This is a genomic window from Paraburkholderia sp. MM5482-R2 (assembly GCF_050436125.1).
GTDB classification, from domain to species: Bacteria; Pseudomonadota; Gammaproteobacteria; order Burkholderiales; family Burkholderiaceae; genus Paraburkholderia; species Paraburkholderia tuberum.
On record NZ_JBNDLP010000003.1, the window covers coordinates 2,236,936 to 2,698,308 of the forward strand.

The following is a 461,373-nucleotide window of genomic DNA, read 5'->3' on the forward strand; positions in this document are numbered from 1 at the left end:
GTCTGTACAGCGGCTTTATAACGATGCTGGCGACGAGTTCTTCGCGGATCTAACGGAAATTTTCACCTTCAGTCCGCAAGGCGCCGAACCATGACGACGGCTAGCTTATCTCTTAACATCGTGGTTGTTGCGCATTCTTGGTTGCCCTTTAAGATTTCGAAAGTGCAATCAGCTCGGTGATGTTCGCGCCCGCCGCGACAATCAATCGACCCCTGTGCCCCATTGACGTCAAACATTCGAGATCAATTCTGCCCTGACAACAGCCAGTCACGAAAAGCAGCAAACGCAGGCATCGTCAACTTGCTTGGGCCGTACATCAGATAGTAGGCAGCGTCGCCTTGGTCGAGTGTCAACGCGTAGGGCGCAACGAGTTCCCCTGCGGTCAACTCAGCGGCCACCAACGCCAGAGTAACAATCGCGATCCCGTGCCCCCGCTTTGCCGCCCGAAGAGCAACGAGAGAGCTTTCATAGGTCAACGTGTTGGTCAGATTGAAATCGCTTATTCCAGCGGCGCGCAACCAGTCGGGCCAGTCCGTCGGCCTGGTCAAGGTGCGTAGCAACGTGCAGTCGCGAAGTGTCGCTGCTTCGCCGTGCGTCAGTGCTGGATGGGAAATCAGGTACGCCGGAGCACATACCGGGGCGACGAGGCTCCGGAAGATCTTGTCGCAACACAGATCCGTCCTCACGGAGGGAGCAAAACGTATCTCTGCATCAACCGAAATGCCGGCTAGCCCCTCGTGATCGGCGTGCGCCTTAAGGACAACCTGAACAGCGGGATTACCTGCATGGAATTCGGACAGTTTGGGCGCCAGCCAGCAATTTGAAAATGTCACCGCTGCCCGGATTTGCAAACGCCACGCAGACTGGCTCTCCCGGAATTCGACCGTGGCCTTCCGGAAGGCGTCGAAAGCTACGGTGGCGACTTTGAAAAATCGCTGCCCCTCCGGTGTCAGCTTGAGCGGTTGAGCACTCTCAAAGAGACGGACACTCAGTTCGCGCTCTAACAACTGGATTTGACTGCGGATTTCTTCGCGACCAATGTCAAGTTCCTTGATCGCCAGATGATAGCTCATCGATCGCGCCAGCACTTCGAACGTGTGCACGCATCGCAACGGCGGAAAGTCTTGCATAGGTGCCTCCACTAGTCGCGGCAATCGAGCGGTGTCAAGCTCTGCGGCAGGACGTCCCAGAGTTTCTGGACCAGCCGCCACAGCCGAATGTCTTCAGCTGGCGCCCGATCGGCTGCTCCGCAGCGATAGACAAGCTCAGTCCATTGGACCAGGAGTCTCGCCCTTGCTAGACATAATTTCCGGCCACTGGCTTCAGCCTCGAATCGCATCCAGTGCGCGAGGTTTTCCTCGCTCACACCAAAGACACGCGCGATCCGTTCGCGCGGCCATCCCTTGTCGTCCAGCAATGCCGCCGCGCGCGCATAATCCGGCCCAGCGGACGTCGGTTCAAGCCGCCGGTTGTATTGCTGCGCATCCTCCTCGAAAAGAAAGGAGTATCCACAGGAGCAAAAACAGTGAAAGCCACGATCAGGTGCATCACGTATCACGAGACGGTGGCACGGATCGTCCGCGCTCTCTGCTGACGGGCAGATTGGACCGGGTGAATCTTTCACGCGGCGCAGAACACCGGACAGGAACACATCCATCAGAATGGCGGTCAGATTTCCCACCCTCTTCTGTCGCGGGCTGCTATTTACGGAGTCGTGAATCCAGCTGCGCGGCTCCCTGGGGGAGAGTCGAACAAGCTCCAGATAGCTCTTGCCAAAGGTATGCACGACGTCGCGGACAAGCCGGGCTTCGTCTATAAGATGGCGGTTGTTTGCGCCGTAACCCAATACCCGCAGACAGTCCAGCCGCTCGCGACAATCTGCGAGCCGAAGCGCAGTGGCCCCTTCCCTTAAAACCGCCGCCGAGAGGACACCAACCTCGTGTCGTGCGGCACGCTGAAAAGGGGTTCCTGGAACATCCAGGGATGTATCTGCACGAGGGTGTCGCGTAGAAAGCATCCCCTTCGCGGCAGGACCGATAGTGCTCAAAGCGCAGCCGTGAACATGGCAGGTCACCACGCCCGGCAACTGATGTGCCCGTCTCCAGTAACGGCGCACCCGCTTCGCATCGTCCTCGAGCCAGCATGCGGTGCAAAACCTGATACCAAGCCGATAGACCCCCGTACGGAGCGTATTCGATCTCCATGGCGGTGGCCCGTCCTCAGACCTCCTTTGCTCCGGCACCTGAAAGCACAAGGCGGTAACAGAATCAACTTTTGCCTTGGGCCAGAAAGCCGCGTAATAAGGAAACAGTGTCAGGCGGTCACGGATCTGCTCAGCGGTCATTCCCCACGACTGTCGGGTTTCGGCTTCCAGATGTCGGAGATTTGTAACAATCGCTACCGGCATCTCGAGCCCAGCACCTTCTCCAAACAGTCGTCGGCAAAATGCAGTTACGTTACTTACCTCGTCGTGCTGCACATAGCAAGCTACCACGCTGATAAGCACCTCGTCCGGAAGGGGATACTCCAGAAAGACAGCCATGACTACACCGGGTGCGCCGAATTTCGCGCCAGCCCTCTGCGCGTCCGGGTGTTCTTTGCCGGCGCGTGCGCCACTTTCCGAGTTGAGGCAGGAGACTTTCCGCTCGGGTGTCCCCCAACGAGTGCCTTCTTCATCACTTCCTGGGCTGTCCACCCAGGATGCGTCTGGAGAATGTCCCTGATTTCGGTCTCCGCTTCGACCACCGGCTTTCCGAGGTCAACGAGCATCGCAACGCACAGCGCAAACACCTTCCCCACTTCGACAGACCCATTCCCTGCCTCAAGATCCCGACGGGCGAACTGCCGCTCGATCACTGCCTTGATCTTTTCCACCTCTTCGATCGCCATGTCCTCGAGCCCAACGAGCTTCGTGTAGTCACGCCTGAGCAGTGCATCGATGAGCCCGCTGACGGGCGAGAACGTGTCGGCCACACTCTGTCGGACCAGCTCTGGCGTGACGGCCTGATACCCCGCCCGCAATCCCACATACTGCGTGATTTCCCACGCCAATTTCGCGAATGCGGACAAGCCTGCACTGACTTCGTACAAAGCCTTGCGGATAGGTCTGATATCAGCCGGTGCGCAAGGCAGGAAGTCAATACGTATCAGCTCATCGACGAACCGGCACCACTCGCGCCCGTACCGGTACGGCGACAATTCCGTCTTGCCACCACTGATTGTCCGCCTTGCGTCGCGCATGGACAGGGTGCCGATGATACGCCTCACCTCTGGCGTACCGATCAATATGTACGCACAACAGTCTTCATTGAAAAAATTCGTCAGAAAATCGACGATCCCCGTCTTTTTCGCCGCCTTGAGTGCAAACTGGAACTCGTCGATAATTAGGAATCCAACCATATGCCTTTTCAAAACAGTGTGAACCTTCTTGATGTAGCGTCCGATTTTCGCGTTCGCCGGCATCTCATCCACGTAGTGTGTGGGGAGATGGTCATCGAACCACTGGAGAATGAGCTGCATCAGCGTTTCGACGCTCCCAGTGGACGGACACGACACCACCAGCCACGTCACCTGCACAAAATAGGCCGGCACATCCGCGAACTCCCGATGCTCGATCATCATTGGGAATATGCTTAGCACCATCGCCATCAGCGTGGTCTTGCCAGCGCCCGAAAGACCGATGATCGAATGGCACCGGGAGTGGGACTTCCCTGGATGCCGGATCACCGTCGCATGGAGCGCCTGCGATGCTTCGTAGTTCTTCTGCATCAGTGGTGCGAGGGCAGCGGTCGGAACTGCATCCCGATATCGATGCCGTAACGTGACGTGCATCCAGTCATACAGTTCAAGATGTTCGGGACAGGTGACCAGCACCTGCAGCACATGTTCGATACCAAGGATTTTTCGCACCAGGGGCCACTGTCGCCATGTATCCATGTGTGGCACTGCAAATGCCTTTTTCATGGCGGCGATCACCTCATCTCTCGGCACGAAAGCGGGAAGAGCCAGAATCATAGGATTGCTGGCGTTTTCCTCCAGCTCCTGCTGGCCGTCACGGTAGTCGGCCACGACACACGGATTGAACTTTCGGAAAACATAGTCATCGATGACGGACAAAGACTGTTTTTTGTCATGGCATTCATCTCGAACCCTCATATATCCTCCGGCATACTAAGTAAATTGAACGAAGATTTCACTACTTGGCCCCCTCCTGGTCACCCCTGATTCATTTCCTGTGCGCGAGAGCTGCCATCGTCCGGCGACGCATGGCGGATCTTGCATCGGGAATGTCGCCCACGTCATTCACGGGTTTCTCTGCAGTACGGGCATCATCACCGGGCTGTGAATGATGGTCGTGTCGCTCCGACGCGAAGACGCCGAATCCTCGCGCCTGTTTTTCGATCGCGACTTCAGCGGCCCGCGCATCGCGCATGTCTTTGGTCCGCGGATGATGAAGGCCGGCCTCGCGGAGCGCCCTTCTCTGGTCGAGCCTGGCCTTCCTGCCCTCCTCGGCATTGTTCAACTGATCCATGATGCGTTGAGGCTGTTGCGCGCGTCTCTTCTCGGCGTTGTTGCGCCGGGTCTGCCACCGGTACTGGTTCCACTCCTTAAGCGACGCATCGCCCGGGCATACAGGGTTGGTGGCATTCTGTACGGCATACTGCGGGTAGCCTTCTTCGCCCCTGAACAGAAGCGTGGACATGTTGTCCGGGTTGTACTGCACCGCAATCCGGTCCTTTCCGTGCTTGTGCCAGACGTGGATCAGTGTCGACTGGATATAAGGCGATGTGTAGTACGCACCGTTCCACAACAGCCCCTTGTCGGTCGGCTTCGCGTGATCTTGAGGCCACGTGGCGAGCCGCACTTCGTCGACCGACCGGCATATCAGGCTTCCGCCCATGTTCGCGATTCCCCAGTGCCAGCGGTTAATCGGCGTATTGGCGTCGCCATCGAGCGCGGAATCGGGAATCGCTCCACTGTGGGCAATTGGCGTATCGTTATGAAGCAGTATCGCCCTGAGCATTTTCTTCATGATTTCCGTCACGGTGTGCGTTGCGTCCCAGGCGTAGCGCGGCGCACATCGTGTTGCCACATCTTTTTCAACCACCCCGAAAGCCGCACGCTGATACCGGCTTGGGACCGATCCGAACCGTCTCTCGGACAATCCACGCATCGTCGGATCACTGGCACGAGCGTTGCTGATCGGAACCCCCAGTTCCCGATTAACCCTCCGCCACCCCACCGCCTTCATGAAATCCCCACCCCGATCCGCCAGAAATCCATTGCCCGGCAATCCTTCACAAGACCATTGCGCGCTCGTGATCGTGATGCCGTAGCGTGCGCACAGTTCGACCTTCGGCGTCACGATGCTTTCGAGCACGAGCGCAACACCATCAAAACTCGGGGGTTCCAGTGTTACGTGGACCCCAACGATGAGGCGGCTGAACAGATCCATGCACAGATAGATCGTCGGACGCCCCACGACAACAGTGCGCTTGAGCCTCGAGACAACGTAGACGTCTGCGACCGTCGCATCAATCAGGTACTGTGTACCAGGGCCCTTGGAGTGCTGCAGCGCATGGCCCCGCTTCGGCCGGTGCGTCAGGTGGTACTGGCGCTCACCCACCTTGCGCCTAATACGGATGGGCAAGGGCACATTGGTCAGGAAATGATGCTGAAACTGCCTGACCGTAACCTCTCCAAATGGCGCAAGCTCGAGATCGACGATCTGGCCCGTTGCATCTCGCACCTGACGGGTACAGCGACACACGTAGTTCAGATGGTCGACGCACATCTCCATGGTGATCTGCTTGCGGTCTCCAGCCTTGCCAACCGCACGGGAGCGTTTTCGCCTGGCCTTACCGGACCCCGCAACGCCGCCCGTCTTGCGATTTCGCCTACGGGCTCCGTAAAGCTTCGCATCCGGCTTCGAGCGCTGGATCTCCTTCATCAGTTCAGGTGGAATATCCACCTGCCAGGGACCTTCCTTGCAGGTCAGATACAGATCGGTGTATTGCGCAAACAGGCAGCGCAGAAGTTCAGACGGACGCGCGTCCTGACCGGGATGGAGCGGCTCGCGACCGGGCCGCTTCCGGTACGTGCGCTCGCGGCGCTCGGGCAGTTCATCGCTGCGGAAGCTGGTCAACTGGACTTTCCGCCCGCACCGGAACCGGTTGCTGGTCACCGCTGCCCGGCACATGCCCCGCTGCAGATACCAGCGGTGCAATCTGCGCATCGTCGTGAGGCTTATTTTGCTGGCGTCAGCGTGCTTTTCCAGGATGAGTTTGCGCTGTAGCCCGTAAAAGAGTGTCTTGCGAAACTCAGGATCTTTCACGAGTGATTCGATGTGTTGCCAGTTCTCTTCGCACTGCCACACATGTCCCTGCGTGTCACACTGGATTTTCCTGAATCTGTCATACGGATCGTCCCTAGGCTCAACCGCAACAAATCTGTCCGCACCTGCATAGTCGGGCGCCGCGCGCCGGCACAGGTCCCACGTCAGCAGGCAGATGGTTTCCGTGCGATCGCTGCGCACGTCACACAGCACCGTTTCGAGCTGGCCGCCGGCCGTGTCGACCACCCGATACAGCTTTCCGGTGGCCTCCTCGTGAAACAGATCGTTCTTCGAAACCGGCCTGAAACTACGGGCGTGGTCTGCCATGGTGCGATCCCGGAACAATCTGCCAGCAGCAGCGGCCCGGGGTTCGCGCCCGACCGCACTCACACACCACAATGTCGCGGCACCTTCGCATGTAGAAGGCGACCCGCACAAAAACATCCGGAGTGGCGTGCCGCTCAAGGCGGCGATGGTCCGGAATGACCGACATCCTGGGCCGCTCCGTCTGACATTCGTCGAAAAGAATGCTGGGTATCCAGAATGGCCCTGACAGCCCAGTTGACTTGCCCCATTTCACGGTCCGGTCTCTGGCCGTGCGAGACTGCCTGCGGAAGCGCGCCAGCAGTCTGTTCAGGAGTGCGGACGGGCGGCCATCGTGTTCATAGGGGCAGATCAGCAGACAAGTCGACCTGTGTCGGCCCTGGTCGCCCTGCATCACACCCGTTCCGCACCGCCGAACCTGTCGGCTATACGGATAGACAATACTGGGGCTGACCCGGCAAGATGGCGCGATGGCCCTATGCCGGAACGGTACGCCCAGCACGGTTCGGCTGACGCGGTGGAAGCGATCATTCATGGCGTGCTCTTTGGAAGGGTTCAGCCGCCGCATCGCGTGGCCCGGGTGACTTTCAGTCCACCGAGCGGCTGGAGCAGCAGGTCTGGGAGATCGATACGGCCCACAATCCTGCGGGTGGCAAGCAGCTGTAACCCGGCTCGCACGCCATCGCCCAGTGGTCTGCCCGTCGCCCGGGCTGCCGCATGGCACGCCTCACGCAGGCTGCGATACCGGCACCGCCGGAGTTCGGCCAGCAGCGCATCCTGCTGCACCTGATCGTCAGCGTCCGGACTGGCCGTCAACATGTACTCGCTGTGCGGGAACAGCTGCCACAGGTTACGCACCCGGCAGTCGTTGAATCCGCCCGAGCGGTTCAGCTGCCAGCTGACGCCACGCTGGCGCCAGTACTCACTGACGATCCGCATCGAGTCAGGAGCCGCACGAGCCGGGTCAAGCTGGCATGCGAGCGTGTCGAAGGCGGTCCATGCATGGCCCTTATCCGTTTTGCGCAACGCCATAAGGCCAGTACGCAACACGGACGGGCTGCCGTCGCGCATGCGCGGATGCGCGATACCGAGCCGTAACGCGATCGACTCCGTTTCAGCGGGATCGGTCAGAGGAACATACTCATTCAGGTCGCACGTTTGGGGATTCCAGTGTGCGAGAAGAAAGGTTGCGAGCTCCGCGTCGGAGCCGAGAATGATCTGTCGACCACCGCAGCGCGTGCAGCAGAAGCGGTGCATGCGGCCGACGCCGCGCGCAATCTGCCGCTGCGTGAGCCCCGGCACATACGATGCGCCACTTCCCTCCCCGCGCCGCTCCTTTGCCAGGCGCGCGACAAGCTTCTCTGACAGGGTTGTTTCCACAACGCCTCCTGGAACGTTCCGTGGGCAACCATCTATGGCGACAATGCCCGGGTGACGGCCGGCGCATGAATGGGCGGCCCGATGGCGTCGCCCACGTACTGCTTTGTAGGTCATCAGCAGTGCCGGTGGGACGTTGCGTTGCCGCAGGCCGACCACTGGAACGGATCAGCTGGTGGAACCCGATGTGCGCTATCCGGCGCTGAATGCTCAGGCCGGCAGGCAGCGCACGCCCAGGGAAAAAGTCTGGCCCTTCCGCATCGCGCGCCGGCAGTCTTTTCCCGGCCGGATTACAGGAAAATATACGGCCGCTGATTTAAATCTATAATCATCAATATTACGCGATACTGTTATGCACAAATTATTTTGTGCAATGCGCCATCATTATTTTGCATTGCGTGCTGCCGGTTAAGCAGATTACGAAAAGAAAAACGTTTTCCGGACCCACCATGCGCGGCATCGCAGGCGCCCGGCGTGTCGCCCGCATGACAGAACGGACTGGCGTGATCCGCGAGGCCAACTCATCCGATAACAGAACTTATCGGATTATCAGGATTTAATTGACTCACAGATTCCATTTAATTACGGAGTGCGCGTAATTAATTGTGGGAATGTTGCGGACTACCGGTTTTGCGCGATAATGACGCCATGGGACGCGCGCCACTCAATTCACCTGAATCCGTCAAGGCCGCAGTCCTTCAGTTATTGACTGAGGGCGGCGTGGGCCAGCACGTCACCCCCCTGTCATTCCGCAGTGCGGTGTCCACCCGCCGCGTGCGCGAGCTGCTCGGCGGCGGCGACCCCGGCTGGATTTCCCGGCAGATCAACGTCGTCAGGGCAGACGTCCTGAGCACGTCGTCATCGCGCGACGTGATCGCGGATCTCCCGGTGGCAGTTGGCGGCGCCATGCGCGCGCTCTGGCACACGGCGCTCGGCGCCGCCGGCGACGAATTCGCCGGTGCGCGCGAGCAAGCCACCCAGGCCATCGAGGCTGCCCGGGGCGAGCGCGACGAAGCCAGCGCGCTGGCCGCGATGCTGCGCACGGAATGCACCGACCTGCGCGACCAGATCGGAGAACGCGAGCGAAAACTCGGAGAGAGCGAAGCGACCGGGCGGTTCGCGACGCAGCGGCTCGACGAAGAGCGCGCACGCAGACAGCAGGCTGAGGCGCAGTTGGACGAGTTGCGGCGCGAGCGCACGCTGGATCGCGAGGAGCACGAGGCGGCTCTTCTGGCGGTGCAGACCGAATATGAGGGGCTGCGCCGGCAGCTGCTACAGGAGACCGATATGCTGCGCCAGACGTTCGTCGAAAACCGGCGCGCGCTGGAGGGTGAGCTGGCCGCATGCCGCCAGTTGATCGAGCAGCTCACGCGCGCGTGACCTGTTTACGCCGCGCGCCGAGGGTGAACCCGCCCCCTGGCCGGGCCGGGCGATCCTGCCCGGCGGCGATAGGCGGACCGGGACTGCACACAGGCCTGTGCGATGACGCCATCCGACTGGATTGATATGCTCGCGGTCCCCCCCAGACCGTTGCCCGCCAAGCTCGACGAGGCTGTCGCGTATCTATCGGACGTCCTGCATGTCCCGGTCTACACCCGCTGGACGCCGTCGGCACTGCTGCAGCGCTACGGCTCCATGCCGGCCGCGAAGGCCGCGTTGCCCGACGTGTTTGCCCTGCTGCTAGCTGGCACGCCCGTAGTCCAGTTCTGGAACGCAGGGCAACTCCAGACCCTGCCGGAAAGCAGGGCGCCGTCGGTTGATATCGTAGTCCACCGTCTGCTGCAGGTGATGCGTGTGCGCTTTCGCCGCGCCACGTCCGACGCGTCGCGACCAGGTGGCGCCGGCAGCGCAAACGCAACGCCTGCCGCGCGTATGGCGGCTTCGGATTCGCTCGATGGCGAGGTCTGGCTGGCTCGCTCGGGACATTTGCTGAATCGCAATGCCGCGTCCAACAGTCTTGGCGTCCAGGATGACGCATCCGCCGTGCGCACCTTCATCCGCGACCGGGCGGGCGCGTCAGCCCATACCCGGCGGGCCTACGTCTGCGAAATCCGCCGCTTCATCCGGTGGTGTGAAGACAAAGGTATCACCGGACCGTTCTCCGGACTCTCTCGGGATGACGTCATCCGGTACCGCGACCAGTTTCCCGCTGCGCAGGCCGCAACGCGGGGCGCCTTGCGCGAACCGGCCGACAGCACCCGCAGGCGCGCCCTGGCGGTGATTCGCAGCCTCACGAGCTATCTGTGGAAGACCGGCTACCTGAGCGCCAATCCGGCCGCCGGACTCGGCAGCACCGCCGCCGCGCGGGCGCAGTTTTCGCCAGACCGCATCCTGCCGGCCGGTGCTGTGCGGGCCATTGATGACTGGTTGCTGGCACGGCTGAACCAGCACGACCCGCCGCCCGCTGCGACGCGTCGCGCCGCGATCGTGGCGGTCTACCGCTTTTCGGGTATCCGGCTCGACGAACTCGCCTGGCGGGATGGATTCCCGCAGCTCGTCGCCGACGAGACAGGGTGGACCATGCACGTCAAGGGAAAAGGGCAGCGTGTCAGGTCGATCCCCCTGCCCGACGCCTGCGTGATGTTTCTGCGCCAGTACCGGCTGGCCTGCGGCCGGTCCATTGATCCTGCGCCCCGGGAAAACCTGCCGCTGATCCATGGGCAACGAAACAACGCGCTTGGACCGAGGGGGCTCTATGACGAGGTCCGCAAGGCGTTTGCAGAAATGGCTGCAAGCGTACCGGAAGCGGACGTCGCTGCCCGGCTCGCGCTGCAGGAGGCCTCCCCGCACTGGCTCCGCCATCTTGTCGGGCGAACACTGGTCATAGACGCCCAGACACCCCTGCCGGTCGCGCAGGTGCTGCTCGGCCACCAGTCCGTGGCGACGACGGCGACCTACGCCCGTGCGGACACCTCCCGCCTGAGGCAGGTCATGCAGGAAAGCTTCGGCATGCCACTTGCCCAGGCAGCGCGCACTTCAGACTGATGGCGAACAGTCTGTTGTTCATTACTGCCTCGGCGTGGATATCGTCAACTACGATGTCCGGTTGCGCGACAACTATGATGGCCGGTCGACGGGGGTAATTGTCGCTGTCAATTGGCTATAGTTGTCGCTCCGTTGTGGTCGTCCGTGGGTAATTGACGCCGCCGCTCTTTCTGTTTGTCGCTGGCGTTGCGGCGCCGATAGCTTTCGACATTCAGCTCGAAGATCGTCGAGTGATGAACAAGCCTGTCTATGGCGGCCACCGTCATGCCGGGGTCCGGGAAGACGTTATGCCAGCCCGAGAACGGCTGATTTGCCGTTATGAGAAGACTTTTGCGCTCATACCTTTCAGCTATCAACTCGAACAGCACGCTGGTTTCAGCCTGGTCCTTCCTGACGTAGGACAGATCGTCCAGGATGATCAGATCGAAGCGGTCGAGTTTGGCGAGTGCCGAGGGCAATTGCAGACTCTTTCGCGCAGCCTGAAGTTTCTGCACCAAGTCACTGGTACGCGTGCATAGAACGCGGTACCCTGCATCGATCAGCGCGTGTCCGATGGCGCTTCCAAGATGGCTCTTGCCCCCGCCAGGTGGCCCAAACAGGAGGATCGTGGCGCCCTTCTCGAGCCACGCATCGCCGGTGGCCAGCGCCATGACGTGTGCCTTCGATACCATGGGCACGACACTGAAGTCGAACGTGGCAAGAGTCTTGGTCGGGTCCAATTGTGATTCGACACGATGACGTTCCAGTCTGCGTTTCGCCCGTTCAGCCAGTTCATGCTCGAACAATACGCCCAACAGTTGCGAGGCTTGCCAGCCTTCTTTATCCGAGCGCTGGGCGAAGTCAGACCACAGCCGACCAATCGTTGGCAGACGCAGTTCATTGAGCATCAGTCCCATGCGGCCGATGTCGTAAGTTGGTGCGCTCATGCGAACACCTCTTCATCAAGCAACGCGTCGTAGATCGAGGCATCCGGCATCTCGACCGACACAACGGGACATTCGGCCTCACGCGGCGCGAATTCGTCGAAGAGCGCCTTCAGATCGGGCAGTTTCCCGAGCGCGAGCAAGGCGTCGAGCCGTTCTGCCAGTTGAGCCTCCACGCCGTGGTTCCCGGCCAGATCGAGCAGGCCCACCATGGTCTTGCAGGCGTTGCGCGGGCTCAGCGCTTGATCCAGGCGTTCCCATGTCCGGCGGTAAGCTTCGCGCGGAAACAGATCGTCACGAAACACGAGACCCCTGAAGGCCTGAGGTTTGCGTTTGAGCGACTCAATAAAATGCCGGTAGTCAATGGCGCGTCCGCGGCCTTTGCTCGTGCGTGTGACGCGCGCCGTGCTGTGTACCAGCGCGCCAGACAGATAGCAGTCAAGCCGATCGTTATAGAGCCGCACCTTCAGGCGATGTCCGATCAGGCGTGACGGCGCGCTGTAGAGGCTGTTGTCCACCGTAAAAGTGCCACAGCGCGTCACGCGCGCCTCGTCCTCGACGAAGTCGGTGGTACGGTGCTCAGGCAGATCCCGCAGGTACTCACGCTCGACCTGGAATGCGGCGGCATTGCGCCGGTTGCGGCGCATCACCACACTGCGCACAAATTCGTCATAGGCTGGCCGGTCGTCGAAATCCCGATGACCGCGCAGTAACAAGGCCTGATCGACCGCTTCCTTCAGCCATCGATGCGAGGATTCGACACTACCGTTCTCGTGGCCCAAGCCTCGATTGTTGCGCGTGCCTTCCATCCCATAGTGCTCAAGCAAGGCCTTATAGCGAACCGTGAAGTCTTCTTCTTCCTGAAGATTCTTAAAGGCGGCCGACAGGCTGTCAGAGCGGTGTTCGCTCGGGCAGCCCCCCGCCTGCCATAGAGCGTTTTGCAAACCTGCCGCAAGAGCCTGGAAGCTCTCTCCGCTATCAACGACGCTGGCGTACTCCCAGCGCGAGAACGCCAGCACAAAGTGATAGAGCATGTGTCCGAACGCGACGCCGGCGATCGTCACACCCAGTTTCTCCATATGCGTGAAGTCGGACAAGCCCCGTACGCCGGGCTGATACGTCTGGGGGAAGAACACTTCCTTGCTGGGCCCTTCCAGCGCACGCCACCGGCTGACATGCCGCTCCAACGTGCGCCGCATTCCGTCGGGGAAGCGACCAGAATGGTCTTCCTGCAGTTTGCGCAGCAAGGTGACCGCTTTGAGTTTCGGGAAACTGCGTAGTAATGGCACGACTTCGCTATCCCAAACATCAGCGAACGGATTGGCGCGCGTGCGCCATTGACGTTCTGGCTTCTGCGAGGGCAACTCAGTGGCGTTCGTCGCGCGACGTGCAGTGCGCACGCTCATACCCGCTTTCGCGGCGGCAACTTCCTGGGTGTGATCTTTGCGCTTGGTCATGTAGAGATGAACCTGTCGATCGGTAATGTGAGTACCAGGCATTGGTTGACTGTTCTTTTAGCTTCAGTCAGCCATCCTAAGCCCCCGCCGAATCGGCGCTGCCGGTGGCTCGTCGTCTGCGGCGGCTACGCCGCCTTCGACTCCTCACCACCGGCCATCATAGTTGTCGCAAAAGCGGACTTCCCAATTGTCGCGCACCACTCGGCGTGCCGCGGACCCAGTGCGCAGAATCCGAGGCATACGCGAGATCGAAATCCCGTCGGCCGCACGGGGCGGCAGGGGCCGGTTGACGATTCACCAGGCCGCCTCGCGATCGCCCAGAAATTCCTCTCGCGCAACCGCGATCACGCGCGTTGGATCGTCAATAAAGATCTCCGCGGGTGTCCGGTCATCGAGCAACGCGTTCGGCGAATACAGCCAGAACGTCCGTCTCCAGCCTCCGCGATCATCTTCGCCGGGCAGCACGGCGAGGAGTCCGGCAACGTCGTGCCGTATGACGCCTGAGCGGTCGAACTGGAAGTCCGGGTAGAGGAAGCAATGCCGGGGCGCCGACCATGCTCCCAGCAGGTCACCGCTCTCTTGCGCCCGGATCGCGTACATTGTGGATTCCGGACCGGGCGCCTTTGCGCCCAGTTCGGCAACCCGGCGAGCGTCTGGCCACCCCTGCTCAAGCAGTTCGTCACGGAACTCGGTCGCCAGCACGGTGCCACGCAATTCATCCTTCGTTACCACCGCATCCCCCTCCAAACGACCATGCTGCGCTCATGGCACACGTCCTTTCCCTCATCGAGCCGGAGTTCGCCAAGGGTTGAAGAAGCCGAGGCGTATGACGCGGGTTTCACATCAAGGGTTCAGGCGTCGCCCGACGACCCGCGTCCCAGCATTCCACATGATCACGTGATGGCCGACATGGAAGCCATCATCCGTGCGGCCGGGCAGAGACGAACTGCCCATTGATATGGGCAGTATATCTGCGTTTGAGGATCGAACCGGACGGGTGGACCATCGAAGTGATGGGTATAGGACGCAAGTTACACGTGATACCACTGCCGGATGGGTGCATGCCTTTTATCAAGCGGTATCGCGTCGCGAGCGGACTGCCGCCGGTTCCCTCGCCAACGGAAACGCTCCCGCTCCTTCAGGGACATCGTGGCGGGTCGCTGGGACGAAGTGGCCTTTACCTCGAAGTAAAGGCGGCGTAGCACGAGATGTCGACCGTACTCCCTGCAACGGAATCTGCCAGTCGCAGCGCCCTGCTGATAGCCTCGCCTCACTGGTTACATCACTCATATGCGCACGCCGCTGGTGGTCGAACAGGGCGTACCGCTACCGGTCGTGCAGATGCTGTTCGGGCACGCATCTGTGCAGACGGCTGCATCGTATGCGAGCACGGATCTCTCTTAGGCTCGACGTTTGTGGCGCGGAGCTTTACTTTGCCTCCGATAGGTTCGCCGTAGAACGGATCTGATCAGGGCAGGAGCAGATGATGGCCCATCGTTTTCACGGTGAAAAGTTTCAGCATACGAGCTGCGTCGCCCACTCGAAATCTTCATCTTCCCCGATAAACTTGAGCGTCCGGACAACATCGCGCCGCAGGCAGTGATCAACCAGTTTTTGCAGTACGTCGAGGCGGATATTTCGCAGCATGCCCACGAGATTGACGTTGTCTTCGCGCAGCCTTTCGTCATGCACAGAACCGGCCAGATATTCGAGGATGGCACGTTCCGTTGCCGCTACCGGCATCCTCACACTACGCGCCGGCAAGGCTGAAATCGCGAACGTCGCCGGCAACGCATCATCGAACAGGCGGTCGTGCTCGTACGTGAGCAACAGCAATTCTTTTGCCCACGAAGGAAATTCGAAGGGCACGGCGCCCCACAAATTGATCCGGGGGCGTGCGTACAGGTAATGGCGTATGCCTCGCATGTCCAGCGCGGCCTTGCCGCTCACATGAAGCCCGGGAATGCGTCGGGCAAAAAAGGCAACTGTGCCCTCGAGCGCCGGCCTATCACCTCTGAGGAGATAGGCGTCGTCAGAAAGTCGCCGCAGCCAGCCGCCTGTTATGAGATCTGATGCTTCGACCGCCGTCACGCCGTATCCGGCGAGGAAGCCTAAATCGAGCGGCTCGCCGCGTGGGGCGAAATCCATCAGAAGCTGGACCACCCGGTTGATGTCCTCCATGTCGGATTCGACTACCTCGCGACCACAATCGGGTCATTGCAATCCTGTGCGTCCAGGTTGAGCGCGATCTGCAATGGGGCGTCGTTGGGAAGGTGATGCTGCAGCCGGGAGCAGTGATTCAGATCACCCTCCCCCGTCCTGTACCAGTAATCATACGTCGGCGCATTGATTTGCTGCTGAGTGAGCAAGCCCGTCACTCGTTGCATTCGCGCAGATGGCCGACCTTCGGCCGGTGCATCCATGACGTACACAGAGAAGCTCCCCGGCGTCAGGTGGCTCGCGATATCGAGAAGCGCCGCCGGGTCGACAACCAGCAACCCGTCGGGAAGAGTGCCGGGCCGGTCCGACTCGGAGGCGGGGAAAACCCAGAAACAGATCGTGTCGTCCGTCCATCCCACACACCGCCACGGCAGGAACGGCTTCGCGATGGCGCGCCGGAAGGCACTCGACTCGGCCCAGTTTGCATCTGTGAACAACATTTATCTTCCTTATGAGGGCACGGGAGGCAGAAACAACGATAAAGCAACAATTAATGTTGCCTACCAATATAAAGCGATGTTATCAGATCAACACATTGAAGAGACCATTCCATGTTGAATGACAACATGGAATGGTGACTTTTGACTGCCGTGAACGAGCAGAAGACCGCAAAGCATCTGGGGCGCGCGTTGGCAGCGGCCCGAGCCGATGCAAAACTGACGCAGGAGCAGGTGGCCGAGCATCTTGGTGTTTTTGTCGAAACCGTAAGCCGCTTTGAGCGCGGCGCGCATTGGCCGACCATCCCGCGTCTGTTGGAGCTCGCGGACCTCTACAAAATTCCGGTCTCGACGTTGCTCACGCGCGCGTCCGACCGACCAACAGATGTCAGCCTGGAGATCGCTGAGCAGCTCGAGCGGCTCAGCAGCGACGATCGCGCGTGGGTGGGGACGCTGGTCAAGGATCTGTGCACCCGGTTACCAGCCGCACATGAACACATAGCGAGCAGCAAAGGTCGCGCGCGTCAGTAACGCGACTTTAGTCGCTCACTCCGCAGTCCACGACCGATGAATTTTTCAGTGTCCCGACAGGATGCGCGCAACCCACATGCCCTATCCTTTGCACTGCTCGCCAGCAACGCGTGGGTCGCCGACCGTCCTTGTTCGCGGAACACTTGCCCCCACGCTACGGGATGACCCGCGTTTCTCGTGCCTGAGACTCGCTGCTGCCATCAAGCCGAGAAGCGGCGCCAAAGAGGATCTGCGGTTGTTCCTGGTCCCGTTGCCGACAAGCGAGTCGTCAACCCTCGAATTACCACTTTCAAGGTCTACCGGACTCCCGCCCATATCGAGTCAGTTGCCGCCGGCCTTAGCGGACGTTCGGGCGAGTAGGGTTCTACGTCAGCAAGGTGGCAGATTGCTGACAGTGGCAGCATCGAGCACCCGCGAGAGTCAATGTAGGCGTGTTCTCTCACGCGGAAGTCGATTCTTCCGCCTTGACAACCCGATTTTCACCCTTTTGGACAACGAGCCGGGCAAGCTGGTGCGGCAAGTCTCGATGCATCTCCTCAAGCAGTTTTCGCAACAACATCGCGCGTAGCCGGATTCTTTGCGAAGACTTACTTTCCGCGGGCAACGGCGGCGCTTCACGCCAGTCAGGCTCTTTGACAAGTTCAGCCAGCTCGGCCGTGAGGTCTTCGTATGCATTTGCGAATTTATCGTCGACATAAAGGCGATGACGCCGTAGTGCGTCTCTCATCTCAATCACTCTGTCGATCTTGCCGTCCAAACCGAAACGCGACTCCTGCACCTGTTCTCGGCTTCTGATAATCAAGTAAGGTATTTCCTTTACCAAAGCATGAAGATCATGGAATGCATTCAGGCGTAACGCGAGCATTTTTTCTGCCACCGTCTTACGCATTTCGGCTTCTAACCGTTCCGTACTCTGCGCACAAGCTAATTCGTCTTTGTACGTCTCCATGTCGCGCGAAAGTTCGTGCTTGTACGCCGCACAGTGAGCGTGCTCGTCGGCTCACTGAACTTAGTGAGGCGATTGCTAAAACGGCAGGATGCTCCGGCCTGGGGTAAAACACTATTTCTCGTGAGAGGCGCCAGATACCGACCCACTAGCAACGAGGATGCTCACTATGACAAGGACTAACGCCACAGCATCGGCTACCCTGAAGGGCTCTTTATTGAAGACTATTCCGTAGAAGCTTGCCGCAACTGGCACCATGGCCGTGAAAACCCCAGCAACGTTCCCGGCCACATGTTGGATTCCTCGCATCCAGAGCCAAAAAGCGAAGACGCTGGCGGCCAATCCATACCACACCGATAACACCCATATCTTCGCGGGTACGTCACCAAAATCAAAACTGGCGAAAGCCACTCCGCCGATGGGTAGCATTAGCAATAGCCCTATCGCATGCGTGTATATGCAGACATCAATGGGACGAAGATTTCGACTTGTCCGACGAGAGTAGATAACATAAAGGGCTTCACAACACACGGCGCCGAAGACGAAGAGATTGCCAACAAGCGTTTCTCGGCCAGATCCGCTTGCGTCACCGCTGCGTGACAGGTTCACGACAACGATACCCGAGACTGCAAGCAAGACCGACACAATCGCCCGAATACCTAACCGCTCACCTAGCAAAATCCAGGCAAAAATCGCAACGACCGCAGGTATTGCGCTTGTCATCACCCCGGCAGCCACGGCACTCGTATGTCGCAGTCCGTTTAGCATCAGGATCGTGAACAGGAAAGTACCGAACAGCGCTTGCAAAAACAGGTTCAGCCAGTCCGAAAAGACAATCTGCCTGATCTTTGACGGACGGATCAATGGACCGAGAACAATCGCGGCAACTACGAAACGCAGTGTCGCAAAAATCGGTACAGGAATGAAATTTATGACTGTCTTCCCTATGCCAACATTGCCCCCGACAAGCAGCATTGCGGTCAACAGTAGTGCGGCGTAGCGGTTCAAGTTCGATCCGAGACATTAGGTTAAGAATCATCGCGAAAAGTCGTCAACGTCGCGATCACGCTAGGCCCATAGTATACGATTTATGCACATGGAATACCCAAAAATCGCGATTTCACCCACATGCACCGGGGCTCCGCTGGTTCCACCTTCTACGGCAATTGAATCGTTCCACCCTCGTGCGTACCCTCAGATGGGGTTTCCCCAGAACCGGCTCGCCTGCTTCTGCTGCCGAGCGCGATGGTCCGTGGATTGCTGTAGTTGGCTCTTCAGAAAGCTGCCCGTGCGGGCGCATCGCCGACTCGATCTACAGCACAAGCGGGGTATCAAATAGCCAGATCGCCGACCCATACACCGGTGAACACCCATCCTGCCGCGCACTGTCGCGCGTGGCTTTAATAATTATTTTCGTATACGATATATATTAACGTATATACTAAAGATCAATGCGCATTGAGCATCTCAATGCGCAGACGTCACGGTCCGCATGCCTTCGACACCTCACCTCCTCTGAAGCTCACAGGTCGAGGAAGCCGGCTCCGACGGACATTTCCAAACTGCCGCAATTCGACCAGGGTGTTTGCATGAAGCCTCACATCATTGCTTGGGCAATATGCGCGTCGACCGTAGCCTCGTCTGTCCTCGCACAAGAAGCGGGCACGCTAGAGAAAGTCAAAAAGGATGGGGTCATCACTCTCGGCGTACGTGAATCATCGGTGCCGTTTTCCTATTACGATGACCAACAAAAGATCGTCGGCTACTCTGCGGATTTGTGCGCTATCGTCGTAGCCTCAGTCAAGCAAAAACTCAACCTGCCCAACCTGACGGTTAAGGAGATACCCACAACGTCGCAGAACAGGTTGCCTCTTATCATTAACGGCACGGTGGATCTGGAGTGTGGATCGACGACAAACAACACGGATCGTGCCAAACAGGTTGCCTTCTCTGACACAATTTTCGTTATCGGAACTAGACTGCTTGTCAAGAAAGCGTCAGGAATCAAGGGATTTTCCGATCTGGACGGGAAAACTGTGGTGACCACCGCCGGCACCACTTCGGAGAAAATTCTCCGGGAAATGAACTACAAGAAGAAGATGAACATGAACGTCATCAGCGCAAAGGATCATGGCGAAGCCTTTCTCACGCTGCAGAGTGGCCGCGCTGTCGCGTTCATGATGGATGATGCACTACTGTACGGACAACTCGCAAAATCGGCAGACGCCAAGGACTTCGAGGTCGTCGGGACGCCCCAGTCATTCGAGGCATATGGCTTGGTGATGCGAAAAAATGATCCGGCCTTCCAGGCCCTCGTCAATCAGTCGCTCGTCAGTTCAATGAAATCCGGAATGATCGAGCAACTTTACAAGAAGTGGTTCATGTCCCCCATTCCGCCAAAGGATATCAACCTGAACTTTCCGATGACAGCAGAGGTTAAAGACCACTATTTAAAGCCGGACGATAAGCCCTACCAGTAAATCGTTTCGAACACGCGACGAGTACTACTACCGTCGCGTGACCAATTCTAGTCAGGTCAGTCATCACAAACGCGTTTCGGAGCATTCGTGCGTGTGACGCGATCCGCTGCATCTGGCGGAGAAAGCACCTATATCAAAGAATCTTTTGACGTTTCCCGCGAACTGAAGATCGTCACGAATGAGACAATTGCGGCGGCCAGCAAGTATCCCGTTGGCGCAAGGGGCGATCCCGTTTTCTGTATCAGAAGCGTTGAGATAACCGGTGCAAAACCGCCGAAGATCGCCGTCGAGAATCCATATCCAATGCCCATCAATGTTGTTCTCGAACGTGTCGGGAACAGCTCCGAGACCGCCGCCGGGCCGGCTCCGCCAAATAGCGCGACGAGTGTCACAAGCACCAGTTGAACAACGACGACAGCGCCGATACTTCCTCCGTCAACAACGACCTTCAGAAGTGGATAGGGCAAAACGATCAAACCAGCGCACGCAGTCAGCAGTACCGGTTTGCGGCCGAATCTGTCGGAGAGGTAGCCTGCGAAAAGCGATGCTGGGGCGAGATAAAGGAGCGTAATCGAGGAAATCCACAGCGTCACTACACGGTCGACGTGCGCGAAGTTCTGAAGGAAGGTCGGCATGAAGAGAATGCAGACATAGTAGCTTGTTGTCCATGAAATGACCGTGCCGAATGCCCGCAGAGCCTGTTTGATCGCTCCAGCGTAAAAAACACGCTCGGCCTTCGCTTGTTGAAAAGTCGGCGCCTCGTGGCTGATGCGTCGACGCATGAAGAAGCCAATTGGAGCGAGCACGCCTCCAAAGAGGAATGGCAGTCGCCAACCCCATTGGGCAACTGAATCAGGAGACAGGCTGAGGGTGATCATCGCCGCCGACAGGGCACCGATCAGAATGCCAACAGCGACTGTTGCTGACTGAACGCTACCAAACAGCCCGCGCCGGTTTTGGGGTGCCCATTCAACCATGAACGCCATTGAACCGGTTATCTCCCCGCCAGACGAAAAACCCTGCACGACCCGGGCAAGCGTGACAAGAATCGGCGCCGCAATTCCGATCGCTGAGTAAGGAGGCACCAACCCGATCGCTACCGTGCTGAATGCCATCAGGATAATGGTAAGCACCAGCGCAGGTTTGCGGCCATGCTTGTCCGAGTATCGGCCGATGATGATGCTGCCAAGCGGGCGAGCAACATAGCCAATACCAAATACAGCGAGAGACGTTAGCAACGAAGCGACCGGAGACGCACTCGGAAAAAAGGTCTTTCCGATAATGCTGGCAAAGTAGGCATAGATCGCAAAGTCATACCACTCGAGCATGTTGCCGAACGAACCAGAGATTATCGCCAGCCTTCGATTCGAGCGGGTCGAAGCCCGAGAGTCTGGTTGTGGTTGCGCGAATCCCTGTGCAGCTCCGCCTGGATTTCTGTTCATAAGGTCACTCTGGCTATTTGAACCACGTTAACGAAATCTTGCAAAACCATCCGAGCGGCGCTGATCAACACCGGCGCCCATAACGTCCGCTCCCGGGCGTACTCAGAGAGCGTTTTTGAAGAACTTGCCACCTTTCATCACGGCGCGAATACTCGTTCCGTCGGCGTCGAACAGCGACAGATCGTGATAGGGATCGCCCTCCACCACCAGCAAGTCCGCATTCGCCCCCAGCACTAATTCGCCGAGCACGCCGGATTGCTTGAGGATCGCGGCGTTTGTGACCGTGGCCGCCCGTATTACTTCTGCATTCGAAAGGACTTTCGCGTGCAATTTGAGCCCGTCGCACTGATAGGCTTGTGTATGCATCGACAGGTCCGTTCCGAACCCTATCGCTACGCCCTCCGCCCGCGCACATTCGAGCGCCATGAGGCCGGCCGCGAGAACCTTCTCGTTTTTTTCCAGGCTTGCGGGGCTCTTGCCAGATTCGCTGCCGAGCGCCTTGTTGACTGCATAGACAATGAGCGTCGGGACCAGAAAGACTTTCTCAGACGCCATCAACCGCGCAGTTTCAGGCGTAAGAAAATTGCCATGCTCGACGGTCCGTATACCGAGTCTGACGGCGCGCCGAATGGCTTCGTCTGAGTAGGCGTGCGCGGCGACGTACACGCCCCAGCGTCTCGCCTCATCGACTGCGGCCTCGATTTCGTCGTCGCGAAACTGGATGCTCTCGAGCGGGTCATTCGGCGACGCGACACCTCCGCTAAGCATCAGCTTGATATGGTCAGCTCCAAGGCGCAGTTCCTCTCTCACTGCTTTCAGGACATCTGGCACGCCGTCCGCCACGCGACTGAAAAGCTCAAGACCGTTACAGCAGGCACACTCGAATACAGGCTCTGTTTTCGTCCTGAAGTCACCGTGGCCGCCCGTCTGACTTATGGCCCGTCCTCCGACAAACAGGCGCGGCGCGTCCAGATAACCCGCATTGACGGCATCACGGGTGCCATAGTCGCCGCCCGCTACATCGCGCACCGTCGTAAAGCCTCGCATCAGCATCCCACGCATGACGAACGCGGCTTTCGCGGTCATATAGGTTTGCGGCACGTCTCGTAGCGCCCCTATATTTCGTTCGTTCATGAACACGTGCACGTGAGCATCAATCAAGCCTGGCATCAACGTACGACCACCCAGATCAATGACCTGTACGCCTTCGCGATCGCCCGATGAATGGTCGAACACCTCGACGACTTTCCCGTCACAGATCCGGATCTCGAACCCCTCCTGCAGCGAGTCTCGCCGCGGGTCCAGAAACAGAAAATTTTTGAAGATCGTGCTCGAATGCATACGCTTTCGGTCTCAGTCGTAGTGCGCTTTACGACGCCCCGTCTACCCGTTGCAACAGCCCTGATGGGCTTGAGGCCCTCAGATGATGATATGCCAATGATATTCGATCGTATCGCCGATCAAAAACATCGTATACCATTAAGTTGGCCAGCGATACCCTCTTTACCTGCGGAGCCCCACGGGAAAGGCCATGTTTACCCGACCGTTTCCTTTCAGCCGAGACAGGTCAGGTCCGCCTACCTCGTGTAGCGTCAGCGGGCACGTGAAATTTGTAGTTGCCGTGAGCACCATTGAACTCTTCGTACCGAATACAGGAACCTGACGATGTCGACCTTGTTCAAGAATGCAAGAATCATTGACGCAGCGCACCCCGGCTCATCTCAGCTGCAGGATGTGTATGTGGCGGACGGAATCATCAGAGCCGTGGGTAGTTCGCTCGATGTCCGCGCAGAAGAAGTAATCGATGTTGACGGTAAGGTGCTCATGCCTGGTCTCATCGATTGCCACGTGCACGTCGTCGCGAGCATGGTCAATCTCGGGCTAAATGCAAAGCTGCCCAACGCGTTCGCCCTGTTCCGTGCGGCGCCCATCCTGCGTGACATGCTCAACCGGGGCTTCACTTCGGTACGTGATGCGGGGGGCGCGGATTTCGCGCTCGCACAGTGCATCGCCGAAGGCCTGATCAGCGGACCGCGTCTGTTCACCTCCGGCAAGGCGCTTTCTCAAACCGGCGGCCATGGCGATTTTCGGGCGCGCATGGATTATTCCTCACCTGACAGTTGCCCATGCGCTCAATATGGATCCATAGGACGGATCGTGGATGGCGTCGATGAACTGCGAAAGGCGATTCGTCAAGAAATCAGACAAGGCGCTACTCAGATCAAGATCATGGCGTCGGGTGGTGTATCGTCGCCCACTGACCCGATCGGTAACCTCCAATTTTCTGATGACGAAATCAAGGCCGCTGTTGAAGAAGCGCGTGCGCATCAGACCTACGTGATGGCGCACGCATACACGGCGCAAGCAATCCGGCGCGCCGTTGCTCACGGTGTGCGCACCATCGAGCACGGTAATCTGATCGACGATGAAACCGCGGCCTTCATGGCAAGCGTGGGCGCTTATGTCGTGCCCACGCTTATCACCTACGAAGCGATGCGCGACGAAGGCGCGGCTCAAGGCTACCCGATTGAGTCGCAGAAAAAGAATGTCACCGTCTTGGGGCGTGGCCTCGATTCACTCAGGATCTACAAGAAACATGGCGTGAAAATGGCATATGGGTCCGACCTGCTCGGCTCAATGCATCAACGGCAGTCGGAAGAGATGCAAATCCGCGCTCAGGTGTACACCCCGTACGAGGTCATCCTTCAGGCTACGAGCGTGGCGGCGGAGGTCCTGAACATGCAAGACCAACTCGGCATCATTGCGGAGGGCGCGATTGCCGACGTCCTCGTCGTAGATGGCGATCCAACAAACGACCTGAGCATTCTGGGCAACCAGGGAGCAAATATTCCTTTGATCATGAAGGATGGCGTATTCGTAAAACGCAACGGAAAGTCGGTCGGTACGTAAAGAGAATGCAAATCCTTGGAAGCAGTTATGGGGTTCTCGATTTTCCCCATCACTGCCTTTCTCGAGGCTTCACCCCCCTTGTGCGGCGCCGCCTAAGTGCTCGGAGCTCGCTCTCTCAGTACTACCCTTGATGTTGGTGCGTAACGGGAGACCGAGCTCGCCGCGAAGGCAGCACGCGCGAACGCAAGAAAATAGTCTTACCGAACAAGGAAGCCATTTGTCAGTGGATCACGCCCGTCAATAATCCAGTTCGCGAAGCCACAGATGTGCGCATGACCCTCGATTTCTGGAATCACCGCATCGATCCCCTCCACCACCGTCGTGCGCAGAACGCGTCCTTTAAAGGTCGTGCCGACGATTGATTCGTTGGTCAGCGTTTCACCCTTAGCCAGCCTTCCTCTTTGATACAGCTGCGCAACACGGCCCGCGGTGCCGGAGCCGGAAGGTGATCGGTCGACTTCACGATCCGCGAAAATGATGCAGTTTGCCTGCGTGGAATCGGCATGGCGCGGCGTATTCGCGATGACCGTACCGTAAATGTGGTTGATCTCCGGAATTTGCGGATGCACAACGGGATACGCGGCGTTCGCGGCCGCTTTAACTTCAGAGCCGAAAAGAATCAGTTTTTCAACTGCACTCTCCCGCACCGGCAGGTCAAACGGCGCACCCTCCACATAAAAATAAAACGCTCCGCCGTATGCAATGTCTCCCGTGACGCGGCCGAACGACGGTGTCTCGACAGAAACGTCTCGCTTCCAGATGAAGGACGGCACATTGACGAAGCGAACCGCACCGGCCCGCTCGCCGTCGTAGCGCACGAATGCCTCGATAAAACCGCATGGCGCGTCTATACCCACCCGCGTTTCCGGGATCGTCCGCTCAACCCAGCCGAGTTCGACTGCCGCTGTCGCCAAGGCGATGACGCCGTGTCCGCAGTGATCGCTGTAACCCTCGTTGTGCACGAAAATCACCCCGAAATCGGCGCTGGGCGAGATTGGATCGGTCAGATATCCTCCGTACATGTCAGCGTGTCCACGCGGCTCAAACATCAGCGCGCGGCGGATTTCATCGGCGTTCGCCTTCATCCACGCGCGCCTCTGGACGATTGTGTCGCCCTTTGCGCGCGGAAGCCCGCTGGTAACGATACGGAACGGTTCACCGCCCGTGTGAGCTTCCACTGTGGAGACAGACCGGTCGAATTTCATGGCTTACGGAGGACGTTGGCGATCTATTACGGCGTATAGGGAACCGGTGCGCCGTTTCGAATCACGTACACGGTGGTCGGTGCGCCTTTCAATTCGCCGTTGTCGGCGAACGAATAGGTTCCAGCGATTCCCTTGTAGTTCGTTTTTGCGAGCTGCGCGATCACCTTCTGCTTGTCAGTGGCGGTCCCGGCTTTTACGATTGCATCCGCGAGCAGCTTCACGCCGTCGTAATAGTTGACGCCATACACCTGCAGGTCCGTGTGATACGTGTCATGGTACTTCTTCACGTACTCGCGCCCTTCAGCCGTTTTATCTGGTGCGACACCCCCTTGTGCGCAATAGACGATCGAGGCGGCGTCACCTGCGACCTTGCCCATCTCAGCGGTACAGATGCTGTCGCCGCCGAGCAGTTTCGCGCGCAAGCCGAGCGCGCGCATCTGTTTGGCCATGGGCGCGCCCTGCGCGTCGTAGCCCCCGTAGAAAATGACATCGGGGTTCTTGCCCTTGATCGACGTGAGGATCGAGCGGAAATCGGTTGCCTGCGAATTCGTGAATTCTTTGCCGACAACCTGGATTCCACGCGCCTTCGCAACTTTCTCAAACTCGTCGGCAACGCCTTGGCCATACGCCGTACGATCATCGATCACGACCGCCGTCTTCGCCTTCAGCGTTTTTGACGCAAAATCCGCCATTGTCCCGCCGAGGGACGAGTCGCTCGCCCCGATCCGGAAGATGTTCTTGAACCCTTGTGTGGTGAGCGCAGGATTGGAGGCCGTCGGCAGCAGAGGCAAATTCGCGCTGTTGTAGATCCGCGAGGCGGGAATCGCAACCCCCGAGTTGTACGGTCCCACCACAGCGACGACACCGCGATCGACGAGGCTCTGCGCAACCTGAACGCCAATCTTCGGATCTGCCTGATCGTCGACGGGTTCGAGCTTGAACGTGACTGGCTTGCCGGCAATCTTCAGATTTTCCTTGTTCAGATCGTCGATCGCCAGCCGCGCGCCATTCTCCGCGTCCTTGCCACCCGCGACCTGCGGTCCAGTCAAAGGAGCCGAAAGGCCGATGGTAACGATTTCCTGTGCACCCGCGCTGGCGGCGGCCATCAAGCCGATTGCCGCGACTGCAACACATACTCCTGACTGCATTTTCATTGTCATCTCCAACGTTTCCCGCGATTTAACGCGTATGGGCTCACACATCTACGGTTCAAAACACCATGCATCCAAAAAAATTGATCCTCTGATTGGCATCCCCATTCACTTGCTCAAAAGACGCTACCGGTTGACCGCAAGACTGATCTGACCAACCGCAGAGACCTGCCTACACCCGCGTCGCAAAGGCGTTTTTTTACGGAAGATCGTATACTCTATGGAAACATAGTATCCGGTTTATTTCGGTTGCGCATCGTTTCAATATCCAGCTTCGTGCCAGGTTTTTCCCTACCCGGGGCTGTGCGTGTCCATCCTGCTTCCGCCGGGAAGGAATCCGGCCGCGCGTTTAAGGAAATCACCCTTCGTCCCAAAAGGGGCCCATCGCCCAAAAGCAGATCCTCGTGATGACCGCCTGCGCAGCTGGGCTCATAAGGTGCAACTTTTTTTGTTTTCAGGTTGCACCCGGCTAGCTTAAAGTATACGATTTTGTCATCATGTTATCTGATAAACAATTCTTTGGAGACTGTCCATGCCCGGCACGACATTGGGGGTCAAGGTTGACGAGCAACTGCGCTCGCGCCTCAAACTGGCCGCCACACGCATCGAACGCACGCCGCACTGGCTGATCAAGCAAGCGATGGTCTCGTACGTCGAGCAGATCGAAAACGGGGCGATTCCTCAGGAGCTTGCGGCCGCGCAAAACGTGGAGACCGACCTAGGGGAGTCGACGCCCTACCCTGAAGAAAGTGCGAATTACCCGTTCCTCGAATTCGCGCAGAACGTGCAACCGCAGTCCGTGCTACGCGCCGCGATCACCGCCGCGTACCGCCGTCCGGAGCCGGAATGCGTGCCGTTCCTGCTAGGGCAAGCGCGCTTGCCGGCGAACCTCGCGGGCGACGTTCAGACGATGGCCGGCAAGCTGGTCGAAACGCTGCGCTCGAAGAGCAAGGGCGGCGGCGTCGAGGGGCTGATCCACGAATTCTCGCTGTCGAGCCAGGAAGGCGTGGCGCTGATGTGCCTCGCCGAAGCGCTGCTGCGCATTCCCGATCGCGCGACCCGCGATGCACTGATTCGCGACAAGATCAGCAAGGGCGACTGGAAGTCGCACATGGGTCAGGCACCGTCGATGTTCGTCAATGCCGCGACCTGGGGCTTGATGATCACCGGCAAGCTGATTACGACCAACAGTGAAACGAGTCTCTCGTCCGCGCTCACACGTCTGATCGGCAAGGGCGGTGAGCCGCTGATCCGCAAGGGCGTCGATATGGCGATGCGCCTGATGGGCGAGCAGTTCGTCACCGGCGAGAACATTTCCGAAGCGCTTGCCAACAGCCGCAAATACGAAGCGCGCGGTTTCCGCTACTCGTACGACATGCTCGGCGAAGCAGCCACCACCGAAGCCGACGCGCAGCGCTACTACGCGTCGTACGAACAGGCGATTCACGCGATCGGCAAGGCTGCTGGCGGCCGTGGCATCTACGAAGGCCCGGGCATCTCGATCAAGCTCTCGGCCCTGCATGCGCGCTATTCGCGTTCGCAGCAGGAACGCACGATGAGCGAACTGCTGCCGCGCGTGCGCTCGCTCGCCATCCTCGCGCGCCGTTACGACATCGGCCTGAATATCGACGCCGAAGAAGCCGACCGCCTCGAAATCTCGCTGGATCTGCTCGAAGCGCTGTGCTTCGATCCGGAACTGGCCGGCTGGAACGGCATCGGCTTCGTGGTGCAGGCGTATCAGAAACGCTGCCCGTTCGTGATCGAATACATCATCGATCTGGCTCGACGCAGCCGTCACCGCATCATGGTGCGCCTCGTGAAGGGCGCGTACTGGGACACCGAAATCAAGCGTGCGCAGGTCGACGGTCTCGAAGGCTATCCGGTCTACACGCGCAAGATCTACACGGACGTGTCGTACCTCGCGTGCGCGAAGAAGCTGCTCAGCGCGCCCGACGCGGTTTATCCGCAATTCGCCACGCACAATGCGCACACGCTGTCGGCGATCTATCACCTCGCGGGCAACAACTACTACCCCGGCCAGTACGAGTTCCAGTGCCTGCACGGCATGGGCGAGCCGCTCTACGAAGAAGTCACCGGCCGCGACAAGCTGAACCGCCCGTGCCGCGTGTACGCACCGGTCGGTACGCATGAGACGCTGCTCGCGTACCTCGTGCGCCGGCTGCTCGAAAACGGCGCGAACACGTCGTTCGTGAACCGCATCGCCGATGAAAACGTCGCGATCAAGGACCTGATCGCCGACCCGGTCGACGAAGCGTCGAAGATCGTGCCGCTCGGCGCGCCGCACGCGAAGATTCCGCTGCCGCGCAATCTGTACGGCGCGCAACGGCTCAATTCGATGGGCTTCGATCTGTCGAACGAGCATCGGCTCGCGTCGCTGTCGTCGGCGCTGCTCGCGAGCGCGCATCATCCGTGGCGCGCCGCGCCGATGCTCGAAGACAACCAGATCGCGGTCGGCGCCGGGCGCGACGTGCGCAACCCGGCCGACCATCGTGATCTCGTCGGCACGGTCGTCGAAGCGACGGCGGAGCACGTGAGCGCCGCGCTCGGCCATGCGGTGGCCGCCGCGCCGATCTGGCAGGCGACGCCGGTCGAGGCGCGCGCGGATTGCCTCGCGCGTGCCGCGGATCTGCTCGAAGCGCAGATGCATACGCTGATGGGTCTCGTGGTACGTGAAGCGGGCAAATCGCTCGCCAACGCGGTTGCGGAAATCCGTGAAGCGATCGACTTCCTGCGCTATTACTCGACACAGATCCGCGACGAGTTCTCGAACGATACGCACCGGCCGCTTGGGCCCGTGGTCTGTATCAGTCCGTGGAATTTCCCGCTGGCGATTTTCATGGGCCAGGTGGCCGCCGCGCTCGCGGCCGGCAACACGGTGCTCGCGAAACCGGCCGAGCAGACGCCGCTGATCGCAGCTCAAGCGGTGCGAATTCTGCGCGAAGCGGGCGTGCCGGCGGGCGCGGTGCAACTGCTGCCGGGCAATGGCGAGACGGTCGGAGCGGCGCTGGTCGCCGATCCGCGCACGCGTGCGGTGATGTTCACCGGCTCGACCGAAGTCGCGCGTCTGATCAACAAGACGCTGTCCGGCCGACTCGATCCGGATGGCAAGCCGATTCCGCTGATCGCCGAAACCGGCGGCCAGAACGCGATGATCGTCGACTCGTCGGCGCTCGCCGAGCAGGTCGTCGCCGACGTGCTGCAGTCGTCTTTCGACTCCGCCGGTCAACGGTGTTCGGCGCTGCGCGTTCTTTGTTTGCAGGACGATGTCGCGGACCGCACGCTCGAAATGCTGACGGGCGCGATGCGCGAACTCGCGCTCGGCAACCCGGATCGGCTGTCGACCGACGTCGGCCCGGTGATCGACCTGGACGCGAAGCGCGGCATCGACGCGCACGTCGCGGCGATGCGCGATAAAGGCCGCAAGGTCGAGCAACTGCCGATGCCGGAAGGCACCGCGCAAGGCACCTTCGTGCCGCCGACGCTGATCGAACTCGACAGCATCGACGAACTGAAGCGTGAGGTGTTCGGCCCGGTGTTGCACGTGGTGCGCTATCGCCGCAGCCAGTTCGACAAGCTGCTCGAACAGATTCGCGCGACCGGCTACGGCCTGACGCTCGGCATCCACACGCGGATCGACGAAACGATCGCGCACGTGATCAGCCGTGCGCACGTGGGCAACATCTACGTGAACCGCAACGTGATCGGCGCGGTGGTGGGTGTGCAGCCGTTCGGCGGCGAAGGTCTGTCGGGCACGGGTCCGAAAGCGGGCGGCGCGCTGTATCTGCAGCGTCTGCTCGCGACGCGTCCGGCTGGCCTGCCAAAGTCACTAAGCGATGTTTTGCGTGCAGTTCCGCAGGCCGATCTCCCGGAACCGACACGGACAGCCCGAGCCGCGCTCGCGACACTGCGCAATTGGCTCATTGCCGAGCACGAACCCGCCCTCGCTGCACGCTGCGAAAGCTATATCGGCCAGGTCGCCGTCGGCATGTCAGTTGATCTCGCAGGCCCTACAGGTGAACGTAATACGTTCGCCCTGCATGGCCGGGGCACGGTCCTGTGTGTAGCCTCCACCCAAACTGGTGCCCTCTCACAGCTTGCCGCCGTCATTGCCACGGGAAATCGCGCGCTGTTTATCGGTAAGGCAGGTAAGGAACTCGTCGCCAACCTCCCCGCGTCGCTGAGCCAGCACGCCGAAGCAACAAAGCAGATTGACGTGCAGTGTGACGCAGCACTCTTCGAAGGTGACAGCGACGCGTTGCTCGCACTCTCGCAAGAACTCGCGAAGCGTCCGGGACCGATCCTGACGTTGCAAGGCACTTCAAGTCATGCACGGCCAGAAACTGAAGGTGAATATGTGCTGGAACGGCTACTCGCGGAACGGTCCGTAAGCGTCAACACAGCCGCCGCCGGGGGAAATGCAAACCTCATGACGATTGCTTGATACCGGCATCAACCACCATCCAGATTCAACTGAGGCACAGCCCTTCCAGGGATTCTTGAAATGAAGATACTTGTAGCAGTAAAGAGAGTGATCGACTACAACGTCAGCGTCCGCGTGAAAGCCGACAACACGGGCGTCGAGACGGCGAACGTGAAGATGTCGATGAATCCGTTCGACGAAATCGCGGTTGAAGAGGCCGTACGTCTGAAGGAAGTGGGCGTCGCGACGGAAGTGATCGCCGTGTCGTGCGGTGTGACGCAGGCGCAGGAAACGCTGCGCACCGCGCTCGCGATCGGCGCGGATCGTGCGATCCTGATCGAATCGAACGAAGACCTGCAGCCGCTCGCACTCGCGAAGCTGCTCAAGGCGCTCGTCGACAAGGAACAGCCGCAACTGGTGATCCTCGGCAAGCAGGCCATCGACGACGATTCGAACCAGACCGGCCAGATGCTGGCGGCGCTGGCCAACCTGCCGCAGGCGACGTTCGCATCGAAGGTCGTGTTGGCGGACGGCAAGGCGACGGTGTCGCGGGAAGTGGACGGTGGCGCGGAAACGCTGTCGCTGACGCTGCCGGCCGTGGTCACGACCGATCTGCGCCTGAACGAGCCGCGCTACGTGACGCTGCCGAACATCATGAAGGCGAAAAAGAAGCCGCTGGAAACGATCAGGCCCGAAGACCTCGGCGTCGATGTCACGCCGCGTCTGAAGACGCTGAAAGTCGTCGAACCGCCGAAGCGCTCCGCCGGTGTGAAGGTGCCGGATGTGAAGACGCTGGTCGAGAAGCTGAAGACCGAAGCCAAGGTGCTTTAAGCAGAACGCGGAGACAGAGCAAATGACGAATCTGATTAATTTGGTAATTGCAGAACACGACAATGCGTCGATCAAGGCCGCGACGCTGAACACGATTGCAGCGGCGCAGAAGATTGGCGGCGATATTCACGTGCTGGTCGCGGGTCACAACGCGCAGGCCGCGGCTGATGCGGCAGCGAAGATCGCGGGCGTCGCCAAGGTGCTGCTCGCCGATGCGCCGCAACTGGCCGAAGGCCTCGCGGAAAACGTCGAAGCAACGGTGCTGACGCTTGTGCAAGATGCGGCGAAGAACTACACGCACATCCTCGCGCCGGCCACCGCCTACGGCAAGAACATCGCGCCGCGTATCGCCGCGAAGCTCGACGTCGCGCAGATCAGCGACATCACGGCAGTGGATAGCCCCGACACGTTCGAGCGCCCGATCTACGCGGGTAACGCGATCGCTATCGTGCAATCGGCCGACCCGATCAAGGTCATCACGGTGCGCACGACGGGTTTCGATGCGGTCGCAGCAGAAGGAGGTAGTGCAACAGTCGAGAAGATCGAAGCCGCAGCGGACGCCGGCCTCTCGCAGTTCGTGAGCCGCGAAGTGACGAAGCTCGACCGACCGGAACTGACGAGCGCGAAGATCATCGTCTCGGGTGGCCGGGGTCTGGGCAACGGCGAGAACTACACGAAGGTGCTCGAGCCGCTGGCGGACAAACTCGGCGCGGCACTGGGCGCATCGCGCGCGGCGGTCGATGCGGGCTTCGTGCCGAACGACTATCAGGTCGGGCAGACCGGCAAGATCGTTGCACCGCAGCTCTATATCGCGGTCGGTATCTCGGGCGCTATCCAGCATCTGGCCGGCATGAAGGACTCGAAAGTCATCGTCGCCATCAACAAGGACCCGGAAGCACCAATTTTCAGCGTCGCGGATTATAGCCTTGTCGGCGACCTGTTCACCTGCGTTCCCGAATTGCTGGCCGCACTGGACTAGCCATCATTCCTTTTTCGGAGCGACGAACATGAAAATTGCATTCATTGGCGGGGGCAATATGGCGTCCGCCCTCATTGCCGGCCTCATCAAGCGCGGCGTGCCCACCACCGATATATGCGCTATTGATCCCAATACCGAAGCTCGCGAACGTAACAGCAAGCTTCTGGGCATCGAAACGGCGTCCGTCCCCGATTCGGGTATTGCGCGGTACGACGCAATCGTGCTTGCGGTGAAACCGCAAGTCGTACGCGATGTAGCGACGTCACTGTCATCGCTGATCACATCCAACCAGCTCGTCATCAGCGTCGTTGCCGGTATTCGCTCACCCGACCTTTCGCGATGGCTAGGTGGCCACTCGCGCGTCATACGCACGATGCCGAACACCCCTGCGCTAATTGGCAAAGGCGTGACGGGTCTCGTCGCCGGTCAGGAAGTGGATCAGGCGAGCCGTGAGCTTGCGACGCAGGTTCTGGGGACCGCAGGCATGACAGTTTGGGTTGACGACGAAGCCAAGATCGATGCGGTGACCGCCATCTCCGGAAGTGGTCCTGCTTACGTCTTCTACTTCATCGAAGCCCTGCAGGATGCCGCGCTGCAACTTGGGTTAGACGCCGACCAGGCTCGCAATCTTGCCATAGCGACTTTTTCCGGCGCGTCGGAACTGGCGGCGCAATCGAGCGAGTCAGCTGCCGTTTTGCGTGAACGCGTGACGTCGAAAGGCGGGACAACCGCCGCTGCCTTGCAATCGTTCGATGCGTCGGGCGTGAAAGCCGCAATCGTCAGAGGTGCACTCGCTGCGCATGCGCGCGCCGCCGAGATGGGCGACGAATTCGGCAAATCCGCGTGAGCGGTTCATCATCATGAGAAAAGGCCAGATGCTCGTCCTGAAGATCAGCCTGGCCCTTCCCGTTCACCGAAGCCCCATCCGGCGGACTGTGGTCACATATTCGGGTAATTGGGCCCGCCGCCACCTTCCGGCGTGACCCACACGATATTCTGCGTCGGGTCCTTGATATCGCACGTTTTGCAATGCACGCAGTTCTGCGCATTGATCACGAGGCGTTCGCTGCCGTCGTCGTTCTTCACGAATTCGTACACGGCAGCCGGGCAATAACGCGATTCCGGACCGGCATAGGTCTGCCAGTTCACGTTGACCGGCACTGACGGATCTTTCAGCGTCAAATGCGCCGGCTGGTTCTCTTGGTGATTCGTGTTCGAGATGAACACCGACGAGAGGCGGTCGAACGTCAGCTTCCCATCCGGCTTCGGATACGTGAACGGCTTGCACTGCGAAGCCGGCTTGAGCATCTCGTGATCGGAATGCTGATGATGCAGCGTCCACGGCACATTGCCGCCCAGCAGCTTCTGCTCGATGCCGACCATCAGCGTGCCGACGTACAGGCCCTTGCTCATCCACTGCTTGAAGTTGCGCGCCCGGTACAGTTCGGTGTGCAGCCACGAGGTCTTGAAGCTCTCCGGATAAGCGGTGAGTTCATCGCTGGTGCGTCCTGCTTGGACAGCTTCAAAAGCCGCTTCAGCAGCCAGCATGCCGGTCTTGATCGCCGCATGCGAGCCCTTGATCCGCGATGCGTTCAGGAAGCCCGCATCGTCGCCGACCAGCGCGCCGCCCGGAAACACCAGTTTCGGCAGTGACATCAGGCCACCGGCGGTGATTGCGCGCGCGCCGTACGACACGCGCTTGCCGCCTTCCAGAATCGCGCGGATCGCCGGATGCGTCTTGTAGCGCTGGAATTCCTCGAACGGCGACAGATATGGATTCGAGTAGCCGAGACCAACCACAAACCCCACCACCACCTGGTTGTTGTCCATGTGATAGAGGAACGAGCCGCCGTAGGTGTCGTTCTCCAGCGGCCAGCCGGCCGTGTGCATCACCAGACCGGGCTTGTGCTTCGCGGGATCGATCTCCCACAGCTCCTTGATGCCGATCCCGTAGACCTGCGGATCGACGCCTTCGCGCAGCTTGAACTTGTCGTTCAATTGGCGACCGAGATGGCCACGCGCGCCTTCGCAGAACAGCGTGTACTTCGCGTGCAGCTCCATGCCGAGCTGGAAGTTCTCGGTCGGCTCGCCGTCCTTGCCGATGCCGAGGTTGCCCGTCGCGACGCCTTTCACCGAGCCATCGTCGTTGTACAGCACCTCAGCAGCCGGAAAGCCCGGGAAAATTTCGACCCCCAGCGCCTCAGCCTGCTGACCCAGCCAGCGCGTGACGTTCGCGAGGCTGATCACATAGTTGCCGTGGTTCTTGAAGTTGTCCGGCAGCGCCCAGACCGGCACGCTTTTCGAGCCAGTTTCGGTCAGGAACAGGAAGCGGTCTTCAGTCACGTCCACCGTCAGCGGCGCGCCTTTTTCCTTCCAGTCCGGGATCAGTTCGGTGATCGCGCGCGGATCCATCACCGCGCCCGACAGGATATGCGCCCCGATCTCCGAGCCTTTTTCCAGTACGCACACGCCAAGTTCGACGCCTTTTTCAGCCGCCAGCTGCTTCAGGCGGATCGCGGCGGACAGGCCAGCCGGGCCACCGCCGACGATCACGACGTCGTACTCCATCGACTCGCGCGGGCCGTATTTGTCGAGGAATGTCGTTTGATGATCCATGCTCATGAGTTTTACCAGTTATGCGCGAGCGGTCCACAACATCGAACCATAAAAAAATCTCGCATTTCGACTACGATTACATATAATCGTATACCGTAACGGTGCTGCTATGCAAATGGCAAACGCCAGCGGCCACCGCCTCAACAAACCTCGACGGTTTAGTGATGGATCATCCACTCCGCAGCACCCTTGCCGGCGAATTGCACGCGCGCCCGTTTCTCAAACTTGAGACGCCCGTCTCGCTCGAGCATTTTGCGGTCTATGCCGAAGACCAGCCGCGCATTCACGAAGTGCTGCTGCAAACCTTGTGCAGCGAAATCGGCATCGCGACGCCCTCCGACGGCCTCACCCACTTCGCCGCGCAGTTGCCTAACGGATGTCAGGTGAAGTGGGAACGTCATACAGAGTTTTCCACCTTCACGATCGTCGCGCCGCGGCCTCACGACGACTACTTCTGTACGCAAACGCCCCCGTCTCTGCCAGCGACCTGGCAGACGAAAATGGCCGGAGCACGCTTTGTGGCCGTGCGCATGGAACTTCTCACAGGTCCGGCGGCACGCAGTGCACCTGGCGATCTTCGGCGCTGGTTTGACGGGCCGACCGTCGTTGGTAGCAAAGTACTTGGTGGGGGCAAGGTATTTTGCGACTGGTGCATCCGCCCGGACGGCTTCATGCGCTTCCTTGTCATAGATGACGACTTTCGTGAGTCACAAGGTGGACGTCTGCTCCAGCGTTTGCATGAGATCGAGACGTACCGGATGATGGCATTGCTTGCATTGCCCATCGCGCGACAGATGAATCGCGATCTCGACGAGATCAATGCGTCGCTGCAAGCGCTGATGCGCCGGATGGAAGCTGCGTGCGCCACATCCGACGATGCCGCACTGCTGGTCGAACTGACGCACCTCGCGGTGCGGATTGAGTCGTTGGCGGGACACGGTAGCCGCTTTAGTGCTTCCCGCGCTTACGAAATGCTCGTTATCAACCGCATTCAGGAGCTACGTGAGGAGCGCATCGACGGCATGCCTACCATCGCCGAATTCATGGAACGCCGATTCGCGCCCGCCATGCAGACATGCCGCAGCGTCTGGAGCCGGCACGAACAGACCGCTCAACGTATCGCCCGCGCTGTCGACCTGTTGCGTACCCGTGTGAACCTTGCACAGGAAAAGGACGTGACGCGACTGCTTGCCGGTATGGAGCGCACCGCACGCAGTCAGCTACATCTTCAGCACGCCGTCGAAGGTCTCTCCGTGGCGGCGATCTCTTACTACGTCCTCTCGCTTGCAGGAGCGGCATTTCGCGCCTTGCATGAACTGCAACTGCCGATATTGCCAGAACTCGCGGAGGGCATCCTGATCCTGCCCGTGATTTTGTCCGTCATCGCTATCACGCGGCGCACGCGTCAACACATGCGCGCCTCGGACACCCCCGCCCCGTTTTCAACACGCGCGAACGACTGCCGGGAGACGGTCTGAACGCTTCACGTTACTTCGCCCACAGGAATAGAGACTGCCATGAAACCAACCTTCACTTCAGCCGCAATTTTGCAACGCGGGGTTCACCTGGTCACCGGCACGTCCGCTACGGCTGCTTCAGCGCGCCCTCTTTTGCAGCGCGTGTCCCGCTATGCAGAGGCATTACGGGAACCAACGCTCTCACTGATCAGCAGCCGCGAAATGCGACCGGATGCTTCGGATGCGGCAATCCTGGGCTACAACTGAACGTGAGGCCCGCGCTGCATTCGCGGGCCACGCCCTTAGTCGTCAAATGATGCCGCGCTCGCGGTAAGGCTCGTTACGTTGCACCCGCTCGTAACCGAAACGCTCCAGGTCGAGCGACTCGAAGCGGCCCTTGACGATCAGTTCGGCCACGGCCAGTCCCGTCGCCGGTGCATGCATCAGACCATGCCCAGAGAATCCCGCTGCGACGATAAAGTTGTCCCGCTGGCCGGTCCACTTCCCGATGATCGCATTGCCGTCAAAATCGCACTGTTCGTAGAGACCCGACCATGACCGGGTCAGCTCGAGTCGGCCCATGCCCGGAAAGCGCCACTCGACAGCAGGTCGTACGACGCGATCAAACCAGTCGAGATCCATCGCGAGTAAAAAGCCTCGTTCAACCTTGGTGCTCACAAGGCCACCCGAGAACCCATTGCCAGCCGAACGGATCGCAAGTCCTGCCAGATCTTTCACGTAGGGCATGTCTGGCTGCGCAACGTCTGCAGTGAACACGTGCTCGAAACGGCGCATCGGATAGACCGGCAGCGGCATACCGATCATCTGGCTAATCTGTTGGGCCCACGGGCCGGCAGCGTTGACGAAATAGTCCGCACGCAATGTATTTCCCGTTGCGAGACGCACCGCGGTCACCCGCTGCCCTTCACTGTCGAATCCCGTTACTTCGTCCTTGACGAATTCGACGCCTGCATCACGGGCCCGCTGCAGAATCACCGAGTGATATTTTTGTGCATCGAACCAGCCGTCCTCGGGCGAGTACACGCCCGCGCCCAGATCATCGACTCGCAGCAGAGGGAAGCGTTCGCCGACCTGATCTGGCGTAAGCAACTCGGCATTTACGCCCATACGACGCTGTACTTCGAGATTCGATTCGAGCAACTTCAGCCCGTCCGGTGGGACGATGAAGAGATACCCCTGGGCGCGCCAATCGATTCGATCAAGGTCGTCCTTCGCCTGGCCGTCCAACTCCTTCAGGAACTGGATGCTGTAGTTGGACATGGCGATGTTCTCCGGACAACGGAAAAGTCGCCTGGAGCCGCCCGAGCCGGACGTCGCTGTCGACGAGAACACCCCGAGCGGATCACGGTCCACTACCGTCACGCGCAGCGCCGGATCCAGCCGTTTGCAGAACAACGCGATGCTGGAGCCCACTGCTCCGGCACCGACAATCACCACATCGTTCATTTGATTTTCCTGATTCGTATTAAAGCGACCAACCCGGGGACGCCGCGACAAGCTTCATCACTGCGTCCCGGGGCGAAGCCGATGTTTCAACATACAAGGCAACGCCATACGCCGCGCGCCGCCTCCGATTCCATATTTCCTGGACAGTGAGAGCGCGTGGGTCAGCCCCGGCCCTCGTCTGTCATCGTTGGACACGCGCAAAGCCGGTTGCTTTGTCATCCTGCCCAACCGGTCTGTAACGACTCACAGAATGCCGACTTCGCCATACGGCGTATTCGACTCGACGCGCTCGTATCCCAGTCTCGTGAGATCGATCGTCTGATATGCGCCGTGCACGATCAACTCGGCGATCCCACGGCCAGCCGCCGGGGAATGCATCATTCCATGCCCCGAAAAGCCCGCTGCGGTGTAAAGGTTCTTGAGGCGGGAGTTCCACGCACCGATCACCGGATTGCCATCGAGTTCGTTCTGTTCGTACAGTCCCGACCAGGTCCGATGACACTTTGCGGCTTCGAGTGGCGGAAAACGGTGCGCGACGGCCGGCCAGACGACGTTTTCGAAATAGTCGTGATCGACCTCGAAGTTGAAGCCGCGTTGTTCATGGCTATCGACGAGGCCGCCGGAGAATCCAGCCCCTTCCGAACGGAACGCGAGGCGGCTCAGGTCCTTCACATACGGCAGATGTTCGATCGGGTTGCCGCAGGTGAAATAGTGTTCGAAGCGACGCATCGGAACAACGGGCAAGTCCATCCCGAACATTTTCGCGATCAGGCCCGACCATGCGCCGCCGCAATTGACGAATGCATCGGCCACGAGCGTGCCGCCGCTTTCCAGCGTGACGCTCTTCGCACTGCTCGCCGCCACTTCCGCCGCCACCACTTTGTCTTTCAGATACACGGCGCCCAGTTCGATAGCCTTGCGCCGGAATCCCCACAGCAGGCCATTGGGATCGCACCAGCCGTCTCCAGGCGTGTGCGCGCCCGCGCCGAGATCCTCAACGTTGATCGACGGGAATCGATCCTTCAACTCACTCGGCGAAAGCAGGTCAACATGCGCACCGTGCTTGCGCTGGACCTCCGCGTTGCTTTCGAGCAGCGAGACTTTCTCGGGCGGCACGAGAAACAGGTATCCGCCCTGCACCCAGTCGACCGGAGCCGGCCGGCCGTTGGCCACCATGGTCTGCTCGAAGTTCTTGATGAAGTCGATGCTGTACAACGACATGGCAATGTTCTCAGGCGCCGAGAACTGTACGCGACAGCCACCCGAAGAGCGCAGCGCCGACGCGAACTCATAGGTCGGATCCGGCTCGACGACGGCCACCCGCAGGTTCGGGGCCTGCACGAGAAGGTTATACGCAACACTGGACCCGAGAATGCCGCCACCGATAACGACGACGTCGAATTTCTGCGCTTGTGAATCAGACATGGCTATTTACCTCAAGTAGGACCTGCAAATTTGGGCACGGACAGTTATCTGGAAGACGGCATCGCAGACGGCTTCGGCGAGGACGACCAGCCTTGCGGAACAAGTTCGCGCGGCGCGGGTGCGGCGGATTCGTGCTGATCATGCTCATCCTCGAGATGCACGAGTCCACGCGGCACACCAGTATTGGCGCCCCAGTAATACGCGGTCAGCGCGACCGCGCATACCATCAGGAAATCGTACGGATGCGGCACAACCCCGGTGCCGCCGAACGGCCCGAGATACGAGGCCAACATCGTCAGCGCGTAGTAGCCAACGAGCCAAAGCGAGCATCGCACCTGTTGGCGCGTGCTTAGATGCCCAACGGGCGTACGGCGCATGACACACAGATAGGCCACATACAGCACGATCTGCACGCCCAGCAACCAGCAGAGACTCTGCCAGCCTGACCAGTAGACAATCAACGTCGCCACGACGAACGAAAGCGGACCGAACACGCCAAATCCTTTCACCCGAAAAGGCCGATACAGTTCCGGGCAGCTCTTCCGAAGCGCGGCCACGCAGACAGGCGCGATGGCATAACTCACGACCAGCGCGGCAGACACCACGGAGATCATCGCCTCCCACGAAGGGAACGGCAGTGTCCAGAAAATCGAGAGCACGAAAGCGAGCCACATTGCTGGCCGAGGGATGCCAGATTCCTGGTCGATGCGTGAAAAAACGCGGAAGAAGGTGCCGGACTTTGCCCACGCGTAAATGGCGCGCGGCGTGGCATTGAAGAAGATGTTGCCGCATCCGGTCGGTGACACGACCGCATCCAGAACGACAATGACGCCAAGCCAGGCCAGCCCCAGTTGCAGTGCGATATCGTGGAACGGCAGCGTGAAGGTCTTGCCAAGCGCCGCCCAGCCATTTTCAAGCAGGTGCGTCGGCACCGCGCCAAGAAACGCGACCTGCAACAGCACGTAGATCACACCGGAGCAAACGATGGAAAACACCAGTGCGAAGGGTATCGTCCGTTGAGGATTGCGCACCTCGCTTGCAACCGACACGATCGGCGTGAGGCCTAAGAAGGCAAAGATGACCCCGCCTGATGACACCGCGGTTTCAACGCCCGCCAGACCGGACGGTGCAAAACCCATCACATGGAAGTTCGCCGGCTTGAAGTGCCCCAGCAACATCACGACGATCAATGCCGGCACCGCGAACTTGAAAGCGCTGATGATGTTGTTGGCCTTCGCGAACGTCTTGATACTCGAGTAGTTCAGCCAGAAGAACAGCGAAATGAGTGCGAACTGAACCATCCAGCCGAGCGCAGTGGAGTTTCCAGTGCCTGAAACGCTGAGAGCAGGAATCCAGGCAGCTGCATACTGACGTGCCGCGACGACCTCGATCGCCACCATGCTCGACAGGTAAATCACCGTAATCATGCCGATGAGATAGCTCATCAGCGGGCCATGAGAAATATGCAGATAGGTGATGGCGCCCCCCGTGCGCGGCAGCGCCGCACCCAGTTCGCAGTAGACGACACCGAGGGTCAGAACGGCGACCGCTGCGATCACCCAGGAAAATATGCCCGCAGGTCCTGCGAGCGACGCTACATGGCTCGCCGCGAACAGCCAGCCAGAACCGAATACTGTGCCCATCCCGATCATGGTCAGATCGACCAGAGACAGGTTTTTCTTGAAATGCCCAGATTCAGACATCGGTGTCGTTCCTCCATAAGATATTCATTCGCTGCCGCGGCCACGCTCGATCTACAGTGAAGACGCGTGCAACCCTCCGGCCAATCCATCGTCGATCAAACGCTTCGCAGCCCGCCATACCTGCCCGCTACCACGACAGGAGAGACTGAAATCTCCGCTTTTGCGACCCAGAGCAGGCTGCGATCCAACCCCAAATCGGAGATTCAGGCGAAGGTCGAACTCACCGTGCTCATGGATTACCCTTGCCTCGTTTTTTGGCTCGCCGGTGTAGCCCCGGGAATCTGTTTGGTATACGATTCTATCTATAAGAATACTATAGTTCTAGTCCAGAAACACAGCGCCAGCAAATTGAACGGCTTGACACAGACGGTCATGCACGTCTCTCCGCTCGCGCGGACAAGGCAATGCCACTGAAAGGTTAGAAAATGGAATACGACTACATCGTTGTCGGAGCGGGCGCGGCGGGCTGCGCGATGGCCGCGCGCCTGTCGGAAGATGCGTCAGCGCAGGTACTCCTGATCGAGGCGGGCGGCTCGGACCGCTCGCTGATCGTCGACATGCCCGCCGCCCTGCCGTTTGCGTACGCGAGCAAACGACTGGGCTGGCACTATCAGGCCGGCCCCGAGCCCCATCTGAACGGTCGCTCGATCGACGAAAAGCGCGGGCGCGCGATCGGGGGCAGCACGACCATCAACGCAATGATCTATAACCGGGGCAATCCGCTCGACTACGAAGGCTGGGCTGCAAGCGGGCTCACGGAGTGGTCATATGCACACTGCCTGCCCTATTTCCGGAAGCTTGAGTCTTTTAGTGGAGGCGCAGACCGGTGGCGTGGCGGCGACGGTCCCATGCGCATCATGCGCTGCAAGGCGGATCACAAGCTCCATGAGTGTTTCATGCGCTCGGGTGAGCAGCTCGGCCTGGCTATCACGCCCGACCACAACGGCTTCCGCCAGGAGGGGCTGCATATTGCGCAGGCCTATATTCATGAAGGTCGCCGCTGGTCGGCCGCCCGTGGCTATCTCGACCCGGCCATGCAGCGCAGCAATTTGCATCTGGCAACGGACGCGCTGGTCGAGCGCGTGCTGCTCGATGGCAAGCGGGCGATCGGCGTGCAGTACCAACGCGATGGTGAGCGTGTTGCCGCGCACGCCAGCCGTGAGGTGATCCTGTGCGCGGGTGCGTTCAACTCTCCAAAGATTCTCATGTTGTCAGGCATCGGTGACAGCAACGAACTTCGCGCCCATGGTATCGATGTCAACGTCCACTTGCCGCAAGTCGGCAAGAATCTGGAAAATCATCCGGGTGTGAACCTTCAGTACGCGACTTCGCGTGAAAACTCGCTCGTCTCGCAACTGGGGTTGATGGGCCAGGCCAAACTCGGTCTGAACTGGATGCTGTTCAAACGCGGACTTGGCACCACAAACTTTTTTGAAAGCGGCGCGTTCCTGCGCAGCAATGAACATTACGACTATCCGAACGTGCAGTTCGAGTTCCTGCCGCTGACCCGCTATCTGAAGAATGGCCGGCTGGTTGCCATCCCGGGTTTCCAGTTCTGGCTCGATCTTTCTCGCCCGAAGAGCCGCGGGCGTGTCCTGCTCCGCTCGGCCGATCCCGCGGCTGCACCCGACATTGTCTTCAACCACTTTGCCGAAGCGGACGATATGCGCGACATGATCGATGCGATCCGCCTCGCGCGCCGGATCATCCGGCAGCCCGCCTGGGATGCGGTGCGTGGCGAGGAGCTCGCGCCCGGCGCGCAGGCCCAAAGCGATGACGACCTGAAGGCGTTCGTGCGCTCGAACACCGGCACGTCGTATCACCCGAGCGGCACTTGCCGCATGGGCGTCGACGATGATGCCGTGGTTGACGAGCACGGTCACGTGCGTGGAGTGAACGCACTACGCGTGGTGGACGCATCCATCATGCCTCGAATCGTGACTGCCAATCTCAGCGCCTGCATTCTGATGATGGCTGAAAAGATCGCCGACGATGTTCGCGGTCGCACGCCACTGACACCGTCGGACGCACCATGGTTCAACTCCGCGACCGAGCATGCTGCCGCATAACTGACCACCTGTTGCCCCCCAGCGCGGTCTGCCTAAGCGAGCCGCGCGCCATCCAGCGAGAATTGCCATGTACTCTGAAAACCTCCAGCTCCTGATCGACGGTGAGTGGACCGCCGGTAGTGAAGGCCAGACCTCTCCCCTCTACAATCCGGCGACGGGCGAAGTGATCGCCTCGATACCCAACGCGAGCATCGCTGATCTCGACCGTGCACTCGCAGGTTCGCAACGCGCGTTCCGTCAATGGAAACAGCTGACTGCCGCAGAACGCTATAAGGTGCTGAACCGCGCAGCTGATCTGATCGAGGCTCGCAAGTCCGAGATCGCCCGCACGATGACGCAGGAAAATGGCAAGCCTCTCAACGAAGCCGCTGGCGAAGTCCAGTTTTCCGCCGACGCCGTGCGCTGGTACGCCGAGGAAGCGCGCCGCGCATATGGCCGGGTCATTCCCGCACGTACGCCGGGGGTCCGCCAGCTTACGCTGAAGGAGCCGGTCGGTCCGGTGCTCGGATTCGCCGCATGGAATTTTCCAGCCGGCAACGTCGCCTTGAAAGTCAGCGCCGCACTCGCCGCAGGCTGCACGATTATCGTGAAGCCGAGCGACGAGACGCCCGGTACGGCCGTCGCGATCGGCCGGTGCTTCCAGGATGCGGGGTTGCCTGCCGGCGCCCTGAATATCGTCTTCGGGTCGCCCGCACCGATTTCCGAACATCTCATCAGGTCGCCCATTCCGAAGAAGGTCTCGCTGACGGGTTCGACACCCGTAGGAAAGCTGTTACAACGGCTTGCATCAGATACGCTGAAGCGCTGCACGATGGAACTGGGCGGCCACGCACCAGTGCTCGTGTTCGAAGATGCGGATCTCGACTACACGGTCAACGCACTCGTTGCGGCGAAATTCCGCAACGCTGGCCAGGTATGTACGTCACCCACGCGCTTCTACGTCCATCGCAACATCTACGAGCGCTTCATCGAGAAGTTTGCGGAACGCACCCAGCAACTCGCCGTTGGCAACGGTCTGGAAGACGGCGTGCAAGTCGGCCCGATGATCACCGAGCGCCGCCTCGAAGCCGTCGATGCCCTCGTGCATGATGCCGTCTCGCAAGGCGCTCGTGTAGTAACCGGCGGCCAACGCCTGAACCGTGCCGGTTACTTCTATGCTCCTACCGTGCTCCGGGACGTTTCCGACCAGGCGCGCATCATGCAAGAAGAACCCTTCGGTCCGCTCGCACCGATTACGCCATTCGACAGCTTCGACGAAGTGATCGAGCGTGCGAACTCGCTGACGCTTGGGCTGGCCGCCTACATCTTCACTCGCGACGGCTCGACGGCCGCGCGCGCAAGCGAAGCATTGGACGCGGGACAGATCGGCGTGAATGGGACATCCGTTCACGAAGTCGAGACGCCGTTCGGCGGGGTCAACGAATCGGGATACGGCCACGAGAGCGGCGTAGAAGGCCTTGAGGCCTATCTGCGCACGAAAATGATCTCCGATCGTCAACTCCCGCCCGTGAACACCTGATAAGCCCGTGGAATTCCGGCGCGCGATACGCGCTGCGCGCCGGAACTCCCCCTGACGCGGCGCCCCCCCCAACCTCCCTATCTGGAATTGAAACTCGTGAGCACCACTAAGGATAACGAAACGATAATCGTGGTAGGTGCAGGAATCGTTGGGAGCGCGACCGCATTGGCGCTCACGCAGCGCGGTGTCAATGTGCTGGTGATTGACAGGCTCGACCCGGGCCAGGGTTGTTCATACGGCAACGCGGGCATCGTCGCCGTCGATCATATCGCACCACTTGCCAATCTCGATACGCTGCGCGCGATTCCGTCGATGCTGTTCAATCCTGCGGGTCCGCTACGGTTGCGCGCGAGTGCGCTTGCCACGCTCGCGCCGTGGTTCTTCCGGTTTGCGCGCGAGTCCATGCCGACACGCTTTCGTGCCAACATGCGCGCGCTGGCAAATCTGATCTGCGCCTCGCCTGCAGCCTGGAATCGTCTCTGCGCGACTGGAGTGACGGCAAACGTATACCGTGACACGGGCACGCTCTATGTCTACGAACGTGTTGCCGGTGACGCAGACCGACCAACAATTAACACAGACGAAGCTCGTCACCTCGCAAACCTCGACCAGTACGGAGTGCGCTACACCACGCTTAGCGCCGAGGCGGTTCGAAAACAGTACTTACCCGCTTTGAAGGTTGGCATCGATCACGGCCGCTTCTTGCCTGATATGGCGTCAATCGTCAATCCGGCTCGCGCCGTGCGGCAGATCATGCAGACGGCGTGTAGCGCTGGCGCGCGGTTCGTACGCGACGACGTACGAACCGTACGCCGCCGCGCGCCGGGCATCATCGAAGTTAGTACGCCAGAACGCACATACTGCGCGGCGAAAGTGATCCTATGTGGTGGCGTCGCGACGCGCACGCTACTCAAACAGCTCGGCAGATCCATTCCGCTCATCCGGGAGCGCGGATATCACCTCATGCTGCAATCGCCCGGTACCGAATTGCTACCTCTTCCGGTAGCGTTCATGCGCGGCGGCTTTACCTGCAATCCGATGGAAGAAGGCGTGCGACTTGCCGGTACGGTTGAGTTCGGTGCGCGCGACGCTCCTGACTGGCGACGGGCGGATATGCTGGCCGCGCATTTCGCAAGCGTCTTCGGGTTCAAGGGCGAAATTAGCATCGCCTCGCGATGGGTCGGCGATCGCCCAACCTTGCCTGACTACCTGCCGGTTATCGGTGCATTGCCGGACGACCCGGATGTGCTCGTCGGCACCGGCCACCAGCATCTTGGCCTCACGTCCGGCCCGTTGACGGGTGAACTGCTTGCGCAGCTTGTCACCGCGGCGCCAACTTCGATCGATCTCACACCATTCAGACTCGATCGCTTTTAAGAGTGGTGCAGCCCGTCGTCCGGGCCGCACCATCCAGCTTTCACGCTTCGAACTGCGCTTCCAGCAAGTCGAGGCTTGCGAGTTCGTCAACACTCAGTTCGATACCGTCACGCAGTGACTGCTCCCGTATCGCGAGACGCCGTTCACCCGGCAAGCGCGACTGCCCCGCGGCGAGCACTTGAGCAAGCAGTTCGTCTACCCGTGTGGCAAAGTCCGCGAGCCCCGCGCTGCCCGTTCGCGGATCAATCAGCAACAGTGTCTGCCCGGTTCGCGGCGTCGACGCGCCGGGCATGGCAGCAAGATCACATTCGAACGAGAACTGTCCGCCTGCTAGAGCCGCGCACAGCACTTCGACCATGATCGCGATGGATGCGCCCTTGTGACCGCCAAAGGTGCGCAGCGCGCCACCGCCGACGATCTCGGCCGGATCGCTCGTCGGCTCGCCGTGACGATCCACTCCGATGCCAGGCGGCAGTGTCCGGCCCTCGCGCATGGCTATCTTCACGTCGCCGTGCGCCATTGCCGAAGACGCCTGATCGAAAACAAACGGTGCACCGGACGCTCTCGGCGAAGCAAACGCTATTGGATTCGTGCCGAATACCGGCAGCCTCCCGCCATGCGGTACGACCGATTTCATCGAGTTGACGATCGCGATAGCCACCAGGCCGCGCTCGGCGAACGGTTCGACATCGAGCGCCAACGCGCCCAGATGATGCGAGTTCCGTATTGCGATCACGGCAACACCGTTGTGTCGGGCCTTGTTAATGGCGAGTTCCGACGCCGCCGCGAGCGCAGGGACAGCGTAGCCGTTTTTTGCGTCGACGCGGACGAACCCAGCCGCGACGTCTTCGACACGTGGAACGGCATGACCGTCCACCCAGTTGCCCCGTAGACTGGACACGTAACCCTGCATGCGGAAGATGCCGTGGCTCCTGGCACCATCGCGCTCCGCTCCCGCGCAATTGCTCGCGAGTTGTGCGGCGACAATCGACGAGCAGCCAGCCCTCTCGAGAATCCGCTGCAACCGTTCGGTGAGTGCTTTAAAACTTACCCTTGACGACATCATGTTTCCCGTCAATCGCATTTAAAGAAACACAACGGCCTGCACCGCCAGCGCAGCCGTTGATGGGCACTCAATTCGATGACGTCCGCGTGATGGTCGGGGTCCATACACCATTCTTTACGACATACAGCGTTGAAGCCGCATCCTTCAGGGAGCCATCAGCGGCAAACGCGATCTTGCCTGTTACCCCTTCGAAGTCAGTTGCTTTCAGGCGCACGCGCCACTCGGCCGGGTTCGTCGACTTGGCAGCCTGCATCGCCTTGATAGCGGCCCACGTGGCGTCATACGACGTTGGTGCATATGAGAGCACGTCTACGCCAAACCGCTGGCGAAAACGCTGTGCAAAGTCGCGCCCGGCTGTCGTGGTGCCAAGCGGTGAGCCGTATTGCCACCCCATCACACCTTCGGCGGCACCGCCCGCCAGCTTGACGAAGTCCGTGTCACAAATGCCGCCGCCGACAAGCTGTGAGCGCAAGCCAAGCTGCTTCATCTGCTTTGCAACGAGACTCGCCTGCGCATCGAGGCCGCCGAAGAACACCAGGTCCGCATTCAATCCCTTGAGGTTGGTCAGTTGGGTACGGAAGTCCACTGCTTTGTCTGTCGTGAATTCACGGGCAACGATATTGCCGCCCGCTGCCTGCACCGCCTTCACGAACGCATCAGCTTGACCCTGCCCAAACGCGGTCCGGTCGTCGAGGACCGCAATGCGTTTTGCGCCCGTCGTCTTCACCGCGTAAGCACCCGCATTGCCCGAGAGCTGCGCATCGGTCGAAACCGTCGAGTAGACGTATTTCAGGCCGCGCGACGTGACGACCGGACTCGTCGCGGCAGGATTGATCATCGGTAATCCCGCGCGATCGTATATCGTCGATGCGGGAATCGTCACGCCCGAGTTGAAATGACCGATAACGACGCTCACTCCGTCGTCCACGAGTTTCTGGGCGACCTGCACGCCGATCCGCGGGTCGCCCTGATCGTCCTGAGCCTCGAGCTCGAAGGTTACCGTCTGGTTTGCGATCTTCACGCCCTGCGCCTGAGCGTCTTCCAATGCGAGCCGTACCCCGTTTTCCATGTCCTTTCCGTATCCCGCGTTTGAGCCGGTAAGCGGCGCTGAAAAACCGATCTTCACGACAAGATTGTCGGCGCGCGCGAAGGCGCTGGAAAACACGAACGGAAGCGCAGGCAGAACCACCCGGAGAATCCTGGCAATGCGAAATTTCATCGTTTGCTCCTGAAGAAAGAAATGTGCGAACTGGTAAGCGGCCTGCTGTGAAGTGCTCCTATGAAACCACTAACTTATGGTATACGATTATCAATGTACGTATACTCAAAATTGTTAGCAACGGGAATTTCCCTTATTGTCCGTAGGCTGGCGCCCCTTGCGCAGATTTCAGGAGACCTTATGTCGATTGGTATCGTTGGTATCGACCACCCCGTAATAGCCGTCCGTAGCATGGAGGAATCGAAGGCTACTTACCAAAAACTGGGCTTCACCGTTCCACCACGCGGGAGCCACATCGAATGGGGCACCGGCAACTGGTGCATCATGTTCGAGAAGAACTATTACGAGCTTCGAGGTATCGTCGATGCGGCCCGCTATACGCACGGCCTTGAGCATTTTCTCGAAGTGCGCGAGGGCCAGATGGGCGTTGCTTTCCGCTCTGACCTCGACAATCGCGACCTCCATCAGCGTGCGGCGGGTGCCGGCTTGCACCCCGCCGCGCCGCGCGAACTGACCCGGAACTTCGAACTCGAGACGGGAAACATTCCGGTTTCGTTTCGCCTCGTATTTTTCGATCCGGTCGAAGCACCGGCGTTGATGGCGTCGCTCGTTTGCGAGCACCTCACCCCGGAGCGTTTGCGCAAACCGGAATATCTGCATCATGCAAATACCGCCACGGACGCAGTCGGGCTCACATCGGTCGTTGCAAATACAGATGGCGTCGCCCAGCAGCTTGCCGTACTTTTCGGTGACGAAGCCGTTCGCGCCACGCAGGACGAGGTGCTGGCCGTTCTGCCGGATGGCAGCACCGTGCGCGTGCTCAACGAATCGGCAGCAGCACGAGAAGGTCTAGCGCTCGACGGTGTCGCCGCACCGTATCTGTCCAACGTGACGATCCGCGTGGCCAACCTGGCAACCACAGAGCGCGTGCTGAACGCCAACGCCGTGCCGTTCAGGCGCGCTGGTGAATACGTTCGCATTGCGCCTGCCCAAGCGTGTGGTACCTACCTTGAGTTTACCGAGGGCTAACTGGTGAGCGCGGACAGCAAGACTTTGTTAGCCGGCGAGCCGCTAGCGCTGCCCGGGTCGCTTTGGGCGGACACGGCTATCGCCGCGCCCCAACTTGCCCCGCTCGTTGGTCACATCGAAACGGACGTCGCGATTATCGGCGCGGGCTTTACGGGACTGTCGGCCGCGATTCATCTCGCCGAAGCGGGCGTGCGTTGCATCGTCGTCGATGCCGCCCAGCCCGGCTGGGGCGCATCCGGAAGAAACAACGGTCAGGTGATCGCTGGGCTCAAGCAGGACCCGGACGTCGTTGAGGCGCTCTGGCCAGGCGCGGCAGGTGAAAAGCTGGTGCAATTCGGCAGTGACGCGCCCGCGAAAGTATTCGATCTCATTCGCCGCCTCCGAATCGATTGTGCGGCGCGCAATTCCGGCTGGATACAACCTGCGTTCACTCGCTCGGGAATCGCGGCCGTCGAGCGGCGATGCAACTCATGGCGCAAACGAGGTATCGCCACACAGCAGCTCGAAGGCGAAGCACTCGCAAGCTTGCTTGGCACAAAGCGTTACAAACTGGGATGGCTCGATCCGCGTGGTGGTTCGGTGCAGCCGCTCAGTTACGCACGAGGCCTCGCACTTGCGGCGCTCGCCCTTGGCGTGGAAATCCATGATCGCACGCGCGTCGAATCTATCGACGGCACGCTTGGGCACTTCGTTGTGACGGTCAACGGCGGCGGAAAGATTGCTGCCAGGCAAGTTATCGTCGCGACGGGCGCCTATGCCGACGAGCTCGTTCCGCGCCTGCCCCGCTCGTTTGTTGCTGTGCGAACTGCCCAGATAGCCACCGCCCCTTTGCCTCGCGCACTTCGCGAAGCGATCCTGCCGCAGGGCAATGTCGCTTCGGATACACGCCAGCTATTGACGTCCTTCCGGCAGTCGCCGGACGGTCGACTCGTGATGGGCGGGTCGGGTGCCACTGCTGGCCTCGACCACGCGAAGATCGTGCCGTATCTGCAACGTGCCGGGGACGAGTTATTCGGGGCGATCGGCAGGCTTGATTGGCAATATGCCTGGAGCGGCTTTTTCGCCGTCACGACCGACCACCTGCCGCACGTGCACGAGCCGCAACCGGGACTGCATGTCTCGGTGGGCTGCAACGGGCGCGGAATCGCAATATCGACGGCGCTGGGGATGGAACTTGCGCAACGCGTCACTGGTGCACCGAAGGAAGACATGTCCGTGCCCGTTACAGATATCCGCACGGTACCATTCCACGCCTTCCGCTCACTTGGCGTCGCCACCGCAACCCGCTATAAGCGGCTACAAGATAGACTGGCACTGTAAAAAGCGATTCGTCGGCCGTCATTTCCTGCACGACAACGTATCCGATAGTATAATTTTCGTATATCAGCAGCGTGTCACACCGATGCGGCGGGCAAGCCGCGTCTACGCGATCCTTACGCAAGTGGAAGGACAGTTCAAAATGGCCCAGACGAAAACCGTCAAGAAAACGATGTCGGCGACGCAAGGCGCGTACGTCGAACTCAAGCGCCGCATCCTCGATGGCGAGCTTGCGGAAGGTTCGCCCATCCGGCAGGATGAAGTCGCGGCGCAACTCGGCGTGAGCAAAATTCCTGTGCGCGAGGCGCTCATGCGCCTGCAATCTGAAGGGCTTGTGAAGTTCACGCCGAACGTTGGCGCGGTCGTTGCGACGCTGACCATCATGGACTACATCGAGATGCTCGACATGCGGCTTGCTCTTGAATGCCGTGCGCTCGAACTCGCAGTGCCGAACATGGCATCCTCGGATATTGCACGCGCGCGTGAACTGCTTTCTGCATATCATTCCGCCATGAAAGACGAGGAATGGAGCGATCTCAATGCGCAATTCCATGACACGCTTTACGCGCCCTCTGACCGTCCCCGGCTGCTAGCGACAATTCAGTCCGTGCAAGAACACATGGGACGGCTGCTGCGTCTGCGGGTCACCATGGCTGCGCAGCATGAGCGCTCACATGAAGAGCACGTGAAGATTCTGGATGCCTGCGAGCGCGGCGATGTAAAGGACGCCGTGCGCCTGCTGCGAAAGCATATCGAACAGACGCAGCGCGAGGTGCAGGGATATTTCCGGAACAACCAGCGGGCGGCCAAGGCGTCCTGACGTACTGAACGCACAGCACGGCGCATGCGGCAAGCCGCGCCGCAGTCTGTAGCTTTTCCTGACGCGCTATTTCACTTGGGTTGCGCGTAGAACTTGCCCGCATGCGCCCAGTCGGTCGGCGCAATCTCGATGAACATTACATCGATCGACTCGATCGGGCACTTCAAAACCTCCACGGTCAATCGCGTCACCTCTTCGACGTATTTTGACTTCTGCTCGTGCGTGCGGCCGGGCGACAGTTCGATGCGGACGATGGGCATGACTTCCACTCCTTCAGAATTGCGTGAATGACGGGACGGTCGGCAACAAAATATGCAGACCATATAACCTACTAAATTAACTTTTAGTATACCATTTCAAAAATAGAGTGTAGGTTATTCCACCGTTGCCTGCGCCCACGCACAGATCTGCGTGCGCATCGTCACGCTGTCGCTTAACAAGTTGGCATTCGCGCGTTCTGACCGGTTTCAATGCTTCCAGCAGAAACTATCGTCAGCAACGTTCGTCTGTGCCTCGCTCATATTCTCTTTCCGATCTTGCGGTGCTCGTTGCGAGCGAATCAATCACAGTTTCCGCGATAGCGGATACATCTGCGCACCCCAACAGCGTCATCGCAGTACTCATTTCATCCTTTAGAAGAGCCAATACATGCGCGACCCCTGTCGCTCCACGCGCTGCCAATCCGTATAACGGCGCCCTGCCAAGCAGTACGCCACTGGCGCCCAGTCCGAATGCTTTCACTACGTCGGATCCACGACGGACTCCACCATCGACGAAAACGTCGAAAGCCGCCCCCGTTCGTTCTCTCACCTCCCGCACCAGTTCTACTGGAGACAGGGTGCCATCAAGCTGTCGGCCGCCATGGTTCGACAGAACAACACCGTCGGCACCGTGCCTCTTTGCAAGGCAAGCATCCGCTGAACGCAAAACGCCTTTGATCAGGATGCGTCCGTTCCAGTGCTTTTTTATCCAATCAATGTCCTTCCATGACAGCGCGCGATCCATCTGGCGCGCCAAAGTCGCGGCGTTTTGTGCCAGGTCCGGATGCTCGCCGAGCGCCTTCGCAAGGTTCACGAGTTGAGGCGTGCCGCTCCAAGCTGTCCGAAGTGCCCATACAGGATGTCTTAGAAGGTCGGCAAGCAAACGAAATGTGAACGGCAAAGGCAGTCGGAAATTGTTGTGCACGTCATGGTCGCGCTTGCCATGAACCGGTGTGTCCACTGTCAATAACAACGTGGTGAATACGTCGATCAAAGCGATATACCGCGGGCGTTGGAATGCGGCAAGACGAGGCGCAAGCCAATCGTAGAATGAGACGGGATCAATCGTCGCGCCAGCGCGGGGTTGTACAAAGAGCTTGATATCCTGCTCGCCGATCTCCGTGTCGACGCCGATCGCGGCACAGTCGTCGATATCGTCATGTGTGCCCGCAACGTGCTCAATTTCCCACGCTGATACGTTCTCTCCGCGATGGCGAATGCTATCGGTCATTCGGCCGTGGAAGTAGAGGCGTAGTTGTTCGTCGAATGAGCCGATGTCGCCGGTATAAAAAACGCCATCACGCATCGTTTTTCGTGTTGTCTCGGCATCCTTGAAGTATCCCTGCGTGATGCAGCCGGCAGCTTTCTCTTTTACGACAATCTGGCGACCATCGCGTTCGACAAAATCATCTTTGAAGGATCTTTGTCGATCAAATGCGTTGTGGTAAATGCAGGTATCGAAGGTGATCACGATCGCGCAGGATGCGGTACGCCTCATGCTCAGTCAGAATTGTGCATCGCACAGTGAATTCTCCCGATGCTGCAGACTTTGTTGTACCCGAACGACGAAGCTTACGTTCCTGCAGACTTTGTTGTGCACCGATACCGCCATCAAAGAAAAGCTGATTTGGCCGGTGCCGTTAGAAAGTTCCAGCCATTCGTTGGACCGCGCTTCAGACTCGCCCCGGCCTTCGACCTCAAATTGAATAGTCCAACTTGGTCTCTGGGAAGCTCTTGGGCACAGCAAATTTTGCTTTGTAATCTTTGATTATCGCCGCCAGCTCGTTGTCCGAACCGAGACGCCTCGCTACCGAGCAGCCGACGATCAAATTGGCAACAGATCGTGTCGACCACACCGAAATAGTAAGGCCGAAGTAAGCAACTGCTGTCGTTCACTAATTCGCTCGCTCACTTGTGTTCCAGCCCGTCTTGCTCGCCGAAACCCAACAGTGAGGGTCGAAGCATCTCCCAGCAGTCGATTCTCCAGACAAATATGGAAGCAAATTGCAATAATCCTATGGCGGCTTACAGATACTGGCAAGTGCAATCTTATATTTCGGACTACTTATTTACACACGGAGCACCCGTCGCGCTTTCGACTTAGATGCAGTGTGCAAGACGCTCTATCTCCAATAATATTATTTCAACTAAAACATTGGCTTATACGCATTTTTCACGATACGACAGTATAAGTTCAGGCCTATTTGCACGAAATCCACAGTCCTGCAGAAGTGCAGGCTTTTTTGCACGCCGACACCTATCGCCCCATCCGCAGTAGTGTTTTCACCCATATCGTTAAGTTCCGATATATGATTCGTTCTGTAGCGATGCATGTCGCGCACGCCCTGCGGCGTGCCGGTTGCCGAATCACCTGAAAACCATCCACATGACGCCCGATTTCGACGCGATCCACAAAGCGCTGGCCAACCCGGTCCGCCGGGAGATTCTCGGCTGGCTGCGCGAGCCGCACGCGCATTTTGCCGATCAGGAGTTGCCGCTCGACCACGGCGTGTGCGCGGGCAAGATCGACTCGCGCTGTGGTCTGTCGCAGTCCACCGTGTCGGCGCACCTGGCCGCGTTGCAGCGCGCGGGGCTCGTCACGTCGAAACGGGTTGGTCAATGGGTGTTTTTCAAACGCAACGAGCCCGTCATTCAGGCGTTCCTCGAATACATGAACACGAAGCTCTGAGCGCCGCATTCGCATCGCCGCGCTTCCTTTTTCACGCAGTTTTTTTTGAGGCTCGGGCCTTGCCCGCCGCCAAAGGTGAACTCTTATGCCGACTCTTTTCGATCCGCTGCAAATTGGCGATATCACGCTGCCGAACCGCATCATCATGGCGCCGCTCACGCGTCAGCGCGCCGAGGAAATCCGCGTGCCGAACGCGTTGATGGCGCGCTACTACGCCGAGCGCGCGAGCGCCGGTCTGATCCTCAGCGAAGCGACGTCGGTCACGCCGCAAGGCGTCGGCTACGCCGAAACGCCGGGCATCTGGTCGCAGGAGCAGGTCGAAGGCTGGAAGCTCGTCACGCAGGCCGTGCACGAGGCGGGCGGCAAGATCTTCCTGCAGCTCTGGCACGTCGGCCGTATTTCGGATCCGCTGTTCCTGAACGGCGAGTTGCCGGTCGCGCCGAGCGCGATCGCGGCGGGTGGTCACGTGAGCCTCGTGCGTCCCGAGCGTCCGTTCGTGACGCCGCGCGCGCTCGAGCTCGATGAAATCGCCGGTGTCGTCGAAGCGTTCCGCGAGGGCGCGGAAAACGCCAAGGCCGCGGGCTTCGATGGCGTCGAAGTGCACGGCGCGAACGGCTATCTGCTCGACCAGTTCCTGCAGGACAGCACCAACAAGCGTACCGATGCCTACGGCGGCCCGATCGAAAACCGCGCGCGTCTGCTGCTCGAAGTCACCGACGCGTGCATCAGCGTGTGGGGCGCAAACCGCGTCGGCGTGCATCTCGCGCCGCGCCGCGACGCGCACACGATGGGCGATTCCGATCCGGCCGCAACGTTCGGCTATGTCGCGCGCGCACTCGGCAAGCGCAAGATCGCGTTTATCGCGGCACGTGAAGCGCTCGGCGACGACCGCCTCGGCCCGCAGTTGAAGGAAGCGTTCGGCGGCCCGTATATCGCGAACGAGAAGTTCACCAGGGAAAGCGCGCAGCAGGTGCTCGACTCCGGTGAAGCGGATGCGGTGGCCTGGGGTCAGTTGTACATCGCGAATCCGGATCTGGTGCGCCGCTTCGCTGAAGATGCGCCGCTGAACAAGCCGGTCCCGGCGACGTACTATGCGCGCGGCGAAGTCGGCTACACCGATTATCCGGCGCTCGAAACGGTGTAATCGGTAGCCACAGCGGGCTCATGTCCGCTGTATGAAATGACAAAGCGGCGGGCGTGACTGAATTCCAGTCACGCCCGCCGCTTTTGGTGCGCTAGACAAGCTCGCGCCGCATAAACACCCGTTTCGATTCATCGAGTCCGCGCGCGATATGCGCGTCGCGCCGCGCGAGCAACGCCGCGTCGAGCTCCGACGTGTCGAGATCGCGAAACCCGAGCCGTCGGTAATACGGCGCATTCCACGGCACGTCGCGATACGTCGACAGCACCAGCTGTGTCAATTGTCGCGCGCGCGCGATTCGCGCGACCTCTTCGATCAATGCCGCGCCGATGCGCCTGCCCGCGTGCGAGCTCAGCACATCGAGTTCCTGAACGTAGATGCGCGTCGGCTGCGGCTCGAACATCACGAAGCCCGCGCAGATCGTCTGCTGGTCGAGCGCGACGATGATCTCGCGCGCCTCGATCTTGCGCTCGACGACCTCGCGCGCCATAGGCGGCGCGTCGGCAATCCCGGTCATGCCGACGCTGACGAAACGCAGGCCCGCTTCGAATTCGATGGCACGAATCGTTTCGGCATCGTGCAAAGCGGCAAATCGGAAGGTGATGGCGGAATCGTGCGACATGGCGTTGCGTCCGATGAAGACCGCCCGAGTTTGACATCGGCACCGCTACATCGACAAGCGGCATATGGCATAAACTCGCGCAAGCGCCCTGCACGCACGCTCGCGGGACTACACTCATCACATCCGAACGCCACCCGAGGCCACGCCAAGATGAACCTGATGAATGTGCTGCAGATCGCGCTGCACCTCGACCAGCATCTGAGCGCGCTGATCGTGCAGTTCGGCACGGCAATCTACGCACTGCTGTTTGTCGTCGTGTTCGTCGAATACGGTTTTCTGCCGCTGTTCTTTCTGCCCGGCGATCCGCTGATCTTCATCTGCGGCGCGCTCGCGGCCACCGGCGCGTTGAACGTGTGGATCATCGCGCCCGTGCTGTTCGTCGCGACGGTGGCCGGCAGCAGCGTCGGGTACGCGATCGGCCATGCGGTCGGCGACAAGGTCTATATCCGCAACTACTACTGGCTCAATCGCGATGCGCTGCGCCGCGCCCACGTGTTCAGCGAGACGCGCGGCCGCCTGACCTTCCTGCTGTCGCCGTTCATCGCCGTGGTGCGCACGTTCGCGCCGTTCGCCGCGGGCGTGTCGCGCATGACGTTCTCACGCTTCGTCGCGTTCGTCACCGCCGGCGCGGCGCTGTGGGTGGTCTCGCTGATCGCGGGCGGCTATCTGTTCGGCAACGTGCCGGTGGTGCGCGAGCATCTGAGTTCGCTGGTGTTGCTGGGACTCGCGCTCGGCGGTGCGATGCTCGTCGGCGGAGCGGTATGGCGCTTTTTCAACCGGCGCATGCGGGCGCGCTGAGGCCATCGTGGCGACGTTTCGGCGTACGGCCTCCCGCCACCTCAAAACTTGACCCGGGCGAGATACGAAGGTAACCTTATCAGGAAACCTTCACATCATGTCATCGCACGAGTTCACCGCATGACCCAATCCCCTCCCGCAGTTACTCCGGAAGAACTTCATACGCTCGCCGAAGATCTGCGCGTGCTGGCGGGCAAGCTGCGCCGGCGTCTGCGCGAAGAGTCGCATGTCGGCGACTTCACGCCGTCGCAGGTGCAGGTGCTGAACTTGCTGGAACGCGAAGGCCCGGCCACCGTCACCTCGCTCGCGCGTGCGCACGGCATGCGGCCGCAGTCGATGGGAGAAACGCTCGCGGTACTGAAAGCCGCGGGGCTCGTCAGCGGCACGCCCGATCCTAACGATGGACGGCAGACGGTTCTGTCGCTGACACCCTCCTTTCGCAAGAAGGTCAAGGCAAGCCGCGCGGCACGCGAAGACTGGCTGTACCGCACGATTGAAACGCGTTTCACGGCAGCCGAACAGCAACAACTCGCGACGGGCGTCGATCTGCTGAAACGCCTCGTCGATTTGTAACTCGCGATTCGCGCACACGCGTCTCGCCACTCGCAGGAGCACTTCATGGCACTCACGACTCTCGACGCCAAAACCGCACTGGTCGTCGTCGACCTGCAGCGCGGCATCGTCGCGCTGCCCACCGCCCCCCATCCGGCCCGCGAAATCGTCGAACGCTCGGTTACGCTGCTCGATGCGTTCCGCCGCCACGGCCTGCCCGTCGTGCTCGTGAACGTCACCGCCGGCGCACCGGGCCGCACCGACCAGGGTCGCCACTCCGCCGACTTCCCGCCCGGCTTCGCCGACCTTCTGCCCGAACTGAAGCAGCAGCCGTCGGACCATCTGGTCACGAAGCGCACGTGGGGCGCCTTCACGAACACGGACCTGGCCGCGTATCTGCAACAGCAAGGCGTCACGCAAGTGGTGCTCGTCGGTATCGCGACCAGCATCGGCGTCGAATCGACCGCGCGCTTCGCGAGCGAGGCGGGCCTGAACGTCACGCTCGTCGTCGACGCGATGACCGATCTGAACGCCGACGCGCACGGCAACAGCATCACGCGCATCTTCCCGCGCCTCGGCGAAACCGGCACGACGCGGGAAGTGCTCGATCTGCTCGAACGTTCGCGCGCTGAAAGCCTGAATTGAAGCGGGCCGCTACCCGCATGCGCCCCACCCCGCGTTGAGGAAACCCCTGCCGTGAGCACCACGTTCCGTTCGCTGCGCATATTCAACTATCGTGTCTGGGCGAGCGGCGCGATCGTCTCGAACATCGGCACATGGATGCAGCGCACGGCGCAGGACTGGCTCGTGCTCACCGAGCTTACGCATCACAACGCGACGGCGGTGGGCATCGTGATGTCGCTGCAGTTCGGACCGCAGATGCTGTTGCTGCCGCTCACCGGCTACGCGGCCGATCACTTCGACCGCCGCAAGCTGCTGTTCGCGACCCAGGCGGCAATGGGTACGCTGGCGCTCGCGCTCGGTCTGCTCACGGTCACGGGGCTCGTGCAGCTATGGCAGGTCTACGTATTCGCGGGCCTGCTCGGCTGCGTGACCGCGTTCGATTCCCCCGCACGCCAAACCTTCGTATCCGACCTCGTCGGCGAACGCGATCTCGCGAATGCCGTCGCGCTGAACTCCACGTCGTTCAACGCCGCGCGCATGCTCGGGCCAGCGGTCGCGGGTCTGTTGATCGCGTCGGTGGGCAGTGGCTGGGTGTTTCTGATCAACGCGCTTTCGTTCGTCGCCGTGCTCGGTGCACTGCGCATGCTGCGGCTGGACCAGTTACATATCAAGTCGCGCAATGTGCGCTCGCGCGGCAGCTTCGTCGAAGGCTTCAAATATGTCTGGACACGCCCCGATCTGAAGGCGGCGCTCCTGATGCTGTTCCTGATCGGCACCTTCGGCCTGAACTTCCCGATCTTCATCTCGACGATGTCCGTCACCGCGTTCCGTGCGGGCGCGGGCGAGTACGGCGTGCTCAGCTCGACGATGGCGATTGGCTCGGTCACCGGCGCTCTGCTGGCCGCGCGCCGCGCGCGGCCCACCATGGGGCTGCTGCTCGGCGCCGGCGCGATGTTCGGCGTCGGCTGCACGGCGGCTGCGCTGATGCCGAACTACGTGCTGTTCGGCATCGTGCTGATCGCGATCGGCGTGTCGACGCAGACCTTCACCACCTCGACCAATAGCCTCGTGCAACTGACCACCGAACCGGCCATGCGCGGCCGCGTGATCGCGATCCTGCTCGCGATCGCGCTCGGCGGCACACCGCTCGGCGCGCCGGTGGTCGGCTGGGTCGCCGACCGTTTCGGGCCACGCTGGGCTCTCGGCGTCGGCGCTGCATCGGGCTTCGGCGCCGCGCTCGTCGGACTTGTCTATCTGATGCGATACCGGCAACTGCGTTTCTATCGCGAAGGCTGGCGCCTGCGTTACAGCATCGAAGATCCGCGGCCCGTCACGGCCACCACGGTCATTCCCGACTCCGTAACGACGGTTCAGCGTAGCGAGCTGGACGAGGCGGAAGAGGATACGGCTTCGAGCGTGTAAAAGCGCAAGCGTGTGAGCACCGGATCCTGGCAGGCGCAGCTCAGAGTCCGCCCACGCCGCGCGTCACCCGTGCACACGGTCCGTGCGTCAGCTGCTCCCTGAGAAACTCGATGCACACCTGAATCCGCGCCGACGACGACAAGCGCTCGGCCGTCACCGCCCACACTCCCGTATCCCTCCTTCGCCCACTGCACGACGATGTCGCTCAGATTCGACGCGACCGTGCCCGTCACCTTCACGCTCCTTTCGCCATGCGGCCCGCTCAGGCGCCAGACCCCGAAGCGGTCGTCGCGGCCGCGAAACAGTGCGGCAAGGGGCAGTCGCTTGAAGCCGGTTTGAATGCAATGCCCGGCGCACTCAGGCCGTGGTTAACCCGGAGTGCGCCGCGCCAGCTCGTGACACGCGTCGATCCATCCCGTTGTGCCGCACCGCGGCAACGAGACCAGGAAAATCCTGGCTTGCGCGGCGCCCGTTTAAAGGCGCCAATGATTCAGCCGTAGAAGCTGACAAAAACATTTCCCATTCAGGAGACGTCATGCAAACGAACGCATCGGCAAGCAGCGGGCATAGCTCGCAGGCGCGCAAGGCTACCGCCAGCGGCTGGATCGGCTCGGCACTCGAGTACTACGATTTCTTCATCTATGCGCAGGCCGCCGCCCTGATCTTTCCTCAGCTGTTCTTCCCTTCCGGTAATCCCAAGATCGCGATCGTCGCATCGCTCGCAACCTACGGCGTCGGCTACGTCGCGCGGCCGATCGGCGCGGTCGTGCTCGGGCACTGGGGCGATACACACGGGCGCAAGAATGTACTGCTCGTCTGCATGTTCCTGATGGGTCTGTCGACGATGGCGGTCGGTCTGCTGCCGACCTATCAGCACGTCGGCTTTCTCGCGCCGGTGCTGCTCGTCGTGCTGCGACTGATCCAGGGTTTCGCGGTCGCTGGTGAAATCTCGGGCGCCAGTTCGATGATCCTCGAACACGCGCCATTCGGGCGACGCGGCTTTTACGCGAGCTTCACGCTGCAAGGCGTGCAGGCCGGCCAGATTCTGGCCGCCGCGATCTTCCTGCCGCTCGCCTATTTCATGAACGACGCCTCGTTCAATGCGTGGGGCTGGCGCATTCCGTTCCTGCTCAGCGCGGTCGTGCTGATCGCCGGGTACATCATCCGCCGCGAAGTCGAGGAAACGCCCGCGTTCGAGAAGGAGGACGCGAGCGGCGGCGTGCCGCGCTCGCCGATCGTCGAAGCATTCAAGTACAACTGGGGCGACATGCTGCGCGTCGTGCTGTGCTCGCTGATGAACGTGATCCCGGTCGTCGCGACGATCTTCGGCGCGGCGTACGCGGTGCAGCCGTCGTACGGCATCGGCTTTTCGAAGAGCCTGTATCTGTGGATTCCGGTGATCGGCAACATCGTCGCGGTGCTGGTGATTCCGTACGTGGGCAATCTGTCCGACCGGATCGGGCGGCGTCTGCCGATCATCGTCGGCGCGCTCGGCGCAGGGCTGCTTTCTTTCGCGTATCTGTACGCGATCAGCATCCACAACGTGCCGCTTGCGATGGTGGTGTCGATCCTGATGTGGGGCGTCATCTATCAAGGCTACAACGCGATCTTCCCGAGCTTCTACCCGGAACTGTTCCCGACCCGTTCGCGCGTCTCCGCGATGGCGATCGGCCAGAACATCGGCACGACGATCACCGCGCTGCTGCCGGCGCTGTTCGCCTACGTCGCGCCGCCGGGATCGCACAACGTGCCGCTGACGATCGGCGCGATCACGTTCGCCATCACGATCGTCTGCGCGATCGCCGCATGGAGCGCGCGTGAGAACTTCCGTGTGCGGCTTGGCGACCTCGGCGAAAAGAACGTCGTGCCGCTCGACAAGCTCAGCTACGACGCAATGCGCGCGCAGAGCATGGCCGACACGAAAAAGGCCGCTGCTTGAGCCCGCTTGCCCTTTAACGCGTCTTGATCAGGACTTTCAGGGAACCCGCTCATGAACCGCACCCGGATCGCCGTCGCCGGCGCGGGGTACATCGGCCGCGCCCATCTGGCGGTCGCGCAGCAAAGCGACGCGTGCACGCTGTCGGCGATCGTCGACCCGTCGCCGGCGGCCGCCGCGCTCGCGGCCGAGGCGGGCGTGCCGCTCTGGTCAAAGGACAGATTTGCGGTTTCGGCGTGGACAGCTATCTGCTCGGGCTGCGCGCGGCGGAATCGGCGGCGGGCTAGCCACGGGAATGCGCCGCGCGGCGCTGGACTCGCGCGGCTAGCGCCATGTTTCGGTCAACTCGTTGGCCAGCACCATCTTCTGGCGCACCACCTCGACGAAGGCCGCGTCGATGCCCGCCTGCGCCTTCAGAAATTTAAGCGCGGCGGAATGCACGGCGCGCAACGCGCCGCCGTCGATGCCCGTCATACGCGCCGCGCCGCGGCGCGTTTCCTCGACCAGATCGCGCGCGCTCGCGAAGTCGGGCGACAAGCCGCATTGCGCGTCGAACGCGGCGCGCAGACCGGCCGCGTAGTCGCGCGACTCGCCGAGCCGCTCCATATCGATCAGCAAATCGACGCCCTCGCCCATGCGCAGTGCGCAGAGGATCCACAACGCAATGAACGCGCGATACGCGTTGTCGCTGTCCACCGTGCGCGCGAATTGCTCGCAGGCGACGGCATACGCGTCATCGGGCATCGACGGTAGCGGCGGCAGGCGTACGCCGCACACGCCGATCGCTTCGCGCACCAGCGGGTCCATCTGATTCAGACCGAGCACGCGAAACGGCGCGGCGACAAAGAATGCATTGCTCCACTGCTGCCGCAGCATCCAACCCGATGCGAACTGCGATGCGGGATTACGCAGCACGCCCACGTGCAGCGCCTCGGCAAACGCGCGCTTCAGCCACGGCAGACGACCGCCCGTGCGGCAAAACTTGAGGACGGGCACGCGGCCCTGCTCGATCGTGTGCTCGCTCAGCGCACGCAGATAGGCCTGCAGTGACGGGAATGTCGCATCGGGATCGCGCGTAAAGCGATCGATGCTGAAGCGCCGGTCGTAACCCGTCACGCCGCGCGCATCTTCGCGCAAAAACGGGCGGTATTCGTCGAAGTAGGGTGCGGCGAGCGGCGGGTGCCCCGAGGTCAAGGTCGGCCGCGAGGCGGGCACGTCGGCGGGTTTGAGATCGGCGAGCACATTGCTGAGCGGCTCGTAAAAACCGGCCGCGCGCTCGTGTTCGCGCAGCCGCGACCACACCCACGTGCCCGCGCTGCGCCAGCCCGTGTGCAGAAAAACCGCCTGTTTCAGCGGAGTATTGGGCGTGGCGTCGTACGCGGACGACTCATGAGGCAACGGCATGGGACTTCTCTTCCAATGATTGGATCAATAGACTGGAAGCGCCACTTTACCCTGTGATCGATCCGGGACGCATTATGCTGCGAGATTCCCCGCTCCCGCCATTGCACCCACCTCGCATCCATGAACGATTCGGCCGATATCCGCTTCCTGCTCACGCTGCGCGCGAGCGGCAGCCTGATCGCCGCCGCGCGCCGACTCGCGCTGTCGCCGTCGGCGGTCACGCAGCGCCTGCAGCAACTCGAAAAGAAGCTCGGCATGCAGCTCGTGAACCGCAGCGCGCGCCGCCTGCAATTCACCGACGAAGGCCTGCTGCTGTGCGAGCGCGGCGCCGAACTGATCGAGCAGTTCGACGCGCTGTTCGACGATCTGCAAACGCGCCGCGGCGGCCTCGTCGGCACGCTGAAGATCAACGCGCCGCTCGGTTTCGGACGACGCCATCTGGCGCCGCTGATCGGCGAGTTCCAGCAGCAGAACCCCGACATCGACGTCGCGCTGACGCTGTCCGACCGGCCGTTGACCGAAACGCTCGATCGCTTCGATATCGTCGTGCATATCGGCGAGCTGCCGCCGTCGAACCTGGTCGGCTATACGATCGCGCCGAACGCGCGCTTCGTCTGCGCGGCGCCCGCGCTCGTCAGGCGAATCGGCCAGCCCGAATCGCCGGATGCGTTGAGCCGGCTGCCGTGCATCGTGCTGCGCGAAAACAATGAGGACGTGTCACTGTGGCCATTCAGCAAGGGCCGCACGCGCCGCAGCGTGCGCGTGTCCGCGCATCTGAGTTGCAACGACGGTGACGTGATCCGCCAATGGGCCTGCGAGGGACGCGGCGTGATTCTGCGCTCCGAATGGGACGTCGCCGAGGATCTTGCGAAGGGCAAACTCGTGCGTCTGCTGCCGGGCTGGAAAGCGCCGGACGCGAACGTGATCGCGCTCACGCATCAGCGGGCGGGACTGCCCGCGCGCACGCGCCATTTCATGCAGTATCTGCAAGGCCGCTTCAGGCCGTTGCCACCGTGGCGGCGGTGATTCAGTCCATCTGAATCTAACAGTCAACCTGTCTGAACGCTGAAGTACTATCGAAAACCTATAATTGACTCATCCTCAACAGCCGGCCCCATGCAATCATGACTGCCGCCGCCCATTCCACCGCCCCCCCCGCCTACCCCGACGCGGTCCTGTTCGACCTGCTAACCGCCCTGCTCGACTCGTGGACCTCATGGAACCGTGCGGCAGGCTCCGACGAAGCGGGCCGCGCATGGCGTGCCGCCTATCTGCGTCTGACATACGGCTGCGGACGCTACGTTCCCTACGAACAACTGGTGCGCGAAGCCGCCACGCAAGTCGGTTTGTCCGAATCGGCCGCGAACGCGCTCGAGGCGAACTGGCTGAACCTGACGCCGTGGCCCGGCGCGCTCGGTGCGTTGCGCGCGCTCGCGCCGCACTGCAAGCTCGCGGTCGTCACCAATTGCTCGACGCGGCTCGGCTCGCAGGCGGCCGCGCTCTTGCCCGTGCGCTGGGACGCGATCGTGACCGCCGAGGAAGCCGGCGTCTACAAGCCGGACCCGCAACCGTACCGCCTCGCGCTCGACAAGCTCGGCGTCGAGCCGCGCCGCGCCGCGTTCGTCGCCGGCTCGAGCTACGACATGTTCGGCACCGCGGCCGTCGGTTTGCGGACCTACTGGCACAACCACGTCGGCCTGCCGCTCGTCACGGGAGCGCAGGCGCCCGAGGTCGAAGCGGCATCGCTCGATGGGCTGGTGCCGTGGCTCGCAGGCTTTGGCCGCGATCGTCGTCACTGAATCTCCGACCTCACCTCGCTCCTCAGGTGCAAACATGAAACTCGAACAGATCGAAACCCCGGCCGCGCTGATCGACGTCGCGCGGATGCAGAAGAACATCGCGCGGATGCAGGGGCGGATGAATGCGCTCGGCGTCGCGTTCCGGCCACACGTGAAGACCACCAAGTGCATCGACGTCGTGCGCGCGCAGATCGCCGCCGGCGCGCGCGGCATTACGGTGTCGACGCTGAAGGAAGCGGAAGCGTTCTTCGCGGCCGGCGTCGACGACATCCTGTACGCCGTCAGCATGGTTCCGTCGAAGCTGCCGCGCGCGCTCGCGCTGCGCCGCCAGGGCTGCGAACTGAAGCTCGTGGTCGACAATCCGACCGCCGCCACGGCGATCGCCGCGTTCGGCGACCAGCACGGCGAAACGTTCGAGGTCTGGATCGAGGTCGATACGGACGGACATCGCTCGGGCATCCAGCCCGAACAGCAGACGCTGCTCGACGTCGGGCGGATTCTGCACGAGAACGGCGTGAAGGTCGGCGGCGTGATGACCCATGCGGGTTCGAGCTACGAGTTGAATACGCCTGAGGCGCTCGCCGCGCTCGCGGAGCAGGAGCGCGCGGGCTGCGTGCGCGCCGCCGAACGGTTGCGCGAGGCGGGCATCGCGTGTCCGGCCGTCAGCGTCGGTTCGACGCCGACCGCACTCGCCGCGCGGCATCTCGAAGGCGTCACCGAGGTGCGGGCCGGCGTCTACGTGCTGTTCGATCTGGTCATGCACAACGTGGGCGTTTGCACGCTCGACGACATCGCGCTTAGCGTACTCACGACCGTGATCGGTCATCAGGAAGACAAAGGCTGGGCGATTCTCGACGCGGGCTGGATGGCGTTAAGCCGTGATCGCGGTACGTCGCGGCAGTCGCACGATTTCGGCTATGGGCAGCCGTGTTTGCTCAATGGCACGTTGCTGCCGGACTATGTCGTGAGCGGCGCCAATCAGGAGCATGGGATTCTTGCGGCGGTTCCGGCCGATGCGCGAGCCGATGCACGGACCGACGACATCGCGCAGCGCTTTCCGATCGGTATGAAACTGCGCATCCTGCCGAACCACGCTTGTGCGACCGGCGCGCAGTTCCCCGAGTATCACGCGGTTGCGCCGGACGGCAGCAGCGTCGAATGGCAGCGATTTTACGGCTGGTAGGTCGGCGGCTTCAAACATGCACGGCAATGCCGGCGTCCAAGTTCGCGATGGGCCGGTTCAGGCCGATGCAACATGAAGCAAAACCAGGCAGCCGCTTTGGCGAACATATAGTCGAGAAGCATGTGAAAGACGAATCACCTTACCCGAATCTGGATTTTCTGATTCATGGCTATTTCAATGAAGATTTCGATTTATGGGGCAACGACGTACAGGAAATTGTCACGTGCTTCAAAAAAGAGAGCGACAAGACCCTTCATAAGTTAGTCGTGGATGAAATCGATCGTTTTGAAAGCGACCATTCCGCCAACCTGGACGGATATTTTGAGGAAATCTATGGCCTCTACGTTGATCCCGAACCGTGGGGTCACACGACCGCCTCATTTCTCGATGAAGTGAAGCGTCTCCTGAGAGAGTAGATAGCCCCAAACCTGCCGCGAAACGTCGGTCACTCATCCTCTTCCGACAACCCCGCCAACAGATCGTCGACCGCGCGATACACGCGCTCGACGATCTCCGGTCCCACCTTGCGCTCGAGCTCGCGATAGTGCGCCTCGAGATCCTTCGAAATCACGCGCACCAGTTCGACGCTCGTATCGGTCAGCGACACGAGCACGCGCCGCTGATCCTCCGCGAAACGTTCTTTCGTCACGAGTTCCATGCTCTCCATGCGCGCGAGCACGCCGGCCATGCTCGGGCTCGAAATCGTGCAGATGTCGGAGATGTGGCGCGGCTCCATCGGGCCGTGCTCGTTGAGCGCGCGAATCACGCGCCATTGCTGCTCGGTGAGTCCATGCGCGGTGATCAACGGACGAAAACGCTCCATCATTTTTTCGCGGGCGCGTAACAACAGCATTGGCAAATTGCGGTGCAAAACTCGGGTGGACGCAGCGGACATGGCGGCAAGGAATCAGAAAAAAACAGCTGTCGAAGCTTACGGGAAAACCCGCGATCAACCGGCAGCCTATTGACCGTCGATGATATCAAGCGGGATACTACTAACATCTTAGTGTTTTCGCAAAACTTTCGCCACGAGGCTGCGCATTTATGTTTGCCCTTGCCGATCATCTGCTGCATCCCGAAGGCGACGCGCTGCCTCGCGACGTGGACGCGCACACCGCGGCCGCGTTGCTGGCACGCGGCGTTGTGTGTCGCGCGCCGGTCAGCGGCGCCGTGTACGGCGCCCTGCTGAACGATCGCGCCGCCTTGAACGCGCTGGGCGACGCAGTGCATGCGGCACCGTACAAGGCACCGCCGAAAGCGCCGATTCTGTATCTAAAGCCGCGCAACACGCTGGCCGGGCATCGGGCGCGCGTGGTCGTGCCGGATAACACGCTCGGCGTCGAGGTCGGCGCGTCACTCGGCATCGTGATCGGCCGTACCGCGACGCGCGTCGGCGTCGAGCGCGCGGCGGACTACATCGCCGGCTATACGCTGGTCGGCGATCTGAGCGTGCCGCATAACAACGTGTATCGCCCGAACGTGCGACTGCGCGCATGCGACGGCTTCTGCGTGATCGGACCGGCGCTCGTCGCCGCGCGCCACGTCGCGGCACCGGATCGGCTCGACATCGCCGTCTCGCTGAACCGCGCCGAACCGTTCACGGCAAGCACCGCAACCTCGGTGCGCAACGTCGCGCAATTGCTCGCCGACGTCACCGATTTCATGACGCTGAACGCGGGCGACGTGCTCACGCTCGGCGTCCGGCACGGCTCGCCGGTCGCACATGTCGGCGATACGGCCACGCTGTCGATCGGCACGCTGCCGCCCTTGACCATATCGTTCATCGGCATGGATCAACACAACGGAGAACCGTCATGATGCGCGGCCGCGTCGCCTATGCGGGAGCGATTCACGAAGCGTATCCGCACGAGCAGGGTGTCCGCCTCGCCGACGGCCGCGTGCGTCGCGAGGACGAAGTGGTCTGGCTTGCGCCGATCGAAGTCGGCACGATCTTCGCGCTCGGCCTGAACTACGCCGAGCACGCGAAGGAATTGCAGTTCAGCAAACAGGAAGAAGCGCTGGTGTTTCTGAAGGGGCCCGGCACGGTGCTCGGCCATCGCGGTGTCACGCGTCGCCCCGCCGATGTCACGTTCATGCACTACGAGTGCGAGCTCGCGGTCGTGATCGGGCGAACCGCACAAAACGTCGCGCGTGAAGACGCCATGCAGCACGTGGCGGGCTACATGATCGCGAACGACTACGCGATTCGCGACTACCTCGAAAACTACTATCGCCCGAATCTGCGCGTGAAGAATCGCGACGGCGGCACGGTGCTCGGCCCCTGGTTCGTCGACGCCGCGGACATCACCGACGTCACGCAGCTCGAGCTGCGCACGTTCGTCAACGGCACGCGTCAGCAATGCGGCAATACGCGCGATCTCGTCACGGGCATCCGCGCACTGATCGAATACCTGAGCGGCTTCATGACGCTCGCGCCCGGCGACGTGATCCTGACCGGCACGCCCGAAGGCATCGTCAACGTCAACACGGGCGACGAAGTCGTCTGCGAAATCGACGGCCTCGGCCGTCTCGTCAACACGATCGCCTCGGACGCGGACTTCGGCCGCGCCTGACGGATAGCAAAAACCCACCGAACAGCGAAAGGACAAGGCGATGCCGATCGACCATCTGATCAACGGCGAGGCGTGCACCTCGAGCGACTATTTCGAAACCGTCAATCCGGCCACCCAGGAAGTGCTCGCCGAGGTCGCACGCGGCGGCGCGAAGGAGATCGATGCGGCCGTGCAAGCGGCCAAAGGCGCCTTCCCCGCCTGGGCCGCGAAACCCGCCGCGGAACGCGCGAAGCTGATTCGCAAACTCGGCGAGCTGATCACGAAGCACGTGCCGGAAATCTCGGAGACCGAAACGAAGGACACCGGCCAGACGATCTCGCAGACGCGCAAGCAACTGGTGCCGCGCGCGGCCGACAACTTCAGCTATTTCGCCGAGATGTGCACGCGCGTCGACGGCCACACGTACCCGACCGACTCGCATCTGAACTACACGCTGTTTCATCCGGTCGGCGTGTGCGCGCTAATCTCGCCGTGGAACGTGCCGTTCATGACGGCCACCTGGAAGGTGGCGCCCTGCCTCGCGTTCGGCAACACCGCTGTGCTGAAGATGAGCGAGCTGTCGCCGCTGACCGCTTCGATGCTCGGCAAGCTCGCGCTCGAAGCGGGCGTCCCGGCGGGCGTGCTGAACGTCGTGCACGGCTATGGCAAGGAAGCGGGCGAGCCACTCGTTGCGCATCGCGACGTGCGCGCGGTGTCGTTCACCGGGTCGACCGCGACCGGCAATCGCATCGTGCAAACCGCAGGCCTGAAGAAGTTCTCGATGGAGCTTGGCGGCAAGTCGCCGTTCGTGATCTTCGACGACGCCGACTTCGAACGCGCGCTCGACGCCGCGGTGTTCATGATCTTCTCGAACAATGGCGAGCGCTGCACCGCGGGCTCGCGCATTCTCGTGCAGCGCTCCATTTACGCGCGGTTTGCCGAGCGCTTCGTCGAGCGCGCGAAGCGTCTGACGGTTGGCGATCCGCTCGCGGACAGTACGATCGTCGGCCCGATGATCAGCCAGGGGCATCTCGCCAAAGTGCGCAGCTATATCGAGCTCGGCCCGAAGGAAGGTGCCACGCTTGCGTGCGGCGGGCTCGATACGCCCGAGTTGCCCGACGCCTTGCGTCACGGCAATTTTGTCGCGCCGACCGTGTTCGTCGACGTCGACAACCGTATGCGCATCGCGCAGGAAGAGATCTTCGGACCGGTCGCGTGCCTGATTCCGTTCGACGATGAAGCCGAGGCGATCCGTCTCGCCAACGACATTTCGTATGGTCTGTCGAGCTATATCTGGACCGAGAACACGGGCCGCGCGTTGCGCGTGGCGGCCGCCGTCGAAGCCGGCATGTGCTTCGTGAACAGCCAGAACGTGCGCGATCTGCGCCAGCCGTTCGGCGGCACGAAGGCGTCGGGTGTCGGCCGTGAAGGCGGGACGTGGAGTTATGAAGTGTTCCTCGAACCGAAGAACGTCTGCGTGTCGCTCGGCTCGCATCATATTCCGCGCTGGGGCATTTGATCGCGACGTCCAACGAAATTGCTAAAGCATGGGACCGGAGTAAGAGCTGACGCTCTAACTCCGCTCGACACTGGAGACCGCGATGGGCAAACTCGCGTTGGCAGCAAAAGTTACACATGTGCCGTCGTTGTATTTATCCGAGCTCGACGGTCCGCACAAGGGTTGCCGTCAGGCCGCGATCGACGGACACCATGAAATCGGCCGACGCTGCCGCGAACTTGGCGTCGATACGATCGTCGTGTTCGACGTGCACTGGCTAGTGAATAGCGAATACCACATCAATTGCGCGCCGAAGTTCGAAGGCGTGTACACGAGCAACGAGCTGCCGCATTTCATCAGGAACATGCCGTACGCGTATCCGGGCAATGTCGGGCTTGGTCAGCTGATCGCGGACGTCGCCAACGAGATGGGCGTGAAAAGCCGCGCGCACAGCGAGACCACGCTCGAGCTCGAATACGGCACGCTGGTGCCGATGCGCTATATGAACGGCGATCAGCACTTCAAGGCGGTGTCGGTGGCGGGCTGGTGCATGTGGCACGACCTCGTGACCAGCGCGCGTTTCGGCCTCGCGGTACGCAAGGCCATCGAAGAACGCTACGACGGTACCGTGGCCATTCTCGCGAGCGGCTCGCTGTCGCATCACTTCGCGAACAACGGCACCGCCGAGCAGTTCATGCACAAAGTCTGGAGCCCGTTCCTCGAACAGATGGATCGCAGCGTGGTGCGCATGTGGGAAGCCGGCGACTGGAAGACCTTCTGCGACATGCTGCCGCTCTACAACGAGAAATGTTGGGGCGAAGGCGGCATGCACGATACCGCGATGCTGCTCGGTGCGCTCGGCTGGGATCGTTACGACGGCAAGGTCGAAGTCGTCACGCCTTATTTCGGCAGTTCGGGCACCGGCCAGATCAACGCGATCTTCCCGGTCACGCCGCTACCCGTCTGACACTCGCGAAGGAATCGCCATGCCTCACTTGACACTCGAATACAGCGCCAACCTCGCGGACGCGCAACGCCTCGGCGAACTATGCAAAGACCTCGCGCAGTGCCTCGACGCGCAGCGCGATAACGGCGAGCGCGTCTATCCGCTCGGCGGCATCCGCGTGCGCGCGCTGCGCTGCGACCAGTACTGCATCGCCGATGGGCGGCCCGGCGACGCGTTCCTGCACGCGAATCTGAAGATCGGCGCGGGCCGCCCGGAGGCCGTCAAGAAGGCGACCGGCGACGCGCTGTTCGCGCTGATCAAGCAGCGCTTCGCCACTGAGTTCGAACGGCAGGGGCTCGCGTTGTCGCTCGAAATCAACGAGTTCAGCGAAGCGGGCACCTGGAAGCACAACAATCTGCACGCGCGGTTCAAGGGCTGACATCAGCATGCTAGACGAACAAACCATTCGCGACCTCGCCGCGCAACTCGATCACGCGGAAAAGACCCGCACGCAGCTGCGCCATTTTTCCGCGCAGTATCCAGAGATGACCGTACAGGACGGCTACGCGATACAACGCGAGTGGGTCAAGCTGAAACTCGCCGAAGGCCACGTAATCAAGGGCAGGAAGATCGGCCTGACGTCGCGCGCGATGCAGCGCTCGTCGCAGATCGACGAACCGGACTATGCGCCCCTGCTCGACAGCATGTTCATCGAAAGTGGCCAGGACATTCGCGTGGATCGCTTCATCGCGCCGCGCGTCGAAGTGGAACTCGCGTTCGTGCTGAACAAACCGCTGAAGGGCCCCGGCGTCACACTGTTCACTGTGCTCGACGCGACCGCGTACGTGAGCCCGGCCGTCGAAATCATCGACGCGCGCATCGAGCAGTTCGATCGCGAAACACGCGCGCCGCGCAAGGTGCATGACACGATCTCCGACTTCGCCGCGAACGCGGGCGTCGTGCTCGGCGGCCGGCCGGTGCGTCCGCTCGACGTCGACCTGCGCTGGGTCGGCGCGCTGCTGTACAGGAACGGCGCGGTCGAGGAAAGCGGGCTCGCGGCGGCGGTGCTCAACCATCCGGCCACCGGCGTCGCGTGGCTCGCCAACAAAATTGCTCCGCATGACGAATCGTTGAATGCGGGCGACGTGATCCTGAGCGGCTCGTTCACGAGCCCGGTTCCCGCCCGCGCGGGCGACACGTTCCACATCGACTATGGCCCGCTCGGCGGCATCGGTTTGAATTTCATCTGAACGCATCAATATGTCCTTGCCGAACAACCCCTTCAAGCGCGCGCTCGCCGAAGGCAGACCGCAGTTCGGCCTGTGGGCCGCGCTCGCCGACGCCTACGTGACCGAGCTGCTCGCCACCGCCGGCTTCGACTGGCTACTGATCGACAACGAGCACGCACCGAACGACGTACGCAGCACGCTGTCGCAATTGCAGGCGGTCGCCGCGTATCCGTCGCATCCGGTCGTGCGGCCGGTACGCAGCGACGCCGCGCTGATCAAGCAGTTGCTCGACATCGGCGCGCAAACGCTGCTGCTGCCAATGATCGACACGGCCGCGCAAGCGCTCGATGCGGTCGGGGCCACGCGTTATCCGCCACAAGGCATTCGCGGCGTCGGCAGCGCGCTCGCGCGTGCGTCGCGCTGGAATCGCGTGTCCGACTATCTGGACACCGCCGCCGACGAACTGTGCGTGATCGTGCAGGCGGAGACCGTGCAGAGCCTCGACAATCTCGTGGAGATCGCGCATGTGGATGGCGTCGATGGCGTGTTTTTCGGGCCGTCGGATCTGAGCGCGTCGATGGGATTGCTCGGCAAGCCGGGCGACGCGCGCGTGCGCGACGCGATTCGCCACGGCATCGACACCGTGCGCACCGCTGGCAAGGCTGCGGGCGTGCTCGCCCCTGATCCCGCGCTGGCGGCCGGATATCTGGCGGCGGGCGCGACCTTCGTCGCGGTCGGCACGGACACCGGCTTGCTGAGCCGCGCGGCCGCGGACCTCGCCGCGTCGTACAAGAACCTGGCGGCGAGCGCGCCGCAGGTCAAAGTCGGGTATTGAAGCGAAAGCCTTTCACTTCCCCTACTCGCCCGCCGGCCAAGGCAAGCCTCGCGCCGACCAATCCAGCTCGACCCCCATCACACAGCGCCCGCTCGCCAGCTGCACGGCAAGTGTCACTGCGATGCACGGCCGCCCGCTCGCGAGCGACAGATAAGGATTACTGGTGACCGCCTCGCCGGGCAGCAGCACCGCATTGCGGAAGTACGGCCGATGATCCCAGCGCGCATCGCGCGGATTCGCGACCGGCTGCAGCGACGCCGCGTCCTCGCACCACGCCGGCCCGCGCACCTCGTGACCGATCTGGCGGCCGGTGTCGTCGAGGATGAAACAGCTGATGCAACGCTTGAAGGTGGCGAGCAGCGCGAACGCGTCGTCCATCATGGCGCCGGCGCGCAAGCCGTCGGCCGCGCGCCGCAGTTCGAGCCGGTACGGCTCCATTTCGGATTCGAACAACGCATGCTGATGCGCACGGCCCTGCGCGATCACGTCGAACGCATCGTCGATCTGGCGATGCACCGAGTCGGGCGGCGCGATCTCTGCCGCGGGCCGCCCTAGCAGATAGCCCTGCGCGAAATCGACATTCGACTCGACCGCGAGAATCAGCTCGTCGGCCGTCTCGACGCCTTCGACGACCACCAGCATCCCCGCCTGGTGCAGCAGCGACACGAGTTTCGGCAGGATCGGCTGCTGCGTGCCGTACGTGGTCGCGCGGATCAGCTCGCCGTCGAGCTTGACGAGGTCCGGCCGGATCCGCAGCAGCCGGTCGAGATTCGACTGGCCCGCGCCGAAGTCGTCGACTGCGATCAGGAAGCCGTGCTGGCGATAGCGCGCCGCCGCGCGCGACATCTCGTCGACGCTGCCGCCATGCGATTCGAGAATCTCCAGAATCACGCGCTCGGGTTCGAGCCCTGCGGCGCGCACGATCTTCGTCAACTGGTCGGCGTAGCCTTCGGCGACGAAGGTGGACGGCAGGATGTTCAGGAACAGCCACGCGTCGCCGGGCAGCGCGCGACGCGCGTTGCCGAGATGCACCGCGTGGCTCGCGCGGTCGAGCGCGCCTTCGTCGCTCGACGGCTTCGGCGCGAACATCACGACCGGCGGCACCAGCGTGCCGTCGCCATGCTCTCCGCGCAGCAGCGCCTCGAAGCCGACCTGCTTCTGATGCGATAGGCTGTAGAGCGGCTGAAAGTGCGAGATCAGATAGAAGTCTTCCCAGCGGTAACGCGCCGGGTCGGCGCTCGGATCGCCGAACGATGACTGCAGCGCGTCGAACGGCAGCGCGCGTTCCGCGCAGACACGGTTGCGCCCCGTCTGCTTCGCGCGCAACAACGCTTCGTCCGCGCGATCGAGCAGCATCATGAAGCTTTCGCCGCGCCGATGCTCGGCGACGCCGAAGCTCGCGGTCAGGTGGCCGTCCGGCCGTTCGATCGCGGCGATGTCGAGACGCAGCCGCTCGGCGATCTGCAGCGCGCCGGTGAGATCATCGTCGAGCAGCAGCGCGAATTCCTCGCCGCCGATGCGGCTCACGCTTGGGTAGAGCGCAACCGCGTCCTTCAGCACCTGCGCGACCTGGAACAGCGCATGGTCGCCGACCGCATGACCGAAGCGGTCGTTGAGCGACTTGAAGCTGTCGATGTCGAGAAAGATCGCGCTGATCTGCGCCCCTGGCGCCAGCGTCTCGAGGCGTCCCTCCGCGTGCTTGACGAACGAGCGGCGATTTTGCAGGCCGGTCAGCGGATCGGTCGCCGCGAGTTGCGCGAGCTGGCTCTCGAGCAGAAAGTGATTGCGCCGGAAACGGTAGAAGCCGAAATGGAATACCACCGCCGTCGGCGCACCGATCGCGATGAGCCACGTCCACACGGCCGCGTCGACCTCGGGCGCATGAGCTTTGCCGCGCAGCAGCGCGATGGCCGCCGCGTAGAAGACCACGCTGCCGGTGACGAAATGCGCGGGCGTGAGCCATAGCGGCGCCGCGCAGATCGGTATCACCACGAATGCGGGCAATAGCCACGGCAACGGATGCGCGAGGCCCTTCGCATTCAGCACGAGCCCGGCGATCAGCACCAGTTCGTACGCGACGCCGATCGCGCCGAACAGCGCCGTCGACTTCGCGCGCGGGATCGCCAGCACCAGCAGCGCGAGCAGGAGCGCGCATAGCAGCCGGTACGCGAGCGGCCCGGCCGGTGCGCCGACCAGTTCGCGCGCCGTTACCATGCACAGGAACGCAACCACCGTGAAGCCCATCGTCACGAGGGAAAGCGGCCGCTGATGGTCGAGCGAGCGCCGGTGAAAGCGCTCACGCATGCTTGGCTCGGGCAGGTGCTGCGTCGGGATGGCAGACATAGATGGTTGATCAGGGTTTCCGGTCACTCCGCCAGTAGTTATCGGCAAACGTTCGATAAACATTTATGGCTAACGTAACACGACGTATAAATTCGGCGCCTGCGTGCCGAACGACGCCGCGCCGATCTTTCGCGCGACTCACCATCCGCCGAATGCATGATTAAAAGACTAAAGCTCAAAGCAGGCCGGATTGCCGGCTAATACACCTATGGTTCCGCAAGCCTTTTCGCACGCCAGGCGAAGATTAACCTTTCAATTTCTTTTAAGCAGCAAAAATTACGCAATTCATGTGGCTCGATTGCGCGCTTATTACCGTATAAGCCGAGCAATGGAAAGTGGCTAAAAGCCTGTGTCTTAAGTAGACTGCTTGCAATGTGTGCCGGACACCCTAGACAACCCGGTAGAAATGACGTAGTCGGCGCCCGATTGCCGACGACTCCAATGCTCAATGGCTGTCACGGCCGCAATGTGCAACGGGCCGCGACCACTTCCGGAAAACATGGTCCCAATCCTCAACTATCTGCTCGAACGCCAAATCTCGCCGCAATGGCGCGGCATGCTGAGCGCGCTGGCGAGCGAGTTCGAAGCGCAAATCGGACACGACGAGCTGCGCCAGCTGATGCATCGCGTCGGCAGCCGTTTCGCGCTCGCGTATCCGCTGCCCGCCTGCGCATCGACGGCCGAGCTCGAGCAGGTGTTGAATTCTTACTGGCATCAGATGGATTGGGGTTACGTCGCGCTCGCCGATGAGGCGGAGTCGCTGCGCATCATTCACTATTGCGCGCCGCTGCCCGCCTTCGGCGAATCGGCGCTCGCCTGGACGCCGGCATTTCTCGAAGGCGCCTATCAGACGTGGTTGAGCGCGTTGGGCGCGCAGGGTTTGTCGGTCGTGCAGACGAGCGCGTTCGGCGAGGACAGCTCGCTCGAATTCCGCCTCGGCCGTCACCCCGCCTGAGCACCAGCGGGTGCTGCACGCGTACGTGCGAACGAGCGTGCGACGGCGATACAGCCGCCACGCAGGATCAGGGAAGGCAGTTCAAATAAACAGCACCCCGAGCAGTCGGTTTGGGGCCATGCACGGTATGTAACAGACGACGGCATCATGAGTTCATCGAGCGACATCGAAAAACTGTTCGAGCAATTTGGCGGCGACGCCAACGCGTACCAGGAGATCGGCCGCGAGAACGACGCGCGCACCGCGCGCACTCGTTGGCCGCTGCTCGTGACGCTCGATCTGACGCAACCGGCCATTCCGGCAATCGGCCAGCTTCGCGACGCGAAACCACAGCCGCCTATAACCGTGGCGCCACGGGCCGCCGTCCACGAGGACACGACACCGAAGGACATGGCATCCGTGACGCGCGCGAAGGCACCGCTGTTCACGCGCCCGCACCGGCGTGACATTCCACCGGTACCTGTGGCCGCAGCCCAGCCCGCGGCGCCGAGCGGCGCGTCACGCTTCCGCACGGCCGACGAACTCGACGAGGCGGCCGCGCAAACGATTGCGCCTGTCGCGCGAGGCAGGACAGGGCCCGCCGCGCCCGCTCATGGCAGCGCGAGCACGGCACCGGCATCGTCGATGCCACCGCCACCAGCGCCGCAACCGACCTATACGGCCCAACCCGCGCAACCGGCCCAACCGCCGTCGATCCTCGGCAAGATGTTTGCAGCGCAAACCCCGAGCGCGCCGCCGCAAGCGGCCGCGGCCGCGTCGCTGAACTCGGTGTTCGACCGTCTGCGCGGCACGTCCGCCCAAGGCACGCAAGCACCCGCCGGCACCGCGCGCGGCGGCTTCGCCTCGTGGCTCACCAACGGTCCGCGTCGCTCATGAAAGTCATTGCCGTGGTGTCCGCCAAAGGGGGGGTCGGCAAGACCACCCTCGCCGCCAATCTCGCCTCCGTGCTCGCCAACAGCGGCCGGCGTGTGATTGCACTCGATCTCGATCCTCAGAACGCCCTGCGGCTGCACTTCGGCGTGCCGCTCGACAGCATCGACGGCCTGTCGCGCGCGACTCTCTCGGGCAACCCGTGGCAAACGGTGATGTTCGACGGTATCGACGGCGTGACCGTGCTGCCGTACGGCGCGCTGCTGGAGGACGACCGCCGCCGCCTCGAGGCGCAGATCGACCAGCATCCGCAATGGCTCGCGCAGTCGCTGCAGCACCTGCGGCTCGATGCGTCCGACATCGTGATCGTCGATACGCCGCCCGGCTCGTCGACCTACGTGCGAACCGCGCTGAGCGCGGCCACCTTCGCGTTGAACATCGTGCTCGCCGACGCCGCGTCGTACGCGGCGATCCCGCAGATGGAGCGGCTGATCGAAACCTACGCGGCGCCGCGCGCGGACTTCGGCGGCGTCGGCTACGTGATCAACCAGATCGACCAATCCCGCCAGTTGACCAAGGACGTGCTGAAGGTGCTGCGTCAGATGCTCGCCGGCAAGGTGTTCCCCGGCGTGATCCATCTCGACGAAGGCGTCAGCGAAGCGCTCGCCTGCGACACCACGCTGATCCATTACGATCCGCTGAGCCAGGCCGCCGCCGATTTCCGCGCATGCGCCGCCTGGCTCATGGCGGCGCTCGACGCGATCGCCGCCCGGCCAAGGAACGTCGCATGAGCAGTCCAGCCTCCTCGCGCGAGCCCGAGGGCGGCGAGCCGTCGCGCTTCCAACGCTTCATCGACGCAAGCTTCTGGAACAGCCGCATCGTCACCGGGCTCGTCACGATGCTCGCGCTGTACATGCTGTACTTCGTGTTCACGGTGCCGCTCGAGTTCTATCAGCAGTTGACCTTCGCGACCCTGTGCTTCGTGCTCGCGCTGCTGTTTCGCCGTCGTCCCGGCCGCTACGCGACGATGGTGATGATCATGCTGTCGATCGTCGCGTCGGGCCGCTACATGTACTGGCGGCTGACCGAAACGACCTACTGGGAGCATCCGCTCGACGCCGCCTGGGGTCTGCTGCTCGTGTCCGCCGAGCTCTACGCGACGATCGTGCTGATGCTCGGCTACTTCCAGACCGCGTGGCCGCTCAAGCGCAAGCCAATGCCGCTGCCCGCCAATCGCGACGAATGGCCGACCGTCGACGTGTTCATCCCGACCTACAACGAGCCGCTCGCCGTCGTGAAGCCGACCATCTACGCGGCGCTCGCGCTCGACTACCCGGCCGACAAGATGTCGATCCACGTGCTCGACGACGGCCGCCGCGCCGAGTTCAAGGCGTTCTGCGAGGAAGTCGGCGTGAACTGGACGATCCGCACGCACAATCGCCACGCGAAGGCCGGCAACATCAACGAGGCGCTGAAGATCACGAGCGGCGAGTACCTCGCGATCTTCGACTGCGATCACATCCCGACCCGCTCGTTCCTGCAGATCGGCCTCGGCTGGTTCCTGCGCGACAAGCTGCTGTCGATGCTGCAAACGCCGCACCACTTCTTCTCCGCCGACCCGTTCGAGCGCAACCTCGGCACTTTCCGCAAGGTGCCGAACGAAGGCGAGCTGTTCTACGGCCTCGTGCAGGACGGCAACGATCTGTGGAACGCGACGTTCTTCTGCGGCTCGTGCGCGCTGCTGCGCCGGAGCATGGTCGACGAGATCGGCGGCATCGCGGTGGAGACCGTCACCGAGGACGCGCACACCGCGCTGAAGCTGCACCGCCTCGGCTACACCACCGCGTATCTGGCGATTCCGCAGGCCGCCGGCCTCGCGACTGAAAGCCTGTCGGGCCACATCGGCCAGCGCATCCGCTGGGCGCGCGGCATGACGCAGATCTTCCGCATCGACAATCCGCTCACCGGCAAGGGGCTGAAGATCGGCCAGCGGCTGTGTTACCTGAACGCGATGATGCACTTCTTCTACGGCGTGCCGCGTCTCGTGTTCCTGACCGCGCCGCTGTCGTATCTGTTCTTCGGCGCGCATGTGATCGAGGCGGCGGCCAGCACGATCGCGATCTACGCGCTGCCGCACATGATGCACGCGAGCATCACCAACTCGCGGATGCAGCGCATGTTCCGCCATTCGTTCTGGGCCGAGGTGTACGAGTCGGTGCTGGCGTCGTACATCACCGCGCCGACGCTGCTCGCGCTGATCAACCCGAAGCTCGGCAAGTTCAACGTGACGGCCAAGGGCGGCGTGATCGAAAAGAGCTACTTCGACTGGTCGATCTCGCGACCGTATCTGTTCCTGCTGCTGCTGAACCTGCTCGGTTTCCTCGCGGGTCTGGTGCACATCTACATGAACTGGCACGTGCGCAGCATCGTCGAGACCACACTGCTCAATCTCGCGTGGACCAGCTACAACATGCTGATCCTCGGCGCGAGCGTGGCCGCCGCGAGCGAGCGCCGCCAGATCCGCGCGGTGCCGCGCGTCGCGATGAAGATGCCCGTGATGCTGAAGTTCTCGACCGGCCGCACGCTCGCGTGCGAAACGATCGACTACTCGGAAGGCGGCGTCGGCGTCGCGCTGCCCAGCACCATCGAAGTGCCGATGCAGGAGCGCGTGACCGTGTCGCTGTTCCGCGGCGACGAAGAGTACGCGTTCCCCGCCACCGTCAGTTTTACCGAGCCGGGCCGCGTGGGGCTGCGCTTTTCGTCGATGTCGCGCGAACAGGAGTACGAGTTCGTCAAAACCACCTTCGCCCGCGCGGACGCGTGGACCGGCTGGGCCGAGGGACGCGAGACGGACACACCGCTGCGCGGCCTGTCGCACGTGCTGAAGGTCGGCGTGCGCGGCATCGCGGGGCTGTTCGAACATCTGTACGACGACTTGCGCAGTTCGATCAAAAGCCGTCCCGCGGACGTCAAGAAGCTAAAAGCGAAAGACTGATCTATGGGCTACCGGATGGCCACGGACAATATCGAACGCCCGGCACACGGGCGCAACAGCATTGGACCCCAATCGCGCCTGTTTGCTTGTCACGGCTTGCGACACTCGCGGCGAATCATGCGCGGCGTCGCCTGCTGGCTCGCGCTGCAGACCGCGCTGGCGTCGTTCGTGCCGCTCGCTGAAGCGGCCACCCCTGCCGCCGCCGCGGCCAAACCGGCGTCGGACGCGGCGGCACCCGCCGGCGCGCCGCAAGCCCCGCAAGTCGCGACCGGTGTCGGCAACGTGCCCGCGCCGAGCGCGGCGGTGCCGTTCGATCCGAACGCGATCGCCCAGGGCCAGCTCGCCACGCCGACGCCCGCGCTCGCGGCGGCGTCGGTGAAGGCGCTCGGCATGCACACGCCGACCACCGCCGAGCCCGGCACGCTGGTGCCCGGAGGCCGCCGCCAGACGCTGACGTTCGCCGACTTCGGCGCGCTCGACCCGCTGCAATTGCGTGGCGTCGACGGACAGAACGGCATCGCGTTCTCGGTGCGCGGCGACGAGGTCGTGACCGGCGCGACGCTGCATCTGATCTACAGTTATTCGCCCGCGCTGTTGGCGAACCTGTCGCAGCTGAAGGTGCTGGTCAACGGCGAAGTCGCGGCGACGCTGCCGCTGCCGCACGAGCAGGCCGGCATGCTGGTCGCGCGCGAGATCACGATCGATCCGCGCTTCATCACCGACTTCAACCACCTGAACCTGCAGCTGATCGGCCACTACACGACGGCCTGCGAAGACCCCGCCAACTCGTCGCTGTGGGCGACGATCAGCAACGCGAGCTCGCTCGACCTGACCTACTCGTCGCTCGCGACGAAGGCGGAGCTGGCCGCGCTGCCGCAGCCGTTTTTCGACCGCCGCGACGTGCGCCGCCTCGAGCTGCCGTTCGTGCTCGCGCAGAAGCCGGGCAACGGCACGCTCGAAGCCGCCGGCATCGTCGCGTCGTGGTTCGGCTCGCTCGCCGGCTACCGCGGCGCGGTGTTTCCCACCCAGCTCGACAACGCGCCGCTGTCGGGCAACGCGGTCGTGTTCGCGACCAGCGACCAGCATCCGGCCGGCGTGACGATTCCCGAGATCACCGGGCCGACCATCGCGGTGGTCGAGCGCGACGCGAACGCGCGCGGCAAGCTGCTGCTCGTGCTCGGCCGCAACGAGGCCGAGCTGAAGACCGCCGCGAAGTCGCTCGGGATCGGCCATAGCGCGCTGTCCGGCGCGAGCGCCACGATCACGTCGCTGAACGAAATTACGCCGCGCGTGCCGTACGACGCGCCGAACTGGCTGCCGACCGACCGCGCGGTGCGCTTCGGCGAGCTCGCCGATCCGAAAGACCTGACCGTGTTCGGCTACGACGCCGACGCGGTGCGCATCAACATGCGGGTGCCGCCCGATCTGTTCATGTGGCACACGCGCGGCGTGCCGATCGATCTGCGCTACCGCTATACGGTGCGGCCGGCGCGCGACCGCTCGTCGCTGAACATCAGCGTGAACAACGGCTTCGTGCAGGCGCTGCCGATTCCGGCGCGCCCTGCGTCGGTGTTCGACATGAGCCGCTACTTCAACCTCATCATGCCCGACGGCACCGCCGACGCGCGCCGCAACATCCGCATCCCGCCGCTGCTGATGACGCCGCGCATACAGCTGCGGCTGCACTTCTACTACGACATCCCGAACACCGGCGAATGCGCGGGCCGCCTGCTGCAGAACGTGGTCGGCGCGATCGATCCGAACTCGACGATCGACCTGTCGTCGTTCCCGCACTACATGGCGCTGCCCGATCTGGCCGCGTTCGCCAACAGCGGCTTTCCGTTCACGCGGATGGCGGACCTCTCCGAGACCGCCGTCGTGCTGCCGGACGACCCGGACGCGAGCGACTACAGCCTGTATCTGCTGACGATGGGCCGGATGGGCGAATCGACCGGCTATCCGGTCTCCGGCGTGACCGTCACCCATGCGGCCGACGTCGAGCGCCTCGCCGACAAGGACCTGCTGGTGTTCGGCGCGCCTGGCAAGCAGCCGCTGTTGCAGCGCTGGTCGAAGTCGATGCCGTTCTCCAGCGACGGCGCCGCGCACACGTTCCAGCTCACCGACCTGGTGTTCAAGCTGCGGGACTGGTGGCACGGCGAGCGCGGCGTCGAGCGCACGCCCGCGCGTGCCGATCTGACGATGGTCAGCTCGAACGGCGCGGCGCTGCTAACCGGCTTCGAGTCGCCGCTGCAGCGAGGCCGCAGCGCGGTTGCGCTGATCAGCGCGGCCGGCCCGTCGGATGCCGATCTGTCCGCCGCGCTGCTCGACGCCGACGTGCTGCCGAAGATTCAAGGCGCGATGGCCGTGATCCATGGCCGCGCCGTCACCATCACGTCGAACGGCACCGCATACTACGTGGGCCGTCTGTCGCCGCAGGAGTATCTGCGCTGGGCACTGTCGTCGCATCCGCTGCTGCTGTTGCTCGGCGGCGTGCTCGCCGCGCTGATCATCGCGGCCTTGTGCTACCGGACGCTTCGCGCGATCGCCGCGCGTCGACTGAAGGACTGATGGATATGACTCGAATGCGGTTTCGGATCAGCAGAAGAACCTCTTTTGCGCTCGCGCTCGGTATCGGCATGACGGCGTCGGCCAGTCTGGCGGGTTTGAGCGGCGCCGCTCAGGCCGCGCAGAACGGCGCTGCATGCGGCGACTGGGGCGCCTGGCAAAGCTTCGTGCAACGCTTCGTCCAGGCCGACGGCCGCGTGATCGATTACTCGACGCCGGCCCAGCAGACCACCTCGGAAGGCCAGTCCTACGCGCTCTTTTTCGCGCTGGTCGCCAACGACCGCGCGACCTTCGACAAGCTGCTCGGCTGGACCCGCGCGAATCTCGCGGGCAACCAGTTCGACGCCCAGAACCTGCGGCTGCCCGCATGGCAATGGGGCAAGAAGCCGGACGGCTCATACGGCGTGCTCGATCCGAATTCGGCGTCGGATTCCGACCTCTGGATCGCCTACGATCTGCTGCAGGCGGGCCGCCTGTGGCACAACCCCGCCTACACGCAACTGGGCCAGGCACTCGCCGAGCGCATCGCGCACGACGAAGTCGCGAATCTATCTGGCCTCGGGCCGATGCTGCTGCCGGGGGCGCAGGGCTTCAGGAACGGCAACGTCACGCGTCTGAATCCGAGCTATCTGCCGCTGCCGGTGTTGCGCGCGCTCGCGCACGAGGTGCCGGACGGCCCGTGGGCCAAGCTCGCCGACAACGCTTATCAGTTCGTCAAAACCGTGTCGCCGCAAGGCTTCGCGCCTGACTGGGCGGCGTGGCAGAACGGTCGGTTCGTCGTCGATCCGAAGAACGGCGACGTCGGCAGCTACGATGCGATCCGCGTCTATCTGTGGGCCGGCCTCGCTTCGCCCGCCGATCCGCTCGCGAAGCCGTGGCTGGGCGCGCTCGGCGGCATGCGCGCGAAGGTCGCGCAGAACGGCTTCCCGCCGGAGAAGGTGTCGTCGACCACCGGCGCGGCGAGCGGCGAAGGCCCGCTCAGCTATTGGGGCGCGCTCGCGCCATACTTCAAGACACTGGGCGACGAGCACGGACTCGGCCTCGCGCGCACGCGGCTCGCCGCGCTCGATGCGAACGTTCCGGGCCGTGAACCGGTGTACTACGATCGTGTGTTGGGTCTGTTCGGCACGGGTTTCATCGATGGCCGCTATCGCTTCGATGAAGCCGGCGGTCTCGTGCCCGCCTGGAGGACCGCATGCGATTGAACGCCCTCGCCGGGTCGCTGCATATCGCGCTGTGCGTCGGCGCGCTCTTGTGCGCGGCCGCGGCCGCGCCCGATGCGCTCGCGCAGGCGAGCAAGGATCCGCTGACCGTGCTGATCGATCAGGGCAAGTACTGGCAGTCGCATCAGCGCGGCGACCTCGCCGAGCAGGCCTGGCAGAAGGTGCTCAGCATCGATCCGAAGCAGCCCGACGCCCTGTTCGGCATGGGCATGGTGCTGGCCGACCGCAAGGACGGCGCCGGCGCGCAGCAGTACCTCGCGCGGCTGAAGGCGGCCGCGCCGAATTATCCGAATCTCGATGAGCTCGGCCGCCGCCTTGGCGAAACGAGCCCGCGCGACCAGACCATCAGCGAGGCGCGCCGGCTCGCGCAAGCCGGTCAGAGCGCGAGCGCGGCGCAGGAGTATCAGCGCGCGCTGGCCGGCAAGCCCGCCACGCCCCAGTTGCAGCTCGAGTATTATCAGGCGCTGTCGGCGACGCCGCAAGGCTGGGACGAAGCACGCCGCGGCCTCGAACAGCTCGCCCACGACAACCCCAACGACCCGCGCTTCGCACTCGCGTACGCGCAGCATCTGACCTATCGCGACGTCACGCGGCGCGACGGTATCGCGCGGCTGCAAAAGCTCGCGGGCGACACCTCGGTCGGCGCGGCGGCGAAAAAGAGCTGGCGCCAGGCGCTGCTGTGGCTCGACGCGCGGCCGTCGGACGCCGCGCTGTACGAGTCGTACTTCCAGACCGCCGGTGAAGATGCCGCCGTGAAGGCGCGCTTCGATTCGATGGTGCAGCAGGACAGCGCGGCGCGCGCCCGCGCGCAGGAAAACGCCGCCGCCGACGCGCGCGGCCGCGTGATCGCCGACGGCTTCGCCGCGCTCGACCGCGACGACATCGTGAGCGCGCGCGCCAGGTTCACGTCGGTACTCGCGAACAGTCCTAACGATACCGACGCGCTCGGCGGCATGGGCATCGCCGCGCTGAAGCAGGAGCGTTTCGCCGAGGCCCGCAACTACCTCGAGCGTGCCTCGCGCGGACCGAATCCGGCGCGCTGGAAAACCGCGCTCGACAGCGCGACCTACTGGACCTACACGAGCGAAGCGATCGGCGCGCGCAGCAATGGCGAGTTCGCGAAGGCGAAGGCACTGTTCGAGCGCGCGATCGCGCTGAATCCGTCCGACGTGACTGCCCAGGTGCAGCTCGGTGAAATGCTGCTCACGACCGGCGACCCGGCCGGCGCCGAGCAGGCATACCGGATGGCACTGCGCCGCCAGGCCGACAACCCGGACGCGATTCGCGGCCTCGTCGGTGCGCTCGCCGCGCAGGGCCGTGCCGACGAGGCGCTGCAGTTCGCCAATCAGCTGAACGCGCAGCAACAGGCGAAGGTCGGCGGCATCGACCGTTTGCGCGGCGACGCGCAGGCAGCGCAGGCGCGCGCGGCCGAAGCGCGCGGCGATCTCGGCAGCGCGCGCAGCCTGTTCGAAGACGCGCTGCTGAACAAGCCCGACGATCCGTGGCTGCGGCTCGACCTCGCGCGCATCTACGTGCGCCAGGGCGCGGTCGCGAATGCGCGCAGCATGATGGACGGTCTGCTCGCCGCGCATCCGGACATGACCGATGCGCTGTACGCGAGCGCGCTGCTGTCGGCGGAAACGCAGGACTGGTCGACCGGTCTCGCGCAGCTCGACCGTATTGCGCCCGCACAGCGCACCGATGCGATGACGACGTTGCAGCATCGGCTGTGGGTGCATCGGCAGGCCGACCTCGCGACGCGCATGGCGAAGAACGGCCAGACGCAGCAGGCCATCGCGATGTTGCGCGCCGCCGAGCCGGTGGCCGGCAACAACCCCGAATTGATCGGCGTGATCGCCGGCGCGTACCAGCAGGCCGGCGACCCGGCCCGCGCGCTCGCACTCGTGCGCGGCGCGATGAGCGCGGCGCCCGGCAACACCGATCTGCTGCTGCAATACGCGAGCATTCTGTCCGCGGCCAACCAGCAGGCCGAGCTCGGCGCCGTGATGCGCCAGTTGCAAGGCATGCAACTGACGCCGCAGCAGCGCACTGACTTCAACAACCTGAATCTCGGCATCGTCATCCGACAAGCCGACGCGGTACGCCTGCGCGGCGATCTCGCGAGCGCCTACGAGGTGATCGCCCCGTGGCTCGCCGCGATGCCCGACAACCCCGACCTGCAGGCCGCGCTCGGCCGCATGTATGCGAGCGCGGGGGACGACCGCAACGCGCTCACGAGCTTCCGTGTCGCGCTGCAGCGCCGCCCCGACGATCTGAATCTGCTGCAGGCGGCGATCTCGGCCGCGGCCGGCGCGAAGCAGTTCAGCTACGGCGAAACGCTCGCGAACCAGGCGCTCGCCCTCGCGCCCAACGACCCGGGCGTGCTCGCGACCGTGGGGCGCATGTATCGCGCCCAGGGCAAGCTGTCGCTCGCGTCGACCTATCTGCAACGCTCGCTGGTCGCGGCCAATACACCGCTGGCGGCGAACGCGCCCCGCAACGCAGGCACCAACGTGCCGCGCGGCTGGGAAGCGGCGATGAACCAGATCGGCGCGACGCCGCTGCCGGGCACCAATCCATTCGAAGGCAAAACGGCGATCGTCCCTTCGGGCGACGCCGGCAATGCCGCGCGTCCCGCGCTTCCGTTCCTGAATACGCAGTCTTCCTCGCCGACGCAGACCGTGCCGAACTATCCGCCGCCCCTTCAGCCCGCGCCGTATGTCGCGCCCTATACGGCGCCCGCCGCGACGCCTTATAACGCGCCTGCCGCACAGCCCGCGCCGGTCGCCGCACCGTACGGAGCGCCCCGCTCCGCCGCCGAGGTCGGCGGCTACGGACAGGAATCCAACGGATCGAGCCAGTCGGGCGCGCCGTTGCAGCCTTATCCGGGGCAAGGTCAGGCGCCCGGGCAGCCGATGCCGCGGCAGCAGTACGACGCGGGCTATGCGCAGCAGCAGCCCTATGCGCAGCAGCAAGCGTATCCGCAGCCGCAGCCTTACCCGCAGCAGCAAGCGTATCCGCAGCAACCGGCATACGGGCAACCGGCGTACGGGCAACCGGCATACGGGCAACCGGCGTACGGGCAGCAGCCCTACGGCGCGCAGGACGGCTATGCGGCCACACCGTGGCCTATGTCGCCGGCCGCGCGCCAAGCGCAGGCCAACGCCGCGTCGACGACGGCGCTGCCGTACGGATCGACACGCACGAGCACGCAGAAGAGCGCCAAGAGGAGCACGGCGAAAACGAGCCAACCCGCGCCCGTCTACGCGCAGCCGCCGCCGTATCCGCAGCAGCAGGGCTACGCGCCGCCGTATCAGCCGTACCCGCCGCAACAGCCCTCTCAACAGCAGCCTTACCCGAACCAGGGCTACTACGCGCAGCAGCCGTACATTCCGCAACCGCCGGCCGGCTACGCGCAGCCGTACTACCCGCCCGGCAGCAACGCGCAGAACAACCCGCAGTCGAACGTCGCGAACGCGCAGACGCTCGGCGTCGCCGAGGAGCTTGCGCAGGTCAATCGCGAGCAGTCGAGCACCGTGTCGGGCGGCCTGATCTTCCGCAATCGCGTCGGCGAGGACGGACTGTCGTCGCTCACCGACATCGAGGCGCCGATTCAGGGGCGTATCAAAGCGGGCAACGGTCACGTGGTCGTGACCGCGACCCCGGTCACGCTCGACGCAGGCACCGCGTCGAACAGCACGTCGACGCTCGCGCGCTTCGGCGCGGGGCTTTCGACCGCGTCGTCGAAATCGGCGGCGCAGAACGGCACCAACAACTACGGCAGCCAGACCGCGAGCGGTGTGGGCCTGTCCGTCGGCTATGACAGTCGCAGCATCAGCGGCGATATCGGCGTGACGCCGATCGGCTTGCGCGAGACCAACATCGTCGGTGGCGCGCAATACAACGGCGGCATCACCGACAAGGTCTCGTACTCGATCGCGGTCGCGCGACGCGCGGTGACGGACAGCCTGCTGTCGTACGCGGGCGCGCGCGATGCGGCCGCCGGCCTCGAATGGGGCGGCGTCACGTCGAACGGCGCGCTTGCCAGCCTCAGCTGGGACGACGGCACGAGCGGCCTGTATGTCAACGCGTCGTATCAGCACTACATGGGCACCAACGTGCCGAGCAACAACGCGATCAAGGGCGGCGGCGGCGTCTATACGCGTCTGGTGAAAGACGCCGACCAGACGCTGACGGTCGGCGTGAACACGACGATCATGGGCTACAACCGCAATCTGTCGTACTTCACTTATGGCCAGGGCGGCTACTTCAGTCCGCAGCAGTACGTGATCCTGAATCTGCCGGTCGAATGGTCGGGCCGCACGGGCCTGTTTACATATGACGTGAAGGGGTCGATCGGCGTGCAGCATTATCGCGAGGATGCGTCGAACTACTTCCCGCTGAACGACGGCTCGACGCGGCAAGGCGACGCGGCGGCCGCCGCGCAATCCCTCGGCAACGGTCTGACCGCCGTCTACCCGGGTCAGAGCAAGACCGGCGTGTCGTATTCGATCAGCGGCGTCGGTGAATATCAGCTCGCGCCGCAGCTCGCGGTCGGGGCGACCGCGTCGCTCGGCAATGCCTATGAATATCGCGAGTGGCTCGCGGCCGTGTACGTGCGCTACAGCTTCAACAAGCAGACCGGCTTGCAGCCGTTCCCGCCGGTGCCGTTGACGTCGCAGTATCTGTCGCTGTCCAACTGACGGACGCACTCGTTGGGTGAGGTCGCGGCTTGCATTCGATGAATCGCAAGCCTCGTCGCCCCCGCCCTCACTTTCGTTCGCACTCCATTGCATAGCGCCGGCCATGCTCGAGATAGCCGGCCTCGTGGCTGCTCACGAGCTCGACGGCGGGTTTGGGGAGTGGATATCGTGTGATGTTTTCCTTCGCCATCGTACGGTGCGTTCCATTGAAGTTCGAAGCTCGCGCAGGAATCGGGGACGGCAGCACGATTCGCACCTGACAGCGGGCACGACCACGCCCTACGCGAAGGTATCGAGCCACGCCGGAAATGCGGGCGCTTCTTCCGCTTTCGCCGCGCAGCAGACGCGCCTCGCGGTAAATGTCGCCCGCGCATCGAACGAGGTGCCAAATTGGTACGGTTTCGGACACGGGTGCTTACCCGGCAAAACCCCGAATAGCGTCTGCGATGCATCACCGATAAGGCGTTGTGCCCTACAATATTTGGGGTTCGCGAGGCTGCGCAACGCGCGCGAACCTTCGAAGCTTCGGTCAAGAGCCAATCATTTTCGACGTGATTTCACGTGGAGCGCTGCATGCCTTTTCCGGCACAAGACTGCGGCTGCGCTGGCTGGCGCGGCGAGATGGCGCAACGCATCAGCGAATTCGACTGGCGCGCCACCACCCTCGGCGCGATCGAAAACTGGCAGCGCAGTCTGACCTCGACGGTCCAGATGATGCTCGCCTCGCCGGTGCCGCTCGTGCTGTTGTGGGGCGAGCCCGGCTACATGATCTATAACGACGCCTATGCGGTCTTCGCGGGCGGGCGGCATCCGTATCTGCTCGGCCGTCCGGTCGAAGACGGCTGGCCCGAAGTCGCCGATTTCAACCATCACGTGATGGTCACCTGCCTCGCGGGCGGCTCGCTGTCGTATCGCGACAAGGCGCTCATGCTGCTGCGCGACGGCAAGCCGGAAGACGTGTGGATGGATCTGTACTACAGCCCGGTCGCGGGCGACGGCGGCGCGCCGGCCGGCGTGCTCGCGATGGTCGTCGAGACCACCGGGCGCGTGCTGACCGAGCGGATGCGCCAGCAAGCCGAAACCGAATTGCACGAGACCAACGAACGCCTGCAGCTCGCTCTGAACACCGGCGCGGTGCTCGGCACCTGGGTGCTCGACGTGCGCACCGGCGAGGTCACGGGCGACGAACGCTTCGCGCGGACCTTCCTGTTTGCGCGCGATAAAGCGTCGAAGGGCGTCGCGCGCGATGCCGTGACGCAGATGATCCACCCCGACGACCAGGCGCTCAACGACCGCCTGACCGCCGAAGCGATCCGCAGCGGCGAGCCGTTTCGCGCCGAGTACCGAATCCGGCGGCCTGACGGCGGCTATATGTGGGTACAGGCGAACGGCCGCTGCCAGTTCGATGAACACGGCGAACCGACGCGCTTTCCGGGCGTGCTGATCGACATTCACGATCGCAAGATCGCCGAACAGCAGCTTCTTCAGTTGACCGAAACGCTCGAGCAGCGCGTCGCCGATTCGATCGCGGCGCGCACGCTCGCCGAGGAACAGCTGCGCCAGGCGCAGAAGATGGAAGCGATCGGCAGCCTGACGGGCGGCGTCGCGCACGACTTCAACAACGTACTGCAGGTGATCAACGGCAATCTGCAGATGCTCGCCGCCGACGCCGACGACGACCCGGTCGCGCAGCGGCGTCTATCCGCCGCGACCGATGCCGTCAAACGCGGCGCGAAGCTAGCCGCACATCTGCTCGCGTTCGCGCGGCGTCAGCCGCTGTCGCCGACCGTGCTGAATCCGCGCCGCCTGCTGACCGGCATGAGCGAGATGCTGCATCGCGCGCTCGGCGAAACGGTGCGGATCGACACGGTGCTCAGCGACGATCTGTGGAACGTGCAGGTCGACCGCAACCAGCTCGAAAACGCGCTGCTCAATCTCGCGATCAATGCGCGCGACGCGATGCGCGCCGACGGCGTGCTGACCGTGCGCGCGACCAACCGCACGCTCGACGCCGCGTTCTGCCGCGGCAAGCCGGAGTTGTCGCCCGGCGAATACGTGGAGTTCTCGGTTGCCGACACCGGCTCGGGCATGCCGCCCGAAGTGCTGCAACGCGTGTTCGAGCCGTTCTTCACGACCAAACCCGACGGCCACGGCACCGGCCTTGGCCTGTCCATGGTGTTCGGCTTCGCGCGGCAAAGCGGCGGGCATGTGTCGATAGAAAGCGAAGTGGGACACGGCACCACGGTGTCGCTGTTCTTTCCGCGCTGCTGCGAGGCGGAGACGCCGGAGACCGTCGATGGCACCGCGGCACCGGTCGGCGGCGGCGAAACGATACTCGTCGTCGAGGACGATGCCGACGTGCGGCTGACCGCGGTCGAAATGCTCGCGCAGCTCGGCTACAAGGTGCTGACCGCGTCGAACGGCGACGCGGCGCTCGAATTCATCGACAGCGACATGCCGATCGATCTGCTGTTCACCGACGTCGTGATGCCCGGCAAGCTGAAGAGCGTCGAGCTCGCGCAACGCGCGGCCGCGCGCAAGCCACCGCTGCCTACGCTGTTCACGTCGGGCTATACGCGCGACGAAATCGTCCACCACGGCAAGCTCGACGCCGGTATCACGCTGCTGTCGAAGCCGTACCGGCGCGACGATCTTGCCCGTCTGGTGCGTAACGTTCTACGCGCGGGCGCCGCGCGCGCGGACCTCGCGGCCGGGATGCGCGAAGCGCGTATCGCCGCATGCGTGCCGCCCGCCGCGTACGAAAGCGCCAACACGTGCGCCACTGCGAAGGGCCCGCGGAAAGCGTCGAACAAAGAGCCGAAGAAAAAGCCGCACAAGCCGATCCAGCCGCGTGGGGCCCACGAAGCCGCGCGCGTGCTGTTCGTCGAGGACGACACCGAATCGCGCGAGGCGCTCGGCGAACTGCTCGGCGCGTTGGGCCTCGCTTGCACCGCGGTCGCGAGCGCGGAAGCAGCGTTGCCGCTCGCGAACACGCAACGCTACGACGTACTGTTGACCGACCTCACGCTGCCCGGCATGTCCGGCCACGAACTCGCGCGCGCGGTGCGGCAAGTGCAGCCGGAGATACGCGTGCTGCTGGTGTCGGGGTACGGTCGCAGCGCGGAGATCGGGGCGGCGATTCCGGGTGCACGGCTACTCGGCAAGCCGCTCGATATCGCGCAGTTGCGACACGAGTTCGCGCAATGGCTCAACCACACCGAAGCGGCGTCCTAGATGCTATGAGGGAGAGCAGCGTCAGCTCCTTCAACGTGGTCGCGGTAATCCCCGGCGCGTCGCAGATGAAGGTTTGAAAAGCAACGCTAGCATCATCGGACGCGAAGCAATCCGCGGTTCAGCGGACCAAACCCCGCGTAAATCCGGAATTAGAAGGAACCGCCCAAACCGTAAGATCGACATAAACCGGTCAGTCAGGTGTTCGCGGCATGCTAGATCTTCCTCTTTCCGATGACGCCTGGGCGCGCATCAGTCATCTGTTCAAGCAGGACCCGAAGAAACGTCTGGGCCGGCCCGCGCGTCCTCCGCGCGAGATCCTGGACGCGATTCTGTGGGTCGTCACGCGCAACGAGAAATGGCATCGGCTGCCCGGCACGTTTCCGCCGTCGCAGACGTGCTACATCAGGTGGCTGCAATGGCGCCGCACGGGCTTGATGAGCGCGATTCTCGACGAGCTCGGCCAGAGCGGTTGCGCGCTTGCATCGGCGTCTCGCGCGGATTCGGCGCCTCCGGCGGGGTCGACTGCCGACGCCTGAAATCGCGGCCTGGAATGGCATATATTGTTGGTAAGGATGAGTACCGCAACGGCGCAGCCCCGATCTGCATCAGCCGCGCGGGTGCGGGTATGATGCCGGGCGCGGTGCCCGCCGCACCCGCTTCCGATGCCGCATTTTTTGCCACGAGAACCATCATGCCTGCCCAACACGACGAAGCACCCGGCGCTCACGACACGACGGACAAGCCGAAACGCAAGACGCTGTCCATGTCCGTGCGCAATCTCCTGATGGTCGCCATTGGCGTCGTGATGTTCACGATCGTGTCGGGCGTCGTGCTGTACAACCCGATCATGTACGGCGACGAGATCCCGAACTTCGGCATCATCCTGATGCTGACGGTGCCGGTCATCGCGGGCGTCGCGTTTCGGGTCGGGCTCGACGCGTGGCTCGATCGCGAGTGAGCGGCAAGAACGCCACGTCCTCATCCCATCATGCCGCCTCGACCGGCAATACGACCCACACTTCGAGGCCGCCGCCGTCGCGCGGATGAAACTGCAGGCCGCCGCCGTGCAGCCGCGCGATCCGATCGACGATCGACAGCCCCAGTCCCGTGCCGCCGCTATGCGCACGCGCATTGCGGCCGCGCTGGAACGGCGCCTTCAGCTTCTCCAACTCCTCCGCCGTCAAACCTTTACCGCGATCGCCGACCGCAACCGTGACCGCGTCCTGCGTCGCCCACGTGCGCACCGCAAGCCCGCTGCCGCCGTAGACGATCGCGTTCTGCATCAGATTCATCAGCAGCCGCATCATGCTGATCGGCCGATATCGAACGGCCGGCAAGCTGCCCAGCGACAGGTCGAACTCGTGCCCGAGCCCCGCGAAGTCGCCCGCGAGCCGTTCGATCAGCGCATTCAGATCGCCGGGCTGCGCTTCCTCGCGCTCGCCGCTGCCCGCGTAATCCATGAACTGCTGCAGAATCGTCTCGATCTGATCGAGATACGATTCGGCGGCGATCACGAAACTGCTGTCGGCCCCCTGCGGCATCGCCATCGCCATCGACAGGCGCAGCTTCGTCAACGGCGTGCGGATGTCGTGCGAGATGCCCGCGAGCATCAACGCGCGCGTCGCTTCGGCGTCCTGTAACGCGCGCGTCATCTGATTGAAAGCGCTGCCCACGGCGGCGATTTCGGCGGGGCCGTCGGTGGGCAGCGGCGCGGGCAGGTCGCCGGCGCTGACGCGCCGCGCCGCTTGCGTGAGCTCGTGCAATGGTTCGTTCAGGTGCAGCTGGATCGCGTAGCCGGCGAGCGCGGCGAGCACGCCGAGACCCAACGACAGGAAGATCGCCGCTTCGAGGCCGCTGCCCTGCGCGTCCTCGGGAACCGGCAGCGCGATCCAGTATGGCGCGCTGGCCAACGAACCGGCCGCGTGGTCGGACCCGGCAGCCGGCGCATGCATGCGAATCCACAGCCGCTGCGCGCCCTCGGTCTGCCACCGCACGGGCATATCGGCGGGCAGATGCTTTTGCAGGCTGTCGATGAAAACGCCGCGCTGATAGGTGCTGTACACCCGCAACAGATCGTGCGGCGGTGTGTCCGTCGCTTCGGGCGGCAACTGCTCGCGCGCGTCGAGACGCGCGGTCAGCGCCGCGCGCGAGGCGGGCGGAGTGGCCGCGAGCAGGTTGTCGAGCGTCGTCACGTAGGTCGCGAACACGGCCGCCGCGCGTTCGACGCGTGGCCGCTGCACGTAATGCAGCAGCACGACGATCGAGCAGATCTGGCTCAGCATCACCAGCGCGATCAACAGCGCGATATTGCGCGCGAGCAGCGTGCGCGGCAGCAGTGCGCGCGACAGTGAGCGCGACAGTGAGCGCATCATGATTCGACATCGGCGACGAGCATATAGCCGACGCCCCAGACGGTGCGAATGAAACGCGGCTTCGACGGATCGTCCTCGACGATCTGCCTCAGCCGCAGCACCTGTACGTCGATGCTGCGATCGAGCGCGTCATGGTCGCGCCCTCGCGCACGCGCGAGCAGGTTGTCGCGGCTCACCGCACGATTCGGCGACGACGCGAGCGCGACCAGCAGCAGCATCTGCGCGGAATGAATCTCGAGCGGCTCGCCCGCGCGCGACAGCTCCTGCTTGCCGATGTCGAGCGTGAAGTCGCCGAAACGCACGCGCTGCGACGTCAGCGTGAGGTCGCCCGCGGCCATCTTCTGGCGGCGCAGCAACGCATTGATTCGCGCCACCAGTTCGCGCGGCAGAAACGGTTTCGCGAGGTAGTCGTCGGCGCCGGTTTCGAGGCCGGTCACGCGATCGAGCGGATCGCCCTTCGCCGTCAACATCAGGATCGGCAAGGTCTGCCCTTGAGCGCGCAGCTTCGCGCAGATCTCGAGGCCGTCCTCTTCGCCGATCATCAGATCGAGTATCAGCAGGTCGAACGGCTCGCGCTCAAGGTAGCGATTCAGGCGCTTGCCGTCCTCGGCCGCGCGCACGTCGAAGCCATGACCGCGCAGAAAGCGCAGCAGCATGTTGCGCAACTCGGCTTCGTCGTCGAGCACGACGATCCTGGCGGGGCGTTCCATCCGAAAGCTCCTCGATAACCGAGCCGCTCAGTGTGCGGCCCCGCGTTCCTGCATGAATGCCTCGATCTGCGGGAGCGTGATGTAGCCGGCCTTCTGCGTGTCGATCTCGTCGAAATGACGCGCGAGCAGCGGCATGCCGGCCGCTGCCTGGTCGCGCGTCAGCTTGCCGTCGTGGGTGGTGTTCGCGCTTGAAAAACGCGTTTGCAACTGCTGCTCCATGCGCTCCATCCGCTGCTGGCTGATACCTTGCGGCGCGGCGGCCTGAGCGAACGCGACGGTGGACGCGCAGCACAGCAGCACGGTGGCGAGCAACTTCTTCATGACTGACTCCTTCGGTTGGAACATCGACCGTCGCCTGCCTGGGTGCCGCGAGCCGTTTCGATGACAGGCCGAATTGTTGGTCAGACGCCGCGCGATCGCAATTCGAGAATCATGTCGAATCATGTCACGGCACCGGGTGCCGCTGCAGCGTGACATCGAACGAAATGAGTTCGCGGTTTCGTTTTGCGGGCCTGCTGCGTATCGTTCCGTCTGCCGTTCGTCGGCATTCACGTATCAGGAGTCCCAAATGACTATCCGTCTCGCCTGCGCCTCGACTTTCACCGCCATCGGTCTCGCCTGTTCTTCCGCTGCCTACGCGAGAGTCGTGGTGTATCTGCCCGCCGCCGTGGTCTACGCGCCGCCGCCGCGGCCGGTCTACTACCCGGTGCCGGTCAATCCCGTGTACGTATCGGCACCGCCTGTCGCCGTGCCTGTGGCGGCCGCGACCATCGTCGCGGCGCCGCCCTGGCAGCCGGCCAGCACGACGGCCGCCACTGCCGTGGTCGTGCCGCCCGCACTCAACTATGCGGTGGTGCCCGCGCCGACGGTCAGCTATGCGCAACCGCTCGTGATCGCGCCGCGTTGAAAGCGCGCGCCGGGCCGTCGCGCGGGCGGTTTCGATCGCCCCGAGACCGACCCACGCCGTTGACTCAGCATAGGACACGCGCCTCGCGGGCACGCCTGGTGAATTCCCGTTGTCCCGTTGAAAGGTGGAGCGCCGCGTAAAGCTTGCATGGAGTTTGCCGCTTCTTACCATCGCGCACCGCGCCAGGCGCGCGCCCGATGTGGCGCTCTGCGCCGGCACGGCTGATATTGACTACATATAGGCGGGATGGAACGGACCTTGCAATCCCTGTCAGGTTCGCGCCCCTATCCCACCTTCTTTCCTGGACCTTTGTGATGAGCTACCAAGATATCGACAAGGAAATCGCCCACCTCGAAGTCGTTTTCAGCGCGCTTTCTGGGCGCGACCGTTTTCCGTTGTCGTACTGGCATCGTCGGCTGCATGCGTTGAACCGTTCGTCGATGGTGCCCGCGCAACGCCAGCGCGTCGCCCACCTCGAAGCAAGGCTGCGCTCGGTCGGCGCGCGACTGGACGAGCTCGCCGGCGCGACGCGCGTCGGTTCCTGCACAAGCCCGCTGATGGCGGGCGGGTCCGGCATCCGTTCAGCCAGTTAATATCCGCGCCCCAAGCGCCAGCACGAGCGCGGGCACCATCACCAGCGCGCCGACTTTCAGAAACTTCATGAAGCTGACGTCTTCGCCTTCGCGGCGAATCGCGTTGAGCCACAGGATCGTCGCGAGCGAGCCGGTGATCGACAGGTTCGGCCCGAGGTCGACGCCGATCAACAGCGCGTCGATCACGCGCTCGGGGCTATGCGCCTGCATCACGGTCGAACTCGCGATCAAGCCGGCCGGCAGGTTGTTGATCAGATTGCTGAGGAACGCGATGCTCGCGCCGGCCCACCCGGCCGCTTCCATTTCGTTGTGTTCGGTCGCGCGGCGCAACGCACCCGCGAACAGGTTGATCACACCGGTGTGATCGAGCATCTCGACCAGCACGAACAGCCCGGCGACGAGCGGCAACACGTTCCACGAAATTTCGCGCATCATCGGCAGCGGCGATCTGCGCTCCTTGATCAGCACGACGAGCGCGGTCAGCGTGCCGAGGATCGCGGTCGGCAGGCCGAGCTGGATGTCGTAGGCGGAGACCGTCAGCAGCGCGCCGGCCGTCACCGCGATGCCCGCGAGCGCGACGCGCCCGCTCGCCGAGAGTTCGACCGCGTCGAGATTTGCCTCGCAGACGCCAGCGAGCGCCTCGCGTTGCGTCCAGCGCAGCATCACGAAGGTCGCGGCGATCGACAGCACCGACGGCAGCGTGAAGCGCAGCATCCACGGTCCCAGCGGCGGCGTGTGATTGCCGTACAGCACGATGTTGGCCGGATTCGAAATCGGCAGCACGAAGCTCGCCGCATTGGCGACGAACGCGCAGACGAACAGCAGCGGCAGCGGCGGTGTCTTCGCTTTCTTCGCCGCCGCGAACACGGCGGGCGTCAGCACGACGGCGGTGGCGTCGTTGGAAAGAAACGCGGTGATCACCGCGCCGAACAGATACACGAGCACGAACAGCTTGCGCGGCGAACTGCGCGCATGATTGACAGCGAGCACCGCGACCCAGTCGAACAGCCCTTCGCGGCGGCCGACTTCGGATAGCAGCATCATGCCGAACAGGAACAGATAGACGTCGGTGCCCTTGCCGATCGCTTCGACCGCGAGATGCAAGGGCAATAGGCCGAGGGCGACGAGCAGCACCGCGCCGGCGACGGCCCACACGGCTTCGGGCCATTTGAACGGCCGTGTGATCACGCCGGCGGTGGCGAGCGCGGCAATACTCCAGGAAAGAAAAACGGAATTCACGGCTTGACGCCCGGATAATGGGTTATGTCGGTGGCTGCGCAAAGCGCGCAACCTGTTGTTCGGGGCAACAAATTACCACAGCGGTACCACGGCGAGCGCTCCATAGCAGTGTGCGTGCCTTCATGCGCGGACCTTTCAGCGCGCATACCTCTCGACACGATTAACATCACCGCAACAACGATCTGTTCCCGCCCACCCGCCTATTCAGTTTGAATGGGCATCCCTACTATCCGCATTCTCACGCGGTTGCTCGCGAGCAACGGATAGAACACGATGCAAACACACGCTTGCGCTCCCACGCGCTACCACGGCGCGGCGATCGCGCTGCACTGGCTGGTCGCCGCGCTGATGATCTGCGGCTTCTATATCGGCTGGATCATGACCGATATCCCCGGCCTCACGCCGACGAAGCTCAAGTACTTCTCGTGGCACAAATGGATTGGCGTGACCGTGTTCGCGCTGGCGCTGCTGCGGGTGCTGTGGCGCGCGACGCATCGCGCGCCCGCGCTCGATGCCGCGACGCCCGCGTGGCAGAAGGCCGCCGCGCATCTGGTGCACGGTCTGCTGTATCTGCTGATGCTCGCGATTCCGATGTCCGGCTACTTCTACAGCTCGGCGGCCGGCATTCAGGTCGTGTATCTGGGCATCGTGCCGCTGCCGACGATCATCGGTCCCGACCACGCGCTGAAGGCCGCGCTGCGCACGGTGCACGTGCTGCTCAATTACGCGCTGCTCGCGCTCGTGATCATGCACGCGCTCGCGGCGCTCAAGCATCAGTTCATCGATCGCGACGGATTGCTCGCGCGCATGGTGCCGTTTCTGAAGACCCGCGCATAACGATATGACGGCTTGAAGAAAGTCACAACTCCTGTCGATTGGTTACGACTGGTTGGCAATCAAATTCCTCGCGGTGTGCAATCAGGCCGCGAAGCTCGGATAGGATGCGTACCATCATGAAGACACCTTTTTATCTCTCCACTCGTCGCGCGACGCTCGCTTCTTTGGCGGTGCTTGCGCTGCTCGGCGCGAACCTCGCGCACGCCGACGTCGACCTCGCGAAAAGCAGCGTCATCGCCACGACCAAACAGATGAACGTGCCCGTCGACGGCAAGTTCAGGAAGTTCTCCGCGCAACTGAATTTCGATCCGGCGAAGCCGGCTGCGGGCAGCGCGAACGTGTCGATCGACACCGCGAGCTACGACCTCGGCGCCGACGACTACAACAAGCAGGCGCAAGGCAAGGAATGGTTCGACAGCGGCGCCTTCCCGAGCGCGACCTTCGTGTCGAGCTCGATCGCGCCGGCCGGCGGCAACCAGTACAAGGTGACCGGCAAGCTGACGATCAAAGGCAAATCGCAAACGGTCGTCGTGCCGGTCGTGATCGCGAGCCAGGGCGCCACGCAAACTTTCGACGGCTCGCTGCCGATCAAGCGCACGCAGTTCGACGTCGGCACCGGCGAATGGAAAGACACGTCGGTGGTCGCCGACGAAGTCGTCATCAAATTTCATCTGGTCGCGGCGAAGAAATAACCCACCACGCCGCAGCACCGCCTTACCCTTCGACCTCTGGAGTCCAACTTGAAGCAATCCTTCCTGCTCGCCGCCGGCGCGCTCGCCGCTGCATGCTCGTTCAACGCGATGGCCGCCGCCGAAACCTACCTGCTCGATCCGACGCACACGTCGCCGAGCTTCGAGACCGACCACTTCGGCGGCCTGTCGATCTGGCGCGGCAAGTTCCAGAAAAGCAGCGGTACCGTCGTGCTCGATCGCGCGGCGAAGACCGGCACGGTCGAGGCGACAATCGACCTGACCTCGGTCGGCATCGGCAACGACAAGCTCAACGAGGAACTGGTCGGCGACAAGTTCTTCGACACCGCGAAGTTCCCGACCGCGACCTACAAGGGCACGCAGATCCGCTTCGACGGCGACAAGCCGGTCGAAGTGATCGGCACGCTGACGCTGCACGGCGTCACGAAACCGGTCAACCTGAAGATCGAATCGTTCAAGTGCATCCAGCACCCGATGCTGAAGCGCGAAGTGTGCGGCACCGAATCGGTCGCGACGTTCAATCGCGACGATTTCGGCATCGATTTCGGCAAGGCGTACGGCTTCAACATGAAGACCACGCTGCATATCCAGGCCGAAGGCGTCAAGCAGTAAGCGCATCACGCCCGGCACGGCCGGGCGCCGAACTACTGGATCGCGGGCTGCGCCGGCGCGTGCGACGCGCGGCGCGCCTCCAGCCACGCGACCAGCTCCTCGCGGCGCATGGCCTTCGCGAACAGCCAGCCCTGTCCGTACTGAACGCCTCGGCGCAGCAGATACTCAACCTGCTCGTCGCGCTCGATTCCCTCCGCCACGACTTCCACCCCCAATTCGTGCGCCATGTCGATGATATGCGGCGCAACGATGCTCGACGCCGCATCCCGGGCGATCGTGTCGACGAACGATTTGTCGATCTTCAGAGCGTCGATCATGAAAGTCTGCAAATAGGCGAGGCTCGAATAGCCGGTGCCGAAATCGTCGATATAGACCGGGTGGCCGGCGCTTCGGAAGGCCGCGATCGTCTGCCGGGTCGCATCGGCGTTCAGGCAACTGCGCTCGGTCGCTTCGATCCTGATCTGCGCGGGACGCAGGCCGGTTCCGGCGAGCCTCGCGGTGATCAGGTTAAGAAAGCGCGGCGTGCGCAGATCCTCGCCGCTCACGTTGACCGACACGTAGAACCACGGCCGCGAACGCAATAGCTCTGTCAGGTCGTGGAGCGCTTTATCGAGCACGAGGTCGGTCAACGACTGGATCAGGCCATGCTGCTCGGCCAACCCAATGAAAATATGCGGCGAGATCTCGCGTCCGTTCAGATTCCATCTGGCCAGCGCTTCGACACCGACGCATTCGTTGGTCGCGAGACTCACGATCGGTTGATAGGCGACGTCGATGATTTTGCGCGAGATCGCCCATTCGAGCGATGCCCGGAACGACACCTGTCGCGAGATCCGTTTGAACGCGAACCAGCCGAACCCGGCGCCCATCGCGACGCCTATCGACAGCCACGTCGCCAGCAGGCCGGGCCAGTCTCTCAGCAGGCTGGTGCGCCGGCCCTTGACGACGACGCCAAGCGCGCGCGTCGCCGAACGTGCGACCGCGTAGTTCCATTCATCGCTATCGACGCGCCCCGCCCGCTTCCATGCATGGAGCATCTCGTCGGGGTCCGCGCCCGTCGACAGCGCGACGATCGAGTTCAGGCCGGTGTTGATCGTGGCGATGGGCCTTCCCGCCGGATCCATCACATCGACGTATGACTGCGGATCGATTGACACGTACTCGCCGTTGCGCCCGATCTGTATATCCTCGCGCACGTCGCTGAGTGGATTCTTTTGCTGGAACCAGACCAGGTAGCCGTCGTTGCTTCGCCAGCGCGGCGGCGGCAGTTCGACATTCTGCGTCCGAACGTCGCCGAACAGCGGCGAGCAAAGATAGCGCCCGTCGCTGTACGCACCTGCGTCCCGGACGTAGCGGTAGTTGAAAATCACATGGGCGGCGCGCTCCAGGTATTGCGGCGAACACGGCGCGCCGTGCTCGGCCTGCAGGTCAGCGATCGCCGCAAAACCCTGATACGTGACGAGTTCCGTGCGCATCACGGCCTTTTCCGCGTATTGGCGCAAATCTCGCTGCTCGCGGCGTGTGACGTCTTCGTTCGCGATATAGATGCTGATCAGGACCGGCAGCACCGTTGCGGCGCAGCCGAGTGCGATATACGCCGAAATCAGCGACATGCGCTGGATCATCTGTCGAGCCCCGTGGTGAAGCGGTCGCGGCGAAACCCGCCAGGAGCGGCAGCAGCCCGGCATGGACCCCGTACGCAAGCGGCGGAGTTCAGTGTCAAGCATAGTTTCTGAACCCGCATTTTCAACAACGCGTCGAACGACACGCGTGCGGCCGGCCGCGCCGGCCCTGACCGGCGGCGAGCGCGGCAAGGTACCATTACGGGCTGGCGGCGTCGCGACGCGCGCCGTCACCGCTTTCGTTTATTGCCATCGCCCGCTTCAACTCCCATGAATTCGCCAACCCGCCGCATCGCGCACCTCGACATGGACGCGTTTTACGCGTCCGTCGAACTGCTGCGCTATCCGGAGTTGCGCGGGCGCGCGGTGGTGATCGGCGGCGGGCGCAACAGCGCGCCGCAGGTGCTCGAAGACGGCAGCAGGCGCTTCGCGAAGCTGCGTGATTACGCGGGCCGCGGCGTCGTGACCACCTCGACCTACGAGGCGCGCGCGCTCGGCGTATTTTCGGCGATGGGCATGATGAAGGCCGCCGCGCTCGCGCCCGACGCGATCCTGCTGCCGACCGACTTCGATTCATACCGCCACTACTCGCGTCTTTTCAAGGCCGCCGTCAGGACGTTCACGGACCGCATCGAGGATCGCGGCATCGACGAGATCTATATCGACCTGACCGACCTGGCGGGCGAACCGGCCGACATCGGCCGGCGCATCAAGGACGCCGTTCATCAGGCCACCGGTCTCACGTGTTCGATCTGCGTCGCGCCGAACAAACTGCTCGCGAAGATCGGCTCCGAACTCGACAAGCCTGACGGCCTGACGATCCTCACGCCGGCCGATATACCGCTGCGCGTGTGGCCGCTGCAGGTACGCAAGGTCAACGGCATCGGCCCGAAGGCCGCGCAGAAGCTGACCACACTCGGCCTCGCGACGGTCGGCGATCTGGCCGCCGCCGACGCCGGGTTGTTGCAGGACAACTTCGGGCGCAGCTATTCCGCCTGGCTGATGCAGGTCGCGCAGGGTCACGACGAGCGGCCCTTGGTGGTCGAATCGGAGCCGAAGTCGATCAGCCGCGAGACCACGTTCGAGCGCGATCTGCATCCGCGCCACGATCGACCGGCGTTATCGAGCGCGTTTACGGGGCTGTGCGTGCGTGTCGCCGACGATCTCGTGCGCAAGGGTTACGTGGGCCGCACGATCGGCATCAAGCTGCGTTACGACGACTTCCACACCGTCACGCGCGACCTGACGCTCGACGAACCGACCGCCGACGCGACCGAAATCCGCCGCGCGGCGACCGAATGTTTGCGACGCGTGGAGTTGAACCGCAAGCTGCGGCTATTGGGCGTGCGCATCAGCACGCTGACGTCGGCCAGCGAACAGGCGCTGAAGCCGCGCCTGCCGGTTCAGGCCGACTTGCCTTTCGCGAGCGACGAATAGGCGCTGTCGCCGGCGACGCCGGTCGCGTTCGCACGCATGGCCGGCACGTCGCCTGACGTGGACAGCGCCGACGCCGCCACCGAAAACGAGAACGTGTTGATGCCGTTGGCGCTGTGCGCGGACACGGTGCCGCGATGCATCTCCGCGATCGCCTTCACGATCGCGAGCCCGAGCCCGTGGTTTTCGCGGCTATTGGTGCGCGAGACTTCCGCGCGATAGAAACGGTCGAACAGATGTTCGAGGACGTCCGGCGCGATCGGCTCGCCAGGATTTGCCACGGCGACGCGCACCTGGTCGCGCATCGGTCCTTTCCCGCGCGCGATCGTCACGCTGATCGACGCGCCCGGCTCGCAATGCTGGATCGCGTTCATCAGCAGGTTCGTGCACGCGCGGCCGAATAGCGACCGGTTCACGCGCGCGAACGCATCGCCGTGCAACTGCGCATGCACGTGCGCCTCTTCGAGCGGAATCTCCAGAAACTCGAGCGTATGCGCGAGTTCCGCCGCGAGCGACACCTCGACGAGCCCCGTCGCGCGTTCGCCCTGATCGGCGCGCGCGAGGAACAGCATGTCGTTGATGATCGTGCGCATCCGCTCGAATTCTTCGAGATTCGATTGCAGCGTGTGGCGCAGATCGTCGACCGAGCGGTTGCGGGTCAGCGCGACCTCGGTCTGGCCGATCAGGATCGTGACCGGCGTGCGCAGTTCATGCGCGACGTCCGCGTTGAACGATTCGAGCCGGCCGTAGGCGCCGTCGAGCCGTTCGAGCGCGCCGTTGAACGAGTTCGCGAGGTCGTTCAGTTCGAGCGGCAGCGACGCCGTATTGAGCCGCTGCGAGCGGTTGTTCGGGCTGACCGCCGATGCGTCGCGCGTCAGACGCGTGAGCGGTGCGAGACCGATGCGCGTGACCGAGTAGCTGAGCAGCAGCACCGCGAGACTGCCGAGCGCGGACAGCGCCGCGAGCGCCGAGCCGAACACGCGCATCGTGCGCAGGTTCGGTGAATAGCTCGAGGCGACCTGCAACTGCACCGGCGGCCGCGCGGCGTTGGCGGGCAAGGTCACCGTCGAGGTCAGCATGTCGGGGCCGCCGCCCGCCGGCGCGATGCGCGCATAGCCGCCCGGCCAGCTCTTCGTGACAGTGCCCTGCACCGGCGTGCCGAAGTGATAGCTCGGGTCCGCGCTCGTCACCGAGTACACGGTGCTGCCGTCGTGCGGCGTCATGTCGGTGAGTTTTTCGCGGCACATCCGCCATTTTTCGGGCGTCACCGCGTGATAGACGATGATGCGCGCGATCTGCGTGCGATCGTCGAGCGACTCGCGCAGATGATGTTCGAGCTGCGTGCGCAGCACCAGAAAGAGCCCCGTGCCGACGAGCGTAAACACGAACAGCGCGACCAGCGCGAACATCGACGCGAGACGGCGGGCAATCGAACGGTTCATGATGTCTCGGCCTCTTCGCGCACTTCGAGCACGTAGCCCATGCCGCGCACCGTGTGCAGCAGCTTCGACGGGAACGGGCCGTCGAGCTTCGCGCGCAGCCGCTTGATCGCGGTTTCGACGACGTTCGTGTGGCTGTCGAAGTTGACGTCCCACACGAGTTCGGTGATCGCGGTCTTCGACAGAATGTCGCCCTGACGGCGCGCGAGCACGCTGAGCAGTTGAAACTCTTTGGCGGTCAGGTCGAGGCGTACGCCGTCGCGCGTCGCGCGGCGGCCGATCAGATCGACGAACAGATCGCCGACGGAAATCAACGTGGATTCCTGCGAACGCGTGCGGCGCGCGAGCGCATGCAGACGCTCGACCAGTTCGAGGAACGAGAACGGTTTGGTCAGGTAGTCGTCCGCGCCTTCGCGCAGGCCGCGCACGCGGTCGTTCACGTGATCGCGCGCGGTCAGCATGATGACCGGCGTCGACTTGCGCATGCGCAGCGCCTTCAGCACGCTGAAGCCGTCGCGCTTAGGCAGCATTACGTCGAGGACGATCACGTCGTAATCGAATTCGGTGGCCAGATGCATGCCTTCCTCGCCGTCGAGCGCGACATCGACGACCCAGCCCTGCTCTGTCAAACCGGAGCGCAGGTAGTCCACCACCTTGTGCTCGTCTTCAACGATCAGCAATTTCATCCGCGTCCCCTGTCGACCGGAGTTAGTGCTCCAGCACTTACTCCGGTCCCATGCCACTTGTGGCGGTCAACTGTCCATTATACGAAACGCCCCTGATGCCTCGCGCCGATCCCACTCCCTCGGCATGGAAGCTCGGCCGGGGCGATTCAGTGTGCAGGAGCCGGCATCTCCTTCTGCTGCGCGCCGCCGGCTGGCGCTTGCTGCGGCGATGCCGTAGCACTGGCGACGTTCGCTGTCCCGTTCGTACGGGTAGCCTCGTTCCCGGCCATTGCGCCACCTTGCGCGCCGCCCTCCCAGCCGCCGCCGAGCGCCTTCACGAGCGCCACCGACAGCGTCAACTGCTGGCCGTGAATCTGCACGTCCGTGCGCTCGCTGGTCAGCAGCGACTCCTGCGCGTCGATCACGTTCAGATACGCGACGAGGCCGCCCGAATAGCGATCGTTCGCGAGCGACAGCAGCCGCTGCGCGTCCTCGACCGCCTCGCGCGACTGCTTCGCCGCGCCGTCGAGCACCGACAGTCCTGTGATGCCGTCCTGTACCTGCTGGAACGCGCTCAGCACGGTCTGCCGATAATTCGCCTCGGTCGCCTTGTAGCCCGCGCTCGCGTACTGGACGTTGGCCGCGCGCCGGCCGCCGTCGAAGATCACTTGACCGACCGTCGCGCCGAGCGTCCACATCAGCGTCGGCGCGCTCAGCAGATTGGCGAACTCGGTGCTCTCCCAGCCGATGCCCGGCGTCAGCGTGAGGCTCGGGAAGAACGCCGCCTTGGCCACGCCGATCTGCGCGTTGGCCGCCGCCATCGCACGTTCCGCCGAGGCGACGTCGGGACGCCTTTGCAGCACGTCGCTCGGCACGCCGAGCGGTACGGTCGGCGCCTTGATGTCGAGCACCTTCGGCTCGATCGCGAACTGCGGTGCCGGCACGCCGACCAGCGCGGCGATCGCATGCTCGAACTGCGCGCGCTGATTGAGCAGCAGTTGCGCCTGCACGCGCGTCGAATCGAGCTGCGATTTCTGCTGCAGCACGTCGAGGCCCGATACCGAACCGAGATCGTGCTCGGTGTTCACGTAGTCGAGCGCTTTCTGCTGCAGCTTCACCGACTGGTTCAGCACGTCGATCTCGCGGTCGAGCTCACGCAGCGAGAAGTAGTCGGTGGCGAGGTCGGTCGTCAGCACGAGGCGCGCGTTCGCGAGATCGTCCGCCGACTGTTCGGCCGACGCCTGCGCGCCCTCGACCTGACGACGGATGCGGCCGAACAGATCGGTGTCGTAGCTGATCGTCGGCCCGAGCTGGAGGTTGTTCTGCACCGTCGATTCGGTCGGCGTCGCGTAGTTCGTCAGCGGCCGGTCGTGCGAAATACGGAAGCGCGAGGCCTGTGCGTTGAAATCGACTTCCGGCACGCGCTGCGCGCTGGTGTTCGCGAGCGTCGCCTTCGCCTGCTCGTAGTGCGCGCTCGCCGCGGCGAGCGTCTGGTTCTGCGCGAGTGCCTGGGTTTCGAGCGTCGCGAGCGTCGGGTCGGCGAAGCCCGTCCACCAGTCCGGCGCGATCGGCGCATGCGACGGCGCGGCGACGCGCCAGAACGAATCGGTGTGCCATTCGGGCGGCACCTCGGCCTGCGGCCGCTGATAGTCCGGGCCGACCGTGCACGCGGCGAGCAGCGCCGCGCCGGCGCACGCGCTCAGCGCGGTGAAGACAGTGCCACGCGTACGCGCCTGGCGTGAAGCCGCGAACGTCACGACGCCCCCTTGCCGTTCTTCTGCAGCGGCTGCACCTGCACGTGATCGCCATCGGCAATCGAATCGCTCGGGTTGACGATGATGCGATCGCTCGGCGAGATACCGCTTTCGATTTCGAGCTGCTGTCCGAGGTCCACCGCGATCACGACCTTGCGCAGGCTCACGTTGCCCTTTGCATCGACGACCGCGAGGCGCGGACCCTCCGCGCGAAACAGCAGCGCGTTGCCGGGCACCGTGAGACGCGCATGCGCGGCGGCCGGCACCGCGACCTGCACGTACGCGCCGGGGCGCAGCTTGTCGTCGGGATTCGGCAGCGTCACTTCGATCTGCAACGAGCGCGTGGGTACGTCGATCGCGCCGGATATATGCGTGATCTTGCCGTTGAACTGCTGGCCCGGCAGCTCGGCCTGCGTGACCACGACCTTCTGCCCGACCGCGACGTTCTGCGCGTAGGCCTGCGGCAACTGCACGTAGACGCGCAACGGGTCCGATTGAGCAAGCGCGAACAACGCACGGCTCGTGCCGCTGCCCGCGTCGATCAGATCGCCGACGTCGACGTTGCGCTGCGTCACCACGCCGGTAAACGGCGCGACGATCCGCTTGAACGATTCGAGCTGCTGCAGACGCTTGACGTTCGCATCGGCGGCCGCGAGATTCGCGAGATCCTGCGTGTAGGTGCTTTGCCGTTCATCGAGCTCCTGCTGCGACACCGCATCACGCTGGCGCAACTGCTGCCAACGGTCCAACGAGCTCTTCGCGAGCGCGAGGCTCGAATTGATCTGCTGACGCTGTGCCAGAGCCTGCGCGAGTTCCTGGTCGATTTCCGGCGTATCGAGCTCGGCGAGCAGTTGCCCCTGCTTCACGTGGGTGCCGATGTCGGCGTACCAGTGCAGCAGATAGCCGGTCGCGCGTGCATAGATCGGCGACTCGACATAGCCGCGCAGCGTGCCCGGCAGCAGCGTGTCGCCGCCGCCCTCGGTCTGGGTCGGCATGACGACGTTCACGTACTGCGTGGCATTCTGCTGCGCGATCGCCGCGACTTCGCGGTTTTGCAGCACGTTCGCGATCACGGTGCGAAGTGTGCCTGCCACGAGCAGCACGAGCACGATCACGACGGCGATCTTCGCGCGCTTCCATTCGCGATGGCGCGGCGGCAGCCGGTGCTCTCCTTCTTCGGTTTCCCGCGCGGGGATCGCTAGCGATGCATGAGTTTTTTCGGTCATCTCAGTCAACCATCGTTTAACTTTTACGCGGGCGTCGCCGCACTGCTGGGTTCCGGTGCGGGGGTGTCACTATGGCCGCCACTGCCACTGCCACTGCCACTGCCACTGCCACCGCCATCGTCGCCAGCGTCGCCACCGTCGTTGTCGTCGTCGCCGCCGTTCTTATGACGGCGCGCGAGCCACGAATGAATTCCCGCAAACACGAGCGGCACGAAAAACAGCGTCGATACGGTCGCGAACAGCAACCCGCCGATCACCGCGCGGCCAAGCGGCGCATTCTGCTCGGCGCCTTCGCCGAGACCGAGCGCCATCGGAATCATGCCGATGATCATCGCGAACGCGGTCATCAGCACCGGACGAATCCGGCTCGCGCCGGCTTCGAGCGCGGCCGTGAGCGGCGGTGCGCCGGCCGACAGCCGCTGGCGCGCGAACGCGACCATCAGAATACTGTTCGCGGTCGCGACGCCCATCGTCATGATCGCGCCGGTCAGCGCCGGCACGCTCAGATGGGTGCCGGTCAGGAACAGCATCCACATGATCCCCGCGAGCGCCGCCGGCAACGCGCTGACGATGATCAGCGGATCGACCCACGACTGGAAGTTCACGACGATCAGCAGATACACGAGCACGATCGCCATCGCGACGCCGATGCCGAGCCCAAAGAACGAACTGCGCATCGTCTGTACCTGGCCGCGCACGGTGATCGTGCTGCCGCGTGGCAGCGAGCCGCGCACCTCGTCGACGATCTTGTCGACCTGATTCGCCACGCTGCCGAGATCGCGCTTTTCAACGCTCACATACAGATCGATCACCGGACGGATGTTGTAATGCGTGACTTCCGCGAACTGGCTCTTCGGCGAGATCTGCACGAGGTTGCCGAGCAGTTGCGTCGGCCCGTTCATCGTGGCCGAGACCGGGGTGCGCAACAGTTCGTCGATCGAAGACACCTGGTACTGCGGCGTCTGCACCGCCACCTTGTATTCCACGCCGTTCCTGTTGTTGACCCAGAAGCCCGGCGACGTCTGCGAGCTGCCCGACAGCGAAACGAGCACGTTCTGCGCGACGTCGTTCGCGGTCAGGTTCAGTTGTTGCAGGCGGGTACGGTCCATGTGCAGATCGATCACCGGTTCGTCGAGCTTCTGCTGGATATGCGTGTCGACGGTGCCGGGAATCAGTCGCACCTGCTTCAGCAGCTTGCGCGCGATGTCGAGGTTGCCCGGCTGATTCGCGCCCGAAATCTGCACGTCCACCGCGGCAGGCAGGCCGAAGTTCAGGATCTGCGTGACGATATCGGCCGGCTGAAAGAAGAACTCGACGCCCGGGAAACGCTGCGGCAGGATCGCGCGCAGCTTGTCCATGTAGATCTGCGACGGCTTGTGGCCTTCGTTCAACGCAATCTGGATCTCGCCGTCGAGCGTGCCCATCGTGCCCGCATTGCTATACGACAGGTTGATGCCGCTATACGGTACGCCGAGGTTGTCGAGAATCGTGCCCAACTCCCTGGGCGGCACGACTTCGCGGATCACCTTTTCGACCTCGTCGGCAAGCCGCGCGGTCTCCTCGATACGCGTGCCGGTCGGCGCGCGCATGTGCAAGCGGATATCGCCCGCGTCGACGCTCGGGAAAAAGTCTTCGCCGAGCGTGAAGAACAGGCCCATCGACAGCACGCAGAAACCGAGGAACAGCGCGCCGAACATCTTGCGACGCACGAGCAGGCTGCTCAGGATCATGATGTAAGTCGCACGCATGCGCTCGAAGCCTGCGTCGAAGCGGTGATACAGACGCATGAACAGATTCGGCTTCGTGCCCGCCTTCGGCTTGTGCGCGTGGCCCATCAGCAGCATCGCGAGCGTCGGCACGAGCGTACGCGACAGGATGTACGAAGCGAGCATCGCGAACACCACCGCTTCCGCGAGCGGCACGAATAGATAGCGCGCGACGCCGGTCAGGAAGAACATCGGCACGAACACGATACAGATACACAGTGTCGAGACGAGCGCCGGCACTGCGATTTCGCCGGCGCCGTCGAGAATCGCATCGTGCAGATTCGTGCCCAAGTGCAGGTGCCGCTCGATGTTCTCGATCGTCACGGTCGCGTCGTCCACCAATATGCCGACCGCGAGCGCGAGGCCGCCCAACGTCATGATGTTGATGGTCTGCCCGAGCGCGTGCAGCACGATCAGCGACGACAGAATGGACAGCGGAATCGAGATCGCGATGATGCAGGTGCTACGCCAGTTGCCGAGAAACAGCAGGATCATCGCGGCGGTCAGCGCGGCGGCGGCCAGCGCTTCGCGCACCACGCCCTGCACTGCCGCCTTCACGAACACCGACTGGTCGAACAGCGCGGTGATCTGCAGATCCGGCGGCAGCGCGGCGCGCGCGGCCGGCAAAATGGCTTTCAACGTATCGACGATCGACAGCGTCGACGCGTTGCCGTTCTTCAGCACCGAAATCAGCACGCCGCGATGACCGTTCTGCCGCACGATGTTGGTCTGCGGCGAGAAGCCGTCGCGCACATGCGCGACTTCACGCAGGTAGGTCGTCGCGCCGTTGACGGTGCGCACCGGAATGTCGTTGAGACCTTCCAACGTCGGCGGCGACCCGTTCATGTCGATCGTGTATTCCTTCGGCCCGATCTTGGCCGTGCCCGTGGGCAGAATCAGGTTTTGCGCGTTGAACGCGTTGACCACGTCGGCAGGTGTCAGGCCCTTGGCCAGCAGCGCGCGCGTGTCGAGGTCGACCGAGATCAGCCGCGATTTGCCGCCATACGGATACGGCACGGCCGCGCCCGGAATCGTCACCAGTTGCGGTCGCAGGAAGTTCAGCGCGGTGTCGTTGAGATCCTGCTCCGAGAGTTTCGGACTCGACAGGCCGAGCTGGATGACTGGAATGCTGGAAGCCGAGTAGCTGATGACCAACGGCGCGGTGGCGCCCGGCGGCATCTGCTTCAATTGCGCCTGCTCGATGGCGACCGTCTGCGCGATCGCCGTCTGGATGTTCGCGTTCGGCTGCAGAAACACCTTCAGGATCGCGATGCCGGGGAGCGATTGCGATTCGATATGTTCGATGTCGTTGACCGTCGTGGTCAGACTGCGCTCGTTGACCGACGTGATACGGGTGGCCATGTCTTCGGCCGACAGCCCCGTATACGTCCAGATGATGCTGACGACCGGAATGTTGATATCCGGCAGCACGTCGACGGGCATGGTGAACAGCACGAAGGGCGTCGCCAGCACGATCAGAATTGCCATCACGATGAACGTGTATGGCCGCTTAAGCGCTACGTTGACGATCCACATTGAAACGGGCCAGAGAAAATGCGGGTGGAGGGAGGGATTGAATCTGCGCCTATGCTAGATCGATGGTACCAACGCCTGCATGGCATGAAAATGGCGAAATCGTCAGGAAGCTTGTTGAAAGCAAATGCGCCATTTTTGAAGACGAAGGGCTCTCGCCGAATTAGCTGCGAATTAGCCGCAAAGCAAACGTTTGCTGAATAAATTTACGCGCAGTTAATGAAACGTTTGCTGATACGCGGCACGTTTTTTGGCCGAAATGATATGAAACATGCTTTCAGATTGATTCGCAAGACGGGGCAAGTTTGCTCCGAGTGGCCATCCCCTTCAACGAAAATAGGCCGGTCAACCTGAATGGTCGACCGGCCCTCATTTGCAGTCATTCGTATCCTGGCGTCAACGCCCGCGACGCTTATTTGGCGAACAGCGACGACATATCGGCGAACGCCTTGAACTCGAGCGCATTACCCGACGGATCGAGGAAGAACATCGTCGCCTGCTCGCCGACCTCGCCCTTGAAGCGCACATGCGGCTCGATGATGAATTCGATGCCGGCCTTCTGCAGTTTGTCCGCGGCGGCCTGCCATTGCTCCATCGACAGCACCGCGCCGAAGTGGCGCACCGGCACCGCGTCGCCATCCACTGCGCTGGTATGACGGTGACCGACTTCGTCCGGCGCCAGATGCGCGACGATCTGATGACCGTAGAAATTGAAATCGACCCATGCGTCCGAACTGCGCCCTTCCGGGCAGCCGAGCAATTCGCCGTAGAACTCGCGCGCGGCGGCGAGGCTATGAACAGGAAACGCCAGGTGGAACGGCGGCAAAGCGGTTTCGGCAACGCTCATGATAGGAAGACTCGCTGGGGTGGGTGTGAGGATGAATTACGACTGGCACGACTGGCAACCGGTTCAGTTGAAGCAAAGTTTAATCATGAATAAAAATGTTGAGAAACGATATATATTTGACCTGACCATCACCAAAATCGATTGATCGATCATGCTCAGCGAGTTGAAAACCTTCATCGCCGTCAGCCAGTACGGCACGTTCTCCGGCGCGGGCGCGCGCATCGGGCTCACGCAATCGGCCGTCAGCGCGCAGATGCAGCGGCTCGAACAGGAACTCGGCTTTCAGCTGTTCGACCGCACCGGCCGCTCTGCGACGCTCAACGAGGCGGGCCGCGAGACGCTCGCGCTCGCAGAGGAAATGATGACGCTCTATGCGCGGCTCTCCGAGCGCAGCGGCGGCGCCGCCGAGAGCGGCATGCTGCGGGTCGGCGCGATCGCGTCCGCGCAGGTGTCGCTGCTCGCCGACGCGCTCGCGCGCTTTCGCGACGACCGTCCCGGCTGGCGGATTCGCGTGGTGCCGGGCGTGTCGCTGGGGCTGCTCGGCCAGGTCGACTCGGGCGAGCTCGATCTGGCCGTCATCATCAAACCGCCGTTCGCGCTGCCGTCGGAACTCGAATGGCGCACGCTCGTCGCCGAACCGTTCGTGCTGCTCGCGCCGAAACAGCTTGCGCGCGGCGGCCGCTCGTGGCGCGAACTGCTGCGCAGCGAGCCGTTCATCCGCTACGACCGCGCGTCGTTCGGCGGACGGCTCGTCGACCGTTTTCTGCGGCGCGCGCGCCTTGGCGTGCGCGATGCGGTCGAGCTCGACGAATTGCAGGCGATCGTGCAACTGGTCGCGCGCGGCATGGGTGTCGCGCTGATTCCGAATACGGCCGGGCTCGGCAAATGGCCAGCGAGCGTCGTCCCACTCGAACTCGGCGATGCGAGCTTCGAGCGCGAGATCGGGCTCGTGCTGCGGCCGCGGCATAGCCGGCCGGTGGTCGCCGATGCGTTGGCGGAGTGTATTGCGAGCGCGGCGCACGGTTGAGCGCTTTGCACGCCGCATTCGATGCGAGTTCGCTTCGGGTTCGCTTCGGGTTCGCATCGAGTGTGCTGCCATACGTACGCGCAACTGTATCTGTGAGTCGCGCGCGACGGCGCGCAGAATCGTTGCTTCATTCATCCGGCTGTGTGGCGCGTTGCATTGCATTGTCGAACACGCGCTCCGCCCTTGCATTTGCCCGCCATGATCGTTAGCCCTCTGCTCACCGCCGATGTCCTGATCGCCTACAGCGCCTATTTCGTCGGCACCGCGAGCCCTGGGCCGAGCAATCTCGCGATCATGTCGCTCGCGATGAGCGCGGGCCGACGCGCGGCACTGGTGTTCGCGCTCGGCGTGGTGTCGGGCTCGTTCTCATGGGCGCTGCTCGCGTCGCTCGGCTTGTCGGCGGCGCTCGCCGCCTACTCGGAATGCCTCGTCGCGATCCGGATCGCGGGCGGCTTGTATCTGCTGTGGCTCGGCTTCAAGTCCGCACGCTCGGCGTGGAGCGCCGGCAAGCCGGCCGCGAGCGCGGCGCGCGTCGACGAACCGCTCGGGCGACTCTATCTGCGTGGCCTTTTGCTGCATCTCACGAATCCGAAAGCGGTGCTGGTGTGGCTGTCGATCGTGTCGCTCGCGATGTCGCCGGTACACGGCGCCGCGCACGTGACGCCGGTCGTGCTGGGCTGCATGGTGATCGGCGCGACGGTATTCAGCAGCTACGCGGTGCTGTTTTCGACGGCGTCCGCACGCCGCGTCTATACGGCGATCCGGCGCTGGCTCGATGGCTCGCTCGCGGTGATGTTCGGCATTGCGGGGGTCAAATTGTTGACGTCGAAGAGTTGAGGTGGGTCGGGCGCGTCTGGGTCGCCCGAGGCCGCGCTCTGCGATACTGGCGGTTCGGCTCCACCAACGACGGCTGCTAGCGCACCCACCCACGCAACGATGAACGGCAACGACCACGACGCACCTTCTTCCAACCAACGCTCGCCGCTGCAAAAGCGGCTCTATCTCACCGGCGCGGCGATCCTGGTCGTCAGCCTGATCGCCGCGGTGCTCATCTACGTGAGCGTGCCGCCGCCCGACAGCGCGGTCGCGATGTACGGCATGATCGATCCGCGCTATCAGATCGAGCTACAGCAGATCGGCGGCAACGCGGCGGTACTGATGGCGCAGTTGCATCAATGGTTCGATAGCTTGTGGCATGGTGCCAGGCTCGCTTATACGGTCGCGGCGCTGGGCGCTGCGCTCGCGGCTGGCTGCATTTTCATCGGCCATTTTTTCGCGGACGATTGAGTCGCGAGGCGCTCGCATCGAGGCGCTCTAGTACCAAGACCGAGTCACCGCCTGCGTTGTTCTTCTAGATATCGAAGTACAGATAAAACTCCCATGGATGCGGACGCAATTTGATGGTGTCGATCTCGCGGCTGCGCTTGTAGTCGATCCAGGTCTGGATCACGTCGTCGGTAAAGACATCGCCTTTGCGCAGGAACGTGTTATCGGTTTCGAGCGCGGCCAGCGCCGCGTCGAGGGAGCCCGGCACCTGCCGTATATTGCGGGCTTCTTCGGGCGGCAGATCGTAGATGTTGCGGTCGAGCGGTTCGCCGGGATCGGTCTTGTTTTCAATGCCGTCGAGGCCGGCCATCAGCATCGCGGCGAAAGCAAGATATGCGTTGGCCGACGGGTCCGGACAGCGAAATTCGACGCGCCGCGCGTTCGCCGAATCCGAATACATCGGAATGCGCGCCGCGGCCGACCGGTTGCGCTGCGACATCGCCAGATTGACGGGCGCCTCATATCCGGGTACCAGGCGTTTGTATGAATTCGTCGTCGGCGCGCAGAAGGCCATCAGCGCGGGTGCGTGCTGGAGCAATCCGCCGATGTACCAGCGGCACAGGTCCGAAGTCAGCGCCCAGCCGCCCGCGTCGTAAAAGAGGTTCTGTTCGTCTTTCCACAGGCTCTGATGACAATGCATGCCGCTCGCATTGTCGGCGAACAGCGGCTTCGGCATGAAGGTTGCGACCTTGCCGTGCCGACGCGCGACGTTCTTGCAGACGTACTTGTAGATCATCACGTTGTCGGCCATCCGGGTCAGCGTCGCAAAGCGCATGTCGATCTCGTTCTGTCCCGCGGTCGCCACTTCGTGGTGATGCACTTCGATCTGTACGCCCGCCTGCTGGAGCGTCAGCGCGATTTCCGAGCGGATCTCCTGCAGCGTGTCATGAGGCGGCACCGGGAAATAGCCCTCCTTGTAGCGCTGCTTGTAGCCGAGGTTGCCACCGCCGTATGCGCCTTCGTCGCGACCGGTGGTCCAGTCGCCCTCGCCCGACTCGACGTAGTAGTAGCCGCAGTGCTGATCCTGGCCGAAGCGGATGGAGTCGAAGATGAAGAATTCGAGCTCCGGCCCGAAATAACACGTCGTCGCGATGCCCGTCTGGCGCAGATAGTTCTCCGCCTTTTTCGCCACGTAGCGCGGATCGCGCGAATACGGCTGCCGCAGCACGGGATCGACGACGTCGCAAATGATCGACAGCGTCGGCGTGCCGCAAGCCGGGTCGACGAAGGCCGTTGCCGGGTCAGGCCGCAGCAGCATGTCGGACTCGTGGATCTCCTGAAAGCCGCGGATCGATGAACCATCGAAACCGATGCCGGCGCTGAACAGGTCGTCGTGAACCTCGGGAAGCGTGATCGAAAAATGCTGCCAGAGTCCGGGCAAGTCGGTGAATTTCAGATCGACGATCTGAATATCGCGCGCTTGCAGCAGGCCGATCACATCGCTTGCGCTTTGTGGTCGCGTGACGCGATAGCTGCCCGCTTCGACGGACACCGCAAACGGCGATCCGGTTGTTCCTTGCGTACTGGCCATGAACTTTGCCCTCTTCCGCCCCATTACCACCGTGTACTTATAGTCCAACGTTAGTACGTCCACGCGCGAAAACAAGGCGGCAGTGCGTGGACCTAGCGGTCTTGCTCCAGTGCCTTCAAATGAGCCTCGCCGGCATCTCTGGCAGCGGCGGAGGTCGCATACGTCTCGTCCGAAACGAGCGAGCGTTTGACCTCACGGGCCGCGAAGTCGACCAGCGTGATGACCCAGACATGCTCGCCACCCTGCTCGGCCGTTTGCACGAAAGCGCGCACGTCGCCCTTGTCCTCTGATTTCATCGTGACCTCCTTGTGGAAAAGTCGCGCGGAAAAAGGGGGCGCGACAATAAAGCCGTTCGCGAGCCGCGGTGCTTTCCTCACGGAGCGCGCAACTTGATCTTAGGCAATGGAATCGGTCCAATGACAGTTTTCTCGCTTCCGATGCCGAGCACAGCCGATGGGTTCGGCGGTGAAAGCGGCTTGCCCGCAATCATCTAAAGCCCTCGTCGAGACCTTGTCGGGAGGCGCGGTTGCGCCGGTCGAGTAACGCGGACGGGCGTTCGAATGGGGAGCAGCAGTCTCCCCCGGGGACCTCAGTCGCGGAAATCGAGCTCATTCAGCTTGCGGCGTGGAACGGCGTTGGCCAGTCCGTCTTGCGAACGAGATGAGCGCCGCCCGAGGTAACTCTTCGACTGAAAGCGCCCACAGCGAATACGCAACGCTGCGCTGGAACAACAAGCCGACAGCAGCCCGAAGCTGCCCCTTGCCCAGCGCGTACACCGAGTCGGTCACGGCGACGGCACCGTGCATCAGAATGCTGGCATGCCGGTAGCATCCCATCATGCAGTCATTGCAGGGTTGCCGTTGATCGGGCAGGCGGTCGAGGTCGAAGACGGAGCCCATCGGCTCAGGCCACGCCTCGCAACGCCAAACATCGAGGTTCCAGTCGATATAAAAGTACTTGCTGCCACCGATGCATGGAACCAGTTGCTGTTCGCCGCGCACGAAACGCGCGACCTCGGCCAGCGCAGCGCTCGGGTCCATGACACGGAAATGCTTCTTGAGGCGCGCGATTGCGCTCAACGCTTCGAGTAGTTCGTCGGTGTTCAGGTCGACGAGTTTCGATTCTTCGTCGTAAACAAGCGATGTAGATCCAAACGCCTCGCGCCGTGGATAGGAAAAAACGACGGCATCGAAGCCGAGCCGGTTGAGCGTCTCGGGAAGCAACTCGTAACGGACCAGTCGGCTCACCGTAATCGATGCGCAGACCTCGATGCCGAAGCTATGGGCCTGAGTGATGCCCTCGCGGATGCGGGCCTCGAGACCGCGCAGACCGCGATTGCGCTCATGCTCGCGCATGTCCGCGCTATCGATGGAAATGAGCAGACGCCTGAGGCCGGCGGCCGCCAGTGGCTTGATGTAGCGGGGAAGAAACCAGCCGTTCGTGATCACGCCGCACTGCATGCCGGCCTTGGTGGCCGAAGCCACGAGCGATGCGATCTCGGGATGAACCAGCGGCTCGCCTCCCTGCAGCGTCATGTAACGAATCCGGCGTCTGCGCAGGATCGGCAGTGCGCGCGCGAACTCATCAGGGTCGAGATAGCGACGTGGCCCCGCCAGATTTTTCTCGCGAGAGAACCCGCAGAAGTCGCATGCGGCGTTGCAAACGTTCGTCACCGATACGTCGCACACCGCGGGCAGCGGATTGCGAGGTTCGCTGCCGACACCGTCTGCATGCCGCTGATCGCGCCACTTGATGATCCGCTCTGTCGTATCCATGGGACCCTCACGGCCTACCGACGAATTCGGCAAGAAGCTTCATAGAATACGCTCGACGCGCTGCGCGTGATCCATTCTTACGCCAGCCTACGCCCCGACCCGTGACGGTCAGCGGATGGAAACTACGCACCGTTGAAGTTAAACAACCGCATAACGGCAACCACGCGCAAATGACGTTGCCTATCGTGCGTACCGCGCCGTCAATCTGGCAGCACGCACTGCCTATTTCCAGATTTGCACGCTCCCATCGAGATACCCAATCTCCTTCGTCTTGCTGCCCGTAAGCAGGCACGAGCTTGAAACGGCCCGAGTCTGGAGCGCAAGTCGGCTCACGTCTCGCAGATGTGCATAGGATTTCAAACGAGTCGGCGTTTTTGGTGTGACATCCCGTTTCAGGCTCCTGATAAACACGCGCCGCACAGTCGGTAACCGCCTTACGCCATCCCACAAGGCGACGGGAGGATCTGCGAGCGTAGATCCGCCGGCAGGGCTGAACCGACGCACGAATGTCCGCGCGAAAGCATGGGCAACGGCTGCAAAGGCCCGGATTTTGCCGTCGCCCGGTCAGACAGGTTTCAGCTCTTTCTGGAGGTTTTCGGCACAAATGGCGTGGGTGTGTGCAGAACCTTCTCGCTTCCGCACTTTGGGCAAGCCGGATGAGCGTTTTCATGTTCAGCAAGATGCTCGGCGTGTTCGAACATCTCACCGCACTTCTCACACCTGTACCGGTAAGTCGGCATGGCATTCCTCCAACGAGAATCCCGCACGTCGGGCTGACCAGATACGTCTACGACGTCGGCAATAACCCATTCTAGTCCAGGAAAGTGCGAGAAACGCCTGCGTGCACCTCGCGCGCAGCGCTCATCGTATGGGGCGAATGTCAGTTTGCCCATCGCCTACCAGCCGAAATACCTGCACGGCATCTTCCAATGTGGACGCCTGTTCTTGCATGCTGGCTGCCGCGGCTGCCACCTGCTCCACCAGGGCAACGTTCTGCTGGGTCATCTCGTCCATCTGCCCGATCGCGCGGTTGACTTCGCCGATGCCGGTACTTTGCTCGTTGCTCGCGTGGGTAATCTCACCCATCAAAGTGACCACACTATCGACAGCCGTGACGATTTCGGTCATGTCCCGGCCAGCCTGGTCGACCAGTTCGCCGCCTGCATTGACGTTGCCGACCGAGTCGGTGATCAGCGCCTTGATTTCCTTGGCGGCCATGGCGCTGCGTTGGGCCAGGCTGCGCACCTCGGCGGCGACGACCGCAAAGCCGCGTCCCTGGTCGCCGGCGCGTGCTGCCTCGACGGCCGCGTTCAAAGCCAGGATATTGGTCTGAAAGGCAATTGAGTCGATCATGCTAATGATGTCGACGATCTTGTGTGAACTGCCGCGGATCAACGACATGGTGGTCACCACATGCCCCACCACGGTGCCGCCTTTGACCGCGAGATCGGAGGCCGAGGCGATGTGTTGGTTGGCGTGCGAAGCGCGTTCGGCATTGGCGCGGACCATCGCCGTCAATTGTGCCATCGTCGACGCGGTTTCCTCGAGCGAGCCAGCCTGCGCCTCGGTGCGGGACGAAAGCTCCGCGTTGCCGGCCGCAATTTCGCGCGCGCCCAGCGCGATCATATCGGAGGCACGTCGGACGTTGCCGACTACCGAGGCCAAACCGACACTGATGCCGTTCATTGCCTGCATCAACTGGCCCAGTTCGTCGCGCCGGCTGACATGAACTTGCGCGGTCAAATCGCCGGCCGCGAGTTTTTCGGCGGCGGCCTTCGCTTCGAGCAGTTGCATGCCGAGACCGCGCCGGGTCGTCACGAAGACCAGCGCGCTGACCAGCAGCGCGCCGAGTAGCCCGAAGCCGATCACCCCGGTTTGCAGGAAAGCGGGCAATGCCGCTCCCGGGCTCGATCGGTCGGGGGGGATCACGGCCTCCAGCAGCCGACCATAGGCCAGCAGAAGTACGGTATTGGCGGCCAGCGTAAGCAGCGCGAGTCTGGCTCCGATCGACAGGTTCCACACCTCACTGACGTCGAGGCCGACATACAGCGCGCCGATTATCTCGCCAGAACTGTCCCGGATCGGCTCGTACCGTGTCATGTATTGCTTGCCGAATAGCGTCGCGTAACCGGTGTAGGGTCGCCCGCCGCGCAGCATCCGATAGCCGGGATGCGAGCGGTCGAGTACCGTGCCCACGGCCCGCTCGCCGGTTTGCCTTTTGACCGAAGTGGCGACGCGCACGAAGTCGTCGCCAATTGCGACGAATAAGGTGCCCGTCGCGCGGGTTTTGCCGGTGAAGTGGTCCACTTCGCCGTAGTTGAGGTTCAGCAGGGTGTTCCCGTTCAGCAGCCCGGGGGTCATGACACCGAGGATGTCGACACTGCTTGATTCGTCGCGTGAAAATGGAGCTGGAAAATACCTGGCGAGCGTTCGCGCGTGACGGCGCACCTGGGCCTTGAGCGGCAGCAGAGAGTACATGAAGTGAACCCCGTCGACTAAGTCAGCGAGCCGAATAAATCGGCCGTTTTATTCTGAATTCATTAGACAGAATATTGCATGAGATGGCAATAGAGTGTGCTCGCTAATCTCAGCTCACTGAAAGGCGGCGCCAGGGCGAACCTCAAGAATATCGGCATGCGCCGTGGCGCTCCGCGCGGGTCATAGATGTTTGAACACGCCGAACGCCAGAGCACGCAGTTCTTCGAACTGCGCGACGAGTTCGACACACAAAATGAAGGCCAGCATTGCAGTCGCGAAATGACCGAAGTGTATGCTGGACAGATATGTTTCGATGGTCGAATCGAAGCCGTTCATGTTCTTGTAATCGATATCTGACAGTCAAGCGGAACGTCAGAATAATTGAGGCAAGCGACAACAAATGAGGCGCAGACAACGTTTGCTAGCAATTTGCCCGTCCGAGGCGGTGTTCGCGGCATGCGCCGCCTCAGTGCGAAGCCAGGGCGGCCCGTTATGGCGCCCCCTTAACCCGCTCATGCGGATTCTCCACTCCCGCCATGCTCAGCGCCTCATGCAGCGTGCCGAAAATACAGCGCTCCTCGACGATCGGCGTGATTCCATGCCGATCCATATCCGAGCGCAAATAGCGATTCACCCGCGCAAAGACCACCTCGATCCCATTGCGCTTGAGCGCCGAGCACAACTCGCCCACCGAGCGCGCCGCCGAATAATCGACATCCGTAATCGCGCTCGCATCGACGACGAACCAGCGCACGGCGTTCGGTGCGTGATCGATCAGGCGGCGCGTATCGTCGACGAAAAAATGATCGTTCGCGTAGAACAGATCGGCGCCGAAACGATAGACGATCAACCCAGGCGCGGTCTCCACGCCGGGCACCGCCGGCACCGGCACCCACATGCCGTCGCCGTTGGGCGCGAGCATCATCGTGTGGGGGCGGTAGCTGTGTCGCACGTGACGCAGCAACGACAGCGCGACGGCGACCAGAATGCCGTGCTCGACGCCGATCAGCACGACCGCCGCCGCCGTGAACAAAGCCAGCGCGAATTCGCCGGGACTTTCGCGGCGAATCGAAAAGAGCGACTGCAGATTGACCAGGCCGACCGCGATCGTAAACACGATGCTCGCGAGAATGCAGTGCGGCAGATACTGCAGATAGCGGCTGAAAAATAGCAGCACGACCACCACGACCGCCGCGAACACGAGCTGCGCGAACTGGCTGCGCGTGCCGGCGCGATCGGCCATCGCGGTCTGCGTCAGGCTGCCGTTGACGACGAACGCGCCGGAAAACGCCGCCGCCGCGTTGGCGGCCGCGATGCCGAGCAGGTCTGCGTTGATATCGACCGGCTCGTGATAGCGGTCGGCGAACACCCGGCTCGCCGCGGCGCTTTGCGCGACGATCATCACGAAGCACGACGCCGCGACCGGCACGAGATCGAGCATCTGCTGCCACGTCACCGACGGAATCCGCAGCGGCGGCAATCCGCCCTCCACCGGTCCGAGGATGGAGATGCCGTGCGCGGCGAATCCGAACACATCGCTCGCGGCAATGCCCGCGACGACCGCGACCAACGGCACCGGCAGACGCGGCCAGAAACGTTTGCAGACGAGAATCGCGGTCACCACGAGCAGCGAGATCGCCAGTGTCGGCCGATTGATCTGCGCGGCGTCGCTCACGACGAGCAGCAGTTGTTTCACGCTGCTCGCCGCATGTCCGGCCACGCCGAGCATGTCGCCGAGCATCGCGATGCCGACCTGCACGCCGACGCCCGCAAGAAAGCCGACCAGCACCGTACGCGACAGGAAATCGGCGAGAAAGCCGAGCTTGAAGATGCGCGCGACGAGCAGCAACGCGGCCGTCAGCAATGCGACCATCGCCGCGAGCGCCGCATACTCGGCGCTCGACGCGGGCGCCATCGTCGAAAGACGACTCGCGAAGATCGTCGCGGTGGCCGAATCGGCGGCGACGACCAGATGCCGCGAGGCACCGAAGAACGCGAACGCGACGAGCGGCAGGAACACCGTGTAGAGCCCGGTGACGGCCGGCATGCCGGCAATGCGCGCATAGCCGAGGACCTGCGGAATATCCATCGACGCAAGCTGCACACCGGCCAGCGCATCGCGCGCCGCCGCAATCCGGCTCAAAGGAAGAACGCCCTTCAGCACGCTGGCACGCGCCGCCATTTTTTGCAGAGAATCTTGCATACGCGATGCTGACCTAAAACGAAAGTAATCGCGCATCGTGCCGCGAACCGGCGCGCCAAGGCAAGACTTATGGAAGGGAGAACGGGCTATTGACGAAAACGAGAAAGCAAACCGAAAGAACGCAAACGATTGCTCCTTTCAAGCGCACAACAAACTAACGGACGTTAATCGCAAAGCGAAAATCTCCACGGCGCAGCCGCGGAAAAAAACGCGCGAAGAAGATCTACCGTTTGAATTGCCCTGTCTGCGGGTCCACATGGCGCGCGAAACCGAACAGCGCAGCGATGCAGATCGGACAGGCGATCAGAAAGATGGCCAACATCACACTCACCCCGTAACAACTTGTTACCGGGAAGTGTAAAGAAATTTGAAGTAAGTTTAATGAGGGAAAACCGCAAAGCACTATTGCGAAGGATTACGGGAGCCTTAAAGAGATCGTCGATACGCAAGTGAAAACGCGAATAGGCCGCCACGGCGCGCGTGCGCGCGCCAGGCATCACAGCGCCACGATTAGGCAAACCCTTCTACCGCTTTGCGCCGCGCGTATTTTTCTTCGGCATCGGCGCTGGCCCGACCGATTCGCGCATCGTCACGCTGAGCGGAAACTCGCGCACGATCTCCCAGGTGGTGCCGTAACACTGGTTGATGAGCCAGCGCACCGCGTTTTGCGTAAGTTCCCCGGTTGGAATATGCACCGACGTGAGCCCGGGCGCCGCGTAGGCGGCCGAGTAGTCGTCGTCGTAGCTGATCACGGAGATGTCGTGCGGCACCGAAATGCCCGCCTGGTGAAAGCGCGCGAGCACGCTGACCGCCATCGTGTCGTTCGCGCAGAACAGGCCGGTCACGCGCCGCTGCGTCTCGAGCAGCTTCTGGGCGGCCGCGTAGCCGCCTTCGGGCGAAAAGTCGGATTCGATCAGCGTGACGTCGTCGCGCGCAATGCCGGCTCGCGCGAGCTCGGCGAAAAAGCCGTCGATCCGCATCACGTTGTCCGATGCGGTAGCGGGCCCGGAAATGACCGCGATGTCGCGATGCCCGTGATCGAGCAGCGTGCGCGCCGCGAGTTCGCCGCCGCGCCGATGATCAGCGCTGAACGACGCCTCGGGCAACTGCTCGAACGCGCGATTCAGGAACACCATCTTCGGATGCATGCCATGCAGCATGATCAGGTCTTCGTCGTGCAGATCGTGGCTGATCACGACCACGCCATCGCAATCGCGGCCGATCAAAAAGCGCACTGCCTCGATCGCCTGCTCGCGCGGCGACACCTCGCCGCAACCGGTCGCGACCACGACATGGCGCCCCACCGCGCGCAGCTCGGTGTCGGTCTGCTTCAGGATCGTGCCGTAGTAGGAACCAAAGAAGGTCGGCACGAAGATGCCGATGATGCCGAGCTGCTGCGTCGCCATCGCCCTGCCGATCGACGACGGGCGGAAATTCAGCGCCTCGATCGCCGCCTTCACGCGCGCCGCGGCATCGGCGGAAATCGGTCCCTTGCCGGAAATGGCTCGTGAGGCGGTCGACATGCCCACGCCGGCCAGTTCCGCGACGTCCTTGAGTGTTGCCACGCGGTTCTCCATCAAGCCTGTCTCGACGAGCCGCTTCGCGCGTGACGCGCCGCGGCGTTATAAGCGCGCGCCGCTCGCTTCGTCGAATAGCGAGACATGCGCGGCGTCGAACGAGAACGCCACGGTGTCATCCTCCGCAATCGGCGCTTTGGTCTGATCGATCGACGCGATCTGTTCGCCATGATAGTCGAGCCAGATCACGCGGTGGTTGCCCATCGGCTCCATTAGCGAAACTTTCGCGCGCTCGCTGGCGCCTTCCGTGATATGCACGTCTTCGGCACGCACGCCGAGCACGCAGCGCACGCCCTGCGCGGGCGCCCCCTTGAACGCGTACGCCGACACGTCGATCCGCACCTGCCCAGTGCAAAAGTGAAGCGCACCGTCGCGCGTCTCGAGCGTGCCCCTCAGCAGATTCATCGCCGGCGAGCCGAGGAAGGTCGCCACGAACAGATTGTTCGGCCGCGCATAGACCTCCGCCGGCGTGCCGAACTGCTGGATCACGCCGCCGCGCATCACGGCCATGCGCGTCGCGAGCGTCATCGCCTCGACCTGGTCGTGCGTCACGTAGATCATCGTCGCGCCCAGGCTGTGATGCAGCTGCTTCAGTTCGCGGCGCAGTTCGGTGCGCAGCTTCGCGTCGAGGTTCGACAGCGGCTCGTCGAACAGGAACACGTCGGCCTCGCGCACGATCGCGCGGCCGATCGCGACGCGCTGCCGCTGTCCGCCCGACAACTGCGACGGCTTGCGCTTGAGCAGCGGCCCCAGTTGCAGCATCTCCGACGCGCGGGCGACACGCCGCGCGATTTCCGCCTTCGGCGTGCCGTTGATGCGCAGCGCGAACGACAGGTTGCGCTCGACGCTCATGGTCGGATACAACGCGTACGACTGGAACACCAGCGCGATGCGGCGATCCTTCGGATCGGCCCACGTCATGTCTTCGCCGGCGATCTCGATGCTGCCGTCGCTGACGTCGATCAATCCCGCGATGCTGTGCAACAGCGTGGACTTGCCGCAACCCGACGGCCCCAGCAGCACGACGAACTCACCGGCGAGCACGTCGAGATCGAGGTTCTCGATCACCGTGTTCGAACCGAGGCGAATCGTCAGATTGCGGACCGCCACATTGGCGGGATGCGTGAGCGCCGCGGCGTCGGAGTCAACGTCAGCGCTTGCACCCGGCACGCCGGCCGCATCGATCGTATTAGCCATGTTTGCCATGCCCTACCCCTTGACGGCGCCCGACGCAATGCCGCGCACGAACCAGCGGCCCGAAATGAAATAAACCGCGAGCGGCACCAGCGACGTCAGGATCGTCGCCGCCATATTGACGTTGTAGAGCCGCTCGCCGGTCGTCGTGTTGATGATGTTGTTCAACTGCACCGTCATCGGCAGATTCTTCGTGCCAGCGAACACGAGGCCCAGAATGAAGTCGTTCCAGATGTTCGTGACCTGCATGATCAGCGCGACGACGATGATCGGCGTCGACATCGGCAGCATCAGTTGAAAGAAGATGCGCCAGAAGCTACCGCCGTCGATGCGCGCGGCCTTGAACAGCTCCTGCGGAATCGACGCGTAGTAGTTGCGGAACAGCAGCGTCATCACCGGCATGCCGAACATCGTATGGATCAGCACGATGCCCGGCAGCGAGCTGAACAGATGCACGCTCGCGAGCACGCGCACGAGCGGATAGATCATTACCTGCACTGGAATGAACGCGCCGACGAGCAGCACGCCGAACAGCAGACCCGCGCCGCGCGGCCGCCAGAACGACAGCGCGTAGCCATTCACCGCGCCGACCATGATCGACAGCACCGTGCTTGGCACGACGATACGCACCGAGTTCCAGAAGCCGACGCGAATGCCGTTGCAATCGAGCCCGGTGCAAGCCGACTGCCATGCGGCGCTCCACGCGTCGAGCGTGAAATGCATTGGCAAGCCGAGCAGATTGCCGAGGCGGATCTCGCTCATCGGTTTGACCGACGTGACCAGCATCACGTAGAGCGGCAGCAGAAAGAACACCGCCGCGGTGAGCAGAAACGCGTAGATGCCGAGCCGCGCCGGCGAGAACGCCGAGCGGCGGGGCCGCGTGCGCGCGCGATGCGGCATGCCGCCTTTGAGCGTGGAATCAAGCGTGTTCATCCTCTCTCCCCGCGCAGCGCCGCACGGCTGCGTGCATAGAAGAACGGCGCGAGAACCGCCAGCACCGTCGCGAGCAGCACGATCGATGCGGCCGACGCAAGGCCGATGTTAGCGCGCCCGAACAGATAGTCCATGATGAATTTGGCCGGCACTTCGCTCGCGGTGCCGGGGCCGCCCTGCGTCATCGCGACGACCGCGTCGTACAGCTTCACGACCATCACGAACAGCAGCACGAACGCGGTCGAGATCGACGGTCCGAGCATCGGCACCACGATGCTCGCGTACACGCGCCAGCGTGGAATGCCGTCGACGCGCGCGGCTTTCCACAACTCTTCGTCGATGCCGCGCAGGCCCGCGAGCAACAGCGCCATCACAAGGCCCGAAGCCTGCCACACGGTCGCGATCACGATCGTGTAGATGACCCAGTCCTGATCGACGATCCAGTCGAAGCGCGCATGCGCGAAGCCGAGATTGCGCAGCACCTGCTGCGCACCGAGCGCGGGATTCAGGATCCATTGCCACACGAGCCCGGTCGCGACGAACGACATCGCGTACGGATACAGAAACACCGTGCGCAACGCGCCTTCCGCGACCACGCGCTGATCGATAAAGATCGCCAGCAGCAAGCCGATCACCATGCACGCGATGATGAAACACGCGCCATAGATCACGATGTTCTGCAGCGACGTCAACCAGCGGTCGTTGTGAAAGAGCCGCACGTACTGCGTGAAGCCCACGAAGTCGTTCGACGGAAACGTGTGCGAATTGCTGAGCGACACGCGCGCGGTCCAGACCATCGTGCCCAGGTACGTGAACACGACGGTCAGGAGCATCGGCAGCAAGGCCAGCCAGACCGCGATCGAAAACCGCCGGTTCAGCGGCTTGTTTCGCGGTTTGGGGTGCGACTTGCCCTGTGGTTTCGGACCCCCGGCTGGCAGCTTGAGCGCGTGCACGGCGAGGCCTAGCCCTTCAACGCGCTGGCGAACGCTTTCTGCGCGTCGTCGACGGACTCGTTCTTGTTCCAGAAGTTCGTCACGACGTCAGTCAGCGCACCCTGCATATCGGGCGACAGCAGCATTTCCGGATTCGGCAACTGGCGCGACTTGTCCTTCATGATCGCGATGCCCTCCTTGGCGCAGACGTCGAGGCTGCTTTCGTCGACGTCAGACCGGATCGGAATCGAGCCCTTCTTCGCGCTGAACGCGACCTGCGCGGACGGCGAGGTCATCACCGTGGCGAGCAGATTCTGCGCCTTGATCGCCGACGCGCTGTCGGTCTTCGGGAACACGAAGACGTCGCCCGCGACCAGATACGGCGAACGCGGACCGAAGCCCGGGAAGCAGCCGAAGTCCTTGCCCGCCGTTTGATTCGCCGCGACGAACTCGCCCTTCGCCCAGTCGCCCATGATCTGAACGCCGGCCTTGCCCGAAGTCACGAGCGCGGTCGCGTCGTTCCAGTTGCGGCCAGGCGAGCCCGGATCGACGAAATCGTGCAGCCGCTTGAACGACACGAGCACCTTCTTGAACGCATCGGAGTTCACCGCGTTCTGATCGTGATCGCGATAGACCTTCATATACAGGTCCGGGCCACCCACATCGGCGAGCACCGCATCGAACGTGATCTTCTCCTGCCACGGCTGGCCGCCGAACGCGAGTGGAATCACGCCCGCGCTCTTCAGCTTGCCGAGATCGGCGATGAATTCGTCGTAGCTTTTGGGCTCGCTCGCGATGCCCGCTTTCTGGAACACCGGCTTCGAGTAGAAGAACCACGCGGGCATATGAATGTCGACCGGCGCCGCGTAGAAATGGCCCTTCACGCGGATACTGTCGAGAATCGACTGCGGGAAAATGCCGTTCCAGTTTTCTTTCGCGGCGACGTCGTCGACGTTATTCAGGAGTCCCTGGTCGATCAGATCGTGAAACTGCTTCGACGTATTGAACTGGGCGGCGGTGGGTGGATCGCCGCCGACGATCCGGTTGATCGCGGTGGCACGCGCCTGATCTCCGCCGGCGACTGCGTTGTCGACCCATTGGCCACCGGCCTTGTCGTACGCGACGGCAAACTGCCGAATCGCGGCCGACTCGCCGCCCGAGGTCCACCAGTGAATCACGTTAGCCTTGAGCGGTTCCGCATGCGCGACGACGCCATACAGCGCCAGTGCCGCAACTACGCCTCGCAAGACCATTCTGTTGCTGTTCATTCCGTCTCCTCCAGGCTCAGTGCCCGTGTGTCAAGTCGAAATACCAATCAGCTCCACCCGGCTTTACATCGTTGCTGCGTCGTTTTAATTGTGTTTATTGCGCTTGCGCGTTGCGATCTTCGAGGAATTTCGACACCAGCTCCGCGCTGCGCTTGACCGTACGCTTCTGCGTTTGGTAGTCGACGTGCACGATGCCGAAGCGCCGCTCATAGCCGAAAGCCCACTCGAAGTTGTCCATCAGCGACCACAGGAAATAGCCGCGCACGTCGACGCCCGCCTTGATCGCCTGATCGACCGCGGCGAGATGGCGCCTCAGGAACGAGATGCGCTGCGTGTCCTCGACGCGGCCGTCGATCACCTTGTCGTCCGATGCCATGCCGTTCTCGGTGATGTAGATCGGCGGCAGATTGGCATAGGTATTCCTGAAACCGGTCAACAGATCGCGAAGACCGTCAGGGTAAACCTCCCAGCCCATCTGCGTGCGCTCGACACCCTCGAGCGGCACCTCCTTGAAACCGTGCCCACCGTCGCTCGCCACGTTGGTGCGGAAATAATAGTTGATGCCGAGAAAATCGAGCGGCGTATTGATCGTCTGCATGTCGCCTTCGAGCACGAGCGGCTCGCTGCCCGGCCACAACTCGAACAGGTCTTGCGGATACTCGCCCTTCAATAGCGGATCGAGAATCCACGCGTTGTGCTGAACTTCGAACAGCTCGGCCGCGCGACGGTCGGCGGCGCTGTCGCTATTCGGCGTGCCGCGCCCGACATTCGCGACGATGCCCTTGTGCGAGCGCGGATCGTTCGCGCGCAGCACCGGAATCGCGAGACCGTGCGCGAGCAGCAGATGATGCATGGCCTGCGCGGCGAAACGCAGGTTCGAGAGTCCCGGCGCGTGATGGCCGTTGCCGTACCCGAGGTACGCCGAACACCACGGCTCGTTGAGCGTCGCCCACGCATCGACGAGGCCGTGCAGCTCGCGGCTCATCAGATCCGCGTAATCGACGAAACGGTACGCGGTTTCGCGATTGAGCCAGCCGCCGCGATCCTCGAGATGCTGAGGCAGGTCCCAGTGATAAAGCGTGACGAAAGTCGTGATGTTCTTCTCTTTGAGCCGTCCGAGCAGGCGCTTGTAGAAGTCGATCCCCTTGCGGTTCGGCGTGCCGTTTTCGTCCATCACACGCGGCCATGCGGTCGACAGACGGTACGCTTCGAGGCCGAGGCCCGCGAGCAGGTCGACGTCCTGTTCCCAGCGATGATAGTGATCGCACGCGACGGCGCCGGTGTCGCCGGCCAACACCTTGCCCGGTGTGGCCGAGAACGTGTCCCAGATCGACGGCAGGCGGCCGTCTTCGTTGACCGCGCCTTCGATCTGATACGACGCGGTGGCCGCGCCGAGCAGGAAATCCTGGCGCCACAGCGACGAATCGGCAGGCGGTGTGAATGGATCGGAATGCGGTTCGCGGTGAGCGGTTGGACGGGCGGCGTCGATGACTGCGGATGCGTCGTTTACCACGGATTCTCTCCTGCCGATGAGATCGTTGAACCGGGTGTGGTGGAGCTCAAGGCGCTGGCGTCCGGACTTACTGTGAACGCTTAAATGGAAGCGCTTCCACACTGTCCAGCGAACGATAGCAGCGGGGAAATCGGCGCAGCAATCCGGGTTTGTCTGGAGGGCTTTCTGGCATGCGCGCGAGGGTGATGCGGCGCGCATCGAGGGTATTCGACTGCAACGGATAGTTGCGGCTTCCGACGAAAATTCCTGGCAGCCGTGCAACGCAAAGTCTCGGATCGCCGACAATCGGCTTATCCACTGAAGCATGGAAGACGATTGCGATGAGCGAATTCAATCTGTCGGAACTCTACCGCGGCTATATCGCCTGCCTGAACACGCAGGACTGGTCAAAGCTGCGAGACTTCGTTGGCGAAGACGTGAAGTACAACGGCCAACGAATCGGTTTGTCGGGCTATCGCGAGATGCTGGAAAGAGACTTCCGCGACATTCCCGACCTGCGCTTCGAGATTCAGATGCTGGTTTGCGAGCCGCCACATATCGCAAGCCGATTGCATTTTGACTGCACACCCATCGGCATGTTACTTGGGCTTCCCGTGCAAGGAAAACGGGTGGAGTTTTCCGAGAACGTCTTCTACGAGTTTGGTGACGGCAAGATCCAGCAAGTCTGGTCGGTCATCGATAAAGCCGCGATCGAGAGTCAGTTGTAGCGGCTCAGGGACACGCGTGTCGCTCGCGTGCATCTTTTTGTGCGCGCGGAGACGCCCCGTCAGCGAGGCTGTCACGGAGCGCATCGCTCCGGCAAACCTCCGTCTCCGTTGAAGTCGCTATGCGCGGCACTCATGGCAAAACCGAACTCGCGCGCCAATTCTGCCATGTGGGAACTGCCGCGGTTATCAGAAACGCCCGCATTTCACTTCGATTCTTTTTTTATCGGGCGAATGCGCTCGTCTATGGCTTGTCGTCCTCGCTATCGGGGTCGATGTCGGGATCGAGCGGCGGCTCATCCGGGTCCTGCGATGGGCCGAGGTCGGGCAGATCCGTCTGCACGACGTCGGACTGATCCGGGCGGATCGGGTTTTCGTCCTTGTTCGGTGTGGTTGCCATGGCCGGTCCTCCTTAGGTCGTTGCCATGCTGAAGCGGCAGCAAGTTCCGCTCCCGATCCAGACGCGGCCATGCCCGTTCCAGTCACAAGTCGAAGCCCATTTGCGCACGGCCAAGCTCGGTGAGATCGTCTGGCGTCGCGCGGCCGACGAAATCGACTTCGAAATGATCGGCCGGAAAATCCGGCGGGCTCCTGCCTTCGAGAAAGCCCGGCAGTTGCCGCTTCAGATACGCATCGTTCTTCGCGCAGCCCGGCAGCGAAGCGATATACATCACGTTGCTATAGCCGTTGCCGCGATGCGCGTCCTCGACCGCGTGAATGACGTCGCTATGCCAGAACACGGTGTCGCCCGCCTGCATCAGCGGAATCGACGACAGCGCATGAAACAGCGGCGCGTGATAGTCGGACTTGATCGACAGCGCGCGCCCCGGCAGCGCTCCGCACAGATCGTCTTCGGCGACATCATCCTGAAGCGCGCGCAACAGGATGTAGACCATCGAGTTCGCCATTGGCACCAACTGCAGCGTGCCGTCGCCGGGACCCTGCGGCGTCAGCGCGGTCCAGCCTTGAAACGTGCGGAACATCGAGCAGACGGCCGGCGATGCGATCTCCTCGACTTCGGTTCGCCACGCGGCGTCGAACGGATCGTAGTCGCGCCAGTGGCCCGAGAACACATGGCGATAGACCTTGCGGAAGTTCGGCTCGATCCAGCGCTCCACCGAACCGCCGTCGCAATGCGCCGACAACCCGAGCGATTCCGATCCGGGCGGCCGACGGCGCAGGCGGTCCGCATACACCGGCACATGGTTCGGATCGAAATGCACGCGCCCTTCGCTTTCGGTGCGCCACAGCCGGTTCAGGAACACGCGGGCCTGCGTGAGCTCGGTCGATTGCCGCGCGAGCACCTGCGGTTTCGACCAGTACACACCGTAGATTTGCGGCTTGCTCGAGGCGAGCTGCCCAAAGTACTTGTCTTCCGCGCGATTCTGCAGCTTTGCGTCGAGGTCGTTGCGCTCGACGTAGTCGGCGATGTCCTGATCCCATTGCTCGACGAGCGACCGGCCGAACACCTTGCGGATCACACAGGCGCCGCGAGCTTTGACGAGCGCGATCTGCTCGTCGGTGACCCGGTTCGCCACGATGTCGGCGAACTGGATTTCCGGAATGACCGGCTCGCCGCGCTCACGCAGCGTCGCGATTCGCTCCGCCTCCTTCGTCATCGCCGCTTCGACGTCGGCGAACACGTCGCGGTAGTTCGGCAGCATCGCGCGCAGTTCGCGCTTCGCTTGACGGATGGCTGCCGGCAGGTCGTCGATTTGCAAGGCCATGGCATCGTCTCCATATGGTTTCTGATGCTTGAAGCGTACGCGAACGATCGCCGCCTGCGTAATACTATCCGGTCAAAGATTTGACGATTTCGGACATGAAAGCCGCTTTTGAACATGTGGATTTTGGCCGGGACTGTTCGGTCAGGGTTTACCACCGCCGGCTGCCCCGCATCCCTTTCGAATGGCACCACCATCCCGAGTACGAGCTGACGCTGACGATGAACAGTCAGGGCAAGCGGTACATCGGAGACTCCGTCGCGACCTACGGCGCGGACGATCTGGTGCTGGTGCCGCCGAATCTGCCGCACACTTGGGCCTCGAACCGTTCGATCGACGCGGCGCACCCGCAGGTCGCGATCGTCGTATGGTTCGACGGCGCGTGGGTGCGGCGACTCGCCGATGTCTGCCCCGAATACAACGGACTTTGCGACCTGTTGCGCAGAGCGGCCTGCGGCCTCGCGTTCGAAGACGGTGCCGGCACACGCATGCGCGAACACCTCGACCGCCTGCTGTCCGACAAACCGCGCGAACGCTTGCAGGCGGCGCTCGATGTACTGGATCTGCTGTCGGCGCTCCCCGCCACGCCGCTCGCGTCCCCAAGCGCATTCGACGCGCGAACCGGAACGCCGACTGGCCACGAATCCGATCAGATCAATCGCGTGCTCGCGTTGATCGAAACACAGTTCGCGCATCCGCTTCGGCTTTCCGCGCTGGCCAAGGCGTCGGGGCTTTCCGAGCGCTCGTTGACGCGGCATTTCACGCAGCATCTTGGCGAGAGCGTCGGGCGCTACGTGACGCGCGTACGAATCGGCCACGCATGCCGGATGTTGACCGATACGCAAGTGCCGATTTCCGTCATTGCGACGCGCTCCGGATTCGCGAACGTCGCGAATTTCAACCGGCAATTCAAAGCCGCCAAGGACATGACACCGGTTGAGTTCAGGCAGCAGTTCGCGGGCGCGCGGCGGGCGGAGCAACAGATGTCGCCAATGCTCACCGAGCGCTCGCCTTCTCTGCAGAGCGTTCGCAACAAAGGAGACGGCAAGCGGATGTCGCGGCCCGCGCGTGCAAGCCGGCAGTCCGAATGACCGGACTACTCGGCGAGCAATCCCTGCAGGCGCCAGACATTTTTTGCACGTCCGGGGGAGTACTTGCAGCAAGGGTGGGGCCAGGGATTTTATGGCGCAGACTATGCGCTGGCGGCGAAATTTCAACGCGACGGCCACGCGCGGCTGGTCGACTGCAATACCCGACTCTGGAGGCACTCCATGAACGAACAAGCGATACGTGAAGCCTTGAACGCACACTGGCGAGCGTCGGCGGACGGCGATCTCGACGCCGAACACGCTATCTACGCCGACGATGCGATCTGCGACTATCCCCAATCAGGCGAGCGAATCCATGGACGAACCAATTTGCAGGCTCTGCGCGGCCATCATCCCGGCAAGCCATCGGGTTTCGCGATCAGGCGCATTCAAGGCGAAGGCAATCTGTGGATCACCGAGTACACGATCAACTATCAGGGGCGCATCGCTTACACGGTCAGCGTGATGGAGTTCCGCGAAGGCAAGGTCGTCCACGAGACGCAGTATTTTGCTGATCCGTTCGAGGCCCCGGATTGGCGGAGTCAATGGGTTGAGCGGACCGCGTGAAAAAACGCGCCGCGGCCGTGTAGGACCAAGGTCCGATTGATGACAAACGCGCGCATGCGACTATGCTTCGAGGGGGCTGAAGCCCGAACTTGACGAGGTTCGCTATGCGGCAGGCCAAGATCGTTATCGTCGGCGCGGGGCTGGTCGGGGGATCGGCAGCCCTGTTCGTGGCGTTGGCCATTCCGAGTGCGAAAGTCGTCATCATCGATGTCGCGCGGGTGCGTGCTGAGGGACAGGTTCTCGATCTCGCCCACGCCGCGGCATTCTGGGGGCACAGCCGTTTTCGCGCAGGGGACTACGAAGACGCGCGTGACGCCGACATCGTCGTGATCACGGCCGGCGCCGGCGTCAAACCCGGCGAGACTCGCCTGCACCTTGCCAGAACCAATGCGGACATCGCGACCGAAATCGTCGGGCGGATCGCGCCGCTCGCGCCCGACGCCATCTATCTGATCGCGACCAACCCATGCGACGTGCTGACCGGCGCCGTTTACGACCAATTGCGTTGCGAGCGCGAGCGCGTCATCAGCACGGGAACCTCGCTCGATACCGGGCGGCTGCGCTCCCTGCTGTCCGAACGGCTCGGCGTGGTGGCCTCCGCGATTCACGCCTATGTGCTCGGCGAGCACGGCGAATCGGCCGTGATCCAGTGGTCCGCCGCAACGGTCTGCGGCATGCCCCTCGAAACCTTCCTGACGCGCAACGGCAAGGAGCTGGGCCCCGCCAGCAGGGATCTGATCCTGCGCTCCGTCCACGAGGCGGCGAAGCTCATCAAGGAAGGCAAAGGCGCCACCCATTACGGCATCGCCAGCGCGATAGGAAGGATCTGCGAGGCCATCGTGCACGACACCGATCTGATTCTCACGGTTGGCATCGTCCAGCCCGAAGTGGAAGGCGTACCGGACGTGTGCGTGTCGCTGCCAATGGTCGTCAATGGCGCGGGCGCGCGGTTGATCGCCTATCCGGAACTCGACCCTATCGAGCGCGAGACCTTGCTAGGTAGCGCGCGCATTGTCAAGGACGCGACGGAAAGCGTGCTCCACGTGCGGTGACGCCTTCCCGCGCACTCCGAAAAAACCCAACCACGCCGGCACGAGGTCCATCATGGCTCCTACACCTGCCAAGGTTTCACGGCCCACCAGCTCGCCTCCCGCCACGCCGAAGCCCTCGGTCGGACTGCCGGCCGGCGTCTGGAAATATCTGGTACCGATCGCGGTCGGCGTCGCGCTGTGGTTTCTGCCCGCGCCCGCCGGCCTCCAGCCGAAGGCGTGGCATATGTTCGCCGTGTTCGTCGCGACCATTGCCGGCATCATGACCGCCCCGCTGCCGATGTCGGTGGTTGCCATCATCGGCTCGACCATTGGCGTGCTCGTCGGCGTTCTGTCGTTTGCCGACGTCACCAAATCCACCGGCACCGACCTCGTATGGCTCGTGATGCTCGCGTTTTTCATTTCACGCGGCGTGATCAAGACCGGCCTTGGCCGCCGGATCGCGCTTCTGTTCATGCGATTGCTGGGAAAGCGAACGACGGGGCTCGGCTACGGGCTCGTGTTGACCGAACTCGTGATCTCCCCCGCGATGCCGAGCATCACCGCGCGCGCGGGCGGCGTGATGTTGCCGATCACGCGAGCCATTTCCGAAGTGCTGGGCAGTCACGCCGACGATCCGGAATCACGCGTGAAGGTGGGACGCTACCTGATTCTCTGCGCCTTCCACGCGAACATCATCACGGCGGGCATGTTCATCACGGCAATGGCGGGCAATCCGCTGGCGGTCAGGCTGGCCGCGGACCAGGGCGTGTCGATCAGCTGGCTCGACTGGGCGGTGGCGGCGTCGATCCCCGGTCTGCTGTGCCTCGCCGTGATTCCGATCGCCATGCTGTGGATCGCCCCGCCGCAGGTCAGACGCACCCCCGATGCCACCGACCTCGCGCAACGAGAGCTCACGACGATGGGGCCCATCTCGGTCAAAGAAATCATCATGGCGTGCATCTTCGTCGGCTTGCTGGTGCTGTGGGTGTTCGGCGACGATCTCGGCGTCGGCGCGACGCTCGCGGCGGCGATCGGCGTTTCGTTGCTGTTCATCAGCGGCGTGCTGACCTGGCAGGACGCGCTGAACGAGAAGTCCGCCTGGGACACGATGATCTGGATCGGCCTGCTCATCATGCTGGCCTCCAAGCTCAACGAATATGGCATGGTGAGCTGGTTCGGCAAGGAATTCGGCGCGCATCTCGCGGGCTTTCCGATGCTGGCGGTCTATATGATGGTGGCGGCGATCTACGTTTACATTCACTACTTTTTCGCCAGCGCCACCGCGCATATCAGCGCGCTGTTTCCGCTCTCCATGGCACTGATGGTCGCCGCCGGTATCCCGCCCTTCGTCGCCGCAGTCTCGCTCGGGATTCTGAGCAATGTGAATGGCTGCCTGACGCAATATGGCATCGGCTCCGGTCCCGTCATGTTCGGCGCGGGCTACGTGACCCAGGGCGAATGGTGGAAGGCGGGATTTTTGATGAGCCTGTTTTACATGGTGGCCTGGCTGGTCGTTGGGCCGCTTTGGTGGAAGGTGCTGGGGCACGTATGAGAGATTCGCGCCGGAGCAAGATGGAGCGCAAAGTTCCAGATCGAGTCTAATTGGATGACATAAGGCCGCGAAACTTCGCTTGCAGATGCTGTATCGTGAGCGCCTACGCCCTTGCATAGGTCCACGATCTCCGTCCCGACGTCTCAGATGATTCCGCTCCACCGCAACTCAGCTTTCTATCAGCTCCTTGCCGACAGCTACGCCCAGCGGCTTGGTCGTCCGCTGGTGCCGCAGGCCATGCCCGTGGACGAAGCAACCGAATGGCTCTACGAGAGTGCCCCATTCGCGGTACTCGCGCACAACACCGATCCCGACCCGCTCTTTATTTACGGCAACAAGGCCGCACAGCGCCGCTTTGGATACAGCTGGGATGAAATCATCCGACTGCCGTCCCGACTCTCGGCCGAGGCCCCGAACCGCGAGGAGCGGCAGCAATTCCTGGCACGCGTCCAGCGGCTGGGCTACGAGGCGGGCTACAAGGGCGTGCGTGTCACTAAGTCCGGCCAGCGCTTCATGATCGAGGAAGCCACGCTGTGGCAACTTCGCGACGCGGACGGCAAACTGCACGGCCAGGCCGTTGTCATCCCGCGGACGCGCGACATCTGATCTCATGCCAACGGTTGATGCGTGAGCCTACTGCCGCGAAACCACGAGACGAGATACCCGCGACGAACACCTTCGTGGGGTCGATCTGATAGCGCTGAAGTTTTGTGATCGTGGACGTGGCCGATCCGGCGTCCGCGAGGGGGCTCGAGGTGGCGGCTAACGCTTTTGCCTGTGCAGATGCTGCCGGTCCACTTACATCCGTACTGGCCGAATCACCACCGCCCCGCATCCGAGGAGACCGATCGCTGACACGGTTGCCGACGCTAACCGTTGGCCTAACGTCATCGTCATCATGGTCGAACTGCTCATCGTTCACAGCAAGTCCCAGCAGTAGGGGCGAATGAGCAAGATTGCGGCTCGGCCGAAGCAGTGCCTTTAGGTGGCAGCAGAGGCCTACTTGATTGCCTTGCTTGTCGGCGTCATGCGCGGATCGTCGCACAGTCGCTGGCAGCCACCCTTGCATAACGGCATGAGACCCACGCTAAGCTGTAGATATCCACTGCGCCCAGTGCTATCTTTTGGATAAGGCAATTTCTCCAGATGAGTGTCAACATATATATATGGCGGCTTTATACCAAGTTCAATCAAAAATTCTTTTAGCAGCTTACCCCGCGACTCTGCCAGTTCTTTAGCATTGGCTTCCCCAACGTAAGCGTTTGCGACGATTTGGGCTTGAATCTCAACATTCGGCCATTGCCGGGCATTCAATACCATGCTCACCATTTTTAGGCGGTAGGCATTTGGAATTCCTTGGTAGTTCAGTGGAACGCTTTCGATCAAATCTTCTGATATCGTACAAGCCATCAATTGCTGCGATACAGCAAAAGAGAATACAAAAAAAAAACGGATAAAATAATTTTTTTGATCATATTACCAAATCTTCTTTTCGGAAAATTCACTGAGGGTATCAAAATGGGCAATATAGCATGCGAAATTGTCTGCATTCCTGCATGCCCCCTCTGGATCAGTTTGCGCCCAATAACCAATACCAGGTCCAAAACCATAAACTACATCGTCTGAATCGAATGTATCGACATAGTGCGTACATTCATGAATCAAGACCTTCAACTTGCAATTTGTCGAAACATCAACATCAGGAAGGGTACAAAAATGTGGATAGATTGCGATTATTCTACGTGCCGAATCCGGCTTGCATACTGCCGCATCGTTGCCCCCTCTATCGGGAGCTATTGCACACGAAATCTGCATGCCCTTCTGTTCGTCCCACCGAATGATCTTCTCGGGTTTTAGCTGCTGCATCGCGGTTGCGAGCCTGGGCAGGCCGAAACTCAATCGATTGTGGATAAATTGATCGCTCCGGCCAAACCAGCGTTTCACCCGGTCTTGCGTCGGTTTATCCCACCGCGCAACATCAGCAATACGCTCATTTATTAGAATCAACGCTGTGTCTCGCAAACGCATTATTAGCTTTCGAAACTCGGCGTTGCTCATATTTTCACATATTGGCAACGTATTGATTACGACATTGGATATTGAACCAGGAGTTGTATTGGTGATGGCTGCGCCGACCTCGATCCATTCTTCATTCTCGTCGGTCTTGAGGTATTGGCTATTTTTGCTCAAAAAGTCATTTGTCATCTGTTCTCTCATAATAAAAGACTTACCTGCTGTCCGCCGCTATGACCCGGCAACATCGATAAAAACCTGCTTTGCGTTACCTGTTGAAACACGCTGGGTGCGCCCCTGAGCATCTGTGACGCCTTTCGCAAGGACCCTCGAACCGACGCGTATCCGGTAACGCACCCCCGCCTGGCGCTTGCCAGTGGAGTCTCTTAACTCGAACTGCTCATTGAACCGTTTGGGGGCACGCTCGCGACAATCGCACGCCCATGCGTAACCCAGTGCTTCGGCCATGTCGTAACCGTTTGAATACGACTTCAGCCTATCGAACGGAAACCATTCGCCGGTTTCGGCGTTCAGCGCCATGGCGAACGGCATTGGCGGGAAGTTTGAGTAGATTGAATAGGTGATACGGCAAAGCTGGCACTCTTCCTTGCCGCCGGTTTCATCCTGTTTCTGCTGTCCCATTTGACCTCTTCTGATTTTCCAGAAAACACCCGCCGAATTAACCATCTAAAGTGGGTCTCGGTCAACGACATTAATTTGAGATTAAAACTTTTTGACAAAAATTCACGATGAACTCGGGCATCTCATTTTTAAGCTCATCTTTCGGATGAGTCTCTTTTACATCGTTGCATGGCTGGTTGTTGGCCCGCTCGGGTGGAAAATGCTGGGCATATATGAATGATTCGCGCCGAGTCTCGGGATGCATCGAACGTGGGCATCGCCGCACTATTCACACCATGTTGCCACCGGAACTCTGCCGCCCAACACGTCGAAATGAGTCGATCTGAAAAGCGACGGAGCCGATCTTCAATGCACCTTCGGTGGTCGACAGGAATCCGACCGTGCGCCGTCGAAAGCTGGGAACGCTCGTTCGGAGTTCGACCGGCCGGGCCCTATCACAGCAATGGCTTATCGGAGAACTCGATGGCTACGAACACTTCAGTGTGGTGATGGATTCGGTTCAGGAGATCGACTATCTCGATCTGTCGACGAGAGGGGCACGCGTGGCACGGCCATTGGATCGCGCCGTGAACGAAGCTTGCACGTTGTCACCCTCTACTTACCGCGTCTTCAATCCCCCGCCGATCATCCCTAGAAACCGCCAGTCTCGAAGGTTCCCCGATCATAAGCTTCGCAATAAGCCTTCCAGTCTGCCGCGACCTGCGCCTCACACTGCGTCGCAAGATCGATCAACGGCAGTTGCCAATCGCGCCGACTGCCAAACGCGATCAGATCGTCCGCGATCGCCGACTTCTGCCGCCCTCCGCTGCGCAGATGCGCCCACGCGCTCAACTCGGCCATGCTGTTGATCACTGCCTCGAGCCGCGGCAGCTTGCCGTCCCAGTCGGCAAGCGCGACGCGATCTTCCGATGGCTGCAAACTCCGCAGCACATAGGAGCGCTGGTTGAATTCCACCGCGTGCAAAAAGGCCTGCGAGACCGCCTGATTGCGCCGCTGCACTTCGACGACACGCTGTGCCTCGGTCCGCCACTTCGGCTGCGTCGCCGTCACGTGCGCACTCACTGATGACGGCAGCGCCTCTTTCAAATCGATCAGGTAGTTGCCATCGGGCGAGCCCTTGCCCTCGACCAGAATCACATAGCGATCGACACCGAGGCTGCCCGTCCCCGCAATGCGGTGCGCGACATCGAGCGTGCGGTAGAACTCGGGATTCGGCTCCGTCACCGCGAACTGCTGCATGAACTGCGCGACCGCGGCACGCCGTTCATCGCTGACGGGCAGCGCTTTCTTGCCGTCGACCTTCAGCATGCGCGTTTTGCCCTTGAGCACCGTGCGCCGGTCCAGATGCGCGGCGCGCGTGCGGCTCACGAGCGCGACGAACAGATCGCGCACCATGCCGGTCGCGGTCTCCGCTTCGATCCAGCGCGACTTGCCGTACGCGAGCGCGGCGCCGTAGGCATCGAGCGCGGTGTGGCACAGCGCGAGCGCTTCAGCGCGGCTCAGCTTCAGGTTGGCCGCGCCGACCAGCACGCTCGTCAACAGACGCACCAGCTCGTACGGAACCGGCGCGAGACAGGCTTCGTCGAAGTCGTTGTTGTCGAAGTAGACGAGGCGATTGTCGCCCTTGTAGCTGCCGAAATTTTCGAGGTGCATGTCGCCGCAGATCCACACGTGCGGCGCGTCGTCGAGTACGTTCGCGCGCGGCAGACGCGCATAGAACAGATGGCAGGTGCCGCGCAGAAACACGAACGGCGAGCCGCGCATGGCTTTGTATTTCATCGCGAGTCGTTCGGGGTCTCGCCCGGCGTTGAAGTTGGCGATGATCTTTGCGATATCGGACATAGCGGGTTCCGTTGAATGGGCAAGCTCGACGTGAGCTCCATGCCTGCTGCTGTGACCTCGGAGGGTGCCGCGAATTCAATGCGGGTTCAACCCGGATGCAGTGACGTGGCTGTCGTTGCTTGTCGCGGCAGTGGCGATCGGTGGGCTGCTTGCCTACGGGTATCGCCAGTGGGCGCGCTCGACAGGCTCGAACTTCGAGTTCTATGCATCGTTGTTGGCGTTCAACGCGACCGCGCTCCTGTTGCTGACGAACGCGCTATGGTGGTTCGAATACATGTCCAATGTCATCAATGTGTCGCATCCATTGTGCTTACGATCTGCTGGACTCACCCCTGCCCACCGAACCTGCGCCGATACGCCCCCGGACTCGTCAACGCGATCCGGCGAAAATGCCGCCGCAACGACTCCTCCGACCCGAACCCCGCCAGCTCGGCGACGCGCGCCATCGGCAGCGGCGTCGCGGCTTCGAGCAACTCACGCGCAAGCGCGACGCGCTCCCTGACGAGCCATTCATAAGGCGCCATGCCGGTCGCGTCGCGGAACTGCCGTTGCAGCGTGCGCGGGCTCATCGCCGCGCGCCCGGCGAGCGAGCGCAGCGTATGCGGCTCGGCCGCATGGCTGCGCACCCAGTCCATCAGCTTCGCGATACGTCCGCTTTCATCGGGCGGCATCGGGCGCGGCACGAACTGCGCCTGGCCACCCTCGCGATGCGGCGGCACCACGAGCCGTTGCGCGACGCGATTCGCGACCGCGCCGCCATGATCGCGCCGCACCAGATGCAGCAGCATGTCGAGCCCGGCAGCCGATCCCGCCGAGGTGATCACCTGCCCTTCATCGACATACAGCGCGTCGGGCTGCACACGCAGTTGCGGATAGCGCTGCTGCAACTTGTCCGCGTAGCGCCAGTGGGTCGTCACGGTCTTGCCGTCGAGCACGCCGGCCGCCGCGAGCACGAACACGCCCGAGCAGATCGAGCAGAGCCTCGCGCCGCGCTCGTAAGCCGCGCGAAGCTTGCGCAGCAGCGCGGCCGGCGGCACCTCGTCGGCATCGCGCCAACCCGGAATCACGATCGTGTCGGCGCTCGCGAGCAGCTTCAGCGTGTAGGGCGCGGCCAGCGTGATGCCGCCCGCCGCGCGGATCGGACCGGGCTCGCTCGCGCAGACCGCGAAGCGATACCACGGCACGCCGAGCTCGGGACGCTCGAGCGCGAACAGTTCGATCACGCAGCCGAATTCGAAGGTGCAAAGCCGGTCGTAGGCCAGCGCGACGACGAGATGATTGTGCATGGCGCAATGTTACCGAAGATTGACGATCACGCCACTTACCGGGCGACCCGCCGCTCATCACAATCGACCGTGCCTGAAACGCGCGCGCCGCACCACCTAATCAACTCACCCCTGCTGCCATGACTCACGACAACCTCACCACCGTCCCGAACGCCGTCACCGCGATCCCCGCCGCCGACAGCGCCGCCGCGCTCGCGCACTTCCAGGCGTCGCTGCGCTTCGAAACCGATTGCACCGACGTCCACGCCGCGCTCGCGAGCGGCGCGCCCGGCTTCGTGCTGCTCGACGCGCGCAGTCCCGCGCTGTTCGCGCAGGGCCACGTGCCGGGCGCGCTGAATCTGCCGCACGGCAAGATCGTCACGTCGAAGCTCGCGGCTTATGCGCCGGACACGCTGTTCGTCACCTACTGCGCGGGCCCGCACTGCAACGGCGCGGCGCGCGGCGCACTGCGGCTCGCGCAGTTGGGGCGGCCCGTCAAGCTGATGGCGGGCGGCGTCACCGGCTGGCTGGACGAAGGCTTCCCGCTGAGCCGCGAGGACGCCGATCCGCCGTCCGATCCACGCTCCGATGCATAGCGTGACTCGCAATCCGACACGCGTTCCAGCGCGGCATCCGCCGCCGTCCGCGCGTCGGCTTTGCCCCCTGTTCGCAAATCGCAAATAAGTTAAACAAAAGTTCGAAAGGTGCCGATAACATGTCCAGCCGGACTCTTCCCGGCGGACCCAATATGCAGAGTTCATATAATTTCTGGCTCGTCGCGATTTCGTTCGCGGTCGCGACCCTCGCGTCGTACACCGCGCTCGATCTGACGGGCCGCATCTTCCTGCTCGGCTCGACGCGCCGGCGGCACGCATGGCGGCTCGGCGGCGCGTTCGCGCTCGGTGTCGGCATCTGGTCGATGCACTTCGTCGCGATGCTCGCGTTCTCGCTGCCTATCCCGCTCGGCTACGACCCGGCGACGACCGCCTGCTCGCTGGCCCTCGCGATCGGCGCTTCGTATCTGGCGCTCTCGCTGACGACCCAGCAGCGCCTGACGCCGGTCCGGCTGCTGATGGGCGGCGTGGCGATGGGGATCGCTATCGCCGGCATGCATTACACCGGGATGGCGGCGCTGCGCATGGCGCCCGCGATCCACTACCAGCCGGCATGGTTCGCGGCCTCGATCGCGATCGCGATCAGTGCGTCGAGCGCCGCGCTGTGGATGGCGCGCGCGCTCAGCAACGAACACGAGCGCCATATCGCGCGCAAACGTCTCGCCGCGGCGCTGGTGATGGGCGTCGCGATCAGCGGCATGCACTACACCGGCATGGCCGCCGCCGACTTCGCGCCGGGCGCGATCTGCGGCGCGGCCAACGACATGAACGCGCGATGGCTCGCCACCTCGGTGATCCTGCTCACGTTCGCGGTGCTGATCGTCACGCTGATGCTGTCGCGCTTCGACGTGCGCACCACCTTCCTGCTCGGCGCGGTGTCGCGGCTGAACGGCCAGATCGTGCGGCTCGCGACGCTCGACGCGCTGACGGGCCTGCCGAACCGCGCGACGCTGACCGAGCGGATCGAACGCGCGATCAGCGGCGCGCGTCGCCAGCGTACGTCGTTCGCGGTGCTGTTCATGGATCTCGACGGCTTCAAGACGATCAACGATTCGCTCGGTCACTCGGCTGGCGACGCGGTGCTGTCCGCATTCGCGCAACGCCTGCAGCAATGCGTGCGTTCGAGCGACACCGTCGCGCGGCTCGGCGGCGACGAGTTCGTCGTGCTCACGGAACATCTTACGTGCGGCGACGACGCGGCCGCGCTCGCCGACGGCGTGCTTCACCGGATGCGCCAGGGCACGTGGAGCGACGAACAACCGCTGCAGGTGATGCCGAGCATCGGCATTGCGCTCTATCCGCGCGATGGCGACAGCGTCGAGACGCTGCTCCAGCACGCGGACGCCGCGATGTACGAAGCGAAGCGCGCCGGCCGCGGCACCTACCGCTTCTTCGAGCGCAGCATGAACGAGGCCGCCACGCGCACGCTGCGGATCCAGCAAGTGCTGCACGACGCCTTCGCGAATGATCGTTTCTCGCTGCTGTTCCAGCCGAAGTTTGAGCGCGGCGGCGACGCGCTCGCGGGCGCCGAGGCGCTGATCCGCCTGCACGATCCGGAGATGGGCGCGCTGATGCCGGCCGAGTTCATCCCGGTCGCCGAGCGCTCCGGGCAGATCGTGCAGATCGGCTACTGGGTCGTGCGTGAAACCTGCCGGCGCATTCGCGGCTGGATCGAACAGGGCCTGCCGGCGATGAAGGTGGCGATCAACCTGTCGCCGCGTCAGCTGTTGCAACCGGACCTCGTCGAGACGATCCTCGACATCGTCAGGAGCGAGGGCGTCGCGTGCGAGCAGATCATGTTCGAGATCACCGAGACCGTAGCGATGCAGGATGCCGCGCGCACCGTCGAAGTAATCCGCGCGTTTCAGGCGAGCGGCTTCGACATCTCGATCGACGACTTCGGCACCGGCTATTCGAGCCTGGCGTATCTGCAGCGCTTCCAGGTGAAGCAGTTGAAGATCGATCGCTTCTTCATCAACGGTCTCGACGCGAACGGCGCCGCGGGCAGCGCAATCGTGTCGGCGATCATCGCGCTCGCGCACTCGCTCGAAATGGACGTGGTCGCCGAGGGCGTCGAAACCCAATCGCAACTCGACAAGCTGTGCTCGATGATGTGCGACGAAGTGCAGGGCTACCTGCTCGGCAAGCCGATCAACGCCGACGACTTCGGCGCAATGCTCCGCGGCAGAACGATGGCCGCAAGCGGCGTCTCTATCTGAGCAGCGTCTCCCCCAACGCCGCGAGCCGTTCGGTCAACGCCTCGCTCGCACGCGTCATCGGCAAACGCAATTCGTTGCGCACCCATCCCCTCGCCGCGAGCAGCGCCTTCACCGGCGCGGGATTCGGTTCCGCGAACGCGAGTTGGATCTGCGGCACGAGCGCGTGAAAAATGCGTCGTCCTTCGTCGAGCTTCCCCTGCGTCAACGCGCGATAAAGCGCGATGAAACGCTCGGGCCGCCAATGCGCCGACGCCGCGATCGCCCCACTTCCACCCGCGCACACCGTCGAGAAGAGCTCCAGGTCGTTGCCCGCGAGCACTTGCAGACGGCCGTCGCGAATCAGCGCGAGCGTCGTGTCGAGCGAACCGGCGCAATCCTTGATCGCCTGAATTCGCGGATGCACGGCGAGCGTCAGCAGCGTGTCGAGGTCGAGCCGCACGCCGGTGCGTTGCGGAATATCGTAGAGCACGACGGGATGCACGCTCGCGTCCGCGAGCGCGCTGAAATGCGCGACGATGCCGTCCTGCGAGGGCCGTGTGTAGTACGGCGCGGCGATCAGCACGCCGGCAATCGGCAACGGATTCAACTGCTCGATCCGCGCGCGCATGCTCGCCGTGTGATTGCCCGAGACGCCAACCAGCACCGGCAACGCGCGCCGCTGCGGCGACGCGCTGACGGCTTGCACCGCGTCGAGAATCGTCGCGAGCACGGCGTCCTGTTCGGCGGCGTCGAGCGTGGCGGGCTCGCCGGTCGTGCCGAGCGCGACGAGCCCGGCCACGCCGGCCTCCGCATAGCGACGCACCAGCGCACGCAACGCGGCGTGATCGACGGCGCCGTTGGCGAACGGCGTGATCAGCGGAATCCAGATACCCGAGAAATCAGACATGTTTTCTACCTCGATGACGACCGTATCGATTCCGGGTCAGCGGTGCGAGGGAGAACAGAGGAGACAGCCGCAGGCGGGCGGTCGACCGGTCGTTCCGTCGCACATCTGACGACGGAACAGCGTGCTCCGGTCAGATGAGCGGCTGTTTTTTGGCTTTGGCGCCGACGTTGCGCGAAACACCGATCGCGCGTACGACCGCCGCGCTCGCCAGAGCGACGCGGGCGAAGGTCGAAGAACGGAGCGGGAACGTGGGTCCGGAGTGCATGGACCGCAGTGTAACCGCGAAACCCGCGTCGCAGGGTCTTCGGCGCCTCGCGAACCAGCTCGCGAAGGAAAACGCTTGACTTCTACGCGCCGGAAACTAATATACGCACCGCGTACATCAACGCGTTTTGCTGCCTTACTCCCGCCGACCCCACTTTTGCGACAGGTGCCCTCATGAGCGTTCCGCAACAAGCCTTCCTACGCGATGCGATGCGTCGCCTGAACATGACGCGCGATACGTTCGCTAACCGCATCGGCGTGTCGCGCCGGGCGCTGGATACGTGGCTGCTGCCGGACGACTCGCAGGAATCGCGGGCGATGCCGGAAATCGTCGAGCGTTTTGTGTCGGAGATCGTCGCGAACACGGAGCCGGGCGAAGGATATACGCAAAGCGTAGACTCGCAATCGCTAGCAAGCCAGATTCTGTTCGAGGGCAAGCCGCAGCTGCTGTCGGTCGATCAGTTTTCGCGCGACTCGGTCGAGGCGCTCTTTCGCGTCGCCGACATCATGCAGCCGATCGCCCGGCGCCGCAAAATCTCGCGCGTGCTCGAAGGCGCGGTGCTCGGCAATCTGTTCTTCGAGGCGAGCACGCGTACCCGTGTGAGCTTCGGCGCGGCGTTCTGCCGGCTCGGTGGCTCGGTGTGCGACACGACCGGCTTCACGTTTTCGTCGATGGCGAAGGGAGAATCGATCTACGACACGAGCCGGGTGATGAGCGGCTATGTCGACGCGCTGGTGATCCGCCACCCGGAGCAAGGCTCGGTGGCCGAATTCGCGCGCGCGACCAACGTGCCGGTGATCAACGGCGGCGACGGTCCCGGCGAGCATCCGAGCCAGGCGCTGCTCGATCTCTACACGATCCAGCGCGAGTTTTCGCGGCTCGGCAAGATCGTCGACGGCGCGCACATCGCGCTGGTCGGCGACCTCAAGTACGGACGTACCGTGCATTCGCTCGTGAAGCTGCTGGCGCTCTATCGCGGCATCAAGTTCACGCTGATTTCGCCGCCGATGCTCGAATTGCCGGGCTATATCATCGAGCAGATTTCGCGCAACGCTCACGTGATCGAACAGACGCATGACCTGCGCACTGGCTTGCGCGGCGCCGACGTCGTATACGCGACGCGCATCCAGAAGGAGCGCTTCACCGACGAATCGTTCGAAGGCTACACGCCCGACTTCCAGATCAACCAGGCGCTCGTCGATAGCGTGTGCGGCGCCGACACGCTGATCATGCACCCGCTGCCGCGCGACAGCCGGCCCGGCGCGAACGATTTGAGCACCGACCTCAATCACGATTCGCGGCTTGCGATTTTCCGGCAGACCGACAACGGCATTCCGGTGCGGATGGCGATTTTCGCGGTGCTGCTCGGTGTCGACAAACAGGTCCAGCATTCGATGCGCGATGCCGCGTGGCGCCCGCCGGTCTACCTAGGACCGGACGACGCGGTGTTTCACGGAATCGATTGACGCGGATAGCCGTCTGCCGTCAGGCCGCGGCCGCGGCCCGCGCGTCACGCATTTCGCGCACCGCCTGCCTGAACGTGCCGGCAAAGAACAGCACCTGATATTTGACCGCGTTCGACCAGTACTTCCACGTATGGCCGCCGGGCCGCTCGGCGTAATCGTGCGGCACGCCGAGTTCGACGAGCCGCTCGTGCAGCAGCCGGTTCGACTGCACGAGCGAGTCGTTCACGCCGCAATCGATCGTCAGCGCGATATGGTCGCGGCCGAAATCCTCCGCACTCGCGACGATCGCCTTGCTGTTCCAGAAGTCCGCATATTGCATCGGGTCGCCGAACACCCGCTCGATGCCGGGCTCGTCCTCGCTCCCGCGCGGGTCCACCGCACCGCTGATGCTGCCCGCCGCGCCGAACGCGTCGGGCCGGTCGAGCGCAATGCGTAGCGCGCCGAAGCCGCCCATGCTCAAGCCCGTGATAGCGCGCGCCTGCTTCGTCGCGATCGTGCGGAAATGGCTGTCGATATAGGCCACCACTTCCGTACCCACGTAGGTTTCGTAGCGGCTGCGCGGATCGACGGGGCTATCGATGTACCAGCTGTCGCGGCCGCCGTCGGGCATCACGAGGATCACGTGATAGCGGTCGGCGAGCTTGCCGATATGCGAATTCGCGGTCCAGTCCGTGTAATCGCCGCCCGAGCCATGTAGCACGTAGACGACCGGAAAGCGCGCGGCCTGGTTGCCACGCGCGTATCGATCGGGCAGTACGATGGTTGCGTCGAACGTACGATGCATCGCCGCGCTCGGAATCGTGACGACGCGCGACTGGAACGCCCACGCCGGCGATGCGATCAGCATCAGAATGAGCCAGAACGTATGGACTGGATTCATGGTGAGTCGCCCCTTGCGCTTGCTTCCGGCTGCTTACGTTCGTCAGGCGTCCGAAGAAGAGCGCCCCGGCATGCCTCGGCCTATGTCCGCGAACGACTGTAGCAATGGCGACTTACAACCAAATTTCAGGGAAACATACGATCCAGTCAGGCTTCGGTCGCTTCATCGGCTTCAGTTGGCGTCTCTGCGCCCGCATCTTCAACGTGCGCGGCAAACCCCACCCGCCCCGGCGCCAGATCGTCCCGCAATGTGAGCGCCGGAATCTCATACGCGCCGCCGTTCTGCGGCAGGAACGCGATCGGCGCGGCCGTCCACAGCGTGTCGAGCCGTCGCCCGAGCGCCTCGCTGACCTCGGCATACTTCGCCTCATCGACGCGGCTCGTGCGATAGACGACGAACGGCGGCAATACCTCGAAGCCGGGGTAAAACAGCGCACCGTGCTGGATCGGGAACAGCACGTCGTCGATCGGACCGTTGATGCCGCGTGCGCTGTAGTGCGACTCCCAGCCGCCCGTCGTGACGATCAGCATCGCGCGCTTGCCCGCGAAACGGCCCTCGCCATAACGCTCGCCCCAGCGCGCATCGGAATGCTCGCCGACGCCATACGCGAGACCGTACGCATAGACACGCTCCACCCAGCCCTTCATGATCGCCGGCATCGAGAACCACCACAGCGGAAACTGCAGGATCACCGCATCGGCCCACTTCAGCTTGTCCTGCTCACGCGCGATATCCTCGCTCTGCAGGCCGTTCTCGAACGCATGCTTCGATTCGAGCGATGCGAAGAAGCGCTCGCCGCTGTGACGCTCGCTGGTGTCGTGTGCGTCTAGCGACGCTTTCCAGTTCATCGCGTACAGATCGGACACCTGCACCGTATGGCCGGCGCGTTCGAGATGGCGGACAGTGAAGTCCTTCAGCGAACCGTTCAACGATTTCGGTTCGGGATGCGCATAGATGATGAGAACGTTCGTGATGGGACCTTCGTGGCTGAAAACAGTCACGATAGGCATCGCCGAGGTATATTGGAAATGAATTCCCAATATGTCAGGTATTGCCGTGGTTAATCTCAGAAGACTCGACCTGAACCTGCTGGTCACGCTCGTGTTTGCCCACAAAAAAAGAAAAAAGAAAACAATAAAGATGAAAAACCGTTGCCGACGCGACTCAATAAAGAACGAAAAATGCAAGCAAAACGAAAGATGTAGAGCCTCCGATTTACGGGCACAACCCAGCTAAAGGCGTTATCGGGAGGTGGATATGTCAATGCGGCAACCCGCTCCGAATGCTCGAATTGCGCCTCTCCCGGCATACCCCCCAGCCGACCGAAGGACCAAATCCGATCCACCGTTGCGGGTCGCGCGCCGACTGATCCGGTCGCCACGTCGGCCAAAGCTGACGCTCGCCCGTTTGACGGCGAAGGCTGCAGGTCACTTCGCTGCCGTTCGCAGGCAGATGTTGGCGAGCGGACACTTCTCGCATTCAGCAAATGACAGTCCCAAACCCCCTTAGTCGCCCGCAATTACGCCGACAGACGTCTCTTCCTTTAACACGCTGCTGAAGAAAACGGCTACTACTGGATCATTGACGACACCGGCTTTCCAAAGAAGGGACGTCATTCGGTCGGGGTGGCACGTCAGTACTGTGGGCAACTCGAAAAGCAGGACAACTGCCAGGTTGCAGTGAGCCTGTCGATCGCGACGCAACGCGGCAGCCTGCCGATTGCCTGGCAGCTGTATGTCCCCAAGGAAGGGCACCAGGTACGGCGCCGCTTCCGCCCAAGCCCTGGAGCGGGCGCGGCAAGCCACCGACATTGTTGCGCCGTGCGCCCGGCCACGAGCCGATCGCCGTGAAGGAACTGGCCATGCAATTACCCGTAAGCGCCAGGCAATCCGTAACCTGGCGCGAAGGCAGCAACGCAGCACTTTCCTCGCGCTTTGCCGCCGTACGGGTTCGTCCCGCACATCGCGACTATTGGCGAAGCACCGTTCGCGACGAAGAGTGGCTGCTTATTGAATGGCCTGATGGCGATACGGAGCCGCTCAAATACTTTCTTACTACCGCCCCTGACGAAGCGAGACTTGAGAAGCTTGTGTTCGTGACCAGAATGCGCTGGCGCATCGAGCGCGACTATCAGGACCTGAAACAGGAGTTCGGGCCCGGTCATTATGAAGGGCGAGGCTGGCGTGGCTTTCACCACCACGCCACACTGAGTATCGCTGCGTATGGGTTTCTGATGGCTCAGCGACTCCGAATGCAATCAGATGGACGCGATAAAAAAACTTCCTTGAACGCGCGCTGTCTGCCCTTCCCCCGGATTACATCCCCCGGGGCAGTCCAGCGCGCTCAACGCCACGTTCCTGATTCCACTACTACGTTGCGCATCCTGCTTGGGCTAAGGCTCATGCAACGATGGCTCTCTTCCTGTATGGCAATAAAGCGCTCAACTAATTATCTGACACAGTAAGATTGGGGAATCGTCATAGCGCCGTCGCAGTTATGACCATGGTTGCACCCTTCGCTATGTCATTGATCCGGTCTTGAGCATCGGCAATACGTTGATCTGCGTAGTCGTAGTCATTGGATTCGCCTCTTGCTGGTTCAACCGGCCGCAATCATGCGTCCCGTAGCGCCACGATCAACAACGACGCGCGAATCATTCCAGGCGCCGCAGCGTGTCGTGCCGGGTCAGGCGCGCTCCAGCGCAGCGAGCTTCTTCCGACCACGGCATGCAGACCCGGAAAGACGCGGGCTTCCAACCGGGAATCTTCCGGTTCCCTCCATCCTCACCCGTGCATGGCATTACCGGAAGTCACCAGATCCAACGAGATAATCACCGCTCCCGGAACGCTTCACGAGCCTTGAAAATCGGCTTCAGAATGTAGTCAAGAATGGTTTTCTCACCGGTACGGATGTCGACCGTCGCGACCATCCCGGGCAGAATCGGTAAGCTTTTTCCGCCTGCATGCAACTCACTGGAGTCTGTCAGCACAAGCACGCGGTAATACGTCGCATCGGGCCGGCCCGATGCGGCCTTCTGGTCGTCCTTGAGCGTGTCGGGGCTGATGTGCTGAACCGTGCCTTTCAAGCCTCCATAAATTCCGTAGTCGTAAGCCGTAATCTTCACGGTGGACGGTTGATTAGGATGCAGGAATGCAACGTCCGAAGGCTTGATGCGTGCCTCGACGAGCAATTGATCTTCCAGCGGGACAATTTCCATGATGTGCTCGCCCGGCTGGATGACCCCGCCAATCGTATTGAAGCGAATATTCTTCACCGTGCCGTACACCGGTGCAATCACAGTCGTACGCTGTAGAACATCCGCACGACCCACTACGGTTTCGCTGGTTTGCGCCAGTTCGAGTTCCAGCTTCGTGAGTTCCGAGTTTGCGTCGGCCTGAAATCTGTTGCGACGCTCGACGATCTGTGAGCGCAGGTCGTTTGCCTGCCGGCGCATGCGGAGCAGTTCGACTTCAGAAACAAGACCTTTGGCCGCCAGCGGCTCGGCCAGGCCAATTTCCTTGTTCGACAGCGAGTAGCTCTTTTCCAACGCGGCCACGCTATCGTTCAGTGCACGACGTCGCGCGTTGTAAGCAAGCGTCTCCTGCTTCACAACCGTAGGCACGGCTTTCACGTCGTCAGGAAACGTCAGCGGCTGCTCGTACGCCTCGGCACGCAAACGCGCAATCGTCGCCTTCAGTCCTACTGACTTGGACCACGCTTCGCGATAGCTCGTCTCGGCTCGCGTCGGATCGATCTTTGCCAGCACTTGTCCCTTCTTGACAATGTCGCCTTCACGTACGTCCAGTTGTTCGAGAATGCCGCCCTCAAGACTCTGGATGACCTGTTCGCGGCTCTTCGAAATGATGGTCCCCTCGCCGTGCGTTATCTCCTCCACGCGCGCAAAGTACGCCCAGGTCAGACCGCCGGCCAGGACCGTGAGAATGACGTAAAGCATGATCATTGAGCCCGGCGTCGACTGCGTCAGCAGCGATTCCCGGATGTCGCTCATGAAAGCAGCGTCGCCTTTGGCGAGCTTAGCCTTTTTCTTGCCTCGTTTGAAAATATTGAAGTTCATTGCGATTGCTCCTTGTTCGGTGCGCCTGCCTGCGTATTGCCCGCTTGCGCAGCGGCTGCCGGTACCGTCTCTTTGGCGCTCATGATCCTGATCTTCGCGGCAACGGCCTGAGGCGCCACGGGCGTATTTGTTGCGGCCGCGACGCCGGGCGAGGTGCCCGGTCGCGCGCGCTTCGGCGTTCCATCCACCGCTGCCGGTTCGCTCTTGCCTGACAGCATCGCGAGGATCTTGTCCTTCGGACCATCGGCCACGACCTTGCCTTCTTCGACTACGACAATCCGGTCAACCAGGGCCAGCAAGGATGGGCGATGGGTCACCACAACGATCGCCTGCCCCGCAGTTGCACGCGCGAGATGTTCAAGGAAGAGCGCCTCGGTTTGGGCGTCCATTGCGCTCGTCGGCTCATCGAGCAACAGGAGCTCCGGCCGGGCAAGGAGGCTGCGGGCCAGCGACACCAGCTGACGCTGGCCACCGGAGATGCCCGCACCACCTTCTCCGATTGGGAGGTTGATACCCCGTGGGTGGCGGCTAGCGACATGATCAAGCCCTGTCAAACGTATCACGCGTAGAAACTCGTCGGCGCTCGCTTCAGGCCGTCCGATCATCACGTTCTCGCGCAGACTGCCGTGAAAAAGACGCGCATCCTGGCCCACGTACCCCACAGCTTTGCGCCAGTCGGCAAGGTCAATCTGCTCAACGTCCAGACCGTCCGTGAACATCTGGCCTCCGACCGGCGCGTAAAGACGCGCCATCACACGCAGAAGGGTCGATTTACCGCTTCCAATGCGGCCCAGGATAGCAACCCGCTCGCCGGACTGGATGCTCAAATTGACGTCCTTCAGAACCGGTGGATTCGGTTGCATCTCCTGTGTGGGATACGAGAAGCAGACGTCCTTCAGGGTGATTTGCCCCGAGAGCGAAGGCTTCGGCAGATACGTGCGCGATGAATCGCGATCGACAGGCATCGCCATCAAGCTATTCAACGAATGTAGCGCGGCTTTTGCCTGCTGGAAGCGCAAGGCGAGTCCCATCACCTGGCTCAACGGCGCAGTAATCCGGCCAGCCAGCATCACCGTACCGATCAACGCGCCTTGCGTGAGCTCGCCTGCGTCGATCAGGTAGACGCCGAACACGACCAGCACCACGGTCTGCAACTGCTGCAACAAGGTAATGAAGCTCGTCGCCTTGCTGGAAATCTGACGCGACTTCATCGAAGAAGATGCCGCCATCGCGCTGAAAGACTCCCAGCGCTTTTGCATATGCCCTTCGCCACCCACCGCCTTGAGTGTTTCCAGACCTTCAACCGATTCGATCAGCACGCCCTGCTTGAGCGACGCCTCCTTGAGGTTCTCTTTTATGATCCGCGCGAGCGGCCATTGCACCAACAGACTCACACCGATGATCAACGGGATCATCAGCAACGGCACCCAGCCGAGCGAACCGCCGACCGCGAATACCACGCCTACAAAGACGAGCACGAATGGCAGATCGGAAATTGCAGAGAGCGTGGCAGAGGTTGCGAAGTCGCGCACCGACTCGAACTCGCGCAACTGGTTGGCGAATGACCCTGCCGACGACGGTTTGTGCTCCATGCGGATGGAGAGCGCCTGGCGGAACAAAAGCGTGCCCATGACCAGGTCGGCTTTCTTGCCGGCGACGTCGAGTAAATGGCTACGTACATGGCGCGAGATCGCTTCGAACAGCATCGCAATTCCAACCCCGATCGCGAGCGACCAGAGAGTGACGTAGGCCTGGTTCGGGACCACGCGGTCATACACGTTCATCGTGAAAAAGACGCTGGCAAGGCCGAGCACATTGATCAGCAATGCACCGAGCGCAGCACTCGCGTAGTAGCGTCGATAACGCCATAGCGTGCCCAGCAACCAGTGGCCGGCCGGTTCGACGCTATCCCCTTCGCGCAGCTCGACTTTGGCCGTCGGCTTGACCAGAATGGCGTAGCCCGAATAGATTTCGTCCATTTCCTCTTGGGTGTACTCCACGGGCTCGGGACCAATTTCCGGCACCATCACCTGATATAGAACGCGGCTTTTGGCTTCCTTGTCCGGATTCGCACGCCGACCCAGCAGCACGCAGCCACCCGTGCGGCGATGCAGCAAGATGACCGGCAGCACGTGCTCCGGCAGCAGTTGCAGACGACGCTCCACCAAGCCCGCCGTGAGGCCCGCGTTTGACAGGGAGTCGAGCGCCAGTGACGGCGAAAGCATGCCGCTCTTCGGCAGCCCCGCGGTGAGCGCCTGCGCCGTCCTGCCGCAACCGTAGCGCTCGCAGATCCACATCACGGAACCGAGGAGGCCGTCCTCGTTGGTGAGGGGCGCGGCAGCCTGTACGTCAGGAAAATCGTTTCGAGTCATGATCGTAACCGGTTAGATTGAAGTATGTGGTGCGACACCTGAACCGCAATCCAGACTCAGAAAACAATGAAGCAATGCTCGTCGTTTAAAGGATCGATTCGGCTAATTCGGGTGACCTGATGAACGAAACACGAGATTTCGTACTGGCTCCAATTGTCCGGATATCGGTGACCCCGCGAAATCAGACAGCCGCGACAACATAGTGAGACTGGTACGAATTTTTAGTTCACAGTCTTTCACAAGCACTGATTTCCGTGCGCGATTGTCTGACCAGATAGGGCCGCCAGGATCAACGGTGGCCAACCCACTATTCGCCTGTTAATCTTGTATCGTTACTAGTAACATGAAGTTAAAGTCCGACGTTTGTCGATTTAAATTTGTCTCAGTGCGGTGAAACATGAAATGGCACCGATTTAAGGTTAGAAACCTGACAGACAGGCTGACCAGCCCCAGGAAAACGGTCCCGCTTTCTCATAGTCGAATTGCTTATGCGGGCGCGTTGTAATGCAAGGCATTGTGCCCGGAGATAAAGGACGCCCCAAATGGAGAATGCCGCCATCCGGGTCATGTTTGCTGACGATCACCCTGCGATCGTTGCCGGACTGATTTACATGCTTGAAGAACACCGTACCATCAAGACAGTGGGCACCTGCACAAACTCGACCGAGCTGATCGCGGAACTCGGCACGCAGCCATGTGATGTACTGGTGTGCGATTACTCCATGCCGGGCGGCAATTACGGTGACGGCATTACGCTGTTTTCATTTTTGCGGCGCCGATACCCGGCCATGCGCATTGTCGTGCTGACGATGATCGACAACCCAGGTATCATCCGCTCGCTGCTCAAGCTCGGCATTCAGTGCATTCTGAGCAAGGCCGACCCGATGGAACATCTGGTCGCCGCGATTCACGGCGCATATGCGGACGCACGTTATTTCTCTCCAACCATTTCAAAGATTGTCTGGCAACTCAACGTGGATACGCCTGCCTCCGGCAGTCGAGCGCTTACTGCACGCGAATCCGAAGTGGTCCGACTCTTCGTGTCGGGACGGTCGGTCAACGAAATCGCAGCGCAACTCAAGCGCAGTAAACAAACCATCAGTTCGCAGAAAGCCAGCGCAATGCGCAAGCTAGGCGTGGGAAACGACATCGAGCTGATCAAGTGTTCGATTGACACGGCGCCTACCCTCGTACCGGAAGATGGTGACCATGATGCGTCCGATCCGACGCAGCCACGCGACGGCAAACCCTGACGACGAAATGAGAGCGGCGACGAGGGCCTTTAAGTGCACACGCGACCGAGGGTAGCATCGCAACAAAAAACACTAAAAGCGCAAAAGCGATGAGTTTGGACGCGTGTGATACGAAGACTGAGCCGGTCAGATCTCCGGCTGCGACCCATCGGTCGCCACACCGAGCCCAGCTTCGTATGCAAAGTGAAACAGGTCGGCGTCCCGTTCAATCCCGAGCTTTCGCATCGCGCGGGTCTTTTGGGCACTGATTGTCTGCTTAGTGCGATGTAGTCGGTCGGCGATTTCATTCACAGACATACCTGACACGAACAGCCGGATGACTTCCGTTTCGCGCGTGCTCAGCGTTTGGGTGCGCTCGTTCCGACCAGGAGAGGAATCCGGAATAGCGTCTTTCAGGCTTCGCGAGGTAGAAAGAAAGTAAGTGGCGCCCGCATAGACAGCGTGAATCGCGGAGATCAAATGGCTCGTGTCATGAGATTTACTTAACACCGAATGCACGCCACGCTTTGACATTTCACGCGTAATGGCAGGGTTTTCGATAGTCGTGAAGACTACGATCTTGAGCGCCGGGTAGGTTCGTCGCAAGAATGCCAGCAACGTCAAGCCGTCCCCGTACTCTCCACCGGGCATCGCGTAATCGGTAATGAGGACATCGCAAGGGGCGCTGTTCAGCACCTTGATGAGCTCGCCGGAGTCTCCTGCCGTGCCTGTAATTTCCAGCGTAGGTACAGCGGAAAGTTCGTGCTTGATACCGGAAAGGAGTGCCGGATGATCGTCGGCCAGCACGACACGGATTTTCATTTTGCTCATGCAAAGCTCCGCGGAAATGGGATGAACCGGGCCGCGACGGCAAGCTCAATGTACCCGAATCTGACTTATCCGAGAGAATACCCTCTGGAAAACTGGAAAGCAAAAAAAGTGGGGCAAATTCGACCGACTGGAGAATTTATGGCTTTCCCTCGTATGTGTCGGATTTCCGAGGGCTGGCCACCTGGAACCGAGAGCCGGGCCATTGTCGACGTTGTCAGGTAGCTGAGGTCGTCGCGAAGAGGGTCAGATGAAGAAATCAAAATCGCCGCTTCACGGTCACCGTTTGTCCGCTGGCGTCATCAGCACGCCGTGCGTTGGTATTTTTCTCTTTCAGTTGAGCTTGCACGTCATCGAGGAGTTGCTCTTCGAGCGCAGCGTGGTCGTGACGTACGAGACGATCCGAGGCTGGCGCGACAGATTCCGTGCAGGCTTTGATGCCGCTTGAAAGCGGCCCGACGCGAGACAGATAGCACCCGGCATCTCGATGCGATGTTTTTGACGCTGCGCACCCTCACTTCCCTGCTTGACGAACATGACGCCGGGCCCCGAACAGTCATCAACCCACGCGTAAACGTGGGCGCCGCATGCGAGGCTTATTTGACAAACCGCCTCAGCATGCGCTGGCACTGGATCGTCACGTTGATAACCCATCCTCCGGACGTCCTTTCACCAGAATCAGATTTCTCAACCGACCTCAGGACACTCAGATTCTGATACCTCCGCAAGAACTTCACGCAGTGTTTTCGTGTCGGTCAGAACATCGGTGCGCAAACGGGCGCCAAGAGTCTCAATCATTTTCTGCGCCACCTGAACACCATCCTTCGATATCGTCATTTCCAGCCGGGCGCATTGATCTGCCAGGGCGTCATGCCCAAACACCGCTAACGCGCCTCGCAGTGAATGCAACTCAGCCAGCAACCGGGTTGCATCCCCGTCATTGTGTGCCGCACGGATCACCCTCAGCGATGCCTCACACGACTTCCGGAACGTTTCACGCGTCTGTTCCGGGACGGCTCGCCCCCCCAGCATGCCGTCGCGCCTGGGCTCGCTTCCATCCGCTTCTATCACCACGCGTGGCACGCCAGTCACTTCCGACAGAACCGCCGACAACTCATCCAGTTGTAGCGGCTTGGTCACCACGCGTGCCATTCCGGTCGCCTCGCACCACGTTCGCACCTCCAGCGTTGCGCTCGCCGTGGCCGCCACAATCGGCATCTCCGGCCAGTGCACCTGTGCTTCGCGTGCCAGCGCGTAGCCGTCCAGTACCGGCATCGACAGATCCGTCAGCAGCACATCAAAGCGTTCCCGCGATAGCCAGTCCAGTGCGTGCCGCCCATCTTCTGCCGCCCGCGTCTCGCAGCCCAGCATCCTCAACTGCTCCTCGAACAGTTGACGGTTCACCGCGTTGTCCTCCGCGATCAGCACTTTCAACCGGCGCGACGACAGCACCTGCTGCGTCTCATCGCACGCCTGGAGCGCCTCGCCTTGCAAGGTGTACCGCAACGCCGCCACAAGCCCCTTCAGGCTGTAGCTCGAGACCCTGACTACCGGCTCTACCGCTACCGGATATGCCGGACCTTCCGTACTACTGTCGATCACCCACGACGACTCCGCTAACAAACCGCTTTCATCATCCGCGTGCCAGGTGTCACGCTCGCCGCAGAGGATCAGCGCGTCCGCCTCGTTCAACATCGCCGGGTGAAGTTGCGCCGGATGCCGGTATGCCTGCACCTGCAGCCCCCACGCCTCCAGCGCTGCCACTGCATACGTGTGCCAAGCGTCCGCCGCAGCCACGAACAGTATCCGCTCTCCCGCGAAACGCGGCATGTCCGACTCGCCTTCGCTCTCGCCCAGCGGCACCCGCGCCGTAAAGCAGCTGCCCTGACCTGGCTCGCTGCGCACGGCGATCGTACCGCCCATCGCATCGATCAGCCGCGCGCACAACGCGAGGCCAAGTCCCGTGCCGCCAAAGCGACGGTTGATCGTTGCATCCGTCTGGCTGAACGCCTGGAACAGAAGCGCCTGCTGTTCCGACGACATCCCGATCCCGCTGTCTTCCACCTCGATCGTCAACATCGCGTCCTGATCGTCCACGCCCGCCTCCACCGACAACCGCAGCGTCACCTCCCCATACGCCGTAAACTTGATGGCATTCGCCAGCAGGTTGTTCATCACCTGGCCAAGCCGAGTCGGATCACCCTGCATCGGCAGCACCGGCGACGTTCCGAACACGCCCGACAGCCTCACGCCCTTTGCGCGCGCCAGCGGTCCGAACATCAACAGCGCCCGAGACGCCACCTCCTGCGCGTCGAATGCGATCCGCTCCAGTCTCATCTCGCCGGCCTCGCTCCTCGAGAAGTCCAGCACATCACTGACGACCTCAAGCAGTCCGTCCGCCGAGGCCCGGATCGTCGTCAGACGGTCGCGCTGCAACGCATCCAGTTGCGAGCGCGACAGCAGTTCCAGATTTCCCATGATTGCATTCAGCGGCGTGCGGATCTCATGGCTCATCGCCGCAAGGAACGCCGATTTCGCCGCGTTGGCGGAGTCGGCCGCCTGCTTCGCGTCACGTAGCTGCCGCTCCAGACGCTTTCCCGCCGTGATGTCCGTGAACGCCGTCACAAGCACGTCCTGTCCCTGGTAGCGCGCCGGCACAACGCTCACCGAGAGGTCCATCGCCCCGCCCTCGCGCGTAGGGAGCGTCAGTTCCTCGTGCAGCATGCCGTTCGCCCCCGTTGCCCCGCCGCGCTCCCGGTGACGTCGAACCAATTCCGCCGACAGCGTCTCGGTCGGCACGACTACCCGCGCCGCAGCGTCAATCATCGTCGGGCTACGCAATAGCGCCTTTCCGCTCTCCACTGCGATCAGCCCCAGCCCCACTGGCGCCGTTTCGACCAGCATGCGGCTTAGGTGCTCACTCTCGAACACCCGTCGCGATCGCTCAATTGCCGGCCGGAAAACGCGTTGCTTGAGATAGATCAGAAACCCCCATACGACGGCAAGCGTCGCAAGCGTGAGCACAGCACCGATACCGATCTGTTTGCCGATGCCCGCAACAACGTCGCGCCATGTAAATACATAGACAAGCACCCAGCCCGTATCGCCAAGACGATCCGCAATCGTGAATACACCGTCCCGCCAGGTTTCGCGTTGCATGCTGCCGGTCGCTCCCGCGACACCTAACGCCCGAACGCGATCAATCAATGCAGGGGCCTGCTCATTCCAGGCTGTGCTCGCTACTATTTCTCCTTTCTCTGACACGACCATATACGTGCCATCGAACCCGCCAACGGTCAAAGGTGCTGTCAAGATCTCCGGGTCGTATTCCGTCACGAGGATCGCAAACGGTGATCCGTCTGAGAACACCGGCGCGGCGATGCGAATCGCCATTTTTCCCGTCAAGGGACTGATAGCAGGCAGCATCCAGGATACGGGCCGACGATTATCGGGTTGCTCGCCCGCATGGATGCCGGCCAGACCATCCAGCCCATCCCCCAGATCCGCAATCAAATGCGCACGGCCGGCAGACGTCCCGGCCATCGCTGCCTGGGGGGGCAAGGGCGCAGACAGAATTCCGGCAATATTGTGCCGCGCACCATAGAAATAGCGGCTCGCCTGCTGGCCCCGCACCAATGAATTTACTGCGCTGACACGGCCGAGTTGTGCAGTGAGACCAAGATAGCGACGGCGTTCATCGTGGGTCAGGGATTTACCTGGCATGTCGAACAACAACGGCGGTTGTGCCGTGGACATGGGCAATGGCACGAATGCGTACCCCTGACTGCGAAATCGCGTGATTAGCTCGAGATCGACCTGATCCGCGTCCTGCCACGCCAGCTCCGCGCTGACTAGCGCGGAGCGGAACAATGCTTCGCTCGAGTTGACTTCGCTCATGACGAGGTTGCGATCGACGAGGAAGTTCTGCCGCTCGGCTGCAACCTGCCCGCGTACCGCCGACAACGCCGCGAGCGTGAAAGCGAAAAGCATCATGATCGTGGTCACCAATCCACCACCGAACACCAGCAGCTTCTTGTAGCGCTGCAACTGGTTCAAGGCATCATTCTGTGGAGCGGAGGACATGGCGGCACCGGTTCGTTCTGGAGACTGTCGATGCACCTTTGACAATCACACTGACATAGCGCACCGGACCAAAACGATTATCGCGGCGCGAGAGCGGATCCGATCAGCCGCCCCCACAAATCAGACCCATGCGATGCGAAAGCAAATAATAATCAGACCCGTCAACGTGCCGGCGTGCGCACTGAGTGTGAGTCAAGGCTTCGCGAGTAGGTTCGGACGAGTCAGTAGTCGCGAACATTTTTGCCAACAGTGGTTCTTCACCCCTGCCTCACTCATCTCTGTGCAGGCTGTATTGAGCGCAATGAAGATCCCGCATCGTGCTCGCTGACGATCATCCCGCGGTGCTTTTTCGGCATTAAGCAATAACTGGCTGTAGCCCTCCCACTAGACGTTTTAGGTACGGCGAAGGACTCAGGCGAACCAGGCAAGTCGCTAGACGCTTCCTCTTGCGACATCCTCGTCACGGAATACGCGATGCCGTGGGGATAGTACGGTGACGGCTTGAGGTTTTTAGCCCTCCTGCTGCGAAAGTATCCTGCACTCAGCTCAGAATCGTGGTCTTTACGACATTCGAAAATGCCGCATCACCCATGCAGGTATCTTCACGTTGCTGGCATGTTGACGGGATCGCGGTGAGAAGCAACACAACACACCTGCCACAGACGTCATTTCTTATGCCGGCTACCGATTTCCGTGCGACGTGATTGGCTAGGCGGTGTGGCGATACTTGCGCATAGCCAGAGAATCGCTGGCTGCGCGCGGCATTGAGCTCACGTACGAAACGGTGCGACGCTGATCGGTGAAGTTCGGGCTTGCCATTGCTCGACGCATCCGTTCCATCGCGTTGGACCGGGCCAACAGGTGGCACCTCAACGAAGTGGTGATCACGATCGACGGCAAGCAGTACCCGCCGTAGCGTGCGATGGACCAGCCTGGCGCGGTACCGGATGTACTCGCACCAGCCGACGCGAGTGCGCGAAAAAGTATTGCACGCTTCAAATCAGCGCGCTATCTGACGCGATTCGCGTCGGCTCATGCTCAGGTGAGCAATCGGTTCAAACGCTGCCGGTACAGCGCGAACGCGCAACAGAAGCGGCAGACACGCAAGGAGGCCTGCGAGGCGTAAGAAGCTGCAACCGGAAATCCGATTCCGGATCGCCTTGCCAACCAGGTGAGCCAAACTTATGTCATGCGATTTCGCATGCACGTCATTCGGCAAGTTGACATGCCAGTCACGGAAAATATCGACTGAAGCACGCGAGACTCACCGAGCGCGAAGCGACCGAACTCATCCAGAGAAGCATAGTGTCGTAACTCAGACCAACGAGTCTTTAGGATTCTCTGCGTGGTTCAGCGTGCGTCCGGCGTTCGATGCTGTCCTGACCGTCGGGGCGTCGACCGTTAACGCCGCCAGTTGCTCACGCATGGCGCCCGTCATACCGTCGAACGCGATGCGCTGACTGGCCGTAAGCGGCGAAGCGCCAGTTCGGCTCGTCAATGCGAGTGGATCGGTAGGGTGATTGTTCCGCCGCACCTCGAAATGCAGGTGAGGTCCCGTGGACCTGCCGGTGCTGCCTACTGCGCCGAGTCGTTGTCCTTCAGTCACGGACGCGCCAACGCGCAAATCGCGGGCGAAGCTAGACAGATGTGCGTAATACGTCGTATAGCCTTGTGGATGATTGAGCACAACGTACTGCCCATATCCGCTTTCGTTGCCTACGAACTTCACGGTTCCCGAAGCGGCCGCCACTACGGGCGTCCCCTTCGGCGCGCTAAAGTCCACGCCGGTGTGAAAATGCTGCTTGCCGCCGACCGGATGGACACGATTGCCGAAAGTCGAACTGACCCTAACGTAATCGAGCGGCATCGAAAAGGGTTCAGCGGCAAGCCGCCGTCCGTCGAATGAATAATAGTCCCCGTTGGCGTGCCCCGGTGCGACAAACCACACGGCCTGGTAGACCTTAGCGCCTGAGCGGAGTTCGACGGCCGTCACGCGCCTGCGCTGTGGCGCCGCGGCATCGCGCCCATGGAAAACGCGATAGGTGTCGCCCTTCTGCGCGGGCGCCGCAACGTCGAGCCGGGAGGCGAAAATACGTGCAATCTGTTCCCGTATCTCGACAGGCACGTCGGCCCGCACCAGAGTATCGTGCAAGTTGCCTTCGATCCGCCCAGCGTATGACCCGATTTCGGCCTCCGGCACGACAAGCGGCACAGCGCCAGATAGCGGACTATTTTGAGCCTCGCCAACGAACCCGCTGAACTTGCCGGCAATATCGGCCGAACCTTCGGACATCTGCCGAGGTCGCTCGACGGGTTGCGCAGCCGGCACGGTCACCCCAAGGCCGGACCAGATCGCGCTGGATGCCTTCACGCGATTGAATATTTCTGGTGCTGCAGTCGAAACTGATAGGCCGAGAATCGCGACCATGCCACACAGCACTCCTGCACCCGCGATGGAACTCGCTGGAGATTTACATCTGGAACGAATAGAATTGCCCACTTCGATGGCAATGGCTTGCGTCTTGGGGAAGGTGTTACCTAGAAAGTGGAACGACATCATGTCAAAACCTCGCAGTCAAAATAGAGGGCTGCAGGCGTAAATGACAGTGCTTGAAACGCGCGGCAGCGGGCGGAAACGGGACAGAGCGAAAATCCAACAGTCTGGGTACCCTTCCGCGCTACACAATCCGGTCAGAAACCGTTGGAAAGGGTCCCTTCGCTATCTACATGCGAGTCCTAAAAGGGTTAATGCAATAGAGATAGAGTAAGGCGGCGCCCCATTTCGCCCTATGTGACCAATCCGAAAGAACTCTGTCGCCATAAGTATCGACCTGCGGCAGCGAGTCGCATCGCCCCCGCGCACGGCACAATCGCGAAGCTCGACGACCTCAGGCGAGCGCCAGAGGTTCATGGAGATTCGACTCTTCGCCCGCCAAATTTGCTTTGACCGGAGGCATGCAATTTCGGACTTGTAAAGCGGCGCGCCTTATACCTCCTCGCTTTTATCGGTTGTTCTTCTCGGGATCGCCGGCGCAAGCTAGTGCATCCAACTTGCCGGGCTGATCCCCGCGCGATTCATGACGCCGACGGGTTTGCCAACAGGCCAATTTCCACTCATGGGAAAAAATTGGGCATGTTCGGTGACATCGTGAACAAGCTGTTCCACGAGGCAAAGCCCGACGCGAGGACGCCGACAGTTGAGCCTGCTCCTGATCCGGCACCGAAGCGTTGAATATCGCAAACAGCTGACGCAGGATCTGAAGTATTCCGGACACTTGAATGACTCGGCGAGCGTGAACATCTGGCTGCATAGCGAGGTGACGGCGACGCTGGCCGCAAAGGGTGGCAAGTTTCCGCCCGATCTGGGCGGTTAAGCCACGCGTTGACAGAAAGTCCAATACGGGCCTCTTCTAATTCGCCAGAGCCCCAAAATTCATACGTGTCATATTGGCTGAATGCCGTGAATCGTGAAAACTGATTCGGAAGGGCGCACGGGCATGCACGGATCACATCTGCCGTCCCTCGCGGCTAACTCGGCGATGGCGCTTGCATTGACAGACCGCGACGAATACAGCTCATCGGCATAGACATGCCGGAGACGACCGCTCTCGCCTTTGCGATGACAAGTTCTACCGTTAGAAGCTGTTTCGAAATTAGTTAAACATCGGCTTGAGACACGCTCAACACATCAAATCGCAGGCGAGAGAAAGGAAATCTTCATGGGATATGGGCGTATCGTTCGTAGCGAATCTTCAGGCGTCAAAACGAGCGAAGCCACGCAATCGATCGTTCGACTGGCCAATGCGTTTCTCCGAGACCACTGCCGTGTGGCGAACCGATTTTTGCGAACGCCGGCGTGACGCCATGTTTTTACAGGCGCTGTCGATGATTCTCAGAACTGTAGCCCCGGTCGCGCTGAACAATTTACGGTCTATGCAGTGGACCTCCCCACTTGCCACGAATGCGCGCATGGGATCTATTGGAACGAAGAAACGGGTTTGCACAGCAACCGTGTGAACGGTACTAGTTTTGCCCCGCAAGGCGAGACGCTGGTGCGTGCGGCCGAAAAGCCCTTCAAGGTACAACATGATTTCGGCGATCACCAACCGCGGCGAGTTGAATTTCATGATCTTCGATGAAATTCTCAGGAATGCCGCCTTCATCGAACTCACGAAGCGGTTTCTCAAACAGCTCACGCGCAAGATCTACTAGATGGTCGACGGCCATCCGGGCCGCATCGGTCTGCTGCTATCAAGATGTTTGCCGCCGACCAAGCAACGCGTCTGCGGTTGATCCGGCTGGCGAGCTATTTTCAGGAGCCTAATCCCAGACGAGACGCCCAACCAGGGACGTCAAGACTAACGCGCTCGGCAAGATCTAACCGACCATCAAGACGGGAATGAACCGGGATCCGCGGTGGCATCTGCATCGTCCGCAAAAGGAACTCCCGTGATTCGCAACAACCCTACTGCAGTAAAAGCATGTCGATATAGCACCCGATCGACTACGAACTAGCTAATGATTTCATCAGTGCCTTTGTAATTTTCATTATTAATTTATCAATACCTATCACGAAAATGCGCTTTTTTTTGGGGCCATTTTACGAAGAGGCATCGATGATGCGGGCAGTCCATTAGAGAACTCGCGCTGAACGACAACTTGACAATACTTTTGAGGATTCTATGAGAATTGCTGTCCTAGACGACGATCAGGCACAAACCGACTTTTGCTCTCAGACGTTATCGCCGGCAGGGCATATCTGCCACACGTTTTCCTCTGGCCGGGAACTGGCACGGCAACTGAGACGGCAGACCTTTGATCTACTCATACTCGACTGGAACGTGCCTGACATGTCGGGCAAGGAGATCTTGTGCTGGGTTCGAGGTAGCCTCTCTGAACGACTTCCTGTTCTGTTCATGACGAGCCGCAGCAGTGAAGCGGATATCGCGTCAATACTTAATCACGGAGCCGACGATTACGTCGTCAAGCCGGTCCCTGGAAGTGTCCTGCTCGCGCGCGTCAGTTCGCTGTTGCGACGCACCTATCAGATCAGTGCTGCTGGGCGCGAAGTCTATGGAGATTACGACTTCGATCTGATTGCGAAGCAGGCGCTGCTTAAGGGTACCGCTGCTGCGCTGACCCAAAAGGAATTCGAACTTGCACTGCTGCTGTTCCAACACTTGGGCCGACCGTTGTCTCGCGCCCACATTCGCGATGTAATCTGGAATCAGATCGCCGAAATCTCGTCGCGGACAATTGACACGCACGTGTCGGTACTACGTGCCAAGCTCAATCTGCGCCCGGAAAACGGTTATCGGCTCGCAGCGGTTTACGGTTATGGCTATCGCTTGGCTCAGATGAATAGTGTCGAGACACTCGAGCGTCCGTCCCATTAATCGCGCACCGATGACGTCAGCGGACAAACGGTGATCGTGAAGCCGCGATTTTGATTTCTTCTTCTCGCCATCTTCGCGACGACCTCAGCAACTGACAACGTCGCTCGAGCGCAACGGAATAGAGGACGGACTGCGGTCGCTGGTCGGTTCGATTCCCGTTTCACATCTCACGGTGGTGCGGGCCCGAAACCTTCCGTGCCATGCGCTGGCAGCGTCAAGCCTTGAGAGAAATTAATCTACGCCCAAATACTTTGGAAACGTGGCGGATGAGCCGTTGCGCGTCTCGTGGCGCAAAGTGCGCCGGGTTTTCTTCGGTAAATCGCCAATGTCGTGCCCAGGTATTTGCGGGCCTCAGCCGGCGAGCGCGTGAAGAATGAATTTGCCACCTTTGACGACGCCCATACGAACGAGGCTTATCGCGCGGAGCCGCTCAATCAATCGTCTGCTTGATGCTGTTTGCCGTCGATAACGGCTATCAAACCGTTGTATTCGCCGCGCCGGGCCAGCGACAACAATGCCTATAGCCTTCCGGGAACATCAGAGTTCACCAAAGTTTTCCCCTGAAGTTGGGCAATGATTTCCCGCCGTCCTTTTGGAGAGGCTCGAAGCAGGAGGTTCATTGTTACTATAAATTCGCGCTCTTCATTCTTTTGGAGATTGACGAACGCGAGTAGCGCCTGAACAGTTGCGGCCTCTTTGTTATTCGACATTTCGATTTCCTTTGATCTTCACACTACATCGCAAGTTGTAAAACTGCCGAAGAAGGGAAAGACTTACATCGCCCTGAAAAAATCAACCAGAACTCAACAAAAATAACAGCCAAACGTTGCTAACTGAAGTTGCAAAGGTTACCCGAGAACGCACCGCGTATTGCCGATACAAGCTCGCCGACGTCAGCACTCTTTAGAATAAGGGAATGTACTCCAATCCGCGCGAGCGACCGTCGAAGATCAGGGTCGCCATTCATACTGAATACGATGATCTTCAAATCCGGAAAACACTTTCTCAAGAACGCCAGATAGGGAACTCCGTCGCCGTATTCGCCTCCGGGCATCGCGTCGTCAGTGACGAGTACGTTGCAGGGCACGCGAGCAAGACGTTCAACAACCTCAGTCGAGTCGCACGCAGTCGCTACCATTCTTAAATCAGTATGTCCGCTCAGTACCATTCTGACACCCGATAATACGACAGGGTGGTCATCGGCCACAATAATATCGATTATTCCTTGCACTTTACTACCTCGCGATCTATCGGAAAGACAGTTTTTCGCGCCATCTCGTCTGAGTCGCGACTCCACGTGCACAATCCAAAACCCTTCATTGCCGTGAGTTTTATGAATTCAGATCGCACTCGGAATATTCATGCTGGAATAAAAGCACTTGCTATGCAAATAGCATCAACCAACGCCTTTCATACATTCTATTTTTCTGAGTATCGACGGAAATGCGACGGGTGTTATTTTTCTTTTACACCAGTCGGACTCGTCATAAATTTGTTTTTGGTGTTGTGGCGGCGCATAGAAAGAGGCTGGGAGTTGCTCCTGTAACTCAGGAAGTGGACACCGTTAGGTTGATGGCGCAGCAGTTCGCCGGAACCCGCGAGCGAAGCTGCGCGTGCGATGGTCGATGTAGGCAGCGCCGTTGTCCGACAGCCGTTCGACGGCCGCACCCGCCTGGGTCGCTCCGAAGCGTCGCTCGACCGCAGCGAGCATCACATCACGCACGACGCGTCGTCATTATGTGCGCCAGTAGTCGCTGCCGAACGGATGTCACCTACCGGTCATGGCAGTCCAGTTACTTCTAAATAGTACCAGGCATTGGCTGACGATTAGACACCCGTATTTGGGTATAACCTGACATTCGCGTCGATATCCTCTGCGTGAACCGCGGAGGCCGAAAATCCGCTTTCATATGCAAACCTGAATAAATCAGCGTCACGTTCTATGCCCAGCTTGCGCATCGCCGCCCTTTTCTGTGCGCTCACTGTCTGCTTCGTCCGATTCAACTGGGCGGCTATTTCGTTAATCGTGACGCCGGACACGTACAGACGTACAACCTCGGCTTCCCGCCCCGAAAGATTGCGCGGCGGTATGGCTTGCGTTGGGCCGACTCTTCCGGGTTGCTCGCGTGAAGTCGGTGAAAAGTAGGTTGCACCCGCGTGAACTGCATGTATGGCGGTAATCAGATAGTCAACATCTTTCGATTTGTTCAGTACGGATTGGATACCAATTTTCCGCATCTTGGAAGCAATGGCGAAATTGTCGATCGTGGTGAAGACGATTATCTTAAGGTCGGGATAGCGGCGCTTTAAGAACGAAAGCATGGCCATCCCGTCACCGTATTCTCCCCTAGGCATGGAGTAGTCTGTGATGAGAATGTCACATTCGACATTTGACAGAAAATTGACGATTTCCGTCGAATCCTGCGCCGTCCCAAGGACGCTGAGAGTATGGACTCTGGATAGTTCGTATTTCACGCCAGTGATTAATGCCGGGTGGTCGTCTGCAAGTATCAGCTTTATTTTCATTGCTCGCTCGATCGGTCAACTGCATTTATGAATCGAATTTTGGAATGCTTAATGTAACGGCGGCCATCGAGGGCGGCCATCTTACTAGCCTCATTCAATCCACCAAACTGTCTGACTGATCCGAAAAACCAACGGGATATATCTGGAGATAGCCCATTGCCGTCCGTATGATCCGACGACGGAGTGGTTCGTTTTCAACGAGCTTCGGGCGGCGAGAGCGTCAGTCGGATATTGCTGGGACGGATGGAATTCACATACGAAACGGTGCGACGCTGGTCGGTGAAGACCCAAGGGTGTCTTCGAGGCGCAAGAAGCTGCAACCGGAAATCCGATTCTGGATCGCTTTTTCTACTAGATTAGTATGACTAAAGTCACTCACTTTCTCATTCACGTCATTCTGGCAATTTGACAATTCCTCAATTCCACATCGCTCGAAGATTCCGGGTCTTCAAAAACATCGTGGTTACCGTACAAGTTGGTCAAACGCCCGCACTGTGATTCTGAAAAATATTGCAGGCAGAAAAAATGCCAGCTCTTTCTCTCGCTCATTGAACCTGATGTGAGACGTTCTTGTCAGACCAATTCTTCTCTTGTTTTCATCTGCATGACTATCGATTGGATCATGCCCTGGTCGATACGCGCGATGAACTCGTTTCATTTTGCATAGCCTGTGTTCAAAGGGTCCACCTCGCGACCAGGCTTTACCTGATCAGGGAGTTAGTGGCAATGCATCGTCCCAAGAGCATGCTTCTCGCCAATATCGTATGGGCGCGAGAAACCGCTGAATGCGCGCCAGATTTCTTCACCACCCTGTCGCTCGGCCAAAATCCCCGTGTGCTCTGGATAGGCTGCTCCGACAGTCGGGTGCCTGCTGAAGCCATCACCCACAGTGCGCCGGGGGCGAGCTGTTTGTCCATCGCAACGTCGCCAACCTTTTTCATCCGAACGACAATAGTTACGCGAGCGTGCTCGAGTATGCCGTGCGCGCGCTGATGGTCGAGCACGTGATCGTTTGCGGGCACTACGGCTGCGGCGGTGTACGCGCATCTCTCTCCTACCGCCCTCTTCCGGAATGCCGCACGTCAACCGCCACATCGCACCACTTCGCGTGCTTGCCCACCGGCATTGCGCAGAGCTCGACTGCGAACCGAGCGACCGGGCGGCCGACCGGCTCTCCGAGTTCAACGTGCTCGAACAGGTAAGGTTGCTGCGTGACACGACGATCATCCGTGACAGCGTCCCCGCCCCGCTAGTGCACGGCTGGATCTTTTCTCTCACCGATGGCCGCATCGAGGAATTCGACTCTGGCTATTCCGCAGGTAGCACCCACCAGGACACACCACATAAGAACGCAGGCTGATCCACCACAATGAATCGCCCTCCAAATCACCCTCCTCTTTTCCGTCCATCATGAATCTACGAGCATCACTCTCAACGCTCCCACGCGACCTGATTGCGGGTGTCGTTGTCTTTCTTGTCGCGCTGCCGCTGTGCCTGGGTATTACCAATGCATCTGATGTTGAGCCCTTCGCAGACCTTGTGTCCGGCATCATCGGCGGCCTCGTCGTCGCGCTTCTGAGCGGCTCGCCACTCTCCGTCAGTGGACCGGCGGCGGGCCTCGTCGTCATCGTCGTCGAAGGCATTGCGCGCCTCGGCAGCTTCTCGGCCTTTCTGCTCGCCGTGCTACTATCCGGCGTCATTCAATTTGGCTTCGGAATGGTGAAGGCAGGCCGAGTGGCCGCATATGTGCCTTCGCCCGTTATCAAGGGTATGCTTGCCGCCATTGGCATATTGCTGATCGTCAAGCAGGTGCCGTTCGCGTTAGGCATGGCAGGTGACCTTGATACGCCCGTCGGCAACATGCCATTCAGCCTCCGCGCACTAACCGCCTTCGCCGTCGCGACGGTGTCACTCGTCCTGCTAGCCAGTTGGGAAACCCGAGCGCTGCGACGCTTCAGGCTTGTGCGCCTAGTCCCTGCGCCGCTCGCCGTTGTGCTCCTCGGCATTGCCGCGACGCTGTTGCTTGACATGCTGTCCCCAAGCCTCGCCTCGCCCTCCGAACACCGTGTCGCCCTGCCCGAGCTCGCCTCGATTGCTGCTCTCAGCGCCGCAATCAAGAGCGCTGATCTCGGGCCGAATTTCGCCCAACTACTGAACCCCGACATCTGGCGCGTCGCGTTGACGCTGGCGGTCGTCGGAAGTCTCGAGACGCTGCTGAGCCTGGAAGCCGTCGAACAGATCGATCCGAGGCGCCGCCCGACTCTGCCAGACCGGGAGCTGAAAGCGCAAGGCGTGGGCAATCTGATTGCAGGAGCAATAGGCGGCCTGCCGATCACGTCGGTAATCGTGCGCAGCTCGGCGAACGTCAATGCAGGTGCACAGAGCCGCGTGTCCGCCATCGTGCACGGCATACTGCTGCTAGTCAGCGTGTTTGCACTCGCCGGCCTGATTAACCAGATCCCCTGGCAAGTCTTGCCGCGATCCTCATCCATACCGGCATCAAGCTCGCCAAACCGAGTTTGTTCCTGTCCGTTGCGAAACAGGGACCAGGTGCATTCGCACCGTCCATCGCGACGATAATCGGCGTGCTCGCCGTGGATCTCCTGTTCGGCATCGCGCTCGGACTCGCGGTCGTTGTCCTCATGGTCGCGTGTGCGAATTTGCGTGGTCCCGTTATGTTTGCGCAGCAAGACGACCACTACCTGCTGTCTTTCCGCAAGGATGTGTCATTTGTCGGCAAGGTGAAGGTCAAGCACTACCTGCGGCAGATTCCTGACCAATCGGCCGTTATCATCGACACGACCCGTGCCGACTACATCGATCACGATGTGCGCGACCTGATCGACGCGTTCGTCGTCGATGCACGGGGCCGCGGTATCACGGTCGAGATCAGGCAGCAGCCACATCACGCGAAAGAACGGAATGGACGCTGGCTGTTCCGCAACCAGACCGCGCGATAAGCATTAAATAGTGGAGCAGACACAGGGACGGGTTGTGCAACGATGAGGACCACTCATCTGCCCGACAGGTAGGAATGTTGGGCGGATGTCTGTGCAACGCCGCCATCGCCACAACCGGATTCACCGTCTGCTCCGTCAATCGCCGGCATACGAAATGGCGGCCGTGGCAGCGTGTTGTGTTGCGGGGCGTGGGCTCTTGGGTATCGCAGCCCCGATCGGGGCAAGCGACAGAGGTACGGAATGATGGTCAGCAGGGGGATAGTGGAGGCACCTTGACGATCCGATCAGCTATTCCCGCCCGGCACGTTGCAACCTCGCTGCCTGCGTAGCAGATACAACAGAACCGACGATGCCCTACGTCGAAACGTGATGAGTCTCGACGCGTTTGGGCACTTAAGTAGCCCGCGAAAAGGTTGACGACTTTCTTGAGATGTTGGCGGAGTGGACGGGACTCGAACCCGCGACCCCCGGCGTGACAGGCCGGTATTCTAACCAACTGAACTACCACTCCTTTTCGAAGTTAACCTTAGCATGTCTGCCCGCGTTTTTCCAGCAAGAACCTTGCTCAAGAAGCACGAATCCGGATTGCGTCGCTACATAGAATATGATCCCAACAAATGTCAATATGACCAGTATTACTAATCGTGCCAACGAGTAGCATGACTGCACGAATGTTTGTGCGACGCACACCGTCTTTCATCCTGGCCCCGCGCGATGCAATAAACCGGCGAGAGCGGCCTGCGTGCAGGCTTATGGCGGCTGCGGCATCAGGAATACACGGATGAAGAAGCTGTGCAGCGCGCCGACGATGAAGGCCTTGAAACTTCAAGTGGATCAAGTCAGGATAGTGGCACTCAACTGGCTATCGAAAGCATCAATCATGTCCTGCGTCGCCCCGACACCCTCCTTCGATATCGCGACTTCCATTTGAGCGCACTGCTCTGCAAGCGTGCGGTATCCAAACACATTTAGCGCGCCCCGCAACGAATGCAACTCGGCGAGTATCCGGGCCGCGTCGCCGGCATCGTACGCGGCATGGATCGCCGCCAGCGCCTCTTCGCACGATTTCAGGAATGTAGCCCGCACGTGGGCTGGCATTGCACGGCCGCCCAGCATCCCATCACGTTTCCTTTCCTGTTCCTGTTCCTCCGCCTGCACCGCCACACCCGGCACGCCGGTCACCTCCGACAGCGTTGCCGACAGCTCGTCCAGCTGCAGTGGCTTGGCCACTACCCGCATTACCCCGGCCGCCTCGCAACGCGCTCGCTCCTCCTGCGACACGCTCGCCGTCGCCACCACGATCGGCATTTCTGGCCAGCGTGCCTGTGCCTCTCGCACGAGCCCATAACCGTCCAGCACCGGCATCGCCAGATCGGTCACCAGCACATCGAAGCGCTCCCGTGAGAGACGTTCCAGCGCCTGCAGCCCGTCTTCCGCCACCTGCGGCTCACACCCGAGCATCTTCAACTGCTCGCTGAACAGTTCCCGGTTCACCGCGTTGTCTTCCGCCACCAGCACCTTCAGCCGGCGCGACAATCCCCGCTGTGTCTCTTTGCCCGCCTCCAGCGGCATGCCCTGCAAGGTATGGCGTAGCGCCGCCGCCAGCCCTTTCAGACCATAGCTTGAGACCTTCACCGCCCGTCCCGTCGCTACGGGATACGCCGGTCCTTCCGCGCTGCAGTCAATCATCCAGGACGACGCTTCCAGAAGACGACGGACGTCGTCCGCATGCCAGGTGTCGTGCTCGCCGCAGACAATCAGGGTATCCGCCTCCTCCAGCGTCTCCAGATCGAGTTGCGCAGGATGACGATACGCCTGTACCTTCAGCCCCCAGGCCTCCAGTGCCGGCACCGCATACGCGTGCCAGGTGTCCGCCGCCGCGACGAACAGCACCAGCTCGCCCTCGAAGTGCGGCATATCCAGCCCAGGCTCGCCGTGACAGTCGCCCAGCGGCACCCGCACCGTAAAGAGGCTGCCCTCGCCGGGCACGCTGTGCACTGCGATCGTCCCTCCCATCGCATCCGTCAGCCGCGCGCATAATGCCAGCCCCAGACCGGTGCCACCGAAGCGACGGTTGATCGTCGTATCCGCCTGGCTGAACGCGCGGAACAGCATCGCCTGCTGCTCCGGCGATATCCCGATCCCGCTGTCTTCAACTTCGATCACAAGCTCTGGCTGATTATCACCGCCCGCTTCCGCCGACAGTCTCAATGTCACCTCTCCGTGCCCGGCAAACTTGATGGCGTTCGACAGCAAATTGTTCATCACCTGGCCAAGCCTCGTCGGATCGCCCTGCATCGGTTGAGTGGTCGATGTGCCAAATTCGCCCGACAACCTCACGCCCTTCGCCCGCGCCACCGGCCCGAACATCGTCAGAGCCCGCGAGGCCACCTCCTGCGCGTCGAACACGATCCGCTCGAGCGTCATCTCACCGGCCTCGATCTTCGAGAAATCCAGCACGTCGCTCACGATTGCAAGCAGTCCGTCCGATGAACCCCGGATCGTTTTCAGCCGGTCACGCTGCAGCGCATCGAGCTGCGAGTGCGACAGCAGCTCGAGATTCCCCAGGATCGCGTTGAGCGGTGTGCGGATCTCATGGCTCATCGCCGCCAGGAAAGCGGATTTCGCGGCATTGGCCGAGTCCGCCGCCTGCTTTGCTTCCCGCAGTTGCCGATTGAGGCGCTTTTCCACCGTCACGTCCGTGAACGCCGTCACCAGCACGTCCTCGCCCTGGTAGCGCGCCGGCACGACACTCACCGAGAGATCCATCGTCCCACCCTCGCGTGTCGGCAGCGACCACGCCTCGTGCGCCATGCTGTTTGTACCGGTTACACCGCTTACATCTGCGCGTTGCCGGTGACGGTGAACCAGTTCTGCCGAAAGTGTCCGTGCCGCCGGCAGGACCACCCGCGCCGCGGCCTCGATCATCGTCGGACTGCGCAACAACGGCTTACCGCTCTCCACGGCAATCAGCCCCAGCCCTACCGGTGCCGTCTCGATCAGCGCGCGGCTCAGGTGCTCGCTCTCGAACACGCGTCGGGAGCGCTCAAGAACAGGCAGGAACACGCGCCGGTTGAACAGTAGAATCAGCGACCACACCACGAGGAGGATCACTCCAGTCGTCGCGGCCGACGTTCCAATCTGACCAGTCAGTGCCCGGGCAATCGAGCGCCACGACTGCGCATACACGAGCGTTGCGCCAGTCTCGCCGATTGGCCAGCCAAACAGCATGTGGCCGTCACGAAAGATCCTGCCTGTCGGCTCGACAATTCCTGCGACACCTAAAGCACGCGCGGTATCCAACGCCTTCGGGTCGACCGGTTGACGCGAAAATGAAGTGATAACCTGTCCATTGCGCGCGAAGAGCATAAGAGAGCCGTCAAGCCCACTCTCCCCTAGGGCGGCAGTGATAATGGTGACCGGTAACTCGTAAACAGCGACGGCGAACGGCTTTCGCTCCTTGTCAAACAGGGTCGCTGCAACTCGAACTGATCGCCTGCCGCTTAACGGACTATCGTAGGGAGGGAGCCACCGAAATGCACGCCCCCCGGTGCGGGGATCGAGCAAGGGCACGTCTCGCGGAACAAGGAGATTGCCGCCAGGTCCCGCGAGTGCAGAAAAAAAACAGCACGATCGGCAAGCAACGTCGCCATCCGGGCATCGCCAGGCGATGGTACCAGGATGAGCAGTGGACGCTCAGGCCTGTACAACCAGAATGTCAACAGGCCTCCGTTTCGTTCGGAAGCTGCCGTCGCCGCCTGACTTATCTGTTTAGCAAGCCGAATGTACCGGGTTGCCAACAAATCGGGAGGCGTTGCAGACGAGGCACCCACCACGAGCACCGGCAGATGATCTGGGGCCTGCTGAAGACGAAGCATCTGGCCATTGCCTGTGAACTGTTCGACAAGGCGTGGCTCGGCCTGTTCGCCGGCCCTCCAGGCGACCTCGATGAGCCGTACGCCGTTTTGCATAAGCACGACGTTGCGCGAGTTAAGGTCGGTGAGCCGGTTCACGCCGGACATCAGTTCTTGATGCTCGAGCGCAACATAGGTACGTACAGTGGCCACCGTGTTCAGGACGAACGCAACCAGCACCACCGCCGTTACCACTGCCCCGCCGCCGAACATCAACAAATGCTGATAGCGGCGAAAGCGGTCCAATACATTGCGTTGTGCGTATGGAGTCATAGGTGCCAGCGGAGTTGACGCTTTCGCCGGGTGCCCCCTCGAAGGAAGGTTCACGTGGCAGGTAACAACCTGATTATCCACCGCGCGGCGCAACAGCAAAACGCTTCTTTACACGCGTGCTGACGGCGAGTCCCGAAGCACCGAAGAAAATCGTTACCGACCTGTTACGCATTTACCTGACCGCAAAAGCAGAACTCGCCGCGCTGGCGAGCGTGAAGCACATCAACTGCTGCGCTGTTCGCTTTATCGCCAATAGTTCGCCGCGCAATGCGTGGCGTTTTTCATAGGCGTCGCCCAAGGTCCGTCCGTTAAGCTTTGAATGGTGGCATCGCCTGCCAATCTTCCGCCGCGTGAACGCTAATGTGACAACGCCGTTCTTTGCCCCGGTCGGGACTGCGATTGCCCCACAGCCCTTACCCAGCAGGGCGCCGACGCCGGGACCGGATTGACGAACTCTGCTATACGTCTCGGCGAGGTCAATCCTTCAGCGTGAGCGACAATACCCTCACGACCAGTTCCTGATAGCTGATACCAACCGCGCGAGCAGCCTTCGGCAACAGCGAGTGATCGGTCATTCCTGGTGATGTGTTCACTTCGAGGAAGTACGGCTTGCCCTCGCCATCCATCATGAAGTCGACACGCCCCCAGTCCCAGCAACCGAGCACGTCAAACGCGCGGCGCGCGAGTTGCTTCAGGCGCATCTCTTCCTGGGATGCCAGTCCGCATGGAATCAGGTACTGCGTCGAATCGTGAACGTACTTCGCGTCATAGTCGTAGAACTCGCCCGCTGGCACAATTTGGATGACCGGCAGATCGAGGTCGCCCGCAATGCACGCAGTGTATTCACCGCCGCCTTCGATACTCTTCTCGACCAGCACGATAGCGTCGAACTTTGCTGCTTCCGCGATCGCTGAGGGTAGCGCCTCGGCCGCTTTTACCTTGATCACGGCGACGCTTGAGCCTTCGCTCGCCGCCTTCACAAATAGCGGCAACCCGAGTTGCGCGACGATCTCCTGCGCACGCGCATCGTAATCGTCGCCGCGCATCACGGCCTCGAACGGCGGCGTCGGAATACCCAGTTGCTGCCACACAAGTTTCGAGCGGAACTTGTCCAGCCCGAGCGCCGAACCAAGCACGCCGCTGCCGGTATATCGGATCCCATAAAAATCGAGCGCGCCCTGAATCTGTCCATTTTCGCCGTAGCCGCCGTGCAGCACGTTGAACGCGCGCACAAAGCCCTCGTCCTTTAACGCTGACAACGGCCGCGTGGATGGATCGAAGGGGTGTGCGTCGACGCCTGCATCGCGCAGTCTCTGCAACACGAGACAACCAGAATTGAGCGACACGTCACGCTCGGCGGACACTCCACCAAACAACACTGCCACCTTGCCGAATCGCTTCGGATCGATACTGTCCATCGAGCTCCCTATTTATGCAAGGCACCTTTATCTTCTCGTCCGCTCATCGAGACTTTGACCAGCGAGGCCGGTATCTGGGGGTGCCCCTAACGCGCGACAAAAGACATAGCCCCCTGCTCAAACCCACGACCACCGTTTCGCGATCATCCCATCGCAAGCAACTTCGGCACGAGCCCGGTTTCGAAGCGTCATACAGCCAAATCGGAACGGAAATTGAGGCGGCAACTTTCAACCACAAATCTCACTGTCGAAGCCAGGGACGCAGCGAATAACAAGCAACCACCCGTGAACAAGTTTAGGAAAAATACCGTCAGGTGTCCATCGACAGTGGATGCTGTTCCGGGCTAGCGTAACGACGGAAACAACTACCCAAACGAACGCGCGCGGTCTGTCCGATCGGCTGCCGCAGGCTGACGGCGACAACGACACAACGAGCTTTCGGACCACTCCGAATCGGCTGCATGGGTCGCTTGACGGCATCAACGTCAGCCCCCCACGCCCGGCCCGATTTGCTGACCAATGCTCCTCACCATGACAACGCCAGTCAGCGCTCCCTGGAGGTCGCACCTTTTCGTGGCTTACTTAACCTGCGACAGGTCAAGTTCTGCAAGCGCCATATGGATTTCCTTCGCTGATTTCCCTTGAGCAAAAAGCGTTGCAGCGCGTTTCGCGTGTCCGGCGAGCAGGTGATGTTGCGGCCCGGGAGCATGGGCGTAGATGTGATGCGGCTTGAGGCCGGCGGCACGCAGACGGCGGACATAATATAGCTGGCTGTAAAAGGGAACCACACGATCCTCCGGATCAGAAATCACATAGATTTCCGGTCGTGGATCCTGGCGAATGCGCCCGATTTCGTCCACAGGATCGTAATAGCTCCGGGCATCGTAAAGCAGTCGACCGGGGATTTCCCGCTTGTATTCCCAGTACGCCGCGACCTGTTTGGCGGAAGCAACGGCGGAAGAAACCACCGATGCCGCGACGTCTGCGCGTCTGTTCAGGAGCGCAGCGGCGATCTGGCCTCCTGCGGAATGTCCGGTCAGAATGAATGATGCAATGTTGTAACGCTCCTTGAGCATGTCCAGTGCGCGGTCCATCAGTTCGATCTCGCGATGCGTGCGGCGCATGTTATGGTCGCCAGAGGAGCCATAGATACCCGGCCGGGCAAGATAGAGCGTGGGACGGCCGGAATCAGCGGACCATTTAGCCATATCTTTCCCAATCTCCATGGGCGAAACAGACAGGTAGGATTGTGTAACGTACCTGACTCCCTTCGTCGTTCTCAGCATGACATCTCCGCTGAAATAAACCAGCACAGTGGGGCTTTCGCTGCCGGACAATCCATGCGCGTAGTATCGAATGCAATCTCCCTTGCCGTTGACTTCGACCCACAGGCTATCGGGCACTCGCGCGCAGTGTTCCGGTGAACTGAATGAACCGTTCAGGGCTTGTGCGGCATCGAATGGCTCGCTTCCCACAGGGATATTAAGCTCCCCAGGCCGTGGAGTCTCAAACGGCCCCAGTGTGGGTCGGTCCGCCAGACTGGGCTCGGTAACGCCCAAAACGCCAAAGACAACGAACAGGAAGCGCCGGAGTCTCCAGCGCAGAAGGTGCGATAAACGCCGACAATGTCGGCCAAACCATTTCATAAATAAGGTTCCGTGAGGTTATGCAGAAAAGACAGAAATGATCAACGATGGCCACGCGCGCGGGCAACGAACTCGCCTGCACCAGACGCAGGCGAGCACCTTGGGTGGTACGGCTGATTTGGCATTCGGGCCCCGTGCTGCGCGCAGACTACCCCGCGCGGCTTACCGCCATCGGGGGTGAGCGCTGGAAGCTTTCGGGTCGTTCAGGCACGCCTGAAGACCCATTGCTCGCAGGGCCAGAGGTCAATGCTACTTTTGCGCGCCAGCCCTCAGCCACGCTACGACCTCATGGAGACGCGTACTGTTCGAGCCCTTGAGCAGCACTACGTCCTTGTCGACAAGCTCTTCCTGGAGTGCAAGCTTCAATTCGTCAAGCGAATTCGTGTAGCGCCCATGGCGTGCAGCCGGCAACCGTTCCCAGAAGTCGGTATAGAGCTTGCCCATGACATAGACGCGATCGATCCCGCAACGCTCGACCACTGCAGCCAGGTCGGTATGAAGCAGCGACGCCTGGGGACCGAGCTCCGCCATCTCGCCCAGCACAGCGACTCGTCTGGCTGCATTCTTCATGTCCCGCAAATGTTCCAGAGCGGCCTGCATCGAGCCGGGATTGGCATTGTAGGCATGGTCGACAATGGTCACGTGCCGTCCGTCGAGTGTCAGCTCAAACTCCTCGCCGCGGCCGGACAGGGCAGCAAAGCGTGCGATCCGTTCGAGCGCAGGTGCGAACGGATAGTTGAGCGCCGAGACAGCGGCAAGTACTGCCAAGCTGTTCAACGCCATGTGCAAGCCTGCGGCCCCGATCGGATAGGTGATATCGCGCCCTCTAATACGCGCATCGACCCGCTGCCCCGACGCGTCATGATCCACGAGTTGAAACTCGCTCTCGGCAGTCGTGCCGTAAGTAAAGATTTTCAGATCCCGTTCGATGGCCGCCTGGTAGACGGTATCCCATTCCAGCATGTCACGATTGAGCACCACGACACTTCCCGCAGACATGCCAAGAAAAAGCATGCTTTTGGTCCGGGCAATATCAGTGATTGTGCTGTTTTTCCCGAGGTGAGCAGGCTGGATGTTAGTGAAAATGCCGACGTCCGGGCGGGCAATGGCCGCGCTCTGTCTCATTTTGCCCACGGCAACTTCCAGGACGACATGAGGGGTGTCCCACTTGATTGACGCAAGATTCCAGCTCACACCTTGGGGAAGGTTTGCGTTGAACCCGCTCGCCGCTGTCGGACCGTAAGCATTGAGGGCGTCAGCCAGCATGGCCACGAGCGTGGTCTTGCCAGCGCTTCCGGTCACCGCCAGGACAGTGCCGCTCATCTGGCTGCGTGCATAGGCTCCCATCGCAAGAATTGCCGTGGCCGTATCTGCGACATGCAGGACCGGCAAATCGGCAAGTTGAGCCTGCACATCAGAATGGCTCGAGATAACACCCGCCGGGCGGGGCTGCATCTGTCGAATGACAGGAACAGGGATCCCCCGGCTTACCTCACCGGTTCGGGCAACCACGACGTTTCCAGGCTGCATGGCAGGCGCGTAAATGCAAAGGCCGCTTGCCGTCCACCCCAATGGCGGCTGCTTGAGCCACGTCCCCTGCGTGGCCGCCTCGATCAGGGAGGCGTTCCATTCCCGCGCCAGCGTTGAGGATACTGAATGCCGCTGCGACTCCAGATAGTTCAGATAGGCGACAAAACCCGATAGATAGTGCTCGACATCGTCAATGCGGACCCGGAAGGCATGGTGGCGAATGAAGAAGCTGCCGGTGATCCTGCCCGGATTGGCAAAGTACATGGCAAGTTCCGGCCAGAAATGGCCATCTAACAGGCGCTGCGCCCGCGCATGCAGTGCATGGAAGAACTTATCCAGATCGACCTCGGCAAGCAGGTGCTCCAGGCCGGGCTGCTGCTGCATGCGGCTAATCATCTGCTCGGCAGCCGTCATCAATTCAAGCAGGGTTGGAAACGTCGTCACCCTTTCAGCCACGAAATCAAGATAGGTGGCGAAGTTCTGGATTCCAAATTTGTAATACGCTTCCAGTGGCCTGTGACGGGTCAATTCGTTCACACAATAACTGAGCCAGTGGTCATGCGCCTTCCAGTGTTTTGCCTCGATGAAATGGCCGAACGCCTTTTTCTACTGCTGCGAGCCACCTCGCATCGCCAGTCAGACCATAGAGGCGCATCAGGCCGAAGGCCGCTTCGCCATCGTAATAGATGATCCGGAATGCCTGCTTAACCGACAGATCCGGATAGTTCAGCACATGGCTGAATTTGCCGGTGTCCGCATCCTGCATGAAGAGGATTCCTGTTGCGAGCTGTTCTAGCAGAGTCAGATATTCGTCAGAGCCGGTCAGCTGGCTGTATTTGACCAGCGCCAGAAGGCACACGCCGTTGCCACCCAGTTTGACTTCGCCCTGCCGGTCAACCAGAAACGCCGCGCGGGCACCGGACGGCAATTCCGCCGGCATGATGAGTTCATTGACGAGATAATGCAGCGCTGCGTCGATTGCTGTCTTCAGGTCGTTGTCCTGGGTCACTTCCCAGGCTTCGAGCATCGCATAGATCGAACTCGCATGACGCAGGGTGTTGTAAGTGCCGATTTCGCGATCGAAACAGGGATGCCAGCCATAGTGGAAGCGCCCGCCAGGCTGTACCTGGCCGGCCAGATAACGGCTGCCGGATGCGACGAGCGCCCTGACGTCTGCCGGCCGGAGATGTTCGATGATGCGGCGGCCCGCGTTCAGACCCGTCCCGTGCAGAAGGTGTACCTCCGGCGCTTGCAGGCTTGCGAACGCCCCGCGGGTCGAGAACACATTAACGTTTTGCTGATCCTCGAAATTCACGCTGGCAAGCTGGTGCCGAATGGCGGCATACCGTTCGAAGTTCTTTGTGTTCACAACCGCATGCGTCTGTGCCGGGCCGCCATACAGCATGGCATTGCCATTCAGTTCGGTCTCCAGAAAGGCATGCCTGAAATTACTGTCCAGCGACAGGCCGCAACGAAAATAACTGCGCCGGGTCTGTTCGAGGCGGCCCCGCAGTGCCTCCCAGGTCATGCCTTCAACGCTGGTAACCCAGTCCACCCGAAGCCACTGGACGACCAGTCCGGCCGCGCCGGCAGCCTGCGTCACCTGCTCCGTGCCTGCGTCCCAGGCCTCGGCAAATGTCGCCGCCGTTGCGGTCACGACGTCGGCCCGCCGCTGCCCGTCGCTCCATGAAAAGAACAGGACAAAGGGCGGCCAGGACGCCGCAAGGGGATTGACCTGCGGTTCAACGACGGAGCGCAATCGCGCGAACAATGCGGCGAAGCCTGTGGGGTTGGGATGCGCGTGCTCAGACGGGGTAGATGTCATGTGGTTTTACCCTTGGGTAGAGGCAGCCAGCACACCTGCGGCCAGATACCTGGCGACGATGTCTCGTCTGGCCGCAGCCATTAAAATCTTACCGAACACGATTTCGCCCTTCAGTATATACATTTGTTGTTCGAGATTTTTGCAGGGGCACGATCCGCGTGGATCGAAAGACTCATGCTCTGCACTCCGGCAAATTCTCCAGCCGCCAGGATCTGCATTTCAGCATCGCGAACCCTGAATCAACCGCAACTAATCCGTTGCAGCCTGGAGATCTGACTGCACCTGACAGTGCCCTTCATTTTGAAGATTCGTGTCTATCGGCGTTGTTCCGGTAACCGCGAGCGCTCGCTGCCACTGCTCGATGAACTCACGTTTGCTCGATCGGGACGCAAACACGAACTCATTGAGCTTCCCGTTAAAAAATACCTGATCCCTGTCGCGCAACTCTGCATAGGCGAGCAGCACATTGATTGCAGGAATCTCTGTTTGTCTGGTCATCGCGACACTCCCGTTTTCGGAAGGCCCTCACCGTTTGCCCGGGCATGCGGTGAAGGCCGGTAGGTGCGCGACCTTCCCGATTCAGGAAGATCGCGCCTCAGGGCTCAACATCAGGGCTCAGCATCCCCCCATGCCTTTATCGGGCCGGGCCCGACAGACTCAGTTGCACCACCACCCGGCGGTTGGGCTCATTGCAGGCAATCTTCTGCTGCATCGTGCCGCTGCAGTCGGCGACCACCGGATCGGAATTGCCCGCGCTTTCCGCGGTGATCTTCTGCGCGCGGAATACCCTGCTCGATCAGCATCCGGCGAACCGTCATCGCACGCTGCTCCGCAAGTTTCTGCGCCGCTGCGTCCGAGCCGATCAGGTCCGCGTGGCCGATCACCGTCACGGCTTCCAGCGATGCGTTCTCCGCGAGAATCTGCTCGGCAAGGCGCGAAATCTCCGCCCTGCCTTTACCGGTCATGTCCCGACTGCCAGACTTGCCGAAGGCGAACAGCGTGTCGCCCTTGAGCGTGTAGTTTTTTACGACGGCAGGTTGTGCCGCCGCGGCAGGCTGTACCACGGGGACTGACGGATAGTCACACGCCTGCACTGCCGGTGCACGGGAAAGCACGTGCATCTGGGCGCGCATGCCCTGCAACTGGGTTTCGGCTTCGTTGCGCGGCACCACCACGGGTACGCCATTGCTGCCCGGCGCCGCGACCTTTACGAAGTAGGTCATGCCGCCCTTCAGTTCAGCGCGAGATCCACCGGTGGTCTTGCCCTTATAGAGCGGTGCATCGTGGATGTACGCACCCAGCGTGTGTTCGCCCGGCTTCACGCAAAAGATGCTGTAGCCGTTAGGCAGCAACGCGGTCTGCAGGTCGCCATCAACATAGACGTCAGCGGCAGCCGAACGGCCCGCACCCGCGGATGCGTCACGGTAGTAGACGATCTGTGCCTGCTGCGAGCTGACCTGGCCAACAGGCGCGTAGCTCTGGCCGAATACCTTGCCGGGCTGCGTACCGGCACGGGCCGTCGGCGCGGTGCCGGGTGCGGCTGCCTGGGTGACCGGCGATTGTGGGTTAGAGAAAGTCTGTTGTGCGATGGCGGGCAAGGTACCCGCCGTCACGAGCAATGCGCCTGCGAGCGCACGCATCAGGGTTTGATTGAAAGTCATGTTAGTTCACCAAAACGGGCTCCCTGCACCGCCCGATGCGGTTCAGGGGACCTTGTCAAATGATTGGTCAATTCCGGCGTCCGCTACGAAGGTCATTCGTAGCGGACCGTCCGAAGGTCAGTGGTTGTTCAACGTCGTCTCTACACCGTGCTGTACCAGCAGTTCGGCGTTCAGACCCGAGTGGTAGAAGACGTCATACTCGACGCCACCCACGGTCGTAGTGCCAGACTCCTGCGCCCAGTCGCCTAGGTCCTCTCCATCCGGCAGCAGATCGGACAGTTCGACCTTGTCGCCCGCATCACCCTTTACCATCAGCTGCGTATGGCCATCGGCAATGAACAGGTCCTTGCCGCCAAGGTCTAGCACATCGCCCAACGCAAGCTTGAGCGTGTTGTTGCCCGTGCCAGTGATGTCGAACACTTCGATCGACGACAGCTTGCCATGAAGCTCGTTGGTCAGATCCAGGGTTTGGTCTGTGCCTGTCAGCTTCAGCGTGTCGATACCACCGTTGCCTTCGATGGACGTGCTGTCGGCGTTGAAGTTGCTCAAGTCACCCATCGTGAAGATGTCATCTCCATCGGTGCCGAAGAAGCTTTCCAATCCAACATTCGACTGCGTCGCATCGGAGCCGGCCGGTACGGTCTCCGTCCCGTAAGCAAAGTCCTGAAGGATACAGCCGTTAAATTCAGAGTAAAACACCAACTGGACCGTGGCGATCAGTTCGCCGTTTGGTGAATCAAAGAAATAGTCCGTAGGCGCGCCAAAATCAAGATTGAACTGGGTTCTTCCAAGCTCATTTCCTTCCGCATCCAGGTAGACTGCGTAGCACCCTTCCTGATCGATCCCTTTCAAACGGAACGAGACGAAGGTTGCGGCGTCATTGAGCGAAAGTTCTGCGCTGTAGCGGGTCGTTTTGTTCGGCACCCCAAGCCAAAGACCCCTGTCTCCTCCAGACGCGTTATAGCCATTCGTTTGAGTCGCCGATAATGTAAAGCCGTCGAAGCTTGTGCTCGAGTTCGTAGTTTCAAAGTCCTCATGATGCGAGTAAATGTGCGTCACGGGGTCGTCAGCATCCGCATCCGCATCCGCATCCGCATCGGCATCCGCGTCGGCATCCGAATCCGCATCGGCATCCCCGTCAGCATCCGCATCCGCATCCGCATCCGCATCCGCATCCGCGTCAGCATCCGCATCCGCATCCGCATCCGCATCCGCATCGGCATCGGCATCCGCATCCGCATCCGCATCAGCGTCGGCATCAGCGTCAGCATCCGCATCCGCATCCGCGTCCGCGTCCGCATCCGCATCCGCATCGGCGTCCGCATCCGCATCAGCATCAGCATCGGCATCCGCGTCGGCATCCGCATCCGCATCCGCATCAGCATCCGCATCAGCATCCGCATCCGCATCGGCATCGGCATCGGCATCAGCATCAGCATCAGCATCCGCGTCGGCGTCAGCATCCGCATCCGCGTCGGCATCCGCGTCAGCATCCGCATCCGCATCAGCGTCAGCATCGGCATCCGCGTCAGCATCGGCATCCGCGTCAGCATCGGCATCGGCATCGGCATCGGCATCGGCATCGGCGTCAGCGTCCGCATCCGCGTCGGCGTCCGCATCCGCATCCGCGTCGGCATCGGCATCGGCATCGGCATCAGCATCGGCATCCGCGTCGGCGTCCGCATCCGCATCCGCATCGGAATCTGCATCCGCATCGGAATCTGCATCCGCATCGGCATCTGCATCCGCATCGGCATCAGCATCCGCATCCGCATCCGCATCCGCATCGGCATCAGCATCAGCATCCGCATCAGCATCAGCATCAGCATCAGCATCCGCATCCGCGTCAGCATCCGCGTCAGCATCCGCGTCAGCGTCAGCATCCGCGTCGGCATCCGCGTCAGCATCCGCATCGGCATCGGCATCGGCATCGGCATCGGCATCGGCATCAGCGTCAGCATCAGCATCCGCGTCGGCGTCAGCATCCGCATCCGCATCCGCGTCGGCATCCGCGTCAGCATCCGCATCAGCGTCAGCATCGGCATCCGCGTCAGCATCGGCATCGGCATCGGCATCGGCGTCAGCGTCCGCATCCGCGTCGGCGTCCGCATCCGCATCCGCATCCGCATCCGCGTCGGCATCGGCATCGGCATCAGCATCGGCATCCGCGTCGGCGTCCGCATCCGCATCCGCATCGGAATCTGCATCCGCATCGGAATCTGCATCCGCATCGGCATCTGCATCGGCATCTGCATCCGCATCGGCATCAGCATCCGCATCGGCATCAGCATCCGCATCGGCATCCGCATCCGCATCCGCATCCGCATCAGCATCCGCATCAGCATCCGCATCCGCATCCGCATCCGCATCCGCATCCGCGTCAGCATCCGCGTCAGCATCCGCATCCGCATCCGCATCCGCGTCAGCATCCGCATCCGCGTCCGCATCCGCATCCGCATCCGCATCCGCATCCGCGTCGGCATCAGCATCCGCGTCCGCATCCGCATCAGCATCAGCGTCGGCATCCGCATCCGCATCCGCATCCGCGTCGGCATCAGCATCCGCGTCCGCATCCGCATCGGAATCGGAATCTGCATCAGCATCCGCATCCGCATCCGCATCCGCATCCGCATCCGCATCCGCATCCGCATCCGCATCGGCATCGGCATCGGCATCAGCGTCAGCATCAGCATCCGCGTCGGCGTCAGCATCCGCATCCGCGTCGGCATCCGCATCCGCATCCGCATCCGCATCAGCATCGGCATCTGCATCTGCATCTGCATCTGCATCTGCATCTGCATCTGCATCGGCATCTGCATCCGAGTCGGCATCCGCATCCGCATCCGCATCGGCATCCGCATCCGCGTCGGCATCGGCATCGGCATCGGCATCGGCATCCGCATCCGCATCGGCATCGGCATCGGCATCCGCGTCAGCATCCGCATCCGCATCCGCATCCGCATCAGCATCAGCATCCGCATCCGCATCCGCATCCGCATCCGCATCCGCATCCGCATCCGCGTCAGCATCGGCATCGGCATCCGCATCCGCATCCGCATCCGCATCCGCGTCAGCATCAGCATCAGCATCAGCATCAGCATCAGCATCAGCATCAGCATCAGCATCAGCGTCGGCATCCGCATCCGCATCCGCGTCGGCATCAGCATCCGCGTCCGCATCCGCATCCGCATCGGAATCGGAATCTGCATCAGCATCCGCATCCGCATCCGCATCGGCATCGGCATCAGCGTCAGCATCCGCGTCGGCGTCAGCATCCGCATCCGCGTCGGCATCCGCGTCAGCATCCGCGTCAGCATCGGCATCCGCGTCAGCATCGGCATCCGCGTCAGCATCGGCATCGGCATCGGCATCGGCGTCAGCATCCGCATCCGCATCCGCATCGGCATCGGCATCCGCATCCGCATCCGCATCCGCATCAGCATCCGCGTCAGCATCCGCGTCGGCATCCGCATCAGCGTCAGCGTCCGCATCCGCGTCGGCATCCGCATCGGCGTCGGCGTCGGCGTCGGCGTCGGCGTCGGCGTCGGCGTCGGCATCGGCATCGGCATCAGCGTCAGCGTCAGCATCCGCGTCAGCATCCGCATCCGCATCGGCGTCGGCATCAGCATCCGCATCAGCGTCGGCGTCAGCATCCGCATCGGCATCAGCGTCAGCATCGGCATCCGCGTCAGCATCCGCGTCAGCATCCGCATCGGCGTCCGCATCCGCGTCAGCGTCCGCGTCCGCGTCCGCGTCCGCGTCAGCATCCGCATCCGCGTCAGCATCCGCATCCGCATCCGCATCCGCATCGGCGTCGGCGTCCGCATCGGCATCGGCATCCGCGTCGGCATCAGCATCCGCATCCGCGTCAGCATCCGCATCCGCATCCGCATCAGCATCCGCGTCCGCATCTGCATCTGCATCCGCGTCAGCATCCGCATCGGAATCAGCATCCGCATCCGTATCGTCGTCAACTGCACCCGGCGGCGTCTGTTCATCCACTACAGCAGGAGCGCTGCCGCCATTACCACCACCGCTCGCGGCGGCAATCCCCGCACCCAGCGCGGCAAGCGCACCCAGGCCCAGGAGGCCGAAGCCCACCAGACCGACACCCGGCGCGGCGACGAGATTCGCGCCGAAACCGTTCAGTTGCGCCGCACCCAGAACCAGAGGCGAGTCCGCGCCATCCACAAGAAAAGCGGCCTCATGATCATCCTCGCCGTCCGCAGCGATATATTCGTGATACGACCCGTCTTCACCCAGGCCGACCAGCTCGCCTTCATTGCCGTAGAAGTCCTCAATGATCAGTTGCGGCTGGTCCAGCTCCGCCCCTTCCAGGCTGACCAGAAGATTCTTGCCGGAGCGTCGCACGGTAATGTTTTCGGGGCCGTGGCCGGTCTTGCTCTCGGCCAGAATGAATTTGCCACCTTTGATGGCGCTTACACGAACGGGAGCGCCTTGCGCGGACCCGCGCAATTCAACAGTCTGCTTGATGGTGCTGCCGTCGACAACGGCCAGCTTCACTGAACTGGTACTCATAGTAGTGCCTCTTTGGGTGCGTATGCTGGTCCACCTGGCCAGCGTATAGATAGAAAGTGGCGACATGGCAGTCGCAAGAATGCTGCTCTACCTCTATTCTTGATGGGTGAGCAATAAAACGAAATATGACGAGTTCGAATTTGGACGAGACAGAAACGAGACATTTCCCGGCACGGGAATCGCGAGCAGCGGTGCCTATGCACGATTGCGTAAGGGCTAAACAGGCAGTTGTCCGATGTTTCTCGCCTCTGTGCGCCAGACGCAAAAAGGGCCGCCATCCAGAAAGGAAGGCAGCCCATCGCGAAGCCCTGTATCCGGTGCGGCTCTGATTCGCAACACCTAACCGCCGGAGCGCCCGGTCTCCAGCCAGTCAACCAGCGAACCCGCGGATGCGTGCTCCCGCAGTACCGCCGCGTAGCCATCGAACCGGTTCGTCACTTCGCTCACGCTGTTGCCGTAGTGATCGTTCTCCGCAAGGAGCACATCGAGCAGGGTTCGTTTGCCCAGGTGGTACCACTGTTCGAAGAAGGCCTTGCGCACCTGATCGGTTTCAGCGGAGAGGCGTTTGTACTGCTCCGCACGGCTGAGCATGGTGTGCGCATCCTGATCCGCGGTGCGAATGCCATACTCGAGGTCACGCCGCTGCTGGTCGAGGCGCTGCCACGAAGCCTGTGCCCGGTACCCTGCCGCAGCCGTCGCCGCCTGCGTCGAACCGCCGCGGAATGCCGCCCAGTTGAGCGTCAACATGGTTTGCCATGGCGCACGTTGTCCCGCGCCCGTGCCTCCGATTCCGGCATTCGCACTGACAACCCAATTCACCGACGGCAGGCCCGACGCTTTCACCACTTTGGCATTCAGGTCGGCCGCATTTGCCTCGGACTGAATCTGATGCAAGCTCGGATGAGCATTCACCCGCTCCAGGAGTTGCGGCAGATTGCCCGGTTGGAGCGGCCAGTCGCGCGCGTGCGGAATCGGCGGTACGCTTTCGCCCAGCAGCTTTTGCAACGCCAGTTCCGCATCACGTGCCTTCGCTTGCGCTGAATCGCGCGCAGCTTCAGCCTGCAGCAGACGCGCCTTGGCCTGCGTGAGTTCGCTGCCGCGACCACGGTCGACAGCCACAATTTCGCTGAGCATCTTCACGAGCGTGGCCATACGCTCAACAAATTGCTGGCTCACGTCAACGATCGTGCGCTGCTTGCCCAGTTCAACGAGCGTGCTCGTCACCTCGAACGCATTCTGATCGCGGGCCGCTACATAACTACTGAACGCGGCATCCGAGAGTTGTTCATGACTTCCGATTGTGTTCTTTGTGCGCCCCCAGTCGTACACCGTTGTCGTGACGTTCGCCGTCACTACGTTCCCGTTGTTGGAGCCATTTCGATTACCGGGACCAAATTGCACACCCTGTGTCTGCGAACCGATGTCGACTTGCGGCCACCGCAAGCCTTTCGCTTCGTCGACGTCTGATTTCGCGGCTTCGTAGGCGGCATACGCCTGCCCGACTTCGGGACTGCGCTTCTCCGCTTCCTCGACGGCGCTCAGGAAGATACGCCGCAGCGTGGCGGAATCCACCGGAGGTCCTCCCTCGCTACTGGACGGTTGCGTTTCGAGCCACTGTGAGAACGTCACCGGAGGAGCATGGCTTCCCGGGGTCGACGGCTGTTTAATCTCGACCGGAGTCGATGTGCTTGCAGTTGCTGCATCGCTCGCCAGTGCCAGATCAGACTTCGTTTGAGCGCCCGCAATGGCACTCGCCGGCAAGGCGAGCACGACCAGCAGCGACGAAACCAGCCATGACAGGGGGCGGAGCCGCAAACCGGAGAGGCCGTCCCCGTTGGTGAGGGGCGCGGCAGCCTGTACGTCAGGAAAATCGTTTCGAGTCATGATCGTAACCGGTTAGATTGAAGTATGTGGTGCGACACCTGAACCGCAATCCAGACTCAGAAAACAATGAAGCAATGCTCGTCGTTTAAAGGATCGATTCGGCTAATTCGGGTGACCTTGGTGAACGAAACACGAGATTTCGTACTGGCTCCAATTGTCCGGATATCGGTGACCCCGCGAAATCAGACAGCCGCGACAACGTAGTGAGACTGGTACGAATTTTTTGTTCGCAGTCTTTCACAAGCACTGATTTCCGCGCGCGATTGTCTGACCAGATAGGGCTGCCCGTATCGACAGTGGCCAACCCATTGCTCGCCTATTTTCATCGAACCGTTGGCGCGAGAGCGGCGTGTTGAACAGGCGTGCGGCGAGGTGCGGATAGGGCACGTTCATGGCTGTGCCGAACAGTGAAGTTGTCACACGATTTCCTGCCGCAGTCGAAATTCCTAGTAGCAGCATCATTTCTGACTGGTTCGATACAATGCAAAATCTTATTCCCGTACTTTCTCATTTATGTTCTTGAGATTTGCACGGAGATAGCCATGGAGCCTTTCTCTCTGATTGAATTTTCGAACTCGCACAGCCATGCAAGCATCGCGAACCATGCCCCCTTCCGTCTCGTTCCCGTGGGCATGCAGTCGGTGCTGCGAAATCTGTTTGGCGCGCGTCGCTGAAGATGTGCAACATATCTTCCCGGTTCACGCATTTCCGCCTGTCGGGGCGAGAAACTGTGAAGGAGAAGGGTAATGCCCAAGTGCCGACTGCTGCTTCATTAGCCACTTTGTCGGTCACCTGCAGGCCTGAGGGCACGTAGTCTCGCTACGGAATATCTTCACCACCGCAAATCGATCTTTGGTTTCGATCTGCTTGTGATTGTGATTTTGACGGAACCCACCACACTCCTTGTACGCGTGTTAGGCGAGAACGCCGGCAACTATCTGCCGAATCTCGTCACTTTGTCAATGCGTAGCTATGCATATGATTCTCTGCGAGCCGATGACGGGCTCAATGACCGGACGATTCTCTACTGAAAGTGGCGGATTACGTGGCGGCCTTTAGCCGGCATTTTTATCGTGCTGACTTCGCGGGGTCATACGATCTATCAATTCGTCGTCGGCGCGCTGCTTGTGCTAACCATCACCTGACATAGATGACGGTGTTCGAAGACAGCGCGATCAGGATCGATGCGCATGCTGCCGCCAGTGCGATCGCGCAATCCGCGAGGGTCTAAAGGTGTCGCGGCGATAACACTCATTGCCGCATCGGCTCTTGCCATAATCATGTTCATGTTGTCCTTCGGGCGGAGGCGCCGGCCGAAAGCCGACTACGCTCATAGCTCGCTACACATGGCCGACCACCAATGTGCAGACCTGTGACCACTGGCAGAGGTGGCTCCGGGAGTTCGGACAGTTGATTGAGTGGAAAAGCTGGGGAGTGAGTCGGTCATAATGGCCGGCGAAGGAACCAGAAGATGACGAAACGAAACCGACGAACACATTCACCGGCGTTCAAGGCAAAGGTGGCACTTGCGGCGCTCAAGGGCGACAAAAAACTCTGGCAGAGCTGGCGCAGCAATTTGATGTCCATCCGAACCAGATCACAGACTGGAAGAAGCAACTGCAGGAGCGGGTTCGCGAGTTGCGCCAGGTTAATGAAATCCTGCGCAAAGCATCGGCGTATTTCGCACAGGCGGAGCTCGACCGCCGATCGAAGTGATGATCACGTTCATCGATGATCACCGGCAGGTCTACGGGGTCGAGCCGATCTGCAGGGTGCTGCCGATCGCCCCGTCGACGTATTACCAGCATGTGGCCCGGCGGGCCGATCCAGCACGCCGGCCGGCGCGGGCCCAGCGTGACGCAATGCTATGCGGGGAAATCCGGCGCGTGTGGGAGGAGAACTTCCAAGTGTACGGAGTCCGCAAGGTCTGGCTGCAACTCGCACGCGAAGGCATCCAGGTGGCCCGCTGCACGGTAGAGCGGTTGAAGAAGCTGGGCCTGCGGGGTGTGCGGCGCGGCAGATTCATCAGGACGACCGTTAGCGACAGTTCGAGACCTTGCCCGCTGGACCGCGTGCAGCAGCAGTTCAAGGCCGAACGACCTAACGCGCTGTGGGTGTCAGATTTTACGCTTGTAGCCGAGGAACCGTTCGATATCTGGACCAAGAAAGCTCCGGAAGCGGGTGGGAGATCTCATAGCACATCCTCCCTATCGCCTTGCGCGACATCGCGTAGTTGATCGATTGCCAGCTTGCCGTAAATCTGGGTAGAAGAGATGCTTCGATGGCCAACATAGTCGCCAATATGCTTGAGTGAGAAATGAGCATTGCTGGTGCAAAAGCGGCGCGACAAGACTGCGGCAAAGCGCTTCTTCCGGCGGGTGCTGCGTTCAAACCCGGTGCCGCGCAAGATCGTTACCGACCAGTTGCGCAGCTATCCGGCGGCGAAGGCTGATATTCCTGAGCTCGCTCATGTGAAGCACGTTTTCGTCAAGGCGGCTGCACGCGTGAACAACCGTGCCGAGAACAGCCATCAGCCGACCCGCAGGCGCGAACGCCAGATGTGCGGCTTTCGCGATGCGCGTCGCACGCAGGAATTCCTCTCATGCTTCGGACCGATACGGCAGCACTTCGCGTTGCCCACACATCAAATGAACGCGGCATGGCATCGTGCCGTACTCAAAGAACGCTTCGCCACATGGCATGGTTGGACTGTTATTGCCGCACTCGAGGAAGTTATCTGATAAGGATAGCTACGCTTTGGCTACGTAATTACCCTACGCCCGCCAAGTTGACAGAGCCTTGTGACGGCATGAAAAATGCGCGTCGTGAAATCGCGACGAGGAGTATTTTGCGGCAAGGTGCCGCAACACGTTGACGTCGCCCGGCCACTCGCCGCGGTCAGTCCCGTGCAGGCATTATCAGATAGGCATTGGTTGCTCCCGCAACGTACGGCCGTGCCTTGATTTCCATGCGCGCAATGCCTTGCAAATGCACTTCATCTGGACCGTCGGCAAAGCGCAGCGCGCGTGCCCAGGTCCAGTTGTCGGCCAATGGCGTATCAGGGCTCAGTCCCATCGCACCGAAAACCTGCATCGCTCGCTCGCAAACATTGGCGTACACCGTTGGCAAGAGCGCCTTGATCATCGAGATCTCCTTGCGTGCTTCTTTGGCCCCAACCCGGTCGATCATCCAGGCCGCCCTCAGCACGAGCAGCCTCGCCTGCTCGATTTCGATGCGCGACTTCGCGATCCATTCGCCGACCGCGCCGTGCTCATGCAGCGCCTTGCCGAACGTCGTGCGCGACTGAGCGCGCTCGACCATCAATTCGAGAGCAAGCTCGGCCGCGCCGATCGAGCGCATGCAGTGGTGGATGCGCCCCGGTCCAAGACGCGCCTGAGCCAGCGCGAAACCGCTGCCCTCTTCACCGAGCAGATTGGCTGCCGGTACCCGAACATCGCGGAACACGATCTCGCAGTGCCCTTCCGGCGCAACGTGATTGACCACCGTTATGTTGCGCACGATCTCGACACCTGCGGTGTCCCTGGGGACGAGAATCATGCTCTGCTGCCGGTGCGCCGGTGCCTGCTGGTCGGTCTTGCCCATCACGATGAACAACTTGCAATGAGGATGCGCGGCGTTCGTGATGAACCATTTGTGGCCGTTGATCACATAGTCGTCGCCGTCCCGGCGAATCGAGGTCGTAATGTTGGTCGCATCCGAAGATGCGACCTCAGGTTCCGTCATCGCGAAAGCCGAGCGAATCCTGCCATCGAGCAACGGCGTCAGCCACTGGTCACGCTGGGCAGGCGTAGCGAACATGTGCAGCAGTTCCATGTTGCCGGTGTCGGGCGCGTTGCAGTTGAAGACTTCCGACGCCCACGACACCCGCCCCATGATTTCCGCGAGCGGCGCGTATTCCAGATTGGTCAGCCGCGTGCCCGGCTCGTCGTCCCGCAGATGCGGCAGGAACAGGTTCCACAGGCCCTCGGCACGAGCCTGCTCCTTGAGCGACTCCATGAACGACACAGGGTACTGCCCCTGGTTCACCTCATCGTGCCACTGCCGGATGCGCGGGACGATGTGTTTATCCATGAAGGCGCGCAACTGCTCGCACAACGCTTCGACCTTGGGGGTATAGCCAAAATCCATGATGATTCTTCCTTGCAAAATGTCCGCTTGAAACGACTGAGACCGTGCCTGCCGCCAATGGCTAGATCGTCAAACCGCCGTCGACGACAATGCATTCGCCGTTCGTATAACTGGCCGCATCAGAAACCAGATACAGCACCGTTCCCGCCATCTCGCGGGGCTCCGCGTGGCGGCGCAGTGGAACCTTCGAGAGCCAACGATCATAAGTTTCCTGATCCTCGAACAGGGCGCCGGCGAAACGGGTCTTCGTCAACCCTGGCAGCAGCGCGTTCACGCGGATACCCAGCGGGCCGCACTCCTTCGCGAACGCACGCGTCATATTGACGACGGCGGCTTTCGTGATCGAGTAGATGGCCTGTTTGTCGCCCGGTTGCAGCGCGTTGACCGACGCCGTATTGACGATAGCCCCGCCGCCGTTATCGCGCATCAGCTTGCCTGCCTCGACAGACATGAAGAAGTAGCCGCGCAGATTCACCTCGACTGTCTTTTCGAACGCCGCCAGATCGGTATCGAGCACATGCCCAAAATACGGATTTGCGGCGGCGTTATTGACCAGAATATCCAGGCGCCCGTGCTGGCTGCGGATGGTCTGGAATGCAAGAAGAATGTCGTCAACCCGGCCGACGTGGCATGCAAGCGCCTGCGCGCTCCCGCCGGCCGACCGGATCCCGCCGACCACACCTTCACAGTCCTCCAGCTTGCGGCTCGAGACAATTACATGCGCGCCCTGCTCGGCGAGCAGCTTCGCAATTTCCTCGCCAATGCCGCGGCTCGCACCGGTCACGAGCGCAATCTTTCCCGTCAGATCAAATAAATTCGTCGTCACAACTGTCTCCAATATTCGCGGTCACCTGAATCCTGCCGATTCCTCACACACGCCACCAACGCGTGCACGCCCCGTCCGCATCAAAGGTCAACGAAGATCAACGCCCATCTGCGCGAGCGTACCGGCCATCTCACCAACCTGGCGCGCCTTGTCGCTCGACGCATTGCCGTCCAGCGCCCGCTTCTTGACGCCCTGCGCGATCGCTGCGAGCCGGAAGAAGCTGAACGCCAGGTAGAAGTTCCAGTCTGCGATTGACGAAATCCCGCGACGCCGGCAGTAGCGCTCAACCAGGGCAGGTTCGTCGGGAATGCCCAGTGAGTTGCGATTCAGCCCGCCGAGCCCGGTGATATACCCCTCAGGGGGCAGCCGCAGGCACATGCAGAAGTACGCTAGGTCTGCCAGCGGATTGCCGAGCGTTGACAATTCCCAGTCGAGAATCGCGCGGACTGTTGGCGCGTTTTGCTCGAATATGAGGTTATCGAGGCGAAAATCGCCGTGCACCAGCGACGGTCGATCCGATTCGGCAGGACAATGCGCGGGCAGCCACTCGATCAACGCGTCCACCGCCGGCAGCGTCCCGGTCTCCGCGGCGCGATACTGCTTGGTCCATACACCGATCTGACGCTCGAAATAGTTGCCGCTGCGGCCATAGTCCGACAGCCCGACCGCATCAACGTCCACGTCATGCAGGACTGCCATCGTTTCGATCAGCGATTCATAAAGCGAGCCACGCTCGCTGGCCGCCATTTCTGGCAGCGCCGGATTCCAGAAAATGCGCCCTTCCTTGTAGCTCATCACGTAGAACAGACTGCCGATCACATCGCGATCTTCGCAAAGATGCAACGCTCGGGCGACCGGCACCGGTGTATTTGCAAGTGCGGCCAGCACGCGGAATTCACGGTCGACGGCATGCGCCGATTTCAGCAACGTTCCCGGCGGCTGCCGGCGTAGCACGTAGCGGCCGCTGCGCGCGTGCAGCAGGAACGTCGGATTCGACTGCCCACCGGCGAATTTCTCCACGGTCATGGGGCCTTCGAAACCCGGCACGTGCGACGCGAGGTAGTGGGAGAGTTTGTCGGCGTCGAAATAAAGGTTATCGTTCATGAGGTGCAAAACATCCTGAAACGGGGTCAACCATAGGTGACGAATTCGCGGCGCTCGGGGCGATCGAGGTGAGGCACGTAATTGAAGCTGGCTAGCGACATCGCATCAGCGTTGAAGAAATACTGGCAGACGCTGCTGTTTCGGATCTGCATGTCGCTCAGTGCCTTGCGCGAGCGCGTTCAATGCCGGGTTGTCGTCACGCGCCGCCCGATAGAGCGCATCGAAGTCGTATTCATTCAGTCCGGCATGTTGCGTCATCTCGACGACAGGACTGCCCAATCCTTCAAGAATCGCATCCGCCGTCTGCCGATGGCGCCGCATCGTGCCAATGACGACGCGATCGAAACACAGTTTGGAATCGGCAAAGTATTCGCCAAGCCAACGCGCCTGGCGCGTTCCGATGTCTGAGAGCCGGTCATAGTTCTCGGCGCCGAAGGACGCCTGGCCATGCCGTATCAAATGGAGTTCTGCCATGCGATCCCTCATAAGTTCTGATCGACAGCATACTCAGCTCGATACCATTCCAAAAATTTATTATTGTGATTACGCGTCATAAAATATGGTGATAACACTAACCCGCTATGCGCTCGTCTCTCCCATCAGGCGGATGACCTGTTCTCGCAACCAGCGATGCGCCGGATCTTCAGCGGCACTGCGGTGCCAGTAGCAGCGCGACTCCATCTCGGGCAGGTCGAACGGCAGCTCGAGGATGCGGGCATCGTAGCGTTGCAGCAGCATGAGCGGTGCGGTCAGCACGAGGTCCGTACGCATTGCGATCAACGGTGCAACCAGGTAGTGCTGCACGCGCGTCAGGATCGTTCGCCTGACGCCGAGCTTGTTGAGTTCGGCGTCGACGAGCCCTAGGCCTTGCCGCCGGCTCGAGACGTGGATATGGCCGAGCCTGAGGTAATCGTCCATCGACAGTTTCTTGCGTGCGAACGGTTGATCGTGGCGCAGCATGCACGCATATCGATCCCGGCCCAGCGGCGCCTGTTCGAGGCGAGGGTCATCGATCAGAGGGGCGTCGATGGCGAGATTCACGGCGCCGTTGGCCAGCGCGTCCGGAATGTTGCTTCGGGGAGTGAAGTAGCTTTCAATACGGATGCCCGGGGCCTGCCGCTGCAACACCTCTTCCAGCCCGGGCAGCAACAGCGCTTCGGTCAGGTCTGTCATGCTGAGCCGGAACACGCGTTCAGAAGCTGCCGGGTCGAACTGCTCGCCCGCGTGCGCGCTCGAGTCAAGCAGCTGCAGCGCTTCGCGCACCCGCCCAATGATGTTCTCCGTGAGGGGCGTCGGCGCCATGCCGGTCGAGGTGCTGACAAATAGCGGATCGTTGAGCGATTTGCGCATGCGCGCCAGCGCATTGCTGACGGCGGGTTGCGTGATGAAGAGCATCTCCGCGGCGCGCGTGAGATTGCGCGTCCTGTAGATCGCCTCGAAAACGACGAACAGATTCAGATCGATCTTTGACAAAGGCACGATGGCATTTCCTGATCGGCGCTGCCGGACCCTGGTGGCGCGGTTCGCGACCACCTTTCTCTTGCAGTCCTTGCGCCGGCGCGGCATCGCCGCGCCGCATGGCGCCTTAGCTCGTTTCCGTGTGCAGCATCTCGGAACAGGCTTCGCTGGCGACCAGCTCGCGAATGTTGTTGGCAAAGCGCTGCAAAGCATGCAGGGATCCGTACACGCTCTTGTACTCTTCACGGCCGATCCGGCCTTCGAGCACGAGCAGCATACCCGAGTCGTTCGCAATCTTTTCGATATCCATCGCAACCTCCACTCAAATGTCGACGCATGCGCCGGCTTTCCTTACCCGGGCTACAGAGAAGCTCGCATTGCCGGCCGCCGCGGCTCGGGAGGAAACACGCACCACGATCCGTCGTCGTGGCGGAAAAAGATAATCGCCAGGGCTCCCGACGCCCGAAGCGACTCCACACGTACACATCGCATAGACCGCGACTTCGCGTAATTCATCCGGGTCAAACTGATCGGCGAGGCCGGCGTGGGGGCAAGCCATTTCTCGATCAGGCTTCGCAAAGACTCTACGTTGCTGCTCATTTCCTACTCCTTTACCTTCAGCACCCACGGCCGGCGATCTACCGGGCTCCTGCCATCAGCCTCCGTGCCCGACACACCGCCTATATGAAACGTTACTAAACATAGGTCATGATACAAAATAATGGCGAACAAAATAGACAGGGGATACCCTGTCTTTTCTGGCCGCCGTGGTGGCATTCCGGTTGCTAGCCGTTTCTTACGCCCGACGATTCCTCCAGCACGAGGAGGTTGGCGGTCTCCATGAAACGCGCGTCGAGCGCCTTGGCACTATCAGCGCCCGAAACCCTGGTCGCCCCACGCTCAGGTCGCTGTCCCGCATGCCTGCGAGCGGACCTCGAAGACTGCAATTGCACACCGCTGGGCGGCGACCTGGTCCTCCAGCGAGAGCGCCGCCTGCGCGGCCTGCTCGACCACGGCAGCATTGTTGCGGAGCACCTGATCCATGCGATTCACCGCGTCGTTCACCTGCCCGATCCCGCCGCGCTGTTCTTCTGAAGCTTCGAAGATGCTGTCGTTGATTTCGACCACGCGCTGGATCGCACGCCGAACGTCCTCCCATGTCCAGATTGCCGGAGCGAAGCACCTCGACGATGTCGTCGGATTGCGTCCGGAAGGCGGCCAGGACCTTCGCTACCCGGTCGGCCAGTCTGCGCTCATCCGTCGTCGCGATCTTTGCCGGATAGTAGTCACGCCAAGCCACATCGAGCTTCTTCTGCTCCTTGCCGATATCTGCCACGAGATCCGCCGCCCTCTCCTGTTCGTGCAACGCCTGGATGTAACGCATCTGCAGGCCGATCTTCAGCGCCGCCGCTTGCATCGCGGCGAGATCTTCGATCGGCACGGTACTCGCCGAATACATGCTGCCCATGTCGGTGCTGAGCCTTGCGAGACCTTACTGGCGTTGCCAAGTGACGCTTCAGAGACCGCCGATACGGTCGGCTACGTCACGCTTTCCTGCTATAGGCACTGCACCAGCCCTTGCCCTCGACCTGCTTGCCTCCGAACATCGGGCAAGCCGCGAACGCGTCGCTCGGCTTGCCCAGATAGAAGGTGCAATTCCCGCAGATCTGACCGGCCGCGTACTTCGCGTACCTCGCCTTGTCGACCTTGGTCGCGTCGTACTTGTAGCCGAGTGCCTGAGCCGTGGAGTCAGTGTCCGATAACTTTGGCGAATCGGCGAATGCGAGGCGCGAAAGTGCCAGACTCGAAGCGACACCGGCGGTCGTGATCATAAAAGTACGGCGAGATGTTTTCACGCAGGTCCTTATCGTTCAGGGAAATTTTTTGTCGACAAACCGGGAAACTTCCGGGGTATCAATTGTTGTGCCAACGGCGTTACGCCGCCTTAACCATATCCTCGATCACCTTCTTCGCATCGCCGAATACCATCATCGTCTTGTCCATGTAGAACAGGTCGTTGTCGAGCCCGGCGTAGCCCGCTGCCATCGAACGCTTGTTGACGATCACCGTGCGCGCCTTGTACGCCTCGATGATCGGCATGCCCGCGATCGGCGACTTCGGATCGTTCTTCGCCGCCGGATTCACCACGTCGTTCGCGCCGAGCACCAGCACCACGTCGACCTGGCCGAACTCGCCGTTGATATCGTCCATTTCATAGACCATGTCGTAGGCGACTTCGGCTTCCGCGAGCAGCACGTTCATGTGTCCCGGCATCCGGCCGGCCACCGGGTGAATCGCGTACTTCACCTCGATACCCTTTTCGACCAGCTTGTCGGTCAGCTCCTTCAATGCATGCTGCGCGCGCGCCACGGCCAGCCCGTAACCCGGCACGATCACCACGGTTTCGGCATTGCCGAGCATGAAGGCCGCATCGTCGGCCGAACCGGATTTCACCGGACGCTGCTCGGCCGAACCACCTGCGGCCGCCGCGCCCGCCTCGTTGCCGAAGCCGCCCAGAATCACGTTGAAGAACGAGCGGTTCATCGCCCGGCACATGATGTACGACAGGATCGCACCCGACGACCCCACCAGCGAGCCGGCGATGATCAGCATCGGATTGTTCAGCGAAAAGCCGATGCCCGCCGCCGCCCAGCCCGAGTACGAGTTCAGCATCGACACGACCACCGGCATGTCCGCGCCGCCGATCGGAATGATGATCAGCACGCCGAGCACGAACGCGATGATCGTCATGATGATGAACGGCAGCCACGACTGCGTGAGGAAGAAGAGGACGCCGAAGCCGAGCATCGCGAGCGCGAGCATCAGGTTGATCAGATGCTGGCCGCCGTAGACGACCGGCGCACCCTGAAACAGCCGAAACTTGTACTTGCCCGACAGCTTGCCGAACGCGATCACCGAACCGGAGAACGTGATCGCGCCGACGAACGTGCCGATGAACAGCTCGATACGGTTACCGTACGGCAGGAAACCCGGCGCCGTGTTCTCCGGATCGACAAGGCCGAACGCGGCCGGCTCCGACACCACCGCATACGCGATACACACGGCCGCGAGACCGATCAGCGAGTGCATGGCCGCGACCAGTTCCGGCATCTTGGTCATCTCGACGCGCGCAGCAACGAACGCGCCCACCGCGCCGCCAACCACCAGCGCGACCAGCAGCAGACCGAGACCCAGACCGAGGTTCGAGCCGAGCCCGTTCGCCTGCTTGACGATCAGCGCGATGGTGGTGAGGATCGCGATCGCCATCCCGGCCATGCCGAAGGTATTGCCGATGCGCGCCGTCTTCGGATTCGACAGCCCTTTAAGCGCCTGGATGAAGCAGACCGACGCGACCAGATAAAGCAGCGTGACGACGTTCAGACTCATTACGCGTTCTCCCTGGTCGTGGATTGTGCCTTGTCAGCGGGGAGCTTCTTCGGCTCTTTCTTGCGGAACATCTCCAGCATTCGTCGTGTGACGAGAAAGCCGCCGAATACGTTGACTGCCGACAGCGCGACCGCGAGCGTGCCGAAGAACTTGCCGGGCGTGCCCAGGGTCAGGCCCGCGGCGAGCATTGCGCCGACGATCACGATCGCCGAAATCGCGTTGGTCACGGCCATCAGCGGCGTGTGCAGCGCGGGCGTGACGTTCCAGACCACGTGGTAGCCGACGTAAATCGCCAGCACGAAAATGATCAAATTGATGACGGTGTGGTTGATGATTTCCATCGCCGTTCTCCTTTAGTGGTTGCTCAGGCCTTGCGCGTGACTTCGCCGTCACGGGCCAGCAGCGTGGCCGCGACGATGTCGTCCGCGAGATCGATGGTGAGTGTCCCTTCCTTCGTGATGATCAGCTTGAGGAAGTCGAGCAGATTGCGCGCGTATAAAGACGACGCGTCGGCGGGCCCCATCGAGGCCAGATTCGTATAGCCGACGATGATCACACCATGTTTCGTGACGACCTGGTCCGCTTCGGTCAGCGGACAGTTGCCGCCGCGCCGGCCTTCATACTCCGCGCCGCGTCCGGCGGCGAGATCCACCAGTACGGAGCCGGGTTTCATCGCCTGCACGGTTTCCGCTGAAATCAAGGTCGGCGCGGCGCGGCCCGGAATCAACGCGGTGGAGATCACCACGTCCGCCTGTCTGGCGCGCTCGTGGACCAGCGCCGACTGGCGTTGCAGCCATGAAGGCGGCATCGGCCGCGCATAGCCGCCGACGCCTTGCGCGGCTTCGCGCTCCTCGTCGGTTTCGTAGGGCACGTCGAGAAACTTCGCACCGAGCGATTCGATCTGCTCTTTCACGGCGGGGCGGACGTCGGAGGCTTCGATCACCGCACCCAGACGCTTGGCGGTCGCGATCGCCTGCAAGCCCGCGACGCCAGCGCCGAGAATCAGCACGCGCGCGGCCTTCACGGTGCCGGCCGCGGTCATCAGCATCGGCATGAAGCGCGGATAGAGCGTGGCGGCCAATAAAACCGCCTTGTAGCCCGCAATGTTCGCCTGCGACGACAGCACGTCGAGACTTTGTGCCCGCGTGGTGCGTGGCGCGGCTTCGAGCGCGAAGGCAGTGACACCCGCGGAGGCGAGCTTCGATGAGTTTTCGGTATTGAACGGATCGAGCATGCCGACCAGCACCGCGCCGCGTTTGAGCAACGGCAATTCGGCGTCGGTGGGCGACTGGACTTTCAGGACGAGATCGGCGCCGAACGCGGTCGCCGCGTCGACGATCTCCGCGCCGGCGGCCGTAAAGGCATCGTCAGGAAAGCTGGCGCCGGTGCCGGCGCCGCTCTGGATCGTGACCCGGTGGCCCTGGGTCACATACTTCTTGACCGTTTCGGGCGTCGCGGCGACGCGGGTTTCGTGCGCGCGCGTCTCGGCTGGCACTCCGATGTGCATATACCCTCTTTCGACGTCGTGGGAACGTTTTATTAAATGAAACGAGCCAGATTTGCCGTCACGCGAGACGGCAAATCCGCATCACAGGGACAAGTTGACAATGTCCGCATACGAACTAGCGATCAGCTACTCTGCGAGCACCGTTTCCGACGAACAACTGACGTGGACGACCAATCTTCTGTTCCGGATCGGCGATCATTTCGTTCCACTGCGCAATCCAGCCGACCGTACGTGCCATCGCGAAGATACAGGTGAACATCGACGTCGGGATGCCCAGCGCGCGCTGCACGATGCCCGAGTAGAAGTCGACGTTCGGGTACAGCTTGCGCGACACGAAGTATTCGTCTTCCAGCGCAATCTTTTCCAGTGCCATGGCGAGCTTGAACAGCGGATCGTCGTGCAGGCCCAGCTCTTCGAGCACTTCGTAGCAGGTCTCGCGCATCAGCTTCGCGCGCGGGTCGTAGTTCTTGTACACGCGGTGGCCGAAGCCCATCAGCTTCACGCCCGAGTTCTTGTCCTTCACCTGCTTGATGAACTCAGGAATGTTGTCGACCGAGCCGATTTCTTCCAGCATGGTCAGCGCGGCTTCGTTCGCGCCGCCGTGCGCCGGGCCCCACAGACACGCGATACCCGCCGCGATACACGCGAACGGATTCGCGCCCGACGAACCGGCGAGCCGCACGGTCGACGTCGATGCGTTCTGCTCGTGGTCAGCGTGCAGGATCAGGATACGGTCGAGCGCGCGCACCAGCACGTCGTTGACCTCATACTCTTCGCACGGGTTCGAGAACATCATGCGCATGAAGTTCGCGCTGTACGACAGGTCGTTCTTCGGATACACGAACGGCTGGCCGATGCTGTACTTGTACGCCATCGCGACCAGCGTGGGCAGCTTCGCGATCATACGGATCGCCGACACTTCGCGGTGACGCGGGTTATTGATGTCGAGCGAGTCGTGATAGAACGCCGACAGCGCGCCGACCGCGGCGACCAGAATTGCCATCGGGTGCGCGTCGCGGCGGAAGCCGCGGAAGAAGAACTGCATCTGCTCGTGCACCATCGTGTGCTTCGTGACGGTGCCGACGAATTCGACCTTCTGCTTCTGGTTCGGCAGCTCGCCGTTCAGCAGCAGGTAGCAGGTTTCGAGGAAGTCGGCGTTTTGCGCGAGGTTGTCGATCGGGTAGCCGCGGTAGAGCAGTTCGCCCTTGTCGCCGTCGATGTAGGTAATCGCCGAATTGCACGCCGCCGTCGACATGAAGCCCGGGTCGTACGTGAACTTGCCGGTCTGGCCGTACAGTTTGCGAATGTCGATCACATCCGGGCCAATCGTGCCCTTGTAAATCGGCATTTCGACGCTCGGCGACTCGTCACTGAAGGACAACGTCGCCTTGATCGCTGAGTGTTCCATATCTATCTGGTTTTCCAAAATAATAAAGTCGAGTTCCAGTACCTGTCGGACGATCGAAAACTACAAGCCACGGCCGGGTCCTCTTCGACAACCCCACCACATATCGCGCAGCCTGCCAGGCTGGCGGCCCACAATAAGTGCAGTTCGCTCGTCGACACGCTGCTCAGTCGTAGCCGTAGACACCTTGTCCGGTCTTTCGACCAAGCCGGCCGGCGGCCACGAATTCGCGCAGCAGCGGGCACGCGCGGTACTTCGGGTCACCGAAATCCTTCGCGAATACATCTAGCACGGACAGGCAGACATCGAGCCCCACGAGGTCTGCGAGAGCTAGCGGGCCGATTGGGTGGTTCGCGCCAAGACACATGCCGGCGTCGATCTCTTCCGCCGTGGCAACGCCCTCTGCAAGCACGAAGAACGCTTCGTTGATCATCGGCACCAGAATCCGGTTGACCACAAAACCTGGGGCGTTCTTGACGCAGATCGGCGACTTGCCAAACCGCGTCGTCAGTTCGCGGATCGCCTGCACAGTGGCATCGTTCGTCTGCAAGCCACGGATGATCTCCACCAGCGGCATCAGCGGTACCGGGTTAAAGAAATGCATACCAACGAAGCGGGAAGCATCTGACAGCGTAGATGCAAGCGCCGTGATGGAGATCGACGAGGTGTTCGATGCGATGATCGAGTCGGCACGAGCTGAGGCTTCGATCTGTTTCAGGATGCGCACCTTCAGTTCGGTGCTTTCCGTGGCGGCCTCGATCACGAGATCGACGTTCGCAAGGCGCTGATAGTCGGTCGAGGTCTCGATGCGGGCGAGCGCCGCGTCGCGCATGGCTGCATCGATTTTTTCTTTCGCGACGAGCCGCTCGAGGCTGGACGTAAGCGTCGCCATTCCCTTCACCAACGCCGCCTCGGCAAGATCGATCATCATGACCTTCAGTCCGGACACCGCGGCAGTCTGGGCAATGCCATTGCCCATGGTGCCCGCGCCGACGATTCCTACCGTTTCAATTGCCATATCTGTCGCCTCCTGCAAGTTCTCGTGTGCCGTTCACTGAAGGTTCTCGAAGATGGCCGCGATGCCCTGGCCGCCGCCGATGCACATCGTCACGAGCGCATAGCGCCCATGGATGCGCTGCAGTTCGTAAAGCGCCTTGACCGTGATCAGCGCGCCTGTCGCGCCGATCGGATGGCCGAGCGAGATGCCCGAGCCGTTCGGATTGACTTTAGCTGCATCGAGCTGCAACTCCTGCGCCACCGCACACGCCTGCGCGGCAAACGCCTCGTTCGCCTCGATGACATCAAGGTCACCGATAGTGAGGCCGGCCCGCTCCAGCGCGATGCGCGTGGCAGGCACCGGGCCGATGCCCATATAACGCGGATCGACTCCCGCATGCGCGTACGACACCAGGCGTGCCATCGGTTTGCGTCCGAGCGCTTCAGCCTCCTTGCGCTCCATCATCAGGACCGCTGCCGCCGCATCGTTGATCCCGGAGGCGTTGCCAGCCGTCACCGTGCCGCGCTCTTTCTGGAACACCGGGCGCAGCCCGGTGAGTTCCGCCAGATCGACGTCCTGACGCACATGCTCGTCGGTATCGAACACGACCTCCTTGCCTTTGACTTTCCGCGTTATCGGGAGGATCTGTTCCTTGAAGCGTCCCTCGGCGGTCGCGCGGGTGGCCCGGCGGTGCGATTCCAGCGCCAGTGCGTCTTGCTGGTCACGCGTGATGCCGTACTTCTGCGCGACGTTCTCCGCGGTAACCCCCATCGGCACCGCATGGAATGGATCGTTCAGCGCGCCGAGCATCATGTCGATCAGGCGGGCGTCGCCCATGCGCGCACCGAAGCGCGCATCGGGCGTCACATACGGGGCGCGGCTCATGTTCTCCGCGCCGCCGCCGATCGCTACATCCGCGTCGCCGAGCAGAATGGTTTGCGCAGCAGAGACGACCGCCTGCAGGCCCGACCCGCAAAGCCGGTTGACGGTAAAGGCCGGCGTCGCTTCGGAGACGCCGCCGTTAAGCGCGGCGACCCGCGCCAGATAGAGGTCTTTGGGCTCGGTCGCGATCACGTTTCCGAACACGACGTGGCCGACCTGGTCGCCTGCGAGCTGCGCGCGCGCCAGCACCTCGCGCACGACGATCGCGCCGAGCTCAGTCGGTGGCAGATCCTTCAGACTGCCGCCGAATTTCCCGACGGCCGTGCGGACACCACTGACAACAACGACTTCCCTCTGCATCAGTTGCTCCTTGAATTGGTTGCTGTGCCCTTCTTGAAACGAAGCGCTGTCGGCCGATCACATATTCGGATAATTCGGACCGCCGCCGCCTTCAGGCGTCACCCACACGATGTTCTGCGTCGGGTCCTTGATATCGCAGGTCTTGCAGTGCACGCAGTTCTGCGCGTTGATCACGAGGCGTTCGCTGCCGTCGTCGTTCCTGACGAACTCGTAGACGGCAGCCGGGCAGTAGCGTGACTCGGGGCCGGCATAGGTCTGCCAGTTCACATTCACCGGCACTGAAGGGTCTTTCAGCGTCAGGTGAGCCGGCTGATTCTCTTCGTGGTTGGTGTTCGAAATGAACACGGAAGACAATCGGTCGAAGGTCAGCTTGCCATCTGGCTTCGGATACGTGATCGGCTTGCACTGCGAAGCCGGCTTCAGCATCTCGTGATCGGAATGCTGGTGATGCAGCGTCCACGGCACATTGCCGCCCAGCAGCTTCTGCTCGATGCCGACCATCAGCGTGCCGAGGTACAGGCCCTTGCTCATCCACTGCTTGAAGTTGCGCGCACGATGCAATTCCGTGTGAAGCCACGAGGTCTTGAACGACTCCGGATAGGCCGTCAGTTCATCGCTGGTGCGGCCTACCTGCACGGCTTCAAAAGCAGCCTCAGCCGCCAGCATGCCGGTCTTGATCGCCGCATGCGAGCCCTTGATCCGCGATGCGTTCAGGAAACCCGCATCGTCGCCCACCAGCGCGCCACCCGGGAACACCAGCTTCGGCAGCGACAGCAGGCCACCCGCGGTGATCGCCCGCGCGCCGTACGACACCCGCTTGCCGCCTTCGAGAATCGCGCGGATCGCCGGATGGGTCTTGTAGCGCTGGAATTCCTCGAACGGCGACAGATACGGATTCGAATAGCCGAGGCCGACCACAAAACCGACCACCACCTGGTTGTTGTCCATGTGATAGAGGAACGAGCCGCCATACGTGTCGTTTTCGAGCGGCCAGCCGGCCGTGTGCATCACCAGACCCGGCTTGTGCTTCGACGGATCGATTTCCCACAGTTCCTTGATGCCGATGCCGTAGACCTGCGGATCGGCGCCTTCGCGCAGCCTGAATTTGTCATTCAGTTGACGGCCGAGATGCCCGCGCGCGCCTTCGCAGAACAGCGTGTATTTCGCGTGCAGTTCCATGCCGAGCTGGAAGTTCCCGGTCGGTTCGCCGTCCTTGCCGACGCCCAGATTGCCGGTCGCGACGCCTTTGACCGAACCATCGTCGTTGTACAGAATCTCGGCAGCCGGAAAGCCCGGGAATATCTCGACGCCGAGCGCCTCGGCCTGCTGACCCAGCCAGCGCGTCACGTTCGCGAGGCTGATCACGTAGTTGCCGTGGTTCTTGAAATTGTCCGGCAGCGCCCAGGTCGGCACGCTCTTCGAACCGGTTTCCGTCAGGAACAGGAAGCGGTCTTCGGTCACGTCGACCGTCAGCGGCGCGCCTTTTTCCTTCCAGTCGGGAATCAGTTCGGTGATCGCACGCGGGTCCATCACCGCGCCCGAGAGGATATGCGCCCCGATCTCCGAGCCTTTTTCCAGTACGCACACGCCAAGCTCGACGCCCTTCTCCGCGGCCAACTGCTTCAGCCGGATCGCCGCGGACAGCCCAGCCGGGCCGCCGCCGACGATCACGACGTCGTATTCCATCGACTCGCGTGGACCGTATTGCTCGATGAGGCGAGCTTCAGTCATGATCCCCCCTTGCATCAGAACTGGTCTTCCGTCAGCGCCAGCACGCCCACGTCATCCTGCGCGCCGACGATGGCCGCTTCCAACGCGAGTGCCTGCGGCAGGACCTGCGTCGCGAAACAGTGTGCCGTCGCGATCTTCGCGTCGTAGAACGACGGATCGTCGCTGCGCTTCTCCGTGGCCACCAGTAGCGCCCGGGCGAACTGCCAGCCAGCCAGCACGATGCCGGCCAGCTTCAGATACGACACACTGCCGGCAAACACCACGTTCGGTTCCTGCTGGGCTCGGGCGAGCACAAACTCGACGACGTTCGCCAGCGCAACGCGACCCGCCGCAAGATGACGGTAAAGCACCTGGAACGCTGGGCTGGACTCGTACGAGGCATGCTCCAACAACGCCGCAAGCGTTTCGTCAATCTGCTCAATCAACACCTTGGCGACCGCACCGCCGTCGCGGAGCGTCTTGCGTCCGACCAGGTCGTTCGCCTGGATCGCGGTCGTACCTTCGTAGATCGTCAGAATGCGTGCGTCGCGGTAGTACTGCGCGGCGCCAGTCTCTTCGATGAAACCCATCCCGCCATGCACCTGTACGCCCAGGCTCGCGACGTCGATCGACAGCTCCGTACTCCAACCCTTCACGACTGGCACCAGATATTCGTAGATCGCCTGATGGTCGGCTCGCACCGGCTCGTCGGCGTGACGATGCGCGATGTCGCTGTGGGCAGCAGCGACGTAGGCGAGCGCACGGGCTCCTTCCGTCAACGCGCGCATCGTCGCGAGCATGCGGCGCACGTCGGGATGCTGAATAATCGCCACTGACTGTTTAGCCGAACCGTCAACCGGCCGGCTCTGCACGCGCTCCTTCGCATAGGCAACGGCTTTCTGGTACGCGCGATCGGCAACAGCGATGCCCTGCACGCCGACACCGAAGCGCGCCGCGTTCATCATGATGAACATGTACTCGAGCCCGCGGTTGGCCTCGCCGATCAGGTAACCGATTGCGCCTCCGTGATCACCAAATTGCAACACCGCAGTGGGGCTCGCCTTGATGCCCAGCTTGTGTTCGATCGACACACACAGCACGTCGTTGCGCGCGCCAAGCGTGCCGTCGTCGTTGATCATGAACTTCGGGACGATAAAGAGCGAAATACCCCTCACACCTTGCGGCGCGTCCGGTATCCGCGCGAGCACAAGGTGCACGATGTTCCCCGCCATATCGTGATCGCCCCAGGTGATGAAGATCTTCGTTCCGAAAATGCGGTATGTGCCGTCGTTGTGGGGTTCAGCGCGTGTGCGCACGAGCGCGAGATCGGAACCGGCCTGCGGTTCAGTGAGGTTCATCGTACCGGTCCACTCGCCAGAGATCAGCTTCGGCACGTAGCGTTGCTTCTGCTCCTCGCTGCCCGCGGTCAATAGCGCCTCGATCGCGCCGTCGGTCAACAACGGACACAGCGCAAGCGACAGGTTCGCGGCATTCAGCATTTCGATGCACGGTGTGGCAAGCAGTTTCGGCAACCCTTGGCCGCCATATTCGATGGGGTGAACGACACCCTGCCAGCCGCCCTCGGCGAACTGCTGAAATGCTTCCTTGAAGCCTGGCGAGGCGGTGACCGCCCCATCCGTCCAGCTGCTCGGGTTCCTGTCTCCTTCGACATTCAGTGGCGCCAGCACGTCCGCATTAAAGCGGGCGGCTTCTTCGAGGACTGCCTGCGCAGTTTCAACTGTCGCGTCCTCGAAGCCGGGCAGCGTCGACACGTGTTCGAGACCTGCAAGTTCATTCATGGCGAACAGCATGTCCTTGACGGGCGCGGAATAGCTCATCCTGTGTCTTCCCAATGGTGGAATTTAAAGGGGTGCCATGACACTGGAACGCCAGGTCCTGCACGGCAACGATTGACGGACATCGTAGCCTCGAACATGGCGAATCCGGCTGACCGAACCGGACCATCTATTGACAAAGTCGGCCACGGAATACGAGCAATCCGGTCGTGTAGCCGTGGCGCGGCGCGTTTTTCACGGCCGATGCGCGACAACACCGGCCCCTCGTGCAGGCCCGGTGTTGTCAATGGAATCAGGTGCCGCGGCGGTACGCGCCAGGTGTGCTGCCCGTCCAGTGCCGAAAGGCCCGATGGAAGGCGGTCGGATCATCGAAGCCGATATCATGCGGTGGACGCGGAAACGCAAAGCGGACTTGCAGCAGCGGAACCTTCTGGCCGACGAGCCAGGACGCCACGCCGTGCGCGAGTTTCAGCATCAGTTCCTGACCAAGGACCTCGGCCGATTGCAGACCGAACTCACCCCACGCCGAGAGGACAAGCGGAGCAAACCCGAGCAATGCCTTAAGTGGTTGCGCCAACGCCATGCAAGCGTGCCGGTAACGTCCGTGCGCGGCGGAGCAACTGCCAGCCGAACAACAACATCCACAGCGGCAGAACCAGCACGACGACCATTTCACTGGCATTCGAAAGCGCGTCGAGATCCGGAAAAAAGCCGAACACGAAAAACAAGCCGAAAGCCCAGCCGACGATCTTCAACAGAATCGCTCCCTTCCAGCCCGCGTTCTTGAGCAGTTTGGCCGCAATCAACGTCCAGAAAAGCACGAGGGGGCCTTCGATCCACCAGAGCCCGTTTTGCGTCCCATTGGCTACCGCTGTCCATACTGCCGCCGCTGCGCCTCTCGTGGCATCGTCCCCGCCCGCATACAGATGTGCCAGCGGGTGAAGGATTGCAAACTGCAGAACTGCGCCTGTCACGCCCACCATGACATACAGCACGACGGCCATTGCCACCATGTTGCCGAGCGCGCCCAACTCCTCACGAAATACGTGCACGAAGTATCCGCCGATGACGAGGAACGGCAGGTAGAAGCCAAGCGTGTCGGCAACCATGCACCAGCGGAACAGGTCGCGGATATCCGGTGGCAATGCCAGCATCGATACACCATGCAGCACCATGTCCGCATCCGGGCCCGTCACCGCGACAGACAATCCAACATTCGCGTACGCCAGAATGCCGCCGATGATGGCACTCCAAGCCGTAAAGCGCATTACCTTGCGCGAGGTCTGATTCATCATAGTCTCCAGGATAAAACCTTCAGCGCCGCCCGCGCATGACTCCCGGTTGTCGCGGACCGCGGCAACAGCAACGTTCTTCATTCAATTGCAGTAGGGAGTAGCGTTCTTCGAAGCCACGCTCCCGCTTCGAACACGCTCAAGGGCGCAGTAGCTGTAATAGATCGCCGGCATGAAGTAGGCCCACGTGCACAGCGCAAGCGTGTAAAAATTGAGCACGACGTTGGTTTCCTCACCAGGAATCTTGTAGAAATCGTAGATGCCGGCAATCGCGAGCGACGTCACCAGCGCCACTGCCACGCCCAGCGCCTCAAGCATCGCGCCGACGTTCAGCAATCGCACGATGAAATAAGCGAGATAGATCGACAGCCAGATCCACATCGCCAGATAGTAATAGGGCAAAACGCCAGCGATGAAATCCGCTCCCACAAGGACGAATGTGAGCGCAAACGAGGCGACGAATGCCGCGACGTCCTGGCGAATTGACGGCTTGTAGCCATGCGTAATCGCCATCATGCCCGCGACGGCGATGATGGGCATGCCGAATCCGCGAGAGAACGCATCGAAGAAGTGCGCTACCTCATAGGAAACTGCATTGCCAGTGGCAAAGAATCCGATGGCGTTCGTCGCGGAGATACCGACAATCCACATCTCCAGCCCGAGAAGATAGTTTCGTTTCTTAACGATCTTCCAGCCGTAGAAAAATGAGCTCAATGCCAGCAAAGCACTAGAGAGCATAAGAACTAAAGATCTGAGGTCCATGACTAAACTCCCAACTCAGGTTGCATCTGATTGGTCAATTTTTCTTCGGATCGAGGCTTGCCAGATAGCTCGCGATAGCATTGCGGTCTTCCGGTGAAAAGCCTTGCGACAGGCTTTTCATTACGCCGGTGGGTTCGCTTCGGGTGCCGGAAGCGAACTCGTCGAACTGCGCGAGCAGATAGTCATATCCCTGACCAGCCAAACGCGGAAACTGCTCGTGGCCCATCAATTGGGAACCGTGACATGCGACACAGTTGCCCGCAGCCACCAGGTGCTGTCCCTTCTCGCGCAGTTGCTGATCCGGCTTGAAGTAGCGATTCGCGACAGGGGTCGCACCGGCGAAATACTCAGCGAGGGATTTGATCTGCGGATCGCTCATCGTCATCGCGAGAGGTCCCATGTTCGGATTGCGCCGCGCCTCACCGGCGAAATTGTGGAGTTGGGTTTCCAGGTAGGGGGCCGGTTGGCCCGCCAGGCTCGGATAGCCCTGATGAAGCGAATTGCCCTTGACGCCGTGACACACAGTGCAGGTGTCGGTCACGTGCGGCCAGGGGCCGCCGTCGGCGAGATAGGCTGCTGTCGAAGTAGTGATATAGCCCTGAAGCCTGTAGAGACCTAGCAGATCAGAACCGAAAACGGCCAGCAGCAGGACGATAACCAAAGGAATGCCAATCAATAGGTATTTTTTCATCGCTGCCCTCTTACGCCCGACGCAGGGCATTCAGTGCCTGAAGCGCGCCATGATGCCCGGAGCGCACGGCGCCATCCATGTAGCCGGCCCAGATATTCGCCGTCTCCGTCCCCGACCAGATCAGCTTGCCGCACGACGGGTGCAGCGCTTCTCCGTGGGCGCTCCAGAAGCCCGGCGGAATGGCGGAAATACAGGTAATGGTCCAGGGATCGACCCGGCTCCAGTCCTGATCGTGGTAGGCGATGGGAGACAGCGCATCGTCGCCCCATGCCTGCGCGTAGAGTTGCTTGTGCATGGCCATTGCCGCGTCCCGCTCCGAGGGGACCATCCCATTCTCGACGAACGCGTTGATCACCCCGATCTCCCCAGCGGGCGGGGAGTTGTCGAAGGCCCAGAGGATTGGGCCATTGGCCTGGAAGATGCTGCCGTTCATGCCCTTGTCGCGCCAGAACGGGCGGCGATAGACCATGGCCGTCTTCCGTGCAGGGGAATGCGCGGGCCATGCGCGCTGCAAGGCCGCGCGCTTGTCGGGCAGAGGCGGATCGAACTGCACCTGATGACACAAAGCCGGATGGATGGCCACGACGACGGTCCGTGCCCGCACTTCTCCATGGTCGGTATGCAGGGTGACAACGTCGCCGTCCCATCCGGAAATCTGGCGGACCGGCGTAGACAGTCGCACCTTGTCGCCCAGTTGCTCGGCCATCTTGATGCTGAGGATTTGCGAGCCGCCGACGAAACGGGTTTCCTGGGCGCTGTGCTTGATGCTGTCGAGCTGCGAATAATCGCAATCCGCCGAATTGATCATCGAAAGGAAATGCAGCAACCCCATCTTCGCCGGCGCCGCGCCGCCCGAAAGAATGCTGCTGGCATTCCATGCCACCTGGTCTTCAGGCTTGATGTCCTGCCTCGCCAGCCAATCGCCGACCGAGAGCTTGTCCAGCTCGCCGACCTTCGAGGACGTCCACGGCGCACCACAAGGTACGTCGCGTGACAGCCTGCCGAGCCTTGCTCCGACCGCCTCGTCGGTGCCGAACGTGCCCTTCAGATCGACTGTCATACGCCCCGCACCGCCCAGAATGACCGTATTGCCGTCGTAGTAGGTTGGGAAAGTCCCGACGCCCAGTTCACGCGCGAGATCAGCGACGGCGGTCTGGCCGGGCCCCATCCATTGCCCGCCGACTTCCGAAACGAAGCCACCGGGGATGTTGTAGTTGAGTGTTCGTCCCCCCACACGATCCCGGGCTTCCAGCACCAGAAAGGACTCGCAGCCCGCCTGACGCAGGTCTCGCGCGGCGGTCAGTCCGGCCAGCCCCGCTCCAATGATGGCGACGTCGAGAATGCCGTCCGCGCCTTGCGCGGCCTTGGTAACCGCGGCATGCGACTGTCGGGCACCCATTGCGAGCGTGCCGACGGCAGCCGAGGCACTGGCATATTTGAGCCATTGCCTGCGCTGCAGGTTTGCAGCGCCGTCAGGGGAAGATTTTTTTGCCATAGTGCCTCTGTCTCGTGATGAAGGTTCCCGCTCCTTGCGGCTCACCGAAGCCGCTCTGCTCAGGCGCCAGGTTCCAGGTTCCATATCCGATCGCTACACCTTGCTGCCAGAATCATTCGGAATCCTTTCACATTCATTCGCGCGCCTGGCTGGGAACCGCGAAGTCTGCTGCTTCGCTTATCTGTGTTAGTACAAGCAACCAAAGATAGGTCATAATACACACAAACAAAACAGAAAAAAATACAGAGTAGTCCCCTGTATCTCGAAGCCTGCTCGCGACATCCCACCTTTTATGCGCTCAGATTAACGACACCAACTCCGGCACCACCTGGAAAAGGTCGCCGACGAGACCGTAATCAGCCACGCTGAAGATGGGCGCTTCTCCGTCCTCGTTGACCGCCACGATTACCCTGACGCCACGCCGCGACATCGGGCCGACGACATATTTACTCCTTCGTCCACCCGCCCTGGTAGAGCTTTCCTGCCAGCACGCCGAGGCGCAACGTGAGGTGGTAGTTCTCTCCATCTTCGATCAGTGCGGACCGCACATCGCGGAACAGTTTCTCGATCGGGAATTCGCGGGTGGTGCCATTGCCGCCGAAGAGCTGGAAGGCCTCGTGCGTGATCTTCATCGCTTCCTCGGTCACGCTGACTTTGGCCTGGGCCGTCGCGTAGGGATGGCTCTTCGGAGACAGGCGCGAGAACGCGAGGCTGCGTCGCGCAATGGCCCGCGCCATCTCCAGCCGACGTAGCATCTCGCCCACGCGCAATTGCGTCATCTGGTGATCGATCAACAGCGCCCCGCCCTGCTTACGTTCGTGGCAATACGCCAGTGCCAGTTCGAACGCGGCGCGGGCCACACCCACGAACACCTGGCACATGTGCGTGCCGGCGAACGACCAGGTCGAGGCCAGATTGCCGAGATAATCGTCCTGCAATGCAACGGCGAAACGCTTGGGCACCTTCACGTTGTCGAAGTAGATCTCGCCCTGCGGCAGCGAGCGCTGGCCAATCTTGTCGAGCGGCTTGCCGCGCGAGATACCCGGCAGATCGAGCGGAATGATCATGCCCACGCCGTTGGTGAACATGCCATGTTCGCCGGTACCGTAGAAGCCGTCACCGTAGTCTGCAGCCATATACGCAAGAGCCACCTGCGCGACCGAGCCGTTCGAGATCCACGCCGAACTCTGCCCGTTGATGACGATCTCGTCCGTGCCCACCTTCGCCGTGAGGTTGCCGACCGGCTGCTTGCCGCCCGCGCTGATCTCGTCGCGGTAGAGAATCGCGGCATCGGAGCCGCGGTCGGGCTGGGTGTTCATCCAGCAGCCGATCTTGCCGGTGCACATGTCGATCAGCTCCTGATTGCCAACCGACTGCGCCATCATCAACGGAGCGGGCGCCACGCCGATCGAAACGGCAAGCCCAGCATCACCCCAGCCGAGCTCTTCGCCGATCAGCGATTCGATGCGCACCGCCATGTCTGGGGGAAGCTGCGTGAGAAGCTGCGGATCGAGGCCCAGTTTCGCGCTTTCCATCATGGCGGCCCAGTAAGGCGAACCGGGCGCGATCACTTCCTCCGGCGTCATGCGGTCGAGTTCGCGGCCGACGGGCTTCAGTACATCCCGTGCGAAACGGTGAACCGTGTCCTGGATCGCACGCTCCTCCTCGCTCATCGGCGTTTCGAAACCGGTCAATCCTGCCAGCGGCAACCCTACGGACTTGTGCAGTCGAATCATTTCGGTACTCCTCCTCTCCTGGACGCATGTCGACCGGACTGCCCGACAACCCGGTCATTTCACTTATAGAACACAAATACAAACATAGGTAACAATACAAAACACTAGCTGAAAAAAAAAGACAGGGTATTCCCCTGTCCTCTTTCTACACTGCCATGGCAGCTGTGGCTGCCGGGGCCAGAACTGGCGTGACCTGCCCTAAGCCGCCTTGGCGTCGACAGCCTTCCCCCACACCATCTCATGCGCGACCTGAAGAAATTTCGCTTCGAACCCTCGCATATATGCGCGCTTGCTGCGCGCGGTGCCCAGATGGAGTGTCATTCCGTCCACCATTGAAATGAGCAACATGGCGATATGTGCACTCTCGGCCGCCCCACGCTCCGGATTCACGGCGCGAATGAGCTGGGCAAATTCGCTTGTCAAGGTGTCGTACCATTCGTCTCGCATCTGTGCGCACTCGGGGTCTGTAGACGCAAACGAAAAGAAATGCCACCACAGCGGGATGTTCTTCGAGTCCTTCGCGTCCCGCAACGACTGATCGAGAATGGCGTCGATTGCCGCACGTGGCGAGGCATTGTTCTGGAGCGCCTGTTTCAGAACATCGAGATACGTGTCGATCACCGGCGCCATCACCGCCCGCACGACGTCAGGCCGCGTCGGGAAGTAGTATTGGAGGTTGCTGACACTGATTCCCGCTTTCAGCGCAACGGCACGCAGCGAGAAGTCCATGGGACCATTCTCGAGCAGGAGCTTCCTCGCCACACGAATAATGGCATTGCGCGTACGTATGCCCTGGGCCCGCAGTCCGTCGGGTGCGGTTCCCGTGGAAGGTGCTGCGCTCGACGGGCGCCGCTTACGGGTGCTGGGTTCTTTTGGCACTGTCATCGCTTTCCGTCCTGAGTGAAGTATGACGCCTCGCCGAAGCGAAGCAACGCGGTCACACGAACCGTTCTCTAGGTAAACATGACTATACCTTACACCAGGTTGAACATCCATTTTCATGGCGGGCGCGTGATGCAGCGTTCGTCCTCGCCCAATATCACCTCAATTCGCAGTAGTCAAACATCAAGCGACTCTCCGAATGCCCCCATCGGGGCCTCGAGCGACATGGTCTCCGAAAGCATTCTGTGGCGCTGATCGCATTACGCCCGCTGCGCTTGCGCGGCACGCGCCTTGCCGTTCACACGGTCGTCGAGCACGTTCACCACGCCCAGCGCCCCATTCATGACGCACCATCGCAACGGCTCGGGCAGTGTCGACGGCGTCTTGTGATCCAGCGCCGAAAGGAGCGGATTTTCGGTGCCGCGAATCCGCCCGGCGATCATGTTTCCCACCATGGACTGGGCGGCCACGCCATGCCCGGAGCACCCAGCGCTGTAGAAAATGTTCTGATGCGCGCCCGTTGCCCCGACGACCGGCAGCGCGTCATTGGCAAAGCTGATATAGCCGCTCCAGCATGCCCGCAGCGCGATGCCTTTGAGGGTCGGGAAGCGGTCATGCAGAGCCGTGCGCAGCTCGCGATACGAATCATAGTCGGGTACGTTCGGTGTTTTGGAGCCGTATGGATAACGGAGGCGCTTGGTCGTCACCACGAGCGTGTTATTGACGGTCAGGCGATGGCTTTCCATGGTCCAGTGCGCCGTCACGATGCCTTCGCGTCGCAGCCAACCCAATGCCTTGCGCTGAGCGTCGGAAAGCGGCTCGGTCTCGATCGCCGAGACCCGTAACGGCACGACCTTGTCTGCAAGCAGGCCGAGTTGCGGCGTATAGGCGTTGGTGGCCAGCATCAGAGCCGGGGCACTCGCACTGCCTCGCGGAGTTTGCACCATGATGACCGGCCCTTCCGTGTAAGACAGCAGCGGCGTGTTCTCGTATATCTTCACGCCTGCCCGCAGAGCCGCGCGCCTGAGCCCCATCACGTACTTGCCGGGATGCAGCGTGCCCCCGCGCGGCACGTAGTTGCCAAACAGGAACGCAGGCGGAATGCCACGCGCACGCATCTCGGCCTGATCGAGAAACTCCGACTGAAAGCCCAGCTCGGCACCGGTTCGCATGTCCTCGCGCACCTTGTCTTCCTGCGCGGGATCGATGCCCGCGCGGATAATGCCCGTCTGGTTATAGTCGCAGTCGATCTCGTGCTCCTTGAGCTTTCCCTCCACGAAGGGGACTGCCTCCTCGTAGTAGCGAACGATCTCCCTGCCTTTCTGGTTGCCTATGTCCTTGAGAAAAAGATCGTACTCGAGCGCGAGTGCGCCGGCCAGATAGCCAGCGTTGCGTCCACTTGCACCAAAGCCGGCAAACTCGCGCTCGAGCACGATCACTTTCGCTCCGTGCCTGACCAGTTCCAGCGCAGCCGACAGCCCGGCAAACCCGGCGCCGACGATGATCACATCCGCACTCGTGTCGCCCACGAGTTCCGGCTGTATGTCGCCCGGCCTTTCCACCCAGCCGCCAAGCGCGCGGTACTTCTCCATGTCAGCGGTCATTTTGGCCTCCTCCACTGGCCCAGCCGATTCGACGCGCGCGCATTGCGTGGCCGCCACTGCCGGCACCACTACGGCTACTGCCGCCGCGCCCTTGAGGAAAGTGCGGCGGTTCACTCCGGAGCGCGAGTCGCCTTGCTGTCCTGCCTGGGTTTCCGTTGTCTCGCTCATGCGCGCTCCTTCAAGTCTTGCTCAGAATGTGGACGGCGAGCGCCGCCTCTTCGATACCCTGAAATCCGCCGCCGTTTTCCTGAATTGCGTGCCGCGCGCCGGATACCTGACGCGCGCCCGCTTCGCCGCGCAGTTGAGTCACCAGTTCGTATAGCTGACCGATTCCCGTCGCACCCAGTGGATGGCCTTTCGATTCGAGGCCGCCGGATGTGTTGATTGGAATACGCCCGCCAAGGGTGAACTCGCCGCGCTCGGCTGCGGGGCCGCCCTGGCCGATCGGGACCAGTTGCAGATTTTCAGCCTGGATGATTTCCCCCATTGCCGACGCGTCGTGCACTTCCGCGACATCTATGTCCTCGGGGCCGAGGCCTGCCTGTTGATAGGCCTGCAGCGCGGCGAGGCGGCCGATGTTCTTTTCCGGCTCGTCGGCGCGTCGATGCGTGAAGCTGCGGATCACGCTCGCCGCAATCCGGATGCAACGCTTGTGGTCGGCGCCGATGCGCCGCAGCCCCTCCGTGGTGCAGAGGATCGCCGCTGCCGCACCGTCCGTAACCGGCGCGCACATCGGCAGCGTGATCGGATACGTGATCGGCGGTGCCGCAAGTACTTCGTCGATCGTGAACGGCTGGCGGAACTGCGAATACGGGTTGTGCACCGAATGCAGATGGTTCTTCGACGACACGGCGGCGATCTGGCGTTGCGTGGTGCCGTAGGTCTTCATGTGATACCGGCACAGCGCGGCGTAGACCGACATGAAGCGGCTATAGGGCCGATCGGACTCCGATCCGGGCGGCGGCTCGATGCCTTCGCCGAGCTTCATCAGCCTGGCGAAGTTTTCGTCGACGCGCGACACGTCCCAGCCCGCCTCGAACAGGGCGAATGACTTCGCCTTGTCCGCGACGTTCATTTTCTCCGCGCCGAGCGCGAGCGCCACATCGCAGGCGCCCGACCGAAGTGCCTGCGCTGCGAGATGCACCGCGGTGCTGCCCGATGCGCAGGCGTTTTCGACGTTGTAGACCGGAATGCCTTCAATCCCGATCTTGCTGAACACGACCTGCCCCGGAATTGACAGCTGGCCCTGCAGCGGCCCATTGGTGATGCCGGCATAGAAAGCCGCGCCGATCGCCCCAGCATCGCAACCCGCATCCTTCAATGCTCCGCGTAGCGCTTCGCCCGCGAGATCGTCGATGCTGCGCTCGAAGTGCCGGCCGAACACGGTCATTGCAATGCCGGCGATGTAAATGTCGCTCATGGTGTTTTATCTCAACGTTGCTGACTCAGATCCGGCGGGTTTGACCCTGCCAGTACTGCTCGCGCAGATCCTTCTTCAGCACCTTGCCGGCCGTACTGCGAGGCAGTGCCGCGACGAAGTCCACAGTCTTCGGTGCCTTGATCGAGCCGAGCTTCTCCTTGCACAACGCCACGAGATCTTCGGCATTGACGCTCTGACCCGCGTTGAGCTCCACCACCGCCTTCACGGCCTCCCCCCACTTTTCGTCGGGCACACCGATCACCGCGCAATCCTGCACCGCCGGATGGGCCCAGATCACCTGCTCGACTTCGCTCGGATACACGTTGAAGCCGCCGCTGATGATCATGTCCTTCTTGCGGTCGGTGATGTGCAGATACCCTTCGGAATCCAGATGACCGACGTCGCCCGTGTGCAGCCAGCCGTCGACGATCGTTTCCCCAGTCTTCTCCGGCGCCTTGTAGTAGCCCTTCATGACAAGGTCGCCGCGCACGCAGATTTCGCCGGTCTCGCCCTGCGGCAGGATCTCGCCGCGATCGTTCATGATTTCGACGCGGATCAGCGGGTTGGGCCTGCCGACCGACGAGAGCCGGCTGTCCGGCGCAGGCTTGCCGTCGACGAAGTGCTCGGCAGGCGTGAGATAGGAGATGGACGCGGGGGCTTCCGTCTGTCCGTAGCCGCCCGCCATAACCGGACCGAACACCACGATCGCGCGCCTGAGCTTCTCCACCGACATCGGCGCGGCGCCGTACAGGAAGCACTTGAGCGACGAAAAATCCTGGTCCTCGATGCCGGGGATATCGAGCAGGCGATAGATGACCGTCGGCGGCAGGAAGAACTCCGTGACCCGATGCTTCGCGATCGCCGCGAGAAGAAGCGCCGGCTCCGGCTTGGGCAACACGACCACCGTGCCGCCGCGCGCGGTGCACGGCAGCGAGAGCATTCCCGCAGTATGCGTCATGGGCGCGGCGGCGAGATTCACCGGACGCTCCACGCCATACGGAAACGCCATCATGAACTGCCCGAAGTAGGTTTGAAACGCGCGATGCGTGTTCATCACTCCCTTCGGCAAACCCGTCGTTCCACCCGTGGCCGAAAGGGTCACGATGTCGTCCATGTCGTAATCGACGCGCGGCTCTGTCGCAGGTTGCGCCGCGCTCCACTTCTCGAGCGACGGCGCCCACGGCAGATCGGCATCGATACAGACCCAGAGCCTGACCATGGGCAGACTGGGACGCAGCGCTTCGATCGCCGGTGCGAACGCCTGGTGGAAAAACAGCGCTTCGCAATCGAACGCGTCGAGGAGGTACTGGTTCTCCTGCGGCGCGTTGCGCCCGTTCACCGGGATCCACACCACACCCGCACGCCACAGCGCCAGCGTGCAGGTCCATGCCGTGACGTCGTTGTCGGCCCAGACCGCTGCCTTCGCTTCCTTTTCGAAGCCGGCAGCGAGCAGGCCGTTAGCGATGCGGCACGACAGCGTGTGCACCTCATCGAACGAATAGCTACGCTCGTCCTGGATGTAGGCGATGCCGTTGGGGTTGATGCGCCAACCGCGGTCGAAGAAGTCAATGATTGCCATATCCCGTGTTTCCCTGTCTGTCCTGAATCTGTACCGAAACTGCGCGCTCGCGGCGCTTACAGCTGAGCGACGGTCGCGCGCGCGAGCCCACGCTGCTCGAGGAAGCCGAGCAGATAGCGATGCCCGAATGCCTTGGAACCCGAGGCGAAGCCCACCTTCGCGGTCTCGCCGTCGAGGAGCTTGATAGCCGCGGCCGTCTGGATGGCCCCGGTCGCGATGTACGGCGTGATGCCGTGCACGGTCGCGCGTACGGCCGAGAGCTGGCCGCGACCGATCGCGAAGTCGACAGTGCGATGAAGCGACGTGCGTTCGCGCGGCGGCATGGCCGGCGTGGTCGAGTCGACGAGCTGCTTGAGCACCGCATCCTGCTGCTCGCGCGGCAAGTTCGCGTACTCGGCTTCCCACTTCTGTCCAAGCGCGTGCACCATCTGCATCGCATTGTTGTCGTAGAAGCCCACGCAGGAAACGCAGCTGCGCACGCGCGGATCGTGCTCGAAGTAGACCGGCAGCGACGTCCCGCCCCACGGCAGGGCGAACACGGGCTGAAGGAAGTCGGGAGAGGCGATGTTGAACGAAGCGTGGCTGTCATGCGGCACCAGCTTCTTTTCCCACAGATAGCATGCTTCCTGACGATAGCCTTCGAAGATGGTCGCAGTGGAGCCCACGCTCACACCGGCGCCGGCGCCGCGCGGGCCGCGCGTGAGCGTGGCGGTCTCCAGCGCATCGAGACCGGGCGTTTCAAGCGCCAGTTCGGCGGCGATTTCCGCGAACGTGTACATGTAGGCATTCGAGGGCGATACCAGCAGCCCCGCCTGCCGGAACTTCTCGCCGAACTGTTCGCGAACCTGGCGGATATAGTGCTGCTCGCCAGTGGTGTCGAGGTAATGGCAGCCTGCCTTGAGCGCCGCTTCCACGGCGGTAAGGCCGAAATTGAAGAACGGCCCGACCGTGTTGCACACGACCTTTGCACCGCGAAAGGCATTCACGAGCGAATCCACGTTGTGCTCGGCTTCGATGACTTCGTAGTTCGCCGATTCGAGGCGCACGACACGCTGCGCCATCATGTCCTGCGTGCGCTTCGCGTTACGCGCGACCGCCGTAAAGGGAATGTCCTGGTCGATGAGCCAGTCCATGATCAACATGCCGGTGTAACCGCTTGCGCCATAAACGACGACGGGATGCTTTGCCATGCTTGTCTCCTGAAACGTGATTGGTTAAATGTTGCGTCTGTCAAATGCGGGGATGTCGCCGGCGGCTGGAACAGCGCCGTCAGTCAGTGTTGCGATGAAGCACGCTTCATTAATAGAACACAATACCCAACTTAGGTCACATTGACAACTTAACGGAACTGAAAAAATACGGGGTATTCCCCTGTCACCCCCCCTGTTCCTGCCCGTTACGCCATGGCAGCTATTGCGTGCCTGCGGCACTGCCACCCGGCGTCAGGCTCGCCAGATAGCTGGCCACCGCCTGGATGTCTTCGCCGGACAACGTGGCCGCCATCCCGTTCATTGCGCCGCTCGGGTCACGACGCTCGCCCGTCTTGAACGCAGCAAGCTGCTTCGCGAGATAGGCTTCGCCCTGGCCCGCCAGTCGTGGCACCAGGTTGCGACCCATGAACGACGCCCCGTGGCAGGCCTGACAGCTTTTCGCCGCTACGAGCGCCATCCCGCGCTTTTCGAGCGCTGCCTGGCCGTGCACCGCTTCGCTTTGGGCCGGCGTCTGCCGCGCGAAATAGACAGCCAACGACTTGATCTGCTCGTCCGTAAGCTCCCTCGCAATCGCCCCCATGTGGGGGTTAGGCCGCAGGTCGCCGGCAAACGCGTGCAACTGGGCGACGAGATAAGCTTCTGGCTGTCCGGACAGCGCCGGATACCAGGCGTTGACGGACTGCCCGTGCGCACCGTGGCAGAAGTAGCAGGTCTCCTGCGGTTGCGGCCATGGGCCACCGTTGGCCACTGCCGTCTTGTCGATCTCGCTCATCGCCTTTTCGAAATGCATACCGTCGAGGTAATCGCGTCCGTAGAGCGCTCCCACGCCCGCGACGCCTGCCAGCACAACGGCTGCGCTTACGATCCATGCCCGTTTCATTCACGCCTCCTCGCCGCGTCGAGTGAAGCCGGCCAGCGCCTGCAAGGCAGCGCGGTGGCCCGAACGCACGGCACCGTCCATCGCGCCGGCCCAGATGTCGGCGGTTTCGGTCCCTGACCAGATCAGGCGCCCCACTGCGGGATGCAGATACTTGCCCCACCTGGTCCAGAAGCCCGGCGGCATGGGATTGATGCAATGCAGGGTCCATGGATCGACCCGGCCCCAGTCGTAGTCGTGGAACTGCGTCGGATGCAGCGCGCGGTCGCCGAATGCCTTGGCAAAAGTGGCCGACAGCGTCTTTTCGGCCATCGCGGAATCGTCCGGCAACATCCCCGGCGCGACGAATGCGGCGATCACGCCGAGCGATGCATCGGGAGGCGAGTTGTCGTACGCCATGAAGACGGGGCCACCGACCTGGAAGATCGTTCCGCAATAACCGGCGTCGTGCCAGAACGGTTTGTCGTAGACGTGGACCGTCTTGCGCATGGGGGCGTTCGTGGGCCAGTTCTGCTGGAGTTGCGCCCGCCCGCCGGGCAACGGCGGATCGAAAACAACCTGATTGCACAGGGCCGGATTCATCGCGACGATCGCACGACGCGCCTTAACCACGCCCTGATCGGTGTGCACCTCCACAACGTCACGATCCCAGCCGGTGACCTTGCGCACGGGCGAGGACAGCCTGACCTTGTCGCCGAGTTGCTCGGCCATCTTGATGCTCAGACGCTGCGAACCGCCGACGATGCGCGTTTCCTGCGCGCCGCCCTTGAACGCTTCGAGCTGCGTGTAGTTGCAGCTTGCACTGTTGATCATCGATAAGTAGTGCAGCAGACCCAGCTGCGCCGGCGCACCGCCCGTGGTCAGCTTCGCGGCTAGCGCAAGAAAGTAGCCGTCCTCGTATTTCACGCCCTGCTGCAAGAGCCACTCGCCGTAAGAGAGCTTGTCCAGTTCCGCCAGATGCGGTGCTTTCCACGGCGCGCCGGACGGCACGCCGCGCGACAGTTGGGCAAGCCGGTTGCCGATCGTGTCGTCACCCCCCGTGCCGCCATGAAAATCCTGGGCCACCGTAGCGCCCTGCGCCATCACGACGGTCTTACCCGTGTACCAGCTCGGAAACGTATCGATCTCGAGTTGACGTGCCAGATCGAAGATCGCGGTCTGGCCGGGACCGATCCACTGCCCTCCAGCTTCGGAAACGACGCCGTGTCCGAGGTCGTGGTTATAGGTGCGTCCACCGACGCGGTTGCGTGCCTCGAGCACGACGAACGAATCGCATCCGGCCAGTTTGAGGTCACGGCCCGCGGTCAATCCAGCGAGACCCGCGCCGATGATCGCGACGTCCAGAATGTCGCCGTTCATGGGCTTCGTTACGGCGGCCTGTGCCAGCGACATGCCGCCGGCCGCGAGTGACGCCGCGCCCATCGCCGTAACGCGTAGCAGCTGGCGCCGGGTCTGTGTATCCGGCTTACGTTTCCGATCCATCTTTCATGCCCAATTCAGTTTCATTGTTTCTCCCCTTTCTTCTCCGCTCTTAAGGAGAACTCTTAATAAGATAGCGACTGGCGCTTCTCAATGGATCGTCAGCACCCCCTCCTGCGAAAACAACACCGGTTTGCCGGCGCCATCAATCAATGCGACGGTGAGCGTTGCGCGATCGTCGCGCTGATGAACCTCGAACGACGTGCTGCCCTCGCGTTGCCGGAACACAAGGCCATCGAGCCCGACGCCCATCAGTCCGTTTCGAGTCGCTACGAGATCGGTGATCGAACTCTTCGTGCCCGCGTTCAGCGCCGCCCACGTCGCCCCGCCGTCGCTGCTCTGGTACAGGCTGCCCAGCAGCCCGCCCACCACGATCCGCCCGTCGGGCAGCGCCACGCCCGTCCACAGCGTGCCCTTGCCGCCCGTTGCCTGATAGCTCCAGTTCGCGCCACCATCCGTGGACTTCAGCACCATCCCCTGTTCCGAATCGATATAGAGCGCGCCCTTGCTGTCGGCAAAAATGTGGTACAGGTTGCGGTCCGCCCTCGTGCCACCCGGCGGCTTCGGCACAGTCACCTTCGTCCACGTCTTGCCGCCGTCGTGCGTGGCGAGCATCAGCGACCACAGGCCTACGGCCACGCCATCTCTCTCGCTCGTGAACAGCACTGAGAAGAGCGGCTGGTCCACCGAGAGGTCCATGCGCTGCTTCTGCCAGGTCTCGCCGCCGTCGCCCGTTGCGAGAATCACGCCCCACTGGCCGACCGCCCAGCCGTGCTGCGCGTCGGTAAAGGTGACTGCCGAGAGCGTCGCCGAAACAGCCACTCCTTTCGCCTGGCGCCACGTCGTTCCTTCGTCATCCGATATAACGATGACGCCGTGCTCGCCCACCGCCACGATGCGCTTACCCGCACGCGTGGCGTCCAGCAGCATCATGTGGGACGGGGCCGCCCACGCGTGTGCGGGCATCGCCGCCCACTCCGCAATGGCTCCCGGCGGCAGAGCCCAGACTGCCGCACTCGCGCACAGCGCGGCACAAGCAACAAGTATCTTGATCATGACTGCGTCTCCCCTGTTCAATGGCTGAAGAGTCCAGGCGCACGCGCCGGTTTGCGCCTCGGGAACCACCGTTCCAGCACAGAGGCCAGCGCCGGCAGTGCCGTCATCGCCATCAGCAGGTTCACCAGGAACATGAACGCCAGCAGCTTGCCCATGTCGGCCTGGAACTTCAGCGCCGAGAAGCTCCACGTCGCCACGCCAATGGCCAGCGTGATAGCCGTAAAGATCGTCGCCACACCCACTTCCAGCATTGCGTGCTGCACAGCCTTCACGATGTTCTGCCCGCCCGCCAGATGCACCTGCAGCCGGTTGTAGATATAGAACGCGTAATCCACGCCAATACCCACCGCCAGCACCATGACGGGCAGCGTCGCCACCGTGAGCCCGATCTGCAGTTCCTTCATGAACCAGTAGCCGATGAAGGTCGCCACCGAGAGCGGCAGGCAGCACGCGAGCATCGCGCGCCAGTCGCGGTAGGCGAGGAACACCAGTATCAGGATCGCTGCATACACGTAGAGCATCATGGGCAGTTCGCTCGCTGCCACTTCCTCGTTGGTCGCGGCGAGTACGCCCGCATTGCCCGCCGCGAGACGCACAGTGATGCCCGGGAACGGATGCGTAGCGCGATACGTCTTCACGTCGTCCAGGATCCGGCTGATCGTCTTGGCCTTGTGGTCGGTGAGAAACAGGTGCACGGCCGTCATGCTGCAATCCGCCTTCATGAAGCCCTTCACCCGGCCCACATCCACCGAGACCGCGCCGTAGTTCCCAGGGTCGATCGGCACGACATTCATCTTCGGGTAGTCCTCGTTGTAGCCCTGGTTGTAGCGGCGCAGCATCGCCGAGTAGGACTCGACCGACACCACGCCTCGCTCGGTGCGCATCGCGCTCGTGAGGTCGTCCTCGTACAGGCCGACTGCCGGGTTATCGCAGCCCTTTTGCGCCGACTCGATCGCGACAGTGAGCCAGTCGAGGCCGATGTCGTAGCTCGAAGCGATCGACGTGGCATCGCGGTTGAAACGCGCATCCGCACGCAGTTCTGGCGCGCCCGGCTGCAGTGTGCCGATCACACGGTCGCGGCTTTGCCACGCGGCAAGTGCGAACACCACCAGCGTCAATGCAACGGTCACGCCTGCATAACGCGGCTGGGCGATGCGCGCGAGCCCGCGCAACCACGCCGAGCGCCGCTCGCTGCGCTCGAGCGCGCTGTCCGCGTAGCTCTTCGCGAAGTTGAAGCATGACGCCGCCACCGGCAGCAGGATCAGATTCGTCACGATCTTGTATGCGACGCCGAGCGACGCCGTGATCGCCAGTTCCCGCACCATCGGTATCGGAATCAGCAGCAGCGTGATGAACGATACGAATGCGGTGACGAGTGCCAGTACACCCGGAATCAGCAAACCACTGAAGCTGTGCCGCGCCGCATCGAACGAGCTGTTGCCGTGCGCAATCTCCCGCACGATGAAATTGACCTGCTGTACACCGTGCGAGACGCCAATCGCAAAGACCAGGAATGGCACCAGCACCGCGAGCGGGTCCAGTCCAAAGCCCAACAGCTTCAGCGTGCCGAACTGCCAGACGAGCGATGTCAGCGAGCATGAAATCAGCAGCACCGTGAAGCGCACCGAATGGCAGTACCAGTAGACCGCAAGCGCCGTGAGCAGCAACGCGATGCCGCAGAAGCCGAGCACGGCGGTCGCGCCATCGGCGATATCGCCGATCTGCTTCGCGAAGCCAATGATCTGGATTTCATAGCCCGCATCTTCAAACGGTTTGCGGATCTGGGCTTCGAGCAGGTGGTTGAACGCCACGTAATCGAGCACCTTGCCATTGCGGTCCCGCTCGTTGAGCTCGGCCGTAATCATGGCGCTGTCTTCGTTGTGCGAAACGAGCGTGCCGATATAGCCGCCGAGTGTCGTCGCACGGCGCACCTTCGCGACAACGTCGGGCGTGAGCTGGTCGGGCGTGATCGTGCCGGAGATGATTGGCTCCGCGCGGAAGCCCTCGTCGGTGATCTCGTTCACGTAGGCGTTCGGCGTCCACAGCGACTGCACGCCAATGCGGTCCACGTTCGGCAGGTACGTCACCGCCTGGGTCACCTTGTACAGTCGCGTAAGCCCTTCTTTCGTCCAGATCGAGCCCTTGCGTGCACGCACGACCACGGTGATCCGGTTCGCGCCGAGCAGGTCGGAGCGGTACTTCTGGAAAGTCTGAATGTATTCGTGGCCGATCGGCATCTGCTTCTCGAAGCCCGCATCCATCCGCAACTGCACGGCAAAAAATGCCATGACCACGGTGAACAGGCCAATGCTCACCAGCACCGCCATGCGGTGACCGAAGAACACCCTTTCCAGCGTTTTTACCAGACGATTTAACACGGCATTTTCCCTTCAAATGTTTCGGCAGCTCCGGCGACAAGCGGCATCGGACCCCACACCGGCGCTTCGGCCATCAGAAGTTCCGGGTGACGAACATGCCGACGAAGTTGCGGTCTGCGTAGGGATTGCCTACGGTGTTGTGCCCACCCCAGAACAGCGTGTAATTGATGCCCGCCTGCCAGACCGTCGGGTTCTGGTTGAACAGCACGTAGAGGTTCAGCGACTTCGAGCCCTGCAGGTAGTTCGCGGTAAGCGTCGGCGTATAGCCGTAGAGTCCGTCGGCGAACGTCACGCCCGGCGTCACCTGCCAGCCATGAATCAGCGTGCCGTCGTAGGTCCAGTTGAAATCGATGGTTGCGCCCACGGAGCTCGACGTGCCCTGCGCCATGCCGATCGGGTAGCCCAGGCTGGATCCGTTGTTCAGCCAGGGCAGGTAGCCCGCCTGAGGCACCTGCGTGACCGTCTGGCCATCCACCGAGCGCGTGACGCCGCGCTGGCTCAGGCCAGGGTAGTAGATCCATGTGAGCTCCCAGGTCAGCGTCGCTTCATCCGCACCGAGCAGCTTGAGGAACGGATACTCGCTGCGCGTGAGCGCCAGCAGCCCGTTGATGTCGTACTGGAGCTTCTTCATGTCGGCCCATTGCTGGCAATTCACGCCGGCCACGCCGTTGGTGTTCAGGTCCAGTGGGCCACCTGCGCCATAGCAGCTCGACAGTGCGACGGCATCGTGCGGCCGGTACGAGAGCTCGGTGCCGATCGCCCAGTTGCCGATCCCGAAGTTCGCGCTGGCGCCAAAGAGCTGACGGTTCTGCAGATACGACCAGTCCAACGTCCCATTGGCCAGAGACGAAAGCACCGGCGACTTGTCGGTGTAGTTCTCGTAATAGACAGCAAAGTTCGCATCGAAGGAGCGCGGCGAATAGTTGAACTTCATGCCGAACTGCGGATGGTACTTCGATGGCGCCTGCCAGTTGACGGGCAGGCCGACAACGTTAAAGGGAGGCCCCGCAAACGCACCGCTGACGAGGCCGTTATTGATGCCGTCGAGCACGTTCTGGTTGCCGCTGCTGGCCCCCGCGATGGTGCCGGCGCTGGGGCCGGCCACGTTCAGATTAGTGGTGCTCACCGTATACGGGTTGGTTCCCCGGCCCAGGCTGTTCGATACCGACCAGAACGAGCCCACCGGCGGATAGCGGTTGCCGTTCCACGAAAACTGGTAGTAATCCTCAGTACTAAAGCCATGAGAAAGGTCCGCTGCAAAGCTGATCATCGGCGCGGGCAGCAGCGCCTGCTTCAGCTGAGAGCCGGGAATCAGCAGCTTCTGCACGTCGAGCGAGTTGGTGGCGTTGATACCGCCCTGCGCGAACATGCTCTCGCCCCAGTTGACCACCTGGTTGCCGAGGCGCACGTGCGCGTTCTGCCCGTTGATCGTGAAATCCTTCTCGCCCCACAGGTCGAGCAGTTGCACGTTGTAGACGACCTGCGCCGCAGCGGTGCTCGACAGCGGCGTGCGGTTCGTGTCGCCGGCGAGGAAGTCGTACATACCCGTGCCACGGATCATGAACTTTAGGCCCTCGCTTGGCATCTTGAAGAGCAGTTCGCTCGTCGCGCTGATGTAGGTGCTGAAGGGCTGACCCTTGCGGTAGTTCAGATTACCGTCGTCACCCACGCCCCATTGATTGGTGTTGGCTGCCGCGCCGCAACCGAACGAGTTCGGGTCGCCGGTAAGCGAGCAGCTCGGGTTTTTTGTGCGGATGCCCGCGCCCCCCGTGAGGTTGGTCACCCATGAACCCGTGAGATCACCCAGACCCGTCGTGAACTCATAACCGTACGCACTTGTCGCAGCCGTACCGAACATGGCCAGCGACGCCGCAATATATCTTCCGATGATCTTTGTTTTCATGGATCTCCCCTGCCGTCACCCTCGATCCCTGCGCACGTCACCGATGCACGCCGGTCCCTGGTCCTTCGCCGAACTTCAGCGCTCGCTCACCGATCGCAAGGATTCAGCCGTGAAGAAGTCCGTCTTGAAACGCGGGTCGTTGACCTGCTGGTACCAGCGAATGTCCTTACCCTGGCCAATCGACGAAGCGTCGAACACGTAGCGTCCGTTGTTGACGTCGTACTGCACGAACGGCTCGTTATCGCAGGCGCCGCCCAGTTCCCACACCGGGATCGGGTAGCTCTCGCGCACCTTCCAGAGCTTGCCCTGCGCGTCATAGTCCTCGCCCACGAGCGCAAGCCAGCTATCCTCGTCCAGGTAGAACACCTTCTTCGACGCAACGTGGCGCGCCGTGGGCTTGAGCGTCGCCTCCACGACCCAGACGCGGTGCACCTCGTAGCGGCGATGATCGGACGAGATGCCATTGGGCGTGGCGACGTCATGCAGTTTGTCCTTGAAGGTGTACATGCCGAAATCGTTATACGGGACGATCATTTCCTTCTTGCCTACGAGCTTCCAGTTGAAGCGGTCGATTGAGCCGTTCAACATGTTGGATTCGTCGATCAGATACTGATTCTCGAAGCCGATCAGTGGCGCATCGTGCGTATAGGCCGGCATGCGTCTCACCCGGCGTTGGCCGGGGAAGTAGTAATACGTTTCCGAATCCTTATCGAAGTACTGCCGCTGCACGAAGGCCTGCCCGGCCAGTGCTGCCGGCGAATCGACGGAAAAGTAGGCACCGAGACTGAGTTGGTCAACATCCTGCGGCGTGCTGCTGCCATCCTTGCCCCCCGGGAAATAGAACACCTGGGGACCGATTGCGTCGATCCAGTCGCTGCCGCCCGGGCGCGGTGAAATGGACGTGACAACCGGCGACCACTCGACCCCCTCGCCGCGGTACCGTGTTTCATAGTTGAGGATCGCCTCGGCGCCGTTTTTCGGCTGCGGAAACGCCACGCCTGGTAGCGCCGCTGCCTGCAGCGTCTCGCCATCCGAAGCGAGTTTCGCCGTCGTGAGATTTGCCTTCGAATTCTGCTCGGCGAAATCCGGCAGCTGGCATTCGCGGTGGGACGGATAGACGTCCATGCGGTAGCCCTTCAACTGCTTGACGAGCTGAATCTCCCCCGGTGACAGCTTTTCGGCGTATTTGTCGACGTTCGACGCATCGATCGTGTACAGGGGTTTTTCGTTCCTGTACTTCCAGAAGTCACCGCGGACCTTGCCCCACTCCCAGCCGGCCGGCGTGGCTTCCCTGCCGGCAAACGCCGGCACGAGTCCGTCCTTGCTGGCCGCGCGCTCGGCGCCTGACGGCGTGAGGTCGTCGGCAACTGCCACTCCGGCCACGAGCAATAAAGTAGCCGCGACGGCGGACATGGTTCCGATGGTGTGCTTTCTCATCATGACTCTCCTTCCGATCCCATTTTCATTCGTAGTACGCATCGTTAGAATCAAACCCTACACATCGGGGCCGAACCGCTCAGTCCTCGCCGCAACCTGCCACTGCCACAGCCCGAATCTCGATGCACAACTCTGGCAGCGCCAATTGTGTTACGCCAACCGCGGTCCACGACGGATAGCGCGCCGGGAAGTACGCGTCCTTGACCGCCGAAAAGGCCTCCATTTCACCGCGTAAGTCCGTGTGAAAGGTGGTCAGCTCCACCACGTCGGAGAGGCTCGCGCCCGCCGTCTCGAGCACGGCTTTGAGCGACTCGAAGGCGATGCGGGCCTGCGCCGGCATGCCCTCGCCGGCTTTCATATCCGTGCCGATGCCGACCTGGCCGGAGACCCAGATCGTGTTCCCCACGCGGGTCGCGGGTGAAAAGTGGTAAGCGTCGTAGAACGCCTGGAACGGCGGCGGGATGATCGATTGCCGCGTAGTGGACATTGTCATGATGGTGGCCCCTTTGGTCAGACGAGTTGACGGAAACACGGTGCGCGAAACGGATCCCCTTCTTTCAACGCGGCAAGTTCTTCGATGAGCAAGACACCGGACGACGTGAAGCCCGGGACGCTCGGTTGCGGCAGCGGACTGAAAACCGCGTCGTCGCCGAAGAAGCGCAGCACGAGCGTGTGGCGCTCTGGAAACGCGCTGTCCACCGCGCCGCCGCCGTGCAGCACGCCCGGATGCAGCAGCAGGACGTCACCGGGCTCCGTCGCCCACGAAATGATGTCGTAAGCAGCCGGGTTATCGCGGCGCTCAGCTTCGATATTCGGCAGGCGCGGCCAGACATCGCCGCCATGGAGAGGATCAGTCGGATCTTCAGCATTTTGAAAGGTCGTGCCATCGTGACGCGGACCTCGATGGGATCCCCGCACAATCTCAAGCGCATTCTGTTTGGGGACGGCCTCAAAGCTGATCCACGCATTCCCGAGGTACATCCCCTCCCATGGCAGGTAGGACGTGTCCTGATGCCACGGCGAGCGACCGCTCCTGCCTCCACTTTTGAGGAACAGCTCCTCTGCGAAATACCAGACGTGATCCGAGGCCCACAGGTTCGCGAACAGTCGGCCGAACGGCAGTTGGCCAACCAGCTCGTCCAGACGCCCCTTCGCATACGGATTGGCGTTGTCGTTGTGGGTCTTGTGTACCGTGCCTTCGAACAGGCTGCAAGCCATAGGCCCGGGGTTCTCTATGCCCCAGTCGAAGACCTCCCGGCACCGGGCCAACTGCTGCTCGCTGAGAAGACCTTTGACGAGAACGGCGCCGTCCTCGGCGAACGCCTCGCGCGTGGCTTCATCCATGTCTGAACTCCTGAATCGTCAATCGGCAGCCCGGTTCAAAACGCTTCCCGCGGCACCTTCATAGAAAATACTACCAAAGTTAGGTCATGATACAAAACCTAAAAAAAGAAAAAAGAGAGGGAATTCCCTGCCTTCACAAGGTTGAGCACAAGATGCCAAGCCACGGTTAGAAGCAGAACGCGGCTCCTGTTCCTGCAAGCAGCTCGGGCGCCGAGGTCCCGCCTTCGAGGACGAAAGCGATGAGCGGGCCGTCCGAACCTCCTTGCTTTATTTTGTAAACATACCTATCTTAGTCTTTATGTACAGTATTTGTGGCCGTCTGGCATATCCGCACCTTTGGTAGTCGTGGCACAAGAGCGGTGCCGCGGCATCGAGAGGCGTGAGAACGTGGCTGGGATCGGCTTTTGCCGCGAAACCGGGGCGGCGCCCGTTAGCGACGGAAGGAGTGGGAGATGGTGATGTCCAACATTCTCAGCAATTGGATTTATATGGGCAGCAACGCATACGACGCATACAAGTTCGTGCCTTGGCTGAAAGCGAAGGCGCGCCCGAAGGCTTGCGCCGTCGCGTGCTGTTTGCCGAGCGCTACGTGCTGGTCGGCCGCGCGGGTCATCCGAAGCTGAAGCGCCGGCCCACCCTCGCGCAGTTCTGCAAGCTCGAACACGTGATCGTGTCGCCCGATGGCGGCGGCTTTTTCGGCGTCACCGACCAGACGCTCGCGAAGGTGGGTCTCGCGCGCAAGGTCGTGCTGTCGGTGCCGCACTTTCTGTTCATGCAGTCGGTGCTCGCGAGCACGGATCTCGTGGGGATGCTGCCCGCGCGTCTCGTGCGCGGCACGGACGCGCTGCGGATAGTCGAGCCGCCCGTCGAGATGCCGGGCTACGAGATGGCGATGCTATGGCACGAGCGGGTGCATCGCGATCCCGCGCATCAATGGTTGCGGGAGTTCATCGCGGCATCGGTGTAATCAGCCCTTTTCAGCGCCGATCGCATTCAGTTGATCGAGCACCTCGTCGCTGAGCTTCAACTGCGCCGACAGCAGGTTTTCACGCAGATGAGTCACCGAAGACGTGCCCGGAATCAGCAGAATGTTAGGTGCCCGATGCAATAGCCAGGCAAGAGCGACCTGCATCGGCGTTGCCTCGAGCTTGCGCGCAAGCTCCGACAGCTCGGACGATTGAATCGGCGTGAAGCCGCCCAGCGGGAAAAACGGCACGTAGGCGATGCCCTGCTCCGCGAGCGCATCGATCAACGCATCGTCGTCGCGATGCACGAGGTTGTAGTGGTTCTGCACGCACACGACCTTCGTGATGCGCTGAGCCTCGGCAATCTGCGCGGCCGTCACGTTGCTCAGGCCGACATGACGCACGAGCCCGCGCTGCTGCAGCTCGGCAAGCGCCGTGACCTGCTTTTCGATCGAGCCCTCGCTCGGCTCGTGCACGTTGCCCATCACGCGCATGTTGACCACGTCGAGCGCGTCGAGCCCGAGGTTGCGCAGATTGTCATGCACCGCGCGCTCGAGGTCGGCGGGCTCCTGCGCCGGCAGCCAGGCGCCGGCGCCGTCGCGCACCGCGCCCACCTTCGTCACGATCGTCAGATCGCGTGGATACGGGTGGAGCGCCTCGCGGATCAACTGATTGGTCACGTGCGGCCCGTAAAAATCGCTGGTATCGATGTGGCCGACGCCCGATGCGACCGCCTCACGCAGCACCGCGAGCGCCGCGTCGCGGTCTTTCGGCGGCCCGAACACGCCGGGGCCGGCCAGCTGCATCGCGCCATAGCCCATGCGCCGCACCGGGCGGCCGGCTAGTGCGAAAGTGTCGATGGAGCTGAAGTTCGGCATGACGATCTCCTTGTGAAGTGATGAGCGGCAGTATCGCCGGAATTGCGTTGTTGAATAAAGCGGTCTAACGTGTACGGGTTGTTCAAAATTCTGCACAATCAATCGTCATGGAACTGAATGATCTGGCCGCCTTCGTTTCCGTCGCCCGCGCCGGCGGCTTTCGCGACGCGGCGCGCGTGAGCGGCGTGTCGGCGTCGAGTCTGAGCGTCGCGGTGCGGCGCCTCGAAACGAAACTCGGGCTGCGGCTCCTGAACCGCACCACGCGCAGCGTCGCGCCGACCGAAGCCGGGCTGCGTCTGATCGAGAAGCTGACGCCGCTGTTCGGCGAAATGGAAGCGGCGCTCGACGTGCTGAACGGCTTTCGCGACAAGCCGACCGGCACATTGAAGCTCAACGTGCCGTCGAGCGTCGCGCGCATCGTGCTGCCCGACGTGCTTGCGCGCTTTCTGAAGCAGTACCCGGATATTCGCGTCGAAGTGGTGGTCGAGGATGGTTTCGTCGATGTGCTGTCGATCGGGTGCGATGCGGGCATTCGCTACGATGAACGCCTCGAGCAGGACATGATCGCGGTGCCGATCGGCGCGCGCGTGCAGCGCTTCGCGACCGCCGCGGCGCCCGCGTATCTCGACGCGCACGGCCGTCCGCACCATCCCGGCGAATTGCTCGCGCATGCCTGCCTGCGCGGGCAATTCGCCAGCGGCGCGATGCCGACCTGGTACTTCGAGCGCGACGGCGAGCTGCTGCAATTGAATCCGACAGGACCGCTGCTGGTGCGGCCCGGCGCCGCAATCGACCTCGCGGTCAACGGCGCGGTCGCGGGCCTCGGCATCATTCACCTGTTCGAAGACATGCTGCGCCCGCATCTGGACAGCGGCGCGCTCGAAGCGATTCTCGAACCGTGGTGGCAGCGCTTTTCAGGGCCTTTTCTTTACTATCCGGGCCATCGTCATGTGCCCGCGCCGCTGCGCGCGTTCGTCGATTTCCTGAAGGCCGACTCAGCAAGTGTCCCAGACGATGACGTGGCACGGCGTTGATGTCATCACACGACGGTGAACGCGGCGACGCGTGCCATATCAGCATCGTGGCGCGCAGAGCTGCGCGATCGTGGTCAGAAAGAGATCCGCGCCGATCGGCTTCAGCAGACATGCGCTGCAGTAATGCGCATCGCTGTCCGAAGGCGGCACCGCGGTATGGACCAGAATCGGTACGTTGACGGATAACGGCATCGATTTCAAACGGCGGCATAACTCCGCGCCGTCCATGACCGGCATCATCCAGTCCGTAACAATCAGGTCGGGAACGTGAGCGACGACACAAGCGAGTGCTTCGGCGCCATTGCTCGCGCAACTCACCTCATACCCTGCGCTCTCCAGAATCAACCGCCATGCGGCTAGAATTTCCGGTTCGTCGTCGACCAGCAATATCGAATACATCATGTTTTGCGGACAAAATTTGCCTTCTCGTCTGATCAGAGTCCCGCAAGAGATGTTCCACGAACGGCAATTGCGCGGATAATGACGCGGGTTGCCGGCGCGCATCGGGTCGCCTGGCCGATCGGCAGCGAAACAGGTTTGCGGTGCACGCGCAAATCGAGGCGTTCGAACCGTTCGCGCGTTGTATGTTGTAGAAACTCCATTCCGGTATCCATCATGACCGACAGACGCGTGAGCCCGCTGCGCAACTTCGCCAACTTCATCCGCGCGGAACGGGGCGGCCTGACGCGGCAATGGATGCATGCCGTCTCCGCCGACGCCGATCTCGTCGAAGCGGACAAGCTCACTTATCGGCAACTGGCCGACCATCTGCCGGATATTCTCGACGAGCTGTGCCGGGCGCTCGATGCAGAAGATCTCGAGCGCGTCGAAACGTCGATCGAACGCGACGCGAAGAAGCACGGCAAGGTCCGTTGGCAGCAGGGCTACCGGATCGAAGAGCTGGTGCGCGAACTGGACCTCTTTCAGCAGGTGCTCTTCGAAGCGCTCGAAGAGTTCGTCGAACGCGACCGGACTTGCACGCGCCGTCACGAGAGCCGCGCGCGCCGCCTGATCGCCGAAGCATTCAGCGTGGTCAGGTATGAGTCGATCAAGGAAGTGGTCGCCGAACGCGATCGCAAGATCGACGAATACACGGGACGGCTCGAACGCGCGAATCACGAATTGACGCTCGAGCAACGGCTGGTCGGCGATCTATATGCATCGCGGATGCAGATCACGCGCAGCGTCGTGCACGATCTGCGCAATTTCCTCAACGCGTTTTCGGTCGCGCTGCAACTGATCGAGCGAGCGCCGTCGAAAGCCGATGCCGCATTGACGCTCGCGAACCGTCAGGCTGCCGACATGAAGCAACTGGTCGACCAGATGGTCGAGTACTCGGTCGTGCTCGGAGACTCCGCGCCGCTCGTGCTCGAAGACGTCGATTTGCGCGAACTCTTCGACGAACTCGTCGCGTCGACGCGACCGTCGATCGAGGCGAAAGGGCTTGCGTTGCGCAGCGCGTTCGACGCGGCGCTGCCGGTCGTCACGTCGAATCGGCTGAAGCTCAAGCAGATCGCGGTCAATCTGTTGACCAACGCGATCAAGTACACGAAGTCGGGGCAAGTCGAAATCCGGTTCGCGATGCATGGCGCCGAACACTGGGCGATTCGCGTCTCCGACACCGGCGTCGGCATTGCGCCCGCCGACGCGGAGCGCGTATTCGATGAGTTCGAGCGCGCGGCCTGCGACGAGATTCCGGGCACGGGGCTCGGGCTCGCGATCGTCAGGGAGCTATGCCGCGTGCTCGATGGGCAGATCGAGTTTGCGTCGCGCGAGGGCGTGGGGACCACGTTCGAGATCCGGTTTCCGCTGCGCCGAACCTTGGCCGCAATGTGATGCGTGGACGAGCGCTTCAACCAAGTCCGAATGTTTTCCTCAAGCTTGAATCGACGGGACCAGCGGGCATAAAGCGGCGTAACTTGCTCAGCAACGACGCCTGTCCGGCAGGCGTGCGACGCATCCGCCAGGCGCCAAGCGCCGCTTCGACAATAGTGTTGGCCACGCCCTCGGGCTCGGGGGCACCTTTGACACTGTTCACGACTGCGCTCATTGCAAGGGCACGCTCGCGGTCATAGTCGGCGATTTTCGAACCCGCCTGGGGCGCATTGATGTCGAGATTGGTCCTGGTAAAAGTCGGTTCGACCAGCGTTGCGCGTATGCCGAACTGGCGCACCTCATGATCGAGGGTTTCGGTCAGCCCTTCCACAGCGTGCTTGGACGCCGAATAGAGTCCCATGTAGGGCGCCGGGAGAAACCCGAGCACCGAACTGACATTGACGATCCTTCCACCGCGTTGTGCCCGCATGTGGGGGAGTACAGCCTGTGTCGCGCGCAGAATGCTGAATACGTTGGTATCGAACAGAGACGAGGCCTCGGCAGTCGACGTTTCCTCGACCGCGCCAATCATGCTCGTTCCTGCATTGTTGACGAGCACGTCGATTCGCCTGGCGCGATCGATGACGGACTGGATTCCAGCCTGGACCGAAGCATCGTTGCGAACATCCATCTCGACAAGCTCGACTCCCGAGATAGGCGCGGCTTTTGCGATGCTGCGCACGGTGCCAAATACGCGGCACCCCCGCCTGGCAAACTTCTCGGCGGCGGCGCGTCCGATACCCGATGACACGCCGGTAACAACGACAACAGTGGAATTCGACATGAACAGCTCCCTTCAGGTGAATTGATGGTGTTTTTTTAACTGTCCGCGTCGAGCGCGTCCTGCAGCGTTTGCTCGGAAGGCTGCACCTGCTCATGCCGATCTTTGCGCAAGCCGGCGATACGCTCGGGTCGAATCTTGAACCAGATCGAATACATCGCCGGCAGGAAGACCAGGGTCAGAATCGTCCCGGCGAACGTGCCGCCGATCAGCGTGTACGCGAGGGTTCCCCAGAACACCGAATGGGTCAGCGGGATGAAAGCGAGGATCGCCGCCATGGCCGTCAGGATCACCGGTCTGGCACGCTGCACGGTAGCTTCGACGACCGCATGGAACGGATCCAGCCCCGCCTGCTCGTTCTGGTGAATCTGTCCGATCAGGATCAGCGTGTTGCGCATCAGGATGCCCGATAGCGCGATGAGACCGACCAGCGCATTGATGCCGAACGGCTGCCTGAACAGGATCAACGTCGGCACCACCCCGATCAAGCCCAGCGGGCTGGTCAGGAACACCATCACCATTGCGGAGATCGAGCGCACCTGGAAGATGATGATGATGAGCGTAACCGCCAGCATGATCGGGAAGAGCGGCAACATGGCTTTCGTCGCTTTAGCCGATTCCTCGATGGAGCCCGCCTCTTCGATACGGTAGCCGGTCGGAAGCCTGGCGATGATGGGTTGAAGCTGCCTGGTGATCGCCGTCGATACGTCCGGCGGCTGAAGGTTGTCGGCGATGTCGCCCCGTACCGTGATCGTCGGCACGCGGTCGCGCCAGCGCATGATTGGTTCCTCCATGCGCACGTCGACCTTGCCCACCTGCGACAGCGGAATGCGTTGCCCGTTCGCGCCAGCCAGCGTGAAGTCGCCGAGCCGGGCCGGGTCGAGACGAACATCGCCGGCCGAACGCGCGATGACCTGCACGGTTCGAATGTCCTCCCGCACGGCGGTGACGGGCACGCCGGTTAGCAGGAATTGCAGTTGTTGCGCCACGGCGCTGGATGTCAGCCCCACCGCCTGCAGACGGTCCTGCTGCAACGTGAAGTGCAGCGTGGGCGAGCGCGTACCCCAGTCAGCGTTGACCGTACGCATCATCGGACTGGAGTCCATCACCTGCTCAACTTCTCCCGCAATACCGCGCAGCTTGTCCGGGTCCGGACCAGAGATACGGTAGGCGACCGGGAACGGCGAATACGGACCGAACACGAGTTGCGTGACCCGCACGCGCGCCTCGGAGGCGAGACCGTTGGCGACTGCCTGACGCAGTCGCTGCTTCAATGCGTCGCGCTCATCCTGGCTGTCCGTGCGCACCACGATCTTGGCAAACGACGGATCGGGCAGTTCCGGCCCCATCGCCAGGTAAAAGCGTGGCGCGCCTTGCCCGATGTATGCGGTGACGATCCTGGCTTCCTTCTGCTTCGCGAGCCACGCTTCGACCTTCGTCGTCGCGGCGCTGGTTTGCGAGATCGACGTGCCATAGGGCATCTGCACCTCGACCAGCACTTCGGGACGGTCGGAGATCGGGAAAAACTGTTTTTTGACCACGCCCATGCCGAGGATGGCCAGCACGAAGAGGCCCACGACCGAACCGGCGACCAGCCATTTGCGCGCGATGACGCGCGTGAGCAACTGACGGAAGCGGTTGTAGCGCGGCGTGTCGTAGATCGCGTCGTGACCGCCTTCGACCTTTTTGAAGTCGGGCAGCATCTTCACACCCAGGTAGGGCGTGAAGACCACGGCGACGACCCACGATGCGATCAGTGCGATGCCAACGATCCAGAACATGTTGCTGGTGTATTCGCCGGCCGTGGAGCGCGCGAAACCATTGGGCATGAAGCCGACGGCGGTCACCAGCGTGCCCGCCAGCATCGGCGCGGCCGTATGACTCCACGCGTAGGCGGAGGCGGCGATGCGGCCGTAGCCTTCCTCCATCTTTACCACCATCATTTCGATCGCGATGATCGCGTCGTCCACGAGCAGGCCGAGCGCGAGGATCAGCGATCCGAGCGTGATGCGATCGAAGTTCTTGCCGGTTGCGGCCATCACCACGAACACGACCGCGAGTGTCAGCGGTACGGCCGCGGCAACGACGAGGCCCACCCGCCAGCCCATGCTGACGAAACTCACCAGCATGACCACCAGCAGCGCGACGAAAAACTTGAGCATGAACTCGTCGACCGCCGAATGAATGTTGACGGCCTGATCGGTGACTTTGGTGAGGCTCATGCCCAGCGGCAGCCCGGCGTTGATTGCGCCGACCTCGCTGTCCAGCGCCTTGCCGAGATCGAGCCCGTTCCAGCCGTCGCGCATGACGATGCCCAGCAGCAGTGCAGGTTCGCCGTTGTTGCGGATCATGAACGTCGCCGGATCTTCATAACCACGTGTGACGGTGGCGATGTCCGACAGCTTCAGCGTGCGGCCCTGCGCTACGACCGGCGTGTCGCGGATCTTCTGCAGGTTGTCGAAGGCGCCGTCCAGGCGAATGAACACCTCCGGACCTTTGGTCTCCACGGAGCCGGCCGGCGTCAGGGCATTCTGACCGTTGAGCGCGGCGAACACGTCCTGGGGGCTCACGCCCAGCGTTGCCAGCCGGTCATGTGAGAGCTCGACATAGATCCGCTCCGCCTGCTCACCGATGATGTTGACCTTCTTCACGCCCGGCACGTGCAGCAGCCGTTGGCGCAGCGTCTCGGCATCGCGAACGAGCAGGCGCTGCGGTTCACCCTTCGCCTCCAACGCAAACAGCGCGAAGGTAACATCCGCGTATTCGTCGTTGACCATCGGTCCGATCACGCCGGATGGAAGATTGCCCGCCTCGTCGCTGATTTTTTTCCGGGCCTGGTAGAACTGCTCCTGCACTTCCGACGGCGGCGTGCTGTCGAGCAAGGTCAAGGTCGTGAAGGCCAGCCCAGGCCGTGTGTAGGTCTCGGTCCGGTCGTACCAGCGCAGCTCCTGCATGCGCTTTTCGATCTTCTCGGCGACCTGATCGTGCATTTCCTGCGCCGTGGCTCCCGGCCATGCGGTGATGATGGTCATCACCTTGACCGTGAACGCGGGGTCTTCCGCCCGGCCCAGCTTGAAGAACGAAACGAGCCCTGCCAGAGAAATCAGGCAGATCAGGAACAGGGTGATGGAGCGCTCGCGCACGGCGAGCGCCGACAGGTTGAAACGGCCTTCGCTCACGGACGGGCTCCCTCGGCCGTCATGGCGACGGCTTGACTTGTCACCCGGACCTGCTCGCCTTCGCGCAGCAGCTGCGCGCCGAGCGCGACGATCCGGTCGCCTTGCTTGATCTCACCGGCGACGCGAGCACTATCGTCGTCCAGATGTTCGACAGTAACCGGCCGCCAGGCAACCTTCGCCGGCTCGCCGTTGATGACCCACACCCCCGGTCCCTTGCCCGCGTCAAACAGCGCGCCGATCGGCACCTGCAAACCGCCTTGCACCGCGGAACGCGCGTCCGGAATCTGGACCGTGACGGTGGCGCCCAGTGGTGCGTCGGCCAGCTCTCCCTGCAGCACATACCGCGCTTCAAAGGTCCGGGTACGAGGATCCGCCGTATCCGAAAGCTGGCGCAGCGTCGCCGGCACGCTAACACCGCCGTTGCCGAACAGCGTGGCCTGGGCGACCGAACCGATTGCGGGGCGTAGGGTTTCGGGTAGCTGGATGACAGCCTCGCGGCGCCCGGCGTGCGCCAGGCGCACCACGGGCTGGCCGGCGCTGACGACCTGGCCCGGTTCGGCCAGCGTTTCCATCACGACGCCATCGCCGTCCGCCAGCAGTTCGGCATAGCCAGTCGCGTTGCGCGCAACGTCGGCGTCGGCCTCGGCCGCGCTGAGCTGCGCTTTGGCGGCGTCGGCCGCCGCCTTGATCTGGTCGTAGGCCGATGCCGATATCGCGCCGGTGCCGCGTAGGTCGCGGTAGCGCTCTTCGTCCTGCGCGGTCTGCTGCGCCCGTGCTCGCGCGGCGGTGACCGCGTCCTGCCGGGCCTGCGCGGCAAGCCTCAGATCGATGGGGTCGAGGCGCATCAGCAGCTGGCCGCGTTTGACGGTTTGCCCGGCATCCACCAGCCGCTCGAGCACCTTGCCGGAGACGCGAAATCCCAGGTCGCTCTGCACACGCGCGGCAACGGTTCCGGTAAACGAACGGGAGGCGGGGATCGCCGCCCGAGCGATGGCGGTGCGCACCAGGGGCGCTTCGGTGCGCGGATCGGACGGTGCTTTTGCGCCGCAGGCGGCTAGCGCAAGTGCCAGTGCACAGACGACTGTAGAGGTAGCAAGGCGACGCCAGAGCATGAAAGACCCATTGACGGAGTGATCGGGGCTTTCATTATGGTTCTAGTGACCAATTTAGTCAATGGTCACAACCGAGATTTCCATCAAGGCGACAGACTGCGGAGCACGAGACCGGACAGTTGTGCAGGCGCGACCTTGGTGTAATCGAAGCTGTACTGCAGGAGCATTGGGTTGAGGTAGGGGCGCAACACCAGATAGATCGCCATCGCAGTCTCATCGAGGGGGGTTTTGCGCTCGAAGTCCCCGCTTTGCCGACCCTCCTGGAGGACGTCCCGAAGCAGCTTCTGGACGCGCTCTTCATACGCAAGCACCGCCTGCCAGTTCTCCGTGGCCGCCGATGCGGCAATCTCGTAGAGCTTGCGGTCCTGGAAAAACAGACGGAGGCTCGCTTCCGTGAAGACGTTGAACATCCGCCGCAGCTTCTCCGGTGGCAGATCGGTCTGTGCGACGGCCGACCTGACCTCGGTTTCGATCTCGTGCAGGCAGTTCGCGCAAATCATCTCGCCAATGGCCTGCTTGGACTCGAAGAACTTGTAGATGTAGGCCTTGGAAAACCCGATCGCCTTGGCGAGGTCTGAGACCGTCGTTTTCTCGTAGCCATACCGGCTGAAGTGCTCGGTGGCGGCGACAACGATCTGATCCCGTACCTCGTGGTCAGCGGGGCCGCGCGCCGGGATGGGGGAACTGGTGGCTTTTTTCATGGGTATAGCATACAGGAATGGACAACCAGTGACTATTTGGTATTATAGTCACCACCGGAATCTTGCGAAGACGCTCATGCTACCCAAACCCATCCTTGCCGCGGTTATTGCCGCCAGTCTCTCGGCTGGCTGCGCTGTAGGCCCCGATTATGTCCGGCCCGATGTAGCCATGCCCGAGCAGTTCCAGGGCCAGGCCGCGGTGGATCACCGACACGCGGCGGCCAGTGCCGACCTTGTCACGTGGTGGACGGGTTTCGATGATCCGCAACTGACACGATTCGTCACGCTCGCACTGGATCAGAACCTGGACCTCGCGCAGGCCGCCGCTCGCGTCTCGCAGGCGCGCGCGGGACTTGGCGCGGCGAATGCCGCGCTGCTGCCGTCCGGCACTGTCAGCGGTCAGGCGGCGCGAGTCTACCAGTCGGTCGAAACCCCCTTGGGGCGAGTCCTGAATTCGACGCCCGGTTTCGATCGCTACGGCAATGATTACGAGGCTGATTTCAACGCGAGCTGGGAACTGGATGTGTTTGGTGGCCTGCGTCGCGGGCGGGAAGCCGCACTTGCCGAATACCAGGCTTCGGAAGCCGGTGCGGTGGCCACGCGCCTGGCAGTGGCGGCGCAGACTGGCGATATTTACATCACGATTCGTGGATTGCAGGCCCGTCTGAAGGTTGCCCGGCGGCAGGTGCAGACGCAGCAGGATCTGCTTTCGACCATCAACCTCCTGTATAGCAAAGGATTGGCGGCCGACCTTCAGGTGAGCCAGGCCGAAGGTGCGCTGTCCCAGGTTCAGGCATCCGTCCCGGTGCTCGAGGCGGGTCTGGATGCTGCGATGAACGCGCTGGATGTAATGCTGGGTTCACGGCCCGGCACGCATCGAGCCGAACTGGTCGAAGCTGGTGACATCCCGGTCGCCCCGCGGATCGCGGACACAGGATCGCCGGGTGAGTTGCTCAGGCGCCGGCCCGACCTGATCGTGGCCGAGCGTCGCCTCGCCGCATCGAACGCGCGCATCGGCGTAGCGATCGCAGAGTATTACCCCAAGGTGTCGCTCAGTGGACTGCTCGGCAGCGCCACCTCGGTGGCCAGCGGCAACCTGTTCAGTACCGGCGCCAATCAGGCCGCTGGCGTGCTGGGGCTGCGCTGGCGTCTGTTCGATTTCGGCCGCATCAATGCGCAGATCGAGCAGGCCAAGGGGCAGCAGGCGGAAATGCTGGCCGCGTATCGGCTCGCCGCGCTTCATGCAACCGAAGACGTCGAGAACTCATTCTCGGCACTCGTGAAGCGCGAGCAAGAGGCCGCGGTGCTCGCCCAGGGAGTGAACTCGCTCGGCCGGGCGCGAGCCGCCTCGTTCGCAGCCTATCAAAAAGGCGTCGTCAGCCTGATCGAAGTCTTGCAGGCCGACGACAACCTGCTACGCGCCTCGGACGAGCGGGTGCAGGCGCAAACGGAATCCGCACGCGCAGCCGTTGCTGCCTTCAAGGCGCTCGGTGGCGGATGGCAACCTCCCGAATCCGAAGCGGTCGCCTTCAAATAGCAGCCCTACGCACCAAACGATTTGCGAGGAGCGTGGATTTTGGCCATCGTTCTTTGCCATATGAGCGCTTTGCCGCATGCCACACAAACGAATGACGCGAGCAGAAAGTCGTGAGCGAACCCGGCGGCGCTTGCTCGACGCAGCAGCGTCGAGCATCGCCGAAAAAGGGTTTGCTGCGACTAGCGTGGAGGATATCGCAGCCCAGGCCGGCTATACCCGCGGCGCGTTTTACTCGAACTTCAGCAGCAAGAGCGATCTATTCGTCGAACTGCTCCGTCTCGATCACCAGAACATGCAAGAAAACTTGCAGAAGCTGCGAGACGCCGCACCGTCCAGCGAAAACCTGCACGTGCAGCTCACCTTGTTGTACGCGCAGTGCTATCGCGACGACAACAACTACATCATCTGGGCTGAGGCACGTTTGCATGCCATGCGTGACGCAGAATTCCGACAACATGTGAATGCCTTATGCCTGCAAAAGCGCGACATGATCGCGTACTTCATTGAGCAGCTATGCAAGCGCCTCAACATACAGTTGCCGGGCCCTTTCGCCGACCACGCGCTCGCCGTTATCGCATTGGTCGACGGCATCCTCTACTTCAACATGACGATGCCCAATGATCTGTCGATCGCTTCGGCCGAAGCGATTTTGAGCAACGTTTTGACAAAGATGTTCTGCAATGCACCAGTCCTGACTGAAACATAGTTTGATCTTGCGCCTCCTCCACAAATACCCGGTCAAGCGATTCAATCCATTAGTTGGTATCAGCCACACACCAGTCAATCAGCGAGGTCGTCGATGAACTGGACCTTGCGTTAGCTGTGGCCGATGGGTCGTTTGTGAGTAAGAAGAGTGCCATCACCCAGGCGCGGCAGCGTCGGCGTGGCGCCACTGGCGGTGGCTGTTTCACGAATCAGCCAGAAACTGGATTGCGCAGAATCAGAACCGATACCTCTTCAAGGGATTCTCGCTGTTCGCGATGAGGCTATCGCCGCATGCGTCTCGACACGCTGCCGACGATGCAAGCAGCGCTCGGCCTCTACGCATCGCTGGGATTCGAGCCCATCGACGCCTACGTGTCCAATCCGATCCCCGGCGCGATTTTTCTGGAACGCGATCTGACGCGGCCGCGTTCAATGTAATGGCGGTGCAGGCCTGACCCGGCCTGCAGGTATGCACTCGCTCATTGCCCCGTTCTGCTGGCTCAAGCCACGCACGACCACCTCGGACGATTTGCCGTCACGCCGCGCGAGTTCGGCCAGATCGAGCAACGCGGCGTAGCGCGCGGAACAGTCGCTCGCCGCGCCGGCGGCGGGGTTCGCGCGAAGGTCGTCGTTGGCGTCGCCGGCGTCGATGACTGCGTTGACCGCCAGCAACGTCGCCACGACGATCGTCGCGAGCGCGACCGTTTTGCGGAGCGCGCCCCGCGCAGCCCTTTGCGCTCGCGAGTGACGCTCCCCCTCAGCCGATGGTGGACACGAGCCCGCCATTTCGCACATCGCGTCGCACCGCGCGGCGCGACGTGAGCGCCACGATTCTACGCAGGTTCTGATTCTCATCGCCGCGCTCATCGTCAGGCCCAATGCGCCGGCACCCACACGCGCCCGACCCAATGGCCCGGCACCCAGACCGCAGCCCGCGGCGCGACATACACGGGACGCGGCGCGACGTAGACGGCCGGCGGCGGGGGCGGCGCCACGACCACCACCGGCGGCGGAACATAGGCCGGCGGAGGCGTCACCACGACCGGCGGCGGCACGTACACGACCGGCGGCGGGACGACGACCGGCGGAGGCGGCGGCGCGACCACCACCGGCTTCGGCGCAACGACCACGGTCGTACCGGTCGCCGTCGTGGTCCCGCCCGCGACCACCACGCCGCCTGTTACCACCGTACCGCTCGACGTCACCGTGTGGCCTTGCGTGCCGGTCACGCTCGTCGAAGTCGTCACGACGCCGGGCGCGACCCGCGTCGCGGTGCCTGAGTGATAGACGTTGTTGTTGTCCGGACCTGTCACCGTGCCCGAGCGCGCGCAGGTCGACCCCGCGCAATTCGTCGACGCAGAATGATTGACCGTATTGCCGTTCGACCCGCTGATCGAGCCCGACGACGAATACTGGCCCGGCGCGGTGCGCGTCACGTCGCCGGACGTCGTCGCCGTTTTGCCGTCGGGACCGGTCAGCGTGCCGCTATGCGAGCAGGAGCCGCCCGCGCAACTGGTGTCGCCCGAGTGCTGCACCGAGTTGCCGTAGCGGCCCGTCGCGGTACCCGAGTTCGAGAACTGGCCGGGCGCCGTGCGCGTGACCGTGCCAGTGTTGCTCGCGACGCCGCCATAGGGGCCGGCCACGCTGCCCGCATGCGAGCAGCTACCGCCGCCGCACGAGCCGTAGTGCGCGCCGTTATAGACGCCGCGCGACGTGTACGCGGTGCCGTGACCCGACCACGCGAACGCCGATGCGCTGCCGAGCGCGAGCACGGCGGCGGCCGCGCCGAACACCGCCTTGCGCAGCGCGCCTCGCGCCATGCTGGCGCAGACCCTGTCGGAACCTGCGAATGAACGATTTTTCACGGTATGTCCTTGCTGGATTCGGGCCACTTGCGTCACTGCCGCGTGGCAACGAACGGACTATAGAAGGACACACCGCGGAAATCATCACGGAACATATGTCGCGCTGTTTCACCGCGACGCGGGCCCGCCAGGCAAGGTTTTGCGGGCATTCGGCGGGAGCCGCGACATATTTCGACATAGTTCGCGAAACAGATGCGGCCGCCGGAATCGACTGCGGCCCCGCCGCTCACTGCCCGACCGGCGTCACCTGCACCGCGGCGGCCGACACGAACGCCGCATGCACGGTGTCGCCGACCTTCACGTCGCTCAAATCGACGTCGGGCGCGGCTTCGAAGGTCTGGGTCTGATACGCGCCGCGCAGCGTCACGAGGCGCTGCTTGCGATCGATCTTCAGCACGGTCGCGAGCACCTCGGTCTGCCGCGCCGACTCGTACCCGCCCGACGCCGGCGCATAGCTCCGCCGGTCGACCCGCTCGCGAATCCCCTTGCCCGCGCTGCTTGCCTTCTCGACCTTGGTGAGCAACGCATTCTTGTACAGCACGTCGACGCGATCGCCGATCTTCAGCTGATCGAAACCGGCAACCTGCTGGCTGACGAGCACGATCGCGACGTCGCCATGCAGGCCCTTCAATGTCAGCGAACGGTTGCCCGCATCGATGGCGACGATCTCCGCCGTCATATGCACCGGCTGCGCCGCGCTGAGCATCGCTTGCGCGGTGCTCGCCATGTCGCCCTGCGCTCGCGCCGGCGGGGCCGCGGCCACCACCGCGATGACCAATGCTGCAGCTATCGTCGCTATTTTCATCCGCGTTCTCCTCCTGCAAGGTATCGATACGGCTTGACGGTCGGTCATGCGCGTCGAGCGCAATCGCTTCGTGCTACGCAGCATTCGTGCCCGGCGTCATGAACTCTGCGCCTACAGGACAACCACGGCCAACAGTATGACGCGAACGATTTGCCGACGTATGCATCGGCATGGCCGCCGACAGCCATCAGAAACGCCATCTCGTCACCGTGCTATCCTATATACCCATAGGGGGTATATGTATGGCACATCTGAGCACACACAAAGACGGCTTATTGAAGCGCGTTCGTCGCATCGCGGGCCAGGTTCAGGCTATCGAGCGTTCACTGGAGTCGGACGCCGATTGCGAAAAAGTCCTGCACCTGGTGGCCGCGACCCGCGGCGCAATGAACGGCCTGCTCGACGAGATCGTCGAGGCGCACGCGCGCGAACATGTCGCGCATCCGGACCTGACGGCCAGCCAGCGCAAGAAGGGAGTTGATGCATTGATCGGCGCAATCCGCCGCTATTCGAAGTAAGTTTGTATGACTGACCATCTGATCCGCAAACACGAGCACTCGTTTCTCGGCAGCTCGCACGACGACAACGCGCGCCGGACCCGCTTCGTCGTCGCGCTCACCGTTGTCATGATGATCGGCGAAATCGCGGCCGGTTACGTGACCGGCTCGATGGCGCTGCTCGCCGATGGCTTCCACATGGCGACGCATGCCGGCGCGCTCGGCATTGCCGCGCTCGCGTATGCGTTCGCGAGACGCAACTCGGCAAACCGCGCGTTCAGTTTCGGAACGGGAAAAGTGGGCGAGCTTGCCGGCTTCGCTTCGGCGCTGATTCTCGCGCTGGTGTCGCTTGGCATCGGCATCGAATCGGCGATCCGGCTCGTTCATCCCACCGGTGTCGCGTTCGGGCAGGCCGCGGTGATTGCGGCGATCGGGCTGGTCGTGAACATCGTCAGCGCGCTGCTGTTGTCGGGCGGCCATGCGCACCATGGGCATCACGATCATCACCATCATCACGACCATGCGCATGGGTCCGACAACAACCTGCGCTCGGCCTATGTGCACGTGCTCGCCGATGCGCTGACCTCGGTGCTGGCGATCGTGGCCATGCTGGCCGGCCGCTATCTCGGGTGGGTCTGGACGGACCCGCTGATGGGCATCGTCGGTTCGATCGTCATCGCGCGCTGGGCATGGACGCTGATGCACGACACGGCCGGCGTGCTGCTCGACAGAACCGACGAGCACGTGGCCGGCGAAATCCGCGAAATCCTGGATTCGCACGGCGATGCCGAGATCGCCGACCTGCACGTCTGGCAGATCGGCCCGGAGGCGCGAGCGGCGATCGTCAGCGTGCGCACGCATGGCGGCGTTACGGCCGAGACGATTCGCGCGCGGCTCGCGCCGGTGCATGAGGTCATGCATCTGACCGTCGAAGCGGCGTCATAGCGCCTGCGCCCGGCGCAACAAGGCGCGATCAAAACAAAGGGCCGGCGTGTCTCGACGCCGGCCCTTCCGCTTTTTACTATTCAGCTTGCGCGGAGACCCGCCTGGCGCGGGGACCGAAGCTGGCGCTAAACCAGCTCACGCATCACACGCGCTCGATCGCGATCGCGATGCCTTGGCCGACGCCGATACACATCGTGCACAGCGCGAAGCGGCCCTGCGTGCGTTGCAGTTGATACGTCGCGGTCGTCACCAGACGCGCGCCGCTCATGCCGAGCGGGTGGCCGAGCGCAATCGCGCCGCCGTTCGGGTTCACGCGGGGATCGTCGTCGGCGACGCCGAGGGCGCGCAGCACCGCGATACCTTGCGAGGCGAACGCTTCGTTCAGTTCGATCACGTCGAACTGATCGATCGTCATGCCCAGCCGCGCGAGCAGCTTCTGCGTCGCGGGTGCCGGGCCGATGCCCATCACGCGCGGCTCGACGCCGGCGGTGGCCACACCGAGCACGCGGGCGCGCGGCGTGAGGCCGAAGCGCTTCGCGGTCTCTTCATTGGCAAGCAGCAACGCCGCCGCGCCGTCGTTCACGCCCGATGCGTTACCGGCCGTCACCGTGCCGTCCGGACGCACGACGCCCTTCAGCTTCGCGAGCGTATCGAGGCTCGTTTCGCGCGGATGCTCGTCCTGCATGACCGTGATCGGATCGCCCTTCTTCTGCGCGATCGTCACGCCGACGATCTCCTGCGCGAGCGTGCCGTCGCGTTGCGCGCGCGCCGCCTTCTGCTGGCTGCGCAGCGCGAATGCGTCCTGGTCGGCGCGGCTGATGTTGTAGTCGGTCGCGACATTTTCGCCGGTTTCCGGCATCGAGTCGACGCCGTACAGCTTCTTCATCAGCGGATTCACGAAACGCCAGCCGATCGTCGTGTCGTAGACCTCGTTCTGACGCGAGAACGCGCTGGTCGCCTTGGGCATCACGAACGGCGCGCGGCTCATGCTTTCGACGCCGCCGGCAATCATCAGCGCGGCCTCGCCCGACTTGATCGCGCGCGCGGCGATGCCGACCGCATCCATGCCCGAGCCGCACAGACGGTTGACCGTCGAGCCCGGCACGTCCTTCGGCAGACCCGCGAGCAGCAGCGACATGCGCGCGACGTTGCGGTTGTCGTCACCGGCCTGGTTGGCGCAGCCGTAGATGAGGTCGTCGATCGCGGTCCAGTCGACGTTCTTGTTGCGCTCCATCAGCGCCTTGAGCGGCACCGCGCCCAGGTCGTCGGCGCGCACCGACGACAGCGAACCCGCATAGCGGCCAATGGGGGTGCGAATCGCGTCGCACAGGAATGCTTCGGTCATGGGATGTCTCCAGTTGAGATGCTGCGTGCGCTGCGCCTCGGCCGGCTTCGCACCGATGAGGCCGGTTCGATGCGCCGAGGCATCGGCCCTGGGCGCCAACGGCCGCGGACGGGCAACTGCAAAATGGCGGCGGCGTAGCGCGCCGTCACGTCGAAGCAGCTTAGCGCAGGATCGTGAACGATGGGCTTGGGATTGACGACCGATACGGCTGCCGCCCCTTCTTCGCCCGCCTCATGTTCTTTATACGAACACAAGGTCATATATCGAACAAAACAGCCTCGATAATAGGCGGGGGCGCGAAAGCATGTCAAGCACGGCCGCAGCCGTGCCAAGCGACACCAGGGAATACGCGGAGGGGGCGATCTTCAGCGAACTTCGATTCCTTCATCGGCGATGTAGCCGCGAATCACGTCCGCGAAACTGCGCTCGGTCGCGAGCCCGAGCCGTTCGGCGCGCGACGTATCCCACGCGCCGGGCCAGCTGCCGACGATCTTCTCGATGCGCTCGTCGGGCTGCCGCACAATGCGGCTCGCGACCGCCTCGCCCGCGACCTCGCGCAGTGCCGCGATCATCTCGTCGACGCTGACCGACAAGCCAGGCAGGTTCAGCACGCGTTGCTTGCCAAGCGCGGCGCCATCGAGTTCGAGGCCGGCGATAAGACCCTCGATCGCCTTGCGCGGCGACAGCAACCACAGCCGCGTCGAACCGGCGACCGGACACACGGCCTCCTCGCCATTGAGCGGCTCGCGGACGATGCCGCTCGCGAACGACGACGCCGCCGCATTCGGCCGCCCCGCCCGCACGCTGATGGTCGGCAGCCGCAGCACGCGGCCGTCGACGAAACCGCGCCGCGAATAATCGTTGAGCAGCAGCTCCGCGATCGCCTTCTGCGCGCCGTACGACGACTGCGGATTGAGCGCGGTGTCGTCCTGCACGACTGCAGGCAGATCGCCACCGTAGACCGCGACCGAACTGGTGAACACGACGCGCGGTTGGTGCCCGCGCTGCCGGCAGATTTCGAGCAGCAGCCGCGACGCATCGAGATTGATGCGCATGCCGAGATCGAAGTCCGCCTCGGCCTGGCCGCTGACGATCGCAGCGAGATGAAAGATCGCCGAGGTTTGATCGTCGATCACGCGTTCGAGCACACTGCGCTCCGCGATATCGCCGACTTCGGTGCGCACGCGCGCATCGCCGAAATCGTGCGCGCGCACGACGTCGAGCAACACGAGCCCGGTAATCGCTTGCGGTGCGCCGTGCGCATCTTTCAGTGCGCCACGCGCGAGCAGCTCGCGCGCGAGACGCTGGCCGAGAAAACCGGCACCGCCGGTGATCAGTACTTTCATGGTTACGTGTGCGTCAGTGGTTGTCGGAAAGAGTCAACGCCCCGCATCGAGATAAGGCTTCAGCCAGCCAAGCCCCGCCGAGGTTCCCGCGCGCGGCCGGTATTCGCAGCCGATGTAGCCGTCGTAGCCGAGCGCATCGATCAGATCGAACAGGTACGGGTAGTTCAGCTCACCGATGTCGGGCTCGTGCCGCTCGGGCACACCCGCAACCTGGATGTGACCGATGCCGGCCATATCGCGTTTGAGCTTCGTCGCGAGATCGCCCTCGACGATCTGGCAGTGATAGCAATCGAACTGCACCTTCAGATTCGGCGCGCCGACTTCGGCGCAGATCGCTTGCGCGTCGTCCTGTCGATTCAGGAAATAGCCGGGCATGTCGCGCGTATTGATCGGCTCGATGACGACCGTGATCTGTTCGGCTTGCGCGGCCCGCGCGGCATAGACGAGGTTGTTCAGATACACGTCGCGTTGTGTTTTGCGCTGCGTTTCGCCCGCTTGATCGCCGGCGATCAACCCCGCCATCACATGCAGCTTGCGATTGCCGAGCACGCGCGCGTACTCGAGTGCCGTGTCGATGCCGCGGCGGAAGTCGTCCTCACGGCCCGGCAACGACGCAAGGCCGCGCTCGCCGCCGCTCCAGTCGCCGGGTGGCGCATTGAACAGCGCCTGCGTGAGGCCATGCGCGTCGAGCCGCGCCTTCAGCTCGCCCGGGCGGAACTCGTAGGGAAACAGGAATTCGACCGCGTTGAAGCCGTCGCGCGCGGCGGCGGCGAAGCGATCGAGGAACGCGTGCTCGTTGTACATCATCGACAGATTGGCGGCGAAGCGAGGCATGGCGGCAACTCCTTCAAGACAGTGCGATACGGTGCGCGGCGTTCATCGGCAATGCGCGCTGCTACCAGCGCGCGCCGAACACGGCACGGAGTTCTTCGATCGCGGCGGCGTCGAGCGGCGCGGGCCGCGGATTCGTCATCAGCCACAGGCGCGCGGTCTCCTCGAGTTCTTCGAGCGCATACGACGCGTGCGCGACCGAGCGCTCCCACACTACCGGCCCCAGACGTTCGAGCAACACCGCGCGCACTCGATCGGCCAGCGCGGCGATCTGCGCGGCCACTCGGGGATCACCCGGACGTTCGTAGCGAATCAGCGGTACGTGGCCCACTTTCATCACGTAGTACGGTGTGATCGGCGGCAGCACGTCCGCTTCGCTCCATACGCCCGCGAGCGTCAACGCGACCAGATGCGTCGAATGGGTATGGACGATGCCGCGCGCCTCGCCGTTGCGCGCATAGATACCGCGATGCAGCGCCAGCGTTTTCGACGGCTTGCCGCCCGACACCGCGTGGCCGTTTGCATCGACCTTCGCGATGTCGGCGGGATCGAGGCGGCCGAGGCACGCGTCGGTCGGGGTGATCAGCCAGCCGTCGTCAAGCCGCGCGCTGATGTTGCCGGCGCTGCCGACCGTATAGCCGCGCTGATACAGGCTCGCGCCGACCGCGCAGATTTCCTCGCGAACGCGCGCTTCGGCGCAGGTGTGAAGTGCCGGTGCGTCGCTCATTGCGCGGCTCCGTCGAGATGGCGCAGGGCCTTGTCGAAGAAGTCCGTGGTGCCGAAATTACCGGATTTCAGCGCGAGTGCGAGCGGCTCGGCGCCGGTCGTCGCCGTGGCCGGCACGCCCGGATCGATCTGCGCGCCGATGCGCAGCATGCGCACGTCGAGCGCCTGCACGACGGCGCCCGAAGTCTCGCCGCCCGCGACGACGAACTTGCGCACTCCTCGTTCGCGCAGACCGCGCGCAATCGCCGCCAACGTCTTCTCGACCAGATGCCCGGCCTCGTTGACGCCGAGTTCGCGCTGCACGGCCTGCACTTCGTCGGGCGATGCGGTCGCATAGACCAGCACCGCTTCCGCGTGCACGAAGCGCTGTTGTGCGAACGCGAGCGCCTCGCCGACGACGTCCTCGCCGCGCGCCGCCGCGAGCGGATCGATGCGGAACGCGGGCCGTGTCGCGCACCAGGCGGCGACCTGAGCGTTGGTCGCCGTCGACGCACTGCCCGCGAGCACCGCCGACAAACCTTCTATACGCGGCAATTGCGCGGCATGGGTTTGCTCGCCGAGCAGACCCGCGCGCCGGAAGTTGGCGGGCAAACCAAGCGCGACGCCGGAGCCGCCGGTGATCAGCGCGAGGTCCGCGCAGGCCGCGCCGAGCGTGTGCAGATCGGCGTCGGACACCGCATCGGCAATCGCGATGCGCACGCCGTCGGCGCGCAACGCGGCGAATGCGGCACGCACGGCCGCATCGCCTTGCGCGAGCTGGTGGTAACGCACGAGCCCGACCTTCGATTGCGTTTGCCGCCGCAGCACGCGCACGAGGTTCGCGTCGCGCATCGGCGTCAGCGGATGGTTTTCCATGCCCGACTCATTCAGCAGCGCATCGCCGACGAACAGATGACCGCGAAAAATCGTGCGGCCGTTCTCGGGAAACGCGGGACACGCGATCGTGAACGACGCGCGCCCAGCGAACTCGGCGGACAGCGCATTCAGCAACGCATCGGTCACCGGGCCGATGTTGCCCGCATCGGTCGAATCGAAGGTCGAGCAGTACTTGAAGAAGAATTGCCGGCACCCTTGCGCGCGCAGCCAGGCGAGCGCGGCCAGCGATTGCGCGACCGCGTCGGCGGCCGGGATCGTGCGCGACTTCAGCGCGACGACGAGCGCGTCGGCGCCAAGCGCTGCGTTGGAGGTGGGCACGCCGATCGTCTGCACCGTGCGCATGCCACCGCGCACGAGCATGTTGGCGAGATCGGTGGCGCCGGTGAAGTCGTCGGCGATGCAGCCGAGCAGCGCGGGTTTCGTTTGAGCCGTCATGACCTCTCCCTCGCCTATTGCTTCGTCGGCAATTCGATGCCTGGGAAAATCTTCACGACCGCCGAGTCGTCTTCGCCACCGTGGCCCGCCGTCGACGCCATCATGAACATCTGATGCGCGGCCGCCGACAGCGGCAGCGGAAACTTCGTGCGACGCGCGGTATCGAGCACGAGGCCGAGGTCCTTGACGAAAATATCGACCGCCGACAGCGGCGTGTAGTCGCCCGCGAGAATATGCGGCACGCGGTTCTCGAACATCCACGAATTGCCCGCGCTGTGCGTGATCACATCGAACAGCGCGTCCGGGTCGACACCTTCGCGCAGGCCGAGCGCCATTGCCTCGGCGGCCACCGCGATATGCACGCCGGCCAGCAGCTGGTTGATGATCTTCACCTTCGAGCCTGCGCCATGCGTGGCGCCAAGCCGATACACGTTGCCGGCGATCGCGGCGAGCACGTCTTCGCACGCGGCATAAGCGGCCGCGGGACCGGACGTCATCATCGTCATCTCGCCCGACGCGGCGCGCGCCGCGCCGCCCGACACCGGCGCATCGAGCATCTGCAGACCGGCCGCCTCGACGCGCTTGCCGAGATCGCTCGCGAACTCCGGCGCGACCGTGGCACTCGCGATCACGACGCCGCCCGGCTTCATGGCCGCGAGCGCGCCGTGCTCACCGAACAGCACGGCCTCGGTTTGCGCCGCATTCACGACCAGCGTGATCACGACCTCGCACTGCGCGCCGAGCTCCGCGGGCGTCGCACAGCCGATGCCCCCTTCATCGACGAACGCCTGCAGCGCGTCGCGCCGCAAGTCGCACGCGTGGACCCTGAAGCCCGTACGCAACAGCGAGCGCGCGACGCCGAGCCCCATGGCCCCCAAGCCAATGACACCGACATTTCTCGACATGCATGACCTCTATGGATGGGTGCCGCATTCGTGGGTTCGCGCGCGTCGGAATCACCGCGCGCCTTCAGCGCGTCAGACGATGCCCGCCTCGGCAAGCCGCCGCGCCGCGTTGTACAGATGCGTCTGCGCGGCATTGCGCGCCGCCATCGGATCGCCGGCGCGAATCGCCGCGGCGATCGCCGCGTGCTCCTCGCGCACCTGCCGCGAGAAGTCCTCGCGCAGCGCCTCGTTGCGGCGCGTGACGACCGTGCCCGCTTCGAGGTACTGATTGAGGAACGTCAGCGTCTTCAGGAAATACGGATTGCCCGTAGCCGCCGCGATCGCGCGATGAAACGCGACGTCTTCGGCGACGCCGTCTTCGCCATTGCCGACCGCGCGCTCGATGCGCGCGAGCGCGGCGTCGATCGCGGCCATCTCGGCATCGCTGCGGCGCATCGCGGCTTCGGACGCGACCTCCGCCTCGATCGCGCGACGCAGCGCGAGGATCTGCACGACCGAGCCCGGCTCCACGGCTTCCGCGTAGTCGATTCGCAGCGGGCGGATCGCCCCGTGCCCGGCGACGAACACGCCACTGCCCTGGCGCGGCTCGACCACCCCCTCGTTCTTCAGTCGCGACAGCGCCTCGCGAATCACCGTGCGGCTTACGCCGAACTGTTGTGCGAGCACGGCTTCGGTCGGCAGCCTGGCGCCGCGCGCGAAGGTGCCCTTGTCGATCTGCTTCAGCAGTTGCTGCGCGACTGTGTCGCTCAAAGCGCGCGCGGGAATCTTGTCGAACATGGCGAATCGGTTGGACCGGGTGTCTCGAACTAGTCAGGTTATCGGGTCATCATACAAATTTGGAACGCGAATCGCATCCACGCAAACCCTGGGGTTTTTGCACGAATCGGCGTTATTTGGCGAAATAGAAGGCTTAAGCTATCGTCTCGCCTTTGCGCCGCAACGCAAAACGCGTCGCGCGTCCTTCGCGCGCACTCTTCCGAACCCACGATCAAGGTCCATGAGCAAAGCCCTGCCGCCGTCTTCCGTCGCGCCCGCCAACGCCGAACCGGCCCCGGAGAAACCGGGCGACTCGTACGTGCAGTCGTTCGCGCGTGGCCTCGCGGTCATCCGCGCGTTCGACGCCACGCGGCCTGAACAGACGCTCACCGACGTTGCCGCGGCGACTGGCCTCACGCGCGCCGGCGCGCGCCGGATCCTGCTGACGCTGCAAACACTCGGCTATGTGGAAGCCGAGGGACGCCTGTTCCGTCTGACGCCGAAGATTCTCGACCTCGGCTTCGCGTATCTGACCTCGATGCCGTTCTGGAATCTCGCCGAACCGGTAATGGAAAGCCTGTCGGCGCAGGTGCACGAAAGCTGCTCCGCGGCCGTGCTCGATCGCACCGAGATCGTCTACGTGCTGCGCGTGCCGACTCACAAGATCATGACGATCAACCTGTCGATCGGCAGCCGCCTGCCCGCGTACTGCACGTCGATGGGCCGCGTGCTGCTTGCCTCGCTCGACGACGAGACGCTCGACGCGACGCTGAACTCGACGCCGCTCTACGCGCACACGCCGCGCACCGTCACCGACAAGCAAGAGTTGAAGACGCTGATCGAGCAGGTGCGTCGCCAGGGGTGGGCGATCGTCGATCAGGAGCTCGAAGGCGGCTTGATTTCGCTGTCCGCGCCGATTCGCAATCGCCAGGGCCGCGTGATCGCCGCGATGAACATCAGCGGCAACGCACAGCGCAATTCGGCCAAACAGATGGTGAAGGCGTTCCTGGAACCGCTGCAGCGAGCCGCGCAGACAGTCTCGGAGATGGTCGCGCGGCGCGGCTAATGAACGCTTCGTGGCTCTGGCCGCGCGGTGACGAGCAGCCGGGCGCGCACGCCTCGTGCGCGCCGCGGCGTGTGCATCAAGCGCTCACTGCGCGAGATAGCGCTCCACCAGCCGTGCCCAGAACGCCGCGCCGATCGGCAGACTGCGGTCGTTGAAGTCGTAGTGCGGGTTGTGCACCATGCAGCCGTCCTCGCCGACGCCATTGCCGATGCGCAGGAACGTGCCCGGCCGCTTCTGCAGCATGAATGCAAAGTCCTCGCTACCCATCAGGATGTCGGTCTGCTCGACCACCTTGTCTTCGCCCACCAGTTCGCGCGCGACCTGCACCGCGAAATCCGTTTCGGCATCCGTATTGATGACGACCGGATAGCCTTCGATGTACTCGACGTTCGCCGTGCCGCCATAGCTTGCGGCCTGCGACTCGGCCAACTCAGTGATGCGCTTCTTCAGCAACGCGCGCACCTCGGGGCTGAACGAGCGCACGCTGAGCTCGAGCCGCGCGCTGCTGGAAATCACGTTGTTCGCGGTGCCCGCGTGCATCGAGCCGACCGTCACCACGGCGGGCTGCGACGGATCGACGTTGCGCGCGACGATCGTTTGCAGCGCCATCACGATGCTCGCGGCGACCACGACCGGATCGACGGTCAGATGCGGACGCGCCGCATGGCCGCCGACGCCTTCGATCGTGATGATCGCCTTGTCGCCCGCCGACATGAACGGTCCCTTGCGGAACAGCAACACGCCCGGCTCGGCTCCCGGATGGTTGTGCAGGCCGAACACGGCGTCGCACGGGAAGCGCTCGAACAGGCCGTCGTCGATCATCTTCAGCGCACCGCTGTCGATGCCGCTTTCCTCGGCCGGCTGGAAATACAAATGCACGGTGCCCGAGAATTTGCGCGTGGCCGCGAGACGTTGCGCGGCGCCGAGCAGGATCGTGGTGTGGCCGTCGTGGCCGCACGCGTGCATCTTGCCGTGGGTGCCGCTCGCGTACGGCAGGCCGGTCTGTTCGATGATCGGCAACGCGTCCATGTCCGCGCGAATGCCGATGCTGCGCTTGCCGTCACCCTCTTTCAGCGTGCCGACCACGCCGGTCTTGCCGACCCCGCGCGTGACCTGCCAGCCCCACTGTTCGAGTCTTTCCGCGACGAGCGCCGCGGTCTGCACTTCCTCGTACGCGAGTTCCGGATGGTGGTGAATGTGATGGCGAATCTCGCGCAGGCTCGCGGCGGCGGGTTCCAGATCGGACACTTCGGTCAAACGCGGGGTCTCGTTCATAGCTTCGTATGGCTCCAGTGAGTAGCCTCGCACTATAGCCACGCTGTTTTGTTCGAATAAGATGCTATTTTTTTCACCCTGATTAACAGGCCTTATATACGGGGTTACCCTTATGAAGCTGCAGCAGTTGCAGGCCTTCGTCGCCGCCGCGCATCACCGCAGTTTGCGCGCCGCCGCGCGTGAGCTTGGCGTCACGCAGCCGGCCGTCACGCATACGATTCGCGAGCTGGAAAGCGCGCTCAACGCCGCCCTGATGGTGCGCAGCGTGCGCGGCATCGAGCTGACCGCGTGCGGGCTCGCGCTGTTGCCGCGCGCCGAGCAGCTGCTCGGCGACATGCGCCGCACGGTCGAGGCCGTCGAGCAGGTGAAGGGCGAACTGGCCGGCAAGGTCAGCGTCGGCACGATGCCATCGCTCGCGCTGACGGTACTGCCGCATGCGGTGTCGAGCTTTCGCGAGCGGATGCCGCTCGTGAGTCTGCATCTGGAGGAAGTGACCGTGCCCGACGCGCTCGCGCGTCTGCGCAACGGCGCGCTCGATCTCGCGGCGATCCATCACGTTCTGGCATTGGATAACGATCTGGTGCAGGTGCCGCTGTACTCGACGCAGTTCGTCGTCACGATGCGCGCCGGCCATCCGCTCGCGAACGTCACGCGTCTGTCCGAGCTGCTCGACGCCGAGTGGATCGTCACGGTGGGCGCCGACCACTTCCCGCACAGCGTGATGATGGCGATGTTCAGCGCGCACGGCTTGCCGGTACCGAAGCGCTTGCTGCGCGCGCCGTCGTCGTTTGCAGTCACGCTCGGGCTCGTGTCGCAGACCGACGTGATCAGTTGCTTCACGCGGCCGCTTGCGCAGAGGGTCGCGCCGCTCGGCATTCGCGTCGCACAGATCGAAGACGCGCTGCCGAACTACGATCTGAGCATCATCTCGCGACGCGATCTGCTGCCGACGCCGGCCGTGCAGCAGTTCGTCGCATGTTTGCGGCAGGTGACGCGGGAGCGGATGGGAGCCGTGCAGTAAGGCCGCGTGCTTGCGCTACGCGCTCACCTGCTCCTTGAGCACCGTGATCAATGCGTGCCCCGCTTCTTCGAGCGCGCCGGAGTTGTCGATCGTCGTGGAGCGCACGCCGGCCGGCAACGCAAACGGCGCGCGCCGCGCGAGCCGCGCCGCGACCTGCTCCGACGATTCGCGCGCCCGCGCGCCGAGCCGTGCTTCGAGAATATGCGGCGCGGCGCTCACGTGCACCACCTCCGCGCGTGGATAGCGCGCGAGCGCATGCTGCAGGTACTGCCGCGAGCCGTTGACGACCACCGTGCAGCCGCGCGCGAGCCACGCATCGAGTTCGATGCCGATGCCATAGCGCAGCGAATGGCTCGACCATTCGAGCGCGAACAGGCCAAGCACCGAGCGCGCGGCGAACTCCTCGACGCTTAGTGCAACATGCACCTCGCCATTGCCGCTCGGCCGCGTGATGTAACGATGCGCGAATACGAGCGGCTCCCCGGCGAGCCGCATGCGCGCGAACTGCAGCAGCGAATCCTTGCCCGCGCCCGACGGCCCCATCACATAGATCAAACGCCCAGTCATTGGCTGCTCACCTCGTCTTGCTGCTCGTCAGTGCGATCGCCAGGTTGCGCGCCGTGGCTGAACGGCAGCGGCTGCCAAAGCACGAACGGCTCGCCCGCCGCCGGCTCGACGAACAGCGCGGCCTGATCGACAGCGAGCGGCCCGAGCGCGGGCGTGCGCTCCCGCCACCATGCGATCAGCGTCGCGCGCTCGTCGGCATCGGCGAGCGAACTGGACAACGTCATATGAAAACGGAACTCGTCGAACACGTACGGATAGCCCCATTGCAACAGCAACGCACGTCGGCGTTCGCTGAGCGGCGCGGCGAGCCGTCGCTCGAGATCGGCCGCGGACGGCCGCGCGCGCAGCCTGTCGAGCGACTGCAGCGCGTTCGACGCGAGCTCGCCAATGCGCGTCTCGCCATCTGCATCGGCCGGTCGCAACGCGACGAAGTCGCCCAGCGTGGCCGCTTCTACCGGCAACGTGAACGGCCGCTGCGCGAGCGCCCAGGCTCGCGCGGCCGCGAGCACGTCGGGCTGCGTGACGCCGGCGCCGAGCCGGAACGGGGCGACCAGCGTGCCATGCCAGCCATAGCGGCGCGGCGCGTCGGTCAGCGCGGCGAGCGGGCGCGTCAGGCCTGGCGGCTGCGGCTGCGCGCGGCGCTCGCCGCTTCGCGCATCGCGGCCGAGCCATGTCGAGCCGGCCTGCCACCACGCCGATTCAACCGACGGCGCGTAGTACAGCGCAAAGCGCGCTTCGGCACTCCATGCGGGGCCGCTCACAGGTCATGCTCCACGAGCAGTTGCACGCGATCGGCCGCGAAATGCGTGAAGCCGTATTTGACCGGCGTGCCCTGCAGATCGACGTCGACGTTCTCGACCCACAGCACCGGCTGCTGACGGTTGATGTTGAGCCGCCGCGCGACTTCCGGCTCGGGCAGCACGCTGCCGATGCGGCTCCACTTGCGCAGATAATCGTCCACGCCGAATTCGGCCAGCGCTTTCGTCGTGCCGCCGAGGCGTTGCACGACCTCCGGCAAATCCGGAAAACGCGCGGCCGGATACCAGCTGCGCGCGTATGTGAGCGGTACGCCGTCCGACTCGTTCAGCGATTCGATGCGATAGACCGCCGCGCCCGCGCGCAGACCCAACGCCTTCGCGACACTGGGCTCGGCCTTCACGCGCGCGGCCGACAGCATCGTGCCCGCGGGCGAGTGGTGTTGTTGACGCAGGTTTTCGGTGAAACGCGTACGGCGGCCGATCGAATAGTCGATCGCACCGGGCTGCACGAACGTGCCACGCCCCTGCTCGACGCTGACGAGGCCGAGCGCGGCGAGGCCGAGCATCGCGCGGCGCACCGTGTGACGGTTGACGTCGAAGCGCTTCGCCAACTCACCCTCGCTCGGCAGCCGCCCTTCTTCGCCGAACCCGCTTGCCGTGATCTCTGCGGCGAGAATCTGTTCGATCTGTCTCCAGACGGCCACGCCCGCGCCGCGTTCGAGCGTCGTGGCCGGCGCCGCGCTGTCGTTCGATGTCATGGTGCTGTCATTCCCTTCGGTTCAAATGATCGCCATGACGTGCATTGTAGTGCGCGGGCCGTGATGAAAATATGAACGTCCGCCGCGCACAACAGTCCAGACAAGTATGCTTATAAACGTCTAGACGTTTAGATGAATAGATGCTTCAATGCCCACTCGCTGGATCGACAGGAAATCCGATGAGCCCGAGTTCCGTTCCGCCCCGTCCATCTTCTTCGCCGTTGCCGGCCGTGTCTTCGGCGGCGCGGCGCGCCTGGATGGCCGTGCTGGCGCGCACGCCGCGCGCCGACCTCGAAGCCGCGCTGCAGCGCGCGCTGCAAGGCCGCCCCACCCCCGCCTACGACTGGCTGCGCCCCCCTGAAATCGGCCTCGCGATGGTGCGCGGGCGCATCGGCGGCAGCGGCGATCCGTTCAATCTCGGCGAAGCCACGGTTACGCGCGCCACGCTGCGTCTGCATGCCAGCGGCGACGCCGAAGCCACCGTCGGCGTCGCCTGTCATCTGGGACGCGACCGCCGTCGCGCCGAACTTGCCGCGCTCGCCGATGCCTTGCTGCAGATGCCCGAGCATCACGACAGCCTGCATCGTCGATTGATCGAGCCATTCGCCGCGCAACAGCAGGCCCGGGGCGCGCAACAGCAACAGGACGTCGCGGCGACGCGCGTCGAATTCTTCACGATGGTGCGAGGCGACTGATGGAACGTTCACCGATTGCGTTGTCCACGCTGACGCCGGGTTTCGCGGACCCGGTCCACGATACCCAGGCCGTGTTTCGCACGCTGCTCGACGCGTTGTCGCGGCCCGGCACGATCGGCGTGATCCGCGACGTGCTGCCCGAGTTGCGCAACACGCCGGTCGAACCCGCCGCGTTTGCCGCACTGCTGACGCTCTGCGACTACGCGACGCCGGTGTGGCTCGCGCAGCCTGATCCCGCGCTCGCGTCGGCGTTGCGTTTTCATACCGGCGCGCCGCTCGTCGATGCGCCCGGCAATGCCGCATTCGTGTATGTGCACGATGCCGACGCGTTGCCATCGCTCGAAAGCTTCGCGCCCGGCAGCGCCGAGTCACCGGAACAATCGGCCACGTTGCTGATCCGCGTCGACGCGCTGACGGGCGGCGCAGCGGTCACGCTGAGCGGCCCCGGCATTCTGGATGCCGAAACGATTTCGCCGGTCGGTCTTCCCGCGCGGTTCTGGCAAGAACGCGCAATGCTCGCGCCGCTGTTTCCGTGCGGCATCGACTGTTATCTGGTTTGCGGCCCGCGCGTGATCGGCCTGCCGCGCACAACCGAAGCGAAGGTGAACTGATGTACGTTGCCGTCAAAGGTGGAGAACGCGCGATCGAAGCGTCGTGGCGCCTGCTCGACAAAGCGCGCCGCGGCGATACGCGGATCGCCGAACTGAGCGTCGCGCAGATTCGCGAGCAGTTGCGGCTCGCGGTCGCACGCGTGATGACCGAAGGCTCGGTCTACGACGAGGAGCTTGCGGCGCTCGCCATCAAGCAGGCGGCCGGCGATCTGGTCGAGGCGATTTTCCTGCTGCGCGCGTATCGCACCACGTTGTCGCGCTTCGGCTATACGCGCGCCATCGATACCGAAACGATGCAGGTCGAACGGCGCATCTCGGCGACGTTCAAGGACCTGCCCGGCGGCCAGTTGCTCGGCGCGACCTATGACTACACGCAGCGTCTGCTCGATTTCGCGTTGCTGGCCGATGGTGATGACGCGCGGCAGGACGTGACGCGCGGCAACGCGCCCGTTCCGCAAGAACCGCCAGCGCCAGAATCGATGCCGCGCGTCGTGTCGCTGCTCGACAAGGAAGGCCTGATCGAACAGGAGCGCCCGACTCCCGACGGCGCGGAACCCGGCGACCTGTCGCGTGAACCGCTCGCGTTTCCGGCGAGCCGCGCGACGCGTCTGCAAAATCTCGCGCGTGGCGACGAAGGCTTTCTGCTCGCGATGGGCTATGCGACGCAACGCGGCTACGCGCACTCGCATCCGTTCGCGGGCGAGATCCGCTTCGGCACGATCGCGGTCGAGATGGACCTCGACGAACTCGGCGAAGCGGTCGACATCGGCGATATCGACATCACCGAATGCCAGATGATCAACCAGTTCGCGGGCAGCGGCACGGTGCCGCCCACCTTCACGCAGGGCTACGGCCTCGCGTTCGGCCACTCGGAACGCAAGGCGATGGCGATGGCGCTCGTCGATCGCGCGTTGCGTGCCGAAGAACTCGGCGAGACGCTCGCGTCACCGACGCAGGACATCGAGTTCATGCTGTCGCATAGCGACAACGTCGAGGCGTCGGGCTTCGTGCAGCACCTGAAGCTGCCGCATTACGTCGACTTCCAGGCGGAGCTGGAACTGGTGCGGCGTTTGCGCGCGCAGCATCACAGCAACGATGAAACAAGCCGCGCCACCGACAAGGAGCAGGCAGCATGAACGCGCCCGACACCGCTGTTGCCAACACCTCATACGACACCGCCGCGCACGGCTACAACTTCGCGTATCTCGACGAGCAGACCAAGCGCATGCTGCGCCGCGCGCTGCTGAAGGCAGTCGCCGTGCCGGGCTACCAGGTGCCGTTCGCGTCGCGCGAAATGCCGCTGCCGTACGGCTGGGGCACCGGCGGCATCCAGGTGACGGCCGCGATCATCGGCAGGACGGACACGCTGAAGGTCATCGATCAGGGTTCCGACGAAACCACCAACGCCGTCAACATCCGCCGCTTCTTCGCGCGCACCACGGGTGTGGCGACCACGCGGCACACGAGCGAAGCGACGATCATCCAGACGCGGCACCGGATTCCCGAAACGCCGCTGACCGAGCGGCAGATCCTCGTCTATCAGGTGCCGATGCCCGAGCCGCTGTACCGGCTCGAGCCGCGCGTCGCCGAATGCAAGAAGCTGCATGCGCTCGCCGATTACGGGCTGATCAGCGTGAAACTGTACGAGGACATCGTGCATCACGGCAGCATCGCGACCACCTACGACTACCCGGTGATCGTCAATCATCGCTATCTGAGCTCGCCGTCGCCGATCCCGAAGTTCGACAATCCGAAGATGCATATGAACGCCGCGCTGCAACTGTTCGGCGCGGGCCGCGAGCGCCGCATTCACGCGATTCCGCCTTATACGCCGGTGCGCAGCCTCGACTTCGACGATCATCCGTTCGAAGTGCAGAAGTGGCAGCACGCGTGTGCGCTGTGCGGATCGAAGGAAAGCTTTCTCGACGAGATGATCGTCGACGATGCGGGCACGCGCATGTTCGTATGCTCGGACAGCGACTACTGTCACGGGCGGCGCGGCGATGGCGATAGCGACGGCGACGGCGCTATCGAAGCGCAAGCGCCGCTGCCCCACGCCACGCGCGAAGGAGAATCCGCATGACGCCGCTTCTGAGCGCACGCGCGCTCACCAAACAATATGGCGGCCGCAACGGTTGCCGCAACGTGAGTTTCGATCTGTATCCGGGCGAAGTGCTGTGCATCGTCGGTGAATCGGGTTCGGGCAAGACCACGCTGCTCAACACGCTGGCGCTGAAGACCGAGGCCGATAGCGGCTCGCTGCACTACACCGCGTCGCATGGCGACTCGCTCGATCTGCGCGCGCTGTCCGAGCCGCGCCGCCGTCTGCTGACGCGCACCGAGTGGGGCTTCGTGCAGCAGAATCCGCGCGATGGCCTGCGCAGCGGCGTATCGGCCGGCGCCAACATCGGCGAGCCATTGATGGCGGTCGGCGCGCGCCACTACGGCGAAATTCGCCGCACAGCCACGCAATGGATGGAGCACGTCGAGCTCGACCCCACTCGCATCGACGAATTCCCCGCCGCGTTTTCGGGCGGTATGCAGCAACGTCTGCAGATCGCGCGCAATCTCGTCACCGGTCCGCGTCTGGTGTTCATGGACGAACCGACCGCCGGTCTCGACGTGTCCGTGCAGGCGCGTCTGCTCGATTTGCTGCGCACGCTGAGCTCGACGCTGCATCTGTCGGTGCTGATCGTCACGCACGATATCGGCGTCGCGCGTCTGCTCGCACATCGGCTGATGGTGATGCAGGCGGGCGAAGTGGTCGAGGCGGGTCTGACCGATCAGGTGCTCGACGATCCGCAGCACCCGTATACACAAACGCTGGTTTCCTCGGTTCTGCCGGTTTGAGGCTCACGATGCAATCCACTGAGGTAGTCACTGAGGTAGTCAATGAAGCAGGCAGCGATGCACGCCACGGCGAGCGCGCTTTCGCCGACAACGCGGCGCTGATGCTGCGCGCCATCGGCATCGGCAAGACTTTCACGCTGCACGGCCAGGGCGGCGTGCGGATCGACGCGCTCGCGAACGTGTCGCTCGAGGTCGAGCGCGGTGAATGCGTGGTGCTGGTCGGGCCGTCGGGTGCGGGCAAGAGCACGCTGCTGCGCTGTCTGTACGGCAACTATCTGGCGAGCAGCGGCTCGATTGCGATTCGCGACACCAGCGATCACGGCCGGCCCATTGCAATCACCCGTGCCGAACCGCGTGACGTGCTGCGGCTGCGCCGTCGCGTGGTCGGCTATGTGAGCCAGTTTTTGCGCGTGATCCCGCGCGTGCCGACGCTCGCGCTCGTCGCCGAGCCGCTGGTCTTGCACGGCGTCGCCGAACCCGAAGCCAGCGCGCGTGCCGCTGAATTGCTCGCGCGGCTGAACGTGCCCGAGCGTTTGTGGTCCCTCGCGCCCGCGACGTTTTCGGGCGGCGAGCAGCAACGCGTGAACATCGCGCGAGGTTTGATCGCCGAACATCCGCTGTTGCTGCTCGACGAACCGACCGCTTCGCTCGATGCGGAAAACCGCGACGTTGTGGCCGATCTGATCGTCGAGGCGCGCGAGCGCGGCGCGGCGATCGTTGGTATCTTTCACGACGAAGAGACCCGCAACAAGGTCGCGACGCGCCGCCTGGAACTGCGGCCGCCGCTGCGGCACTAAATTGACACCAGTCCCGACTGACTACGGAGCAAGTCGATGTTGATCAGTAACGCTCGCATCGTGACGCGAGACGAAGAATTCATTGGCACCGTGCGCGTGGAAGACGGCGTGATTCGCGACGTCGAACGCGGCGCGGGTTTGGCGCGCGACGCCGAAGACTGGGACGGCGATTATCTGCTGCCCGGTCTGATCGAACTGCATACGGACAACCTCGAGAAGCACCTCGTGCCGCGTCCCGGCGTCGAATGGAATACCGACGCGGCCTTCGTGATTCACGACGCACAGGTCGCCGCAGCCGGCATCACGACGGTATTCGACGCGCTCGCCATCGGCTCGCGCTCGAGCGTTGGGCTGCGTAACCGCGATGTGCAAACGCAATGCGCCGATTCGCTGCTGCGGCTGTCCACGCGTCGACTACTGCGCGCCGAGCACTTTCTGCATCTGCGCTGCGAGATCGCGACCGCCGACGTGCTCGAGGTATTCGATTCGCTGTGCGCGCATCCGCTGCTGCGGCTCGCGTCGGTGATGGACCATACGCCGGGCCAGCGCCAATGGCACGACCGCGAGCAATGGCGCCGCTTCCAGGAGCGCAACGGCAAGATGAGCGACGAGCGTGTCGCGAGCACGCTCGCCGAACTCGCGGTCGAACAGGAGCGTTACGCGGACGAGCACCGCCGCGAGATCGTCGCGCGTTGCCGGCGGCTCGGCATTCCGGTTGCGAGCCACGACGACACGCTGATCGAGCACGTCGAACAGGCGAAGGCCGAGGGCATCGTGCTCGCCGAATTCCCGACCACGCGGATCGCCGCGCAAGCCGCGCGCGAGCATGGCATCGCGACGATCATGGGCGCGCCGAACATCGTGCGCGGTGGCTCGCATTCGGGCAACGTGTCGGCGCTGGAACTCGCGCGCGCGGACCTGCTCGACATTCTGTCGTCGGATTACGTACCGTCGAGCTTGCTGACCGCGGTGTTCGATCTCGTCGAAAAAGCGGGCTGGTCGCTGCCGCGCGCGATGGCAACGGTCTCGGCCGAGCCGGCGCGCACCGCCGGTCTCACGGACCGCGGCGCGATCGAGCCCGGCCTGCGCGCGGACTTCGTGCGCGTGACGATGCTCGACAAGCTGCCGGTGCCGCGCGCGACTTATCGCGCAGGGGTGCGGATCGTTTGAGTGGGCTGGTTGAGCGCGCCTGACGCTCGATCACGCGTTGCTACAGTTGCAGCAAGAAGGCACTCGCGGCGCGATCGCGGCGTGGCAATAGAAAACCCTCAGCGGCGCGGGTAAAACCGCGTCACGCGGTGGGCTCCGCCTCGCGCCCCTCGGTCGCATCGCGCGCGGCGTGCGCCTGGGCGAGCTGGGCCTGGGCAGCCCTCGCCTGCCCAGCCTGTTCGTCGAGCCGCATGGCGAGCAGATCCTGATAGCGCAGATACGCGCAACGGCCGCCCGATTTCGCCGCATACATCGCGGCATCGGCGTTCAGCAGCAGTTCCTCGGCATTGCCGCTGTCGTGCGGGAACTCGCTGATGCCGATGCTCGCGCCGACCGTCATGCTATTGCCGTCGACGATCAGCGTTTCGTTCAGCGCGTCCATGATGCGCTCGGCGATTTCTGGCGTGACCTCGGCCGCGCGCTGCCCTTCGATCAGCACGATGAATTCGTCGCCGCCCAGCCGCGCGACCACGTCCCCGGCATACAGCACGTCCTTCAGACGGCGTGCGACCGCGACCAGCACCTTGTCGCCGACCGAGTGACCGAACTGATCGTTGATCTGCTTGAAGCGGTCGAGGTCGACGAACAGCACGGCGAGGCCTTCGCGGCGGAAGCTTGCCTCCTCGATCGCGTTCTCGAGCTTCTGCATGAACAGCATGCGGTTCGGCAAGCCGGTCAGCACGTCGTGCGAGGCCAGATGCGCGAGCTCGCTCTGCTTGCTGTGCAGCGTATCCATTTGCGCGCGGATTTCGCAACGCAAACGCTCGAAGCAGCGCGCGAGCACGCCGATTTCGTCGGTGCGTTTGAGCGGCAAGGTGTGCATCGCGTGGTCGGCGAACAGGTGCGTCGCCGCATACGCGAGCAGATGCAGCGGCTTGGTCAGCGCTCGCGCGAACAGGATCGCCAGCAGTACCGACAATGCGCTGAACACCAGCACCATGCGAATGATCCGCGTGCCGAGCTGATTGGCGCCGGTCAGCACGTCCTCGAGCGGCTTGGCGAGACCGAGCACGATGAAGCGGTTGCCCTCGGAACCGCCGAACGGCCGCCGCACGAACGCGAGCACACGGCCGGCCGCCTCGCCGGGTCTCGCGAGACCGTTGATGAGCACCTCGCTTTGGCGTTGCTCGAACAGCTGCTTCGTGGCCGGGAAGCTGTCCTGCATCAGCACGCGACGGCCGCGGTCGAAACCGAAGGTTTTCGACGCGTCGGGATGGATCAGGAAGTCGCCCCACTCGTTCGCCAGATAGACCTGATAGTCGCTCGGCAGATCGCTCTGCAAACGCCGCAGCATGCCGGCCAGATCGACATCGATTACGACGACGCCGACCACCGTGCCGCGCGCATCCGCGATCGGCGTGCCGAGACGCAGCGTCGGCTTGCCTTGCGCCGCATGCGTGCCGGATTCGTGATTGACCGAAATCGGCGACGTGTAGATGCGGCCCGGCGAAAACGCGAGCGTTTCGAATACGTAGGGAAACTGAGCTTTTTCCTGTAAATCGTCACCCTCTACACGCACGAGGCCATCGCTATCGCGATCGAAACGGATCAGTTCGAGACCGTGATGCTGCCGCGTGATCAGCCGCACCTGCAGATACTCCGGGTGGTGCAGCATGAAGCTCGAATACACCTGCGCGAGCCGCTCGCGGCCGAGGTTCGGGCCGATACCGTCGTCGGTCTGCGCGACGCTCACCGACGACGGCATCGTCGCGAGCACGAGCGCGTCCGCCGCGACGTCGTCGATCGATACCGCGATGCGCTGGCCGAGCAGCTCCGTCGACGTCTGCAGGCTGTGCTCCGCTTCGTTGACCAGCATCGTGCGATTCGCGCGATACGCGTAATAGCCGGTCGCGCCCGACGCCAGCACGCCGATGCACGCGAGCAGCACGGATAGCTTGAAGGTCAGGCCGCGATGCAGCATCAGAAGCGCTCCGAACGGTCGCCCGACACGATGCGCGTCCACAGTTGCTCGCGGCGCTCGATATCTTCCACCGGACTGATCCAGACGATGTGCGCGTTGGCGCTGCCTTCGGCCGGCTCGGTCAGCGTGTTCGCGAGCCCCTGGCGCTGTGTCAGCAACGCGCTCACGCTCGGCTCGAGCATGTAGTTGATCCACTCGAGCGCGAGCGGCTGGTCGCTCGCCGCGCGCGTCATCGACCAGCAATCGAGCCACGCGAGCGCGCCTTCGTCCGGAATCACGTAGCCGACGTCGGCGCCCGCACTCCGCAGCAACTGCACCTGCTGCGTGCCGTAGTTGCCGAACATCAACGCGGCCTTGTGCTGGATGAAGAACGCGGTCGCCTCCTCGGGCAGCGTGTAGTAGGTCAGCAGGTTGCGGCGCAGATCGACGAGCTTGTGCGCGATCGTGCGCATCTGCGCGGGGTCGAGTTGAAACGGATGCGGATAGCCGAGCGCAAGCGCGGTGAACGAGAAGTTGTGCTGCGCGCTATTGAAGTCGAGCACCTTGCCACGATAGCGCGGGTTCCACAGTTCGAGCATCGAATGCGGCGCAACCGGAATCTGCTTGCGATCGTAGATGAGTCCCATCGACGAATACGTGAACGGAATCGCGTATACCTTGCCCGCCGAGGTCAGGCCGTCGATCGAGCCGAGCGCCTGGAAACGCGGCAACTGCTTCTTCGTATTCGGCAGACTCGCGAGATCGAGCGGCGCGAGCAGATTCGCCTGCGTATAGCGGCGGATTTCGGCGGTGTTGGCGGCGAGTACGTCGAACGGCGGCGCGCCCTTGCTGTGCATCTGCGCCCACAGCGCCTCATCGGAATCGACGAGCGTGACCTCGACCTTCGCGCCGTAGCGCGCTTCGAACGCCTTCACGACGTCCGGGTCCGCATAGCCGGGCCATGCGAGAACGTGCAGCACTTTCTCGGCGGCCGCTGCGGGCGTCGCCGCGCCGAAACCCGCGCACAGCAATGCGCCTATCAGAACGCGCGACACGCGGGGTAAAACCCCGGAAAAAACGTCGCACGAAAATCCGGATGAGCCAATCGATGAAAATCCCGATGTAACGCTCGACAAAAAACCGTCAAAAAACCGGCGCTGCAATAATGCCGCGCGAGCCCGCACGCCGGTGCTCGCGATTCGTCGCTTGAAAGTCTGTTTACAACAGCCTGTTTGATCCGCCGTGAACAACATCGTGTGCATGCATAACACCGTTGAGCAGAAAGGCCATGTGAGCGAGCGCAAACGCGCGGAATTTGAATCTTGACGGCTGTCCGACGACCTGCGCCCGAGCGATCCCCGCCTCCGCGGGCGGCCGGCGTCCAACGCGGGGAGCATCGATGATAGCGCCAAAGCCTTTGTTTTTGCACCGGTTCGAAATGGCCGGGCAAAAATATCGGTGTTGGTAATAACGTGCAAGGCAATAGCCTCGAGGCCGTTCTTAATTAACGGCAAATTCAGCCGCGAGCTTTAACGATCCGTCCACGTTTCAAACTCGCGTTTCAAACCGGTTTTCGGCGAACTCTCGAGAAAACCGGCGTAAATCCCAGTCGATTACGCTCGCCGGCCCTTCGTATTACCGCTCGTGCATTGCATCCGCGTTACGCAAACCCTACCAACGGTGTACGATCCGGTCACACCGGCTGGGGCGCAAGCGTTGCTCTAGAGGGCCTCCTCCCGCGCCATCCGGTGTTTTACTAGCTTCCCAATATTTTTGAACTGATAAGCTTGGCGCGCGTTGCAGGCCACCCCGGCTTGCATCCTGACCAGAAGCCCGTTTGCGAGACGCGCCGGGCGTCCCAAGGCGGCACAACCGCCGAGGGCGTAATTGAACTACACCGAGGAGTAAAAACAGTGAAAAAACTGCTAGCGGCTTTGACGGTTGCTCTGCTTGCCACCGTCTCGATTGGCGCACACGCTAAAGATTGGTCGACGATCCGTTTTGGTGTTGATGCCAGCTATCCCCCGTTCGAGTCGAAAGGCGCGGACGGCAAGCTCGTTGGCTTCGATATCGACCTCGGCAACGAAATCTGCAAGCGCGTCGGTGCGAAGTGCGTGTGGGTGGAAAACGACTTCGACGGCATGATCCCGGCACTGAAGGCGAAGAAGTTCGACGGCGTGCTGTCGTCGATGTCGATGACGCCGCAACGCGCCGAACAGATCGCGTTCTCGTCGAAGCTGTTCAACACGCCGACGCGCCTCGTCGCGAAACAGGGCTCGGGCATCCTGCCGACCGCTGAATCGCTGAAGGGCAAGACGGTGGGCGTCGAACAGGGCACCATCCAGGAAACCTACGCGAAGACGTACTGGGAACCGGCGGGCGCGAAAGTCGTGCCGTATCAGAACCAGGACCAGGTCTACGCCGACCTGATCTCGGGCCGTCTGGACGCAGCGCTGCAAGACGCGGTGCAGGCTGACCAGGGCTTCCTGAAGACCCCGCGCGGCAAGGGCTTCGCGTTCGTCGGCAAGGATCTCGACGATCCGAAGATCCTCGGCAATGGCGCCGGCATCGGCATGCGCAAGGAAGACACCGATCTGAAGGTGAAGGTCGACAAGGCGATCGCCGACATGATCAAGGACGGCACCTACAAGAAGATCGAGAAGAAGTACTTCGACTTCGACGTGTACGGCAGCTAAATCGCCCACGCGCGCCGCACGGCGCGCCGGCAGCTTGTCCGAAACGGGCTCCGCGACGCGGAGCCCGTTTTGTTTTTGCGGCTCCACATCTAGCCGCATCAAGCCACATCGTGTGGCATATCGGCTAAGATCGTGCGAGACGCGGCCCCCCGTGAGACAGGTTGCCGCGGTCCGCGCATGCGGACCACGCGCGCTGCCGGCGCGCATCTTTCCCCTTGCAATCAACCACCTAGCGCGGCTGCTCCGAACGGGCCGCGAAGCCAAAACCATGCAAACCCAGACCCATCCGCTGATTGCCCCGTCGCTTGGCACCGCCCGTGCACTGACGAGTTTCCACTACGGTCCCGGCGGCGGCCAGAAAATCTATATCCAGTCGTCCCTGCATGCGGACGAACTGCCCGGGATGCTGGTGTCGTGGTCGCTGCGCCGCAAGCTGGCCGCGCTCGAAGCCGCGGGCAAGCTGCGTGGCGAAGTCGTAGTCGTGCCGGTGCCGAATCCGATCGGCCTTAATCAGCATCTGCTCGGCCAGATGCTCGGCCGCTTCGAAACCGGCAGCGCGCAGAACTTCAACCGCAACTTCTACGACCTCGCGGAACTCGTGCAGCCGTTCATCGAATCGCGTCTGACCAGTGACATCGACGCGAACCGCACCGCCATCCGCACGGCGATGCGCGAAGCGCTCGACGCGCAGCAGCCGACCACCGAACTCGGCTCGCAACGCCTCGCGCTGCAAAAGCTCTCGTACGACGCCGACGTCGTGCTCGATCTGCATTGCGACTGGGAAGCCGCGATGCACCTGTACACCAATCCGGACCTGTGGCCCGAAGTCGAGCCGCTCGCGCGCTACCTGGACGCGAAGGCGTCGCTGCTCGCGCTGAATTCGGTCGGCAATCCGTTCGACGAGATCCACAGCTTCTGCTGGTCGGATCTGCGCAGCCGTTTCGGCGAGCGCTTCCCGATCCCGAACGGCGGCATCTCGGTCACGATCGAGCTGCGCGGCCAGCGCGATGTGTCGTACGAACTCGCGGAAAAAGACGCGCAGGCGATCATCGAGTATCTGACCTCGCGCGGCGTGGTCGACGGCGAGCCGGCGCCGATGCCGCCGCTCGAATTCGCCGCGACGCCGCTCGCGGGCGCCGAGCCGCTCGTCGCACCGATCAGCGGCGTGCTCGTCTATCGCTGCGAGGTCGGCACGTGGATGGACGCGGGCCAGGAAATCGCGGACATCGTCGATCCGTTGACGGACCGCGTCGTCACGATCAAAAACACCGTGGCCGGCGTGCTGTACGCGCGGCATCTGGCGCGTTTCGCGACGGCCGGCCTCGAATTCGCGCGCATCGCCGGCGCGACGCCGTTCCGCAGCGGCTCGTTGCTGAGCAACTGACGCCAGAGCCGCTGCGACCGTCGCTGCTGTCGCGGCCGGCCATGTAACTGAATTTTCACGCACCAGCTGAAATAACCGATCGCCCGCCGCCAGGCGGGCGATTCGCTGCCACGCGTCCAGCCTCGCTCCAGGGTCGACCGACCCGCCCCGCCACCGATACACCTGCCTCCGGTGCACACGCAAAGTGTCGCGCCGACACGACACCGTGAAAAGAATTTTTCAGTGTCACATACCTTACTCTGCGTTCCCTTAAATTGCCGGCCATCGCACGACGATGCCACAGAGCAGCGCGTCGCGATCGCCAAAATTTGCTAACTCGGAGAAGTATTTTGAACAAGAAAATCCTGACCGCCGCTACGCTTGCCGTCTTCGCCTCCGCCGCTCACGCACAAAGCAGCGTCACGCTGTACGGCCTGATCGATGCCGGTATCAGCTACGTAAACAACTCGAAAACGACCACCGGCCACAGCAGCCTGACCAAGTACGACGACGGCGTCGCGAACGGCAGCCGTTGGGGCCTGCGTGGCACGGAAGACCTCGGTAACGGCCTGAAAGCGCTGTTCGTGTTGGAAAACGGCTTCAACAGCGGGAACGGCACCGCCGGCCAGGGCGGCGCGATGTTCGGCCGCCAGGCGTACGTCGGCGTGTCGCAGAACAACGTCGGCTCGCTGACGTTCGGTCGCCAGTACTCGTTCTCGACCGACTACCTCGGCTCCAACTACGCGACCGGCGGCCAGACCGTCGCGGGCAACTACGCTTACCACATCAACGACGTCGACCAGCTCACGTCGAGCCGTATCAATAACTCGGTCAAGTTCAGCAGCGCGAACTTCTCCGGCCTGACCTTCGGCGCGATGTACGGCTTCTCGAACACGGCAGGCGGCTTTGCCGGCACGCCGGGTACGGGCACGTCCACTGCCCCGGTGGCAGGTTCGTCGCGCGCTTACAGCTTCGGCGCGAACTACGCGAACGGCCCGTTCGGTATCGGCGCGGCGTACACGGACATCCGTTATCCGGGCCAGGCATCGCCGGCCTTCTCGACTTCGCTGGCTAACGTCAGCTTCCCGACGCTCGGCAACGGCCAGATCCAGGATCTGCGCACGGTCGGCGTTGGCGGCCGTTACGCTTTCGGCCCGGCGACGCTGTGGGCCCTGTACACGAACACGCGCCTCGCACCGATCTCGGGTGGGTCGACCACGTTCGCCGCCTACGAAGCAGGCGCGAAGTACGCGGTCACGCCGGCTATCACGGCAGGCGCGGGCTACACGTACATGCACCTGAGCGGCGCGAACGTCGGTCACTGGAACCAGGTGGACCTGAGCGGCGACTACGCGCTGTCGAAGCGCACGGACGTGTACGTGCTGGGCATCTATCAGATCGCGTCGGGCCGCAACGGCACGCAGGATCTGCAGGCACAGATCGGTTCGAGCACGAGCTACTTCAGCACGTCGGGCGTCGGCGCCGACAACCAGCTGGCGTTCCGTGTCGGTCTGCGTCACAAGTTCTAAGCAGACGGTTCGCGGAGGGGAACATCTGTGTTCCCTGTCTGATTGAATCGATGGAAAGCGCCCTACGGGGCGCTTTTTCTTTTGCGGCGCGAAATCAGTCGAGCAACGCCGGATTCTCGATCGCGCCCGTCAGCAATTCGACGAACGCCGGATCGAACGCGAGGCCTTCGAGACTGCATGCGATATCGAATAGCTGGGTCAGCTCGATTCCGCTTTGCCGTTTCGGCAACGATATCTGCCAAATATTGTAATTGTCTATAAATATCGTCCACCCCAACATCGGGTCACACGCTTCGATCCCGCGCCCGCGCCGCTCACGCGACACTGCCGGCGCGCCTCCCAATGCCGCCAGAGGACTTCGTCATGAGCATGGACTCCGTCACTACCGCCGACGCGCTCGCGCGGCACACTTCGCGCTCGAGCGTATCGCGGCTGATTCTCGCGACCTCGATCGGCAACGCACTGGAGTTCTACGATCTGGTCGTGTACGGCTACTTCGCGGCCGTGCTGTCGCGCACGTTTTTTCCGGTGCACGACCGCACCGTATCGCTGCTGCTCACGCTCGGCACCTTCGCGCTGTCGTATCTCGCGCGACCGATCGGCGCGCTCGCGCTCGGCTCGTTCAGCGATCGCAAAGGCCGCAAGGCATCGTTGACGCTATCGATTGCGATGATGACGCTCGGCACCAGCATGATCGCGTTGATGCCGTCGTATACGGCGATCGGCGTGCTCGCGCCGATCGGCGTATTCGCGTCGCGGCTGTTGCAGGGATTCTCGGCGGGCGGCGAGTTCGGCAGTTCGACCGCGTTTCTGATCGAACATGCGCCGGAGCGCAAAGGCTTCATGGCGAGCTGGCAGTTCTCGAGCCAGGGCGCGAGCACGGTGCTGGCGTCGCTGTTCGGCGCGGTGTTGACGAGCACGCTGACGACCGCGCAACTCGAAGGCTGGGGATGGCGCATTCCGTTCCTGTTCGGCATGCTGATCGGTCCGGTCGGGCTCTACATTCGCCGCCGCATCGACGAAACGCCGGAGTTCGAGCGCGCGGAAAAATCCGCCGCGCCGGTGCGAGAACTGCTCGCGACGCAAAAGGAACGGGTGCTCGTGTCGATCGGCGTGCTCGTGCTGACCACCACGGCCAACTACATGCTGCTCTACATGCCGACCTACGCGGCGCGGCAGCTCGGACTCGCACCGTCGTCGGGCTTCATCGCGACGCTCGCGGCCGGTCTGATCATGATGATGCTCACACCGCTCGTCGGTCATCTGTCCGACAAGGTAGGCCGCGTGCGCATCATGCTCGGCGCCGGCGTGCTGTTCTTCGCGACCGTGTATCCCGCCTTCGTGCTGATGAACGCGCGCCCGTCGCTCGGCTCGTTGCTTGCCGCGGTCACGTGGGTCGCGTTGCTGAAGGCGACCTACTTCGCGCCGATTCCGGCCTTGATGTCCGAGCTGTTCCCGACCCGCACGCGCACGACCGGCATGGCGTTCGGCTACAACATCGGCACCACCGTGTTCGGCGGCTTCACGCCGCTCGCCGTTGCCGCGCTGATCGCGGCGACCGGCAATAATCTCGCGCCCGGACTCTATCTGATGCTCGCGGCCGTGCTCAGCCTTTTCACCGTGATGTGGGCACGCGTGCGACTGCACGCACGCTGAGTCTGCCTCGCGGGCTTCGTTGAACCGACAGGAACTTATCCATGCAAGACCGTTTGCAGCAAGCCGTGCAGTTCGCGGTGGATCATGAATCGCTTTGGGACCGCCATGTGGGTGGCGCATGGGGTGTGCACGTAAACGACCCGCCGCCGTGGAACAGGCTGCTCGGTCCCGTGCATGATCGCGGGCCGGTGTCGGGCGCGATCGCCGTCGACGGCCGCGTGCTGACGAGCTGGGGCGAACCGGATCGCGCCGACCTGACCTTCAGTGTCGCGAAGATGTACCTCGCGCTGCTGGCCGGCGTCGCTCACGATCGCGGCCTGTTGCCCGACGTCGACGAACCGGTGCGCGTGCGCGTACCCGACATCGGCTTCGACGACGAACACAACGCGCCGATCAGCTGGGCGCATCTACTGCAGCAAACGAGCGAATGGCGCGGCACGTACTTCGGTTTGTCGGATCAGGCAGATCACTACCGTGCGGTCAATTTCGCCGCGCCGCCCGATGGCAAAAAAGGCGATCTGCGTCCGCCGCAACGGCCGGGCACGTACTGGGAATACAACGACGTCCGCATCAACCAGTTTTCGCTCGCGCTGCTGCATCTGTTCCGTCAGCCGCTGCCCGAGGTGTTTCGCGAAGCGATCATGCGGCCTTCGGGCGCGAGCGAAAACTGGCAATGGGTCGGCTACGACAACGCGTGGGTCGAAATCGACGGGCGACGCATGCAGTCGGTGCCGGGCGGCACGCACTGGGGCGGCGGCATGTCGGTCAGCGCGAACGATCAGTTGAAGGTCGCACAGATGCTGCTCAACGACGGCGTAGCGAACGGCCAGCGCGTGCTGTCGTCCGAATGGATCGCGCGCATGCGCACGCCGTGCGCGATCGCGCCGTTCTATGGCTACCTCGTGTGGCTCAACACCGGGCGCAAGGTGTTCCCGAACGTGCCGGAGTCGAGCTATTTCGGTGTCGGCGCAGGCAGTTCGTTCACGTGGGTCGAACCGGAGCGGCGCATGACGGTGGTCGTGCGCTGGCTGAATCCGGCCGCGGCGAACGAGTTCTTCGGACTCGTGCTCGACGCGGTCGACAACCTCGGCCAATAGCCATTTGCGGCGCACCATCCAAGGCAGTTGCGCCGCGAACGCCAACCACAGGTCATAAAAAAATGCGGGCGATGCACGAATGCATCGCCCGCACGGTCATGGGCCGAGCCGTTGCCGTTGCAACGGCGCGTCAGTGCGAATGCCGCGGCACCGCGGAACCTCGACACCCCACGAGGAAGTCGAGGTCGCAACCCTCATCGGCCTGCAGCACGTGATCGATATACAGGCGCCGGTAGCCGCCACCTTCCGGCGGCTGGGGCGGCACATGCTGCGCGAGACGGCGCTCGAGTTCCGCGTCGCTGACATCGAGGTGCAGCGTGCCCGCGTCGCAATCGAGCTCGATCCAGTCGCCGTCCTGCACCGCGGCGAGCGGGCCGCCGGCCGCCGCTTCCGGCGTCACGTGCAGCACCACGGTGCCGTAGGCGGTGCCGCTCATGCGCGCATCGGAAATGCGCACCATGTCCTTCACGCCCTGCCTCAGCAGCTTCGGCGGCAGGCCCATGTTGCCGACTTCGGCCATGCCCGGATAACCCTTCGGCCCGCAGTTCTTCATCACCAGCACCGAATTCGCGTCGACGTCGAGCGTCTCGTCGACGATGCGCGCCTTGTAGTGCTCCAGGTTCTCGAACACGACCGCGCGTCCGCGATGCTTGAGCAATTCGGGGGTCGCCGCCGACGGCTTCAGCACCGCGCCGCGCGGCGCGAGATTGCCGCGCAGCACGCGGATGCCGCCATCGGCGACGAGCGGCTTGTCGAGCGGACGGATCACTTCGTCGTTGGTGTTGGGTGCATCCTTCACGTTGTCCCACAGCGACTTGCCGTTGACCGTCAACGCGTCCGGATGCGGCAGCAGGTTCGCTTCGCCGAGCCGGCGCAGCACGGCCGGCAGGCCGCCCGCGTAATAAAACTCTTCCATCAGGAAACGGCCCGACGGCATCAGGTCGACGATCGTCGGCGTGTCGCGGCCGATGCGCACCCAGTCGTCGAGATCAAGATCGATACCGATGCGCCCCGCGATCGCCTTCAGATGAATCACCGCGTTGGTCGAGCCGCCGATCGCCGCATTGACGCGAATCGCGTTGACGAACGCCTCGCGCGTGAGGATCTTCGACAGCTTCAGGTCTTCGAGCGCCATTTCGACGATCCGGATTCCCGACATATGCGCAAGCACGTAGCGGCGCGAGTCGACCGCGGGAATCGCCGCGTTGTGCGGCAGCGACGTGCCGAGCGCCTCGGCCATGCAGGCCATCGTCGACGCGGTGCCCATCGTGTTGCAGGTGCCCGCCGAGCGCGACATGCCCGCCTCGGCCGACAGGAACTGATGCAGATCGATCTCGCCGGCCTTCAGCGATTCGTGCAGCTGCCACACCGCGGTGCCAGAGCCGATGTTCTTGCCGTCGAGCTTGCCGTTCAGCATCGGGCCGCCGGTCACGACGATCGCCGGCACGTCGCAGCTCGCCGCGCCCATCAGCAGCGCGGGGGTCGTCTTGTCGCAGCCGGTCAGCAGCACGACCGCGTCGATCGGATTGCCGCGGATTGCCTCCTCGACATCCATCGCCGCGAGATTGCGCGTGAGCATCGCGGTCGGACGCAGATTCGATTCGCCGTTGGAAAACACCGGGAACTCGACCGGGAAGCCGCCCGCTTCATAGACGCCGCGCTTCACGTGCTCGGCAAGCTTGCGAAAGTGCGCGTTGCACGGCGTCAGCTCGGACCACGTGTTGCAGATACCGATCACGGGACGCCCGTCGAACTCATGATCGGGAATGCCCTGATTCTTCATCCAGCTTCGATACATGAAGCCGTTCTTGTCAGCCGTGCCGAACCACTCGGCCGAGCGCAATTTCCGCTTTTTTTCCGACATACTAGGTCCTTGATGCATGTGCCGGGACCCTCACCGGCCAATTTGACCGAAGCGGCCCGCCCGGCGCTACGGTGCAAGGTTGCCGCTCAGTGTCCAGGGATGGTGCAGTGTACGGAGCGAGTTGATATCTTTCCAATTATATTTTGGGTGATATCGATATCAATTCTGGTATCGATCCGCCGGGGGTGGCGGCGCAGCGGGGCTGGCGAGCAGACTGCGCCGGCCTCAGGCGTCGCCGGACGCCTGCTTACGGCGGGCTTTCGGTAGTGCGCCGCGCGTGTTCGTCTTCAGATGATTCTGGTTATAGTCGATCGCGGCGCAAATCAGCGCTTTCAGTGCGCGCTCGTCGACCTCGTCGCTTTCGAAGAAGTCGATAGCGCGCCGCGCGTTGCCTTCGAGGCCTGCGTTGAACAAGCCGTCCGGGTCGGCCAGGCCCGCCCCATGCGCGAAGGTCAGCTTGACCTTACCCTTGTGCGCGTTGGCGACCGCGATCATGCCGTCGCGCGACCAGACCGGACTACCCATCCACTTGAATTCCTCGACGATCGCCGGGTCCGCCGCGAGCACGCATTGACGGATGCGAGCGAAGGTCGCGCCGCGCCAGTCGGTGAGTCCCGCGATCAGTTCGTCGATACGTTCGGATGCGTTCATCGGAGTGCGGCCCTCGTAAGCGGGGAAACGAAGCGGTTGAACCGATAGGATGCCGTAACGATCCAGTCATTGTAATCTCCGCCTGGATTCGTGGCTGGCGGATGACGCGATTTCAAACATCGAACGTACCGCGATACTGCTCATTCGCATCCGGGGACCTGGGCTCAGATTTCACCTCGAAACTCTACGCTCGAAGTGAGTCACTCGGAGAAACGACAGCGATCGATGATTCGTCAGGCGCTAGTCGTCGCGTTTCCGAAACGCAGCCTCTCCGGCATCTGACACCTCGACCCACTTCGGATCGGGAGCCGCGCCGGGGACGTAAGTGTCGTTCCAGTTCCACCACTTGTACGGTCGGCTCTGCGGGTAGCCCTCCGGCGAATCCTCCCACGTCTCCTGCCGCCCGAGCGCCGTCATGTCAAGGTAGCTCCAGATCGTGCCCAGCGCCTCGTCCCCACGCCCGTTAATGAAGTACGTTCGGAACACCCGCTCGCCGTCCCGGATGAACGCGTTGTGGCCGTGCCATTCGTCCACGCCGAAGTCGGCGTCGAAACTGTCGGTGATGGTGTACCAGGGGATCATGTCCCAGCCCATCCGGGTCTTCAGCCGCGCGATATCGGCTTGCGGCGCGCGGGACGCGTACACAAGCGTAGTGTCGCGAGCGTGCAAATGGGCAAGGTGGGAGACCTGATCGGCCCCCAGGGAACAGCCAATGCACGCATGCTCTGGCCACCCGTGCACGCCGGGCTCGAAAAAGGCGCGATAGACGACCAACTGGCGGCGGCCGTTGAACAGGTCGAGCAGGCTTACTCTGCCCTCCGGCCCGTCGAACGCATACGTTTTTTCCACGGCAAACCATGGCATCCGCCGTCGCTCAGCGGCCAGCGCGTCGCGGGCACGTGTCAAGGCTTTCTCCTTGACGAGCAGATGCTCGCGCGCGGCCTCCCATTCTTGCCGCGACACAATCGGTGGTGTCTTCATGGCAGGCTGTCCATCTTTCCCACGCTTCTCAGGTGACTTGATCGTCGTCATCGTGACCTCCGGGTTAGAGCGATGTCCTGTGCGTTCGGGTCGGAAGGCGATTCGCTCACCCGGCATCGCTCGCTGTTGATGATGGGGTAGTTTAGGCCGCCGGACATCGAATGGTGGGAGTGACAAATGTGACGCGATTCAGGTGCGGCTCGATTCAGAAGGAGCAGCGCTAGCGACCTCGATTCATCGCTGGTCAAAAGGCGATGGAATCCCGTGGGTAGCCAAGCGACCGCTTAGCGGATCGGGGCAGACTATTATGTCCGGCAACCCATATTCGCCCACCACCCGGAGGTGACGATGAACGCGATCCACGAGCTCTACCCCTATCTGCGCGTGCGCAACGCCGCACGGGCTATCGAGTTCTACGCGCAGGCATTCGGCGGCGTCGAGCAATTTCGCCTGACCGAGCCAGGCGGCCGCATCGGTCATGCCGAAGTGAAGATCGGTCCCGCGACTGTGATGCTGTCCGATGAATATCCCGAGCACGACATGCTCGGACCGACCGGCGACAGCCGGCCGAGTGTGCTGCTGCATATCCACTGCGACGACGTCGACCAGTTGTTCGCACGAGCGGTTGCAGCGGGCGCAACCGTGGTCCGCCCGCTAACCGATCATTTTTATGGCGAGCGCTCGGCGACCGTGCGCGATCCATTCGGCCACGAATGGATGCTCGGCGCGCAGATCGAAGCGCTCACGCCCGAAGAGATGCAGCGCCGTTACACGGCGCTGTTCGACAGCTAGTGGATTGTTATATTGGGCTCCTCGCGCTTAATCCCCCGATGCGTGAGCTCTTTTTACATCCCGCCGAACGGCTTTTCCACCGTGAGCTTGTTGGTCACCGAAGTCACCCCCGGAACACCCTTCGCGATCTCCGCGACCTGATTGATCTGGGAAACCTCGGTGACCGTGCCGCTCAGCGTCACCGCGCCGCCTTTTGCGATGACGCTTATATTGCCGGCGCTGATCTCCTTATGCTTGCCGATCGCGGCATACACCTGCCGACGCAGCGCGCGATTGGCTTGCCTCGAGCTGACGGGAGCGGCTGCGCTAGCTGACATCGCAGGTGCGCCCGAAGCTGCACTAGCCGTCTGGCCCGACTGCGACCATGCGTTGCTCGACGCGGCCAGAATCAATATGGCAATCGCCAACGCGCGTGCCTGAATGCTTTTCATCGAATACTCCAGTTGTTATAGGCGACGTAATCAGAAGTTATGGCGGATGCCGACCATGGCCGCCGTGGTGGACACGCCAGGTGCAACCGGGGCGCCATAGACGATGGTCTGGTTCATGGTCCCCCTATTGTTGACATAACCCACCTGCGCGTAAGCCTTGGTGCGCTGCGACAGGTTGTATTCCGCGCCCACGGCGAACTCGCCCGAATGGTTCGCCGAGTTGTTCTTGTCTTTCAGGTAGTAGTACCCGGACGTGATCTTGAAACGCGGATTGAACTGGTAGCCGAGGCCCCCCGAGATCATTTCGAAGTCCGCGGTGTTGGTATGGGCCGGGTTCTTGCCGGCGCCGTACGAGGCCGACACCGAAAATCCGGCGATCGTGTACATCGCACCGAAATAGTAGAAACGGTTGTTCGCAAGCCCGGTCGCGGGGATAGCGGGCGCCGCCGGGTAGGTGATCGGGTACGGGTTGGTATCGTGGCCGTTGTAATACAACGCGGACAGATTCAGACCGTAGTTCGAATACTTGAGCACGGCCGACTCGCGCGTACCGCCCTGGAACTGACCGGCGACGCCGCCCGGCGCGTACTCGAGCGCGAGCGACGCGCCATGGAATTTCGGCGAGTTGTAGACGAGCGCGTTGCTGTCGTACAGCGCGCCGATCGGCGCGTTCGTGCTCGTGCCAGGCCAGCCGGCCGCCTGATTGATGCCCAGCCACGCGGTCAGAACACTGCCGAAATACTGCGCGCCGCGGACGTCGGTTTCCGCCATCGCGTAGATCATCGGAATGATCTGCCGCCCGGCGTCGAAGGTACCGAACGGCCCTGATGCGCCGACCGTCGCGAACTGGTTGAAGATCGCCGTGACGCCCGGCGTGTCGGACAGACCGAACTTGCCGTTCGCGGTGTTGAACGCACCCTGCAGCTTGAAGTTGATCTTGTAGCCGCCGCCGATGTCTTCGCTTCCCTTCATACCCCAGAAGCTCGAATAGATACCGCCGTCCTTCAGCTGATAAATTTTGCCCGTGTTCGGCGCGTGCGGCAGAAAGGTAGCGGCCGATGTGCTCTGATACAGCAGCCCCGTATCGACTACGCCATAAAGCGTCACTGACGACTGCGCATGAGCCGCGGTGGCGAAAATGGCCAACACGACAGCGCTGCTTGATTTCAACTTCATTGTGTCTCCTTCGCGTACCGGCGGTGGCGCAAAAGCCGATGCTGCGGTCGCTTCAATTGGTTGGTGGTTTTGTGTGCGCCGGGCGTACCCGGTCGCGTTGTTGCGTGAATCGAACTGCGTTGCTGCGAAAGCCGTGCGTCAGGGCAGGTAGTAGTTGCCGAACTGATCGCGTAACTGGTTCTTCAGGACCTTGCCTGTTGCGCCGATAGGCACCGTGTCGACGAACACCACTGCATCGGGAGTCCACCAGCGCGCGACCCGGCCGTTGAAGAAGGACAGCAGTTCGTCGCTGGCCAGCTCGCTGCCCGGTTTTTTCACGACCAGCAGCAGCGGCCGTTCGTCCCACTTAGGATGCCGTGCGGCGATACACACTGCCGTCGAGACTTCCGGATGCAGATAAGCGACGTTTTCGATCGCCGCCGAACTGATCCATTCGCCGCCCGACTTGATCACGTCCTTGCTGCGATCGGTGATCTGCATGAAGCCGTGCCGGTCGATCGTCGCGATGTCGCCGGTCGGAAACCAGCCGTCGCACAATGGCGACTCGACGTCGGCGCCGAAGTACTGCTGCGTGACCCAGTGACCGCGCACCTGCAGATCGCCAGCGCTCTCGCCGCCCCACGGCAATTCATTACCGTTGGAGTCGACGATCCGCATGTCGATGCCGAACAGCGCGCGTCCCTGCTTCGCCTGAACCTTGTACTGATCCTCCATCGGCAGCGACTGCTGATGCGCCTTGAAGCTGCAGACCGTGCCGATCGGGCTCAATTCGGTCATGCCCCACGCGTGCAGTACCTCCACCCGGTGACGCTTCTGGAACGCCTCGGTCATCGCGGTCGGACACGGCGCGCCGCCGATCACCGTGCGTCGCATCGACGAGAAGGTCCCGCCCATCGCATCGACATGCGTGAGCAGTCCCTGCCACACCGTCGGCACGCCGGCCGACAGCGTCACGTGTTCCGTTTCGATCAGTTCATAGAGCGACTTGCCGTCGAGCGCCGGCCCCGGAAACACCAGCTTCGCGCCGACCATGCAGGCGATATAGGGCAGTCCCCACGCGTTCACATGGAACATCGGCACGACCGGCAGGATCACGTCGCGCGCGGAACAGTTCAGCGAATCGGGCAGCGCCGCCGCGTAGGTGTGCAGCACGGTCGAACGATGGCTATACAGCACGCCCTTCGGATTGCCGGTGGTGCCCGACGTGTAGCACAGCGACGACGCGCTGTTTTCATCGAGCAGCGGCCATTCGAAAACGTCGTCGTGCAACTCGAGCAGATCCTCGTAGCACATCAGCATGCCGTTCAGGTCGTTCGCTTGCGGCATGTGCGCGCGATCGGTCATCGCCACGAATACTTTCGGGCTCTTCACCCGGGGCGCGACGCTCTCGATCAACGGCAGAAAGGTCAGGTCGAAGAACACGACACGATCTTCCGCATGCTCGATGATGTACGCGAGCTGGTCGACGTGCAGTCGCGGGTTCAGCGTATGCAGCACGGACCCGGAGCCCGACACCGCGAAATAGAGCTCCATGTGGCGATAGCCGTTCCACGCGAGCGTCGCGACGCGCTCGCCCTGGCCGACGCCGAGCGTCGACAGCGCGTTGGCCATACGGCGCGCGCGCTGCGCGAGGTGCCGATACGAATAACGATGGATGTCTCCTTCCACGCGTCGCGACACGATTTCCTGTTCGCCGTGATGGCGCTCCGCGTGCGTGAGCAGCGCGGAAACCAGCAGCGACTGCTGCATCATCAAGCCTTGCATCTTTCCGTCTCCTGATTGGTTGTGGCGTCTCGGGGCCGGCCTACCGGCCTTACGTTGCCGCGCTACCGGCTCGCGCTTGCGAGGGCGTCGCGTTCGGCGCGTCGAGACTCACCACCACCTTTGAATCCACTATGTCGACCGGGAAGGTCGTCACGCTCAATCCGCCTGTTCCCGCCATGCAGCCCGTGCGCACGTCGAAGCGCAGACCGTGCGCCGGGCAGCGCAACATGCAGCCTTCCAGCTGGCCGCTCGACAGCGCGGCCCCGTTGTGCGGACATGTGTTGTCGATGGCGTGAAGCGTGCCTTCGATGTTGAACAGCACGATGCTGCGGCCATCTATGAAGGCCAGCTTGCGCTGGCCCGGCGCGAGCTCGCCGGCAACACCCACCACGATCCGACGCGACATCCCAGACTCCTTCTGATCCGACGCGGGCCGCGTCACATCAGTACCAGGCGGCGAATCAACGTCTCCGCCATTGGCCATTCGCCAAAGCCCGAAGCAGGGTTGAGGTGCCCCACTTCGCCGAGATCGACGAGGCGGCTGCCCCAGTCCTGCGCCATCTCCTGCACCCGCTCGAACCGCCCGAGCGGATCGTTGCGGCTCGCGCCGACGATGCTCGGAAACGGCAGCGGCTTGCGCGGAATCGGCAGCCAGCCGTTCTGCTCGAGCGTATCCAGCTCCGGATAGCCCGCCGGCATCGGCGTCTCGAGGTCCGCGGGCGCCGCGAGCAGCGCAGCGTGAATCTCGCGCTTGTGCTGCGCCGCCCAATGCACGGTGATCATCACGCCAGCGCTATGCGCGACCAGAATGACCGGGCCGTCGATCCGCGCGAGCGTGGCATCGAGCGCCGCGACGCGTGCCGCGCAACTGAGCTTGTCGTGCTCGAGCGGCGGCACCGACAGCGCTTTCGGCAGCCGTTGCTGCAGCAGGGTTTGCCAATGCTCCGCGACGTGGTCACGCAGACCCGGAACCATCAGAATGGTCGGTTTCAATTCGTAATTCATGGGAAGCTACCTGCTAGTTCAGTACGGCTTGTCGCCGACGATGCCGGCGCGCTCCATCTTGCGGTGGCACGGCGGGTAGTCCATCACCGCATAGTGCTGCGTGCTGCGGTTGTCCCAGATCGCGATGCTGTTCTTCTGCCAGCGCCAGCGCACCTGGTACTCGGGGATGTACGCCTGGCTGATCAGATAGCGCAGCAGATCGCCCGCGCCCGGATTCGCGTCCTGCCCGAAGCGCACTCGCTCCGGCGTGTGAAAGTTCGTGAAATGGCTAGTGAAAGCGCTCACGAACAGCACCTTTTCCTCCGTTTCCGGATGCGTGCGCACGACCGGATGCTCCGCGTCCGGAAATTGCGCCTTCAGCGCGAGACGCTTTTCGATCGGCATCGCGGCACCGAAGCTCGCCTCGATGCTGTGGCGCGCGCGCAGGTCCGCGATCTGAGCCTTCACGTGCGCCGGCAGCTTCTCGTAGGCGAGGACCATGTTCGCCCACATCGTGTCGCCGCCGACGGGCGGACACTCGACGCAGCGCAGCACGGCACCGAACTGCGGCGCTTCGCGCCAGGTGGCGTCGGCATGCCACGCGTTTTCGTAACGGTCGTTGGGCTGATCGGGGGTCTTGTAGATACGCACGAGGCCCGGATTTTCCGGATCGCTGCCCGCGACCGGATGGTCTTCCAGTTCGCCGAAGCGGCGCGCGAACGCCACGTGTTCGGCACGCGTGATGTCCTGGTCGCGCAGGAACAGCACCCGGTGCTTCAGCAGCGCCGAGCGGATTTGGGCAAACAGGCCATCGTCGTAGACGGCGTGGGCGAGATTCACCCCTATCAGTTCGGCGCCGATCGAGCACGTCAGTTGTTCGACTCGCATGGCTAGCTCCTTAGATGACGAAGATCGACGAACCCGTCGTCTTGCGCGACTCCAGATCACGATGGGCTTGCGCCGCATCTTCGAGCGCATAGCGCTGATTCAGCTCGATCTTGATGCGTCCCGAGGCGATGAGCCCGAAGATTTCGTCGGCAAGCTCGTCCTTCTCGGCCGGGTCGGCGATGTAGTCAGCCAGCGCCGGGCGGGTCAGATAGAGCGAGCCTTTCATAGCCAGCAGTTGCGGATTGAACGGCGGGATCGGGCCGGAGGCCGTGCCGACGCAAACCAGCAGACCGCGGCGCTTCAGCGAATCGAGCGAGGCCTCGAAGGTGTCTTTGCCGACGCTGTCGAACACGACGTTCACGCCGACGCCATCGGTCAGTTCGCGCACGCGCTTGGCGACGTCTTCGTGGCTGTAGTTGATGACGTGGTCGCAGCCGTGCGCGCGAGCCACCTCGCCCTTGGCCTCGTTCGAAACCGTGCCGATCACGGTCAGACCCAGCAGCTTCGCCCATTGCGAAACGATCAGGCCGACACCGCCGGCGGCGGCATGCAGAAGGATCGTGTCGCCCGCCTTGAAGTCGTGAATGCGGCGCATCAGATACGCGCAGGTCAACCCGCGCATGGTCATGCCGGCAGCCGTTTCGCAGTCGATCGCATTGGGCAGCCGGATCAGCGGCGCGGCCGGAATCAGGCGTTCGGTGCTGTACGCGCCGAGCGTGTTGAGGAAGCCCGTGTAAGTCACACGATCGCCCACCGCGACGTTCGTGACGTCCGGGCCAACGGCCTCGACCACGCCCGCGGCCTCCACGCCCATCCCCGCGGGCAGCGGGACCGGATACAGGCCGCTGCGAAAGTAGGTGTCGGCGAAATTGAGGCCCACTGCCTGATGGCGCAGGCGAACCTGACCGGGACCGGGGTTGCCCACTTCGACGTCCTCGTAGCGCAGCACGTCGGGACCACCGGTTTCATGAAAGCGAACTGCCTTTGCCATGTTGACTCTCCAATTCTTTACTTGATCTGCACTTTGCAGAATTCGTTGCGCCAGCGGCGCAGTTACAGGTTCGGTGCTCCGCGCCGTCCGCGCGGCACCATGCGATGTCAGCGTGCGGCCTGCTCGCGCAGCGTGTTCAGCCGATCCAGATCGCCCGAGTAGTTCCGTTTGCCGATCATGAATGCGGCGGCCGCGACGAGCGGTGCGAACGGCACCAGTTGCAACGCGCCCAGCAGTCCGATCCGATCGGCGATGATCCCCGTGAGAACAGCCGCCGGCGCGAGGCCCAGCAGGTTGTTCGCGAGCGTCAGGGTCGCAAACGCCGAGGCGTGAATCGTCGGCGGCGTGAGGTTCGCCACCATCGCACCCGACGGGCCGCTCGCACCGGCGCAGAAGAACATGCCGGCGCCGATCACGACCAGCTGCCATGGCCCCGCGGGCATCCGCAAGCCAATCGCGAGCAGAACGAAACAGGCGAGGCAGAAGGCGATTGCGGCGCTCCACTTGCGTTCCCGCATGTTCTTGCTGAGCCGGTCGGCGAGGTTTCCGCACACCACCATGCCCACCCCGGTCACCAGCACGAACACCGCCGCGCACATCGCAGCCTTGCCGGTGGCCATGCCGTAATAGCGATTCAGGAAGCTCGGCATCCATGCCCACACAGCGGCGGGAACCAGCAGATGGAGGCCGCTGCCCACATAGGCGCACACCACGGACTTCGTCGAAAACAACCCCTTCATCAGCGCGCGCAGGCTCATGCACATGCCGCGCGATTGCGCCTGCCTCGTCACGCTCGCCGGCTGCAGCGGCACAAGACGCTTTTCGGTGACGACGAGGCGGTAGATCACGACCAGCACGACCCCCATCGCCGCCATGGCGCCGAATGCCGAACGCCAGCCGAGGTGAGCCGCCACCGCGCCGCCGAGCGCCATGCCCAGCACCGAGCCGAACGCGCCGCCCGCCATGAAGGTGCCGGTCAGCGTGGAGCGCAGCCGGACCGGAAAGATGCTCAGAACAACTGCGATACCGACACTGCCATAGGCCGCTTCGCCGATTCCGACAAAGGCACGTGCCAGCAGCAACTGCCCATAGTTCGCCGAGATCGCGCAGCCCACCGTCGCGAGACTCCACATCGCCGCCATCAGCACGATGCTCTTCACGCGGCCCCAGCGGTCGGCCAGAACCGACAGCGGGAACGTGAGCACACCGACCATCAGCGCGACCACGCTGCTGAGCGAACCCAGCTGCGCGTCGGACAGATGCCATGCCGCCTTGAGCGGCGGAAACACGGCATTCAACACTTGCCGCGACATATAGTCGGAAAGCAGCAATCCGACCGTCAACGCAAACACTACCCACGCATAAGCGCGCACGTCCGTCTGAGCTGCCGAAACTTCGCCCGTCGTGGGGGCTGCATGCTGAACGAGCATATTTTGTCTCCTTCCACGCTGACTCCCTTGCGGCCGCCTTGCCCCCATGGGCCGACGACTGTTATGGATTCAGCTATCTGCTCCCCGCTATGCACCGGAAGCGTTAGCCATGAAGCCCGGCCTCGGCCAATGCGCCGGCCCGGGCTCCTGGTGATCACGCCGCGCGAAGCGGCAGGTTCCTGACACCGGCCTGGCGGTTCGGCGCCATGCCGTTGGCGACCAGCGTCTCTTCGACCGTCTCGTACTGCACACCAATACGATAGATCTCGCGCGCTTCTTTGCCAGTGGCAATTTCGCGCCCCAGTTCGCGCGCGACGCGCACGCACTGCTCGATCTGCTGCACCGACGTGAAGCGCTTGCCGTGCTGATCGATGATCGTGTCCTCGATGCCGCAGCGCGGATGCAGGCCCATCGACATCGCCATCATGTTGAACGGCAGCACGTTCTTCAGCAGCGACTCGGCGGTGAGCGTGCAGCCATCCGGCGCGCGATGCACGAAGTTGAAGAAGTTGAATGGATTGGGGCCGTCGAAGCCGCCACCGATACCGATCCACGTCAGATTCAGCGGGCCCTTGTAGACGCCCTTGCGCACGAGGCGCTCGAGCGTTTCGAGCGCGTGAATGCCGGTGAGCTGGAAGTGCGGCTGGATGCCCGAAGCCTGCAGGCGGCGCAGGTGTTCCTCGACCCATGCGGGGCCAGCCGGCACCGTCATTTCACTATAGGCGGCCATGAACCCGGGGTTGGAAAGCGAGGTGCCTGCCAGATACTCCGGATAGAGCAGCTCCATGATGTTCATCTGCGTGGTGTTGATCGCGACCGTCACCTGATCGGGCTTCGGATCGAGATCGGCCAGCATATGGCGCGTGTCGTCGGACAGCCACTTCGCGGCTTGTCCGTCGTCTTCCGGTGCAAACGAGATCGAGCCACCGACCTGAATGATCATGTCGGGCACTGCCGCGCGCACACCCGCGATCAGTTCATTGAACTTCGACAGGCGCTTCGAGCCCTTGCCGTCCAGTTCGCGCACGTGCAGGTGCAATACCGTGGCGCCGGCGTTGTAGCAGTCGACGGCCTTCTGGATCTGCTCGTCCATCGTCACGGGGATGTCTTCCGGGAAGTCCTCCGGCATCCATTCCGGGCCGTAAGGGGCGGTGGTGATGACTACCTTGTCCTGATTCTCAGGGTGCAACGAATCGTCGAGAAATTGCATTTGTTTGCCTCCATCCAGTTTTGAAGTGACGGTGTTCCGCTATCGCGAGGTCGCATGAAAATTTGCTGGAACACATCGAACGACATGTGCCCACAATACGGCAATCGCGCGCTACACTTTTATGATTGGACGCCATCCTTTTAGCGATTCGTGCCACTGCGTGTTAACACCAATAATTGCGCGAAGCATGTGTTTAATGACTAGAAAAAATACTCAGCGTGTGAATCGTCCGGAGAAACTACGATGGAAACGATGGTGACGTCGGTAGCCATGAGCGGCTATTTCGAAGTGACGCGACGGCTTGGACTCAATCCGGTCGAGCTCGCGAAGCAGGCAGGCATCGACGCCGGCGCGCTCGCGAATCCGGACGATCGCGTATCGGCCACCGCCTGTTGCCGGCTACTGGAAATGACGGCCGAAAAGGCGTCGTGCCCGACCCTCGCGCTGCAAATGGCGGAAACGCGGCAGACCTTCGGCAGCGGCGTGATCAATGTCCTGCTCGCGCACAAACGCACGCTGCGCGAAGTGTTGCTGGCCGCGGCCGAATACCGCCATCTGCTCAACGAAGCGCTGGCGGTGTACGTCGAGGACGCGGACAATACGGTCACCATTCGGGAGGAACTCGTCGTCGAACGGGGTACCCCGACAAGGCAGGCGATCGAACTCGCGCTCGGTGTCCTCGCGCGGCACTCCGGTGCTCTGCTCGGCAAGTTCTGGAAACCGCGCGAGGTCCACTTCACGCATCCGGCGCCCAAAGACCTGACGTTTCATCGACGCTTCTTCGGCTGTCCGCTGGTGTTCAGCAGCGACTTCAACGGGTTCGTCTGCGCAAGCGCCGATCTCGACTACCCGAATCCACTGGCCGATCCTGAACTCGTGCGCTATGCGGAAAGCCTCGCCTCTCCCCTGAACGTGAGCGCCGCGGAATCGGCCGCGCTGGAAGTTCGCAAGGCGATCTACCTGCTGCTACCGCTCGAGCAGGCGAACGCGGAGCTGGTTGCACGTTATTTGCATCTGAGCGTGCGCACCATGCAACGGCAGTTGAATTCGGCCGGCACCAGCTTTTCGGATCAGGTCGAGGAAGTCCGCGGCGAACTCGCCGTGCGCTACATGAGCAATCCCACCTATCCGATCGGACGGGTCTCGGCGCTTCTCGGCTACGCGCAACAGGGATCGTTCACGAACTGGTTCGTGTCGCGCTTCCACATGACGCCGCGCGACTGGCGCGCGAGCCATGCGAAGTGACGGCCGGTGGCAGTGAAGACAAAAAAAACGGAGGGTGATGCACTGAGCATCACCCCCCGTTATCGCCGCACCCGCTATCGCCATCCGGTCACTCGGCGCGAAGCTTCACATAGCGGCCCGGTGCGCTCTCGATTGCCTTGTACTTCCTGTTGCCGAGCTTCGTGCGCGCCTCGACCTGCTCGCCGGAATGCTGCTTGACCCAGTCGATCCAGTGATTCCACCAGCTGCCGCGCTGCTGAACCGACGTTGCGAGCCACTCGTCGGCGTTCTCGTCGCAGGTATCGTTGGTTCGGTAGCTGCGCTTGTTCTTCGACGCCGGATTGATCACACCCGCGATATGGCCGCTTGCCCCCAGCACGAACTCGGTTTGACCGCCCAATAGTTGCGTCGACTGATAGGCGGACCGCCACGGCACGATGTGATCTTCCTCGGCCGCCATCAGATAGCTTGGAATATCGATGTTGCCGAGATCCACCGGCGTGTCGCAGAACTTCAGTTTGTTCGGCACGCGCAGACTGTTTTCGAGGTACATGTTGCGCAGATAGAAGCTGTACATCGGACCGGGCAGATTGGTCGTGTCCGCGTTCCAGTACAGCAGATCGAACGCGGCCGGGGCTTTGCCTTTCAGGTAATTGTTCACGACATACGGCCAGATCAGATCGTTGGCACGCAGCGACTGGAATACGAAGCCGAGTTCGCGTCCGGGATAGAGCCCACCGCCACCGATCGCATGCTCGCGCATCGCCACGCCCTGCTCGTCGATGAACACGCCGAGATCGCCCGGGTCGGTGAAGTCGAGCAACGCCGTCAGCAGCGTCAGGCTGGCCACGGAGTCGTCGCCGTTCGCACGCATGACCGCCAGCGCCGACGACAGCATCGTGCCGCCCACGCACCAGCCCAATGCATTGACCTGGTCGGCCCGGCTAATCGCACGCGCGACGCTGATCGCCTGCATCACGCCGTCCTCGAGGTAGGCGTCCCACGTGGTCTGCGCCATGTCCTGCTGCGGGTTGCGCCAGGACACGACGAACACCGTCAGGCCCTGCTCACAGGCGAAGCGCACGAAGGAATTCTCCGGCTGCAGATCCAGGATGTAGAACTTGTTGATGCACGGAGGAACGATCACGAGCGGCCGCGCGGCGACCTTGGGTGTCAGCGGCTCGTACTGGATCAGCTGAAACAGATCGTTCTCATAGACCACCGCGCCACTGGACGTGGCAACGCTGCGGCCCACTTCGAACGCGCTTTGATCCGTAATCGAAATCGAGCCGCTGCCCAGATCGTCGAGCAGATGCGTAACGCCCGCGAGCAGGCTCGATCCGCCCGATTCCACCGCCGCCCGGATGACTTCGGGATTCGTCGCGACGAAATTCGCGGGGCTGGCGAAGTCGATGAACTGGCGCATGAAAAAGCGCAGCTTGTGCTTGCCCTTTTCGTCGAGCGCGCTCGCCTCGACGAACTCCGCGAGTGCCCGGGCATTGATCAGATAGCTCTGTTTCAGAAGGCTGTACCAGCCGTTGCTGGACCAGTCGTCGGCGTGAAAGCGCCGGTCTCCCTGCTCGGGCTCGGCGACCGCCTTCAACTCCGTGCGCCCGCCGACCAATCCGGCGACGGCGTCGCTCCACAGTTGCGCCTGCTGTTGCAGATAGTGGGCGCTCGTGTGGGTCACGGAGCCTCGCGCAAACGGCCCGTTGAAATCGAAGTCCGAGCCGTCGGTGTCGGGCACCGTCGTCGCGTATTCATCCTTGACCGGCGAAAAACGCCATAAATCGAAGCCGGCATTGACCCAGCCCGTGGAAAACTCGTGTGGCATGCTGAATGGCATTCTCATGGCGGGGCTCGCTATCATGCTTTGCTGACGGCGCAAGCCGCGTCCGCGACGACACGGTCGCGGCAGGTTGTCGGCATGACCACGGCGTCGCCTTCGATCACCACCTTGCCGCCGACCGTGCAAACGGTGGACAGCACCACGCGGCGCTTGTCGTGAATCAGTTCCTTGACGGTCACTTCGGCCTGCACGGTGTCGCCGGGTCGAACCGGCGCCTTGAAGCGCAGGTTCTGGCCGAGGTAGATCGTGCCCGGGCCGGGCAGCCGCCCCGCGATCGCCGCGGAGATGATGCTGGCGGTCAACATGCCGTGAGCGATGCGCCCCTTGAAGGGTGTGGTTTGCGCAAACTCCTCGTTGATGTGAACCGCGTTGATGTCTCCCGACGCGCCCGCGAAGAGCAGAATGTCCGCCTCCGTGATGGTCTTGGCGAACCGGGCACTCATGCCCGGTTGCAGGTCTTCGAAATCGTATCCGTTAAGCTCATTCATGATTATTCCGCTTGCTGGGCGCGTATTTGCCCTCTCTTCTGGCACGTACTGCGCGTTGTGCCGGACGCTAACCGCTGGATGCGGTTAGCCGAGCGCCTGCTCGAGTTCCGGCACGAGGGTGAACAGATCGCCAACGAGGCCGTAATCGGCGACGCCGAAGATCGGCGCTTCTTCGTCCTTGTTGATCGCGATGATGACTTTCGAGTCCTTCATGCCGGCCAGATGCTGGATCGCACCCGAGATGCCGACCGCGACGTACAGTTGCGGCGCGACGATCTTGCCGGTCTGGCCGACCTGATAGTCGTTCGGCACGAAGCCCGCGTCGACCGCCGCGCGCGATGCGCCGAGCGCCGCGCCGAGCTTGTCGGCCAGCGGTTCCAGCACCTTCGTGTAGTTCTCGCCATTGCCCAGACCACGGCCACCCGACACGATGATTTTCGCGCTCGTCAGTTCCGGACGATCGAGCTTCGTCACTTCGCGGCTCACGAACTGCGCGAGGCCTGCGTCGGCTGCCGCTTCGATCCTCTCGACCGCTGCGCTGCCGCCTTCGGCCGCGACGGCATCAAAACCGGTCGAGCGCACGGTGATGACCTTGATCGGATCAGCCGATTGCACGATCGCGATTGCGTTGCCCGCGTAGATAGGACGCTCGAACGTGTCGGCGCTATCCACTGCCGTGATGTCGCTGATCTGCGCGACGTCGAGCTTCGCGGCGATACGCGGCGCGATGTTCTTGCCGTAGGCGGTGGCCGGCGCGAGGATGTGCGTGTAGTGCTTCGCCGCATCTTGCACAAGCGTCAGGACCGTCGCTTCGACGTTTTCCGCGAGGCCTGCGGCCAGTTGCGGCGCATCGGCGAGCAGCACCTTGCTGACACCCGCGATCTTCGCGGCCGCATCGGCCGCGCCCTGCGCGTTATGTCCCGCGACCAGCACGTGAATATCACCGCCGATCTTCTGTGCCGCTGCGATCGTGTTCAGCGTCGCGGCCTTGATCGACGCATTGTCGTGTTCTGCAATTATCAGGTTCGTCATTTCTCGGGTCTCCTCACAGCACCTTCGCTTCGGTCTTCAGCTTCTCGACCAGCGTCTTCACGTCCGGCACCTTCACACCGGCCGAGCGCTTCGGCGGCTCGGCGACTTTCAGCGTCTTCAGACGCGGCGCGACATCGACGCCGAGGTCTTCGGGCTTGAGCGTTTCCAGCGGCTTTTTCTTCGCCTTCATGATGTTCGGCAGCGTCACGTAGCGCGGCTCGTTCAGGCGCAGATCGGTCGTGACCACGGCCGGCAGCGTCAGCGACAGCGTTTCCGCGCCGCCGTCCACTTCACGCGACACCGTCGCCTTGCCGTCCGCCAGGACAAGCTTCGACGCGAACGTCGCCTGCGGCAGATTCGCGAGCGCGGCGAGCATCTGGCCGGTCTGGTTGGAGTCGTCGTCGATGGCCTGCTTGCCCAGGATCACCAGCTGCGGCTGCTCCCTGTCGACGAGCGCCTTGAGCAGCTTCGCGACGGCGAGCGGCTGCAGGTCTTCGTTCGATTCGATCAGGATCGCGCGATCCGCGCCGATGGCGAGCGCGGTGCGCAGCGTTTCCTGCGCCTGCGCAACACCGGCCGACACGGCGATCACTTCGGTCGCGACGCCCGCTTCCTTCAGACGCACCGCTTCTTCAACCGCGATTTCGTCGAACGGGTTCATCGACATTTTCACGTTCGCGATATCGACGCCCGTACCGTCCGATTTCACGCGGACCTTCACGTTGTAGTCGACCACTCGCTTGACTGCTACAAGAACTCTCACGACACTCTCCTTCCCACACCGATAGGGCCGAGCCCTACCGCTTTGAATGACACATCACGTCCGTTGATCGATCAGAACTGGTCTTCGCGCAGCGCCAGCGCGCCTTCGCCATCGCGAGCGCCGCGAACCGCCGCTTCGAGCGCGATTGCACGAGGCAGCACCTGCGTCGCGAAGCTATGCGCGGTCGCGATCTTCGCGTCATGGAAGGACGGATCTTCGTCGCGCTTGTCGGCCGCCAGCACGAGCGACCGTGCGACTTGCCAACCCGCGAGCACGATACCCGCGAGCATCAGATAGGACACACTGCCGGCGAACACCGCATTCGGATCGCTTTTGACGTTCTCGACCACGTAGCGCACCGCGCTGTACAGCGCCTCGCGGCCGGCGGACAGATGACGATGCATCGCCTGAAAAGCCGCGCTCGAACCATACGAGGGGTGCGCTTGCACCGCGGCCAGGGTCGCGTCGATCTGCGCGAGCAGCATCCCGGCCACCTCGCCGTTGTCGCGCATGGTCTTGCGGCCGACGAGGTCGTTGGCCTGGATCGCCGTCGTGCCTTCGTAGATCGGCAGAATGCGCGCATCGCGGTAGTACTGCGCGGCGCCGGTTTCCTCGATGAAGCCCATGCCGCCGTGCACCTGCACGCCGAGACTCGTCACCTCCAGCGACATCTCCGTGCTCCAGCCCTTCACGATCGGCACGAGATATTCGTAGATCGCCTGATGATTCGCGCGCGTCGCGCCATCCGGATGACGATGCGCGAGATCGCAATGCGACGCCGACACATAGGCCAGAGCGCGTGCGCCTTCGGTCAGCGCGCGCATCGTCGAGAGCATGCGCCGCACGTCGGGATGCTGGATGATGGCGACCGACTGCTTCGCGGAGCCATCCACGGGACGGCTCTGCACGCGCTCCTTCGCATACGCGACGGCCTGCTGGTACGCGCGATCCGAGATCGCCACGCCCTGTACCCCCACGGCGAAGCGCGCGGCGTTCATCATGATGAACATGTACTCCAGACCGCGGTTCTCCTCGCCGACGAGCTGCCCGATCGCGCCGCCGTGATCGCCGAACTGCAGCACGGCGGTCGGGCTCGCCTTGATGCCGAGCTTGTGTTCGATCGATACGCAGTGAACGTCGTTGCGCTCGCCGAGCGAGCCGTCTTGGTTGACGAGGAACTTCGGCACGACGAACAGCGAAATGCCTCTCACGCCTTCAGGCGCGCCCGGCGTGCGTGCGAGCACCAGATGCACGATGTTTTCCGTCATGTCGTGCTCGCCCCAGGTGATGAAAATCTTCGTGCCGAAGATCCGGTACGAGCCGTCGCCCTGCGGCTCGGCGCGGGTGCGCACGAGCGAGAGGTCGGAGCCGGCTTGCGGCTCGGTCAGATTCATCGTGCCGGTCCAAACACCTGCGATCATCTTCGGCACGTAGCGCTGCTTCAGCTCCTCGCTACCCGCCGTCAGCAGCGCTTCGATCGCGCCGTCGGTCAGGAGCGGGCACAGCCCCAGCGACAGGTTGGCGGCGTTGAGCATTTCGATGCAGGGAGTCGACAGCAGCTTGGGCAGATCCTGACCGCCGTATTCAGACGGATGTTGCAAACCCTGCCAGCCGCCTTCGCTGAACTGGCGAAACGCGTCCTTGAAACCGGCCGTGGCGGTCACCACGCCGTCCTTCCAGGTGCTCGGGCTGCGGTCGCCGTCGACGTTCAGCGGCGCGAGCACGCCTTCGTGCAGCCGCGCGGCCTCTTCGAGCACCGCACGAGCGGTGTCGGCGGTTGCGTCCTCGCAGCCGGGCAAGCCCGCCAGTTGGTCGATTCCGGCCAGTTCCGTGAGTGCAAACAACATTTCTTTGAGAGGCGCGACGTAGCTCATTACCATTCTTCCGATCAGATAGTCCGTAGGGAAAGTCACCCGTCTGGCACCGATGCGGCCGGGGTAACGTATGGCTGAATCGTAGCGTCGGACAGGCCCTGCCCGGTTGTCCAAACCGGACGATCTATTGACATCTCTGGCCACGTCGGAGGGAGTAAGCGCCCCGTGGGAACTGCGTCGGCGGGTGTTGCCGACGCATCGATATGACGCGATCAGCCACCCCGGCGATAGGCCGCCGGGGTGCTGCCGGTCCAGTGACGGAACGCTCTGTGGAATGCGGTGGGGTCGCCGAAGCCGACGTCGCCCGCGATGATGGCGATGGGCTCGCGCGTGCCCGTCAGGCGCTGGATCGCGATGTCGCGGCGCAATTCGTCCTTGAGCATCTGGAACGCCGTGCCTTCGGCGGCAAGATGACGGCACAGCGTTCTGACCGAGCAGTGCAGGCCTTCCGCCGCCTCTTCGATGGACGGGACGTCGGGCAGCCGGGACGCGAGATGTTCCCGCACGCGATGACTGAACAACTGCTCGTTGAACGAAACGAAGATCCAGTCTTCCGGCGCGCGAGCGAGAAACCTGCGCAGGTTCGCCTTGCGCTGACGCACGGGCAGGTCGAAATAGCTGCTGCTGAACTGCATCGAGGTCTGATTGCAGTCGAACTTCGCCGGTCCGGGAAACAGATAAAGATACTCGAGCGCGTGAGCGGGACGGGGAAAGGCGAACTGCACCTGCAACAACGCAATCCGTTGACCGATCAGCCAGGACGCGATCCCATGCGCAAGCTTCAGCATCAGCTCCTGGCCCAGCATGCCGGGTTGCGCTCCCGTGCTTCCCGGACGCAGCGCCAGGCTCGCGACGAGGTCGCCGCGGCGCGACTCGAAGCGGAAGTCGTCCAGCACGAGATGGAAGAACTGGCCGAACCGGTGCATCGCGGATTCGAGATTCGGCGCATCCAGCAGGCTCAGGCAAAGAAACTTCAGCGCGCCGCTGCGCAGCGGGCGCGAGAAAACGCCGGGCATCTCATCGTCGAGTTCGATCGCGAGCGAGCGGTAGAGCGTGGAGAACTGTTCCTCGGTGACGCGCGCTCCAGGCTGGTCCAGAAGCGCGCGCGGAATGTTCGCGCCCGACAGATGCCGGTCGACGATATCCGGCCGCGTCCCGACGCTGCCGAGGAACCCGTTGACGAGCGAGATCGGTACGGTTGCGCCAGGAGCTTGCATGAGAAGGTTCCGCGAGGCGAAGACGCATCAGCATAGCGCCTCCCGCCGCATCGTGGCGAGGGTTCGGCGAATCGCTACGCGAGTGCCGCGTTCGGGGCCCGGTGGTTCCGGTAGCTTGCCGCCTATTGCGCCGATGCGTGCGAGCGCAGATATGGCACGTAGCCGTTCTGAATCTTCAGGATCTTCTCGGCGCACGCGTCATAGTCGTCGCCCTTCGCGCTGTCGGGCCCATACATGCCGCGGCACTGCGCGAACAGCGACAGCGTCGCGCCGCCCGTGCTCTTGTTCGCGCGGGTCGCTGAGAAAGCGGCTTTGCCCGAATCGTCGGGCACGTCGGTATCGATCGCGACCGCGTCCGCGCGGATCACGTGCGTGTCGGAATGCTGCTCGATATAGCGTTTCGTCGCCGCCCACGCGGCATCGCAATTCGCCGGTGTGCAGTCGATCACCGCGTCGCGTTGCGCGGCGCGGAGGTTCGGCTCGCTATGAAGGATCTCCTGCTGGGCGCGCTGCGCCTGCTTTTCCGGGGACGAGCAGGCGGCGAGTGCACATGCGACGAGTGCGAAGGCAGCGATCTTTTTCATGAGTAGACTTCGGAGGCCATGGTCGAGCGCGATTATAGCGGTGCGGGGAAAGCGATTGCGTATTCACGACTCACATGCCGGGTTGGTAAGTTCGGTTGGCGTCATCGCCCTTAGGTGTTCGCCACCAGCAACTCCTCCGCATTGCCCGGCGGTCGCAGCCCATCCGTCCGAGCCGCGAAGTAGCGCTGCGTCAGATCGGCCGCGGACACGTGCCGCGCGTCGTCAAAGCCCGCTGCGCGCGCCATGGCGATCATCTGCTGCGGCATGAAGAAGCTGATGAACGGTGTACCGCTCGCACGCGCGCCCTTCTCTGCCATTTCGAGTCCGGGGCGCACGTCCGGGTCCGCCATCTCCAGCGGCAACAGGAACGTCATCGCGAACGTCGAGCCGCGCGCCAGCCCGGCCACTTCGCGCAGCGTCGCCGCATTCGCCTCTTTCGTCAGATACATGCTGACGCCGGTCGACACGACGACGGCCGGCCTGCTTTCGTCGAAGCCTTCGGCGACGAGACGCTGCCGCCAGCTATCGCCCGCTTCGAAGTCGACCGGCACGAAACGCAGCCAGTCCGGCAGGCCGAAACCAAGCTCGCCAAGCCGCTGACGCTTCCACGTTTGCGGTCCCGGCGGGTCGACCTCGAACACGGTGAGCCGCGACGCAATGTCGGGCCGGCGTTGCGCGAAGCTGTCGAGACCGGCGCCCAGAATCACGTATTGATCCACACCGCGCCCGGTCTGCTCGACGACCAGATCCTCGATAAAGCGTGCGCGCGCGACGATCGACGCGCGAAACGGCCGCGTGAATCGCGGATCCATGTCGCCACGGCTGCGCCAGTCTTCGGCGGGCGCCAGCAACTGCAAGCCGACTTCGTCTTCGAGCACGTGCGGCGGCGCGTCGGCCTGCACGTGCAGCGCACGCCATAACGCGACGCGCGCGGCGGTGCTGTCGGGTGCGATGTGTCGTGGATCGCTCATGGTATTTGCCCGCTTGGGTTGATGTGCCAATGCCACCGCTGCTCAATGGAACAACGGCAGCGCGAGAAACAGTTTGATGACGATCGCGTTGACGATGTCCATGAAAAACGCGCCCGTCAAGGGCACGATCAGGAACGCGATATGAGAATGGCCGAAGCGGTTCGTGATCGCCTGCATGTTCGCGATCGCGGTCGGCGTGGCGCCAAGTCCGAGGCCGCATTGCGCCGCGCACAAGACGACCGCGTCGTAGTTGCGGCCCATCGCGGGGAACGTGATGAATACCGCGTAGAGCGCCATCAGCAGCGTCTGTGCCGCGAGGATCGAGATGATCGGCACCGCGAGCGCGGCAAGCCCCCATAGGTCGAGCCGCATCAGCGCCATCGCGAGAAAGAGCGCGAGCGCGACGTTGCCGACAAGCGCGACCGCGTGCTGGTCGATCCGCACACGCACGAGCGCGAGCACGTTGCTCAGGATCACGCCGATGAACAGCGTGCAGACGAACGTCGGCAATTCGAACGCGGTGTCCGCGATCCAGTCGGCAAACATTTCGCCGCCCGCGAGGCAGATCGAGATCAGCGCGAGCGTCGTGATGATCGCGGCGGGCGTGGTGGCCTGCTGCGCCTTCGGTTCTTCGAAGACCAGCGTTTCGTCCTTTAGCTGTTTGACGCGCAGCAACTCGTCGGCGCTGATCCGCCGCATCAGCAGCCGTGCGATCGGACCGCCGAGCACGCCGCCCATCACGAGGCCAAACGTCGCGCAGCCGATCGCGATCTCGGTCGCCGACTCCAGTCCGTGACGCTCGGTAAAGATCTGGCTCCACGCGGCGCCAGTACCGTGGCCGCCCGACAACGTGACCGAGCCGCCGAGAATCCCAAGCAGCGGATCGACGCCGAGGGCGAACGCGAGCAGCAAGCCGACCACGTTCTGCAGGATCAGCAGCCCGCAGACCAGCGCGAGAAAGCGGATCAACACCGGGCCGCCCGCCTTCAAACTCGATAGATGCGCATTCAGACCGATCGTCGAGAAGAACGCGAGCATCAGCGGCGCCTGCAACGTCGAATCGAACCTGACCTGCACGTGGGTGGTGAGGCGCGTGATCAGCACGCAGATCGCGACGATGAGCCCGCCTGCCACCGGCGCCGGAATCGAATAGGTCCTTAGCACGCCGATCCACTGCACGAGCTTTTCGCCGAGCAGCAGCACGAGCGACGTCGCGACCAGCGTGGCATATACGCCAATAGTCATGAATGGCCTCCGAGCGGGAGCGTGACAACGTTTTCTGTTTTCCCGGCGCGACGCCGCGGCGCATCGGAATGCGGCAAGGCTTTGTCGTCATCCGGAGCGCGCGCGAACCTGCGACATCTTAGCCAATCCGTCCAGGCAAAGTATGTTTTTCCTTGGGTTTTATCCGGCAAGGTCGGAGCCCATATTGGGTTTCTCAGTACACGGAGTGACCGACAGATTCTCGCACTGACGTGAATTCAAAGTAGCGGGAACAGGAGATGCGTAGCTCTGCAGGATAGCCCGACGAGCGCTGTCTGATTGCGTCGCAAGTATTGATCGGATGCCACCCAACCAGGAGATGTCATGAAACCAATTCTCTACCGCCGGCGGCGAGCAGTTCGCCGTCCGCCGCAAGTCAGTGTCAAACAGATGACCGCATTGCCGTGCGTGGACGTGGCAGTCCTGTCCACGCACGTCCACCCTGCTTCACCGCTTTGCTATTGCGGCAACGCATAGGCAATCACGTAGTCGCCGAGCTTCGTACCGAATGAGCCGTGACCGCCTGCCGCAATCACCACGAACTGACGTCCGTTGACCGAATAGCTCATCGGCGTTGCCTGCCCGCCGGCGGGCAGACGCGCCTGCCAGAGCTGCCTGCCGTTGTTCACGTCGAAGCCGCGAATGTAGTTGTCGGCCGTCGCGCCGATGAACGCCACGCCGCCCGCCGTGATGATCGGGCCGCCGAGCATCGGCATCCCCATCTTGAACGGCAACGGAAGCGGTGAGCTGTCCCGCACCGTTCCGATCCGCTTCTTCCATACGATCTGGTTGGTCTTCAGATCGATCGCCGAAATGAAGCCCCAGGCAGGTTGCTTGCAAGGAAGACCGACCGGCGACATGAACGCATTCAGTGTCACGCCGAACGGAACGCCGTATTGCGGCTGAATTCCAGTCTCCGTCCCCGAACCTTTCGCGCCCGGTACCGGCTGAATCGGATTGCCCGGGCCACGCGGAATCAGCCGCGAAACGAACGGCAGCGCAATCGGATTGGCGACCGCAATCTGGCGATCTGTGTCGACCGCCATGCCGCCCCACTCGAACATGCCGAGATTGCCCGGAAAGACCAGCGTTCCTTGCTCTGATGGAGGTGTGAAGGTGCCTTCATAGCGCAGCTTGTGGAACATGATCCGGCATACCAGCTGGTCGTACATCGTGGCGCCCCACATGTCGGCATCGGTGAGATCCTTCGATGGCCGGAAGGTCAGTCCGGAGAACGGCTGGGTAGGCGAAACATGGTCGCCGGGCGCCGCACCCTGCGGCACCGGACGCTCCGGAGCCGGCACCACCGGCACGCCCGTGCGCCGGTCGAGCACGAACAGGTTGCCGGTTTTGGCCGGCGCATACACGACAGGCACGGTATTGCCCTTGACGTCGGTAATGTCCGCGAGCGTGGGCTGCGATGGCAGGTCCATGTCCCACAGGTCGTGGTGGACCGTCTGATAGAACCACGCGAGCTTGCCCGTCGACGCGTGCAGCGCGAGCAGGCCGCTCGCGAAACGCTCCTGCTGCGCCGTCCGGTTGCCGCCCCAGATGTCCGGCGTGGTCACGCCCATCGGCAGATAGACGATGTCCAGCTTGGGATCGTATGCAGCGGGCGCCCACGAGTTCGGGGACGTTAGCGTGTAGTGACCGCCGGCGGGAGGATTCTGATTCGGGTCCTTCGCGCCCGGGTCGAACACCCACAGCAGTTCGCCGGAACGCACATCGAAGCCGCGGATCACGCCCGACGGCTCGCGCGTCGAATAGTTGTCCTCGACCGCGCCCGCGACGACGATCACGTCGTTCGTGATGACCGGCGGCGAGGTCGGCTCATACATGCCGGGGGTCGTCACCGGCTGGTTGTGCTGGAGATCGAGATCGCCGCCGTTGGCAAAGGTTTTGCACAGCGCCCCTGTCTCCGCGTCGAGCGCATACAGGTGGCCATCATTGACGGGCAGATAGATGCGGCGCATGCAGGCCCCGGCGGTCGCGGCAGTCGCAGCGGGCGCAGACGCCGGTTGCTGCTGAGCGGGCGCCGCGGCGGACGCTGCCTGCTGATCCGGCGCAGCGGCCGATGCGCCCGAGGGCTGATCAGCCGTCGGCGCGGGACCGGCCGCGGAAAGATCGACGTAAGACACACCACGGCAGGTCACGTGCTGGAACGACGGATCGGCCTTCAGCTGCGGATCGAATTTCCATTTCAACTTGCCGGTCCGCGCATCCAACGCCCACAGGATCTGATGCGGCGAGCATAGAAACAAGGTCTCGCCGATCTTGATCGGCGTGACTTCGTCCGTAATCTCGACGGGGTCGTTGGGGCCTTTGCTATCCCCGGTCCGGAAGGTCCACGCGACCTGTAAGTCCTTGACGTTTGCAGGCGTGATTTGAGTCAGCGGGGAATAGCGGGTACCGGCCTGGGTGCGCGCGTAGGCCGGCCAGTCGGCGGCGCTATCACCGGTCTCTGCGGGGGCCGCCGATGCCGCACTGAAGCTCCCGTTGACCGTTTGCGGATCGTTGAAGTTCGCGTAGATGAGCACGCCCGCCCAGACAGCCAATGCAACGACGAGCGAACCAATGCCGAGCCCGCGTGCGCCCTCCATCCGCCAGCTCACGAGCAGCAGTAGCCACACGCCGAAAATGACCAGCACCCCGGAGCGCGGAGCCAATGCCCAGAAGTCCGTGCCGGACTCCCAGAGTGCCCAGACCGCCGTCGCAATCATCACGAGCGCATAGAGAACGAGCGCAGCGGGCTTGCGCCGGTAAAGCAAGCACGTCACTACTGCGAGCAGCAGGCCCGTGATCAGGTAGTACCACGACCCGCCTACGGCAATCAGCCATGCTCCGCCGATCACGAGGTAAAGCGAAGTGAGCGCGAGAAACACAAGTGTGATTGCACCGATGACGACTGACCAACCGGGCTGTCTCGACATGATGATCTTCCACCTTAATCAAGAACGACGTGCGCGCGCAGACCGCAAAAGATGGGCCTGGTCTGTCCTGTTGTTCGATGCAGGCGCCTGACTTCTCGCGGGTTATCGCGCGTGCAGCGATGAGATCGAACCTGCCGCGGACATGCAACCGATACCTCGCTATCTGACCTGTTGGCCCAGGTGGTCGAGAGCGTAGCGTCGGCAATGCTCAAGATATGCCGCTTCGTTGGCGACGGTCAATTGAATCATGCTGCGCCACAGCGATGATCGGTGAGCTTCCAGCCCGCTCGCTCCAACGCGATATGCACGGCCGGACCGAGACCGAGACCGAACATGCCGGGCTCGACGGCGGCGATGCCGAAAGCCGCAAGACGCGCACTCGCTTCGATGCCCCTGGCGTCGGCATAACCGCGCTCGGCCACGACCATTGCCGCCGCACCGCTGTTCAGGCCGGGCGCATTGCCCGCCGTGATCGTGCCATCGGGACGGAACGCGGGACGCAGCTTTGCCAGCGTTTCCACGGTCGTTTCCGGACGCGGCTGCTCGTCGTGCGTGAACTGGATGCTGCCCTTGCGCCCTTCTATTTCGACGGCGACGAGTTCGGCATCGAATGCGCCGCGTTGCGCCAGGCGATCGCCATGGCCCTGAGGCGCGAGAAGATCGCCGTTTCGACCGCGCATCCGTTCGCCGCGTCGGCGCACGTACCGCACGCGATCCGGCTCGCGCTCGGCTCGGTCAGCTTGACGACGCTCGAGCAGTCGCTGCAAACGGTCGCGCGGGTCATTGCCGACCAGACCTACCGATCGAAGACTGCGCTGGGCCGCCCCCATCATCCCGGCGCGGCCCAGCGCGCATTGCGACGTATCGCCTGTGGCGGTTGTCCAAACGCTCGAGTGAACGCATCGCGCATGCGGCGCGGGTCGGAAAATCCGGTCTGCTGGGCGATCTGTTCGACCGTATGGCGGCTCCTTTCCAGCATGTGCCGCGCGGCTTCGAGACGCAGTCTCTCGACGGCCTTGGCGGGCGATTGCCCCGTCTCCGCCCGGAACGCGCGGCTAAACTGACGCGGGCTGAGCCGCGCCACTTCGGCCAGTTGTTCCACCAGCAGCGGTTGCGCGAGATTCTTCCGCGCGTACGTCAGCGCGGACTGAATGCGATCCGATTTCGCATCGAGTTCCAGCAACGCCGAATGCTGGGACTGACCACCGGCGCGTCGATGAGAAACGACGAGCGTTTGCGCGACCGATCTCGCAACCTCCACCCCCAGATCGGCCTCGACCAGCGCCAACGCGAGATCGATTCCCGCCGTCATGCCCGCCGACGTCCAGATCGAACCGTCGACCGCGTAAATCCGGTCTTCCTCCACACGGATGCGCGGAAACTGCTTCCGCAGCGCGGACGCATAGACCCAGTGCGTGGTGGCGCGCTTGCCGTCGAGAAGGCCCGCTTCGGCCAGCACGAAGGCGCCCGTGCAAATAGCGGCGACGCGCCGGGCCGTCGCCGCGCTGTGACGTGCGTAGGCGAGCAGCCCATGGGACGGCCGCGCCGCGCCCGGATCGCCGCCCGTGAAAAGGACCGTGTCGAACGTTCGCTCTTCGAAGGGTTCGGTCATCACCGTGGGACCACCGATCGGTCTGACCGGCGCGCCATGTTCCGACAGCGTGAGTACTTCGTAGAACGATTCACCGAATTTCCGATTGGCAAACGAAAACACCGGCTGCGCGGCGAGCGACATGGCGTGAAACCCATCGAACACGACGAACGCGACTGACGGCACGGCGATTCCTTTGAGTGGTGTCCTGAAACCGTAGTTTCTACGTCCTTTGCGATCTCGGCGGCCGCCCATATAAATGCGCTATGGATGCGCGGATTTGATTGAACGCGAATAAGCGGCCCTCGACGATCCTTCCGCACCAGCGGTCGACCGACTCTTTCAGTTCCCATTCTAGTCACCGTTTCCTTATCGCAGTTCTTCGAGGCCAACTACGCGGTGCTGATGAGCGGCCCGTCGGCGACCGCGGACATCGAGGGCGTACTGGTTCGCGGTGCGCAGGGTATCCGGTCGCTGACGGTCATACCGGTCGCGAGGCCGGGTACCGCGCGCCAGGGCAGGAGACCTCCATGAACGGTTTAGCCGCCAGCCGCGACGCGATGATACGGTTCCTGAGCCACGGACGGCATCGCCTGCCCTGTCCGAGGCCTTCAAGGCCGGCCTCATCTGTGCCGCGCCCGCTGGGGATTGCTCAGACGCGGGCGTAAAAGAACGCAGCGCCGGGGGAGAGGCGCTGCCGTTCCGGGCATGACAGGGCGACGAACCGGAGGCGATTGCGCGTTGCGACCCATTGCGTTTCAGCTTCCAGCAATACCCTCAGGCGGGCTACTGCGATAGTCCGATCCGCTGCGGCTCCTGGGAGATGAAATCGGCGGCAATGCGGTTGTACGCGGCAGGCCGCACGTCATGGATATCGCCGGACTGAAGCAAGTCACCAACATAGACCTTGCCGTTGTATTCGACGTAGGTCACGCTGTTAGCACCCGGCGCGAGATAGCGGTAATGGCGACCATCCAGCTGTACAGAAGCCTCATCGATGCTCCGCGTCAATTTGCAGTGTGCGGTCCACTGCCAGCAGCCTCACTGGATCGGTCTTCTTCCACTGTGATTTCGGCACGAGCACGGACCATTCGGTGTTGGCCGTATCGAGGAAGAACGCCGCCACGCCTACGTAGTTCGCTGCGTCGCCGATCGGCTCCGAGATCTTCAATGTCTGCCCCGGTCCCAGCGTCACGTCCCGGCTCCAGAGCGTCGCGGCCTTCAGCGCCTCGTTGCCCGCGAGCAGTTGCGCGTAGGTCGCTGTTACGAAAGGCTTGTCGTCCTTCAACTGGTAGATGCGCAGCACAACCGGAAGCGACGCGCCACGCACATCCTCGTTCAGTGCGCCGCGTGCCGTCACCACGAGGTTCATCTGTTTGACTTTCGTCTTGAACACCGCGCGTGTGACATCCACGGTGCCGTCCTTCACCGACTGCCAGGTCCCGCATGCCGAGACGGCCAGCGCGAGGCCCACGCCGAGCGCACCCCGCAAAATCCGGACACTCATCACAAAGGTGCTCCCTCGAAGTCGATGCGAGGATAGACGGTCTCCTTGCCACCGATGCTCAGTACCAGTTGCATGGAAACATGAAGGCTCGCGTAGCGCCCCAGAAAGTGATTGAGCACTTCGCCGAATAGCGCAGCATCGCCCGGCCCGTCGAACGCGGTCGGATCGAGTTCGACATATGCGCACGCAATACGTTGTACGTATGCCCGCTCCACCTTCTGCTTCTCGGAGAAACGTACGTCCCTGATCGCGTCGATACGACGCGAGACCCCGTCGTCTGGCGTCCAGTCGTAGAGTTCCAGCGTCTCACGCAGCGCCGGTGCGCCCTCCATATGGACCCGGTTCAGTTCGTTCGCGCCACCCGCCGTAAAGTGCCCCAATACGCGCCAGTCGTAGCCCGGGTAATAGCGCGGCGGATAGAGCGGCATGGACGGTGCCGTGAGGTTGCGCACCGATGCAATCCCGGTGAAGTCCGATACGGTTTCAGTGATCGTCGCCTCGGCCAGCGCCATGCGCGGGAGACGCCCGTTATTGGCGAGCGCGCGTACCGTCAGGTAGCGGTCCGGATCGGGACGGTCCTCGTCGTTCTCTGCGTGCCGGTACGTTCCGGCCCATAGCTGCCCCGCCAGCGTCACCCAGAGTTCCCGCCCAAGCGGACCGAAACGCGTCGACGTATGGAAGTAGCGCTCAGGCTTTTCGTGACGCAACGCCCAGCCACGATGCCGGAAACTCGTAAACGCCCGGTAGTCGTGCCGTGCGCTGTCCTCCGGCTCGGCGGCGATCACCGCGAGTACATCGTACGGCTCGACATGAGAGGCGATGCCAGGCTGTACGCGGATGCAGTGCTCCCTGTCGTGCCAGCCGACAGGTTCCAACGGCAACGCATCGACCTCAAACAGGTTGATGACAGGCGTGCAGAACAGGCGGAAATTCTCGCGGCTGACGGGATAGTCGCCAGGCATCCGGGCATCGAGTTCAATCTCGAAGGTCATCTGCGCTTCACCCGCCGGCAGCGCCGCAGCATCGAACCCGCACAGGTCGACGAAGTGAAACTTTTGCGGGAACACAAAATACTCCAGCATCGTCTGCTCGCGGTCCAGTTGCCCGTCGCGCTTCGCGTCTGTGACTGGCCATAGCCGCGTCGACGGGCCGAAGCCTGCCGCCTCGACATGCACCCCGTCCAGCGGCTGCAAGGCGCCGTCCCGTACTGACGGCAGACGCAGCCCGATTGACGCAACCTGCCGCGTGAGCGCCGCGTATAGCGTAGCCGCAGCGGGCCGGTCGCCATGCAGGTACAGGCGAATACGCGACAGGTCCATGCGCTCGCGCTGCTCCCCGAGCCAGAGACCAAACGTCAGGCGGATCACCGTACGCCCGTCGGCGCGTACGGCGACGACCGCATCTTCTACCGAGAGCGGTAACAGCTCGACGGGCTGCGTCGTCCGGTACACGCACTGCACCTTATCGGGACCGACGGGCGTTGAGCGTACGACGGCTCCGGCGGGAATCGGCACCGCAGTTGCGCCCGTTCGGTTCAGCGGCGAGCATTCGATGATCGACAGCGACGGAATAGCGCGCGCCGCGTGCTCATAGAGGTTATCGAGCAGCGCGTCGGTCACCTCGGGCATGCCGTCGTCGAGCTTCATGCGTAGCCGCGCCGAGAGAAATGCAAAGGCTTCGTTCACCGCGCGCGCAGCCCCCTCAGGTTCGCCGTAGAGCATCCCCGTGCGACGCGCGGCGTCAGGCTGCGCCTGCGCAAACTCGCGGCCTGCCTCGCGCAGGTAGCGCATCTCTTCGTCGTAGTACCTGAGGAACGGATTCTCGTGCTCAGTCGGGTTTTTCTTCCAGGGTGCGGTCATGGTTGCAATTCCGGTGGCAGGGGAGGAAGCATCGGTACGGCACCAGCCTTGCCGACAACAAAAATCCTTTCGGGCATCTGGAAGCCGCGCAGCTTCAGCAGTTCGAGCGGACCGGCTCCAACCTGGGTTCGCAGCAGGTAACGCAACGGGTCGCCATTTGCGTCGTTCCACGTGAGCTGGTAGCGGGTACTGTCGAGCTGCTTCACATCGGCTTTTGCGAGCAGGCGCAGGAATGCCCAGTCGCCCGTCGAATCGAACGCCTGCCTCAGGCCCGCGTTGAGTGTCTGCCACGTCAGACCCGCGTGCCCGTTCAGGCCGTCGCCGGGCCAGGCGAGCGGCGTCCAGCTTTCCTGCTGGTTAAAGTAGACGATCTGCTTGCCGTCCACCGACAGTTCCGAGCGCGTCACGTCCGGCGTCGGCAAGGCCATCATCTCGAAGCGCTCGTTGGCATCGCCCTTTATGTAGAGTTGCGCGCCGACCGTCGAGAGCTGGCGCAGGCCGGCAAGGAACTTCGGATCGAACTGGAGTGCCTGTGGTGCCAGTTCGTTCGGTGTCCAGTGATCGCCCTCGAGCTTGAGTACGCCCGCGAGTTGCGTCGAGATGAAACGGGCGACCAGGCCGGTGTCGGGACGCACGAAGCGGCCGAGTTCGGCGAAGGATGCATCGGCCTGCGTGTCAAAGAACGGATAGCGGCCGCTCATCGCCGCGTTGAATGGTGCAGCCACGCTTGCGCGCCATGCTTCGTTCAGGCTCGCCGCGGCGGGTTGCAGAATGGTCTGCCACGCCGCTTCGAGCGGCTGGGCAAACACCGCGTTGCCAAAGCCCGCCCACGCGGAGCCGAGGCTCGCGGCTGTCAGCGCCGCATCGTCACGCGCCTGAGACAGCTCCGAGAGCTTGCCCTGGAAGACCGCCTGCGCGAGCGAGCGCGCCATCGCCTGTGCGTCGGGACTGCCTGCGATCTGCTGAAGCTTCAGTCGCATCGTGGTGACCGCCGTCAGATAGCGCGACAGGCTGACGCCACTCAGCGCGACGTTCGTCGATGCACCGGCCTTGCCGTTTCCGCTGTTCGTCGCTGCAACGCCGCTCTCTCCCATCAATGCAAGCAGCGGGCCGAATGACTTGTCCAGCGGATTGACGGTCGGGCCATTCGCGTCGTCGTTGTTGCCAATCAGGCTTTGCGCCTTGCGCACCAGCGTGTCGGTCAGCGCCTGTGAGGGTCGTCCCGCCTGCGCCTGATACTGCACCGACTTCATCAGCGCGATCAGCGGTGAGGTCTGCGCATCGGCGAGACGGGTGAGCTGGTCGATCGAACCGTTCAGGTTCTTCGCTGGCTGCCACTGGAGGCTGTTGAGCATGGTCTGCCAGGCGGCGGTGTACTCCGCGAAGTAGCGCGCTGTCAGTCGCTGCTTCAGTTCTTCGGCCGCCCGCTTCTCGTCGATGGCGGCGCTGGTGCGGATCGTACCCTGTGCGAGGGTGTTACCGATGGTCTGCGATGGCTGCGCGCCGGTCAGCACCCAGTCGCCGCTGACGCGTCGCTCGCGCGCCGCCCTGTCGATCGCGTCCGCGATCATGCCGTCCCACGCGGCACGCGTGTAGATGCCAGGCACCGTCTGTGATGTGCCGAAAAGGCCCTGCGCGTCCGCGCCGTTGAGCAACGTCTGGAGTGATGCGTCAGCGTACTTGCCTTTGACCTCGTCGAGGATGCTCTGGTACACCGTGTCGTCGGCCGATGCGAGGCCCATCTGCGTCACCAGCATGTTGCGGGTCGTGCTCACGAGGCTCTGGTCGGGTGTGATGCGCCATTCGGGGTGCGCCTGCAGGTGATCGGCGTAAAAGGCTGCCAGCCGACCGCCCGTATCGTCGCGCTCGCCTTCCGGCATATCGACCGGGCGGCGCCACAACGCGACAAGCGAGCGCCGCAGAAATGCGGCGTCGGCGCGGGCGGGGTCTCCAAGCATCAGGTAGGTTTTGAGCGCGTTGTAGGTGCTGCCGCGCGCCTCCTGTGACTGCAGCGCGTCGGCCCGCGCTTCGCCCGCAGCCTTCAGCAGGTCGGTGATCGTTCGCACCACGGGCTCCTGCAGGTTATGCCTCGCGGCGATACGGTATGGCGGCCACATCGCAGCGAGCAGGGCGTCGTTCGAAGAAACGCCCGCGCGTAGATACCAGGGCGCGCCATGCTGCCGACGGTACTCAAGCTTTTCCATCAACTGCTGGAGCGCGAGCTGGGCTCGCCAGGCCTCGGCGGTTTGCGGTTTTGCATCGACAGCGGCCTGCGCTGTCTGACTGGCCTCACGCATCAACTGCCGGTTGCCGACGAAGGACACCGTCATCCATACGCACCACAGGATCGCCGCAGCCGTGACGAGCGTGGCGAGCGCGTTGGGCCAGTAGAAGCCGACGCGCCGGCCCCGGTAGTTGGGCGCCCCCGCCGCGATCTCGCGCCACACCGGCAGCAACGCGGCGGGCTGCACGCGCAGGACGGTTACTGCCGGTGGCGCGTCGGCGGGCTCGCCGGGCGTCCCGTCGCCGTTGGCTACCGGCACCGGTACGACGGTCGGCCCCGGAAAAACCGGCGCGAACATGACGCCCGCAAGCGGCGCGCGCAGCCAGTTCGATGCAGCCAGTCCCCGAAGGCCATCGACGATGCGCTCGCAATGGTCGCCGACGTACTTCGAGATCTCCATCAGCCAGGTCATCCGAAGGTTGTTGCGGGTGCAAAGGTGTACGCCCGCGTCCGCAGACCTCTGCTCGACCTTGTTCAGCACATCCGGCAACCTGGCGGCGGCTTCCTGTGCCCGCCTGCGCGAATCGTTCGGCATGAAGGTGCCGACCGCGTCGAAGCGCTCCGACGGGCTACCCTTCGCCTCGACCGGGTGCAGGAACGTGACGGGCGCGGCCCAGCCGAGCGCAGTGGCGATGCCCGAAAGTGCACGGGGCAGTTCGGTATCCGTATCGTCCGCGCGTGCGACATGAACGACGCCATCGACCGGGTAGCGGCGGCGCAACTGCCGGATCTGGCCCAGCCACTTCGCCGCCTCGATCCCGTCCGGCGACACATGCACGAGGATGGTTTCGTCCACATGCATGACGCCCGCCTGCCTGAGACCGGGCGCGACCTGATCGACGCGTTCATCCGTACCGTTCACCAGCAGCCAGCGCAGGCGGTGCCGCCAGAACCAGCCGTGCGAGACGCGCAGTTCCTCGTACACGCGTTGCAGCCGCGCATCGCGCCTGAGCGGCTTGGCTGCCTTCGTGTGATCGCCGGTTTCCCGGTGAAAGAGGCGTCCCGCAAAGGCGTAAGCGCCGGTTGCGAACAGGACGAGGTGAGCGACGACGACGACCGCGAAAGTTACGAGAATGGCGATAATCGCTTTGAGCCGCGACTCGGCTGTGGTTACTCCAACTATGTCGCCGCGCAGCGATACGATGCCGATCGCAAGCAGGGCGACGACCAGGGCTGCGACGGGTAGCCCCCAGATCGCCAGACGGCCCGATGGCGCGGATACCTCCGTCGTGGTTGTGGGCTCAAGCGAGCGCAGGGTAAGCCTGGGGTCTGTCATCAGTATTCCGGTTGATATCTGTTGTTGCAGGAGTTACGTACAGGAGCGCGGACTGTACGCCGTCGATGATGAGTTGCGGGCCCTCTGCCGCGCCCGATTCGATGGCCGCTGCAATGGAGAGCCAGCCGTTGCCGTCGCCAAGGTCGCCGACGATACGGTCGGGCCGCCGCTGCGCTCCGTCTTTCGCAATGGCATCCATATGGGCAGCACTGAGCGCCTTGTCGCCGCCGTCGGCGGGCCGGGTGATCCAGGCACGCACGAGCGAGGTGTAAGCAGCGTTGCCCCATACGGCCGCATTGGCGAAGCCGTATTTGGCTTCGCCCGGAAGACCCTGAACGGGCCGGTGCAGCAATGCGGCCACCCTGACCTCCTCGGGCAGATGGAAGTAGCCCGGTGCGAGCAGCACGGCGACACATCCCTCCGTGCTGCCTTCGGGTGGCCCGTCCTCATGCCACGCCGTTGCCACGACGAGTAGCGGGCGGCGCTCCTTGGCATCGAGCCATGCGTCGGCGACCATCAACCCGTCCGTCGCCGGTGCCGCCTGGACCACCAGCGGCGGCAGGCCCGCGATGCGCAGGGCATCGATGACCCGCGCGACATCCGCCTTCTCCTTGCCCGGCGCGGCCAGCACGCGGACCTGCGGCCACCAGACCCGCTCATAGCACGTGAGCGCTCGCAGGCTCGTCGCCAGAGACTCAAGCGACTTGGCCATCTTGAGCGCGAGCAGCGAAACCTGTTTCGCTGGACCGAGAGCAGCGATCGCTTGGTCGTCAGTAAGGCGATCGGCGACAACCGGTTCGTCGACCAGCCAGTCGGCCTCCTCGAAGCGGGCATGTTCGATGGGCTTCGAGCCGGCGCGCGGCACCTGCGAGGCGGGCAGACGTTGTTTGGCGGCTATCACGCCGGCCAGCGTCCGTTCGGGTTCTCCTCCAAGCGGCAGGCAATAGCCAACGCCGAGCACTTGGAGTGGCTTCTGCGCGATGCGCAGCCGATCCGCCAGCCACCGGCTACGATGATGGTTGCGCCAGCGCGCGCGGTACCAGAGCGCCTCGAAGCCAGCGCGCTCAATGGCAAACAGGAACACGAACGCACCGTTAGGAAAGCCAACGAAACAGAGCCAGAACCATGCGCCGCGCGCCGCTTCTCCCTTCGGCCAAAGCAGCATCGCAATGGCAACGCCGAATACATTGCAGGCGAGCCAGATGCAGAACCACCACGGCCAGAACCTGGGGCGGCGCGGATAGGCGCTCGGGCGTCCGGCTGGAGAAAGATCGACCGGCATTACGCGATGTTGAAGTTCATCAGCGACGAGACCAGCCTGCAGCCGCACGCACAGCGATAGTGGTGGAAAGCGACGGCCTTGCCATCTCGGTCGGGAAACTTGGCGTAGCCCTCGTCAATTGTAGTCGGACCGTGTTGTTCGCAGATGGCCTCGTCACCCTTGCGGGCGAGCGGTCGCCCCATGACCTCGAACCAGGGCGAACCACCGGTCACTTCGCCGCCGTGTTCGAGTTTGTCGCCTTTACGGACAGGAGATTGCATTTTTAGGAAATTAATTTTTTGAACATTGCTGAGTCTTGAATTGCGGAATATACGCCGCACCGAATGACTGAGCCTTTTTTTTCTTGAGGTTTATCACATCAACCCCGAATTGATTCTCGACAACGATAAAATTTTGATCAACACTGAAGGCAGCATCGTATACTCCACCACCATACACCTCTCTTTCAATGAGTTGCATTTTTGGCCTTACAAAAAATATAGATAGATGTGTGACTTGCGGATAATTCGCATCAATTTTTGTAGGCAACCCGAATACAACCAACATCGAACCATCGAGGCTAAAAACTCCCCCACGAATAGCGTGATCGATTTTCGCCAACCCGATATTTCGCCCATCATGTTTTATTGTTACGTGGCTGCGGACATCGTCCATTGCCAAATAATTTCCATCGCAGGAACTGACAACAGCTGCGCACGCATTACCGAGAAAAATCATCAAGAAAAATAAAAACAAATATTTTTTCACGGTTGATCCCCCAATACTCGATATGAATTTTGCGTCTCGCGCCAACGCAAGGGCGGACTTTTTACATCGTACGGCCAGAACCTGGGGCGGCGCGGATAGGCGCTCGGGCGTCCGGCTGGAGAAAGATCGACTGGCATTACGCGATATTGACGTTCTGCAGCGACGAGATCAGCCGGCAACCGCACGCGCAGCGGTAATGATGGAAGGCGACCTCCTTGCCATCGCGGTCGGGAAACCGCGCGTAACCTTCGTCTATGACGGTCGGGCCGTGCTGGTTGCATATAGCCGTGTCACCCTTTCGGGCGAGCGGACGGCCCATGAACTCAGTCCACGGCGAGCCGCCTGTGACTTCACCGCCGTTCTCAAGATTGTCACCTTTTCGGATAGGGGATTTCATTTCGATTGACCATAAATTGATTGTGGCAGTCATCACCGGCTGCTGAACAATCACTTAATCCAATTGAACAACCTGCTGCAGGCTTTGTTGTCGATTACAATCGTCTTTCCTGTTTTGATTTCAATCACGTCAATATCAGGATCTGATCCGCACTGACGCCGGTCTACTGATATATATTTTCCATCAAGCGATATGACTGGATCCATATCCGAAGATGCCTCTTCTTCCAACTTAGACTTTCTCACAGTGGTTCTATAGAATCCCGGTTTTTCAACCAAATTCCTGTCGCTCCCGATTTTTCCAACAACCGCTAAAAAACTCAAAGGTGAAACGCTAACTGGGACCATTGATGCGTAAATACCCGCCTTGATATTTATGTCCGATAGAAACCCCACGTGCGGGGCTGCGCGCCTCACGTGAACAGGCGTGTCAGTCTTGCAATGACTTAACTCGCCTATGGGGACGTAGCCGGTACCCGAGACGATAACTGCCTCACCATCCGAACTCAGTGCAACGTCAATGGGTTCTTCGTCTATCAAGCAGTGAAAGTCACCGGCCTTGGTCTGCACAGACAAATTAAAAGATGCTGCCGTGTTCGTGGAGTTAGTAGTATTGCAGTAGACTTGGACTGATGCAGCGAGCAGACCTACAAATACGAGAAAATTTGTTTTCACAGAAGAACCCCCTTGATCATGCGAGTAAACTTAATTCGCTTATCAAGCCCGATAAGCGCACCATTGATACCTCTTGTGACATCTTTTATTATCTGCTCTTCTTTTGCGAGTTCAGCTGCAGTTTTCGGTATGTTAAAACTGTCACTATCAATGGCACGAACAACCTTCGGCCTGAGGCAGGTTATGTACCACGCCCCAGAGTCCAAGCAATTCTCTGGCACTGTCGCGATAACTTCAGGATTATCAACGCGCGCAGGAATTTTTGTCATCAGTGCGCGATGTTTCGCGTGATATTGTGGATCGCTCCACCACGACGCAGTAAAACTCGATTGCTCAATCCATGCTCGATATAACCAATAGTCCGCGTAATTACTTCTGAAGGTGAGAGTTGCTTAAACCCGCGACCGCGAAATTTTTGGGCATCCTCTCGGTCGCAGTTCCCACCTCTCCAGTCATATGATGAGGTGATTAAACCACCATTTGAACTATATTTTGCCAATCTGTAGTACGGGTCGTCTTCAGACGGAATTGCACCATACCAATGCCCAAGATCTTTCTCTGATTTTACCGATACTGGATTTATGTGAGTACCGTAAACAGCAGTTGCCGTCACGTTACCCACCATACTCGACTCCTGCATAGTACAGAGAAAGTTAGATTCCACTGCACCCTGCCCTAAGAAGTGCGACTGCTTCAGGTAATTCAACATCCCGTATTTTCGCAGAGAGAAGTTCAGAGGTTTTCTGTACTTCTCTCGAATAACGGCCGCGTTGCCAGACATGTGACTGTCCGGGTAAATCAACGCGAACTCATCCTTGGAGAACCAAGCACACTTCCTGAAGTGCCGGATAAACGCGAGCGGATGGAAGAACCAGAGCTTCTCCCCGGCGGGCAAGCCGGTCACATCCCAGAACTGGACTTCCCTGAGGTACTTGAGAAAATCGCCGTAACCCGTTTGGTTTCCGTGGTAGAACCCGCCCTCATCGAGCAGCTTCGTGTAGCGCGTCTCGTTGTTCTTGCTATCCCATTCGCTCGGCGCGTTGCAGATAAATCCGCGTAGTGCCTGACGCACCGGATCGTTCATCCTCACGTAGGTTGACAGCGCTTGCGCCCTCTGTGCCTCCGTCATGTCCTCTATCACCGGTAGCTCGCCGGTATCCCCCGCATCCTTGACAAGTTTCTTCAGTGCGTTGATATCGCACATCCCGTTACTATCGAATGGCGTGTTGGCGTCGCTGATCTTCTGCCAGCCCATGAACGACGGGAAATCCGCATCGGATAACTTCCTGATCTCCGCCTTGCTGATATCGATATACCCCTGCTTCCCCGCAGCGTAGGTCACCTGCACCCAGGTCTGCGGGTTTGGAGGCGGGGTCACGGCCGAGGACAGGACACGCCCGAAGCGCTGCATCTCGTACCCGTCGCTCGGGCAGGCATCGTAGAGCGCCGTCGCGCGATGGTAGAGATCGTATTCGTAGTCCTTTTCCTCGACGGGCTCCGGCGTCAGAAGCGTGCGCGAACCGTCCGTCGCGATGCTCCAGACGTTGGTGTACTTCGCCCCCTTGCTGAAGTACATCTCGACGACGAGTTGCAGCGCGTTTTTGTCCGTCTGCCCCGGCGTGAACCTGATCCCGTGCAGCTTGTTGCCCGCCCCGGTTCCAGGCGGCTGCGCGAAGAACTGCTGCCCGGCCGGAATCGTGTAATAGGTGTGGCCCCAGCAGTCCGGCGTTGTCGCCGTGGCCGGCGATGCCACGCCGAGCTGTGTATGCCCGAAATACGCCGTGAAATCGTCTGGCACCATGAAGATTTCGAGGTGCAGGTGCGTCACGCCCTGGTAGCGTCCGACAAACCCAAGGACATCCTTGCGCCTGACCTTCTGGCCACTGCCCTTCGCCGCAGGCGTGACCTGCCCTTTCCTGTCCACGCCGGAGGATTTTTGCAGGAACTCCGGCAACCGCGTCCCGTCGTGCCCGAATGACTGGTACTCCGCGAGCGGCAGCAGATGCATGTAGAGCGAATAGAACGTCAGCTTGCGACCGTCACCCGTTTCGGTCGAATGCCTGAGCAGGACGAAGCCTACATTGCAGCTATAGGGATCCACCGCGTGCTGGCAGACCCGGTACGCCACCACCCCGCCATCGGCAATGGCGTAAACCTCGCCGTGCGTGTCCGGTGCCAGATGACTGCCGCAATGCCAGCGCCGGTCAGACGCGACCGGGTAGATGCCGCGAGCCAGTTCGAACTGGTCGACGGCGTCCATCATGGGATCCGGCTTCGAGCCATCGGTGGAGGTGATGCCCGCTTCGGGCAGAAAGGGAGGGCTGATGATCATCGCGTATTAGTCCGTGTGGGTATACCGGTCGTTAAGCTGCAGGTCGCTATTCGGCAGGAGGGGCAGCTTGGCCGGCACGTTGTCGGGGCCGACAAACGTGAACGAGGCGGCCTTGATGGTGTATGCGCCGGGGCAGTGGAACGTGATGTTGCCCGCCTCCATGACAACCGAGGCCCCGCCGCAGTTGAGCGTGATCTTCGACTTCGCCGACACCTGCACATCCGCACTTTCGCTGGCGACACGCAACTGCTTCTGCGCGAACAGATCCATGCCGTCAGTGAGCGCCGCCGCCGTAAACCTCCCCTTCGCCGCCGTGAGGCTGAGACCAAGCTTGTGCGCGCACAAGGAAATCAGCTCACCCGCCACCATGCGCAGTCGCTTCACGACGCTGACGTCCATGTCCTGGCCTGCCGTAACGATCACGTTCTGGCCCGCCGAGTGCTGCGCCGATTTCGGCGTCACGAACGCCATGCCGCCGGGGGCGCTCGCGAGCAGCCCCGCGTCGCGCAACTGGTTCAGCCCATCGAGGAGCGCCGCCTGCGTGGCCCGGTCGGCAGGGTCGGCCCCAGCCTGCGCCGTCGCCGCCGCAAGGTCCGTCACGCGCTGCAATGCCGCCTTGAGTTGCGCGACGGCTGCGGGCATCTCAAGGTGCGGCGTATCGGCCCCGGCCGCCGCATCCGCCGAGAGGAACAGTCCCTTCGCCGCGCGCGTCGTGCCCCAGCCCTGGGTCGTCATTTCGGACCCTTCACCCCGCAGGAGCTTTTTACTGTTGAGCAGGTAACCGAGATTGACGGCCGACTGGCTGTACACCGTCGCGATCCGCGCGCTTTCCTTGCCCTGCAGATCGTTAAAAATGACCTCGGCCCCCAGCAGCGGCGAGCGCCAGATGGCATAGCTAAACAGCGACTGGTCTCCGCGCACCACGTCCGGGTGGGCGTAGTCGTGCATGGCCCCCGCTATGTAGATGCGGTCCACGTCGCGATTTTCGGCGTCGAGCAGGACCTCGGTTCCCGGCAGCAGGGGCGAGTGGAAGCCGCCCTGGTAGGACGATGACGGACGCAGCAGGCGCAGCTTCAGCAGCTTGTTGTCGGTGTTGCCCGTGCCCTGCAGGAACTTCGGCAGCACGCTATAACGCCCGTGGTCGTCCATGTCGCCGTAGGGGGCGGAGTCGCTCGTCGTGACCACGCCCACAGCGGGACCAGGCAGAAAACGCCAGTCCCGCTCAAAGTCAAACCTGGGCCGGTAGGTCAGGTTCGCCGGCATCGCCTTGAAGCGCGTATAGGCCGGCTTGGTGCGGCTGCCCTTCATCTTGAACGAAGTGATCACGAAGCCGTATTCGGCGCTCGGCATCTTCGCATTGGTGAGCTTCATTACCACGCCCGCCGCGATGCCCTTGGCGTCGGTCCTGCCCGCCAGCGTCGCCTGACGCGCGATCTGCTCCTCGCGCCGCGTCTGCGCGAATGCTTCGCCCTGCGCTGGCGTCAGATGGCCTTCGACGCTGCGACTGATCTGCCCGAACGACGAGCGGTCATCCGTCCCGATGGAGACATTCGCCGTGGCGCGAAGGGGATCGTCCGGCGTGCAGTAGTTGCGCTCCCACAGTTCGATGGTGGCCGGCACCAGCGCGCGCTGCTCATGCACGGCCTGGGCCGCTTCGTGCCAGCTCGCGTGCAGGCCCGAGGCATCCAGCAGCGGCACGTCGACCGAGCGGATATAGGCGCGCGGATTGTTGGCGAACACGATGGTGTCGAGCTTGCCGTCCTTGCCGCGTCCCTGCTTGTAGAACCAGAAAACGCCGAGGCGGCGGCAATGGCGGGCGATGAAATTCCAGAGCGACTCCTCCAGCATCACCACCTGCTCCATCTTCTCCTGCAGCCCTTCGATCTGGAATTCGACATCGAAGGCATCGAAATTCTTGCGGTCCACCAGCGCCTGGGTGATCAGCTCCTGCAACGTCACATCCTTGAATGTGTCGCTTTTGATGATGCGTTTGCAGAGGGCCACAAAGCGCGGCTCGATGCGTATCTGGTAAGCCGACTCGTCGCGGCTCGTGCGGATGCGCTTCCAGCTCGTCACCACGCCGTTGAAGGTGGCGGCGGCGTGACTGACGGGCTGCACGTAGCTCACCGAGGGCACCGCCGCCTGCTCGTCGATCTGCAGGCCCGCGCGACGGCCCACATACTGCTTGCCGTCGATCTCCAGCCGTGGCGACGTAACCGTGACGTCGACGCGGTAGTCCTTGCAGAAGCCACCGCTGGCCTTGAAATCGAGCACGTCGAGGTCATGGGGCTGGGAGCCGATCCAGATCCTGAGGTGCTGGGTCAGGCGCGCGCTCGGATGGCTGAGCGCGGCGGTAAAGTTTTTCGTGACAGCATTCATCCACACATCCCTGTATGGTTAAAGAAACGAGGCACAACTGTTGCGTCAGCAACCGTCAACCGAAAAAATCTAGGGCGGTACCCGCTGCCCGTCAATCACTCCACTCACCCTGTGCGAAATTGCCAACGATTTTGTGAATGATCGTTAAATCGGAATCCTTTGCTTTTTCGAGATGGAAATGCGTGATAAACGGGTGCAGCAACACCTAATGGCGAACGACGCATGCGAGTCGATCGCGCGCGGGAAACGGTCAGCCCTGCTGCTCGTGATAGCGCAGTGTGGTAGAGAGAAGCGTGGCGTCGCCGCGAGCGCGCGCCTCCAGAAGTTCGGCGATGCGCTCAATCATGGCCAGCATCTCCCCGCGCGTTTCGTTCGGGTCGGGTCGGGTCGGGAGGCACATGATTTATCTGATGGACGCGCGTGACAACATATGCAGACACAATATGCAAAACAAATAAACGTCTGCTTCTCGCCGTGCAATTGAAAAAGACGGCATCAAGCCGCCTTCGTTCGATTGCTGACAGGGCCGGTTAGTGTTTCGTCGTGGTCGTGCCAGGAGTCGCAAGTCTGTCCTGAACGCTTTGCGCCGCATCGGCCAGCAGGTCCGCCGCATCGCGGGGAGTAAGACGACGGTTCGGAATACCCTTGGCGTCGAGCGCCAGAACCGTGAACAGTTCATGATCGCAATTGTTCATGCGCCTGTAGTCCTCGCCGATATGGATCATGACCTCAAGCAGATTCCGCCGGTCGTGTCTTTCCTCAGGCGTTAAAGGATTCCTGAACAATGAAGTCGCAAGCGTAATCAGATGTTGAAGTTGCTGTCCCTGCCGTTCACAAAGATGGAAGGCAGCCAGCGCGAGACGTTCATACTGAAGCGCATCTACGGGCGGAGGGGGGCGGGAAGAAGGCTGTTGCCTGGTAGCTTTGGTCATACGCGGTCCGGGTTATGGGCGCGTTGGATCGAACGACACGTTTGGGTTCGCGTCGGCTTACGGGTTCAATAGCCACGGCGGCACTGCGACGGCATTCGGAAACAGTTATTCGATTGGCGACAAGTTCGTCAAGGCGCTGCTCTCGTCCAGCGACGGTCACGGGCTGCGATGCGACCTTCGCGGCCAGGGAGCCAGTGGTGGCGGCATATGCGTAGACGACGGCGGCAAAGTGTACGACGTCATCCTCGTGCGGAAATAGGCACCAACTTACCATTCGCGCGGCATGGCGTCCTTGCTGAATGCGATTGACGCCAGCGAGCAAGATGTCGTTGCTACTCAATCGTGTCAAGTTGGATATTGAGATTCAATATCTCAGCATCGAGATCGACAGGGTGTTCGAGACGGCGACACAAACCGAGATTTGGACCACTGTACGGGCCGTACAGTACGGACACCGTTAGGCTAGGAGTGGACGCCAGTATGCAGTGCTACAAAGCTGCCGTTCGAGCTTTCTCGGGTGACTGTTTGCGGGTGAGTCCTGGCACTTTTGCATAATCTCATCTGGCGCGGCTTTCCGGGGAATCGTGCGTAAGCTCAGAGCCCATTGCTCGATCGTCCATTACTGAAATTTTACGCACACTCAGCAACCGATACGTTTTTCAGTTTCCAGCTGAGCGCCAGAATCTAACGGATGTGCCACAAAGGCTGCCGCAACCACTCTTTGACTCGCGCCGCCATATTTTAGTCAAAATCCCTCAACTGTTTTTTTAGTCATTGGATTCGCCCTCCCTTGCAACACGGGCCTGAGAGGGGATAGAAAAGTCCGTAACTTTAGGAATTTGAAGGAAGTCTGCTACGCTGCGCGCTTCACCACCCTCGCATTGAAACGATGGAAAGCCCTTTCAACGATCGCGGCGTGTCGGTCACGCGCAACGCCCTCTCATCCGCAGGTCAGGTCTTCCCGCTGCGCGATATCGTCGACGTGCAGGTCGTGACCGTGCAGAAGAACAAGGTCGTGCCGCTCGTGATCTCGGTGGCCGGGCTGATCGGCGCAATCGTCGGGGGCGTGCTGCACTCGGCGTCGGGACTCGTATGCGGGGTGATGCTGATCGTGGTCGGTTGGCTTACCTGGGTGACCCAGGACATCACGCATCGGCTGATGGTCAAGACGGCCGACGGCGAGCGCGAAGCGCTGATGAGTACGGATCGCGAGTTCGTCGAACGCGTCGGCGAGGCAGTGCATCGGGCGAAGGCCGCGGCTGCCGCGCCGAAGGCTTGACGCGGGGCGACGATCGAACATGACGAAGCCGTGCGCGACGGATCAGCACCAGCCTCGCACGGCTTTCGATCTGCTTGCCCGCAAGCAACGACTACGTTGCCGTCATCTCGCGCTCAGTCGAGACTGAGCGGACTCACGCGCCAGATATTGCGCGCATACTCGCCGATCGTTCGATCCGACGAGAACTGCCCCATCCCCGCGACGTTCTCGATCGCGCTTTCGGCCCACGCGTGCTTGTCGACGAAACGCGCATCCACTTCGTTCTGCGCCTTCGCGAACGCGTCGAAATCGGCGAGCACCATATAGTGATCGCCCCAGTCGACCAGCGTGTGAAAGATATCCGAGAAGCGCAGCGGATCGTCCGGCGAAAAGTAGCCCGTGCGAATCTGATCGAGCGCGGCGCGCAGTGCTTCGTTTTCCTCGTAAATCCGCCGCGGCCGATAGCCGCTTGCGCGCAGGTCGTCCACCTCGTCGGCAGAGTGACCGAAGATGAAGATGTTCTCGCGCCCCACCGCGTCGCAGATCTCGATGTTCGCGCCGTCCATCGTGCCGATCGTCAATGCGCCATTGAGCGCGAGCTTCATGTTGCCGGTGCCCGACGCCTCGGTGCCGGCCATCGAGATCTGCTCCGACAGATCGGCCGCCGGAATGATCAGCTCGGCCACGCTGACGCCGTAGTTCGGCACGAACACGACCTTCAGCCTGTCGCCGATCAGCGGATCATGATTGACCTTCTCGCTGACGTCGCCGATCAGCTTGATGATCGTCTTGGCCATCCGGTACGCGGACGCGGCTTTGCCCGCGAACAGCACGACGCGCGGCACCCAGTCGCGCTCCGGATTCGCGCGAATCTCGTTGTAGCGTACGATCACGTGCAGCAAGTTCAGCAACTGGCGCTTGTATTCGTGAATGCGCTTGACCTGCAGATCGAACAGCGCGTCCGGATCGAAGTGCAGCTTCGTGTGATGCGCGAGCCGGTGCACGAGCCGCAGCTTGCTCTGTCGTTTGGCCTCGCGGAACGCTTCGACGAACTCGTCGTCCTTGCGCAGATTACGCAACTGCTCGAGCTCGAACAGATTGCTGCGCCAGTGTGTGCCGATGCGCGCGTCGATCAGCGACGACAGCGACGGACTCGCCTGCGCGAGCCAGCGGCGCGGCGTGATGCCGTTGGTCACGTTGGTGAAGCGGTCCGGATAGATGCGCGCGAAGTCGGCGAAGATGTCGCGCGTCATCAGCTGCGAATGCAGCTTCGACACGCCGTTCACCTTGTGACTCGCTACGATCGCCAGATACGCCATGCGCACGCGCCGCTGCCCATATTCATCGACGAGCGAAATGCGGCGGATCATCTCGGCGTCGTGGCCTGAGTGCTCGCTGACGTGCTTCAGAAACTGTGCGTTGATTTCGAAGATGATCTCGAGATGCCGCGGCAGCAGGCGTGACAACATTTCGACATCCCAGGTTTCGAGCGCCTCGGGCATCAGCGTGTGATTCGTGTACGAGAAGATCTGCGTCAAGTGTTTCCACGCCTTGTCCCACGGCACATGATGCTCGTCGACGAGCAGGCGCATCAGCTCGGGAATCGCGAGCACCGGGTGCGTGTCGTTCAGATGCACCGCGACCTTCTCCGAGAAGCGTCCGAACGTGCTGTGCGTGCGCTGATAGCGGCGGATCAGATCCTGCATCGTCGCCGACACGAAGAAGTACTCCTGGCGCAGCCGCAACTCGCGGCCCGCCGGCGTCGAATCGTCCGGATAGAGCAGCCGCGACACGTTCTCCGACATGTTCTTGGTGTCGACCGCATTGCGGTAGTCGCCACGATTGAATGCGCCGAGGTCGAGTTCCTCGGTCGCGCGCGCGGACCATAGGCGCAGCGTGTTGGTCGCGTCGGTCGCGTAGCCGGGGATCACGGTGTCGTAGGCGGTCGCGTTCACATGCTCGGTGTCGATCCATTCGGTCTTGTCGCCACGCTGCACGGTGCGGCCGCCGAAATGCACCATGTACTTGATTTCGGGTCGCGGAAATTCCCATGGGTTGCCGGCGCGCAGCCAATAGTCGGGCGCCTCGACCTGCTCGCCGTTGACGATTTCCTGACGGAACATGCCGTACTGGTAACGGATGCCGTAGCCGAAGCCCGGAATGCCGAGCGTCGCCATCGAGTCGAGAAAGCACGCCGCAAGCCGGCCGAGGCCGCCGTTGCCGAGCGCTGCGTCGGGTTCGAGATCGATCAGCGCGTCCATGTCGACGCCGAGGCTCGCGAGCGCCTCCTTCATCTGATCGTGAATGCCGAGCGCGAGTAGCGCGTTGGTAAAGGTCCTGCCGATCAGAAACTCCATCGACAGGTAGTAGACCCGCTTCACGTCCTGCTCGTATTGCAGGCGCGTGGTCTTCATCCAGCGCGCGACGAGCCGGTCGCGCACGGCCAGCGCGGCCGCGTGCAGCCAGTCGTGCGGGTGAGCGGTGACGGCGTCCTTGCCGACGCCGTACATCATGCGATTCGAAATTGAGCGCCGTAGCGCGTCGACGGTACTGTTGAGCTGGTCGAATTCCAGATCGACGGCTGTCATCGAAGCCTCCGGGAAGGTCGACGTGGCAAACGCGAACCGCACGAGAGACGGACGGGAGGCGCGTGCCTGTCGGAGCGGTTTAAAAAAATAGAGTAGGACATTTTAGGGATCGCGCACACTGGCGCGCGAGCGGACGGTAACGCATACGGCGTGCCCGGCGAGCTCGCCCGCTGCCGCGCGACCGAGCCGCGGCGGGCGCCCGGACGCGGTGCAAAACCGCGTGGCAGCGGCACTCGGGGTGGGCATCGGCGCGCGTGAGTCGGGTGACGAAAGCGGGGTTGGGAAGGCATACGCCCGAAGCATCTGCGAGCCGCGCATCGATTATTTTTCCGATGCGTGACGAGCGGATGAAGCTCCGAATAGCCTGATTTTGTGATCGAATTGGGCGGCCCGTTCTGCCGGGCGGTTCTGTCGTATGCGTGTTGGATTTGACACGGGGCGTGTACCGATTTGGAGATGGCGGGCGGGATTGGCGGTTAGTTGCGTTTCATTGAGATCAAAGCGCCTCATCTTCTAGCCGCCTCCCGGTTCCTGCCCGCCTCCCTGCACGATCGTGCCGTCTCTGCAACAATCGCGACGTTGCGCCGCACAAGCCGCCACGCTGATCCGCCGTGGACCGACAGCGCGCGCCTCACCCACGACGAAACCGCCGCCCGAGCGCGTCGCCTCTCCGGAAGCGACCGACACCGGCATGCCCAACCCCGCGAGCCACACCTTGTCCGATAAGCTCAGCCCCGCCGTCGGCGTCCCCACGCCGACTCTCCCCGCCGACGGCCCGATGTCGGCCGCCAACCGCCGCGCGATGGCCGCGATCATGCTCGCCGTCGCGCTCGCCACGCTCGATACCGCGATCGCCAACACCGCGCTGCCCGCGATCGCCGGCGACCTGCACGCGGCGCCGGCCGCCTCGGTCTGGATCATCAACGCATATCAGCTCGCGATGGTCGCGACGCTGCTGCCGCTCGCCGCGCTCGGCGACATCGTCGGACATCGGCGCATCTATATCGGCGGCATCGCGCTGTTCACGCTGAGCTCGCTCGGCTGTGCGATGGCGCCGACGCTGCCGCTGCTCGCCGCCGCGCGCATCGTGCAGGGCTTGGGCGCCAGCGCGATCATGAGCGTCAACACCGCGCTGATCCGCTATCTGTACCCGCCGCATCGGCTCGGTCGCGGGCTTGGCACCAATGCGCTGATCGTCGGCGTGTCGTTCGCGGTCGGGCCGACGGTGGCGTCGTTGATTCTGTCGGTCGCGACCTGGCCGTGGCTGTTCGCGGTCAACGTGCCGCTCGGTGTACTCGCGCTGAGTTTCGCGATGCCGGCGCTGCCGCATACCGCGCAGAGCCGGCACCCGCTCGATCCGGTGGCGGCGCTGCTCAACGTGGTCACGTTCGCCGCGCTGATCTTCGCGCTCGGCGAGGCGGCGCAACGCGCGTCGCTGCAGATCGTGCTCAGCGCCGCGGCGCTCGCCGGCGTGTTCGGGCTGCTGCTGATCCGCCGCGAGGCCGGCCACCCCGCGCCCATGCTGCCTGTCGATCTGTTCAAGCGGCCGGTGTTCGCGCTGTCGGCGGTGACGGCCGTGTGCTCGTTCGCCGCGCAGGGCCTCGCGTTCGTGTCGCTGCCGTTCTATTTCGAGGACGTGCTGCTGCGCAGCCAGGTCGAAACCGGCTTCCTGATGACGCCGTGGCCCGTCGTGGTCGCGCTCGCCGCGCCGCTCGCGGGCGGCCTGTCGGACCGCTACCCGCCGGGGCTGCTCGGCGCGATCGGGCTCGCGGTGCTGTCGGCGGGGATGGCCTCGCTGGCGATGCTGCCCGCCCATCCGCACGTGCTCGACATCGGCATCCGTATGGCGATCTGCGGCGCGGGTTTCGGCTTTTTCCAGTCGCCGAACCTGAAGGCGCTGATGGCGAGCGCGCCGCCGGAGCGCAGCGGCGGCGCGAGCGGCATCGTGGCGACCGCGCGGCTGCTCGGACAGGCGACCGGCGCGGCGCTGGTCGCGCTGTGCTTCGGCATTGCCGGCCGCCAGCATGGGCCGACGCTCGCGCTCGGCCTCGGCGCGTTCTTCGCCGGCGCGGCGAGCCTGGCGAGCGGCTTGCGGCTGCTCGCGCCGTCGCATCGCGCGGGCGTGCAGGCGAAGGCGGCGGTCAAGTGAGATATGCGCCGGACGGCGCGTGAGGCGGGGATGAAGCCTGAATGAAGCGCGTCTCGAACGAGCGCGCGCGAGTTGGAGCCAGTGCGGGAAGACGAGGCGGCAACCACGCGAGCCGCCTCGCTTCCGACCCATGCGGCGCGATCAACGTGCCGCGAAATACGCCTTCACCGCGGCAACGAACGTGTCGATATCGTCGCGCGACACATCCATGTGCGTGACGAAGCGCGACGCATACAGCATCTGCGTGAGGATGCCGCGCTCCTTGAGCCACGCCTCGAGCGGCGCGCAATGCTGCTGCGGAAACTGCGCGAACACCATGTTCGTCGCGACCGACTGCACCTTCACCTGCTCGATCGTCTCCAGCCCCGCCGCCAGATGCGCGGCATTTGCGTGGTCGTCGGCGAGCCGCTCGACGTTGTGATCGAGCGCGTACAGGCACGCCGCCGCGAGCACGCCAGCCTGGCGCATGCCGCCGCCGAGCACCTTGCGCCAGCGATGCGCGACGTCGATCAGCGCGCGGCTGCCGACCAGCACCGAGCCGACCGGCGCGCCCAGTCCCTTCGAAAAACAGATCGACACCGAATCGAACGGCTCGGCCAGCGCCGCGACCGGCTTGCCCGCCGCGACCGCCGCGTTGAACACGCGCGCGCCGTCGAGGTGGGTGGCGAGGCCGCGCTCGCGCGCGAGCCGCGTCGCATCGGCGACGTACTGCGCCGGCAGCACCTTGCCGCCGATCGTGTTTTCCAGCGCGAGCAACCGCGTGCGCGCGAAGTGATCGTCGATCGGCTTGATCGCGGCGGCGATCTTGTCGAGCGGGATCGAGCCGTCGGCGGCGTTTTCGAGCGGTTGGGGCTGGATGCTGCCGAGCACGGCCGCGCCGCCGCCCTCGTATTTGTAGGTGTGCGCGAGCTGGCTGACGATGTATTCGTCGCCGCGCGCGCAGTGCGCCATCAACGCGGCGAGGTTGCTTTGCGTGCCGCTCGGGAAGAACAGCCCCGCTTCCTTGCCGGTGCGCTCGGCCAGCGTGGCCTGCAGACGCAGGACGGTGGGGTCGTCGCCCCAGACGTCGTCGCCGACTTCGGCCGCCGACATCGCCGCGAGCATCGGCGGAGTCGGACGGGTAACGGTATCGCTGCGCAAATCGATCATTGTGTGTCCCTGTGCGTCCATGAATGACAGCCTACGGCAACCGGCCGCCCGTGCATTCCGGAAGGAACGCGCGCGCCGGCAAACGAGGCATACAGTGTATTCAATTCAGACGACGCTGAAAATCGGCGCATCCCCGAGAAGCGCGCCGATCCGGCTGCGATGAGCCAACAGTCGCGACGGGGACGCTCAGCCGCCAGGCTTCGGCAACCACTGGAGCGGATCGACCGGCTGGCCGTTCTCGCGCACTTCGAACTGGATCGACGCGACGCCGCGGCTATCGACACCGACCTCGCCGATCGTCTGCCCTTGCGCCACCGCATCGCCTTCCTTGACGAGTAGCTGGCTGTTCTGGCCGTACGCGGTGATCAGCGAATCGTTGTGCTTGATGATGATGAGCGGGCCGTAGGCTTCGATGCCGGTGCCCGCGTACACCACGCGGCCGGTCGCCGCGGCCTTGACCGGATCACCGGGTTGGCCGCCGATCACGATGCCGTTGGATTTGCCCGGCGCGAACGCGCGCAGGATCGGTCCGCGCAATGGCCATTGCAGCACGCCCTGCTGCGGCACGGCGGCAGGGGCCGGCGCACCGGGTACGGCGCCCGGCGGCACGTTCGCCGTCGCGCCCGGCGCGGCTGGCGCACCCGGCGCCACCGCGACCGGCGGCGTGACCACGCTGCCCGAGGCCATCGGCGGTGAAACGCGCAGCACCTGGCCGGGCGCGACCGCCGCGTTGACCGGCAAGCCGTTCCAGGCCGCGATTTCCTGCGGCCTTCGTCCATAGGCCGAAGCGATGCCGGACAGCGTATCGCCCGGATTGACGCGATAGTAGCCGGCGGGCACCGGGACGGTCGCGAGGCTGGTCGTGCTCGACGGCGCGTTGCTGTAGAACGGCGTGCTTTCCCACGGCATCGTCGTGCAGCCGGCGATCGCCACGCCGAGCGCCGCCGCCATCAGCAGGCGGATCGCCGTCGGTTGCCATTGTTGTGTCATCTGCTTTTCCTCGACCTGTGTCTCAATCCGATTCAATCGACGCCGCAGCAATTGCCGTGCCGTCACGCTTGCACACGGTCGCGGTTGTCCGCTGCCGCCTGGATATCGTGCGCGACCGCCACACACGCGCCGTCAAACTGCCGTGTTCTTCAGACGCTGCCCTGCTTTTCGACGACGAGCACGCGTGCCGCGCCCAGCGGATGCGCGACATGCTCGGTGCCAACCGACGCATGGAACACGTCGCCGGTTTCGAGCACTGTCGTGCGTTCGACGCCGTCTTCGCGATAGCGCATTTCGACGCGGCCGTCGAGCACGGCGAATACCTCCTCGCCGTCGTTCACGTGCCACTTGTACGGCTGGTCGGTCCAATGCAGACGCGTGGTGACGCCGTTCATGTTCGCGATGTCGAGCGCGCCCCAGGCACGCGACGCGGTGAAGCTTCTGCTGCGGATGATCTTCATGGTCGATGAGCAATTGGCAAGCGCGCAAGCCCGGCGGGCGGCGCCGTGCGCCCACGGCGTCGGCGCTCGCGCGGCTGGCCCTATTATAGGTCGCGTGGCCCGCGCGTCTGGGCGAGCAAGCCGCCACGGTCGTTCCGTCCGATCATTGCAGGCGATCGACCATCGCCTATACTCAGTCAAGCCGCGCGGAGCAGCTCACGACAATGTTGGGATTCTGGGAGGAATCGAGCATGAACAAAGCCACCTTTCTGGCCGTGCAACTCAACGTCGACGATGTGGCGGCGTCTGCCGGCCTCGTCGAACTGCTGAACACGCATCTGATCTTCGCCGCCGAAGTTGCCGAGGCCGCCGATGCGCTCGTGCAACTGGCGAGCATCGCGGGACTGTCGAGCGGGGTCGAGGCGAGCGTCGAGCTGCCGGCGGTGGCGCTCGAACGGCTGCGCGAGGCGCTCGACAACCTGAGCGACTACGACGAATCGTGGCTGCTCGCGCTGGAGCCGAGCCGCGCGCTGTTCGATGACATCGGCCGGCGGCAGCGAACGCTGCATTGACGGGAACGTCGCAGCACGGCGCCGTAAACGACAAAACGCCATCCGATCGAACTGGATGGCGTTTTTTCTTGCCCGCCGCGTTCGCGCTGTTCCACGAAGCGGCGTCTACAGCGCACTACAACTACCCACTACATCTGCGGACTTCTACTGCGATTAGTTGCCGAAGTACACCGAGTCACGGTTGGCCTTCGCCGGGATGACAGCGTGGCCAGCTTGCGACGTGCCGGCGGCCGGAGCGCCGTAGCCGCTGGTGTCTGCGGGGTTGGCCGCGATCGCCGTGCCGCGTTGCGCATCGACGCGCGCTTGCGCTGCCTGGATGTCGGCCGGGTAGTTCACGTCGCTGGCGCTCGGCTTGTAGCCGGCCTTTTCGAGTTGAATCAGTTCAGCGCGAACCTGAGCACGGGTCACCGGCTGACTCGCTTGAGCGAACGACGCGACCGGAACAACGAGGGCGGCGGCGATAGCAACAGCGGAAATCAGGGTCTTCATGATTAACCTCCAAAGGACTTGTTGTGTGGTGCGCTTCGGGTTTCTGCTTATCCCTCAGCGATTGAAAACAAGTCTAGAGATGTCTCGATCTAGGGTAAACCCTTAAACCAGTGAAACTCTATTGCTGCCGTCGCAATAATCATTTGGCATTCTTTAAAGTCCGCATTTAACCCGCGAGACATCTGGTAATAATGCGGCGTTTCCTTGCCGATCCAAACGGAGCAACGGCCCGGCGCGCCCTGTCACCATGGCGCGCCGGGCCGTTTTTTCAACCGCTCAGCTCCACTGCGCGTGGAAGCTGCCCGGCTTGTCGATGCGTTCGAACGTATGCGCGCCGAAGAAGTCGCGCTGCGCTTGCACGAGGTTCGCGGGCAGACGCTCCGAGCGGTAGGCGTCGAAATACGCGATCGCCGACGCGAATGCCGGCACCGGCACACCCGCGTTGACCGCGGCCACCACGACTTCGCGCAGCGCCGCCTGGTAGTTCTTCGCGATGTCGCGGAAGTACGGGTCGAGCAGCAGGTTCGCGAGCGCCTTGTCCTTCGAATAGGCGTCGGTGATCTTCTGCAGGAAGCGCGCGCGGATGATGCAGCCCGCGCGGAAAATCTTCGCGATCGTTCCGTAGTCGAGATCCCAGTTGTACTCTTCCGACGCGGCGCGCAACTGCGCGAAGCCCTGCGCGTACGAGATCACCTTGCTGAAGTACAACGCGCGACGCACCGATTCGATGAACGCGTCCTTTGCGCCTTCGAGCGGCCTCGCCTGCGGACCTTCCAGCAGCTTGCTCGCGGCCACGCGCTGCGTCTTCAGCGACGACAGCACGCGCGCGAACACCGCCTCGGTGATCAGCGGCAACGGCGCGCCGAGGTCGAGCGCGTTCTGGCTGGTCCACTTGCCGGTGCCCTTCTGCGCGGCACGGTCGAGAATCACGTCGACGAGGTCCTTGCCGGTTTCGTCGTCCTTCTTGCCGAAGATCTTCGACGTGATTTCGATCAGATAGCTGTCGAGCTCGCCCTGGTTCCACTCGGTATAGACCTTGCCGAGTTCCTCGTTCGACAATCCGACGACCTGCTTCAACACCGCGTAGCTTTCGGCGATCAGCTGCATGTCGCCGTACTCGATGCCGTTGTGCACCATCTTCACGAAGTGGCCCGCGCCGTCCGGTCCCATGTACGCGACGCAGGGCTCGCCGTCCGGCGCCTTCGCGGCGATCTCGGTGAGGATCGGCGCAACGAGGTCGTACGCGTCGCGCGGGCCGCCCGGCATGATCGACGGGCCTTTCAGCGCGCCCTCCTCGCCGCCCGACACGCCGGTGCCGATGAAATGCAGACCCGCCTTCGCGAGTTCCTGGTTGCGGCGGATCGTGTCGGTGAAAGGCGTGTTGCCGCCGTCGATCAGGATGTCGCCTTTTTCGAGCAGCGGCTTGAGCGAGGCAATGGTCGCGTCGGTCGGCTCGCCGGCCTTGACCATCATCAGAATGCGGCGCGGCTTTTCGAGCGAGTCGACGAACTCTTCCAGCGTGAAAGCCGGCACCAGTTTGCGGTCCGGAAATTCGGCGATGAGTTCGTCGGTTTTCGCGCGGCTACGGTTGTAGACCGACACCGCGTGGCCGCGGCTCTCGATGTTGAGCGCCAGATTGCGGCCCATGACCGCCAGCCCCACCACGCCGATTGCCTGTTTGCCCATTTGAATTCTCCAGAGTCCAAAAAAATGTCGTGGCGCCGCGCCATGAGAACGGCGGCGCGGCGTCGAGGGTGAAAGGATAAAAGAAATGCGCGCTTGCCGCTTGGGAGGGGGCAAGCCGCCAGTTGCTCGTGCTCCTGTCGTGCTCATGTTTGCGCGTGACGACAGGTATTGTGCGCGCGTCGGCGTTTGCGCGGCGGGTTCGGTTTGGGATCGCACCGAGGTTTGGCGCAAGGCGTGGACGAAGGCGCGGCCCGTCGGTGCCCCCGCTACCCTGCCCGCTTCGTGAACACCAGGCTGAAGTTGTTCGCGGGCATCGCGACCACCCGTTCGCAGGTGAGCCCCGCCGTGTCGCCGAGCGCGACGACCGCTTCCATATCGCGCACGCCCCATTCGGGATCGCGGCTCTTCAACCATTGATCGAACGCTTCGTTGCTCGGCGCCGTGTGCGCGCCGCCGCGCCGGTAAGGACCGTATAGATAGAGCACGCCGCCGTCGACGAGGCGCCGCCCGGCGCCGTCGAAAAGTGCCTGCGCCGCGCTCCACGGCGAGATGTGGATCATGTTGATGCAGACGACGGCGTCGAGCGCATCGACGCCCCAGTCCGGCTGATGCACGTCGAGCGCGAGCGGCGCGCGCAGGTTCGCGAGCCCCGCGTGCGCGGTCCACGCCGCAATCGACTCGCGCGCCTGCGCATCGGCATCGCTCGGCTGCCAGTCGAGACCGGGCAGCGCGCCGGCGAAGCAGATCGCGTGCTCACCGGTGCCGCTCGCGATTTCGAGCACGCGGCCGCTCGCCGGCAGCGCCTCGCGCAGCACGGCGAGGATCGGTTCGCGATTGCGTTCGGCGGATGGCGAATGTTGCCGGGAGTCGGTCATGGTCGGCTCTGGTGTTCCTCAGGTTTTGACGGTGATCCACGGGATCCATTCATTCTCAATCGCCAGCCAGCAGACCGGCGAGCGCGCTCAAGGTATCGCCGCACGGCGCGGCCACCTTCAGCGACAGCAGCGGATCGGCGCGCGTGCGGCCGAGGTTGATCGCCGCGATCGGCTTGCCCTGGCGCTGCGCCCACACGCAGAAGCGGTAGCCGGAATACACCATCAGCGACGAGCCGGCCACGAGCACGGCGTCGGCCGCATCGAGCGCATGCGACGCCGCTTCGACGCGCGCCTGCGGCACGTTCTCGCCGAAGAACACCACCGACGGCTTCAGCAACCCGCCGCAGTTCGCGCATGCCGGCACGCGAAAACCGCCGAGATCGTGCCACTCGAGGTGCGCGTCGCCATCGGCGGCGGCTTCGGCCGTGACGTCGAGCAGAGCGGGGTTGTCGGCTTCGAGCGTCTGCTGGATCGCCGCGCGCGAGTGCTGCATGCCGCAGTCGAGACAACTGACGCCGTCGATGCCGCCATGCAGCTCGATCACGTCGCGGCTGCCCGCGCGCTGATGCAAGCCGTCGACGTTCTGCGTGACCAGCGTCGGCACGTGACCGGCCGCTTCGAGCCGCGCGAGCGCGACATGCGCGGCATTCGGCTGCGCGCGCGCGACGAGCGGCCAGCCGACCATGCTGCGCGCCCAGTAGCGCTGACGCATCGCCGGCGTGCCAAGGAACTCCTGCAGCGTGATCGGCGGCGAGCGCTTCCATGCGCCGTTGTCGTCCCGGTAGCCGGGGATGCCGGAGTCAGTGCTGATGCCCGCGCCGGTCAGCACGAACAGGCGCGGATGACGCTGCACGAAGCGATGCAGATCGTCGAGCGTGTGCGGATCGGTGAGAGATTCGGTCGGCGTGAGCTGAAGGTCGGTCATAACGGGGACGGTGGACGATCGTGCGCGAATTCGTGCGCGAATCAGCGGCGAGGGCTCGGTTTGCCGCGCGTGGGTGTCGAGCGACGCGCGTCGGCTTGCGATTTCGACTTCGCGCCCTGCGTGTCCGGTCGCCGCGCTGGCCGCGCTTTCTGCGCCTGCCGCTTGTGCCACGCAGCCAGCGCGAGCTCGTAGCGCTCCAGCGCTTCATCGTAGAGATCGAATACACACTGCGTGCAGCCGCTATGACAGCAGTCGTCGAGATCGGGCCGCACGGGCGGCTGTGGCGGCGGGTCGTCGCTGGGTGTGGCGCGGGGCACGGCGGCTTGCTTTGCGTGGAAAGACGGCGGAGAGCCCAGTATAAGTTGAACGCGCGCGCCCCGCTCCCCGCCCCGGCGTTGTGAGCCGGTGCTGCGCGCCGCTCAGCCGCGCCCGACGAACGGCATCTTGCTCGCCATGATCGTCATGAACTGCACGTTCGCCGACAGCGGCAGGCTCGCCATGTGCAGCACCGCGTCGGCGACGTGCTGCACGTCCATCAGCGGCTCGACCGCGATCTCGCCGTTCGCTTGCGGCACGCCGCGCGCCATTCGCGCGGCCATCTCGGTCCCCGCGTTGCCGATGTCGATCTGCCCGCACACGATGTCGTATTTGCGGCCGTCGAGCGACACCGCCTTCGTGAGTCCGGTAATCGCGTGCTTGGTCGCCGTGTACGCGGCGCTGTTCGGACGCGGCGCATGCGCGGAGATCGAGCCGTTGTTGATGATGCGGCCACCGCGCGGGTTCTGCGTCTTCATCAGGCCGAACGCCGCGCGCGTGCACAGGAACACGCCGTTCAGATTGGTATCGACGATGGAACGCCATTCGTCGATGCTCACTTCGTCGAGATCGACGGGCGAGCCGTTGCGTCCCGCGTTGTTGAACAGCAGGTCGAGCAAGCCGAAGCGCGCGCGGATCGTGTCGAAAAGCGCGGCGACGCTGTCGGCGTCGGTCACGTCGCAGGCAACCGCGAGCGCGTCGCCGCGCAGCGCCCGCGCTTCCTGCGCGACCGCATCGAGCGCGGCCTGGCGGCGGCCGGCGAGCACCACGCTATAGCCGTGCTGCGCGAGCGTCAGTGCGCACGCGCGGCCGATGCCGCTGCCCGCGCCCGTCACCAGCGCCACTTTTCCGTTTCCTGTTTCCGACATCACGCATCTCCTGTTGTGTTGGGTAGCGACGCGAGCTTGTTGCGGCAATCGGTCCGATCGCCATCGACATGCGCGACTCTTTTCGCCCCGCACCATACAACAGCGAATCGGCGATCGCAAACCGCGCGACGTCTTTCAGCGCGCTTTCACCGGATACGTGGCCGCCGAACGGCACGTCGACGAGCGCAACAGTGGTATCGTTCGCGGCTGCGCATCGCGCAAGATTCACGGCCTTCCCGGGACGGAGGAAGGCGTACTGGAAGCACGTTCGATGAATGAATGCCCGAACCCGCCGCGCCGTTGGCCGCGTAGCCGCAACTCCGCACTGCTGAACGGCACGATCGGCTGGCACGTGATCGTGCTGATCGGCGTGGCTGTCGCACCGGCCGCATGGCCATGGTGGCTCGCCGCGATCGTCGCGAACCACGCGCTGTTCACGATCGCCGGACTATTGCCGCGCACCACCCTGCTCGGGCCCAACTGGACCCGCCTGCCCGCGAACCCGCGCAACGCGGATGCAATCGCGCTGACCATCGACGACGGTCCCGATCCCGTCGTCACGCCGCAAGTGCTCGATCTGCTCGACGCGTTCGACGTGCGCGCGACGTTCTTCTGCATCGGCGCGAAGGTGGAGCGTTATCCGCAACTCGCGCGCGAGATCGTCGCGCGTGGGCATGGGCTCGAAAATCACTCGCAGGTGCACGTGCATACGTTTTCGGTCACGTTTCCGCGCGCGTTGACGCGCGAGATCGCCGCCGCGCAACGCACGCTCGAAACCGTCAGCGGCGCGCGGCCGATGTTTTTCCGCGCGCCCGCCGGCCTGCGCAACCTCTTCCTGGAGCCGGTGCTGCGCAAGCTCGATCTGCGTCTCGCGGCCTGGACACGGCGCGGCTACGATACGCGCGAGCGTGACCCTCACGTGGTTGCGCGGCGGCTGCTCGATGGTCTCGCCGCGCGCGACATCCTGTTGCTGCACGATGGCAACGCCGCGCTGACGATCGAAGGCCAGCCGCTGATTCTCGCGGTGCTGCCGAGCGTGATCGAAGCGGCACGCGAGCGCCATCTGCGTTTCGTCACGCTGCACGAAGCGCGCGCCGATGCGTGACGGTGCGCGTGAAGTGACACCACGCGCACGCAGCGCTACACACGGAAATCCGCCGCCATGTCCTCGTCGGTGCGCGCTTCGAGCTTGCCGTCGCGGCACGCTTTGATGAACACGTCGTAGTCGCGCTCGACCTGATCCGCGTAGGCGCTCGCGTAGCCGCTCAGCGCTTCGCCGAACTGATCGCCGCGGCCGATGTACGCGCTGATCTCGATCGCCTGGCCGCTCGCCTTCGCATGCGCGCGCGCCATGATCCAGCCACATAGCCGCGCATAGCCGTCGAGCAGATCGCTGTCGAACAGCTCGATATTCGCGGACAGCTTCATGTCGCGCAGCTGGCGGAAATAGAAATGCCGCCCGAGCGGCCCGGTCCCCCAGCCGAGGAAGACGTCGCTCGCGGCCTGCAGCAGCCGCTGTCCTTGCACGACGCGCTCGCCCTGATGCGTGACCGCCGGCGACTTGTAGAACTGCGCGATGACCGACGGCCGCGCCTCCTTCAATTGCAGGAACAACGGCTTGCCCATGTGATCGACGAGCAGCACGACCAGACAACGCGTGCCGACGCTGCCGACGCCGACCGCCTTGAACACGACGTCGTGCCTCGTGAACTGATCCAGCAGTTCGCGCCGATCGTGCGACATCGTCTTGCGGTACTCGTCCCACACTTGCTCGACCATCTTGTCGACGTTGCCGGTCCGGTAGGTTTCGGTTTCCTCGGCCGTCAACAACGTGTTCGCACCGTGCACGTGAAACAGCGCGGGCGGCGCATCGTGGATGGTCCAGCGATTGCCGTCGAACGAGGCCATTTTTTCGAGCAGGCTTTCATGCGTGCGGCTCGCGGCCTTCTCCATGCCGCGCCGCACCGCGCGCCGGCGCTCGGGCGTCAGTGCGATCTCGGCCATGCGGTCGAACGTGATGCGGTCGTACCACAAGTCGAGCGCGCCGAACTGCGCGTATTGCGCGACGCGATCGCGATACGAGCCGACCGCCGTCATCACCAGACTCTCGGCGGTGCCGCGGCTCAGGCGCATCTGGCGCGCGGCCATGACGAGGCTCGCGCACAGGCGTTTCAGGTCCCATTCGAACGGGCCGATCGAGACTTCATCGAAGTCGCTCAGGTCGAAGACCAGTTGCCGCTCGGGCGTGGCGAAGCCGCCGAAATTCATCAGATGGCCGTCGCCGCAGATCGGCATGGTGAGGCCGGTGTCGTGCACCTTGCTCAGATCGTGCGCCTGCAGAATCGCGCTGCCTCGAAAGAACGAGAACGGCGAGGCAGCCATGCGCCCATAGCGCAGCGGCACCAGATTCTCGACGCGCTCCGCGCTGCTCTGTTTCAGCAGCTCGATCGGATCGCGGTGCAACTCGCCGACCGCCCGGTGACTCGAGCGTTTCGAATGCTCGCGCGCGGCGCGGCCGCGCGCTTCCCGTTCGGCAATGGTGCTGGCTTTCATGCTTTCTCTCCGTTTGGCGAGTCTTGAACCGGCGCTGACAGAGACTGCTTGCCGCGCGCGGCGTCGTTAACATCGAGGGCTGCAGCCGCGATCATAACGGGTCGAAACACACAATGAATCGCCGCCTGTGAGCGCGGCGCTTGCAGCCGTGGCGGCGAGCTTGCAACCCGCGTTGCAACCCGCTTTACAGCCAGCCAGTCCCTCGCGTAGTACGCCGTAGTATTTTGCCAACGCCGGCGCGCGTGGGCGCGAAAGCCCATGCAGCCGCGCGCGCACCGCGCGTAGAATCGAGCGCATGCGCCCTACCCTCGCTCCGCAGCGCGAGCCCGAGCTGCCGCTGCATACGCCCAGTGTGTCGTCGCTGACGTTGGCGGCGGTCATTGCGCTGATCGCGTGGATGGCGATCCTCGCGCAAGCCGACCTGACGATCGATCGCTCGCTCGCGCGCGGGCTCACCGTGTTCGACGCGCTCGCGCGCATGAGCAGCTACCTGACCAATCTGACGGTGCTCGCCAGTGCGCTCTGCTTCACCTGCATCGTGCTGTGGAAGCACCGCTCGCCGCTCGTGCGCTTTTTCCGGCAGCCCACGGTCGTGACCGCGGTGGTCGCGTACATCGTGTTCGTCGGCCTCGCGTACAACCTGCTGTTGCGCGGACTGTGGCCGCTGTCGCCCTACCGGCGCCTGCTCAACGAGTCGCTGCACAGCGTGCTGCCGATGCTCGCCGCGCTCTATTGGGTGCTGTTCGTGCCGCGTTTCCATCTGCGGTTGCGCCACGCTTCGCTGTGGCTCGTCTATCCGCTCGCCTATCTCGGCATCACGTTCTGGCGCGGCAGCCTGTCGGATTTTTATCCGTATCCGTTCATCGACGTCGAAACGCTCGGGCTGCGCCAGGTGCTCGTCAATGCCGCGCTGCTGTTCGGCGGTTTTCTGATGCTGCTGGCCGTGTTGGTCGGCATCAATTTCGGGCGCCGACGATGATGTTCCAGCGCGTCCCGTTTGGCCGGATGCATGGCGTCCCGTCGCCGGGCGCACTTCTTGCGCCCCTTTCGTCACTGACGCAAGCTCACGCCGCACTGGCACGGCTTGCGCGGCGCCCTTGTGCGAGCGCGTTGCAATTGCAGCGGGCCCGCACGTAAATATGACAACAGGAGCGATGCATATGGATACGAATTCAGCGGCAGGCGCGGTAAAGGAAGTCGCGGGCAAGGTGCAAAGCGCGGTCGGCGATGCCGTCGGCGACACCAGCGCGCAGGTGGCGGGCAAGGCGCGCGAATTGAGCGGCAAGGCGCAGCAGTTATGCGCGAATACGACGAGCCTCGTGCGCGATACGACGGCCGAAAACCCGTTCACGACGCTGGCCGTGGTTGCTCTCGCCGGGTTCGTGATGGGCGCGCTGTGGTCGCGCGGCGGTCGCGACTACGACTGAAGCAGGCACGGCGCCGGATCATAGGCGCCGATCAACAGGGCGCAGCAGTCGCGCCAAAGCGGGCGATCCGCCGCAAGCGGATCGCCCGCCGCTTCACTAGCCGCTCTTCTTCTTGCGGCCGGCGCCCATTTCCAGTTCGATCCACGTCGGCGCGTGGTCGCTGGCATGCGGTTCGCCGCGCACCCAACGGTCGACGCCCGCATCGCGCAGGCGCGGCGCGAGGTCGGCGCTCAGCAGCAGATGATCGATGCGCAGCCCCGAATTCGTATCCCAATGACGGCGGAAATAATCCCAGAACGTGTACACGCGTTCGTCGCCGAAATGCGTACGCAGCGCATCGGTCCAGCCTTGCGCGAGCAGCCTGCGATAACGCTCGCGGCTCTCCGGCTGCAGCAGCGCGTCCTTTAGCCACGAGCGCGGGTTGTAAATGTCTTCGTCGGTCGGCACGACGTTGAAGTCCCCAGCGATCACGACCGGGTGGCCGCTCTGGTAGAGCTGCGCCGCATGCGCGATCAGATGATCGAACCACGCGAGCTTGTAGTCGAACTTGGGGCCGGGCTGCGGATTGCCGTTCGGCAGGTACAGACACACGATCAGCACGCCGCCGACCGCGGCCTCGATGTAACGGCTATGCGTGTCGTCTTCGAAACCGGGCAGACCGCGCCGACGTTCGAGCGGTGCGTCGCCTTTGGCCAGAATCGCCACACCGTTCCATGCGCTCTGGCCTTGCCACACGGCGCCATAACCGGCGTCGCGCAATGCGTCGACTGGAAATGCGCTATCCACTGCCTTCAGTTCCTGGAGGCACACGACGTCCGGCGCCTCGCGCTCGAGCCATTGCAATAGCGCCGCCTGCCGCGAGCGGATACCGTTGATGTTGAACGTCGCAATGCGCTGCTTCGCCATGATCATCCCTCCCTCGCCTATTGCTCCGCGCCCGGTTGGCCCGTTCCAAATTTATCACCCGCAAAGCGGACATTTTCCATCCAGTTCAAACCTGTCGACATCCGCGGCGAAGCTACCCGTGAGTTTGACGATCCCCGGATGTCCGCCGCCGATCGATTTGCTGCGAGGCATCCTCGCAGCCTGCCGGGCGCGTTGAGCCCGGAGGTCGATTTCGCATTTTCCCCGTTGCAACGTGCAACTTTTGCCCGTGTTTGCGCGGCTCCAGCCGGGCTCCATCGCGGTCATTGCGCATATTGGCCTGCCTTTATTGCGCAGATCGGCTTTGCGCTTGCAGCGAGTTTTTAATACCGTGTTAGCTGCAACGGCATTCAAATTGCTGCGCAATAGTTTTGTTTCAACGCGATGCGTTGGACATCGACGCGTCGTCAGCCTGCATTGACCTTTCAGTGGAGTCAACAGATCGTCATGACTACGCCTACAGAATGTCAGCATTGCGGGGACGCCCCCGCATCAGAGTCCACCGCCGAGCCCACCACCACGCCTTTCCAACCGTCACGACGCCGCTTCCTGCAATCTGCGGCGGCCGCCGCGACGATCGGTGCGGCGCCGCATCTGCGCGCGCAAACGCAAGCGCCGGCGCCCGCCTCACCCGCGCCGCCAGGCAACCCCGTGGTACCGCCGCGCCCCGTCACGTTGACCGTCAACGGCCGCGCGTACACGCTGCAACTCGAACCGCGCGTGACGCTGCTCGACGCGTTGCGCGAATACGCGGGACTGATGGGCACGAAGAAAGGCTGCGACCGCGGTCAATGCGGCGCCTGCACGGTGCTCGTCGACGGCCGCCGCATCAACTCGTGCCTGACGCTCGCGGTCATGCACGAAGGCGAGAACATCACGACCGTCGAAGGACTCGCGAGCAACGGCGCGTTGAGTCCGGTGCAGGCCGCGTTCATCGAACACGATGCGTTCCAGTGCGGCTACTGTACGCCCGGGCAGTTGTGCTCGGCGACCGCCCTGCTCAGCGAATTCCGCAACGGCACGGCGAGCACCGTGACCGCCGACGTGCGCGCGCGTCCCGCCGCGCTCACCGACGACGAAATCCGCGAACGCATGAGCGGCAACCTCTGCCGCTGCGGCGCGTACGTGAACATCGTCGCCGCGGTCCGCGCCGCGCACGACAACGCCTGACGGAGACCGACATGGATGCGATCTCCTACGAACGCGCCGGCGACGTCGCCAGCGCGGTGCGCGCCGCGCAACAGCCGGGCGCGGTATTCATCGGCGGCGGCACGAATCTGCTCGATCTGATGAAGGGCGGCGTCGCGCGGCCGGTGCGGCTCATCGATATCACGCACATCGGCGGCCTCGACTCGGTGACGACGCTGCCCGGCGGCGGCATCCGCATCGGCGCGCTGGTGCGCAACAGCGACGCGGCCAATCACGCGCTGGTGCGCGAGCAGTACCCGCTGCTGTCGCAAGCGCTGCTCGCGGGCGCGTCGGCGCAGTTGCGCAACATGGCGACGGTCGGCGGCAATCTGCTGCAACGCACCCGCTGCGGCTACTTCTACGACACCGCGTTCACGCAGTGCAACAAGCGCCTGCCCGGCAGCGGCTGCGCGGCGCTCGACGGCCATAACCGTGCGCATGCGATCCTCGGCGCGAGCCCGCAATGCATTGCGGTCAACCCGTCGGATATGAGCGTCGCGCTGGCCGCGCTCGATGCGCTGGTGCGCGTGAGCGGCCCCAGCGGCGAGCGCACGATCGCGTTCGCCGATTTCCATCGGCTGCCGGGCGACCGGCCCGATGTCGATACCACCTTGCAGCCCGGCGAGCTGATCACCGCGGTCGATCTGCTGCCGCCGCTGTTCAGCGCGCATTCGCACTATCTGAAGGTGCGTGACCGCGCCAGCTACGCGTTCGCGCTCGTATCGGTCGCGGCGGCGTTGCAGATGGATGGCGAGCGTGTTCAGAGCGCGCGCATCGCGCTCGGCGGCGTCGCGCACAAACCATGGCGCGCGAACGTGGCCGAGCAGATGCTGAGCGGCCAGCCGCTCAGCCAGGCCACGCTGAAGAACGCCGCCGCGGCCGCATTGAGCGGCGCGCAGCCGCGCCACGACAACGCCTTCAAGGTGCAGCTCGCGCAGCGCGCGATCGTGCGTGCGGTTAATCAGGCAGCGGGCAACGCGGGAGGTATCGCATGAATCTGATCGGACAACCCCTCGATCGCGTCGACGGACTGCTGAAGGTGACCGGCGACGCGCGTTATGCAGCCGAATTCCCCGGGGCGCGCCTCGCGCATGCGGTGCTCGTGACGAGCACGATCGCGGCCGGCACGATCGCGTCGATCGATGCGAGCCGCGCCGAGGCCGTGCCCGGCGTGCTGCTCGTGATGACCTACCAGAACGCGCCGCGCCTGCCGAATGGCGGCCGGCCCGCGCTCGCGCCGCCGGCCGGCCGGCATCTGTCGCTTCTGCAGGATAACGAAGTGCACTACAGCAACGAGCCGGTCGCGGTGGTCGTCGCCGATACGCTCGAACATGCGGCCGATGCCGCTCGCCAGCTGCGCATCGCCTATCAGCCGGGCGCCGCGGCGCTCGACTTCGAGCAGGCGAAGGCGCACGCGCATGCGCCGGACAAGCCGCAGGGCCGCCAGACCGACACGCAGCGCGGCAGCTTCGAAGACGGCATGCAAAGCGGCGACGTGCATATCGAAGCGACCTATACGACGCCGATCGAGCACCACAACCCGATGGAGCCCCACGCGACGATGGCGCAATGGGACGGCCCGCAGTTGACGGTCTACGACTCGACGCAGGGCGTGAGCGGCGCCGCGCAGGTGCTCGCGAAGACGTTCGCCATCCCTGTGTCCGACGTGCGCGTGATCTCGCCGCTGATCGGCGGCGGCTTCGGCTGCAAGGGCTCGTCGTGGTCGCACGTATCGCTGTGCGCGATGGCCGCGCGGCAAACCGGGCGGCCCGTGCGGCTTGCGCTCGAACGCCCGCAGATGTTCGGCCCGGTCGGCGCGCGGCCGCGCACCGAGCAGCACTTCGTGATCGCCGCGCGGCATGACGGCACGCTGAGCGCGATGCGTCACGACAGCATTTCGAACACGTCGATGATCGAAGACTGGACCGAGACCTGCTGCATGGTCACGCGCATGCTGTACGCGGTGCCCAACCAGATAACGACGCACCGGCTCGTGCAACTCAATGTCGGCACGCCGACCTTCATGCGCGCACCCGGAGAAACCACCGGCTCGTTCGCGCTCGAATCGGCGATGGATGAACTCGCCGTCGCGCTGAAGATGGACCCGCTCGCGCTGCGCCTGAAGAACTACGCAGACAGCGATCCGCAGGAGCACAAGCCGTGGTCGGGCAAGTCGCTGCGCGAGTGCTATCAGATCGGCGCCGAGAAGTTCGGCTGGTCGCGCCGCCCGCACGCGCCACGTTCGAGGCGCGACGGCAACACGCTGATCGGCATGGGCATGGCGACCGCGACCTATCCGGCCAACCGCAGCGAGGCGTCGGCGCTTGCGCAGATTCTGCCGGACGGCACCGCGGTGGTCGCATCGGGCACGCAGGACATCGGCACCGGCACCTACACGGTGATGACCCAGGTCGCCGCCGATGCGCTCGGCTTCACGCCCGAGCAGATCCACTTCGCGCTCGGCGATTCGTCGCTGCCGCGCGCGCCGGTCTCGGGCGGCTCGCAGTCGGCGGCCAGCGTGTCGCCCGCGGTGCGCGACGCGGCGAGCCAGGCGCGCAGCCAGTTGATCGCGCTGGCGCTTGCCGATGCGGCGTCGCCCGTGCATGGCCTGCCGCTCGATGACGTCACCGTCGCAAGCGGCTGGGTCGTGAGCCGCTCGCAACCGGGCAAGCGCGATCCGGCCGCGGCGATCATCGCGCGCGCGGGCGGCAAGCCGATCGAGGCGAGCGCGACCGTGAAGCCCGGCGACGAGAAGCAGAAGTACTCGTTCCACTCGTTCGGCGCGGTGTTCGTCGAGGTCCACGTCGATGCCGAGCTCGGCACGATCCGCGTGCCGCGCGTGGTCGCGGTGTACGACGTCGGCCGCGTGCTGAACCAGAAGACCGCGCGCAGCCAGATGATGGGCGGCATCGTTTGGGGCATCGGCGCGGCGCTGCAGGAGGAAAGCACGCTCGATGCGCGCTTCGGACGCTTCACGAACGCGAACCTCGCCGAGTATCACGTGCCGGTGAATGCCGATATCGGCACGCTCGACATCACCTTCATCGACCGGCCCGATCCTTATATCAACTCGCTCGGGGTGCGCGGTATCGGCGAGATCGGCATCACGGCCGTGGTGGCCGCGATCGCGAACGCGGTGTACAACGCGACCGGCGTGCGGGTGCGCGATCTGCCGATCACGCTGGACAAGGCGGTGCGGACCTGAACCGGCGGCAGTGCCGGAATTGGAGTGAAAGCGAAAGCGGCGGGCGGCTTGCATCGGGCGTGCCTTGCCGCTTGCTTCGCGCACCGTTGCATCGCACAATCGGGGACATTCCTGTCTACCGGTATCCGCCGATGGCCTACGCTTCGCTCGCCACTGGTGTGTTGCTCGCCGCCGGTCTCGGCTCGCGCTTCGATCCGCACGGGCTGCACAACAAACTACTCGCACGTATGCCCGACGGCACGCCGGTTGCGCATGAAGCCGCGCATCGGCTGCTGCGGGTCGTGACGCGGGTGCTCGCTGTCGTGCGGCCGGGCTCCGACGCGCTCGCCCGCGCGCTGAACGATGCCGGCTGTGATGTCGTGTTTGCGGCGAGCGCCGAGCGCGGCATGGGCGCGAGCCTCGCCGCCGGTATCGAAGCGAGCGACGACGCCGAGGGCTGGATCGTCGCGCTTGCCGATATGCCGCGCATTGCGGTTCCGACGATCGAAGCGGTAGCCCGCGCGCTCGACAACGGCGCGCCGCTCGTCGCGCCGTTCTACGACGGCCAGCGCGGCCATCCGGTCGGCTTCGGCAGCGAGCATCGCGACGCGCTACTCGCGCTGGACGGCGACACCGGCGCGAAAGCGCTGCTCAGGTCACACGCGCTGACGCGCATCGACGTCGACGATCCCGGCATTCTGCGCGACGTGGACACGCCGGACGATTTGCGCACGCTCTAGCCGCTAACATCAGGCTCGCCGAGACTGGCTGACCGCAGCCGGTCGAAATCGAGAATCTTGCCCGCAAGTTTCGCGCGCAAGCCGCGCCAATTGCGCCTAAGCTGAGGTGACGCCATTTTTTTCGCACGCGGCGCCTTGACGACCGGCAGCCTCGATGCCTCATCCGTCCCGCCTCGAATCGCCACACGCAAGCCCATGAGCGAAACCACTCCACGCCTTTTCATCGTCTCGCCCCATTTCGACGACGCCGTCTTCAGTTGCGGCGCCTTGCTCGCCGCCCATCCCGACGCTGCCGTCTGCACCGTGTTCGCCGCACCGCCCGAACACGACATGCACACGGAGTGGGACGAAAAAGCGGGCTTCGCGAACGCCCACGAAGCGGTCCGCGAACGCACGATCGAAGACAACCGCGCGCTCGAAGTGCTCGACGCGATCCCGCTGCGCATGCCGTTTCGCGACAGCCAGTACGCTGACTCGCCGTCGATCAGCCAGATGGCCGCGGCGCTGGAGGAAACGATTTACCGCACGACCGCGAACACGCTGCTGATGCCGCTTGGCCTGCATCACGACGATCACGCCCGGGTATTCGAAGCGTGCTGCGAGATCCTGCCGCGGCTCACGCATCTGGACTGGTTCGGTTACGAGGAAGCGATTCACCGGCTCACGCCGGGCGCGGTGCAGGCGCGGCTCGCCGATCTCGCGCAGCGCGGCATCGTCGCCACGCCGGCAACGCCGAGCGCGGGCCACACGATCGACGTGCAGCGCCGCGCGCATCTGAAACGCGAGGCGGTCAACGCGTACGCGAGCCAGTTGCGGGCGTTCGGCGCCGGCAACTACGACGACGTGTTCGCGACCGAGCGCTACTGGCAGCTCAGCGCCGGCCGCAAACGCGCGAAGAAATAGCAAAAAGGAGCGAGCAGGAAGCGCGGCGAGCGCCTACGCTTGAAGACAGATAGCCGACGCGGCGGCACACATCGGCGGTATCAAGCCGCTTCGGCCGGACCCGCGCATTTCAACCGCAAGGGTGACGCAATGAGCTACGACATGCACACCAGCCCGATTCCCGACCCGAACGCCGATCCGAACCGCGACCCGGAAGCCGACCCGCTCGTGCCGCCGTCGCCGGGGCATCATGCCGAGGAGCCGCAGCGACCTGACGGGCCGCCGGACAAGGATCCGGTGTAAGGGAGCCGCGAGCGGCGCGGTCGCGGCGCGCCGCTCGGCGCAGCGTCAGCGCATCAAGTCGCTGAAGCCCTGCAGCAGGCGGTCGATATCGGCCGCGTGAACGTTGCCCATCGTCGAGATGCGGAACAGCTCCGCCGACAGCCCGCCCTGCCCCGCATAGATCACGAAGCCGCGCGCCTTCAGCGCGTCGTGCAGTTGCGGATACGCGATACCGTTGGGCAAGCGGTACGCGCGCAACACCACCGACGACTGCCCGGCCGGCAACACACTGTCGATGCCGCGCGCCGCCAGCCCAGCGCGCACCTGCTCGGCAAGCGCCGCATAGCGCGCGTGACGCGCGCGCCAGCCGCCTTCGTCGGCGAGCTCACGCAGCGCCTCGACCAGCGCGTAATACGCGTGCACCGACGGTGTAAACGGCGTGTTGCGCTGATCCTGCAAACGCGCGAGCCGCGCGAGATCGAGGTAGTAAGTGCGACTCGCCGCGCGCGCGAGCGCCGCGCGCCGCACCAGCACGAACGACGCGCCCGGCACGCCATGCAGGCACTTGTTGGCGGTCGCCGCGAGCGCGTCGAGGCTCGCGTCCGCGAAATCGATCGTTTCGGCGCCGAAGCTGCTGACACCGTCCACCAGCAGACGCAGGCCGCGCTCGCGACACAAGGCGCCGAGCGCCGCGATGTCGTTCAGACGGCCCGTGGTCGTTTCATGATGAATCACCGCGACGTGCGTGAACGACTTGTCGGCGTCGAGCCGTTCGGCGATCTTCGCCAGATCGGGCGCGTCCATCCAGTCGTGCTTCAGCGCTTCGTGCGCGATGCCGTATTGCGCGGCGATCTGCGCGATACGCTCGCCGTACACACCGTTTTCGACGACCAGCAGTTTGCCGTTGTGCGGCACCAGCGCGGCCGTCATGCTTTCGACGGCGGCCGTGCCGGAGCCGGTCATCAGTACTGCCTGCCATTCGTTCGGGTCGAGCCCGTACACGTCGACGAGACGCGTGCGCGCCTCTTCCTGGAGATCGAAAAACTCGCTCTCGCGATGGCACAGATCCGTCTGCAACAGGCTGTTGCGGACACGTTCGGTGAGCGTCACCGGGCCGGGGTTGAGCAGCAGCATGGGCGCTCCTGTTGGCGTTGGGTTCAGATCGCGCCGATGTGGCGCATCAGGCGCGTCTTCACATCGGGCGGCGTAATGGTCGGGCGCGGCAGGCTGTCGGGCGTGCCGCGGCGGATCGTCAGGCGCGCGAAGCGCGGCCCGTCGAGCGGCGGGGCCGCGAACAGCTCGTCGATGATCGCAGGATCGTCGCTCTCCACCGCCGACGCGTAACCGCACGCGGCCGCCACGCCCGCGAACGACACCTGCGACGATACCGTCGCCTGGCCGCCGGTCGAGTCGTGCGCACCGTTATCGAGCAGCACGTGCGTGAGGTTCGACGGGCCGTACGCGCCGAGCGTCGCGAACACGCCCATGCGCATCAGTGCGGCACCGTCGCCGTCGAGCGCGACCACGCGCAGATCGGGGCGCGCGAGCGCGAGGCCGAGCGCGAACGGCGTCACGCAGCCCATCGAGCCGACCATGTATAGCTGGTTCGCGCGATCGTCGATCGCATAGAGTTCGCGGCCGCAAAAGCCGGTCGACGCGAGCACCACCGTGGAGTCGAGCGGCGTATGCGCGATCACCTTTTGCAGCGCGTCGTGGCGCGTCGCGAGTTCGTTCGCGGCGCTGTCGCGGAACCGCGCGCGAGGCTCGACCGGCGTGCGCCGCCTGGGCGCGCCGCCGTCCTTCAGTTCATACGGCGCAACGCTGCCCTTCTGCATCACGAGCGCGTACGGACGGCCGGTTGCGTCCATGTGCGCGATCGCGCGATCGAGCGCCGGACCGATCGCGTCGGCCTCGGTCGGGAACGTCTCCCACGGAATTTCCATCGTGTCGAGCATCGCCGGCGTGATCGGGCCCATCAGCGCGTGCTGCGGCTCGTCGGCAACGCCGGGCTGGCCGCGCCACGTGACGATCAGCAGTTGCGGCAGGCGGAAGGTCCACGTCAGCGACGTCAGCGGGCTGACCGCGTTGCCGAGCCCGGAGTTCTGCATCATCGTGATGCCGCGCCGGCCGTTTTTCGCGCCGAGCGTAACGCCGGCGATCAGCGCGACCGCGTCGCCCTCGTTGGCCGCCGACACGTAGTGCAGCGATTCGTCCCGCAGCACGTAGTTGATGAACGGCGTCAGATACGAGCACGGCACGCCCGCGTACCAGTCGAAACCGCGCTCGCGCGCCGCCTCGACGAACTGTGCTGCTTCGATCATTGCGCGCCTCCGTGTGCATCGTTCGTCGTCGCCCCGCCGCCGACGGCCGTCGCGAACGGCGCCTGCGCGTGCGCGAAGTCGCCCGCGCGGCGGAAATCGTCGAGATCGTTGACGCCGCGCCAGTGGCCGTGCACGTATTGCACCTCGATCGACTCGCCCGCTTCGATCAACGCGTTCAGCAGCGCGGGCATGTCGAGCGCCGCGAAATCGTCGCGCGTCCCCAACTCGCGCATGACCGCCCGCAGGCGCTCGCGACCCGCGCCGCGCACGTTCAGCAGACCCACCCAGCGGCCATGCGGCACCGGGGCGACGCCCGCCGCCGACGACTGCTCCCGCCCGCTCGCGACTTGCCGCAGCACGATCTTGTTGCCGAACAGACCGCGGTCGTCGGCGGCCGAGCACCACGCGAAATCGCGCACGCTCGCGTTCTCCGCATCGGTCAGCGACGAATCGACGACCACGCTGAACGCGGCCTCGCTTTCCACCAGATCGCGCAGGATGTAGCTGCGAAACAGCAGGTCGCCGTACGAAATGACCGTGTCGCCGGTCAGGTGGTCGAGTGCGCATGCGAGCGAGGCAAGCTCGCCGGTCTGCGCGTGCTGCTCGTTGACCACGAGGCGGATGCCCGCGGTATCGATCGCGTCGGCGCGATAGCCGCCGACCACGGTGATGTCGTTGACGCCCTGCTTCTTGAACGCGTCGACGAGCCAGCGCAGCAGCGGTTTGCCGGCGATCGGCAGCATCACCTTCGGACGGTCCCCGGTCACCGCTTCAAGGCCTTTGCCGCGGCTCGCGGCGAGCACGACGGCCGAGCCGGCCGCGCGGCCGCTCGACAGATAGCGGTCTTCGGCTTCCGAATATTCGTCGGCGTCCTGCAAACGGAAGATTTCGTTGACGGCCGCGATGCTGTCCTCGACGTTGACGAGCGTCTCGCTCGAATGGATTTCCTTCGCGACGGCTTGCATCGCCGAGGTCGACGCGCGGATCAGATGGTTCGCCCAGATCACGGTGCTGATGCCCGCTTCGCGGAACACCTCGGTCGGCGTGCTGTAGTACTTGGTCGGCACGATCACGAGCGGCGCGCGCCCGGCCCATTCGCGCGCGAATTCGAGAATCTCGTCGGGGCGCGACAGCTTGCTGTGAATCAGGATCGCATCGGCACCAGCTTGGGCGTACGCTTGCGCGCGGCGCAGCGCTTCGTCCATGCCCCAGCCCGCGATCAGCGCCTCGACCCGCGCGACGATCGAGAAATGCTCGTCGTTCTGCGAGTCCTTGCCCGCCTTGATCTTGCCGCAGAATTCGTCGATATCGGCAAGCGGCTGCGCCTCGCCGTTGATGAAGCTGTTGGTCTTCGGAAACTGCTTGTCCTCGATGCACACGCCGGCGATGCCGCGCTGTTCGAGCTTGCGCACGAGGCGGCGCACGTTGTTGAAGTTGCCGTAGCCGGTGTCGCCGTCGAGCAGGATCGGCAGATCGCTCGCGTCGGCCATGAATTCGAGCGTATCGACCACCTGCGTCCAGCTCGCCTCGTTGTTGTCGCGCACGCCGAACTGCGCGGAGATCGCGAGGCCCGAGCCCCAGATCGCCTTGAACCCAGCTTCGCGAACGATGCGCGCGGACAGGCCGTTATGCGCCTCCATCATGAATTCGAGTTCGCTGCTGACGAGCATCTGGCGCAGGCGCGCGCTGCGGGACTGGGAAACGAAAGCGGGATCGCGTGCATTCATTCTTCGGGACTCCTGGTGACGGGCTTATTGGCGTTCTTCCATGCCAGGCTGGCAATCGGAAAAGGGCGACTATAGCGGAATTTTTTATGACGAGTCTTTGAAGGTCTCAGCGGTCTTTCGTGGTTGCGCTTAAGTGGAAAAATGTGTTGTTTTTTGCATTCGTGACCATTTAACGGGATTTTTTGGATTTGATTGGCGTTTTGTGGGAGGTTGGTGTGAGCCTTCCTGGATTGGGCTCAGCAGGTTTTACGCAGACCAGCGCCGGCATTTTTCATGTCGATTTTCTCGCGCATTTTTCAATCGCTGCGATTTACGATAATCGTCGGTTAATTCAGATTCGCGAATGATGCACAAAAGTCTTTTTCGAATTGCGCGTATGAACGCCGCTTAAAACGATCAATAAATCCACCCATTAATCGGACGAATAGCGATGTCGAACAGCGGGTTTTCCCTGTCTCGATCAATGCCATTTCGCGCCGTAAACACAGCGAGCGGCATCCGACCGCAATTCAATGGACCTTATTGGCCAAAACGCCTATTCCCATCGCTATGACTCTGAACCGAAAACTGGCGTCCATGATCGCCGTTCTGTGGGTCGGCCTGATCCTGATCGGCGCGTTCGGCGCGTGGCAGAACCGCGCATCGATGATCTCGGACCGACGCGAGCAATTGCGCTCGTTGATCGAAGAGGCAAACCACGTCGTCGGCCACTACTACTCGCTCTCCCAGCAGCATGCGCTGTCCGAGGACGACGCGAAAAAGCAGGCGCTCGCGACGCTCGGCGCGATGCGCTACGGCAAGGACGGCTATTTATCGATCAACGACTCGCAGCCGGTCATGCTGATGCATCCGATCAAGCCCGAACTGATCGGCAAGAACCTCGCGCAGTTCACCGATCCGGCCGGCAATCATCTGTTCGTCGATATCGTCAACTCGGGCAATCACGACGGCGGCGGCTTCGTCGATTATTTGTGGGCCAAGCCCGGCAGCGAGCAGCCCGTCGCGAAGACCAGCTACTCGATGCACTTCGCGCCGTGGGACTGGTACCTCGTGACCGGCATGTACATGGACGACGTGCAAAGCGCGTTCTACCACAACCTGCTGCGCTGGCTCGCGATCACCGTCGCGCTCGGCGCGCTCTCTACGGCCGTGATGCTGGTCGTGCTGCGCAGCATCCACCGCTCGCTCGGCGGCGAACTCGAAGTGGCCGTCGAGCACGCCCGGTTGATGGCGCAAGGCAACCTCGCGATACCGGTGCCGATCGAGCCGCACGACAGCGGCAGCCTGCTGCACGCGCTGCGCACGATGCAGGCGGGACTCGTCGACACGGTCTCGCGAGTGCGCCAGGGCACCGAGAACATCAACGTCGGCGCGACCGAAATCGCAGCGGGCAACACTGACCTGTCGCAGCGCACCGAGGAGCAGGCGGCGGCGCTCGTGCAAACCGCGTCGAGCATGGATCAGATGACGGTGAACGTGAAGCAGAACGCGGACAGCGCGACCCAGGCCGCGCAACTCGCGAGCGACGCAGCGAACGTCGCGACGCGCGGCAGCCGCGTGGTCGACGACGTGGTGCGCACGATGGGCGAGATCACCGCGAGCTCGCGGCAGATCGGCGACATCATCGGCGTGATCGACGGCATCGCGTTCCAAACCAATATCCTCGCGCTGAATGCCGCCGTCGAGGCGGCTCGCGCCGGCGAACAGGGCCGTGGCTTCGCGGTGGTCGCGGCCGAAGTGCGCAGCCTCGCGCAGCGCTCGGCGACGGCCGCCAAGGAGATCAAGGCGCTGATCGAAACTTCGACCGATACCGTCGAGACCGGCTCGTCACTGGTCGCCAACGCGGGCGCGACAATGGGCGAGATCGTGCAGTCGGTGCGGCGGGTCAACGAGATCCTCGAAGAAATCAGCCACGCGTCGCGCGAGCAGAGCGCGGGCATCGAACAGGTCAATCGCGCGGTCGGCGAGATGGATCAGGTCACGCAGCAGAATGCGGCACTGGTCGAACAGGCCGCGGCCGCCGCGCATTCGCTGAAGGACCAGGTCGCCGTGTTGCGCGACGCGATTGCGAGTTTCGCGTTGCCGGCTTGAGCTTGCCCCGCCGCGCCCGCAACGGGCGCGAAAAAAGAAGGCGCCCCACAGGCAGGGAGCGCCTATTCAACACGCCGCGTCGGAGTCGACGCATCAATCGAACGAATCAGCCGCGCGGATTTTGCAAGTCCGCGCGGCTTTTCGTGATCAAGCTTCGGCTCGGCTCGCCTTTGCTCCCGCTCGAACGCGCCTCCTTTCACATTCCTCGCATTTAAATTACGTTTTATTTACAATCGGCCCGGCGACAGTCCTTGCCGCCAGCCCTCGTGGCATTGGCGGCCTCGTTCAATCGAAAGTACGTGAGGTCCGCTGCCCGCCGCCATGATCCGCCAGAAAAAACCGCCGTCGCCCGATCCCTATGCCTTAGCCGCGAAGAACCCGCTGCTCGATGCGCGACTACCCGCGTGGCGCTCGAAGTTCGTCGTGCTGCTCGTGTTCGGCGCGTTCGCGACGCTCGCGCTCCGCGCGTTCTGGGTGCAGGTCGTGAATCAGGACTTCTACGTCGACCAAGGGCAGAAGCGCTATCAGCGCCTGCTCGAACTCGACGCGACGCGCGGCCGGATCGTCGATCGCAATGGTTCGATGCTCGCGGTCAGTCTCGCGACCTACGAAATCTGGGCCACGCCGAAGCTCGTCGACGAAAGCGCGTTCGCGCCGCTGGCAAAGCTGCTCGATCTGCCGCTCGCGGAACTGCGTCGGCGTCTGATCGGCGAGCGCAGCTTCGTGCTGCTCAAGCGCCAGGTCGATGCCGACACTGCCGGGCATCTGTCGCGCCTCGGGCTCGCCGGGATCACGCAGATCGGCGACACCAAACGCTTTTATCCCGAGGGCGAGTCGGCCGCGCACGTGGTCGGCTTCACCGACATCGAGGACAACGGCCAGGAAGGCGTCGAACTCGCCGCCAATGCGCAGTTGCAAGGCGTGCCCGGCCACCGCGAGGTGATCCGCGACCGGCTCGGCCGCGTGATCTCGGAGACGCGGCCGCTCGTGCCCGCGCGCAACGGCGCCACGATCCAGCTGACGATCGACCGGCGCATCCAGCAACTCGCATACACACAACTCAAAGCGGCGATCGCGCAGCACCGCGCCGAAGCGGGCAGCGTGGTCGTGCTCGATGCGCGCAACGGCGAGATCCTCGCGCTCGCCAACTACCCGAGCTTCGATCCGAACGACCGCACGCACCTGTCCGGCCGGCAGCTGCGCAACCGCGCGGTGATCGACACGTTCGAACCGGGCTCGACGATCAAGCCGGTGGTCGTCGCACTGTCGATCGACGAAGGCAAGGTGCGGCCGCAGAGCATCATCGATACCGCGCCCGGCTGGTATCGGATCGGCCCGGCCGTGATTCACGACACGTCGAATCACGGCGCGATGACGGTCGCCGAGGCGGTGCAGAAGTCGAGCAATATCGCGCTCGCAAAGCTCGCGCTGAATCTGCCGGCCGAGACGATCTGGACCAAGTATCGGCAATACGGGCTCGGTCTGAAGCCCGAGCTGCCCTTCCCTGGCGTGGCCGCCGGCAAGCTGCGGCCATATAAACGCTGGCGCCCGATCGAACAGGCCACGATGGCATATGGCTACGGGCTGTCGGTATCGCTGCTGCAAATCGCGCAGATCTACACCGCCTATGCCGGCGACGGCGCGCTGAGGCGCGTGAGCCTGCTGCGCGAGCCGCTCGACGCGGACGGCCCCGCGTCGTTCGCCGAGCGCGGCGAATCGGTCACGACGCCCGGCACCGCGCGCGCGATCCGCAACATGCTCGAAATGGCCACGGGCGACGGCGGCACCGGACGCGCCGCGACCGTGGCGGGTTACCGCATCGGCGGCAAGACCGGCACCGCGCGCAAGCAGATCGGCGCGGGCTACGCGAAGAACCGCTACCGCGCGCTGTTCGTCGGCATGGCGCCGATGAGCGATCCGCGCCTGATCGTCGCCGTGATGATCGACGATCCGGCTGGCAAGGCGTTCTATGGCGGCACGGTCGCTGGACCGGTGTTCAGCGGCGTGATGGGCGGCGCGTTGCAGCTGCTCGGGGTGCCGCCGGATGCGGCAGGAGTGTGACGCGTAGTTAGTGTTAGTTGCGGTCGATCAGCCCTGCTCATCGAGCGCATCGACCTGCGCCTCGATACGATTGCGGCCGCTGCGCTTGGCCTGATACATCGCGCGATCGGCCTCGTCCATCATCGCCTGACCGAGCGACATCGCCTCGGCCGGGCTGCCGGCGACCACCCGCCCGGCCACGCCGATCGACACGGTCAATGCAATGAGCACGCCGTGCTCGTCGCGCACGTCGAGATTCTCGACCGCACGCCGCACGCGTTCCGCGACGGTCAACGCGTCGCTGCGATCGCCTTGCAGCAGCGCGGCGAACTCCTCGCCGCCATAGCGCGCGACGGTGTCGCCAAGCCGCACCTGCTGTCGCACGCAGGCGGCCACCGCCGCGAGCGCGCGGTCGCCGCTCTGATGGCCGTGGCTATCGTTGATGCGCTTGAAACCGTCGATATCGATGAAAAGACACGCGACCGGCACGCGATAACGGGCCGCGCGCATCAACTCCTCGCGCAGCCGTTCGTCGAAATAGCGGCGATTCGCGAGGCCGGTCAGCGAATCGGTCATGCCGAGCTGCCTGAGCCGCTCCCGATGCGCGACGTTGTCGAGACTCGCGGTGACGATGCTCGCGAAGCGCTCGAGAATGTCGGTGGCCATGCCCGCGCCGAAGCGCGCGGGGTCGTCGCTGCCGAGGCATAGATAGCCGCTGATGCTCGTGCCCGCGGCGAGCGGCAGCAGGATCGCGCTGGCCGGCACGTGAGCTGGCGCGGCGCCGAAGAACGCGCGGCGCGTGTCGTCGTCGAGTTCGCCAGGGCGGCCGAGCCACGGCCGATCGTCTTCGCACAAGGATTGCGCGACGAGACCGCCCTCGCGCGACGTCTTCAGCTGCGCATGATCGAGCGCGCGCAGGTTGCCCGGCTCGAGCAGTTCGAGCAGCATTGGCGCGCGCTCGTCGAGCCACAGCACCACGCTCGCGAGCGAGAACTCCCTCGGCAGATGGCTGAACAACGTATCGAGAAACGATGCGAAATCCTGCGCGCCGATCAACCGCAACTCGACGTTCTGGAAGCGCCGCAACGTGCGCTCGTTGTGCTGCACGGTGTCGACGAGCGAGCGAAGGCGCTCGGAAAGCGGGGTTTGGGCGAGATTCGTCACGGTATCAGTAAGGCGGCCCTGAAGGCGAAGCGGGGTCGACGCCCCAACTCTACTGATAACGGCCGATCCGCCGGGGTCTTGAGGGCAGGCTCGCGACGTGTCGGCCGGCCTGCCAGCGTTCATGCCCACTGTTGTCAGCTCTCGCTTGCATTCACTTGCACTCGCTTACACGCAATGAGATCCGTTTGCGTAATGATTGCGGTTCTTAAGTTTCGCTTAATTGTTCCCTGCAAGTATGTGGCACATCCCCTGTTGAGCCGCCAGAACATCGGCGGCGCTTTTTCTTGAGGGGTGCCAGAAGCGCGACCGAAAACGGTTACGCGCACAAGAAGGAGGTAAATCATGGTTGAAGAGATGGTAGTCGAACATCTGCGTGCGATGCCCGGCCATGAATGGACTCGCCAGATTCACTCCTGCAAGGTCTCCGATCCGCTGCAACCGCCCTGGGGCCGTTCATACCGGCTCGTCGAATGGACGATGAAGCACGCGCCCGAGCCGAGCCGTCGCGTCGTTCCCGCCGAAAGTACTCCGCTCGAAATCGCCCTGGCCGTGGTCTCTCACGTGCCGGGTCGGCGCTTCTGCCAGCAGGCTGATTAAGCGCTCCCGCTGACGTTCAATGACGCGCCGCGATCGCGTCGCAATGGTCCAACGCGTCCTCCAGCCTGTCATTGCCCCAGAACATCTCCCCGCCGACAAAAAACGTCGGCGCACCGAAAATCCCCTTGTTGATGGCCCGTTCGGTCTGCTCGCGCAAGCGGACCTTGTTCGCGTCGCTTTGCGCGGCGTCGATCACGCTCTGCGCCGGTAAGCCAAGCGAGTCGAGCGCGTGACTGACGACATCGATTGAACCGATGTCGCGGTCGTCGACGAAATTCAACTGCATGATCTTGCGGCACCAGGCACCGATCCACGGCTCGTTCGCACCCAGCAGCGCGACACGCATCGCGAGAAGCGCAGCGCGCGGAAAACTGCTGGGGCGCGTGAGCGCAATGCCGTATTTGCGGCATCGACGCTCCATGTCTTTCCACACGTACGCGCCTTTTTCTTTCTGCAGTACGAAGGGCGAGTTGTCGAAACCGAGCTGGCGAAATACCGGACCGAGCAGAAACGGCCGCCAGACGATCGTCACGTTGCGCGCGGCCGCCAACGCTTCGATCCGCATCATGCTCAGATAGCTGTAGTTGCTGCCGAAGTCGAACCAGAACTCGATTGCGCGCGCCGTCGAAGTTGCGTCTTCATTCATCGCTGTCTCCTGAATCGCGCGTGCCATGGCATCGCGGCCTTGCAATGCTTAACAGTCGCGTCGTTGGGTCGCTGATCCTGCTGGCGTCGTCCTGAACTCGCGCTTCCGGACTCAGCGTGTTTGCACTGCCACGCGCAGGCCGAGCGAAATGAACAGCACACCGATGAGCTTGTTCTGCCAGCGCGTCAACCACGTCAAACGCTTCACGAGTTTGCCCAGCGGCCGCATCGTCAGGACGATCAGCGTCGTATAAAGCGCGCTCATGGCAACGAAAATCAGCCCGAGTGCCGCGAACTGCAGAAACGTCGAGCCATGTTCGGGGCGCACGAATTGCGGCAGAAACGCAAGGAAAAACAGCGCGGTCTTCGGGTTCAGCACTTCGGCGGGAATCGCCTGCAAGAACGCCTTCGAACCCGACACCGGCGCGACGACCGGCAGGTGCGCACTCGCCTGCCTTTCGCGCAACGCGCGAATGCCCAGATATACGAGATACGCGGCACCGACGAATTTCACCGCATTGAAGGCCAGCGCGGACGTCATCAGCAGCGCGAAGAGGCCAACCGCGGCGCCCAGCGTATGCACGAGATCGCCAGTTGCGATACCGAGACCGGTCAGAATGCCGGCTTTACGTCCGCCGTGCATGGTGCGCGTCAAAACTAGCAGCACGGCCGGGCCTAAAATCAGAAAGAGCCCGAGCACGACGGCAATGAACGTCCCCAACGTGGATACGTCAAGCATTTCGTCTCCTTGCGACGCGCGGGGTCGAAGCTATGGGTGCGTTCAGCGGACCATTCATTGTAGACGAATGCACGAAACCTCCCTGCGCACGCCCCGCGCACGGACGCTCCATTACAATGACCGGCACCGCGCCGCGAACCACCACCATGACGCACCGCCTGGGTTCCGCTCTACCTGCGATAATGACGAAACCAAACATTAGCGCGTTCCCCAAATGCCCAGGATCATCCGCTTCGCCATAGCCGGCGTCGTCGCCACCTGCACGCATCTGTGCGTCGCCTGGCTGGTTTTCAATCGGCTCATTGCAGATTCAGCAATTGCCAATCTCGCCGGATTTGTCCTTGCCAATGTCGTTTCGTTCCTGCTACAAACACTCTGGAGTTTTTCGAGCAGGCCAACGTTCTCGAATTTTTCCCGCTTCTGCGTCGTCTCCTCCGCAGGCTTCGGTGTTTCAGCACTCGTGCCGCTGCTAGTAGGTCGACAGCATCTCTGGGCGCCCACGCTGATCGTCGTGTGCTGCGTTCCAGTATGCTCATATATTGCCCACGCGCGGTGGACCTATCGGATGGAAGGTTGACGCGGTAGTCATTCCCGGACCGACCTGCGCACAGCACCCGAACGTTACACAACAACCATGACTACACAAGAGACGCGCAGGAAGGTAACGTCCACTTTCCAGTTCCTGCTGGCTTTCGTGCCGGGCTTCGTGCTCAGCATACAATTCATCCCCCTCGCCCTCGGCCTCGCCGCACGCTACGTAATCGGTATCGGCAATGCGCCCGCCATCGGGTACGACTTCGGAATTTTCTGGGCCGCAGCCCGTGTCGAGCTGGCGCACGGCGCGGCAGCGGTATATTCGCCTCGTTGGATGCAACCGCTGGAAGCCGTGGTGCGCTCCTCGTCGCAATATTATCCGTGCCCTTATCCGCCGACTTTCTTGCTCGCCATTCGGCCACTGGGCTATTTGAGTTACCCGTGCGCCCTCTTCCTGTTCCTGGCACTCGGCACGGGCATTTATTGCACTATCGCATTACGCATCGGCCGCCGCCTGGAACAAACACAGCGCCAGTCAATCTTGATCGCCGCGCTTGCCGGGATGCCGTTGGCAATCTATGCGGGACAGAATACCCTCTTCACCGCCGCCGCCGCTGCCGCGGCGCTTGTGCTGATGGAGCCGGCGCCGATTTACGCGGGTGCTTGCCTCGCCGTGCTCTTGGTCAAGCCGCAACTGGGTGTGCTCTTCCCGATCGCCCTCGTTTGCGGACGCCGCTGGAAGATGTTGCTCGCCACTATTGTCTTTTGCTCGGCATTTATTCTGTCGAGTATCGCGATACTAGGGATTGAGGCATGGTCTTCGTTTTTCTCGTACCTTCCCGTATTCAGACAAGCCGCCCTGCTGGATGGCCGGGATCATTGGTTCGGGATGCCAACATTATTCGCCACCGCCAGACTCGCCGGTGCGCCCGTGGCAGTGGCTTACGCCGTTCAGGCGGTAGCCGCCATTCCCGCCGGGCTTACCGTTGCCTATCTTTGGCTCGCGAACGCACGGTACGAATTGAGGGCCGCGGCCTTGCTCGTCGCCAGCCTGCTCGTACAACCCTATTTGATGACCTACGATCTCGCCTGGCTCGGCTTTCCGGCGGCGCTTCTAATACGCGACGCGGTAGCGGGCGAGCTAACGCGCTTAGACCGGCTCGCGCTTGCCGCGGTATGGTCAATGCCGGTATATGAACTGATTGGCGCTACATTTCATTTGCCATTTCATCTGGCACCCTTCGCAATGACTCTGATGCTGACGGCGATCGTGCGACGGCATCGGGCCTCGCATCGCCCCAAGCAACGTCTTTCCGGGCTCGCGGATGAGCGCTCCGACCGTCTCGCCGAAGCGTGCGGCTGATGCGCTTTTTCCGTTGGAATCCGTGTACGCCCTCGGCGAGGCGCGCATCACGCCCCGTATCGGCAGCGCAATAACGTTGGCGAACGAGGTAAATCGGCCGTTGTTTCGACTCGTCGTAAATCCGGCCGATGTATTCACCAATCACGCCGATACCGACGAGTTGGATGCCACCTATGAAGAGCACTGCCGAAAACAGCGATGCATAACCGGGTACGGGATTGCCGAACAGCAACGTGCGCACGACCATGAACCCGCCGTATAAAAACGCGAGCATGGCAATCAACGCCCCCACGTAAGTCCAGCCACGTAGCGGAATCGTACTGAACCCGGTAATGCCTTCGATCGCGTAGTTCCACAGGCGCCAACCCGAAAAGCTCGAATGGCCCGCACTACGCTGTGCTCTCTCGTAGTGGAGCGTTACGGCGGGAAAGCCTACCCACGCGAAGAGCCCTTTCATAAATCGACGCCGCTCCGGCAGCCGGCTCAGCGCTTCGACTACCTGTCGGTCCATCAACCTGAAGTCGCCGACATTGGGCGGGATCTTCACGCTCGACAGGGCGTTGTGAACGCGATAGAAGAGAGTGGCCGTCACGCGTTTCGCAAGCGAATCGGTACTGCGGTTGGCGCGGTGCGCCAGTACGACCGGCGCGCCATCCTGCCAGCATTGAATCATCTCGGGAATCAGTTCCGGCGGGTCCTGCAGATCTGCATCGATGACGACAACGGCATCGCCTCGCGCCTCGTCGAGACCGGCAGTGAGTGCAGCTTCCTTGCCGAAATTACGCGTCAGGTCGAGCACGCGGATGCGCGCATCCTGGGCAGCTGCGGCGAGCAACTGGTCGAGCGTGCCGTCCTCGCTGCCGTCGTTGATGCAAACGATCTCGAAACGAAACGCATGAAGAGGGGCGATGACGGTTCGTATTTCCGTGAAGAACAGATTGACCGCATCGCGCTCGTTATGAAACGGCGCGATGATCGAAATCAGCGGGACCGGCGGTCGCTTCGACAGATCTCGGATGTTGATGGGGGACATCATGTTCATCAGGAGATCTCCTTGACGAACGCGACGCTGATGCCTCCATTCACGCCGCACCTCTCCCTGCCTACGCGCGTGACGAGCACTGCGAGGGTTACCAGCGTAAGGATGGGCAGGAACTGGAAATGAACGCGGGGTACGACCAGTAGCCCCATTAGCGGAGCGAACCCGAGCAGTATTAGCCCCTCCCGCTCGTAACGCCGGAAACCGTGAGCCGACCCTAACCGGCCATACCAGGCAATGACGAGGCCATACCAGGTCAGGTCGTAATCGTAAAGATATGGAGTGAAGGCCAGCGTCGCGCAGACGAGCGTCGCCGCGCGCAATTCGTGGGCGGCCGGCTGGGACCAAACGTAGACAACCGAAGCGACGGCCAAGCACGCTGAAGCTGCCTGCAAGGCATAGGCGGCGGCTGCGGGCATGGACAACTGCCTTGCCAGCGCAAAAAACGTGGGAATGCGAGGCAGCAGCTTGCTGTCGGAAATGACGATGCCCTGGATTTCCCCCATGCTGTGCACGAAAGCGGCGAGTGTTTCCACACCGAACAAGCCGACCGATATCGCGCTCAGCGCGACCGCGATCGATCCGGTTACCACCAGAGTTCTCCACGAGCGCGAACAGATCAGCGCAAGCGGAATCAGTATGGCGAGATGCGGCTTGATGCAAAGCAGTCCTAGCGACACGCCTGCCCAAACCGGACGCCGCGGCAATAGTGCGAGCCCGAATCCCATGAGTGAGGCGGTCAGCAGGCCGTTTTGTCCCGACAGTGCCGAAATGATCACTCCTGGGAAAGCCAGTGCGAGCAAGGTCGAAATCTTGCCCGGCACGATCGAGTTGATGGCTACGACGAACGCTATGAGCGTCAGTCCAAAAAAGAGCCAGGCCGAAGGCTCGTAAGGAAGCAGCGCTGCAGGGTAGAGAAACAACAGGAATGTCGGCGGATACAACCAGGGCAAGGTTCCTTTGAGATTAGGTAGCACGGATTTTTCGACCGCATCCAGCACCTTCGCGCTGTACGCATGGGCGGCGTGCCCTTGCAGCGCTAGATGTGAAGCACTCCAGAACGCGATGTAGTCTCGTGCATTGTTGCCGAAAGACAATTGATGCTGCCAACTCTCGCGAAGTATTTGCACTCCTGGCGCAAGGATGTAAATAAGCAGCAATGCTCCTGAGTAGACGTACAGGCGTTGCCGTGTTAGCCAATGCCGCCGCTGGCTCGCGCGGTCGCTTGCATTCCTCTTTGCGACCGCTGGTTGTTCGATCGATGCATTGTCCGATATCGTCATTGCTGGAGCCTCAGAATGCCGATGTTCGATGCGATCTGCTGGAAGACCGAATTTAGCGCCGAGTTGCTGGATGCGGTGTAGTAGTCGCCTGGCGACGCGCACGACTGCAACCCTGTATTGGCCGCGGCCCCCGAGCCGAACGCGATCGTATAGATCGTGATGCCCGCGTTTTTGATCGCGGTGCAGACCCCCGCCTGATAGGAGTTGATGTCGTTCAGGTTGATCGTGCCGGTCGCCAGCGTGCCACTGCTGTAATTCGTGCTCGCCACGGATGGCGCCTGAAGGCCGTTCATACCGACGCCGGACAGCCCATTGAAGTACGTGACCTCCTGGCCCGGAACGTTGCTCGGAGTGACGTCGTTCTCCCCGTCCGTCATCAGGATCAGCACGCGCTGCAGCCCCATCGTGCTCTCCGATAACGGCAGCGGGGTGGTGATGGTCGAACGTTGATTCCAGGTGCCGGCCCAGCTCGAAGACAGCATGCGCCATCCCCACAATAACCCGAGCGGAATGATCGTACTGCCCGCTGGCTGCATCGCGGCGATTGCATTGGTCAGTTGCTTCTGGTCGTTGGTCAGGAACGTCACTGGCGTACCAATGCACAGATTGTTCTGGTTCAACGTATGAGCGCTATTGGCCGACGTCTCGTCCCATTGGCTGACCGGAAGTGTCGAACTGGTCGTGGTGCACGTGCCTTCTGATCCAGATCCGACTGTCGAGGGAACCCCCGAGATCGTGGAAGTCGTGCAGGTTGTCTGCTTTTTCGACTTCGTTTGGGTGTAGACCGTGAGCCCCGTGGACGGCACGTTGTAGTAGTAAGGCGTGAACTGCAAATAGGGCGACGTCGACGACGCCGTCGTCGAGGACGGCGAATAGGCTGCCGCGGCCAGATTACCGCTGCTGTCCCGCGGCTCTGCGACGCAACCGCCCCACCCGCTACCACTCCACGCCCACGTCGAACCCGACAGGCTAACCGTCGGCGTACCGCTCATCGACACGCTGGTCGAGTTGTAGCTGAACGTCTGCTTGAGCCACGTTCCCGTACTCAGCGATGCGGAAATCGTCGCGCTGTTCGCTCCCTGCCATGACGGGGTCTCGCCGACGTTAACTGTGCTGGCAAATGGCACGATTCCGATGTAGTACTGCGACGATCCCGACTGGCCGAACAGTTGTGTCAACAGGTTATTGGCTGCAGTCTTCAGTCCATAAATCTTTTCCTCCGAGAGGGTGCTCGCGCTACCGCCGCTTGGCGTCTGGGCCATCGACCCCGTGTTGTCCAGCACCAGCGCCAGTTCCAGTTCAGTTTGCGGGTTACGCGCTACCTCGTTTGAAGCGGCGACCTGCATGTCGTTGCTACCGGTCGACCCGGTGCTGGTGCCGGTGTTCTTCGATGCCAGGAACGCCGGCATCATCAACGGCAATTCGCCCGTCGCGGAAAGCTGCACCAGTTGGCCACCGCCGTTGCTGCTTGGGTTATTCGCGCAGGTCGCATTGAAATTGCTGCTCGAAAGCAGCAGATCGAGATAGCCGTCCGGCATGTTCGTGCTGTAATACCTGAGCGCATCGTTCTTCCACGCGGCGAGGGTCGTCGGACAGGCCGTGCTCGCATAGTGGCCCATGTCCATCGAAGCCGAAAGATTCGCCACGTCGAGTGCGGACTGCATACGAGCTTGCGAAATTGCGTAGCGTCCCAGGTCGATCGATATCGATAACGCACCGAGCATCACGCTCGCGCTGACGGCGAACATCAGCGAAACCGCTCCACGATCTGCGCGGGCGAAAAATTCGCGGCATCGCGCGAACACGGCGGCATCGCGCAGGCGAGCGGTACAAACAGCGGTAGCTAGATTCATGATTGTCCCCGGTACATCACGCGAGCGCTGGCTTATCGAAGGTGGCACCTGTCAGGAGCCCACGATGATCGTCGAGCCCGGACAGCCTGCCGACAAACCACTTCCCGCTGCGACGGCAGCGCCGGTCGTGTCAATCAACGGCATCGAGGTCCAGTTCAGCACGCGCTGCCGCGCATAGATCCGCCGATAGAGCACGGTCGAACCCGGAGCGCCGGGCCAGAACGAGGAGACCAGAGGAAACGGGTTGTAGCGGTAGAACACCTCAACTACGAGCGCGGCGTCGCCTTGATAGAACGGCCAGGTGGACGGCAGAACATTGCTGGTCGTGACCTGGGATTTCATGGTTGAGGTCGAGTTGGCCTCGGCCTGCCAGCAGATGGTCGGCTTACCGCTGGTCAGCGACGGCGTGCCGACCACGTTCAAGCCGCAGTTGTTTTCCGAAGACGACTTGTCACAAACGGAAGTGACGATGACGTTGCCGTTCGCCGTCAGTGTATCGGGACTGGCGAGCAGGTTCGCGTCCGCCCATAACGAGCCGAGGCTGTTCGCATTGGTCGTGCCGGATTGATCCGTCACATTCTGCATCTGCCCGAGCGAATTGGCGAGCGCGAACGCCGCATGCTCCACCATGCTCACTGCGCGCAGGTACAGATACACCTCGGTGAAGCCGAATAGCATGAACATCATCACCGGCACGATGATGACCACTTCGAGCGCCGCCACCCCGCGTGAGCGGCGCCGTGCGAGCCCGGTTCTCCGGGCACTCATTAACTTGTGCATTCTTCGTTCTGGACAATGTAGTTGCGCTGGAAATTCAGCGTGGGCATGCCGAACCACGATGCCAGCCCCGTAAAGGCCGGCATGGTGACCTGAATGGCGTACATCTCCACGTCGCCGCAGTTGCCCGGCCCGTTGGCCGCTTTGTAGGTGGATGAACCGAAGTTGCTGAAGGCCACGTAGTCGAGTTGGCTCACCGTCACGGTCGCGCCAACGTTCTGCCACGTCCCCAGGTACTGCAGCGCGATCTGCTTCGCCTGCGTCGCGCGCGTGCCCGTGGCAGGCGCGGTCATCGTCAGTCCGGCTCGCGAAGCCGCTTGGGCCGCGATCTGCACGGTCACGTCGACGGTCATATCGAGCGCGAACTCGATCGTAGCGATGAACAGAAAAAATATGGGCAGCGAGGCGAGCGCGAATTCGATCGCGCTTGCACCGCGCTCGTCCCGCGGCAAAGTCCGCAGACGCCGCCACGCAGAGAGGCTGGGCCAGGAGCGGACAGATCGCTTCATTGCGCCTTTTTCTCCGTTGCGAGAGAGCTTCTGCCCGTGCCCGACGGATTGCCTTGCACGTCGGCCAGACGCATGCGCTGCATCGCGTAATAGCGGAGATTGTCCTGTGTTGATTTTTTCGGCAGATCGGCGTCCAGAATTTTCTCGGCAGCTTCGATGTTGCCGAGCATGCCGTAGGCCATCGCGAGATTCTGGCGCGCCTCAACCGGAGCGGCGGGAAAACGTGTGACGTCGAGCAGCACGTTCGCACCCTCGCGCGGCTTGCCCGCCACCACCAGAGAGAGCCCCAGATCGGTCTCCAGTCGCGGGTCACCTGGATTGTCGAGCAGTGCGTTCCGTAAGACCGCCTGGGCTTCGTCGTGGTGTCCCTGCATGTCGAGCGCGGTTCCGAGCCCCGCTGCCGCCATCGGGTCATTCGGCGACCGCGCGAGCACGCGCCGGTAATCGGCGACGGCATCGTCCAGCCGTCGTTGCCGGATGGCCACGCGAGCATTGCCCGTCATGGCCGGCAGCGCGTTCGGATCGAGCGACAACGCCTTGTTGTAGTAGACATTCGCTCGCGTATAGTCTCCCTGCGCATACAGCGTATCGCCCAGTCCCGTCAGGCCCGGCACGGAATCCGGATTGGACTGGACGATCTGCATGTAAATGGTGGTGGCCAGATCGACATTGCCCGACTCCAGCGCGGCCTCTGCCACATGCAGTTCTCCTTTGAGGCTCAGCGTAGCCGGGCTGGAAACGGGCGCAACCGGCCCGAAACTTTGCTTGACCGTGGTCGTGCAGGCCGCCAGTATCAGCAGCGACACGGCGGCACCAAGCCTGCACGCCGCGGCGCCGGAAATCAAAGCGGCTGGAAGTGAGCGAGTGAGTTTCATGTCAAGTGCTTGAGTGAAGTGGCGAGTTGCATGATGGCCGGCCCGGCGGAAATTGCGACCACGGCCGGTAGGATGAACAGCATCATCGGCACGACCATCTTCGGCGCGAGCTTGGCTGCGGTTTCCTCGATACGCACGATATGGGCGGTACGCTCGATGCGCGAGAGCGTGCGCAGTGCCTGCGAAATGGGCGTGCCATAGCGCATCGATTGGGTCAGCGTCGAGATCAGCGCGCGTACCGGCGGCACGTCGACACGGTCGGCCATGGCTTGAAGCGCGCGCGCGCCGTCGCCGGAAAGATGCAGTTCGTCGGCGGTCAGCGCGAGTTCCGATGCCAGCGCCGGGCAGATCAGCGCCATCTCCTGGGCGACGCGACGCAGCGCTACACCGAGGCTATTGCCCGCATTGGTGCAAATGACGAACAGATCGAGCGCGTCAGGAAAATACGCGAGGATCTGCTTTCGCCGCCGGCGCGCGTACATGTCCAGCGCGTATTCCGGCACGATCATCCCGAACACGAATGCCGCCAACATCATCAGCACGCGGATCGCCACGACATGGCCGAGCGCGAACAGATCGGCTACCCACAGCACAACCAACGCGGCCCACAGCACGCCGGAGACGAATTTCAGTGCGATCAGGGTCGGCACGGCATTGGGACCGCGAAAACCCGCCTTGACCAGATCCCGTGCCAGCTTCAGCCGCTGATCGGACGTGAAGAGCGGCATGCGTTCACCGAACCGGATCAATGACGCCATGACACGGCGGACGAACACGAAGCCATTTTTCGACGGGTCGTTGCCCGAGGAAGCGGCTCCCGTAGCAGCGCCCACACTCACCTCGCGTACCCGTTCCGCAATCCGGCCTCGATACCCGCCCCGGTTAAACGCCCACCACAGGACGAGCGCACCCAGCAGCAGCAGCAGCATCAACAGATTGGCCAGCAGATCAATACGCATCGTGCTCATCGCGAGGTATCCAGGTTGGCGATCTTGTTGATGACTGCAACGCCCGCGACGATCGCCGTCACGGCGAAGGTCAGAATGGAATGGCCGGTCGGCGTGGTGAACAGCAGCATGATGTAGGCGCGATTCAACATGTACAGCGACACCACGATGAGAACGGGAATGGCTGCGAGGATCTTGACCGTGATCCGCGTCTCCGCCGTCAACGCTTTGGTCTTCTGACGAATTTCGCGGCGGGCACGCACTATCCCAGCCAGGTTCTCGAGCGTTTCGCCCAGTTGTCCGCCCGTTTCGCGCTGCAGCAGCAAGCACACGCAAAAAAAGGAAAAATCGGCCACGTGAACGCGATGTACCGCCGCGCTCAGCACTTCCCCCAGATCCATCCCGAGCTGGAGCGAATCGCCAATGCGCTTGAACTCGCCGGCCAGTGGCTGTGTTGACTCCTGAGCCACCATGGGCAATACCTTGACCACGGGAATCCCGGCGCGCACCGCACGCACGATCATGTCGATCGCATCCGGCAACGCTGCCAGAAAGCCTTCACGGAAACGGTCGACGAACATCTGGTAGATGCGCTGCGCGGCGAACACAGGCAACGCGAGCGCAAGCAGGATCTGGACAATGGCTGGTGTCGACGTGAACCGCGGGATCGCCAGTGCCACACCCAATGCGATGATGCTGCCGGCTATCACGACTGGCAGCCCGCGCGGCGCGACCGTGCGCAAGCGGTCGCGCCGCGCACGAAGCCACGCGATCACGATATGTGTCTCTTCAGCGTGGCCTAACGCATGCCCTTTGATAATCGCTTGTACGTCGCTCGAAGCCGTCGCGCCAAACGCTGTTTCCGCAGGCATCGCCGCGATGCGTGCGCGGATCAACGCATCGGGGCGCTGATTGCGCAGGTCCTGCCAGACCATATGCATGATGCCGACGATCACCGCACAGAGGAAAGCGGCGATTGTGGCGAGGTTGACAATCGCGCTCACGCAACGGCCTCCAGCAAGGCTTCCTCGAGGCCGTAGTAAGAGGCCCGCTCGGTGAATGCCGGCCGCAGGTGTCCGTTTTCGAAGCCGCCTTTCACCTCTGCTTCGTAGGCCGTGACGTCGTAACGGAAGGCGAACAGATCCTGAGTGATGATCACGTCGCCCTCCATACCCGCCACCTCGGTCACGCGTGTCAGTCGGCGTATACCGTCGCGCATCCGCTCGACCTGAACGATCAGGTGCAGCGCGCTGGCGATCTGCCGCCGGATCGACATCAACGGGAGATTGCCGTTGGCCATCGTCACCATGCTTTCGAGCCGGGTCAGGCTATCGCGCGGCGTATTGGCGTGGATCGTGGTCATCGAACCATCGTGGCCCGTGTTCATGGCCTGCAGCACATCGAAAGCTTCCTCGCCGCGCGTTTCGCCGAGGATAATGCGGTCGGGGCGCATCCGCAGCGCGTTCTTCACCAGATCGCGCTGATCGACGCCACCCATCCCCTCGGTGTTTTCGGGGCGCGTCTCGAGGCTGACCACGTGAGGCTGCTGCAATTGAAGTTCCGCCGCGTCCTCGATCGTTACGATGCGCTCGCCGTGATTGATGAAATGCGAGAGCGCATTGAGCAACGTGGTCTTGCCGGAACCCGTGCCGCCCGAGACCAGCACGTTCAGGCGGCAGGTCACCGCGATCTTCAGCACGTGCGCCATGGCGAGGGACATGTTGCCCTGATTGACCATGTGCTGGAGGGTGAGCTTGCGCTTGGAAAATTTACGAATGGAGATCGCGGGCCCGCGCAATGCGAGCGGCGGCAGTACCACGTTGACCCGGCTGCCGTCCGGCAGCCGGGCATCCACCATCGGGCTGCTCTCGTCGACGCGTCGGCCAATCGCCGCAGCGATGCGCTGCGCCACGGTGGTCACGTGCGCATTGTCGCGGAACCTGTACGGTGTGATTTCCAGCTTACCGCGCCGTTCGATGTAGACCTGATCGGGGCCGTTGACGAGGATATCGGTCACCGTCTCATCGGCGAACAGCGGCTCGATTGGCCCTAGTCCGAACATGTCGTTGAGCAGTTCCTCGACGATCTGCCCTTGTTCGGAAAGCGGAATGTTCAGGCGCTCGCGCTCGATGATCGCAGCAACCAACGGCTCGAGTTCGGGCTTGAGTTGCTCACGGCTGTAGGTGAGCACCAACGAGGCGTTCATGGTCGACAGCACGGCATTGCGCACCGTCCTGTACGTGTCCGAGCGCACGAGCGACGTGTCGGAAGCTGCATTCGTGTCGTTCTGAACCAATGTGGCGAGAGACCGCCGCAACGCGTTCTCGTCGATCTGCGCCTTGGGTTCGAGCGTTTCGGTATCGCCCTCGGTGGGCGCGGGAGCCGGTTCGGCGACGCGTTTTTGACCGAATTGCATCACTTCCTCGACTTGAGTCGTTGCCACAGGCCCGATTGCACAACCGTGTTCTGGTTGTTGCCGGTTAGATCGCCAGACAGGTGCATGATGATCTGCTCGAACGCGTCGGTCCTGCCGGCGACTACCGGCGCGCCAACATTCTCGGCAATCGCGAGCGCGCGGCGTTCGAACGGCACCTCGGCCAGCACGGGCCGGCCAATGGACGCCTCGAAGTCGCCCGGCTCGACCTTGCCCGCTGTCGCCATGTTCGGATTGTTTAGCAGAACAGACGTAACGGGACTGTCGCTACCGCAGGTTTCGATATACCGGATCAGCCGGCTGGTCTCATGGACTGCATGGACCGACCGGTCCGCCACCACGTAGCTTCGCCCGGCGCGGCGGAACGCCTCGTGGGCCAGCGGATCGGCGCGCTCGCCGATATCAAGGAATACGTAGTGGAAACTCGACACCAATATATCCAGCACTTTCTCTAGCGCGCCCTCCCCGAACGGGCGCTCGTCGTCCCATCCCATTTGCGCGGACAACATCAGTAGCCGCGAACTCTCCACGGACTGCATCGCACGCTCGAGATAGGCGGGGTCGAGCCGATTGACGTTCTGCAGCACATCGAGCAGACCGTTATTGCTCCTCAGGCCAACCATGCTTGGGGCAGCCCCACCGTGCAGGTTCAGGTCCAGATACACCACGCGACGTCGCGAGCGGGCCAGGTTGCGAGCGAGGTTGATCGCGATCGTGGTCGTGCCTACCCCACCGCGCGCGCCAACGAACGTGAGCACCTTGCCAGCCCGTGCTTGCGACACCGGCATCGCGCGGCCATCGCGCAGGTTCAGCGTGCGCTTGAGCAGTCCGACTGTCAGCGGCTTGACCAGATATTCGCCCACGCCGATGCCGAGCAGGCTACGGTACAGGCCGACATCGTTGCGCTCGCCAAGCGCGATCACCTGCACCGACGGCTCGCAGACGCTGGCAAGCCGAGCCAGATCCGAAAGCGGCATTTCGGAGCTTTGCAGATCGACGAGCAGCAGCTTCGGCGAGTGCTCCATGCTGGACAGGCGAGCGATGGCTTCCTCGATGCCGCCCTCCGCGATGAAGGTATGCGGCAGGGCTTCGTCCAGAACGAAGCTTTTCAGTACCTGCTCGGACTCGCGGTCGGCGACGAAGGCGACGAAGTCGGCGGCAACCCCGTCGGACCTGGCGGGCTTGATGAGGGATCCAATCATGCTCATGTGAAATCCGGGGGCGAAGTGGGTTGGGTCCTGTCGTTACTTCGCGCTGCGCGAAGATTGCTTGTCGAGCGGCGTGACCTTGTCCTGCTCGTAGCGGCGCATCGCATCGGCTGCCACGGCCGCATCGGCCGGCCCCATGGGTCCAGGCTGCTCCAGATCGCGTGGATGCGCGATCTGCGCGGCCAGGTTGGTGTAGGTCGCGCACCCCCATGCCACCGAGGGCTGCCGCAGGCCGCCGTCGGTCAGCCCGGATGGCACGGCAAGCTGCCTGCAATCCGGCGGCACGACATGGCCATCGTCGTGGCGGATGACCGAGGCATCGGGCATATCGAACGGCGGCTGGAAACACCCGCCCAGCAGCGTGACGAGCAGACCGAGCGGAGCAAACAGCATCCTGAATCGCATTGTCATGGTCGCTCCGATCAATAGATGTATCCGGCCCGGCCCACCAGACGCGGCTGGGTGTCGGCGTCCGCGACGGGCGCCTTGGCGCCCGCCGAACCATAGGTGTGCTGGAAGCTGTACTCGAGGTCACCCACTGGCTGCATAACCGAATCCAGCGGGGTACGCAGTTTGTCCGGACTGACCGGATCGACCAGATACGGCGTCACGATGATGACCAGTTCGGTCTTGTTGTTCTGGTAGTTGCTCGACGAAAACAGCTTGCCGAGTACCGGGATCGAGCCGAGGCCGGGTATCTGCGAAATGGTGTTGCTCGTATTGTTCTGCAGCAAACCCGCGATGGCGAAGCTCTGACCGCTGCCGAGCTCGACCGTGGTATTCGCGCTGCGCACGCTCAGGCCCGGAATCGTGATGCCGCCAGTGGTAACGCTGACCGACGGGTCGATCTGGCTCACTTCAGGCCGGACCTTGAGGCTGATCCGATTGTCGTTGAGCACGGTCGGCGTGAAGTCCAGCTTCACACCGAACTGCTTGAACTCGACATCGATCGCGCCGTTGGTCTGCGAAACCGGAATCGGAAACTCCCCGCCCGCGAGAAAACTGGCGGTCTGGCCAGACAACGCCACGAGATTCGGCTCGGCCAGCATCGTCAGCAATCCTTCCTGATGGAGCGCGTCCAGCAGCATCTGGATGTTCCAGTGGCTCGTCGCGAAACCGGTCAGCAGCGAAAACGCACCGTTCGCCGCCAGATTGACCGGCGAACCGCCGTTGCTACTCGAGCCAGTCGTATTGAGAATGCCGCGACCGTTAAACAGCCCCGTCTGCCAATTGCCAGGGAGGCCGAGCGATTGCCAGTTCACGCCTAGTTGCTGGGTGACGGTACGGTCGACTTCGGAAATGCGCACGCGTAGTTGCACCTGCAACGGATGCGCGATCGTCATGCGATTCACGAGCACCTGCTTTTCCGCCAGGTACGGCGTAATCATCTGCACCACGGCATCCGCGACATCTGATCCCGACACTTCGCCCGAGACCTGCAGCGATCCGGGCCCGGCGTTGAGCCGCAGATTAGCGTCCGGGTAGCGCGCCGCCATCATGCGGCGCAGCGTGTCCAGATCGGCGCCGACCACAACGCTGCGCTTGAGCAACTGCACGCCGTTCGCCGTCAGCGCGAACAGCGTTGTCGTGCCGGCCTTCTTGCCGAGTAGCACCAGTACGCGCGGAGTCGGCATGTGCACGTCGGCCACCTCCGGATCGGCCACGAATACCGAACTGGCATCCTGATTGAGACGCACGAGCACCTCCTGGCCAGCTGTCACGCTCACGCTGCCGCCGGCGTCGGCATGCTCACTCGCGCGGATTGGTACGGGCTTCTGCGCCATATATGTCGGTGGAAGCTTTCTCACCTGCGCTTGCGCTCCGACAGCCATTCCCAGCCCGACGGCGAACACCACCGCGCGTGCGACCTTCGGCCATTTCCCTGGCGCTACCCCGGTCAGATAAATTGGTTTCATATTTCTTATTGCGGCATGGGCTGGGTCGGAAGCGGAGGTACATGACCACCGCCCGGTAACGGCACGCTCGAATCCTCGGCCAGATTTTTTTGCGAACCGCGATAAACCATCACGCTATGGCCTGGGACGGCACTCTGCGGCTTATTGCTCGCCGGTCGTGGCAGCTCGCGCACAGCACGCGAAATATCGCCGGCCCAGACTGGTCCGGGCGGTGCGGAAGCCGCGTCGGCGGAATCGGCGCCAGGATCGCGGCTAGCCACGGCAAAGCTGCGCAGGGCAAGCGACAAGCTACCGAGCCGCGCCGCCACGGACACCACCTCTGCCCTCTCCGGTGAGACTTCCAGCGTGACGGTGCGCGCCCGGTTGCCCGAATCGGACGGATTGCCGTCGGCCTTCGGACGCTGAATGACCGAGCCGACGGCCAGCACGCGCACGTGCTGAACGATGGTTTCGCTCGCCACCGCTAGCACCGGCTCGTCGGTACGGTTGCTCATCTGTTGGGTCAGCAACAGGTCCACGTAGTCGCCCGGCTCAATCAGACCGGCATTGCCCGAGACGTCGTCGATCGCAACCGACACCGCCCGCATGCCCGGTTTCAGCGTAGCGGCCAGAAAGCCCGGGGCGCCCGGCAGGATGACCTCATCGGACAGGACCGCCTGGCCAGTCGACACGGCTTGACGTAACAGCGCGCCTTTCAGTTCGACTGTATTCGCCGTATCGCCGTCGATCACCGCACCGGCCGGCACGCTCGCCGCCGGCGTGTCCTTCCAGGCGAGATCGGCCTCTCGCAGCAGCAGGCCGGCGGGAAGATCGGCGGCCGCCACGCGGACCCGTTTCATGGCAGGAGGCTGAACGTGCTGCGCCGTCGCGGTTTGGACAACGAAACGCACGATCACCGCCACAAGCAGTGCGCCCAGCAGAAGAGCTGCCAGCTTTATGATCTTGGACATATAGGCAGAGGCCGAAGTCGTTTTCTAGTGCTTCACAAAGTGCGTTATCGCCCAAGGCAACCAGAGCGGTAACAGAATTGCCGCGCTGCCACCCGCAGCAAGCGCGACCCCGTACGGCACCCCGCGCCGACAGGAAAAGAATGCAAGACCGCGCATTGGTCCGAAGCACGCAGCGGGATCGAGCCGACGTGTCGCGAGGCCAAGCAGTGCAACGAGCAATCCGGTCAAAGCAACCAGCATCAGCGCCGACGTCGCGACCAGCAGGTTGCTACCCACCCATAGGCCGATGGCTGCAACCAGCTTGACGTCTCCGCCGCCCAGCATGTTCATCAGGTAGAGTCCAACGCACAGCACACCTACTACAGCCGCAACCAGCACATGCTCCCCGGTCGCAGACAACGACATTTGCGCGAGCACCGCATCGGCAAAGAACAGAATGGCGACCGCCAGTACGCCCTTGTTGGGCAAACGGCGGTCGCGTACATCCATCACTGCAAGCCACCCCAGCGTTCCCACCGCCGCCAGCCGGACCACGAGTGAAAGCACGGACATCGCCACCTCTCATTGAACTCGCGAAACGCGGGTGAATTCGGGGGGAACCTTAATTTAATTAAGAGGTTGCGCTAACAATCGTGTTGCTCAGATTCTGGAAGCCCGACTGAAGCCCGCTCGAAAGAAAAGCGACGCCGGCGACAACTGCCGCCACGATGATCCCTGCCAGAATCGCGTACTCCAGCGCGGTCACGCCGCGCTCGTCACGCGCGAATTTTTTGACGAATTGCCGAATTTTCATATAGCCCCCTCAAAAACACTGTTGGTCAATAGCCAAGATTTTCCGGTCGTTGCGGACCAGCACTTATCGTAGCCGCGCGAACTGGATACCCTGGGCGGAAAAGACGGGAAAAACCCGCTCAATTCGGCTCATGGAATGCAACCAGGATTGAGTAAGAGCCTTACCGTCTCATCTTTTAACGGCAGGCATTTGGGAAACTTTACTGAATAAATGATTAGTGCATTCCCGGATTGCAAGAAGACAGGTAATTGACGCAATTATTACCGATTTTTCCGCAACGATTTCCGGCCAAACGTTTGCGCTAGCCGTTGCAGAAAAATTAGTAGAAACACGGACATAAGATGAGCAGTCGTGCATTGACGAATCCCCGAATTGTATGAAGTTATATATCTGCTCACGTGAAGCGCGTTTTATCGCGCGATGATCAGCGATCAAACGTTTGCGTCGAAACGTTACCGGATCAATGGACAAAAAACTGGATAGAAGCGGATTATCAGTGCATCTCCAATCATGAAGTTAAACTCGATTTCACGAACCGTGTTTTTTGCGCAATGTTCAGCGATCAAACGTTTGCGTCAACGCGTCATGAGAATAATCGGCGGAAAATTTGATAGAAACAGATCAATCGTGCATCACCAAATTCGCCAGGACGGCCACACCCGATTTCGTGAAATGCAGCCCTTGTTTCGTACAATGATCACCAGCTTGATGCGCACGCACAATTGCCCCATCTGAGCCCGCAGTCCTTATCGCACCCGATCCATCCGGGTCCACCCAAGCGGGACGAAGCCACCCCAACAACCAATTGATTTTATTGACATAACGGATCTCGACCAACGTGAGTCACACCGTCTCAACCACAGCGTCTGCAGAACTCGAGATTCGCAAGAGCCGCTTCATCGCGTACGCGATCCCGGTCGCCGATCGCGATGCCGCGATGGCCGAATTGCAGCGTCTGCGCGACGAACATCCGGCCGCGACGCATGTGTGTTGGGCGCTGCTCGCGGGCGGCCAATCCGGCATGTCCGACGACGGCGAGCCGTCCGGTACCGCGGGCCGGCCGATTCTCGAAGTGCTGCGGCATCACGATCTGGATGGCGTGCTCGCGGCCGTCGTGCGCTATTACGGGGGGGGTGAAACTCGGCGCGGGCGGTCTGGTGCGCGCGTACACCGATGCGATCGCATCCGCGCTGCTCGACGCACCGCGCGTCGAGAGGATTGCTCAGGTTTCGCTGGGCGTCGAAGTGAGTTATGCCGACGAAGCCAAAATTCGCCGATGGATGGACGCCGAAGGCTATACGCTCGTGGACAGCGCCTACGGCATGCTGGTGAAGATGACGATGCGCGTGCCCGTCAATGCGCTCGAGGACGCCAAGCGAGCGCTGATCGATATCACGCAGGGAAAGGCAGGCTTTTTCTAACCGCCTCAGGTCCTGGCCTTGCGCGGCGGAATCCCGACAACAGTGCGAACGCACGGTGCGCGCAACCCATTTCACATTGTTCTCATCTACTGCCCGGCCCCGATCCGAAGGTCGACGGTCCGGTTCGCTGCTACCATGCTGTTCTCCACTGGGATGACTCCACTTAAAAGGGCAATTCCTCTGACTTCGACCGCCGCTTTCTCCCGCATGGCTGCCGCGCGTTCGCCGTTGAGATCCGTCATGCTCAAGGGCTGCGGCGCCGTACTGCTGCCCACGCTGCTATCCGCGTGCTCATGGTCATGGTTCGGCCTCAACAGCAGCGCCAGCATGACGCACGCGAAAGTCCACGGCACCGGGTCGCTCAGCGTCGCCCCTGCGCGCGACTTCGCGTATCTGCCCGCGCGCGACGGTCATATTTCGCCGAACCGCATCGAAAATACCGCGATGACCGGGCTCGTGCTGAAGGACGATATCAGCCTCGTCGTGCGCGATGACGTCGCGAAAAGCCTGCGAGTGGCCGGTTTCCGAATCGACGACAACAAGCGCGTGCTCAGCGGCCGCATCGAAACATTCACGGTGGACGACACGCGCTCGCCGGCGTTGTGGACGCTGAAGATGCGCTACGTTGTCATCGATGCGGCGACCCAGAAAGTGATGTTCACGACCACACGCACCGTGAAGCAAAAGTCGCCGAAATTCACCAGCAATACGATCGCGATCGAAGACACGGTCAAGCTCAGCGTCGATGCATTGATCGACGATCCTGGCTTCATCAAGGCCGTGAACTGAGTGCGCGGCCAGCCGGCGCGCGGCGCGGTTTCGCTACAATCCGGGTAACGCGTCGCGCGCAATCCCCGCTGATGCGTCCTGATCTCCCGCTCGGAATGCGAGCCGTCATGTCCCTTACCGCCTGGCTATTCTTTTTGCCCGCCTGCTTTGCCATCAATCTCGCACCCGGGCCCAACAATCTGCTTTCGATCAACGTGGCCGCGCGCCATGGCTTCATGAAGGCTTTCGTCGGCGGCACCGGCCGGCTGCTCGCCTTCGCGATGATGCTCGCGCTCGCCGCGACCGGTCTCGCCGTCGTGCTGCACGCGTCGGAATGGATCTTTCTCGCGATCAAACTCGCGGGCGCCGCATATCTGATCTGGCTCGCCATCCAGTTGTGGCGCAGCGATGCCCCCGCCATCGATACGTCGCAACCGCAGGACGCGGCACTCACGCGAATTGCACGGCAAGAGTTCTACGTGGCCGCGGGCAATCCGAAGGCGATTCTGGTTTTCACCGCGTTTCTACCGCAATTCGTCGACGTCGCGCAGCCGAGACTGCCGCAATTCACCGCGCTCGGCGCGAGCTTTCTGGTACTCGAATGGGTCGCGATTGCACTGTATTCGTGGGCCGGCATGTATCTCGGCAAATGGCTCATGCGCGCGAAGATCCGCCGCTGGTTCAATCGCTGTTGCGGCGGCTTTCTGGCGGCGATCGGCGTGAGTTTTCTGCTGTTTCGGCGCGGATAAGGTATGTAGGATCGCGGCCTTTTCATAACCAATCGCTAATACATCGACAGAGAAACTTTAACTATCAGCGTTCGTCGCTCCACCTTATGCTCGAACCGTGACCGGCTGCGAGATACTGCAATGCGGCATTGGGCGAACGGCTTTTTCATCGTCACGGAGCGACATCATGAAGATCTGCATCTTCGGAGCGGGAGCGATTGGCGGCTTAATGGGCGTGCAATTGGCACGCGCCGGCGCGGACGTGAGTTTCATCGCGCGCGGCCCGCATCTGGCAGCCATGCGCGAACACGGCGCGCGCCTCATCATGGATGGCGAAACATTCAGCGCGCCGGTGCGCTGCACCTCCGATCCACGTGAGCTTGGCGTCCAGGACTTCGTCATCGTCACGCTCAAGGCGCATTCGCTGCCTGGCGTGGTCGACACGATGCAACCGCTGCTCGGCAAGCACACGGCGATCGTCACCGGCGTCAACGGCATTCCATATTGGTACTTCTATCAACATGGGGGGCGCCTTGCCGGCACTCGCCTCACGAGCGTCGACCCCGACGGCTCGCAGTGGACAAAGCTCGGACCCGAACGCGCGATTGGCTGCGTCCTCTACCCGGCGGCGGAAACCGTCGAGCCGGGGGTAATCAAGCACGTCTATGGCAAGAAGTTTCCAATCGGCGAACCGGGCGGCGAGCGTACGTCACGCATTCAGCAATTGCACGAGATCATGCAGGCGGCCGGCTTCGAAGCGCCGATTCGCGACAACATTCGCGACGAAATCTGGCTCAAGCTCTGGGGTAATCTGTGCTTCAACCCGATTAGCGCATTGACGCATGCAACGCTCGATGTACTCACGAGCGACCCGGGCACGCGCGCCGTTTCACGCACGATGATGCTCGAAGCGAAGCAGATCGCGGAGAAATTCGGCGTGCACTTTCGTGTCGATGTGGAAAGGCGTATTGATGGCGCGGGTGCGGTCGGTGCGCACAAGACATCGACGCTCGTCGATCTCGAGAACCGTCGGCCGATGGAGATCGATCCTCTGTTGACCGTCGTGCAGGAAATGGGGCGCCTCGTTGCTGAACCGACACCCACCATCGACGTCGTGCTCGCACTGATCAAATTGCGGGAGCAAATGGCTTTGCAGGGCAATTGACCGGGTACTCGCTAACGACTCGCAAGCTCCTGTTTCGTCATGCAACGTCAAAAAAAGATCGGACGCCATGCATCCGATCCTTTTTCGTATTGGACATTATTGATCGATCGCCACCCACACCGCCTTCGGTTCCGTGAAGTTCTCGATCGCGACATCGCCATGCTCGCGACCGAAGCCCGAATCGCCAGCACCGCCCCACGGCAAACGCACGTCCGTATAGCCGTAGGTGTTGATCCACACCGTGCCCGCCTTCAGGTCGCGCGCCACGCGATGCACGCGGCTCAAGTCAGCGCTCCACACGCCAGCCGCGAGACTGTACGACGTGCCATTGGCGATTCGGATCGCGTCCGCTTCGTCGTTGAAACGGATCACGCTCGCCACGGGCCCGAAGATTTCTTCCTGCGAAATACGCATTTCGTGCTCGACATTCGCGAACACGGTTGGCTCGACGAAAAAGCCGCGATCGCCGACGCGCGCGCCACCCGTCACGAGCGATGCGCCTTCCGAGCGTCCCGTGTCGACATAGCTCAATACGGTCTTCATCTGCGCGGCCGAAATCAGCGGTCCCATCGACGTTTCGCGCAGCGACGGGTCGCCGACCTTGATCGACTTCGCGCGCGTGGCCAGACGCTCGACCACTTCGTCATACACGTCGCGATGCGCGAGTATCCGCGACCCGGCGGAGCACACTTGCCCTGTATTGAAGAACACGCCCGACGCCGCGGCTCGCACCGCATTGTCGAGATTCGCGTCGGCAAAAATCACGTTGGCCGACTTGCCGCCGAGTTCCAGCGTCACGCGTTTGAAGTTGCCCGCCGCGCCCTGCAGGATGCCTCGTCCGACCGAAGGCGAACCGGTGAACGTGACCTTGTCGATACCGGGATGCGAGACCATCGCGTCGCCCACCACGCTGCCTTTGCCGGTGACGATGTTGAGCACGCCCGGCGGCACGCCCGCTTCGAGCGCCAGCTCGCCGATGCGCAATGCGGTGAGCGGCGTGATCTCGGCGGGCTTGACGATCAGCGTGCAACCGCATGCGAGCGCGGGCGCGATCTTCCACATGCCGATCATCAGCGGAAAATTCCACGGCACGATTGCGGCGACCACGCCGACAGGTTCGCGCAACGTATAGGTCAATGCATCGGGACGCGTCGGCACCACCTGGCCGTTGATCTTGTCGCACCAGCCTGCGTAGTATTCGACGGTATCGATCGCGGCGGGCACGTCCTGACGCATCACCGCGCCAATCGGCTTGCCGCCGTCGAGACTCTCGAGCGCGGCGAGTTCTTCCATGTTCTCGCGCATCAGGCCCGCGAGACGTTGCAGGATGCGCCCGCGTTCGGCGGCCCGAATCGAATTCCACACTTTCAATGCGCCACGCGCGGCGCGCACCGCGGCATCGACATCGGCGGCGCTGCCTTGCGCCACCCGTGCGATCGGCTCCTCGGTCGCGGGGTTGATGTCGACGGAATATTCCCCGGTGCCTGGCGGCATGCGCTTGCCGTCGATCAGCAGATCATGGTGCCTGAGATCGGTCTGGATTTCCATCATGAAGCTCCTTGAGTAGGACGTTATGTGGTTGACTGACGGCGCATCGATCGAATGCCGCGCGTCGCGCAAGCTTTTTGGTCGGCCCCTGTCTAAGGGACCGGCAACAGGCTTTGCCGCACGGACCGCCAGTTGAAGCTTGGCGTCGCGGCTGCGGCAGGCGCTTCGTTCGCGATCGGCGAATGATCAGTCGTCGACGCAACGAACTGCGCCCACGCAGCAGCCGCATTGGGACGAAGCGAGCGATTTCTGCGGTGCACGAGTACCGTCGTCAATGCCGTTTCGGGGACCAGCGGACGACTCACCAACGAAGCGCCCGGCGAAGGCCAATGCGCATCGACAGGCAATACGCCGACACCCAGTCCCAATTCGACCATGCGCGCTACGGCCGCGACGTGTCCGAGTTCCTGCAACGGCCGGCGCTTCGATCCGTTCGCGGCGAGTACCGGTGCGAGCGCGGCACGCACGCCAGTATCGGCATTCAGCGTTATCAGCGGACATTCGCGCAACGCGTGCCATCCAATGCTGTCTTGCCGCGCTAGCGGATGCGCGGATGGAAGCACCGCATGCAGTGGCGTAGTGAAAAGTACCTGCGCGTGCAGTAGAGGACTATCGACAGGTGCAGTCACACAGACCGCGCCGAAATCCACCTCGCCCTGCTCGACACTGGCCAGTACGCTGCCTTGAGGCTGATCCTTGACCGATACGACCAGCTCGGGAAAAACCGACGCGCACTGCGCCAAAGCCTGCGGCACCCAGCCCGATGACAACACCGGATTACTCGCGAATAAGACGACGCCCGTGTGTCCCTCGTAAGCATCGCGCTCTTCGAGCAGCGTCAATTCGATTTCGTCGAGCAGCCGGCCAATTCTTCTCTCGAGACTCGCACCCGCATTCGTCAGTTCGACCTGGCGTGTCGTGCGATCGAACAGCTTCAATTCGACCGCGTCTTCCAGTTCACGCACGCAACGGCTCACGGCCGACTGCGTCAGATCGAACTCGCGCGCCGCGCGCGTGAAACTGCGCTCGCGCGCGACCGCGACGAATACCTTGAGTTGCTGCAGCGAAACATTCATGGCATCGGTTCCGGGCGCGCGACGCTCACGTTATTCGCCAGACTGTCCGGGCCAGTGACTCATTCGCGACGCATTGCCATTGCCATTGCCATGACCCGCGACGGCCAGCGCGCCCTGAGGTTCGTTGTGCGATTCGATCCACCGCGCGCGCATCGGCTCGAGGATGAACTTCGCGCAAATGCCGGCTGCGATCGTGATGACGGCGGCAAAGACGAAGACAAGGCTCCAGCCGCCCGTCGCCGCGAGTATGGACGCGATCGGCACCAGCAACGACGCCGTGCCCTTCGCGGTGTACAACGTGCCGGCATTGGCGGCCGCGTACTTGCTGCCGAACGTATCGGCACAAGTCGCCGGGAAGATCGAGAAGATCTCGCCCCAGAACAGGAAGATCAGCGCGGCAAAGACCATGAACGCATACGGATTGCTGCCGAACTGCATCATGCCGAGCAACGCGAGCCCCTCGCCGATGAAGATCACGAACATCGTGTTTTCACGGCCGATCTTGTCGGAGATGAAGCCGCACAGCGGACGCGTCAAGCCGTTGAAGATATTGTCGATCGACAGCGTGAGGGTCAGCAGCGGCAACGTCGCGCCGAAGACCGTCATCGGAATGCGCGCTATGCCCCAGTCTTTCGCGATCGGGCCGATCTGCGCGGTCGCCATCAAGCCGCCCGCCGCGACCGCGACGAACGACGCGTAGATCACCCAGAACACTGGCGTTCTGATCATCTGGCGCGAGGTGAAATCGACCTTCGACACCGCGAAGCGGCTCTTGCGTACCCCTGGCTGACGCAAGATCGGCCGCGTCAGGAGCATCGCGAGCAGCAGAATGCTGACGCCTTGCACGATGCCGAAGAACAGGAACGTCTCTTCATAGCCGCGGCGCGTAATCATGTTCGCAATCGGAATCACCGTCAGCGCCGCGCCTGCGCCAAAGCCCGCGGCCGTCAAACCCGCTGCGAGACCGCGCCGGTCGGGAAACCATTTGAGCGCGTTGCCGACGCATGTTCCATACACACCGCCCGCACCTATCCCGCCAATCACCGCGGCGAAATACAACATGCCGAGCGTGGTCGCATGCGAATTGAGAATCCACGACAAACCCGCGCATACCGCGCCGGCTGCCACCACCGGGCGCGGCCCGAATCGATCGACGAGCCAGCCCTCGAACGGCACGAGCCACGTCTCGGTCAGAATGAAGATCGAGAACGCGAGCTGGATCGACGCCTCGCTCCAGTGATGCCGCGCATGCATAGGGGCCACGAATAACGTCCACGCATATTGCAGATTCGCCACCAGCGCCATGCATACCATGCCGATGACGAGTTGCCACCATCGGTTACGCCAGGACATACGGGTCGTCGATTGCTGGGTGATATCGTTCATGAGCCTTGTCTCCACTATTTATTTAGTGCAGCCGGCTGACGCGCCGCGCTGGATGTGTCCCGCCTTATCGTTATGGCCCGAGAACTTCCTATTCGGGAAAAATCTCAATTGACGCTTTTTTGTTTCCGCAGATCCCCGAACTCGTCTTCTATAAAATTCTTGCTTTATTCCGACCAGAACCACGCTTCAGCCGGTAAGCATTACAGGTTATTCCCCCGCCATTGAGTCCGCCACACCACATATCTATGCGTTAACCCGCGTATTACAGCAGCTATTCGGCTTGTTATAAGTTTCATGCTAGGGTCATTGCTGAATTACTCATAATTAAAGTTTGTTATTATGTTGATTCACGTTTCCTTATACATCGACCATGACGATGCGCAATGCAACTCTGCGGCAACTGAAGGTCTTTGAAACGGTAGCGCGCCACCTGAGTTTTTCCCGCGCCGCGGAGGAATTGCATCTGACTCAGCCGGCCGTTTCCACCCAGGTCCGGCAACTCGAGGAACATGCGGGGCTGCCTCTGTTCGAGCAACTCGGCAAGAAGATCTATCTGACGCCGGCCGGCACGGAAATGCTCCACTACAGCCGCGCGATCATGCAGCAGTTCCATGAAGTCGACGAAGCGATGAGCCAGTTGAAGGGCGTCTCCGGCGGCAAACTGAATGTTGCGGTGATTAGCGCGGGCGACTATTTCTTTCCGCGCCTTCTCGCCGAATTCACGCGTCGCTATTCGGGTGTGGATCTCAATCTTGCGGTACACAACCGCGAAGAACTGCTTCATCAACTGGCGACCAATCAGACCGACCTCGCGGTCATGGTGCGTCCGCCGCACGAAACCGACGCGACCAATGAACCGTTCGCGCCGCACCCGTACGTGATCGTCGCGGCGCCCACTCATCCGCTTGCGCACAAGCGCAATATCCGCTTCAGTCAACTCGCGAACGAAGCGTTCATCGTGCGCGAACGCGGCTCGGACACGTGGAATTCGATGGAAGAAGGTTTTGCCGGCCGGCTGTCCAATCTGAAGATTGCGATGGAGATCAAGAGCACCGAGACGATCAAGCAGGCGGTCATCGCCGGCATGGGCATCGCGTTTCTGTCCGCCCATACGATCAGCCTCGAATTGCAACTGGGTCATCTGGTCGTGCTCGATGTCGAAACCTTTCCGGTCATGCTCAATTGGTATGTCGTGCATCGGAAGAACAAGCGTCTGCCACCGGTTGCCGTCGCCTTCAAACGCTTCCTGATGGAGGAAGGCGCCAATCTGATCGAAAAGATCACCCGCGTGAAGGAACTGAGCGTGCATAAGCCGTAGGCTATGGAAAGCCAATAAAACTTTAACTATTGCAAATCGATCGCGACTTCTATGCTGCAAGCGAGTTCTTTCACTTGCGAGCCGAGGAGGCCGATCATGAACCACGCTCCGGTTGAATCCCGTATCAGTACACGCAACGCTCGCACAGCGGCGGCGGATCACGAAGACCAATCCGACGATGCGCATCTGAGCGCCTACAATGCCGCGTTCAGCGATCTTGGGCTGCGGTTTCGCTGGGACCGTGCGACTCTCGACATGCTGAAAGAGTTCAATGGCGAGTTGGCGCGAATCACCGCTTATATCGAGCGCTATCACAGCCACCTGCATCGGGCGTACGATGCCGACTTTCTCGCGCAACTGATTCTGCATAGGAAGACGCAGTACTACAGCGAATTCGCCGCGACCGTGGGCGACTAGAAGCATCGAAAAAGACTCGGGCGGCGGGATCATCGTCCCGCCGTCTTCGCTATTGGCAATCAGGTCTCCTGGCGGCGCATGCATCATTGATCAGCGCCGTGTAGTGAAATGAACCGGCCGCTCGTGCGCGCATTGGCGTGCATAGTCGCGCTGGCGGCCGTTGCCGCGTCTACCATCACGCCCATCCCGACTATCTGCAGAGGCGCTCACGCGCATCATCGCCGGCGTGACATCGCGAAGCGCCCACGTCTGCTCTTCCCCGCCATGCCACTCGATGTTCGCGAGCAGGCCCGGCTTGCCGATCGCCAGGCCATCGCTACGCGCGGCGAAGGCATACATGCGCGCTGCGCAACTGACGCGATTCGCCGCGTGAGCGGGATCGGCCGAGTACTCGCGGCTCAGCATCAGATGCACGCCCATTGCCAACGCCAGCCCCCCCGTCGCGAGCAATGCCGCGAGTCCGAATGGCTGTGCCTGTTCAGTGACGAAGCCGTAACCGAGCCATCCGCACAAAAATAGCGCAAACAGATTGACGACGTGATGTCCCGGCCGCGCGACGGCCTCGAGTTGCAATGCGCCGCGCAGCTTGCAGAACGCAATCGCCGAGATCGCAAAGAGCAGCGCGCCGATCAACACGGCTGCAAACAGTTCGATGCGTTCGCTGTTCTCGCGCGCCGCTGCCAACAGGTAGCGCGTAAAACCTGTCGACGCGACCGCCAAACCGATCCCGCTGCCAAGCAATGCAAGCATCCGGGGCCTGCGTGTCAGATCGCGTTCGCGCACGCATGAATGCCGCTGCGCCGAACGTCGGCCGAACTGTCGTCGCGAGAGCGCGGCCAACGCCACCAGCAGCACCGCAATCAACGCCGCGGCGACAGTCACGGCGAGCAGCAACAACAGGTCCATCCACACGGCACTCCCACAGGCTTGCGGCATGCGTGATCCTCCGTGATGCGATGAAAAGGCAAGAGCCGCGAGGTCCGGCCCTCGTCAACCGACGTTCGCGGTATCGCCCGATCGCGGTGGCTCGTCGCGCTGCGCCGCGCTCAAGGTATTGGTCAGCGTGCCTATCCCATCGATCGTGATCGAGACCGTTGCACCGTCCTTGATCGACCCCACGCCCACCGAGGTGCCGCACGCAATCACGTCGCCGGGTTCGAGCGTCAGATCCTGCGATATCAGACTCACCTGCTCGGCCGGCGAAAAGACCATATCGGCGAGCGGATAGTTCTGACGCTCGGCGCCGTCGAGCGTGGTCAGGAGGCGCGCCGCCCGCCAGTCGAAACCGGAGACGATGGCCGGACCCAGGCAACAGAAGGTATCGAAGCTCTTCGCGCGACACCACTGCGGAAAATGCGGATTCTCGTTAAGCAGATCGGCGGCGGTGACGTCGTTGACGAGCGTGTAGCCGAAGATCGCCGCCTCCGCCTGTTGCGCATCCACGTCGCGGCAACGCTGGCCGATCACGATGCCGAGTTCGCCTTCGTAGACGATCTTGCCCGCGTAGTGACGCGGCCGGCGGATCGGCTCGCCCGCGCCGACCACCGACGCCGCCGGCTTCAGCAGAAACAGCGGATGCGTGGGCACGGGTTTGTCGAGCTTCGCCGCGAGCGCGTGATAGTTATTCCACAGCGCGACGATCTTGCCGGGCGAGCACGGCGCCAACGGCGTCAATGCGCGCAGCGACAGTACTGCGCCGGTCGGCACCGGCTGCGCGAGACTTTCGTACTCGTGCAGATAGGCGCCTTCGACACGGCCGAACACGATGCCGCCGTCGCCCGACATGAACCGCATCCACGTCTGCATGCCTCGCTCCTAGATTGCGCCCGCCGTGCGCAGCGCCGTGATCTGCTCGGCCGAATAACCGAGCTCGGCCATCACTTCATCGGTATGTTCGCCAAGCAGCGGCGAGCGTTCGACGTCGGTCGGGCTGTCGGACAGCTTGATGGGATTGCCCACTGTCAGATACTTGCCGCGCTTCGGATGATCGACTTCGACGATCGTGCCGGTTTTGCGCAGCGATGGCTCCTCGGCAATTTCCTTCATCGACAGGATCGGGCCGCACGGAATGTCGTATCCGTTCAGGATCTGCATCGCCTCGAACTTGGACTTCGTCATCGTCCAGCGTTCGATTTCGGCGAAGATCTCCTTCAAGCGCGGCAGGCGCGCGGGCGCCGTCGCGTAGTCGGGGTCCGTGGCCCACTCCTCCTTGCCGATCACGTTGCAGATCTTCGCCCACACGGGCGCCTGCGTGATGAAGTAGATATAGGCGTTGGGGTCGGTCTCCCACCCTTTGCATTTCAGAATCCAGCCCGGCTGGCCGCCGCCCGACGCATTGCCCGCGCGCGGCACCGCTTCGCCGAACGTGCCGTTCGGATATTGCGGATACTCCTTCATCACGCCGGTACGGTCGAGCCGCTGCTGGTCTCGCAGTTTGACGCGGCACAGATTGAGCACGCCGTCCTGCATGGCCGCGAGCACGCGCTGGCCGCGTCCGGTATGCGTGCGTTGATAGAGCGCAGTGACGATGCCGAGCGCGAGATGCAGCCCCGTGCCGCTGTCGCCGATCTGCGCGCCGGTCACGACCGGCGGGCCGTCGTCGAAGCCGGTGGTCGACGCAGCGCCGCCCGCGCATTGCGCGACGTTTTCATAGACTTTGCAGTCCTCGTAAGGACCGGGACCGAAGCCCTTCACCGAGGCGACGATCATGCGCGGATTCAATTCCTGAATCCGCTCCCACGTAAAGCCCATCCGGTCGAGCGCGCCCGGTGCGAAGTTTTCGACCAGTACGTCGCATTTCTGGATCAGCGCTTCGAGCACCTGCTTGCCTTCCGGATGCTTGGTGTCGATCGTGACCGAGCGCTTGTTGTGATTGAGCATCGTGAAGTACAGGCTATCCACGTCGGGAATATCGCGCAGCTGCTCGCGCGTGATGTCGCCCGCGCCTGCCCGTTCCACCTTGATCACGTCCGCGCCGAACCATGCGAGCAATTGCGTACAGGTCGGCCCCGATTGCACATGCGTGAAATCGAGGATGCGCACACCGTCGAGTGCCTTGGCCATGTCGTATCTCCTGAACGATGAGGGTTATTTGTACATGGTCTGGTTCTTCGTGCCCGGTGCGTACTCGCGCGGGTCGACCCAGATGTTGACCACCGCCGAGCGGCCGGTGCGATGAATCGCTTCGCGCGCACGCTGTAGCGCGCTCGCGATCTGCGCGGGATCGCGCACTTCCTCGCCATAGCCGCCGAGCATTTCGGCGAATTTGCTGAACGGCACGTCGCCGAGCAGATTGCCGACGTTGCCGCGTTCTTCGCCGTATTTGGCAAGCTGGCCGTAGCGGATCTGGTTCATCGCCGAGTTGTTGCCGATCACCGCGAGATACGGTGCGCCGAAGCGGTTCGCGGTTTCCATGTCGAACGCGGTCATGCCGAACGAGCCGTCGCCGTAATAGCAGAGCACTTCCTTGTGCGGATGCGCGAGCTTCGCCGCCAGCGCGAAGCCGGTGCCGACGCCGAGCGAGCCGAGCGCGCCGGGGTCCATCCACTGACCGGGGCGGCGCGGGCGCACCGCTTGCGCGGAGATCGTCACGACGTCGCCGCCGTCGCCGATATAGACGGTGTCGTCGGACAGGAACTCGTTGAGTTCGTACGCGACGCGATACGGATGAATCGGCGTGCTGTTCGAGCGGAACAGCGGCATCAGTTTTTCGGTTGCGCTCGCTTCGGCGTCGCGCAACTGCGCCATCCATTTGCGGCGCGCCTGACGCTTGTCGTCCTTGATACGACCGCTCGCGGCCTGCAGCACCGCGGCGAGGATCGCGCCCGGATCGCCGACCAGACCCAGATCGATATCGCGATTCTTGCCGACGGTTCGATAGTCCATATCGATCTGCACCAGCGTCAATTCCTTGCTGATGCGTCGGCCGTAACCCATGCGGAAATCGAACGGCGTGCCGACCACGATCAGCACGTCGGCATTCGCAAACGCCTGCGAACGCGTGCGATCGAAATGATGCGGATCGCCCGGCGGCAGTAGCCCGCGGCTCGCGCCATTGAAATAGCCGGGAATCTCGATGCCGCGCAGCAGCGCGATCGCTTCCTCGTGACCGCGCGCGGTCCACACCTGCTGGCCGTACAGGATCGCGGGGCGTTCCGCATCGACGAGAATGTCCGCCAGTTTCTCGATGTCGCGCGGGTCACCGATCGATTTCGTCGACGCGCGATAGCGGCCCGGCCGCGGCACGATCGCGCGCGACACGTCGACTTCGCGGTCGAGCACGTCGCGCGGAATTTCCAGGTAGGCGGGACCGGGCGCGCCGTTGAAGCATTCGCGCGCGGCCATCGAGATCATGTCCGCGACGCGCTCGGTGCTCGACACGCTCGCGGCGAACTTCGTGATCGGCGCCATGATGTCGACGTGCGGCAGGTCCTGCAGCGAGCCCATCTTGTGCTGCGTCAGCGCGCCCTGCCCGCCGATGTGCAGGATCGGGCTTTCCGAGCGGAACGCGGTCGCGATGCCGGTTACGGCGTTCGTGCAGCCGGGGCCGGCGGTCGTCACCACGCAGCCGAGCTTGCCGGTCTGGCGCGCGTAGCCGTCGGCCGCGTGTGCGGCGACCTGCTCGTGGCGCACGTCGATGATGCGGATGCCTTCGTCGACGCAGCCGTCGTAGATATCGATGATGTGGCCGCCGCACAGCGTGAAGATCGTGTCGACCCCCTCGTTTTTCAGCGCCTTTGCGACCAGATGGCCGCCCGACACGACGCCCGCGTCGCGGGTCTTCTGCTTGAGCGTGTCGTCGGCGGTCGTGGTGGCCGTGGCCGGACTCAGGGATGAAACAACTGCAGACATGGTCATCTCCTCATCAATCGGATGTGCAACGGTTATCGACGGACGCGTCCGCTTCGATATACGTCCGGTTGCACCGACGTCTCACGGCTTCGAAGATACCGTATGTGATATATCACATTCCTTCAAGGCCAATTTCGAGACATAGACGGCGCGAAGTTTGTGCTGTTCGAGCTTGTCTGCCGCAGCTTTGCGCCGAATCTCCAAGACTCTGCGGCAGTCATTTCAAGGGAAAACACCAGGTCGTGCGTTAACCGGTCATTGTTGATATATCACATACCATATTTTCAAGACCGTCAAGCAAGGTTTATCCCGCAGCGCGGCGGCGACCTCGTTTTGTTTGCCGCCGCGCGACCTGCGGATCGCTCGAAGTGCGCGCACGCAAAAAAGCCCGCGGTGCTTGCACACGCGGGCTTTTCGCAATCAGCAGCCAGGCAGCGTCTACGCCGCCATCAATCGAGGAAATCGCAATTGGCTTCGACGAACGCCGCGAGATCGAGCGAATGCTGGCGCGTGAGCCGCTCGGCGAGTTCGGTATCGCGCTTTTCGAGCGCCTCGATGATGCGCAGATGATCGACGATGGAGCGCGCGGCCCGGTCGCTCTGCGAGATGGTCATGCGCCGGATCGCGCGCACGTGGATGAAGATGTTCTTGATCGTGTCGAGAATGATCTGCGACTTCGACAACTCGACGATCGCCTGATGAAACGCGATGTTCGCGTCCGAATACTCGGCGATATGCTCGGCCGGCGTCGTGTCGCGGAAATTGTCGAACATATGGCGCAAGCGGCCGATTTCCTCGTCGGTCGCATGCAGCGTGGCGAGCCGCGCGGCCATGCTTTCGAGCGCGGCCCACATCTGGATCATCTCGACGATTTCGCGTTTGCTCTTGCGCACGATGTAGATGCCACGCCGCGGCACCATGCGCAGGAAGCCTTCCTGCTCGAGCAGCGTCATCGCTTCGCGCACCGGCGTGCGGCTCACGCCGAGCGATTCGCTGAGCACGCGCTCGTCGAGACGGATTTCTTCGCGATTCTGGTAGATATCCGCGTCGGCGATTGCCTGACGCAGCATCGCATAGGCCTGATCGCGCAAGCTCGCACTCGCGCCGATTGGCTGCAACGACAGGGTCAACGGAGTGGCCACTGTTTCAGTTGGAAGTTCTGACGACATTCATCGCCTCTGCTTGAACACGCGCGCGATTCGGCGCCGCCGTTTTGCCGCGCTGCTCGCCCAGACCCACGAAGCGGCCATGTTGCGATGCAGGTGCAGCGACCGATTCGGGAATCCAATCGGTCAGCAGAACGGTGGCGGCACAGCCCAATCCAACGACGGCCATGGCGAACAGCGCAAGAGGCACGAATTCCACGTGTAACTCCGGATGATTGAGAAGATTGATCCCTCAATCATATGCTGCAACGCCGCATTTTTCAATATTCGGTATGTAGTATATCAATGACTGTTGTTTTTAAGATTACTTTCACGTTAGCACGCCGCGCGCTGCGTGGGTTCGCCCACATCATTCCCCGCGACGGTTCTGCGTGGCACTCGGTGTAAACACGCAAAACGCGCGCTATTCGCGCAGCCGCGAGCGATGATCGCGCATTTTCTCCATCACGCGGATTGTGAATTCCGGGTCGCGTCATTAACCTTCCGGACATTCCCTGCGCGGATCGATCGCGTCGAAAGCCTTGCCCGGGCGGCGCGATCGATTAAAGCACATATCACATTGAAGGAGACTCGATGAGCACCACCCACCCGCAGGCCACAGTGGCCAATCACCGCAATGCGCGCAGTCGGGCTCGCAAGGCCGCGCTCGGCAGCTTTATCGGCGCCGTGGTCGACTGGTACGACTTCCTGTTGTACGGCATCGTCGCCGCGCTCGTGTTCAACGCCGAGTTCTTCCCGAACGTCGGCCCGGCGATGGGCACGCTTGCCGCGTTCGCGACCTTCGGCGTCGGCTTTCTGTTCCGGCCGCTCGGCGGCTTCGTGTTCGGCCATTACGGCGACCGGCTCGGACGCAAGCGCATGCTCGTGCTCACCGTGATGATGATGGGTCTGTCGACGGCCGCGATCGGTCTGCTGCCGGCGTTCTCGACGATCGGCTGGTTGGCGCCGGTGCTGCTCGTCACGCTGCGCGCAATCCAGGGCTTTGCGGTCGGCGGCGAATGGGGCGGCGCGGCGTTGATGGCCGTCGAAAGCGCGCCCGAGAAAAAGAAGGCCTTCTACAGCAGCGGCGTGCAGGTCGGCTACGGCGTCGGGCTCGTGCTGTCGACGGGACTCGTCGCGCTGATCAGCCGCTCGATGGACAACGCCGCGTTCCTCAGCTGGGGCTGGCGTCTGCCGTTTCTGTTCAGCGTCGTACTGGTGCTGATCGCGCTCTGGATCCGCTCGAGCATGGAGGAATCTCAGGAGTTCGTCGAGAAAGTCGGCCAGCATGGCGAGCGCCGTGTGCGCCTGCCGATCGTCGAAGCGCTGCTGCGCCATCCGAAAGCCTTCCTGCTGATCATCGCGCTGCGGCTCGCCGAGCTGTTCACGATGTACATCGTGACCGCGTTCGCACTGAGCTACTCGACCACGAACCTGCACATGCCGCGCGAGTTTTTCCTGACGATCGGCTTCGTCGTCGGCGCGCTCAGCTGCGTGACGATTCCGTGCTTCGCGTGGCTCGCCGATCGCTTCGGCCGCCGTCGCATCTATATGATCGGCGCGCTGGTCGGCGTGTTCAGCGCGGTGCCGTTCTTCCTCGCGCTCGAAGCGCGTTCGACAGTATGGATCGTCGTGTTCGCGGTGATGCTTGCCAACATCGCGCACGACATGGTCGTCAGCGTCCAGCAGCCGATGTTCACCGAGCTGTTCGGCACCGAGTACCGCTATAGCGGCGCGGGTGTCGGCTATCAGGTGGCCAGCGTGGTCGGCGGCGGATTCACGCCGTTCATCGCGGTCGCGCTGGTCAGCTTCGCGGGCGGCTCGTGGCATCCGGTGGCCGCGTATCTGGCGATCGGCTGTCTGATCTCGGTACTCGTTGCAGCACGCATGAAGACCGGGCGCAAGATCGATTGACACCGGCGGAACTCGCCGTCGATACACGACGGGCCGGCGCGGCGAAGAAGCCGCGCCGGCCCGTTTCGTTTTGTGCCGCGCGTCGTGCGCGTCTCCTTTATTGCTGACTTTGCATAGTGGCTCTAGTCGGAAGAACGAAGCAACCCGCTCGGAGCGTCCCACGATTTGCACGATCGCGTGAAGAATACCCGCGGTTCACCAGGTTCACACCTTATGTCCGCGTGCTTCATATTGCGAAGCCATCGTCCAGGTCCTATTGTCGAGCCAGGCGCGATTTTGGGTACGTGGATCCAGGTCATATGAAATGAAAGTACATATAGCGATGACGCGACGGCGTGCGCAAGTTACACTCCGCCGCCTCAAGGTATATGCACGAAGCGCCGATAAACAGAACAACTGTAAGGAGACCCACTTATGAGTAGCATCAGCGAGCCGGGCGGCCAACGAGGCTCAGCCCCATTTTTTTCCAAACAGGCCACCGTCGCACAGCCCGGCTTTTCGCGCTGGATGGTGCCCCCGGCGGCGCTCGCCGTGCATCTGTGCATCGGTCAGGCCTATGCGTTCTCGGTATTCAACGGACCGCTGACCAAAGTGATCGGCATCACGCAGTCCGCGCCCGATGACTGGTCGCTGACCGCGCTCGGCTGGATCTTTTCGCTCGCGATCGTGTTCCTCGGTTTGTCGGCGGCATTCGCGGGCAAATGGCTCGAACACGTCGGTCCGCGCCGCACCATGTTCACGGCAGCATGCTGTTTCGGCGGCGGGTTCCTGGTGTCCGCGCTCGGCGTCTATCTGCATCAGATCGTGCTGCTATATCTCGGCTACGGCGTGATCGGCGGGATCGGGCTGGGGCTCGGTTATGTGTCTCCGGTGTCGACGCTGATCCGCTGGTTCCCGGACCGCCGCGGCATGGCGACCGGCATGGCGATCATGGGCTTCGGTGGCGGCGCGATGATCGCGGCGCCGTTGTCGGTCGCGCTGATGAACCACTTTCATAGCGCAACGAGCGTGGGCGTCGCGGAGACCTTCGTCGTGCTCGGCATCGTCTACTTCATCTCGATGACGGTCGGCGCGCTCGCGATCCGCGTGCCGCCCGCCGACTGGAAGCCGGCCGGCTGGACGCCGCCCGAAGTCACGCAGCACCGGCTGATCTCGCGCAACCACGTGCATATCGATCAGGCGTTGAAAACACCGCAGTTCTATCTGATCTGGTTCGTGCTGTTCCTGAACGTGACGGCCGGGATCGGCGTTCTCGGCCAGGCCTCGGTGATGATCCAGGAGAGCTTCAAGAACACCGTGACGGCGTCGGCTGCGGCCGGCTTCGTCGGATTGCTGTCGCTGTTCAACATGGGTGGACGTTTCGTGTGGTCGTCGGCATCGGACTGGATCGGTCGCAAGAACACCTACGCCATCTTCTTCGTGCTCGGCGCGGTGCTCTACTACTTCGTGCCCAGCTTTGCCGCGAACGGACAGATCGCGCTGTTCGTGCTGACGTACTGCATCATCCTGTCCATGTACGGCGGCGGCTTCGCGACGGTGCCGGCCTATCTCGCCGACATGTTCGGTACGGCGTTCGTCGGCGGCATTCATGGACGGCTCCTGACCGCGTGGGCGGCAGCGGGTGTAGCGGGTCCGGTGCTCGTCAATTACATCCGCGCATATGAAGTCGCGAACGGTGTCGCCAAAGCGGACGCGTACACGATGACCGTGCACATCATGGCCGTGCTGCTCGTGATCGGCTTTATCTGCAACCTGCTGGTCAAGCGTGTGGATGAGAAGCACCACATGACCGATGCACAAGTCGCCAAGGGCGCGTGAGGAGATCCGTATGTCGACCGTTCAAACCGTACATCCGACCAACAAGGTGATGCTCGCGGTGTTCTGGGTGTATGTGATGATTCCGCTTGCCTGGGGGGTGATCAATACGCTGACGCAGGCGATGAAGTTGTTCAAGTGATGACCTGATGGGGTGCGCACCCCGGCCTGGTTCAGGGGCGGGGTGCCGATAGCGCGCCCCGCCGTAGTCTCCCCTCACCGCCCCAACCCACTATGCGCGATCTGCTGCTCGACGAACTGCGCAAACAACGCATGCATATGCGTCGTCGGATGCAAATCATCGGCGAACATGTAAGTCTGATCCGCATTGGCGCTCACATAGGTCGCCGGCGAACATAGCAGCGCGGTGTCATCGGGCGTTTTCTTCGGATCGCAGGCCTGCCCCGTATTCGACACGGTAAAACCGTTCGCCTGAAAGCTTCCGATGACCTGATTCGTCCACGTGTACGAATCGACCTCGATCACCTTCGACTGCAGCCCATCGGTTTGCAACGCGGCGTTCAACGTAGCGTTGAAAAGCTGCGACAACTGCGTGAGGTTCGCGCCACCATCGGCCGAAGCGAGCCCCTTCGGCGACAGCCCGATATTCGGCAGATTGATCACCACCACATGCGCGCCGCCGTTCTGCACGATCTGCCCGACGAGCTGGGCGAGCGTCGTGGCCGCCGCCTGCACGATCGGCGCCGCGGCGGGCAGGTTGCCGGCGCGGAGCACATCGTTCGCGCCCACCCACACGAGCACGAGCTGATTGGCGTTGAAGCTGCCGTGAGCGCTCAGATAGCTCGACAGTTGCTGATTGACAGGCATTTCGACGTTGCCGATGACGTCGCTCAGATAGTCGTACTGGTTCGCCGGCGTCGCCACCGTCGAGCCCCCTTCCGCGTAACCGAGGCCGCTCTGCGCACTCAGCTTATGCGTGAAATCGATCGTGAACGCGGCGCTGAGCGTATCGCCGTAGTATTGCGCGACCTGCTGGGACCACACCTCGCCGGGGTTGGTCGTGAAACGCCCGCCTCCCACCGCGCTCGCGAGCGGCGCATAAGTCCCGACGTCCGACAGGCTGTCGCCGAACGACACGACCTGCAGCTTGACGCCGCCAGCCGGCTCGGCCGCCGCGCTGCCGCCGCTACTCGACCCGCCGCTGCCGTCACCGCCCCCGCCGCAAGCCGAAAGCACCACGATCGACATGGCAAAAACTACAGCGCGGACCTTGTCATTTATGCCTCGCATTTGCTCCTCCTCGCCGGGCGGGCCAGCGGTGTCGAGTGCCTCACGTGCGTGGTCGGTGCCGGATCGATACCTGACCGCACGCGGCTCTTCAAACAAGCATCGCGTATGCCCAGCAAGGAAATGCGGCTCGCTCAAAGCCTCTCGAACACCACCTCCTGCGCGCCTTCCCACAGCACCTTCGTGCCGAGCTCGCGCAGTTTTTCCTTGCCTTCGACGATCGTCAGAAAATGATTGCCCGCGAGTTGCCCCATCTTGCTCGCGAAGCAGCATGAGCCATATGCGAGGATGATCTCGGTCTCGCTATAGCCGCCCGGATAGAACAGGATGTCGCCGACCGATGGATGGCTCGTGTGATTCTCGAAGCCGACCGCGACGCCGTCGTTCTCGAGCTTGAATTCGCCGAGCGGCACCCAGCAGCCCTCACCGCTCCAGCGCACATGGATCAGCTTCTGCCGGTACGGCAGCAGCTTCAGGAAGGCGGCCACGGTCTGCGGCGCATCGGGATGGGTTTCGGCGATGAAGGCGTGGCCGCAGGCGGTCATCTTGAGTCGGGTCATGGCGCGTTATCCGGTATGTGGGGTTCAAAAGCGGTTCGATTCTGTCGTCCGATGCAAGGTTTCGACAGATACAGTTGTCGGCGCCGCGGTCAGTCCAGTTAGACCACGCCTGGTCGCGGGCGGCCGGCCGAACCGCGAAGCCTTGCTCCACGTGCCATGCCAGTTTGCACCGCGCGCCGCCACGAAAGTTCGTAGTTTGCAAGCCGCGCAATGCAAAGCACACTGCGCAAGTGCGTGATTCCGACTGTAGAAAGGCGAGCCGTTACGGCGTGCGCAGGCAAGCATCAGCCGGCGTGCATCTCAAGCGCGCAGCCGGTAGGCGAGCGGCGTCGCACCATAGCCACGCTTGAACTGCACGGAGAAATGACTGGCATTCTCGAAGCCAACTTCGAGCGCGATTTGCAGCACGGTTCGATCCGTGGCGCGCAGCAGCCTCGCCGCTTCCTCGAGCCGCAAGCGCGTCACGAACTGATGCGGCGTCTCCCCGGTCTCGCGGCGAAACACCCGGGCAAAATGAAAACTGCTTAGGCCGGCCTGCTCGGCCAGTTCGGCGATCGCCAGATCTTCGGCGAGATTGGTGCGGATGTACTCGGTCACTCGGCGAATCCGGCGCGGCACCAGCCGTTCGGGCCGCGTCGCGCCGCCGCGCCGCGCGTCGTTGCCGCTCGAATAGTGCTGCAACAGATGCGCGGCGAGCGCGTGAGCCAGCGTATCGACATACAGACGCGAATCGGCCGGATCGCGGGCGGCGCGATGCAGCGCGGCAAGCATCGCGGCGATCAGCGGATCGTTGAAGCGCATCGCGTCGCCGAGCGACAGTTCACGCGACGCGTCGAGCCCCATCTGTTGCGCGACGCTGTCGATCAAATCGCGCTCGATGTGCACGTGCAACGTAGACAACGGCTCGTCGCTGATCGAATGCCAGCGCCACGAGATCGGCGTGGGCGGCACGAACCACAGGTCGTTCACGCGCATATCGGCGCTTTCCCAAGCTCCGCCGAGGTTGCGTTCGAGATGCTCGGCGCCGCTCGCGAGCGTCATCAGCGTGAAGTCGCGCAAACCGGGCGCTTCGAGCAGGTCTTGCCGCACCGGCTCGAGATACGAGCGCAGCACCAGATGCCGCCACTCGCGATCCACGCTCGACACGAGTCGCTGGCCGGCCATGTAGCGGTCGTAGGCGAGCGTCGTCGTGAGCTTGGGAATTCGTGCCATCACATCCCCTCGAAGGAGGTGCCGTATGGAAGGAGAAACGCCGCCGTACCGTATTGCCGGTCCACTGTCAGCGCAAGATCACAAAAATGATAGCAAGGAACCGGCTACCGACATTTCACGAAATCGCTAATCATTGAGGTTGTCGTCTTTCACGCGTTTAGAACGCCGGAGCTACCGTTTCATGGAACATGAATGCGATACGCTGCCGCAATGGCTGACCGGCTCGCCGCAAGGCGAAGCCGGGCACGCGTCGGCAGCACACCCGAGAGCGGCATCCGCCCAACCGGCTTACCCGGCCGGCGCGCGGCACGCCGCGCAATCAGCCCACGCGGCTGAAGCAGTGAAGATGTCTCCCCGCGCCGCGAATGGTGCGGGTCGCAGTGGCTTTCTGACTCTGTTCACCGAGGAAGAAATCGGCACGCCGTCGCCCGCGGCGCGGCGGGCCGCGCCGCTGATCGGTCCGCTCGGACGGTTCGGCAGCGCGCAGGACCGCATGGAGTTCGTGCGTCGGCGCATCAGGCAATTGGGCTTCGACTCGTTCAGCTATACCGCCACGCGCACGTCTTCGCATCACAAGACGATGTTCGTGTTGACGAGCTACGAGTCGCAGGCATGGCTCACGCGCTATTTCCGCGAGCGCTATTTCGAGCTCGATCCGCGCGTCGCGCTCGCGTCGCCGACCGGCATGCCATTTCTGTGGAATACCGCCGACCTGCGCGCCGATCTGCCGCGCGCGCAGCTGCGCAGCGAGCGGCTCGGCGCGCTGATCGACATGCTGGAGGCGACCGGCCGCAAGAGCGGCATTCTCACGCAGATGCCGCTGCCGGAGCCGGAGCTGAGCGCGAGCCTGTGCTTCAATTCGGAGATCGGCAACCCGCGCTGGATGACCGAATCGATCGTCGCGGAAACGCTGATGTTCGCGCACTCGATTCATGAGTTCATCTGGATGCACGCGAAAAGCGTGATCGGCATCGCGCCCGCGCAGCAGCAGCGCGTCGCGCTGAGCAAGCTGCAGCACGCGGTGCTGAAGGCGGTCGTGCAGGGGCAGCGCGACAAGGAAATCGCGTATTTCCTCGGGCTGTCGCCGCATAACGTCGACTATCATCTGCGGCGCTTGCGGCAGCTGTTCAACGTGCGCAACCGCGTGCAGTTGATCAATGTCGCGCAGGCGTATCTGTTGTAGTTGTAGTCGGCGTCTGCGCGTATCGATGAAGAGGGCGCGACGGCTTTTCGCTGTCGCGCCCTCTGCTAATCGCGCGGTCTTATCAGCTTTTCAAGCGATAGCCGGTCCTGAAGATCCAGCCGACGATCACGAGGAACACCGCGAGGAACAGCAGTGTCATGCCGAGACTCAGGCCGACGCCGACGTCGCCCAACTCGTAGAAGCTCCAGCGAAATCCGCTGACCAGATAAACGATCGGATTGAACAGCGTGACGGCGTGCCAGAACGGCGGCAGCATGTCCACCGAATAGAAGGCGCCGCCGAGAAACGTGAGCGGCGTGACGATCAGGAGCGGCACCAGTTGCAGCTTCTCGAAGCTGTCCGCCCAGATGCCGATGATGAAGCCGAGCAGACTGAACGTGACGGCCGTCAGCACGAGAAACAGCACCATCCAGAATGGATGCATGATCTGCAACGGCACGAACAGCGCGGCGGTCGCGAGAATGATGAGCCCGAGCAGGATCGACTTGGTGGCCGCCGCGCCCACATAGCTGACGACGATCTCCAGATACGATACGGGCGCCGACAGCAGCTCGTAGATCGTGCCCGTGAAACGCGGGAAGTAAATCCCGAACGACGCGTTCGCGATGCTTTGCGACAGCAGCGACAACATGATCAGACCCGGCACGATGAACGCGCCGTAGCTGATGCCCTCCACTTCCTTGATACGCGAGCCGATCGCCGAGCCGAACACGACGAAGTACAGCGACGTGGAAATCACCGGCGCGATGATGCTTTGCATCAGCGTGCGCCACGTGCGCGCCATTTCGAACTTGTAGATCGCGCGCATTGCGTAGATGTTCATGGGTTCCCCCGCAGCAGACTGACGAAAATGTCTTCGAGCGAACTCTGCGTGGTGTGCAGGTCCTTGAAGCGGATACCGGCGTCGTCGAGCGATTTCAGCAGCGCGATGATGTCGGTGCGCCCGCCCTCGCCTTCATAGGTGTAGGTCAGTTCGTTGCCGCCGTTCGCGACCGCGAGCCCGTAGCCGGCGAGCGAAGCCGGCACCGTGTCGAGGGGGCTCTCCAGTTGCAGCGTCAACTGCTTCGTGCCGAGCTTGCGCATCAGCTCGGTCTTCTCTTCGACCAGCATGATTTCGCCCGCGTTGATCACGCCGATGCGGTCGGCCATCTCCTCGGCTTCGTCGATGTAATGCGTGGTCAGGATGATCGTCACGCCGCTCGCCGCGAGCGAGCGCACGAGCTTCCACATGTCGCGCCGCAGCTCGACGTCGACGCCGGCGGTCGGCTCGTCGAGAAACAGCACGCGCGGCTCGTGCGACAGCGCCTTCGCGATCAACACGCGCCGCTTCATGCCGCCCGACAGCGTGATGATCTTGTTGTCGCGCTTCTCCCATAGCGACAGGTCGCGCAGCACTTTCTCGATGTAAGCGGGGTTCTTCGGCTTGCCGAACAGGCCGCGGCTGAACGACACGGTGGCCCAGACGGTTTCGAACGCGTCCGTGGTCAACTCCTGCGGCACGAGGCCGATCAGCGAGCGGGCCGCGCGATAGTTGGAGCCGATGTCGTGGCCGTCCACCGTCACGCCGCCTTCGCTCGCGTTGACGATGCCGCAGACGATGCTGATCAGCGTGGTCTTGCCCGCGCCGTTCGGCCCGAGCAGCGCGAAGATTTCTCCACGGTGGATCGCCAGATTGATGTTCTTCAGTGCCTGAAAACCGCTGGCATAGGTTTTCGACAGATTCGTGACCGAAACGATTGGCTGCATGGACTCGATGATGGCCGACACCGCTGTTGAATGACAGGAAACGGCGCGAAGGAACGCGCCGCATCCGCAATGTAATGGAAAGTGCGAAAGCGTGCAGCGCACGCGAGCGGACGAACAGATCGTGCGGTTGCGGCGCTACGTGCGCGAAAAGGCGCTGGCGCTCGGGCTGTCGGCTCGTCGGGCGTGGGCCCCGGCTCGGTCCGCACGCTTTGTTGCGCGGCTCGCCGGTCAAACAGGCGCTGCGACGACTCAGACCTCAGGGCTGCGCACAGACAAAACTACTCGCCAGATTTACATTGCCTCGGCCGAGATAGCGCGGAAACCCGGGATAGCGGCACAGCGGCCGCGAGCGTCCATTCGTCGCCGCGGCGAGATCTGTGGCCATCAGCGTTTCGGGCGCGATGCCGCGCGTGACCCACGCGTCGAGCGCGCCGAGCAGATCGACCGATGGAATGAACACGCCGTTGCCATGCTGAAACCCCGGCACCATGTACAGCCGCATGAAGCGATCGACCTCGTCCTTGCCGAAACGCGCGACTAGCGCGTCGTGATATGCGATCGTCTGGTTCGGGCTGATCACTTCGTCGGCGAGACCCTGCAGCGTGATCAGCTTGCCGCCGTGCGCGATGTAACGCGACAGGTCGGGGTTCATCGCGCCGATCGTGCCCGACAGCGCGATCAGTTGCGCGCGATATTTGCCGGGGCGTTGCGGATCGAACGTCAACGAATCGAAGTCCGCGTCGCGCGCGACGAAGTAGCGCAGATAGCCGTCGCCTTGCGCGAACAGATAGCCGTTCGCATAGAACGTCGGCACCGGTTGACGCCGCGGCTGATGCGCGAGCCCGAGCGCGCCGGTCAGCTGCGTGCCCTGGAACACGTTGTAGCCGCGATAGCCGCTCACCTCCCACGCGAGCCGATACGGCAGCGACAGCCCGTCGCGCATCGCCAGCAAGGTGGCCAGTTGCGCGTCGGTCAGACACGCATCGTCAGATGAAAGGCGCAGCGCGCAACGCAGCGAATCGACAATTTGCGCTTCGTGGGCGCGACATGCTTCGACGTCGCTGACGATGCCGTCCGACATGCCGTCGAGCCGGTCGCATACCTCGAGCGTGCGTTGATAGACGCGTTCGAGCAGCGTCGGCGGCACGAAGCCGCCCGGCGTACCGTACTCGGCCTGGCCGAGCTTCACGCCGATCAGCCGCACGCCGGAAAAATTCAGCGCGGGCGCATTGGCGATCACGCCGTCGTAGTCGTCGGGGAAGCGCTGCATCACCGTGTAGCCTTCGCGGCCCCCCGTCGAGCCGCCGGCAAAATACATGCGCTGCGGCGGCCTGCCGTACGCGTGCGCGATCAACGCGAGCGCGACGTCATGGGTTTTCTTCAGATGCGCATAGCCGAAGTTCGTCACCGCTTCATCGACGAGACCAAACGCCGCGAGCGACGAATCGCCGACATGCCCCGAGTCGTCACCGAACGTCGCGTAGCCTTGCGCGAGCGGCGTGCGATCCGGCGAGAACGGCATCACGCCGGTGCCGCTGACAACCACGCCGTTGTACCCGCCGCCGCCGATCTGCAACGCACGGCCATTCCAGCGACTCGGCAGATTCAGATCGAAGCGGATGTCGGGCGTTGTCCGATTCAGCGCCTTGATGCGGCCCGTGATGCGGCAATACTCGCCGCCTTGCTGATTGCCCGGCGCGGTCGCGCCGATCATCGCCGCGCTTTCGATCAGCGCGCCGGCCGTCGGCATCTCGATCAATTCGGGCGACAGCACCGCGCCCGCGAACTCCGCGCAGTGCATCGCGAACGGCGTCTCTTTGGCCTGCGCGGCCGTGCGATGCATCGCGAGCCACGCGAGCACGACGACGCTCATCACGGTTGCGAGTCCAACGAGCTTGCGCGTCGTGCGCATCGTGGTCGTGATGCGCACGCGGCGCTCGCGTCGTGTCATCCGCAACCCGCGCCATTCGCCTGTGCGCCCGACTGCTGCCCTTTCCAGCCGCTCCAGCCGCGCGCGATCATCAGCAGCGCGCCGATCGCCGCGAGGTCGCCGCCGAGCCCGACCAGCACCGCGCGAAAACCGTGAAACGTGTGCGGTGTCGCCGTGTCGATGATCAACGACACCAGCGTGCCGGTCACGAAGCACACGAGTCCGGTGCGCCCCACCGTCACGACGGCGGGCAGCCGCCTCGCTAGCCACGCGATACTGCCCATCCGCACGAACTGGGCGGCGAGCCACGCGATGACGATGAAATTGATCACACGTTCCACTGAAAGATTCTGCTTGTGCGTGCCGGACAAAGGCTGCGTCAGCACGAAAAGTTTGACCATCGCGAAGCCAAGCACCGCGACCACCGCGACGCGCGTGAGCCACTGCGCGGTATAGCTCGCATGAAAACGTTCGCTGATCGGCTGCACGCGGCACAGCATACCAAGCATGAACATCAGTTGCCACGCAAACGGATTAAAAGCCCAGTCGGCGACAGCGTCAATGCTGAATAACGCGGCGAGCGGCCGCGCGACGGCCCACACCGCGACGCTCACCGCGAGCGCGAGCGATGCAGAGCGGCGCGCGAGCGGCACCATCACGGGCACGCATAGCGCGAACAGCACGTACATCGGCAGCACGCTGGACAGATACGGTTGCCGGCGCAACAGCGCGATATCGAATGCTTGACGCCATGGCTGCAACGCGAACGGCGGCCAGCCGGTCATTTCTACCATCGGCCGATTCAGATCGAGCAGCGCGAGAATCGCGCCGGACACGAGCGTCAGCACCGCCGTCAACAGATACGCGCGATAGATCTCCCCGCAGCGTTTGAGGAAGCGCAGCTGCGCCGCGTGTTCGCCGCGATGCGCAAGCACCGCCGTATACGCCGCCGCCGATGCATAGCCGCCGAGAAACACGAACACCTCGGCCGAATCGCACAACGCGTACGCGTGCAGCATCAGATGCGATAGCGTGCTGCCGGGAATGTGATCGAGCACGATGACGATCAGCACGATACCGCGAAAAAAATCGACTTCGACCGAACGTCCACGGCCACGGCCTGGGGTTTCCATTCGTCTTCTCGAAGAATACGCGCTGGCGGCACGCAAGAACGTCAATGGCCACGCATCAGCGGGTGCGATCCTGAACGCACGCAGGCTTTCTTATCGAGCTTCGGTCCGATCCGTCAGCACTTCGCGCTCAAGCGAAGGCCGGCATGACCAGCCGGATGGCGGGCTGTTCGCTGAAGGGATCGGTGGCTGGCGGAAACCATGTCGCACTCCTGTCCTCACCTAACCGCTTGACCACAGTTGGGGCTCTGCGGCGTGCACGGCAGAAGTATTTGTGACGTTGCGCGGCGAGCCTTACCTGCTGTGGCGCGCTGTTGATCAACACGGGACTGAACTCGATATCTTCATGGAGGATGGCGGCTCTCAGCGTTCTTTCCCGCTCGAGAAACTCCAGCTGCAGGCGAGTCTGCCGGAGAGCGAAATCGGTATAGCGATCCTCGACGTAGTCCGTGACCGTCGATTTCAGCACAACGCCGGTCAACAGCACCAGGACAAACGAGACCGCGACGCCCGCGCCCATGACGAGCGTCCGCTGATAGCGGTTCAGCCTGCTCGGCTCATCAACGCGTGAGTCGCGGTTGAGCGTGTGAACCACGCGTCCATGCCTGCTGGAATCTGTGCTCTGTGATGGCATGGCGGACCTGAATCAGGGACGCAAGAAATGATTTCCGCATCATACGGCGATTCCGACTCGTTGCGTGTTTGATGTCGATTGAGCCGCCTGTGGCGGGCGGCGTTGCGGTTTGCGCCTGTCCCCGCCTTCACTTCTGGTCGTCGCCTGTTACGTGAAGCTCGACTGAAACCCGTTCGGCGCGCGGTTGCACTCGTCAGCGCAAGCATTGGCGACGGGCATCGCTGAACTGTTGACAGTTGATGAAACACATAGGGCACCCTTTCCACTATCTGCCGTCCCGTCAAGATTTCTGACCTTGCCACGCTCTCCGCGTTAGCAGGCAGTGCCGCCATCTCAAGCGCTGCAGCGCTCAAATACCGGCCCGCGCCGATTCGGACCGGTCCTATTTTTATCCAATCTCAAAAATATAGACTGAACCCAGTTACAGAGATTTAGCAAAGGCCTGCCCCAGATTGACTCGGCAGAAATCTGGCCGATTCTTACTGCGGCCATGAGCTTTCTGGATCGTCATCGCCCCCGTTTTTGCAGCTGATATCGAACAGCAAGAAATGGCAACGGCGATTTGGCATTAGTTCGCATACCTCAGTTCTTTTTCAAACTTTAAAAGGAATCATGTCATGAACAAGTCCTATGTCAGCATCTGGAGTGAAGCCCTTGGGTCGTGGGTGGCTGCATCCGAGCACACTGCACGTCGCGGCAAGCGCAGCAAGTCACGCTGCGTGATGGGTAGCATCGGCGTAGCCTTGGGTGTGATTGCCGGCTACAGTGGGAATGCTGCTGCTAAAGTTGCGAACCCTATTGGCGCCTATGGCAACATTGCTATTGACAATTCGACCAGCACCGCCGTCGCTGCTTCTGCCAGCACTCCTGGATCGATAGCGATTGGTGCTGGTGCAAACGCTAAAGGCGACGTTAATTATGACGGTAGCTCGGCCATTGCCATCGGCGATTCAGCCGAGGCGAACGGGGGTGGCACGATTGCGCTCGGCGAAATGGCCGTTGTCAACGGTGATCGCTCGGCAGCTTTCGGCCCAGCTTCAACCGTGAGTGCCTCAGATTCTGTGGCGCTCGGTTTCGGGAGCACGGTCACCGCGACCAATAGCGTAGCTTTGGGCGTGAATTCGGTGGCCGACCGGGCGAATACGGTGTCGGTAGGCACGTCCACCGGCCAACGCCAGATTGTGAACCTGGCTGCAGGTACCCAAAGTACGGATGCCGTCAATCTGAGCCAGCTCGGCGGAGTGGTGAATGCGCTAGGCGGTGGGGCGGCGATCGAGTCGGACGGCACGATCAGCGCGCCGAGCTACAGCGTGGGCGGTACGACGGTCAACAACGTGGGTGACGCGTTTGCCAACATCGACGAAAGCGTGCGCCGCAACGCCACATTGATGGATAACCTCAACGATGGCCTAGTGATGATCCACAACATCGCGCTCGACAACAGCAAGGACATCGCGATCAACAAAGCCGACATCACGAAGATGAGTGGCGACATCACGAACGTCACCAACAGCCTGAACGACGGCACGATCGGTCTGGTGCAGCACGACGCAGCGACCCGGAACATAACGGTGGCCAGGGATCTGGACGGCACGACGGTGGATTTCGGTGGCACTGAGGGCGCGCGCACGCTGAGCGGCGTGAAGGCCGGTGCGCTGAGCGACACCAGCACCGAAGCGGTGAACGGTTCGCAGCTGTACGCCACGAACCAGCAGGTGGACCAGAACACCAACTTGATCACCAGCCTGGACGACCAGGTGACGAATATCGGTGGCCAGGTCACCGACGTGTACGAGAAGGGCACGAAGTACTTCCACGCGAACTCGACGGGTGAGGATTCGTCGGCAGTGGGTCAGGATTCGGTGGCGATCGGTATGGGCGCGGTGTCGAACAACACGAATGATGTGGCGCTGGGCGCCTCTGCCACGGCCAGCGGGGGAAACTCGACTGCAATCGGTAATCACGCTCAGGCGGCAGCCGCCTACGCCACTGCGCTTGGTCAGGCGGCTGCTGCAAGCGGGTTCGTCGCAACTGCGATCGGTTCGTCCGCTGAGGCGGCAGGCGACCACGCCACTGCGGTTGGTGCAATGGCTGATGCGGCAGGCGCCTCAGCCACTGCGATCGGTACGTCCGCTCAGGCGGCAGGCGGCTGGGCCATTGCGATCGGTTCGCACGCTCAGGCGGCAGGCATAGATGCTATTGCGCTTGGTGCGTACGCTGCTACGACCGTGGATAGGGCAACGGCACTGGGCGCCGATGCTTCTGCAACGGAGAAGGGCTCGGTAGCGCTGGGCGCAGGCTCGACGACGTCTGCGGCGGTGGGCACCAGTGGAGCGACCATCGGCGGGACGGATTATGCGTTCGCCGGTGCGAACCCGGCGAGCACGGTGAGCGTGGGCAGCGCAGGTAACGAGCGCACGATCACGAACGTGGCCGCAGGCCGCCTGAGCGCGACGAGCACGGACGCGGTGAACGGTTCACAGTTGCACGCGACCAACCTGAGCGTGACGGCCAACGCGACGAACATCGCGGCCAACACGGCTGCGATCACCAGCATCGACGGCCGCGTGACCAACGTGGAAGGCTCGGTCACGAACCTGACGCAGCAGCTGGACGGCGGCAGCGTCGGCCTGGTGCAGCAGGACGCGACCAGCAAGGCCATCACGGTGGCCAGGGACCTGGACGGCACGACGGTGGACTTCGGTGGAACTGAGGGCGCGCGCACGCTGAGCGGCGTGAAGGCCGGTGCGCTGAGCGACACCAGCACCGAAGCGGTGAACGGTTCGCAGCTGCACGCGACCAACCAGAACGTGACGGCCAACACGACGGCGATCACCACCATCGACGGCCGCGTGACCAACGTGGAAGGCTCGGTCACGAACCTGACGCAGCAGCTGGACGGCGGCAGCGTCGGCCTGGTGCAGCAGGACGCGACCAGCAAGGCCATCACGGTGGCCAGGGACCTGGACGGCACGACGGTGGACTTCGGTGGAACTGAGGGCGCGCGCACGCTGAGCGGCGTGAAGGCCGGTGCGCTGAGCGACACCAGCACCGAAGCGGTGAACGGTTCGCAGCTGCACGCGACCAACCAGAACGTGACGGCCAACACGACGGCGATCACCACCATCGACGGCCGCGTGACCAACGTGGAAGGCTCGGTCACGAACCTGACGCAGCAGCTGGACGGCGGTAGCGTCGGCCTGGTGCAGCAGGACGCGACCAGCAAGACCATCACGGTGGCCAGGGACCTGGACGGCACGACGGTGGATTTCGGTGGCACTGAGGGCGCGCGCACGCTGAGCGGCGTGAAGGCCGGTGCGCTGAGCGACACCAGCACCGAAGCGGTGAACGGTTCGCAGCTGCACGCGACCAACCAGAACGTGACGGCCAACACGACGGCGATCACCACCATCGACGGCCGCGTGACCAACGTGGAAGGCTCGGTCACGAACCTGACGCAGCAGCTGGACGGCGGCAGCGTCGGCCTGGTGCAGCAGGACGCGACCAGCAAGGCCATCACGGTGGCCAGGGACCTGGACGGCACGACGGTGGACTTCGGTGGCACCGATGGCGCGCGCTCGCTGAGCGGCGTTGCCGACGGTGCGATTGCAGCGGGCAGCAAGGAAGCCGTCAACGGCAGCCAGCTATATGCGAACTCGGCGAGCGTGGCCGCTGGTCTGGGTGGCGGCTCGACCGTGAACGCGGACGGCACGATCAGCGCACCGAGCTACAGCGTGGGCGGTACGACCGTGCATAGCGTAGGCGATGCCGTCACCAACCTGGATGACCGGGTCACGCAGAACACCACGGACATCACGAAGCTGCAGAACCAGGTGGGCGATGTCGGCACGCAACTGTCGGGCGCGGTGCAGTACGACCGTAACGGTGACGGTTCGGTGAACTTCGGTTCCGTGACGCTGGGTGGAGGCCAGAGCGCAGGTCCGGTGATCCTGACCAATGTGGCGAACGGCACGAGCCAGTATGACGCGGTAAACTACGGCCAGCTGTCGGCGTTGCAGGACCAGGTGACGGATCTCAACGGCCAGGTGAAGGATCTCGGTTCCCAGGTGTCGAACATCCAGCCGGTCACCCCGGATGTTTCGTCGTCGGACCGCAACAGTGAAGCAGTGGCTAACGCGGCGATGCCGGGTACCGGTGCGGGCAGCACGGTGGTTGGGGCAAACGCCAGCGCCGCAGCAGAGAACGCGGTGGCAGTGGGCACCAATGCGGCGGCGACCGGCGTCAACTCGACGGCGATCGGCACGGGCTCGCAGGCTGGCAATGCGAACTCGGTGGCGTTGGGTCAGGGCTCGGTGACGGATCGCGATAACTCGGTATCGGTGGGTTCAGCGGGTCACGAACGCCAGATCACCAACGTCGCAGCGGGTACGGCGGACACGGATGCAGTCAATGTCGGTCAGATGAACAGCTCGGTCGCACAAGGCGTTCAGCAGGCCAACAACTACACCGATCAGCGTATCAACGCGACCAACCAGGCGGTCAACAATCTCGCCAGGAACGCCTACTCGGGAATCGCCGCCGCTACCGCGCTGACGATGATTCCAGAAGTCGATCAAGGCAAGAAACTGTCGTTCGGTATCGCGGCAGCGACTTACAACGGTTATCAGGCGATCGCACTGGGCGGTACGGCTCGTATCAAGGACAACATCAAGGTGAAAGCGGGTGTTGGGATGTCCGCGGGTGGCACGACTGCCGGGATTGGTGCCTCGTATCAGTGGTAAGCGGTCGGCGGGAAAGGGTGCGTGTGCCCTCTCCCGCTTTTTCACGATTGATCAACAGCGCGCCACAGCAGGTAAGGCTCGCCGCGCAACGTCACAAATAGGTAAGTAGGCCCGGGGGATTTCACCCCGAGCCTCTCGCAGAACCGTGCGTAAACCTCGCGATTTACACGGCTCCCGTTATCCAACCTTTACCCCCAGAAACTGCCAGTGCACAAACTGTCGCGGGTACGCCTTCCTCATCTTGTGCAACCACTCGTCGCTACGCCGCTTATGCCGTCGTAGTGTTTTGTACTTGCACCGGGCCCAGCGTGCGAGCTTGCGGTCCAGATACCGACCGAGCCCCTGCATGGCCGTCCGATAGAAAGCCCCGTAATAGTTCCACCAACCACGTATCGTGGGATTGCATTGATCGGCCAGTTCGACCAGTGACCTGAACGTCTGACGAGGTAGCCGCCACCCCCGCACTGTCTGTCTCATCCGTTTCAGGGCATCACGACTCACGCCGGGCAGAAAGCTCGTTGAGAGCTGCCCAGACCTGGTCATCACCCTTCGCGGACGAAACAGGAAACCCAGAAATGTGAAGGTCACATTCGGGTAGGCTTGAGTACGGCTTCGGTCCCTGCAATACACGATGCCTGACTTTTCGGGATGCATCTCCAACCCGCATTCCGCCAGCCGCGAGGCAATGGCATGCATGACCTCCTGCGCCTGCGCCTCACTGCGGCAGTGGACCACCGCATCATCGGCATAACGCGCAAAGGGACATTGCGGGAGGTGTCGCTGCATCCATGTGTCAAGCGCATAGTGCATGAACAGATTCATCAGCATCGGGCTGACCACTCCGCCCTGGGGTGTACCGCGCACCCGTGGCAGTCTCGCTCCGTCCGCAGTCTCGAACGGCGCAGTCAGCCACCGCTCGATATACAGCAGGATCCAGTCCACCTTGATGTGCCTACGCACCGCCTTGAGCAGGAGGCCATGATCAATCTGATCGAATGCCGCCTTGATGTCAAACTCAACGACCCAGTCGTATTTCCAGCAGCGCTCACGCGTTACCGCAACCGCCTGTTTCGCCGATCTCCAAGGCCGGTACCCATAAGAATCTTCATGGAATATCGGCTCAAGTATCGGCTCGATCATGAGCTTGACAACCGTCTGGGCCACTCGATCTGACACGGTGGGCACGCCCAGCTTTCTGGTACCACCCTTGGCTTTCGGTATCTCAACCTGCTTCACCGGGGGCGGGAAATACGAACCCGACGACATCCGGTTCCACAACTTGTACAGATTGCCCGACAGGTGCTGCTCGAACATGGCGATCGTTTCATCGTCCACGCCTGCAGCACCCCGGTTGGCCCTCACCAGCTGATACGCTTCCCACACCGTGCGCTTCGCAATGCAATACGGTTTCGTTGAGGTCATGTCACTCATCCCCACCATGCAGGTTGGTGACCTTCGTCAACCGGATAACGCCACCCCTTCGCTCCACCCTCATTACAAGGGCTTCAGCACTACTACGGGCAGCTCCGCCCCTCGTTGCGGCATCGGTATTCTTCCTTATGGTGTCTGCCATTTGTCATTTCCCTTTGCATCCGCAACAAGGTTCTCACGTTCCGTACTGAAGCCTGTGTTGAGCTCATGCCGCCTTTACGCCGACTGCCATCAGGTCCGTAAGCAGGTCTCGTCCTGACTGATCCTGGAGCGACGAAGCGGCTCCAGTTTTGACAGCGCTTTAACACCTTAACGACGCGTCATCGAACGGTTTGCTTTCGCTCATCTTCTCAACACGTACCTGCCACCCTGATGGATGACTTTTCCGCGGTCGCTCACCACCACGCCTTTTGAACGCAGCAGCACCGGGCGGTTTGGAGCCTGCTCCTGCAAGCCGACTCCGGGAGGCCAACTCCCATCTTCAGTACAGCACCACAAGCTTTCGCTTGTGTTCGTGACACACCTTCGTCAAGGTGCCATGTCGTGCCGGGCTTGCGACGCGCCGCTTTCACACGGTGGGCGAAACGGGCACCGAATTTATCGCACCAGCGTCGGACTGTTTCGTAGCTGACGATAACCCCCGCTCGAATAGCAGCTCTTCGATATCACGCAGGCTGAGCTGAAACCTGAAATACCAGCGGACCGCGGAACTGATGACCGCCGCTGGAAAGCGATGACCGTGGTAAAGCGATTTTTCATTCTTCATCACGCGATCCTACTCGAACATCTCAGCATCGTGACAGTGCCCATCAGCGTGCCGACCTGTGCGAACGACAAAAGACTCGATCGTTCAATGCATCACCTATGACGCAGGCGAAGGCGCTGACGATGCGCCTCTAATGTTCGCTTTCACAACGGCTTTCTGAAATGGAGTCGTTGGCGACTGGTAATACTAGGCGCGTCTTTAGCGAACACGCGGAAAGTTTTGCGGCTTTTCATGCACGAAACAGGGACCCCCGTCTTCATGGATGGACGCGAGCCTCGAAAATAAATCGTCGAACGCGCGCTGCGATTTTTTTCGCATTTTTTCCCCGTACGATGTTTTCGTGCTTTTCCGCCGCTTTGCGAATAGAGGTTTATGAAAAACAGAATTGCCGGATTCGATGGATTGCGCGCGATCGCTGTGCTGATGGTGTTTCTGCAGCATCGACTCTTCGGCGACATCGGCGAAATCGGGCATCTCGGCGTGTGGATCTTCTTTGCGCTGAGCGGCTTTCTGATCATCGGCATCCTGTCGTCGCGGCGCGCGCGCATCGAAGAGGGCGACAGCTGTTTCCGCACCGAACTCGGGCGCTTTCTGTTTCGTCGCACGGTGCGCATCTTTCCGATCTATTACCTGATGCTCGTCGTGATGTGCGTGCTGATGGCATTCGGCCTCGCGAATCCGGAACTGGCGAGCGGCATGCCGTTTCACTTCGCGTATCTGTCCAACTTCTGGATCGGCTCGGTGCTGCGTTACTGGCCGGGCCGCTATTCGCACTTGTGGAGCCTCGCGATCGAGGAGCAGTTCTATCTCGTCGCTGCGCCGTTTTTGCTGCTGCTCGCGACGCGGCGACATCGAGCGGCATGTTGGGCGATCGTGGCGCTCGGCCTTGCCGCGCTGTTCGCGATGCGCGCCGCGCATTGGGATGAGATCACGATCTATACGCACCCGTTGAGCAATGTCTGGTTGCTCGCGTTGGGCGGCATCGGTGGTCTGATGATCGAGGACGATCGCGGCCGCGTGCGAGCCTGGCTCGGTCATGGCCTGACGCTGTTCGCGCTGAGTCTGGTCGTGATCGGTTTGTGCGCGGCCGAGCCGAAGTGGAACATGCTCGACGATCCCTTGCTGTTTACCGCGATCAGCGCAACGTACGGGATCGGTATCGCGGCGCTGGTGGCTTCGATCGCGTGTTGCCGCAATGCTGCCGTGATGGGTCTGCTACAGACGCGTTGGCTCGCCGGTCTTGGGCGTATCAGTTACGGCTTCTATCTGTATCACAACCTGATCCCCGATCTGACGCGTAACCGTCACGCCGAGGCGTTGTTTGGCGGCACCGTGCCGATGTGGGCACACATGCTTGGCATCCTCGCGTCGTTTGCGATTTCGCTTGGCATTGCGGTGCTGTCGTGGCGGTTGATCGAGGCGCCGATTTTGCGAGTGAAGACGCGCGGCGAATCGGTATTGAAAGCGGCGGAGAACGTCGCTTCCGACGTAGCCTGAAAGATCGAACCAGGTCGCCGATCTATCCGGCTACGCGCCTCACGCTATCATTCGGCCTCACCACCCGGCCGCCCTTCATCTGACGCACTCCACGGGACCGAACCGGCCAAACGAAAGAAGAACACGATGCGCGCGGCGCTTTCCCGCGATGCCGGCCGCCCCGGGATCGTCGGACTTCGCGTAGCGCATCATCAGGCCCGTCAAGCCGCCGCAGGCTCGTGCACGATCTTCAGCGTGCTCTTGTGCTCGGCGATGAACCGATAAACGGTGTCCCCGGGTACGGTCTCGTGCTCGAGCAACTGGTCCGAAATGTCGCGCAGTACCGGCTCGTACGCGTGCAGTAGCCCGTAGCAAAGTTCGTTGAGCTCCTTGAGCAGCACGTTCGCATGCTCGATTGCGCTCTTCATTTGCAGGCCCGCATACTGCGACGGCAGCGCCGCGAGACTGAACAGATCGCCGTCGCTGTTGAAGCCGAACTTCGACACCATGTCGAGGCTGATACGCGAGGCCTCCTGCAAGTCCGACGCGGCGCCGCTCGATGCTTCGGAAAACATCAGAATCTCCGCGTTGCGTCCGCCGAGCAGCACCTGGATCTCGTTGCGGATTTCCGTTTCGCGGTACAGGTGCTTGTCCTGCGCCTTCGTGATCAGCGCGACGCCAAGCGCGCCGCCACGCGGCAGAATCGTCACTTCCTCGAGCACGCCGGTGCCAAGCAGCGCCGCGACCAGACCATGACCCGCCTCATGCACCGCGATGCGCCTGCGCTCGTCCTCGGTGAGTGCGCGCTCGGCGCCGCTCACGTCGCCGATGCGCGCGATCTTGATCGCTTCCATGAAGTGCTTCGCGGCGATTTCGTTATCGCCCGCCTTGCGCGCGATCAGCCCCGCCTGATTCACGACCATCGCGACGGTGGCCGGCGACAGTCCAGTCGTCAAACGCGCGAGCTGGTCGTAGTCGATATCCGCCGCCTTCGATTTCAGCCGCTGCGCGTAGAAACGGAAAATCTTGGCGCGGTCTTCGCGATCCGGCAGACGCACCTGCACCGTGCGATCGAAACGGCCGGGACGGCGCAATGCTTCGTCCAGATTGTCGGGATGGTTGGTCGCGGCCACGACGATCACGCCCTCGTTCGACTCGAAGCCGTCCATCTCCGCGAGCAGCTGGTTGATGATCCGGTTGCTTTCGGCTTCGACCGGACCACCGCCGGTGTCGGTTCGTTTCGCGAGACCGTCCGCTTCGTCGATGAAGATGACCGTCGGCGCGTTCTTGCGCGCGAGTTCGAACAGGTGCCGCACCTTCTGGATACCGACACCGTAGTACTTCGCGCTGAAATAGCTGCCCGTGATCGAAATGAAGTTCGCGCCGCATTCGCCGGCCAGCGCCTGAGCGAGCCGCGTCTTGCCGACGCCGGGCGCGCCGACCATCAGGATGCCGCACGGCGCGCGCACGCCCAGCGACGAGAACTGCTTCGGATCGGACAGGTAACCGCGAATGTCGGCGAGCGCGGCCTTCGCTTCGTTCGCGCCGATCACGTCGTCGAAACGGAGCGTCGGTGTTTCGCTGAGCAGCTTCGCGCCGCCCTTCATCTCGCGTCGCATGAACCACGCCATGCCGCCGATCAGCACGAGCGGCAGCAGCACGCTCAGCGCGTCGCGGAACTGGTCGAACAGCTGGGTCCAGCGTGCACCGTCGCTGTGGATGTCGACGTCGGGCAGCCACACGAGCTGATACGCGGCGGCGTCGGAGCGCTCGCCCAGCAGCAGCGCGTGCGAGAAGGTTGCGTTGTGATCGGTGACGAAGTACTTCGAGCCGTCACGCAGCGACACCAGAATCGCGTTGGGACTCACGCCGATCGCCGCGACGTTGGTGTCGTGAATGTCGCGCAGCATCGTCGACGCATCCTTCTCCGCATGCGTCCACGCGGATGCATCGTGACGCATCTGGCTCGCAATGCCGCTCAGCGCCGGCGCCTGCGGCTCGGCGCGATGCTGGATATACCAGACGCCCCAACCGACCAACACCGCGATCAGCACCGCCACAGCCGCCACCGCAATTTTGCGTGCGCGCTTTTTCCCAAGCGAATTATTTCCCGGCTTCATGAGTCATTTCCAAAATGCGGACTTGAACAAGCCCTTACTTAATCAAGCTTTCTGTCAAACTTACCTGTCGAAATCGGAAGGCGGAGTCTGCGGAAAATCGGCTGGGGGCGAAGCGCCACACGGCGAGGCTCAAAGGACAATTCAGAAGGACGACGATCTGTGCGTCCCGGTGAGCCGCGTTAGCCGAAGGTACTATGCCGGCGGTACGCGTCTGTCAAAGCCGCGGAAAAGGCCTATTTGTACCATCTATCCGGCCATCGACACGCCGGAAGGGGACGCAGCAAGCGCGCGTAGGGCGTCGCCGCCTTGGCTCCGCGCACAGTTTATCAGCGTAAAAAGCAGCGCGTGTTTTTAATGTCTATATCTAACCGCACCCCAATTAAAATCAGTCACAATTACTGACAAAGCGTAATTAGACGGACCTAAATGATCTGAAAATAGGCCACGATTAAGTCAGGATTTTGGAATCAGCTGGGCAGGATGAGCGACGGCTCTCTACGGACCCGTTCGCGTCATCGACACTTTCTCTCAGGTTCTGCTTTTTGGGCGCCGGCGCCGAGCGGCGTCGACGGTTCTTTCCTATGCTGCACTCAGGAGATTCGATCATGCAGCGGGCTGAAACCCCTTCGTTCGCGGCGTCGCTCGACGCGGGTCTGAGCGGCGCGACGCGCGTGTATTTCATCGTCGGCGATCCGATTGCGCAGGTGCGCTCGCCGTCCGGCGTGACCGCCGCGTTGCGTTCGGCCGGCCGCGATGCGCTGGTGGTGCCCGCGCACGTCGCGCCAGCCGATCTGCCGGCTTTTTTCGCGGGCATCGCGCCGATGCGCAACGTCGACGGCGTGATCATCACGGTGCCGCACAAATTCACCGCGGCGAGCTATTGCGCGACGCTCGCCGAAGAAGCCGCGTTCCTTGGCGCGGTCAACACGCTGCGCCGCAACGCCGATGGCGGCTGGCATGGCGGTATGTTCGACGGCACCGGCTTCGTTGCGGCGCTCGTCGCGGCGGGCTGCGAACTACAGGGCAAGCGCGCGCTGCTGGTCGGCGCGGGCGGCGCGGGCTCGGCGATCGGCCATGCGCTGATTCAGCGCGGCGTCGGCTCGCTCGACGTGCGCGACAACGACGTCGAACGCACCGGCTCGCTGACCGCACGGCTCAATGCGCTCGGCCGAGGCACGGCGCGCGGTGCGGCGGCCGACCTCGACCCGAGTCCGTATGACGTGGTCGTCAACGCGTCGCCTCTCGGCATGCGCGCGGGCGATTCGTTGCCGATCGACGTCGCGCGCTTGCCGGCCACGACTTTTGTCGGCGATGTCGTGACGAAACCGCCACTTACGCCGCTGATCGAAGCGGCACGCGCGCGCGGTTGCCCGACCGTGACGGGCACGCAGATGTTCGAACGCGTGTGTGATCGGATGGTGGAGTTCTTTCTGGACACGCCGACGTCTACGTAACGGCGCGAAGGAACCAGGCGCGCGCTGCTACACTGGCGCGAAATTGCCGTGGCGCAGGTCCCGCACGGCATGCACGAGGCGTGGCGCAATCCTGCGCCGCGTTCACATCGCCCTCTGCGCGCCAACCCATGCTTCGATTCGACAACCTCAGCAAGCGCTATAGCGACCGCGTCCTGTTCGAAGGACTGCACTTCGACGCGACGTCCGGCTGCGTCGCGTTGAACGATGAATCCGGCAGCGGCAAATCGACGTTGCTCGCCATCCTCGCCGGCGCGCTCGAACCCGACACCGGCGACGTATGGCTCGGCGGTCATTCGCTGCGCGCCGCGCCGCATGCCGCGCAAGCGCTGCTCACGTATGTGCCGGAAGACAGCATGAGCTGGCCCGATCAGACCGGCCGCGATTATCTGCGGCAGGTTGCGGCGGCGCGGCACACCGCTCTGACCGACGACGTGCTCGCGCTCGCCGAACGCTTCGGCCTCGCGCCGCATCTGGACAAACGTTTCGAGCAGATGTCGTATGGCAGCCGCAAAAAGGTGTTTCTGACGGCGGCCGCGCTCGGCGAAACCCGCGTGCTGATCGCCGACGAACCGGCCGGCGGACTCGACGCGTCAGCGCGCGCGGTGCTCGCCGAGCTGTTCAGAACGCTCGGCACGACGCGCACTCTGTTTTTCACGAGTTACGACGAAGGGTTCACGCAGGCCTGCGAGGCGACGGGTGTCTGTTTCGCGGACCTCGCGAGGGGCATTTGAGCTAGGGCCTGTTCACGCTAATAACGGGCTTGCGCTGGCCGCCAGAAGGGCCGAGCGCAAGGATTGCGACGCAACGAATACTCGACGTATTCGCAAGGAGCATGACGCGGCGATCGGCCCTTCTGGCGGCCAGCCCCTTGAAGGTTTTTTTAAAACAGGGGAACCCGTTATTAGCGTGAACAGGCCCTAGCGATCCCGCGGGTCATGCGGGCCGGGCGCGAGCGTTGAATCCTCAGATCGCCACACAAATCTTGCCGAAGTGCGCACCCGATGCCTCGTGCCGGAACGCGTCGGCGAGCTTGTCCAGCGCGAACGTGCTGTCGATCACCGGCTTGATGCCCGTGGTCTCCAGCGCGCGCACCATGTCGATCTGATCCTGCCGGCTGCCGACGATCAGCCCTTGCAGACGCTGTTGCCGCGCCATCAGATGCGCGGTCGGCACCGGACCCGCGCGGCCGGTCAGCACGCCGATCAGCGCGATGTGCCCGCCGATGCGGCATGCGGTGATCGACTGCGGCAGCGTGCCGGGACCACCCACTTCGATCACGTGATCGACGCCGCGCCCGTTGGTGATGTGACGCACTTCTTTGCCCCATTCGGGATTGTCGCGATAGTTGATCGTATGGTCGGCACCCAGTTCGCGCAGCTTCGCGAGCTTCGCATTCGACGACGACGTCGCAATCACCGATGCCCCCATCGCCCTCGCCATCTGCAAGCCGAAGATCGACACGCCGCCGGTGCCGAGCACGAGCACGCTGCTGCCTGCCTTCAACTGACCATCGACGACCAGCGCGCGCCACGCGGTCAGCCCCGCCGTGGTCAGCGTCGCCGCTTCGGCGTGGCTGTAGCCGGCCGGCGCGCGCGTGAAGTAGTGGCTCGGCAGCACGACGACTTCGCGCGCGTAGCCGTCGACGCCGTCGCCGGGGGTGGTCGCAAAATCGCCGATCGCGGGCGAACCGTTTTCCCAGTGTGGGAAGAAGCAGGACACGACGTGATCGCCGGCCGTGAATTCGCGCACGCCTGCGCCGACCGCTTCGACGACGCCCGCGCCATCGGCCATCGGGATGCGGCCCGCTTCGGCCGGCAGATTGCCGCTGACGACGCCGTAGTCGTGGTAGTTCAACGAACTAGCGCGAATGCGCACGCGAATCTGCCCGGCCTCGGGCTGACCGGGATCGGCGAGATCGACGACCTGCAGGCTATCGACTGTGGCGGGCGAACCGATTCTGACGGCTTTCATGTTTTCGATCCTTGGTGAGTGGTGCGCTGCCGTGAGCAGCTCGATGTCCACGCGCGATGCGCGTCGGATGTGCATGCGCCATGCCCGCGCGAATGCGAACCGGCATGCAGGCGCCGCGCGAGCACCGCGCTATTTGACGGTCTGGATGACTTCGAAGCCTTCGAATTCCGGGTGGCCGAGATACAGCACGCGGCTTTCGTTACCGGCACTGCGATGCGCGGCACGAAACGCGTCGGACCTCGTCCATGTCTCGAACGATGCATGGTCGCGCCAGATCGTATGGCTCGAATAGAGGACGTGATCGTCCTTGCGCGGTCCCTTCAGCAAATGAAATTCCACAAAGCCCGGCACCTCTTTCAGATGGGTGTCGCGCGTGGTCCACAGATGTTCGAAGGCGTCCTCGGAGCCGGGCGCCACTTTGAAGCGGTTCATCGCGATGTACATGCTGTCAGCCTCGTTGAGTGAGTGATGCTGCCAATGATGCTGGCTTGGTCATCCAGTCGCGTTTCATTATAGGCGTGCGTTGCTTTGCCTCCGCTTGACCTTACCACGGCAGGAAGCTCCACGATGTCCGACGTGACCGTTAGAATCGCGCGGATCACGTCGCCACACTCTTCAACAACGGAAAACCAATATGAAAAACCTTCGCGCGTTGCGCGCTCTCTGTGTGTTCGGCGGTTTGGCATTCGCGGCGGCGGCTCTGCCCGCTCACGCGCAACATCAGGGCATGCCCGGCATGGACATGCCGGATTCGGCGCATACCGACGCGAGCGCATCGACGCAAGCCTTCAAGGCCGCCGACGAGCGCATGATGCATGAGATGAGCGCCCCCGAATACACCGGCGACGCCGACCGGGATTTCGTCGCGCACATGATCCCGCATCACCAAGGCGCGATCGAGATGGCGCAGGCGGAGTTGAAATACGGCAAGGACCCGGAGATCAAGCGGCTCGCGCGCAACATCATCACGGCGCAGCATGACGAGATCGCGTTCATGCGGCGCTGGCAGGAAAAGCGCGGCGGCAAGTAACGCAGCGCGAGCATCACCAGCGTGGCTGCTTGCGCAACAGCGGCGTCATCGCGATCAGACCGATGATCGGCCCAGGCAGCAGCAGCCATGCGACGCGCACGTCGAGCGCGTGAAATACGCTGGTCGACCACAGGATCGAGCAGGCGGACAGGAAAAAGCCGAAGCTGTTCTGCAGCGTCAGCGCGCCGCCGATCTTGTCGGCGGGACAGGCCTTCACGGACAGCGCCGAAAACTGCGGCGAATCGGCGATCACGCTGATGCCCCACACGAGTAGTAACCCGAGCTGCGCGGCGGTGCCGAGCCCCGTGGTCAGCGGATAAATCGCGCACAGCGTGCCCGAGATCGTCAGCGCGAGAGCGGCGGTACGCGCGCTGCCGACCACCTGGCTGAGTCTGCCGCCGAACAGGCAGCCGAGCGCGCCGATCGCGATGATCAGGAACGACCACAACGCGACGGTGCCCGGCGCCGCCGGCGCCCCGCTCGCGAACGCGCGCTGCACGAGCAGCGGCGTCAGCGTCCAGAACGCATACAACTCCCACATGTGACCGAAATAGCCGAGCGCGGCCGAGCGAAACTCGCTGATGCGCACGACCTGCCCGACGCCCGCCGACAAACCGAAGCGTCGGCTGCCCGAGCGCCGCGCGTGCGGCCCTTCGCCGAGCACGAACACCAGCAGCGCGCCGATCACCGCGAGTCCCGACGAAGTGAGCACCACGGTTTGCCACGGCACGCTCGACAGCAACGCACGAATCGCATGCACCGACGCCGTGCCGAGCGTCAGCATCGCAACGAGCAACGCGAGCGTCTGCGCGGCGCGGCGCGGGTCCCACGTAACGAGCAGCTTCATGCCGAGCGGATAGATGCCGGCAAGCGCGACGCCCACGCCGAAGCGAAACACGAGCGCCGACGCGAGCCCGCTGCTGCACAGCGCGAACAGCGCATTCAAGGTCGCGCCGAGCACGCCGCAGACGGCGAACACCTTGCTCGCCGACACGCGATCGGCGAGTCCGGTGGTCGCCGACAGCAAGGTCCCGACGATAAAGCCAGCCTGCACCGCATTCGTCAGCCAGCCGATACCGGACGCGCTCAGATGCCAGGCGATCTGCAGATCGCGCATCGCGCCGTTCGCGCTGAACCACAACGACGTACCGAGCAATTGCGCAATCGCGATCACGAGCACCGCGCGTCTCGCGCGCGCGATGTCGTGCGCCGCGTCGCCGGACTTCGTTGCGTCGGCGTCCAGCCTGTTCTGCATCGTGGCTCCTCTGCGTCGGGACTGAGTCGGCCGCTGGGGAGTGGTTATGGGAGCGCGGCCGAAGCGGCCATTGTAGACGACGCGAAGGTTTGCATCGGCCGCGTTGCGCAATGCGTCGTCCGGTTCGACCGCGAGCACCGTATGCCCCCATCGCCGCGAGCGCGACGGCCTGCCCTACGTAGCCTTCCGTGCCGCTGACGTTGGCCGACACCGGCGCCGCCTCAGCCCTGCTGCGGTACCCTGACCCACCCCTCCATCAACACGCGCGCGCTGCGGCTCATGATCGCCTTCGTGACGACCCACTCGCCGTCCTTCTGACTCGCCTGCGCGCCGACGCGCAACGTGCCCGACGGATGCCCGAAGCGCACCGACTCACGCTCGCCGCCGCCCGCCGCCTGATTGACGAGCGTGCCCGCGATCGCCGCCGCGGTGCCGATCGCGACCGCCGCCGTGCCCATCATCGCGTGATGCAGCTTGCCCATCGACATCGCGCGCACCAACAGGTCGACGTCGCCCGCGCGCACCGGCTTGCCGCTCGACGCCACGTAATCGACCGGCTTCGCGACGAATGCGACCTTCGGCGTGTGCTGCCGCGTCGCGATCTCGTCGAGATGCTTGATGAGCCCCATGCGCAGCGCGCCATGCGCGCGAATCGTCTCGAACATCGCGAGCGCCTTCGCGTCGCTGTTGATCGCGTCCTGCAACTCGGTGCCCTTGTAGCCGATCGCCTCGGCGTCGACGAAGATCGTCGGGATGCCCGCGTTGATCATCGTCGCCTTCAACGTGCCGACGCCCGGCACTTCCAGGTCGTCGACGAGATTGCCGGTCGGGAACATCGCGCCGCCCGCGCCTTCTTCGCCGGCGGCCGGGTCCATGAATTCGAGCGGCACTTCGGCGGCCGGGAAGGTCACGCCGTCGAGCTCGAAGTCGCCGGTTTCCTGCACCGCGCCATCGCTCATCGGCACGTGCGCGATGATCGTCTTGCCGATATTGGCCTGCCAGATGCGCACGATCGCGACGCCTTCACGCGGCACGCGGCTCGCCTCGACGAGGCCCGCGCTGATCGCGAACGGCCCCACCGCGGCCGACAGGTTGCCGCAATTACCGCTCCAGTCGACGAACGCCTTGTCGATCGACACTTGACCGAACAGATAATCGACGTCGTGATCTGGCCGGCTGCTGCGCGAAACGATCACGGTCTTGCTGGTGCTCGACGTCGCGCCGCCCATGCCGTCGATCTGCTTGCCGTACGGATCGGGACTGCCGACCACGCGCATCAGCAGCGCGTCGCGCGCGGCGCCCGGTCGCTGCGCGGCCTCGGGCAGATCCTGCAGACGGAAAAACACGCCCTTGCTGGTGCCGCCGCGCATATAGGTGGCCGGAATCTTGATCTGGGGAAGGTGGGCCATGAAGGTGTCCTGAGGTGACATGTTCTTTGATGAAGGGCGATGCGGCTCGTCAAGCCGCATCGCCCTGGTCTGTTGCGACGTTCACTGCAAAACGCGCATCTACCCGTCAAGCCGCCGCTCTGGTCGACTCGAGAAAGTCCTGCGCGAAACGCTGCAGCACGCCACCGGCTTCGTAGATCGACAGCTCTTCGGCCGTATCGAGCCGGCACGTCACCGGCACTTCGACGCGCTCGCCGTTGCGGCGATGAATCACCAGCGTCAGATCGGCGCGCGGCTTGCGCTCGCCGATCACATCGAACGTCTCCGTGCCGTCGATGCCGAGCGTCAGGCGATTCACGCCCGGCTTGAATTCGAGCGGCAACACGCCCATGCCGACGAGGTTCGTGCGGTGAATCCGCTCGAAGCCTTCCGCGACGATCGCTTCGGTGCCGGCCAGCCGCACGCCCTTCGCGGCCCAGTCGCGCGACGACCCCTGGCCATAGTCGGCGCCCGCGATCACGATCAGCGGCTGCTTGCGCTCCATATACGTTTCGATCGCTTCCCACATGCGCGTGACCTTGCCTTCGGGCTCGATACGCGCGAGCGAACCGGCCTTCACCTGGCCATTCTCCAGCACCATCTCGTTCTTCAGCGTCGGGTTCGCAAAGGTCGCGCGCTGCGCGGTCAAGTGATCGCCGCGGTGCGTCGCGTACGAATTGAAGTCCTCTTCGGGCAGGCCCATTTTCGTCAGGTATTCGCCGGCCGCGCTGTCGGGCAGAATCGCGTTCGACGGCGACAGGTGGTCCGTCGTGATGTTGTCGCCGAGCACGGCCAACGCTCGCATGCCCTTCAGCGTGCGCTCGCCGGCGAGCGCGCCTTCCCAGTACGGCGGACGGCGAATATAGGTGCTTTCTTCGCGCCAGTCGTACAGCGGGTCGGCCTTCGCGCCGGTGTCGGGGGAGACCGCGAACATCGGTTCATACACTTTGCGGAATTGCTCGGGTTTCACGCTCGCGGCGACGATCGCATCGATCTCCGCATCCGACGGCCACAGATCTTTCAGCGTGACCGCATGACCGTCCGCATCGACGCCGAGCACGTCCTTCTCGATGTCGAAGCGGATCGTGCCCGCGATCGCATAGGCGACGACCAGCGGCGGCGACGCGAGAAATGCCTGCTTCGCGTAGGGGTGGATCCGGCCGTCGAAGTTGCGGTTGCCCGACAGCACGGCGGTCGCATACAGATCGCGCTCGATCACTTCCTTCTGAATCACTGGGTCCAACGCGCCGGACATGCCGTTGCACGACGTGCACGCATACGCGACCACGCCGAAGCCGAGCTGTTCGAGTTCAGGCAAGAGCCCTGCCTCTTCCAGATACAGCGTGACCGCCTTCGAGCCCGGCGCGAGCGAGCTCTTGACCCACGGCTTGCGCACGAGTCCACGCCGGTTCGCGTTGCGTGCGACCAGGCCCGCCGCGATCATGTTGCGCGGATTGTTCGTGTTGGTACAGCTCGTGATCGCGGCGATGATCACCGCGCCGTCCGGCATCAGACCGGGCTCGTTCTCGACCTTGCCGCTGACGCCGCGCGCGGCCAGCTCCGACACCGGCAAGCGGCGATGCGGATTCGACGGCCCCGCGAGCGTGCGCACCACGCTCGACAGATCGAACTCGAGCACGCGCTCGTAGTCGGCGTGCTTCAGCGTATCGGCCCACAAGCCGGTTTGCTTCGCATACGTTTCCACGAGTTTGACGAGTTCGTCGTCGCGGCCGGTCAGCTTCAGATAGCGGATCGTCTGCTCGTCGATGTAGAACATCGCGGCAGTCGCGCCGAACTCGGGCGCCATGTTCGCGATCGTCGCGCGATCGCCCAAGGTCAAATTCGCCGCGCCCTCGCCGTAAAACTCGAGGTACGCGCCGACCACCTTCTCTTTGCGCAAGAACTCGGTCAACGACAGAACCACGTCGGTCGCGGTAATACCCTCGCCCGGCTTGCCGCTCAGCTCCACGCCGACGATATCGGGCAGCCGCATGTACGACGCGCGGCCGAGCATCACGCTCTCCGCTTCGAGGCCGCCGACGCCGATCGCGATCACGCCAAGCGCATCGACCATCGGCGTATGCGAGTCGGTGCCGACCAGCGTGTCGGGAAACGCGACACCGTCCTTCACCTGCACGACCGGGCTCATGCGTTCGAGGTTGATCTGATGCAGGATGCCGTTGCCCGGCGGAATCACGTCGACGTTGCGGAACGCGCGCTTGGTCCAGTTGATGAAATCGAAGCGGTCTTCGTTGCGGCGATCTTCGATCGCGCGATTCTTCGCGAACGCGTCCGGATCGAAACCGCCGCACTCAACGGCCAGCGAGTGGTCGACGACCAGTTGCGTCGGCACCACCGGATTCACGAGCGCCGGATCGCCGCCTTGCGCGGCGATCGCATCGCGCAGACCCGCCAGATCGACGAGCGCGGTCTGGCCGAGAATGTCGTGGCACACGACGCGCGCCGGGAACCACGGAAAATCGAGCTCGCGCTTGCGTTCGATGATCTGTTTCAGCGAAGCGGTCAGCGTCACCGGATCGCAGCGGCGCACCAGGTTTTCGGCGAGCACGCGCGACGTGTACGGCAGCTTGTCGTAGGCGCCGGATTTGATTGCGTCGACCGCGGCACGCGTATCGAAGAAGTCGAGCTTGGTGCCCGGAAGGCGTTTGCGGTTGGCAGTATTCATGGCGTAGGGACAGGACGGTTATCGGCCGCCGGACAGGATGCCGGCGGCGTCCGGCGGCGCTTCTCGCGCGCGGCCGGTTGGACAGTGCAGGCAGTTTAGCTCGCTGCTCGCGTCAAACGCGCTTCGCCAGCGGCACGAACGGCAGATCGTCCGGACCGGTGTAATTCGCGCTCGGGCGGATGATCTTGTTGTCGACGCGCTGCTCGATGATGTGCGCGCTCCATCCTGCCGTACGCGAGATCACGAACAGCGGCGTGAACATCGCGGTCGGCACGCCCATCATGTGATACGACACCGCGCTGAACCAGTCGAGGTTCGGGAACATCTTCTTCGCGTCCCACATCACCGATTCGAGCCGTTCGGCGATCGAGAACAGTTTCGTGTTGCCCGCTTCCTTCGACAGCTTCTTCGCGACTTCCTTGATGATCTTGTTGCGCGGGTCCGAGATCGTGTAGACCGGATGGCCAAAGCCGATCACGACTTCCTTGTTCTCGACGCGGCGGCGGATGTCGGCTTCGGCTTCGTCAGGCGTCTGGTAGCGCGACTGGATTTCGAACGCGGCTTCATTGGCGCCGCCGTGTTTCGGGCCGCGCAGCGCGCCGATCGCGCCGGTGACCGCCGAGTACATGTCCGAGCCCGTGCCCGCGATCACGCGGCCGGTGAACGTCGACGCGTTGAACTCGTGCTCCGCGTACAGGTTCAGCGACACGTGCATCGCATCGACCCACGCCTTCGACGGCTCGACGCCGTGCAGCAGATGCAGGAAATGACCGCCGATCGAATCGTCGTCGGTTTCGACCTCGATGCGCTTGCCGTTGTGCGAGTAGTGATACCAGTACAGCAGCATCGAGCCGAGCGAGGCCATCAGCTTGTCGGCGATATCGCGCGCGCCGGGCAGGTTGTGATCGTCTTTCTCGGGCAGTACGGTGCCGAGCACCGACACGCCGGTGCGCATCACGTCCATCGGATGCGCGGCGGCCGGAATCCATTCGAGCGCGGCCTTCACGTTGGCGGGCAGGCCTCGCATCGACTTCAGCCTGGTCTTGTACGCGGTCAGTTCGGCCTGGGTCGGCAGCTTGCCGTGGACCAGCAGATAAGCGATCTCCTCGAATTCGCACGCCTCGGCGATGTCGAGAATGTCATAGCCGCGATAGTGCAGATCGTTGCCGGTCTTGCCGACCGTGCACAGCGCGGTGTTGCCCGCGGTCACGCCCGACAGCGCGACGGATTTTTTCGGTTTGAAAGCGCCTGCGTTCGGCGTACTGTTGTCTGCTTCGCTCATCGATTGTCTCCAGAAAGGGTTGGAATTTGGCCATTGCTTCGACTGGGCTGCCTTGTACGCAAGGAACGGGCCAGCCCCCTCACCGCCAGCTAAGTGCCTGATTTGGCGGGAGTCCGGCGAAGCGATGACGCGACCCCGTCCGACGCTCGATTTCATTAATGAAACTCCGGATTTCAAATCGGCAATGAATGCTCGCATAATGGAGGTCCCGAACCGTCCCGTTGCGAGCCGTCCGCCTTGAGCACGCCTCTTTATGAACCGCCGCAGCGTCCGCGCGTCTGGGCGCTCAGCATTAGCCGCCTGCGCGATCTGTTCTTCGACATCGCCGGCGAATACGTGGAACGCGCGGATGTTCGCATCGTGTCGCACGCCTTCGAAGACGCGGTGCGCGAAATCGAGGCCGCGGGCGCCGCGCGGCCCGACGTCGTGCTCGCGGGCGGCTCGAACGGCGCGTATCTGAAGACGCGCGTGTCGGTGCCGGTCGTGCGGATCAGTCCGACCGGCTACGACGTCATGCATGCGCTCGCCCGCGCGCGTCGGGAAGGCCCGCGCGTCGCGCTCGTCACGCACGGCGACACGCCCGACGAAGTGCGCCGTTTCACCGCCGCGTACGCGCTCGATGTCACGTTCGCGTCGTATCAGTCGGCGCAGGACGCAGAGAGCGTCGTGCTCGATCTCAGCGATCGTGGCATCGACGTCGTGGTCGGCCCAGGCATGGTCACCGATCTCGCTGCGAACGCCGGCATGGGCGCGGTGTTTCTTTACTCGCGCGCGTCGGTGCGGGCCGGTTTCGACACCGCGCTCGAAGTCGCGCAGGCGACGCGCCGCGAAACCGTGCGACGTCAGCGGCTCGACACGCTGCTGCAGCACCTGCGCGACGGCGTGGTCGCGCTCGATGCGCAAGGCCGCGTCGAACTGATGAACCAGCGGCTCGCGAGCGTGCTCGGTATCGATGCCGCGAAGGCCGTCGGCCGCGCGCTGCTCGAACTCGCGCCCGACCTCGCGGGCAGTCTGCCGGACGCGGAGGGCGACAGCTTCTGCACGGTGCGCGGCGCCAGCTATGTCGTGCATCGCGGGCCGCTCGCAAGCAGCGGCGCGGCGCCGGGCACCGTACTGACGTTTCAGGAATCGCGCGCGGTCGAACGGCTCGATCGGACGCTGCGCGCGCGTCAACGCGTGCAGCAGTTCACCGCGCGCTACCGGCTCGACGATATCGTCGGCGCGTCGGAATCGATCGAACGGGTGCGCGCGCTCGTCGTGCGTTATGCGAGGTCGGACGCGACCGTGCTGATTCTCGGCGAAAGCGGCACCGGCAAGGAAATGGTCGCGCAGAGCATGCATCAACTGAGCGCGCGACGCGACTTCGCGTTCGTCGCGATCAATTGCGGCGCGTTTCCGGAGGCGCTGCTCGAAAGCGAGCTGTTCGGCTACGAGGAAGGCGCGTTCACCGGCGCGCGCAAGGGCGGCAAGGCGGGGCTGATCGAGGTCGCGCATCGCGGCACGCTGTTTCTCGACGAGATCGGCGAGATGCCGTTGCCGTTGCAGAGCCGCCTGTTGCGCGTGTTGCAGGAGCGCGAGGTGGTGCGGCTCGGATCGACGGAGCCGATGCGCGTCGATATCCGCATCGTCGCGGCGACGCATCGCGCGCTGACCGACGCCGTCGCAGAGGGCAGTTTCCGTGCCGATCTGTACTACCGGCTCAACATCCTCAGCATCGCGCTACCGCCGCTGCGCGAGCGGCCGAACGACCTGCTGCCGCTCGCCGCCGAACTGTTGCGCCAGGCGGCCGCGCGCGAGCCGAGGCTGGCGGCGCGCGTGCCCGACGCGCCGACCGCCGCTCGCATGCTGGAGGGTTTGGGCGCGGCGTTGCGGCGCTATGCGTGGCCGGGCAATGTGCGCGAGTTGCAGAACGTGATCGAGCGGATCGCGGTTGAACTCGCCGATGGCGATGCGGACACGGATGCGAGTGCGGCGCTCGTCACGCGCGACATGCTGCGCGCGATCGCGCCGGAAGTCGTCGAGCCCATCGCGCGCGCGAAGCCGGCGGCGCTGACGCTGCGCGAGCGCAGCCGTCATGTCGAGGCCGATGAAATCCGCGCGGTGCTCGCGGTTCACGACGGTGATCGCGATGCGGCTTGCGCCGCGTTGGGCATCAGCAAGACGACGCTGTGGCGCAAGCTGAATGCGGGGCGGTAGAGATGGTTACGGTTTCACTGCCCGCACGATCACGCCGTTCCAACCGAATACGACGCGATGCGCATCCATGCGGAATACGGCCGCGCAATTGTCGCTGTCCAGCAGTAGGGTCTTCGGCGGCAAGCCCGTATCTTCGAGGTTGATACCGTAATAGTCCTTGAGCTTCGGCGCGGTATTGACGGTGCGGACGTTGAAACCGCCGTGCGGACGACAGCGCTCGCCTGCGAATTCGATCTGCCCAGTCGATATGCTCAGCACCTTGCCGAGCAGTCGTTTTGCCTCAGGTATTCCGCCCGAGACATCGCTGTATCCGACCACATCGGTGACGGTCCATTTTCCGTTGAATGATGACGGGGTGGCCGTGATCCCGGTGGCAGAGCAGGTGGTCGCAGTCAGGTAAATGATCAGCGCCGGGCACAGTGGTTTGAGCATCACGGTCGCTGCTTCCTGAAAGGCGCCGATTCCCCTATCCGCCGATTCGCCAGTCCCCGGCTTCTGCGGGGCGAGCCAATCGGGCGCCCCCGCCGATCGCGTGGGGTCACCATGATATTGAGCGACATGTGCTGCGCGACTCCTTCCATATCCCCCCGATTTGCAGGGTCCAGCGCTTCTCGTGTATTCCGATCCGTCGAGTTGTATGCGAAAGAGACTGCCTTGCTGCCATGTCATCTCCTCGAAAACAATTGCATACGCGAGCGCTACGGACAACTTGCTCACTGCCCGTAACGCGAGCGGAAATTTACCATCGCTTGCCCTGCTTGAAGCGCTATGCAGTAAATTTTGGGCCGTCGCCCAAACAAACCGCATACCGTCGTCATCCGGCATGCCGCGCTGATAGTCGAACGGCTGCGCATTGCTGAGATTCTGTGGCACGCGGGGCTTTTGTAATAGCGCCCATAAAAACCGCCTCAATAGAGGCAGTAACAGTAATGCAACAGGGGTACCAGGGGAAACAGGCAACCATCGACTCTGCTGCTGGCGACCCGATCATCATACGGACCCTTGACTGGTGGATCCGACTTCGCTGACGCGGTACGGCCTACGGAAACGGAAACTGATCCGGCTCCACGCGCAAACGTTGCTGCACTTCAGGGTGATATATCGAGAGAACGCCAAGCGCCATAGCGCCGAGACGCTTCGCGATGTTTTCACCTAATTTGCCGCCCGGAATCGCTGAAAGACGCCAAGGCGCGACAACGGCGTTTTCGCGTAGAGCGGCCAAGTCGGAATCCTTGAGTGAATACATTTCAAACTGTTGCAGCTCTTCGTTATACGAGACGACGAATGATTTTGACGGGACCATAGTTCAGTACCCTCGACATTGGTTATACAACCGGAAAGCGTTGTCCTTGCACGCGCGCCCGGTTGCCGCAGCGACACCACCGCGGCCGGAGCAGTCGTGGCGGCGGTACTCGCAAGGACGGGCTGGCAGCGGGCAGACGTGATCGTCTATCGCGACAGCACTGGGCAGTTCGACGGGCTGCTGGTGGACGACGACAGCTTTGCCGGCATTCTCCCACTCGGCGGCGCACGTTCGCTAGCGGACGCGCTCGCGCGACTTCCTGAAGCGCTCGCGGCCCTGCGCGGGCCGGACGCGCAACAGTAGGTTTGATAATTCCCGAATGCCCGTTGCACGCACAGCGCATAAGTGCGCGGGCGGCGAGCTACGTCTGTGAAGGCTTGTCGATCGGCTCTTGCGTAACCGACATGTACTGCTTGATGTCAGGCTGACCGAGCGCAATCACGTTGAGTATTGCGACGCCGAGCCTCCGCGCAAATTCGTCGTCGAGTTTGAAATCGTACTCATCGAGAAGGATCGGCATTTCAATTTTCCCGGCCAGCAACGGAGCAAGCCTGGTGGGGTCAACGGTTTGCACCGTGAGCCGTTGACGGTCCTCTGTATAGGTTAGAACCACGGAATACGGCGGATGAGTAGCCATCAATATCCTCTGCACTGTTGATAGTTCTGGAATGCCTGCGTTTTGCATAGCGCGATGCCGCGTGTACCGCCCATTGGGCCAGCCAGTGCGTTGCACAGGTCTATGTCCCGTTCGTACTGCGCGAAGCATTCGGCCTCGTGAAAATCGCTCACTCCGCGCGCCGCAATGTCCTGCACATCGTCACTCACGGCATCTGGCTGATAGTTGAACGCCTGAGCATTGCCGAGGTTCTGCGGCGCGCGCGGGCTGTTGCCATAGAGCGAACTTAGCATGTCCGCGTCGGCCGGTTGTTGCGCGCGTGCGGGCGCTGTCCGGGAAGCCTTTTCCCGCTGCTCCCGTATCGCCTGCACGCACTTGAGCATCTCGTCCCGCTCAGGGACGAAGATCAGGCTACCGTCCTTCACTTCGTTGTACAGGGCTTTGGCAACCTCATCGTCTTTCATCCTGTACATATGAAAGCAGTTGTCACTCCGGCCGAGCATATCGCGTAACTCATATGACTGGTGCGACAGCAGCACGGATGGGCTATGTTGCAGCCACGCCGCGCGCGCTTCCTCCATGCCCTGCACAATGTCATCGTGTGCTTCGCGGGCTGTGCTCGCCGGCAATGCAAAATGGAACCACCGATCCACGTCAAACAGCCAGCGAGACCTGATGTGAAGGTTGAACGATCTGTAAAGGCTGACCGAGAACAGATGTCCGTGCCGCCTTTCACGGACCTCATGATAAGAACCCAGGGAAAGTGAAGTCATCGTGCCTCACAGTCAATAAAGGAGGCCCGATTGTGCATCAAGGTACCATCCCCAAAAAACCCCTGGTTAAGCCTTGCAGGAGGGGCACGCCGCGCCTGGCACGGCATGAACGAATGCACCACGAATAAAATAACCACCACCATCTGCGGCCCGCACGGCTCTTTGCGGGCGTTCCCTCGCCGCTCGCGGGACGCAAGGCCGGCGACATCGACTTCTGGATCGTGCGCGAGAACACCGAGGGCGAGTATTCGTCGGTGGGCGGCGTGATGTTCGAAGGCACCGAGCGCGAGTTCGTGCTGCAGGAGTCGGTGTTTACGCGGCATGGCAGCGAGCGCGTGCTGAAGTTCGCGTTCGATCTCGCGCAGCGCCGCGCGCGCAAGAAAATCACCGTCGCAACGAAGAGCAACGGCATCGCGATCAGCATGCCGTGGTGGGACAAATGCGCGGCCGGCATCGCCGCGCAGTATCCGGACGTCACGTGGGACAAGCAGCACATCGACATCCTGTGCGCGCGTTTCGTCCTGAACCCGGACCGTTTCGACGTGGTCGTCGCGACCAATCTGTTCGGCGACATCCTGTCCGATCTCGGCCCCGCGTGCACGGGCACGATCGGCCTCGCGCCGTCGGGCAACCTGAATCCGGACCGCAAGTTTCCGTCGCTGTTCGAGCCGGTGCACGGCTCGGCACCCGATATCGCCGGCAAGCACATCGCGAATCCGATCGCGATGATCTGGTCGGCCGCGATGATGCTCGACTTCCTCGGTCATTCGAGCGGCAAGGAGCGCGAAGCGCACGACGCGATCCTGAAGGCGATCGAGGCGACGCTGATCGAGGGTCCGCACACCGGCGACCTCGGCGGCAAGGCAAGCACGAGCGAAGTCGGCGAGGCGATCGTGGCAAAACTCGCCTGATATGAACGACGCGCCAGGCCCATCAAAGCGCGCTGTGAATGCCTGGCCGCCGATCGTTCGACATGAAGGGATGACGGCGCAACGCCGGATGCGCCGTTATCGACAGTTGCGCCGCTCGTAGAGCGACCATTCGCCCTCGTGCGTCACCAGGGCGACATCGCATTCGCCATTGGCGAAGAAATCTTTCGGCAACGGCCCCTCCTTGCGAACGAAGAAATAGCGGTACAGACGGCCATTGTCCTTATTCCATTCGAAACCCGCCGGATCGTGTTCGAGCGTCAGCGGGGCCATAGGCATCATGCCCGGCCTGAAGCGCGCGATCTGCGGCACGTAAGTCGCGAAGTTCGGATCGACGAAACCGTGTTTCTCCGCCTGATACCACAGCGACTGGTGCTCGTACGCGGCCGGGCTCCTGTACGCGGGACTCGCGCGATCGAATATCAGACTTAGCGCGCGTTGATCCGGTTCGGTCCGTGACAGCAGCGCGTCCAGCGGCGCGTTCTCGACGGCGAAACGATGCAGACGAACCGTCTGGTCCGCAAAGAAGATCCAGCATCCGGCGATGATCAACGCTTGTACGGCGACGCCGGGCAGCGCACCCCGGTTCGAACCGGACGACGCACGGCGAGCGCCGTTCGCCGACGTTTGCGGCGCGCAGAACATCAACGCATACGCGGGCAACAGAAATAGCGCGAAACGGTGATACAGGTACGCAGTCTTCAGCGCCGTGCCCGGCACGACGAACCACACGAACGCCACGGCGAGCATCGGCACGAGGACCGAGCGATCGGGATTGATCCTGTTGCGCCATAGCCACGGCGCGGCGAACATCAGCGCGACGAGCGGCAAATACACGGCCGCGCTTTTGTTCATGCCCCACACGTAGACGGGCAGCGAGAGCACCCGCTGCAAGTCGAAGCCCCATTTGAATACGTCTACGCCGGGCACCGTCTGCCCGAGCAGCGGATCGGTCGCGCGGCTCCACACCATATACGCGATGCACAGCACACCGAGCGGCACGAACGGCGCGAGCGCGAGGATCTTGCGGACGAACGTCTTCTGTTTGAACAGCACGAAGCCGACGCCTACCGCCATCGCAAGCAGAAACACGGCCCGTGACAGAAGAACAGCGCCGTGCCCGCAACCAACATCCATACCCCCTTCCTGACGGAAGTCGCCTTCGCATAGTCGTGCGAGAGCCACATGAACAGAATGCCCAACGGGGTCGCGACCAGAAACGTATAGAAGCCCCACATGAAGGCGAAGCCGAAAAATCCCGGCACGAACAGCCAGTCGAGCCGTGGATCGCCGCCCAGATACCTGCGAAAGCCCACGCATGACGCCACGAACGCGAAATACGCGAGCATCAGCACGCAATTGAGCGCGGCGCCGATCGGCATCAGATACGTGAGCGGCAGCGCGAGGCCGTAGCCGACGAGATACGGCGTCAGCAGATTGAGCTGCACGAGGTTTTGCCACGGCGACGTATGCTCGAGCAGATCGCGCAGCAACATCACCTGTCCCGCATGTTGCGGCAAGTCCACCAAGGGCGGACGCGGCGCGATCCAGAACAACGCTGCGCCATACAGCACGGTGACGATGAAAAGCACGCGCGGAAGAATGGTGGCGAGCCGGCCGGAGCGCGAAAACAGCGCGTCTGCGGACACCGCGTCGGCGCCCGGGGTCGCCGGCGCCGAACGATCGACGGGAAAATTCATAACGTTTGCTCAATGATGAAACGGGGACGGTGCTTGGTTTCGGCGTACGTCTTCGAGATGTAGCCGCCGATTACACCGAGGAAGAGCAACTGGATACCGCCGAGAAAGTACATTGGGATTACCGTCGAAGCCCAGCCGGGCACCGTGAGGTTGGTGAAGATGCGCGCATAGGCGGCCCATGCGCCGAAGCACAGCGAGCCGATCGCCAGCAATGCGCCGATGCGCGTACTCCATTGCAAGGGAACGGCGGAGAACGACGTGATGCCGTCCAGCGCGAGGACGATCATTTTGCTGAGCGGGTATTTGCTCTCGCCCGCAAAGCGCGCGGCGCGCTCGTATTCGACGATCGCAGTCTTGAACCCGAGCAGCGGAATGATGCCGCGCAGGAAAAGATTGACCTCCTGAAACTGACGCAACGCTTCCACTGTCTTGCGGCTCATCAGGCGAAAATCCGCGTGGCCCGGCAGGATATCGACGCCGAACGTCCGGAGCAACTTGTAGTAGTTGCGAGCGGTGAAGCGCTTGAAGAATGTGTCGTCGTACGTTTGTGACGCACGCCGAAGACGATTTCCGCACCCGACTGATATTCCGCGAGCATGCGTGGAATGGCTTCGATATCGTCCTGAAGATCCGCGTCGAGGCTCACGAGTACATCGCCTTGAGCCGTCATCAGACCGGCGAGCAGCGCATTCTGATGACCGCGATTGCGCGAGAGTTTGATGCCGCCGCAGCGGGCATTCTGCGCGTGCAGCACTTCGATGATCGACCAGGTACGGTCGCGGGAACCATCGTCAATGAAAGTGATGCGGCTTTCGTTGCTCACCTCGCCGGCCTCGATCAATCGCTCCAGAAGTGCGAGCAGCCGCTTACTTGTCTCGGTGATAACCTCTTCTTCGTTGTAGCACGGTACGACGAGATTCATCGTCGTCATAGGCAACTCCCTATTCTGAAGCTGGCTCGACCCAGAGTCAGGCACAGAGTCCGGCGTTTAACCTAGTTGGACATTAGTACGCATCGCCGACCACAGGCAAGCATACGGGACCTCTTTGTCCGAAATGTACTAAGGCATCGGAAAAAACGTCGAATTAGAGCCGCAACGGAATTACCACATCGGAATACGAACAACCACTTTTTACTGGCACTGGTCTGCATCAGCATGCCGATACGCGCAAGGCCATGCGATTGTTCGCGTGGTCCCGTATGATTGGGTCGTGGAGACAATGGAGAATGCATGAACCGTCACGCCAGATCGCTTTCCAATTGCCTTTGGAACGGATGTTCACGGAAAGGATGAATAGCATGGACAAGGCCGAGTTCGACAGCTTTGCTGACGAGTATCTTTCGCTGCACGCCCGTAACATCGCGGCATCGGGAGAAGGTCCGGAGTTTTTCGCCGAGTACAAGATCCGCGACATCGCCGAGGAGATGACGCGACGCGATGCGCTGCCCGCGCGCATGCTCGATTTCGGATCGGGCGTGGGCACGTCGATTCCATGGGTGAAGCGCTATTTGCCGGACGCACAGCTCACGTGCGCGGATGTATCGGAGCGTTCACTGGAAGTCGCGCACAGCCGCTTTCCCGATTCCTCGCGCTTCGTCCACTTCGATGGTCACACGCTGCCTTTCGAGCAGGGCGAATTCAATCTCGCCTATGCGATGTGCGTGTTCCATCATATCGATCACGCCGAGCATGTTCATTTGTTGGGCGAACTGAAACGCGTCGTGGGTCCGCGGGGCACGGTCGTCATCTTCGAGCATAATCCGCTGAACCCGCTGACCGTCAGGGCGGTCAACGCCTGCGAGTTCGATGTGAACGCCAAACTGATCACCGCGCGCAACATGAAGCAGGCGTGCCTCGATGCGGGCTTTTCCGACGTTGTCGTGCGCTTCCGGATTTTCTTTCCTCACATGCTGGCCAAACTGCGTCCACTCGAAAAATATCTGAGCCATGTTCCGCTCGGCGCCCAATATGCCGTCTACGCGAGCGCCGCATGAAGGCGGCCATTCGATGAACAGTCTACGCACGACAGCATCGCGTACCGAACCTCTTCGCCAGTTCATCAAGTATCTTCTGGTTGGCGGCCTCAATACGGTGATCTCGGCCGCAATCATCTTTATCGTGCAAGCGGCGGGCGCGATTCCTGTAGTTGCGAACATAGTCGGCTACGCGATGGGTGTGGGACTGAGCTTCGCGCTCAACAGCAGGTTCACGTTCAGGACGGAGGCCACGCGGCACACCGCCATCCGCTTTCTGATCGTCGTGCTGATCTCGTACCTGGCCAATCTCGCGACGATGGTTTCGGTGTTGCATCTCACGCACGCGCCCTATCTCGCGCAACTGTGCGGCATTCCCGTCTACGTGATCGTGGGCTTTCTCGGCAACCGGTATTGGGCGATGCGCGGGCGTGCACGCTGAAGATGCGCCTCGCATCCGCACGTCATTGATATCCGTTCACGATTTTGTCGACGTGGCGGGATACGGTAAGCACATGTCGGAAGAACATTTACTATCTTTTGCGGAAGGTGCCAGGAATAACAACGTCTTACGAAAAGATTATCAATGCCATTCACCGAGGACGCCGCCATGAGCCGAGAAGCCTATCCGATCGAAGTCGAATTCCCCGATATCGCGCCGCACGAGCCATCGTCGTCGGGCGTTGCATACGTCCACACGTTCGATTCGGGCGTGCCCGGCCCGCACGTGATGATCAACGCGCTCACGCACGGCAACGAAGTGTGCGGCGCGATCGTCATCGACGAGCTGCTGCGCCGCGCGTTGCGGCCGCGACGCGGACAGCTCACGCTGTCGTTCGCGAACGTCGCCGCGTACCGGCGCTTCGATCCGGCGAATCCGGACGCCGCGCGCTTCGTCGATCAGGACTTCAACCGCGTGTGGACGGCGGCGGTGCTCGACGACACGTCGCGCAGGTCGAGCGAGCTGCAGCGCGCGCGTGCGATGCGCCCGGTGATCGATACGGTCGACGTGCTGCTCGACCTGCATTCGATGCACGAGCGGTGCAAGCCGCTGATCGTCGCGGGACCGCTGCAAAAAGGCATCGACCTCGCGGTGCGGCTCGGTACGCCCGCCGCGGTGATCTGCGACGAAGGGCATCCCGAAGGCCGCCGCATGCGCGACTACGAAGGGTTCGGCGATGCCGCGAGCCCGAAGAACGCGCTGCTGATCGAATGCGGCCAGCATTGGGAGCGCCGTGCGGTGGCGGTCGCGCGCGATACGACCGCGCGCTTCCTGCTGCTGGCCGGCGTGATCGACGAAGCGGATCTGCCGCCTGGATGGCTCGCGCCATTGCCGCCCGAGCAGAACATCGTGCGCGTGACACAGCCGGTCGTCGCGACCAGCATGGACTTCAGCTTCGCCGCGGCGTACACCGGCCTCGAAGTTTTCGCCGAGGCGGGCGCCGTGATCGGCTGGTCGAACGGCGAAGAGGTGCGCACCCCCTACGACAACTGCATGCTCGTGATGCCGTCGCTGCGGCAATTACGCCCCGGTGTGACGGTGGTCCGGCTGGGGCGAATCGAGCGGACGGTGGCCAATCCCGGGGTGACGGCCTGACGGGCAGATGTCTCGACGTCGTTCGCCGGTTGCTTTGGCGCGTTGAGCTTGGCGCGCCTCGTCCTTTCTGCGGCCCGATTGCAGCGCGCCGCCTCCCACGCATCGGCGGGCACGTCCGCCACTGCGAAGCTCGGGTATTCCCCCGTTGACCGCATCGAATTCATTCCTTACAGTGGCGCGCGTTCGCATAGAGAATCACAGTTCTTTATTCGAACAAATTCCCTCGCCCGGCGCGATTCAGTCAAACCGATCCGTCCGGGATGATTCATTGCCGATGAACGGCCAGTTGGCCCGCCGCAGGCATCGTACGCCGTTGCCAGACGGCGTACAGTCTTAGAGAAGAATAGCTCGTCGTGTCGGGCCTTTCGCTGCCAGGAGACCATCATGAACCGCAGCCCCGCTGTGAACGTTCAAACCTTCATCAACGAGCATCCGTTTTCGCCGTTCCAGTGGCTGATCTTTTTCATGTGCTTCATCATCGTCCTGCTGGACGGTTTTGACACTGCCGCGATCGGCTTCATCGCGCCTTCACTGATCACCGAATGGGGTATCGACAAGCCCGCGCTCGCGCCAGTCCTGAGCGCCGCGCTGTTCGGCCTCGCGTGCGGCGCGCTCGGCTCGGGTCCGTTGTCCGACCGCCTCGGGCGTCGCTCGATGCTGGTCGGCTCGGTGCTGCTGTTCGGCGTCGCCTGCCTCGCGTCGGCGTTTTCGACCGGCATCGACCAACTGACCGTGTTGCGCTTCGTCACCGGCGTCGGCCTCGGCGCCGCGATGCCGAACGCGGTCACGATGATGGGCGAGTACTGCCCGGACAACCGCCGCGCCACCATGATCAACCTGATGTTCTGTGGCTTCCCGCTCGGCGCCGCGTTCGGCGGCTTCCTCGCCGCGTGGATGATTCCGCATCTGGGCTGGCGCAGTGTGCTGATCCTCGGCGGCGTCACGCCGCTGCTGCTGTTGCTGCTGTTGCTCGCGAAGATGCCGGAGTCGGTCCGCTACATGGTCGCGAATAACAAGCCGGCCGAGCGGATTCGCGCGGCTCTCGCGCGCATTTCCGGCGACGCGGTGCAGGCCGCCGGTTTCACGATGACCGAAACCGCGCCGCAAACCGGCGGCAAGGGTCTCGGCGTCGTGCTGTCGCGCTCGTACATCGTCGGTTCGGTGATGCTGTGGGTCGCGTACTTCATGGGCCTCGTGATCTTCTACGCATCGATCAACTGGATGCCGATCCTGCTGAAGGACGCCGGCCTCACGCCGCAACGCGCGACGCTGATCTCCGCGCTGTTCCCGCTCGGCGGCGTCGGCGCGGTACTGGCCGGCGTGCTGATGGACCGCTTCAACGCGAACCGCGTCATTGCGGTGTGCTATGCACTAACCGCCGTCAGCGTGTACTTCATCGGTCAGGCGGCCGGCAACGTCGGCGCGCTCGTGCTGATCGTGTTCATCGCCGGCGTGCTGATGAACACCGCGCAATCGTCGATGCCGGCGCTCGCCGCCGCGTTCTACCCGACCGTGGGCCGCGGCACGGGCGTCGCGTGGATGCTTGGCGTCGGCCGCTTCGGCGGCATTGCGGGTTCGTTCCTCGTAGCCGAGCTGGCGCGCCGCCACTTCTCGTTCGGCGGCATCTTCGCGACGATCGCGGTGGCGGGTCTGCTCTCTTGCGTCGCGCTGCTGATCAAGCAGGCGGCACGGCCGCAGGCGGCGGAAGCGGGTGCGTCGAAGACGGAGTCGTTCGGCCATTGAGCCTGCAATGAAATGTGCGCGCCAGCGGACCGGTGACGGTTCGATCGAGTGGTGACCCAGAAGCCGCCCTGCGAATCGCAGGGCGGCTTTTTGTTTCGCTGAACGGCTGGAATCTCTCGCTTACCTGAACGCGAGCAGTTGCTCGACACACAGCAGCACGGCAATCAGAACCATCGCCGCGCCTGAAACCTGGCTAAAGGATCGGCCGCTGCCGCTGTGACGCATCGACGTCACATCCGTTCGCCTGCGGCATTGGGATCCACGGCGGCGAAAAGCGCCCCGGCCTACTTCCCGATACACTACGCAACAATTTTTCCGCGCGCGGCCAGGCGCGGCGATCACCGCCGCTGCCGCGCCGCCGCCGTCTCATGTCAGGACTCCAGTAATGAAACGCGTAGTCGTATCCGCGCTCGTCGCGCTGTGCATCGCGCAGCCGGCCGCTCAGGCCGTCGCGCAGACCGTCAGCGATCAATGTTTCGCGCTCGGCGATATCGCCGGCCAGGTCGCGTCGTGGCGCGCACACAAAAAGACCAAAGCTCAGGCGCTCGAGCAGGCCGCCCACTACTACAAAGACCCGTCCGACCGCGCGGCCGTCGACGCGATCATCGAAAAGATCTACAGCCCCGACGCGCCACACATGACGCCCGATCAGGCGAGCATGGCGATCACGTCGGAGTGTGTGAACCAGCACAAGGGGCAGGCATCGCCGGCACAGTGATGCCGGCGTGTCACCCGCGATGCGCTAGCGCCGCCGGAACGCATCCAGCGACGACAGTGCGTTGCCGTGGAAATCGAACAGCGTGTTGTTGTCCCACTGGTCGCCGGCGCCGACTTTCCACCCGACGTTCGGCGTCGGAATCCACTCGGTTGACTTCCTGCCGTGACGTGACAACCACACCACGTCACGCGTCTTTCCACGCGCAGACGTCGCCGGTATTCAGGCGCGGCTCGCCGAGCACGAACGTCGCATTGCGCGGTGCTGGCGCCTGCACCGGTTGCGCGCCGAAATTGAATGCGAAGGTCAAGCCGCCGCGGCGGCGCAGCCTCAGTCCATCGGCGAGTATCTGCGTATCGAGGCCCGCATCGCGCGCCGCCTGCCGCAACAGCGTGCGATGCAGTTCATGCGACAGCCAGCCGGCCACATAGCGCACGTTGCCGTGCGTCAGCAGCGCGGGCCAGGCATCGTCGAAGCGCGCGGCAATGCGTGTCTCGCCATTGGCGCGCACATGCTCGCGCCAGTGCAGCGCGTAACCCTCGGTGCCGTCGATCGACAGCGCGGGCGCGAGCGTCGAGCGCAGCGTTTCGACTTCGAGCACCTGGATCGGCAGCGCGCGCTGCAACGCGCCGGGCGGCAGATTGCCGGGAATCGCGAACGCGTCGGTTTTCGAGCCGCTGCGCGGGCCGAACACCCATTGCGCGTTCGAACGCGCGATCTGCTCGACGAGCGCGGCGTCGATCACCGCGAGACTCGGCAACACGACTAGCTGGTAGCGCGAAAGATCTGCCCGGCTCGACACGATATCGACATCGAGCCCGAGTTCGCGCAGCGACTCGTAGTAGTCGAACGCGAGCGTCTGGTAGTCGAAGCCCTTGCCGTGACGTTGGATTTCGAACATCCACTGCGTCTCGTAGTCGAATACCAGCGCGGTGGCCGCGCGCGCGGGCGCGGCGAGCGTCGACAGCGCCGTACTGCCCGCGATCTCACGCGCGGCCCGTTGCACCTCGAGACCGCCCGGCGACAGTTCGTCGTTCGGCAGATTGAGCCCGGAATGCATCTGCTCCTGCGCATACGGGCACTGACGCCAACGGAAATACGACACCAGCTCCGCGCCATGCGCGAACGCCTCGTACGCCCATAGCCGCACCATGCCCGGCGCCGGAATCGGATTGCACGACGCCCAGTTCACCGGACCGGCCTGCTGCTCCATCACCCAGAAGCGCCCGCCGCCAATGCCCCGGTAGCGGTCGTGATCGAACGCGGACACGTCGGGATGTCCGGTACGCGCGAAGCGCGCCTTCTGCTCCTGCGGCAACGCGATCGACTCAGTGCGCGCAATCGGATAGCTGTCCCATGCGGCGACGTCGATCGCGTTGTCGGCGGCGAAGCGATAGTGATCGAAGGTCGTGAAAAAGCCCATGAAGTTGTGCAGCAGATCCGCGTTCGGCGCATGCTCGCGCAACACCTCGATCTGCTCGCGATGGAAGCTCGCCACCTCGTCGGACATGAAGCGGCGGAAGTCGAGCAGATGGATCGGATTGGCGTCGGTGGGTGTCAGCGTCGGCAGCCCGATCGCGTCGAACGACGGGTACTCCATGCTCCAGAACACATTGCCCCACGCGTCGTTCAACGCGCCGATCGTTGCGTAGCGCCGCTGCAGCCACGCGTGAAAGCGCTGCAACGCCGCGGCCGAATAGCTCGGCACCGTGTCGTGGCAGCCGAGTTCGTTATCGGTCTGCCATGCGACGATCGACGGATGCCGGCCATAGCGCTTCGCCATGGCGGTGACGATGCGCACGCATTCGCGCCGGTACGTGTCGCTCGAAATATCGTAGTGACGCCGCGAGCCGAAACTCCAGCGCGCGCCGTCCGCGCGCACCGGCAACACGTCCGGGTGGGCGTCGACGAGCCACTTCGGCGGCGAAGCGGTCGGCGTGCCGAGCACGAGTTTCAGGCCCGCTTTCGCGAGCGTTTCGACCGCTTCGTCGAGCCATTGCCAGTCGAATTCGCCGGCGCGCGGCTCCATACGGCTCCACGCGAATTCAGCGATCCGCACATGCGTGATGCCGAGTTCGACCATACGTTGCGCGTCGTCGGCCCACATCGCGCGCGGCCATTGTTCCGGGTAGTAGCAGACACCAAGTTGCATGTGAAAGTCTCGTGGTGAGTTGACGTCGAGCCGTCGTTTCAATCGTGTTTCAAGCGCCCTTTATCCCTTGCTCGCCCCGAAGGTCAGTCCGGCGACGAAGTGCCTTTGCATGCCGAAGAACATCAGCACCGAAGGCAACGCGGCCAGCACCGAGCCCGCCGCGACGAGGTTCCACGCGGTCGTCCACTGCCCTTTCAGCGCGGCGACGCCCACCGTGATCGGCGCGGCGTCGTCGCCTTGCGTGAGGCACAGCGCCCAGAAGTAGTCGTTCCACACGAACGTGAACACGAGGATCGCGAGCGCGGCGAGCGCGGGGCGGATCAGCGGCAGCACGATGCGCAAATAGATCGTCCACTCGCCCGCGCCTTCGACGCGCGCGGCCTCGATCATCTCGAACGGCAGTTGCTTGATGAAGTTGCGCAGAAACAAGGTGCAGAAGCCGGTCTGAAACGACACATGAAAGATCACCAGCGCCCACACGGTGTTGAACAGGCCGAACTTCAGCGCCATGTCGCGCACTGGAATCATCAGGATCTGGATCGGCACGAAATTGCCGGCGACGAACGCGAACAGCACGGCCGTGTTGCCCGGAAAGCGATACGTCGCCAACGCGAAGCCCGCCATCGACGCGAGCACGATCGCGCCGACCACCGACGGCACCGTGATCAGCACGCTATTGGCGAAGTAATGCAGCATCGGCGTTTGCGTGAGCGCGGTGCCATAGTTCTCGAGCAACGCGAAGTGTTTCGGCCATGTCCAGTAGTCGCCTTGCGACAATTCATCCGTCGAGCGGATCGAGGTCAGCAGCACGGCGAGCATCGGCAGCAGCCAGATAAACAGCGCCAGCGGCAGCGAGGCCTTGTAAAGCGTGCGATTCAGCGGTTTCCAGCGTTCGACGGGAAGCGGATACATGACCGGGTACTCCTGAGGTTCAGAGAATCAGCGTTCCTCGCGCAACATGCGGCGCAGATGGAACACGATATAGACGAGCATGATCGCGAACAGCACGACCGCAATCGCGGCGGAATAGCCTTCGCGGTAGTACTTGATCGCCTGGTCGTACATGAAATAGGCGAGCACGGTGGAACTGTCGAACGGACCGCCGCCACTCATCACCGCGATCAGATCGAAGCTGCGCAGTGCGCCGATCACGGTCAGCACCACCGCCATGAAGGTGGCGGGCCGCAATTGCGGCAGGATCACGTGCCACAGCAGTCGCAGCCCCTGCGCGCCTTCCATGCGCGCGGCCTCGACCACCTCGGGATTGATGCCGGTGAGCCCGGTCAGATACAGGATCATGCAGAACGGCGCCTGCGGCCACAGCGCGGCGAAGATGATGCCGAGCGTGACCGTATGCGGATCGCCGAGCACCGGAATGCCACGGCCGACGATCAGCCGCAGCAGCCCGAACGTCGGATCGTAGAACCAGCTGAATACGAGGCCGACCACGACGCCCGACAGCACGAACGGCGCGAAAAACAGCGACTTCACGACGCGCATGCCGCGCACCTGCTGGTTCAGATACAGCGCGAACAGCAGACCGAGAGGCGGCGCGAGCAGAAACAGCGCGAGCCAGATCAGGTTGTTCTTCAGCGCCGTATAGAACGTATCGGACTGAAACAGCTCGACGTAATTGGCGAGACCGGCGAAGGTCTTCGGCGTCATGCCGTCCCAGTGGTAGAAGCTCAGCGAAATGCTGCTGATGATCGGATAGATCACGCACAGCGCGAACAACGCGCAGCCCGGCAGCAGAAAGTAAAACGCGGCGCGATGCTGATGACGGCGCGTCGTCGAGACGCGACGGTGCCGCGCCGCGGGCAGGCGGCGCGCTGCGGTATGAGACATGGAACGGCCTCGTCGGAAATCGAAGGCGGAATGGGGGCCCGGAAGCCGGCCGCGATCGAGCGGCCGGCGCGGCGGGACTTACTTCTGGTAGATGCGCTTGCGCGTCGCTTCGAGATGAGCGAGCACGCTGTCGAGTTGCGACGGATCGCTGTAGAACTGCTGCATGGCCTTCATGCCTTCGTCGGCCATTTCCTTCTGCATATCGCGATCGTAGAACTGCGCGATGCCGCCCTTCGTGTTCGCGAGCGTCTGGAAGCCGACCTTCGAGATCGCGTCCTCAGGCGGCGCCGCCTGGCTGTTCGACGGCAACTGTCCCCAGCCCTTCGCGAGTTCGGCGTTGATCTTCGGCGTCTCCATGAACGCGAGCAGCTTGCGCGCGTCGGCCTTGTTCTTGGCCTTCGCCGGAATCAGCAGCACGTTGACGGGGCCGTCCTCGGCCATCGGCACGTTCGCGTCGAGCACCGGAAAGCGGAAGAAGCCGATCTGGTCCTTGATCGACGGCGGGAAGCTCGCCGAGAAGAACGTGCCCATCAGCATCATCGCGGCTTTGCCGTTGTTGAGGATCGGGCCGATCGAATCGACGTCGTACGACAGCGCATTATCGATAAAGTCGTGATTGTCGAGCAGCGTCTTCCACGTCGTGTAGACCTTCTTCACGCGCGGATCGGTGTACGGAATTTCGCCGGCCATCAGCTTCTGATGGAACTCGTTGCCGTTGATGCGCAGATCGAGATAGTCGAACCAGGCGGCCAGCGTCCAGCTGTCGCGAGCAGCCACCGCGATCGGCGCGACGCCGATCGCCTTCAGCTTCTTGTTGGCTTCGAGCAGTTCGTCCCACGTTTTCGGCTCGCTCCTGATGCCGGCCTTCTCGAACAGATCCTTGCGATAGAAGAAGCCGTACGCGTCATAGCCGAGCGGTGCCGCATACTGCTTGCCCTTGTACGTCGACGCGTCCTTGACCGACGCATACTGCTGCGACCAGCCGTTCTTCGCCCAGTCCGAGCTCAGATCTTCGAGCAGACCACGTTGCGCGTAATAGGCCATCCGCTCGCCGTCGTGCCACGAGACGACGTCGGGTGGATCGGTGGCGAGCCAGCCGCCCATCTGCACCTTGTAGGCTTCCTCGGTCACGTAGGTGATTTTCAGGTCGATGTCGGGATTGGCTTTCTTGAACTGGTCGAACGCATCCTGCCAGGTCGAGCGCTGATTACCGCGCGCCGATACGTTGACGTTCAGCGTGGCCGCGTCGACCGCGGCGCTGCCGAGCGCGCCGGCCATCACGGCGGCGGCGATCGACACCTGTGCGAAACGGCGAAGGCGAAGAGCAATCATCTATGTCTCCTTGTCTACCTTGTTGACCGGCTACGCAGCGTGGCCGGCGATGTAACCCGCTCTATGGCGGAATTCAGTCTGACGAACCGTTCAAGCAGGTCCGCCGTCGACGATCGTTCAGGCGGCCGCGCGTTCCGGCTCGAACGTGCTACGCCGCAGCGCGAGTCCCTGTTCGTCGAACAGATGACAGGCAGCGGGCGGAACATGGACGCGGATGCGCTCGCCCGCGCCGAGCGGCGTATCGCCGGGCGCCTTCGCGATCAGCGTGCCTCCCGCGTGGTCCGCGTGGATATAGCTGTGCTCGCCGAGCCGTTCCGATAGCACGGTCGTGCACTGAATGAACTGTTCGTCGCCATCGAGCCGCAGATGCTCGGGGCGCACGCCGAGCGTGACGCGCTGGCCGCGTTGCAGCCGTGTACCGTCGACGTGCGCGACCAGCTTTTCCGCGCCGGCCACGAGCGCCACCGTCACACGCCCCGGTTCGATCGACTCGACGGTCGCATCGACGAAGTTCATACGCGGCGAGCCGATAAAGCCCGCGACGAAGCGCGACTTCGGGTGGTGATACAGCTCGAGTGGCGCACCGCTCTGCGCGATGCTGCCGAAGCGCTCGGCATCCGCGCCCGCATGCAGCAGCACGATGCGATCGGCAAGCGTCATCGCTTCGACCTGATCGTGCGTGACGTACACGACGCTCGCATTCGCGAAGCGCTGATGCAGACGCGCGATCTCGACGCGCGTCTGGCCGCGCAGCGCCGCGTCGAGATTCGATAGCGGCTCGTCGAACAGAAACACGCCCGGCTCGCGCACGATCGCGCGGCCGATCGCGACGCGCTGTCTCTGGCCGCCCGACAGCGCTTTCGGATGTCGTGCGAGCAAGCTTTCCAGTTGCAGAATCCGCGCGGCTTCGCCCACCTTGCGCTCGATCACGTCCTTCGGCTGCTTCGCGAGCTTCAATCCGAACGCCATGTTGTCGAACACGGTCATGTGCGGAAACAGCGCGTAGCTTTGGAACACCATCGCGACGCCGCGCTCGGCAGCCGGCACGTCGTTGACGAGGCGGCCGCCGATATGCAGCTCGCCTTCGCTGAGGTCTTCGAGACCGGCGATCATCCGTAATAAGGTCGACTTGCCGCAGCCCGACGGGCCGAGAAACACGCAGAATTCATGCTGCGCGATCTCGAGATTCACGCGCCGGATCACCGGCGGATGTTCGCCGTAGGCCTTTTGCACATCGCTCAAACGAATCGTCGCCATGCTGTCTCCGCCTTGATTTAACCGCTTAAATTTTGGCCGAAATAAAACGCCCTGGCCTTGTGCCGGCGGCATTTAATCGCTTAAATTCGAGTTCGACGGGTAAAGTCATGGTGGATGTCTCCGTTACGTTTTTGAGAAAGTTAGCAATGTCGCAGGCCGTTTGCAACATTTGAATTGACCTCCCTAAATATGGGATAACTCGACATGGTCACGTTGTCCGAAGTCGCGAAACGCGCGCAGGTTACCGCCGCCACGGTCTCCAACGTGCTGCGCAATCGCGAGAAAGTCCGCCCTGAAACGGCTGAGCGCGTGCTGCAGGCGATCGCCGAACTCGGCTACCGGCCGAACCTGAATGCGCGCGCGCTCGCCGAAGGCCGTTCGTCGACGCTCGCGCTCATGCTGTCGAACATCTCGAACCCGTTTTACCCGGAGTTCGTGCTCGCCGCCGAGCGCGCGGCGCGCAAGACCGGCCACTTCCTGATGGTCTGCAATACCGACGACGATGCCGAAATCGGCCGCGCATATCTGAACCAGATTGCCGGCACGCTCGCCGACGGCGTGCTCGTGATGAACACGGACATCACGATCAACGACCTGTGCGCGTCTGCGACGCATAGCGCGCCGATTCTGCTCGCCATGTGGGAGCACCCCGAGTCGCCGCCCGAGCTACCGTGCATCGCAGTCGACTTCGCGCGTGCCGGCGAGCTGGCCGCGGGGCATCTGCTCGGACTCGGCCATCGCGAGATCGGCTTGCTGATCGGCGACGGCTGCGGCGGTTTGCAGGACGCGCGCTCGAACGGCTTTCGCGCCGCGATGCGCATGGCCGGCATCGAAGCCGATGCGGCCGCCGTGCTGCAGATTCGCGACTCGATCGACGCCGGCTTCGCCGCCTGCATGGAACTGATGGCGAACCGCCCGCAACTGAGCGCGATCTTCGCGACCAACGACCTGCTCGCGATCGGCGCGATCCAGGCGTTGATCACGCTCGGCCGCTCGGTTCCCGACGACGTGTCGGTGATCGGCATCACCGACATTCAGCTCGCGCATCAGGTGCATCCGGCGCTGACCACGGTCGCGATTCAAACCGCGGCTGTCGCGGAGCTTTCCATCGAGAGCCTGATCCGTTTGATCCAGACGCCGGAGCGGCAGCCGTCGATGGTGCTCGGGCCACCGCCCGAGCTCGTGGTGCGCGCCTCGACCGGGCCGCGCAGGAAACGCTGACGCGTTAGGGCCTGTTCACGCTAATAACGGGCTTGCGAACGTGCATTTGCGCGCGTAGTGCAAGGAGAGAGGAGCGCCGTTTGGCCGAGCCAAACAAGCGACGACCGACGCCGCAATACGGGCGCAAAGGCACGTTCCCCTGTTTTAAAAAACCTTCAAGGGGCTGGCCGCCAGAAGGGCCGATCGCCGCGTCATGCTCCTTGCGAATACGTCGAGTATTCGTTGCGTCGCAATCCTTGCGCTCGGCCCTTCTGGCGGCCAGCGCAAGCCCGTTATTAGCGTGAACAGGCCCTAGTTCACGCGCTCGGTCGCCATCCGCGTGACGATGTCGAACGCCTTCTGCGTCGCGCCGACGTCGGCCTTGCCCTGGCCGTGGATGTCGAACGCGGTGCCGTGCGCGGGCGTCGCGATCGGAATCGGCAAGCCGCCGTGCACGGTTACGCCGCGCCAGAAACCCATCAGCTTCATCGCGATCTGGCCTTGATCGTGGTACATCGTGACGACGCCGTCGAAGGCCTTCTGGTCGCGCGCGCGCACGAAGATCGTGTCGGCGGGAAACGGTCCCTGCGCGTCGTAGCCGAGCTTGCGCGCGGCCTCGACGGCCGGCGCGATCACGTCGATCTCCTCGCGGCCGAACGCGCCGTTGTCGCCGTTGTGCGGATTGAAACCACATACCGCGATACGCGGCTGCGGATGGCCGGCTCGCTTCAGGCCTTCGTGAATCAGCCGCACCGCGCCGACGATGCGCTCCTCCGACAACTTCGCGCTGACGTCCTTCAACGCCATATGCGAGGTCACGCGCGAAGTCCATAGCTCGTCGAGCACGTTGAACTCGCAGAAGCTGCCCGTGTAGCCGAGCTGCTTCGCGAACCACTCCATCTCGTCGCCGGTTTCCATGCCGGCCAGATGCAGCGAGGTCTTGTTGACCGGCGCGAACAGCATGCCTTGGGTGACGTTGCTTTGCGTCAGCGCGAGCGCGTGCCTGAACGCGGCGAGACTATAGCGGCCGCCGTGTTCGGTCGCCACCGCACGCTCGAAAGCTTGATCGCCGGGCAGACGGAAATCGATCAGCGACGGCACGCCGTCGCGTTGAAACGCGGCATGCGCATCTTCGACCACGTCGTAATCGAAGCGCTGCTGCGCGATCTTCATGCCGGTTTCGAGCTCGCGCCGCTCGCCGATGATCAGCAGCTCCGCGCGCGCGCGGTTCGCCCGCTGCGCGAACAGACGCGCGATCAGCTCGGGACCGATACCGGCCGGGTCGCCAAGAAGGACTGCGATGCGTGGCTTCATGTGCTTTCCTCGGATCGGTCCACTCATTCGACGATGTTGAAGTCGGCAAGATACTTGTCGCTCAACTTGATGCCAAGACCCGGCACGTCGTCCGACAGTTGCAGATAGCCATTTTCCGGCTGCGGCTCGCCTTCGAAGATGTAGTAGAACAATTCGTTGCCAACTTCGACATCGAACACCGGGAAGAACTCCGACATCGGGCTCGCGGTGCTCGACATCGTCAGATGATAGTTGTGCATCTGTCCCGCATGCGGAATCACCGGCACCGACCACGCTTCGGCCATCGCGTTGATCTTGCGCGCCGCCGTGATCCCGCCCACGCGATTCGTGTCGTACTGGATCACGTCGATCGCGCGGCGTTCGAGCAGATCCTTGAAGCCATAGCTCGTGAACTCATGCTCGCCACCCGACACCGGCATCAGGTTCATCTTCTTCAACTCCTGATAGCCTTCGACGTCGTCGCCGATCACCGGCTCCTCGATCCAGCGTGGATTGAATTCGGCGAGGCGCGGCAGCATTCTGCGCGCGTATTCGAGCGTCCAGCCCATATAGCATTCGAGCATGATGTCGACTTCGTCGCCGACCAGTTCACGCAACAGACGCACCTGTTCGATGTTCTTCGCCATGCCTTTCGGGCCGTCTTTCGGACCGTAGCCGAAGCGCATCTTCATCGCGGTGAAGCCGCTGTCCAGATAGCTTTCCGCTTCGCCGAGGAAAGCGTCGCGATCATCGTTGTTGTAAAGCTTCGATGCATAGCACCAGATCTTTTCTTTCGTGCGCCCGCCGAGCAGCTTGAACACCGGCTTTTTCACGGCCTTGCCCATGATGTCCCACAGCGCGATATCGATCGCGGAGATCGCCGCCATGCCGATGCCTTTGCGGCCCCACGCGAGCGTGCGGCGATACATCTTCTGCCAGATGTATTCGTTGTCGAACGGGTCTTCGCCGATCGCGATCGGCGCGAGGTATTCGTCGATGATCTGCTTCGCGATGCGCGGCGCGAGCGCGCAATTGCCGATGCCCACGGTGCCGTCGTCGCATTCGACTTCGACGACGAGCCAGCCGTGAAAGCGGAACGACCCCATCGCATCGCCACGCTCGTACAGAATATCGACCGCGTTCGTGCAGAAATGCGCTTGCGGCGGCACGACTTTGCCTTTCCACTCGAAAACACGCGTTCGGATATGCTTGATTTTCATGTTCGACGATTTCCTTCAGAGAATCAGAGAGTCAGTGGCCCGGGCGTTCGCCGAGCGGGCCGCTGCGATGAGAGACGGAATGGGAGGCGGCAGGGGCGAAGCGGAACGTCAGCAGCAGCAATGCGCCGATCAGGCCGACCACCGCGAGCGAGAACATACCCGCCTGCGAAGAGCCGAGCGCGCGCTCGGCCAGCCCCTTCAGATTCGGCGCGACGAAGCCGCCCAGATTGCCGATCGAATTGATCAACGCGATGCCGCCCGCGGCCGCGGCGCCGCCCAGATAACCGGTGGGCAGCGTCCAGAACAATGGCTGCACGCAGACGAAACCGATGGCGGCGAAACAGAAGGCGGCAATCGCAAGCGTGACCGACGACGTCATCGCCGACGCGGCAATGCCGAACGCCGCGAGCGCGAGCATCGCCGCGGCCCAGATACGGTGATGACCGTGGCGGTCGGCGTAGCGCGTCACCCAGAACGTGCCGATGATCGCGGCGATCCACGGAATCGCTGTCAGCATTCCGACCTCGACGCCGACATGGCCGCCGCTTGCGAGCCCGGCGATGCGGGTTGGCAGATAGAACACGACGCCGTACACGCTCATCTGCACCGCGAAGTAGATCAGGCCGCAGAACAGTACGCGCGAATCGCGCAGCGCCGCGAGCACCGAAGCCGGACCATGCGCGAGCTTCTGGCGGTCTTCCTGGCGCAACGCATGATCGAGCGCGTCACGCTCTTCGGCATCGAGCCAGTGCGCCTGCACGGGCCGGTCGGTCAGATAGAAGTAAGCGACGACACCCACCACCGACGCCGCCAGCCCCTCGACGACGAACAGCCATTGCCACGGATGCATGCCGAACGGATTGCCCGCATCGAGCAGCAGACCCGAGATCGGGCTGCCGAGCAGGAGGGCGAGCGGGAAGCCGAAATAGAACATGCCCATCGTCTGCGAGCGCGTTTTGGCGGGAAACCAGTTCGACAGGGACAGGATGATGCCGGGAAAGAAACCGGCTTCGGCGATGCCGAGCAGCGTGCGCAGCACATAGAAGCTCGTGGCGCTGTCGACGAAGGCGGTGCACGCGGACACGATGCCCCACGTGACCATGATGCGGCTCATCCAGATGCGCGCGCCGAAGCGGTACATCAGCAAGTTGCTCGGTACTTCGAACACCGCATAGCCGACGAAGAAAATGCCGGCGCCGAACGCGAACGCCGCATCGCTCAAGCCCGTGTCGGCCTGCAGCACGTTCTTCGCGAAGCCGACGTTCGCGCGGTCGATGAACGCCAGTACGTACATCAGGATCAGAAAAGGCAGCAGCCTCGTGCGCGCTTTGGTAATCGCGCTGTCGAGCGCGGGGCTCGCGGTCATCGTCATGCGTCGTCTCCGGTTTTGTCTTGTCAACGCGAACGGCGTTGCGATTGGCCGTCCTGCGATAACCGCTAGTGTGCGAAACTATCCGATAACTGACCACTGAATAATTCGAATCGGTCGATTCGCTAAAGTTATCGCTCATGATCCCGCCCGCCTCCACCATTCGCAAACGCTTGCGCCTGCGTCATCTGCAACTGATGGTCGCGCTGTCGGAAACGGAATCGCTGCGGCGTGCCGCCGACGATCTCGCGATGACCCAGCCCGCCGCGACCAAGGCCTTGCAGGAACTGGAGGACACGCTCGGCGTATCGCTGTTCGTGCGCCATGCGCGCGGCATGGAGCCGACGATCTTCGGCGAGGCCGTGATGCGCTATGCGCGCGTCGTGTTCCAGGATCTCGACGAGCTGCGCGAGGAGTTGGCCGGCATCGAGGCCGGCGACATCGGCAAGGTGCGCATCGGCGCGGTGATGGCGCCGTCGCCCGAATTGCTGACGCACACGATCGTCAAGCTGAAGGAAGCGCACCCGCGCCTGCAGATGGCGGTCACGATCGACACCAGCGACGTGCTCGTGCAGTCGCTGCAACAGGATCAGCTCGATATCATGATTGGCCGGATTCCCGATGGTTTTCCGGCGCTCGATCTGAGCTTCGAGACGTTGGCGGAAGAGGCGCTGTCGATCGTCGTGCGGCCCGATCATCCGGCCGTGAAAACAGGCAAGCAAACGGGCACGCGGCCGAAGCTCACGGACCTCGCGCGCTATCCGTGGATCATCCAGCCGCATCCGAGCCCGATGCGCCAGGTCATCGATCAAACGTTTCGCGAGTCGCGCGTTGCGCCGCCGGTCAGCACGGTCGAGACGTCGTCGATTCTGACCACGCTGTCGTTGCTGCGCGACTCGGACATGCTCGCCGTGCTGCCGAGTTCGGTCGCGCAGTACTACGTCGCGCTCGATGCGATCGCCGCGATCGCGACGCCGCTACGCGGCCGGCTCGCACCGTATGGGCTGATTCTGCGCAGAAACCGGCGCATCACGCCGGCGATGCAACTGGTCATCGATTCGATTCGCGCGGCGTGAGGTTTTCTGCGAAGCGCAATTCGCCGCCCGCATTGATGTCCGCGAGATCCGGGTGAGCGCGAGCCGCGTCGAGCGGAATATCCGGCCGCATGAAGAAGGTCGCGACGATGCCGAGCGCGAGCAGTCCGAGCGAGCCCGCGAACGGCAGCGTCCAGCTACCCGTGCGGTCCACGATCAGGCCGAACACGATCGGCGTGAAAATCCCCGCAACCGCCGAGCCCGCATTCACGAGCCCGCTCGCGACACCGACGTGCCGCGGGCAGATGTCCATCGGCACGGCCCAGATCGGCCCGATCGTCATTTCGAGGAAGAAGAACGACAGGCTCATGCACGCTGCCATGACCGGCAGCGACTTCACGACCATCACCGGCGCGAGGAACACCAAAGCGCCGAGAAACGCGCAGATGATCACGTTGCGGCGCGCCGCGACGACGTTGCGCGTACGCTTCAACACGCGGTCGCTGAGCACGCCGCCCGCGGTATTGCCGACCACGCCGGACAGAAACACGCCCGCGGAGAACATCGCCGAGCTTTTCAGATCGAGGCCGCGACCGTGCATGAAGAACGTGGGCAGCCAGGTGAAGAACAGCCAGCCGGTCCAGCCGTAGCAGAAGTAGACGAGCATCGTTGGTGCGATGCGTTTGAGCAGACGCCGCCACGGCGTGGGCTCGCGCGTCGCTTCGACCGCGAATTGACGGACCGGCGGCAATTGCGTTTCCTGCTCCGCGGTCATATGGCGATGCTTGCGCGGGTCGTCGGTGAAATACCATGCGTAGACCACGACCCACACGAACGTCAGCGCGCCGACCGCGAGAAACGACACCCGCCACGACGAATACGCGACCAGCAGCGCGATCAGCGGCGGCGTAATCGCATTGCCGAGCCGCGAGAACGAATGCGTGAGGCCTTGCACGTAGCCGCGCCGGTTCGAGGGGAACCAGTTGGTCAGCGCCCGCGCCTGCGCGGGCAGCGCCGCGCCTTCGCCGATGCCGAGCAGCAGCCGCGCGCCGAACAGCGACGCGAGCCCGCCCGCGAGACCGGTCGCGACCGTCGCGACGATCCAGATGCTTGCGCAGGTCACGAGCGTGAGCTTCGCGCCGAAGCGGTCGCTGACCCAGCCGCCGATCACCTGGCACAGCGCGTACGTGTATGCGAACGCGGCGAACACGAGGCCGACGTTGGTATTGCTCAGATGCAGATCGTCGCGGATCAGCCCGGCCGCCGCCGACAGGTTGACGCGATCGAGATACAAGATGAACGACATCGCGCACATGAGTGCGAGAACCGCCCGGCTGACCTTGGGTCGCAGCATCGTCTCCTCCGGATTGTCGCGTGAGCCCGCGCCGATGCTCTGACGGTGGCGTCCGCTATGGCCTGTTTTGTGCGCACATTATCAGAAGCCGGGTGATAGTTGACCAATGAATTGTTTGGATACAGCGATCACTGGAGGTTATCGCTTTCATCCTTCGCCCATAGCCGAGCGTTGACTGTCAGGTATAGATTGGGGCTCCATGCGACCGACCCGCAGTACGGCGCAAAACTGATCAGCATCATTCGCTCACGCCATCTCGATCAATATGACGTCCGGTAGAACAGACAAAACCTTGAGGACACGATTGGTGACCTTCGCTCCGCTTCTCGCCAGCGTGCACGCAATGGCATCGGGGCAGACGACCGCCACAGCGGATCAGGCAGCGGACCGGGCAGCGAAAGTTACCCAGAGCCACCATCTATCCTCCAACCGCACCCAATGCCTGATGTTCGACGTATCCGATGAGAAGCGCTATTTCATCGTCGGGGTTCATGAGAAACACACCCCCGAATGCGGTGGCGATCCGGCTACCGCACCGGTGCTGTTCTTCCTGAAGATACGCAAGCGAGATGGCTACGTCGTCACCAATCATCGTGACGGGGATCATTTCGCGCCGCTCCCGCCGAAACAATGATCCCGGACCCGCCACCACCACGGCGGGTTCCGCCTCTGTTGCCTCGCACCCCGCACTGGTTGTGCTCGCTCTTGCCCAGCATGAACCTCGGGGCTCTACAGTGCTTCGTCATTCTCGCGGAGGTACTCAACTTCAGCCGCGCCGAGAAGCGGCTGCATACCGCGAAGCCCGCGCTGAGCCAGCAGATCCGCTCGCTCGACGAACTGCTCGGCACGCGGCGGCGTCGACCGCACGCGGCGGATCGACTCAATCACAACTTAACGCACATTGGATGTAAGCGCTATTGACCCGTACAACACTTGTTAGGACAATCGGGCTCAAACGATATTTCAACACGCCGGCCGTTTTCGACATCGTTCTTCGAATAGACGCGCGAACTGGTCTTTACCGTTCCACGCAAGAAGCCAAATTGATCCAGCACCGCTTTACCCGCTATCAGGCGAGCTTGGGCCAACTGGGTTGCGTTCTGTTCGCGTTCCTCAGCATGCCCACTTACTAGCGTTGTTTCCCTGGTTTTGTGATTCGCATATGTAATCTTTTGATCGACTACCCAGTTAGGGAAGCGCTGATTTATTCAGCTCGGTGGTCATCGTTGGCGTAGCTGAGGACGTTATAGAAGGCAACTCACGGAACAGACTCACACTGATGAAGAGGCAGATCGGCTTCGCCGAAGCGGAAATTGCAGGCAAGAAGCGAGTGACGAGGCGCCAACGCTTCCTCGCCGAGATGGAGAAGGTCGTTCCGTGGCAGCGCTTGCTGTCGGCAATCGAGCCGCACTATCCGAAGGGCACGCGAGGCCGCCCGCCGATTGGCCTGGAGCGAATGCTGCGAATCTACTTCCTGCAACAGTGGTACGGGCTGTCGGACGAAGGACTGGAAGACGCGCTGTATGACAGCATCGCGCTGCGAGCCTTCGCCGGCATCGATCTGGCAGTTGAGAACGTGCCTGATGCGACCACGCTGTTGAAATTCCGGCGCCTGCTGATCGAACACGAACTGACACGGAAGTTGTTCGACGAGATTGGCATCTCGCTGTGCGAGCGTGGGCTGATGATGAAGGAAGGCACGCTGGTTGACGCAACGATCATTGAAGCGCCGCCGTCGACCAAGAACGCCGGGAAGAGTCGTGACCCGGAAATGCATCAGACGAAGAAGGGAAACGAATGGCACTTTGGAATGAAAGCCCACATTGGCGTCGATGCCGATTCGGGCCTGATCCACAGTGTGGTTGGCACATCGGCCAACGTGTCGGATGTATCGCAAGCGCATGCCCTGCTGCACGGACATGAAGAGCAGGCGTTCGCCGACGCGGGCTACATTGGCGTAGACAAGCGCGAGGAAATGGCGGGCAAGACCGTGAAGTGGCACGTCGCTGCCAAGCGGGGAAAGATCAAGGCGATGCAGGACGGGGCGCTGAAGAACCTGGTGATCGCGGTCGAGCGAACCAAGGCGCAGATCCGGTCGCGGGTTGAGCATCCATTCCATATCGTCAAGAACCTGTTTCACCATCGCAAGACGCGATACAAGGGCTTGGCCAAGAACACCGCGCAACTGTTCAGCCTGTTCGCTCTTGCGAATCTGGTGATTGCGCGAAATCTGTCGCGATCGGTCCATGGGAGCAATCCGTCATGCGTATAAAAAATGCGAGCAGGGAGCCTCGTTTGCGCGTCCAATTCACCGAGTTGAGCATCGATTCGCTTCGTCATCCGGAAAATTCGACGGCATCTCGTCTGCAACTTGGGCAGTTGGTCCATTGATCAGCGCTTCCTTAGCAAGCCTTAAAACCTCATCAACGGAGATAACGGCACTATTTGGTGGAAAGTAGATATCGAAATTCTCGCCAGGCATACATGCAAAAACATGTCCCGATATCAGAGCCGAAATGATGACGTAAAGTTTACGCATTGTAGATAACGTATCCGGCGATGCTGTCAGCGTTATCGATTGCCTGTTCGGGATTCGTTCCTGCCCACGAAAGGCACTCGTTCATGAAGAGCACCAGTGTGTACCTCGAACCATTCTTCATTTTCGTCGGTCTTGAACCCGTATTTATTCCGATCATCAAAATCATTCATCCCTGATTGCCTCCGCAATATAAAACCTCAAGCTCGATTCAAAAATGGTCGCGATACGCTCGGTTTGCCCCTTGCGCATTCGTAGTTCCCGTTTTCACCCGCTCACCGTCAAGAATGATCCGGTAACGCACATTAGCGAGCGGTTTGCCGTCGCGATCTTTGAGCGCGTATTGCTCGTCGTGAGTGAAACGCTTCGACGCTGGCTCTGGCGCTGCCTTGCGTCCGCGGCAATCGCACGCCCATGCGTAACCGAGGGCTTCGGCCATATCGTAACCGTTTGAATACGACCGAAGCCTATCCAGCCGAAACCATTCGCCGGTTTCGACGTTCAGAGCCATGGCGGACGGCATTGGCGGGAAGTTTGAATATATTGAATATGTCACGCGGCAAAGCTGGCATTCTTCCTTGCCCCCGGCGTCTTCCTGTTTCTGTTGCTCCATTTGACCTCTGCTGGTTTTCCAGAACACACCCGACGAATTAACCATCTAAAACGAATCACAGTCAATGACTTTAATCTGAGATAAAACCGTTTTTACAGATACTCACAATCGTTGCGGGTATCTGATTTTCGGGTCCATCTTTCCGGTATCGCCGCTCAACAAGAAAAGACGGCATTGAGCCGCCTTCTCCGTCAGTGATCGACGCCGGTCAGTGCCAGCGAGAACCGCTGCCGCGCCCGCCGGTGTCAGTCGTCGGTTGGGAAGCCTCTCGGCTGATCTGATCGAGGACGTGCCACTGCCCGCATAACGCGGTTTGCCATAGCCGCGCTTCACGCATCGTCCTTCCCCGTGCGCGCGACGCTCAGCAGTTCTCTAACGCGTCGCGCGGATTCGACAACGGGCCGCCGGACCGCGCGACGGCCTGCTGTCTGTGTGGCATACGTTGCAGATCGTGCCAGTCGTCATCGAGCGCTCTTGCGTGAGCGTCCGCGCCATACGGCCATTCGACCACCACCGCGCGCAAGCGGGCGGCGCGCGAGCTTCTGTCGGCGCGATCGATATACGCATTGATCTGCGACGCCTCGTACCGCGCCGATTCCTCCGAATCCACGGCAATGAAGTCGTTCAGTCCTTCGATATGGACGCACCATAACTGTTCGCTCACGTCGCGTCTCCCACTACGTTTTTTTGGCCTGCCCGATCAGCCCAGTGACAGCCGTGCAAACTCAGGTTCGGCCCTCAGCCGTTCCCAGTTCAGATCAGCGAAGCACGGGCCTTGCGTCGCCTCGCTGAATTTGACGTCGTTGTGCTTGCCGTTCCACTCCATCACCTTGACCTGGCCGTTCGCGTCGACCGCGAGATCCCAGCCGATGCAGCGCGCAAACGGAATCTTCCTGTGCAGGCGTAGCACGGTGGCCACGCATTTCTCGAAACATGGGATCTTCAGGCCCGCAAAGCGCGCGCCCGAGTCTGGATGCGCGTCCACCGCGGCCCAATCGCTCATATACCCCTCGTCGCACAGTTCGCCCGTTTCGAGTTCGACCGGCACGCATATCTCGCGATCGCTCAGCACATGCGTATCGTCCGCTCTGCCGAGTCGCAAGTAGCAGGCCCGAATGGAAATGCGACCGGCCTCGTCCACCACGGTCGTGAAGCGCAATGTCGCCACCGGCTTCGCAGCAAACGTAGCGAACAGACTGTGCTGGTTGATGAACGTCTGAATCACGCCATTGCCGAGCGACCTGATGACCGCGGGGTCGAAGTTGGCACGGTCGAAGAAGTAGACACCGTTGCCCTGTCCGGAACCGTCGAGCTTGAATACGACGCGTTCGGTATGCTCGAACACGACGTCTGTCAGATCGCGCTCGGGCACCACGACGCCTTTGTCGGTAAAGAACAGCCCATTGGCAAAGTACGCGACGTCCGGCAATTCGTCGCCGTCGAAGATCAGCCGTGAAATCGGCTTGAGGCTCGAAATCTTGCCGTACCAGCCTTGCATTTGCGGCACGACGACGATGCCGTAGTAGTTGTCCGGAATCCAGCCTTCCTTGAAGGTGCCGCAAAACGCGGTATAAACGCGCAGCCAGGGTGCGTAGACCGGGTCGCCGAACACGTCTCGCGCATAGGTGTCCGCGAGCCGCAGCTTGTTCGGATCGGTCTTGCCATACCTGCTTTCGAGTCGCTCCAATATTTTTCTCGCCTGCAATTCGTGATCGTGGTGAAAGCGGTAAAGCGAGACCCGCTTCGCAGATCGTCTTACTATATTTTCAACTCCGGATAGCATCAT

The 461,373-nt window shown here is 62.7% G+C and carries 386 protein-coding genes, 1 tRNA gene, 28 pseudogenes and 1 other annotated feature; of the genes and pseudogenes, 152 read left to right on the forward strand and 263 right to left on the reverse strand.

The annotated features are described in order from the left end of the window. Positions 1-242: 242 nt before the first annotated feature. The 5 genes from OKW37_RS32295 to OKW37_RS32315 all read right to left on the reverse strand — a co-directional run bounded on the left by OKW37_RS32295 (position 243) and on the right by OKW37_RS32315 (position 8,038). Complete coding sequence (locus OKW37_RS32295) at positions 243-1,130, reverse strand: LysR substrate-binding domain-containing protein (RefSeq protein WP_429403339.1); 888 nt, start codon at positions 1,128-1,130, stop codon at positions 243-245. Positions 1,131-1,141: 11 nt separating this feature from the next. Next, positions 1,142-2,542, reverse strand: a complete 1,401-nt coding sequence (locus tag OKW37_RS32300; RefSeq protein ID WP_429403340.1) for a TniQ family protein — start codon at positions 2,540-2,542, stop codon at positions 1,142-1,144. 2 nt (positions 2,543-2,544) lie between these two features. Continuing rightward, positions 2,545-4,155 (reverse strand): ATP-binding protein, encoded by a 1,611-nt coding sequence (locus OKW37_RS32305; RefSeq protein ID WP_429403341.1) that lies wholly within the window; start codon positions 4,153-4,155, stop codon positions 2,545-2,547. Between the two features lie 70 nt (positions 4,156-4,225). After that, complete coding sequence (locus tag OKW37_RS32310) at positions 4,226-6,661, reverse strand: hypothetical protein (RefSeq protein ID WP_429510019.1); 2,436 nt, start codon at positions 6,659-6,661, stop codon at positions 4,226-4,228. Between the two features lie 552 nt (positions 6,662-7,213). Beyond that, the gene (locus OKW37_RS32315) at positions 7,214-8,038 is read right to left on the reverse strand and encodes a hypothetical protein (RefSeq protein ID WP_429403344.1); all 825 of its coding nucleotides are present in this window, start codon (positions 8,036-8,038) and stop codon (positions 7,214-7,216) included. Positions 8,039-8,210: 172 nt separating this feature from the next. On the opposite strand from OKW37_RS32315, the gene OKW37_RS32320 reads away from it, so the two are divergent. From OKW37_RS32320 to OKW37_RS32330, 3 genes are all read left to right on the forward strand, one after another. After that, positions 8,211-8,363 carry a hypothetical protein gene (locus tag OKW37_RS32320; protein WP_429403345.1) on the forward strand — a complete coding sequence of 51 codons (153 nt, stop codon included), beginning with the start codon at positions 8,211-8,213 and terminating at the stop codon, positions 8,361-8,363. Positions 8,364-8,683: 320 nt separating this feature from the next. Continuing rightward, positions 8,684-9,415, forward strand: a complete 732-nt coding sequence (locus tag OKW37_RS32325) for a DNA-binding protein (protein ID WP_429404340.1) — start codon at positions 8,684-8,686, stop codon at positions 9,413-9,415. Between the two features lie 102 nt (positions 9,416-9,517). After that, positions 9,518-11,020 (forward strand): tyrosine-type recombinase/integrase, encoded by a 1,503-nt coding sequence (locus tag OKW37_RS32330; protein WP_429510021.1) that lies wholly within the window; start codon positions 9,518-9,520, stop codon positions 11,018-11,020. A 107-nt stretch (positions 11,021-11,127) separates the two neighbouring features. Here OKW37_RS32330 and istB read toward each other — a convergent pair whose 3' ends face one another. From istB to OKW37_RS32345, 3 genes are all read right to left on the reverse strand, one after another. Beyond that, positions 11,128-11,946, reverse strand: a complete 819-nt coding sequence (istB, locus tag OKW37_RS32335; RefSeq protein WP_063500950.1) for an IS21-like element helper ATPase IstB — start codon at positions 11,944-11,946, stop codon at positions 11,128-11,130. After that, the gene (istA, locus tag OKW37_RS32340) at positions 11,943-13,442 is read right to left on the reverse strand and encodes an IS21 family transposase (protein ID WP_429401526.1); all 1,500 of its coding nucleotides are present in this window, start codon (positions 13,440-13,442) and stop codon (positions 11,943-11,945) included. Before istA ends, istB begins: the two co-directional genes overlap by 4 nt. Positions 13,443-13,694: 252 nt before the next feature. Beyond that, entirely contained in the window at positions 13,695-14,132 is a 438-nt protein-coding gene (locus tag OKW37_RS32345; protein ID WP_429403348.1) for a hypothetical protein, read from the reverse strand. A gap of 21 nt (positions 14,133-14,153) precedes the next feature. On the opposite strand from OKW37_RS32345, the gene relB reads away from it, so the two are divergent. Next, complete coding sequence (relB, locus tag OKW37_RS32350) at positions 14,154-14,357, forward strand: type II toxin-antitoxin system RelB family antitoxin (RefSeq protein ID WP_429403349.1); 204 nt, start codon at positions 14,154-14,156, stop codon at positions 14,355-14,357. 558 nt (positions 14,358-14,915) lie between these two features. Here relB and OKW37_RS32355 read toward each other — a convergent pair. Continuing rightward, positions 14,916-15,581: an AbiEi antitoxin N-terminal domain-containing protein gene (locus OKW37_RS32355; protein ID WP_429403350.1), complete on the reverse strand. Its 666-nt coding sequence runs from the start codon at positions 15,579-15,581 to the stop codon at positions 14,916-14,918. An 11-nt stretch (positions 15,582-15,592) separates the two neighbouring features. Next, positions 15,593-16,060, reverse strand: coding sequence for a hypothetical protein (locus OKW37_RS32360; protein WP_429403351.1), 468 nt, complete (start codon positions 16,058-16,060; stop codon positions 15,593-15,595). 150 nt (positions 16,061-16,210) lie between these two features. Between OKW37_RS32360 and OKW37_RS32365 the strand changes: the two genes are divergently transcribed. Continuing rightward, the gene (locus tag OKW37_RS32365) at positions 16,211-16,588 is read left to right on the forward strand and encodes a helix-turn-helix domain-containing protein (RefSeq protein ID WP_429403352.1); all 378 of its coding nucleotides are present in this window, start codon (positions 16,211-16,213) and stop codon (positions 16,586-16,588) included. Positions 16,589-17,027: 439 nt separating this feature from the next. On the opposite strand, the gene OKW37_RS32370 is transcribed toward OKW37_RS32365, so the two are convergent. Then, complete coding sequence (locus tag OKW37_RS32370; RefSeq protein WP_429403353.1) at positions 17,028-17,537, reverse strand: hypothetical protein; 510 nt, start codon at positions 17,535-17,537, stop codon at positions 17,028-17,030. A 111-nt stretch (positions 17,538-17,648) separates the two neighbouring features. After that, positions 17,649-18,542 (reverse strand): DMT family transporter, encoded by an 894-nt coding sequence (locus OKW37_RS32375; RefSeq protein WP_429403354.1) that lies wholly within the window; start codon positions 18,540-18,542, stop codon positions 17,649-17,651. Between the two features lie 581 nt (positions 18,543-19,123). Between OKW37_RS32375 and OKW37_RS32380 the strand changes: the two genes are divergently transcribed. Beyond that, positions 19,124-20,014, forward strand: coding sequence for a glutamate/aspartate ABC transporter substrate-binding protein (locus OKW37_RS32380; protein WP_429403355.1), 891 nt, complete (start codon positions 19,124-19,126; stop codon positions 20,012-20,014). Between the two features lie 128 nt (positions 20,015-20,142). On the opposite strand, the gene OKW37_RS32385 is transcribed toward OKW37_RS32380, so the two are convergent. Next, positions 20,143-21,456 (reverse strand): MFS transporter, encoded by a 1,314-nt coding sequence (locus OKW37_RS32385; protein ID WP_429403356.1) that lies wholly within the window; start codon positions 21,454-21,456, stop codon positions 20,143-20,145. 102 nt (positions 21,457-21,558) lie between these two features. Continuing rightward, positions 21,559-22,797, reverse strand: coding sequence for an amidohydrolase family protein (locus tag OKW37_RS32390; RefSeq protein ID WP_429403357.1), 1,239 nt, complete (start codon positions 22,795-22,797; stop codon positions 21,559-21,561). A 324-nt stretch (positions 22,798-23,121) separates the two neighbouring features. Here OKW37_RS32390 and OKW37_RS32395 point away from each other — a divergent pair, with 324 nt between their 5' ends. After that, positions 23,122-24,366, forward strand: coding sequence for an amidohydrolase family protein (locus OKW37_RS32395; protein WP_429403358.1), 1,245 nt, complete (start codon positions 23,122-23,124; stop codon positions 24,364-24,366). Positions 24,367-24,563: 197 nt separating this feature from the next. Here OKW37_RS32395 and lhpH read toward each other — a convergent pair whose 3' ends face one another. Both lhpH and OKW37_RS32405 read right to left on the reverse strand, forming a co-directional pair. After that, positions 24,564-25,571, reverse strand: coding sequence for a trans-3-hydroxy-L-proline dehydratase (lhpH, locus tag OKW37_RS32400; protein ID WP_429403359.1), 1,008 nt, complete (start codon positions 25,569-25,571; stop codon positions 24,564-24,566). A 26-nt stretch (positions 25,572-25,597) separates the two neighbouring features. Further along, positions 25,598-26,725: a branched-chain amino acid ABC transporter substrate-binding protein gene (locus OKW37_RS32405; RefSeq protein ID WP_429403360.1), complete on the reverse strand. Its 1,128-nt coding sequence runs from the start codon at positions 26,723-26,725 to the stop codon at positions 25,598-25,600. 529 nt (positions 26,726-27,254) lie between these two features. Here OKW37_RS32405 and putA point away from each other — a divergent pair. The 4 genes from putA to proC are packed head-to-tail and all read left to right on the forward strand — an operon-like array spanning position 27,255 to position 33,820. Then, a complete protein-coding gene (gene putA, locus OKW37_RS32410; RefSeq protein WP_429403361.1) occupies positions 27,255-31,184 on the forward strand; it encodes a trifunctional transcriptional regulator/proline dehydrogenase/L-glutamate gamma-semialdehyde dehydrogenase in 3,930 nt (1,309 codons plus the stop codon). Positions 31,185-31,244: 60 nt separating this feature from the next. Further along, entirely contained in the window at positions 31,245-31,994 is a 750-nt protein-coding gene (locus tag OKW37_RS32415) for an electron transfer flavoprotein subunit beta/FixA family protein (protein ID WP_429403362.1), read from the forward strand. Positions 31,995-32,025: 31 nt separating this feature from the next. Continuing rightward, positions 32,026-32,973 (forward strand): electron transfer flavoprotein subunit alpha/FixB family protein, encoded by a 948-nt coding sequence (locus OKW37_RS32420; protein ID WP_429404342.1) that lies wholly within the window; start codon positions 32,026-32,028, stop codon positions 32,971-32,973. A gap of 28 nt (positions 32,974-33,001) precedes the next feature. Further along, on the forward strand, positions 33,002-33,820 hold the full coding sequence (gene proC / locus OKW37_RS32425; protein ID WP_429403363.1) for a pyrroline-5-carboxylate reductase: 819 nt from the start codon (positions 33,002-33,004) through the stop codon (positions 33,818-33,820). Between the two features lie 92 nt (positions 33,821-33,912). On the opposite strand, the gene OKW37_RS32430 is transcribed toward proC, so the two are convergent. Continuing rightward, positions 33,913-35,589, reverse strand: a complete 1,677-nt coding sequence (locus tag OKW37_RS32430; RefSeq protein WP_429404344.1) for an electron transfer flavoprotein-ubiquinone oxidoreductase — start codon at positions 35,587-35,589, stop codon at positions 33,913-33,915. A 161-nt stretch (positions 35,590-35,750) separates the two neighbouring features. Between OKW37_RS32430 and OKW37_RS32435 the strand changes: the two genes are divergently transcribed. Next, entirely contained in the window at positions 35,751-37,067 is a 1,317-nt protein-coding gene (locus OKW37_RS32435) for a DUF3422 family protein (protein ID WP_429404346.1), read from the forward strand. Between the two features lie 39 nt (positions 37,068-37,106). Beyond that, complete coding sequence (locus tag OKW37_RS32440; protein ID WP_429403364.1) at positions 37,107-37,313, forward strand: hypothetical protein; 207 nt, start codon at positions 37,107-37,109, stop codon at positions 37,311-37,313. A 42-nt stretch (positions 37,314-37,355) separates the two neighbouring features. Here the strand turns inward: OKW37_RS32440 and OKW37_RS32445 are convergent, their stop codons facing one another. From OKW37_RS32445 to OKW37_RS32455, 3 genes and pseudogenes are all read right to left on the reverse strand, one after another. Continuing rightward, a complete protein-coding gene (locus OKW37_RS32445; RefSeq protein ID WP_429403365.1) occupies positions 37,356-38,513 on the reverse strand; it encodes an NAD(P)/FAD-dependent oxidoreductase in 1,158 nt (385 codons plus the stop codon). Positions 38,514-38,756: 243 nt separating this feature from the next. Continuing rightward, positions 38,757-39,938 carry an NAD(P)/FAD-dependent oxidoreductase gene (locus OKW37_RS32450; RefSeq protein WP_429403366.1) on the reverse strand — a complete coding sequence of 394 codons (1,182 nt, stop codon included), beginning with the start codon at positions 39,936-39,938 and terminating at the stop codon, positions 38,757-38,759. A 137-nt stretch (positions 39,939-40,075) separates the two neighbouring features. Then, positions 40,076-41,641 (reverse strand): annotated as a pseudogene (locus OKW37_RS32455) (APC family permease); the annotation flags it as partial. A 425-nt stretch (positions 41,642-42,066) separates the two neighbouring features. Between OKW37_RS32455 and OKW37_RS32460 the strand changes: the two are divergent. The 3 genes from OKW37_RS32460 (at position 42,067) to OKW37_RS32470 (ending at position 46,606) form a co-directional block, all read left to right on the forward strand. Further along, the gene (locus tag OKW37_RS32460) at positions 42,067-43,710 is read left to right on the forward strand and encodes a choline dehydrogenase (RefSeq protein ID WP_429403367.1); all 1,644 of its coding nucleotides are present in this window, start codon (positions 42,067-42,069) and stop codon (positions 43,708-43,710) included. 67 nt (positions 43,711-43,777) lie between these two features. Further along, positions 43,778-45,229: an NAD-dependent succinate-semialdehyde dehydrogenase gene (locus OKW37_RS32465; protein WP_429403368.1), complete on the forward strand. Its 1,452-nt coding sequence runs from the start codon at positions 43,778-43,780 to the stop codon at positions 45,227-45,229. 96 nt (positions 45,230-45,325) lie between these two features. After that, positions 45,326-46,606 carry an NAD(P)/FAD-dependent oxidoreductase gene (locus tag OKW37_RS32470; RefSeq protein WP_429403369.1) on the forward strand — a complete coding sequence of 427 codons (1,281 nt, stop codon included), beginning with the start codon at positions 45,326-45,328 and terminating at the stop codon, positions 46,604-46,606. Between the two features lie 40 nt (positions 46,607-46,646). Here OKW37_RS32470 and OKW37_RS32475 read toward each other — a convergent pair whose 3' ends face one another. Both OKW37_RS32475 and OKW37_RS32480 read right to left on the reverse strand, forming a co-directional pair. Beyond that, positions 46,647-47,690 (reverse strand): Ldh family oxidoreductase, encoded by a 1,044-nt coding sequence (locus OKW37_RS32475; RefSeq protein WP_429403370.1) that lies wholly within the window; start codon positions 47,688-47,690, stop codon positions 46,647-46,649. 49 nt (positions 47,691-47,739) lie between these two features. After that, complete coding sequence (locus OKW37_RS32480; RefSeq protein WP_429403371.1) at positions 47,740-48,891, reverse strand: branched-chain amino acid ABC transporter substrate-binding protein; 1,152 nt, start codon at positions 48,889-48,891, stop codon at positions 47,740-47,742. 180 nt (positions 48,892-49,071) lie between these two features. Here OKW37_RS32480 and OKW37_RS32485 point away from each other — a divergent pair, with 180 nt between their 5' ends. The 3 genes from OKW37_RS32485 to OKW37_RS32495 all read left to right on the forward strand — a co-directional run bounded on the left by OKW37_RS32485 (position 49,072) and on the right by OKW37_RS32495 (position 52,057). Next, complete coding sequence (locus OKW37_RS32485) at positions 49,072-49,920, forward strand: VOC family protein (protein ID WP_429403372.1); 849 nt, start codon at positions 49,072-49,074, stop codon at positions 49,918-49,920. 3 nt (positions 49,921-49,923) lie between these two features. After that, a complete protein-coding gene (locus OKW37_RS32490) occupies positions 49,924-51,240 on the forward strand; it encodes an NAD(P)/FAD-dependent oxidoreductase (protein ID WP_429403373.1) in 1,317 nt (438 codons plus the stop codon). A 139-nt stretch (positions 51,241-51,379) separates the two neighbouring features. After that, the gene (locus OKW37_RS32495) at positions 51,380-52,057 is read left to right on the forward strand and encodes a GntR family transcriptional regulator (RefSeq protein WP_429403374.1); all 678 of its coding nucleotides are present in this window, start codon (positions 51,380-51,382) and stop codon (positions 52,055-52,057) included. A 71-nt stretch (positions 52,058-52,128) separates the two neighbouring features. On the opposite strand, the gene OKW37_RS32500 is transcribed toward OKW37_RS32495, so the two are convergent. Together OKW37_RS32500 and OKW37_RS32505 are read right to left on the reverse strand one after the other, a co-directional pair. Continuing rightward, positions 52,129-52,317, reverse strand: a complete 189-nt coding sequence (locus OKW37_RS32500) for a 4-oxalocrotonate tautomerase (protein ID WP_429403375.1) — start codon at positions 52,315-52,317, stop codon at positions 52,129-52,131. A 232-nt stretch (positions 52,318-52,549) separates the two neighbouring features. After that, positions 52,550-53,788, reverse strand: a complete 1,239-nt coding sequence (locus OKW37_RS32505) for an alpha-hydroxy-acid oxidizing protein (protein WP_429403376.1) — start codon at positions 53,786-53,788, stop codon at positions 52,550-52,552. Positions 53,789-54,703: 915 nt separating this feature from the next. Here OKW37_RS32505 and OKW37_RS32510 point away from each other — a divergent pair. Together OKW37_RS32510 and OKW37_RS32515 are read left to right on the forward strand one after the other, a co-directional pair. Next, a complete protein-coding gene (locus OKW37_RS32510; RefSeq protein ID WP_018424976.1) occupies positions 54,704-55,006 on the forward strand; it encodes an ArsR/SmtB family transcription factor in 303 nt (100 codons plus the stop codon). Positions 55,007-55,091: 85 nt separating this feature from the next. Beyond that, entirely contained in the window at positions 55,092-56,150 is a 1,059-nt protein-coding gene (locus OKW37_RS32515; protein WP_184065153.1) for an alkene reductase, read from the forward strand. A gap of 91 nt (positions 56,151-56,241) precedes the next feature. Here the strand turns inward: OKW37_RS32515 and OKW37_RS32520 are convergent, their stop codons facing one another. Beyond that, positions 56,242-56,769, reverse strand: a complete 528-nt coding sequence (locus tag OKW37_RS32520; protein WP_429403377.1) for a GNAT family N-acetyltransferase — start codon at positions 56,767-56,769, stop codon at positions 56,242-56,244. 150 nt (positions 56,770-56,919) lie between these two features. Between OKW37_RS32520 and OKW37_RS32525 the strand changes: the two genes are divergently transcribed. The 4 genes from OKW37_RS32525 (at position 56,920) to OKW37_RS32540 (ending at position 60,165) form a co-directional block, all read left to right on the forward strand. Further along, positions 56,920-57,567, forward strand: coding sequence for a VTT domain-containing protein (locus OKW37_RS32525; protein WP_187613097.1), 648 nt, complete (start codon positions 56,920-56,922; stop codon positions 57,565-57,567). Positions 57,568-57,687: 120 nt separating this feature from the next. Further along, complete coding sequence (locus OKW37_RS32530; protein WP_429403378.1) at positions 57,688-58,140, forward strand: MarR family winged helix-turn-helix transcriptional regulator; 453 nt, start codon at positions 57,688-57,690, stop codon at positions 58,138-58,140. A gap of 45 nt (positions 58,141-58,185) precedes the next feature. Then, positions 58,186-58,764: an isochorismatase family protein gene (locus tag OKW37_RS32535; RefSeq protein ID WP_429403379.1), complete on the forward strand. Its 579-nt coding sequence runs from the start codon at positions 58,186-58,188 to the stop codon at positions 58,762-58,764. A 51-nt stretch (positions 58,765-58,815) separates the two neighbouring features. Beyond that, entirely contained in the window at positions 58,816-60,165 is a 1,350-nt protein-coding gene (locus OKW37_RS32540) for an MFS transporter (RefSeq protein ID WP_429403380.1), read from the forward strand. 40 nt (positions 60,166-60,205) lie between these two features. Here OKW37_RS32540 and OKW37_RS32545 read toward each other — a convergent pair. Then, a pseudogene (locus tag OKW37_RS32545) lies at positions 60,206-60,470 on the reverse strand (LysR family transcriptional regulator); the annotation flags it as partial. A gap of 230 nt (positions 60,471-60,700) precedes the next feature. On the opposite strand from OKW37_RS32545, the gene OKW37_RS32550 reads away from it, so the two are divergent. The 3 genes and pseudogenes from OKW37_RS32550 to OKW37_RS32560 all read left to right on the forward strand — a co-directional run. Next, on the forward strand, positions 60,701-62,104 hold the full coding sequence (locus tag OKW37_RS32550; protein WP_429403381.1) for an MFS transporter: 1,404 nt from the start codon (positions 60,701-60,703) through the stop codon (positions 62,102-62,104). A 51-nt stretch (positions 62,105-62,155) separates the two neighbouring features. Further along, positions 62,156-62,311: pseudogene (locus OKW37_RS32555) on the forward strand (Gfo/Idh/MocA family oxidoreductase); the annotation flags it as partial. Then, a pseudogene (locus OKW37_RS32560) lies at positions 62,302-62,388 on the forward strand (type II 3-dehydroquinate dehydratase); the annotation flags it as partial. The pseudogenes OKW37_RS32555 and OKW37_RS32560, both read left to right, overlap by 10 nt. Before the next feature lie 37 nt (positions 62,389-62,425). Here OKW37_RS32560 and OKW37_RS32565 read toward each other — a convergent pair. After that, positions 62,426-63,505: a hypothetical protein gene (locus OKW37_RS32565; RefSeq protein ID WP_429403382.1), complete on the reverse strand. Its 1,080-nt coding sequence runs from the start codon at positions 63,503-63,505 to the stop codon at positions 62,426-62,428. Positions 63,506-63,625: 120 nt separating this feature from the next. On the opposite strand from OKW37_RS32565, the gene OKW37_RS32570 reads away from it, so the two are divergent. From OKW37_RS32570 to OKW37_RS32585, 4 genes are all read left to right on the forward strand, one after another. After that, complete coding sequence (locus tag OKW37_RS32570) at positions 63,626-64,531, forward strand: LysR substrate-binding domain-containing protein (RefSeq protein ID WP_184065174.1); 906 nt, start codon at positions 63,626-63,628, stop codon at positions 64,529-64,531. A gap of 98 nt (positions 64,532-64,629) precedes the next feature. Continuing rightward, positions 64,630-65,304: an HAD-IA family hydrolase gene (locus OKW37_RS32575; protein ID WP_429403383.1), complete on the forward strand. Its 675-nt coding sequence runs from the start codon at positions 64,630-64,632 to the stop codon at positions 65,302-65,304. Positions 65,305-65,338: 34 nt separating this feature from the next. Continuing rightward, on the forward strand, positions 65,339-66,487 hold the full coding sequence (locus OKW37_RS32580) for a DSD1 family PLP-dependent enzyme (RefSeq protein WP_429403384.1): 1,149 nt from the start codon (positions 65,339-65,341) through the stop codon (positions 66,485-66,487). Further along, positions 66,463-66,903 (forward strand): contact-dependent growth inhibition system immunity protein, encoded by a 441-nt coding sequence (locus OKW37_RS32585; protein WP_429403385.1) that lies wholly within the window; start codon positions 66,463-66,465, stop codon positions 66,901-66,903. Before OKW37_RS32580 ends, OKW37_RS32585 begins: the two co-directional genes overlap by 25 nt. 29 nt (positions 66,904-66,932) lie before the next feature. Here OKW37_RS32585 and hpaR read toward each other — a convergent pair whose 3' ends face one another. Further along, a complete protein-coding gene (gene hpaR / locus OKW37_RS32590; protein ID WP_018424961.1) occupies positions 66,933-67,340 on the reverse strand; it encodes a homoprotocatechuate degradation operon regulator HpaR in 408 nt (135 codons plus the stop codon). A gap of 191 nt (positions 67,341-67,531) precedes the next feature. On the opposite strand from hpaR, the gene OKW37_RS32595 reads away from it, so the two are divergent. The 7 genes from OKW37_RS32595 to hpaI all read left to right on the forward strand — a co-directional run bounded on the left by OKW37_RS32595 (position 67,532) and on the right by hpaI (position 73,547). Continuing rightward, on the forward strand, positions 67,532-68,305 hold the full coding sequence (locus tag OKW37_RS32595) for a fumarylacetoacetate hydrolase family protein (RefSeq protein WP_429403386.1): 774 nt from the start codon (positions 67,532-67,534) through the stop codon (positions 68,303-68,305). Beyond that, the gene (locus tag OKW37_RS32600; protein ID WP_429403387.1) at positions 68,302-69,060 is read left to right on the forward strand and encodes a fumarylacetoacetate hydrolase family protein; all 759 of its coding nucleotides are present in this window, start codon (positions 68,302-68,304) and stop codon (positions 69,058-69,060) included. Before OKW37_RS32595 ends, OKW37_RS32600 begins: the two co-directional genes overlap by 4 nt. Before the next feature lie 40 nt (positions 69,061-69,100). Next, a complete protein-coding gene (gene hpaE / locus OKW37_RS32605; protein ID WP_429403388.1) occupies positions 69,101-70,558 on the forward strand; it encodes a 5-carboxymethyl-2-hydroxymuconate semialdehyde dehydrogenase in 1,458 nt (485 codons plus the stop codon). Between the two features lie 82 nt (positions 70,559-70,640). Then, positions 70,641-71,504 (forward strand): 3,4-dihydroxyphenylacetate 2,3-dioxygenase, encoded by an 864-nt coding sequence (hpaD, locus tag OKW37_RS32610; RefSeq protein WP_429403389.1) that lies wholly within the window; start codon positions 70,641-70,643, stop codon positions 71,502-71,504. A 19-nt stretch (positions 71,505-71,523) separates the two neighbouring features. Continuing rightward, a complete protein-coding gene (locus OKW37_RS32615) occupies positions 71,524-71,922 on the forward strand; it encodes a 5-carboxymethyl-2-hydroxymuconate Delta-isomerase (RefSeq protein WP_429403390.1) in 399 nt (132 codons plus the stop codon). Between the two features lie 7 nt (positions 71,923-71,929). Beyond that, positions 71,930-72,733 carry a 2-oxo-hept-4-ene-1,7-dioate hydratase gene (gene hpaH, locus OKW37_RS32620; RefSeq protein ID WP_429403391.1) on the forward strand — a complete coding sequence of 268 codons (804 nt, stop codon included), beginning with the start codon at positions 71,930-71,932 and terminating at the stop codon, positions 72,731-72,733. 10 nt (positions 72,734-72,743) lie between these two features. Further along, the gene (gene hpaI / locus OKW37_RS32625) at positions 72,744-73,547 is read left to right on the forward strand and encodes a 4-hydroxy-2-oxoheptanedioate aldolase (protein WP_429403392.1); all 804 of its coding nucleotides are present in this window, start codon (positions 72,744-72,746) and stop codon (positions 73,545-73,547) included. Between the two features lie 21 nt (positions 73,548-73,568). Here the strand turns inward: hpaI and OKW37_RS32630 are convergent, their stop codons facing one another. After that, positions 73,569-75,890, reverse strand: a complete 2,322-nt coding sequence (locus OKW37_RS32630) for an EAL domain-containing protein (protein WP_429403393.1) — start codon at positions 75,888-75,890, stop codon at positions 73,569-73,571. Between the two features lie 499 nt (positions 75,891-76,389). Between OKW37_RS32630 and bcsD the strand changes: the two genes are divergently transcribed. The 10 genes from bcsD to OKW37_RS32680 all read left to right on the forward strand — a co-directional run bounded on the left by bcsD (position 76,390) and on the right by OKW37_RS32680 (position 93,393). Continuing rightward, entirely contained in the window at positions 76,390-76,845 is a 456-nt protein-coding gene (bcsD, locus tag OKW37_RS32635) for a cellulose biosynthesis protein BcsD (RefSeq protein ID WP_090806351.1), read from the forward strand. Between the two features lie 147 nt (positions 76,846-76,992). Continuing rightward, complete coding sequence (bcsP, locus tag OKW37_RS32640) at positions 76,993-77,721, forward strand: cellulose biosynthesis protein BcsP (protein WP_429403394.1); 729 nt, start codon at positions 76,993-76,995, stop codon at positions 77,719-77,721. Continuing rightward, complete coding sequence (bcsQ, locus tag OKW37_RS32645) at positions 77,718-78,506, forward strand: cellulose biosynthesis protein BcsQ (protein WP_090806355.1); 789 nt, start codon at positions 77,718-77,720, stop codon at positions 78,504-78,506. Before bcsP ends, bcsQ begins: the two co-directional genes overlap by 4 nt. Beyond that, positions 78,503-80,710, forward strand: a complete 2,208-nt coding sequence (bcsA, locus tag OKW37_RS32650) for a UDP-forming cellulose synthase catalytic subunit (RefSeq protein ID WP_429403395.1) — start codon at positions 78,503-78,505, stop codon at positions 80,708-80,710. The genes bcsQ and bcsA overlap by 4 nt, the downstream gene beginning before the upstream one ends. Before the next feature lie 3 nt (positions 80,711-80,713). Beyond that, the gene (gene bcsB / locus OKW37_RS32655) at positions 80,714-83,278 is read left to right on the forward strand and encodes a cellulose biosynthesis cyclic di-GMP-binding regulatory protein BcsB (protein WP_429403396.1); all 2,565 of its coding nucleotides are present in this window, start codon (positions 80,714-80,716) and stop codon (positions 83,276-83,278) included. Between the two features lie 14 nt (positions 83,279-83,292). Next, complete coding sequence (gene bcsZ, locus OKW37_RS32660; RefSeq protein WP_184065256.1) at positions 83,293-84,480, forward strand: cellulose synthase complex periplasmic endoglucanase BcsZ; 1,188 nt, start codon at positions 83,293-83,295, stop codon at positions 84,478-84,480. Further along, on the forward strand, positions 84,471-89,201 hold the full coding sequence (locus OKW37_RS32665; protein WP_429403397.1) for a cellulose synthase subunit BcsC-related outer membrane protein: 4,731 nt from the start codon (positions 84,471-84,473) through the stop codon (positions 89,199-89,201). The genes bcsZ and OKW37_RS32665 overlap by 10 nt, the downstream gene beginning before the upstream one ends. A gap of 573 nt (positions 89,202-89,774) precedes the next feature. Next, positions 89,775-92,435, forward strand: coding sequence for a response regulator (locus tag OKW37_RS32670; protein WP_429403398.1), 2,661 nt, complete (start codon positions 89,775-89,777; stop codon positions 92,433-92,435). Between the two features lie 209 nt (positions 92,436-92,644). After that, the gene (locus OKW37_RS32675; RefSeq protein ID WP_184065265.1) at positions 92,645-92,971 is read left to right on the forward strand and encodes a transposase; all 327 of its coding nucleotides are present in this window, start codon (positions 92,645-92,647) and stop codon (positions 92,969-92,971) included. Positions 92,972-93,126: 155 nt separating this feature from the next. Continuing rightward, a complete protein-coding gene (locus tag OKW37_RS32680) occupies positions 93,127-93,393 on the forward strand; it encodes a hypothetical protein (protein ID WP_184036397.1) in 267 nt (88 codons plus the stop codon). Positions 93,394-93,421: 28 nt separating this feature from the next. Here OKW37_RS32680 and OKW37_RS32685 read toward each other — a convergent pair whose 3' ends face one another. The 3 genes from OKW37_RS32685 to OKW37_RS32695 are packed head-to-tail and all read right to left on the reverse strand — an operon-like array spanning position 93,422 to position 95,838. Continuing rightward, complete coding sequence (locus OKW37_RS32685) at positions 93,422-94,795, reverse strand: ATP-binding protein (protein ID WP_429404348.1); 1,374 nt, start codon at positions 94,793-94,795, stop codon at positions 93,422-93,424. A gap of 8 nt (positions 94,796-94,803) precedes the next feature. Further along, positions 94,804-95,517, reverse strand: a complete 714-nt coding sequence (locus OKW37_RS32690; RefSeq protein WP_429403399.1) for a response regulator — start codon at positions 95,515-95,517, stop codon at positions 94,804-94,806. Between the two features lie 27 nt (positions 95,518-95,544). Further along, on the reverse strand, positions 95,545-95,838 hold the full coding sequence (locus OKW37_RS32695) for an EF-hand domain-containing protein (protein WP_184065271.1): 294 nt from the start codon (positions 95,836-95,838) through the stop codon (positions 95,545-95,547). Positions 95,839-96,085: 247 nt separating this feature from the next. On the opposite strand from OKW37_RS32695, the gene OKW37_RS32700 reads away from it, so the two are divergent. Next, positions 96,086-96,424 (forward strand): hypothetical protein, encoded by a 339-nt coding sequence (locus OKW37_RS32700; RefSeq protein ID WP_429403400.1) that lies wholly within the window; start codon positions 96,086-96,088, stop codon positions 96,422-96,424. Between the two features lie 314 nt (positions 96,425-96,738). Next, entirely contained in the window at positions 96,739-97,017 is a 279-nt protein-coding gene (locus OKW37_RS32705; protein ID WP_429403401.1) for a hypothetical protein, read from the forward strand. Here OKW37_RS32705 and OKW37_RS32710 read toward each other — a convergent pair. After that, positions 97,006-98,256 (reverse strand): arsenic transporter, encoded by a 1,251-nt coding sequence (locus OKW37_RS32710; RefSeq protein ID WP_429403402.1) that lies wholly within the window; start codon positions 98,254-98,256, stop codon positions 97,006-97,008. The genes OKW37_RS32705 and OKW37_RS32710 overlap by 12 nt on opposite strands. A 273-nt stretch (positions 98,257-98,529) precedes the next feature. Here OKW37_RS32710 and OKW37_RS32715 point away from each other — a divergent pair, with 273 nt between their 5' ends. From OKW37_RS32715 to OKW37_RS32725, 3 genes are all read left to right on the forward strand, one after another. Continuing rightward, a complete protein-coding gene (locus OKW37_RS32715) occupies positions 98,530-99,093 on the forward strand; it encodes a cytochrome b (protein WP_429403403.1) in 564 nt (187 codons plus the stop codon). Between the two features lie 116 nt (positions 99,094-99,209). Further along, entirely contained in the window at positions 99,210-99,785 is a 576-nt protein-coding gene (locus tag OKW37_RS32720) for a YceI family protein (RefSeq protein ID WP_090810112.1), read from the forward strand. 48 nt (positions 99,786-99,833) lie between these two features. Then, positions 99,834-100,415: a YceI family protein gene (locus tag OKW37_RS32725; RefSeq protein WP_184065285.1), complete on the forward strand. Its 582-nt coding sequence runs from the start codon at positions 99,834-99,836 to the stop codon at positions 100,413-100,415. A gap of 32 nt (positions 100,416-100,447) precedes the next feature. Here the strand turns inward: OKW37_RS32725 and OKW37_RS32730 are convergent, their stop codons facing one another. Then, positions 100,448-102,028, reverse strand: a complete 1,581-nt coding sequence (locus OKW37_RS32730; RefSeq protein ID WP_429403404.1) for an EAL domain-containing protein — start codon at positions 102,026-102,028, stop codon at positions 100,448-100,450. Between the two features lie 279 nt (positions 102,029-102,307). Between OKW37_RS32730 and dinB the strand changes: the two genes are divergently transcribed. Then, complete coding sequence (dinB, locus tag OKW37_RS32735) at positions 102,308-103,474, forward strand: DNA polymerase IV (RefSeq protein ID WP_184065303.1); 1,167 nt, start codon at positions 102,308-102,310, stop codon at positions 103,472-103,474. Here the strand turns inward: dinB and OKW37_RS32740 are convergent. The 6 genes from OKW37_RS32740 to OKW37_RS32765 all read right to left on the reverse strand — a co-directional run bounded on the left by OKW37_RS32740 (position 103,441) and on the right by OKW37_RS32765 (position 112,701). Beyond that, a complete protein-coding gene (locus OKW37_RS32740; RefSeq protein WP_184065306.1) occupies positions 103,441-104,913 on the reverse strand; it encodes a heavy metal sensor histidine kinase in 1,473 nt (490 codons plus the stop codon). The genes dinB and OKW37_RS32740 overlap by 34 nt on opposite strands. Beyond that, positions 104,910-105,596 (reverse strand): heavy metal response regulator transcription factor, encoded by a 687-nt coding sequence (locus OKW37_RS32745; RefSeq protein ID WP_018424874.1) that lies wholly within the window; start codon positions 105,594-105,596, stop codon positions 104,910-104,912. The genes OKW37_RS32740 and OKW37_RS32745 overlap by 4 nt, the downstream gene beginning before the upstream one ends. Before the next feature lie 146 nt (positions 105,597-105,742). Next, positions 105,743-107,278, reverse strand: coding sequence for an efflux transporter outer membrane subunit (locus OKW37_RS32750; RefSeq protein ID WP_429404350.1), 1,536 nt, complete (start codon positions 107,276-107,278; stop codon positions 105,743-105,745). Positions 107,279-107,328: 50 nt separating this feature from the next. Beyond that, entirely contained in the window at positions 107,329-108,555 is a 1,227-nt protein-coding gene (locus OKW37_RS32755; protein ID WP_429354071.1) for an efflux RND transporter periplasmic adaptor subunit, read from the reverse strand. Positions 108,556-108,578: 23 nt separating this feature from the next. Further along, a complete protein-coding gene (locus OKW37_RS32760; RefSeq protein WP_429403405.1) occupies positions 108,579-111,857 on the reverse strand; it encodes an efflux RND transporter permease subunit in 3,279 nt (1,092 codons plus the stop codon). Between the two features lie 409 nt (positions 111,858-112,266). Then, positions 112,267-112,701 (reverse strand): VOC family protein, encoded by a 435-nt coding sequence (locus OKW37_RS32765; RefSeq protein ID WP_008918388.1) that lies wholly within the window; start codon positions 112,699-112,701, stop codon positions 112,267-112,269. Positions 112,702-112,852: 151 nt separating this feature from the next. Between OKW37_RS32765 and OKW37_RS32770 the strand changes: the two genes are divergently transcribed. The 3 genes from OKW37_RS32770 (at position 112,853) to OKW37_RS32780 (ending at position 115,015) form a co-directional block, all read left to right on the forward strand. Further along, positions 112,853-113,728, forward strand: a complete 876-nt coding sequence (locus OKW37_RS32770; protein WP_184065314.1) for a LysR family transcriptional regulator — start codon at positions 112,853-112,855, stop codon at positions 113,726-113,728. Between the two features lie 198 nt (positions 113,729-113,926). Further along, positions 113,927-114,565, forward strand: a complete 639-nt coding sequence (locus OKW37_RS32775) for a LysE family translocator (RefSeq protein ID WP_429403406.1) — start codon at positions 113,927-113,929, stop codon at positions 114,563-114,565. A gap of 99 nt (positions 114,566-114,664) precedes the next feature. After that, a complete protein-coding gene (locus OKW37_RS32780) occupies positions 114,665-115,015 on the forward strand; it encodes a hypothetical protein (RefSeq protein ID WP_184065320.1) in 351 nt (116 codons plus the stop codon). A 64-nt stretch (positions 115,016-115,079) separates the two neighbouring features. On the opposite strand, the gene glnA is transcribed toward OKW37_RS32780, so the two are convergent. The 14 genes from glnA to OKW37_RS32850 form a co-directional block, all read right to left on the reverse strand. After that, on the reverse strand, positions 115,080-116,585 hold the full coding sequence (glnA, locus tag OKW37_RS32785; protein WP_429403407.1) for a type I glutamate--ammonia ligase: 1,506 nt from the start codon (positions 116,583-116,585) through the stop codon (positions 115,080-115,082). Positions 116,586-116,677: 92 nt separating this feature from the next. Beyond that, entirely contained in the window at positions 116,678-116,881 is a 204-nt protein-coding gene (locus tag OKW37_RS32790) for a hypothetical protein (RefSeq protein ID WP_018424860.1), read from the reverse strand. 312 nt (positions 116,882-117,193) lie between these two features. After that, positions 117,194-118,360, reverse strand: a complete 1,167-nt coding sequence (locus OKW37_RS32795) for a radical SAM protein (protein ID WP_429403408.1) — start codon at positions 118,358-118,360, stop codon at positions 117,194-117,196. A gap of 575 nt (positions 118,361-118,935) precedes the next feature. Further along, positions 118,936-119,253 carry an FmdB family zinc ribbon protein gene (locus OKW37_RS32800; RefSeq protein WP_409259621.1) on the reverse strand — a complete coding sequence of 106 codons (318 nt, stop codon included), beginning with the start codon at positions 119,251-119,253 and terminating at the stop codon, positions 118,936-118,938. Continuing rightward, positions 119,222-120,838 carry a methyl-accepting chemotaxis protein gene (locus tag OKW37_RS32805; RefSeq protein WP_429403409.1) on the reverse strand — a complete coding sequence of 539 codons (1,617 nt, stop codon included), beginning with the start codon at positions 120,836-120,838 and terminating at the stop codon, positions 119,222-119,224. The genes OKW37_RS32800 and OKW37_RS32805 overlap by 32 nt, the downstream gene beginning before the upstream one ends. A gap of 180 nt (positions 120,839-121,018) precedes the next feature. Further along, the gene (locus tag OKW37_RS32810) at positions 121,019-121,174 is read right to left on the reverse strand and encodes a hypothetical protein (RefSeq protein ID WP_429403410.1); all 156 of its coding nucleotides are present in this window, start codon (positions 121,172-121,174) and stop codon (positions 121,019-121,021) included. Between the two features lie 154 nt (positions 121,175-121,328). Beyond that, positions 121,329-123,041 carry a SulP family inorganic anion transporter gene (locus OKW37_RS32815; RefSeq protein ID WP_429403411.1) on the reverse strand — a complete coding sequence of 571 codons (1,713 nt, stop codon included), beginning with the start codon at positions 123,039-123,041 and terminating at the stop codon, positions 121,329-121,331. Between the two features lie 524 nt (positions 123,042-123,565). Beyond that, entirely contained in the window at positions 123,566-124,618 is a 1,053-nt protein-coding gene (locus OKW37_RS32820) for a LacI family DNA-binding transcriptional regulator (RefSeq protein WP_184065334.1), read from the reverse strand. Between the two features lie 45 nt (positions 124,619-124,663). Then, on the reverse strand, positions 124,664-125,824 hold the full coding sequence (locus OKW37_RS32825; RefSeq protein ID WP_429354079.1) for an ABC transporter ATP-binding protein: 1,161 nt from the start codon (positions 125,822-125,824) through the stop codon (positions 124,664-124,666). 3 nt (positions 125,825-125,827) lie between these two features. Further along, positions 125,828-126,745, reverse strand: coding sequence for a carbohydrate ABC transporter permease (locus OKW37_RS32830; RefSeq protein ID WP_090806412.1), 918 nt, complete (start codon positions 126,743-126,745; stop codon positions 125,828-125,830). Further along, a complete protein-coding gene (locus OKW37_RS32835) occupies positions 126,742-127,698 on the reverse strand; it encodes a carbohydrate ABC transporter permease (protein ID WP_429403413.1) in 957 nt (318 codons plus the stop codon). Before OKW37_RS32835 ends, OKW37_RS32830 begins: the two co-directional genes overlap by 4 nt. An 8-nt stretch (positions 127,699-127,706) precedes the next feature. After that, complete coding sequence (locus OKW37_RS32840) at positions 127,707-128,945, reverse strand: ABC transporter substrate-binding protein (protein WP_090806416.1); 1,239 nt, start codon at positions 128,943-128,945, stop codon at positions 127,707-127,709. A 94-nt stretch (positions 128,946-129,039) separates the two neighbouring features. Further along, entirely contained in the window at positions 129,040-130,458 is a 1,419-nt protein-coding gene (locus OKW37_RS32845; RefSeq protein WP_429403414.1) for a GH1 family beta-glucosidase, read from the reverse strand. A 67-nt stretch (positions 130,459-130,525) separates the two neighbouring features. Further along, positions 130,526-130,792 carry a hypothetical protein gene (locus OKW37_RS32850; RefSeq protein ID WP_429403415.1) on the reverse strand — a complete coding sequence of 89 codons (267 nt, stop codon included), beginning with the start codon at positions 130,790-130,792 and terminating at the stop codon, positions 130,526-130,528. Here OKW37_RS32850 and OKW37_RS32855 point away from each other — a divergent pair. Then, positions 130,779-131,165 (forward strand): ester cyclase, encoded by a 387-nt coding sequence (locus OKW37_RS32855; protein ID WP_187630114.1) that lies wholly within the window; start codon positions 130,779-130,781, stop codon positions 131,163-131,165. The two genes, OKW37_RS32850 and OKW37_RS32855, sit on opposite strands and share 14 nt — an antisense overlap. A 241-nt stretch (positions 131,166-131,406) precedes the next feature. Here OKW37_RS32855 and OKW37_RS32860 read toward each other — a convergent pair whose 3' ends face one another. Both OKW37_RS32860 and OKW37_RS32865 read right to left on the reverse strand, forming a co-directional pair. Continuing rightward, complete coding sequence (locus tag OKW37_RS32860) at positions 131,407-131,562, reverse strand: hypothetical protein (protein ID WP_184065349.1); 156 nt, start codon at positions 131,560-131,562, stop codon at positions 131,407-131,409. Positions 131,563-131,644: 82 nt separating this feature from the next. Continuing rightward, complete coding sequence (locus OKW37_RS32865; protein ID WP_429354082.1) at positions 131,645-132,889, reverse strand: DUF1479 domain-containing protein; 1,245 nt, start codon at positions 132,887-132,889, stop codon at positions 131,645-131,647. 95 nt (positions 132,890-132,984) lie between these two features. Between OKW37_RS32865 and OKW37_RS32870 the strand changes: the two genes are divergently transcribed. The 5 genes from OKW37_RS32870 to OKW37_RS32890 all read left to right on the forward strand — a co-directional run bounded on the left by OKW37_RS32870 (position 132,985) and on the right by OKW37_RS32890 (position 137,730). After that, on the forward strand, positions 132,985-133,977 hold the full coding sequence (locus tag OKW37_RS32870; protein WP_429403416.1) for a helix-turn-helix domain-containing protein: 993 nt from the start codon (positions 132,985-132,987) through the stop codon (positions 133,975-133,977). 180 nt (positions 133,978-134,157) lie between these two features. After that, positions 134,158-134,541: a nuclear transport factor 2 family protein gene (locus OKW37_RS32875; RefSeq protein WP_090810122.1), complete on the forward strand. Its 384-nt coding sequence runs from the start codon at positions 134,158-134,160 to the stop codon at positions 134,539-134,541. A gap of 104 nt (positions 134,542-134,645) precedes the next feature. Further along, on the forward strand, positions 134,646-135,593 hold the full coding sequence (locus OKW37_RS32880) for a lactate/malate family dehydrogenase (RefSeq protein WP_090806422.1): 948 nt from the start codon (positions 134,646-134,648) through the stop codon (positions 135,591-135,593). 52 nt (positions 135,594-135,645) lie between these two features. After that, positions 135,646-137,124, forward strand: a complete 1,479-nt coding sequence (locus OKW37_RS32885) for a DASS family sodium-coupled anion symporter (protein WP_429365232.1) — start codon at positions 135,646-135,648, stop codon at positions 137,122-137,124. Between the two features lie 147 nt (positions 137,125-137,271). Further along, positions 137,272-137,730: an MEKHLA domain-containing protein gene (locus tag OKW37_RS32890; RefSeq protein WP_429403417.1), complete on the forward strand. Its 459-nt coding sequence runs from the start codon at positions 137,272-137,274 to the stop codon at positions 137,728-137,730. Positions 137,731-138,123: 393 nt separating this feature from the next. On the opposite strand, the gene OKW37_RS32895 is transcribed toward OKW37_RS32890, so the two are convergent. The 5 genes from OKW37_RS32895 to ftrA form a co-directional block, all read right to left on the reverse strand. After that, a complete protein-coding gene (locus tag OKW37_RS32895; protein WP_429510024.1) occupies positions 138,124-138,534 on the reverse strand; it encodes a hypothetical protein in 411 nt (136 codons plus the stop codon). Between the two features lie 66 nt (positions 138,535-138,600). Next, on the reverse strand, positions 138,601-139,329 hold the full coding sequence (locus tag OKW37_RS32900) for a M35 family metallo-endopeptidase (protein ID WP_429403419.1): 729 nt from the start codon (positions 139,327-139,329) through the stop codon (positions 138,601-138,603). 39 nt (positions 139,330-139,368) lie between these two features. After that, a complete protein-coding gene (locus OKW37_RS32905; RefSeq protein WP_429403420.1) occupies positions 139,369-139,779 on the reverse strand; it encodes a hypothetical protein in 411 nt (136 codons plus the stop codon). Between the two features lie 630 nt (positions 139,780-140,409). Next, complete coding sequence (locus OKW37_RS32910; protein WP_429403421.1) at positions 140,410-141,621, reverse strand: DUF2252 domain-containing protein; 1,212 nt, start codon at positions 141,619-141,621, stop codon at positions 140,410-140,412. A gap of 326 nt (positions 141,622-141,947) precedes the next feature. After that, a complete protein-coding gene (gene ftrA / locus OKW37_RS32915; protein WP_429403422.1) occupies positions 141,948-142,907 on the reverse strand; it encodes a transcriptional regulator FtrA in 960 nt (319 codons plus the stop codon). Between the two features lie 119 nt (positions 142,908-143,026). Here ftrA and OKW37_RS32920 point away from each other — a divergent pair, with 119 nt between their 5' ends. Further along, positions 143,027-143,482, forward strand: coding sequence for a rhodanese-like domain-containing protein (locus tag OKW37_RS32920; RefSeq protein WP_429403423.1), 456 nt, complete (start codon positions 143,027-143,029; stop codon positions 143,480-143,482). Between the two features lie 152 nt (positions 143,483-143,634). Then, positions 143,635-145,719 carry a putative bifunctional diguanylate cyclase/phosphodiesterase gene (locus OKW37_RS32925; protein WP_429403424.1) on the forward strand — a complete coding sequence of 695 codons (2,085 nt, stop codon included), beginning with the start codon at positions 143,635-143,637 and terminating at the stop codon, positions 145,717-145,719. Here the strand turns inward: OKW37_RS32925 and dapA are convergent. Further along, the gene (dapA, locus tag OKW37_RS32930) at positions 145,712-146,605 is read right to left on the reverse strand and encodes a 4-hydroxy-tetrahydrodipicolinate synthase (protein ID WP_429403425.1); all 894 of its coding nucleotides are present in this window, start codon (positions 146,603-146,605) and stop codon (positions 145,712-145,714) included. The two genes, OKW37_RS32925 and dapA, sit on opposite strands and share 8 nt — an antisense overlap. 438 nt (positions 146,606-147,043) lie before the next feature. Between dapA and OKW37_RS32935 the strand changes: the two genes are divergently transcribed. Continuing rightward, positions 147,044-148,336 (forward strand): aspartate carbamoyltransferase, encoded by a 1,293-nt coding sequence (locus OKW37_RS32935; RefSeq protein ID WP_184049474.1) that lies wholly within the window; start codon positions 147,044-147,046, stop codon positions 148,334-148,336. Positions 148,337-148,355: 19 nt separating this feature from the next. On the opposite strand, the gene OKW37_RS32940 is transcribed toward OKW37_RS32935, so the two are convergent. Both OKW37_RS32940 and OKW37_RS32945 read right to left on the reverse strand, forming a co-directional pair. After that, complete coding sequence (locus OKW37_RS32940) at positions 148,356-149,216, reverse strand: alpha/beta hydrolase (protein WP_184065382.1); 861 nt, start codon at positions 149,214-149,216, stop codon at positions 148,356-148,358. A 146-nt stretch (positions 149,217-149,362) separates the two neighbouring features. Further along, a complete protein-coding gene (locus OKW37_RS32945) occupies positions 149,363-150,217 on the reverse strand; it encodes an NAD(P)H-dependent oxidoreductase (RefSeq protein WP_429403426.1) in 855 nt (284 codons plus the stop codon). A 561-nt stretch (positions 150,218-150,778) separates the two neighbouring features. Here OKW37_RS32945 and OKW37_RS32950 point away from each other — a divergent pair. Then, a pseudogene (locus OKW37_RS32950) lies at positions 150,779-151,577 on the forward strand (IS701 family transposase); the annotation flags it as partial. Positions 151,578-152,046: 469 nt separating this feature from the next. Here OKW37_RS32950 and OKW37_RS32955 read toward each other — a convergent pair. Continuing rightward, positions 152,047-153,291 carry an HlyD family type I secretion periplasmic adaptor subunit gene (locus OKW37_RS32955; protein ID WP_429403427.1) on the reverse strand — a complete coding sequence of 415 codons (1,245 nt, stop codon included), beginning with the start codon at positions 153,289-153,291 and terminating at the stop codon, positions 152,047-152,049. Then, positions 153,288-155,663: a type I secretion system permease/ATPase gene (locus tag OKW37_RS32960; protein ID WP_429403428.1), complete on the reverse strand. Its 2,376-nt coding sequence runs from the start codon at positions 155,661-155,663 to the stop codon at positions 153,288-153,290. Before OKW37_RS32960 ends, OKW37_RS32955 begins: the two co-directional genes overlap by 4 nt. A gap of 542 nt (positions 155,664-156,205) precedes the next feature. Here OKW37_RS32960 and OKW37_RS32965 point away from each other — a divergent pair. After that, the gene (locus OKW37_RS32965) at positions 156,206-156,916 is read left to right on the forward strand and encodes a response regulator (RefSeq protein WP_429403429.1); all 711 of its coding nucleotides are present in this window, start codon (positions 156,206-156,208) and stop codon (positions 156,914-156,916) included. Between the two features lie 126 nt (positions 156,917-157,042). On the opposite strand, the gene OKW37_RS32970 is transcribed toward OKW37_RS32965, so the two are convergent. Continuing rightward, positions 157,043-157,726, reverse strand: a complete 684-nt coding sequence (locus tag OKW37_RS32970; RefSeq protein ID WP_184065397.1) for a response regulator transcription factor — start codon at positions 157,724-157,726, stop codon at positions 157,043-157,045. Positions 157,727-157,973: 247 nt separating this feature from the next. On the opposite strand from OKW37_RS32970, the gene OKW37_RS32975 reads away from it, so the two are divergent. Beyond that, positions 157,974-158,171, forward strand: coding sequence for a hypothetical protein (locus tag OKW37_RS32975; RefSeq protein WP_184065399.1), 198 nt, complete (start codon positions 157,974-157,976; stop codon positions 158,169-158,171). Between the two features lie 239 nt (positions 158,172-158,410). Here OKW37_RS32975 and OKW37_RS32980 read toward each other — a convergent pair whose 3' ends face one another. Together OKW37_RS32980 and OKW37_RS32985 are read right to left on the reverse strand one after the other, a co-directional pair. After that, positions 158,411-161,779: an ATP-binding protein gene (locus OKW37_RS32980; RefSeq protein ID WP_429510025.1), complete on the reverse strand. Its 3,369-nt coding sequence runs from the start codon at positions 161,777-161,779 to the stop codon at positions 158,411-158,413. 1,342 nt (positions 161,780-163,121) lie between these two features. Further along, positions 163,122-164,366 carry a M23 family metallopeptidase gene (locus OKW37_RS32985; protein WP_260321390.1) on the reverse strand — a complete coding sequence of 415 codons (1,245 nt, stop codon included), beginning with the start codon at positions 164,364-164,366 and terminating at the stop codon, positions 163,122-163,124. Between the two features lie 637 nt (positions 164,367-165,003). Between OKW37_RS32985 and OKW37_RS32990 the strand changes: the two genes are divergently transcribed. Continuing rightward, entirely contained in the window at positions 165,004-165,180 is a 177-nt protein-coding gene (locus OKW37_RS32990; RefSeq protein WP_409259625.1) for a DUF3597 family protein, read from the forward strand. 306 nt (positions 165,181-165,486) lie between these two features. Here the strand turns inward: OKW37_RS32990 and OKW37_RS32995 are convergent. Beyond that, a pseudogene (locus OKW37_RS32995) lies at positions 165,487-165,769 on the reverse strand (transposase); the annotation flags it as partial. Between the two features lie 123 nt (positions 165,770-165,892). Here OKW37_RS32995 and OKW37_RS33000 point away from each other — a divergent pair. Both OKW37_RS33000 and OKW37_RS33005 read left to right on the forward strand, forming a co-directional pair. Beyond that, positions 165,893-166,018 (forward strand): hypothetical protein, encoded by a 126-nt coding sequence (locus OKW37_RS33000; RefSeq protein WP_260321391.1) that lies wholly within the window; start codon positions 165,893-165,895, stop codon positions 166,016-166,018. 470 nt (positions 166,019-166,488) lie between these two features. After that, positions 166,489-167,202: a response regulator transcription factor gene (locus OKW37_RS33005; protein ID WP_184065405.1), complete on the forward strand. Its 714-nt coding sequence runs from the start codon at positions 166,489-166,491 to the stop codon at positions 167,200-167,202. A gap of 518 nt (positions 167,203-167,720) precedes the next feature. Here OKW37_RS33005 and OKW37_RS33010 read toward each other — a convergent pair. The 4 genes and pseudogenes from OKW37_RS33010 to OKW37_RS33025 all read right to left on the reverse strand — a co-directional run bounded on the left by OKW37_RS33010 (position 167,721) and on the right by OKW37_RS33025 (position 169,728). Beyond that, positions 167,721-167,912 carry a hypothetical protein gene (locus OKW37_RS33010; RefSeq protein ID WP_184065410.1) on the reverse strand — a complete coding sequence of 64 codons (192 nt, stop codon included), beginning with the start codon at positions 167,910-167,912 and terminating at the stop codon, positions 167,721-167,723. Positions 167,913-168,031: 119 nt separating this feature from the next. Continuing rightward, positions 168,032-168,505 (reverse strand): response regulator, encoded by a 474-nt coding sequence (locus OKW37_RS33015; RefSeq protein WP_409259626.1) that lies wholly within the window; start codon positions 168,503-168,505, stop codon positions 168,032-168,034. A 294-nt stretch (positions 168,506-168,799) separates the two neighbouring features. Beyond that, positions 168,800-168,960 (reverse strand): annotated as a pseudogene (locus tag OKW37_RS33020) (IS3 family transposase); the annotation flags it as partial. Positions 168,961-169,029: 69 nt separating this feature from the next. Next, positions 169,030-169,728, reverse strand: coding sequence for a response regulator transcription factor (locus OKW37_RS33025; RefSeq protein WP_184065416.1), 699 nt, complete (start codon positions 169,726-169,728; stop codon positions 169,030-169,032). 726 nt (positions 169,729-170,454) lie between these two features. Between OKW37_RS33025 and OKW37_RS33030 the strand changes: the two are divergent. Further along, positions 170,455-171,088: pseudogene (locus tag OKW37_RS33030) on the forward strand (carbonic anhydrase). A gap of 50 nt (positions 171,089-171,138) precedes the next feature. Next, positions 171,139-172,688 (forward strand): annotated as a pseudogene (locus OKW37_RS33035) (SulP family inorganic anion transporter). Positions 172,689-173,122: 434 nt separating this feature from the next. On the opposite strand, the gene OKW37_RS33040 reads toward OKW37_RS33035, so the two are convergent. The 11 genes from OKW37_RS33040 to OKW37_RS33090 all read right to left on the reverse strand — a co-directional run bounded on the left by OKW37_RS33040 (position 173,123) and on the right by OKW37_RS33090 (position 186,014). Next, a tRNA-Asp gene (locus OKW37_RS33040) sits at positions 173,123-173,199 on the reverse strand. A 323-nt stretch (positions 173,200-173,522) separates the two neighbouring features. After that, positions 173,523-176,057 carry an ATP-binding protein gene (locus OKW37_RS33045; RefSeq protein WP_429403431.1) on the reverse strand — a complete coding sequence of 845 codons (2,535 nt, stop codon included), beginning with the start codon at positions 176,055-176,057 and terminating at the stop codon, positions 173,523-173,525. Positions 176,058-176,191: 134 nt separating this feature from the next. After that, a complete protein-coding gene (locus tag OKW37_RS33050; RefSeq protein ID WP_429403432.1) occupies positions 176,192-176,848 on the reverse strand; it encodes a hypothetical protein in 657 nt (218 codons plus the stop codon). 199 nt (positions 176,849-177,047) lie between these two features. Beyond that, on the reverse strand, positions 177,048-177,173 hold the full coding sequence (locus OKW37_RS33055; protein ID WP_260321392.1) for a hypothetical protein: 126 nt from the start codon (positions 177,171-177,173) through the stop codon (positions 177,048-177,050). A gap of 178 nt (positions 177,174-177,351) precedes the next feature. Beyond that, positions 177,352-178,293 carry a D-alanine--D-alanine ligase gene (locus OKW37_RS33060; protein WP_429403433.1) on the reverse strand — a complete coding sequence of 314 codons (942 nt, stop codon included), beginning with the start codon at positions 178,291-178,293 and terminating at the stop codon, positions 177,352-177,354. 578 nt (positions 178,294-178,871) lie between these two features. After that, the gene (locus OKW37_RS33065) at positions 178,872-179,939 is read right to left on the reverse strand and encodes an alpha/beta hydrolase (RefSeq protein WP_429510027.1); all 1,068 of its coding nucleotides are present in this window, start codon (positions 179,937-179,939) and stop codon (positions 178,872-178,874) included. Positions 179,940-180,188: 249 nt separating this feature from the next. Continuing rightward, positions 180,189-182,006 (reverse strand): UDP-N-acetylmuramoyl-tripeptide--D-alanyl-D-alanine ligase, encoded by a 1,818-nt coding sequence (locus OKW37_RS33070; RefSeq protein WP_429510029.1) that lies wholly within the window; start codon positions 182,004-182,006, stop codon positions 180,189-180,191. 19 nt (positions 182,007-182,025) lie between these two features. After that, positions 182,026-183,294 carry a hypothetical protein gene (locus OKW37_RS33075; RefSeq protein ID WP_429510031.1) on the reverse strand — a complete coding sequence of 423 codons (1,269 nt, stop codon included), beginning with the start codon at positions 183,292-183,294 and terminating at the stop codon, positions 182,026-182,028. Positions 183,295-183,543: 249 nt separating this feature from the next. After that, the gene (locus OKW37_RS33080; protein ID WP_429403436.1) at positions 183,544-183,792 is read right to left on the reverse strand and encodes a hypothetical protein; all 249 of its coding nucleotides are present in this window, start codon (positions 183,790-183,792) and stop codon (positions 183,544-183,546) included. A gap of 188 nt (positions 183,793-183,980) precedes the next feature. After that, positions 183,981-184,892 carry an OmpA family protein gene (locus OKW37_RS33085; RefSeq protein ID WP_429510033.1) on the reverse strand — a complete coding sequence of 304 codons (912 nt, stop codon included), beginning with the start codon at positions 184,890-184,892 and terminating at the stop codon, positions 183,981-183,983. Positions 184,893-185,072: 180 nt separating this feature from the next. Beyond that, on the reverse strand, positions 185,073-186,014 hold the full coding sequence (locus tag OKW37_RS33090; protein WP_429403438.1) for a hypothetical protein: 942 nt from the start codon (positions 186,012-186,014) through the stop codon (positions 185,073-185,075). On the opposite strand from OKW37_RS33090, the gene OKW37_RS33095 reads away from it, so the two are divergent. After that, positions 185,991-189,482 carry a hypothetical protein gene (locus OKW37_RS33095; RefSeq protein ID WP_429403439.1) on the forward strand — a complete coding sequence of 1,164 codons (3,492 nt, stop codon included), beginning with the start codon at positions 185,991-185,993 and terminating at the stop codon, positions 189,480-189,482. The two genes, OKW37_RS33090 and OKW37_RS33095, sit on opposite strands and share 24 nt — an antisense overlap. Positions 189,483-189,833: 351 nt before the next feature. On the opposite strand, the gene OKW37_RS33100 is transcribed toward OKW37_RS33095, so the two are convergent. Next, positions 189,834-191,378: a TolC family protein gene (locus OKW37_RS33100; RefSeq protein ID WP_429403440.1), complete on the reverse strand. Its 1,545-nt coding sequence runs from the start codon at positions 191,376-191,378 to the stop codon at positions 189,834-189,836. A gap of 1,102 nt (positions 191,379-192,480) precedes the next feature. Continuing rightward, a complete protein-coding gene (locus OKW37_RS33105) occupies positions 192,481-192,666 on the reverse strand; it encodes a hypothetical protein (protein ID WP_184060756.1) in 186 nt (61 codons plus the stop codon). A gap of 183 nt (positions 192,667-192,849) precedes the next feature. On the opposite strand from OKW37_RS33105, the pseudogene OKW37_RS33110 reads away from it, so the two are divergent. Beyond that, positions 192,850-193,507, forward strand: a pseudogene (locus OKW37_RS33110) (transposase); the annotation flags it as partial. After that, positions 193,052-193,168: a sequence feature (AL1L pseudoknot), on the forward strand. Its footprint overlaps the pseudogene before it by 117 nt. 195 nt (positions 193,508-193,702) lie before the next feature. Then, a pseudogene (locus OKW37_RS33115) lies at positions 193,703-194,119 on the forward strand (DDE-type integrase/transposase/recombinase); the annotation flags it as partial. Between the two features lie 157 nt (positions 194,120-194,276). Here OKW37_RS33115 and OKW37_RS33120 read toward each other — a convergent pair. From OKW37_RS33120 to OKW37_RS33300, 37 genes and pseudogenes are all read right to left on the reverse strand, one after another. Continuing rightward, positions 194,277-195,527: an acyl-CoA dehydrogenase family protein gene (locus tag OKW37_RS33120; protein WP_429403441.1), complete on the reverse strand. Its 1,251-nt coding sequence runs from the start codon at positions 195,525-195,527 to the stop codon at positions 194,277-194,279. Between the two features lie 61 nt (positions 195,528-195,588). Continuing rightward, positions 195,589-196,353, reverse strand: a complete 765-nt coding sequence (locus OKW37_RS33125; RefSeq protein ID WP_184060752.1) for an SDR family oxidoreductase — start codon at positions 196,351-196,353, stop codon at positions 195,589-195,591. 87 nt (positions 196,354-196,440) lie between these two features. Beyond that, positions 196,441-197,457 (reverse strand): phosphotransferase, encoded by a 1,017-nt coding sequence (locus OKW37_RS33130; protein WP_429354099.1) that lies wholly within the window; start codon positions 197,455-197,457, stop codon positions 196,441-196,443. A gap of 26 nt (positions 197,458-197,483) precedes the next feature. Continuing rightward, positions 197,484-197,931 (reverse strand): annotated as a pseudogene (locus OKW37_RS33135) (histidine phosphatase family protein). A 105-nt stretch (positions 197,932-198,036) separates the two neighbouring features. Beyond that, positions 198,037-198,936: a LysR family transcriptional regulator gene (locus OKW37_RS33140; protein WP_429404352.1), complete on the reverse strand. Its 900-nt coding sequence runs from the start codon at positions 198,934-198,936 to the stop codon at positions 198,037-198,039. A 106-nt stretch (positions 198,937-199,042) separates the two neighbouring features. Beyond that, positions 199,043-199,225, reverse strand: coding sequence for a hypothetical protein (locus OKW37_RS33145; protein WP_429354101.1), 183 nt, complete (start codon positions 199,223-199,225; stop codon positions 199,043-199,045). A 590-nt stretch (positions 199,226-199,815) separates the two neighbouring features. Next, entirely contained in the window at positions 199,816-200,043 is a 228-nt protein-coding gene (locus tag OKW37_RS33150; RefSeq protein WP_429403442.1) for a hypothetical protein, read from the reverse strand. A 43-nt stretch (positions 200,044-200,086) separates the two neighbouring features. Continuing rightward, positions 200,087-200,389 (reverse strand): annotated as a pseudogene (locus OKW37_RS33155) (MCP four helix bundle domain-containing protein); the annotation flags it as partial. Positions 200,390-200,459: 70 nt separating this feature from the next. After that, positions 200,460-200,771: a high-potential iron-sulfur protein gene (locus OKW37_RS33160; protein WP_184060744.1), complete on the reverse strand. Its 312-nt coding sequence runs from the start codon at positions 200,769-200,771 to the stop codon at positions 200,460-200,462. 79 nt (positions 200,772-200,850) lie between these two features. Beyond that, the gene (locus OKW37_RS33165; protein WP_429403443.1) at positions 200,851-202,302 is read right to left on the reverse strand and encodes an NAD(P)(+) transhydrogenase (Re/Si-specific) subunit beta; all 1,452 of its coding nucleotides are present in this window, start codon (positions 202,300-202,302) and stop codon (positions 200,851-200,853) included. Beyond that, positions 202,302-202,643 carry an NAD(P) transhydrogenase subunit alpha gene (locus OKW37_RS33170; protein WP_184060740.1) on the reverse strand — a complete coding sequence of 114 codons (342 nt, stop codon included), beginning with the start codon at positions 202,641-202,643 and terminating at the stop codon, positions 202,302-202,304. The genes OKW37_RS33165 and OKW37_RS33170 overlap by 1 nt, the downstream gene beginning before the upstream one ends. A 23-nt stretch (positions 202,644-202,666) precedes the next feature. Beyond that, positions 202,667-203,809, reverse strand: a complete 1,143-nt coding sequence (locus tag OKW37_RS33175) for a Re/Si-specific NAD(P)(+) transhydrogenase subunit alpha (protein ID WP_429403444.1) — start codon at positions 203,807-203,809, stop codon at positions 202,667-202,669. Positions 203,810-203,924: 115 nt separating this feature from the next. Continuing rightward, positions 203,925-205,217 (reverse strand): citrate synthase, encoded by a 1,293-nt coding sequence (gltA, locus tag OKW37_RS33180; protein WP_429403445.1) that lies wholly within the window; start codon positions 205,215-205,217, stop codon positions 203,925-203,927. A 163-nt stretch (positions 205,218-205,380) separates the two neighbouring features. Beyond that, positions 205,381-206,232 carry a 3-hydroxybutyryl-CoA dehydrogenase gene (locus tag OKW37_RS33185; RefSeq protein WP_429403446.1) on the reverse strand — a complete coding sequence of 284 codons (852 nt, stop codon included), beginning with the start codon at positions 206,230-206,232 and terminating at the stop codon, positions 205,381-205,383. Positions 206,233-206,265: 33 nt separating this feature from the next. Beyond that, entirely contained in the window at positions 206,266-207,453 is a 1,188-nt protein-coding gene (gene bktB, locus OKW37_RS33190; RefSeq protein ID WP_429403447.1) for a beta-ketothiolase BktB, read from the reverse strand. Between the two features lie 57 nt (positions 207,454-207,510). After that, on the reverse strand, positions 207,511-209,199 hold the full coding sequence (locus tag OKW37_RS33195; RefSeq protein WP_429403448.1) for an electron transfer flavoprotein-ubiquinone oxidoreductase: 1,689 nt from the start codon (positions 209,197-209,199) through the stop codon (positions 207,511-207,513). After that, positions 209,199-211,001, reverse strand: a complete 1,803-nt coding sequence (locus OKW37_RS33200; protein ID WP_429403449.1) for an acyl-CoA dehydrogenase — start codon at positions 210,999-211,001, stop codon at positions 209,199-209,201. Before OKW37_RS33200 ends, OKW37_RS33195 begins: the two co-directional genes overlap by 1 nt. Positions 211,002-211,251: 250 nt before the next feature. Further along, on the reverse strand, positions 211,252-211,542 hold the full coding sequence (locus tag OKW37_RS33205) for a helix-turn-helix domain-containing protein (RefSeq protein WP_429403450.1): 291 nt from the start codon (positions 211,540-211,542) through the stop codon (positions 211,252-211,254). Next, complete coding sequence (locus OKW37_RS33210; protein WP_429403451.1) at positions 211,520-212,335, reverse strand: hypothetical protein; 816 nt, start codon at positions 212,333-212,335, stop codon at positions 211,520-211,522. The genes OKW37_RS33205 and OKW37_RS33210 overlap by 23 nt, the downstream gene beginning before the upstream one ends. Beyond that, a complete protein-coding gene (locus tag OKW37_RS33215) occupies positions 212,336-213,013 on the reverse strand; it encodes a hypothetical protein (RefSeq protein ID WP_429403452.1) in 678 nt (225 codons plus the stop codon). A gap of 34 nt (positions 213,014-213,047) precedes the next feature. After that, entirely contained in the window at positions 213,048-213,704 is a 657-nt protein-coding gene (locus tag OKW37_RS33220) for a c-type cytochrome (protein ID WP_429403453.1), read from the reverse strand. 10 nt (positions 213,705-213,714) lie between these two features. Further along, entirely contained in the window at positions 213,715-215,199 is a 1,485-nt protein-coding gene (locus OKW37_RS33225; protein ID WP_429403454.1) for an FAD-dependent oxidoreductase, read from the reverse strand. Between the two features lie 298 nt (positions 215,200-215,497). Then, positions 215,498-215,611: pseudogene (locus OKW37_RS33230) on the reverse strand (electron transfer flavoprotein subunit alpha/FixB family protein); the annotation flags it as partial. A 34-nt stretch (positions 215,612-215,645) separates the two neighbouring features. Further along, complete coding sequence (locus tag OKW37_RS33235; protein ID WP_133662661.1) at positions 215,646-216,935, reverse strand: acyl-CoA dehydrogenase family protein; 1,290 nt, start codon at positions 216,933-216,935, stop codon at positions 215,646-215,648. A gap of 198 nt (positions 216,936-217,133) precedes the next feature. Further along, entirely contained in the window at positions 217,134-217,697 is a 564-nt protein-coding gene (locus OKW37_RS33240; protein WP_429404354.1) for a TetR/AcrR family transcriptional regulator, read from the reverse strand. A gap of 380 nt (positions 217,698-218,077) precedes the next feature. Continuing rightward, on the reverse strand, positions 218,078-219,421 hold the full coding sequence (locus OKW37_RS33245) for an NAD(P)/FAD-dependent oxidoreductase (RefSeq protein ID WP_429510067.1): 1,344 nt from the start codon (positions 219,419-219,421) through the stop codon (positions 218,078-218,080). A 178-nt stretch (positions 219,422-219,599) separates the two neighbouring features. Next, a complete protein-coding gene (locus OKW37_RS33250) occupies positions 219,600-220,841 on the reverse strand; it encodes a thiolase family protein (protein ID WP_429403455.1) in 1,242 nt (413 codons plus the stop codon). Positions 220,842-220,866: 25 nt separating this feature from the next. After that, positions 220,867-222,420, reverse strand: a complete 1,554-nt coding sequence (locus OKW37_RS33255) for a class I adenylate-forming enzyme family protein (protein ID WP_429403457.1) — start codon at positions 222,418-222,420, stop codon at positions 220,867-220,869. Positions 222,421-222,476: 56 nt separating this feature from the next. Then, the gene (locus OKW37_RS33260; protein WP_429403458.1) at positions 222,477-223,610 is read right to left on the reverse strand and encodes a saccharopine dehydrogenase family protein; all 1,134 of its coding nucleotides are present in this window, start codon (positions 223,608-223,610) and stop codon (positions 222,477-222,479) included. Positions 223,611-223,830: 220 nt separating this feature from the next. After that, on the reverse strand, positions 223,831-224,511 hold the full coding sequence (locus OKW37_RS33265) for a c-type cytochrome (protein ID WP_429403459.1): 681 nt from the start codon (positions 224,509-224,511) through the stop codon (positions 223,831-223,833). After that, on the reverse strand, positions 224,512-225,990 hold the full coding sequence (locus OKW37_RS33270) for a flavin monoamine oxidase family protein (protein WP_429403460.1): 1,479 nt from the start codon (positions 225,988-225,990) through the stop codon (positions 224,512-224,514). A gap of 87 nt (positions 225,991-226,077) precedes the next feature. Next, on the reverse strand, positions 226,078-227,043 hold the full coding sequence (locus OKW37_RS33275) for a WD40/YVTN/BNR-like repeat-containing protein (protein ID WP_429403461.1): 966 nt from the start codon (positions 227,041-227,043) through the stop codon (positions 226,078-226,080). A 17-nt stretch (positions 227,044-227,060) separates the two neighbouring features. Then, positions 227,061-229,421: an efflux RND transporter permease subunit gene (locus OKW37_RS33280; protein WP_429403462.1), complete on the reverse strand. Its 2,361-nt coding sequence runs from the start codon at positions 229,419-229,421 to the stop codon at positions 227,061-227,063. A gap of 73 nt (positions 229,422-229,494) precedes the next feature. Continuing rightward, complete coding sequence (locus tag OKW37_RS33285) at positions 229,495-231,324, reverse strand: DUF1302 domain-containing protein (RefSeq protein WP_429354123.1); 1,830 nt, start codon at positions 231,322-231,324, stop codon at positions 229,495-229,497. A gap of 75 nt (positions 231,325-231,399) precedes the next feature. Next, a complete protein-coding gene (locus OKW37_RS33290; RefSeq protein ID WP_184060700.1) occupies positions 231,400-232,764 on the reverse strand; it encodes a DUF1329 domain-containing protein in 1,365 nt (454 codons plus the stop codon). A gap of 76 nt (positions 232,765-232,840) precedes the next feature. Beyond that, a complete protein-coding gene (locus OKW37_RS33295; RefSeq protein ID WP_184060698.1) occupies positions 232,841-233,254 on the reverse strand; it encodes a RidA family protein in 414 nt (137 codons plus the stop codon). Between the two features lie 17 nt (positions 233,255-233,271). Next, positions 233,272-234,105, reverse strand: coding sequence for a phytanoyl-CoA dioxygenase family protein (locus tag OKW37_RS33300; RefSeq protein WP_429403463.1), 834 nt, complete (start codon positions 234,103-234,105; stop codon positions 233,272-233,274). Positions 234,106-234,643: 538 nt separating this feature from the next. Here OKW37_RS33300 and OKW37_RS33305 point away from each other — a divergent pair. Next, positions 234,644-235,072 (forward strand): annotated as a pseudogene (locus tag OKW37_RS33305) (LysR substrate-binding domain-containing protein); the annotation flags it as partial. On the opposite strand, the gene OKW37_RS33310 reads toward OKW37_RS33305, so the two are convergent. Further along, a complete protein-coding gene (locus OKW37_RS33310; protein WP_429403464.1) occupies positions 235,073-235,948 on the reverse strand; it encodes an aldo/keto reductase family oxidoreductase in 876 nt (291 codons plus the stop codon). It lies immediately after the preceding pseudogene. A 107-nt stretch (positions 235,949-236,055) separates the two neighbouring features. Here OKW37_RS33310 and OKW37_RS33315 point away from each other — a divergent pair, with 107 nt between their 5' ends. Beyond that, positions 236,056-236,982: a LysR family transcriptional regulator gene (locus OKW37_RS33315; RefSeq protein ID WP_429403465.1), complete on the forward strand. Its 927-nt coding sequence runs from the start codon at positions 236,056-236,058 to the stop codon at positions 236,980-236,982. A 39-nt stretch (positions 236,983-237,021) separates the two neighbouring features. On the opposite strand, the gene OKW37_RS33320 is transcribed toward OKW37_RS33315, so the two are convergent. Beyond that, positions 237,022-237,486: a response regulator gene (locus tag OKW37_RS33320; protein ID WP_244145179.1), complete on the reverse strand. Its 465-nt coding sequence runs from the start codon at positions 237,484-237,486 to the stop codon at positions 237,022-237,024. Between the two features lie 111 nt (positions 237,487-237,597). Between OKW37_RS33320 and OKW37_RS33325 the strand changes: the two genes are divergently transcribed. Then, positions 237,598-238,818, forward strand: a complete 1,221-nt coding sequence (locus OKW37_RS33325; protein WP_184060689.1) for a sensor histidine kinase — start codon at positions 237,598-237,600, stop codon at positions 238,816-238,818. 16 nt (positions 238,819-238,834) lie between these two features. Here the strand turns inward: OKW37_RS33325 and OKW37_RS33330 are convergent, their stop codons facing one another. The 4 genes from OKW37_RS33330 to OKW37_RS33345 form a co-directional block, all read right to left on the reverse strand. Continuing rightward, complete coding sequence (locus OKW37_RS33330) at positions 238,835-239,641, reverse strand: oxidoreductase (protein WP_184060687.1); 807 nt, start codon at positions 239,639-239,641, stop codon at positions 238,835-238,837. Between the two features lie 35 nt (positions 239,642-239,676). After that, entirely contained in the window at positions 239,677-242,817 is a 3,141-nt protein-coding gene (locus OKW37_RS33335; protein ID WP_429403466.1) for an efflux RND transporter permease subunit, read from the reverse strand. Beyond that, positions 242,814-243,929, reverse strand: coding sequence for an efflux RND transporter periplasmic adaptor subunit (locus OKW37_RS33340; protein WP_429403467.1), 1,116 nt, complete (start codon positions 243,927-243,929; stop codon positions 242,814-242,816). Before OKW37_RS33340 ends, OKW37_RS33335 begins: the two co-directional genes overlap by 4 nt. A gap of 83 nt (positions 243,930-244,012) precedes the next feature. Then, positions 244,013-244,630, reverse strand: a complete 618-nt coding sequence (locus OKW37_RS33345) for a TetR/AcrR family transcriptional regulator (RefSeq protein ID WP_184039356.1) — start codon at positions 244,628-244,630, stop codon at positions 244,013-244,015. A 76-nt stretch (positions 244,631-244,706) separates the two neighbouring features. Here OKW37_RS33345 and OKW37_RS33350 point away from each other — a divergent pair, with 76 nt between their 5' ends. From OKW37_RS33350 to OKW37_RS33360, 3 genes are all read left to right on the forward strand, one after another. Beyond that, a complete protein-coding gene (locus OKW37_RS33350) occupies positions 244,707-246,167 on the forward strand; it encodes an efflux transporter outer membrane subunit (RefSeq protein WP_429403468.1) in 1,461 nt (486 codons plus the stop codon). A 130-nt stretch (positions 246,168-246,297) separates the two neighbouring features. Beyond that, the gene (locus OKW37_RS33355; RefSeq protein WP_429403469.1) at positions 246,298-246,873 is read left to right on the forward strand and encodes a TetR/AcrR family transcriptional regulator; all 576 of its coding nucleotides are present in this window, start codon (positions 246,298-246,300) and stop codon (positions 246,871-246,873) included. Positions 246,874-247,163: 290 nt separating this feature from the next. Beyond that, on the forward strand, positions 247,164-247,310 hold the full coding sequence (locus tag OKW37_RS33360; RefSeq protein ID WP_429354135.1) for a hypothetical protein: 147 nt from the start codon (positions 247,164-247,166) through the stop codon (positions 247,308-247,310). On the opposite strand, the gene OKW37_RS33365 is transcribed toward OKW37_RS33360, so the two are convergent. The 3 genes from OKW37_RS33365 to OKW37_RS33375 form a co-directional block, all read right to left on the reverse strand. Next, the gene (locus OKW37_RS33365) at positions 247,302-247,553 is read right to left on the reverse strand and encodes a hypothetical protein (protein ID WP_429354136.1); all 252 of its coding nucleotides are present in this window, start codon (positions 247,551-247,553) and stop codon (positions 247,302-247,304) included. The two genes, OKW37_RS33360 and OKW37_RS33365, sit on opposite strands and share 9 nt — an antisense overlap. 188 nt (positions 247,554-247,741) lie before the next feature. Beyond that, a complete protein-coding gene (locus OKW37_RS33370; protein ID WP_429404356.1) occupies positions 247,742-248,692 on the reverse strand; it encodes a hypothetical protein in 951 nt (316 codons plus the stop codon). 271 nt (positions 248,693-248,963) lie between these two features. After that, positions 248,964-249,542, reverse strand: a complete 579-nt coding sequence (locus tag OKW37_RS33375; RefSeq protein WP_429403470.1) for a hypothetical protein — start codon at positions 249,540-249,542, stop codon at positions 248,964-248,966. A 242-nt stretch (positions 249,543-249,784) separates the two neighbouring features. On the opposite strand from OKW37_RS33375, the gene OKW37_RS33380 reads away from it, so the two are divergent. Together OKW37_RS33380 and dmeF are read left to right on the forward strand one after the other, a co-directional pair. Then, positions 249,785-250,060 (forward strand): metal/formaldehyde-sensitive transcriptional repressor, encoded by a 276-nt coding sequence (locus OKW37_RS33380; RefSeq protein ID WP_026226594.1) that lies wholly within the window; start codon positions 249,785-249,787, stop codon positions 250,058-250,060. Positions 250,061-250,066: 6 nt separating this feature from the next. Beyond that, a complete protein-coding gene (gene dmeF / locus OKW37_RS33385; RefSeq protein ID WP_429403471.1) occupies positions 250,067-250,984 on the forward strand; it encodes a CDF family Co(II)/Ni(II) efflux transporter DmeF in 918 nt (305 codons plus the stop codon). A 142-nt stretch (positions 250,985-251,126) separates the two neighbouring features. On the opposite strand, the gene pcaF is transcribed toward dmeF, so the two are convergent. The 7 genes from pcaF to OKW37_RS33420 all read right to left on the reverse strand — a co-directional run bounded on the left by pcaF (position 251,127) and on the right by OKW37_RS33420 (position 258,225). Next, a complete protein-coding gene (pcaF, locus tag OKW37_RS33390; RefSeq protein WP_429403472.1) occupies positions 251,127-252,329 on the reverse strand; it encodes a 3-oxoadipyl-CoA thiolase in 1,203 nt (400 codons plus the stop codon). A gap of 365 nt (positions 252,330-252,694) precedes the next feature. Then, positions 252,695-253,675 (reverse strand): D-erythronate dehydrogenase, encoded by a 981-nt coding sequence (gene denD / locus OKW37_RS33395; RefSeq protein ID WP_429403473.1) that lies wholly within the window; start codon positions 253,673-253,675, stop codon positions 252,695-252,697. 33 nt (positions 253,676-253,708) lie between these two features. Continuing rightward, positions 253,709-254,509: a 2-oxo-tetronate isomerase gene (gene otnI / locus OKW37_RS33400; RefSeq protein WP_429403474.1), complete on the reverse strand. Its 801-nt coding sequence runs from the start codon at positions 254,507-254,509 to the stop codon at positions 253,709-253,711. 61 nt (positions 254,510-254,570) lie between these two features. Then, the gene (locus OKW37_RS33405; protein ID WP_429403475.1) at positions 254,571-255,233 is read right to left on the reverse strand and encodes an aldolase; all 663 of its coding nucleotides are present in this window, start codon (positions 255,231-255,233) and stop codon (positions 254,571-254,573) included. Continuing rightward, on the reverse strand, positions 255,230-256,543 hold the full coding sequence (otnK, locus tag OKW37_RS33410; protein ID WP_429403476.1) for a 3-oxo-tetronate kinase: 1,314 nt from the start codon (positions 256,541-256,543) through the stop codon (positions 255,230-255,232). Before otnK ends, OKW37_RS33405 begins: the two co-directional genes overlap by 4 nt. Before the next feature lie 14 nt (positions 256,544-256,557). Then, positions 256,558-257,448 (reverse strand): L-threonate dehydrogenase, encoded by an 891-nt coding sequence (gene ltnD / locus OKW37_RS33415; protein WP_429403477.1) that lies wholly within the window; start codon positions 257,446-257,448, stop codon positions 256,558-256,560. Positions 257,449-257,520: 72 nt separating this feature from the next. After that, the gene (locus OKW37_RS33420) at positions 257,521-258,225 is read right to left on the reverse strand and encodes a FadR/GntR family transcriptional regulator (RefSeq protein WP_429365201.1); all 705 of its coding nucleotides are present in this window, start codon (positions 258,223-258,225) and stop codon (positions 257,521-257,523) included. Between the two features lie 220 nt (positions 258,226-258,445). Here OKW37_RS33420 and OKW37_RS33425 point away from each other — a divergent pair, with 220 nt between their 5' ends. Beyond that, positions 258,446-259,270, forward strand: a complete 825-nt coding sequence (locus OKW37_RS33425) for an IclR family transcriptional regulator (protein WP_429403478.1) — start codon at positions 258,446-258,448, stop codon at positions 259,268-259,270. A gap of 84 nt (positions 259,271-259,354) precedes the next feature. Here the strand turns inward: OKW37_RS33425 and OKW37_RS33430 are convergent, their stop codons facing one another. Then, a complete protein-coding gene (locus OKW37_RS33430) occupies positions 259,355-260,545 on the reverse strand; it encodes a M20 aminoacylase family protein (RefSeq protein WP_429403479.1) in 1,191 nt (396 codons plus the stop codon). 112 nt (positions 260,546-260,657) lie between these two features. On the opposite strand from OKW37_RS33430, the gene OKW37_RS33435 reads away from it, so the two are divergent. Then, a complete protein-coding gene (locus OKW37_RS33435) occupies positions 260,658-261,566 on the forward strand; it encodes a LysR family transcriptional regulator (RefSeq protein WP_090809528.1) in 909 nt (302 codons plus the stop codon). Positions 261,567-261,581: 15 nt separating this feature from the next. Here the strand turns inward: OKW37_RS33435 and phnN are convergent, their stop codons facing one another. From phnN to phnF, 3 genes are read right to left on the reverse strand one after another with little or no spacing between them, the layout of a single operon-like run. Further along, positions 261,582-262,133 (reverse strand): phosphonate metabolism protein/1,5-bisphosphokinase (PRPP-forming) PhnN, encoded by a 552-nt coding sequence (phnN, locus tag OKW37_RS33440; RefSeq protein WP_429403481.1) that lies wholly within the window; start codon positions 262,131-262,133, stop codon positions 261,582-261,584. Further along, positions 262,130-262,894: a DUF1045 domain-containing protein gene (locus tag OKW37_RS33445; RefSeq protein ID WP_429403482.1), complete on the reverse strand. Its 765-nt coding sequence runs from the start codon at positions 262,892-262,894 to the stop codon at positions 262,130-262,132. The genes phnN and OKW37_RS33445 overlap by 4 nt, the downstream gene beginning before the upstream one ends. Next, positions 262,891-263,649 carry a phosphonate metabolism transcriptional regulator PhnF gene (phnF, locus tag OKW37_RS33450; RefSeq protein ID WP_090809521.1) on the reverse strand — a complete coding sequence of 253 codons (759 nt, stop codon included), beginning with the start codon at positions 263,647-263,649 and terminating at the stop codon, positions 262,891-262,893. Before phnF ends, OKW37_RS33445 begins: the two co-directional genes overlap by 4 nt. Before the next feature lie 179 nt (positions 263,650-263,828). On the opposite strand from phnF, the gene phnG reads away from it, so the two are divergent. The 7 genes from phnG to OKW37_RS33485 are packed head-to-tail and all read left to right on the forward strand — an operon-like array spanning position 263,829 to position 269,772. After that, the gene (phnG, locus tag OKW37_RS33455) at positions 263,829-264,344 is read left to right on the forward strand and encodes a phosphonate C-P lyase system protein PhnG (RefSeq protein ID WP_090809519.1); all 516 of its coding nucleotides are present in this window, start codon (positions 263,829-263,831) and stop codon (positions 264,342-264,344) included. Next, positions 264,344-264,955, forward strand: coding sequence for a phosphonate C-P lyase system protein PhnH (gene phnH / locus OKW37_RS33460; protein ID WP_184060655.1), 612 nt, complete (start codon positions 264,344-264,346; stop codon positions 264,953-264,955). The genes phnG and phnH overlap by 1 nt, the downstream gene beginning before the upstream one ends. Beyond that, entirely contained in the window at positions 264,955-266,091 is a 1,137-nt protein-coding gene (locus OKW37_RS33465) for a carbon-phosphorus lyase complex subunit PhnI (RefSeq protein WP_429403483.1), read from the forward strand. The genes phnH and OKW37_RS33465 overlap by 1 nt, the downstream gene beginning before the upstream one ends. Beyond that, positions 266,088-267,038, forward strand: a complete 951-nt coding sequence (locus OKW37_RS33470; protein ID WP_187613755.1) for an alpha-D-ribose 1-methylphosphonate 5-phosphate C-P-lyase PhnJ — start codon at positions 266,088-266,090, stop codon at positions 267,036-267,038. Before OKW37_RS33465 ends, OKW37_RS33470 begins: the two co-directional genes overlap by 4 nt. Beyond that, complete coding sequence (gene phnK, locus OKW37_RS33475; RefSeq protein ID WP_090809511.1) at positions 267,035-267,805, forward strand: phosphonate C-P lyase system protein PhnK; 771 nt, start codon at positions 267,035-267,037, stop codon at positions 267,803-267,805. The genes OKW37_RS33470 and phnK overlap by 4 nt, the downstream gene beginning before the upstream one ends. Positions 267,806-267,813: 8 nt before the next feature. Then, positions 267,814-268,602 (forward strand): phosphonate C-P lyase system protein PhnL, encoded by a 789-nt coding sequence (gene phnL, locus OKW37_RS33480; protein WP_184060649.1) that lies wholly within the window; start codon positions 267,814-267,816, stop codon positions 268,600-268,602. Positions 268,603-268,638: 36 nt separating this feature from the next. Beyond that, a complete protein-coding gene (locus OKW37_RS33485) occupies positions 268,639-269,772 on the forward strand; it encodes an alpha-D-ribose 1-methylphosphonate 5-triphosphate diphosphatase (RefSeq protein ID WP_429403484.1) in 1,134 nt (377 codons plus the stop codon). 121 nt (positions 269,773-269,893) lie between these two features. Here the strand turns inward: OKW37_RS33485 and OKW37_RS33490 are convergent, their stop codons facing one another. Together OKW37_RS33490 and OKW37_RS33495 are read right to left on the reverse strand one after the other, a co-directional pair. Further along, positions 269,894-271,732 (reverse strand): diguanylate cyclase domain-containing protein, encoded by a 1,839-nt coding sequence (locus tag OKW37_RS33490; RefSeq protein WP_429403485.1) that lies wholly within the window; start codon positions 271,730-271,732, stop codon positions 269,894-269,896. Continuing rightward, positions 271,732-272,973 carry an extracellular solute-binding protein gene (locus OKW37_RS33495; protein ID WP_429403486.1) on the reverse strand — a complete coding sequence of 414 codons (1,242 nt, stop codon included), beginning with the start codon at positions 272,971-272,973 and terminating at the stop codon, positions 271,732-271,734. The genes OKW37_RS33490 and OKW37_RS33495 overlap by 1 nt, the downstream gene beginning before the upstream one ends. A 651-nt stretch (positions 272,974-273,624) precedes the next feature. Between OKW37_RS33495 and OKW37_RS33500 the strand changes: the two genes are divergently transcribed. The 3 genes from OKW37_RS33500 to OKW37_RS33510 all read left to right on the forward strand — a co-directional run bounded on the left by OKW37_RS33500 (position 273,625) and on the right by OKW37_RS33510 (position 277,299). Beyond that, the gene (locus tag OKW37_RS33500; RefSeq protein ID WP_184049411.1) at positions 273,625-274,407 is read left to right on the forward strand and encodes an ABC transporter substrate-binding protein; all 783 of its coding nucleotides are present in this window, start codon (positions 273,625-273,627) and stop codon (positions 274,405-274,407) included. A 268-nt stretch (positions 274,408-274,675) separates the two neighbouring features. After that, positions 274,676-275,791 carry a succinylglutamate desuccinylase/aspartoacylase family protein gene (locus OKW37_RS33505; RefSeq protein ID WP_429403487.1) on the forward strand — a complete coding sequence of 372 codons (1,116 nt, stop codon included), beginning with the start codon at positions 274,676-274,678 and terminating at the stop codon, positions 275,789-275,791. Positions 275,792-276,120: 329 nt separating this feature from the next. Then, positions 276,121-277,299, forward strand: a complete 1,179-nt coding sequence (locus OKW37_RS33510) for a porin (protein ID WP_429403488.1) — start codon at positions 276,121-276,123, stop codon at positions 277,297-277,299. Positions 277,300-277,393: 94 nt separating this feature from the next. Here the strand turns inward: OKW37_RS33510 and OKW37_RS33515 are convergent, their stop codons facing one another. After that, positions 277,394-277,528: a hypothetical protein gene (locus tag OKW37_RS33515; protein ID WP_429403489.1), complete on the reverse strand. Its 135-nt coding sequence runs from the start codon at positions 277,526-277,528 to the stop codon at positions 277,394-277,396. A 134-nt stretch (positions 277,529-277,662) separates the two neighbouring features. On the opposite strand from OKW37_RS33515, the gene OKW37_RS33520 reads away from it, so the two are divergent. Both OKW37_RS33520 and OKW37_RS33525 read left to right on the forward strand, forming a co-directional pair. Beyond that, entirely contained in the window at positions 277,663-278,955 is a 1,293-nt protein-coding gene (locus OKW37_RS33520; protein WP_429403490.1) for an MFS transporter, read from the forward strand. A gap of 41 nt (positions 278,956-278,996) precedes the next feature. Beyond that, the gene (locus OKW37_RS33525) at positions 278,997-280,052 is read left to right on the forward strand and encodes a serine hydrolase domain-containing protein (protein ID WP_429403491.1); all 1,056 of its coding nucleotides are present in this window, start codon (positions 278,997-278,999) and stop codon (positions 280,050-280,052) included. A gap of 130 nt (positions 280,053-280,182) precedes the next feature. On the opposite strand, the gene OKW37_RS33530 is transcribed toward OKW37_RS33525, so the two are convergent. The 3 genes from OKW37_RS33530 to OKW37_RS33540 all read right to left on the reverse strand — a co-directional run bounded on the left by OKW37_RS33530 (position 280,183) and on the right by OKW37_RS33540 (position 283,599). Further along, entirely contained in the window at positions 280,183-281,916 is a 1,734-nt protein-coding gene (locus tag OKW37_RS33530; RefSeq protein ID WP_090809494.1) for an IlvD/Edd family dehydratase, read from the reverse strand. 225 nt (positions 281,917-282,141) lie between these two features. Further along, on the reverse strand, positions 282,142-282,567 hold the full coding sequence (locus tag OKW37_RS33535) for a DUF1801 domain-containing protein (protein WP_184008000.1): 426 nt from the start codon (positions 282,565-282,567) through the stop codon (positions 282,142-282,144). A 240-nt stretch (positions 282,568-282,807) separates the two neighbouring features. Next, on the reverse strand, positions 282,808-283,599 hold the full coding sequence (locus OKW37_RS33540) for a DUF899 domain-containing protein (RefSeq protein ID WP_184049403.1): 792 nt from the start codon (positions 283,597-283,599) through the stop codon (positions 282,808-282,810). Positions 283,600-283,896: 297 nt separating this feature from the next. Here OKW37_RS33540 and OKW37_RS33545 point away from each other — a divergent pair, with 297 nt between their 5' ends. After that, the gene (locus tag OKW37_RS33545; protein ID WP_187613934.1) at positions 283,897-284,340 is read left to right on the forward strand and encodes a VOC family protein; all 444 of its coding nucleotides are present in this window, start codon (positions 283,897-283,899) and stop codon (positions 284,338-284,340) included. A 53-nt stretch (positions 284,341-284,393) separates the two neighbouring features. Here OKW37_RS33545 and OKW37_RS33550 read toward each other — a convergent pair whose 3' ends face one another. The 9 genes from OKW37_RS33550 to OKW37_RS33590 all read right to left on the reverse strand — a co-directional run bounded on the left by OKW37_RS33550 (position 284,394) and on the right by OKW37_RS33590 (position 293,214). Further along, entirely contained in the window at positions 284,394-284,771 is a 378-nt protein-coding gene (locus OKW37_RS33550) for a BON domain-containing protein (RefSeq protein ID WP_429403493.1), read from the reverse strand. Between the two features lie 30 nt (positions 284,772-284,801). Continuing rightward, a complete protein-coding gene (locus OKW37_RS33555) occupies positions 284,802-285,947 on the reverse strand; it encodes a porin (protein WP_184060604.1) in 1,146 nt (381 codons plus the stop codon). A gap of 138 nt (positions 285,948-286,085) precedes the next feature. Continuing rightward, entirely contained in the window at positions 286,086-287,711 is a 1,626-nt protein-coding gene (locus OKW37_RS33560; RefSeq protein ID WP_429403494.1) for a 3-(methylthio)propionyl-CoA ligase, read from the reverse strand. A 49-nt stretch (positions 287,712-287,760) separates the two neighbouring features. Further along, positions 287,761-288,117, reverse strand: a complete 357-nt coding sequence (locus tag OKW37_RS33565; RefSeq protein ID WP_429403495.1) for a Rieske (2Fe-2S) protein — start codon at positions 288,115-288,117, stop codon at positions 287,761-287,763. Between the two features lie 32 nt (positions 288,118-288,149). Beyond that, positions 288,150-288,716 carry an RBBP9/YdeN family alpha/beta hydrolase gene (locus OKW37_RS33570; RefSeq protein ID WP_090809461.1) on the reverse strand — a complete coding sequence of 189 codons (567 nt, stop codon included), beginning with the start codon at positions 288,714-288,716 and terminating at the stop codon, positions 288,150-288,152. Between the two features lie 18 nt (positions 288,717-288,734). After that, on the reverse strand, positions 288,735-289,583 hold the full coding sequence (locus OKW37_RS33575; RefSeq protein ID WP_184060596.1) for a TauD/TfdA dioxygenase family protein: 849 nt from the start codon (positions 289,581-289,583) through the stop codon (positions 288,735-288,737). A gap of 10 nt (positions 289,584-289,593) precedes the next feature. After that, the gene (locus OKW37_RS33580) at positions 289,594-290,574 is read right to left on the reverse strand and encodes a quinone oxidoreductase family protein (protein ID WP_429403496.1); all 981 of its coding nucleotides are present in this window, start codon (positions 290,572-290,574) and stop codon (positions 289,594-289,596) included. Between the two features lie 107 nt (positions 290,575-290,681). Further along, complete coding sequence (locus OKW37_RS33585; protein WP_090809457.1) at positions 290,682-292,004, reverse strand: MFS transporter; 1,323 nt, start codon at positions 292,002-292,004, stop codon at positions 290,682-290,684. A 154-nt stretch (positions 292,005-292,158) separates the two neighbouring features. Continuing rightward, the gene (locus tag OKW37_RS33590; protein ID WP_090809455.1) at positions 292,159-293,214 is read right to left on the reverse strand and encodes a 3-keto-5-aminohexanoate cleavage protein; all 1,056 of its coding nucleotides are present in this window, start codon (positions 293,212-293,214) and stop codon (positions 292,159-292,161) included. Between the two features lie 243 nt (positions 293,215-293,457). Here OKW37_RS33590 and OKW37_RS33595 point away from each other — a divergent pair, with 243 nt between their 5' ends. Beyond that, on the forward strand, positions 293,458-294,459 hold the full coding sequence (locus OKW37_RS33595; protein ID WP_429403497.1) for an AraC family transcriptional regulator: 1,002 nt from the start codon (positions 293,458-293,460) through the stop codon (positions 294,457-294,459). Positions 294,460-294,547: 88 nt separating this feature from the next. Here OKW37_RS33595 and phaC read toward each other — a convergent pair whose 3' ends face one another. The 11 genes and pseudogenes from phaC to OKW37_RS33650 all read right to left on the reverse strand — a co-directional run. Continuing rightward, positions 294,548-296,290: a class I poly(R)-hydroxyalkanoic acid synthase gene (gene phaC / locus OKW37_RS33600; protein ID WP_429403498.1), complete on the reverse strand. Its 1,743-nt coding sequence runs from the start codon at positions 296,288-296,290 to the stop codon at positions 294,548-294,550. A 14-nt stretch (positions 296,291-296,304) separates the two neighbouring features. Continuing rightward, positions 296,305-296,775: a MaoC family dehydratase gene (locus tag OKW37_RS33605; protein WP_429403499.1), complete on the reverse strand. Its 471-nt coding sequence runs from the start codon at positions 296,773-296,775 to the stop codon at positions 296,305-296,307. An 84-nt stretch (positions 296,776-296,859) separates the two neighbouring features. Then, positions 296,860-297,807: an electron transfer flavoprotein subunit alpha/FixB family protein gene (locus OKW37_RS33610; protein WP_429403500.1), complete on the reverse strand. Its 948-nt coding sequence runs from the start codon at positions 297,805-297,807 to the stop codon at positions 296,860-296,862. Positions 297,808-297,820: 13 nt separating this feature from the next. Beyond that, complete coding sequence (locus tag OKW37_RS33615; protein WP_429403501.1) at positions 297,821-298,570, reverse strand: electron transfer flavoprotein subunit beta/FixA family protein; 750 nt, start codon at positions 298,568-298,570, stop codon at positions 297,821-297,823. Between the two features lie 71 nt (positions 298,571-298,641). Beyond that, positions 298,642-300,444 (reverse strand): acyl-CoA dehydrogenase, encoded by a 1,803-nt coding sequence (locus tag OKW37_RS33620; protein ID WP_429403502.1) that lies wholly within the window; start codon positions 300,442-300,444, stop codon positions 298,642-298,644. Between the two features lie 212 nt (positions 300,445-300,656). Next, on the reverse strand, positions 300,657-301,661 hold the full coding sequence (locus OKW37_RS33625) for an AraC family transcriptional regulator (RefSeq protein ID WP_090809441.1): 1,005 nt from the start codon (positions 301,659-301,661) through the stop codon (positions 300,657-300,659). Positions 301,662-301,783: 122 nt separating this feature from the next. After that, on the reverse strand, positions 301,784-302,245 hold the full coding sequence (locus OKW37_RS33630; protein WP_184060580.1) for a hypothetical protein: 462 nt from the start codon (positions 302,243-302,245) through the stop codon (positions 301,784-301,786). Positions 302,246-302,355: 110 nt separating this feature from the next. After that, positions 302,356-303,216, reverse strand: a complete 861-nt coding sequence (locus OKW37_RS33635; protein ID WP_429403503.1) for a class I SAM-dependent methyltransferase — start codon at positions 303,214-303,216, stop codon at positions 302,356-302,358. Positions 303,217-303,258: 42 nt separating this feature from the next. After that, entirely contained in the window at positions 303,259-304,461 is a 1,203-nt protein-coding gene (gene gltS, locus OKW37_RS33640) for a sodium/glutamate symporter (RefSeq protein WP_429403504.1), read from the reverse strand. A 476-nt stretch (positions 304,462-304,937) separates the two neighbouring features. Next, on the reverse strand, positions 304,938-307,409 hold the full coding sequence (locus OKW37_RS33645) for a glucose/quinate/shikimate family membrane-bound PQQ-dependent dehydrogenase (protein WP_429403506.1): 2,472 nt from the start codon (positions 307,407-307,409) through the stop codon (positions 304,938-304,940). 266 nt (positions 307,410-307,675) lie between these two features. Continuing rightward, positions 307,676-308,029, reverse strand: a pseudogene (locus OKW37_RS33650) (acetyl-CoA C-acyltransferase); the annotation flags it as partial. A 9-nt stretch (positions 308,030-308,038) separates the two neighbouring features. Between OKW37_RS33650 and OKW37_RS33655 the strand changes: the two are divergent. Continuing rightward, positions 308,039-308,209: pseudogene (locus OKW37_RS33655) on the forward strand (PLP-dependent aminotransferase family protein); the annotation flags it as partial. A 29-nt stretch (positions 308,210-308,238) separates the two neighbouring features. Here OKW37_RS33655 and OKW37_RS33660 read toward each other — a convergent pair. The 14 genes from OKW37_RS33660 to OKW37_RS33725 form a co-directional block, all read right to left on the reverse strand. Next, positions 308,239-309,186 carry a GlxA family transcriptional regulator gene (locus OKW37_RS33660; protein WP_429403507.1) on the reverse strand — a complete coding sequence of 316 codons (948 nt, stop codon included), beginning with the start codon at positions 309,184-309,186 and terminating at the stop codon, positions 308,239-308,241. Between the two features lie 600 nt (positions 309,187-309,786). Beyond that, a complete protein-coding gene (locus OKW37_RS33665) occupies positions 309,787-309,933 on the reverse strand; it encodes a hypothetical protein (protein ID WP_184060570.1) in 147 nt (48 codons plus the stop codon). Between the two features lie 58 nt (positions 309,934-309,991). Then, positions 309,992-310,507: a type VI secretion system lipoprotein TssJ gene (tssJ, locus tag OKW37_RS33670; RefSeq protein ID WP_429403508.1), complete on the reverse strand. Its 516-nt coding sequence runs from the start codon at positions 310,505-310,507 to the stop codon at positions 309,992-309,994. Beyond that, on the reverse strand, positions 310,507-312,366 hold the full coding sequence (gene tssF, locus OKW37_RS33675) for a type VI secretion system baseplate subunit TssF (protein ID WP_429403509.1): 1,860 nt from the start codon (positions 312,364-312,366) through the stop codon (positions 310,507-310,509). The genes tssJ and tssF overlap by 1 nt, the downstream gene beginning before the upstream one ends. Continuing rightward, positions 312,363-315,926 (reverse strand): ImcF-related family protein, encoded by a 3,564-nt coding sequence (locus OKW37_RS33680; RefSeq protein WP_429403510.1) that lies wholly within the window; start codon positions 315,924-315,926, stop codon positions 312,363-312,365. Before OKW37_RS33680 ends, tssF begins: the two co-directional genes overlap by 4 nt. After that, on the reverse strand, positions 315,892-317,208 hold the full coding sequence (locus OKW37_RS33685; RefSeq protein ID WP_429403511.1) for a hypothetical protein: 1,317 nt from the start codon (positions 317,206-317,208) through the stop codon (positions 315,892-315,894). The genes OKW37_RS33680 and OKW37_RS33685 overlap by 35 nt, the downstream gene beginning before the upstream one ends. Beyond that, complete coding sequence (locus tag OKW37_RS33690; protein WP_429403512.1) at positions 317,208-317,468, reverse strand: PAAR domain-containing protein; 261 nt, start codon at positions 317,466-317,468, stop codon at positions 317,208-317,210. Before OKW37_RS33690 ends, OKW37_RS33685 begins: the two co-directional genes overlap by 1 nt. Before the next feature lie 10 nt (positions 317,469-317,478). After that, a complete protein-coding gene (locus OKW37_RS33695; protein ID WP_429403513.1) occupies positions 317,479-317,955 on the reverse strand; it encodes a hypothetical protein in 477 nt (158 codons plus the stop codon). Between the two features lie 136 nt (positions 317,956-318,091). After that, the gene (locus OKW37_RS33700; RefSeq protein WP_429404358.1) at positions 318,092-318,352 is read right to left on the reverse strand and encodes a PAAR domain-containing protein; all 261 of its coding nucleotides are present in this window, start codon (positions 318,350-318,352) and stop codon (positions 318,092-318,094) included. A gap of 50 nt (positions 318,353-318,402) precedes the next feature. Further along, on the reverse strand, positions 318,403-319,026 hold the full coding sequence (locus OKW37_RS33705) for a hypothetical protein (RefSeq protein WP_429403514.1): 624 nt from the start codon (positions 319,024-319,026) through the stop codon (positions 318,403-318,405). Beyond that, on the reverse strand, positions 319,023-319,295 hold the full coding sequence (locus tag OKW37_RS33710) for a hypothetical protein (RefSeq protein ID WP_429403515.1): 273 nt from the start codon (positions 319,293-319,295) through the stop codon (positions 319,023-319,025). The genes OKW37_RS33705 and OKW37_RS33710 overlap by 4 nt, the downstream gene beginning before the upstream one ends. Continuing rightward, positions 319,295-321,358, reverse strand: coding sequence for a peptidase M23 (locus OKW37_RS33715; protein ID WP_429403516.1), 2,064 nt, complete (start codon positions 321,356-321,358; stop codon positions 319,295-319,297). The genes OKW37_RS33710 and OKW37_RS33715 overlap by 1 nt, the downstream gene beginning before the upstream one ends. Positions 321,359-321,364: 6 nt before the next feature. Continuing rightward, positions 321,365-323,737, reverse strand: coding sequence for a DUF2345 domain-containing protein (locus tag OKW37_RS33720; RefSeq protein ID WP_429403517.1), 2,373 nt, complete (start codon positions 323,735-323,737; stop codon positions 321,365-321,367). A 530-nt stretch (positions 323,738-324,267) separates the two neighbouring features. Next, positions 324,268-324,669, reverse strand: a complete 402-nt coding sequence (locus OKW37_RS33725) for a hypothetical protein (protein WP_429403518.1) — start codon at positions 324,667-324,669, stop codon at positions 324,268-324,270. Positions 324,670-325,558: 889 nt separating this feature from the next. Between OKW37_RS33725 and OKW37_RS33730 the strand changes: the two genes are divergently transcribed. Further along, on the forward strand, positions 325,559-325,948 hold the full coding sequence (locus tag OKW37_RS33730) for a DUF6232 family protein (protein ID WP_184072498.1): 390 nt from the start codon (positions 325,559-325,561) through the stop codon (positions 325,946-325,948). Positions 325,949-326,061: 113 nt separating this feature from the next. Here OKW37_RS33730 and OKW37_RS33735 read toward each other — a convergent pair whose 3' ends face one another. Then, positions 326,062-328,515, reverse strand: a complete 2,454-nt coding sequence (locus OKW37_RS33735) for a glycogen/starch/alpha-glucan phosphorylase (RefSeq protein ID WP_429403519.1) — start codon at positions 328,513-328,515, stop codon at positions 326,062-326,064. Positions 328,516-329,293: 778 nt separating this feature from the next. Between OKW37_RS33735 and OKW37_RS33740 the strand changes: the two genes are divergently transcribed. Next, positions 329,294-330,664 (forward strand): MFS transporter, encoded by a 1,371-nt coding sequence (locus tag OKW37_RS33740; protein WP_184072591.1) that lies wholly within the window; start codon positions 329,294-329,296, stop codon positions 330,662-330,664. Positions 330,665-330,805: 141 nt separating this feature from the next. Here the strand turns inward: OKW37_RS33740 and ltaE are convergent, their stop codons facing one another. From ltaE to OKW37_RS33755, 3 genes are all read right to left on the reverse strand, one after another. Further along, positions 330,806-331,813 (reverse strand): low-specificity L-threonine aldolase, encoded by a 1,008-nt coding sequence (ltaE, locus tag OKW37_RS33745; RefSeq protein ID WP_429403520.1) that lies wholly within the window; start codon positions 331,811-331,813, stop codon positions 330,806-330,808. A gap of 186 nt (positions 331,814-331,999) precedes the next feature. Next, positions 332,000-332,803, reverse strand: a complete 804-nt coding sequence (locus tag OKW37_RS33750; protein ID WP_184037114.1) for a peptidoglycan DD-metalloendopeptidase family protein — start codon at positions 332,801-332,803, stop codon at positions 332,000-332,002. 149 nt (positions 332,804-332,952) lie between these two features. Beyond that, positions 332,953-333,264 carry a cupin domain-containing protein gene (locus OKW37_RS33755; protein WP_184037116.1) on the reverse strand — a complete coding sequence of 104 codons (312 nt, stop codon included), beginning with the start codon at positions 333,262-333,264 and terminating at the stop codon, positions 332,953-332,955. 230 nt (positions 333,265-333,494) lie between these two features. On the opposite strand from OKW37_RS33755, the gene OKW37_RS33760 reads away from it, so the two are divergent. Further along, positions 333,495-333,815 (forward strand): hypothetical protein, encoded by a 321-nt coding sequence (locus OKW37_RS33760; protein ID WP_184060543.1) that lies wholly within the window; start codon positions 333,495-333,497, stop codon positions 333,813-333,815. Positions 333,816-333,968: 153 nt separating this feature from the next. On the opposite strand, the gene OKW37_RS33765 is transcribed toward OKW37_RS33760, so the two are convergent. The 6 genes from OKW37_RS33765 to OKW37_RS33790 form a co-directional block, all read right to left on the reverse strand. After that, a complete protein-coding gene (locus OKW37_RS33765; RefSeq protein ID WP_429403521.1) occupies positions 333,969-334,304 on the reverse strand; it encodes a DUF4148 domain-containing protein in 336 nt (111 codons plus the stop codon). Positions 334,305-334,580: 276 nt separating this feature from the next. Further along, complete coding sequence (gene gndA / locus OKW37_RS33770; RefSeq protein ID WP_429403522.1) at positions 334,581-335,990, reverse strand: NADP-dependent phosphogluconate dehydrogenase; 1,410 nt, start codon at positions 335,988-335,990, stop codon at positions 334,581-334,583. A gap of 266 nt (positions 335,991-336,256) precedes the next feature. Next, positions 336,257-336,865: a DUF938 domain-containing protein gene (locus OKW37_RS33775; protein ID WP_184060537.1), complete on the reverse strand. Its 609-nt coding sequence runs from the start codon at positions 336,863-336,865 to the stop codon at positions 336,257-336,259. 55 nt (positions 336,866-336,920) lie between these two features. After that, a complete protein-coding gene (locus tag OKW37_RS33780) occupies positions 336,921-337,790 on the reverse strand; it encodes an NAD-dependent protein deacetylase (protein WP_429403523.1) in 870 nt (289 codons plus the stop codon). Between the two features lie 41 nt (positions 337,791-337,831). Next, on the reverse strand, positions 337,832-338,107 hold the full coding sequence (locus OKW37_RS33785; RefSeq protein ID WP_429403524.1) for an oxidoreductase-like domain-containing protein: 276 nt from the start codon (positions 338,105-338,107) through the stop codon (positions 337,832-337,834). Between the two features lie 102 nt (positions 338,108-338,209). Next, positions 338,210-338,974, reverse strand: a complete 765-nt coding sequence (locus OKW37_RS33790) for an SDR family oxidoreductase (protein WP_429403525.1) — start codon at positions 338,972-338,974, stop codon at positions 338,210-338,212. A 271-nt stretch (positions 338,975-339,245) separates the two neighbouring features. Here OKW37_RS33790 and OKW37_RS33795 point away from each other — a divergent pair, with 271 nt between their 5' ends. Next, entirely contained in the window at positions 339,246-340,079 is an 834-nt protein-coding gene (locus OKW37_RS33795; RefSeq protein WP_429493534.1) for a polysaccharide deacetylase family protein, read from the forward strand. Between the two features lie 35 nt (positions 340,080-340,114). Here OKW37_RS33795 and OKW37_RS33800 read toward each other — a convergent pair whose 3' ends face one another. Beyond that, on the reverse strand, positions 340,115-341,527 hold the full coding sequence (locus OKW37_RS33800; RefSeq protein WP_429403526.1) for a DUF2252 domain-containing protein: 1,413 nt from the start codon (positions 341,525-341,527) through the stop codon (positions 340,115-340,117). A 295-nt stretch (positions 341,528-341,822) separates the two neighbouring features. Here OKW37_RS33800 and OKW37_RS33805 point away from each other — a divergent pair, with 295 nt between their 5' ends. Then, complete coding sequence (locus tag OKW37_RS33805) at positions 341,823-342,506, forward strand: Pr6Pr family membrane protein (RefSeq protein ID WP_429403527.1); 684 nt, start codon at positions 341,823-341,825, stop codon at positions 342,504-342,506. Positions 342,507-342,687: 181 nt separating this feature from the next. Continuing rightward, positions 342,688-342,954: a CsbD family protein gene (locus OKW37_RS33810; RefSeq protein ID WP_013091250.1), complete on the forward strand. Its 267-nt coding sequence runs from the start codon at positions 342,688-342,690 to the stop codon at positions 342,952-342,954. Between the two features lie 96 nt (positions 342,955-343,050). Here the strand turns inward: OKW37_RS33810 and xth are convergent, their stop codons facing one another. Beyond that, complete coding sequence (gene xth, locus OKW37_RS33815) at positions 343,051-343,860, reverse strand: exodeoxyribonuclease III (RefSeq protein ID WP_429403528.1); 810 nt, start codon at positions 343,858-343,860, stop codon at positions 343,051-343,053. Positions 343,861-343,972: 112 nt separating this feature from the next. On the opposite strand from xth, the pseudogene OKW37_RS33820 reads away from it, so the two are divergent. The 7 genes and pseudogenes from OKW37_RS33820 to OKW37_RS33850 form a co-directional block, all read left to right on the forward strand. Then, positions 343,973-344,056, forward strand: a pseudogene (locus tag OKW37_RS33820) (formate hydrogenlyase); the annotation flags it as partial. Between the two features lie 269 nt (positions 344,057-344,325). After that, a complete protein-coding gene (locus OKW37_RS33825) occupies positions 344,326-345,048 on the forward strand; it encodes a (2Fe-2S)-binding protein (RefSeq protein WP_429403529.1) in 723 nt (240 codons plus the stop codon). Positions 345,049-345,059: 11 nt separating this feature from the next. Next, a complete protein-coding gene (locus OKW37_RS33830) occupies positions 345,060-346,061 on the forward strand; it encodes an FAD binding domain-containing protein (protein WP_429403530.1) in 1,002 nt (333 codons plus the stop codon). Beyond that, the gene (locus OKW37_RS33835; protein ID WP_429403531.1) at positions 346,058-348,271 is read left to right on the forward strand and encodes a xanthine dehydrogenase family protein molybdopterin-binding subunit; all 2,214 of its coding nucleotides are present in this window, start codon (positions 346,058-346,060) and stop codon (positions 348,269-348,271) included. Before OKW37_RS33830 ends, OKW37_RS33835 begins: the two co-directional genes overlap by 4 nt. A gap of 131 nt (positions 348,272-348,402) precedes the next feature. Beyond that, positions 348,403-348,990, forward strand: coding sequence for a nucleotidyltransferase family protein (locus OKW37_RS33840; RefSeq protein WP_187619469.1), 588 nt, complete (start codon positions 348,403-348,405; stop codon positions 348,988-348,990). A 195-nt stretch (positions 348,991-349,185) separates the two neighbouring features. Next, complete coding sequence (locus OKW37_RS33845) at positions 349,186-349,893, forward strand: PIG-L deacetylase family protein (RefSeq protein WP_090809333.1); 708 nt, start codon at positions 349,186-349,188, stop codon at positions 349,891-349,893. Positions 349,894-350,022: 129 nt separating this feature from the next. Next, positions 350,023-350,175: a hypothetical protein gene (locus OKW37_RS33850; RefSeq protein WP_166618176.1), complete on the forward strand. Its 153-nt coding sequence runs from the start codon at positions 350,023-350,025 to the stop codon at positions 350,173-350,175. A 45-nt stretch (positions 350,176-350,220) separates the two neighbouring features. Here the strand turns inward: OKW37_RS33850 and OKW37_RS33855 are convergent, their stop codons facing one another. The 3 genes from OKW37_RS33855 to aepX are packed head-to-tail and all read right to left on the reverse strand — an operon-like array spanning position 350,221 to position 354,202. Continuing rightward, the gene (locus tag OKW37_RS33855; protein ID WP_429365135.1) at positions 350,221-351,288 is read right to left on the reverse strand and encodes a 2-aminoethylphosphonate aminotransferase; all 1,068 of its coding nucleotides are present in this window, start codon (positions 351,286-351,288) and stop codon (positions 350,221-350,223) included. 23 nt (positions 351,289-351,311) lie between these two features. Beyond that, a complete protein-coding gene (aepY, locus tag OKW37_RS33860; protein ID WP_429403532.1) occupies positions 351,312-352,475 on the reverse strand; it encodes a phosphonopyruvate decarboxylase in 1,164 nt (387 codons plus the stop codon). Then, positions 352,472-354,202, reverse strand: a complete 1,731-nt coding sequence (gene aepX, locus OKW37_RS33865) for a phosphoenolpyruvate mutase (protein WP_429403533.1) — start codon at positions 354,200-354,202, stop codon at positions 352,472-352,474. The genes aepY and aepX overlap by 4 nt, the downstream gene beginning before the upstream one ends. Positions 354,203-354,751: 549 nt before the next feature. Between aepX and OKW37_RS33870 the strand changes: the two genes are divergently transcribed. Together OKW37_RS33870 and OKW37_RS33875 are read left to right on the forward strand one after the other, a co-directional pair. Beyond that, positions 354,752-356,293 carry a methyl-accepting chemotaxis protein gene (locus tag OKW37_RS33870; protein ID WP_429403534.1) on the forward strand — a complete coding sequence of 514 codons (1,542 nt, stop codon included), beginning with the start codon at positions 354,752-354,754 and terminating at the stop codon, positions 356,291-356,293. Positions 356,294-356,614: 321 nt separating this feature from the next. Beyond that, positions 356,615-358,354: a peptidoglycan D,D-transpeptidase FtsI family protein gene (locus OKW37_RS33875; RefSeq protein ID WP_429403535.1), complete on the forward strand. Its 1,740-nt coding sequence runs from the start codon at positions 356,615-356,617 to the stop codon at positions 358,352-358,354. Positions 358,355-358,381: 27 nt separating this feature from the next. On the opposite strand, the gene OKW37_RS33880 is transcribed toward OKW37_RS33875, so the two are convergent. Further along, a complete protein-coding gene (locus OKW37_RS33880; RefSeq protein ID WP_429403536.1) occupies positions 358,382-359,497 on the reverse strand; it encodes a diguanylate cyclase in 1,116 nt (371 codons plus the stop codon). Positions 359,498-359,839: 342 nt separating this feature from the next. Here OKW37_RS33880 and OKW37_RS33885 point away from each other — a divergent pair, with 342 nt between their 5' ends. Then, the gene (locus OKW37_RS33885) at positions 359,840-360,094 is read left to right on the forward strand and encodes a DUF2866 domain-containing protein (RefSeq protein ID WP_429403537.1); all 255 of its coding nucleotides are present in this window, start codon (positions 359,840-359,842) and stop codon (positions 360,092-360,094) included. Between the two features lie 16 nt (positions 360,095-360,110). Here OKW37_RS33885 and OKW37_RS33890 read toward each other — a convergent pair whose 3' ends face one another. Both OKW37_RS33890 and OKW37_RS33895 read right to left on the reverse strand, forming a co-directional pair. Continuing rightward, positions 360,111-360,740: a 2-hydroxychromene-2-carboxylate isomerase gene (locus tag OKW37_RS33890; RefSeq protein WP_429403538.1), complete on the reverse strand. Its 630-nt coding sequence runs from the start codon at positions 360,738-360,740 to the stop codon at positions 360,111-360,113. A 111-nt stretch (positions 360,741-360,851) separates the two neighbouring features. Further along, positions 360,852-361,478: a LysE family translocator gene (locus OKW37_RS33895; RefSeq protein ID WP_429403539.1), complete on the reverse strand. Its 627-nt coding sequence runs from the start codon at positions 361,476-361,478 to the stop codon at positions 360,852-360,854. Between the two features lie 214 nt (positions 361,479-361,692). On the opposite strand from OKW37_RS33895, the gene OKW37_RS33900 reads away from it, so the two are divergent. Then, complete coding sequence (locus OKW37_RS33900) at positions 361,693-362,055, forward strand: GtrA family protein (protein WP_429403540.1); 363 nt, start codon at positions 361,693-361,695, stop codon at positions 362,053-362,055. A gap of 291 nt (positions 362,056-362,346) precedes the next feature. After that, positions 362,347-363,066 (forward strand): annotated as a pseudogene (locus tag OKW37_RS33905) (glycosyltransferase family 87 protein); the annotation flags it as partial. 154 nt (positions 363,067-363,220) lie between these two features. Here OKW37_RS33905 and OKW37_RS33910 read toward each other — a convergent pair. The 15 genes from OKW37_RS33910 to OKW37_RS33980 all read right to left on the reverse strand — a co-directional run bounded on the left by OKW37_RS33910 (position 363,221) and on the right by OKW37_RS33980 (position 377,959). Next, the gene (locus OKW37_RS33910; RefSeq protein WP_429404361.1) at positions 363,221-364,408 is read right to left on the reverse strand and encodes a glycosyltransferase; all 1,188 of its coding nucleotides are present in this window, start codon (positions 364,406-364,408) and stop codon (positions 363,221-363,223) included. Positions 364,409-364,416: 8 nt separating this feature from the next. Continuing rightward, positions 364,417-365,697, reverse strand: coding sequence for a glycosyltransferase family 87 protein (locus tag OKW37_RS33915; protein ID WP_429403541.1), 1,281 nt, complete (start codon positions 365,695-365,697; stop codon positions 364,417-364,419). Beyond that, the gene (locus OKW37_RS33920; RefSeq protein ID WP_429403542.1) at positions 365,694-367,445 is read right to left on the reverse strand and encodes a hypothetical protein; all 1,752 of its coding nucleotides are present in this window, start codon (positions 367,443-367,445) and stop codon (positions 365,694-365,696) included. Before OKW37_RS33920 ends, OKW37_RS33915 begins: the two co-directional genes overlap by 4 nt. Before the next feature lie 156 nt (positions 367,446-367,601). After that, positions 367,602-368,318, reverse strand: a complete 717-nt coding sequence (locus OKW37_RS33925; RefSeq protein WP_429403543.1) for a TadE/TadG family type IV pilus assembly protein — start codon at positions 368,316-368,318, stop codon at positions 367,602-367,604. Next, entirely contained in the window at positions 368,318-368,836 is a 519-nt protein-coding gene (locus tag OKW37_RS33930) for a TadE/TadG family type IV pilus assembly protein (RefSeq protein ID WP_429403544.1), read from the reverse strand. Before OKW37_RS33930 ends, OKW37_RS33925 begins: the two co-directional genes overlap by 1 nt. Beyond that, positions 368,833-369,681, reverse strand: coding sequence for a tetratricopeptide repeat protein (locus OKW37_RS33935; protein ID WP_429403545.1), 849 nt, complete (start codon positions 369,679-369,681; stop codon positions 368,833-368,835). The genes OKW37_RS33930 and OKW37_RS33935 overlap by 4 nt, the downstream gene beginning before the upstream one ends. Before the next feature lie 26 nt (positions 369,682-369,707). Continuing rightward, the gene (locus tag OKW37_RS33940) at positions 369,708-370,640 is read right to left on the reverse strand and encodes a type II secretion system F family protein (protein WP_429403546.1); all 933 of its coding nucleotides are present in this window, start codon (positions 370,638-370,640) and stop codon (positions 369,708-369,710) included. Positions 370,641-370,675: 35 nt separating this feature from the next. Then, complete coding sequence (locus OKW37_RS33945) at positions 370,676-371,614, reverse strand: type II secretion system F family protein (RefSeq protein ID WP_429403547.1); 939 nt, start codon at positions 371,612-371,614, stop codon at positions 370,676-370,678. Between the two features lie 44 nt (positions 371,615-371,658). After that, positions 371,659-373,074, reverse strand: coding sequence for a CpaF family protein (locus tag OKW37_RS33950; RefSeq protein WP_429403548.1), 1,416 nt, complete (start codon positions 373,072-373,074; stop codon positions 371,659-371,661). Then, complete coding sequence (locus OKW37_RS33955) at positions 373,074-374,300, reverse strand: AAA family ATPase (RefSeq protein WP_429403549.1); 1,227 nt, start codon at positions 374,298-374,300, stop codon at positions 373,074-373,076. Before OKW37_RS33955 ends, OKW37_RS33950 begins: the two co-directional genes overlap by 1 nt. Positions 374,301-374,336: 36 nt before the next feature. Then, complete coding sequence (locus OKW37_RS33960; RefSeq protein ID WP_429403550.1) at positions 374,337-374,711, reverse strand: CpaD family pilus assembly lipoprotein; 375 nt, start codon at positions 374,709-374,711, stop codon at positions 374,337-374,339. Between the two features lie 11 nt (positions 374,712-374,722). Continuing rightward, positions 374,723-376,108 carry a type II and III secretion system protein family protein gene (locus OKW37_RS33965; RefSeq protein WP_429403551.1) on the reverse strand — a complete coding sequence of 462 codons (1,386 nt, stop codon included), beginning with the start codon at positions 376,106-376,108 and terminating at the stop codon, positions 374,723-374,725. 113 nt (positions 376,109-376,221) lie between these two features. Then, a complete protein-coding gene (cpaB, locus tag OKW37_RS33970; RefSeq protein WP_429403552.1) occupies positions 376,222-377,166 on the reverse strand; it encodes a Flp pilus assembly protein CpaB in 945 nt (314 codons plus the stop codon). Positions 377,167-377,190: 24 nt separating this feature from the next. After that, positions 377,191-377,718 (reverse strand): A24 family peptidase, encoded by a 528-nt coding sequence (locus OKW37_RS33975; RefSeq protein WP_429292380.1) that lies wholly within the window; start codon positions 377,716-377,718, stop codon positions 377,191-377,193. A 58-nt stretch (positions 377,719-377,776) separates the two neighbouring features. Then, the gene (locus OKW37_RS33980; protein WP_429403553.1) at positions 377,777-377,959 is read right to left on the reverse strand and encodes a Flp family type IVb pilin; all 183 of its coding nucleotides are present in this window, start codon (positions 377,957-377,959) and stop codon (positions 377,777-377,779) included. 838 nt (positions 377,960-378,797) lie between these two features. Between OKW37_RS33980 and OKW37_RS33985 the strand changes: the two are divergent. The 4 genes and pseudogenes from OKW37_RS33985 (at position 378,798) to OKW37_RS34000 (ending at position 382,041) form a co-directional block, all read left to right on the forward strand. Beyond that, a pseudogene (locus OKW37_RS33985) lies at positions 378,798-379,380 on the forward strand (IMPACT family protein). A 240-nt stretch (positions 379,381-379,620) separates the two neighbouring features. After that, a complete protein-coding gene (locus OKW37_RS33990; protein WP_429403554.1) occupies positions 379,621-380,169 on the forward strand; it encodes a hypothetical protein in 549 nt (182 codons plus the stop codon). A gap of 107 nt (positions 380,170-380,276) precedes the next feature. Then, the gene (locus tag OKW37_RS33995; RefSeq protein ID WP_429403555.1) at positions 380,277-380,897 is read left to right on the forward strand and encodes a LysE family translocator; all 621 of its coding nucleotides are present in this window, start codon (positions 380,277-380,279) and stop codon (positions 380,895-380,897) included. A gap of 166 nt (positions 380,898-381,063) precedes the next feature. After that, positions 381,064-382,041, forward strand: coding sequence for a 2-dehydropantoate 2-reductase (locus OKW37_RS34000; protein WP_429403556.1), 978 nt, complete (start codon positions 381,064-381,066; stop codon positions 382,039-382,041). Between the two features lie 96 nt (positions 382,042-382,137). Here OKW37_RS34000 and OKW37_RS34005 read toward each other — a convergent pair whose 3' ends face one another. The 3 genes from OKW37_RS34005 to oxlT form a co-directional block, all read right to left on the reverse strand. After that, positions 382,138-383,589, reverse strand: a complete 1,452-nt coding sequence (locus OKW37_RS34005) for an aldehyde dehydrogenase family protein (protein ID WP_429403557.1) — start codon at positions 383,587-383,589, stop codon at positions 382,138-382,140. Between the two features lie 92 nt (positions 383,590-383,681). Then, the gene (locus OKW37_RS34010) at positions 383,682-384,665 is read right to left on the reverse strand and encodes a LysR family transcriptional regulator (RefSeq protein WP_429403559.1); all 984 of its coding nucleotides are present in this window, start codon (positions 384,663-384,665) and stop codon (positions 383,682-383,684) included. Positions 384,666-384,695: 30 nt separating this feature from the next. Further along, a complete protein-coding gene (gene oxlT / locus OKW37_RS34015) occupies positions 384,696-386,051 on the reverse strand; it encodes an oxalate/formate MFS antiporter (protein ID WP_429403560.1) in 1,356 nt (451 codons plus the stop codon). 370 nt (positions 386,052-386,421) lie between these two features. On the opposite strand from oxlT, the gene OKW37_RS34020 reads away from it, so the two are divergent. After that, on the forward strand, positions 386,422-387,369 hold the full coding sequence (locus tag OKW37_RS34020; RefSeq protein ID WP_018424728.1) for a LysR family transcriptional regulator: 948 nt from the start codon (positions 386,422-386,424) through the stop codon (positions 387,367-387,369). Positions 387,370-387,465: 96 nt separating this feature from the next. Then, a complete protein-coding gene (locus OKW37_RS34025; RefSeq protein ID WP_184053738.1) occupies positions 387,466-387,786 on the forward strand; it encodes a hypothetical protein in 321 nt (106 codons plus the stop codon). A gap of 90 nt (positions 387,787-387,876) precedes the next feature. Here OKW37_RS34025 and OKW37_RS34030 read toward each other — a convergent pair whose 3' ends face one another. The 6 genes from OKW37_RS34030 to OKW37_RS34055 all read right to left on the reverse strand — a co-directional run bounded on the left by OKW37_RS34030 (position 387,877) and on the right by OKW37_RS34055 (position 394,002). Continuing rightward, a complete protein-coding gene (locus OKW37_RS34030) occupies positions 387,877-388,722 on the reverse strand; it encodes an NAD(P)(+) transhydrogenase (Re/Si-specific) subunit beta (protein ID WP_429403562.1) in 846 nt (281 codons plus the stop codon). 54 nt (positions 388,723-388,776) lie between these two features. Further along, the gene (locus tag OKW37_RS34035) at positions 388,777-389,592 is read right to left on the reverse strand and encodes a fumarylacetoacetate hydrolase family protein (protein WP_429403563.1); all 816 of its coding nucleotides are present in this window, start codon (positions 389,590-389,592) and stop codon (positions 388,777-388,779) included. Positions 389,593-389,601: 9 nt separating this feature from the next. Further along, the gene (frc, locus tag OKW37_RS34040; protein WP_429403564.1) at positions 389,602-390,849 is read right to left on the reverse strand and encodes a formyl-CoA transferase; all 1,248 of its coding nucleotides are present in this window, start codon (positions 390,847-390,849) and stop codon (positions 389,602-389,604) included. 24 nt (positions 390,850-390,873) lie between these two features. After that, positions 390,874-392,637, reverse strand: coding sequence for a thiamine pyrophosphate-binding protein (locus OKW37_RS34045; protein ID WP_429292371.1), 1,764 nt, complete (start codon positions 392,635-392,637; stop codon positions 390,874-390,876). Between the two features lie 449 nt (positions 392,638-393,086). Further along, positions 393,087-393,806 carry a GntR family transcriptional regulator gene (locus OKW37_RS34050; RefSeq protein ID WP_013091210.1) on the reverse strand — a complete coding sequence of 240 codons (720 nt, stop codon included), beginning with the start codon at positions 393,804-393,806 and terminating at the stop codon, positions 393,087-393,089. Further along, positions 393,784-394,002, reverse strand: a complete 219-nt coding sequence (locus tag OKW37_RS34055; protein ID WP_184010619.1) for a hypothetical protein — start codon at positions 394,000-394,002, stop codon at positions 393,784-393,786. The genes OKW37_RS34050 and OKW37_RS34055 overlap by 23 nt, the downstream gene beginning before the upstream one ends. Before the next feature lie 374 nt (positions 394,003-394,376). On the opposite strand from OKW37_RS34055, the gene shiA reads away from it, so the two are divergent. The 3 genes from shiA (at position 394,377) to OKW37_RS34070 (ending at position 397,653) form a co-directional block, all read left to right on the forward strand. Further along, on the forward strand, positions 394,377-395,696 hold the full coding sequence (gene shiA / locus OKW37_RS34060) for a shikimate transporter (protein WP_429403565.1): 1,320 nt from the start codon (positions 394,377-394,379) through the stop codon (positions 395,694-395,696). 414 nt (positions 395,697-396,110) lie between these two features. Beyond that, on the forward strand, positions 396,111-397,514 hold the full coding sequence (locus tag OKW37_RS34065) for an L-lactate MFS transporter (RefSeq protein ID WP_187613591.1): 1,404 nt from the start codon (positions 396,111-396,113) through the stop codon (positions 397,512-397,514). Between the two features lie 10 nt (positions 397,515-397,524). Continuing rightward, a complete protein-coding gene (locus OKW37_RS34070; protein WP_090809263.1) occupies positions 397,525-397,653 on the forward strand; it encodes an MFS transporter small subunit in 129 nt (42 codons plus the stop codon). Between the two features lie 74 nt (positions 397,654-397,727). Here OKW37_RS34070 and OKW37_RS34075 read toward each other — a convergent pair whose 3' ends face one another. The 3 genes from OKW37_RS34075 to OKW37_RS34085 form a co-directional block, all read right to left on the reverse strand. After that, on the reverse strand, positions 397,728-398,762 hold the full coding sequence (locus tag OKW37_RS34075) for an SGNH/GDSL hydrolase family protein (protein ID WP_184060485.1): 1,035 nt from the start codon (positions 398,760-398,762) through the stop codon (positions 397,728-397,730). A gap of 131 nt (positions 398,763-398,893) precedes the next feature. After that, positions 398,894-399,319: a DUF3830 family protein gene (locus OKW37_RS34080; protein WP_018424716.1), complete on the reverse strand. Its 426-nt coding sequence runs from the start codon at positions 399,317-399,319 to the stop codon at positions 398,894-398,896. A 300-nt stretch (positions 399,320-399,619) separates the two neighbouring features. Further along, entirely contained in the window at positions 399,620-400,531 is a 912-nt protein-coding gene (locus OKW37_RS34085) for an AraC family transcriptional regulator (protein ID WP_184037292.1), read from the reverse strand. A gap of 181 nt (positions 400,532-400,712) precedes the next feature. Between OKW37_RS34085 and OKW37_RS34090 the strand changes: the two genes are divergently transcribed. Beyond that, on the forward strand, positions 400,713-401,714 hold the full coding sequence (locus OKW37_RS34090) for a helix-turn-helix transcriptional regulator (protein ID WP_187613588.1): 1,002 nt from the start codon (positions 400,713-400,715) through the stop codon (positions 401,712-401,714). An 82-nt stretch (positions 401,715-401,796) separates the two neighbouring features. On the opposite strand, the gene OKW37_RS34095 is transcribed toward OKW37_RS34090, so the two are convergent. From OKW37_RS34095 to OKW37_RS34110, 4 genes are all read right to left on the reverse strand, one after another. Continuing rightward, positions 401,797-402,558, reverse strand: a complete 762-nt coding sequence (locus tag OKW37_RS34095) for an ABC transporter permease (protein ID WP_187613587.1) — start codon at positions 402,556-402,558, stop codon at positions 401,797-401,799. Beyond that, positions 402,555-403,481: an ABC transporter ATP-binding protein gene (locus OKW37_RS34100; protein WP_090810431.1), complete on the reverse strand. Its 927-nt coding sequence runs from the start codon at positions 403,479-403,481 to the stop codon at positions 402,555-402,557. The genes OKW37_RS34095 and OKW37_RS34100 overlap by 4 nt, the downstream gene beginning before the upstream one ends. A gap of 256 nt (positions 403,482-403,737) precedes the next feature. Beyond that, entirely contained in the window at positions 403,738-405,432 is a 1,695-nt protein-coding gene (locus OKW37_RS34105) for a tannase/feruloyl esterase family alpha/beta hydrolase (protein ID WP_429403566.1), read from the reverse strand. Then, positions 405,429-406,544, reverse strand: coding sequence for an OpgC domain-containing protein (locus OKW37_RS34110; protein WP_429403567.1), 1,116 nt, complete (start codon positions 406,542-406,544; stop codon positions 405,429-405,431). The genes OKW37_RS34105 and OKW37_RS34110 overlap by 4 nt, the downstream gene beginning before the upstream one ends. Positions 406,545-406,610: 66 nt before the next feature. Between OKW37_RS34110 and OKW37_RS34115 the strand changes: the two are divergent. From OKW37_RS34115 to OKW37_RS34130, 4 genes and pseudogenes are all read left to right on the forward strand, one after another. Then, positions 406,611-406,679 (forward strand): annotated as a pseudogene (locus tag OKW37_RS34115) (transposase); the annotation flags it as partial. Between the two features lie 127 nt (positions 406,680-406,806). Then, a pseudogene (locus tag OKW37_RS34120) lies at positions 406,807-406,893 on the forward strand (IS6 family transposase); the annotation flags it as partial. An 899-nt stretch (positions 406,894-407,792) separates the two neighbouring features. Then, positions 407,793-407,882 (forward strand): annotated as a pseudogene (locus OKW37_RS34125) (ESPR domain-containing protein); the annotation flags it as partial. Between the two features lie 285 nt (positions 407,883-408,167). Continuing rightward, a complete protein-coding gene (locus tag OKW37_RS34130) occupies positions 408,168-411,917 on the forward strand; it encodes a YadA family autotransporter adhesin (RefSeq protein WP_429404363.1) in 3,750 nt (1,249 codons plus the stop codon). A gap of 177 nt (positions 411,918-412,094) precedes the next feature. On the opposite strand, the gene ltrA is transcribed toward OKW37_RS34130, so the two are convergent. Next, a complete protein-coding gene (gene ltrA, locus OKW37_RS34135; RefSeq protein ID WP_429401014.1) occupies positions 412,095-413,348 on the reverse strand; it encodes a group II intron reverse transcriptase/maturase in 1,254 nt (417 codons plus the stop codon). Positions 413,349-413,872: 524 nt separating this feature from the next. Beyond that, positions 413,873-414,114 (reverse strand): annotated as a pseudogene (locus tag OKW37_RS34140) (IS6 family transposase); the annotation flags it as partial. Between the two features lie 372 nt (positions 414,115-414,486). Here OKW37_RS34140 and OKW37_RS34145 point away from each other — a divergent pair. Further along, positions 414,487-415,611: an acyltransferase family protein gene (locus OKW37_RS34145; RefSeq protein ID WP_429403568.1), complete on the forward strand. Its 1,125-nt coding sequence runs from the start codon at positions 414,487-414,489 to the stop codon at positions 415,609-415,611. A gap of 200 nt (positions 415,612-415,811) precedes the next feature. Here the strand turns inward: OKW37_RS34145 and OKW37_RS34150 are convergent, their stop codons facing one another. Beyond that, on the reverse strand, positions 415,812-417,710 hold the full coding sequence (locus OKW37_RS34150; protein ID WP_187614289.1) for an ATP-dependent metallopeptidase FtsH/Yme1/Tma family protein: 1,899 nt from the start codon (positions 417,708-417,710) through the stop codon (positions 415,812-415,814). A gap of 605 nt (positions 417,711-418,315) precedes the next feature. Between OKW37_RS34150 and OKW37_RS34155 the strand changes: the two genes are divergently transcribed. Together OKW37_RS34155 and OKW37_RS34160 are read left to right on the forward strand one after the other, a co-directional pair. Further along, a complete protein-coding gene (locus tag OKW37_RS34155; RefSeq protein ID WP_429403569.1) occupies positions 418,316-419,164 on the forward strand; it encodes a shikimate dehydrogenase family protein in 849 nt (282 codons plus the stop codon). A 128-nt stretch (positions 419,165-419,292) separates the two neighbouring features. Further along, a complete protein-coding gene (locus OKW37_RS34160) occupies positions 419,293-419,916 on the forward strand; it encodes an ABC transporter ATP-binding protein (RefSeq protein WP_184060463.1) in 624 nt (207 codons plus the stop codon). Between the two features lie 232 nt (positions 419,917-420,148). Here the strand turns inward: OKW37_RS34160 and OKW37_RS34165 are convergent, their stop codons facing one another. Next, positions 420,149-421,156: a zinc-dependent alcohol dehydrogenase family protein gene (locus OKW37_RS34165; protein WP_184060461.1), complete on the reverse strand. Its 1,008-nt coding sequence runs from the start codon at positions 421,154-421,156 to the stop codon at positions 420,149-420,151. Positions 421,157-421,285: 129 nt separating this feature from the next. Next, positions 421,286-421,600 (reverse strand): antibiotic biosynthesis monooxygenase family protein, encoded by a 315-nt coding sequence (locus OKW37_RS34170; protein ID WP_429403570.1) that lies wholly within the window; start codon positions 421,598-421,600, stop codon positions 421,286-421,288. Positions 421,601-421,790: 190 nt separating this feature from the next. Here OKW37_RS34170 and copM point away from each other — a divergent pair, with 190 nt between their 5' ends. Beyond that, the gene (copM, locus tag OKW37_RS34175; RefSeq protein WP_429403571.1) at positions 421,791-422,186 is read left to right on the forward strand and encodes a CopM family metallochaperone; all 396 of its coding nucleotides are present in this window, start codon (positions 421,791-421,793) and stop codon (positions 422,184-422,186) included. 13 nt (positions 422,187-422,199) lie between these two features. Here the strand turns inward: copM and OKW37_RS34180 are convergent, their stop codons facing one another. The 4 genes from OKW37_RS34180 to prpC form a co-directional block, all read right to left on the reverse strand. Next, positions 422,200-423,441, reverse strand: a complete 1,242-nt coding sequence (locus OKW37_RS34180) for an MFS transporter (protein ID WP_090809240.1) — start codon at positions 423,439-423,441, stop codon at positions 422,200-422,202. A gap of 221 nt (positions 423,442-423,662) precedes the next feature. Further along, positions 423,663-424,850 carry a 2-methylaconitate cis-trans isomerase PrpF gene (gene prpF / locus OKW37_RS34185; RefSeq protein ID WP_429403572.1) on the reverse strand — a complete coding sequence of 396 codons (1,188 nt, stop codon included), beginning with the start codon at positions 424,848-424,850 and terminating at the stop codon, positions 423,663-423,665. A 106-nt stretch (positions 424,851-424,956) separates the two neighbouring features. Continuing rightward, positions 424,957-427,554, reverse strand: coding sequence for a Fe/S-dependent 2-methylisocitrate dehydratase AcnD (acnD, locus tag OKW37_RS34190; protein WP_429403573.1), 2,598 nt, complete (start codon positions 427,552-427,554; stop codon positions 424,957-424,959). 112 nt (positions 427,555-427,666) lie between these two features. Continuing rightward, entirely contained in the window at positions 427,667-428,836 is a 1,170-nt protein-coding gene (gene prpC, locus OKW37_RS34195) for a bifunctional 2-methylcitrate synthase/citrate synthase (protein WP_184060451.1), read from the reverse strand. 237 nt (positions 428,837-429,073) lie between these two features. Between prpC and prpR the strand changes: the two genes are divergently transcribed. Next, the gene (gene prpR / locus OKW37_RS34200) at positions 429,074-431,032 is read left to right on the forward strand and encodes a propionate catabolism operon regulatory protein PrpR (protein ID WP_429403574.1); all 1,959 of its coding nucleotides are present in this window, start codon (positions 429,074-429,076) and stop codon (positions 431,030-431,032) included. 6 nt (positions 431,033-431,038) lie between these two features. On the opposite strand, the gene OKW37_RS34205 is transcribed toward prpR, so the two are convergent. Then, positions 431,039-431,905, reverse strand: coding sequence for a hypothetical protein (locus OKW37_RS34205; RefSeq protein WP_429403575.1), 867 nt, complete (start codon positions 431,903-431,905; stop codon positions 431,039-431,041). Between the two features lie 166 nt (positions 431,906-432,071). Next, positions 432,072-432,335, reverse strand: coding sequence for a hypothetical protein (locus tag OKW37_RS34210; protein WP_090809231.1), 264 nt, complete (start codon positions 432,333-432,335; stop codon positions 432,072-432,074). A 96-nt stretch (positions 432,336-432,431) separates the two neighbouring features. On the opposite strand from OKW37_RS34210, the gene OKW37_RS34215 reads away from it, so the two are divergent. Further along, positions 432,432-432,638: a hypothetical protein gene (locus OKW37_RS34215; protein ID WP_429403576.1), complete on the forward strand. Its 207-nt coding sequence runs from the start codon at positions 432,432-432,434 to the stop codon at positions 432,636-432,638. Between the two features lie 58 nt (positions 432,639-432,696). Here OKW37_RS34215 and OKW37_RS34220 read toward each other — a convergent pair whose 3' ends face one another. Continuing rightward, positions 432,697-432,972, reverse strand: a complete 276-nt coding sequence (locus tag OKW37_RS34220; protein WP_090809227.1) for a hypothetical protein — start codon at positions 432,970-432,972, stop codon at positions 432,697-432,699. Further along, a complete protein-coding gene (locus OKW37_RS34225) occupies positions 432,972-433,724 on the reverse strand; it encodes a hypothetical protein (RefSeq protein WP_429403577.1) in 753 nt (250 codons plus the stop codon). The genes OKW37_RS34220 and OKW37_RS34225 overlap by 1 nt, the downstream gene beginning before the upstream one ends. Positions 433,725-433,864: 140 nt before the next feature. On the opposite strand from OKW37_RS34225, the pseudogene OKW37_RS34230 reads away from it, so the two are divergent. Further along, a pseudogene (locus tag OKW37_RS34230) lies at positions 433,865-434,635 on the forward strand (isocitrate/isopropylmalate dehydrogenase family protein); the annotation flags it as partial. 96 nt (positions 434,636-434,731) lie between these two features. On the opposite strand, the gene OKW37_RS34235 reads toward OKW37_RS34230, so the two are convergent. Genes OKW37_RS34235 through OKW37_RS34250 form a run of 4 tightly spaced genes read right to left on the reverse strand, consistent with a single transcriptional unit; the run spans position 434,732 to position 437,275 of the window. Further along, positions 434,732-435,790: a hypothetical protein gene (locus OKW37_RS34235; RefSeq protein WP_429403578.1), complete on the reverse strand. Its 1,059-nt coding sequence runs from the start codon at positions 435,788-435,790 to the stop codon at positions 434,732-434,734. Then, complete coding sequence (locus OKW37_RS34240) at positions 435,721-436,353, reverse strand: hypothetical protein (protein WP_429403579.1); 633 nt, start codon at positions 436,351-436,353, stop codon at positions 435,721-435,723. The genes OKW37_RS34235 and OKW37_RS34240 overlap by 70 nt, the downstream gene beginning before the upstream one ends. Next, positions 436,350-436,793, reverse strand: a complete 444-nt coding sequence (locus OKW37_RS34245) for a hypothetical protein (protein WP_429510036.1) — start codon at positions 436,791-436,793, stop codon at positions 436,350-436,352. The genes OKW37_RS34240 and OKW37_RS34245 overlap by 4 nt, the downstream gene beginning before the upstream one ends. Continuing rightward, on the reverse strand, positions 436,793-437,275 hold the full coding sequence (locus OKW37_RS34250; RefSeq protein ID WP_429510038.1) for a glycosyltransferase family 2 protein: 483 nt from the start codon (positions 437,273-437,275) through the stop codon (positions 436,793-436,795). Before OKW37_RS34250 ends, OKW37_RS34245 begins: the two co-directional genes overlap by 1 nt. Positions 437,276-437,652: 377 nt before the next feature. Here OKW37_RS34250 and OKW37_RS34255 point away from each other — a divergent pair, with 377 nt between their 5' ends. The 5 genes from OKW37_RS34255 to OKW37_RS34275 all read left to right on the forward strand — a co-directional run bounded on the left by OKW37_RS34255 (position 437,653) and on the right by OKW37_RS34275 (position 442,385). Further along, positions 437,653-438,348: a class I SAM-dependent methyltransferase gene (locus OKW37_RS34255; protein ID WP_429403581.1), complete on the forward strand. Its 696-nt coding sequence runs from the start codon at positions 437,653-437,655 to the stop codon at positions 438,346-438,348. A gap of 13 nt (positions 438,349-438,361) precedes the next feature. Then, positions 438,362-438,769, forward strand: a complete 408-nt coding sequence (locus OKW37_RS34260; protein ID WP_184039660.1) for a GtrA family protein — start codon at positions 438,362-438,364, stop codon at positions 438,767-438,769. Between the two features lie 168 nt (positions 438,770-438,937). Next, complete coding sequence (locus OKW37_RS34265) at positions 438,938-439,924, forward strand: M14 family metallopeptidase (protein WP_429403582.1); 987 nt, start codon at positions 438,938-438,940, stop codon at positions 439,922-439,924. 384 nt (positions 439,925-440,308) lie between these two features. Continuing rightward, the gene (locus OKW37_RS34270; protein ID WP_187614185.1) at positions 440,309-441,667 is read left to right on the forward strand and encodes an MFS transporter; all 1,359 of its coding nucleotides are present in this window, start codon (positions 440,309-440,311) and stop codon (positions 441,665-441,667) included. 385 nt (positions 441,668-442,052) lie between these two features. Next, positions 442,053-442,385 (forward strand): hypothetical protein, encoded by a 333-nt coding sequence (locus tag OKW37_RS34275; protein ID WP_184039654.1) that lies wholly within the window; start codon positions 442,053-442,055, stop codon positions 442,383-442,385. Between the two features lie 24 nt (positions 442,386-442,409). On the opposite strand, the pseudogene OKW37_RS34280 reads toward OKW37_RS34275, so the two are convergent. The 6 genes and pseudogenes from OKW37_RS34280 to OKW37_RS34305 all read right to left on the reverse strand — a co-directional run. Then, positions 442,410-442,532, reverse strand: a pseudogene (locus OKW37_RS34280) (glycosyl hydrolase 53 family protein); the annotation flags it as partial. A 37-nt stretch (positions 442,533-442,569) separates the two neighbouring features. Then, positions 442,570-444,534 (reverse strand): beta-galactosidase, encoded by a 1,965-nt coding sequence (locus tag OKW37_RS34285; RefSeq protein WP_429403583.1) that lies wholly within the window; start codon positions 444,532-444,534, stop codon positions 442,570-442,572. Between the two features lie 60 nt (positions 444,535-444,594). Then, positions 444,595-445,446: a carbohydrate ABC transporter permease gene (locus tag OKW37_RS34290; protein WP_429403584.1), complete on the reverse strand. Its 852-nt coding sequence runs from the start codon at positions 445,444-445,446 to the stop codon at positions 444,595-444,597. 27 nt (positions 445,447-445,473) lie between these two features. Beyond that, positions 445,474-446,379 carry a carbohydrate ABC transporter permease gene (locus OKW37_RS34295; protein ID WP_429403585.1) on the reverse strand — a complete coding sequence of 302 codons (906 nt, stop codon included), beginning with the start codon at positions 446,377-446,379 and terminating at the stop codon, positions 445,474-445,476. Positions 446,380-446,457: 78 nt separating this feature from the next. Next, positions 446,458-447,657 carry an ABC transporter substrate-binding protein gene (locus OKW37_RS34300; protein ID WP_429404367.1) on the reverse strand — a complete coding sequence of 400 codons (1,200 nt, stop codon included), beginning with the start codon at positions 447,655-447,657 and terminating at the stop codon, positions 446,458-446,460. A 171-nt stretch (positions 447,658-447,828) separates the two neighbouring features. Next, positions 447,829-448,968: an ABC transporter ATP-binding protein gene (locus OKW37_RS34305; protein ID WP_429403586.1), complete on the reverse strand. Its 1,140-nt coding sequence runs from the start codon at positions 448,966-448,968 to the stop codon at positions 447,829-447,831. A 204-nt stretch (positions 448,969-449,172) separates the two neighbouring features. Between OKW37_RS34305 and OKW37_RS34310 the strand changes: the two genes are divergently transcribed. Beyond that, entirely contained in the window at positions 449,173-450,189 is a 1,017-nt protein-coding gene (locus OKW37_RS34310; protein WP_187619798.1) for a LacI family DNA-binding transcriptional regulator, read from the forward strand. A 291-nt stretch (positions 450,190-450,480) separates the two neighbouring features. Here OKW37_RS34310 and OKW37_RS34315 read toward each other — a convergent pair whose 3' ends face one another. From OKW37_RS34315 to OKW37_RS34325, 3 genes are read right to left on the reverse strand one after another with little or no spacing between them, the layout of a single operon-like run. After that, positions 450,481-451,482 (reverse strand): 4-hydroxythreonine-4-phosphate dehydrogenase PdxA, encoded by a 1,002-nt coding sequence (locus OKW37_RS34315; RefSeq protein ID WP_429403587.1) that lies wholly within the window; start codon positions 451,480-451,482, stop codon positions 450,481-450,483. Between the two features lie 23 nt (positions 451,483-451,505). Continuing rightward, entirely contained in the window at positions 451,506-452,681 is a 1,176-nt protein-coding gene (locus OKW37_RS34320; protein WP_090809205.1) for an L-rhamnonate dehydratase, read from the reverse strand. Positions 452,682-452,712: 31 nt separating this feature from the next. Continuing rightward, entirely contained in the window at positions 452,713-454,053 is a 1,341-nt protein-coding gene (locus OKW37_RS34325) for an MFS transporter (protein WP_429403588.1), read from the reverse strand. Between the two features lie 137 nt (positions 454,054-454,190). Here OKW37_RS34325 and OKW37_RS34330 point away from each other — a divergent pair, with 137 nt between their 5' ends. Then, complete coding sequence (locus OKW37_RS34330; RefSeq protein ID WP_429352346.1) at positions 454,191-455,126, forward strand: LysR family transcriptional regulator; 936 nt, start codon at positions 454,191-454,193, stop codon at positions 455,124-455,126. Here the strand turns inward: OKW37_RS34330 and OKW37_RS34335 are convergent. Further along, positions 455,101-456,438 carry an MFS transporter gene (locus OKW37_RS34335; protein WP_429403589.1) on the reverse strand — a complete coding sequence of 446 codons (1,338 nt, stop codon included), beginning with the start codon at positions 456,436-456,438 and terminating at the stop codon, positions 455,101-455,103. The genes OKW37_RS34330 and OKW37_RS34335 overlap by 26 nt on opposite strands. 307 nt (positions 456,439-456,745) lie before the next feature. Between OKW37_RS34335 and OKW37_RS34340 the strand changes: the two genes are divergently transcribed. The 3 genes and pseudogenes from OKW37_RS34340 to OKW37_RS34350 all read left to right on the forward strand — a co-directional run bounded on the left by OKW37_RS34340 (position 456,746) and on the right by OKW37_RS34350 (position 458,710). Then, positions 456,746-457,072, forward strand: a complete 327-nt coding sequence (locus OKW37_RS34340) for a hypothetical protein (RefSeq protein ID WP_429403590.1) — start codon at positions 456,746-456,748, stop codon at positions 457,070-457,072. An 80-nt stretch (positions 457,073-457,152) separates the two neighbouring features. Further along, positions 457,153-457,332, forward strand: a pseudogene (locus OKW37_RS34345) (LysR family transcriptional regulator); the annotation flags it as partial. A gap of 385 nt (positions 457,333-457,717) precedes the next feature. Further along, positions 457,718-458,710 (forward strand): IS5 family transposase, encoded by a 993-nt coding sequence (locus OKW37_RS34350; RefSeq protein ID WP_090812378.1) that lies wholly within the window; start codon positions 457,718-457,720, stop codon positions 458,708-458,710. 475 nt (positions 458,711-459,185) lie between these two features. Here the strand turns inward: OKW37_RS34350 and OKW37_RS34355 are convergent, their stop codons facing one another. From OKW37_RS34355 to OKW37_RS34365, 3 genes and pseudogenes are all read right to left on the reverse strand, one after another. Next, positions 459,186-459,587 (reverse strand): hypothetical protein, encoded by a 402-nt coding sequence (locus OKW37_RS34355; protein ID WP_184067495.1) that lies wholly within the window; start codon positions 459,585-459,587, stop codon positions 459,186-459,188. A gap of 329 nt (positions 459,588-459,916) precedes the next feature. Further along, a pseudogene (locus OKW37_RS34360) lies at positions 459,917-460,251 on the reverse strand (hypothetical protein). Between the two features lie 36 nt (positions 460,252-460,287). Further along, positions 460,288-461,373 (reverse strand): sugar-transfer associated ATP-grasp domain-containing protein, encoded by a 1,086-nt coding sequence (locus tag OKW37_RS34365; RefSeq protein ID WP_429403591.1) that lies wholly within the window; start codon positions 461,371-461,373, stop codon positions 460,288-460,290.

What these genes read in the sequence shown, in the direction of transcription:
- OKW37_RS34030 (WP_429403562.1), bottom strand. Translation starts at nt 388,722, where the DNA reads ATGCCGCAAGCCTGTGGGAGTGCCGTGTGGATGGACCTGTTGTTGCTG.
- OKW37_RS33910 (WP_429404361.1), bottom strand. Translation starts at nt 364,408, where the DNA reads ATGTCCCCCATCAACATCCGAGATCTGTCGAAGCGACCGCCGGTCCCG.
- OKW37_RS32530 (WP_429403378.1), top strand. Translation starts at nt 57,688, where the DNA reads ATGACCCAATCCCCTCCCGCAGTTACTCCGGAAGAACTTCATACGCTC.
- dapA (WP_429403425.1), bottom strand. Translation starts at nt 146,605, where the DNA reads ATGTCTGATTTCTCGGGTATCTGGATTCCGCTGATCACGCCGTTCGCC.
- OKW37_RS33220 (WP_429403453.1), bottom strand. Translation starts at nt 213,704, where the DNA reads ATGAAAAAATACCTATTGATTGGCATTCCTTTGGTTATCGTCCTGCTG.
- OKW37_RS32720 (WP_090810112.1), top strand. Translation starts at nt 99,210, where the DNA reads ATGAAGACACCTTTTTATCTCTCCACTCGTCGCGCGACGCTCGCTTCT.
- OKW37_RS33850 (WP_166618176.1), top strand. Translation starts at nt 350,023, where the DNA reads ATGAGCTACGACATGCACACCAGCCCGATTCCCGACCCGAACGCCGAT.
- OKW37_RS33625 (WP_090809441.1), bottom strand. Translation starts at nt 301,661, where the DNA reads ATGCAAGCTCCTGGCGCAACCGTACCGATCTCGCTCGTCAACGGGTTC.
- OKW37_RS33755 (WP_184037116.1), bottom strand. Translation starts at nt 333,264, where the DNA reads ATGAAGATCATCCGCAGCAGAAGCTTCACCGCGTCGCGTGCCTGGGGC.
- OKW37_RS32600 (WP_429403387.1), top strand. Translation starts at nt 68,302, where the DNA reads ATGATGCGCGGCCGCGTCGCCTATGCGGGAGCGATTCACGAAGCGTAT.
- OKW37_RS33700 (WP_429404358.1), bottom strand. Translation starts at nt 318,352, where the DNA reads ATGAAATCCCCTATCCGAAAAGGTGACAATCTTGAGAACGGCGGTGAA.
- hpaH (WP_429403391.1), top strand. Translation starts at nt 71,930, where the DNA reads ATGCTAGACGAACAAACCATTCGCGACCTCGCCGCGCAACTCGATCAC.
- OKW37_RS33285 (WP_429354123.1), bottom strand. Translation starts at nt 231,324, where the DNA reads ATGAAAACAAAGATCATCGGAAGATATATTGCGGCGTCGCTGGCCATG.
- OKW37_RS33045 (WP_429403431.1), bottom strand. Translation starts at nt 176,057, where the DNA reads ATGCTCTTCGCGCGCAATGGACAGGTTATCACTTCATTTTCGCGTCAA.
- OKW37_RS33260 (WP_429403458.1), bottom strand. Translation starts at nt 223,610, where the DNA reads ATGGCAAAGCATCCCGTCGTCGTTTATGGCGCAAGCGGTTACACCGGC.
- OKW37_RS32805 (WP_429403409.1), bottom strand. Translation starts at nt 120,838, where the DNA reads ATGTACTCTCTGCTGCCGCTCAAGGCCCAGGTGCGCCGTCACGCGCGA.
- OKW37_RS33360 (WP_429354135.1), top strand. Translation starts at nt 247,164, where the DNA reads ATGCGTCTCGACACGCTGCCGACGATGCAAGCAGCGCTCGGCCTCTAC.
- OKW37_RS32430 (WP_429404344.1), bottom strand. Translation starts at nt 35,589, where the DNA reads ATGGATCATCAAACGACATTCCTCGACAAATACGGCCCGCGCGAGTCG.
- OKW37_RS33025 (WP_184065416.1), bottom strand. Translation starts at nt 169,728, where the DNA reads ATGAAAATAAAGCTGATACTTGCAGACGACCACCCGGCATTAATCACT.
- OKW37_RS33350 (WP_429403468.1), top strand. Translation starts at nt 244,707, where the DNA reads ATGCTACCCAAACCCATCCTTGCCGCGGTTATTGCCGCCAGTCTCTCG.
- hpaD (WP_429403389.1), top strand. Translation starts at nt 70,641, where the DNA reads ATGGGCAAACTCGCGTTGGCAGCAAAAGTTACACATGTGCCGTCGTTG.
- OKW37_RS34325 (WP_429403588.1), bottom strand. Translation starts at nt 454,053, where the DNA reads ATGACGATGACCGCGAGCCCCGCGCTCGACAGCGCGATTACCAAAGCG.
- OKW37_RS33320 (WP_244145179.1), bottom strand. Translation starts at nt 237,486, where the DNA reads ATGCGCGCCGGCAACCCGCGTCATTATCCGCGCAATTGCCGTTCGTGG.
- OKW37_RS32535 (WP_429403379.1), top strand. Translation starts at nt 58,186, where the DNA reads ATGGCACTCACGACTCTCGACGCCAAAACCGCACTGGTCGTCGTCGAC.
- OKW37_RS33530 (WP_090809494.1), bottom strand. Translation starts at nt 281,916, where the DNA reads ATGTCGGAAAAAAAGCGGAAATTGCGCTCGGCCGAGTGGTTCGGCACG.
- OKW37_RS33740 (WP_184072591.1), top strand. Translation starts at nt 329,294, where the DNA reads ATGTCGGCCGCCAACCGCCGCGCGATGGCCGCGATCATGCTCGCCGTC.
- OKW37_RS34020 (WP_018424728.1), top strand. Translation starts at nt 386,422, where the DNA reads ATGACGATGCGCAATGCAACTCTGCGGCAACTGAAGGTCTTTGAAACG.
- ftrA (WP_429403422.1), bottom strand. Translation starts at nt 142,907, where the DNA reads ATGCACAATCATCTCGTCGTCGCGCTGGCCTACGACCGGCTTTGCACC.
- OKW37_RS33720 (WP_429403517.1), bottom strand. Translation starts at nt 323,737, where the DNA reads ATGAATGCTGTCACGAAAAACTTTACCGCCGCGCTCAGCCATCCGAGC.
- OKW37_RS33795 (WP_429493534.1), top strand. Translation starts at nt 339,246, where the DNA reads ATGAATGAATGCCCGAACCCGCCGCGCCGTTGGCCGCGTAGCCGCAAC.
- OKW37_RS32390 (WP_429403357.1), bottom strand. Translation starts at nt 22,797, where the DNA reads ATGCATTCGAGCACGATCTTCAAAAATTTTCTGTTTCTGGACCCGCGG.
- OKW37_RS34210 (WP_090809231.1), bottom strand. Translation starts at nt 432,335, where the DNA reads ATGGTCCCGTCAAAATCATTCGTCGTCTCGTATAACGAAGAGCTGCAA.
- OKW37_RS32940 (WP_184065382.1), bottom strand. Translation starts at nt 149,216, where the DNA reads ATGAATCCAGTCCATACGTTCTGGCTCATTCTGATGCTGATCGCATCG.
- OKW37_RS34070 (WP_090809263.1), top strand. Translation starts at nt 397,525, where the DNA reads ATGTCGACCGTTCAAACCGTACATCCGACCAACAAGGTGATGCTCGCG.
- OKW37_RS33940 (WP_429403546.1), bottom strand. Translation starts at nt 370,640, where the DNA reads ATGCTGCTGCTGCTGCTGGGTGCGCTCGTCCTGTGGTGGGCGTTTAAC.
- OKW37_RS32495 (WP_429403374.1), top strand. Translation starts at nt 51,380, where the DNA reads ATGGCCCAGACGAAAACCGTCAAGAAAACGATGTCGGCGACGCAAGGC.
- phaC (WP_429403498.1), bottom strand. Translation starts at nt 296,290, where the DNA reads ATGAGAATGCCATTCAGCATGCCACACGAGTTTTCCACGGGCTGGGTC.
- OKW37_RS34035 (WP_429403563.1), bottom strand. Translation starts at nt 389,592, where the DNA reads ATGCAGACGTGGATGCGGTTCATGTCGGGCGACGGCGGCATCGTGTTC.
- OKW37_RS33610 (WP_429403500.1), bottom strand. Translation starts at nt 297,807, where the DNA reads ATGACGAACCTGATAATTGCAGAACACGACAATGCGTCGATCAAGGCC.
- OKW37_RS32580 (WP_429403384.1), top strand. Translation starts at nt 65,339, where the DNA reads ATGAAACTCGAACAGATCGAAACCCCGGCCGCGCTGATCGACGTCGCG.
- OKW37_RS34330 (WP_429352346.1), top strand. Translation starts at nt 454,191, where the DNA reads ATGATCCCGCCCGCCTCCACCATTCGCAAACGCTTGCGCCTGCGTCAT.
- OKW37_RS33290 (WP_184060700.1), bottom strand. Translation starts at nt 232,764, where the DNA reads ATGATGAGAAAGCACACCATCGGAACCATGTCCGCCGTCGCGGCTACT.
- bcsQ (WP_090806355.1), top strand. Translation starts at nt 77,718, where the DNA reads ATGAAAGTCATTGCCGTGGTGTCCGCCAAAGGGGGGGTCGGCAAGACC.
- pcaF (WP_429403472.1), bottom strand. Translation starts at nt 252,329, where the DNA reads ATGACCGAAGCATTCCTGTGCGACGCGATTCGCACCCCCATTGGCCGC.
- ltrA (WP_429401014.1), bottom strand. Translation starts at nt 413,348, where the DNA reads ATGAGTGACATGACCTCAACGAAACCGTATTGCATTGCGAAGCGCACG.
- OKW37_RS34085 (WP_184037292.1), bottom strand. Translation starts at nt 400,531, where the DNA reads ATGGCACGAATTCCCAAGCTCACGACGACGCTCGCCTACGACCGCTAC.
- OKW37_RS34050 (WP_013091210.1), bottom strand. Translation starts at nt 393,806, where the DNA reads ATGTCGTCAGAACTTCCAACTGAAACAGTGGCCACTCCGTTGACCCTG.
- OKW37_RS32935 (WP_184049474.1), top strand. Translation starts at nt 147,044, where the DNA reads ATGAGCGTTCCGCAACAAGCCTTCCTACGCGATGCGATGCGTCGCCTG.
- OKW37_RS33485 (WP_429403484.1), top strand. Translation starts at nt 268,639, where the DNA reads ATGTTGATCAGTAACGCTCGCATCGTGACGCGAGACGAAGAATTCATT.
- OKW37_RS33715 (WP_429403516.1), bottom strand. Translation starts at nt 321,358, where the DNA reads ATGATCATCAGCCCTCCCTTTCTGCCCGAAGCGGGCATCACCTCCACC.
- OKW37_RS33980 (WP_429403553.1), bottom strand. Translation starts at nt 377,959, where the DNA reads ATGAAAATTCGGCAATTCGTCAAAAAATTCGCGCGTGACGAGCGCGGC.
- OKW37_RS34090 (WP_187613588.1), top strand. Translation starts at nt 400,713, where the DNA reads ATGGAACATGAATGCGATACGCTGCCGCAATGGCTGACCGGCTCGCCG.
- putA (WP_429403361.1), top strand. Translation starts at nt 27,255, where the DNA reads ATGCCCGGCACGACATTGGGGGTCAAGGTTGACGAGCAACTGCGCTCG.
- OKW37_RS34165 (WP_184060461.1), bottom strand. Translation starts at nt 421,156, where the DNA reads ATGAAAGCCGTCAGAATCGGTTCGCCCGCCACAGTCGATAGCCTGCAG.
- OKW37_RS32800 (WP_409259621.1), bottom strand. Translation starts at nt 119,253, where the DNA reads ATGGGCAAACTGACATTCGCCCCATACGATGAGCGCTGCGCGCGAGGT.
- OKW37_RS33065 (WP_429510027.1), bottom strand. Translation starts at nt 179,939, where the DNA reads ATGAAATGGTTTGGCCGACATTGTCGGCGTTTATCGCACCTTCTGCGC.
- OKW37_RS32695 (WP_184065271.1), bottom strand. Translation starts at nt 95,838, where the DNA reads ATGAAGAAGTTGCTCGCCACCGTGCTGCTGTGCTGCGCGTCCACCGTC.
- OKW37_RS33765 (WP_429403521.1), bottom strand. Translation starts at nt 334,304, where the DNA reads ATGAAGACCCTGATTTCCGCTGTTGCTATCGCCGCCGCCCTCGTTGTT.
- OKW37_RS34220 (WP_090809227.1), bottom strand. Translation starts at nt 432,972, where the DNA reads ATGGCTACTCATCCGCCGTATTCCGTGGTTCTAACCTATACAGAGGAC.
- OKW37_RS34290 (WP_429403584.1), bottom strand. Translation starts at nt 445,446, where the DNA reads ATGTATCCGCTTCCCGTCGAACGCTGGAAACCGCTGAATCGCACGCTT.
- OKW37_RS32880 (WP_090806422.1), top strand. Translation starts at nt 134,646, where the DNA reads ATGCGGCAGGCCAAGATCGTTATCGTCGGCGCGGGGCTGGTCGGGGGA.
- OKW37_RS33565 (WP_429403495.1), bottom strand. Translation starts at nt 288,117, where the DNA reads ATGTCGCGTCGGATCGTGGTGGGTGTTGCCGGCGAGCTCGCGCCGGGC.
- OKW37_RS33830 (WP_429403530.1), top strand. Translation starts at nt 345,060, where the DNA reads ATGGATGCGATCTCCTACGAACGCGCCGGCGACGTCGCCAGCGCGGTG.
- dinB (WP_184065303.1), top strand. Translation starts at nt 102,308, where the DNA reads ATGAATTCGCCAACCCGCCGCATCGCGCACCTCGACATGGACGCGTTT.
- OKW37_RS33835 (WP_429403531.1), top strand. Translation starts at nt 346,058, where the DNA reads ATGAATCTGATCGGACAACCCCTCGATCGCGTCGACGGACTGCTGAAG.
- bcsA (WP_429403395.1), top strand. Translation starts at nt 78,503, where the DNA reads ATGAGCAGTCCAGCCTCCTCGCGCGAGCCCGAGGGCGGCGAGCCGTCG.
- OKW37_RS34355 (WP_184067495.1), bottom strand. Translation starts at nt 459,587, where the DNA reads ATGGAGCAACAGAAACAGGAAGACGCCGGGGGCAAGGAAGAATGCCAG.
- OKW37_RS33080 (WP_429403436.1), bottom strand. Translation starts at nt 183,792, where the DNA reads ATGACCAGACAAACAGAGATTCCTGCAATCAATGTGCTGCTCGCCTAT.
- OKW37_RS32510 (WP_018424976.1), top strand. Translation starts at nt 54,704, where the DNA reads ATGACGCCCGATTTCGACGCGATCCACAAAGCGCTGGCCAACCCGGTC.
- OKW37_RS33975 (WP_429292380.1), bottom strand. Translation starts at nt 377,718, where the DNA reads ATGTCCGTGCTTTCACTCGTGGTCCGGCTGGCGGCGGTGGGAACGCTG.
- OKW37_RS33345 (WP_184039356.1), bottom strand. Translation starts at nt 244,630, where the DNA reads ATGAAAAAAGCCACCAGTTCCCCCATCCCGGCGCGCGGCCCCGCTGAC.
- phnN (WP_429403481.1), bottom strand. Translation starts at nt 262,133, where the DNA reads ATGACTGGGCGTTTGATCTATGTGATGGGGCCGTCGGGCGCGGGCAAG.
- OKW37_RS33145 (WP_429354101.1), bottom strand. Translation starts at nt 199,225, where the DNA reads ATGGATATCGAAAAGATTGCGAACGACTCGGGTATGCTGCTCGTGCTC.
- OKW37_RS32705 (WP_429403401.1), top strand. Translation starts at nt 96,739, where the DNA reads ATGAGCTACCAAGATATCGACAAGGAAATCGCCCACCTCGAAGTCGTT.
- OKW37_RS33470 (WP_187613755.1), top strand. Translation starts at nt 266,088, where the DNA reads ATGAACGCGCCCGACACCGCTGTTGCCAACACCTCATACGACACCGCC.
- OKW37_RS33420 (WP_429365201.1), bottom strand. Translation starts at nt 258,225, where the DNA reads ATGTTCGACAAGATTCCCGCGCGCGCTTTGAGCGACACAGTCGCGCAG.
- OKW37_RS32485 (WP_429403372.1), top strand. Translation starts at nt 49,072, where the DNA reads ATGTCGATTGGTATCGTTGGTATCGACCACCCCGTAATAGCCGTCCGT.
- OKW37_RS33580 (WP_429403496.1), bottom strand. Translation starts at nt 290,574, where the DNA reads ATGGCAAAGGCAGTTCGCTTTCATGAAACCGGTGGTCCCGACGTGCTG.
- OKW37_RS34350 (WP_090812378.1), top strand. Translation starts at nt 457,718, where the DNA reads ATGAAGAGGCAGATCGGCTTCGCCGAAGCGGAAATTGCAGGCAAGAAG.
- OKW37_RS33300 (WP_429403463.1), bottom strand. Translation starts at nt 234,105, where the DNA reads ATGGATGAAGCCACGCGCGAGGCGTTCGCCGAGGACGGCGCCGTTCTC.
- OKW37_RS34315 (WP_429403587.1), bottom strand. Translation starts at nt 451,482, where the DNA reads ATGAAGCCACGCATCGCAGTCCTTCTTGGCGACCCGGCCGGTATCGGT.
- OKW37_RS32855 (WP_187630114.1), top strand. Translation starts at nt 130,779, where the DNA reads ATGAGCGAATTCAATCTGTCGGAACTCTACCGCGGCTATATCGCCTGC.
- glnA (WP_429403407.1), bottom strand. Translation starts at nt 116,585, where the DNA reads ATGGCCAGTACGCAAGGAACAACCGGATCGCCGTTTGCGGTGTCCGTC.
- OKW37_RS34285 (WP_429403583.1), bottom strand. Translation starts at nt 444,534, where the DNA reads ATGCAACTTGGTGTCTGCTACTACCCGGAACAATGGCCGCGCGCGATG.
- OKW37_RS32865 (WP_429354082.1), bottom strand. Translation starts at nt 132,889, where the DNA reads ATGGCCTTGCAAATCGACGACCTGCCGGCAGCCATCCGTCAAGCGAAG.
- OKW37_RS32985 (WP_260321390.1), bottom strand. Translation starts at nt 164,366, where the DNA reads ATGATGTCGTTCCACTTTCTAGGTAACACCTTCCCCAAGACGCAAGCC.
- OKW37_RS33555 (WP_184060604.1), bottom strand. Translation starts at nt 285,947, where the DNA reads ATGAAGTTGAAATCAAGCAGCGCTGTCGTGTTGGCCATTTTCGCCACC.
- OKW37_RS32775 (WP_429403406.1), top strand. Translation starts at nt 113,927, where the DNA reads ATGATCGTTAGCCCTCTGCTCACCGCCGATGTCCTGATCGCCTACAGC.
- OKW37_RS34275 (WP_184039654.1), top strand. Translation starts at nt 442,053, where the DNA reads ATGAAACGCGTAGTCGTATCCGCGCTCGTCGCGCTGTGCATCGCGCAG.
- OKW37_RS32875 (WP_090810122.1), top strand. Translation starts at nt 134,158, where the DNA reads ATGAACGAACAAGCGATACGTGAAGCCTTGAACGCACACTGGCGAGCG.
- OKW37_RS33425 (WP_429403478.1), top strand. Translation starts at nt 258,446, where the DNA reads ATGAGCAAAGCCCTGCCGCCGTCTTCCGTCGCGCCCGCCAACGCCGAA.
- OKW37_RS32310 (WP_429510019.1), bottom strand. Translation starts at nt 6,661, where the DNA reads ATGGCAGACCACGCCCGTAGTTTCAGGCCGGTTTCGAAGAACGATCTG.
- OKW37_RS34305 (WP_429403586.1), bottom strand. Translation starts at nt 448,968, where the DNA reads ATGGCGACGATTCGTTTGAGCGATGTGCAAAAGGCCTACGGCGAACAT.
- gndA (WP_429403522.1), bottom strand. Translation starts at nt 335,990, where the DNA reads ATGGGCAAACAGGCAATCGGCGTGGTGGGGCTGGCGGTCATGGGCCGC.
- bcsB (WP_429403396.1), top strand. Translation starts at nt 80,714, where the DNA reads ATGGGCTACCGGATGGCCACGGACAATATCGAACGCCCGGCACACGGG.
- OKW37_RS33405 (WP_429403475.1), bottom strand. Translation starts at nt 255,233, where the DNA reads ATGAGCGACGCACCGGCACTTCACACCTGCGCCGAAGCGCGCGTTCGC.
- OKW37_RS32500 (WP_429403375.1), bottom strand. Translation starts at nt 52,317, where the DNA reads ATGCCCATCGTCCGCATCGAACTGTCGCCCGGCCGCACGCACGAGCAG.
- OKW37_RS33890 (WP_429403538.1), bottom strand. Translation starts at nt 360,740, where the DNA reads ATGAATGAAGACGCAACTTCGACGGCGCGCGCAATCGAGTTCTGGTTC.
- OKW37_RS34025 (WP_184053738.1), top strand. Translation starts at nt 387,466, where the DNA reads ATGAACCACGCTCCGGTTGAATCCCGTATCAGTACACGCAACGCTCGC.
- OKW37_RS33060 (WP_429403433.1), bottom strand. Translation starts at nt 178,293, where the DNA reads ATGGACAGTATCGATCCGAAGCGATTCGGCAAGGTGGCAGTGTTGTTT.
- OKW37_RS33925 (WP_429403543.1), bottom strand. Translation starts at nt 368,318, where the DNA reads ATGAGTGCCCGGAGAACCGGGCTCGCACGGCGCCGCTCACGCGGGGTG.
- OKW37_RS33540 (WP_184049403.1), bottom strand. Translation starts at nt 283,599, where the DNA reads ATGACGACGATCAAGTCACCTGAGAAGCGTGGGAAAGATGGACAGCCT.
- OKW37_RS32815 (WP_429403411.1), bottom strand. Translation starts at nt 123,041, where the DNA reads ATGCAAGATTCTCTGCAAAAAATGGCGGCGCGTGCCAGCGTGCTGAAG.
- OKW37_RS33825 (WP_429403529.1), top strand. Translation starts at nt 344,326, where the DNA reads ATGACTACGCCTACAGAATGTCAGCATTGCGGGGACGCCCCCGCATCA.
- istA (WP_429401526.1), bottom strand. Translation starts at nt 13,442, where the DNA reads ATGCCTGGTACTCACATTACCGATCGACAGGTTCATCTCTACATGACC.
- OKW37_RS34240 (WP_429403579.1), bottom strand. Translation starts at nt 436,353, where the DNA reads ATGAATTTTCCCGTCGATCGTTCGGCGCCGGCGACCCCGGGCGCCGAC.
- OKW37_RS33075 (WP_429510031.1), bottom strand. Translation starts at nt 183,294, where the DNA reads ATGACATCTACCCCGTCTGAGCACGCGCATCCCAACCCCACAGGCTTC.
- OKW37_RS34105 (WP_429403566.1), bottom strand. Translation starts at nt 405,432, where the DNA reads ATGACACGACGCGAGCGCCGCGTGCGCATCACGACCACGATGCGCACG.
- OKW37_RS32905 (WP_429403420.1), bottom strand. Translation starts at nt 139,779, where the DNA reads ATGGGACAGCAGAAACAGGATGAAACCGGCGGCAAGGAAGAGTGCCAG.
- OKW37_RS32445 (WP_429403365.1), bottom strand. Translation starts at nt 38,513, where the DNA reads ATGAACGATGTGGTGATTGTCGGTGCCGGAGCAGTGGGCTCCAGCATC.
- OKW37_RS32520 (WP_429403377.1), bottom strand. Translation starts at nt 56,769, where the DNA reads ATGTCGCACGATTCCGCCATCACCTTCCGATTTGCCGCTTTGCACGAT.
- OKW37_RS33870 (WP_429403534.1), top strand. Translation starts at nt 354,752, where the DNA reads ATGACTCTGAACCGAAAACTGGCGTCCATGATCGCCGTTCTGTGGGTC.
- aepY (WP_429403532.1), bottom strand. Translation starts at nt 352,475, where the DNA reads ATGATCGAAGCAGCACAGTTCGTCGAGGCGGCGCGCGAGCGCGGTTTC.
- OKW37_RS32780 (WP_184065320.1), top strand. Translation starts at nt 114,665, where the DNA reads ATGAACGGCAACGACCACGACGCACCTTCTTCCAACCAACGCTCGCCG.
- OKW37_RS33235 (WP_133662661.1), bottom strand. Translation starts at nt 216,935, where the DNA reads ATGATTCGACTGCACAAGTCCGTAGGGTTGCCGCTGGCAGGATTGACC.
- phnF (WP_090809521.1), bottom strand. Translation starts at nt 263,649, where the DNA reads ATGACATCGAACGACAGCGCGGCGCCGGCCACGACGCTCGAACGCGGC.
- OKW37_RS33605 (WP_429403499.1), bottom strand. Translation starts at nt 296,775, where the DNA reads ATGAATGAGCTTAACGGATACGATTTCGAAGACCTGCAACCGGGCATG.
- OKW37_RS32565 (WP_429403382.1), bottom strand. Translation starts at nt 63,505, where the DNA reads ATGCCGTTGCCTCATGAGTCGTCCGCGTACGACGCCACGCCCAATACT.
- OKW37_RS33430 (WP_429403479.1), bottom strand. Translation starts at nt 260,545, where the DNA reads ATGAACGAGACCCCGCGTTTGACCGAAGTGTCCGATCTGGAACCCGCC.
- gltS (WP_429403504.1), bottom strand. Translation starts at nt 304,461, where the DNA reads ATGACTATTGGCGTATATGCCACGCTGGTCGCGACGTCGCTCGTGCTG.
- OKW37_RS33105 (WP_184060756.1), bottom strand. Translation starts at nt 192,666, where the DNA reads ATGAACATGATTATGGCAAGAGCCGATGCGGCAATGAGTGTTATCGCC.
- dmeF (WP_429403471.1), top strand. Translation starts at nt 250,067, where the DNA reads ATGACTGACCATCTGATCCGCAAACACGAGCACTCGTTTCTCGGCAGC.
- OKW37_RS32465 (WP_429403368.1), top strand. Translation starts at nt 43,778, where the DNA reads ATGTACTCTGAAAACCTCCAGCTCCTGATCGACGGTGAGTGGACCGCC.
- OKW37_RS32920 (WP_429403423.1), top strand. Translation starts at nt 143,027, where the DNA reads ATGACTCACGACAACCTCACCACCGTCCCGAACGCCGTCACCGCGATC.
- OKW37_RS33710 (WP_429403515.1), bottom strand. Translation starts at nt 319,295, where the DNA reads ATGACAAAAATTCCTGCGCGCGTTGATAATCCTGAAGTTATCGCGACA.
- OKW37_RS33685 (WP_429403511.1), bottom strand. Translation starts at nt 317,208, where the DNA reads ATGCCGGTCGATCTTTCTCCAGCCGGACGCCCGAGCGCCTATCCGCGC.
- OKW37_RS33900 (WP_429403540.1), top strand. Translation starts at nt 361,693, where the DNA reads ATGCCCAGGATCATCCGCTTCGCCATAGCCGGCGTCGTCGCCACCTGC.
- OKW37_RS33330 (WP_184060687.1), bottom strand. Translation starts at nt 239,641, where the DNA reads ATGTCGAATTCCACTGTTGTCGTTGTTACCGGCGTGTCATCGGGTATC.
- bktB (WP_429403447.1), bottom strand. Translation starts at nt 207,453, where the DNA reads ATGCAGAGGGAAGTCGTTGTTGTCAGTGGTGTCCGCACGGCCGTCGGG.
- OKW37_RS34080 (WP_018424716.1), bottom strand. Translation starts at nt 399,319, where the DNA reads ATGACCCGACTCAAGATGACCGCCTGCGGCCACGCCTTCATCGCCGAA.
- OKW37_RS33780 (WP_429403523.1), bottom strand. Translation starts at nt 337,790, where the DNA reads ATGACCGACCTTCAGCTCACGCCGACCGAATCTCTCACCGATCCGCAC.
- shiA (WP_429403565.1), top strand. Translation starts at nt 394,377, where the DNA reads ATGAGCACCACCCACCCGCAGGCCACAGTGGCCAATCACCGCAATGCG.
- OKW37_RS33375 (WP_429403470.1), bottom strand. Translation starts at nt 249,542, where the DNA reads ATGAAAATAGCGACGATAGCTGCAGCATTGGTCATCGCGGTGGTGGCC.
- OKW37_RS32575 (WP_429403383.1), top strand. Translation starts at nt 64,630, where the DNA reads ATGACTGCCGCCGCCCATTCCACCGCCCCCCCCGCCTACCCCGACGCG.
- OKW37_RS33575 (WP_184060596.1), bottom strand. Translation starts at nt 289,583, where the DNA reads ATGCGAGTCGAACAACTGACGTGCTCGATCGGCGCCGAACTGATAGGG.
- OKW37_RS32895 (WP_429510024.1), bottom strand. Translation starts at nt 138,534, where the DNA reads ATGGCTTGTACGATATCAGAAGATTTGATCGAAAGCGTTCCACTGAAC.
- OKW37_RS33560 (WP_429403494.1), bottom strand. Translation starts at nt 287,711, where the DNA reads ATGCAAGGCTTGATGATGCAGCAGTCGCTGCTGGTTTCCGCGCTGCTC.
- OKW37_RS33010 (WP_184065410.1), bottom strand. Translation starts at nt 167,912, where the DNA reads ATGTCGAATAACAAAGAGGCCGCAACTGTTCAGGCGCTACTCGCGTTC.
- OKW37_RS34180 (WP_090809240.1), bottom strand. Translation starts at nt 423,441, where the DNA reads ATGCAGAACAGGCTGGACGCCGACGCAACGAAGTCCGGCGACGCGGCG.
- OKW37_RS33855 (WP_429365135.1), bottom strand. Translation starts at nt 351,288, where the DNA reads ATGCTGCTGCTCAACCCCGGCCCGGTGACGCTCACCGAACGTGTCCGC.
- OKW37_RS33130 (WP_429354099.1), bottom strand. Translation starts at nt 197,457, where the DNA reads ATGAACGATAACCTTTATTTCGACGCCGACAAACTCTCCCACTACCTC.
- OKW37_RS33895 (WP_429403539.1), bottom strand. Translation starts at nt 361,478, where the DNA reads ATGCTTGACGTATCCACGTTGGGGACGTTCATTGCCGTCGTGCTCGGG.
- OKW37_RS34255 (WP_429403581.1), top strand. Translation starts at nt 437,653, where the DNA reads ATGGACAAGGCCGAGTTCGACAGCTTTGCTGACGAGTATCTTTCGCTG.
- OKW37_RS33930 (WP_429403544.1), bottom strand. Translation starts at nt 368,836, where the DNA reads ATGAAGCGATCTGTCCGCTCCTGGCCCAGCCTCTCTGCGTGGCGGCGT.
- OKW37_RS33210 (WP_429403451.1), bottom strand. Translation starts at nt 212,335, where the DNA reads ATGAAGAACGTTGCTGTTGCCGCGGTCCGCGACAACCGGGAGTCATGC.
- hpaR (WP_018424961.1), bottom strand. Translation starts at nt 67,340, where the DNA reads ATGCTGTTGTTACGCGCCCGCGAAAAAATGATGGAGCGTTTTCGTCCG.
- OKW37_RS34265 (WP_429403582.1), top strand. Translation starts at nt 438,938, where the DNA reads ATGAGCCGAGAAGCCTATCCGATCGAAGTCGAATTCCCCGATATCGCG.
- OKW37_RS33915 (WP_429403541.1), bottom strand. Translation starts at nt 365,697, where the DNA reads ATGACGATATCGGACAATGCATCGATCGAACAACCAGCGGTCGCAAAG.
- lhpH (WP_429403359.1), bottom strand. Translation starts at nt 25,571, where the DNA reads ATGAAATTCGACCGGTCTGTCTCCACAGTGGAAGCTCACACGGGCGGT.
- OKW37_RS34235 (WP_429403578.1), bottom strand. Translation starts at nt 435,790, where the DNA reads ATGGATGTTGGTTGCGGGCACGGCGCTGTTCTTCTGTCACGGGCCGTG.
- OKW37_RS32770 (WP_184065314.1), top strand. Translation starts at nt 112,853, where the DNA reads ATGCTCAGCGAGTTGAAAACCTTCATCGCCGTCAGCCAGTACGGCACG.
- OKW37_RS34145 (WP_429403568.1), top strand. Translation starts at nt 414,487, where the DNA reads ATGAAAAACAGAATTGCCGGATTCGATGGATTGCGCGCGATCGCTGTG.
- OKW37_RS33950 (WP_429403548.1), bottom strand. Translation starts at nt 373,074, where the DNA reads ATGCAATTCGGTCAAAAACGCGTCGCCGAACCGGCTCCCGCGCCCACC.
- OKW37_RS32525 (WP_187613097.1), top strand. Translation starts at nt 56,920, where the DNA reads ATGAACCTGATGAATGTGCTGCAGATCGCGCTGCACCTCGACCAGCAT.
- OKW37_RS33465 (WP_429403483.1), top strand. Translation starts at nt 264,955, where the DNA reads ATGTACGTTGCCGTCAAAGGTGGAGAACGCGCGATCGAAGCGTCGTGG.
- OKW37_RS32475 (WP_429403370.1), bottom strand. Translation starts at nt 47,690, where the DNA reads ATGCGATTGACGGGAAACATGATGTCGTCAAGGGTAAGTTTTAAAGCA.
- OKW37_RS34260 (WP_184039660.1), top strand. Translation starts at nt 438,362, where the DNA reads ATGAACAGTCTACGCACGACAGCATCGCGTACCGAACCTCTTCGCCAG.
- otnK (WP_429403476.1), bottom strand. Translation starts at nt 256,543, where the DNA reads ATGACGGCTCAAACGAAACCCGCGCTGCTCGGCTGCATCGCCGACGAC.
- phnG (WP_090809519.1), top strand. Translation starts at nt 263,829, where the DNA reads ATGAGCCCGAGTTCCGTTCCGCCCCGTCCATCTTCTTCGCCGTTGCCG.
- OKW37_RS33750 (WP_184037114.1), bottom strand. Translation starts at nt 332,803, where the DNA reads ATGACACAACAATGGCAACCGACGGCGATCCGCCTGCTGATGGCGGCG.
- OKW37_RS33195 (WP_429403448.1), bottom strand. Translation starts at nt 209,199, where the DNA reads ATGCAAGGGGGGATCATGACTGAAGCTCGCCTCATCGAGCAATACGGT.
- OKW37_RS32450 (WP_429403366.1), bottom strand. Translation starts at nt 39,938, where the DNA reads ATGTCTGATTCACAAGCGCAGAAATTCGACGTCGTCGTTATCGGTGGC.
- frc (WP_429403564.1), bottom strand. Translation starts at nt 390,849, where the DNA reads ATGGCCAAGGCACTCGACGGTGTGCGCATCCTCGATTTCACGCATGTG.
- OKW37_RS33585 (WP_090809457.1), bottom strand. Translation starts at nt 292,004, where the DNA reads ATGCTCGTTCAGCATGCAGCCCCCACGACGGGCGAAGTTTCGGCAGCT.
- OKW37_RS33245 (WP_429510067.1), bottom strand. Translation starts at nt 219,421, where the DNA reads ATGACCGCTGACATGGAGAAGTACCGCGCGCTTGGCGGCTGGGTGGAA.
- OKW37_RS33885 (WP_429403537.1), top strand. Translation starts at nt 359,840, where the DNA reads ATGGTTGAAGAGATGGTAGTCGAACATCTGCGTGCGATGCCCGGCCAT.
- OKW37_RS34295 (WP_429403585.1), bottom strand. Translation starts at nt 446,379, where the DNA reads ATGTCTCATACCGCAGCGCGCCGCCTGCCCGCGGCGCGGCACCGTCGC.
- OKW37_RS32295 (WP_429403339.1), bottom strand. Translation starts at nt 1,130, where the DNA reads ATGCAAGACTTTCCGCCGTTGCGATGCGTGCACACGTTCGAAGTGCTG.
- OKW37_RS34320 (WP_090809205.1), bottom strand. Translation starts at nt 452,681, where the DNA reads ATGAAAATCAAGCATATCCGAACGCGTGTTTTCGAGTGGAAAGGCAAA.
- OKW37_RS33295 (WP_184060698.1), bottom strand. Translation starts at nt 233,254, where the DNA reads ATGACAATGTCCACTACGCGGCAATCGATCATCCCGCCGCCGTTCCAG.
- OKW37_RS32515 (WP_184065153.1), top strand. Translation starts at nt 55,092, where the DNA reads ATGCCGACTCTTTTCGATCCGCTGCAAATTGGCGATATCACGCTGCCG.
- OKW37_RS32715 (WP_429403403.1), top strand. Translation starts at nt 98,530, where the DNA reads ATGCAAACACACGCTTGCGCTCCCACGCGCTACCACGGCGCGGCGATC.
- hpaI (WP_429403392.1), top strand. Translation starts at nt 72,744, where the DNA reads ATGTCCTTGCCGAACAACCCCTTCAAGCGCGCGCTCGCCGAAGGCAGA.
- OKW37_RS33810 (WP_013091250.1), top strand. Translation starts at nt 342,688, where the DNA reads ATGGATACGAATTCAGCGGCAGGCGCGGTAAAGGAAGTCGCGGGCAAG.
- OKW37_RS33200 (WP_429403449.1), bottom strand. Translation starts at nt 211,001, where the DNA reads ATGAGCTATTCCGCGCCCGTCAAGGACATGCTGTTCGCCATGAATGAA.
- OKW37_RS32975 (WP_184065399.1), top strand. Translation starts at nt 157,974, where the DNA reads ATGAAGAAATCAAAATCGCCGCTTCACGGTCACCGTTTGTCCGCTGGC.
- phnH (WP_184060655.1), top strand. Translation starts at nt 264,344, where the DNA reads ATGGAACGTTCACCGATTGCGTTGTCCACGCTGACGCCGGGTTTCGCG.
- OKW37_RS32755 (WP_429354071.1), bottom strand. Translation starts at nt 108,555, where the DNA reads ATGACCGAAAAAACTCATGCATCGCTAGCGATCCCCGCGCGGGAAACC.
- OKW37_RS32330 (WP_429510021.1), top strand. Translation starts at nt 9,518, where the DNA reads ATGACGCCATCCGACTGGATTGATATGCTCGCGGTCCCCCCCAGACCG.
- OKW37_RS33775 (WP_184060537.1), bottom strand. Translation starts at nt 336,865, where the DNA reads ATGACCGACTCCCGGCAACATTCGCCATCCGCCGAACGCAATCGCGAA.
- OKW37_RS33570 (WP_090809461.1), bottom strand. Translation starts at nt 288,716, where the DNA reads ATGAATTACGAATTGAAACCGACCATTCTGATGGTTCCGGGTCTGCGT.
- OKW37_RS34005 (WP_429403557.1), bottom strand. Translation starts at nt 383,589, where the DNA reads ATGGAAATCCAGACCGATCTCAGGCACCATGATCTGCTGATCGACGGC.
- OKW37_RS32965 (WP_429403429.1), top strand. Translation starts at nt 156,206, where the DNA reads ATGGAGAATGCCGCCATCCGGGTCATGTTTGCTGACGATCACCCTGCG.
- OKW37_RS34045 (WP_429292371.1), bottom strand. Translation starts at nt 392,637, where the DNA reads ATGTCTGCAGTTGTTTCATCCCTGAGTCCGGCCACGGCCACCACGACC.
- OKW37_RS32595 (WP_429403386.1), top strand. Translation starts at nt 67,532, where the DNA reads ATGTTTGCCCTTGCCGATCATCTGCTGCATCCCGAAGGCGACGCGCTG.
- OKW37_RS32860 (WP_184065349.1), bottom strand. Translation starts at nt 131,562, where the DNA reads ATGGCAACCACACCGAACAAGGACGAAAACCCGATCCGCCCGGATCAG.
- OKW37_RS32630 (WP_429403393.1), bottom strand. Translation starts at nt 75,890, where the DNA reads ATGTCTGCCATCCCGACGCAGCACCTGCCCGAGCCAAGCATGCGTGAG.
- OKW37_RS32765 (WP_008918388.1), bottom strand. Translation starts at nt 112,701, where the DNA reads ATGAGCGTTGCCGAAACCGCTTTGCCGCCGTTCCACCTGGCGTTTCCT.
- OKW37_RS32550 (WP_429403381.1), top strand. Translation starts at nt 60,701, where the DNA reads ATGCAAACGAACGCATCGGCAAGCAGCGGGCATAGCTCGCAGGCGCGC.
- OKW37_RS34155 (WP_429403569.1), top strand. Translation starts at nt 418,316, where the DNA reads ATGCAGCGGGCTGAAACCCCTTCGTTCGCGGCGTCGCTCGACGCGGGT.
- OKW37_RS32460 (WP_429403367.1), top strand. Translation starts at nt 42,067, where the DNA reads ATGGAATACGACTACATCGTTGTCGGAGCGGGCGCGGCGGGCTGCGCG.
- OKW37_RS34100 (WP_090810431.1), bottom strand. Translation starts at nt 403,481, where the DNA reads ATGCAGCCAATCGTTTCGGTCACGAATCTGTCGAAAACCTATGCCAGC.
- OKW37_RS33120 (WP_429403441.1), bottom strand. Translation starts at nt 195,527, where the DNA reads ATGGATTTTGGCTATACCCCCAAGGTCGAAGCGTTGTGCGAGCAGTTG.
- OKW37_RS33630 (WP_184060580.1), bottom strand. Translation starts at nt 302,245, where the DNA reads ATGAAAAAGATCGCTGCCTTCGCACTCGTCGCATGTGCACTCGCCGCC.
- OKW37_RS32730 (WP_429403404.1), bottom strand. Translation starts at nt 102,028, where the DNA reads ATGTCGCTGATTTCGGCGTATATCGCACTCGGCTGCGCCGCAACGGTG.
- OKW37_RS33690 (WP_429403512.1), bottom strand. Translation starts at nt 317,468, where the DNA reads ATGCAATCTCCTGTCCGTAAAGGCGACAAACTCGAACACGGCGGCGAA.
- hpaE (WP_429403388.1), top strand. Translation starts at nt 69,101, where the DNA reads ATGCCGATCGACCATCTGATCAACGGCGAGGCGTGCACCTCGAGCGAC.
- OKW37_RS32830 (WP_090806412.1), bottom strand. Translation starts at nt 126,745, where the DNA reads ATGAACACGCTTGATTCCACGCTCAAAGGCGGCATGCCGCATCGCGCG.
- OKW37_RS33255 (WP_429403457.1), bottom strand. Translation starts at nt 222,420, where the DNA reads ATGGCAATCATTGACTTCTTCGACCGCGGTTGGCGCATCAACCCCAAC.
- OKW37_RS33805 (WP_429403527.1), top strand. Translation starts at nt 341,823, where the DNA reads ATGCGCCCTACCCTCGCTCCGCAGCGCGAGCCCGAGCTGCCGCTGCAT.
- OKW37_RS32325 (WP_429404340.1), top strand. Translation starts at nt 8,684, where the DNA reads ATGGGACGCGCGCCACTCAATTCACCTGAATCCGTCAAGGCCGCAGTC.
- OKW37_RS32585 (WP_429403385.1), top strand. Translation starts at nt 66,463, where the DNA reads ATGGCAGCGATTTTACGGCTGGTAGGTCGGCGGCTTCAAACATGCACG.
- OKW37_RS33955 (WP_429403549.1), bottom strand. Translation starts at nt 374,300, where the DNA reads ATGAGCATGATTGGATCCCTCATCAAGCCCGCCAGGTCCGACGGGGTT.
- OKW37_RS33275 (WP_429403461.1), bottom strand. Translation starts at nt 227,043, where the DNA reads ATGATCAAGATACTTGTTGCTTGTGCCGCGCTGTGCGCGAGTGCGGCA.
- aepX (WP_429403533.1), bottom strand. Translation starts at nt 354,202, where the DNA reads ATGAATGCACGCGATCCCGCTTTCGTTTCCCAGTCCCGCAGCGCGCGC.
- prpC (WP_184060451.1), bottom strand. Translation starts at nt 428,836, where the DNA reads ATGAGCGAAGCAGACAACAGTACGCCGAACGCAGGCGCTTTCAAACCG.
- OKW37_RS34160 (WP_184060463.1), top strand. Translation starts at nt 419,293, where the DNA reads ATGCTTCGATTCGACAACCTCAGCAAGCGCTATAGCGACCGCGTCCTG.
- OKW37_RS32415 (WP_429403362.1), top strand. Translation starts at nt 31,245, where the DNA reads ATGAAGATACTTGTAGCAGTAAAGAGAGTGATCGACTACAACGTCAGC.
- OKW37_RS32305 (WP_429403341.1), bottom strand. Translation starts at nt 4,155, where the DNA reads ATGAGGGTTCGAGATGAATGCCATGACAAAAAACAGTCTTTGTCCGTC.
- OKW37_RS32700 (WP_429403400.1), top strand. Translation starts at nt 96,086, where the DNA reads ATGACTATCCGTCTCGCCTGCGCCTCGACTTTCACCGCCATCGGTCTC.
- OKW37_RS32380 (WP_429403355.1), top strand. Translation starts at nt 19,124, where the DNA reads ATGAAGCCTCACATCATTGCTTGGGCAATATGCGCGTCGACCGTAGCC.
- OKW37_RS33325 (WP_184060689.1), top strand. Translation starts at nt 237,598, where the DNA reads ATGACCGACAGACGCGTGAGCCCGCTGCGCAACTTCGCCAACTTCATC.
- OKW37_RS34110 (WP_429403567.1), bottom strand. Translation starts at nt 406,544, where the DNA reads ATGGAAACCCCAGGCCGTGGCCGTGGACGTTCGGTCGAAGTCGATTTT.
- OKW37_RS33725 (WP_429403518.1), bottom strand. Translation starts at nt 324,669, where the DNA reads ATGACCAAAGCTACCAGGCAACAGCCTTCTTCCCGCCCCCCTCCGCCC.
- phnK (WP_090809511.1), top strand. Translation starts at nt 267,035, where the DNA reads ATGACGCCGCTTCTGAGCGCACGCGCGCTCACCAAACAATATGGCGGC.
- OKW37_RS34095 (WP_187613587.1), bottom strand. Translation starts at nt 402,558, where the DNA reads ATGAACATCTACGCAATGCGCGCGATCTACAAGTTCGAAATGGCGCGC.
- OKW37_RS32370 (WP_429403353.1), bottom strand. Translation starts at nt 17,537, where the DNA reads ATGGAGACGTACAAAGACGAATTAGCTTGTGCGCAGAGTACGGAACGG.
- bcsP (WP_429403394.1), top strand. Translation starts at nt 76,993, where the DNA reads ATGAGTTCATCGAGCGACATCGAAAAACTGTTCGAGCAATTTGGCGGC.
- OKW37_RS33840 (WP_187619469.1), top strand. Translation starts at nt 348,403, where the DNA reads ATGGCCTACGCTTCGCTCGCCACTGGTGTGTTGCTCGCCGCCGGTCTC.
- OKW37_RS32870 (WP_429403416.1), top strand. Translation starts at nt 132,985, where the DNA reads ATGAAAGCCGCTTTTGAACATGTGGATTTTGGCCGGGACTGTTCGGTC.
- denD (WP_429403473.1), bottom strand. Translation starts at nt 253,675, where the DNA reads ATGAAAGTACTGATCACCGGCGGTGCCGGTTTTCTCGGCCAGCGTCTC.
- bcsD (WP_090806351.1), top strand. Translation starts at nt 76,390, where the DNA reads ATGGTCCCAATCCTCAACTATCTGCTCGAACGCCAAATCTCGCCGCAA.
- OKW37_RS34170 (WP_429403570.1), bottom strand. Translation starts at nt 421,600, where the DNA reads ATGTACATCGCGATGAACCGCTTCAAAGTGGCGCCCGGCTCCGAGGAC.
- OKW37_RS33315 (WP_429403465.1), top strand. Translation starts at nt 236,056, where the DNA reads ATGGAACTGAATGATCTGGCCGCCTTCGTTTCCGTCGCCCGCGCCGGC.
- OKW37_RS32675 (WP_184065265.1), top strand. Translation starts at nt 92,645, where the DNA reads ATGCTAGATCTTCCTCTTTCCGATGACGCCTGGGCGCGCATCAGTCAT.
- copM (WP_429403571.1), top strand. Translation starts at nt 421,791, where the DNA reads ATGAAAAACCTTCGCGCGTTGCGCGCTCTCTGTGTGTTCGGCGGTTTG.
- OKW37_RS32395 (WP_429403358.1), top strand. Translation starts at nt 23,122, where the DNA reads ATGTCGACCTTGTTCAAGAATGCAAGAATCATTGACGCAGCGCACCCC.
- OKW37_RS33645 (WP_429403506.1), bottom strand. Translation starts at nt 307,409, where the DNA reads ATGTCGAGACAGCCCGGTTGGTCAGTCGTCATCGGTGCAATCACACTT.
- OKW37_RS34010 (WP_429403559.1), bottom strand. Translation starts at nt 384,665, where the DNA reads ATGAATGTTTCGCTGCAGCAACTCAAGGTATTCGTCGCGGTCGCGCGC.
- OKW37_RS34335 (WP_429403589.1), bottom strand. Translation starts at nt 456,438, where the DNA reads ATGCTGCGACCCAAGGTCAGCCGGGCGGTTCTCGCACTCATGTGCGCG.
- gltA (WP_429403445.1), bottom strand. Translation starts at nt 205,217, where the DNA reads ATGGAACACTCAGCGATCAAGGCGACGTTGTCCTTCAGTGACGAGTCG.
- OKW37_RS33960 (WP_429403550.1), bottom strand. Translation starts at nt 374,711, where the DNA reads ATGACAATGCGATTCAGGATGCTGTTTGCTCCGCTCGGTCTGCTCGTC.
- otnI (WP_429403474.1), bottom strand. Translation starts at nt 254,509, where the DNA reads ATGCCTCGCTTCGCCGCCAATCTGTCGATGATGTACAACGAGCACGCG.
- OKW37_RS32820 (WP_184065334.1), bottom strand. Translation starts at nt 124,618, where the DNA reads ATGGAGAACCGCGTGGCAACACTCAAGGACGTCGCGGAACTGGCCGGC.
- OKW37_RS32405 (WP_429403360.1), bottom strand. Translation starts at nt 26,725, where the DNA reads ATGAAAATGCAGTCAGGAGTATGTGTTGCAGTCGCGGCAATCGGCTTG.
- OKW37_RS32355 (WP_429403350.1), bottom strand. Translation starts at nt 15,581, where the DNA reads ATGGAGGACATCAACCGGGTGGTCCAGCTTCTGATGGATTTCGCCCCA.
- oxlT (WP_429403560.1), bottom strand. Translation starts at nt 386,051, where the DNA reads ATGAACGATATCACCCAGCAATCGACGACCCGTATGTCCTGGCGTAAC.
- OKW37_RS32890 (WP_429403417.1), top strand. Translation starts at nt 137,272, where the DNA reads ATGATTCCGCTCCACCGCAACTCAGCTTTCTATCAGCTCCTTGCCGAC.
- OKW37_RS33790 (WP_429403525.1), bottom strand. Translation starts at nt 338,974, where the DNA reads ATGTCGGAAACAGGAAACGGAAAAGTGGCGCTGGTGACGGGCGCGGGC.
- ltnD (WP_429403477.1), bottom strand. Translation starts at nt 257,448, where the DNA reads ATGTCGAGAAATGTCGGTGTCATTGGCTTGGGGGCCATGGGGCTCGGC.
- OKW37_RS34000 (WP_429403556.1), top strand. Translation starts at nt 381,064, where the DNA reads ATGAAGATCTGCATCTTCGGAGCGGGAGCGATTGGCGGCTTAATGGGC.
- OKW37_RS32740 (WP_184065306.1), bottom strand. Translation starts at nt 104,913, where the DNA reads ATGAACCGTTCGATTGCCCGCCGTCTCGCGTCGATGTTCGCGCTGGTC.
- OKW37_RS33095 (WP_429403439.1), top strand. Translation starts at nt 185,991, where the DNA reads ATGATGCGAGTAAATGTGCGTCACGGGGTCGTCAGCATCCGCATCCGC.
- OKW37_RS32810 (WP_429403410.1), bottom strand. Translation starts at nt 121,174, where the DNA reads ATGAACGGCTTCGATTCGACCATCGAAACATATCTGTCCAGCATACAC.
- OKW37_RS33875 (WP_429403535.1), top strand. Translation starts at nt 356,615, where the DNA reads ATGATCCGCCAGAAAAAACCGCCGTCGCCCGATCCCTATGCCTTAGCC.
- OKW37_RS33535 (WP_184008000.1), bottom strand. Translation starts at nt 282,567, where the DNA reads ATGAACGCATCCGAACGTATCGACGAACTGATCGCGGGACTCACCGAC.
- OKW37_RS33490 (WP_429403485.1), bottom strand. Translation starts at nt 271,732, where the DNA reads ATGCTGCATCGCGGCCTGACCTTCAAGCTATCCGTGCTGCTCGCGTGC.
- OKW37_RS32970 (WP_184065397.1), bottom strand. Translation starts at nt 157,726, where the DNA reads ATGAGCAAAATGAAAATCCGTGTCGTGCTGGCCGACGATCATCCGGCA.
- OKW37_RS32960 (WP_429403428.1), bottom strand. Translation starts at nt 155,663, where the DNA reads ATGACTCGAAACGATTTTCCTGACGTACAGGCTGCCGCGCCCCTCACC.
- OKW37_RS32910 (WP_429403421.1), bottom strand. Translation starts at nt 141,621, where the DNA reads ATGTCCGATATCGCAAAGATCATCGCCAACTTCAACGCCGGGCGAGAC.
- OKW37_RS33845 (WP_090809333.1), top strand. Translation starts at nt 349,186, where the DNA reads ATGAGCGAAACCACTCCACGCCTTTTCATCGTCTCGCCCCATTTCGAC.
- OKW37_RS32795 (WP_429403408.1), bottom strand. Translation starts at nt 118,360, where the DNA reads ATGGATACGACAGAGCGGATCATCAAGTGGCGCGATCAGCGGCATGCA.
- OKW37_RS33635 (WP_429403503.1), bottom strand. Translation starts at nt 303,216, where the DNA reads ATGAGCGATCCACGACACATCGCACCCGACAGCACCGCCGCGCGCGTC.
- OKW37_RS32790 (WP_018424860.1), bottom strand. Translation starts at nt 116,881, where the DNA reads ATGAAATCAGAGGACAAGGGCGACGTGCGCGCTTTCGTGCAAACGGCC.
- bcsZ (WP_184065256.1), top strand. Translation starts at nt 83,293, where the DNA reads ATGCGGTTTCGGATCAGCAGAAGAACCTCTTTTGCGCTCGCGCTCGGT.
- phnL (WP_184060649.1), top strand. Translation starts at nt 267,814, where the DNA reads ATGCAATCCACTGAGGTAGTCACTGAGGTAGTCAATGAAGCAGGCAGC.
- OKW37_RS32300 (WP_429403340.1), bottom strand. Translation starts at nt 2,542, where the DNA reads ATGGCTGTCTTTCTGGAGTATCCCCTTCCGGACGAGGTGCTTATCAGC.
- istB (WP_063500950.1), bottom strand. Translation starts at nt 11,946, where the DNA reads ATGAGCGCACCAACTTACGACATCGGCCGCATGGGACTGATGCTCAAT.
- OKW37_RS33990 (WP_429403554.1), top strand. Translation starts at nt 379,621, where the DNA reads ATGCTCAAGGGCTGCGGCGCCGTACTGCTGCCCACGCTGCTATCCGCG.
- OKW37_RS33595 (WP_429403497.1), top strand. Translation starts at nt 293,458, where the DNA reads ATGGAAACGATGGTGACGTCGGTAGCCATGAGCGGCTATTTCGAAGTG.
- tssF (WP_429403509.1), bottom strand. Translation starts at nt 312,366, where the DNA reads ATGACCGCACCCTGGAAGAAAAACCCGACTGAGCACGAGAATCCGTTC.
- OKW37_RS33545 (WP_187613934.1), top strand. Translation starts at nt 283,897, where the DNA reads ATGAACGCGATCCACGAGCTCTACCCCTATCTGCGCGTGCGCAACGCC.
- OKW37_RS33505 (WP_429403487.1), top strand. Translation starts at nt 274,676, where the DNA reads ATGCAAACCCAGACCCATCCGCTGATTGCCCCGTCGCTTGGCACCGCC.
- OKW37_RS32840 (WP_090806416.1), bottom strand. Translation starts at nt 128,945, where the DNA reads ATGAACAGCAACAGAATGGTCTTGCGAGGCGTAGTTGCGGCACTGGCG.
- OKW37_RS34300 (WP_429404367.1), bottom strand. Translation starts at nt 447,657, where the DNA reads ATGGCCGGCGCGCTCGGCAGCGCCGCGGTCGACGCGGCCACGCTGAAC.
- OKW37_RS33185 (WP_429403446.1), bottom strand. Translation starts at nt 206,232, where the DNA reads ATGGCAATTGAAACGGTAGGAATCGTCGGCGCGGGCACCATGGGCAAT.
- OKW37_RS33225 (WP_429403454.1), bottom strand. Translation starts at nt 215,199, where the DNA reads ATGGCAAAAAAATCTTCCCCTGACGGCGCTGCAAACCTGCAGCGCAGG.
- OKW37_RS33920 (WP_429403542.1), bottom strand. Translation starts at nt 367,445, where the DNA reads ATGTTCGCCGTCAGCGCGAGCGTGATGCTCGGTGCGTTATCGATATCG.
- OKW37_RS33000 (WP_260321391.1), top strand. Translation starts at nt 165,893, where the DNA reads ATGATTTCGGCGATCACCAACCGCGGCGAGTTGAATTTCATGATCTTC.
- OKW37_RS32480 (WP_429403371.1), bottom strand. Translation starts at nt 48,891, where the DNA reads ATGAAATTTCGCATTGCCAGGATTCTCCGGGTGGTTCTGCCTGCGCTT.
- OKW37_RS32665 (WP_429403397.1), top strand. Translation starts at nt 84,471, where the DNA reads ATGCGATTGAACGCCCTCGCCGGGTCGCTGCATATCGCGCTGTGCGTC.
- OKW37_RS33175 (WP_429403444.1), bottom strand. Translation starts at nt 203,809, where the DNA reads ATGCACATCGGAGTGCCAGCCGAGACGCGCGCGCACGAAACCCGCGTC.
- OKW37_RS32690 (WP_429403399.1), bottom strand. Translation starts at nt 95,517, where the DNA reads ATGGAACGCCCCGCCAGGATCGTCGTGCTCGACGACGAAGCCGAGTTG.
- OKW37_RS33435 (WP_090809528.1), top strand. Translation starts at nt 260,658, where the DNA reads ATGAAGCTGCAGCAGTTGCAGGCCTTCGTCGCCGCCGCGCATCACCGC.
- OKW37_RS33590 (WP_090809455.1), bottom strand. Translation starts at nt 293,214, where the DNA reads ATGCAATTTCTCGACGATTCGTTGCACCCTGAGAATCAGGACAAGGTA.
- OKW37_RS33005 (WP_184065405.1), top strand. Translation starts at nt 166,489, where the DNA reads ATGAGAATTGCTGTCCTAGACGACGATCAGGCACAAACCGACTTTTGC.
- proC (WP_429403363.1), top strand. Translation starts at nt 33,002, where the DNA reads ATGAAAATTGCATTCATTGGCGGGGGCAATATGGCGTCCGCCCTCATT.
- OKW37_RS33100 (WP_429403440.1), bottom strand. Translation starts at nt 191,378, where the DNA reads ATGACTCGAAACGATTTTCCTGACGTACAGGCTGCCGCGCCCCTCACC.
- OKW37_RS33215 (WP_429403452.1), bottom strand. Translation starts at nt 213,013, where the DNA reads ATGGACCTCAGATCTTTAGTTCTTATGCTCTCTAGTGCTTTGCTGGCA.
- OKW37_RS32760 (WP_429403405.1), bottom strand. Translation starts at nt 111,857, where the DNA reads ATGTGGATCGTCAACGTAGCGCTTAAGCGGCCATACACGTTCATCGTG.
- OKW37_RS34365 (WP_429403591.1), bottom strand. Translation starts at nt 461,373, where the DNA reads ATGATGCTATCCGGAGTTGAAAATATAGTAAGACGATCTGCGAAGCGG.
- OKW37_RS32385 (WP_429403356.1), bottom strand. Translation starts at nt 21,456, where the DNA reads ATGAACAGAAATCCAGGCGGAGCTGCACAGGGATTCGCGCAACCACAA.
- ltaE (WP_429403520.1), bottom strand. Translation starts at nt 331,813, where the DNA reads ATGATCGATTTGCGCAGCGATACCGTTACCCGTCCGACTCCGCCGATG.
- OKW37_RS34075 (WP_184060485.1), bottom strand. Translation starts at nt 398,762, where the DNA reads ATGCGAGGCATAAATGACAAGGTCCGCGCTGTAGTTTTTGCCATGTCG.
- OKW37_RS32925 (WP_429403424.1), top strand. Translation starts at nt 143,635, where the DNA reads ATGCAGAGTTCATATAATTTCTGGCTCGTCGCGATTTCGTTCGCGGTC.
- OKW37_RS33760 (WP_184060543.1), top strand. Translation starts at nt 333,495, where the DNA reads ATGAACAAAGCCACCTTTCTGGCCGTGCAACTCAACGTCGACGATGTG.
- OKW37_RS32615 (WP_429403390.1), top strand. Translation starts at nt 71,524, where the DNA reads ATGCCTCACTTGACACTCGAATACAGCGCCAACCTCGCGGACGCGCAA.
- OKW37_RS34250 (WP_429510038.1), bottom strand. Translation starts at nt 437,275, where the DNA reads ATGAATCTCGTCGTACCGTGCTACAACGAAGAAGAGGTTATCACCGAG.
- OKW37_RS32900 (WP_429403419.1), bottom strand. Translation starts at nt 139,329, where the DNA reads ATGACAAATGACTTTTTGAGCAAAAATAGCCAATACCTCAAGACCGAC.
- OKW37_RS33340 (WP_429403467.1), bottom strand. Translation starts at nt 243,929, where the DNA reads ATGCTCTGGCGTCGCCTTGCTACCTCTACAGTCGTCTGTGCACTGGCA.
- relB (WP_429403349.1), top strand. Translation starts at nt 14,154, where the DNA reads ATGCTGCGCTCATGGCACACGTCCTTTCCCTCATCGAGCCGGAGTTCG.
- OKW37_RS33520 (WP_429403490.1), top strand. Translation starts at nt 277,663, where the DNA reads ATGAGCATGGACTCCGTCACTACCGCCGACGCGCTCGCGCGGCACACT.
- OKW37_RS33730 (WP_184072498.1), top strand. Translation starts at nt 325,559, where the DNA reads ATGGAAAGCCCTTTCAACGATCGCGGCGTGTCGGTCACGCGCAACGCC.
- cpaB (WP_429403552.1), bottom strand. Translation starts at nt 377,166, where the DNA reads ATGTCCAAGATCATAAAGCTGGCAGCTCTTCTGCTGGGCGCACTGCTT.
- OKW37_RS33265 (WP_429403459.1), bottom strand. Translation starts at nt 224,511, where the DNA reads ATGAAACGGGCATGGATCGTAAGCGCAGCCGTTGTGCTGGCAGGCGTC.
- acnD (WP_429403573.1), bottom strand. Translation starts at nt 427,554, where the DNA reads ATGAATACTGCCAACCGCAAACGCCTTCCGGGCACCAAGCTCGACTTC.
- OKW37_RS33495 (WP_429403486.1), bottom strand. Translation starts at nt 272,973, where the DNA reads ATGCACACGATGTTGTTCACGGCGGATCAAACAGGCTGTTGTAAACAG.
- OKW37_RS34065 (WP_187613591.1), top strand. Translation starts at nt 396,111, where the DNA reads ATGAGTAGCATCAGCGAGCCGGGCGGCCAACGAGGCTCAGCCCCATTT.
- OKW37_RS33620 (WP_429403502.1), bottom strand. Translation starts at nt 300,444, where the DNA reads ATGAGCTACGTCGCGCCTCTCAAAGAAATGTTGTTTGCACTCACGGAA.
- OKW37_RS33735 (WP_429403519.1), bottom strand. Translation starts at nt 328,515, where the DNA reads ATGACAGCCGTCGATCTGGAATTCGACCAGCTCAACAGTACCGTCGAC.
- OKW37_RS34150 (WP_187614289.1), bottom strand. Translation starts at nt 417,710, where the DNA reads ATGAAGCCGGGAAATAATTCGCTTGGGAAAAAGCGCGCACGCAAAATT.
- OKW37_RS33550 (WP_429403493.1), bottom strand. Translation starts at nt 284,771, where the DNA reads ATGAAAAGCATTCAGGCACGCGCGTTGGCGATTGCCATATTGATTCTG.
- OKW37_RS33170 (WP_184060740.1), bottom strand. Translation starts at nt 202,643, where the DNA reads ATGGAAATCATCAACCACACCGTCATCAATTTGATCATTTTCGTGCTG.
- tssJ (WP_429403508.1), bottom strand. Translation starts at nt 310,507, where the DNA reads ATGAGTGTCCGGATTTTGCGGGGTGCGCTCGGCGTGGGCCTCGCGCTG.
- xth (WP_429403528.1), bottom strand. Translation starts at nt 343,860, where the DNA reads ATGGCGAAGCAGCGCATTGCGACGTTCAACATCAACGGTATCCGCTCG.
- OKW37_RS32570 (WP_184065174.1), top strand. Translation starts at nt 63,626, where the DNA reads ATGAACGATTCGGCCGATATCCGCTTCCTGCTCACGCTGCGCGCGAGC.
- OKW37_RS33310 (WP_429403464.1), bottom strand. Translation starts at nt 235,948, where the DNA reads ATGCCGAACTTCAGCTCCATCGACACTTTCGCACTAGCCGGCCGCCCG.
- OKW37_RS34310 (WP_187619798.1), top strand. Translation starts at nt 449,173, where the DNA reads ATGGTCACGTTGTCCGAAGTCGCGAAACGCGCGCAGGTTACCGCCGCC.
- OKW37_RS32745 (WP_018424874.1), bottom strand. Translation starts at nt 105,596, where the DNA reads ATGAAATTGCTGATCGTTGAAGACGAGCACAAGGTGGTGGACTACCTG.
- OKW37_RS34130 (WP_429404363.1), top strand. Translation starts at nt 408,168, where the DNA reads ATGGCCGTTGTCAACGGTGATCGCTCGGCAGCTTTCGGCCCAGCTTCA.
- OKW37_RS33525 (WP_429403491.1), top strand. Translation starts at nt 278,997, where the DNA reads ATGCAAGACCGTTTGCAGCAAGCCGTGCAGTTCGCGGTGGATCATGAA.
- OKW37_RS33205 (WP_429403450.1), bottom strand. Translation starts at nt 211,542, where the DNA reads ATGGCGTTGGCGCAACCACTTAAGGCATTGCTCGGGTTTGCTCCGCTT.
- prpF (WP_429403572.1), bottom strand. Translation starts at nt 424,850, where the DNA reads ATGGCCCACCTTCCCCAGATCAAGATTCCGGCCACCTATATGCGCGGC.
- OKW37_RS33995 (WP_429403555.1), top strand. Translation starts at nt 380,277, where the DNA reads ATGTCCCTTACCGCCTGGCTATTCTTTTTGCCCGCCTGCTTTGCCATC.
- OKW37_RS32680 (WP_184036397.1), top strand. Translation starts at nt 93,127, where the DNA reads ATGCCTGCCCAACACGACGAAGCACCCGGCGCTCACGACACGACGGAC.
- OKW37_RS32440 (WP_429403364.1), top strand. Translation starts at nt 37,107, where the DNA reads ATGAAACCAACCTTCACTTCAGCCGCAATTTTGCAACGCGGGGTTCAC.
- OKW37_RS33165 (WP_429403443.1), bottom strand. Translation starts at nt 202,302, where the DNA reads ATGAGTCTGAACGTCGTCACGCTGCTTTATCTGGTCGCGTCGGTCTGC.
- OKW37_RS32360 (WP_429403351.1), bottom strand. Translation starts at nt 16,060, where the DNA reads ATGTTGTTCACAGATGCAAACTGGGCCGAGTCGAGTGCCTTCCGGCGC.
- OKW37_RS32825 (WP_429354079.1), bottom strand. Translation starts at nt 125,824, where the DNA reads ATGGCAAACATGGCTAATACGATCGATGCGGCCGGCGTGCCGGGTGCA.
- OKW37_RS33680 (WP_429403510.1), bottom strand. Translation starts at nt 315,926, where the DNA reads ATGACAGACCCCAGGCTTACCCTGCGCTCGCTTGAGCCCACAACCACG.
- OKW37_RS33370 (WP_429404356.1), bottom strand. Translation starts at nt 248,692, where the DNA reads ATGGCGCGAGGCGCGCTGCGCAAGGCGGTGTTCGGCGCGGCCGCCGCC.
- OKW37_RS34270 (WP_187614185.1), top strand. Translation starts at nt 440,309, where the DNA reads ATGAACCGCAGCCCCGCTGTGAACGTTCAAACCTTCATCAACGAGCAT.
- OKW37_RS32955 (WP_429403427.1), bottom strand. Translation starts at nt 153,291, where the DNA reads ATGAACTTCAATATTTTCAAACGAGGCAAGAAAAAGGCTAAGCTCGCC.
- OKW37_RS33380 (WP_026226594.1), top strand. Translation starts at nt 249,785, where the DNA reads ATGGCACATCTGAGCACACACAAAGACGGCTTATTGAAGCGCGTTCGT.
- OKW37_RS33250 (WP_429403455.1), bottom strand. Translation starts at nt 220,841, where the DNA reads ATGAGCGACATTTACATCGCCGGCATTGCAATGACCGTGTTCGGCCGG.
- OKW37_RS34245 (WP_429510036.1), bottom strand. Translation starts at nt 436,793, where the DNA reads ATGAGCCGCAAGACAGTGGAAGCGTTGCGTCAGTTTCAGGAGGTCAAT.
- OKW37_RS33800 (WP_429403526.1), bottom strand. Translation starts at nt 341,527, where the DNA reads ATGAAAGCCAGCACCATTGCCGAACGGGAAGCGCGCGGCCGCGCCGCG.
- OKW37_RS34225 (WP_429403577.1), bottom strand. Translation starts at nt 433,724, where the DNA reads ATGACTTCACTTTCCCTGGGTTCTTATCATGAGGTCCGTGAAAGGCGG.
- OKW37_RS32670 (WP_429403398.1), top strand. Translation starts at nt 89,775, where the DNA reads ATGCCTTTTCCGGCACAAGACTGCGGCTGCGCTGGCTGGCGCGGCGAG.
- OKW37_RS33270 (WP_429403460.1), bottom strand. Translation starts at nt 225,990, where the DNA reads ATGGATCGGAAACGTAAGCCGGATACACAGACCCGGCGCCAGCTGCTA.
- OKW37_RS32885 (WP_429365232.1), top strand. Translation starts at nt 135,646, where the DNA reads ATGGCTCCTACACCTGCCAAGGTTTCACGGCCCACCAGCTCGCCTCCC.